The sequence below is a fragment of the Gloeothece verrucosa PCC 7822 genome, assembly GCF_000147335.1.
GTDB lineage: Bacteria > Cyanobacteriota > Cyanobacteriia > Cyanobacteriales > Microcystaceae > Gloeothece > Gloeothece verrucosa.
Genome location: NC_014501.1, coordinates 1,685,172 through 2,146,544, shown reverse-complemented (window position 1 = coordinate 2,146,544; position 461,373 = coordinate 1,685,172). Strand labels below are relative to the sequence as shown.

Below are 461,373 nucleotides of genomic sequence, written 5' to 3'. Positions count from 1 at the left end.
AACTTGACGGCTTGGGTGGGAACCAACGCGCTCGATTTAGATGATATCTTCAATGTGGGGAACCCTTACCTAGAAGCCAGTGGAACGGGCGCTCTTTCGCGCTTTGTTCGTCGTAACCCGCTAGTGTTCCGAGGTCCTGAAGGAAACGGGGCAGGTTTGAGATACAAGTTCAATGATTTTATTACAGTGACCGCCCTTTATTTAGCTGATCAAGATGATGCGAAAAATCCTTTACCGGGTCGAGGGGTATTCAACGGCAACTTTAGTACAGGAGTTCAGGCGGTAGTCTCTCCTACCCGAACTCTGGATATTAACTTGACCTATCTGCATTCTTATTTCAGCGAAAATCGTGTTAATCTGACCGGCAGCACCGGTAGCCGCATCGGACAAGACCCCTCCACCGTTTACCTACCCCTAGGAACCATTCCCTCGGCTTGGAACCGGGATAGTGTGGGGGCGCAGGTGGACTGGCAGGCTTATCCCTGGTTGCATTTGACGGCTTGGGGCGGCTATGCTTATGCAGAAGCGAAAAACCCAGACTATGACAGTAGTGCTGACTTGTGGACTTGGAATGCGGCTGTATCTTTTGTAGACTTACTCAAAGAGGGGGCCGTATTATCCCTAACTGGCGGAATGCCACCTCGGGCCACTGGGGTTGAAAATGGGCCTGATGACGAGGATACCTCTTTTTTAGTCGAGGTTCAGTATAAGTATCCCCTCAATAACAATATCTTGATTACTCCGGGTTTTTACGTGATCTTCGATCCTAACCATTACGAGAGAAACAATGATATTTGGGTAGGTGTGGTGCGTACTACCTTTAGATTTTAATTAGATAGCTAAAAGATTATAATTGAGGGAACAGTCTGACTGTTTCCTTACTTCATAGAGGATAGTTTTTTATGACCTTTTGGCAACAGCAGCACTCCATTCGCTCAAATATTGAAACTCGACAACAAGCGAGTCTTGTTATACTTCTTTCACCGGCTATTTTATTTTTATTAATATTTTTTATTCTTCCTCTGGTCATTGTATTAATTTACAGTTTCCTAGAACGAGGAACCTACGGAGGAGTGACTTGGACATTTACTTTAGCCAACTATCAACGACTCGCTAAAGGAATTTATTGGGGGATTTTATACCGTTCTTGCTGGTTAGCTTTTTTGACCACTGTTGCTTGTTTACTAATTGGTTATCCTCTAGCCTTTTTTATGGCAACTCGTCCTCAACCTTGGCGTAATCTTATGTTGCTGTTAGTGATTATTCCTTTTTGGACAAATTTTCTAGTACGGACTTATGCCTGGATGGTGTTGTTAAGAACTGAAGGAGTCATTAATGTAGCCTTGCAGAGTTTACATTTAATTGATAAGCCGCTTAATCTTTTATTTACGCCTTTTGCCGTTGCAGTGGGTTTAATTTATGGCTATCTTCCCTTCATGATTTTGCCATTATATGCTACTATTGAGCGATTTAATTTTACTTTAGTAGAAGCCGCATTTGATTTAGGCGCGAATGATTGGCGAACTTTTTGGCGAGTTGTATTTCCCTTAACTCGGCGGGGCATTCTGGCCGGTTCAGCCCTCGTTTTTGTGCCTTCGGTAGGAGCATTTATTATTCCTGATCTCTTGGGAGGAGCAAAAACCATGATGATTGGCAATTTAATTCAAAATCAATTTCTTAAGGCAAGAGATTGGCCATTTGGTTCTAGTTTATCTATTTTAATGATGGCAGTTGTTTTAATTCCAATCTTTATATATTTGATAATAATAGAAGAGAAAAATGAAGCTTGAAGTCAATAAGTTTGATTTAGTTATTCGAGGCTTAGGGAAATTCGCTCTATGGTTAAATGGGCTTTTAGTGTTTATTTTTCTCTATCTTCCCATCGCGATTTTAATCATTTATTCTTTCAATGCCTCTCGTTTTAATGCCGTTTGGCGAGGTTTTACCTTAGATTGGTATCGTAGTTTATTAAATGGGATTAGCGATGGCAGGGCCCAAATTACTGATGTGATGATCTGGGATGCTTTAAATAATAGTTTTATCGTGGCTACCCTGTCTACCCTAGCGGCTACCGTAGCAGGAACAATGCTTGCTTTGGCTTTAGAAAAATTTCAATTCACCGGTCGTAAAGCAGTAGAAAGTTTACTATTCTTGCCGATTATTATTCCTGATATAGCGATGGGAATTTCCTTGTTAGTCTTTTTTAGTTTAGGTTTTCAATTGCTAGAAAGTCTAACGGGAATTCGTTTAGTTTTAGGATTACCTACCGTTATTATTGGTCATATTGCTTTTAATATCTCTTTTGTTACCGTTACCGTCAGAGGACGTATAGCCGAGTTAGAACCCTCTTTAGAAGAAGCGGCTTGGGATTTAGGGGCCAATGAATGGCAAACCCTTTGGCGCGTTATTTTACCGCTAATTGCCCCGGGAATTTTAAGCGCGGCTTTGTTGGCATTTACCTTATCTTTAGATGATTTTGTGATTACTTTTTTTACTACAGGGGTAGGTGTGACGACATTACCTCTGTATGTATATGGCATGATTAAGTTTTCGGTAACGCCGGCCATTAATGCGATTTCTACTTTAATTGTTTTGGTGTCTTTTCTATTAGTTGTTTCTTCTTTGGCAGTGCAAAAACGGTTAAATTAAAGTGGTGCAAAGGATTATTTGAGCCTTGAGAAGAAAATAGCCGCTCCCACAATCAAGCCCAACAAAAACAGAGGAACCCACAAATCAAACCATTCAATCACCATTCAATCCTCAGATGTTCCATAATAATAAAATACATTGGTAATGATTTACCTAGAAAATCATGTCTGACCCCGGCATTGTAACTTGGTTACAAGAAAGAACTGCTCTGAGTCTTTGTCCTCAAGAAGTCTTAGAAGCACTTGCTCCTCATCTAGAAACCCGCATCATTCCTATTTATCAAAATGTGGCCATTGAAGATAGCGCACCCGATGGGCTTTATATTCTACGTTCCGGCTTGCTAGAAAGTAACAGTAAGCGGCTAAGTCCTGTAGGGTTACTGCCAGGTTCAGTGATTAACCTACAAGCTTTAATTTTAAAACAACCCGTACAAGCCACCATTACAACCCTTAGCGATTGCGAGTTTTGGTGGATTAATGCCGCAGAATTTAGCAAAATTATCGCCCAATATCCTGAAATAACGCAAATTTACTCGCAAAAACTAGCCGCCACCGTTGAAGAACTTTCTTCTCAACTGAACTTTGAACAACAACGTCAGACCATTTTACGTCCTTATCTAGTCAGCAAAGCTAAACGAGGGGTCATTGGGAAAACTCGCTATGCTGTCAGGTTGAGGGCAGAAATTAAAAAAGCCGCCGCCAGCCGCGAACCGGTTCTAATTTTTGGCGAACCGGGCTTAGAAAAAGATAATCTTGCCGCTTTAATTCATTTTGGTTCCCCTTTTCGTCGTCAACCGATCATAAAAATTGATTGTTCAAAACTTCAAATCAGTGGGGCAGATTTATTTGGCCGCGCCGGGGGAAAAATGGGGTTAATTGAAGCCCTTGGAGAAGGCACTCTTGTCTTAAATAATCTTCAAGAACTTCCCAAAGAACTATTCAATGGGATTAGCGAATTATTGCAGGAACAAACCTACACCCCCATCAGCCGCAAAGAAGATGCAACCCCTACTAAAAAGCTCTCACAAGCTCGAATTATTTTCATCTCAGAGCGAACTGTCCCAGAAATTGACCCTTTAGTGCCACTAAAGATTAAAGTCCCTCCCCTAAGAGTCCGCAAAGCTGACTTAGATGAGTGGTTAAATTATTATCTAGCCCTAATCTGTCGAGGCAAAGGGATAAATAAACCCCAAGTGACCCCAGAAGCCATTAGACGTTTACAAGCTTACGATTTTCCCAATAATTTAAGAGAATTAGAAAGTTTAGCCCAACGAGCCATTGTTCAACTCCAAGGAACAACGGTGATTACAGAAGAAATTATATGGCCTTCAGCCAGTAAGAAAAAGCTATTTCGGCTCAATTTACTGAATGTTTATCCGGCTTTGCGTCGTTTTTTACGCAGTCCTTGGTATCCGGACCGCATTAATTATGGATTTACCGCAGCCGCTTTTGCCTTAGTGGTGGGGATTTTATTTCTCGGACCACAGACTCGACAAGAAAACTTTGCTCTCAATTTATTTTGGGCCTGGTGGTGGCCTTTGGTGTTAATTGGCTTTCCTTTTGTCGGGCGGCTGTGGTGTGCCTTTTGTCCGTTTATGATTTATGGAGAAATTACCCAAAAACTTTCTCTGTGGTTATTTAAAGGAACACTGAAAAAATGGCCCAGACAAGCGGCTGAACATTGGGGAGGTTGGTTTTTATTTGGCTTATTTACCCTGATTTTGCTGTGGGAAGAACTGTGGAACCTGCAAAATACGGCTTATCTGTCGGCTTGTCTGCTATTACTGATAACCGCCGGAGCCATGATTTTTTCGGCTATTTTTGAGCGCCGTTTTTGGTGTCGTTATCTTTGTCCCATTGGGGGAATGAATGGGATGTTTGCTAAACTTTCTATGACCGAATTACGGGCGCAACAAGGGACTTGTTCAGCCGAATGTACTACTTATCAATGTTATAAAGGTGGTCCCGCTAAGGGAGAAGGACAAGAAACTGGGGGTTGTCCTTTATATTCTCATCCGGCTCAATTAGAGGATAATCGAGATTGTGTTTTATGTATGACTTGTTTGAAAGCTTGTCCTCATCGATCAGTTGAGTTTAATTTACGTCCACCGGGGATTGAATTATGGACGACTCATGTTCAAAGGCCGGATGAAGTAGCTTTAATGTTATTGCTGTTTGGTGCTGTTTTTTTACATCATTTAGCAGAAATTCAAGCCCTGTTTCAAGTGCAATGGAATTTATCCGAGTTTTGGTTACATTTAGGCTTGTCTGTGGCGGCTTTAAGCCTGCCGGCTTTAGTGGTGCTGATGGCTTATGGGTTACGAAGCTTAAGCTTTCAAATCACTCAGATGCTCAAACCTCGTCCCTTTTTTGAGTTAGCTTATGGCTATTTACCCTTAGTATTAGCGGCGAATTTAGCTCATTATTGGCGATTAGGATTAGGAGAAGCGGGAAGAATTTTACCGGTGACTTTGGCGACTTTTGGTTTAAAGGGTTCCCATCTGCCTATCTTAGTCGCTCATCCGGCGGTGATTGCTTTTTTACAAGGTAGCACCTTAATTTTAGGGATTATGTTCTCGATATTTTTAACCCAAAAGATCGCCCGTCAACCTTTTTTCACTTTATTAACTCAACATTTGTCTATTGTATTTTTAGGAATGTGTCTCGGGAAAATTGTGGTAGGCTATTGATTTCTCCCTCGAAGGAATTCCGAGGGATTCTAATGGGATCAAAAATTTAATTTGAAAAACTCGAACCATTAGACATCGGCCAATCTTGACGTGGAGGAAAAGATTGCTCGGAGTGTAAGATTGTAGAACCGGCTTCGATGGGACGATTAAGACGAAGGGCAACCCCAAAACCAACACCAGCCGAGGTAGCAACAGCACTCGTTAAGACTAGAAATTCTAACAGAAACCAAATTCGACGAACACGACGACGAACAGTCCGAGGGGCAAAGTTTTGATGTTGGTTGGACAAAGAGGTCATAGGTGTTTTACTGTACAGATGAGATTGAAAGTTTATGATTTAAGGGACTTTTTTATGAGTTTATTGCCTAAAAATAGGATTTTAGTGCCGATTGATTTTTCAGAAGCTTCATTTCAAGCTCTGGATGAAACCTTAGCTTTTGTAGATGATCCTGCTCAAATCTATGTTGTTCATGTCCTTGTGCCTATTTCTCCCGTAGAACCCGGAGTAATTTGGGCAGTGATTAACGATCAAACTCGGAAACAGAATGTTGAAAAAGTATTTGATCAAAAATATCAAGAATTTATTGACCAGGGAATTCATTTTGATGTGCTGATTGGCGATGCCGGCACGGAAATCGTTAACTATGCTGAAAAACATAACATTGAGTTGATTGTCATTCCGTCTCATGGGCGAACAGGATTAAGTCGTTTGTTATTGGGATCTGTCGCTGAGAGGGTTGCTAGATGTTCCCATTGTCCTGTTTTAATTTTGCGAAGGCACGGAGAAATGTTAGGTTAATTGGAAAAAGGCAAGAGGCAGGAGCCAGATTTTTAATTTACTAATTAGGTAGGCATCAATAAACGAACAATCGTTAAAAATGTTGTTTATTGCCTGTTGCCCCATTGCCTGTTGCCTATTGCCCGTTGCCTGTTGCCTGTTGCTGCTTGCGGGAAATCCACTCTATTAAAATGGGATTAACCAACTCTGGCGCTTCATCTTGGGGGCAATGTCCTAGTTCTTTAAGGGGAATAAACTGTTCTACAGTAGGGAATTTAGCGTATTCTCGCCCTAATGCGATAGGTTCCCAAGGGTCTTCTTCTCCCCACAGAAAAATAGCACTACAGGGTAAAATTGGTAGTAAGTCTTCGGGTAATGGTCCCCCAGAATAACCTGTAAAAGCGAGAAAAACATCGGCAGCACCCGCATCAAGGGCCGGTTTCATCAGCATCTCGATCAATTCCTCTGTGACTGCTTCTTTGCGCCGGTAAGCTTGCAGGAGTATTTTTTGTACCGTCTGGGGTTTAGCAATCTGTGCAAAAAAGAAATGTCCAATCTTTTGATTAGTTAACAGTTTTTGAGCGATCCCTGCTCCTAAACTCCGATACCAGGGAATTGTAGAACGTTTGCGCTCATGGAGGAGCCGCAGAGAACAATTAATGGCGGCAATGCCTAAAACGAGTTCCGGATAATCGACGGCGGCTTGCATAATCACCACACAACCAATGGAATTGCCCACTAAAAAAGCGGGACTTCCCACAACTTCCCGACAAAAATCGGCTACTTGCTGCCCCCAAGTTTCAAAGGTGTAATCTATTTCTAATTTAGGTTTAGGTTTAGCTGATCCACCAAAACCAATTAAATCCAGCGCATAACAACGACAGGTTTGTCCTAATACCGGTAAATTTTTGCGCCAATGTCCCCAAGAAGCACCAAACCCATGAACCAGAACTACCGCCGGACCAGTATCACCGGCGCTTTGGTAACTAATGCGAAAACCCTTCCACATCCAAGTTTTAGCCGCAGTATTAGATAAGAGAGCTTCAGAAGACATCATCATTACTGAGTTAATTAAATTTATTTACATTGTGTAATATTTCTTAATTCAGAGCAAGCTAGAGAATTTCCTAACCCAGAAAAGAAAAATTTTCCATTCCTACCACATCAGTCTTCAACTTAAAAACACTGCCGCTTTTAGGATATTTCATCAAATCGTCATCACTCATATCTTTTCGGGCCGTTGTAATATAAAGCTCATTAAACTTTTCGCCGCCAAAGGTGCAGGAATTGACATACTCGCCGACCTGAAGGTACGGCGATTCTTCCATACTTACGCGTCAGGAATTCCTGTTTCAACGAGACAGCTTAAATGTTCAACATCTCTGTTAAACACCCAGAGGCCGGACTCTTGGCAGGCGTTTGGGTCGGTTTGCGGATGCCCTCCGCTACCGTTGAGGTATGCCCCCAATTGCTTCAACCCTTTAGATAAGATGTTCCGTGCTGCATTATGATCCCTGTCTAAAACTGTTTCGCAACTAGGACATTGATGGGTTCTAGTGCTTAAAGTTTTTTCAACTTTTGTGCCACAAACTGAGCAATCAATCGTCGTGAAATGCGGTGGCACAGCAATACAAGTTATCCTGTGAATCTTGGCGAAATAGTTAACCCAAATTGTGAACTGATACCAAGAAGCATCGCTGATACTCTTTGCTAATTTATGGTTTTTAACCATATTCGACACAAGCAGCGCCTCATAGACCACCAGATCATGAGATTGGACTAACGCCAAAGCATCTTTAATCGCTTTGTCTTTACGTTGTCTAGAGACTTTTAAGTGTAGTTTAGCTACCTTTTTTCTTTGTTTATGGTAGTTATTAGATTGTTTCTTTTTGCCTTTACAGAAACGTTTAGATAATCGTCTAGTAGCTTTCTTTAACCGTTTCTCAGACTTTCTAAGATATCGGGGGTTTTCTACTGTATTGCCATAGGAATCTGTATAAAACTCTTTTAAGCCCAAATCAATTCCAACGACTGAACCAGTAAACTCGTGTTTTTCTTCTCTGTCATAATCAATCAAAAATTGACAGTAGTAGCCATCTGCTTGTTTTACTACTCTAACTCGCTTAATTTGCTGTTCCGAGTAATAAACCAAAGTTTTATTACTACACCATAGGTCAAACTTACCAGCTTTAAATCCATCAGTAAAAGTGATTTTTCTTCTATCATCAGAAAGTTTATAGCCAGTTACTTTGTATTCAACTGAGCGCGTGTGCTTTTTGAATTTAGGAAAACCTTTCTTTTTAATAGATGGGTTACGACAGTTGGCATAAAACCTTGATATAGAAGCCCAAGCTCTATCAGCACTTGATTGACGCGCTTGAGAGTTTAACTTGTTTGCCCAAGGCGTTGTCTTGTCTGAAGCTAAAACAGAACAATGTTTTTGAAGGTCATTTCTAGTAGTACCTTTATTATCTATCCAATACCTAACACATTTATTTCTAATGAATTGTGCTGTCAATATAGCTTCATCAAGCCTAGAGTATTGTTCAGGTGTTCCGTTTTTTAGTTTAGCTTCGACAACTAGCATTCATTTATCCTCGACCTTGGACTATTCCAGTTTAACACAATTTACCTGTTTTTGCTAGAATTAAAATAAAAGCCGCCGTAAACGGGTGGGGCTTTAAACCCAAAATTTTCGGTAATCCTACTACTACCCCTCCACTCTTTCTGGGAACAACACAACTGACAAATTCTTCTAGTTGAATCATCCGGGATTGATGCTGTTGAGGCTGATAAACATGAAGCCGTTTACTGTCAATATCAACCCAATAGAGGCGTTTTTCCGAGTTATCCCCACTGGGACATTCTCCTAAGGTCGCTTCTGTATCAATGAGTAATTCCAGTTCAATAGCCATAAAATTTTTGAGTCTCTCAATTGTTTGAATATTTTCTAGTAGAATCAGAAATGATCATCGTATAATTATTTAATCATAGTCCCATTTCGGCATGACAAAAACCTTATTGCAACCCATAGATCAACTGTCCCTCGGCTTAATAGCGGCTTTGAGTGTCGTAATTGGCGGCTTAATTTGGGGAGAAAAGGCTTGTGGTAATTATTGTTTTATTCATACTGGGCCAAGAGTTAAACAATTCAGTTGGAACCATAAACAAGTTGGCTCAGAAGATACATCTTTTATTATCAGTTTTGATCGTCCGATGGATCAAAGCAGTGTAGAAAAAAATTTAGTCATTGAGCCTCCTTTACCGGGTAAAATAAGCTGGGCAGGACGACGGTTAGCCTATACGCTTAAAACACCTGTGCCTTATGGAGAAACCTATAAAATCCATTTGCAAGGAGCTAAAGAGCATTTTAAGAACGAGAAAACTGACCAGATGCTCGAACCTTTCTCAAGTGAATTTACCAGCCGCGATCGGGCTTTTGCTTATATAGGAACTCAGCCGAATGAACAAGGACAATTAATTCTCTACAATCTAACTCAAAATAAAAAAATTGTTCTTACGCCTCCAAATTTAGTGGTGATGAATTTTAAATTTTTTCCTCAAGGCGACAAAATTTTATTTTCTGCGGCTGACAAAAGTCGAGGGAGTTTTGGCATTAGAGAATTACAACTCTACACCGTAGAAACGGCAGTTCAAGGCCAAGATAAGTCAAACTTATTGCCCAAAATGGAGCTAGTTTTGGACAATAAAGACTATCAAAATAATCAGTTTGATCTAGCTTCTGATGGAAAAACAGTGGTGATTCAACGAGTAAATCGGGAAAATCCTGCCGATTTTGACCTATGGAAGTTGACACTGGGGTCTAAACCGGAACGCTTAAATGTCTCAGGAGGAGACTTTCTCATTACACCCGATGGGCAAACTGTGGCGGTCGCTCAAGGTCAAGGAATTGCGCTGATCCCTTTACAAACCCATAGCCAAACTCCGGAATTTTTACCAAAATTTGGTCAGGTTCTCAATTTTTCTCGGGATGGTAAGGCGGCGGCTATGGTCAATTTTAATACCGATAATGCTAAACTACGCTATATTCGCTCTTTGTATTATGTGAATAATCAGGGAATCCAAAAAGAATTGCTCAAGGTAGAAGGTTCGATCATCGATTGTCAGTTTAGTCCCAACGGAACGGCGCTTTATTGTTTGCTCACTCAGTTACTCAATAAAGACGAATATGTCGAACAACCTTATTTTGTAAAAATCGATCTTGAAAGCGGTCAAGTGCTTCCTCTAGTGAGTTTACCGGACTATAGAGACATTCAGATTAGTTTAGCACCTGATGGGCTAGGTATCCTCTTTGATCAGTTGATCACTCGTAGCACTCCTACTCCTAATGATCTTTTAACCAGTGATTCAGGAGAGGCGATTGTTGGGAGTCGTCTGTGGTTATTAATTCCTCCCAATGGAAAACCGGTTAAGGGAAGTAAACCTGAGTTAGAAGTTTTACCTTTAGTCGGGTTTCATCCTCAATGGTCTCCTTAAATAGCAATAGAGAGAAACTAATTAATAGAGTGGATTATATTCTCTTAACCCACTCTGATGTTCTTAGGTTCTCGTTGTTTAAAGTAGCTCAAGGAGAGCTTATGAGTAGATAGGATTTTGACTACACTTCTACTGTAATCGAGTACAGTTCACCTGAAAATCGTAGAAGTACCGATTTTTTCAGGAAATAACTAGGAAAATATGTAATAATACTAATACTAGGAAATTTGGGAAATTACAATTCTTCAAAAATTATTGAAAAAAACCGATAATGATTGTTACTTCTATTGTACGAGCCGCTCGAGTAGAATCTGCTCAACCTCCTTACAACACCCTTCATCTAAAAATTTTTTATCCTTCTCAAAATGTAGAGAGAAAAATAGGCTCTTTTGACGATGATGTGCCTGTTGATACTCAATTGGCCCCTTTTCCAGTTGTCATTTTTCTCAATGGCTTTAAATGCGGCATGGAAATGTATCAATGGTTAGCCGTGAAATTGGTAGAATTAGGTCTAGTGGTAGTAACTTTTTCTTGGATAGAAGAATATTTTCCTCACAAAATTGGACAAACACCAGGTATAAATTTAAAAGCCTGGCAACCTGATACTTATGGGAAGGTACCGAGTAGTTCCCTCTTACCGACTATACTAACTGAATTGGAAAACTTGAATAAACAAGGCTTTTTAGCTGGGCTGTTGAATTTAGAAAAGATTATTTTAGGGGGACATTCAGCCGGCGGCAGACTAGCGATCGAAAATGCGAACCCTGGCTTTTTTCCGCAAATTGTGGCGGCTTTTTCTTATGGAACTCAAACAATTGGGCCAGTAGTTTTAGGATTTGAGCCTAACACAATTTTACCCTTACCTGATCAGCTTCCTCTGCTGTTGATGGGTGGCAGTAAGGATATCTCTTTAAGTTATTTAGCGGCTACAAGCGGTGTTATGGGTGATCCGATCACCCCTGTGCGGCGAACTTTTGAAGAAGGGTTAACTGGCGGGAGAAATGATAGTTATTTTTTAATTTTTGAAGGTGCTAATCATTTTTGTATTTGCGATCCTTTAGACGGGAGTTTAAAAAAGTCTTTTTTTGATCTCAATACGACTCCTCAAGATGAAGAATTTCGCTTATTAATGGTAGAATTGATTAGTCTTTTTATCAAGGCTAATGTATATTCTTTACCCGAAGCTTTTCAAGCTCTTGACCATTGGTTAGCCACTCCCAATCCTTTAATAACTTGTTTTGAGCGTAAATAATCATAATAGTAAGTAGCCGGACACTCATTAAAGTTAACTGTGAGGTTAGGGTGTCGGGTGTCGGGTGTGGGGGAATTGTGGGCGTTTTACAATTCGCGGGTACAGAGAGCTTTATAGAGTGTCCAGGTACTTAGTAACCCAGATTAGAGGTTAATTTAAGCGAATCATGGCTCCTTGAATACTAATAGTTCCGTTGGCACTAATATTAATATTGCCTTGTGCTTGTATGGTCAGATTTCCGATAGATTGAACGGTGATAGAAGCTCCCCCATCATTCATAGTAATTTGATGACCGCTCGTGGTTTTGATATCTATTTTTTGACCAGCATCATCCATTTTAATTTGATGACCATTGGTGGTTTTAATTTCGATGTGGCGATCACTGTCATTAATACGAATTTGATGTTTTTTGGCCGTTTCTATATAGACACCGGATTTGGACGCGCCTTTATCTTCTTCGACAAATTGTAATTTATGACCGATACGGGTTTTAAATGTTCTTAAGCGGACTTTTGCACCTACGACAGAATCCTCTACTGGTTCGGGGGGTTTATCTTTTCCATTCCAAACCCCACCAAATACATAAGGACGGTGAATATCTCCATGTTCAAATCCGATCAAAACCTCATCATTCACTTCAGGTAAACAGTCAAAACCTCTTTGTATTCCTGCCCCAATGGCTACTACTCTAGCCCAATAACTGGTATGGTCTTCTGTTAGTGTGGGCATTTTGACTTTAACTCGTCCTAACCCATCGGGGTCTTTATTATCGGTTACTATGCCAACTAATAATGTTTGTCCGGGTTTGAGATAGGTAGATGGAGACAGTGTAGTTAAGAGATTTCCGCCTCTTAAACCTCGCACGGTAAAGTCAGTGCTATAAACCCGTTTATGATAAATATGACGAGTTTCTGTAATATAATATTTGCCGTCATAAGGCCCCATTTCTTGAAGTTTAACGACTTTCCCTACTCGGATTTGAGGATTTCCCTCTCCTCTAGCATCTGCAATGACATATTCTCCCCCTAATTCATTACATAAAGCTTGAGCAATTTTATCCGCTTCTTTTGAGTTAAAAATTGGTTTGTCTACGACAATCATTTTTGGGGTGGTTTTAAATTTACTGCTGACACTTTTTCCTTTACCATTGGTATTTTCGGTGATCACTTGATCGGTTTCGGCAGTAGAAACAATGGCTTTTTTTTCTTTATAGTCCCATCCCCTCACTTCTACTTTATTAACTTGTTCAGCACTACTCACTCTGACCCGAAAACTATTGATATGTTTTAACCATTTTAATTCTAAGTTTCCTTTTTCTTTCGGCTTATGAAAATTTAATTTATTGTCTTGTATATATAATTCATAACCTAAACGGAAAGCTCTGTCCCTGAGAAATTCCATATTAGTTTGATTTTGTTGAAAAAGATAGTCATGAGGAGCGCCGCTATTTTCTATTTCACCGGGTTTAATACTAACTTCTGAGGCGATTTTCTTGACGATATCACTATCAGTCATATTTTGATAAGAGCGATTATATCGTCCTCGATGCAGTCGATGAGAAGCATCATAAGCACGAACAACAATTGGTGCTTGAGATTCATCGGTAAAATGACAGTCTATACCAGTAATGTCTCCTTCAAACATAGGAGATGGTTGTTGATCTTTTTCTTTAAATTGTTCTGTGGTGCTTGCTTTGAATTTGATTTTAATAGATTTGCCTATTTGGAGTAACTTATTATGTTTCCAGGGTTTTTCTTTATCATCTCTACCAGGATAATAGTCATTATTGATAACCAGAGTACATAAACTTGGCATATGTAAGCTTTCTTCCACAGAAAGATGAAGAATATCTTCAATAAATTTACCATCCATTTTTTGGTTATCTATTTCTATTTCTACTTCCGGAACTTTATATTGTTCACCACCCATTAAGCACCTCCTGTAATAATTGACTATTAACTATTGACTATTGACTATTGACTAATAACTTTATACCCAATTAGTTACTTGATTGTTATTCCATCTACTATTTCGCTCTCTATCAGCTTGTGTTGCTTGTGCTGAGGGATTAGAATCGCCAAAACTCGGATCAATTTCTTTAAGAGTTATAGAAGCTTTTGCTCTTACTGGACTTCCATCCGGTAAAAATAAAGTAAGTTGATAATTAACCGATTCTACATAACATCTTAAATAGTTGACATTTCCCCAGCGAAACATATAAATCGGTGGGCGATCTTTACCCTGAACAAATTTGACAGTTTTTGTCAATTTTTCTAAATTTTTCCCTAAGTCTCGCTCTTGGTTTTCATAAACATCAAAAATGATGTTATTAATGGTGATTGTCGTGGCATTAGGATGAGCAAAACTAACTTTTGGAATTCCTTCTTGATCAGTTCTAGCACCTCTATTTTGAGTGACATCTGCTTTTCTATTAATACTAATTTCGTTGGGATTAAACATGAATTGAAAGGTATAATCATCCCCATCTAAAGAATATAATTCTGCTTTTTTAACTCGTTCTTCTTTATTGCTTTCTCGGTTTCTATTTGAACTAAAATTGCCGTTTACCATTTTATTTGCTCCTAAAATTTTTTAAGAAATATTCAAGCTTATGGATATTTACCAAGGAAGTCGGCCTGAATAATACTTCCCTAGTCTCTCTCGTTCTACTTCTAAGCGCTGCCGCAGAAGATGGTAAATTTCTCGCGCTAAAAGCTCTAAATTATCTTTTTCATCTTCACCGGTTTTACTACTTTCTTGTTTTTCTTCAATAGGGGTTACTAATTCTGTTTTTTCAGCACTGGGTGTATTAGGTTCAATAGTTCTCTCAATCAAAGGATTTTCAGGATTTGCTTGTATTGATGAATCTGCATCGGATTGACTTGAGAAATTTGGGGTTTCTGATGGTCTATAATTAATAGAAGCTGGTTCATAACTGAAATTTTGATGTGCCTCGATAGGCGACACGGTAATTGATCCTAAATCTGGACTTGTTTGACCTAGTAATTCTTCTATATTTGACCAACTTTCAGGAATATCTTGAGCCTTTCTAGAGATAAATTGAGAGGGATTTTCTGATACAACTTGTGTAGTTTCTTCAGGTTCAGATGTTGGCGAATAAATATTTTTAGGATTTTCTTGAACAGGGAAAATTTTCTTGGTTTCAGTTTCATCTGTCTCATTGCTTGAAGCCGAAAAACTAGAGACTTGTTCCCTAGAACTCGAAACAATCGGCGCAAGTGTAACAGGAGAATTTATGGCTTCATCTACTATTGAATCTAAGGAATTTTCGGAAGAAGGTAATTTATTTATTATTGGTTTATTTTCAATATTTTTGCTTTCTTCTACAAGTATTTGAGGAGTATTTATAGTCATTTTTTGAGAGTCAATTTTACTCAATTTTTGCTTTGCAGAAATGTCTATTTGAACATCATTTTGTGGCAGTTCTGCAATATTATTGATATCTTCTCTACTACTCTCAGACTGTTCAACTTTAGAAGGAGTTGCTAGTTGCTGTAGTGTTGGAGTGGTTTGAACTGTAGTATCTAGAGGAATTTCTGCTGCGGTTGGTGATAAAGATGGTTCTTCACTTATCCCTATTTCTCTGACTTCTGTTGCCGCCTCCATTGCCTCTGTTTCTGGCAAATCTTCTAAAGAAGTAGGAAAATTAGTTGATAAAGCGGCAGCATTTTCTCTCGCCGGTTCTAAACGAGTTTGAAGGAGAATTTCTTGAGGGGTTTCTACTGCGGTTGGTGATAAAGATGGTTCTTCACTTATCCCTATTTCTCTGACTTCTGTTGCCGCCTCCATTGCCTCTGTTTCTGGCAAATCTTCTAAAGAAGTAGGAAAATTAGTTGATAAAGCGGCAGCATTTTCTCTCGCCGGTTCTAAACGAGTTTGAAGGAGAATTTCTTGAGGGGTTTCTACTGCGGTTGGTGATAAAGATGGTTCTTCACTTATCCCTATTTCTCTGACTTCTGTTGCCGCCTCCATTGCCTCTGTTTCTGCTAACTCTTGTGGAGAAGTAGGAAAATTAGTTGATAAAGCGGCAGCATTTTCTCTCGCCGGTTCTAAACGAGTTTGAAGGAGAGTATGTTCAGTAGTTTCTGCTGCGGTTGGTGATAAAGGAGTTTCTTCACTTATCTCTATTTCTCTGACTTCTGTTGCCGCCTCCATTGCCTCTGTTTCTGCTAACTCTTGTGGAGAAGTAGGAAAATTAGTTGATAAAGTGGCAGCATTTTCTCTCGCCGGTTCTAAACGAGTTTGAAGGAGAGTATGTTCAGTAGTTTCTGCTGCGGTTGGTGATAAAGGAGTTTCTTCACTTATCTCTATTTCTCTGACTTCTGTTGCCGCCTCCATTGCCTCTGTTTCTGCTAACTCTTGTGGAGAAGTAGGAAAATTAGTTGATAAAGCGGCAGCACTTTCTCTCGCCGGTTCTAAACGAGTTTGAAGGAGAGTATGTTCAGTAGTTTCTGCTGCGGTTGGTGATAAAGGAGTTTCTTCACTTATCTCTATTTCTCTGACTTCTGTTGCCGCCTCCATTGCCTCTGTTTCTGGCAAATCTTCTAAAGAAGTAGGCAAATTAGTTGATAAAGCGGCAGCCTTTTCTCTCGCCGGTTCTAAACGAGTTTGAAGGAGAGTATGTTCAGTAGTTTCTGCTGCGGTTGGTGATAAAGGAGTTTCTTCACTTATCTCTATTTCTCTGACTTCTGTTGCCGCCTCCATTGCCTCTGTTTCTGGCAAATCTTCTAAAGAAGTAGGCAAATTAGTTGATAAAGCGGCAGCCTTTTCTCTCGCCGGTTCTAAACGAGTTTGAAGGAGAGTATGTTCAGTAGTTTCTGCTGCGGTTGGTGATAAAGGAGTTTCTTCACTTATCTCTATTTCTCTGACTTCTGTTGCCGCCTCCATTGCCTCTGTTTCTGGCAAATCTTCTAAAGAAGTAGGAAAATTAGTTGATAAAGCGGCAGCCTTTTCTCTCGCCGGTTCTAAACGAGTTTGAAGGAGAGTATGTTCAGTAGTTTCTGCTGCGGTTGGTGATAAAGGAGTTTCTTCACTTATCTCTATTTCTCTGACTTCTGTTGCCGCCTCCATTGCCTCTGTTTCTGGCAAATCTTCTAAAGAAGTAGGAAAATTAGTTGATAAAGCGGCAGCCTTTTCTCCCGCCGGTTCTAAACGAGTTTGAAGGAGAGTTTCTTGAGGGGTTTCTGCTGCGGTTGGTGATAAAGGAGGTGCTTCACTTATCCCCATTTCTCTGACTTCTGTTGCCGCCTCCATTGCCTCTGTTTCTGCTAACTCTTGTGGAGAAGTAAAAACATTAACTGATGAAGCGGCAGCCTTTTCTCCCGCCGGTTCTAAACGAGTTTGAAGGGGAATTTCTTGAGAGGTTTCTGCTGCGGTTGGTGATAAAGGAGGTGCTTCACTTATCCCCATTTCTCTGACTTCTGTTGCCGCCTCCATTGCCTCTGTTTCTGGCAAATCTTCTAAAGAAGTAGGCAAATTAGTTGATAAAGCGGCAGCCTTTTCTCCCGCCGGTTCTAAACGAGTTTGAAGGAGAGTTTCTTGAGGGGTTTCTGCTGCGGTTGGTGATAAAGATGGTTCCTCATTTATCCCTCTTTCTAATTTTGTTTGAATTGAAGGAGTATTTTGTGTAAACGACTCAGTGGAAATAAGAGAAACATCCGACGGTTGTAAAGGGGTTGGGATAGCGTCAGATATTTGAGAATCTAAGTCTGTTTCTGAGGTAAAAACTCTATCTTCTGTGATAGGATTTTCAGAAGCTTTTTGCTCTTTTTGGCTTTGATTATCTTCAAAATTAAAATCAGAGGTTTGTGCTAAATAAGGGAGATCTGATTTTAGCTGCACTGTTAGAGGTTCTACTTCACCTAATTCTGTTTTCTCGAGATTAGACTGATTGAGTTGTTCTTGTAAAGGAAGAGACTGAGATTGAATTGTATCGCTAACAAAACTTTCTTGTAGTTGAATTTCAGATGAGTCCACTTGAGAGAAACTTGCTTGTTCTTCCTCAGCTAATTCTGTGGCGTTATATTGATCTTGGATAGACGAAGAATTCGGCAGAAAATTTCCCCAAGCTTCTCCCAAAAAATCTTCTTTTTCTTCTTGCCGCTTCGCTTGTAAGCTTGTTCCTTCATTAGCAAGAGAAACTACTCGATTAGATTCATAAAAAGGAGAATTTTTATAAGGATTATCCCATCGTTGATAATCCGGTAACCCATCTGGAAAAAAAACAAGCGGCTCTACTGTACCAAGAGAATTTGCTCCTAAAGGACTGAGAAATTTAGGATATAAAGCCACTATTCCGAGAGGCGGCTCAGTTAGCTTCTGTTCTATGGGTTCTTGGTTGCTATTGGTTTTGTTAGTCATTAGTCATTAGTCATTAGTCATTAGTCATTAGTCATTAGTCATTAGTCATTAGTTATTAGTCATTATTTTTTTATGATTACCTGCTTACTAAAAAGTTAATGACTGCCAAAATAACCTTGTGGCCCTCGTTCTTGCCCTTCCAATTTTATTTTAGGACTATTAGATTTTTCACTTTGAATATTCAGTCCTTCATAAGCTAACGTTAATTCTTCAATGGCCACTGTATTTGAATTAGCTTGTAAGGAAGGAGCTTTCCAGCCAATAGGAATAGCACCAATTAAGGTCCAACTTTGGATCGTTTCTCCAGCTTGATTAAAAACTAAAATTCTCACATTTTGTCGTTGTTTGGGTTCTCCTTTAAGAACTTGATTAATCCATTGCCAAAAAAGCATATCATCAGTAATGCCGTGTTTAAGAGTAACATCATTAAACTTAGCTTGCTTAATAAAAATTCGTTGCTGTTCGTTGACTCCTCCTTCTAAATAAACGTCTTTATCAATTTGCACTCCCACTCCCGAACATTCGCTAAAACAGGCTTTTATCTCACTTTTAATTTCTACATAAAAACGATTAGCGCTTAGATAATTTAAGACGCGCTCATCTACCCACGATGGACTTTTCATTTCAGTGCTATTTCCAGCCATTATAATAACTCTCCGTACTGTCTAATGCGTTCCTTTTGTAAACGCATATCTTCTAGCATCAGTTCGTAAATTCGATCACATAAATCTCTCTGCAATAAGGGATCGTAGAGTGCTTTAGCCGCTAATGACTTAATAAGCGCGATATACTCCTTATTGCTTGTCTGAAATACAGCAGGCGCAACATAACCCGCCGGAGTCGTCATGCTCTCAATCTGATTAAAAAAGGCTTGAGATGAACCAGAACTTGGGGAGTGGAACATAAATTTAGCAAAATTTTTTTGTTTTTTAAGCAAAGGAGAGTTGAATATCACCCTATCTTTAATCCTAACGATTATGTTGGCTTAACTCCCATTAGCCAAAGGTCGAATTTTTAAGAGCGAATTTGAACAGTAAACTTAATGTATTGTTCTTTTCCCAATTCTAATATGGCTCCATCATAAAGAGGATAAGGATGCCAAGGTTTTAAAAACTCGCCATTAATCTTCGTCCCATTTGTACTTTGATTGTCTACAATCATGTAATGATTGCTCTGCTCATCCCAAAAAATATGAGCATGAGGACGTGAAACTCTCTCAGCATAAGGAATATCCGTCAGATCAATCTCCGGATGCGGTTTTTTTGTCCCTCCTCTACGTCCAATATAAATTTTTTGTCCAGCCATCGCAAAGAATTCTTTTCCTGATGTATGTGTTAATTTTAAAGTCGGATAAGGAGTATGAACTCCCTCATATACTGTTGCAGGAGAGTCTTGAGGAAAAGAAAAAGCTAACGGAGGCGACGGAGGTGCGGCTATGGGGGTGGGGGGTTGCGCTTGCACTGGCGGTGCTGTGGGAGCTTGAGGCGCGGCTATGGGGGTGGGGGGTTGTGCTTGCACTGGCGGTGCTGTGGGAGCTTGAGGCGCGGCTATGGGGAGGGGAAGCGGTGGTGCAGGAATTGGCGGCTCTGCTATAGGGGTGGGAAGCGGTTGCACTTGAATTGACGGAGTGGAAAGGGGAGGAGGAGATGTCTGTTTAGTGGGTAAAGGTTCGCCGCAGAAGGGACAAAAATCTCCTTCAGGAACGGGTTTTTGAAAATAATCACATTGGGGATTTTGACATTTTACAATAGCCATTTTTTGCTAATATAGAATTGAATTATTTTAAAGATTGTAACGGAACAAGATTAGTTTCTTGCAATAATGTTTGTCCTTCTTCAGTGGTCAACACTTGAGCAAATTTCCGACCGATTTGATAGGCGGGTTCATCTCGATTATCTCTAGGATAAAGTACCACTAGAGGAAAAGCCAGGGGATACTGATTGGTTTGAAAGAGTTCTTCGGCTAATTGATAACTTCCTTTTTTACATAAATTTGTGCTTGGGTCTATACTATGATTATTCGGTTGAATCCAAACTTGTTGGGCATCGTCTCCTAAAAAGAAAATTCGTTTTAAAAAAGCAATGATTGGGGATTCTGTTGCCACTTGCAAAGCTAACGGATAGCCGCCACACTGCCCAAAAATTTGACTAGAAAATCCAAAACTTATGCCACCGATTTTTTCATTTTCAAACTCATACTGTAGGGTTCGTAAAGTTTGAAGAGTTTCTTTTTTTTGGATTTTATTCTGTTTTAATAAATCTCTAAAAGTGGCGATGACAGCAGGGTCTTGAAGAACTTTTTCTTCAAAAAGTTGAATAGCTGAGGGTTGTGTGGGAACATACAGTTTTACAGGCAGATCTGGACCTCCTATATCTTTCCAATTTTCAATTTTACCACTATAAAGATCCCGTATTTGCTCAAAGGTTATTTTGCCACCCAAGGCTTTAGGTAAGCCTCGCTCTCTTTGATCATAGCTAAAGGGAACCACTATTAACAAACCATCATAAGCGATGGCTTCTTGTTCGACACTACTCGAAGAAGCGGCGGCAATTTGACTGATTATAGCAAAGTTAGCCATTCCCTGAGCTACTTGCTGGCTGGCCTGTGAGCCATCGTTTGCTGAAATTGCTTGTAATATTACTCCCGGTTTGCGTTGTTGTAATTCGTCTATTAAACTTTTCTGGGTACTGAGCAAATTAGGTTCTAAGAATACATAACTGGCTGATCCGTCTTTTTCTAAAGTATAAGTAAAATTTCCTGGGGGAACCTCAATTTCTGCTATGCTAGGAATTAAAACCTTTCGATTTACAACCGGGTAAGATTTATGAGATAATCTCCCAACTATTCCTACAGTTATCACCCCTAAAATAACGATGGCTGGCGCAACTATCCAAGGCATCCAAGAACGCCGCTTAACCGCCTCAAGATCTTCGTCAGGTGTTAATTTCTGTTGCTCATCTGTCTGAGGTTTAGGTAACTTTAATAAAACTTCTCTGGCATTGGTGGCCGTAGCAAAAGAAGAGTTTAATCCTAACAGTTGCAAAATAAATTGTTTTAACGCTGGCTCTACCTTTGGCGGGGAAGAAGTTCCCGAACCTAGCCAATGTTGATCATTGCGAGGATCTAAACCGGTTGGCCCCATCAACATTTTAAACCCTATTTCTCCTACCGCCATTAAATCATCATTGACGGTTTTGGGATTAATTTGAGTATCCGGGCGATAAAATAAATATTCCCATAAAAGCAAATCAGTCAAATAAACAAAAAAATCTTGTTGATTAGATTCAGAGATCAATACACTATTTAAATTCAAATTGCCATGAACTAATCCCGTTTGAATTTGACCCGATGAAAATTGAAATCTTTGACCATGCAGAAACTCTAAGCTTTGCAAAATTTGATCTAATAAAAGTTTAACTTGATCGTTCGTCATTGCCCCATGACTCGATAGATAACTGCTAAGAGTGGGCAAAGTATCGAGATTACTTTTAGTAATTAAATAACAGCGTCTTTCCTGTTCATCGGCAACGGCTTCCCAAGGAATAATCAGGCGAAAATCTTTATCTCTTCCATCGGCTGCCGTAAGATTAGCCACACGCACAAAAGTGGCTTGACGTTGTTGAAAATCTTCTAAATTTTTAAAAGATCGATTGGGTAAAAGAAACTCTTTAATAACAATTGGTTGATTCTCGTTTTTTTGAATTCCTCGATAAATTCGTCCTATTCCTCGTTTACCCACTAAAGTACCGGTTTGATAAATGCCTCGTCTTCCCCGAATTTCTCGATTTTCGGCTAACGGTACCGGAAAACCACAGCCTAAACAAAATTTGGCTTGTGGTGTCTGTTGTAGGGTTTGCTGGGGATAATAACAACCTAAAGCATCATTGGTTTTACATTGGTATGCCGGATAAAAAGGATCGTTACGTTGCTCTTGAATCGGTATAGGAGCAGAGATATTAGGGATAGGAGTCTCTGTAGATGAGTGAGTAGCAGATGGTTCATTCTGGTAAGACCAAGGAAATTGTGCTTGAAAGGGTCTAACTTCTGAGGAATTGCCTTTAGCTGAGTCGCTTCCAGGAATATCTATGTGTTCTGCCGCCTCCACAGCTTTACGTCGCATTTCCTCAATAATGGCGTGCTGTCCTGATTGACTGGCCGGATTAAAACGACCAAAACTGACGATATATCTGATTCCATTTCTAACGCGATGGTAGAGGTCGGCAATTTTCATTGAAGTTTTCCTTGCTGCTCTTTACATTGTATTTTAATTAATATTTCTTTAGAATAAATGTAAATAAATATTGCTGTAAATTTTTTCTAAGTACAATATTTTCGCAAAACTCAGTGTGATAAATATAAAATAGAAAAAAAATATTTTTAAATCTAAAATGGAAAAGAGTCAAGGCTCAAAACAAAAGCATTGGCAAAAGCTGTTTGTTGCTAGTGCTTTAATGGTGGAAGGAGTAATGATTATCGATGGAAATAAGGGTTTAGCCACACCGATTTCTGAACAAGAGATGATTTTTTCATTAGAGAATCAGGAGCTAGACGGGAGGGAAATAAACCTTAATACCACGAAAGGATTAGAGCTTAAATTAGGTATTTTAGAAAACTCTGAGCAGAATTTCCCGCAAATAGTGGCTGAAAAATCTTCTTCAACCCTAATTCAGATTAATAAAGTCGAGGTAGTGGGGAGTACCGTATTTGGTGCAGCCGAATTAGATCCGATTATTAAACCGCTCGAAGGAACAGAAGCCACAGAACAACAGTTAAGAGAAGCGGCAAGTGCGATTACTCAACTGTATTTAAATGCTGGCTATCTTAACTCTCGAGCCATAGTTCAGGTAGCTGATGGAGTAGCAATTTTTCAAGTTTTAGAAGGTACGATTGGCAATATTGTTATTGAGGGAACAAGTCGATTACAAAATTATGTGCGCTCTCGGGTAGAATTGGGAGTCGGAAAGCCGCTTAATGTGAGAAAACTCGAAAATCAACTGCGTTTATTAAGAAATGATCCCCTTTTTAAAAATGTAGAAGCCACCTTAAAACCGCCTAGCACTGAACAAACGAGCGAAAACGAAAAAGCCCGAAGTACGCTTGTGGTTCGGGTAACGGAAGCTAATTCTTTTGGGGGAAATGTAGGAGCGGATAATTATTCTCCTCCCAGTATCGGTGCAACCCGATTTAATCTCAATCTTTTTTATCGAAATGTAACAGGTATCGGCGATCAAATTTCCACTTCTTACCGTCCTCGTTTTGAGACTTGGGAGGGAACTTATCGCTTAGATTTAAATTATCGCGCTCCTCTTAATCCGATGGAGGGAGCCATTTATTTTACTACTTTAATTGAGCGTAACCGAGTCATTAATAGTATTGACGATGCCATCAAAAATATTGGCGATTTAGGTATTGAGGGAAGGTCAGAAAGATACACTTTAGAGTATCGACAACCCCTAATCCGTACTCCTCGACAAGAATTCGCACTCTCGACCGGTTTTAGCTATTACAATGGTCGAACATTTTTATTTAATGATGTCCCCACACAATTTGGATTTGGCCCTAATAATCAAGGGGTAACCATTACCAGTGTTTTTACTTTTGGACAGGACTATGTGAGTCGTCAGCGTTCAGGGGCCTGGGGGTTGCGTTCTCAATTTCGCTTTGGAACGGGGATACTTGATGCAACAGAAAATCCTGAACCGATACCAGATGGTCAATTTTTTAGTTGGTTAGGCCAGGTGCAACGCTTACAACTCATTAACCCGAATAATTTCTTAATTATACAACTGGATTTACAACTCACTCCAGACCCTTTATTACCCTCAGAACAGTTTGTTATTGGGGGTGCAGAATCGGTGCGCGGTTACCGTCAAAATGTGATGGCGGGTGATAATGGAGCGCGTTTTTCTATTGAAGATCGCATTACTTTAGTCCGCAATCGAGCCGATAATCCCGTGTTTATTTTAGCTCCTTTTTTTGATGTGGGCGCTATCTGGAATGCCGAAGGAAATCCTAATACCATTCTGGCTAATCAAACGGTTATTGCAGGGTTAGGATTAGGGCTTATTTGGCAACCGATAGATAAGTTAAACATCCGATTAGATTACGCGCCGCCTCTAATGGACCTTAATATTCGAGGGGATGATGTGCAAGATGATGGGTTTTATTTCAGCGTTAATTATGGTTTTTAGCGGCTGGAAAAATGGTATTTACTGCGGCTCATTACAGTGCGTAAGTCTTAAACATGAGTGGGAAGCTTCCATTGGGATGCTCCCCAATTGTAATGATCAACAGGAGGCGAAATTCGCTTACCAAGGACTACCAATTAAAGTAAAAGAAGCCCAATAATAAGGATGAGATAAATCCGACTGTTCGCCGTTATTATTATTAGGTAAAGTAATATTTCCCTCTGGGGTAATTAATTGATTTCCCTCTTGTCTAACCTCTTGAGAAAGCATCGCTCGTTGAGCATCTCGTAAAGCAACCGCTTTGATCGGTGCTGTCTTTAATTGACGATAAAATTGATCCATCAAAGCGAGAGTACCCGTATCACCCACATACCACAGAGATGCGATGGCCGTTTTCACCCCTGCTTGAACCGCTAACCCGGCAAAACCCAATTCTATATCGGGATTTCCTACAGCCGTTTTACAAGCAGAAATCACCAGTAAATCAACCGTTGGGGCATCTAAATCCATATTTTGCCATTGAGGAAGCCTTAACTTTTGATTGTAAAGTTGAATATAACTTTCATTGAGATTATCAGGATTAAAATCAGCGTGAGTGGCTAAATGAACGATAGGAAAAGGCTCTTGATTGCGTTGACGTTGCAGGTTATTGAGAGTAAATTGTTGATTGAGAAAATATTCTCCCGAGCGAATTTGTCCGGCAATAAGCGGCAATTCAACACTCACCGCCGGTAAAGGTTGTTGCTCTTGCTCGGCGGGAAATTGCGAAGCACCAAAGGCTAAAACCGGCGCATTTTTAAGATTTCGATAGCGATAATCTACCAGATTCAGAGAAGGCGCTAACCCAACGGTATAGTCTTTTTGAATCACGAAATGTTTATTTTCCGGATCATTTTTATCATAAAGTGCTGCCAGAGGAATTAAACGTAGCCCAGTGGGCAGAAAAAACAATACACTATCAATTTTTCTAGCCGCGAGTTCCTGTTCCAAGGGAGCCAGAAGCCAATTATACAGTTGCTCCGCATCGGTTTTATAATCACTTCCCTGGTTAGAAACTTCTACATAAAATTCCTCGGCTATGGCTTGCACTTGTTTACGGGTTACACCGGGTAATTGTATGCGATAGGGCTTTCCTTCTCGCGTAATCAGCATTAATTCGAGTTCATAATTTTCTTCAGGAATCACCCCCAATACCGAAGTATTTTTATTTTGGGGTAAGCTCAAAGCATTTTGATACTGAGCGGTTAAATTGGCTTCTTTTGTGGCAAAATCTTCATTGGTTACTGAGCCATTAATCAAGCCCGGCGGCACAAAACTTACATAAATTAACGCCGGAATTTCTGAGGTTTCCCGCTCGATATAAGCCAATATTTCCCGAGTTTGTTCTAGAGTATTAATGGTGATAGTCGGTGTTAAAGCTGTAGCTGTTGTAATAGCAGGGGGTTGTTCAGGTTGAAAAACTTGAGGAATTGCCACCAAATTTCTAAAATCAACTGAAATAATCGCCACATTTCCCCGGCTGGTGGTAAAGGGAAAAGATCCAGCCGGTACAAACTGGAATTGCCCACTGTTTAAGGCTCCTGCACTTCCATTCACCGAAGGATCACCCACCACAAAAGGCGTTATTCCTCTGCCCCCATGACGAACCGTAATAGAACCGCCACCGGCTCCTCCTACCGTTGAAATGCTGGCTTCAATACCCGTTTGATCGGTAAAGCTATCTAAAAGTCTGACAAATTCTCCGGCCGCAATATTAACATTTCCTCCTGTTCCATTAGCTCCCCCTTGAGCGTTAATACTGGTAACCGTTACGTTTCCTTGAGGCGCTTCTAGGGTAACATCTCCACCATTAGCACCGGAACTATTAATGCCTCCAAGCGTCAAGAGATCCAAGAGTTGCTGATTGTTAATTCCTGGAATTACAAATCCGTTAGGATTACTCAAGGGAGAAGACATAAAACTTGCCTGATTAAGCATCACTGGACCCGAGGTTATATCTCCAGTAGCACTGCGAATGCTGATGTCTCCTCCCTGTCCACTAAAGCTAGATGAGACGATATAATTCGTAGAAATGTCGCCCTTCGCTTGCAAACTAATTTGCCCGGCATTGCCAAAAATAGATAGAGATAATAGTCCTCCAAAGCGGCGTTGACTAATGGCTTGAGCAATAGAGGCTATATTGGCATCTACGCCTAAATTGGTCAAAAATTCTTGAGTTAGGTTCTGGGCAAAAATCCCTGAAGAGGTATCAATGGCACCATTTAAGCTTTTTAGGGTAATGTTTCCTCCCTGTTTGCCTAGGCTACCTGTCACAATATTACTGGTGGTAATATCATTGGCGGCGGTAATGGTGACATTTCCCCCTTGACCTTGATTAGAGAAGGAAAAAATACCTAGTCCAACGGTCAGCCCTTGAGCTTGCTCTGCCGCCAGTTGGGGAACGCCTAAAAGGGTTAATAGGTTAACACTAGGGGCTTTAAAATTAGCCCCCGCCGCCGTATTCACTGAACCGCCTGTACTTTCTAGGGTGACGTTGCCGCCTTGCTGGGGTCCGATGGTTCCTGTAGCAATGATGCCGGTGGTAATATCTTTAGAGGCTTTTAGAGAAACGTTCCCGCCATTCCCTAAGCGCGATGCCGAAACTAACGCCCCCACAGTTACCTGTTCTCCTTGCACTTGTTCAGTGAGGTTAGTATTAATAGAGCCGCTTTTACTTTCTAGATTGATGTTGCCTCCTGTACCATTTTCATAAGAACCTGAGACAATAAAACCGGTTTTGATATTACCGTTAGCTGTAAGATTAACATTCCCTCCATCTCCTAATTCTGACCCTGATACAATGCTAGGAACTTTTAAATCATTCAGGGATTGAGGAAGATCTACGTTATAACCCACTCCTGTAGTGGTATCAATATTTCCGCCGGCATTGAGCGTCACATTACCGCCTACCCCGTTATCATCAGAATAGGTTATAATATTCCCCGTTGAAATATTGCCAGTTGCTGATAAATTAACGGCTCCTCCATTGGAGGTATCAGACTTAGAAAGTAAGCTTCCATTAACTGTAATAGAACCATTAGTAGCCGTTAAATTAATCGCTCCTCCATTAGCCGCGCTGGCACTGGTATCAAGATTTCCTACGGCTAGATTGGCTCCAGAAATGCTAATATCTCTGGCTGAGGCTTGGATCGTATCGTTAGAATTCATGGAAAAAGAGCCATTTCCGTTATTATCTGCATCCGCCGTCAAGCGAATTGAACCGCCGGGGCCTGGCTGAAATGTTAATTGATTATCGGCTAAATCGTTGATAGTAATGTTATTGGTTGCTTCTAAAACAACATTCGCTGTGGCGGGTAACTGTTCTAATTTGGTTTCAGAAATCGTAAAGGTTGCGCCTGTATTATTGTTAGCCGTAATTTCCGGTAATTGACTATCATTTGCTCCTCCATTTCCATCGACGATGGTGATATTTTCCGGGTCGAGTAATAAGGTTCCTAAATTCCCATTCGTCGCCGTTAAATCCACATTACCCTGAAAGCTGAGATTTTGCTGACCGGAAACTTCAGCGAAACCCCCATCACCGGCAAGTTGACCGCCACGCGCATTAATAGTACCGTTAAACTGGGTTGTCTGATCTGCCCAGACGATCACCTTACCGCCGTTTCCCGTTGCACCGGCATTAGCGTTTATCACTGATTGGCTGTCTACATAAGTATTTTGGGCGTTGGGAATTGTGCCTTGTCCTTGATAGTCGCCCCCGATGAGAACGGTTCCTCCTCCATTGCTTCCATCGGCTTTTATACTTGCATTGAGTAAACTCACCTGTTGGCCGGTAACGCTGATTTCTCCCCCTAATGCGGCGGCATTTCCATTAGATGTATTGAGGGTTCCGGAAACGGTTGCATTGCCGGGGGTGGTGGGAATGGGGGTATTAGTGGCGGCTAGTTGCACTTGTGATGAGGGGGTAACCACTAAGCCGGTATCTACAGAGCTTCCTGTTAATAGAGCCGGAACAGATCCCACCGTAAATGGTAAGGGGTTGCCTAACTCATCAGTGGGTACATTGACTTCTAAACTTAAAATCTGTCCTTCTTGGGAGATTTTCAGGCGGCTAGTGCCCGGAACGGCGGCAACGGTTATTTTTCCGCCAGGAGCCTCCATCGTTCCCGTATTAATCACCACTCCAGCCATTAAAGCTAGTTGTTGAGAGGGATTAACCTTCAAATTGCCGGCATTGATAATAGCGGCGGGATTAGAGTTACCAAAGACAAAACTGTTGGGATTTCCGTTAAGGGCTTGATAATTATTGGTTCCGAAGGCATTAAACCACCCACCATTAAATCCTATTCGGGTAGCTGTACTGGCGGTAAAATCTGCTGGTACATTCAAACTGGCTCCCGAACCAAAGATAATCCCGGCAGGATTAATTAAATATAGGTTGGAGTTGCCGCCAGTGACTTGAATCAGTCCGTTAATAATAGAAGGATTGCCGCCCGTTACCCGACTCAAAATGTTGACAATACTGGGTGAAGAGAGAAAATTAGCAATTTGACTCGCATTTAAGCCAAATTGAGAAAAACTTTGAAATAAATTTTTTCCATCTCCAGAAAGCGTCCCACCACCAATATCGAAGCGGTTACCATTGGGGGTGACTACTGTACCAGTTCCATCATGAGCGGGAGTAATTTCTTGAGCTTGAATCAGTTGAGGGCTTAATCCTAATCCCATTAAAGCAGCGATTAAGGCAATGTTTTTGTTCATATTTTTCTTTTTCAACTCCTCATCAACTTAAACTTAATCTGTGCGGCAAAAACTTATTATTAATCAGCTAATCTTAAGGATTCGCCAAACGAGATGTTTTTTTTGACAAATCCTCGTTGACTCAATCCGTTTGTTTTTTGATTTCCCAAGACCTATTAGTCTTAGGATGATGCTGTCAATGATAAATTATAATCCATTAGAACATTGAGAAATTTTAAGTTTATCAATTAAAACGTTAAGTTTTAAAAAATTGCAGGCTTAACGGGGATGAATAAGAACTGAGACCATTGAAATCTTGCCTCTTGCCTCTTGCCGCTTTAACCGCGATATAATCAATCATGCAGAAATTTTTGTTTAACTAAAATCCCAAAATTGAGTAATAAAATGGCTGTAAAAAACAGAAGAATTTTTTTAAAACAAACAAGTCTTTTGGGAATGGGGTTAATCACTGCTCCACTGTCTCTAACTAAGGGGAAATGTTCTCTGACTCCGCCGCAGACACAAGGGCCTTTTTATCCTCTACAGTTTCCTTTAGACCAAAATAACAATCTAACCGTAATTGATGGTCATAAAAAAGCTGCTTTCGGTGAAACCATCGTGATTAGAGGGTGTGTCTTAACTGAAGACTGTCAGCCGCTCCGAGCTAGAGTCGAGATTTGGCAAGCCTGTGCCTCTGGACGTTATAATCATGACTACGATCCTAATCCGGCTCCCATTGACCCTAACTTTCAATATTGGGGTTATGCCACCACAGATGATCAGGGAAAATATTCTTTTATCACCATTAAACCTGGTGGTTATCCGGTTACTGATGATTGGGTTAGGCCTCCTCATATTCATTTTAAAATAACGGCTCCTAAGCTGCCTCCTTTAATTACTCAGCTTTATTTTTCAGAAGAAGAAAAACTGAACCAAAAAGATAGAATTTTGCAACGAGTTCCTCCCCATCAGCGAAATTTAGTCATGATGGATTTAAAGGCTGATGATTCATTGAAGGTACGTAATGGTCAATTTAATATTATTTTAAATCAAACACCCGAGTTAGTCTAAAAAAATATTAATGATGCTTCTTAAGCTTTCAGATTTCATTGAGGATAATGAACAAGAGTCAGACTCCACTGTGACTTATTGGTATCAAGGGCGTTGTCAAAAGAGCGGCTTAACCCATAAATTACCACGTACAAAATTATCAGAAGCCGTTGCTTATGGATTAATGCGACAATTAGCCGCCGCTCAGGAAAATTACGCTGAAGGTAAAATGTACGGAGTTTTGCTCGTACAAACTGCACAAGGGGAAAAACGGGTACTGAAAGCTTTTTCTGGACTTCTTCAGGGAAAATCAGAAGTGGATGGTTGGGTGGGTTCTATTTCTGGGCGAAATTCTTTAGTTTTAGAAGAAGCTTATACTTTAAGTACATTAGAGGAAATTAAACAACAATTACTATCACTACAAAATATTCCTGAACGTTCGCTCTATGAACAATTGTCTCAAGAATTTTCCTCTAAATTACAACAATTAGCCGCCACTCATCAACAAAGTAAACAACAGCGACAGCAACAAAGAGAATTGCTCTATTCAACCTTAAGCGGAGAAACTCTCAGCCAGGCTTTAGAACAATTGAATCAGCAAAGTCGCCTAGAAGGCATTGAACGACGGCGGCTAAAAAATCAACGGGATGAAAGCTTACAGCCGCTTGTGATGCTCATTCAACAAGCTGATGAAAATATTCGCCAACTCAAACAACGGCGAAAACTGCTATCGCGTCAATTACAACAGTTGATGAGTGCCCATTACTCGCTGACGAATTTTTTAGGTCAGTCTCTATCATTACAGCACTTGGGAGGTTTGCCCACTGGAACCGGGGAATGCTGCGCTCCTAAACTTCTTCATTATGCGGCTACTCATCAGCTAATTCCTCTAGCGATGGCTGAGTTTTGGTGGGGAACCTCCCCGACTCACCAAGATAAAGTTCAGGGACGATTTTATCCGGCTTGTGCGGCTCGTTGTCAACCGTTAATGGGGTTTTTGCTCTCTGGGTTAACTTCTTCCTCTTCTTCTGGCGTGATCCCCCCAACCCCCCTTGATCTGGCGGGCTTAACGACTGTTAATGCCAAAGAAATTTTACCAATTATTTATGAGGATGAATACTTGATTGCCATTAATAAGCCAGAAGGGTTATTATCGGTTCCGGGTCGTGGTAGTCATCAGTATGATAGTGTTATTAGCCGCATAACTCATTTATTAGCTGATGGTGATCAGTGTATGGTTGTACATCGTTTAGACCAAGATACTTCTGGTATTTTGTTATTAGCTCGCCATCGACAAATTTATAATCATCTTGCCCAACAGTTTAGACAACGAAAAATACATAAGGTTTATCACGCTTTAGTTAAAGGGGGTGTTTCTGCACAGAAAGGAACGATCAATTTACCTTTATGGGGCGATCCTAATACTCGTCCTCGGCAAAAAGTTGATTTCTGCTATGGGAAAGAAAGTATTACTCATTTTCAGGTGATAGCAGTGGCAGAAAATTTTACTCGTCTAGAATTTATTCCTGTCACAGGACGTACTCATCAAATTCGCGTTCATTGTGCTGATCAAAATGGACTGGGAACCCCGATCATCGGTGATCGCCTTTATGGACATGAGAGTGCTACTACTCGTTTACATCTTCATGCCTATTCTCTGAGTTTTGTTCATCCCACTACTGAAGAAAAGGTTTATTTAACAGTAGAAACTCCTTTTTAAGCGGCTATTTTATACTAAGTTTATAAATTTAACGACTAATAATTTAAGAGGTTGAGATGCGTTACCTTACCCGCTTCACACCCTAAGTATCTGGACATCAATAAAAGACTGTTTATATATATTGACTGATAGAGACAAATTATCTTTTAAGTAAGATACAGAGTTCTCTAAAGCGGATTCATGCGTATTTACTCCGAAAATTACCTTTTTCTCGATTTGACTCTAGACAAAAAATCTTTTATCCTTCGATAGTAGTGAAAAATATACCCTTAACTGGGAAAAATTTCACTGTTTCTATCATCCCTGAAGCAATCGCGGTATTTTTGCGTGGACTAGAAATTCGAGTAAATCCCTAACTCCTCGAACCGTACGTTCCGTAAAATTACTGATTTTTTCAGGAAAATTTATAAATTATTTTCGAGAATCTTGGCCATATATAGAAGCGTTAGAGGTATTGTAAATTTTCAAGACAAAGATAGTCAAATAAGGGAAAATGTAGTAACTTATATAGTATGAAAAGAGTCTCTAAAATCTCATTAGTACAGGTGAAAAACCTTCTGAAGTGTGAGATTCGTAACCAGTCGAGTTCTATAGGGTCAGAAAGCAATCACGGCGAGATGGAGACAATTAACAACTCCAAACATAAGCATTCCCAAATGCTTTATAGCTATGGGATAGAGAGGTGCGTAGTTCACCCCAGGAGAATGATTTCTCAAAGAAAAAGCGAAGGGATCATCTGAAATAATGTTGATTTCTATTGAAATATTTGACTAGACTTTTACCAACTATAACTTTATGAACTACGAGATCGCTATTATCGGAGGCGGACCGGCCGGTGCTAGCCTCGCCACTTATTTGGCTCGCGCGGGAAAAAGTGTCGCTATTTTTGAAAAATCGGATTTTCCCCGTTTTCATATTGGTGAATCTTTATTACCGGCAACTATGCCCATTCTCCAAGACCTCGGGGTTTACGAACGGATGCGCTCGACTTTTCTCAACAAGCCCGGTGGATGTTGGTATTACGATGATACTCCCGTGATGAGCGATTTCGCTAAATGTCGAGAAACCGCCTCTTTTAAAGATTTCCGCCACGCTTTCATGGTCGAACGCGGCGAGTTTGATCGGATCTTGTTAGATAACGCTCGCGATCACGGAGTCCGAGTTTTCCAACACCATCTCGTCAGGGAGGCGATCTGGGAAGGCGAACGAATGACGGGGTTACAGGTCAAAGATCTACAAACGATGGAGGGTAAGTCTATCCGCACCGAGATGGTGTTTGACTGTAGTGGCTATCGATCGGTCATCGCCAGCCAACGCAACCTTCGCAAGCCAAATCGTTTGAAAAAAATGGCGATTTTCGCCCATTATCGTGCGGAAGCTCTAGAGGAGCGGTTGAAACAAGGTTGGTTCGTTGGACAGATGTTCTATGATGGCTGGCTCTGGCTGATCCCGATCGACAAAGACCGTATATCCATCGGTGTGGTGACGACCCTAGATAATTACAAAAAAGCCAGTATCTCCCCGGAACAGTTTCTAGATCATTACATTCGGACGCTATCGCTAACGCGAAAGGGTTTGGGTAAAAATATCGAGAGAGTTTCCGATATTTACCTATACGGCAATCTAGGATACTCCTCAGAAAGAATTTTCGGCGATAGATGGGCTTTAGTGGGCGACGCGGCCGTGTTTATCGATCCGTGTTATTCATCGGGTGTGCATCTAGCCATGGACTCGGCCCGAGAGATCGCCAGAGTGTATCTAGAACATGGATACGACGCGCGATCGCTACAGAATGCCCTGAGCAAATACGAGAAAAGACTACGCCAACACGAGGAATTAGTGCTGATGCTAGTGGACTCGTTCTATATGGCCTCCCGCAATAAATTTCTCCGTTTCCTCGTCAAGAATCTCTCTAAAATTTCCTCGCTCAATCAAAAATTCGTTCATTTTACGGGTGGCGATCTCGCGGACGATCCCGGCTATATCAAGATGACCTACTACACCCATCTAGCGATCTCGGCATTGGCAAATGTTTTTCAACGGCAACCGAGTGCCGCTCCAGAGAAGGGTAAGAGCGCGGTATTGATTAAATAAATTTAACGATTAATAATTTAAGAGGTTGAGGTGCGTTACGCTACGGTAACACACCCTACTATGTGTAAAGTCATACAGATAACTTGACTTTTATCTACCTACTTAAGAAGTTTTTTTCGGCCTAATTTCTGGGCAATTCTATCCAAGAAAATCTTAACTTCGGGTAACTTTAACTGCATAGCCAAGATAATAAACAGTCCTAAAGATACCGTTACCGCTAACCCTAACTCTAATACTTGCAACAATAAATTCCCATCTCCGATGATCGTTTTCCACAGCCAACTTACGCCCCAACTTCCTACACCAGAAACCACACTGATAGCCGCTAACTGTAATAAAGCTAACCCCCATTCTTTTAAGGGTAACCCTCTTAAACGACGGTTTAAAATCCATAAAAAAATGAGCATCGAAAACATATTAACCCCAATCGTTGCAAACACTAACCCAGGGGTAGAAAAAGGTTTATAAAAGAAAAAATCTAACAGCCCATTGAGAAAAATATTTAAAATACTGACTCGAAACGGCGTTTCTCCATCTCCCAAAGCATAAAAAACCCGCACCAAGACATCCCGGCCTAAATAGAAGAACATTCCGACTCCATAAGCCATCAATACTGGTGCTACCTCTCCAGACGCAGCCGCTTTAAATGCGCCCCGTTCATAGATCACCTGAACCATTGGAAAAGCCAAAGCAATAAACATAGCTGTCAGAGGTAACATACTCAAGGCGGTTAATAATAACCCTTGGCGAATTCTCTGCTTTAACTCTGGCCAATTTTCCGGATCAGCTAGATGGGAAAACACCGGCATCAAAGGCACTAAAATCATATTAGAAATAATCCCTAACGGGGTTAAAACAATAAAATTCGCATAGCGCATTGCTGCCGCCGCATTTTCTATATATGAAGCAAAAAATAAATCGGTATATACATTAATATGTAACATCCCAGAGGATAGGGTAGCCGGGGCCATTACTTTCATGACATCCATTACCCCTGGAATACGCCAGTCAAACCGTAGGCGCAAAGTGCCCATTCCTGCTTGCCACTGGGCCCATAACTGAGCTAACCATTGTAAAATAGCGCCTAATAATGTGCCTCCGGCTAAAACCATTGAGCCTAGATGGATGTATTGAGGTGCATTAATTTGATCTCCCAACACCCAGAATAAAATACCTAAGCCGACAATGACCGCTAAACTAGAAAATAGTGGACTTATGCCGGGTAACCAATATTGATCGGCGGCGTTGAGGGTTCCAAACCCGATACCAATTAATCCGGCTAATAAGGCTAATGGGGCCATAATTTGCAATTGTTGAATGGCCATCGCCCTTACGTCTGCGGTTAAACCGGGTGCTAACAGATCAATACAAACATCTGCCCAGACAATTAAAATAATGGTCACCAGCAGTAAAAACCCACTCACTAGGGTGGTAACTGTTTCTACTAATGGGGCGGCTTCTTCTTTGTCTCGTTTGGCTAAAACGCTTATTAACGCGCTGTGAAAGGGACCATTTATTCCCCCTAACAAGATGAGGAGAAAACCCGGAACGACATAAGCAAAGGCGTAAGCATTAACGACTGGGCCAATACCAAAGGCGGCCGCGATCGCCTGTTCACGCACTAATCCAAAAATTTTACTGATCAGTGTCGCTACTGCAACAATTCCAGCGATACCGGCAAGGGAACGAGAGGTTTTTTTATCGTTAGCCACACCATACCCCATAAAAACTGCTGTGGTTGATCATACCCTGTTAGGACATAATAATACCAATTTGCTCAATGTACAGGACCAAATCCCCTGCCGCTATCCCCGCCTGACAATTTTCTATTTAATTTTCTAAAGTGTAAACTTCTGAAATTAAGCCGCTTAATTGACCGGTTGAATCATATTGAATTTTAATTTGTCTATATAAATTTTCTCCGGTTTGTTGCCCGACCGTGATTTCAAAGGCTTGATCGATAGGAACAACTTTAGGCAGATTTATCAGAACTTTTTCCGGCAGAAAAAAGTTAGTATTGATGGCGACTGATGAATTTATGTCGATTTCTTGATGGGAAAATGTTTCTGTAAAGTATTCTAAATTTGGCTGAACTTTTGTTCGTTCTAGATGCCATTTACCCTCTAAATTAGTAATAGTATTTTCTGCCACTGTGTCCGGAAAATTTTGAGTATTTTCTTTAATAATTACGAATCTATCTAAATTTCCATTTTTATAAATCGTCAGCAGACCATAGCGCCAGTTATCGTGTTTTAAAAAAACTTCCGAACCCAAATTTGACTCATCATCAATATTTTTAGAAACCCAAATGCTGGTTTGATTACCAAAACCAATGGCTCTCATCTTTTGACCTTCTGGATGACAAACTCCATCGCTCAGGTTACAGCTTTGCTTTTCAATTGTCCAGCTTTTTTCATTGACTGTGCCATCTGGTAAATAATAGGTATTTTGATGAGCAATAATACTTCGGTCAGCATTGCTCGTAAATTTTCGCGTAAATTTATAGGTACGCATGACTTCTAGTTCTGGCGAATATACCGTCGTCAGGGCGTGCCATGTTGTGCCTTCTTCTGTACAATAACCAAAAAGATTGAGCCAGTTTTCTTCTTGAAAGTTCATTGAGGTATTCTCCTTGTTACAATTTTGCCTAATTTAGCCTAACCTAGGCCGTCCCAAAGTGGTAATATAAATCACGGCTTCATCAGGCGGAATTCCTAACACTTCATTCACTTGATCATCAAAAAATCCCCCGATGCCGCTTACTCCCAAATTTAGATAAATGGCGGCTAAATTTAAACGCTGTCCTAAATGTCCAGCATCCATGTGTAAGTAGCGATAAACGCGATCACCATATTTAGCGACAGCCTTATTTAAATCTGCGGTATGAAAAATCATCACACTGGCATCTCGCCCTAATTCTTGTCCTAAACACAAGAAATGTAATTCTTGACGAAAGTTTTTAAAGCGGATCTGTCTTAGTTCCTGAGCTTTTGGAGCATAATAATAACAGCCTTCTTCTAATCCTTTTACGCCAGATACTCCTACAAAAGTTTGTAGTAATTTTAAATCAAAATAATCGGGATTTCCATCTAATCCTTGCCCGATATAATCTTGAGGTTGATAGGTAAAATTTAGTAAGGCTTTGAGTTCATCTAGGGTTAAGTCGGCACCACTATAAGCGCGGGTTGACCTTCGTTTTAAAATGGTGGTTTCTATGCCGGTTAACCCTTCTCCCCAGTCAATGGGGGGGCACGAAGTAGAAACTTTTAAACAGAAAGGAAAGTTATATTTATCTTCTCCTGGGCTATTTTCCTCGACTTCGGCTAAAGAAGAGGGGGTTTCAGCTTGATTGATTTGGGTGGCTTTATGAAAGTATTTTAGTAATTCTCCATCGGCAATATTAGGATATTGGGTATTAATAGTAGAAGGTAAAGCGGTTTTTGCGGGTTCAATTTTTGGCTGATTTTCTGTTAAATCTATGAGAGGAATCACCGTGATCACGCCTTCTTGTTCAGGATCAAGATATAGGAGTTCATCAATGACTGAATCGGTAAATCCTCCTATCAGGTAAGGGCGATAATAATTAATAGCACTGGCTAATTCTATATTTCCGAGTAAATGTCCTGTATCTAAAAAAATACGCCGGTAAGCTCGGTCTTCATAACGCCAAGCGGAACGCTCAAATATGGCTGTAGTGACTAGCGCTAATTGGGTATGCTCAAGGGCGGGATGTCTAAAACAAGCTTTTGCTAATTCCTCCCACACCTCACTTTCCCAAAAATGAATTAGAGAATGGTTGAGGGCTTGATAATTATATAAACCTGCCGGTAGTAGAGAAGTTCCTCCAGAAATCAGATATATTTCTGCTGGATATAGCCCACCGGCTGAAGGCGCGGCTCTTAAATAGATGGGGGGGCCTCCCATCGTCGATAGTTTGGCAGTTAACCCGTAACTACAGGCCAGCAAGCGGCTTAGTCGTCGCCACTCTTGAACTTTTGCATCTGAAGAGGTGCTTAAGGGACTTGATAGGTATGGTTTGAGGTCAAAAATATTGCCGATTTTGTATTCTTTGAAGGGAAACGGTTGTTTTGACCAGTCGAGGACTTTATTTTTTGAGGCAATGGTATTAGGGTCGTACTTGGTTCGCTGATGATAATAGTGGGCGATGGATGCTTGCAAGTCTGGCATGGAATTACTTTAATGGTTTTGCTGTGCCTTGTATAGCAAGAGTCAGGAGTTACCGACTTAGAAGTCACAAGGATTTTCTCCTGTTGCAAAAGGGCTGTCCTAACTCGTTTTGGGGGTTGCTATATAATCATAGCTTTAATGAGTAATTAAGAGCCAATAGTATAATAATTTTTACAACCAAGTCTCAAATATTTTTTAAAAAAGTTTGAGGAAAAAATCTGCACTTAAGAAAGATTAGCCGCCCAGAAACAAAAATAAAATACCCTAGCATCTTTTTTAATGAAGATGAATTTTTTTTATGGCTTGCACTCACTCCAAATAAATCCGCGATGGAAGAGCAACAAAGCAGATGGTGTCAAGAATTGTTAAAGATGTCTTGAAATGAAAAAATTTTCCTCTATGGTCTATTCTCCTGACGAGCTAGAGGTATAAGGGCTTATTTTCCTTATTTGTATCAATATAGGGTCTTGATGCACTTGAGTGAATGGAGAAGCCTAGGAAGCTTTAGTTGATCGCTAAACGAGGAGAGATTGAGGAAGGTTTTTTCTTAGATGATACCACCTCAACCGAACTAGGGACAAACAGAAAAGTCTGTTCACCAATCCAGACGGTTCGACCATCAATTGCATAAGTTCCGCCAGCCATCCAGTCTACTACTCGCTGGGCTTTTTCTGGCTTGAGTCGAGTTAGCTTTAAAATTACGGGTTTGCGTTGCCGCAAAATCGAGAGTGCTTGCTCTGTGTCTTTTTCTGAGTGAAGTTCTAAAACAACAATCTCAGAATCTTTAAAATTCGGAACAATTGGGTTGATAGGGGAGTGATGAACCATATTTTAAGTTTATTTAAGCGGCTTTGTTAAATCTTGTACTTGACATTATAGTCAAAGCGGTACGAGCTAACAACGATAAACCAGTTAGCTAACCCGTTCAAATCTAAAGAAATAATTAAATTTTTATAGTTGATGAATAAAATTAGTTGGATTTCTTAAGTATCTGTTGAGAATAAGCCGCCAGCTTTATGAGTTGCTCTTCAAACCAATTGACTAATTAAGGTGCAAGGAGGAAATTTTTATTTCAATTTAACCGCTTATGGACTGACGTTGATAACTGCCATAACGATGAGCATAATAGTTCAAAATTTTCTCAATTTGCTCTGTACAACCACTATTTAAAGAAGCTGGATAATTGATTAATAATCCGCCTATTTGGCTTTGATAATAATCGAATTGTTCAGAGGTTTGAGGCATTAACTCAGTGGTAAGGCCTTCTATTTGCTCTAAATGAGCGGCTAATTCTCGATAGACAGCTAAGGGTAATGAGGAATAAACAATTTTTTCTTGTCGCTGTTCTACAGGGATGGGGGACACAGTTTTAATAACCTCCTTATACAATTATTCTCATGGATCATTAATGATGAATTGAACTTAGGTTTAAGAGTGGAAGCGGCTCGCTTTCAGCTAAGATTTTTGGGGATTGGCTGGGGTGTCTGGTGCTGGGGTGTCTGGTGCTGGGGTGTCTGGTGCTTGAGCTTCTACAGGAGCCTCACCCACTTTTTTAGTGACTTGAATCCCGTATTGTTCTAAAATCACGACGGGATTATCAGAATAAGCATAAATGGCTTTCACTAGCACCTGTCCATTAGCTAAAAATGATCCAGAGGTCACTGTACGCTCGACATTTTCGCCGGGGACTTTGACAATGGCAATAGGCCTTGAGGGTAAGCCCACCACTCCCGAAACATAGATAGACTCGGCTTCTTTGGGTTCAGGTGGTGCCGGCGGAATGACAGGCTGTTTTTGAGCAACCGGAGATTGAGATTTACTGGAGGCCGGAACCTGTTTACCACTTTTCGTCCTACCTGTAGAGGAACTAGAGGATTTAGACTTGTTCGAGTTGGGGGGATTGTTGGCGGTGTTAGTGTTTTTAGTAGGCCCCAGAGAATTAGTGTTATTTGATCTTGGTTCTACGGGGACTATAGGGGGTTTTAGCGGGCCTTTAGTGGGATCAATCTTAATTGTTGGTCTCACTGGAACCACCGCAAAGGGATCTGTCCGTCCGTTTTTGATGGGGACTTGATTAGGGGGTCTTGAAGGAATTAATCCTGCTATGTCTATATCACCGTTAGAGCCATTGACTTGTGCTTTGTCTTTGTCAAAGGGTTGAGGCGGTGTGGCAGCCGGAGAGGGACTAGCATTGGGAACCGGCGAGGGTTGAGTGGTTGCTGTCTCGTCTGTTTTTTTGCCAAACAGACCACAGCCTCCAAGCAGCCCTGCCAGAAAAACCATTAAAACAACTTTTTTCATAACTTAATAATGGAGGTATTCAAACTTAAGACGGATTACACTTGAGTTTAAAAGGATTAAAGCTACTATTATCTTAACTCCTTCTCTTTAGTTCGGCTTTAATCGCCTCAATTACGGTTTCTAAAACTTTAACTCGTGCATAATATTTATCATTCCCTGGAATAATCGTCCAAGGTGCAGCCGGTGTGCTAGTACGAGCAATCATTTGATTGACAGCCACATAATATAAATTCCATTGCTCTCGATTGCGCCAATCTTCTTCGGTTAGTTTATATTGCTTAAAGGGATTATTTTTTCGTTCTTCAAAGCGTAGCAGTTGCTCATCTTGGCTGATATGAAGCCAAAACTTTACGAGAACATAGCCTGAATCTGTCAGTTGGGCTTCAAATTCATTGATTTCTTGATAAGACCTTCTCCACTCGATTTCTGTAGCAAAGCCTTCTATTCTTTCGACTAAAACTCGTCCATACCAACTGCGGTCAAAAATCCCGATGGTTCTTGCTCCTGGAAGGTGTCGCCAGAAACGCCACAGATAATGATGTTGTAATTCTTCAGTGGTGGGAGCGGCAAAACTATTTACTTTATAACTGCGAGGATCTAAGGTGTCTGTCAAGCGTTTAATGGCTCCTCCTTTGCCGGCAGCATCCCATCCTTCAAAAATCACTAATACAGGGATATTGGTTTTAAAGACACTCAGTTGTAGTTTACGTAATTCTACTTGTGCCTGTCGTAACCGTTGTTTGTAATTTTCTTTGTCTAAACATAAGTTTAGATCTACCTTGGCCAGAAAATCCGGTTCTGTAGAGAGTAGTTCTTGTTGAGGTGCTAGGGTGCTATGACTCTTGGGGCTATTTTTGAGTTGATCTAGGGCTTGAACAATGGTGGCGACTAACTGCGATAACACTTTAATTCGAGCATAGCGCTGACAGTTTCCTTCGACTAATGTCCAGGGGGCTGATCCCGTACTGGTATAGGTGATCATTTCTTCAGCCAGGGCAGCATATTGATCATAATTTTTGGCTTGCTGCCAATCTTCCGGACGCACTCGCCAAGATTCTAACTCATCGGTTTCGTATTTTTTTAAGCGGCTCTTTAATTCTTTGCGGCTCAGATGAATCCAAAATTTCGCGATCGCTGCCCCATCATCTACTAACTGACGCTCAAAGGCATTAATATCTCTCATTACAGAGGGGGCTAGAGCATCTGGTAAGCGTTTAAATAAGCGATCTTCTAAGATATGAGTGTACCAACTGTGATAGAAAAATCCTATACTGCCTTTGGCGGGTAATTTATGCCAAAAACGCCAGAGGAAAGGAAAACGTTCTTCTTGAGGCGAAGGATTTAATATCGGGTGAACCGCAAAACCTCTAGGGTCCATGTAGTTAACGATTTTTTTGACTAAAGAGCCTTTGCCGGCTGCTGCCCATCCTTCTAAAACTACAATCACTGGCAGTTTTTGTTCCCAACAAGTCTGTTGTAAAGAACACAACTGACGCATTAAGTCTTCTATCTGAGATTTGTAGGTTTCTTTATCAAGGGTTAACTCTAAATCAAGGGTATTTAGCATTTTGTCCTGGTTAGTGGTTAGTGGCACAGGAGGCAGAATTTGTTAAGGGTTCCTGTTTCTCTATTCCCTGTTACCTGCTTTGCGCTATAAAAGTAAATTAGTGATTTCAGAGAAATAATTTTTAATGAGTACAGGTGTTTCGGCCTGCCGGGATAATGCTCATCAGACAAGCCAAAGAATATTTTAACTATTTGTTTATCTCTGCTCTACCACGAGTCAACTTTATTTTATCATACAAATTAGTTGATAATTCGACAAAAACTAATAATAAAAAAACTCATGGCGACCGATTTACAGCAATTAGAAATCATTGTCAAAAAAATTGGAGAGGCAGTTCTAGCGACTACTGAAACAGTAGAACGTCTCGCCGAGAAATTAGATGCTTTAGCGGCTCAAGTTCAAAATCAAAGTCAACAACAAAGTTACCAGATATTTGCTTTAACAGAAGCCCTGCAAACTTTGGTAGACAGTCAAGCTCAATCCAAAGAACAGCTTGATCAATTAACAGAAGTCCTACGGATTTTTGTTAAACTATTGAACAGTGAAAACCCTCAATAAAAAACTCCTAGTCAAGATGCTTATAAAACGCGGTATTTGTCAAAAAATCGGTCAAACCAAAAAAATAATAGCCTTAGTAATCCTGTTGAATTATTTAATAAGCGGCTGTGCGGAAAGTAAGTCATTTCAATGCCAAAAAATTTTTAAAATGGCTGATGAAATAACCAAAGAAACAAAAACCCTAACAAAAAGTGGACAGGAAATTGATATGAAAACTTGGTTGGCGGCGGCGGATGAAATAGAACAAGCCGCACAAAATATAGAAAAAATGGAAATTAGTGATCCAACGTTACAAGAGTATAAAGTCGGGTTTGCTCAAATTTATCGAGATTATGCAGAAGCGACTCGGGAAATCGTTAAAGTTTGGGAAACTAAAGATAGAATTGCGGCTAAAGCGGCACAAGAAAAAGTCAGACGAGCCAGCAAAAGAGAACGAGAATTAGGAGAAAAAATTAATACCTACTGCAAGGGTGAGTAAAAGTTATCAATTTCAGCCTAAAATAGATCATCAAAAACTTAAATACAGGAGAGGTTATGAGTGACCAGTTTGATTATGATTTAGTGATTATAGGTGCAGGAGTAGGAGGACATGGAGCCGCTCTACATGCGGTAAAATGTGGGCTGAAAACGGCTATCATTGAAGCAAAAGATATGGGGGGAACTTGTGTTAACCGAGGTTGTATCCCCTCAAAAGCCCTATTAGCCGCATCCGGACGAGTCAGAGAGTTAAGAGATACTGATCATCTCAAGAGTTTGGGAATTAACATTAATGGAATTGATTATGATCAACAAGCTATCGCCAATCATGCCAATAATTTAGTCGATAAAATTCGAGGAGATCTCACCAACAGTCTCAAACGTCTTAAGGTAGAGACAATTCGCGGTTGGGGAAAATTGGTAGATGTGCAAAAAGTAAGTGTTATTACGGATAACGGCGAAAAAATTCTCACCGCCCGAGATATATTATTCTGTCCGGGATCTAATCCTTTTGTTCCCCCAGGAATCACGGTAGATCATCAAACGGTTTTCACCAGTGACGAAGCGGTCAAATTAGCCAATTTACCCCAGTGGATCGCGATAATTGGAAGCGGCTATATAGGATTAGAATTCTCTGATATTTACACCGCCCTAGGCTGTGAAGTGACCATGATCGAAGCCCTAGATACCCTAATGCCAGGATTCGATCCAGAAATTTCTAAGTTAGCTGAAAGAATTTTAATTAAATCCCGTGATATTGAAACTTATGTCGGAACTTTGGCGAAAACAGTCAAGCCGGGTTCTCCTGTGGTGATTGAACTGGCAGATGCGAAAACCAAAGAAATTATCGATACCATTGAGGTAGACGCTTGTTTAGTGGCCACAGGGCGGGTTCCTGCCACGAAAAACTTAGGCTTAGAAACCATTGGGGTAGAACTCGATCGGCGTGGGTTTATCCCGGTGAATGACAAAATGGCGGTTCTTCGAGACGGTGAACCGGTTCCCCATCTCTGGGCCGTGGGAGATGCAACGGGTAAAATGATGTTAGCTCATGCCGCTTCAGGACAAGGGGTTGTGGCAGTAGAAAATATCTGTGGACGCGAGAAAACTATTGACTATCGCAGTATCCCGGCAGCCGCTTTTACCCATCCAGAAATTAGCTATGTCGGCTTTACTGAACCAGCAGCGCGAGAATTAGGCGAACAGGAAGGTTTTGAAGTGGCTACGGCTAAAACCTATTTTAAAGGCAATTCTAAAGCCTTAGCCGAAGGAGAAACCGAAGGGATGGCTAAAGTTGTCTATCGTAAAGACAATGGCGAAGTGTTGGGTGTTCATATTATTGGAATTCATGCTTCTGACTTAATTCAAGAGGCGGCTAATGCTATCGCGACTCGTTCCTCTGTGCAAAATCTCGCCTTTAATGTTCATACCCATCCGACTCTCAGTGAAGTCCTAGATGAGGCTTATAAACGCGCAGAAGTTGCACTACCTTAAGCTGAGTTCGATGATTCTTTAAAAAAGGTTATCTGAATGGGGAAAAGGTTAAACGAAGGTCTACTTTGCGCCTTTCCCCGATTCTCTGTTACTTTGTTATCTTAACTAATTAGGTTTTTTAATCTTTCAGCCCTTAATTTATGTTGAGCCAATTCTTGGCTATGGGGAGATTCTTGGGGGTTTTCTGATAATGGGTTATTATTCAAGCGGGTTGGAAAAGTTCGTGAAACCCATTTGGATTGTTGATAGCTTTGATTAACGTCACTGGAGATTAAATTTTTCAAAGAAATCTCAGCAAAGGATTTTTGTTCTTCAGGTTTTGAAGATTCGCTGTCGGTGATCATGCCTTCTAATTCGGTTTCTTGGTTAATTGTCCAGTTAGATAAGGTGGCTTTGATTAATTTGACTTCTCTAAAGTTCGTCTTGAAGGCGATAATATCTTGTACCACTGCTTGAGTTAGGTTAGCTTTTTCTAAATTGGCTTCGCTCAATTGAGTTTTAATCAGAATTGCTTTTTGTAAATCTGCTCGGAGCAACTTAGCCCTTTCTAGGCGGGTTTCTCTTAAGCAAGCTTCCAATAAATAGGCTTTGTATAAATTGGCTTCCCTGAGATCGGCTCCACTTAGATCAGCCAAACTTAAATAAGCTTTGCTCAAATTCGCATCAGTCAATATGGCTTGGGATAGATTAGCTTGAATGAGGTCCGCTTCAGACAAATTAGTCTGTTTTAATTGCGCTTGTTGTAAGTTGGCTTTTCTCAACTGAGCTTTATGCAGATTAGCTCCACTTAAATCAGCTTTACTTAAGTTAGCTCCACTTAAATTAGCTTCACTTAAATTAACTTGTCTTAGATTTGCGCCACTTAAATCAGGGATAACAAAGTGATTTTGTTGTCGCCATTGATTCCATAACAGGACATTTTCTTTTAAAAGTTTTATCTGTGTACTATCACTCATTAGAACATTCCAGGATATAAGATGATCAATTGCTGTATCTCAGTATAAAAAATAACTTTTATCAATCAATTCGTATAAATACGGAAAAAACAAAAGGGCATCCCAGTAGGATGCCTGATAATTTCTACACCTATGCAACGAACAAAATTGTTAGTTTATTTGTTGAAAAATTCTTTGATAGAATCAATTACCCCTTCTCCAGTATCTTGAGTTTGGTTGCCAGCTTTTTCTAAAGCCTTTTCACTTTCTTTGATACTGTCTTGGGTATTTTTTTTCAGTTCGGCTGTGGCTTCATCGGCTTTTCGGTTAGCTGTCTTAGCCGCTTCGTCAAATTTACTTTCAGCTTTTCCTAGGTCTTTCTGCGTGCGGCCTTCTATTTCCTTGGTTTTTCCTTCGATTTGATTACGAATACCAGAAGGATCAAAGTCAGCAATCAGAGGAATATTATTTCCACCTGTTGCAGCATTAGCGAGATTAATTCCATTTCCTGACCAGCCAACAATTAAAGCTAATAAACAACTAAATACTAATAGGAATTTTTGAGTATATTTTTTTAGCTGATTGTATAAAGTATCTGTTTTCATTGCTTAAATCCTTATGGCTTTGGTTAGCTATATCATTTATATCTTGATTGACAATAGTTAAGATTAGATCGACCCTTAGAGGTAAACTTTTGTCAAAAAGATTACTTAATAAATATTTCTTCAGGAAGAGGCAAGCAAATAGATACTCAATAACTCATGTTAATCTATTGTTAATAGCTTGACTTGAATATCTTCTATAAGTAACCATTTTCTGTTAAAAAATCTAGAGAAATTTGTGTATTTTTATCCTTTTTAGCTGAAGGATAAGAGAGCAATTGCTCTACATATTTTCCCAAAATATCACATTCTAAATTAACTAAATCTCCTGGGTTAAGATAAGAGAGATTAGTCTCTGTATAAGTATGAGGGATCACAGAAACTTTAAACCAATTTCTTTGAGCATCACAATCGGCGATGGTCAAACTAATTCCATTTACGGAAATACTGCCTTTTTGGACTAAATAACGAGCAATATAGCTTTGCCATTGTTCCAATAAAAATGAGGGAGAACAAAAAGTTAATTCCCAAGCTTTTTCTCTAGAGATTGCTTCAGCTAAACAACCTAAACCATCCACATGACCACTAACAAAATGCCCACCAAGTTTATTTCCTACTCGCAGAGAGGGTTCTAGATTAACATACTCTGCCGCTTGAGAACGTCTTCCTAATGTGGTTCGTTGTAAAGTTTCAGGAGAAGCTGTGGCGATAAACCCATTAAAAAGTATTTCTTCTACGGTGAGACAAACGCCATCGACGGCTACACTATCGCCGATCTCTAAATCGGATAAAATAGAATGACTGGCACTCTTGCATACTGAGAGGGTAAAACGATCTTGAGAGAGGGTCTCAATAGTACCTAAACCTTGTATTAATCCTGTAAACACAGCTTTTCCAAAGATAAAATGGAGATTAGCTACAAAAATGATAGCGTCCTAGACGAACAAGATGTTTTTTTTTCATAAAGTTGAATGTTATTTTACCCTATCCTAGGGCATACTGTGAATGTATCCCATTACTCGCCGAATTCTCATCCTCCATGAGGATGAAGGATGGCCTGGAAAGGTAACTAAATCAAGAGCGAGATAATCATCTATTCAATCTTGAGCAATTCTGTGTTATTTATTTGTGTATTATAGAGGATCATGCCATGATCGAAATGAAAGTTGCTGGAATTGCCTTGGATGCCATCACCCGCAGTCCCATAGTTTTGCTGAAAGATGGCTCAGATCGTCGTGCCTTACCTATATATATTGGGCAAGATCAAGCTAAGGCAATTATTGGAGCTTTAGAACAACAAAAACCCCCTCGTCCATTAACTCACGATTTGATTGTTAATATTATAGAAGCCTGGCAAATGGAACTAGAACGTATTATCATTCACGCTTTACAAGATAATACGTTTTATGCGATTTTGTGTCTAAAAATCGGCGACAAAACCAAAGAAATTGATTGTCGTCCCAGTGATGCTATCGCTATTGCTCTGCGTACAGGAAGTCCCATCTGGGTTATGGAAGAAGTGATTGCTGATGCTTCTATTCCGGTAGATAGGGATGCTGATGAAGAAGAAAGACGAGCCTTTAAAGAGTTTCTTTCTAATTTACGTCCTGAAGACCTTATTCAACGGGGAGGAGCAAATCCTGATGAATCCTAAAATCCCTTAGTCTCTTGTTTCAAATCTAAACTTAAAAGACGAAAATTGCTTATGCGCTATCGACGGTTCGGGAAAACCCATTTAAAATTATCGGTATTTTCCTTAGGAACCATGCGGTGCCTAGCGTCCGCATCAATGTTTGAAAAAACTCTGCTAGGGGCTATAGAACAAGGAATAAATCATCTAGAAACCGCTCATAACTATGGTCAAAGCGAGCAATATTTAGGCAATATCCTGAAAAAAAATCTCCCCATTCCTCGAGAACAACTATATATTACAACTAAGCTCCCACCGACTCTAGATAAAGAGCAAATGCGCTGCCTTCTCGAGCAATCTCTCCACAAGTTACAGTTAGACTATATCGATTGTGTCGCGATTCATGGAATTAATACCTGGGAACATTTAGCTCCTTTTGCTGCTCAAACCGGAGGTTTTTTAGCCTTAAAAAAAGCTCAAGAAGAGGGAAAAATTTGTCATATTGGTTTTTCTACTCATGGAGACTTAGAATTAATTTTGGCCGCGATTAATACGGATTTGTTTGAGTTTGTTAATCTACATTATTATTATTTCTTTCAACGTCATCAAGAGGCGATCGCCTTAGCGGCCCAAAAGGATATGGGGATTTTTATTATCTCTCCAGCCGATAAGGGAGGTGGTCTTTATAATCCGCCTCCTACTCTATCTCAGTTGTGTCAACCTTTTTCACCTCTAGAACTCAATTATCGATTTTTGTTGAGCGATCCTCGAATTACTACCCTCAGCGTTGGTCCGTCTAACCCAGAAGAATTAATCGAACCTCTTAAAGTGGCTGATCAAGATTATCCCTTGACGGAAGCGGAAATGGCTGTCATGGAACGTTTAGAGGCTCATCTCCATCAAACTTTAAATACTGATCTTTGTCGTCAATGTTACCAATGTCTTCCCTGTCCAGAAGAAATTAATATCCCTGAAGTTTTGCGTCTGCGGAATTTGGCTGTTGCTTACGAAATGACAGATTTTGGCCAATATCGTTATCGAATGTTTAAAAATGCAGGTCATTGGTTTCCTGGTCAGAAAGCGGACAGTTGTACTCATTGCGGCCAATGTCTCCCTCGCTGTCCAGAACAGTTAAATATTCCCGAGTTACTATTTGATACTCATCAACGGCTGAATGGACCATTACGTCGTCGCTTATGGGAATGAGAGAGAATCGAGAGGATGATGCTCAAATTCTCTCTCGAAATTGTTAAAACATTCCCGATGGCGGGGGCGAGGGATGATTAGCCACTATCCCTAAAACCGGCAGTCGTAATTTTTCAATTTCGCTCATGGCTTGTTTAAAGATGGATGAGGAAGTTTTACCGATTCCGGCCACCATCAAAATTCCATCTGTCTGCGCTCCTAGAAAACCAATATCCGTTGATTCATAGAAGTGAGGAGCGTCGTAAATAATCAAATCATATCTGACTTTAAATTCTCTCATTAAACTACGCATCCTCGGAAACCACAGGAGTTTAGTGGAGGGAGATTCAGCACAACCGGCTGATAACAGATAGAGATTTTCCACTTCTTTTGATGACTCAATCACATCGTAAGAAGCTAATTCATCATCGACTAAAAGATCGCTCAGTCCTTTATAGTTAGGTAGATTCAACCACAAATGCAGTTGAGGATTAGCTAAATTGCTATCCACTAATAACACTTTTTTGCCAGTTGCTGCGGCGGCTTTAGCCAAGTATAAAGCAACAGTTGATTGACCATCCTGAGCTTGTACAGAAGAGACAACTAAGGAATGAAGCGCAGGACTATTATAAATAAAAGATAGTTCACTATATAGAAAATCGAAAGCGTTTAAAAACAGTAATCCTCTCTCGTGGATCGAGAAAATAGGAGGAGTTTCTAAAGCTGGATCAAATTCGGATGAGTTTGTTGGTGATGCTTGGGTTCCGTACAAGGAAGTTTCTAATTTGCTATCCCAAGGAATATTGCCAACCACCGGAAATGAAACAACATCTTTAAGATCTTCGGCATTATAAAAAATATTTTTTCGTTTTTCCCATAACAGGGCTATTCCTACTCCTAAAATTAACCCTCCCATGATGCCAGCGAGTAATTTCTTTTTGCGGTCAGGAGGTTCAGAGATGGGCTTTCCATCTTTATCTAAAGGAATTTGAGGAGGTGAGATCAGTTGCCAAGGAAGCTCTTGGGCTGATTCAACTTTTAAGGATTCTCGTTGCGTCAAGAGTCGATTTAAAATATCAGTGGTGAGAGCGATTTGTCTGTCTAACTCTTGATATTGACGAATGATTCCTGGATATAATTTGCTTTGTTTCTCTGATTGCGTTTTATACTGTTGAAGGGAATTATACTGCACCTGCAACTGTTGAATTTGATTATTGGCTGCTACAAGTTGGTTAATCAGTTGCAAACGAGTGGGGTCTTGATAATTTAAAACCTTTGAGTTTCCCGGTAAAGCAATTGAATTTTTGGCGATGATTTCCTCAGTTTTTTCATTTAAGAGTTTTAAAAGATTTTTCTTTTGTTGTTCTAATACTTGAACAGTGGGATTTTCTGAGGTAAATCGACTGGATTCAATGGCAATTTGACTATCAATTTGCTGAAGTTGATTGAGCAAAGCCACGCGAGTAGGGTCTTGACTGAGAGAGGATGCTGCTAAGGCTTCATCTGGAGAGAAATTTAATTGTCGTCGTAAATTTTCGTAAAGTGACTGCTGAGTTTTGAGTTGGTCTTCCACTTGTAGCAATTGCTGTGTTAGACTACCCACTTGAGTCAGAACGTCTTGTCCTTTTGTGGTTGGGTCAATTAAGTCATATTGTCGGCGGAGCATTTCTTGCTGTGATTGCAGTTTTTTAAGCCTTTGTTGTATCTCAGGTAGCTGCTGGTCAATAAATTTTACACCGGCTTTTAGACTCGTTTCTCGATCTTCGGCACTATACTTTAAAAATGTGTCAGAAGCAGATTGTAAAACCGTTTTGACTTCTTCTGGATCTTCGCCTTTATAAGTAACCGCAAAAATTTTCGTGGCAGTGGATGATGTGTTTCCTAGTCTTTCCACTTTAAGATTTTCTCGTAGATCTAGCCAAATCGCCGGAATACTTTTTGCCGGTTTTTGTTCATGAATCCCCTTAGCTAATTTAAACGTCATTCCTGGACTTTGCAAAAAAGCTAGGTTGGTGGGATAGTCCAAAGCAAATAACTGCTCATTAGGTACGCCGTTGCTGCTGCGTACGATAGTAGTGGGGTCAGTCATTTTACTAAATGGACTAATTGGCTCAACTAGGAGATAAAAATTGCCTTGGTAGGTGGCCGGGTCTTGAAAACTCCAAACCAAAGCCCCACTGGTTCCTAGGGTGGTTAACCCCACGATCAGCCAAGCTTTTCGGATCAAAGTTCGAATTAAGGGTTTAAGGTTCAACCCTCTTGCACTTGAACTGCTAATTTCCTCTTGGTCTTCAGAGGGAAATTCCTGAAATTGGTCACTCACTGAAAACTTATTAAACTTAGTTACCATATCAAGTTACTTTTTCCTTAAGTATATAAGGTTAAGTACAGCAGTTGCCATGAATAGCCGATTAATTTTCAGATGGCTCCATAGGTCTTGTGACTCGGTGGATGGGAGATTGATAGCGCTTGAGTTTTTGTTGTAAGATCAACCAGAAGAAATAGACATCATCTACTAAATAGCGCTTCCAGAGACGTTTAGGTTCGCTCAAAAGCCTGTATAGCCATTCTATTCCCACTTCACTCATCCATTTGGGAGAGCGAGGCTTATGCCCAGCTTCGAAGTCTATAGTAGCCCCGATGGCTAGAAAAATCTTAATATTATGAAGTTGATGTTTGTATTTCATAATCCATTTTTCTTGTTTAGGGGCACCCACTCCAATCGCTAAGACTGTTGCTTTCGATTGGTTAATTCGCTCGATGATTTGCTGGCATTCTTCTTCTTTTTGCTCAAAACCAAATGAAGGTGAGTAAGCATCTACAATAATCTCTTTTTTCAATTTCTGATTAATGTTTTCTCTGGCTTTTTGGGCTACTCCCTCTTCGGCTCCTAGCAGAAAGATTTTTATATTCGGATTGTTTTTATTATATTGATAAAAGGCGGGGAAGAAATCCGAACCCGAAATTTTTTCTTTAATAGGAGTTCCTAAAAATCGTGAAGCATATTGAACTATTTTACTATCACAAACTCGATAAGTTGATGCTTGATAGGCTTCTAAGAGTTCAGGGTCTTTTTGTAATTTAATTATATGATCCACATTGGGAGTTACTACTATGCCCCCATATTGGGTTAGTCTTTCTAATAATTCTTTTTGGGTTAGGTTATGAATAGATGTATTGAGAAAATTGACGACTTTCATACAACTTATCAGAATGAGGATAGTTGATCGGCTTACATAAGCTTCCCTAAGATCTATTATCCAAAACCCTTGTATAATCTCCTGTATAACATGGGTTTGTGTTACAGCTTTTCTGTATAAGTTGTTGTATAAGTTGTTGTATAACTTGTAAAGTGGTTCTGTCAATTGGGAAATTTAGCTCTCCTGGACTGCCCTTTGAGAAAACGTTGAGTCGCCTTTAAGTTCGACAATTGAGGGCGGCGAACCGTAATGGGTTTAAAGGATAGCCCTGACAATCCTCCACAAATTAAGGGGAAAACCGGCAATGGCATGGCATTCAAGAGGCAATCTACCACAAATAAAGGTAATCCCACTGCTAAAGCGGCAGCCGGCGCAATTTTCGGATTAAACCAAGTTCTACATGGATAACCCCAGATGCAAAATCTAAGGACAGGTAACAACATCATCGTTGTGAAACTGGCTATTCCTACGATCCCTTGAGTTCCAAAGATGATAATCCATAAACTATCTGTAACTGAGGTATCTTCGAGTTCACCCTGCCAATTTTCGGTGTAGACTCGATTACGCCCCCAACCGCCCCAACCAAAAATCATTCTTTGCCTAGCTTTGGCGATTAGAAGTTCTTCGTTTTTAAATCTAAACTCTAAAGATGAAGCTCTATCTTGGTTGAAATTTGCTGCCCAAGAAACCAGTTCATCACCATTAAATTGTCCCGATATGTTAATGAATAAATAATAACATATACCAGCCATTAACAATAATAAAGGTAGATTCGTACGCAGCCATTTAGCCGCAAATAAAATTATTAAGGCATAGAGGAAATAAATATAAGCTCCACTGGACCTAAGCAGGATAAAAGTCAACAGCATAATTCCCACTAACCAATTTATAGGTATTCTCCAAATTTTTTGTATGGCTTTAGCTTTCCATAACCAAAAAATCACTAAGGTAACCAGCATCATCCATAGAGCTACCATTAATCCATGTCGCATGAAAACCACAGGACGGTAACCCCCAAGACGGACTGATTGGCCAAACTGGTGGGGATGATAACCATAGACGATCCGATGAAGCTGAGGACTAAATCGAAATTCAAACCAACATAGAGGGACATAAAGAAGTCCTCCTTTAATAATATTCATCGCTAACTCTTTGAGTCCAGCTAAATTATTAAGATAGAGACGACCCAGTAAATAAGGCAATCCCCACTCGGTGGTTTGAGTTAATGTCGCGTTGAATCCATCATAAGCCCCTAAGTCATTACTTAAAGACGAAAACATCGGACAGATACACCACACTAACATGGGTAGATCGATCCATTGAAATTGAAATCTAGCCAAAGTTTTAATATCATAAATGATTACCCCTAAAATAATTCCATAACAAGTGGCTACCATTCCTTGGTAATCTGGAATCAGGGGCAGCTTAAAACCGGCTGATTGGGGCAAAAAAAGTAATCCACCAATGAAACTCATGATTACAGCAGTTCGAGGTGAAAAGCGGGTAAATAGATAAAAGGTGATGGGTAGCCACAGAATCATCACCAATTGGGCTTGAGGGGTCATAAATTCTGATTACAACTTAATTTTTAGTTTTTGTTAAACGCTTTAAAATGAGGAAGAACAACAGTCATTTTCCGGCACAATTCTTCGAAATGACCAGAAGATCAAGATAAAATTTTGCCGGTTAGGTAAGCTAATCCTGAAATAGAACTCATCTATAAACTTTCGGTTTTTGAGGATTTTTTTTAACCTTCCTTATCTGACTCCACCAACCGATTGTTCACTCATCATTTTCCCATAGGAATTTTGTAGCATTAATCATAATTAGACTTTTGGATTTGCCAAATTTTTTTGAGTTAAGCTTTTAATGGTTAATTATACACCATGCCGAGTTTTTTGTAAACAATAGGCTTTTTTTTGCGATTTAGATGCATATTTGGGGCTAATTACGCCATATTTGTTTCTCAAACGGAGTCTTAGTCTTTCGGAGTCTGAAGTAGATTCACTTACTTCATAAAAGGCAAGATTACAGAAGTCGGAAAAAGATAACAAGAGTTTTTTGCACACCTCGAGTTTTAGAGGCTTTATTTTAGCTTTTGATGGCCTATTTTCTCATCTTTTCAATTAAACTTAAAATCCTGTTGAGAGCAGGGATAGGTGACTAACTTAACTAATTTTTTCAAGAAAAGCTAGACTTAAATATTATCGAGTTTTTTACCATATCCGTAATAAAATCACTAGGAAAGTTAATTAGACAACAACTAACTGCTTATCAATTTTATTGACGTTAACGTTTTCTAGCTTAACGTCAATCTAAAATCTAAATTTTTATATTTTCAGTAAAATCACTGGATTTTTTGCTAATAAAAATCCTAAAATATGACAATATTTATGTGGTTTTACAGAAAAAAGTTTTGATTTGATAAAACTCTAAAAAGCTTCAGGATTTACCCTGAAAAAAAAGTTTAATTATGCTTAAAAAAAATTTTTTTTTAAGGGTAAACTCCCATGACTAATTCTATTAAAATGCCGAAGAATATAAACAGAGCTATTAATCATATAAGCGCAGTAAATTAACCTTTCATTTAAGGAGAATAAGGATGAGTATTACAAATTCTACACCACTGGTCAATGAAAATGGTATACCGGTAGCCAAGGGCGATTATATTACAGGGATTGTCGATCAAGCTCTGACCATTTCTCCTCAAACTTTACTCAAAAATGATAGCGATCCTAATGGTGATCCATTAACCATAACTACAGTCGGTAATGCTTACAAGGGGACTGTGCAGTTAGATAGTCAGGGAAACGTGATTTTTACCCCAACAAAACATGCTTTAGGTAACGCTTCTTTTAAATATACTATCAGTGATGGAAAAGGCGGAACGAGCCAAGCTACTGTTACCGTTAATATTCAACCCAATTATTTTAATTTTTTCAAAGCTACAATGTCTTCCTATAGCTCTGGACAAGACGTACAATCTACCATAACTACGTCTGATGGTGGTAAAACCATAAATATAAAAGGGAATACTTGGAAAGCCCTTCAGATGAGCTATAAAATCACTCCTAATACTGTAATGGAATTTGATTTTAAGAGTGCTGCCATTGGTGAAACTCATGGCATTGGTTTTGATAGCGATCTCAGCATGAGTACGAATCAAATCTTTCAAGTTGGTGGCTCTCAAGTAACAGGTAATCAAACTTACAACAATTACACAGGCTCTGCATTGCAACACTATAAAATTCCGGTGGGGCAATTTTACACCGGAACGATGAATTACCTAACGTTAATTAATGACCAGGATGTGAGCAATCCCACAGCCCAAAGTCAGTTTTCTAACTTGAATATGTATGAAGGCCTTCCGGGTAATGATAAGCCAGTAGCTGTTGATGATACAGGGATTACGGTAATTAACGCGCCCATTACTTTTAAAATCGCTAATCTCGTAGCCAATGATACCGATATTGATGGAGATTCCCTTTCTATATCATCAGTCAAGTCTATTTCAGGAGGTACAGCCGCGCTAGATGGTAAAGGCAATGTGATTTTTACACCGACTAAGAACTTTAGTGGACAGGCAAGTTTTGATTATACGGTTAGTGATGGAGCAGGAGGCACTGATACTGGCACAGTCAACTTAACCGTTAAATCAGCCAATATTGGGATTAATTTAACGGGAATCTATTATTATTCTACACAACAACCTTTTATAGATTTATTTAAAAGCGGCTCGAAGTGGATTACTCAAGCAAGTGGTACCTGGGATACACAAGAACAAAGTTCATTAGCCGTTGATAAAAATGGTTGGGTTACCTCTCTAAAAGGAACAGGAAGCACTCAAAAATTTACTTCAGTGTCCACTCTATTAGCCAGCTCCATAGATGGTCATTATAAAGGGGGTAGATACGTTGTTCTCTATGATGGACAAGGCACACTTGAGTATAATTATGATGCCAAAAAAGTTACTTCTCTCTCAACGCCCGGTAGAGATGTCATTGATATAACGCCAAGTAATAATGGCATCTTGTTAAGACTGACTCAAACTGACCCCAATAATACCGGTAATTATCTGAGAAATATTCGGGTCATTCCCGAGGCCTCTGAATCTACTTACTCGACAAATATATTTAACCCAGAATTTCTCAAAAAAATCGATTCTTTTAGCACGCTTCGCTTTATGGATTGGATGAAAACCAACGATTCTAGCCAAAAAGAATGGAGCAATCGTCCTACTCTAGATACGGCATCTTGGGGCACAAAGGGCGCTCCTGTAGAAGCGATGGTCGCACTGGCTAATGTCACCAATTCTAATGCTTGGTTTAATATGCCCCATCAAGCAACCGACGAATACGTCACCCAATTTGCCACCTATGTCAAAAATAACCTCAAACCTGGACTGAAGGCTTATGTTGAGTATTCCAATGAAGTTTGGAATGCCTCTTTTGGCCAAAATAAATACGTTGACGGACTTTCTAGCACCCTAAATACTCCTCAGAGCTATGGCAAACGAACCGTCGAAATTACCAATATTTGGGATAATGTGTTTGGAACTGATAAAGACCGAGTCATTGGAGTGATGGGGGCGCAGGCGGCTAATCCCTGGACAGCCACACAAGCCTTACAATACGTTGATAAATCCATTGATGTGATTGCCATTAACCCTTATGTGGGAAATTATCTCGGAACTTCTGATAATCAAGCTGAAGTAGACGGATGGACAAAAGATGCAGACGGTGGATTAAATAAATTGTTTGATGAGCTTATGCACGGAGGCGTTTTAAGCAAATCCAATCCGCAGGGGCGTTTCCCCGGCGTTTGGCCCAATCTTTCTCAATGGCAAGATATTAGTAAGAAATATAATCTGCCACTGGTGGCTTACGAAGGAGGACAGCATTTAGTCGGCGTTAATTCAGTAGCTGATGATACATCTATCACCAATCTCTTTATGAAAGCCAATAAAGACCCTCGTATGGGCGACGTCTATAAGGAACTCATGAATCAATGGTATCAACAACTCGGAGGGGATCTATTTATGCAGTTTGCTGATATTGGCAGACAAACCAAGTGGGGCAGTTGGGGAGCGTTAGAAAATATTGATCAAACCAGTTCCCCCAAATACGATAGTTTAATGAATTATATTAGCCAACATACCGCTACCGTTGCTAGTTAGCCTTGGTTTATTAAACCTAGCTTAAATCTTCCCTAACGCATTTTTCCTCGAGCTTGAAGGTCTTTACACAAGCTTGGGGAAAAACTTTATACTAGAGAAGATCTTTTCTTTGAAAAAGCTAAAAGGTTACTTTGATGTTTTCTTTAAAATGGTTTCGCAAAAATTTACCTTTAATATTATCAACAGCTATAATTATATGCTTTCTCTATAATCTATTAGCTCAAAATATCCCAAAAACTGAAAGTTTTCCCGTAGCCAGCCAACCTAAAGTGGTAGAAATAGGAACTAATTTAACTGGTGTTACTGATTGGTCAACTCAACTGCCTTTTATCGATGGATTTAAATCTTCTAGAAGGTGGATACCTCAAAGTAAGAAAAAATGGAATGCGGGCGAATTTGAGCAACTGGATTTAGATAAAAATGGGTGGGTTAAATCTTTACCAGGTGCCAACGCTTCACAAGAATACACCTTTGTGGGAACTCTTCTTTATCATAAACAAAATGGCCATTATCCCGGTGGAAAATATGTAGTCTTATATGAAGGAGAAGGCAAAATTGAATACAGTTATGATGGTAAAAAAGATATTGCTGCCTCTAAACCCGGCAGAGATGTCCTGAATGTCACGCCCTCAAATGCAGGAATTTGGTTAAAAATTACTGAGACAGACCCTAAGCACAAAGGCAATTATATTAGAAATATTCATGTCCTTCCCCAAGCTTACGAAAAGACTTACAAAACCGAGATTTTTAATCCACTATTTTTAGAAAAAATCCAACCCTTCACAACACTTCGTTTTATGGATTGGATGAAAACCAATAATTCTAGCCAAAAAGAATGGAGTGATCGCCCTACTCCGGATGACTCTACTTGGTCACCAAAGGGTGTCCCAGTGGAAATTATGGTAGCACTAGCAAACCGTTTAAATGTCAATCCTTGGTTCAATATGCCCCATCAAGCTACCGACGACTATGTAAAAAACTTTGCCACCTATGTCAGAGATCATCTCAAACCCGGGTTAAAAGTTTATGTAGAATACTCCAATGAAGTTTGGAATGCTCAGTTTAAACAATTTCATTGGGTTGAAGAACAATCTCCGCTCAATATTTATCAAACTTATGGGAAACGCGCTACTCAAATGATGAACATTTGGGACCAAGTTTTTGGTGCTAAAAAACAGCAAGTGATTGGAGTGATGGGTGGGCAAACTGCTAACCCTTGGGTCATTGGACAAGCTCTCAAGCAAGCAAATGACTCTATAGATGTTATCGCCATAGCGCCTTATGTGGGGGGTTATATCGGTAATTCTAAATATGAGCAACAGGTAGAAAGTTGGACTCGTGATCCAGACGGGGGATTAAATAAACTTTTTCAAGAGATCTTCAAGGGCGGTGTTTTGACTAATGGCCCGTCCGGGGGAGGTTTACCTAAAGCTTGGCCCTCTGTTGCTAAACTACGTGAAATTTCTCAAAAACATCACTTACCTCTGGTGGCTTATGAAGCAGGTCAGCATTTAGTCGGCGTTGGAAAAGTTACCAACAATCAGGCCATCACTAAGCTTTTTATTGAAGCTAACCGAGACCCTCGTATGAGAGAAGTTTATGAGCAATTAATCACTCAATGGAATCAGGTGCTAGGAGGCACTTTGTTTATGAACTTTAGTGATATTGGCCAACCGAGTAAGTGGGGCAGTTGGGGAGCTTTAGAATATCTAGAACAAAAAACTTCTCCCAAGTATCAAGCACTCTTAAATAAAATACATTCATCTAAGTCTTGATATTTCGGCAAAGTGGTGTCAATAGATTGTCCTTGATGTAAGACGATCCGATCAGCTTGAGGACGGGATAGCAATTCACTAAAATAACGGGCTTGAAATATAATTAAGTCCGCTTTTAACCCTACACCAATTCTGCCTCTCTGGGGAAGTCCCATCAAATCTGCCGCCGTTTTAGTCACACTACCACACCAATCACTATAAGGTGTATCTAAATGGGCAATTCTGACGGCCTGGGTCAAAACTTCTTTGATATCATGATCACCAAACCCATAAAAAGGATCTCGACAATTATCTGAGGCAAAAGCGACAGCAATTCCTTGCTGCTTTAATTCATGAACTTTTGTCACACCTCGCCAATAAGGCGTTTGAGAGGAACGACGATCTTGTAAATAAAGATTACACATCGGTAAGCTGACTATGCCAATATTGGCAGATTTAACTAAATCTAGGGTTTTGGCGACTACTTCTTCGGGTTGTACCGCTAAACTACAGCAATGACCACAGATGATTGAGCCGCTAAATTGATACTCTAGAGCCGTTTGTGCTATCTTTTGTAAACAAATTGAATCTGGATCACCATTTTCATCAGCATGAAAATCTAGATTGAGTCCTCTTTCTTGAGCCAACAAAAAAACTTGAGCTAATTGAGCATCTAAAGCGGGATTCATATAAGCTACCCCTCCCAGAATGCCCCCTATCTCAGCGATTCGATCAGCGAGGGCTATTCCGTAGGGCGTTTGATAATAATCTAAACTTACCAAAGAAACAGCCTGTAAAGTTAGGCGATCTGCCCATTCTTGTTGTAGGGTTTTAAAAACTTCTAGACTGATCTCCCCTTGTTTTCCCAAACTATCAATATGAGTTCGGATTGCCATAGTTCCATGAGCATAACTACATTTAATCCCAAATTCCATGCGTTGATAAACATCTTCCGCTTGCCAATATTGTTGGGAATCTTCTTGAACCCTTATCAGAGCCTCCTCGAATGTGCCCTCGAGATTCGGCGAGCGCTCCCAAATATGACCTTTATCTAGATGGGTATGTATATCCACAAAGCCAGGGAAGACAATTCTTTTTTCTAAGTCAATCCTAGGAAAATTAAGTGCAACTCTTTGAGAAGCCAAAATAATTTGCTGAATTTTGCCGCCTACGATCTCAAGATCGACTAAACATAATCCTTCTCGGGTTTGAGGGATAAAATTGTTATTTTCTAACAAAACAACGGGAACATGAGCATTTATTAACCAATAAGAGTCAACTTCAGGAATCATACCACCTTATCTAAAAGAGTCATTAGCAATTTTTCGTCTTTATCTTTTACCTAGCAGGGAACAAAAAAAGAGTTTAATGGTTTCTTCCCTCACTGGATCATCTATAATGCTCGATGCGCCGAGTGCTTGGGCAACATCCACACTAACAAGAGGAAGAGTTTATCAGGTAGCTACTCCGATTTTTTTAAAATAATCAATTTTTAAAAAGCGGGCATAAATTTCTTTAATCGCCTCAGCTTTCATGGCGGTTTGAATACAACTTTCACGAGAAGCCATTGTCTCTAACCAACGGTTAAGATGAGGAAAATTATTTTGGCTAATTTCAAAATTTTTAAAAGCGGGTAAAGTCACGGCTAATCTTTGGAAAAACGGAATAAAAGCAATGTCTGTTAAGGTGAATTCTCCTAAAAAATAAGAATCGCCAGACTCGCCAATGACTGTATCCAAAAAGCGTAATTCCGCCTCTAACTCAGATTTTAATTGTTCTTCTTTTTCGAGATTTTCTGCTGATTTATGAGCCAGATAGCTAAAGGAAGTTTTCACTAAATGAGAATCACACCGAGCCATTAAAATTCGAGCTAATGCCCTTTTTCCTGCCGAGGAAGGCATTAATTTATTTCCCGAAATTTCCGAGAGATATTCATTAACAATTAAGGATTCATAGACTCGGGTTTCTCCCTGTTCAATGACGGGGACTTTGCCATTAGGATTTAACGATAAAAACCAATCGGTTTTGTTATCCGAACCTAATTCAATTTCTCTAGGCTGAAAGTTGACATTTAACTCAAGTAATGCTATCCAAGTCCGTTGAGCATAAGGACAGTTACGGTTGAAATAAAAAACGAGTTCTGGTAAAGATTCAGAAAACATAGTTATAAAGTCAAAGCAGAAATTAGTATTCATTATATTTTAAGCAGCCGCTCAAAATAAAAAGCTAAACAAATAATTCTCCCTTGAATGCCCACAAGAACATCAAAACACATTGTAAAATAAAGATCAGTTCAATTGACGCTAGATAGCCTTCTAACCGTTGAAGACTAGCCAAGAAAATCGCAGGACTTGAGCAATCGATGTTAAGAAAAGTCTTAAAACCATCTCGCCGTCTAATCACTTTTATGGCTTTTGTCAGTTTACTCCTGCTTAACTGGAGTAGTTATCTGGTTATTCCTAAAGCTTACGCCAAAAGCGAAACCGCTCAATCGATACAACCTTATTTAAATAAAGTCATAGAGCGAGTGACGGAATTTACCCTCGATAATGGGATAAAATTCATTATTTTGGAAAATCACGATGCGCCGGTGGTGTCTTTCGTTACCTACGCGGATGTGGGAGGAGCTAATGAACCCGATGGTAAAACCGGAGTCGCCCACTTTTTAGAGCATTTAGCTTTTAAAGGAACACAAAATATAGGAACAACTAACTATGTACAAGAAAACAAACTATTAGAGCAATTAGATCAACTATCAGCCCAAATTAAAACAGCAAAAGCCGGCAATAAAAGCGAACAAGCGGCTAAACTCCAACAAGAATTTGACCAAGTGCAAGCTCAAGCGCAAAAATTTGTTAAACAAAATGAATATGGACGCATCGTCGAAAAACAAGGGGGAGTAGGCTTAAATGCTCAAACCACACCCGATGCAACCGTATATTTTTACAGTTTTCCCTCCAATAAAGTAGAACTGTGGATGTCTCTAGAGTCAGAAAGATTTCTAGAACCTGTATTTCGAGAATTTTATAAAGAAAAACAAGTCATCTTAGAAGAAAGACGCTTAAGAACAGATAATAGCCCTGTGGGTCGTTTGGTAGAAGCGTTTTTAGATAAAGCTTTTAGCGTACATCCCTACAAACGCCCTGTCATTGGATACGATCAAGATATCCGCAACCTCAGCCGCGAAGATGTACAGCAGTTTTTTAACACCTACTATGTCCCCAATAATTTAACCATCGCCATTGTGGGAGATGTAGACCCTAAACAAATTCAAAAATTGGCTCAAGTCTATTTTGGGCGTTATCCGGCTAAACCTCAACCGCCTAAAGTAACCCGCGTTGAACCCCAACAAAATCAAACCCGCAGCGTTTCAGTGGAATTTGCTTCTCAACCTTGGTATATGGAAGGTTATCATCGTCCAGCCATCAATCATCAAGATAACGCCATTTATGAAGTCATTGCATCCCTGATGAGTGATGGTTTAACCTCTCGCCTCTATAAATCTCTAGTGGAAGAGAAAAAAGTGGCTCTAGCGGCTCAAGGATTTAATGGGTTTCCCGATGACAAATATCCTAATATAATGCTATTTTATGCCATGACAGCCCCTAATGCTACGGTGGATGACGTGGCAAAAGCCTTAGCAGTAGAAATTGAGCGGCTCAAAACTGAACCTGTCTCAGAAAAAGAATTAGAGAGAGTGAAAACTCAACTAAGGGCTGAACTATTGCGATCACTTGATTCTAATGCTGGCATGGCCAAATTATTAGTAGAATATCAAGTTAAAACCGGCAATTGGCGCAATTTATTTCAACAACTTGATGCCATTTCTGCGGTAACACCAAAAGATATTCAACGGGTAGCCCAACAAACTTTTACGCCCGAAAATCGTACCATTGGACAGATAGTCAGTAAACAATAATAGGCAATAGAGAAAAAACAACTAATGACTAATGACTAATGACCAATGACTAATAACTAATAACAAATGACCAGTGACCATGAAAAAACGTTTTAAAAGCTTAAGTTGGCTAGGATTAATGGCGATCGCTTTTTTGCTAGTTTTGACCTTCCGTTCTCCGGCCATCGCCCAAACCCCGCGCCCTTACAATCAAATACAATTTCCTCCTTTGCCAGAAATTAAGCTACCCGATTATGAGCGTTATCAATTAGATAATGGCATGGTGGTGTATTTAATGGAGGATCATCAATTACCGCTTGTGGGGGGAACCGCGATTATCCGCACGGGTTCACGCTTAGAACCTGCTGAAAAAGTCGGGTTAGCAGGAATAACAGGTTTGCTAATGCGAACCGGCGGCACTCAACAACATCCCCCAAGCGAGTTAAATGAATTGCTTGAACAACGGGCAGCCATTATTGAAACCTCCATCGGAACAACTTCCGGAACAGCTAGTTTTAATGTGCTTAAAGAAGATTTGCAACCGGTTTTCGAGTTATTTGCTCAAGTCGTTCAGCAACCGGCTTTTGATCCTCAACAATTTGAATTAGCTAAAACTCAACAACAAGGAGAAATTGCCCGCAGAAACGATGATCCTGGGGATATTGCCTCTCGGGAATTCCGAAAATTAATTTATGGGGAAAATAGCCCCTATGCGCGAACGGTAGAATATACCACTTTAAATAATATTTCCCGAGAAGATATCAAGAGTTTTTATCAAACTTATGTTCGTCCCGATCAGATGATTTTGGGCATAGTGGGAGATTTTAACTCCCAAGAAATGAAAACCTTAATCAAGGAAAAATTTGGCAGTTGGCAAGCGCCCAAAACGCCTTTTAAATCTGTTGTTCCTCCTGCATCTCAGAACAAAAATAATGGAATTTTTGTGGTGCAACAGCCTCAGTTAAGCCAAAGTAATATTTTATTAGGGCATCTGGGCGGCGAATTAAACGATCCGGATTATCCGGCTTTGAGTGTGTTAAATGAAGTCTTAAGCGGCTTTGGAGGGCGCTTGTTTAATGAAGTCCGTTCGCGGCAAGGATTAGCTTATAGTGTTTATGGCATTTGGCAAGCCAATTATGATTTTCCAGGAATGTTTGTGGCGGGAGGACAAACCCGTTCTGAAATGACTGTACCGTTTGTTAAAGCTCTCCTGACAGAAATTGAAAAAGTACGTACCACTCCGATTACAGAAGAAGAACTGGCTGATGCCAAAGAATCTATTCTTAATTCTTTTGTGTTTAAATTTGAGAATCCTAGTCAAACCTTATCTCGCTTAATGACTTACGAGTATTATGGTTATCCCAAGGATTTTATTTTTCAATATCAAAAAGCCGTCAAAAATACTACAGAGGAGGATATTTTAAAAGTGGCTCAAAAATATCTTCAGCCTCAAGAGACGGTGACTTTAGTGGTCGGTAATAATGAACAGATCAACCCACCATTAAAGAGTCTAGGGGCACAAATTCAAACAGTAGATGTTGCTATTAAGCAACCTAAGAGTTAATCTAGCTTACAGCTAACCCCTCTCCTCCTAGCAGGAGAGGAAAACTCAAAATTATTTTGATTAGCTAAAGTGTAAACAACAATAATTGCTGATACTTAAAAAAGATAACTGAAAGCTTAAGCATTACCCGGATTAAGGCGAATCATAGCCCAAGTGACATAAGTTCCAATGGGACTCCACAACAAATAAGGTAATAATAAAACAAACGCCCAAACCACTATTCTAATCACGATTAATGCTAAGATAAATCCTAACACAAATCCTAGTCCTCCAATAATTGTGCCAACGGTTAAACTTTTCAGTTTACACATAACAGGAGTATAGGCAATAATAACTAATTCAAGCAATAAATAAAACCCCATCAAAAACCAAGTATTGCGGCTGCCGGCATCAGCTTCCCAAATGATATAAGCGGACCAAGCCCCACAAATAAAAATAAAAGTCCAAATGGCAGGAATGGCTTTTTCAAAAGTAAGCCAAGGGGGCCGACGGAGATGATTAAACCAGCGAATATCATTAGAAGATAAACGATTAAAGACAACAGCAACAGCAACAGTAACAATAGCGATTACTAACCAAGAGGGAAGCATAAGCAGTCATTAATTATTGATAATACTTGACCCAGAAACTCTTTAACTTTTTTGATTAGAAGATTTAAAAATTCCTACAGCAAAACTTCTTTTGTGCAGATGTTTACTGTTACGTCCGCTAACTCTTTTACGCCACATTTTAAAACTCGAAGCTTTCATTTCTTGCCTCATTAAAGCAATAACATCTTGTTCTTTTAGTCCATATTGAATCTCTATAGCTTCAAAAGGAGTACGATCCTCCCAAGCCATTTCTATGATTCTATCTTTAGTTTGATCATCTAAATCAGGTAGTTTCATCTATCTTTTTAATTAAATAAATTTCCTTCTTTAGTTATAGAAGAATTTATAGATTTGCGGCAATTCTCTTGCCGGTTGCCGAATTTTGAGCAGCCGCCAAAAACGGGTTGCCTTCCTTCATCGATAAACGGGTAAAGTAAAATGAAAACAACTCCCTTGATTAACGGTACTATCTACCCAAATTTGACCATAGTGAGCGCGAATAATCTTACGACATAAAGACAAACCTAAACCATAACCCTCCTTCCCTTCATCCCGTTTAAGACGGAAATGTCCCTCAAAAATCCGCTCTTGTTTTTCTTGAGGAATTCCGGGACCCGTATCACAGACACTCACTTGAACTTTTTGGGTAGTCCGGTGCAGAATCGACACGGTAATTGTGCCTTGCTCTGGAGTATATTTGATAGCATTATCTAACAGATTGACGATCACCTGACGGATTAACTCTTCATCTCCATAAACATTGGGTAAATCTTGGGGAATATCTTTTTCTATTTTGAGATGTTTTTCCTGAAATTGATCGGCCATTTGTTCCAAAACTTCCAGACACAATGATTGCAAATATAAATGACTATATTGCAATTGCAATTCAGCACTCATGCTCTTGGATGCTTGCAAAATATCCGTAATTAATCGATTCATGATGCGAAACTGTTTACGGGCCTGTTGATAGAGTTGCTCTTTAAGTTGGGCTGACCTAACCCGATCCGGCTGATTATTTGCTAATTCTAGAGTTTCTATAGCAATAGAAGCCGCCGTGAGGGGACTTCGTAAATCATGGGCCAACATCGCCAAAACTTGATCTTTAAACTTGATCTGTTCTACGAGTTCTTCTTTTTCTTTTTTGAGACGAAATACTTCATCAGATAAACGAATTAACTCACCCGAATAACCTACATTATTGAGGGGAGATTGCCAATGATTTTGCTTATCTCCGCCTCCATTAGCTGTTTGCTCCTCATTCGCTTCTTTAATAGCGCATTGCCAGCGTGGCCACCATTTGTTGAGTTGCTCAACAATATTGCTTCCGGCGAGAGTTTGTCTGGGTTCTGGGGCAATTTTCACTAAGGCTGGTGTCGCCACCAAGCGGAAATATTCAACGAGGTGTGGTTGTTGGTGGATTTCAATCACTTGAAGCTCATAAGAATACTCACAGTTTAATAGCGCCAGATGAGCTTGTATTTGCTCGATATTCTCTTGAGAACTGGGCCTATCATCCACAAACAGCAAAAGCTGGAGACACACGGGTTCACCAGTGTTTGGGTTAGAAGCCGTTTTTTGATCATGGGGTTGTACCACAGGAGTTTAGTCTCACTCAATAAGCGTCACAACAAGGATGGGGTTAGGGTATAGTCTAGAAGGGATGGTGCAGAGGAATCAAGGGATTATGAAAAATTGATCCCTCTTAGTCGGGTCAGATAATTTTTTTGATCGCACTTTTATTGTAAAAGCTTAAGATAGTATAAAATCGTCTAAACTTAAAATTTTACAATAGAGAATTGCATAACAGTTATGGCACTTGGCTACGTCGCCCTTGTTCTCCATGCCCACTTACCCTTTGTCCGACACCCAGAAAGCGATTATGTGTTGGAAGAAGAGTGGCTATATGAAGCTATTACCGAAACTTATGTTCCTCTGTTGCAGGTTTTTGAGGGATTAAAGCGAGACGGAATAGATTTTAAAATGACTATGAGCATGACACCCCCTTTAGTGTCGATGCTGCGAGATCCCTTACTACAAGAACGCTATGATGAACATTTAGCTAAACTGGAGGAACTCACCGAGAAAGAAATTGAACATAATGAGCATAACGGCCATATTCGCTATTTAGCCGAATATTATGCCACAGAATTTCAAAAAATTCGCCAAACTTGGGAAAGCTACGACCGAGATTTAGTAACAGCTTTCAAACAATTTTTGGATAGTAATAATCTAGAGATTATTACCTGTGGGGCAACTCACGGCTATATGCCCTTGATGAAAATGTATCCTCAAGCGGTTTGGGCCCAAATTAAAGTGGCTTGTGAACATTATGAGGAAAATTTTGGTCGTCCTCCCAAAGGGATTTGGTTGCCAGAATGCGCTTATTATGAAGGCGTAGAACGGATGTTAGCCGATGCCGGACTCCGTTATTTCCTGACGGACGGTCACGGGCTGCTCTATGGTCGTCCTCGCCCTCGTTTTGGTTCTTATGCTCCTATTTTTACCGAAACCGGTGTAGCGGTCTTTGGACGAGACCATGAGTCCTCTCAACAAGTGTGGTCATCGATGGTGGGATATCCAGGTGATCCGGTTTATCGAGAGTTTTACAAAGATTTGGGATGGGAGGCAGAATACGAATATATTAAGCCCTATATCATGCCTAATGGGCAACGTAAAAATATTGGGATTAAATATCACAAAATAACCGCGCGAGATGGGGGATTATCAGAAAAAGCTCTCTATGACCCCTACTGGGCTAGGGAAAAGGCGGCAGAACACGCGGGCAACTTTATGTATAACCGCGAAGAACAAGTAGAACATTTAGCCGCCATGATGCAGCGCCCGCCGATAGTGGTGTCTCCCTATGATGCTGAATTGTTCGGCCATTGGTGGTATGAGGGTCCTTGGTTTATTGATTACTTGTTCCGCAAGTCTTGGTATGACCAAAATCGCTTTGAAATGACCCATTTGGCCGATTATTTACGCCGTCATCCCACTCAGCAAGTTTGCCGCCCTTCTCAGTCGAGTTGGGGCTATAAAGGTTTCCATGAATATTGGTTAAATGAAACTAATACTTGGATTTATCCCCATTTGCATAAGGCGGCTGAACGTATGATTGAATTGAGTCGTCGTGAACCGGCTGATGAGTTAGAATGGCGGGCCCTCAATCAAGCCGCGCGAGAGTTGTTGTTAGCGCAGTCCTCTGACTGGGCGTTTATTATGCGGACTGGTACAATGGTTCCCTATGCAGTACGTCGCACTCGCAGCCATTTGTTGCGCCTTAATAAACTCTATGAGGACATTAAGAGCGAAAAAATTGACTCGGGTTGGTTAGAAAAAGTGGAAAAAATTGATAATATTTTTCCCAATATTAATTATCGAGTCTATCGCCCATTATAGGGTTTGAGCTATCCATGAGTGGGGTGGGCGTTGCCCACCTTTTCACTGTTTGGGTTAGAAAGGTTTCGCGCCATAGCGTAAAGGACGCAAAGGGGATGCTCAGTGAAGGTAAGGCGGTTTTTGAGGTTGGGCAGGCTTTTTATCGCCCTGAAACTCGAGTTGCTAGAGATTTAGGGGTTTTGGCGGCGGCAGTGTATAAAGGGGATAGGGGTTCTCTTCGGGTGCTTGATGCGATGAGCGGCTGTGGTGTTCGCGCCCTTCGTTATGGGTTAGAAGCTGATGCTGATTGGATTTGGGCTAATGATGCTAATGTTGAGCTTCAACCGGTTTTAGAGGCTAATTTACAAGGTTTAATCCAGTCAGGACGGGCCAAAATTAGTCATCAAGAAGCGAATAAATTGCTTTTTGATTGTTATTATCGAGAGGATTTTTATGATTTAGTCGATGTCGATGGTTTTGGTTCTCCTGCCCCTTTTTTAGGCTCTGCGCTTTGGGCGACAAAAATGGGCGGTCTGCTTTATTTTACTAGCACTGATGGACGCACGGCAACTGGTCATTTACCGGATATTAGCTTAAGGGTATATGCGGCTTATGCCCGTTGTCATCCCTCTGCTCACGAACAAGCTTTGCGCTTAATGATAGGTAATGTACAATATCATGCGGCGACTAGGGGTTTTGGGGTTGAACCGATTTTTTCTCTGTTTACTCGCGGGACTTATCGGGTTATGTTACGGTTATTATCTTCTCCCTGTCTGACGCAAAAAAACTATGGGTTTTTAGGTTATTGTCATGCCTGTGGGGAATATAAAACGGTATCTTGGCGCTCTTTAGGAAGGGTATCTTGTGCTTGTCAAAATTCTCAAAAATCCCCGGTTCTTAGTGGGCCTATTTGGTTGGGAAAATTCCACGAACCCCTATTTTTAGAAAAAATGCTCTCTTTAGCCAAGCAATGGGGATGGTTTGAACGCGCAGAATTATTATCGGTGATGCAAGCAGAAGCTTTTTTACCCCCTTATTTTTATCTTTTGGGTGAAATCGGAAAACGCGGTAAGATTAATGTTCCTCCACGAAACAATTTAATTAAGGCTTTAGTTGCTCAAGGCTATCAGGCTACTCCTACTCATCTCAACCCCCAAGCAATTAAAACAAATGCCAGTTTAGCCGCTTGTATCGAACTGGCGCAATGGCTTTTATGAGTCACTAGGTTGATCTAGCATTTCCACAGCTATTTCCCCAGTAACCAAGGAGTATATTTTTGCATTATTTGAGATACTTTTATTAATAAAATTATAGCAATAATTGAGTAAATAAGGGCGACAAAATCTGTTTTTAAAGCCGTTTCTGAAATTTTTAACCCATAAACTAAAGCAGCAGTTAAAAAAGGAAAAACTAGAAGATGAAGGGAAAAAATTACCAAGGTATTTTGACCCATCGCTGTTAATAAAGAATACGGCTTTATCAGTCTGGCAATATATAACCAAAATATAATTCCTGAAAAGGCTGCCATAAAGAAATACAGATAATTGCCCAAAACACCTCCAATAAATACAACTTTAGAGTTTAGCGTAGAAAATGTTAAGTAACAAATTAATGAAATGATCATCACAGGCCAGCGATGAGATTTCATAAATACATCACTAAAAATATAAGGCTTTAAGAGGTGGCCAACACCATAAAAGACAACGGCAACCAAAGCAAGGTCAGCATTCCAGGGAAGTCGATAGGGTGTTGAACTAATCGAATAGAGTAGTCCATAACCTACTACCGATAAAACAAACAGCACAGCAATCAATATTTTTCTGGATGGTAACCGGATCAGTAGAAAAAAGTAAATTTCTGTCATCATTAAACAGGTAAAAAACCACATGGCTATATTAGGAATTAGCCAATCTCCTATAGCAACACCGTATAAAATCCCTATGAGGGGTTTAAGTGGTGAGATATCTTCCCCTTTCCCAAAATGCCGAAATAGAAAAAACCAGACTATATAGCTCACAAGACTAAAGAAAATATAGGGAATTAAGAGGCGACGGAGACGTAAATTAAAAAAATCTTTGAAGGATAGCTCTTTAATTGAATCTTTCGCCACTAATCCTGAAATGAAGAAAAAAAGCGGCATAAAGAAAGAAAATATATATAATGAAATAAATGAACTAAATCGTCCTGTGTGAACAAGAACAACGAAAAAAATTCCTATAGCTCTCAAATTATCAAGCCAAAGCACTCGATTTTGACGCTCAATACGGTTTTTTATGAGATTTTTCATTATGCTCTATTATCAGGATAGCGGATAGCTTAGCGCTTATTATACTACATTAATAAATTTGCTCAAATCCTGATTATCAGCTTTAGACTAACTACAGCGACAAAAAAGTTTTTCAGTCTTTTGTATTTTGCTATAGAATTAAATTAATTAATGTATGCTCCAAATTGAGCCGATGATGTAGATGATTCAGCAATGGGCAAAGTAAACCAAAACTGAGAACCTATTCCTGGGGTACTATTAACGCCTATTTTTCCCCCATGAGCTTCAATAATTTGCCGACACTGATAAGAGCCTAATCCTATTCCTGTGCGGCGAGTATTATAAAGACTTCGGACATATAATCTAAAAAGAGACTGACATTGTTGCTGATCCATACCTACCCCATCATCAGATACTTTACAGCAAATCATTCCTTGATCTAGGGTAGCTTCAAGACTGATGGTAATCCCCGGCGGGTTATGTTTAAGAGCATTGGTTAACAGATTATCTAATACAGATCTAATTTGCTGCGGATCTGCCTGGATATTGGGTAAATTTGCAGGAATTAAATTCGTGAATCTTATTTGATTTTGTCGAAATAAAGGTTGCCAGTCATTAATAAGATTTTCGGCTAAATCTCGCAGGGATAAGGGTTGACAATGAAGCACAAGAGAACGATGTTCAGAAAAATGATCTTCCGAAAGCGCATTAATTAAAGTTAACTGACGGTCCCCACTGCTGACAATTCTCTCTAAAATAGAACGAGAGATAGAAATATTATCTCCGGCACGATTTTGTAAATTTTTTAATAGCATCATTAACCCCATTATTGAGGTTCTTAAATCATGAGAAACTGCTTGTAAAAAAACATTTTTCATCTGATATAATTGTTCAATTTCTTGAACTTTTTCTTGAAGTTCTTGGGTACGTTCTTTAACTTGTGTTTCCAAATTCGTATTAAATTGTTGTACCTGATAATAAAGTTGGGCTTGTTGGATGGCAATACTAACTTGTGTGGCGAGTTGTTCTAATAATTTTATTTCACTTTTTTGCCAGTAACGAATCCGAGAACATTGATGAACAACCAAAACGCCTAACTGTTGATGATTGGCCATCAAAGGCACAATTAAAGCGGCTTTAATCTGACTATGGTTAAAATATTGCTGTAAAATTAGAGGCGGAGCAACCTGATTGACATTATCAACAATTAAAAATTCTTGTTCAGCCAATAAAGATTTAACAGCTTGACAAAATTCATCCGGAAAAGTTAATCCTAATAAAGATTGATAACCTCCTACAACCGATTCAGCGACAATTTTAATAGGTTCATCAGGCGGAATATAACCGATATAAACTCGATCCGCATTTAAAAAGTTACGGATTTCTGTGACAGTCGTCTGAAAAATATGGTTTAAATCCAAAGATTGACGAATACGTAAGGCAATATCACTGATTAAATATTCTCGCTCTAAAGTGGCTCTCAATTGTTTTTCAGCCCGTTCACGTTCAGAAACAGCCGCCGATAAAAATAGGGAAGTGGTGGTCACAATAGCAATAAACATTTGCAGCAATAAAACCGCTTGAGAGAGCGTTGGGGTTTGAATTACAAAGGCTCCCACGCCTTCTAAAGCTCCAATAAGCGCTAAAATAGCCACCACAAGATTAGCGGTTACAGCCCCCCAAGTTTGGAACCGTAAAGCCGCCCAAACCATCAAAGGAAAAGGAAGATATTCTAAATATTGAACACTGGCTAAACTTTCTTCGAAAGGAGTTTTTGCCACCTCTTTGTAGCCAAAAACGACCCAACCCACTCCTAAAAGTAATCCTACACAAATGGCGGCTTCGGTTAAACGTTGACGAGGTTGTCTTTTGAGCAGTCCCCAACCATCAATAGTCAGCCGCAATAAAAAGGGAGTAAACACTAAAACTCCTGTACAGTCTCCTAAACAGAGTAACCACCACTGTTGAGCAAATAATTTCCAGCTTAGGTGTCCTGTCCACAGGCGGACTGTACTATCTATGGTTGCATTAACAATAGGAGATATAATAGCAGCCAACACAACCAAAAGAATAATATCTCGGATTCGTCCTAAAGTAAGAGAAAATTTGCACTGACGTAACCATCTAGCCGCTAAAATAGCAGACAGGGTACTGCCTATAGCAGAGGCTAACCCAATTATCCAAGATGCTCCTAAAATACAACTTAATAACAAATCCCCTAAAAAAATGCCGATCCAGACTTGTTCTCCCCAAATTAAAAGAGCGCTAAGAGCTAATCCCGCCGCAAACCAAATAGGAGACGCTGTAAACCCTGTAGCATCAATCTTTTGAGTTAGCCAACCCATACTCAAATAGGCGATCGCCACAGTAACAATTTTAATCGGGTTTTCACGCATTCGGATTAAGTCTGAAGCCATAAGGCCGAGCCGTAACAACTTGCTATACTAATCCAGAATCCCAAACTGAAGATAGATGAACTTCCCCCGACTGGGTGATCTATTCAAAATAGTCATTAGTGATTAACATTAAAGTTACACATTGCCAAAGCTCTATACTCACTAACAAAAGACAAATACTTATAACTAATGACTATTGACTATTGACTAATGACTATTGACTAATAACCAAGATAAAATAATAATAAAATTTGCCTTTTAAATAACTCATGCGGATTTTAATTGTCGAAGATGACCCTTTAATGCAATTAGGTTTAGAACAAGCCCTCAGCGATCACGATGATCTCGAAATTGTCGGACAGGCCGAAGATGGATATAGTGGAGTACAAAAAGCTCTTGAACTCAATCCAGATCTGATTGTTATGGATATTGGCTTACCTCGCTTAGATGGAATTGCCGCCACTAAGCAAATTAAGGAGGAATTGCCTCATGTTCATGTGGTGATGTTGACTTCTCATACCCAACAGACAGAAGTGGTAGCGGCTTTATCGAGTGGCGCAGATGCTTATTGTGTTAAAGGAGCTAGTTTAGATCGCTTGATGGCGGCTATTGATGCGGCTAAGGATGGAGCAACTTATCTTGATCCCCAAATTGCTCGTTTGGTGTTAGGTAATCTTAAAGCACCAGCCCCCCAACAAAATCTCAAGATTTCTAACCTTTCTGAGCGAGAGTTAGAAGTTTTAAAGTTAATTGTAGAAGGGAAAAGTAATAATGAAATTGCTGAAGAACTCTATCTAAGTACCAATACCATTAAAACTCATGTGCGGGGAATTATGAATAAATTGGCGGTGGATGATCGCGTTCAAGCCGCAGTGGTTGCCCTGCGTTCGGGCTTAGTCTAAGATTTTAGTATTCTATTTTATCCTCTTTATCTGCCCATTCTTGAAAGGCTTTTAAAGCCTCATCTTGTCTGAGTTGAATCATGGGCATTTTTCGTTTATTGATCGGTAATTTAATTTCTTGATCAATAAAATTATCGTCAAAGCCTATTTGCGCGGCATCAACTTTAGTATTGGCGTAATAAACTTTATCGACGCTTGCCCAATAAATCGCCGCTAAACACATGGGACAAGGTTCACAACTGGTATAAAGTTCACATCCTTTTAGCTCAAATGTTTGTAAAAGTTGACAGGCTTGACGAATAGCTACCACTTCAGCATGAGCAGTGGGATCGTTGGTTGAGGTAACTTGATTGTAGCCTTTGGCGATAATTTTATGTTCTTTGACAATGACTGCTCCGAATGGCCCGCCTTTTCCTAGCCGCATTCCTTCAAAGGATAGGGCAATAGCTTCTGCCATAAATTGATGATGAATATCTGACATAATTGTTCTGAAATGATTAATTTAAAACAATTTTTATCTCTAGAAAAAGTCGCAAAATTTTCTTTTAATGTCAGGGTACCACACCCCCGATTGATGAAAGTGTGGAAAATTTAGTCATAGATATTAAGCTGTAACTGCTGTTTCTATCTGACTGGGTTGACGCAATTTATTTACCCATTGATCAAGGTGATCTAAATTTAGACGATAACTCAAAGGATGAGCAATTAATCTAGCCGTACTTTCAAACAAGACATCAATTTCTACTAAGCCATTTTCTCGTAACGTACGCCCTGTAGAAACTAGGTCAACGATCGCATCAGACATACCTGTAATAGGTCCTAATTCTACTGAACCATAAAGAGGAATAATTTCTACGGGGAGGTCTAAGCGGCGAAAGTATTCTTTAGCACAATGGACAAATTTAGAGGCCACTCGACCATTAGGCGGAAGTTCTAGCGAACGACGATAAGGACTATTGACGGGAACCGCCACTGACATTCGACAAGAACCAAATTTGAGATCGGCTAAATTAGCCACCTTGGGAGTCTTTTCTAATAAAACATCATAGCCCACAATTCCCAACTGAGCTTGACCGTATTCTACATAGACGGGGACATCTTGCGCCCTGACTAATAAAGCTTTAGCGGTATGGGTGGGGTCGCTAATTTGCAGTTGTCGATTGCTGGAGTCAAGAAAGGCGCTAAAATCTAGGCCAACCTGTTTAAATAGGGCGATGCTGTCGGATAAAAGGGCACCTTTCGGTAATGCGATCGTAATCATGATACACTTCTGCCAATGCTTAAGCCGGGTTTATTGTAACAATGAACGATCAACCCTGAACCATGACAACTTATAATTTCTTCAAGGCTAAAATCAGGATAGAATCAAACGATAGCTTAAATGATCGATGCGAATTCTGTTAGTTGATGATCAAGTAGAGTTAACTCAGCCGCTCAGTCTGGTCTTATCTCGGGAAGGATATCAGGTAGATGTGGCCGATAATGGAAGGACAGGACTTCAATTAGCCCTAGACAATGGTTATGATTTACTCATTCTAGATTGGATGCTGCCTTACCAGTCGGGGCTAGACATTTGTCAGAAGTTGCGAACAGAAGGAAAGACGACCCCGGTTTTGTTTCTGACAGCTAAGGATACTCTAGATGACCGGGTTATGGGGTTAGATGTGGGCGCAGATGATTATTTAGTCAAACCCTTTCAATTAAAGGAGTTATTAGCCCGAGTGCGGGCGTTATTGCGGCGTTCTCCCAGTTTTGATCTCACAGTCACTCAAACCCGATTTAAAGTTGCGGACCTTGAACTTGATAGCGATAATCAAGTAGCCTATCGTCAAGGGCGGGCCATTAGCTTATCGGAAAAAGAAGTGATGCTACTGTCCTATTTTATGCTTCACCCGAGTCAAGTTTTAACCCATGAGCAAATTTACCAACACTTATGGACAGAAAAAGAGCAACCCAATAGTAATGTATTAGCGGCACTGGTGCGGCTACTCAGGCGCAAAATTGAAGCGGAGGGAGAACTTCCCCTCATTCATACCGTCTATGGTAAAGGCTATCGCTTTGGAGAATAAGTCAGTAGGGCGTAGAGACATGACTAACGACTAATGACTAATGACATAATTGATAAAATTTAAGATCTGATTAAGATTAAATAAATATTTACTTAAGACTGGACAAACGTAATATTCTGTAATATGATGACATAAATAACTAAAAATCTTTTGTTGTCTAAATAACACAAAGGGGGTGACTTTCGAGTTGAAAGAAGTAAACCGTCCAAACCCCGCAGTGGTTGACTTGACCGAAAATATCCTAGTCAATATCGATATTGCTCAAGAAAACCACGCCGCCCTCCGTTCCGGGTTTGCAGGATATCCAGCTAACCCGCGTTGGAACATCAACAAGTTCCATGCTTGGAAAAAGGGACGACAGTTGCGAGAATCTTTAGCACAGGGTCAAATGGTTGTGCGTGCAACTGACTCAATGCTAATTCCGATTAGTCTCGCTGAAAAACAATCAGAGAAACCGAAATCAAATTCTTTATGGAGTCAAATACCCAGTTGGATGAAACACATCCGAAGGTCTTATCAAACAATATAGACTGATAAGGAGCGGCAAATTTTTCTATTCTCAATAGGATTACCGCTCCTTAAAATTGAAGAAATGTTTTTATTCTGAAGCATTATTTTTATCTCTTTCACCATCTCGCCTCATCAAATAGTCCATAATTCGATCTAGTCTTTCTACTGCCGCTTTAGTCGTATTAATCTGCTCTTGTAAATTTTCAAAAATCTTCGTCATTTGCATCTGAGAATCAGCTAACTGTTTAATAGAATTAGCTAAGTTGACTTGATTTTCTGTCATCAAGGATTGTGCTTCGATAATTTTTTCCTGTTGTAACCCCATCCGTTCCAGAAGAGATAACATTTTTTGTTGAGAGAGGGCAAGATTTTCTTGATGTTCAACTACTCGAATGACTTTATTAGATAAATCATCCACCGTCTTGGCAGATTGTAAAGCCGCTTCGGTAATATGATCTACTCTTTTAGCTAATTTATCGAGTTGTTGATCTGTCCAGCGTTCAATAGACATGTTACATAAAAATAAGAGAAATTGGTAATTAGCCAGCAATAGTCAGAGCTTATTACCTAATTACCATTTCATCTTACATCACAGTTAAGCAATAGTCACAGCCCGTTGTTGTAATTGAGGGGTGAAAGGTTCGCCGGGTTTTAATTCTAAAACTTGGGTAGATAAATTATTTTCAGTTAACAGGGGACGAAATGCCTCAAGGGTTCCTTCAGGTTGCAAAATAGAGGTTAATAACCCTTCAAAAGAGGTATCGTTACCGGCGGCTGTTTGTAAGATATATTGAGGTTGCAACCATTGACACAGTTCTAACGCTTTTTTTTGTCCCTTGAGAAAGGGTATTACACCAAAGAAGGTTATTCCTACTACTGGGGTAAGAACAACATCAATAGGCGCATCTTGTTTGAGGGATGGGGAATGATAACCATGAGGTTCATAATATAAGCTGTAACCGGTTTCTAGTTCTTTGAGGATGTAGCCATTTTCTATTAATTGAGGTCCGATAGGAGAACCGGGAACGGCTTTAATTTCTAAGCTATTAGCAAGGGTATAGCTTTGATGATGATCTAGGGTTGTTACCTGAGTATAGCCTAACGCTTTGACCACTTTAGCGGCATTAGGAGAGGCGACGACGGGAATATTACGGTCTATGAGTTTGAGGGTTTCTGGGTGTGCGTGGTCTTCTAATCCTTGGGAAAGCAGAATTAAGTCGATATTTTCCGGAATTGGATAGGTGGTCTTTTTGACTCCTTTAATTAACCAACCAAGATTCCCAAAGACTAAGGGGCCGACTAACCAAGGGTCTAGGAGTATGCGTTTTCCGGCCATTTCAATCAGCCAAGAGTTGCTATCGTACCAAGTTAACTGCATATATCTTTTTTTGTAACATCTTCTTCTATCTTAGGGATTGTTACAGAAGTTAACAATGCGTCTGACCACTCCCCTAACTCCTATCCACCGCCCCCCTACCCCCTCCACCTCCCCCAACCCCTCCACCTCCCCCAACCCCCTCCTACAGGAGGGGGAAAGTGGAAAATTTTTTTATACTGGGGGAGAGAGTGGAAGAGCTTTTTTTCTGGAGAGGAGAAAAACCGAATAATTTTTTTAGTTGTAGTTGTAGGTTGAGTTGAGTAATAACGAAACCCAACAGTGATAAAATTTTTACCGATTTTGGTACTTAAAGTCCGTAGCCTTAAAACCCTCAATAGTGTTAACTAGAATCTTATGAAAACACCTGATGACAATGATATCAGGAAACAATTTGGTAATCGCCTTCGTTACCTTAGACAAACTCGTGGTTTGTCACAGGAAGCTTTAGCGGATTTATGCAATTTAGACCGTAGTTACATTGGAGGAGTAGAGCGTGGAGAAAGAAATATTAGTCTTCTTAACATCAAAAAGATTGCAGATGCTTTAGGTATTTCCCCGAAAGAATTTTTTGATGAGCAAGATTCCCGATAACATACGTCTCAAAGAATTGGCGATAATAGCCAAACTAAATAAACCATTTTTTGACGATTTCATTAGTTTTTTAAAAACTCATAACTACAATAGCTTATATGATTTTGTTGTTGAGTCGGATTCATCTAAAGCAATAGAAGTTTTAAAAAATTACTTTAATCGAGCCGTTTCAGAAGAACAAGAAATTAAGTTATATGATGGAATAGCTCGTCCATATCCTAAAGATAAAGCAAAATGGCTATTTTTAGGCTGGATTTTTAGAGATGCACCAAGCCAACGTTTAGAGCCTTTGCTAAAACTCGTTCCTGGTAATTCATTAAATGAACGTAAAGCTAAATTAATGGATCAAGTTCGTCAGTATGTGTCTGAAATTTTTCCTCAACAAGAACAATGGAATTGGTTGCCTATTTTTGAGGTTATGATTGATCGCCTAGAAGGAAGTCGCCGAGCAATAAAAGGTAATTTATTTGAGGAGATAGTACGAAGAAATTTAAACGATATCTTTAAAAAACATCAAATTAATCTTGAAGTAGGTAAAACTCAAATCAAGCTTAGTGGAGAAACTTATGATGTTATCGTTAAAGGTCAACAAGGTACTATATTAATCCCTGTTAAAACTCGTGAAACAATGGGTGGCGGCCATGCTCTCTTGTTTACAAGAGATATTCATAAAGCAATTACACAAGCCAATCAAGCAGGCTATAGATGTATTCCAGTAATTATTGCTGAGTCTTGGACTGGTGATTTACAATCATTGGATTGTAGGGAATCAATTTATATCAATAAAAATCCCAATTTAATTAACGAAGTCGAACCTTTACTCGCTGAAGAAATAGAAAAACTGTTACCCGTTTTCCAAACTCTTATTTAAATCATCTAAAAAAAATCCGCTTAGAAGCAATTTCACAATAATTTTCATTGAGTTCAATCCCTATAAACTTACGCCCTTTTTTATGCGCTACTAGACCAACAGTTCCAGAGCCAAAAAACGGATCTAAAACTATACCATTTTCAGGACAACCTGCTAAAATACACGGTTCTATTAGTTTTTCAGGAAACACGGCAAAATGAGCATCTCTAAATTTGGATAAAGGGACTTCCCAAACTGTTCTTTTATTTCTCCCTTTGGGATGAAATGCCTGATCCCATCTCCCTCTATGTAAATTAGAATTACCGCTATTCTTGCCTTGTTCTGGAGTTCCTCCATTTTTGCCTAAATGATTACGTCCTCCTCGCATTTTACTTTTTTCAGAAAAAGTTATATGTGGCTCACGAATAGCATCTGCATCATAATAATACTGTGAGTTTTTAGCAAAGAGAAAAATGTACTCATGATCCGTAGTTGGACGATTACGAACAGATGAAGGCATTGCATTGGGCTTATACCATATAATATCAGACCTTAAAATCCATCCTCTTTCTCTAAGAGCGAGTGCTAGTCTCCAAGGAAGACCTGCTAAATTTCCATCTATATACTTATCACCTACATTTATCCACAATGTGCCATCTTCTCTTAAAACTCTTTTTACCTCCTCAAAAATTTCAACTAAACGATTAATGTATTCATCTGTATTTTTTTCAATGCCTATCTGATTCTCTACATCGTAGTCTCGTTGACCATAATAAGGAGGACTTGTAACAACCGTTTGTATTAACCCATCTGGCAGCCTTTTCAACATATCTAAAGCTTCTCCATGAATAATAAAGTTAGCCTCTTCAAAATGAATCTCAGCAAGATTGTCTGCCTTAACTATAAATTGTTTGTCTAGATTGGCAAATAAGGGTAAATTTGTGGTGATGTAGTCGAACACAGTTTTATATTACTCAACTTCTTGATCTTATAGCCATCATAGCTGATTTTTAAGCCGGCATACTTCCAAGCAGAACTATAACTACTTATTTGCTTGAGTAAAACACACTTGACCAACAATTAAATAGTTATCAGCAGGATGGTTTTAAGGCTGCTTACTTCCTTCAAGTCGAAGCTGAGAAGCAATAAAAGGCTTTCGCGGCGCTAAAAAGAAACCCACCAAACTCGCAAACAAAATCGGCGCTAAAGAACTAAACCCCGTTAACTTAGAAAGTAACAAAGTGGTACTAATGGGAGTTCTCGTCACCGCCGCATTAATCGCCGCCATACTACAAGTAATCACCAACGCCTCATTAAATTCGGGATGAGTAATCATCAACGCTTTACCGAAACAAGCCCCCACAAAAAACAGAGGAATAATAATACCCCCTCGCCATCCTCCCGTGACGGTAATAGCGATAGCAAACATTTTAGCCACCGCCAACCCTAACAGCATAATCGGAAGAAAATTTCCCTCAATAACGTCCTCTAATTGATGTTCCCCAAAATAACGAGTCAGAGGAAACAAAGCCGCTAAAATTCCCAATCCCAAACCCGCTAACGTTGTTTGTACATAAATAGGACTCTTGAGAGACTGAAAAAAATGTTCGCACCAACGGAAAATAACAATAAATAGCCAACCCATCAAGGCCCCTATCACACCAACCCCCATAGCCATGACAAAATCATCGATATTGCCAGCCGCATATTGAGGAAAATGCCAAGTTGGGCCAATTCCCAGACGAGTAATCGCCACAAAAATCATATAACTTGAACAACTCGCCACGATCGCAGGTAAAATCGCCTCTGTATACTCCACCACATTTTGATGATGTAAAATTTCCATTGCAAACATCGCTCCTCCCAGGGGTGCGCCGAACAACACCGTAAACCCCGAGGCCATACCCGCAAGTGAAAAAGTCCTCAGTACGTCACCCTGACAACGAAACCGATCCGCTAACCAGGTTCCTATAGAACCAGTGACTTGTACCATTGGCGCTTCAGGTCCTGCACTTCCTCCGGCAGCAATACTAAACAGAGAAGTTAAGATCATCGAGGGATTCTCCCGCATGGATAATCTTCCCCCATGCAGATGAATATTATCAATAACTAAGCCAATTTCACCGGGATTTCCTAACCAATGAATCCCTAAACCCACTATTAAACCGGCTAGCGGCATGATTAATAATAAAGACCAGCCATTAAACTGTTCAAACCCTTGGATCATCCACGCCAATACAATCCAATAAATAGACGCAAATAGACCACAAATGATCCCAAGAGCCGCCCATAACAAGACAAAACGAGTAAGCGTGAACGGGTTTTTATTCATCATTAGTTATTAGTCATTAGTCATTAGTTGACTAGATTTTTTTATTGTAACAAATTATACAGTATTTTTTTCTTATTTATCATTAACAAGATAAGCATTATCTATATCAAAGTTTTTGTAAAATAATAGAACCAAGATATAGAAATATATCAAAAATATATCCCTAGGCTATTGACAAAAAAACATCTTTCCTTTAAACGCCCCTTGACTATCCCCTTTGAGACTCTTCCTTTCGTCAGGGCTGGGCCGCTCGGCTAAAGGCTTAGGGCTACGGGCACAGTTCAGGGCAAGGTTTATCTACTTATTCTAATCTTAAGAACCGGTATCAACATTTAAGCAAGTCGTATTAGAATAAACCCAAAACTCTGTTACTTTTCCAGGAGCCGAAGCCGGAAAATATTGCTGACCTAAAACAATCAAAGGATCTTTTGTCAGTCCAGAAGCCCCTTCATTATACTCTTCTGCTCCAAGCTGACCCAAAACTTTAACCCCAAAAATAACTTGAGGATTTTCACCGCCAAACAAACAAATATATTCTGTTTCCACAGGCTTTAAATATCGCGGCTGAGGAACTTCTCGATACACCAGCGTAAAGCCACCACTTAACCCCAACCATTTAAAATCGCCCGTTTTACCGGTCAAAACAGCTATCACAGAGGGAGACAAATTATTTTGCTCAAGTTGACGTTCCAAAGCTTTGACATCTGCTCTTTCTACTTTCAGGACTCTTGCAGAGGCTTCCCGAGAAATCGGGTACTCATCCTTAACAAAAGGCCCCTGAGTATCACCCGAAAAAATCGGCGCTCCCCCATTAGGAACATGAACCCAATAGTAAGTCTGTTCCCCTCCCAAAGCAGCCAGTACAGGTGTGCTATTCATACACCATCCCAAAACCAAACAAATCAAAAACCCGATGATCAGTCTTCTGCATGAATTATAATATAATACAATTGGTAACTTGCTCATATCTGCCTAGAAGGGCGAGGGTTATCTAACACCAGACTAACAAAATCGATCTTTAGGGTAAAAGAAAATTTTGAGGGTTTACTTTTAATGGCATCTCAGTTTCAGTATACTTTAATCCGCAACTCGACTGATGAGCAAACAGTTGTAACACTGGTGGCTCAGTGTTTTGGTGCTTCTCTTGAGGAATCACAAGACTACGTTAACAACCTTGGGAAAGAGAGTTTTCGTATTCTGTGCCAAGATCAAGAAGTTCTTGGCAGTTTAGGAATTTATCAGATGGGGCAATGGTATGAAGGGACTCGCGTACCTATGGCCGGAATTGCGGCAGTGGGAATTGCTCCCCAACATCGAGGTAGAGGAGTAGCATACGAACTGGTGCGGCAGATGGTGCTTGAACTCTATCAATTAAAAACCCCGATTTCTGTACTTTATCCGGCGACTCAAGTTTTATATCGAAAAGTCGGCTATGAACAGGGAGGAAGTTACTGTAATTGGGAATTACCCACAGCCGGGTTAAAATTGAATGATTTTGAGCTTCCGATATCGAGCGTTAGCCCCGCCAGCGACGAAATATTTAAAGATATTTATAGCCGGAAAGCCCAAGCTAACAACGGGAATTTGGATAGACATCAAGCTCTATGGCAAAATATTCTTAAGGCTCCCGAAAAAGAGCCAATTTATGCCTATCTGTTAGGGGACAAAAATCAACCCGAAGGTTACGCTATCTTTACCCAACATCGACATTCAGACCAATTTATCCTCTCCCTCAAAGATTGGGCAGTATTGACGGATAGAGCGGCTAAACGGTTTTGGTCATTTATTGCCGCCCATCGCTCTCAAATTACTCATGTACGCTGGCGAGGCGGCTTGCTTGAGCCATCTCTGCTATTGTTACCTGAACAAACTGCCAAGATCACTGATCGGATGCAATGGATGCTTCGCATCGTTGATTTACCCAATGCTCTCACCAAGCGAGGCTATCCACCAGCCCTAGAAGCTGAGTTACATTTGGAAGTAACCGATGATTTATTAGCGGCTAATAATGGTAGATTTTGTCTAAAAATCGCTCAAGGGCAAGCAGAAGTCAGCCCAGGGGGAAAGGGTGAGTTTCAAATAGACATTAGGGGTTTAGCTTCCCTTTACACGGGTTTCATGAGTGCTTATCAATTGCAACTGACTGGATATTTGAAGGCTACGCCAGCATCATTGGCCACAGCTAATCTAATTTTTAGTAGTTTTAATGTTTCGATGCCTGATTTCTTTTAAATAACTATGTCCAGGTACTTAATTAAGATCATTTCTATCTGAAATAACGGGGCTAATGAGTAGTGTTTTAGCTCGGTAAGCTACGCCACGATAAGAAAGATTCCTCTGAGGTAGTCCAGCTACGCTAATAGCACGACAATGGTTATAAGTTTGACCTCGATAAGTTAGCCCTAGTTTTGTATTAACTTTATAGACGTTGGTGTGGCTTGCAGGGTAGACTACGCCACGATAGGTTAATTGCATTGGAGAATCCTCTGAGTTTTTTTGAGCTTACTAAGGGATTCACTTTTGATTTTTAAAATTCCGCAAAAAAACAAAAAAAACCCTGCACACAGGGCAGGTGCAGAGAACGAACTTAAGAGGCAAGCTGATTATTGTTGATAGACCCATCAACGAGCTAAACTTTTTCCATAGTTGACTAAACCTGCACCAATGTAACGAGCATAACCATCTAGACGGTCTTGTTGAGCAACGCGGCTAGGATTATTAAACATATCTGCTACCCCCATGCTCATTAACATTACTGTTGTAGCAGCAATAATATAGTTGCGGATCAGTTGATTGTTGGTGTTGGGGGTAGTGTTTAACATTTCCGTTGCCTCTGTTGACTCTCGACATCTACAAGAATATCTGTAGGGCAAAAGGGATGTCAGTCCCAAATTTATTGGAATTATGGGCTTTTGAGTAGCTCACCTTTTTCCCTAAAAGTGGAAATAAGTGGAATCAAATTATTCATGTTGCAAAAATCCTGTTTGGATAAGGCTTTGTGCCGCTTCCCTAAAAAATTCGCCTAAATTTCTGAGAGGGTTTCTGAGAAGATCGCCCCAAGTTTTGGTCAGTAGAGAGGTTGTAGGCAACTTCTCTACTGGAATTGGATCTTTAGGATCAAAAGGTGTAAACCTTTCCCCAAAACTAAATTCCTATATTAGGAGTCTAGTTTTTGACATCTTCTTTCTTGACTAGATGAGCATCGAGGAACCACAAGCGCTTGTCAATCTCGCGGGAAACTTCGGTATATAGATCAGATGTATCTGCATCACCTAAATCCGCAGTGGTAGCAATGGCTTCACGTAAATGAGCGGCATAAGCCCCATAACGGTCGGCTAAAGCGGCAACATGGTCAGCCCCATCTACAATATCAAAGGGATATTCTGGCAGAATAGAATTAGCCGCCGCTATGCGAGCCGTTCCTAAAGCCGTTCCGCCTAATGCGGTAGCTCGTTCGGCTACTAGGTCAATAAAGCCTTCTAATTCTCCGGCTAATTCGTCAAATAGCTCATGCAATTGATAAAAATCTAACCCTTTAACATTCCAATGGGCATACTTGACTTGGGTTTTAAGGTCTAAAGAGGCAGCCAGTGTTTGATTGAGTAGATCAACAACTTGAGTGCGAATGTCAGCCGCTAAATCAATACGTGTTGGATAAAAACGGCCTGTTTTGCTTTTAGGTCCAATAGTAGCTGTCATAAGGGTTACTCCAAAATATCAAGTTAATAAAAGCTATTGTTTTGTTATTGTCGCTGAATCGTTTTCCCTTTTCTTCCTCCTTTAGGGTTAACCAAACAGAGCAATATTTATTGGAGATGAGAGAACAAAAAACTCGATCAAAGCAGGTGGTGGGCCGATACCTACCCTAGAGCTTGATTAATGGGTTTTGAGATATTCTTCTAACGCTTCTGAGCCGCCGATCAGGTTACCCCCGATGAAAACTTGAGGAACGGTTTTTGCGCCGCTAACAGCCGTTAAGGTACGAGTGGTAACCGTTTTACTTAAGGGGATCTCTTCGTATTCTAGTCCCCGTTCTTGGAGCATTTTCTTGGCGCGAGCGCAGTAAGGACAACCAACTTTTGTAAATAGGGTAATGGAGGGGTTTTTCTTGGCGTTGGGGTTGATGTAGTTGAGCATGGTGTCAGCATCCGATACCTTAAAGGGATCGCCGGGTTCTTCTGGCTCAATAAACATCTTTTCGATCACTTTATCTTTGACTAGCATCGAATAACGCCAGGAACGTTTGCCAAAACCGAGGTCTGATTTATCTACTAGCATTCCCATTCCTTCGGTAAATTCGGCGTTACCATCGGGAATCAGCGTAATATTGTTAGCATTTAAGTCTTTTGCCCATTCATTCATCACAAAGGTGTCATTCACAGAAATGCAGATAATATCATCTACGCCATTTTCTTTGAAGACTGCGGCTAAATCATTGTATCCAGGTAAGTGAGTCGATGAACAGGTGGGAGTAAAAGCCCCCGGAAGGGAAAACACCACTACAGTTTTGCCGGCAAATAGGTCATCAGTAGTTTTGTCTACCCATTGTTCGTTAACACGCAGACGGAATTTTGCATCGGGAACTTTTTGACCTTCGCGGTTTTGTAGCATTCTGTTAACTCCTTTGTTTTTAACTCGTAGTCATTCCGAGTTTGTATAAATAAAGTGTACTCATAATGACTATGAGTTGTCAAGGGGAAAAAGGGAAAATAAAATCTAGGTTAAAGGGCGCACGATATAAAGACCATCTATCCTGAGAAGGGAGTGTGGGAAGAGGAAAGAGATGGGGAAGGGTAGGAAGAGATTTTATTTTATAATTGAAGTTACAAATTTTTATCTGAAAATAATTTTAATAAAGCAGTTAAGAGACTGTTGATCAATTAAATCTTAAGCCGCCTTGCAAGCCATAAGATGGTCATCTCTGTTGATGATCAAGTGAGAGACTTATTTTCACAAGCCGCCATTTGTGTGAAAGAATTGAAAATTATTATCTCGATCAATCCCACTCTGGAAGAGGAAAACGCCATCGCCTGGCTAGAAGAAAGCCCGTTAACAGAAATTAACCAGAATTTGGGAACTTTTTAGCAGAGGTATATATAATGACTGTAGCAACTTAACTAAACTTAACCAACTAAAACAGAGTCGATGACAGAACGGGTACAAAAAATTTTATCCCAATGGGGGATTGCCTCCCGCCGACAAGCTGAGAAATTAATATTGGCTGGTCGGGTGCGTCTCAATGGCAATATAGCCTCTCTTGGAGACAAAGCCGATCCCCATCAAGATTTATTAGAAGTGGATGGTACAATTATACAGCCCGTTAATCGTCCTCGACCTATTTATATTTTGCTGAACAAACCTCTAGGAGTTGTTTCAACTTGTCACGATCCTCAAAATCGTCCTACTGTGCTTGAGTTGCTACCGGCAACCTTAAATCAAGGAACAGGCATTCATCCGGTTGGCAGATTAGACATTAACTCCACAGGTGCATTAGTGTTAACCAATGATGGAGAACTGACCCTAAGCTTGACACATCCTCGTTACCATCTGCCAAAAACCTATCAAGTCTGGATAGATGGTAATCCAGGTGAACAGATCTTACAACAATGGCGCGAAGGTGTTATGCTAATGGGCAAAAAGACTCAACCCGCCCAAGTCAAAGTGGTAAAGCGTCATCATCAGCAAACTCAATTGCAAGTAGTTATAACGGAGGGCAAAAACCGTCAAATCCGTCGAATAGTACAGCTATTGGGCTTTAATGTCCTCAAACTCCATCGCACTGCTATAGGTTTGATTCAATTGAATCCTGCCAATGAACCAAGTTTAGCTAGTGGTGATTACCGCTTTTTAAAAACATTTGAAATAGATTATCTCAGAAATCACGTTAATTTAGCAATCGGGACAGAAGCGGCGCTTTATGTTTAGGAAAAAGCCTAAAATTAACCCTCGTGATGAACAACTAGCCAAACTGCAAGAAATTGGCTCTAAACTTCATCAAATTCGCACTGAACAAGACATTTCTTTAGAAACAGTGACGAAACAAACTCGTATCCCTAAGCGCTTGTTAAAAGCCATAGAAGCCGGCGACCTTGAGGGTTTGCCAGAACCGATTTATGTACGAGGGTTAATTAAGCGATTCGCTGATTTTTTAGGTTTAGAAGGAACTCCCATCGCTAGAAGTTTTCCGGTTTATTTGACGAGTATACCGAGTCGAGGGTCTTTTTATTTACGTTTACCTGGCTTACAGCTACGCCCTATACATCTCTATTTTTTGTATATTTTATTAGTTATATTTTCGGTTAGAGGAATTTCTCATATTCTTAAGCAATCTGCCTTAGAAGTGAGTCGCCAAGAAAATCCATCTCACCCTCAACAACAGCAACCGAGTCCTCATCAGGTCCCCCCGTCTGCTACAGCGAATAACCCCTCAGATAGGCCAGTAGTCGTTAATCTTAAATTGAAGGAAGAGTGTTGGCTAAAAGTGGTGGTGGATGGCAAAACCGAATTTGAGGGTATGCTTCCACAAGGAACTCATCGAACCTGGATAGCTAACAAACAATTAACAGTTCGTGCAGGTAATGCCGGAGGCGTATTAATTACCTTTAATGAGGATCAGCCGCGACAGTTGGGAAAACCTGGACAAATGCAAGAAATTACCTTTAATGCTAAACCTAGTTTGTAATCTAACTGCTGGCTCTCTTAGAGCGGTTTCCTTCCTCAAATTTTACTGTATAGACAAAGAAAAAGTGCGTAGATATTATTGGCTATCGTTCTTTAAGATTTTGTGAAAGATCGATAGTCTTTTTTTATTAAGGTATTAATAACAATAAAATAAAATTTTTCATCGATGACTTAACTACCATTGATCGTTTTTCCATCTATAGCTAACCATCACCTCTGGGAGGAGAATGCTCGACAAGATTGTTCCCAATCTATTTATAAGCTGCTAAACTAACATCAATCACCAATATTGTCCAACTCTTAAGTACACTGAAAAACAATGAAAAAAGCTATTTTAGTCGGCTATATTAAAGATAAAATCGCTGTGGCTCAAAGAGAGCCGTTTACTGAAAATAAAAAAATTTTAATAAAGCAACTCAATTTAAGTGTCCAACAGTTTACCGCAGCAACCTTTACTGAAATTGGTCAAATTTGTGAAGCTAATAGTTCAGATATTGTTTTTTTGCTTCCATCTTGGCAGGAAAGTCTCACTGAAGAAAAATTAACTAAAGCTGAGAAAATAGTTGCTAAATTAAGACAAGATAGTCCAGAAAGAAAATTAATTTTTATTGATCCCTTCGCTCAGGCTAGTACCAATTATTTTTCATTACTGCCCTATGTAGACTATTTTTTGAAGCGTCAGTGTTATCAAAATTTAGAGAATTACAAAAATGATTATATAGGTGGTTCAATGTTAACGGATTTTATGGCTAAAGAATGGAAATATGATTTTGGTGAATGGTTTGTAGGTTCAAAAGTTTCTGAGAGCGATATAGACAAAATAATTCCCGGCTGGAATCTGGGTACGGCTAAAAAATTTCAGAAAGATCTATTTCACAAACCTTTATTTGGGTTTAATAAGCCAAGTAAAAAAATTGATATTTTTGCTCGTCTTTCTTTGGGAAATAAACAGAATGATTGGTATAGTCAATCCCGTATCAAAGCACTAAAAGCTCTTGAACCGTTAAAGTTTCAGTATAAGGTCGTCGCTAATGAAACATCGGGTAATAAGCTTGTATCTCCTCGTCAGTATCTCCAAGAAATCAAGAGTAGTCGCCTTGTTTTTAGTCCATTTGGATGGGGAGAAACTTGTTGGCGAGATTTTGAGGCTGTATGCTATGGGTGTTTATTGATTAAACCTTCAATGGCTCATCTTAATACTAAACCTAATATTTTTATTGATTATGAAACCTATGTGCCAGTCTCGTGGGATTTTTCGGATTTAGAAGAGAAATGCAGCTATTATTTAAGCCATCCTGATGAAACCGAGAAAATTATTGAGAATGCTCGACAAGTTTATATGGCTTATTTTAAAAACCAAGAGTTTGTACAGACGATTCAATCTATAATCTGAATTTTTTAATTTAAATAAATAACTAAGAATTAAGAAAGGTTGGCTTTTCTTAATTCTTAATTGAGTCTAATCAGCTTAAACTGTCTCTAGAATTAATTTAGAACGTTTGATTTTTTCGGGGATAGCAATAGGATAATCACCCGTAAAACAAGCCGAACAAAAACTCTGAGGATCTTCGCCGGTTGCTTTTAACATCCCTTCCCAACTCAAATAATTTAAAGTATCAACACCAATTTGCTTGGCGATCTCTTCAGTAGATTTAGTAGCGGCAATTAACTGTTCTTGAGAATCCGTATCAATACCATAGAAACAAGGATGAGTCACAGGCGGCGAAGAAATTTTCATGTGAACTTCCTTTGCGCCTGCATCTCGCAGTGCTTTAACAATTTTGCGGCTTGTGGTTCCTCTGACAATGGAATCATCTACAATAATAATCCGTTTGCCTTGAAGGACATCTTTAAGGGGATTTAACTTCATTTTTATCCCCGACTCTCTCATATGTTGAGTAGGTTGAATAAAGGTCCGTCCCACATAGCGGTTTTTAATTAAGCCCTCTCCATATGCAATTCCTGAGACTTGAGAATAACCGATCGCCGCAGGCACGCCAGAATCCGGTACACCCATCACCAAATCCGCCTCTACATAGGATTCTCTTGCCAGTTGATGACCTAATCTAACCCGATAAGTGTATAAAGTCTCATCGTGCATAATACTGTCAGGGCGGGCAAAATAAATCATCTCAAAAATACATAATTTTCTGGCTGGTTTTTCTGCCCAATGAACAGAGGATAAACCTTCTTCAGTGATCCAGACCATTTCTCCGGGTTCCACATCCCGTAAATATTCAGCCCCAATAATATCTAAACCACAGGTTTCTGAAGCTAACACATAACGCATTGGGTTTTCATTTAAAGTACCAATGACTAAAGGACGAACGCCATTAGGGTCTCGGACTCCCATCATACCTTGAGGAGTTCCAATCACTAAACTGTAAGCCCCAGAACACTTTTTAAAAGCACCGATAGCGGCATCTAGCCAATCTTTCCCCTCATCAACTTGTTGAGCGATCGCCACAGCAATCATTTCCGAGTCAGTGGTGGTGATAAAATCACATCCATGTCTCTCTAATTCTTGTCGCAGGTCGATCGTATTGACTAAATTACCATTATGTGCTAATGCAAGATGACCGAGACGGGTATTAATAACAGCAGGTTGAGCATTAACTTTATGGCTAGAGCCAGTAGTGGAATAGCGAGTATGCCCGACAGCTAAATATCCAGGTAACTCATTTAAACTCGTCTCTTTAAACACTTGAGAGACTAAACCCATGTCTTTGTGACAATAGATAGTGTCTTTGTCAAAAGTGGCGATGCCGGCAGATTCTTGACCTCGGTGTTGTAAAGCATACAATCCAAAATAGGCTAGTTTAGCCACTTCTTCTTCAGGGGCATAAAGTCCAAAAACCCCACAGGCTTCTTCGGGTTTATCGGGTAATTCTAGATTACGCTTATGTTGTTGTGTAGGTTGCTCCTCAGAGTATGGAGATGGCTTGGCAATCATTCTATGCTTTGGCTCCTGATCCCGACAGTCAATTAGGTTAATCGTCCACTTCTAGACTAATCTATTTAGGCAAAGTTAACATAGGTTAACTTTTTTTTAACAAAAAATCATTATTAGTCATCAGTCAATAGTGAGCAGTCCATCGTCATCAGTGAGTGACCATCGGTTAACAGTGTTAAAAGTTAATTATGAAAGGCTATCAGGGTCTTCTCCTAATTCTCTCAACCTGGCTACTAAACGCTCTGCTCGCTGTTGTGCGGCTTCTTCAGCCCATAGCCGTAAGTTTTCTGGTTGGTCATAAAATCTTAACCAAAAACAAGTTTTTTTATCGATGGTGTCTTCCCATGTCCCCACCCAACAGAAAAGTGCTTGACTCCATAACCTGATATCTTGCACCAACTGATTTTAGGTTTAGACAGGGTGTAGGGGTTCCCACCAATCTTCGAAATCACCCGGATTTGGGAAAATCTGAGCTTGTGGGATTTCTGTAATGAAATAGGATTTAATCAAACTTACGTATTAATTCTAATTGTAGGGCAAGGATTTTCTATTTTACACTAAGGATAACATGATTTTAACTCCCTGCGAACTCTCTATGATCTTTTAATAACATGAATGCGGATGAATATATTTTACAACTGCCTAATCTTGATTTAAAAAATAAAGAATTATTGCCTGCTTATTCAGGTATTTATTATGTTGTTGATGAAACCGGTTTAGTTTGGTATGTTGGTCAAGCCAAAAATATTAATAAACGTTGGGCAGGAAAAACTCATCATCGGTTACATCAATTAGCGGCGCAAAAAAAGAAATCATTTCGTATCTATTATGAATTGGTGGCTACAGGCTTTTTGGATGAAGCAGAAAAACAACGGATTGAAAAATATAACCCGCACTTAAATGGAAGTAAGGTAAAGACTAAAAAAGTTCGTCCAGCCGAGACATTATTACGGGAAACTTTAGCGGCTATCTCAGATTTTGCTTTTATTCTGGGTATAGAACCCCCTCGTCAAAATGATCCTTTGTATGTGCAAAAATGTATTGATTTTAGGCAAGACTGGAGGGTACGTAAAAAAATTTTACCTTTAAGTGTCATTCATATAGGTATTAACCTAGCAGATATGGATGAAGTAACAGAGGACTGGCAAGCAAAAGAAGCTTTTCTGCGTAATATTTTTCAACCTCGTAAATCCTATGCCAATAAATGGGAGAGTTCATCAGGTTTCAGATTTTATTTGACTGGTCGAAGATTAGTTGTTAATGGCTATGCTATAGAGGTTTGTACTGTCAATAAAAATGTAACTGAATTGATCACAACTTATCACTCACAAACTTTAACAGGCATAGCATTTAAAGCGATAGACAATGATTCGTTAGAAATTTTGAAGCAAAACTGCTGTAAAACCGAGGGGGATTTATATATACCCGCAAACTTTAGCGGCGAATTTGTTAAACTTAACCATCAATCTTTACAACGAATCCTCCCTTATGAAACTGATCCTATTAAAGTAGTATTTAATGAATCTATAGATGTAAAAGGAGGAAAATTTTTATTACAACAAATAGCTCAAGATTTTAAGACAGGTAAACGAGGAATAGGAAGCCGTAGTAATAAAACCGATATCTCTAGTTTATTAACGGCAAGAGGGATTGATATAACGCGCTATAGCAAGCTGATGTACACTGGCAATCTACAAACAGAAAGAATTTATATATATGTCAAATGCTTTGCAGGAGATTTACGCGAACCTTTAGGTAAAAAAGACATTAATTTGTCGACAGAGCAAGGAGATAAAAAAACGTCAGTCCCTATTAGCAATATGATCCAAGGAAGTAAAGGATTAAGGGGTCAAAATTTTAATCATGATAATTTACCCTACAAATATATTTACATAAGAGCAACAGTAGATCGTCTAGCGTGGCTATTATTTGAACCCTATCTATCAGACTTTGCTAAAGTGGAACTCAGTGAAAACGAGGGATATATAAACAAAGTTTATATTTCTGCTAAAAAATTTATCGTGCCTGCAAAAATAAACATTGAAATAGATAACAACAGCAGTATTTCTATCCCATTTGGGCCTAAAGACGGGATGAAATATGAAGAAGCCATACAACTCATTCGGGAACGACTTCAAAATAGCGGCATAGCCAACTTAAAAACAACATTTACTCGTGAATCAATCAAAACTTAAGTCAGCAATCTTAATGCTAGATAGTGGGCAAAGTCAGCCAAACCTTAAAAACTTAATACAAAAACATTAGCGACCTTACCCACCCTACAGATAACCTCTTTGTGCTTTTTTTGCTCCTCTGCGTCTGGAGCGCGAAACAAAAACTAACTCACTAAACGCCGCTCAATAGCAGTCGCCCAAAAATCAGTCATTTCATCAACACTCAAATCAATTAAATCATTAATCTTTAACCGATCTCCCTCATCTCCAACAACGCCAATTTCTTGCCACTGATCACCTAAAATATCCCGTAAATAATCCTCCCAAACTCTTTTAAAATCCGGCTTAACCGAAACCACAATGCGACTAGCCGACTCTCCAAATAACCACTCATCGAGCCTCAAATTATCCGCAAAAGAAACTTGTATTTGTGCCCCTCGTTTACCGCTAATAGAACACTCAGCTAAAGTTACCGCTAACCCCCCTTCAGCGCAATCATGGGCACTATTAACCCAACCTTGACGAATCCCATAACGACAAGATTGTTGAACCCGTTTTTCTAACTCAAAATCCACTTGTGGCGGCTTCCCTGCAACAACACCATGAACAGCCGCCAAATATTCAGAAGCCCCAAGAGTCGGTAAACAATCCCCCAATAAATAAATAATATCCCCATTAGCTTGCCAGCCTTGGCCACAAACACGAGTAATATCTGGGATTAATCCCACCATACCGATAACTGGGGTAGGATAAATGGGTTGAGGGTTCCCTTGAGAATCTAGAGTTTCATTGTATAGAGACACATTTCCCCCTGTCACCGGTGTATTCATTTCCTGACAAGCTTCAGCGATACCCCGACAAGCTTCTGCCAATTGCCAATAACCGATCGCATTTTCAGGACTGCCAAAATTGAGATTATCGGTAACCGCCAAAGGTTCAGCCCCGACACAGCTTAAATTCCGTGCGGCTTCAGCCACAGCCAATGCGGCTCCTTGGTAGGGACCTAAATAGACATAGCGGCTATTACAATCAGTCGTAGCGGCTACACCGATCTTAGAATCTACGGGTTTAGCGTCGATAGGGCGAATGCGAATGACAGCCGCATCTCCTCCCCCAGGTAAAATCAAAGTATTATTCTGTACCTGATGGTCATATTGGCGATATACCCAACGCTTAGAGGCAATACTGGGGGTATCTAACAGGTGTAACAAAATCTCATTCCAAGTGCTAAATTTACCCTTAATTTCTATGCCAGTAGGGTTAGGGTTGGGGAGAGTATCTACTGACCATTGCCAAGCTTTTTGGGCATATTCAGGCGCTTGTGAGAGCAGTTCTCGATGATAGATGGGGGTATCATCGGCCAAGGCGGTAGCGGGAATTTCGGCGGCTATTTCTCCTTGAAATAAAATTCTCACGATCGGATCGGCGATCACCTCTCCGGCCACCACCGCGTGCAGTCCCCAACGCTCAAAAATTTCGATTAATTCTTTTTCTCGTCCCTTTTGTGCCACAAATAGCATTCTTTCCTGGGATTCTGAGAGGAGGTATTCATAGGGAACCATGCCGCTTTCTCGCACAGGGATTTGATCGAGGTCTAGTACGATTCCCACCCCACCTTTAGCGGCCATTTCCGAAGTGGAACAGGTAATACCGGCAGCGCCCATATCCTGAGCGGCTACCACTGCACCGGTTTTAAAAGCTTCCAAACAAGCTTCTATTAAAGATTTTTCTAAGAAAGGATCGCCCACTTGTACGGCCGGGCGATCATCCATAGATTGATCGGTTAATTCTGCACTGGCAAAACTTGCGCCGCCCATCCCATCGCGTCCTGTGGTAGAACCGACATATAAAACCGGATTTCCGATGCCTGAAGCCCCAGATTTAACAATTTCAGGGGTTTCCATCAATCCCAGGGCCATCGCATTGACTAGGGGGTTGCCGCTATAAGCATTATCAAAATACACTTCACCCCCTACAGTGGGGACTCCGACACAATTTCCGTAGTGGGCTATACCTTCTACTACGCCGGCAAATAATCTTCTTGTGCGAACATTATCCAGACTTCCGAAGCGAAGAGAATTTAAACTGGCGATCGGACGCGCTCCCATCGTAAAAATATCTCTGAGGATACCTCCTACACCTGTAGCGGCTCCTTGAAAAGGTTCTATGGCTGAAGGATGGTTATGGGATTCAATTTTAAAGGCTAATCTTAATCCGTTTCCTAAATCTACCACACCGGCATTTTCCCCTGGCCCAACGAGAATGCGTTCACCTTGGGTAGGAAACTGTTTTAGCAGTGGTCGAGAATTTTTATAACAGCAATGTTCTGACCACATGACTCCAAACATCCCTAGTTCAGCTTTGTTGGGATGGCGGCCTAGGCGTTTAACTATTTCTGTGTATTCTTCGGGTTTGAGTCCTTCGGCGGCAATTTCTTGAGAGGAAAAAGGGCTAGACATAAGTTTCCAGGGTGGCGGGACAGAGATCATCTTAGCAACTTTTTTTAACACAGGTAAGAGAATTCATTGATTTTTTTCGCCCTTGATAATTTATTGAGGAATTCGGGCAACCTATTAATAAGATTGAGCGGCTGCTGTCAAGTGGTCGTGGTTTCATACTTATCAATCAGCCATTCGGTATTTTTACTGAAATTTTGAAAAAGGCCGTTCTTTTGGGAATAGAGGATATGCGAATTCTAATTTATTCTTATAACTACTACCCTGAACCTATTGGTATCGCTCCTTTAATGACGGAATTAGCAGAAGGTTTAGTGAAACGAGGTCATGAAGTTAGAGTGATCACAGCCATGCCTTGGTATCCTGAAAGTGAAATTTATCCGGATTATCGAGGAAAATTATATGCTACAGAAAAACGTAATGGGGTCATCATTCAAAGATGTTTTGTTTGGATCGGTCGGCGACGGAGCTTGATTAATCGTATTTTATTTGAACTGAGCTTTGTGCTGTTGAGCTTTTTTCAAGCTTTAATGGGACGGCGGCCTGACGTGATTTTTTTAACGATACCCGGGTTACCGGTTTGTGTGCCGGCAGCAATTTTAGGATGGATCTATCAAGTTCCTGTCGTTTTAAATCTGCAAGATATTCTGCCCGATGCCGCTATTCATGTCGGCTTACTTAGCAATAAAAAAATGATTAGTATTTTTAAGAAATTAGAACGTTTTGCTTATTCTAGTGCCGATCTAATTTGTGTTATTGCTGATGGATTTACCCAAAATTTACTAAGCAAAGGAGTTGCTCCTGAAAAAATTGTAGAAATCTCTAATTGGGTTGATATTAATTTTGTTAAACCTTTAGAAAAAAGACAAAATTATTTTCGGCTTGAGAATAATTTACAAGACAAATTTGTCGTTCTATATTCGGGAAACATTGCTCTCACTCAACCCCTAGAAACTTTAATTGATGCGGCTTATTGGCTTCAAGATATTAAGGATATTGTGATTGTTATTGTCGGAAAAGAAGAGGCTTTAGAATGGCTAGACGCTCATCGACAAAGTCGAAAAGTCAATAATGTTGTGCTGCGCCCTTTTCAGCCTCGCCATAAATTGCCAGAAATGTTAGCCGCCGCCGATGTTAGTATTGTCATCCAAAAACATAACGTTATTTCTTTTAATATGCCTTCTAAAATTCAAGTTTTACTCGCTAGTGGTCGTGCTATTATCGCTTCAGTTCCCTCCAATGGAACAGCCGCCAAAGCCATTAAAGATAGTGGAGGAGGAATCGTGGTTCCTCCGGAAGATTCAAAAGCTTTAGCTGAAGCCATACGAGAATTATATGAGCATCGAGACAAGTTAGAAACTTTTGGAGAAAAAGGAAGAATATATGCCGAGAAAAATTATGATTTTCAAATATCTTTATCTCGCTATGAACAAGTCTTTGGTGAAATGATCAGTTAAACCTTTAAGCAGTTTTTTCTTCTTTAACTAAGGTTAGACTGACCCACTCTCCTTTTTCATTATACCGTCGAATTAGCCTTTGTCGGCGAGTGGGAGCAATTAACCATCCTACTTCTAAAACAAAACTGTGTCCGAGTTTAATTTCTAGAGGACAGTTAGAAGAAGCTCCATCAGGTAAAAGCAAAATTTGTACAGGCAGGTTACTCTGATCAAATAATAATCTTGAACCGTCAATGATAGCACTAGAACTCATGGTCCGTCTTTGATCGCCCTTTCCCCAAGTAAGCTGTTGTAAAATACGATTATCTGTTGTACGCTCAATTAATAGCTCAGTAGGAAAAGGTTCAGAGGAATACCAATCAGGGGAAATAGTAATTGCCTCTCCCACCCATTTTCCTAATAATTGTTCGAGGGTTAAATCCGGTTTTTCAGGTGGATAAGTTCCCGCTAATTTTTCGCGAATTAAAGTTAATTGATTGAATTTTCCCTGAGTATTAAAAAGCTGTACTAAACGTAAGCGGCGATCCTGATCAATTAAACTTAATTCAGCCCCAAAATCCGAAAAAGGTGACCACTGCATTGAACCTTGAGAAAAAGCCCCCGTTTCACAAAAAAGAAGACTTCGACTTAAAGAGGTAAATTCGAGTTTTAATTCATGGGGCGGCTGATTGGGGGGAAAGCGTTGCAGGACTAAACGAACTGTACTATTATTGTTAAATCCTTCTAAAGTTAGAATGCTCTTGACATCTTCTCTCACTTCACCCAGGGGAGATAAAGAAGTAAATGAACCTTGCCATTGACCAAGATTTTTGAGAAAATAATCCCATTGAGAAGTCATAACTAAAACCCAGTAGAAGTTAGCGCAATTATTAGGTAGATTATATTTTAAGAAACCTACCGACTCAAGGCTCTGTGCGGCTGAAGGGTTGGGAAAAGCGCAACAAATGAAGCCTCAGCAACCCGGCCTAGGCTCGCAGCCAAGATCGCGAGTCGTTCATGTTAAAATAATAAAAGTTATCTTAAAAGTTCCTTGGGCTAGGACGATCAATGATTAAAGAGCAAAAATTGGGGCGGTTGCGTCGGGTAAAGCATAATCTCAGAGTGATCAGGCTCCCAAATCTCTAAAAAAACGCTACATCGAGATCACCATTAGGAATTGATGACAAAGGTAAACAGAAAAGCTTGTTCGCTAACCTTTTTCCTCTTGCCGTTAAGCGCTATCTGTAGCCAATAGTCATAAAATTGATCAGACAAACAACGATTCAGACAATAGATTTAGATGACAGTCTAGAGTTAACTAAACCTTCTAAAATAGAAAAGTTGAGTTAGGAGAGGTAATGGGAAAAATTCGACTAATGCACGCCAAGCTGCATCGGGTACGAGTAACAGAGGCAAATGTGGATTATATTGGCAGTATTACCATTGATCAGCAACTATTAGATCAAGTAGGGATATTTCCTCTGGAAGAAGTAGATATTGTGAACCTCAACAATGGGAAACGCTTTTCTACCTATGTGTTTCCTGGAGAACCTGGAGCCGGAGAAGTTTGTCCCAATGGAGGAGCCGCTTTACTGTGTCAACCGGGAGATCTTTTGATTATTTATGCTTATGAAGAACGCGATCGCGCTGAAGTTTTGCGTTCAGGACATCACGCTCATGTGATCGTAGCGGATGAAAAAAATCATATTAAGCAATTGTTTCATCAAACCCTGATCCCAACAGAAGACGGGAAACGAGTCACTTTTGATAATAGCGAAATTGTCTTGAATGGTCACTCGTTAATCTGAGTTGAGCCATTTTAGGATGTAGCTCCCCTCTCGCGGCAAAAGTCATTTAAATTATCTTTATAAGAGTTTTATTAGGAAATATGGTTAAAGAAAACACGCTATGGGAAAAGCTGCTCAAACCCTTGTCGGGTTTCCTCGTTAATGAGCAAGAGTTACAACACCTGAGAAACGCCATCCACTGGGAACAAGAAATAGAGTGCTTATCAAAACCTGAGATCGTTTATCCCCCATACTACAACAATCAAAACCTTCAGGGCATTGCAGAGGGATATTTGACGGTAGAAGCGGCCATTACCTACGATGCGGTTGTGCGTTACCTTCTTCTCCCTAATGAAACCTGGTTACGTACTGAGGCGATCGATATTATAGGAGGACAACCCCGTAATATTTTAGATTTGGGGTGTGGTACCGGTTCCACAACCTTGATATTAAAGCAGAGGTTTCCTGATGCTCAAGTAATGGGAATAGATTTATCTCCTTATATGTTGGCTATGGCAAAATATAAAGCGGCTACTGCCGGCTTAAACATCCTCTGGCAACAAGGAAACGCTCAAAAAACCGGTTTTCCCTCGGCTTCGTTGGATGTGGTAACGGCTTCGTTATTGTTTCATGAAATTCCCCCTACCATCGCCCAATGGATTTTAAAAGAATGTTTTCGTCTATTAGTACCTGGAGGACAAGTGATCATTTTCGATGGGAATCAAAATATTCTCAAGACACCCGGGTTGATGGAAATTTTTGAAAAACCTTTCATAGAAGCTTATGCGATGGAGAGTGTAGATACTTGGATGGAGGATGCCGGCTTTGAAGGGATACAAACTAAAGATGTGTGGATGACTCACCAAGTTACCCGAGGAATAAAACCCTTAACCGTTACTGATAAAAACCAAGAAACTGTGGAACAAAGGGAAATTTTTGACGCTATTCCTGCATTTTAAGAGGGAACAGGAAAAAGACTAAGGACTAATCACTAATCACTAATCAATGCTAAAAGTAATCCTCTTTGACTTTAACGGTGTCATCATTAACGATGAAGCGATTCATCTAGACTTAATCGAGGAAATTTTGCTAGGGGAAAATTTGCGTCCTTCTCTGGCAGAATTTCAACAGATATGTTTAGGAAGAAGTGATCGTGCCTGTTTACGAGATATTCTTGCCCGTCGAGGACGAGTGATATCTGATGAGTATTTGAATAAATTAATTGAATCAAAAGCGCAAAAGTATCGACAACGGTTAGAAAAATTCAGCGAGTTACCTATTTATCCAGAAATAAAAGGTTTTCTCCCGAAACTACAAGACAAAGGCTTAAAAATTGGTTTAGTAACTGGGGCATTACGTTCTGAGGTGAATTTAGTCTTAGAACGGGCAGAAATTGCCCATTATTTTAGTGTGATTGTAGCTGGTGATGAGATTAAGGCCAGTAAACCTCAACCTGATGGCTATTTGTTAGCAGTTGAACGGTTTAATCGTTTAGATTTTAACTTACAATTACAGCCTTCAGAATGTTTAGTCATTGAGGATACACCAGCCGGAATTCAAGCCGCCAAAAAAGCCGGTATGCAGGTAGTAGGAATTGCCAATACCTACCCTTTTCATTTTATGCAACGAATGGCCAATTGGGCCATCGACTATTTAGCGGATTTGGAATTAGAACGAGTAGAGGAAATCTTGGCCTAAAAAATCCCATTAATCATGGTATGTTCAAATTTTTATATCTTAATGTTCAAATTTTTATATCTTAAAAGGTGCAGGTATAGGAATAAAACTCGGCTAGATTTGTGTTAAAATCTCAAGAACAGTAAAATAGCCGAATATAGCGAAACTTTACTCAATTTTAATCTAACTTCATATGACTAATGAATAATGAGTCCTCAAGTATTCCTCTGGCTCGTCAAATACGCCTTTTAGCCAAATCACCTCCCGAAAAATCTCTAGCCATCTTGTTTGAAACTTTACATTCAGAAGATCAAGCCATATCAGCTTGGTCAGCTTGGAGTTTAGCTCAAATTGGAACAGAAACAGTTATAGATAAGTTGTTTAATTTATTGTCTCATTCAGAAGCATCTCCGAGAATCTGGGCCATCTGGAGTTTAGGACAAATTCATCAAGCTTATGCCATTGAAAAATTGATGTTAGCTTTAGAACATCAAGATTCTGAAATTCGTTCGCGTGCTGCGGTTTCACTGGGAAAACAAAAAGTCTCAGCCGCACTTCCCTTTCTAGAAAAATTACTGGTCGAAGATAGTGATTATTCTGTCAGAGGACAAGCGGCTATCGCGCTAGGATTTTTAGGAGGAGATAAAGCTATTGAATTATTACAGAGGATATTAGACGATCCTGAAATTTATGTTCATACTCAAGCGACTTATAGTTTAGGAGCAATTAAAGACCCAAAAGCCACTGAAGCATTAATTAAAGCCTTAACCCATCATTATCCAGATGTTCGCCGGCTCGCGGTTTCTATGTTAGGAGAACGAGAATTAGAGGATGTGGTAGAGCCTATAATTCATACTCTTAATGATTCTCAGTATTTTGTTAGGCTGAAAGCGGTTGAAGCGTTAGGACGAATGGCGACAAAAGCAGCCATAAAAGGGCTTAAAATAGCGGCTCATGACTCAGATGAATATGTTCGAGAAGAAGCCAATAAACAATTAGAGCAGCTTAAAAGAAAGCTTAACTTTAGCTATTTACAGAGTTTTTCAAGCCACTCTAAACCTCTTTTAACAGAGATCCCTCTATTAGGGATTTTTTCGGACCTAGAAGTTAAAAATTATGTCTACTCTTCTGCCTTTGGGAAATCTAGAAAATATTTGATTTCTATTAATAACCCCGGTTTGGCTCCTCCTATTACTTATCAGCTAATTCCTGAGCAACTCAGGCTAGAGTTCCACGACCTAGAAACCCCTAAGCATGATTTGAGCTACCGTTTACCTTCTGAAGAAGATATTTTAAAGGTGATTGATTTTGCCTCTAAAATTATTCCGATTCAGGGAGATTTATTGGTTCATTGTTGTCGAGGAATTACTCGTTCTTCGGCTGTGGCTTTGACAGTTATCACTTATTTATTAGGAGAGGATAGAGAAACGGAGGCTTTAGATGTGGTTTTAGCGGCTTGTCCCCAAGCTTTGCCTAATTTATGGATCGTGGAATTAGCCGATAATATTTTAAATAGAAAAGGTAAATTAATAGATGTTGTTGAAAATTATCGAAATCGTAATCAGTCTTTCTAATTATTTTTCACAATTACATTTATTTGTATTGTTAATTAAGGCTTTACAACCTTTATTATTTTGATACTCAAGAATTGCTTGAGTCGATTTTTTTTTACATCTTTGAGCTTCTCTTTCTTTTTGAATTAGAGAATAACAAAGTCTTCTTGCTGTTTCTCTATCTATGAGGATATTGTAGTGTAAATGCTGAACAAATAAACAATAGCCTTCTTTAGTTTGCTCTTTTAAAATATTTAGTAGTTTTAATTCTTCATCGGTAATCCAAACAAAATCTATATCTTGATTTCTCGGATTTCTCCCTGAACTTATAGCGGCTATAACACCATAAAAAGCTTCATCTGAATCAATATACCAAAGACTACATAAATCTTCTTTAAAGACTTTATCAGCTACTTGGTTAACTCGTTCTTCTAAATTACTACTTTGTGGATTCCAATGACTTTTTTTATCGATTTTTCTGACATAGACAGGTGATTTTATTCCAAAATCCGCTAGAGTGGGGAGCATTTTAATTAATTAATTTTAATCTAAATCACTAATTGCTTCTTCAGCATAACGACGGATATATTCATCAGGTTCTTGATCAGATGTAAATGGTTTTAAATGCTTAATTATTGCTTCAGAATTAATTTCTCCTTCCAGAATTCTGAAAGCATCAATAATTGCGGCTTTTACTGTTCGATTTGAGTGCTGGACAAATAAATTAATCAAACGCTCTTTTTTCTTAGTAGAAATTTTTTGCGAACAAGCAATTGCTGTAATTAAAATTTCTAAGTCATCTTCATATTTTTTAATTGCCAATGGATTACTAATTAATTCTCTACGAATTTTATCAACAGTTTGGCTTAAAACTTTTGTCGAACATTCTGCCAATAGTGCAGTTGCCCCATCATAAGCTTCTTTTATTCCTCTAGCTGTACCCAACTGTAAAACAGCAAATACTTCATCTACAGATTTAATATTTCGAGCATAATTTTTACTTAACTTTACTCTTTCATAAGGACTATAGGCAAAGTATTCTTTAATTAACAATACAGATTGACTGTCTAAGTATCCGGCAGATGCTAATGATAAATCTCTTTGTTCAGGCTTGATTTTTTCAGCATTATTCGGTCTTTTAAATTCCTGTAATGACCTAGCACTTGATGATTTAGATGAAGATACTGATGGAAATTTAGCATAACCAGATTTCAGATCAGCCGGTTTGTATTGGCCTACTAAATAATAACCAGATGTCCATCTATCCTTGGGTTCTTTTATTTCTTTAGTTTTCAAATTATCCGGTAAAATAACACTTGAATTACTCATAATACATTCCCCATTTTTCTTGAACTGTATCTTGAGTTAAATTTAAAAAACATTCTAAAATGTATTCATGGGCTGATTTAAACCAAGTTTCTAGATCGAATTCTATTATTCCTTCACTACTGGCTTGTAAGATAAATAAAACTATATCAACTTCATTTTCATCATTTTCATCATCTTCACTTTTTATTTTGGTAAGTTGCTGAATCAAAACTTCTAATACACCTAAATCATTAGGCATTTTAAAAGAGAGCTTGCTTTGAAAGACTTCAGGAAATTTAAAATTTTTATTTAATTTTTTACTGAGAAAACTAAAAACATCAGAATAGTTATTTGAATCAAGCCATCCTGAATTTTGATCAATGAGATTTACATAATGAATTCTATAATTTAAATCTTGTACTAATTGATAGTCAAGCTTATTTGGGTTCAAGTTCGTCCACCATTCACGAAATAATTGCCATTCTTGCTCAAATTCTTCAAAAAGCGTTTCAAAATTAGAATATTGAATTTGATTAGTTTTTTTCCAGTTATAAGCAAAACCATTGTTTTGTAAATGAATAGCTTTACTTGTATTTTCAGACATAAAAATCACTCTTCGGAGCGGAGGTAAAGATGATTCTTCATTTTCATCAAAAATAGGATATTCATCAAAAGTTTCGGGAAATCGATCTTTAATCGTTTCCCAATATAAACCAAAGTGAACTGATGAAAAATCAACCAGTTCTTGAAATTCAACAGCGAAAGCAACTTGTTGTAAAGGCGGCTTAGTAAACTTAACCTTGCTCATTTTTATTAGCTAATCTTTAAATCCAACAAAACTTAAAATCCCTTCAATCCATCGGCCTACATCTTTAAGAGATATTTTCAGCAGAGAGAAAACCCCTATAGTAATTAACGTAAATCCGATTAAAAAATTCTCCTTATACAAATACAAGCCCACAATCACAATAAAATAAGGAGAAAGGATGCCGCTAAGTTTATCAATGACGGTTACCACTTCAGGAACTGGTTCTTGGGGGCGACTAATAACCGATTCTGGAAATAAGTCTAAATCATTTTGCGGTTGAATGTCTAAATCTAAGCGGGTTTCCGGAGATAACATTCCTTCCGATAATTCAGAACTTTCCGAGAAATTTTCTTCTTTTGGTTTTCTTCCAAACATTTTCACCTCTACTATAAAACTAATCACCAATGACTAATGACTAATCTCTATGGTAACCAAAAATCGGGCAAGAAATTCTGCACCCAATTTCGTACATTTGTATTGATTGAACGCATCAGTTGAATATGGGGTTCATCGGGTTCTACAGGAATAATATTAGCCTTATTGCCGATACCAAACTGTTCAATCACTAAATTAGCCGCTTCTAACCCAGTAACATAAGCTTTCTCTTGGGACCACGAACCATGAGAGGTAATGATCCAATCTCCACTCATATACAGGTTAGGGATGCTAGTTTTCCCTTTCAGGAGATATTGATAACTGCCGGGTGCAAAATGAGTGACTCCCTGGCGAACTCGAATCACACTATAGTCTATAACTTTCGCATAGCCAAACTCATTGACACAAGTGGTTAGGTCTTTGTGGACTTTAGCAATAATTTGTTCATCTGTCATGGCTAATAACTGGTTAGCATGATAAAAGTCCGCTTCTATAACGCTTGCGGGTTCATCTTTATACTCATCATGCAGGGTATTAAGGTCAAAAAAGGTCCATCCTGTGGTCGGATCAAACCCAAAACAGGCGTTAGAGGGTAAGGGAACATCCACTTTACGATCAAACCATAAACGAGTGGCTAAAACATCGATTCCCCCCAAATTCGTTAAATCCCGAAATTCGGCATAATTCTGCAAGACTTTACTGCTGGAGACAATTTTTTTCATCCCACTCACACTCACCGCAAAAATCACCCCATCTGCCTCAAAAACTTCCTCACCACAGACAACACCTGATGCTTTACCGGTTTCATCCAAGAGGAGATCATCGACTCGTTTATTCGTGAGTACCTTTCCCCCAACCTTTTCAATTTGTTCTATCCAAGGTTGAAAAATCATCTCGCCTACCGTTCCCCGACACCAAACCACATCAAAATCCGGTTGATGTGCCAAGATGAAATAGTAAAGCATTCCGAGGGTGGCGGCGGCGCTACATTGTTCTCCGGGTGCAAATAACCCCACTAATAACATTGGTTCAAAAGCATCTTTATACAGTCTTGCCGATACACCAAACTGTTTAAATAACTCTCTAGCGGTCACTTTGTCATAACGCCGCCACGCTTGAGGAGAATTATCAAAATCAATTAGTGAATAGAGAAGGGGTAAAGCGGAGAGTCGATCGATAAAGGGTAAGCGTCTAAAGCGGGGATAGAGAAACGTTCCTAATGGGGTAGGGAGTCGGGGTTCATTTTGAAAGATGGGTGAGTCTACTTCTAAACCCGCCGGCGAATATTGAGAGGAACGGGTAAAGGGCGTAAACGGATCAAGATTTAATTGTTTAACTAGACTGAATATGTTTTGATAGGGATACCAAAAGCCATGTATACCCCCTTCTACGGACCTGCCGCCTGGGGTTTTCCAACCGGCCACCAACCCCCCAGGATAAGGGGCCGCTTCTAGGAGGGTGACTCGATACCCTTGTTTAGCGAGGTGGTAGGTAGCGGCTAAACCGGCCCATCCGGCACCGACAATAACGATTTTTTTAGCTTCTGACATCCTTATTCTTTAATAGGTTATTTCAATAAACGAACCAGGGCTGACAATTTGAATCCCATGATAGGATTTAAGGGTGAGTAGATGTTCAGTATCCCAAATTATACCAATTCTCCATGAAGCTACATCTAAAATATACAAAGCTGAATTACTTAAATTTAAAAGTTGATTATTTATGGAGATATTATGCTATGATGCTGATGCGTTTATAAATCAACAAGCTTATTTAATTTAAAATAGGTTGCCAAAACCATTCAATAACTTGTTCTGAACACTAGACAAGTCCAGCCAAAATCGCAAAATCCGACAATTATTCAACAACATTAACCCGCCTAGCCAAACATAATTAAACTGAACTGAATTTGGGTTGTTCCTCTTGCCAGAGATGTCTCAATTGAGTAATTCTTTCTTTGACTTAATGGGATAGTCTCTTATTGATATAACCATTAGTCATTTGAAAATCTTTTTCTCGTTTCCCTTTCCCTTTCCCCATCCTGCCTAGATAATATCTGCGGCAAGATCTGAGATTTGGGAAGAATACCTCTATTGGACTGTCACTTATTAATCAGGAAATTCTATGAATCGTACAGAACTTTTAAGCCGATACACCGCAGGACAAAGAGACTTTAGTAATTTGCAATTGATAGCACTCAATCTCAGAAATATTAACCTCAGTGGGGTAAACTTTAGTGGTGCTGACCTTAGAGCCGCAAACCTAAGCCAGTGCAATTTAACCGGTGCTAATCTTACTGGGGCAACGCTGACAGGTGCAAATTTGACCGAAGCTAACTTAACGGCGGCTATACTTAATGATGTCGACCTTAATAATGTTAATCTCAGGGCAGCCTGTTTAAATCGAGCCATTCTGCCTTCTCAAAAAAGTTTAAATTTGAATTCTAATTGATTTTCTACCGTCTCGGAGTGGAGTAGCGGGTGAGGAGATTTTTTCAGTGCCAAAAAGGGCATCAAAGCGGCTTTTAAAATCCTTACCCATCCTCAAATTTAAGGCTCTTGATTTAATTTAGATTTAAAGATTGCTTCGACTTCTTCATAAGGCATATCATAAGGATAGGGATAAACCTCAGCATTAGGATTACGACGATTAATAAATAACTCCTGGATAGCTTCATCATCTGTTGGATGTGCCAAAATATATTTTTTTAATTCTTTTCGAGTCATGTTTTTAAAATCAGGTTTACTCATCTTCATTAAATTCCCATCTTCCAGTTTGATAAATAGTAATTTCTAAACTTTCCTCTCTTCCTGCAATAATATAAATATTTTTATTGAGAGGATCAAACCTAAATAACCAAATAGGTTGTAGTAAATTAGAAAGCAGTTGACAGATAAAAATTACTGTATTTTTTTGCTTCTCAGTTGGCAATGATTCACTCCTCAATTAATAAAATTAATTTTGACCGGTTTTAACGGTTAGCTTAAGCTTTTGAGTCAACGTCTCTTCATCGCTTATTACAGACTGAACCGGTAACTGTTTTAACACTTCTTCTAACGAGACATATTTAGGGCGCATCCGAATTAAATAATAGCCGTTGTTTTCGATAGGTTTCGTTAAATAGTTTTCTTCTGTAATTTGGCTCCAAGTTAACGGTAAACTCGAACGATCATAAATTGTCAAGTAAATGTCATAATTCTTAACTAAGTCGGAATCAAGAGAAATTTGTAGCGCCTGTCCTCGGGTTAAATAATTATAGACAAATTCAGTATCCGTTGCCCCAACCGGTAAATATTCCTGTTTTATCAAGGATTCTGGTAGCCGCTTTCTCAGCCGCAACAGGGTAAAAATATAATAATGAAGACTTAAATAAAACCAATTTTTTTTCTGAATTAAATCTAAATAAAACTTATTAATATCTGAAGGAATCGATTGAGATTCTACAAATATCTGATCATCCACTTTAACCGTTGGAACAATCACTTTTTCACCCCAATTATAATATCTCAATCCGATACTATATTTACCGGGTTTTAAGGCTAAAGATGCCCATTGTTCTTGAGGGTTAATGCGATTTGATTCAAGACTCGCGATAGTTTCATACCCTGGAAAACTATAAATAACGGCGATCCAGGATCGAGTAGTTTGATTAGCTGAATTTAAATCAATAGCAATAGATTGATTAACATTAAAGGGCCCAAGGGTTCCGATGATGGCGTGGGTATTCCAGCGAGGACCTTTTGTCATTAAAACCGGTAAGCTGAGGGCGGTTTTGATCACGACTTCTTCAGATAGGACTCGCCATTGTGAGGCTTTACTTTTATTAAAAGTTAAATAGATTGTGTAAAGATTGCCGATGAGGAATTTCATGGCTTTGTAAAATAAGAAGGATAACAAAGCCAAGGGGATTTCAAAAATTGTTGATGTTTTTTGGGTCATAATTTTTTAAAAACTTTGTCCTGTCTTCCCCAAAATTTGCTTGATGATGTTAGCCAATTGTTCATAAGCGTCTAAATGTAAGTTGTGACCGCCTTTGAGAATAATTCGCTTAGCGGCTGACATGGCTTTTTGTTGTGCTTGGAGGTCTTCGGGACGGTTAAAGTCACTGTTATCTCCATAAATTAAGGTAATAGGGGCTTGAATTTGTTCGAGTAAACTAATATAGCGAGATCGATTAATCCCATTAAACTCGATACCGGCCCGAGTTCGCAATAATGAGTCCCAACGCCAACGAATACCGCCTTCACAGGGTTCGGTGATGCGTTTGGCTAATGAGATCGCTAACGCTTCAGACATAGCGGGTGTGGCTGTTTGTAAGCGTTTAGCCGCCGTTTCTACATCGGGAAAAACGGGATGTTCTGGCGGCGAGGCCAGATAATTTAAATGAGTGGCTAACTGTTCGACTGCATCGGTTTGGCTTACTTCTGTGGGTAAAACTGTCTCCACTAAGACCAAATTCTTCACTTTCTCGGGACGGATAGAGGTAAACATCGCCGCAATAATAGAACCGAGGGAATGTCCTACTAGAGTAAAGGGTTGATCGGTTAAAGAATTGGCGATCGCATCTAGATCAGCCAAGAAATCAATTAAATTATATGACCCACCCTTTCCGACATGATCGGATTTTCCCTGGCCGCGTAAGTCAGGGGCCACCACTCGGTATCCTAGTCCGGCCAAACGGGTGGCCATTTGACCCCAAGCCGCCCCCTGTTCTAAAATTCCGTGAACACATAAGATTAATTCCCCTTGTTTTGGCCCCCAACTACATAAACAAAGGTTCAGGCCACGAATATTTATATACTCTTCTTCGAGGTGGACCTCTTCGGTGATCCCCCCTTCCCCCCTTAATAATGGGGGTATATTTTGATGGGGAAGTGGGTAATTGAGAGAGATGGCTAATTGACGGGTATTGTCTCCTAGGGGGTGAGGGAGTTGTATGTCTTTCCAAGCATCGGCTAATTTCGGGTCTATTTGCTTGCGTTTAGAGAAGTTCGGATCGCCCACAGACATAGATTGATTGTATACGCCGTCTGTCATGCGTTGGCCTTGATAGGGGTCTAAAAGGGCGCTATCAAACGGTATATCTAAAAACTCACATAACGCCTGCATTGCTTGAGAAGGTTGAGTGACTAAGTCTTCATAGCGCAGTTGATAATAGCGATCTGAACTAATGGTCTTAGAAAACTCGATAATATTGCGGTTACTTTCCCACCAGATAGACTCAGCTAACTGATAGGGGTTATCTCCCTCTGAACCCACCAATTTATCCATTCTCATGCGGCAAAAAGAATCTATGACCGGATAGGGATGTCGGACCAGATGAATATATTTTGCCCCTTCAAATATGGCCTCGGCGCGATCTAAAATTTCCCGTTGCATTCCATAAGTGGGAGATTTATCTACCAGTAGCCGCTTGCCGGCTGATTGCTGTAACATTTCATACACATCAGGAATAGAGATATCTTCCGCTATTAACCGTTCAATGAGTTGTTGTGATGTCGCCGAGTCGAGTCCTTGTAAGTCCATGAAGGCCCGTTGTAGTCCTTCTCCGAGATAGGATAAGGCTAATTCTTGGTTCCGTTGTCCCATGCTATTGAAGGGTAGCAAGTGTAACTCGGGGGGAGAGGCCAAGTCCGGATGTCCGGCTAACATCACTCTTAATAGGGTTGATCCTGCGCGAGGACTAGATAAAATGAAGAGTATCCCGGGTAGTTTTTTGGTGATAGTTAGTGGTTGGTTGGCTATTGTCAGTCGACTTACCACTAACTCTTGCTTACTGGTTACTGGTATTTGACCCTTTCCGTGTGTCCGTTCAAATTCAGCCGCTAAATAGTTAGCCAAGGCTTCAATTTTAGGATGTTGATAAATTTCTCGGGGATATAGCATTAATTGCAAGTCCCGTTTAAGCTGGTTAATGGCTTCCATGATCATTAATGAGTCCATCCCAATATCTAAAAGACTATCTTCGCCGGATATTTGACTGGGGGAAAGTTGCATGATCTGGGCCATCGCTGACTGAAGATAAGCGGTTAATGCTTCTGTTCGTTGTTCGGGGGAGAGGGCTAAAAGGTTTGCTAAGATTTGTGATTGAGAGTGATCGGGTTTGACTTGTTCTGGTGAGAGTTGAGTGATTACTCTTTGGAAATAAGGTGATTGTCTTAATTGAGGGAATTGTTGGGCTAAGGTTTCCCAGTCTACTGATACGACTCCGATCTGAGCAATTTTATCGGCTAATAGGTGAGATAAAATATCTAGGGCTGGTTCTATGTCGATCAGATCCAGTCCTTTTACCGCTAAACGAGTGGCTTTTGCCATTCCTCCTGATAAGGCACCCCAGTTAACCGTTAATGCGGGTAGTCCTTGAGACTGTCGGTAATAGGCCATTCCATCTAAAAACCCGTTTGCTGCGGCATAGTTTCCCTGTCCGGGTGAACCGAATAAGGAGGCGGCAGAGGAAAACATGACAAAGAAATCTAAGGGATGATTTAAACTGGCTTTATGTAGGTTCCAGGTTCCTTCGACTTTGGGGGCTAATACTTTCTTAAATTTTTCCCAAGATAATCCTTGTAATATCCCATCATCTAACAGTCCGGCGGCATGAATAATTCCTTTTAACGGTGTTTTAATTTGATTAAATACCCTGTCTATATCCTCTTGTCGAGTCACATCTGCTTGGGCGATGATAATTTCAATGCCTTGTTTTTCCAGATGTTTGATCGTTTCTTGGGCGTTAGCTGTGGGGTGACTTCTCCCCATCAAGATTAAATGTTTAGCCCCCGCTTTGGCTAACCACTGGGCTACTTTTAACCCGACAGCGCCTAACCCCCCTGTAATTAAATAACTGCCATTTTCATCAATAGAGAATTTTTTCGGCTTTATTTCGGCTTTATCTATTCTAGCCACATAGCGTTGTCCGTCTCGAAAAGCTAAATATTGTTCTCCATCGGGATTAATAATGGCCGATAATAATAATTTTGCTTCATCTGTATGGGGTTGAGTCCCTATATCTATTAGGCCCCCCCAATAGTCTGAATATTCTAGGGCGATCACTTTACCTAACCCCCATAACATCCCCTGTAAGGGTATATGAGGGGCGGCTAGGTCTTCTGTTGTTACCGGTTGAATACCTCGGGTTGCTATCCACAACCGAGATGACAGGTTTTGTTCATACAACGTCTGTAACAGATATAAAATGCTTTGCGGGTTTGACTTGCTTATCTCGTCCTCTTCAAGACTCCAAAGATAGATGATCCCTTCTAGAGATTCTCCGCTAGTCTTAAAGGGAGTTAAAAGACGCTGAAAGTCGTTTTTTTCGGTGGGGTTAAGGGTCTTATGATTGCCATTTTTATCGCCTTTGTCTGACTGAACTAATAGCGAGGTTTTCCCCAATTTTTCTAACTGTTCGGCTACAGTTTTTGCTAATCCTTGTTGGTCACCAAAGATTAACCAAGTTGAGGTTTTTTGATTTGATAATTGATGAGGGTTTATGGGTTTAGCTTCCCAGACCACTTGATACAACCAATCTTGATTCGGGGGCGAAACTTGTTCTGTCGTAAGGCGTTTTGTCCCTGTGTGAATTTCTAATTCTGGCTTTAACCAATACCGTTGACGTTCGAAGGGATAAGTCGGCAGTCCTCCCATTCGTTGACGCTGATAGTCTGCCTCAAATCCTGCCCAATCTATGTTAATTCCTTGTACATATAATTGCGCTAAACTTGTTAACATTTGTTGCCAATCTGATTGTCCTGGGCGTAAACTCGGCAACCAAAGATAAGCGTTTTGATGATTAACAGAACTATCTGATTCAATGATTGACCGCCCCATGCCTAAAAGGGTTGGTTTCGCCCCAATTTCTAAAAAGATTTGATATCCTTTACTTTCCATCAATTTTATGCTAGGAGAAAAATGAACCGGATTGATAACATGATTGACCCAATATTCGGGGGTAGCAATTGCTTCTGCGGCTAAATTTCCACTAACATTAGAAACTAGGGGAATTTGAGGTAATGAATATTCCACTTCTCGCGCTATGGATGCAAATTCTTCTAGCATGGGTTGCATCAAGGGCGAATGAAAAGCATGAGAAACTTGTAAGGGTTTTGTTTTGATGCCTTGATGGGTTAATCGGTCTGTTACTTCGATGATGGCTTGATTTTCTCCGGAAATAACTAAATTCCGTTCTCCATTAATCGCGGCAATAACCACTTTTTCATCATGAGAATTAATGGCTTTTTTGACGGTTTCTTCATCACTCAAAACGGCCACCATTTGACCATTTTGAGGCAAAGATTGCATTAATTTTCCTCGGTGAGCAATTAATTTCAGTCCATCTTCTAAACTAAACACTCCGGCTAGGGTAGCGGCGACATATTCTCCCACACTATGACCCATAACTACACTCGGTTCTATGCCCCAAGATAGCCACAGTTGTGCTAAGGCATATTCTAAGGCAAATAAAGCTGGTTGAGTATAAGCGGTTTGGTCTAGATAATGGGCTAAATTTGAATTTTCTTGAGGATATAAAACCTCTAGTAAGGGATATTCTAAATAGGGTTCTAGGAGATCAGCACAAGTATTGAGGGCGGCTCGGAAAGTGGGCTGAGTTTGATATAATTGATAGCCCATGCCGATATATTGCGACCCTTGTCCAGTAAATAAAAAGGCTATTTTGGGATTCAGTTTTTGGGCTATTTGTGGGGTAATGAATTCACCCCGACTCAATTTTTCGGCTAATTGTTCTCGAGATTGGGCAATAATAGCTAAACGGTTTTTAAATTGTGTTCGTCCGTTATTGGCCGTAAAACAAATATCTTCTAATGAGGCAGAGGGAAAAGCGGTTAAATAGTGTTGATAAGACTTCACTAAAGAAGATAAATCTTTTTCTCGTTTAGCCGCTAACGTCAGAATATGTAAGGGACGTTCTAGTTCTTCTACCTGTCCTCTCTTAGTCGGGGAGAGGTTTTGATATTCCCCGACAATAATATGGGCATTTGTGCCGCCAAACCCAAAAGAACTAACACCAGCTAAACGCGGTCTATTTTCAGGCTTCCAAGGGGTTAATTGAGTGGGAATAGAAATGGGGCTATCGTCTAAATTAATGTGAGAATTGAGGCGATATAAATGAAGATGGGGAGGAATTTCTTGATGTTGTAAACAGAGGAGAACTTTAATTAATCCGGCGATACCGGCGGCGGCTTCTAAATGTCCTATATTGGTTTTAACAGAACCTAACCAGAGGGGGTGTTTTTCGCTTCTGCCTTCCATTAAAACGGATTTTAGGGAATTCACTTCGATGGGGTCCCCTAAAGCGGTGCCGGTGCCATGAGTTTCCACATAACTAATATCAGCCGCACTCATGCCCGCATTCATTAAGGCTTGACGGATGACCCCTTGTTGTGCTATACCATTGGGTGCCGTTAAGCCGTTACTGCGTCCATCTTGGTTGATGGCGGAACCGTGAATAACCCCTAAGATGGGATCACCGTCTCGGATGGCATCTTCTAGAGATTTTAAGACAATTACGCCGCAACCTTCCCCGCGCACATAGCCATCTGCACTCTCATCAAAGGTTTTACAACGTCCATCAGGGGCCATCATCCCGGCTTGGGTAAAGGTTTCGCTTAACTCAGGGGATAACAAGATATTTACCCCACCGGCGAGGGCCATTTGACATTCGCCGCTTTGGAGACTTTTTATCGCTAAATGAATAGCCACTAAAGACGACGAACAAGCGGTATCGACCGTTAACGAAGGGCCGCGAAAATCATACAGATAAGAGAGACGGTTAGCGGCGATACTAGCGGCGTTCCCGGTACCGGCATAGGCACTAGGTTCTAAGGCATTTTTGAGGCGTATTTGGGAATAATCATGACTACTGATGCCGATAAATACTCCTGTATTGCTCCCGGCTAATTGATTGGCGGCTAAAGCGGCTTTTTCCAGGGCTTCCCAACTTACTTCTAATAATAACCGTTGTTGAGGGTCCATTTCTTGGGCTTCTCGGGGAGAAATGCCAAAAAATTGAGCATCAAAAAGATCCACGCCTTTAAGGTAGCCGCCCCAATCATCTCTATCCCAACGTGCGTTAACTTGGGTAATTTGGTCTTTTCCCTGCCGCAAAAGTTGCCAAAACTCATCAGGACTATTGGCCCCCGGCAAGCGGCAACTCATACCGATAATAGCCACTGATGAAGAGGTTTTGAGAGGTTTTGAGGTGGCCAGGGTAGTCTCTACAGTCCCAGAGGCTAAATATTTAGCTAGGCTTTCAACCGTTGGGTGATCATAAGCTAGGGTGGGGGATAATTTCACCTTTAACCAGTCTTCTAACTCGGCGGTAATACGCACAGCTTGAACTGAGTCTAACCCATAACTAGCAAAAGGTTCTGTGATTTCAATTTCCGTCGGGGATAGGCCTAAACGTTGGGCAATATTGGTCACTAACCAGTTTTCAATAATTTCTTGTTGAGGGTTAGATTTAATTATGTGCCCTCGTTTTTTACGAGAGTTAACCTCTAACAACTGTTTTGAGGTTTTAGGTAACGTTTGTGCGGCTGACCATTGACCCACACTATTTAAACTCCCTTCGAGAAACTCAGCTTTGCAAGCATGACGTTGAATTTTGCCGCTAGAGGTTTTCGGGATGCTGCCGGTTTTTAATAAAACAATGGCATAGGGTTGTAATTCATGGGTTTGGGTGACCGCTTTACGAATGGCGCTGGTGACTTCTTCGACATTTAACTTACGAATATAACTGCGTTTGACTTCGTAAGTAATGACTAAACGTTCTTCTTCGCCTACTTCTACCGAAAAAGCCGCCCCACAACTTTCTCGTAAAGCTGGATGACTTTTTTCGGCGGTCATTTCGATATCTTGAGGATAATGATTTCTGCCGCGAATAATAATTAAATCTTTTAAACGGCCCGTAACAAATAATTCCCCATCTTCTAAAAATCCTAAATCTCCGGTGCGTAAAAAGGGACCTTCTTGAGTATCGGCTGTATAGGCATTAAAAATAGCTTCTGTGAGTTGGGGACGCTTCCAATAACCTTTAGCGACACTCTCACTATTAACCCAAATTTCTCCTATTTGATAATTATCGCACTGTTTTAAGGTGTCAGGATTAACAATAATTACTTTTTGCCCGCCGCTAATTTTTCCGCAACTGACCAAAGTAAGATTATTAGGTTCTAGAGGTGAGGAGGGAATGACTTGATTTTTTTCAATTCCTTTAGCATCAAAATCTTTTAAAAGCGGATAAACGCCCCGGGTTCCGCCGCTAACAATTAAAGTGGTTTCTGCCATCCCATAACAGGGATAAAAAGCCTCTTTTCGGAAGCCGCAGGGGGCAAAGGCTTCAGCAAACTGGGCTAAGGTTTGGGCGCGAACCGGTTCAGCGCCGCTAAAAGCTAATTCCCAACAACTTAAATCTAAATTTTCCCGTTGTTCTGGTGTAATTTGTGTGGCGCACAATTCATAAGCAAAATTCGGGGCCCCACTGGTGGTGATGCGATAGCGGGAAATGACTTCTAACCAGCGCAAGGGACGTTGTAAAAAGGTAACCGGCGGCATCAACACCACATAAACATCAGCATAAATGGGTTGAAGAATGCCCCCAATAAGTCCCATATCATGATAAGGCGGCAACCAGGACGCGCCCCGGCTAGAGGGGGTATCTCGGAAATATCCATTAATTAGGGCGGCATTGTGCATCAAATTCCCATGACTAACCATAACCCCTTTAGGGTTGCCGGTTGACCCACTGGTGTATTGTAAAAAGGCGAGTTGGTCAGGTTTTAAGTTCGGTCTTCGCCACTGGTTCGATAAAGATAGTTCGAGGTTATCGGTTGTAACACATTGAATGGCTTCTGTAGAGATTTGCGACTGAGTTAATTTTCCTTCAATGGTACTGACAATGCCTTGTGTCGTGAGGGCAAATTTTGCCTCGGCATCTGAGACTATAGCTTGTAGGCGTTCTATAGAACGGTTAGCGCGGGGGGGATAAGCGGGAACTGGGATCACTCCTCCATATAAACAACCAAAGAAGGCAGAAATAAATTCCAACCCCGGTTGATAGAGTAATAATGCCCGTTCTCCAGCCGCTTGTAGTGACTGAAGCTGCACTGCGATCGCCCTAGCCTGTTGGTCTAACTGCTGATAGGTTAGACTAAGGGTTTCGCTTTCCCCATCCCCGAGAAAGGTAAATATTGTTTTGTCAGACTGCGCTTCGGCTTGATGGTTTAATAAGTCAACAAAGTTGGAGAAGTTCCGCTTCATTTATCGTTGCTTGTTTTTGGTAAGATTTAGGTTAGTTGTTAGGGTGTGAGTGATAGTTAGGTCAGGTGAGTTGGGGGTTAAACTGGTAAAACTACATGATTCCTCATCCTTTTTATCTTATAGTTTGGCGATCCCGTGCGTATAGTGTCCTCTGTGACAGGATAACCGATCGCAGCCGAAAAATATAGTCTCCCGAGAACCCTTAATCATAATTCTCTCTAAAGAAACAGATCGGGATAGAAAATTAGGATTTCAATAAGCCTTGCTAATGATATTCTAGTACATGGGTATGATTTTTGTGGGAATTTCTGAGCCTTGTTAGATGAAGCTAAAGTGTCTGCCTTTTTATGAAACGATAGGGGGGTGCGGCTTATCTTGGTGATAGTTTGGCCATTTTGTCGGAGGTCCCAGACGAAACTATTGATTTAATTTGTACTTCACCGCCTTTTGCCTTATTAAGAAAGAAAGAATATGGCAATGTGAATGCCGATCAATATGTCCAATGGTTTGAAACTTTTGCTCAACAATTTTATCGAATTCTAAAACCTAATGGTTCTCTTGTTATTGATATTGGTGGAAGTTGGGTTAAAGGATATCCTGTTCGATCTCTTTATCATTTTGAGCTAGTGATGCACCTGTGTAAACCTCGTATTGAAGGAGGCTTAGGATTTTATTTAGCCCAAGAATTATATTGGTATAATCCAGCTAAATTACCCACACCGGCAGAGTGGGTTACAGTTAGGCGAGAACGAGTTAAGGATGCTGTCAATACTATCTGGTGGTTATCTAAAGATCCTCATCCCAAAGCTTGTAACAAAAATGTTTTGCGGCCTTATAGCAAGGCGATGGAAAATTTTTTAAAAAATGGCTATGATGCCAAATTACGCCCTTCCGGACATGATATTTCCAGGAAATTTCAAAAAAATCGAGGCGGTGCTATTCCTCCTAATATTATTGATGCACAAGAAAGTGCTGTCGCTACTGCGATAGGTAGTCCGGTTTTGGCTACATTTGATTGGCTTTTGTCTAATGATTTAGCTCAACCGGTTAATGTCATTTCTGCTTCTAATACTGCATCTAATGATTACTATCAAAGAAGATGCAAAGAAGAAGGATTAAAACCTCATCCCGCCAGATTTCCTCAAGCGCTACCTGAATTTATCATTAATTTATGTACTGAACCAGGAGATTTAGTTTTAGATCCCTTTTGTGGCTCTAATGTGACGGGGAGAGTAGCCGAAGATTTAAAAAGACATTGGTTGGCTATTGATATTAATGAAGAATATTTGAAAGCGTCGCAATACCGATTTGAACAAGCGGCTAATTCTCTAGTTATGCCTTTAGAAGCGGATCAAGATATTTCCGTTAAATAGTAACAACAGGAGAATTTACTAGAAGTGCTTTTCAATATGCTTATCGTATGATGGAAGTATCCCGTTACTACATGATTTTGCTACAAAAGCAAGATTTAGAACTCATTAAACAAGATAAAACTAATATTATTACAATTTTAGATAAAAAAGCTAGACGAGTATTTGCTAAAAAAGAGTTAGGGATAACGGATGAACAAATTGATCAAATCCTAATCGAAGAAGAAACACTCGAATTAGAATAAAATTTAGCGAGAAAAGTTTAGGAAACATCTAATTTAAGGTTTTAGATTGATTCAGCAAGCCCTAATTACCAATTTGGCAAGACAGCTAAAACCGGCAAACTTGCGACACATGGGCGATCGCACTAATGGGGAATCCAGCTAAAACCCCTGCCCAAAAGTGTAAACTGGTGGAAGAATGGCCGTATTTTAATCGGCCCTTAAGCCAATATAACGGCTAGAGAAAACAGCTAAGTTACAATAAAGAATTGCACCATAAAAACTTATAGATAAGCGCGACAGGGGTAATCTGTGACTGTTAGAGTACGTATCGCACCATCACCAACCGGCAACTTACATATTGGAACCGCCAGAACGGCTGTTTTTAACTGGCTATTTGCCCGCCATCACAACGGTACATTTATATTACGTATAGAAGATACTGATTTAGAACGGTCCCGCCCAGAATATACCGACAATATCAAAATCGGACTCCATTGGCTAGGACTTAAGTGGGATGAAGGCCCCTTTTTTCAAACCGAAAGGCTAGATCACTATCGTCAAGCGATCCAAACTCTACTCGATAAGGGGTTAGCTTACCGTTGCTATTGCACTCCCGAAGAATTAGAACAAATGCGGGAAGTTCAAAAAGCTAAGGGTTTACCCCCTCGTTATGATAACCGTCATCGTAACCTAACTCAAGACCAACAAGCCGCCTTTGAAGCAGAAGGAAGAAAACCTGTCATTCGTTTCAAAATCGATGATGATCGAGAAATTGTTTGGAATGACCACATTCGGGGTAAAGTCGTCTGGAAAGGAACCGACCTCGGGGGTGATATGGTCGTGGCCCGTACCCCTGACACTGACTCGGAAGCGTTTGGACAACCCCTCTATAATTTAGCGGTGGTGGTGGATGATATTGATATGAACATCACTCATGTCATCCGAGGAGAAGATCACATCGCCAATACCGCTAAACAAATTCTCTTGTATGAAGCATTAGGCGCAACAGTGCCAGAATTTGCTCACACTCCCCTGATTCTCAACCACGAAGGGCGCAAACTGAGTAAACGCGATGGGGTAACTTCTATTGATGATTTTAGAAAAATGGGGTTTCTTCCCCAAGCGATGGCTAATTATATGTCTTTGTTGGGATGGACTCCCCCCGACTCTACCCAAGAAATTTTTACCCTTGATGAAGCCGCTAAATTATTTAGTTTAGATCGAGTCAATAAAGCCGGTGCTAAGTTTGATTGGGATAAATTAGATTGGATTAATAGCCAATATCTTCATAAAATGCCCTCAGAGGAATTATTAGAGTACCTAATTCCTTACTGGAATGAGGCAGGATATCAAATTGATCTTGATCTTGATCGCCCTTGGTTAGAACAACTGACCGCTTTAATTGCACCGAGTTTGACTCGTCTGAGTGATGCGCCTGCCGAAAGTCGTTTGATTTTTGGAGAGTCAGTTAATTATAGTGAAGAAGCGATCACTCAATTAAAACTTGATGGCGTAAAAGAGATTATCACAGAAGTTCTTGAGGCAGTCTCCAGTCAACCTAAGTTGAGTGAAGAAGAAGCTAAAAGCATCACCAACCAAGTCACAAAAACCCAAAAAGTCAAAAAAGGGTTAGTGATGAAATCTTTACGGGCGGCTTTAATGGGAGAATTACAAGGTCCGGATTTGATTCAATCTTGGGTATTATTGAATCAAAAAGGATGGGATAAGCTTCGTTTACAAGAAGCGTTAAATATGATATGATCTCATAAATATAGAGATGAAAACTTTTAGCTTCCATCTCTTTACTGGTTAATATTATTGCTCAAAAAGAGTTAGCTCTAGAATAAGCCGAGCCAGTGGAAAAATCCTTGTCCGGTTGTTAATTCGATAATTAATGCGCCTAAAAAGCCAAGCATGGCTAAACGGCCATTCCATAATTCGGCGCTGGGGTTAGAACCAAATTCAAACTTAGTGCCGAATTCTCCGTATTTACGTTGAGATTGTTCGGTGTAGTAATCTTGAGATTGTCTGCTTTCCATGATCAATTCTTAAGGTGATTGTGTAATGTGAGCGATGTACTTTTTAACATAACGAAACATTTGTTTACCTATCTTCATCCATTAGAGAGAAAAAACCATCGAGTAATAGCTATACTCCATTGGCCATGAGTTACTTCCTGCGAGAGATTTTGTTTAGGAGTGAAGAACTTTATAGTGTATATGGGTACTCCTTGTTTTTTGCTCACATGAGTGAGTATTCATCTATGCTCACTTGTGTGAGATTATGACCTATAAATCCAATTAAAAGCACAAAAACAACCAAATGGAGGCTCTTATTCAATGTTCTTAATCACTGGTGCAACGGGGTCTTTAGGACGTAGAATTGTTAGACAGTTAAGAGAACAAGGTCAACCAGTACGGGCGTTTGTTCGTCTTTTATCGCGTTATAGTGAACTTGAAGACCGAGGAGCAGAAATTTTTATTGGAGACTTACGACAAGATAAAGATATTGCTAAAGCTTGTCAGGGAGTTGAATATATTATCGTTGCTCATGGTTCAGACAATGAGGCTCAAGCCTTAGATTATCGAGCTAATATAGAATTAATTGAAGCGGCAAAGGCCAATGGCGTAAAACATTTTGTTTATATTTCTGTCTTAGGTGTTGATAGAGGTTATGAAGATGCACCCGTATTTAAAGCCAAGCGAGAAGTAGAAAAATATTTAATAGCTAGTGGGTTAAATTATACAATTTTGCGCCCGTCCGGTTTTGCCAATAATTTACTTCCCCTTGCAGAAAGATTTCGAGATACAGGCATTTATTTACTAATTGGTGATCCCAAAAATAGGTCTTCTATTGTCAGTACAGACGATTTAGCCAAAATCGCCATTGCTTCTGTTCGAGTTGAGGGAGCAAAAAACCAAATTTTTGCGGTGGGAGGTCCGGAAATTCTAACCCGAGAAACCATTCCTCGCCTTTTCGGAAAAATCTTTAATCAAGAACCTATAATTATTAATACTCCTTTATTAGTTCTGGATGGACTAAGAGCAGGTATCGGTTTAATTAATCCTCAATTCCAACGCTCATTGGGCACTTTTAGAACCTTATTAGCGAATGAGTTTTTCTGCACATCTAGTGAAATTGCCACTCTAGAGTCTGTTTATAATATTAAGTTAGAAACTTTAGAAAGCTTCATCCGCCGCTATTTAGGAGGAACCCAAGAAATTTTCTGAAATAAAAAAAACTTGAAGAATTAATTAATATTAATTGAAATAATTATTTTTACCAAATCTGGCCTGGCCGCGCTCCTCTAGAAGGAGGATTACGAGGGGGTTCAGAGGAAGAATTGCCCCCCCGAGAATTATTATTATCAGCAAAATGAGGGAGTAATAATTGCTCCCAACTTTGGGATACTTTTTTATATTCATTACCACACTTAGTGGCTCTTCCTTGTAACTCTTTGGCGAAAACACCATATTGATTAGAGTCTTTTCCATACATTAAACAGATTAAATTATAATATCTCACATCACTGGGAGCATGTTCATCCCATGCAGGTGCTTGCGGACTATTCCCAAACCAAAGAGCCGCATTATAAACAGTTTTAATAACCACGTCAGGTTTTTCTGTATCTAGGAGCAGTATAGCCGAAAATTGATCCACTGCATCTTCTTCATTGCCGACAGTAGGAAGGGGTAAAATATCAATTAAGGCATGACCTAATTCATGAAAAAAAACAAAAACACTAGCAAATAAAGCATCAGTTAATGCTTCTTCTGTAGAGACTTTTTTAACTCTGATAAAATCTTTTGCCATTTGAAAAATTAGTTCATGACACATAGTTATAGATTTATTTTCAGGGCTATAAAAAGCATTAACAACCCCACAATCTGCAAACACAACAGGAACATCATAGCGCATGACCAAACCGGAATTATTGAAAACCGAAATCAAAGCTTCAAATAAACCCACTTTTTGTAAAAATTCTTGTAATGCTTGATGCTCTCTAATCCGAGAAGGTTGATAAACTAAGACAAATTTTCCCACGCGACTTTTTAGCTGTTTATTACCCATAGATTGAACGGGTTTAGACTGTTTTTGTCCGGTTGATGTTTGTGCTAAAGCATGACTGACCAGTCCATCAAAAATCAAGCCACTCATCACAGTTAAGCTAGAAGCAATAAGGCTTAAAGAGAATTTTTTTAGATTAGGTTTAAACATTGTAATAATCTCCTAGTTAATATAAATTACCAAATCCTACCCGGTTTCGGTACAGGTTTAGGGGGGTTAGTATTTTGATTAGCTTTATCGTTTTCTTGTCCTAACCACACAGTAGCATATCCTTCATTAATCGCTATTCCTATGGCATTCCATCGATAATTACGCCAATCTTCTTGATTGATCAGAACATCATTGTTAAGACTACTTTTTTGCCAACAGTTTAAAGCCTCTTGAGGAGAAATATTTCTTTTACCTCCACAAAGCAGTTCATAAGCTTTACCCGGATAAGCTGTTTTTAAACGCTGAGGAGCCGCCCACATACAAGAAAATGTGTTAGGATTATTAGCATCATAAGAGCAATTACTCCAGCCAAAATGCCAATCTTTGCCACTGCGGTCATAAAGCTCTAAATTATCTTGTAAATCTTGAAGATGACGGTTAGCTACTCGGCTTAATGAGGGGGATAAAGGAATCGATGAAAGTCCTTGTTGAGTTCGATATTGATTGATCAGTTGATATAATTCTGTTTCTTGACTATTTAAGTTATCACCGGCACAAATTAACTCAGAAAGAATTTTTTCTCCTTGACAATTTTGGGGATTTAAATTGAGGGGAGAAGTTTGACTAATTAAATTTTTTTTTCTAGCTGATTCTTTCAGTGGAGAGGAGATGCTCAAGGAACCTCTTGCAGAAATCAAATTTCCCTTAATTCTGTTCCCTGTTCCCTGTTCCCTGTTCCCTTTCTTGACCAGTTCTTGTGAATTGTGCAAGAATTCTAAGGAAGATAATGAAATTTTTGGTCTTTGGGTATTGATAATATTATTTTGAGCTAACAATGGAGATAATTGGCTAATTTTATGAGATTCAAACGGATAAATTACCATAGCCAAACCCATTGTCATTGAGATGATAACTCTTTTTTGCATACTCAAAACTAATTGATACATTAAGGATTAGGAGAAGGAGGAGGAGAACCCAAAGCTGAAAACCCAAAAGATAAGCCTTTTTGTTGAGCCAATTCGGTTAGAGGAGTAATGGGAATTCCCCAATTCAGTTGAAGGTCTTTTTTCTGACGATTAGCTAAAGTCGAGTTTTGACAGCTAATACCAATTAATGTTCCTTGCTGACTAAAGATCGGGGTTCCTTCCATTCCTGGATAGATGGGGTTAGTGTGGGTAAAACCCGATTTCGGGGGTTGTTCGGCTAGACTAGAGATTATTCCTTCCGTGAAGATAAATTGCGGATTTCTACGATTATCGGAAGCTGGCATAAAACCAGCAATATATACCCTTTCTCCTAATTTAATTGAGTTAGAATCTCCCATATTAGCGGTTTCATAGGAGCGGTTAATCTGCACAGGAATTAAGCTGATAGGAAATTGATTTAAATGAATAATTTGGGCACTTAGAGACTCATAGGGTTGACCATCAGGAGCAATAATTTTAGCTTTATTGAGTACAGACTTATCTTTAGGAGTACAAGTCATGATCCAATAAGTATTTTTATCTTCTGTAATTAAAATGCCGCTTTGCTCAAGGCCTGATCCTGTAATTTTAACGGTAGTTTGTTGGGCTTGTTGAGCAATTTGTTGAGGTTCTAAAGCCTTGGCGGCTGAAGGAAAAAAGAAGAGCAAAAAAATTAGGGCTAAAGGCCATTGATGGATGAGGTTGATTGGAAGTATCTCATTTTTGTGATTGAAATGCTGCCGGTTGATTATCTCTCTAAAACTCAACATGATTTAACTCTTAAGTCATGATTATATACAACTAAATTATTTCCTAGCAAATTCAGGAGCTATATTTAAAAATGTTTGGATAGGAATTGCCCAACTATATTGACTCATAAGCTGTTTTTTTTCAGGAGAGGCAACAGAGCCATCTTCAAATACATAGGGATTTCCCCATAATGGGTATCTATGTACGCCATTAATACCAATTATCTCGCCTTGACGATTAAGTAATGGCCCTCCACTCATGCCTTTTTGCACTTTATTGGTACTACCAATTTGATAGCCGCCACCAAAGGCAAGGTCACTAAACATTTTAATTTTGCCTGTACTTAAGACAAATTCGGAACTAGAAGAATCGATTTCAGCCGGAAACCCAGCCGCATAGACTTCTGCTTCATAATTGATTTTAGCTAAAGATGAAATTGTGGCTACTTTATAATTGTTCTGGCTCCTAAATTGCAGTAACCCCAAGTCATTTTTCTTAAAATCCACTGATTTTATGACTTGAGCATTATGAATTTGGTTATCCTCAGTTTTAATTCGGTAAGATTGATTAGTCAGTCCAAAAACCAATACATGATTATTAGTAACAACGGTATAAATCTCTCCTTGTTTTTGGATAAGAATCCCTGACCCAGATGTTTGACCTGATAAGACTTTTACGGTAATTGATTGGGCGATTTGATAAAGTTGGTCATAGCTAAAATTAGGCGGATTTAAACCAAAAGAACTCGGAGAATTAGGCGTTTGTTGTTGCCTTGGGGTATAGGGAGATTGGACAACCTTGTCAGTTCCTTTTCCTTGCAAGAATAGGCCGGTTGATAGGCCGATGATTAAACTAGCTAAACCAACAAAAAATATCTGTAAATTTTTAGTCATTATTAGGAAACAGGGAACAGCCAAACAGGGAACAGGGAATAAGGGACAGAGGACAGAGGACAAAGTACAAAAAACAGAGAACTTTGAATTTTTAAAAATTTTGATGTTTTTACCAAGTTCGTCTTGGGGGGTTATTGGAATTAGAAGGATTAGGTTTTAGAATCCCGGGAGAGGTGGTTTGAGTAGGTTGTGAAGTTTGGGGTACTGTAGCAGAATTGGTTTGTAAAAAGCGATTCATATCTAGGCTAACAGTCCCGTTTGAGTTGCGAGTTAGCGCATTGCTTTTACTGCTGCTAGTGGTTCCACCAGTTAATTGATAGGAAGGTCCCCCAGCACCTGAACGATTAGAATCGATTTCTTGTAGAACCTGATTCGGGTCTTGATTCGGTTTGAGTGTGATTAAAACGTTACTGCCATCAGCATTGCAGCTAGGGCCAGCACAAATGACCGGCTGATTATTCACGACTCCGCTAGTGAGGTAATCCATCATTCCGTTAGCATAAAAATTATTCATTCGTCCCGCGACTTCTTGACAACGTTGCATGGGGGTGTAGGGAGGACGAAAGTAATTAGATGTCCATTTGAAAACCGGCACTGTATCGTCTGGGGTTTGAGCATAGGTTGTGGGTACTTTATCGGTATCTACTGCACAGGCAAAACTGATTTGTTGCGCTTGACTCGGTTGAGCAAAAATGGTGCTGGCGCAGAGGGTGACTGTGGTTAATAGGGTTGTTAATGTATAAGTTTTGGTGAGCATAAGGGAGTTCTCCTGAAAATTGATGTTATGATTTTAACCAGTTTTGTTGACAATCACCAGAGTAGGTGATGTCAATTTTTGAGTTGTCATATAGATAGAAATTGCTAGGCGCAAATTCTTAGCGTTTAAAATAAGATTGTTCGATCTGGGTTTTGGCTAGACCCATAAAGCTAAAGGGATTTTCATGGCTCAAGAGCGAATATCCGTCCCCTTGACTCTTAATGGCTGGTATTTGTCGTTTGAGTGCGGCTAAAGATTTTAAAGTCCATAAAAATGAATCTAGTTCTGTTTACCTATTACTAGATTCAATTTGAATCCTTTCGATTCCAGAAATATTGACCAACTTTTTTGTCTGACAAGAATTTTTGAATTTTAAAAAAAACTTGATTTTTTCTTAAATATTTAGTAAGCCGTGTTGCTAATTTTTTTTATCTTAAGCTTTTTTGTGTTCAGGGTTCCGGGTTGATACTTAGGCATTCACCCATCTCTAGAACCCCTGAACCATTGACCAATCCATAATGAACCCATATAATCACTCTCGAAGCTAAAAGTTACAAGAATGACCAGGTTCATCGAGCCAGTCGTAAATCAGGTCTAACTGAGATAAGCTAATTAGACCATAACGCCATAACAGCATCGGGAAAGAACCGTAAGATAGTTGAGGATCGTTGAGAGCTAAATTGATCGAGGCAGAAGGGATTTTTAATTCCTCTTGCAGAAAAGAGAGTAAACGGGGTTTTTGGTTGAGATCATTCATAAGTGTGGGAGTGAAACTTCAATACATTTACTGTCAGAAGTAGGGAGTTCCCTGAACTATATACGACAGACAGATGAAGTATTCCCGAATTTTCTTATTTTTTTGTCAATCTTTAACAAATCTTTAAAAAATGTCCCCCAAAGAGCTAAAACATTACCAGAGACGATGTTTTCTCGGATAGTAAAGGCGGAAGAATGGGGTTGGAAAAATGAGGATATTGGGCATCTACCTGATTAGCTTTTTTGATAATCTGGTTAAAGAAGATCTTGGTAAGCTTTAAACGTCTAAAAATTTCCTGTGGATCAGATAAATGGGTTTGGGGTAGCTGCTGTCCCATTTCTTTAAGAACCAGTCCTACAGGGATATTAATCTCGTCTTGAAGTTTGAGGAAACGAACCAAGATAGGCACAGAAGCACTCATTAAAGACCCTACTCCGCCTCGGGGTTGTCCCCAGCCAATATAATATAATCCCTTATAGTCAGCCAAAAACGATCCACCGTAACACTGGACAATGGCACCTTGAACACGCTGTAGTTCTTTGGGTAAAAACGGATAAGCCAAATGATAACCCGTGGCACAAACGATTAAATCAAATTGCTCACAACTGCCATCAGTAAAGGTTACCTCGGTTCCATCAAGCCGCTTGATTGCCGGTTTAACACGGATGCGACCATGTTTTATATAGTAAGGAACTTCATTATTCAAAGTGGGATGTTTGCGGAAAATTTGATGTTGAGGAACACTCATGCCATAATCCGAATGTTTCCCAAAACTGAGGCGAATGATTCCATAAGCGATTAAACGCTGAAGCCATTCTGGCATCCACCATTGCATTAAATCCGTAATAGGCACTCCGGCAAAGGTTTTCGGTAAAAACCAGACACTTTCGCGCATACTGATCACACTTTTTTTGCCGACTCTTGCGGCTTCTGCGGCTAAATCACAAGCTGAGTTGCCGCCGCCCACCACTAAAACCCGTTTATCTTCTAGTTGTGAGCGATGTTTATAATCTTTAGAGTGAATCATTTCTCCTGTAAATTTTCCCTCGAAGCTGGGAAAGCGTTTACACCAATGATGACCATTACACATCAATACTCCTTTATAGAGGCGTTGTTCTCCATCAGCGAAGGTGACTTCCCAAAGATTATTGTCCACTGGGCGTACATAAGTCACGGTGCGGTTGAGTTCAATTGAGGAAGGTAAATCAAAATGAGCGGCAAAACTTGTCAGATAATCCCGCATTTGTTGGGCGCTGGGGAAATCTGGATAATGGGCGGGCATGGGAAAATAGGTAAATTGAGTGACTTTTTTCGATGAGATGATATGAGCAGAGTCATAAACCCCATGATACCAATTTCCCCCGATGTGATCACTCGCATCAATGTGATCGTAAGCCATACCGGCTGTTTTGAGGGCTTGGGCCATTCCTAACCCCACAAAACCGGCTCCGATAATTAAATATTTGTCTGTTGTGTTCATCGTTTTTTGAGTTTTTTATCCAATCTTTCCCTTAACCAGTCTAGTAAATCTGGAAAATATCGTTTGAGAAATTGAATCCATTTAGCGGTGATGTCGGGAAATACATGAAGTTGATTATTGATAACGCCTTTTAGAGTTTGGCGCATGACTTGGGCTGGATCGGTTGCCATCGAAAGCGGATAATCTTGGTATATTGAGCCTAAAGTCCCATAGCGCTGTGATTGAAGGATGGGAGTGCGGCTAAAAAAGGGATAAACAGCCGTTACTTGCACGTTATAAGTTTTTACTTCACTATAGAGTCCTTCGCTAAATCCTCGCAAACCGTATTTACTGGCTGCATAATGGGCCATTCCTTCTAGGGCTGCCCAGCCGGCTAAGGAGGAAATGTTGACAATGTGACCTTTTCGGCGAGTAATCATGTCGGCGACAAATAGGGTACTTAAGCGCATGGGTGCTAATAGGTTTACTTGCATTAGTTGTTCCCATTTATCGGGCGGCACTTCATCCATGCGCCCAAAAAGTCCTATTCCTGCATTGTTGATTAAAATATCTACTGAGATGTTCAGTGCTTTGACTTGATCGTAAAGGGTTTGACATCCCTGAAGATCACTAAGATCACAAGCTATACAAGCGATGATTTCACCTGTTGTTACTTGTTGTTGTATGGTTTGCGCCTGTTTAAGCAAAGCGGCTTCAGATAAATCACTTAATATTAAGCGGCTGCCGTATTCTAATAACTGCCGGGTTAATTCTTGTCCAAATCCTCCGCTTGCACCAGTAATGAGGATAACGGCTTTTTCGAGTTGAGTCATTTTTAAGAATTTTAATTTGTTTAATTTAATTTATCAATTAATCTTATTTTTTTTTCAGCCATAGTATAATTTATCTGAATCTTATTTAGCACCAGTTATAAATACTTACCCTTCTGAGTCAGGGAAAAAATCCCTGCTAGATCTCCTGATTAATCGCTCAATTTTCTTTATGACTACCAAACCTCTACTGTCCCCTATTTTTTTGCTGCTGCTTGGTGGCGCGAGTTTTGTGATTATTGTGGCGGGAATGCAAGCGGCTGCTTCTATTTTAAATTCCTTTTTTTTAGCCTCGCTAATTGCTATCGCCATCACGCCTCTGTTACATTGGCTCATCCGTAAACGCCTACCCGGTTGGTTAGCCTTGCTCATGACGATTTTAATTGTTATTTGCGCGGGCTTGTTCTTAGTCGCTTTTTTAGGCATTTCTATTTCTGAGTTAATTCATATTTTACCGACTTATGAAGCGAAAATACAAGCGTTAAAAGATGCTAGTAAAGCGACTTTAGCGGCTCGAGGAATTGATACTAGCCAATTATTATCGCTGGAGATATTTTCTCCCGCCAGAATTATTGGCACTGTTGCTGGATTTTTAAGGACTATTACAGAAGCATTAAGTACCTCGCTGCTGTTAGTTTTTTTAATAGCTTTTATGTTAATTGAAGCCTCGGGTTTTTCCGAAAAAATACAACGAAATATAACGTCTAGTGGTGTTTTATTAGCTCGGTTTAATGCTTTTAATCGAGATATTAGAAACTATGTATTTATTACGGCTTGGACAGGGGCATTGACGGGGGTGGTGGATTTTTTTATTTTGTTGTTTTTGGGAATTGATTTAGCGGCTTTGTGGGGGGTGCTGTTTTTCTTGCTCAATTTTATTCCGGCTGTGGGATTTATTCTGGCTGTGCTTCCGCCGATGCTTTTGGCTTTATTAGAGTTTGGGATAGAGAAAGCTTTGTTAGTATTTTTTTTCTGTTGGCTTATTGATAATATTGTAGACAAAGGCATTAAGCCGCGCTATATGCAGCAAGGGTTAGATTTATCCCCTTTAATTATTATTCTTTCGGTAATTTTCTGGAGTTGGGTATTAGGAGGAATGGGGGCAATTTTAGCGGTTCCTCTGACGTTAATGGTTAAAAAAGTGATTTTAGAAAGCTCAGAAGATACTCGTTTTTTAGTGGTTTTAATGGGGTCAGGGAATGCGGCAGAAGTGAAAACGACTCAAACCATTTCGGAGTCGGAATCTGATCACCTTCCTTAAAATTATTGAGAAAAAAGTTTTAACTGTTCAAAATGTTCGGCTTGTTGCTGCATTCTTTCACTAATTCGTTGACAGACTACATCACATAGTTCAAAAATCATCGGATCGTTAACCGAGTAGTAGGCGCTAACTCCTTGAGGTTGGCGGCTGAGAATACCGGCTTGAGTTAACACTTTCAGGTGTTTTGATAAGTTGGCTTGTCCTAGTCCTGTGGCTTCACCGAGTTCGGTAACGTTCATTTCTTTTTCTTTTAAACAACTAAGAATTTGCAGACGACTTACTTCTGATAGAACTTTAAAATATTCAGCAACGGGAGTCAGTATGTCAGGGTTGATCTTTGAGGCAAGCTTATTAGGCATAAATTCAGGATCAGGGGTTTAACCGGCTTTGATAACTATATAATACCGTAGCGATTATCACATCTTCCTACAGGCTAGGCGATGTTTCTCCCGTATTTGTGGTGATAAGGCTAATCTTATCTAAAAGAGGGCACAAGCTTTGTGCCCCTACCTGCTGAAAACAATTGCCATACTGTAGGGACGCAAAGTTTACGCCCAAAAGCTAAAATTTAACCGTATTTCAACGATTTGACTGTTCTAAAGTCAAGAAGCACCAAAAATATATTCTTTAAAGCTGTTTAACTGAGTGAGAATTTCCTGACGCTTAGTAAAACCGAGGAGATAGCGAAAAATAAACCAAAGACTGTAAGCCAAACCGATCAGTTTTAGCAGAGGCGCTAACAAGGGTAAACTGTTGATAGCCGCGATAACAGCTAAGAAAACTTTTAAGGTTACCAGAGTTCCTAAAATCCATCCCAGCAGGATGAGAGGGCGTTGATAAGCTTGCCAAAACTGGTTCCAATACTCAGGAATTTGTTCAATTAAAGCAGACATTTGCCAACCCACTTGCATAAATTTTTTGATCGAAGATGAGAGTACCAACTCATTAGACGCTTTTTCGTCAACCTTCTGTAAAGAGGCTTCGGTTTTAGGGGTCTGATTTTCTAGAGAGATTTGAGAGGACATATAAAAATCTTGAGTTTGCTCAAAAGTCAACGGGGGAGTAGGTGATAAGAATCTAGACTACCATTGAAGCTATGATCAAAACAAGACTCTAATGATGGATGCTTCCATCAGGTAAAATAGCCCCTGTGAGAATTGCCCCTGTCAATTTCACCATAATGCGCTTACCATAACCGATTTTAGCCCCCCGTAAATCCGCTTCACTGAGATCTGAGCCGCTCAAGTCTGCCCCAATTAGATGCGCTTGTTGTAAATTCGCACCTCTAAGATTGGCCTGTAGCAAATTTGCCCGAAAAAGGTTAGCGCGGTAGAGAATTGCTCGTTCTAAATTGACCTTATGTAAAAAACTATCTGTTAAATCTGCATGACTTAAATCGGCCTGCATCAAATTACGTCCGGAAAAATCTTTTTCCCTGAGATTTGCCCCTCGAAAATCCGCGCGGGTATAATCTCGGTAATAAGGGCGTTTAGCTTGCTCATAACGCCGCTCGCTGGTGTGATGCTCCTCATAAATCGGAGAAGAGGGGTAAGAAGGCTGAGGTTGGGAACTGTTAGCGCCTCGAGACCCTTGGGCAGACAGTTGACTCGCTTGCAGATGATTCAAGCGTAACTGTTCGCGTGCTAGATTGAGTTCTTGAAGTTTAGCAGTGGCCTTTTCTAAAAGTCGTGGATTATCTTTGGGGATGCGATCAGGATGCCAAATGAAAGCTAAGTCTTTATAAGCTTGATTGATCTCTTCGAGGGAGGCTCCAAGCTCTAAACCTAGCATTTTATAATATCGATCTAGTTCGTTCATCGCAAACCCTCTACTATCAAAAGTCAAAAGTTACCGAATTAGCAGTTTTATATTGTTTACGGTTTACTGTTGAGTCTGTCATAACATCCCCTTGAAAAAAAGCTCCTCGATCACCCTGTTCTTCTAGAATAATTGCGTCCTCCGGAATTGGTGAAAAAATCTTAGAAAAAATACCAAAAGCTGTAACATTTGTGAAATTATACCTAATATCGCCAAGGAAAATTTGAATTCATTGTTACAGAGTGATCCAGATCACAGTCATCGGTGATTTCGTCGACTATGGTATTAGCATCAAGATTTGTAAAAGTTTATGGCTACAAGGAATAACAAGAAATCCGGGTGCGGTTGTCTTTCGATCCTAGCAGTAATTGGATTAACTGCGGGGGGAATTTATTATTGGCGAGGGGAATTATTCGGAAAAAATTTAACGCCGATTGATGCGGCTGAAGCTGTGCCTCAAGGGGCACTCTTGACAAGCTATATTTCTACAGATGCTAAAGATTGGTCGCAATTATCTAAATTTGGCACATTAGAAGCTCAACAAGTTTTAGGCAAGAAACTAAATCAATTCAAAAATAATCTATCCTCTCAAGAAATTAACTATGAACAAGATGTTTATCCCTGGTTAGGTGGGGTCATGTTGGCTTTTATGCCTTCTAAAAGCTCTACTGAACCACAAGTATTAATCGTTGCTGGTATTAAAAATAAATTCAAGGCCTTTGATTTTGAAAAGAAACTGAAAAATCAACCCAACTACAAAACCACACAAACAAAACATCAAGGAATTACCATTACTACCCTAACCACGCCCAATAGCCCTCCTTTGAGTTTTGCGATTATGGGTAGCTATGTTCTCTTAGGGGATAAGCCTGAAACGGTAGAGCAGTCTATTGATACTCTCAATGGTTCACTCTCTTACAGTGACAAACCAGGAGCTAAACAAATCTTAACTCAAACTTTAACCTTGAACCATCCTGTGGCTCAAGTTTATATTGCTGACTATGGTGCTGTGATTGAGCAAGGATTAAAAAATGCCTTACCTGATGCTCCTCTGGCTCCCAATACCTTAGAATCATTAAAACAGGTAGATTCGATCGTCGTTGGCTTAGGACTCGAAGACCAAGGAATTCACTTACAGACAGTGGCTAAACTTAATCCCTCTGGGTTTATACCCTCTCTGACTGTGGCTCCCGGTAAGGTGCTGGAACAATTTCCCGCTAAGACTTTTGCCGTTATTAGTGGTAAAGCCCTCCGCGATGGCTGGTCTAATTTGGTTAAGCAAGCTCAAAATGATCAATATTTACAAGCTTGGGTGGATCAAGTTCGAGAAGGTTTTCGTTCATGGAATCTAGACGCGGATCAAGAAGTATTTGGTTGGATGGATGGGGAATTTGCTTTAGGAATGGTGTTTAGCCATCAAAGCACTGTACCAATGATGGGCATTGGCGGGATGATCATTTTAGAAACGAGCGATCAGTCTACGGCTCAAAGTACCTTCAACAAAATCGATCAAATGGTCAAAATGTATGATATTTCCGTTGAACCCAATAGCGTTAACGGAATTGATGTCATAGATTGGAAAATGCCGCCACAAAATTTCAGTTTAAGTCGCGGATGGCTCAATGATCATTCTTTAGCCATGACTTTATTTATGCCATTTTCAACGGCTACTGATGTTAAAGCTAAAGATTCTGTGGCACTGAGTCCCAATTTTCGAGCTATTACCAACTCTTTACCTAAAAATAATTTTGGCTATTTTTATCTAGACCTCAATCAGATGGTGACTGAGTTTACCAAAGTGGCTCAAATGCAAGGTATGACCCCAAATCCTGATACTATGACAGTCCTCAATTCTCTGGAAGGTTTGGCTCTCACTGCTACGATGCCGGATAAAACCACCAGTGAATTTGATCTGTTATTAACTTTTAAGTCTAGGCAATAAGCCTAAGCTTTTAAATTCTCCCAGGCTATTGTTGAACAAAGACAGGCAAAGTAAAAGATCAGATCGCTTATTTCATGCTTACTTTGCCGCCAAAATCAGGCAATTAAAAGTTAATCTTACTGTACAGATTGAAACCAAGAACGCCTTTTTAATAAAAAGTTTTGTTACAAACCTTCAGTAAAAAAAAGTTTAAACCCAAAATATGATATAGAAATATTCCCCTGACAAAAAAGGAGCCGCTAGACTTTGAGGGCTTTGCTGGAAATAATCCAGTGTTCATCTCTAGCATAAGTTTTAGGGATGGGTTGAGTGATGTAATATTTTCTTTATCTTTATTCGTCATCTTCTGTAGAATCATGCTGGGGATTATTGATTTCCTCTTTAAAACCCCGTAAAGTTTTACCTAATGCACTACCGAATTCGGGAATTTTTTTGGTTCCGAAGATCACCAACACAGCGATAATAATAATACCTACTTCTGGCCAACCTAAATTAAACATACATTAACTCCTAATAACCTATTCTAATCTTACAGAGAAACTACGAATGTTAGACACTGCTAAACCTTCAATCCGTCAACAGCAACATCCCTTGATTGGCTCCTTAGCTGATGTAATTTTGTCATACTGGGAAAAATATTTAGACTTATCTCCCTATCAACTCCCCGAAGGACTAGGTTATGTGGAAGGACGACTAGAAGGGGAAAGACTGGTGATTGAAAACCATTGTTATCAAACGCCTCAGTTTCGCAAAATGCACTTAGAACTGGCTAAACTGGGTAATAATCTCGATATTTTGCACTGTGTTATGTTCCCCCATCCTGACTATCCTTTACCGATGTTTGGTTGTGATATAGTAGCCAGTAAGGCGGGAACCAGTGCAGCGATCGCGGATTTATCGCCCACCAATCCTGAAAAGACTTTACCAACCACTTATCAAAAGGTTTTATCGAGTCTACCTCATCTGGAATTTTCTCAACCTCGGGAGCTTCCCCCCTGGGGTGATATTTTCTCGGATTTTTGTTTATTTATTCGCCCTAGTAACAAAGATGAAGAAAATCTCTTTCTCTCACGAGTTGAGCAGTTTCTTGAACTTCATTGTCGTCAATCTCTAGTGGTTCGACCTCTCGAGAGTGCTGAAAAAGCCTTATATTTAGCTGGACAATATAATTATTGTAGCCAACAACAAAAAAATGATAAGACTCGTCGGGTACTTGAAAAAGCTTTTGGGACTGAATGGGCCAATAAATATATTAATTTAGTTCTGTTTGATTTGCCCTCGGCTTAAAGGTTAATTCTTAGTCATTAGTCAGTAGGTAGCTCTTTGTCGGCTACCATTATTCATTAGTTATTTGACTAGAACTCCGCAAAAAACCGGGCAGTTCGATATTTCTTGACGGTTTTTTTTGAACGCTAGTTACAGAAGAGATCACAGGGGAAGGCCAATTAGATAAGTTAGCTGAAATCCCTTTGGTCATTGGTTCACTAGAAACCGTTTTTTCAGGCTCAAAAGCGGTAAAAAATTCATCTAAAAAAGCCTCTATTTCATCTTCATCTGGTAGGGGTTCCTCACAGTAATCTGAGTTGAGACTTGAATTGAAGTTTGAGGGAATTAGATCAATTTTAGAGGGGATATTTGGCTCATCTACAAAGGATTGACTTGTTTGATCTAAGCTCAAGTTGATCGGGTCTAAAAATTTACCTTCTATGTCTCTATCATAAGGGTTGATTTCTAATGTCGATTCTGCTAGATACTGAGAAGAAAGTTGTTGCCTATGACTCGACCAAGGCTGAATAGATGTTACTTTAGAGGTGAGAGAATAAGCCGTAGAAGAATGATTAAGTTGAGCTTGAGGAACTTCTAAACATTGATCTAAGGCGGCTTTATATTGTAAAGTATAGCGCTGCTGACGATGTAAGCGAGAACTTAATTCGGCTATTTCCTGTTCTAAAAAAATTAGTTTTTGTGTTTTTTCATTATTATCTTCTTTTAATAAAGCACATTCTCGTTCCAGGAGAGCGGCTTGTTGTTGAGTGCTTTCGAATTGTTGGGTCAAATTCAACAGAGAAAATTTTTGATTTTTAGTCAAATGTTGAGCTTGCTCTAATTCCCGAGTCAGATGAGTAATTTGTGCTTGAGTTTGAGTGAGTTCTTGAGTTTGTTTTGTTAAAAGAGACTCTGCACTACGGGAGCGCAAGGTTTGATTATGTAATTGATGCTGAGATTCCCCTAAAGCTTGCTCTAAATTAACGACGGTTTTCAGCAATTCGCGATTTTGTTGTCGCAATTTACGAACCACAGTTAACCACGACCGCTCTTGAGAAAATTCAGTTTTTGAAGAATTGAGGATTGTGGCTTGTATAGAGGAATCCTGTTCTTCTGATAAGTTGAGGAAAGATGATGGCTCTATTGATTCTATCACCTCTGCTGTAATCGAACCTGTTGAGATCTCTTCTAACTCTACAGAGTCAGACCACTCTTGAGGAACATAAATCACTTTTGGTAATAAATTGGATTGATCGGGTGGCATCTGGAATCGGTTGCTTTCACTCATAACAATCGTTATTCAGCTAAATCCTCTTTATGTAGATTGAATCTTTTTGTTGAGTGTTTCCTAACTCTTCAAGCTTTTCTGTATATTTTGACCGAATATAAAAAAAACTTATATGTAAGATAAAAATATTTTTTATTAAAACTCTTTACAAAGCTTAAGGGTTTGTCTAAGATGTTAGGCATATCATCCATTCCGTACCTTGATAATTTCATAGAAATCATAGCCATATGACAACTACATTACAGCAACGCGAAAGCGTTTCCGTATGGGAACAGTTCTGTCAGTGGATCACCAGCACCAACAACCGTTTATACATCGGTTGGTTCGGTGTGATCATGATCCCCACCCTTCTGACAGCTACCACTTGCTTCATCATCGCCTTCATCGCTGCTCCCCCTGTGGACATTGATGGAATTCGTGAACCCGTCGCTGGTTCTTTACTTTATGGAAACAACATCATCTCTGGTGCAGTTGTTCCTTCTTCCAACGCTATAGGTTTACACTTCTATCCCATCTGGGAAGCCGCTTCTTTAGATGAGTGGCTGTACAATGGTGGCCCTTACCAGTTAGTAGTATTCCACTTCTTACTCGGAGTGTTCTGCTACATGGGTCGTCAGTGGGAATTAAGCTATCGCTTAGGGATGCGTCCCTGGATCTGTGTAGCTTACTCTGCACCCGTATCCGCAGCTACCGCAGTATTCTTAATCTACCCCATCGGACAAGGTTCCTTCTCTGATGGTATGCCTTTAGGAATCTCTGGTACTTTCAACTTCATGTTCGTATTCCAAGCAGAACACAACATCTTAATGCACCCCTTCCATATGTTGGGAGTAGCTGGTGTATTCGGCGGTTCTCTGTTCTCTGCAATGCACGGAAGCTTAGTAACCTCTTCTTTAGTTCGTGAAACAACTGAAGTAGAGTCTCAAAACTATGGTTACAAGTTCGGACAAGAAGAAGAAACCTACAACATCGTAGCCGCTCACGGATACTTCGGACGTTTAATCTTCCAATATGCGTCCTTCAACAACAGCCGTAGCTTACACTTCTTCCTCGGTGCATGGCCTGTAATCGGTATTTGGTTCACCGCAATGGGAATCTCTACCATGGCCTTCAACCTCAACGGATTCAACTTCAACCAGTCTATTCTCGACTCACAAGGTCGTGTAATTAGCACCTGGGCTGATGTATTAAACCGCGCTAACTTAGGTTTCGAAGTAATGCACGAGCGCAACGCTCACAACTTCCCCTTAGACTTAGCGTCTGCTGAACCCGTCGTTGCTCCTAGCATCAATGGCTAAGGTTTCTAACAACTAAATAGTTACTGAAAAGCACTCTCTGAAATAGGGGGTGCTTTTCGGTTTTTGACTTTATTTTAAATAATCATTATTTTCATAATAAATTAGTTTTTATTTTTAAGATCCAATCAAAAATTCACCAATAACCGGAAAATGATCAGAAGGAATTAACCCTTCCCATTTTTGCTGATCTACCTTAGCTTGTTGTAATCGAGAGCGGCTATCATAATAAATAGTATCAATAGCATCTGTTGGTTGTTCCGTAAAATTGTTAAAACTGAGTTGTTTTTCTAAGGGAATTTCAGCAAGAGCATCATATAACTTGATCCCATTAGATAAAGGTCTTTCAAAGGTTGTTCTAGGCAAACTCCCAGGAGTAGCATTAAAATCAGCCGTCACAAATAGATAGCTATCGGTTAAATCTAACTGACTTAAGCGCTCTGTAATTAATTTTGCCCCTAATTCTCTAGCGGTTGCACTTCTATAGTCGAGATGAGTATTATAAAAAACGATCTTTTTCGCTTCATCGATCCCTTCAAACACTGCCCAAGTTACCATCCTAGGGTGAGGGTTGCCCCAACTTGCTGTAATACTTCCTGGAATTTCTGGCGTTTCACTCAGGAAAAAATCCCCCGTCTCTAAACATTTAAGCCGCCTCCGATGGTAGAAGATAGCACAATGTTCATTAGTTCCTGTCCCTGTGCGATCTCCCCCGACACTTTGATACTCTGGTAGCATCCGATGTAAGTCTAACAATTGATGAGCTTTTCCCTCCTGAGTTCCCATTAGGTCTGGAGAATAATAATTTAGAAGAGAGGCAATAGCGGCTCGTCGTACTCTCCAATTGTTTTGAGCGGGATCGGGTTTATCGTAACGAAGGTTAAATGTAATAATTTTCAATAACATTCTCGAGTTCCCCTAATTGAAAAAAATATACTTATGTACAGTGTAAGTTTAATTCGTGCTGATTCCTACGACCTTTCTCAATTACGCGCATCGGTAGAAAAGTTACTAGAACCATTAGGAGGAATACAAGCGTATGTCAAAAATGGTGATCGCGTTCTCCTCAAACCAAACCTTCTAACCGGTTCTTATCCTCAGAATGAATGTACCACTCGGAAAGAATTAGTGTATTGTGTAGCTCAATTAGTCATTGAAGCCGGCGGACAACCCTTTTTAGGAGATAGTCCAGCCTTTGGGAGTGCTAAAGGCGTTGCTGCCGCTAATGGATATTTACCTCTGATAGAAGCCTTAAATTTACCCATTGTTGAATTTCACGGCAAACCCTATCCCACCGAAAGCGAAAATTTTAATCATTTGCGTTTATCCAAAGAGGCTATGGAGGCCGATGTCATCATCAATTTACCTAAAGTTAAATCTCATGTACAGTTAACCTTAACTTTGGGCGTGAAAAATCTCTTTGGCTGTGTGCCCGGAAAAATGAAAGCTTGGTGGCATTTTGAAGCCGGTAAAGACTCAAGCCGCTTTGCCGAGATGCTTGTAGAAACAGCAAAAGCCATTAATCCTGATTTAACCATTATTGATGGTATTATCGGGCATCAAGGCAATGGGCCCAGTAAAGGGGAGCCTCGTCCGTTAGGAATATTAGGCGCATCATCGGATGTATTTGCTTTAGATCGAGTAATGGTCGAGGTTTTGGGGGTAGCTCCAAGCCAAGTTCCCACCCTAGCGGCTCAACGGCGTTTAGGATATAGTGCAGATTTAGAGAGCATCAACTTTCCTCTAGAACATCCCTGTGAGTTACAAATTTCTGATTGGAAGTTGCCGTCAGTCGTTGTTCCCATCGATTTTAGAATTCCGAGAGTTATCAGTTCTACTTTTAAACACCTCTATATAAGGTTAATTCAAGAACCTCTCAGTGTTTATAGCTCTAAATAAACCATGATCCTAAAAATCGGTTACAAAGACTACATACAAATACTCACGGGTGATTGTAATCTCGATTACAAGACATAAAGTCAATATCACCCTCCGATTGCTTATCCAAGCCGCCCGTTGTCTAGGGGCGGTTTCTCTTTTTACCGCTAACCGTCAACAGTTATAAGTTATGGGTTATCAATTCTGCCGGCTTTTGGGTGCTTACTTGTTGGCGATACGAAAGCCTGCTCCCGCGACCACTGCCTTCTGTCTCCTGTTTGTGTTAACAACTAATAACCCTTATTGCACTTTCTATAGAAGTAATGGGTAAAATACTAATAGAGAGGTTAGAATAAAGCCATCTCTAACTATAAATTACTCCATTCAAATTTCACTAATTACCTTTTATGGAATCCACTGGTCCAGTCGAGAGAGCATCCGAGCCTCCTAGTTATAGATGGGCAAACATTCTGGGAACTTTGATTGCTGTCTTGACTTTAACTATTCCAGCCCTAGCTATAGGGTACTATTCCTCTCATACCGGTCTAGAACCGTTATCACGCAACCCTTACACTTTAGATAAATCAGGTAACTGACGTATGGGAGAGTAAAGAACGATTCAAGAGGGATTTCAAGGACAAAAAGAAAATTTTTTCTTCAGTCTTATAAGTTTTTCAACAAAGAAGATAATCTGAACTAGGCAGAGGATAAACTGCCTGGGGAAACTAGCCATAATTATCATTATGGGGGCACGGATTGATGTTATAAATAACAACAGAGAATTAATAACTGACAACTATGTACTATTTGCCGGAACCTCCTTACTTTTTATTGATTTTTGGCTTATTTATGGGGATTACTTCGGGTTTAGCCTTTGAAGCCACCTTGAAATTAAAAGTTCAGCAATGGATGAAACAATCTAAAAAACAATTGAGCGAACAAAAACTAGGATTTGATCTATTATTTCCCTTTTGGGGAATAAGTATAGGAATTTGTATTTTTCTCTCAGCCGGATTAGAAATTTTTCTGGGAGATCGCTGGTTGTCTTATTCCATCGCGCTGCCCATGACAATTTTTATTGGCGGGTTAGTCTGGATGCAACTCGGTAAGGTGTTACAGCAATTGCTAGAAGGAGGATCACAGGCTATCGATTTAGATGCTTTTTAAGCTGTAAGTCTATTGTTGGGTGCGTTCATAGCTGAAAAAACGCACCTATTTTACGGGCTAGATTCGGCAAAATCCTAGTTGAAAATTTTTTTAGCTTTTTACTAATTATAGGTTTAACAAAAGACAAAACTGAAAAGAGTTCTCAATATAACTTCACTTGACAAACGGCTTATTTAATGTCTTTGACGCTCAGATTATTAAGTAAATTAACTAATTTTCATATAATGACAACTGACTAAGGACAGATGTAAGATGAAATTAAGTCTTTAATAAAGTAAGACGCGCTTACCTATTTAGCAAAATATTATTGATAGGAGCAAGAGTTTTAAAATGTCATTAATTGTATGTCCTGAGTGTGGTCACGAAAATACAGAAGATGCTCGGTACTGTGATATGTGTGGCATTGAACTGCCTCTGCCATTGGCTGCCGAAAGTTCTCCCCAGACAGAACAAGGAGAGTCAGATGATGCAGAAGAATTAATTTCCAACACATCAGAGGCAATCTCTTCTGAGCCGGAAACGCCTGAAATTCCTGTAGTCGCTACACAAGAGATTAATTCATCTTACGAAGCTGAAGCCGCCAAAAGTGTTGCAGAGGCAGAAGAAGAACCCTCACTAGCACCTCCTGTAGCCTCAGCTACAGTTCTAGATTGGGATGAACCAGAATTATCCTCGATGCCTTCTACAGCTTTAGAAGTAGTTGAAGCTATATTAGTTCATGAGGAAACGCAGACTCAGTTCCCCATCCCGACCGAAGAAAAACTGGTGTATTTGGGTAAACTTAATGAAGAAATGCCCGTACAAATTGATCTTAGCCAACTTCCCAATGCTGATATTATCTCCCGTGTTCATGCAGTAATTCATATCGAAGAGAAAAATTTTTATTTAGAAGATGCGGGAAGCCTCAATGGTACTGCTTTAAACGGAGAAACGATTAACCCAGGGGCACGTTTCCGCAAACAGTTAAATACAGGCGATACAATCACCTTTGGTCGTAATCGAAAAGTCGATTTAACCTTTCAAATTCAAGAGTAACTGTCTAGGTGAGTTACAGTCAATATGAGCAATTATCTTGCTATTGCTACCGTGACTGCAACTCTACAAAAAATCTTGCAATCCACTATTCAAGATGATGTAGAGGGGGCGAGGGTCACGACAATTCGGCCAGATGGACTAGGAAGAAGCACTCCAGAAACTGGAGTCAATATTTATTTATACCGCGTCAGTCCTGTAAATTGGCGTAATGCTGACTTACCGAGCCGACGCTCTACGGGAGAATTAGTGAAACGACCCCAAATAGCCCTCGATCTTAATTATATTTTAACATTTTATGGCAATGAAAGTGAGCTAGAACCTCAACGTCTTTTAGGGAGTGTGGTCAGAACTTTACACTCGGGTGCTATTCTCACCTCTGACCTGATTAGCGATGCGCTTGAAGATTCTTCTTTGCGATATTTACGCGGCTCAGATTTGGCGCAACAACTTGAACAAATAAAGTTTATGCCGCTACCTCTGTCGACGGAAGATTTATCTAAAATTTGGTCTGTCTTTTTTCAAACCCCTTACGCCCTTTCGATGGCTTATCAGGCCAGCACGGTGTTAATTGAAAGTGATGAGATTCCTAAACGCGCTTTACCAGTACGTCAGCCAAGAATCATGCTTGTTCCCTATAAACCCGTCATTACAGAAATTGTCACGCTAGACGAATTGAGTGGGGTTTGGGGAAAAAGTCCCTATCGTCCGATTTTAGCCGATAGTAATCTAAAAATTCGCGGTTCTGGGTTAAAAGGAGACCTGACCCATGTACAAATTGCTCAGGTAGAAGTGTTACCCCAAGAGGTTAGCCATCAGGAGGTTGTTCTTAATTTAGGTTCATTTCCCGAGGGTGCCCTCAGGCCTGGGGTTCAAAGTTTACAAATTATTCAACGGGATGCCACAGAGCAACAGCATATTGTAGAATCTAATATTTTTCCTTTTGTGTTATCTCCCACGATTCGAGAGCTTCGCATTGCTCAGGTTCAACCCTCTAGAGAAGAAGATTTACGCGAAGTTGAACTGATGATTTCGGTTAGTCCCTCTGTGGGAAAAAGGCAACAGGTGAACCTATTGCTCAATCAATTGAGTCCGGACAATCCGGCTGAATATTCTTTTAAAGCGGCTACTCGAGCCATAGATAGTGATCTGATCACCGTTCGTCTTACTAATATCAAACCGGCAGAATATTTAGTCCGCATTCAGGTAGACGGGGTAGAAAGTCTGTTAACGGTAGATACTGATACACACAGTCCCACTTTTGAGCAGTATATTGGACCATTAATTGCGATCGCTTAAAGAGTTTTTGAGTAAAATATTAAAACCCACTGAAATTAATTCAGTGGTTACTCTTATCTAAAATTCACTAATTCGCGCTTGACAAGAGTCAAATGGGCTATTGAGCGAATGCTCCCCTGATGGGGGTTTATAATAGATATTTAATGATCTCAAAATAACCCACGACTATATGCAGAACTTCCAAGCGCAAATCGCTATTGCCAATGGCAAAGTAAAGGCAGATAAAAAGAACGAAGGAAATGACCCAAAATAAAATTGATTTTTTCATGGTTTTACAAGCCCCTTTCGTATTTTAGGCTTTATATTTCTATCCTAGAAAAAATTTTTACTAATTTAATTTGAAAAAAATTTAAAATCGTTTAATGAATTCGTTTATCTGAAAACACAAGCCAAGAATATTTTAACTGAAACAAATATAGCTAGGGTTTTAAATTCATTTAAAATTCATTTAAATCAAATTAAACCCTTTCAAGCATTAAGCCATTAAAAAAGTGTGCTAGACTGTTTTTAGTTTAGGAGGAAATAAGAATGAAAGCTTATTTAAAACTTTATCAACCCAATGAAAAAGAGTATGGTCTATACAACCTTTCAGAACTATTTAACCCTTTAACAGGAAAAAACTCCATAACGATAGGCAGAGCAGATGAAGATGGTCAATTTGATATTAATACTGACATCAAACTGCCAGCCGAGGATAAATTAGTGTCTCGGAAACATTTTTCAATTGAGTTGAAAGCAGACTGCTATTTTTCGGTCAAAAATCAAAATAGTACCCATCCAGCACTTCTCAAAAAAGCTAATAAGCCATCTGTTGACGTTGACAATTACGTGATTGATGAAAATGAATATCGACTTGAAGATGGAGATAGGATTCTTGTTCAGAGTAATTTTTCGGTAGAGGCAAATCCATTTTGGACATTTTGTTTTTATGATCCTGATCAAACAGATTCTTGTGAAAATTATCCTTTTGAAGTTAAATATAACTACAATTTGACTTCAAAGCTTTTGTTTGTAAATAGCAGAAATCTACCAACCGAACGTATTGATTATACGGGAAATGAATTAAGACTTCTTGACTGTATGGCCAATAAGGTTTATGAAAACCAAGATAAACATTGTTTTAGCTCTCATGAAGAGCTAATTTCAGGAGTCTGGCCAGACTATATTGACTCTCCTCCTCCCCGTCAACGCTTGCGACCTCATGTTAGCAAAATTAATCAAGAAATTGCTAATAAATTTGGCAAAAATGCGCCGAAATTAATCGAAAATATTCACGGTCATGGATACCGCTTAAATAATTGTCTTGTTACTACTTCAAAGTTATACAACTAAAAAGTTGTTTTAAGAGTAGGCTCTCACATCTGTTAAACAGGCAGATGTGGTTTTTTTTAAGCGTTGTTAGGGTATTGAGCTTATAAATTCTCAGTTTAATCGTTTCTTTCTTCTCTTTAAACAGTTTTTGCGCTATATAATTTTATATAGACTTTATTGCTGGTGTTCATAGAACTAATATACTATTCCTTTCTCACTAGCGATAAAGCCGCTTCTTTTTCTCTGAGAGTCGATGGGTAAGTTATGACAGAAAATACAAAATATGGCACGATACTAACTTTGATAATAACAGGGAGCTATGAATATTATAGGAACCTCTGCTTCCGTTATCTGTATTAATCCCGACTGTGCGGTTAATAATAATAATGATTGGCCCGTCCACAACCTAGAAGCCAAAAATGTAAAATCCGAAGGTTTTTCTTGCCCATGCAACGTTACGTCAGCATGGAATCTAGGATGGAAAAGCAAGAACGGCAATATTTATTTTTTGAGAGGCCATATAGGAAAGGGAGGAGGCGGAAGTATATATAAGGCTTACAAGTACAACTTAACAGATAAAAGATTTGAGGAGGGGTATGCCATAAAAATTTTACGAGATAATAGTAATAATCTTGAAGAGTCTCGAAAGCAATTAGACCGTGAAATTGAGGGTCTTCAACAAGCTTATAATGCAGGAGCCAGAGTCCCTAAATATATTGACCATTATTATCCTGATGCTCAAAATACTAATGAGCAACATAGTTATTTTTTTTTAGTTCAGGAATTTATTGAAGGAGATAATCTTGAGAAGATATTACAGCAGGAGCAACAGAAGATTACCATCGGGAATCCAACTCTTCTGTTTGAAGAACGAAGGGTTTTCAATTATTTAATAGAAATGCTGAAAGATCTTCACTTACTTTACCGCAATCAAGTTCTTCATAGAGATATAAAACCTCTTAACATTATTTGTAGAAAGGTTAAGACGAACTCTCAGGATGAGCATGAACAAAATCTACAGCTATACTTAGTAGATTTCGGCTCTTCCAAGCTTGTCCCTATCAAAAATCCATATTTTACTATAAATTATTCGTCAACAATTCTTTACGCACCTCCAGAAACTTTAAGTAGTAAATTACAATTATCAAAGGAGGACAGATACTGCTATGAATTGTTAATGAATTTTTTTTATGACAATAAGCAATTAGAGACTTTTATGTGGACAAGGGATCTTTATTCATTAGCTGTAACTATGTTTAGCCTTCTTATTAAAAGTCCCTCAAAACTTCATTCTTGTTATCGTTGGAATCCATCAGATAATGAGTGGAATAAATGGATGTTGGAAATAGAGAAAAAAGCTCCTAATATCTATCCAATTCTAGAAAAAATGTCACGTTTTTTTCCAAATAAACGATATAAGACTGCCATTGAAGCCCTTTTGGATGCTAGTACAGAGGCATGGTATGCCTATGGGGATAATATTTGGCTGTTAAGTAATGATTTTTTGAGAGCTATTAAATCTGATCCCGAGTTGCCTCAAAAATTAACTAATAAACAAAATAAATTTATACAACAAAGTCAAAAAGAACATAAAAAACAAAGAAGGGAAGAAATTTCAAGAGATTACGAAAACACAAATTAATAAATAATTTTTATGCTTCACTTTATTCATAGGAGTTTTTATGCAGAATAATAATGACCTTGAACAAGAATTTATTGATCTGGTGGATGATTGGTTAGAGGAATGGGAAAACTTAGCCCAACCTAGGAAGGATGGGAAATTATTTTACAAGCAAATTTTCGATTGGACTAACAAACAAGATATTGCTCTGGCAAAAATATTGGTAAATATTATTCGTGATAATTCTGAAATTTTTCCTAGTTTATCTGAGGAAAATTTGCCAAATATTAAAGAAATAATTAAAGAAAAATTAACGCAAAATCCTGAAATAAAAAATCAATTTAAAGAAAGGTTAGAAGAATTAAAACAAAAAATTATAAATAACAACAATTATTCCCCTCGGGAGTTGTTGGATTTACTTGAAAAAATTTGGAATTCTACCGAACCAATACGAGAAGAAGATGAAAACCATTCCTTAGTAGAAGAATTATTGAATATAGGATTAATAAAAAAAGATTCAAAAGGAAAGCTAATACCCTTTAGCTGGATTTATCAAGATTTATTTGACTTAAAAGAAATTCCCACCGTAAGGGGAACAGATTCCTCTCCGCCGAATCCACTTGACGGAACCAGCTTGCCACCCCCGCCACCACATCAAAAAGGATTGTCTCGACCTCTATCTTTAACTATTTTCATAGGAATAATTTTTCTTATGTTTTATGGCTGTGTTAAGTCTATTTTTTTTCCAGACCGATCAATACAGCCAACAGTTTCACTGTGCAAAGACTTTAAAAATCGAGTGTTTAACACAGGTCTAATCGAAGATCGAAATGAACTTCGAGACGAAAGAGACAAAATTATTCAACAGATAGCAGATTCCTTAAATCTGCATTCTAAAAAGTCCCTTCAAGAGCTTTGTGATGATAAAGACTTAGAAATAAAGTTTGCTGAAGTATTATATACACAGGCGAGCCGACTGGCCGAGGAAAAAATCTACGTAGGAAATTCGTCACTTCCAAGTGGTAAATATGGAGCCGTCAGATCTCTATGCCTCATCTCACAAACAGCACTTGATCTAGATCCAGAATTGAAAAAAAAAGTAATAAACCTAATGTCGGGCTGGCGCACCATAGAAACAGTAAAAAAACAAGTAGAAGCAGAAATAGAGCTAATACAACAAGAAAAAGGAAGAGTCAACCTTTCTCGCTGTCCTGCCGATCAACCTTAACATTCATCGGTCTTTTAGTTAGTGTTTTCTTCCTCTCGTCGCGTTCAGAATCTTTAAAAAGCTTATAAGTCCCCGCATACTCATCTACAATTGATAACCTTATTCCATGCCTAGCACGAAGAGGAATTAATCTGTTAGACCCTTGTTGTCGGAGGATCTGTCGTCGGGTATTAAAAGATTCAAACTGAAAAATACCATAACCTATAGCAACCCAAGCCAACCAACTAGCTAAGGCAGTAAATCCACAGATCACAACCCATCCTAGCAACTGAATCGAGATCATCTGTAATCGCTGTGGTAAGTTAGTTCCATCTATACCGCCATATGGCAAAGAATTTGGGTTAGCAAAAAAACCCACTGCCAAAGTCCCCCAAAAACCGCACCCTAGATGAACAGGTATCGCACCGACTGGATCGTCAATTTTCAGTTTCGGCAAAATAAATGCTTCACCAACAACAACAAATATGGCACTGCCGCAGCCTATCACCAAAGCTTGTTCAATCCGGACATAGGCCGATGATGCGGTGATCGCCACTAATCCCCCTAATATACCATTAATAAAAGTTCCCAGAGATGGATCTTGGTCTGCTAAACCTTGAACGATGAATATGGCTGTAATTCCACCTGCCGCCGATGCTATCATTGTGGTTACGACGATATGAGGAACATAAGATAAGTAAGTCGTCGAACCTCCGTTAAAACCAATCCAACCAAGCCATAAAATAAAGCCGCCTAGGGTTACGAATCCGGGACTATGAGCTATATTCAACTTATTTGTATGATCCTCTGGCGCAGAGTATTCAACGGACGTGCTATTGCCTTGCCTTATTTCTTTTTGGGGATCGTAATCAAATTGAGTCCATCTTGGGCCGAGTAACCAAGCTCCCATCAAGGCGGCTGTCCCTCCCACAGAATGAACAACGGTTGAGCCAGCAAAATCCCTAAAATTAAGCTGATACAACCAGCCAAAAGGTCCCCAAGCCCATTGTCCAACGATAGGATAGATAAACAGAATAAGGACAAAGCTAAAAATAAAAAAAGCATTAAACTTAACTCGTTCAGCCACCGCTCCCGAGACTATGGTAGCCGCCGTATCAGCAAAAACCAACTGAAAGAAAAATAAGGCGGCAAAAGAACGATTAGGCCACATCTGTTTCAAGCAAGAAAAGCCATTCTCAGGAAATCCAAGAGGATTGCTACCTTTGTTGCTATTTTGCACCCCGGTAACAGAAGGGTCAACAAGAGTAGGAAAAGATAACTCAAAACCTAAAGCCCATCTGCCTGTATGGGTTTGGATATTAGTGTTTGGTAGCGGACAGGTATAAGATTGATTGTTTAAGAGATTTACACCATCGCCAAACATCACATTAAATCCTAACAGCCAAAAAGCAAGCGTCCCAATACAAAAAACCACCACATTTTTAGCTAAGATATTAATTAAGCTTTTTCTGGTGCAAGACCCTGCCTCTAGTAATGCAAAGCCAGCATTCATAAAAAAAACTAATGCTCCAGCAATGACCAGCCATAGTGAGTTGATAAAAATGTTCAGGCTTTCCTGGTTATCGATTAGGCTGTCTACTTTATTGTTTAACTGGTATAGCGGGTCATTTAAAGGGCTATTTTGCGCTACCCCTTTCACTCCCACTGAAACTAACACAGCCACTAAAAACAGGAAAAAAAGCCAATATCTTGATTTCCAATAGCTATTCATCTTTATTATTTCTTCTAAAGGATGCTTCTTAATCTTAATACAGTATTTCGGCTAAGGTAGGCATTTTTAGGGACTTTTGACTTGGGAACCTCCTTTTTAAGATAATCATTAACATTCTTGGGAGCATAAAATTTTTTTTGTCGTCATGGTTGATAGTCGGTTTATACCCAGTGCTGGTCTAATCTGAAATTCAATCTTCAAACGTTACATCATCTGTCGATTGATCAACGAATTGACATTTTTTTTGTTGAGTAACTCCGTGTAATTTGGCTAATTGTGGTGTGAGTATTGTGTAGATGGTTTTAAAGCTGACGCGACCTAAACAAAAATCCCCTCTTACTCTACTTCGGCAAATAATTTATCTATTGCCGGTTGTCTCTGTGGGGGGTTGGTGGAGTTATAACGAAATTCAAAGCTATCTGGTTAAACCAGAGGCAATCGTTGTTTTAGGAGGACATGAAGAGCGAGAACGCTATGCCGCTCATTTAGCCTCAAAAAACCCCACATTACCCATCTGGGTTTCTTCTGGAAGTCCTTCTAATTATGTTAAACGGATCTTTGCTAAAGCAGGAGTAAATAGCACTCGCCTTCATCTCGATTATAAAGCCAAAGATACGGTAACAAATTTTACCACTTTGGTCGATCAATTAAAAGCACAAGGCATTGATAGTGTTTATTTAATCACTTCAGAAAACCATATGCGCCGCGCTTGGATTGTGGGTGAGATTGTTTTTGGCAGTCGAGGAATTGTCATTAAACCCCTTGCCGTTCCTTCCCACGCCCGACCAGAATCTTTTAAAAAATGTTTACGCGATGGAGCCAGAGCCTTGTTATGGTTAATGACTGGTTCTACAGGAGAAAATTTTTTAAAGTATTTTTTAATTTTAGTTATTCATTAAGGGCACACTTCCCAACTCGAAAAAGCTCTGTTTTTGGACACTCTCTCTGTTGCCGCTTTTATGCGCTATACTATTATACGTAGTCGTTATGAGTTTGTATAATTACTATGACAACCCCGCATATAGAAAATTTAGTCATTATTGGTTCTGGTCCGGCTGGATACACAGCAGCGATTTACGCAGCGAGAGCAAACTTAAAGCCTGTCATGTTTGAGGGGTTTCAAAAAGGGGGTATTCCAGGGGGACAACTGATGACGACAACAGAAGTGGAAAACTTCCCCGGTTTCCCAGAAGGAATTACAGGACCTCAATTAATGGAACGCATGAAAGCCCAAGCGGAACGTTGGGGAACAGAATGTCATACCGAAGATGTAACCGAAGTCGATCTATCTCAACGTCCTTTTACGATTCGTTCTACAGAAAGAGAAATTAAAGCTAATAGTATTATTATAGCGACAGGCGCTACAGCCAAGCGCTTAGGGTTGCCTAGTGAGGAGAAATATTGGAATTATGGGATTTCGGCTTGTGCCATTTGTGATGGGGCTAGTCCTTTATTTAGAGGACAAGAATTAGTGGTTATTGGTGCTGGAGACTCTGCCGCAGAGGAAGCAGTATTTTTAACTAAATATGGCAGCCATATTCATTTATTAGTACGTCGGGACGAAATGCGGGCATCAAAAGCCATGCAGGACCGGGTCTTAAATAACCCTAAAATTACGGTTCACTGGAACACTGAAGCCGAAGATGTGTTTGGCAGTGACCACCTCGAAGGAGTAAAACTGATCAACAATTTGACAGGGGAAAAAACAGAAATTAAAGTCGGCGGATTATTTTATGCCATTGGTCATAACCCCAATACTGAGTTATTTAAAGGAAAATTAGAACTCGATCAAGTGGGTTATATTGTCGTCAAACCCGGCACAGTACAAACTTCTGTAGAAGGGGTTTATGCTGCCGGAGATGTACAGGACCATGAATACCGTCAGGCGATCACCGCAGCCGGAACCGGTTGTATGGCGGCCTTAGCGGCAGAGCGCTGGTTATCTGAGCATAATTTAATTCAAGAATACCGTCAAACCCCGAAATCAGAAGAATATACCCCCACAGAAAAAGCTGCTACTGTTGTGGCTGATACCGAAGAGACTTTTGATATTAATAAAACTCGCTATGTGGGAGGCTATGCTTTACGGAAATTATTCCATGATAGTGATCGCTTAATCATGGTTAAATATGTTTCTCCTACTTGTGGGCCTTGTAAGACTCTTAAACCAATTTTAGATAAAGTGGTGGATGAATATGAGGGAAAAATCCACTTTGTCGAAATTGATATCGATGCTGACCCAGAGATTGCTAAAACTGGCGGCGTAGTGGGTACGCCTACCGTTCAATTCTTTAAAGATAAACAATTTTTAAAAGAAATGCGCGGCGTTAAACAAAAGAGTGACTTTCGTAGTGTGATCGAGAGTTATTTACCAGCAGGAGTTAAATAGTTTTCCAAATTATAGGGGCAGTGCTTACTCGGCTGCTCCTCCAAGTTTATTGATTTTTGAGCAATTCTGGATGTGATGATGATATTATAAGCATTTTTGAAAAGCTTAAATCTTAACATCACCGTAAACAAATAATTTATTTCTAGTATTAATTTTTTAAAATTGCCTAATAATTCTTTAGATAGATGCCGATAAATTCTCAATTTTAATCTAAAAATTTTCTAATTTTAAGGCTATTTTCACCAGATTGTCATATTTTCTTCACAGCCTTGACATAATAAAAATATTATAAATTTATACAGGAAATTTTGTTAATTGCTATCAGCCTCGAAGGAGTTAAATTATGGCTATTCAAAAACAAGCCAGACTGTTATTAACTAAAGCGCGTCTTCGTGCTGAACGTAGACAATTATCGATGTTAAATCGGCTAATAGAAAATTTAAACGACTCGCTAGATTTTGATGATAAATCCCTAATTTTTACCGAAAATAGTCCGGGCAATTTTAAGTAAACCCTGTGAAACCATGATTATAGGGGCAGTGCCAAAGCTGCCTCTAAAGTGTCCCCCTTATAGGATTTGTTTATCCATTTATTTTTTTCGCTAATTTTTCAGCGCTGCGAAGAATTTGACCGGCTAAAATAGCCGCACCAAAACCATTATCAATATTCACCACTCCGATTCCTGTAGCACAAGAATTAAGCATTGTCAATAGCGGAGCCACTCCACCAAAACTCACCCCATAACCGATGCTAGTGGGTACGGCAATCACCGGACAATCCGCCATTCCTGCCACCACACTCGGTAATGCTCCCTCCATTCCGGCCACCACAATTAATACATCTGCATGGGAAATCAAGTGACGATGACTTAATAAGCGGTGAATGCCGGCGACTCCTACATCCCAAAGACGTTTTACCTCAAACCCACACAGTTCTCCCGTTATGGCGGCTTCCTCGGCGACGGGAATATCGGCTGTTCCTGCCGTTAGGATAGAAATAATGCCTGTGGCGTTGATCTTCAGTGTTCCCGTTTTGAGGGCACAAATTCGGGCAACCGGGTAGTAAATTAAACCCGGAACAAGTTCTTCTAAATCTTCAGCAACTTCAGATTCAATACGAGTCGCCATGACGACAGGATAATGTTGGCGCATCGCCTTCATAATTTGGGCAATTTGTTCAGGGGTTTTGCCCGGACCCCAGATCACCTCCGGAAAACCTGTCCTTAATTGGCGATGATGGTCTATTTTAGCAAATTCTTCCAGAGGTTCAAAACTGAGGTGTTTGAGTTGTTCTAAAGCTGTTGCGGGACTAACTTCTCCCTTAGCAATGGCTTCAAGAAGGTTTTGCAAAGTTTCAGGTTGAGTCATGGGTTATTAATCATTAGTTATTAGTCATTAGTCATTAGTTATTAGTCATTAGTCATTAGTCATTAGTCATTAGTTATTAGTCATTAGTCATTACTTATTAGTTATTAGTCTAAATTGAGCGATTATCTATTACCTATTATTTAGAGAGATATGGGTAAATTTAGCTAATTTTAGGCTGTTGTTAACCCCTTGTTTCTTGTTGATTGCAGAAAGTTAGGGATTAACTATTGAACTAAGGACTAATGACTAATGACTGATGACTACTCCCTAATTAATGATTTTACCCTGTTCATCGGCCAATAGATTTTGTAAGCCTGACCAAAGATATCCTCTTTAGGCAAAAATCCCCAAGCATGAGAATCAAAACTGTTGTTGCGGTTATCTCCTAAGACAAAATATTGTCCAGAAGGAATAATAGCAGGCCCCCATTGATAATTAGGCGGCTGGGCAATATAGTTTTCTTTTAAGGGTTGATCATTAATAGAAACTATGCCATGATCAATCAGAACTTTGTCTCCAGGTTTACCAATTAATCGTTTAATATAAAATTCAGCTTTGGGATCGACGGCTTTAATTTCATCAGAAGGTCTAAAAACAACAACATCGCCGCGTTGAGGCTGATAGGTTTTCGATTTAGAAACAAAAACGCGATCACCTACCTGTAAAGTTGGCTGCATTGACTCGCTAGGAATGATAAATAATTCTATCTTTTGATTAATCCATATAGGAATATAACTACTGATCAGTCCCCAAGCAAAAATTAAGCCTACTATTATAGCGAGTAAAGATCTTTGAGAAAGATGAAAGCGTTGATTAGGGTAAGGAAAACTGATGTAGGCGTGATAGGTGGCGATAGCGGCTAGAGTGGGAGGAATAGACAACAGACTCGGAAACAACCCTTCTAACTTCCAACAAATGAGGAAAGCCGATAAAAAAACCATTCCCCATAATACGTTTTGATTATATAATTGCCCCAAGCCAGGTAAAATCCGAGAAGCAAAAACAGCAAACCAAGGGTTTTTATTCTTGCGAGGAATTCTTTCGCCAGTGGTGTCTTCTTGCTGATAGTAAACACAGAGAAGCGCATCAAGAATACTAGCACCATAAATGACTACACTCAAGAAAAGACAGATCAAGCCTGTCATAATTTTGCCTTGAGGACTAAAAATCGACTCTAAGGCATAAAATATTACAAATATTTGCAAGACTATTAACAAAAATCCTCGGCTCAGTTTTCCCGCGTATAGCTGCCCCATACCGGGAAAAAACATGGAAAGGTTAACTGCTAACCAGGGATCTTTACTAAAGTTTTTCACAGGAGAAAAATACGCCTGTTTATATAGTTGTTTTAATGATAGCTTGTTGGTGAGTGTCATCGCTACAGAGAAATTACTGATTAAATTCGAGCAAGTTAAATTAGCACCAGTCGGTTAGGGCTGGGTATGAGCCATAATCTAATTACAAATTATCACTAAAATACCGTTGATATAATTCACAACTCGATTTTACATGATCGCCTTCTAAGGTTACTAGCCCCATACTCTCTAATTTATAGGCTAAAGTGGGTTCTAATTGTACCCCTTCATCAGAATTTACCACTGTTTTCATGGCGGCGGCTAACTCGGGTTGTTTTTGTAAATTATCCCAATGACGACGCAAATGAGAGCCATAAATTCCTCCTTGGGTAGGAGCTTCTTGCAATAACTTTTCTTGGGTAATACTGGTACTAGCAAGAGCTTCAAAAGCTAACTTAAGCAGATAAGGATGTCCTCCAACCATAAGATTTAAATTTTCCAAAAACTCTTGCATCTGGGGATCATGATTGCCATCCAATCCATAAGAGTGTGCTAAAGTTTCTACCTGTTCTGTATTAAATCCTGGTAATTTAACCTGTTTACCTACATTAAATGGAGATTGATTAGCATCTAATTGTATGTAAATTTCAGTAGAATTAGCAATAACTAGACGTAAATTCTGCCAAATTTCTAAATTGTTAGCTTCTTCATGCCAATAGCGCAACATAGGTAAAAAGTCTTTAGCAATTTCAGGATATTCAAATACCCGATCTAAATTATCTAGCCCTAATACTAAAGGACTATCTAACTGTTCTAAAAGATATCCTTGAAAATAGGTTTTACAACTGACCAAACTGCCAAAAAGCTCTTCATCCCAATAATCATCTAACATGGGTTTAAGTCCTAATTCTCGGCTAATGTTGGCACAAAACCACCTCAAAAACTTATCTAAAGTGGTCAGCATTGCCCCTTCGGCTTCTCGTAGATTTAAATACACACTCCGACAACCACAAGCATCAGCATGAGACAGAATCAGTTTAACCAGAGAAGTTTTTCCCATTTTTTCAGGCGCTTTAATGCGAATCAAAGCACCCGGCTTTAAAATTTCTTGAGAACAGTCGGATTCAATGGGAGGACGAGGAATATACACCGCACCATCGGAAGGGGGAGGTACTCGCACTTCAAAAGTTGTCAGCGCGTTATTTTGGGGGATAGCCCCAGCCGATTTCCACTCAGGATATTTAAGTTCTTTAAGCCATTCTCGTAGAATTTGAAATTTACCCGGGCCTTTACTGCCGGGTCGAATTTCAAGACAACCATTCGGTTTATCGCTGGCAAAGTAGCTATAAACTTCCGTCATTTGTTTTTTGTACGTTTCATGACTGGCGGCTTCAGCTAATTCCCAGACTTCTTTATCCGGCTTACGCCAGTTTTCATAAGCAAAGCGCACTAAAAAAATTTCTTTGAGTTTTCCATGAAGGTCGTAGTCATGGGCAATTTGTTTGAGGAATTCATCCCAACCTTTTGGTTTCATCTGTTTTTGCCTAGGAGACTTCAATAGGTGAGTGCGTCAGTTCTATTCTACTTATTTCCATTATTTTCTACTTTGACTCAATCAGTCGGGGGACTGACATGAACAAGCTAAAGAGATTACCCTAAAAATAGCCCGTTATGGGTAAGTAGAACCGTGTGCAAAGGAGATCGATTATGAAAAGAACCATGACAATCACAATGACTTTAGCTTTTGTGTTAATCTCCAGTGTAAGCTCATGGGCTACCGCTACCAATGTTGACCATAATCAGGTTCAAAAACTAACTATAGTCAATGGTGGTGATGGCTGTAAAGGAGATGAAAAAGACCCCTGTGAGCCACCAAAAGCGAATCGATAGATTGTTTTAACCAACCAAGCTGGCAAGAGGCTGTCCTCATTTTAAATTTTCACTTTGATTAGATAAAAAAGCGATAATTTTTCCCATGCTTTTTCTATCCATCCAACGAGTAACCTCCTCTGGGACATTAATAGGATTTTCCCTGAGTCGAGTTAAATACTTCAAAAACCTGACGACAAAAATATTTGAGTTTTTCTTCTACCTCAGTCACTGGCTGATATCTCCCAACCAATTGCCAATTTTCGATAGTTGAGAGCCGCCAAGCTTCTCCCTGATGGTTAAATCCTACTGTTTCTATGCCAATTAAACGTTTCGTCTGCTCCACCGGATCAAGATGAAAGCGAATTTGAACCAGAATGCTACGACTTTGAACTCGTCTGCTCCAGCCGGGTAAGTGAAAACCAATATCAATTGATTGAGGATCTACTAAGTCTTGGGTATCAGGATCATTACGCCAAGGCTTGAGATCGGCTTTAGCATCAGGAAATTGAGATTTAAAGAGGTTAACGATCGCAGCGATTTTTGTGGCTACATCTAGACCTTTTGCTTGTTCTGATGCGTTCATGTCTATTTTCCTCCCGTTTATTTCTCTCTTGAGACTGTTTCACTATTTCTTGTAGCTAATTTTAAACGGAAGTTTTAAATATGGGTAATCTTACTGGAAAAAGAATCTAAGCTACCCAGTGCCGATATTAGCTGTTGTTAGCCCTCTTCTATCACTTCATAATCTCCTGGGAAAGTTTCGTTTTGATCATAATCAAAATCATCATCGCTTTGAGGAAAATCTGTTTCAGTGTAAGGCTTGGTTTTATCGTTGAATGAGTTTGTTAGCTCGGTTTGTGTATAGCGTTGGGTTACGTCGGTTGGGAATGAGGTGTTTCCTACCCCCGTCTGAGTAAAAGTTTTTGAGGATGAAGTATACGATGAAGTTGACTTACTATTGTCAATGGTGTCAGTAAAGGTATAGTTGGTTACTGGTGGTTGAGTCTGTGTTTTAAAGTCTGTTTCGCTGATCAGGTCAAAATCTTCTGAAATATTATCAAAAGATGACATTGTCCCTCTGGCTGTTCCGGCTCCTTGGTGGATGATGGTGCCCATTTCCAGAACGCTTTGGCGAAATTCTTCTAAAATTCTACTGAGTTGGTCTATACTAATGGAGTTATCCCGCAAAGCTATAGCGAGCGTTTCCTGCTTCTTCTGACTTTTCTGCTTGAGAGGTTCAGGCACTAAGCGGCTATGCTCTTTAATAATATTTTCGTAGTCGTGGATTAAGCTGTCAGCCTGATTTCTGATTTCAACAAATTGTTTTCGTTTTTCATCATATTGCCGATATTTTTCGGCTTCTTCTCTCATTTTTTCAATTTCACTCGGTTTTAAGCCTCCTGTATGGCTAATTAAAATACTTTGTTCTCGGCCTGTTCCTTGATCGCAAGCACCGACCTTGAGAATACCATTGACATCAATTTCAAAAGTCACTTCAATTTGAGGCACACCCCGAGGCGCGGCCGGAATGCCCGCCAATAAGAATTTGCCTAGAGTTTTATTATCTTTAGCCATAGCCCGTTCCCCTTGTAGAATATGAATTTCTACTGAGGTTTGTCCGTCTGTGGCGGTGGAGAAAACTTCTGATTTACTGGTGGGGATAGTGGTATTGCGTTCTATGATGCGGGTAAACACCTCTCCTAATGTTTCAATTCCCAAGGACAAAGGGGTGACATCGAGTAGCAAAACATCTTCTACTTCACCCCCTAAGACTCCTCCTTGAATAGCGGCTCCTAAAGCGACAGCTTCATCAGGGTTAATGGAGCGATCAAGTTGACTACTGGAAAATACTTGTTGAATGGTTTTTTGAACCGCAGGAATGCGAGTAGAGCCTCCTACTAAAATTACTCGATTAATTTCACTGGGACTGAGGCCACAATCTTTGAGTGCTTGGCGTACGGGTTCTAGGGTAGATTCTACAAGACCACGACTTAATTCTTCAAATTTGGCTCTAGACAATTCGGTTTCTAAATGTTTAGGTCCGGTTTCATCGGCTGTAATGAAGGGTAAGTTAATCGAGGTGGATAGCATACTCGAGAGTTCTATCTTGGCCTTTTCTGCCGCTTCTCGCAGCCGTTGAACGGCCATTTTATCGGTTCCCAAATTAATTCCTTCAGTGGTTTTAAAATTATCTATCATCCAACGGACGATCAGATTATCAAAATCATCGCCTCCTAAGTGATTATTTCCGGCAGTGGCTTTAACTTCAAATACGCCATTTCCCAACTGGAGAATAGAAACGTCAAAGGTTCCTCCTCCTAAGTCAAAGACTAAAATATTTTGCTCTTCATTTTGTTTATCAAGTCCGTAGGCCAAAGCCGCCGCCGTCGGTTCATTAATAATTCGTAACACTTCTAACCCGGCGATGGTGCCTGCATCTTTTGTGGCTTGTCGTTGAGCGTCCGTAAAATAGGCGGGAGTTGTAATTACGGCTTCGCTAACCGGTTCTCCCAAATAGGCTTCGGCATCGGCTTTAAGCTTTTGCAAAATCATTGCCGAAATTTCTTGAGAGGTGTAATCTTTATCTCGAATGCGAACATTGACCGTATCATCTCGGCCTTTAGCACAGTTGTAAGAGACTCGAGAGCGCTCAATTTCAGTCTCATCCCAACGACGTCCAATAAATCGCTTAATACTGTAAACTGTATTTTCTGCGTTGGTAACCGCCTGACGTTTAGCTAACTGACCTACTAGGCGCTGCGAACCTTTAGTAAATCCAACAATACTCGGGGTTGTGCGTCCCCCTTCTGAATTAGGGACAATAATCGGCTGACCCCCTTCGAGAACAGCGACGCAACTATTGGTCGTCCCTAGGTCTATCCCAATGACTTTTCCCATAGCGCTTCGGCAACACTTGTGTTATGTGAGACTGAAACTGTGATAAGCAGTTAGGAGCAATCTAGGCTTTTTGGTCTTGGGTAAAGACTATTCGTTGGTTGACTCAACTTTATCGGGTCTTTAAATACTCGATTATTACTTAAGAACAAACACGAATTTTCCCGACTGATCCTACCTTTGACTAAACTTCTTAGGTGTAATTAACCCTTATTCGCATCACACCTAAGATTTAATTCCTCTTTCCCTACTGAATTTAGCCAATGCCAGCCTACTGATGGTTCAATTCCACAAGATAGACTAATTTAAAACAATTAGCTGCTTTTTTAACTTGTTTACAGCAGGGGTTTAACTGTTATAGGTGGGTTTAGGTTAGGAGAACAACGAGGAATCTACTATCTAGTCTATAGCAGATTTTGACAGAAGGTCATCCCTAATGTCTCGCAAAAACATAATCCTCTAAATAACAATTCTTAAGTATTAGACTATTGAGCATCTGAGATTGCCTCTGGTGTGGGTTCACTTTGATCGCTTTCAGGCTCAGGGGGGGCGGCTACTTTGACCATAGCATGCCGCAAAATTTGATCATCAAGTAAATATCCTCTAACCAGTTGCTCGATTACAGTTCCTTCAGGATATTCATTGGTCGGCTCTCTGTAGATTGCCTCATGATACATTGGGTCGAAAGGTTCTCCTTCTGGGCGCATGGCTGAGACTCCCAAACGTTTGAGTCCTTTGACTAAATTATTATAAACTCCTTGATAACTTTTGTGAATTTCCATTTCCCCATCATTGGTGGGTTTAATTTGGACTCTGGCTCGCTCAAAGTTATCCACCACTTCTAATAATTCATTTAAGGTTTTTCGCTTAACCTGTTTTTCCAGGTCTTCTTTTTCTCTTTGGGTTCGTTTGCGGAAATTATCAAACTCAGCCGCTAAACCTACATATCGTCTTTTTGTGGTTTCTAATTGTTGGTTTTGCTCTTCTAGTTGTTCAGAAAAACTTTCATTAGCTTGAAGAAGCATTTGATGATGCTCTACTAAAGAGCCGATTATTTGCTGTAACTGACTTAAGAGTTCACTGCCACGTTGATTTCCTTGTAAAAGCGTGGCTAGGGCAGCTACAATTTCTCCAATCTGTAATGAAGTCTCGTTCAGTTGAGAATCACCAGGGATTTGCTCGGCTGTCGTTGCGGTTTCTTTTGTCGTTGACGAGACTGAATCATTAAACGGCTGATTCGAGTAGCTGTTTCGGTGATTGGCATTTTCTTCTATTAGAGATTCAGGTTTTTGTGAATTTTGTACCTGATTATCTAAGTGTTCTTCTAGCTGTTTGTTATCTTCACTCATAGGACTCTAAATCTATGGACAAGAGATGTTGCTCTTTAACTCTTGGATTTTAAGTTAAGTTATAGCTTTTGATTTTGAGCTAATCCTCTGTTACCCACTGTAACATTTTCTGGGAAAACCGATAAAGCACCTCAGAAAGCTCGCCACAACTCCCAAGCAGGAAAATTTTTGGGCTTCTATATTAATTTTTTTTTCCAAAAGGGGAACACTTGGTAGTAGTGGAGACAACATCATGGTTTTATGACTTATTCTACATCCTCCAAGAAAAGCCGAGCGCTAATCAAAAGTGGGGTTTCTCAGTTGACCCCCATCGGGAACAAGCTGGTTCAAGCTGGCTATGTTGGCCCAGACCAAATGCAGCAAGCGTTGATTGAAACCCGTAAGTCAGGCCGCACCCTCGTTGAGGTTCTACAAGCGCTTACAGGACGACAGATGCCTCCTGACTTGCAGCGTTCTTACAAAAAACATCAACTGTTTGAGCTTAAGGTGGTCTACGGCGTTGACTGTATTGATCCAGAAATTAGCCAGTTCGATGAAGCCGAAATGGCAAGACTGGTAGATACTTTAATCCCCATTGATGTTTGTCGGCGCTATAAGATAATTCCTTTAAAAAAAATTGAAACTGAACCTGTTGGCATCTTAGTGGCTATGGTCGATCCAGATAATTTGGATGCCATTGATGATGTTAATCGCATTTTACGTCCTCGCAATTTAACTTTACACCGTCAGGTCATTACCCAACAAGATTATGAGCAATTGCTGGAAAAATTCCATGATGCTCAGTCTGTACTTGAAGAAGAGAAACAACGTTTAGCTAAAGAGAAAGAGCTTGAAAAATTAGGAAATTTAACTGATATTGTTGACAGTATTGATCTGGGTGCTGTTCAAGATGTTGGCGAAGATGCCACCGATGATCTAGGAGCCGATGATGCGGGTAAAGCTCCTGTGATTAATTTAGTCAATAAAATTCTTGCTAAAGCTCTCCAAGAAGGCACTTCCGACATTCACGTTGAACCTCAAGAAGAACATTTACGGGTTCGTTTTCGTAAGGACGGGGTACTTCATCAAGCGTTTGACCCCCTGCCGCGACAAATTACGCCCGCCGTGATTGCTCGTTTTAAAATCATGGCCGATTTAGATATTGCTGAAAGACGACTGCCTCAAGATGGTAAGATTCGCCGTATGTTCCAAGGTCGTAAAGTGGATTTTCGGGTTAATACTTTACCGAGTCGCTATGGGGAGAAAGTCTGTTTACGGATTTTAGATAACTCAGCCACGCAGTTAGGGTTAGATAAGCTCATTACTGACCAAAGAACTTTACAAATTGTCAGAGAGCTTGCTAGTCGTCCTTTTGGTTTACTTTTGGTAACGGGGCCCACTGGTTCGGGTAAGTCGACCAGTTTGTATTCGGTTTTAGCTGAACGCAATCACCCTGGGGTTAATATCAGCACCGCAGAAGACCCGATTGAGTATTCTTTACCCGGCATCACCCAAGTTCAGGTTATTCGCGAAAAAGGGATGGATTTTTCTTCGATTCTGCGGGCTTTTATGCGTCAAGACCCTGATGTGATCCTTGTGGGAGAAACTCGCGACAAAGAAACGGCTAAAACGGCAATTGAAGCGGCTTTAACCGGTCACCTGGTTTTAACGACGCTTCATACCAATGATGCGGCTGGCGCGATCGCCCGTCTTGATGAAATGGGAATCGAACCTTTTATGGTTTCTGGGGCGTTACTTGGGGTTTTGGCTCAACGCTTAATGCGGCGAGTCTGCTCAGAGTGCCGTGTAGCCTACAACCCGAGCAAAGCGGAATTGGCTCGCTTTGGTTTATCGGCCTCTAATGAAGACGAAGTGACCTTCTACAAAGCCAATACTTTAACATCTGATGAACTGGCTGAAGCTAAACAGCAAGGCTCTGTTTGTGCTAAATGTGGCGGGAAAGGTTACAAGGGACGAGTTGGGGTTTATGAAGTCATGCAGAACAGTGAGCGGCTACAAAAATTAATTAATGAAGGAGCCACCACTGATCGGATTAAAGACGCGGCTGTAGAAGAGGGAATGACCACTCTATTAGCTTATAGCTTGAATCTGGTACGAGAAGGTTACACCACTTTAGAAGAAGTCGAACGGGTAACTTTTACCGATTCGGGTTTAGAAGCTGAACTGAAGGCTAAACGGAAAAGCGGACTCACTTGCCGCACTTGTAAGGCTGAATTAGTTCCTGAATGGCTCGATTGTCCTTATTGTATGACTGCTCGTTTTAGTGATTAATGAGGCAGGAAGCAGGAGGTAGAAGGCAAAAGCCAACATGACTAATAACTAATGACTAATGACCAATAACTAACGACTAATAGGAGATCAAGCAATGCCAATAGAGGTGATGATTGAAGATTTAATGGAACAACTCGTGGAAATGGGGGGTTCTGATATGCACATTCAAGCGGGTGCGCCTATTTACTTTCGGATCAGTGGAAAACTCAGCCCAATTGACGAAGAAGTTCTCTCTCCTCAAGACAGTCAAAAATTAATTTTTAGTATGCTGAATAATACACAGCGTAAAGAGTTAGAGCAGAACTGGGAACTGGATTGTTCTTATGGGGTTAAGGGTTTAGCCCGTTTTCGGGTGAATGTTTATAAAGAGCGGGGATGTTATGCCGCTTGTTTAAGGGCTTTGTCTTCTAAAATTCCTAATTTTGAACAGTTAGCTTTACCGGATATTGTTCGGGAAATGTCAGAAAGACCAAGAGGATTGGTGTTAGTGACTGGACAAACCGGCTCAGGTAAAACAACGACTTTAGCCGCTATTTTAGATTTAATTAATCGAACTCGTTCTGAACATATTTTAACGGTAGAAGACCCGATAGAATATGTTTTTCCTAATATTAAAAGTTTATTTCATCAACGTCAAAAAGGAGAAGATACTAAGTGTTTTGCCAATGCGCTCAGGGCCGCCTTACGGGAAGATCCGGATATTATTCTGGTAGGTGAAATGCGGGATTTAGAAACAATTTCTTTGGCGATTTCAGCCGCCGAAACAGGGCACTTAGTTTTTGGAACCTTACATACCAGTTCAGCCGCCGGTACGATTGACCGGATTATTGATGTATTTCCCGCTAACCAACAAGCTCAAATCCGAGCCATGTTATCTAATTCTTTATTAGCTGTATTTAGTCAATGTTTAGTCAAAAAGAAAAATCCTAAACCCGGCGAATTTGGACGAGCAATGGCTCAAGAAATCATGGTAATTACTCCAGCAATTGCTAACTTGATTAGAGAGGGAAAAGCCCCTCAAATTTACTCATCTATTCAAACTGGGCTGAAATTAGGAATGCAAACGATGGAGCAAGCGTTAGCGAATTTTATTATTAACGGAGTAATTTCTTTTGAAGAAGGAATGTCTAAGAGTGGTAAACCTGATGAATTACAACGCCTGGTGAGTGGGGCGCAAGTTGGGAGTGGTATGAACAATAAATCTAAAGGTCGGCCTTAAATTGAGTCCGCACATTAGTGAATCGGCGTGGGGGTTGCCTCCACGTTAATCGTTCCGAGCGAGAGACTGCTCACGGATCACTTTTCGGGTTTAACAATAATTTTCCTTTACTGTATTAGGATATTTTTTTAAGCTATGCCTACTTTTATTGCTCAAGTTAAAAATAGTTCTGGGAAAATTTTGCAAGAAAAAATCGAAGCGAATTCTCCCCAACAAGCTCGAACAATTTTAAGAAATCGATATCCTGCTGTGGGCAAAATCAAAAAAGCCGGCATGGAATTAGATTTATCTTTCATAGAGGGTTTTCTTAATAATATAACGATTAAAGACAAAGCCGTTTTTTCTCGTCAATTTTCTGTAATGATTAATGCAGGAGTAGCCATTGTTAGATGCTTAGGTGTATTGTCTGACCAATGTGGCAATAAGAAATTAAAAAAAGCGTTGGCGGGGATTAGCAGTGAGGTGCAACAGGGTAGTCCTTTATCGGAAGCGATGGCTAAATATCCTGACTGTTTTGATCAGCTATATGTCAGTATGGTAGAAGCAGGGGAAACCGGGGGGGTTCTCGATGAAGTTCTGGCTCGACTAGCCAAGCTACTCGAAGATATGGCACGACTAAAAAATCAAATTAAATCAGCGATGGCTTATCCGGTTGCTGTGGGAATTTTAGCCGTTATTGTCTTTTTTGCGATGACGGTTTTTCTAATTCCGGTTTTTGCGAAAATTTTCTTAGATTTGAAGGTTGAACTGCCTGCACTCACCAAGTTTATGCTGTTCTTGAGTGGTGTAATGAGAAGTTGGAAAATTTTTATTCCTATCGGAACTGTTATGGGTGTGGTTTTCTTGCTGAAACAATATTACAAAACACCAGCCGGCCGACTGCAAATAGATGGTTTTATGTTAAAAATGCCTTTGTTTGGAGACTTAAATGAGAAATCAGCCGTAGCCCGTTTTTGTCGAGTTTTTGGCACTTTAACTCGTTCGGGTGTACCGATTCTCAGTTCTTTAGAAATCGTCTGTAATACAGTGGGAAATCAAGTGATTGCCAATGCCATTGCCGGTGCTGTCTCAGAAATTCAACAGGGTGGAATGATGAGTATTGCTTTACAAAAAGCCAATGTTTTTCCCGCATTAGCCATTCAGATGATTAGTATTGGAGAAGAAACAGGGGAATTAGATGCGATGATGATGAAGGTAGCCGACTTTTATGAAGATGAAGTAGAACAAGCTGTTAAAGCTTTAACAAGTGTCATAGAACCTTTAATGATGGTTTTTATCGCAGGGATGGTAGGGACAATTTTGTTATCTATGTATCTTCCCATGTTTGCTGTATTTGATGCTCTGGGTTAATTGGGCAGCCAAAAAAGATCAAGTAACTTTTCCGCCGATTAAAATACTGGCGGATTTTTAACAGTTCTTCGCTGTGAAATCCCCGAACGAGGAACGAAGTTCGTGGGCTTGTCCTGAGCGATAGTGAAGGGATGAGAGCGAGCAAAGTTGACAACGTAGCCTAAAACCAGTATGATTTTACTGGTTTATTGAACCCACCAGACCGCATGGACTTACAGACAGCCTAACATCAAAGCTTGGGATAACCAACGGCGCAGCAACATCGGCAGATCTGGGAACCCGAAGACCGCTATCCCTTGCGTGGATAAGTCGAAACGGAACACAAAGAAATAGCAACTACGGTGGGACACATCGAAAGTCACGCTTGTGGGAGTGGCTCGCTAAGAGGTTTGCCCTAAAAAGGTGTAATCGAGTCAGTTATGACCGTGTAAGACCAAAACCGAAGCCCTGAGCTTGCGAAGGGTCATAGGTTAGTCGAGGCAGTGGTCAGCCCGAGAATCCCCGCACGTGCGCGGACACGAAGTGCTGCGTAGCATAGCGAGGCGAAGCCTAGTTTACGGAGTGCGCGGGAGTTGTCAAATACAAAGTAGAGGCGTTTTGGGTAACGTCTTTACTTTGAGGGGGTTAATCAAGAAGATTTGGGATCAGATGGGGGATTGATGCCGCATTGATTCAATTGGGTTCATGACCATTGTCATTAGTCGGCCGAGGTTGAATCACTCCATAGCCGCCGTGATTTCGAATATAAATGACATTAATTTCATTGGTGTTTCGGTTGCGGAACATATAAAAGTCGTGATCGACTAACTGAAGTTGTTCTAGAGCTTCTTCAATGCTCATTAGAGGCATAGCAAAATATTTCATCCGCACCACTTCTGGCGGAAGTTCTGGCTGACGATCGCCAATTAAATTTCCCTCAACGGGTTGGTCTTGAACCACATCTCCTGTTTTGACGGGAGAATAGGCTTTTTGTTCTAATCTTCTTTCTTTATATTTCCGTAGCTGACGAGCAATTTTATCTGATACTAAATCAATGCTGGCATATAAATTTTCACTTCCTTCCTGCGCTCGAATCACAGCCCCATTAGCATAGACTGTCACTTCGGCTTTATGTTTATTCTGTACTCGTCCATTTTTAGCGACAGATAGATGAACGTCGACTTTAGTGGTAATGGCCTGAAAATGCTTAACGGCTTTTTCTAATTTTTCTTGTACATAATCATGAATTGCTTCAGTAACAGTGATATTATTCCCCTGAATTAAAAGCTTCATACTGACTGCTCCATCTAATCTGACTGAATGTAAATAAAAAATTTCGTGCCGGCAATTACTGCTTAGGCTTCCATCGCAATAGGAATGTTGTTGGTGTGGTGATCTGATTCAGAAAAGTTTACGGACTTTTCCGACGAGCGAACATCGCTTTTTCCTTATTACTAATGTCAAAAATAATCGTAGATTGCTTGTAGGAACTCTTCTTCATTAAGATAGTTGAATGATCTTACAAGATAAGTTACTAGGGTGATAAGCTGGGTTGCTGTTTTGATTTGGGTTTTGACTCTTCCTCTGACATTAGCTTACAATAAAACCGTTGGTCTATTTATTAAATTTCTCAGTGATGACACCTCTTTATCGGTTGGGTTCATCAGAAAATGACCAATGAAGGCTGTTCAAGAGCGATGTCATATCAGGAGATTTTTTTGAGTTGTGTGTGACCTCCGTTCATGATTCCCTACTTTTAGATTAACATCTTAGTATTGTTTAAAACATAACCTTCCCTTGTCTTTTTATTTTCCTTTGCATCCCTTGACATAACTTAATATTTTTATGAGAAAGTGCTTATTGAAGAATTTAGGTTTGGTTTCTTATCCTGTAGCCTGGACTATTCAGCAAGCACTGGTGCAAGAAAGACTCCAAAATCCCAATTTAGAGGATATTCTTTTATTACTGGAGCATCCTCCGGTCTATACCTTGGGAACTGGTGCTAATCTCAAATTTCTCAAATTTAACCCTGATGACTCCCCAATAGAAGTTCATCGCATTGAACGAGGGGGTGAAGTGACTTATCATTGTCCGGGGCAGTTAGTGGGTTATCCGATTTTGAATTTACGCTTCTACAAACAGGATTTACACTGGTATTTACGGCAACTTGAAGAGGTTATTATTGAGCTTCTTAAAATGTATGGGCTGAATGGAGAACGTCTTGAGGGGTTGACAGGGGTTTGGTTAAAAGGGTACAAAGTGGCGGCCATCGGTATTAAGGTGAGTCGTTGGATCACGATGCACGGCTTTGCTCTCAATGTTTGCCCGGATTTAAGCGGCTTTGAGTGCATTGTTCCCTGTGGCATCGAGGATCGACCGGTAGGAAGTTTAGCCGATTTTATTGAGAAAATTAGCCTAGAGCAAGTTCGTCAAGACCTCAAAAAAGCTTTTTCCCAGGTTTTTGAAGTGGAGTTAAGGGAAGAATTTTAGCGGTGTTTGTCCTCCTTTAAGGGTTAGTTTCTTCTAAGAAACAATCTAACTCTTCAAAGGTGGTTCCATAGGTGATGGTGGGAGTATCATAGCCTTTGAGGTGGACTGTATTTTCATGAAAGTGTTGCTGTGCGTCTTCTATATCACCTAAATAGCTATAGGTTTTCTCTCCGATGGCTACATCTGCCCCAATTTCTTTGGTGGCTGATTCTAAGCGAAAGGCAGCATTAACGGTATCTCCAATGGCTGTATAATCCGGGTGATCTCCACTGCCCGTATTGCCCACCATCGCATAGCCGGTATTAATCCCTGCGCCAATACGTAGTTCAAAGGGGACAGGATATTCACGACTTAATTTTTGAGTCATTTTATTCAACTTACTGACGGCTTGGAAAATCTTGAGAATATCACTGCGGTTAACTTCTTTAGAACCGTGAAACCAGATGGCCATTATGGCATCCCCAATGTATTTATCAACCCAACTGCCGGCTTCACGAATAATCTCGCCCGCTTCTCTAAACCAACTGCCAATTAGAGTGGAAAGAATGGTTTCATCTAGCTGTCGTGTTAAGACGGTAAAGTTTCTCATATCCACGACGACCACCGAGGTTAATTGCCGTTCATGTAGGGTAGCGGTGAGGGTAACAAAATCTAAATTGCCGAATTTACCTCCTACAGAAGCTTCTTCAGACGGACAATAATACTGTACTTCGGTTTTTCCAAATGTAATCTGATCACCATTATGTAAGGTGACAGGAATACCTACTCTGCGTCCATTGACAAAGGTTCCATTGCGGCTTCCCAAATCGATTAAGTAAAACTCTCCGGTTTCTGTGGTTTGTAAGATCGCGTGATTCCGAGAAATCCATTGATCTCTAAGGACTAAATCATTTTCGTGTCCTCGACCAACCGTCCAGCAACTTTTTAGGGTATTAGGGTTATCGCTGCTGAGATAGAAATAACGTTTACCCTTTTCGGAGGAAAACAGTAAGTGGGGAGTAGATTCGTGTTTCTCCACAGTCGCATAAGCAATTATTAAGGAACATTTTCATTGTGACACTCCGCTACCTAGATGATGACGGATTCTTGAGCTAACAATTCTCCTCATAGAGTTGCCCCTATTTTGGGTTTTAAATTGTTATGTCCCATCCCAACGCTAGTCTTAGTTATTTAACTACTGTCAGAGGTTTGGATGGCTTTTCAAGCGTTTCTCCTCATTAGGAGAGGTTCAGGTGTGTCTCACCTTACCGGCCTTACGGCCATGAGCTTTTTGTTAATCTACCCCATTGGCTGCGTTGCCTAGGACTGCGAGCTTCTTAATAGAGGAAATAGTTAGCCACTTGGGTTTTCTATTTTGCCTATACAAAGCCTGACAATCGTAGTATTTTTTTGACGCGCTGCCAGATGGATGGATCTAGTACAGGAGAGGTGTTTTAACCTATACCCAGAAAATATTGTAGCATCTTGATGGGGGTTAATTATAGATGAGTCAGGCCGGATGAGGACTGACAAGAGTCGAACAAGATCTCTGTCAACTTACTAATTTCTTTGGAAACGGCGCAACTATTGTTCACCACAGGAGAAATTGGCTAACTTTCCCGCTCAGATTTTAATGGCTGGCTGTGAGAAAATTTTTCTTAAAACCTTGTTTTTAATCCACAGTGTCAAGTTTTAACTAATTTGTTCTCTTGCAGTAACGCTCAAGTTTTTTCATCTCCGAGACGGAAATTCTTACGTGCAAATCTTTTTCGGTCATCTGATCTACCAGTATGGTACAATGATTCTATCAGCTAACCACTGACCAGATTGAGAGTAAAAGGTAGGCATTGATTCGGAACCTCCAAACTCTGGGAACGGTACAGCACCTTGACAACTCAAGTTATAGGGTTCCAGACAGAAATTAGAGTCATCGGTTGACTCTCGGTGTCTGGGTAAAAACTTGACCGTAAGTAGGTCACGCTTTCCGCAAAAATCTTTGCAGAAACTACCCAGGGACTCTGGGGAAGGAAAAAGTCTATGCAGTCGGGCTATCGGGGAACCAACGGTGGGAGGTGTCATACGTTTGTAGAATGCGAGTTCTAGATAAGTGGCGAAAGCCCAGCAATGGGAGTAACTAGAAATGCCTGATCCTTCGCAAGCTCAGGACGAGGTTAGGAAGCCCGCTCCGTACCGCAGGTCGGAGTCGGGAGAATGTCACAGCAGAGAAGTCGCTAACCAAAATAAACTATCCACTAAAATTGTACTCAAAACAGCCCCACTAAATCCCCACCAATGGGATTGTTGTTTTTGCAGTGACCATAATCCTATCGCCAGCAGTAGATTCGCTAAGACGATCGCCCAACTGATCCCCCAAGGCGTTTGCACAATAGCGATCGCGCTTTGTAAAATCGGAGTGGCTAAAGCGGGATCAACCAGCATGATTTGCCGCCAATGTTCGATTAAACCGGTTAAATAAAAATAGAGATCGGTTACCCCTGTTCCCAACAAAGACCCTAAATAAAATAAGTTTCCTACTTTAAGGTTTCCTTTTCTTAATCCCCACAAAGCAAACGGTAGACCAATGGCCTCAATAGGAAGATGAATAGTCGGTTCGCTTCGATACCATCCCCAATAGATGGAACCGGCCAACCAACTCCAGCTAAATCCTAAAATTAAATCTCCCCATAGATGAGTTTTAGGACGTTTGAGAAGCATCATCCCCAGGCACACCCACAAGACGGTTATCAGTAAGCTTAAGGCTGGCCAAAGCCGCACTAACGGCGCTTGAACAAAAACCGGTACAGAGACTAAAAATCCGGCGGCTAAGAATGTTAATCCCAAAGAGCGCTGTTCACTGTTCCAGCGTGACAAGGCCTTGCTTTTTATTTGCTGGAGATAACTCAGGGTCGCTGTCGAGGTAGTTGAAAACAAGGTGTGGTTTAGCAAAATTTTTCCTTAATTCTTCTTTACTTATCTTTACATTTCTAATACATACTATAGCATAACTCTATGATATGCCCCCTGGGGGGATACATGATAAACAAATTCTTAAAAAAATAACAAAATCATATACAGCTATAAATAACACTCATCAGATAGACTGAGATGAAGTGTTTAGAAGTGGTTTTTTACATGAGTAAACTAAAACACCGAAGGTTAGCCTTTTTGAGTGCCATTGTTCTAGGTGTAAGTTTAACCTTAGCCAATAGTCGCGTAATTCTAGCCCAATCCTCTCCTCAGACCCATCCTGAAACATTAATGTCACAAATTAACGTTTTTCAGGCGATTATCTTGGGAATAGTACAGGGATTAACCGAATTTTTGCCCATCAGTAGCACGGCTCATTTAAAAGCCATTCCTGTGCTTTTAGGATGGGGTGATCCTGGGGTCGCTTTTACCGCTATCATCCAACTCGGCAGTATAGCAGCCGTATTATGGTATTTTTGGGCCGATTTACGGCAAATTACCACAGGAATGTTTTTTGCTATCCAAAAATCTGATTATAAATGTTTAGAATTTCGTCTAGGGATCGGAATTCTTATAGGAACTCTGCCTATTGTCTTTTTTGGATTTTTATTAAAAATTTTAGTACCAGATTTAGATCATTCATCTCTACGGAGTATGGGCACGATCGCGGTGGCTTCCATCGTTATGTCTTTATTATTAGCTTTAGCGGAACGAGTCGGACAACGTAAACGCAAATTTGAACGATTGCGCTGGCAAGACGGGTTATTAATGGGACTCGCTCAATCATTAGCCCTTATTCCTGGGGTATCTCGTTCGGGTTCAACTCTAACGGCGGGTTTATTTATGAATTTAGAACGGGCGACGGCGGCTCGTTTTTCTTTTTTGTTGGGCATTCCCGCCATTACCTTAGCCGGGTTAGTAGAGTTGAAAGATGTTTTCGATGAAAAGGTGGGACAAAGTGAAATTGTGCCTTTAGTCGTGGGAGTTATTTCAGCCGCCATTTTTTCCTATCTGGCGATCGCTTGGCTGATCCGTTATTTGCAAAAGCAGAGTACCTGGGTGTTTGTTTGGTATCGGTTAGCCTTTGGTATAGCCATTTTAGCCGCCATCGCTTTAGGGCGTTTATAGAGTCAAAAAAATTTTTCGCAAAAAACTTGTTATCTAGAGAACTTTAGGGTTATACTAGAAAAGGCGACGCGGGATAGAGCAGTCTGGTAGCTCGTCGGGCTCATAACCCGAAGGTCGGTGGTTCAAATCCGCCTCCCGCTACTTAATTAAATAAACATGAGGCCTTGCTAGAAGTTATCTTAGTGAGGCTTTATTGTATTGATAGTAAGTTTTCTAGATTAACGTGACCGCCAAAGAGAAACAAGAAAAGACAGAACAAACAACAATTAATAGCCCTATGGGGGGGGCTAAAATCGATACAGCCCTAAAATCCAAATATTTTGAACATGAGCAAATAACCCTTTATCAAGGGGATAGCACGCTAGAAAATTTGTTTGATGAAGAATTTATTGATTTAATCGTCACTTCTCCGCCTTATAACGTAGGGATAAATTATAACTCTAACAATGATGAACTTTCTTATCAAGATTATTTGGATTTTAGTCATCAATGGATGTCTAATTGCTATCGCTGGAGTAAAACTCAAGCTAGATTTGTCTTAAATATTCCCTTAGATAAAAACAAAGGAGGCAATCGAAGTGTGGGGGCAGATTTAACAACAATTGCTCAACAAGTAGGATGGAAATATCAATCAACCATCGTTTGGAATGAAGGAAATATTTCCCGAAGAACGGCTTGGGGTTCATGGTTATCGGCCTCGGCTCCTTTTGTTATTGCCCCCGTTGAATTAATTGTCGTTTTTTATAAAGAGCAATGGAAGAAAACCAATGGCACTAAACAATCAGATTTAAAAAAAGAAGAATTTATGGAGTGGACTAATGGACTCTGGACATTTAACGGAGAAAGTAAAAAAAGAATCGGTCATCCGGCTCCTTTTCCTCGGGAATTACCTCATAGATGTATTAAATTATTTAGTTATGTAGATGATTTAGTCTTTGATCCCTTTTGTGGGAGTGCTACAACCTTGTTAGAAGCTTATAGAAATAAGAGGAGAGGAATAGGAGTAGAACTAGACTTAGACTATTGTGAAATTGCTAAACGACGATTGATTGAATCCATTGGGAGTTTATTTCTGCAATGAATAATTTTTATAAGTTTAATTTTGGGAAAAACGTTGAATTCTTTTCCCTTTCCTGGTTCTTGATCTCAACTAATAATTTAGATGCGTAACAGCTTATAGCTGACAACGGCTAAGTAAATTCTTTCAACAAAGCACTAGCCGCTCAAGGCCCGACAGCTTAGTATACATATAGACAAAGCATTGCCAACAGGCAATAAAATCTAGGCGAGGGTAGCTCCGAGGAAGAAAAAGATGGCTGTTAAATTAAACAAGCCGATTTTAGTCGCGGGAATTGGCTTATCATTTTTACTGTGGTTGTGGGATAACGTATCTGATGAAATCATGGAAGTGGGAGAATGGGGGCTATTAGGTGCGATCGCCCTCGGCGGAGGATTTTGGTTTTTGCATCAGAAGTCTCCTAAAATCAGCTTGTCCTATTTGTCGCCTCTAAAACGAGAAACCGTAGAGGAGGCAATTGGCCAGGCCCTTAAAATTAAGGTAGATTTGGAAACAGAAGCCCCCCTTGAAGATATTTCTGTGCTGAAACAACAAATTGCTCAGTTATCCGAAGGATTTAAGCGGCAAACCTTACAAATTGCCGTTACTGGTGGGCGAAAAGTGGGAAAAAGCAGTCTGATAGAAGTTTTAGCCAGCGAAAAAATTGCTGCCAATCTCAGTTTTGTTGAGACAGAACCTTTAGGTAGCGAAACAGTAACAACAGAAATAGCGGCTAAACAAGTCGCTTCAAGTTCAGATTTAGTGCTGTTCTTAGTAAATGGAGATTTGACAGATTCCCAATGGCGAATTTTAGGAGAGTATAAACAAAATTATCAGCGTTTTCTCCTCATTTTTAACAAACAGGACCAATATTTACCTGAAGAAAAAGCCCTGATTGTACAGCAATTAAAAAGCCGAGTGCAGCCGCTAATGGGAGAAGAAGATGTAATGGCCATTTCTGCGGCTCCCAATGATGTTAAAGTTCGCCAATATCAAAAAGATGGCTCGGTACAAGAATGGATGGAAAAACAGACAGCTAACTTAGAAATATTAGAAAGCCGCTTAAGTCAAATTATTGCCCAAGAAAGAGAGCAATTGATATGGGGAACGATTTGGCGAGAAGCCATGCAATTGAAACAACAAGGCAAACAAAAATTAAATGGGGTAAGACGCACAAGGGCGATGCCGGTGGTGGAACAATATCAATGGATAGTGGCAGCAAGTGCTTTTGCTAACCCGGTAGCGGCATTAGATTTACTGGCAACGGCTGCTATTAATGCTCAAATGATCGTGGATCTGAGCAAAATTTATCAGCAACAATTTTCTCTTTCTCAAGCTCAAGCCACCTCGGGAACTGTGGGAAAATTGATGGTAAAGTTAGGCTTAGTAGAGTTATCCACTCAAACGCTTGGGAGTTTATTAAAAAGTCATCTGGTTACTTTTGTAGCCGGGGGAGTTATACAAGGGGTAAGCGCGGCTTATTTAACTCGCATAGCGGGTTTAAGCTTGATTGAATATTTTCAAGAACAAGAGGTAAGTATTACATCAGGAAAAGTATTCAATTTAGAGAAATTCACCGAGAAATTAAAACAAGTTTTTGACCAAAATCAAAGAACAGCTTTTTTACAAGAGTTTGTTAAAGTTGCGCTAGGGCGTTTACCGGTGGTTTCTTCCTGAACGGTCGGCATCAATAAATATCCATGTATGTTAAATCTAGTAGAGATGTAACATACCACGTCTCTACTGGGGGTTTTTGCTAAAAGCCCTTGAGTCAAAATTTGATGACTTTTAAAGTTTTTGTAAATTTTGCTACAAAATTCTGATAGCATAGGAAAAGGGATAAGTCTTTCGCAAATGGGATTAAGGCCTCAAAATCTGAGCGAAAGGAACTGTTTTGGAAATTTGCGCTAGGGAAATTTTTTAAAGTTTTGTTGCAAAAATAGCAGACAAACTTCTAAAATAAAACTGAGTACAAATTCTTAAACAAAAAAACTTAAAAATCTTATGATTAAAATAAGTTTTTTTAATCCAAGCTCAAAAAATATAAAAATAAAATACGACTAATTTTTGAGAAAAACCCAGATTATTAAGCTAAAAAACTGATAATTTTGAGTTTTTCAAGCTATTCCTTAATAAAAAAAATTTCCCATAGTTTCTCAATAGTTCTGTGATTTTCAAAATTTCCCTTTTACCAGACGCTTACGTTGTAGCTTATCCCCATAGCTACCTTCAACTCAAAGAAAAAATAACCGTTTCCTGGCCAAAGACGCAAAAAATTATCGGACAGCTAGTGATAGCCCTATTAGCCGGCTGGGTATGTTCTTGGCTAAAAATTCCGGTCGGTTGGTTATTAGGTCCAATGTTGGCAGGAATTGCTTATGCAATTAAGCAAGGTAGCCGTCAACCCTTACCGCCTTATTTTAAATTGATAGCGCAAATTATCATAGGCATGGTTACAGCTAGCCGCTTTTCGCTAGAAACAGTAATGATAGCGAAAACTTATTTTATTCCTTTGCTGTTGTGTGTTTGTGCCACAGGAGGCTTGAGTATGTTTAACGGCTACTTATTAAGTCGTTGGGCGGGAATTGATCAGGCCACAGGTTTTTTAGGGTTTATTCCGGGTGCTGCTTCTAGCATTGTTGCTATGAGTGAAGAAATGGGCGCAGATGCGATCGCTGTGGCTTTGATTCAATACATTCGTGTTTTATTGGTGGTTTTGCTATTGCCCGCTACAGCAACTTTTTTATTTCCTGTTCAATTAGAGGCTCAAACCGCAGCAAATGTTGCAGCTACAACCGATCTTTCAACCTTACCTCTATATCTCAATTTATTAATCGTGGCTATCTGTGGCGGCTTAGGAATCTGGCTAGGAAAACGGTTAAAATTTCCCTCGGCAGGATTTTTAGGGCCTTTTTTTGTGGGGTTAATCGTGTTTTGGTTACTTCCTTATTCTATAGAAATTCCTCGCTCTGTTTTTAATGGAGGACTGTTATTATTAGGAATTTCTATCGGGGTTCAATTTGACTGGGAAGTGGCCCGAAAACTCTTAAAAGCTGTGTACATCGAGATCGCTTTAGTATGCGTTTTAAGTTTAATTTGTCTGGGAATAGGATACGAGTTTCATGTCTTAACAGGAGTGGAAACTTCAACCGCTATTTTAGGATTTACGCCTGGGGGTATTGAGGCCATGATTGCTACCGTAATGCAGCTAGGGGGAGATACAGGATTAGTGTTAGCGATGCAATTAACGCGGATGCTAGGGATTATTTTAATTGCTCCCTGGTTGGTTGGGTTTTTAGCCAAGCGAGTTAAAAGTTCTCATGCTCCCGAAGCGGTTCCGGACTCGAGTCCATCTCAAGCAAAAGTCTGATTGAGGGATTCAAACTAGGTTTTAAGATTGTTTTCTTTTCGATTCCAAAACCCATACTAGAGTCAATAATAGTAAATAGGAGCTTGAGTAAAAGCATTCCTTTGATAGGAGGCACTATGTATCAAAGAATCTTAGTTGCTCTCGACAATTCCCCGGCCTCAGAGCAGGTTTTTACCGTAGGATTGACTCTAGCTAAATCTTGGGGATCACAGTGCGGAACGAGTTCCGCACCCCAGTTAATGTTACTGCACGTATTATCAGAAAATGCTTCCGATAGTCCTGTCAGGTTTGTCCCTTATGCAACTGGCTATGACATTGTCATCACACAAGAATATCAAAAAGAATGGCAAAAATTCCAGCGAGAATGCGAAGAGAAGCTGAAAAACTACCAAGAAAAAGCTGAACAAGAAGGCGTTAAAACTGATTATACTCAGGTTTATGGCAGTCCGGGGTCTGCTATTTGTCATTTTGCTAGTGAATGGAAAACCGACCTAATTGTTATCGGACGTAGAGGACAGTCTAAGCTGAGTGAAATCTTACTAGGAAGTGTTAGTAGTTATGTAATTCATCGTAGTCACTGTTGTATACATCTTGTGCAATCAGGGAGTTAATAATACTGTTTTTCCTATCTTCCTGCTAGGGGTTCTAATTGAGCATAATTTTGATTAGTTTGATCCCCAAAGCTAGATTGCAAAATTTCATCGATATGATCGAGAGTAAGCTGTTGCTGATCAGCCAAAGCTTTAATTTTTTGGGCAATGATTTGAAGTTGAATTTGATCGACACAGAGTCCGAGTTCATTAGCGCGATGAGCAATAGCGTGTTTTCCTGTCAGTTTGTGATTGATCAAAAATGAACGTTTTAAACCAAAATCACCCGGATCAATGGCTTCATAAGTTTTAGGATTATTGAGGATAGCTTGAGTATGAACACCGGCTTTGTGAGTAAAAGCCGCTTCGCCAATGATATAGTGGTCCATCGGGATAGAAATACCCACGCGAGCCGCTACTAGCTGATGTAATGGTAACAATTGATGTAGGCGGTATTTACGGGCTAACTGTTCGGGATCAAGGGTATAAAGGCGCGAAATCAGCCCGGCTAAAGGAGTGATCCCATTGCGCTCACCAATCCCTAAGACGGTAGTATCAATATGAGTCGCACCGGCTTCTAGAGCGGCGTAGCTATTAGCGATGGCGCAACCAGTATCATTATGACCATGAAACTCAATATCTGTATCGGTACACTGACGTAAAGTCTGCACCAGATTAAAAACTTGATTGGGGGTAGCAACTCCTACGGTATCAGCGATCCCAAAACGAGTAATAATTCCTAAACGATCAATAGCCAAATACACCCGCAGTAAATCTGAAAAGGAACTGCGAAAAGAATCTTCAGTAGAAAAACGTAACTCAATTAGGGGGCTTTGTTGGTGTATAAAAGTAATTACTTCGGTTGCCATTGCCACAATTTGATCAATATTTTTCCCATGACCAAATTCCCGCAAAAGGCTAGAAGTTCCAAAAAACAAATTGATGCCATTCACGCCTGTATCTAAAGCTTTTTTGGCATCTTCTAGATGACAGCGTATGTGAGTTAATAGTTTAGATTGTAAGCCTAATTGAGCTAAATGTTGGCAATCTCTAAAGGATTGAGGAGAAGCACAGGGGGATGTTACTTCAATGTATTCAACACCAAAAGCATCGAGTTCTCTGGCAATTTCAACTTTATCATCTGAGGAAAAATTCGCTTTACAAAATTGTTCGCCCTCTCGCAAGGTACTGTCAATAATTGCAAACTGAATCGGTGACATTAGTTCTAGTCCTGATGGTAACGGTTTCAACTTTAAAGGGAAATTTTGCATATTAAAGGACTTCTAGAAGAGAAACCATGCGATCACTGCTCCGAGGCTTCTGTTCTTGTCTCTTATAATGCCTGATTATAGCTCTTGTCCATGACTCATTTTTGCTTTGAGAACATTTAAAGAGTTACATTTATAGATTGCCCTAAATTCCTACTAAAATTATAGCCTATCTCCAATCACATTACTAGAAATCGTATTATAAGGGAACAGGTAGCAGGCAATCGAGAAAAATAAGAATTCCTTAAAATATTTTTAATATATACATATTATGGATGTTTAGATAATTAAAATTAGCTTAAATTTATGAGGGTTAAATGTTTATGGACTATGACCAAATTAAAAATGAATTGAAACATTCTTCTAGTCTTCAACTGTTAAGAAGTCAAAATGCTCCTTTAATTGTAAGTTTTCTTCACAAACAGTTTAAGGAAAATCAGCGAACTGCCATTAAAAACTCAGAATTAACCAGCAAATTAGAAGATTATTTAGAGTTCATTCGAGAAAGTGAGGCAGAAGGGGCTTATCCGCAATCGCCTCAACAATACCTTAATCAGTGGTGTGATGACCAATATTTAAGAAAAACTTATGAACCAGGGAGTGATGATCCTGTCTTTAAGCTAACTCCTGCAATTGAAAAAGTGCTTAAGTGGTTGGGAGAACTAATACAACCGCCTGAATTTGTGGTAACTGAATCTCGATTTTACCATATCTTCGACTTGCTCAAAGAAATTCGGGATTACAGTACCACAGATGTAGAAACCCGGTTAGCGCAACTCGAAGAGGAACGCGATCGCATACAGCAAGAAATTGACAAGATTCGACAAACTGGCGTAGTGACTCGTTACGATAGCACTAAAATTAAAGAAAAATTTATTCTAGCTAATAATGTTGCTAGTGAATTGTTGGGAGATTTTGCCGAAGTAACAGAAAGGTTTCGGGCACTAACTCGCACTATACAAGAAGAGCAACTTCAAGAAAATTCCTATAAAGGTTCTGTAGTGGGCCGTGTTTTAAATGCTGATCAAGAAATAAAAGAATCGGATCAGGGGCGCAGTTTCTACGGGTTTTGGAACTTTTTAATGTCTGGGGATCAACAGCGAGAACTAAAGTCTTTAATTCAAGAAGTTTATAACTTAGACGAGTTACGTTCTTTAATGCAAAAATACGGGTTACTACGTCGGATTGAACGTCATTTGATGGATGCAGGAGAACAGATTATTCAATCCAACCATCGACTAGCCGAAAAACTGCGTCAAATGCTCGATGAGAGCAATTTAAGCGAAAATAGGCGCGTTGCTGAATTAATTAGAGAAATAGAAGGTCTTGCCATAAGAGTAGCGAAGCAGCCCCCACTTGATGAGGATTTTTTCGTATTAGAAGGAGAACCGAACGTCAATTTAGTAATGGAACGTCGTTTGCATGACCTCGAAGAGTGTAAACCCCCGACTTTTTCATTAAATTTTGACAATTTGCCGCCAGTGAATCTGGATGAAGAACTAACCGAGCTTTATCATCAATTGTATGTAGATGAGACGGAATTAGAGCGGCGTATTGCACAAGCTTTAGAGCATCGCCCACAAGTCACTTTAGCCGAGTTAGTGGAAATATATCCTGTAGAGCAAGGATTATCAGAGATTGTGGCCTATTTAGCCATTGCCAGTAAATCTGAGCAACATTTACTCAATGATAATATAAAAGAATCTATTCGAGTTGCCAGCTTAGAACCTGAAAAACAGTTGCGGCTTACGCTCCCACAAGTAATTTTTAGACGCTTATTTTAACGATGTTACCTCAATCAACACTACCCTACGCTCCTGCTATCCTTAAACTTTTACAAGGAGCAATGTATAGTGACGATGTTCACTGGAACCAATTACAAACTTATCTAACAGCGATTCAAAAATATTTTGCTCAAATTGGCTTAGAAGTTCGTAATCACGAAACAGATGGATTTGCTTATTTAGAACAACCCGATCCCGATCCGCAGGATAAATCTGAACCTCTTCCTCGTTTGACGAGACGTAATCCCTTAACCTTTCGAGTAACCCTTTTGTGTGTATTGCTGCGGGAAGAATGGCGAAAGTTTGACACTAATAGTACCACAGGACAATTGGTACTCAATATCGAAAAAATTCGAGAGATGTTAAAACTTTATCTGCCAGATGGGAATAATGAAGATAGATTGCGGCTTGAAGTTGAGCGCTTAGTAGGAAAAGTCCGAGAGTTAGGATTTTTGAGGCGGCTTTCTCAGGAAGACGAAAGCTATCAAGTCTTACCCATTCTTAAAGCCAAAATCGATGCTGATCAACTCGCTCTCTTAAAACAAAAGCTAGAAGCTTATGCAACTTCCTCTCCTGATTGAACAAAATGGTTATTCCAACAATGACGATTTAGCTGGTTTTCGCTTACAACGGTTTGAAGTTTATAACTGGGGAACTTTTGATCAACGTCCCTGGGTAGTGAATTTAGGCGGCAAAACAGGACTACTAACAGGGGCAAATGGTTCTGGAAAGTCGACTCTAGTAGATGGACTACTGACTCTACTCGTACCTAACAAAAAGCGTAACTATAACCAAGCTTCTAGCATGACGGGAAAAAAAGAGCGAGATGAAAAAAGCTACGTGCAAGGCGCTTATGGTCAGATTCGTAACGAAGAATTTTATGGTTCTAAATCTAAATTACTCCGAAAGGAAGGAAAACTTACCGTTGTACTGGCTTATTTTTTAAATGAACTCACTCAACAAAAAGTCACCCTTGCTCAAGTGCTATGGATGGAACAGAGCGCGCTAAAAAAGTTTTTTGTTATTGCTAATGATAATTTAAGTATTACTTCCCATTTTAGCAAATTTAAGCATACTTCCGAGTTAAAAAAAGCTTTAAAAGCATCCGGAGCAGAAATTTTTGAGGAATTTATTAAATACAGTCAACGCTTTCGGAAACTTTTGGGTTTACAGTCAGAAAAAGCATTAGATTTATTTAATCAAACAGTCAGTATTAAAGAAATCGGGGGATTGAATGATTTTATCCGCAATCATATGTTACAAAAAACTGATATTCAAACTAAAATTAATAACTTAATCGAATTTTATCAAGATTTAACCGTTTCTTACCAGGCGATTTGCCAAGAAAAAAAACAATTAGAAATTCTCGAACCCCTCAAAGAAGAGGAGAAAAAACTTCACAAATCCACAGAAGAAATTGAATTTTTACAACGTCTTAAAAAGCTCACTCCAGCCTATATTGCAAGACTAAAATTAGCTCTACTTACTGAAGAACTAGAAAAAATCGAGCGACAACTAAATCAATCTCAAGATCATCAGAAAGAATGTGATGACCGTCTTAAAGATTTGCGGCAAAACGAACAACGTTTAGTAATTGCTATTGAAAATGACAGCGTTGGACAACGTTTAAATGAACTCAAGGAAAAAAGCGAGCAACGTCAGAAAGAAGTTAACCGAAGAAAACACCAAGCAGAAAAGTACGATCGCTATGCAAAATCGTTAAAGTTGCCTACATACCTAGATAGAGATGGATTTTACAGGGCAAAAAAACAAGCAGAAGATCTCGCTCAAACAATTCAATTAGCTTTGGAGGAGATTGGAAATAAATTAGACGGCCATAAAATCCAACAAAATGATTTAAACCGCAAAATAGAGCCGCTTGAAAACGAAATAAAATCTTTACGCCAACGAAAAAATCAAATTCCCTCAGAAAATTTACAAATCCGTGAGCGCCTTATTGCCCATCTAAATTTAGATGAAACCGACTTACCTTTTGTCGGAGAACTCTTGCAAGTACGTTTAGAAGCTCAGGAATGGGAGGGAGCTATTGAACGACTATTAAGAGGTTTTGGGTTGTGTATCCTCGTTCCAGAGCAACACTATCGCGCTGTTAATGCCTATGTACAAGCCAATCATTTAAAGGGACGTTTAGTCTATTATCGGGTTAAACCCTCAACCCCTAACCCAACAGCACGGGCTTTTTCTCTTCAACAAATTCCTCATAAGTTAGACATTAAGAATGACAATAATATATTTTTTAACTGGTTACGGGAACAATTAGTACAGCACTTTAGCTATGTTTGCTGTGATAGTGAAGAACAGCTTCAGCACGAAACTCGCGCCATTACTCGTAATGGGTTAATTAAGCATGGGGAAGAACAACATGAAAAAAATGATCGCTCTCGAATTGATGATCGTCGTCACTATATCTTAGGTTGGAATAATGCGAATAAAATTAAAGTGCTTGAAGCAGAACTAAAGGAAATTAACGAAGAGTTAGGTCAAGTTCAAAAACATATCCAAGACTTAAAAGATCAGGGCAGTCAATACAAAAACCAACAATCTTTGTTGCAAGCTTTTAAGACTTTTACAGATTTTATAGAGATTGATTGGCGCTCAGTACATCTTGAATTACAAGACCTGGAGCGGCAGCTAAAAGAATTAGAAGCTAGTTCCGCTCACTTGAACCAATTAAAAGAACAACTTAAAGAGGTTAAGCAGCAAATTCAAGATGCAACTGAACAACGGGATCAATTGATGCAAGAAATAGGAAGACTAAAAACTAAGCAGCAAAATTTTCAATTCTCTCAGTCCCTGTGTGAACTTAAACTTAGTCAGTTTTTACCACAAGAAATAGATGAATTAATTCCCTGGTTTACTAAACAACTGAAAAAAAAGGAACTGAGCATAAACACAATTGCTGAAATTGAAAAGGAAATTATCGAGTTAGTATCAAGTACAATCGACAGAGAGAAGGAAAAGCAAAATGGCTGTAAAAACTTAATTTATAGGGTGACTGACAAATTTCTTAAGGAATTCCCAGAATTTACTCTAAATTTAGGGACTTCGGTCGATTTTTTACCGGCATATTTGGCTCTGCAAGATAAAATTGAGCGTGATGATTTACCTCGTCATGAGGAAAATTTTAAAAAACTCATGAATGAAAAAGTTATACAAGAGATTTCTTGGTTTAAAACTTCTTTAGAAAAACAGGAGGAAGAGATTCAAGATAATATCGATCAACTGAATCAGTGCTTACGAGAAATTAATTATACAGATTCGACTTATATTGAATTGTGTTATGAAATGACCCGTGATACAGAAATTCTAGAATTTAGAAACGACTTAAAAATCTGTCTAGGTAAAATAGTAGAATACGGTGCTGAGGATAATGAAAAAAGATTTAAAAATATTCAAGAACGTCTCATTAAACGATTTAAAGAGGAGGAAAGATGGAAAAATAAAGTTATAGATGTACGCAACTGGTTAAACTTTTCCGTCAGTGAGCGTTATCGATCAGATCATTCAGAAAAAGAACATCATACCGACTCTTCAGGAAAGTCTGGAGGACAAAAAGCCAAGTTTGCTTATACAATTTTAGCATCCTCAATTGCCTATCAGTTTGGTCTTAATCAAGAAGATTCAAGAAGTAAATCATTTCGATTTGTAGTCATTGATGAAGCGTTTAGTAAGTTAGATGATAATTATGCTCGTTATGCAATGGAATTATTTAAAAACTTAAATTTACAACTGTTAGTTATTACTCCTAAAGATAAAATTAATGTAATTGAACCCTATATTATTAATTTACATTTTGTTTGTAATAATTCTGATTATAGTTATTCTCAGATTCACTCAATCTCTATTGAAGAATATCAAAAAAAACGCAATCAAGTATTAAACAAAGCTAATGATCAATCCTTCGGAAATTAAAAAAAAGGCTGAACGTCTTTATCCTGACTTACTCAAGGCAGTAGTTAAAGCTGAATGTTTTTTTCCTAAAGACTTTCCTATAGGAACATTGCCCAAAGATTTTATCGCTTTACGAAATGAAGTTATCGTACTGATTGAACAATCAAAACAAACTTTAGGTTATGGGTATAATCTTGAGTTAAAAACTCGTAATACACACAAATACGGTCATCAATCATTACCAGAACGGATTACGATTGAGACAGAAATTGATTATTTAAAGTTCATTAATAAAGAAAAAGAATTGACTCAATTTAAGAGAGATATAGAGTTAATTAGACTGAAAGTTCCTGAGCTAGAAAACTGGATTTATGATAATCCTCTAAAAGTTATTCAGCATACCGAAAAATGGGAAGATTTACTTAAAGTTTGCCAATACTTTCAAAAAAATCCTAGACCCAATCTTTATATCCGAGAATTACCAATCCAAGTTCATACTAAATTTATTGAAGAAAATCAAACAATTATTCGCTCTCTTCTAGAAAATATATTACCTCCTGACGCTCTCCAATCAGTGGAATCGCCAAAAGAACATTCATTTGAAAAAAGATTTTATTTAAAATATCGGGAGCCGCTAATACGATTAAGGATTTTAGATAACAGTATCAAAAAAATCTATAAATTTCCCATTTCTGATTTTCAAACGCCAATATCTGAATTTAGGGAACTCAATTTCCAACCACATCGCTTTATTATTACTGAAAATTTGATGAATTTTTTGACGCTTCCTCCCTTAATAAATACTTGTGCTATATGGGGCGGTGGCTATGCTGTACAAGCTTTAAAATCTGTAAGTTGGTTAGCTGACTGTCCCCTTTTTTATTGGGGTGATTTAGATACTCATGGGTTTGAAATACTTTCTCAATTTAGAGGTTATTTTCCTCATACAGTTTCGGTGATGATGGACGAACAAACCTTTAAAAGTTTTGAAGAATTTACCGTAAGCGGTGTTACATCAAAAATAGAAAATATTCCCCATCTTACAGCCGAAGAATATCACCTATATGTATATTTAAAACAACACCAAAAACGATTAGAACAAGAACGCATCAGCCAGAATTTTGTTAATGAGTATTTACAAAACCTATTCAAATAAAAAAAGTAGAGACGTTGTAGATAACGCCTCTACAGCTATGGGTTGACTTGCTTACAACTTTTTCAAATCTAATAAGGGTTTTTCGGAATGTACTACCCCATTACTTTTCGGTTTCTCGGCACTCAATTGTCCAGCAATTTGCGCCACATCTACTCCTGTCGCCTGTCGTAATTGTTCCATTAATGAGGCTATTTTCGCCACCGGAGTTCCATTATTTCCATCAATCACTGTAACATTATCAATCGCTACTTCTGGTACACTAGCCGCCATCAATTTCAACAATAATTCTAACTTTTGGAACAAGAAAATCTCTTTCGCACTACTTCCAGCCCCTTTCCAAGACTCGGCTAATTTTTTCGTTCCTTCTGCTTGTGCTTTTCCATCTTCAACAATTTTAGCCGCTTCACCCTGAGCATTAGCGATCATTCGTTGACATTCCGCTTCTGCCGGCGCAATAACATCCGCTTGTAACTGTTGTTCAACCTGCTTAATTCTTTCTGTCTGTACCTTAACCTCTGCCTCTACCCTAGCCAATTCTGCCATAACAATAGATTCTACCTCAGCAATCATAGCCACTCGCTTAGTTTGAGCATCCCGCACCCGTTTTTCAGCATCAGCTTTAGCAATTTCTAAGTCTCGTTGAATGCGTCTGAGAGCGGTAATTCTTTTATTAGCTGAATCTTTAATAATTGACTCAGCTTTGGCTTTAGCTTCACCAATGCGGGCATCTCGAAAAAGTTCCGCGCTGGATTTACGCCCAATGGAATCAAGATAACGCACTTCATCAGAAATTTTTTGAATTTGAAGACTGTCTAATACCAGTCCTAATTGTTGTAAATCATCTTCGGCTTCTTCTAATAAAATTTTCGCAAAAGTGATCTGATCGGCGTTGGCTTCTTCAGGAGTAAGGCTGGCTAATACTCCTCTTAAATTCCCTTCTAACGTTTCTTTCGCCAGTTGTTCAATTTCCTTGCGTTTTTTGCCTAATAATCGTTCGATAGCATTGTGAATTAAGGGTTCTTCTCCGGCAATTTTGATATTAGCAACACCCTCTACAATCAGGGGAACTCCTCCTTTTGAATAGGCATTAACTACCTTGAGATCAATGATCATATTAGTTAAGTCCATGCGGAAGACTTCTTCTACCAAGGGAACTTTGATACTACTGCCCCCTTTCACTAACCGATAACCAATGGTTTGATCGTTGGCGGTTTTTTGTCGACTGCCGGCAAAGATTAACACTTCACTCGGCTGACAAATATAGTAATAATTCCGAATTACCATCATCGAAGCGCCGGTGCCTAAACCCAACAATCCTAGTAAGATAATAATTAATTCCATCTCTATTTCTCCTTAGTTCTCGTTTTCGCTTTTTTGGGTTAATGTCCCTACTACATCAATGCCAAGGGTTTGATCCACACTTGCTAAAAATTGCCCCACAATTTCGGGATACACTTTCATTAAAGTAGAAACCGATTTTCCGTCGCCGTTATCTACCACATTCACCTGTTTAAGCTTCAGCCGCTTGGGAATTTTCACGGCTTCTTCTAGCACACTTTCTAATTGTTGAATCAGGAATATTTCGCCCGCATCTCGTCCGGTTTGCTGCCAGACTTCGGCTAACATTTCATTGACTAAGGCGGCGGCTTTGGCATTCTCTTCAAGAATAGAGGCTTTTCCTCTAGCTTTTAAGGTTTTTGCTTCTCGTTGAGCTTCGGCTGGTAATACTTCATCCGCTTGTAGCCGCAACCGTTCTAATTCTGCTCTGACTTCTTGTAATTTTTGCTCAACTTTTGCGCGTCTTTCTTTAGCGGCGGCAATGGTGATTTCTTCTTCGGATTTCGCTTGTTGTTCTAATTTTGCTTTAATTTTTCTCAATTCATTTTCTTTTTCTAAAATGATTATTTGATCCTGAGTTTTTGCCACTTCTGCTTGTTCTTCACATTCGGCTTCTATTTGTTCGGCTTCACTAAGGGCATCCGATTCACCAATTTCGGCATCTCGGATAATGAGAGCAATTCTTTCGCGGCTTAAAGAGTTCAGATAGTCCACATCATCGGCGACGTTTTGAATTTTTAAAACATCAATTTCCAACCCCAATTTCATTAGGTCTCGGGTCACATCTGAGGTGATTTTTTCGGCAAATCTTAGTCGATCTTCGTTCACTTGTTCGGGCGTTAAAGTCGCCACTACTCCTCGTAAATTCCCCTCTAAGGTTTCTTTGGCTACCCGAATAATTTCCGAGCGATCATGGTCTAAAAATCGTTCAATTGCGTTGCCCACTACATCGGGATTACTAGAAATTTTAACATTGGCGATGGCATGAATATTTAAAGGTATTCCCCCTTTAGAATAGGCATTTTTCACTTCTACTCTAATTGGAGTTGTGGTGACATCCATTCGTTTTACCGTTTCTACAATGGGAATTCTCAATGCCCTGCCGCCGGTTATTACCCGATAGCCCACTTCTTGATTATCTTTGGTTTTTCGTTTTCTTCCACATAAAATCACTACTTCATTCGGTTTACAAATACACAAAAATGATTTCATAAACCAAACTGATAAAATTCCCCCAAATATTAATAAAGCGATGGGGAAAGCCGTCAATATTGCCCCTGAACCCTGCCCATTATTTTGAGAAGCGGGTGACGAGTAATCATTGGGTAAACTTTGAGCAATAATTGTTTGAGAAGTTTGTAAAGATTGTTGGTTCATTATTTTACTCCTGATCCTGTATTTTCCTTAAATAATTTTCGGGAACTACCGAAACTCTGTTTTCTTTAATTTCTATAATTAAAACCGACTCACCTAACTGAAATTCATAAGGTAAACTGGTAACAGCCACAAAATCGATTAAAGATCCCTTAATGCCTACTCTTACTTTTCCTTTACTATTTTGATCAAAAGGTATTTCTACTCTGCCAATTGAGCCGACAATTTGATTCACACTGACTAAGCTGTTAATAACCCTATTGCCTCGCTTCCATTTAACTAATAGGACAAATAAAGCTCCTAATATAACCCCAATAGCTATGACTGTAATAGCTATCATTACCAACTGATCTTTATCCATTTTTACCCCTTTAACTTAGCTCGGGTAAAGTCTATAAATTTTGGTTATAAGTTAACTCGCATTCTACGTTAAATTTTTGAGATGCTCATGAATTTGCAGAATTTTTTAAGATTTATCCCATTAAAACTTTTTTTAAGAACATAACAAATTGATGTAAGTAAATTTGGCCTAGAGATTTTACGGTTATTAAATACCTTACTTATATGTTAAATAAATTCTTGAGTGTTGAGTCCTAAAATAAGTTCATATTTTTCAGAATTTTCTTCATAAAAATCATATTGATAAAAATAATAAATTTATATGTTAAAATTTAATTTAAACTCATATTGTCCAAATATAAAGGTTTTAAAAAATATAGGAAATTTATTAGGGCTATGGCCTATGGCCTGTTCCCTGTTCCCTGTTCCCTGTTCCCTATTCCCTGTTCCCTGTTCCCTGTTCCCTGTTCCCTGTTCCCTGTTCCCTGTTCCCTGTTCCCTATTAAAACACAACTATGAATCCAGAAGAAATAATCACCCTGATCAATAATTGGATGTTGAGCGCAGAGTTAAAGCCATTAGACAGCCGAGAAGAAGCAATAATAAAAGGAACATTACAAGGATTAAGTTATGAAGAAATGAAAAGCGGGGAACCCGCGTTACGGGGATTGAATGTCAGTTATATTGCTCGATACGTTGCTCATAATTTATGGTCAAAATTAACCAAAGTTTTTCAACAACAACTCATAATTCAAAATGAGGAAAGGGTTCGTAAGGCTAATCTGTGGGAATATTTAGCCAAAGCCAGTCAAACCCGTGAGCAAATCCTAGCACCCATTCCTGTGATCAATCGATTACTAGATAAAGTTCTATTGCGGCGCTATCGAATTATTGAGGACTTAGTTAGTAACGAATTTGCGACAACTTATATCGCTGAAGATATTGGCTTTTCTCAGGCGGTTCCTTGTATTGTTAAACAATGGACAACTCAATCTGAAGCGATGACGCAACGTTTTCAGAGGGAAGCGTGGGCTTTAAGAGAACTAGGGCAACATGATCAAATTCCCCAACTTTTAGCTGACTTTGAAGAAGACGGTTATTATTATATAGTGCATCAATTTATTGAAGGTCAATATTTAAGCCAAAAACTAATGTTAAATCCTCCTCCTTGGCCAGAATCTAAGGTTGTTGATCTTCTAAAAAGCATTTTATCGATCCTGGCTTTTGTGCATGACAAAAAAGTTATTCACCGAGAAATTAACCCGGATAACTTAATTGAACGCAATTCTGACGGTAAAATAGTTCTCTTGGGTTTTGGTTCGGTTAAACAAGTTGCCACAGGACAAACCATTACCATTCAAAATAGTAATCGGGGATATATTGCTCCTGAACAAGCTGTTGGTTGTCCTCAACCTAGAAGTGATGTTTATGCTGTTGGTAAGCTTGGCATTCAAGCGTTAACCGGCATTGAACCAACTAAATTTAAAGTTGATTCTGATACCTTAAATATTGTCTGGCGCGAACAAACACAAGTTAATCCCCAGTTAGGGGATATTTTAGACAAAATGGTCTGTTATGATTTTCGGCAACGTTATGCTTCAGCAGTGGATGCAATGCTGGCTTTAGAGTCATTAAATTTGTCTGATTCCCCACTCGATTAAATATAATTGTAGGATGGGCAAGATGCCCACTCAAACTCGACTAACCACCGCCACCACCGCCACCACCGCCGCCACCACCGCCACCACCGCCGCCACCACCGCCACCACCGTCACCGCCGTAGCCACCACCGTCACCGCCGTAGCCACTACTACCACCAGTTATGAAACTCAAAATAATAAAAATAAAGAAAATCCAGCCAAAAATAGCGTTAATAAATGAACCCCAAGAAAAATTTTGCCAATTAGGAACAGAAACCTTGAGAAGATTATGAGGGAAAGTAATTTGAACTTCTAATTCTTCTCCAGGTTGTATACTTTGTTGAGCAATAAATTGAATGGTTTGAGAGTTTACTTTAACCGAACTAGAAGGAACACCAAAACTTTTAAAATCTTGAATATTTCCTGATAAAATGTTAGGTAATCTAACAGTTATTTTTGCTTTTTCAATGGGAGATTTTCGGTCAGCAAAGATAGCCTTCCAGTAAACTTGATCCCCACTATCATGAATGTGTAAGCCACCAATCACTCGATAATTTAAAACAAATGTATGGGCTTCAGGAGGATTAAGGGAATGTTCCCATCGAATCCAAAATTGATTATTTTCAATTCCTGTGGTTATAGGTAAAAGCTTTCCATTTTCAGAAACTGAGACATCAGTTATCTGATCCACTTTATCTAGAGGAATATATCGATATCTCTGATTGTTGTAGGCTTGAGTAAAAACATAATTTTGAGTTTCACTGATAAGCATATCCCCATTTTCTTGTAGATCAATATCTACATTAATGAATTCCCAATAAAAAGGATATTGATTTTCAGCCTGTGCTACTTCTATCGGTTCTTTTCCCTGAACTACAGGAGATGAATAAGCAAAGCTTGCCATCCAATTAGAAGTTAAAATTAGTAAAAAAGTTAAAATTGATAAAAAGATAGTCTTGAGACTATTGAAGTTAATAATTGCCAATAATTTTTTCCGATTGATTGTGTTACTTTTCATTTTACCCCCTTTTTTTTTTAGGGTAAGCTATTAATAAAATAAATTCAATTCATAAATTCAAAAAAAAATTATTATTTTTCATTAATATATTGATAAAGAAAAGTCATAAAGTTCATAAAGTTCATAAACTTCATAAACTTCATAAACTTCATAAACTTGATACAGCCCAGGAAATTTGCTAATAATTAGTAAAATTACGGATCAGACCGGAATTTTGTGCCAAAATAAAGCTCATATATTTCAGTGAGTCCCTTGTTGTGACGTAATATGGTTCAGTTACCGACGAAAATGCCTTTAAATCCAGGAGACATTATCCGCAATCGTTACCAAGTCCTTCGCTTTTTGGGAAAAGGGGGATTTGGCATAACTTATTTAGTAGAAGATTTAGATTGTCTTAATCAAGAAAGAGTCCTTAAGCAACTCACAGATCCAGATGCTACCCTAGAAGCTAGAGAACTGTTTCAGCGAGAAGCCAAACTTCTTGAACAACTGGGAACTGAACACAGCCAAATTCCCCAAATCTTTGCTTACTTTGAAGAAAACGGAATATATTATCTGGTTCAAGAATATATTCAAGGTCATTGTCTTAACGAAGAATTAACCAATCCTTGCTATGAGCAAACGGTTATTAATTTTCTAGAAGATCTCCTCTCCATTCTTCAATATATTCATCAACAGGGAGTGATTCATCGGGATATTAAACCCTCCAATTTAATCCGACGCAGTAGTGATAATAAAATTGTTTTAATTGATTTTGGCGCGGCTACAGTTAGAAGAAACAGCAATCAAATCACTCGAACTCTAGCACTAGGAACTCCCGGCTATGCACCAGCAGAGCAGTTTATGGGATATCCTCAATTATGTAGTGATATTTATGCAGTGGGAGTTATCGCCATACAAGTTTTGATTAAAAGCAACCCCACTCAGGAGCAATGGGAGCTAGATGCGGCTCATCGTCATTTTATTTGGCGCAATAAGGCTCAAGTAAGGGAAGATTTAGCAGATATTATCGATAAAATGACCGCTTATCATTGTCAAGAGCGCTACCGTTCAGTTCAAGACGTTTTAGAGGCTTTACGTGTATTATCTAGACAGGATAAGCCTGTTGTAATTCCTCCTCCTCCCCCTTTACCTCCAGATCCTCCTAACTATTGGAAACTCAAAGTCGCCTTAAGTGTAGGGTTAGGAGTTATAGTGTTAGGGGGTTGGCTGGTATGGTCAACTCAGAAATCAAGTTTTTGTCCGGTTCAAGAATCCGATTTTATCAGTTGCGCTGGAGTTATCATTAATGATGATAGTCCCTCTTCCGCTAAGGAAAACGGCGTTGAAGCTTACGAAAAAGGAAACTATATACAGGCATTAGATTTTTTTGAAAACGCTAGAAAAGAACAGCCCCGAGACCCAGAAACGCTTATTTATTTAAATAATGTCCAATTAATTCTCAATAAAACTCCGGTTTATAGCATTGCTGTTTCTTTACCTTTAAAAGATAGAAATAATGGCTCAGATGCCGGACTAGAAATTCTTAGAGGGGTAGCCCAAGCCCAAAAATATATTAATGAGAATAATATTATTAAAGGTTATGGGTTACAGGTGGTAATTACTGATGATGATAATAAACCCGCAAGAGCTATTACTATTGCCAATACTTTAGGTAAAGTACCTAATATTTTAGGAGTTATAGGAAGCTACGCCAGCGACGTAACTAAAGCATCGGTTTCAGTTTATGACCAGCATCAATTAGTGTTAATTTCCCCCACTAGCACATCAGAAGATTTAACCGATAGTAGCCGCTTCTTTTTCCGTACCGTATCACCCGATCAAAATAAAGCTGAGAAAGTTGCTAAATTTTTAATTCAAAAAGACATTCAAAAAATTGCTGTTTTTTATAATCCAGATAGTAGTTTTAGTCGGTCTTATAAAAATAATTTTGAGAAGAGTTTTGCCGGCAGAAGTATTCAAGTTTTTGATAATTTAAAAAATGAAAATTTTGATGCTTATCAAGCTATAAAGGAAGTGCGTACACAAGGAAGTCAAGCTTTATTTTTAATTCCTGATGGACGAGTTAATGATTTTTCGTTTAACAATGCTTTAGACTTAATGAGAGCTAATGATAATAAACTGCCCATCATTGGGTCTGATACTTTGTTTAACCCGGCTACTAGAAATCAACGAAAATTTGCCCAAGGGATAGTGATTGCTATTCCTTGGCATCCTTTAACCAGTAGCGATCCAGATTTTACTAAAGAAGCCGAAAAAGAATGGAAAGGAACAGTCAGTTGGCGAACAGCAATGGCCTATGATGCCACTATAACTCTAGCTCAAGCTTTAAATAAAATACCTTCTCCTAATTGGATGGAATCTTTAATGATGATATTTAACCCTAAACAAAAGCGGCTTCAATTACAACAAACTTTAATTGATCCTAATTTTAAAGCTAAGGGAGTGACCGCCCCAGAAATTAGCTTTATTAAAGGTGATCGCCAAGAGAATACAGTCCAATTAGTGACTCTGATTTCTAATCCCTGTTCTAGCGGCGAATATGATTTTGTTCCCGTTGAAAAGGTTAATAAAATAGACCTCTTGCATAATTGTCCGCAGATAAACGCAGATGAACGCAGATGAAATACTTGTCAGTAACTTTATGTGTAGAGATGTATTTCGATAGCAATGAGTTTGAGTTGTTCAAAGTAATATTCTACATTTTTCTACTTAAACAGCAAATTTTAGCCTTTCCTTGGCCAAAAATTCCCTTAATTATGGGACTGACATCCCCCGTCAGATTTAATATTCTAACAATAGAAACAGAGATAAGAAGCTACATCAGTAACGACTAGCTCCTTAACAATACAGATAAATCCTCCATAAACCGATTGAGAGTAACCGCAATAAGTTCCCGACTTGCTAAAACTCTCTCACCCGGATGGATGAAGTCATCAAGGTGGCGACAACGTATACTAATTTAGCTGACTGACTCACAAAGTTTCTCTTGTTGACCTCTGAGTGAACGGATTGAGTCTCCTCTTGCTTAAAATTAAAGCCCTGCTAGGATGCAGGGTTTTTTAACAGTTCCGAGTGGGAAATCCCCGAACGAAACGTAGTGGAGTTCGAGGGACGGACGATGCGCTCCGCGCCACTACGTGAGCAGATCATCTGCCGTGCGACCGCAGATGCGCGTCCTCATGAAAGCGAGTCAGTGGTTGACAGCGTAGCCAAGTACCTATATACTAAAATTGGCCGCAAGGTAAGAACCTGAATTGAGCCAAATTTGGGATGTACCCATCCAAGATGAGAGTGAAAGGTAGTCATTAGGCGGAACCTCCAGAGCTTGGGAAATACGACAAAAATCGAATAAATCGACACGGCAGTTACTCTCGACGGTAACCGTCAAGACCGCACTGCCTCAAGTATCCAGGGACTCTGGAAAACGAAAACGCCTGAGCGAGTCGTTCTGTCGGGAAACCAACGGTGGGAGATGTCATCATCGCTTGTACCAACGAGTTTTAGATAAGTGGCGAAACCCCGTAAGGGAATAACCAGGAATGCCCTATCGTGAGTTAGGGAAGCCCCGCAGGGAGTTTACGGAGTGCGTGGGAGGATGTCACTGAAAAAGGCTACTTTTAGCCGCTTGCACCAACTTGCGGCGTGATTCCATCAACTCGCCCAATTCAAGCGCAAAGCGAGGGGATCGCAATAAGAGCAATTGTAGAGTTTCTGTATCCAAAATGAGAACTTCTAGGTCCTCAAGGGCCTCCACAGAAACATCGCTTTGATGATCAGATAACAAGGATGCTTGTACCCCAAAAAAATCGCCCTCAGATAGTTCTAAAACCGGCTGTGTGTTACCGGTACGATCACGGACCCATAACTGTACACGACCCTGGAGAATAATATACAGTCCTAGCAAACGCTGCTCCTGAGCAATGACAATTTCTCCTTTACCATATTTTTGAGTGGTGATGTTGTCATTTAACTGATCCAGAAGCAGGGGATCGATCATACTTAAACTCGGAATAGAGCGTAAAATTTCTGTGATTCGAAGAACTCGATCTTCTGGGATAGGTGCAACACCTTGATATTCATATTGGTTTTGAATTGGGTAGGGAATCGTCAGATGATGACGTTTAGCCGCATACCAAATACGGGTGATAAACTCATCTAAAATTTTACGAGATTGTCCGTAGTCATCAATAAATAGACCAACTTTATAATTGATATAGAAGTCTTTATAGCCTGTGGTTTGGACAAAAGGTTCTGGATCACTTAATACCCCTTGAGTTTCCCGTGCCGTAGTTTTAAGAATTTGTTTAACTCGATTGGGAGGGTCATCATAAGAAAAGCCTACCTCAAAAGTTTCCACATGAAGACCCGTTGGTCGACTGAGGTTTCTAAAATTACTCTTAGCGAGTTCGGAATTGGGGATAACCAGCAGATCTCGGTTCCAAGTTTGCAAATGTACTGAGCGCCAAGTAACTTCTATCACTTTGCCCACTTTATCCCCAATCTCTACCCAGTCGCCGCTTCTGATGGGGCGCTCAAAAAGCAAAGCAATTCCCGAAAAAATATTGCCTAAGCTGTCTTGCAAGGCTAAACCAATCACCAATGATCCCACGCCCAAGGCGGTCAATAAAGCCCCTAAATCTGTTTTCCAGACACTTGATAACACTAGCGCTGTTCCTACCAAGATCAAGAAAAATCGACTGAGATCAAGAAATAATTTGGGGACTTGAGATTGCCAGCTTTCCGGCCTGGCTTGCTCAAACAGTAAGATATTAATTAAAGTGAGTACCGCATAAATAATAAAAATCCAAAGAACAGTCTCGATTAAGCGAACTAATATAGCCTCTTCAGCAAGCTGTAAGACCTTAACCAAAAGCAAAAAAATAGCCAGGGTTGGCACTACCAAATTTCGCAGGATACGGACAGGCGTGACGAGGGGTTTTTGTTGCCTTTCTAGCTGTACTACGAATTCATTAAGCAACAGCATTAGCATAGGAAACCCTAAAATTAATACCCATGTCCATACAAACCAATTTTGCTTGATGATAAAGTCGGTCATAGAAAATTAATTGACAGTTGGGAATAGGGAAATGAAAAAGGGGGTTTAATCAATTATGCCGACGCTTGCTCCGTTTAAAGAAGAGTTAACATTAATCGATGATTTAATTCCCCCTATTTTCATCGACCAAATTGGGATGACTCCGGCTTTAGGAATTTCTACTTCTCCAATCTGTTCAAATGGGTAAAGATCTTTTACACTCTCATAAACCTTGTGGGTCACTTGAATGACATTTTGCCGAGGTGAGGAATGAATCGCGTAGGCAATTCTCATGGTTTCTCCGGTTAAGGCGTAAATAAATCGAGTTTTTCCTACAATTCCCCCCACTACCGGACCGCAATGAATACCAATATCTAAACTCAATTTTGTTCCCTGTTGCTGATTAAAACGGGTGATTAATTTGAGTAAGTCTAAGGCAAAATCTACCGTCCTTTTAACATGATCGACGCGAGCAACTGACAACCCACAAACCGCCACGTATAAATTGCCGATGGTTCTCATTTTCTCAACGCCATAAGCTTCTGCCGCTTCATCAAAAGCACTGACAATTTCATTGAGTAACCTAATAGTTTGTTCAGGGGGCAATTCAGCAGATAGTTCATTAAAACCCTCTATTTCTGCATATAAAACAGTAACATTGGGAAAAGTATCGGCAATCGCTTGTTCTCCTTTTTTATAGCGTTTGGCGATCAGGTCTGGCAAAATATTGAGCAAGAGGTTTTCGTTTTCTTGCTTCATTTGCTGAATCAGTAGCTCTCTTTGATGTAAGTTCTCGCTCATATAATTAAAAGCTACTGCTAATTCGCCAAATTCATCTTTTGATTGAATGTTTAGCTTAACATCGGTTTCTCCTGATCCGATGCGACAAGCTCCTGCCCTAAGCTGCTTAATGGGACGCACAAACAGCCGCGCCAACCAGTTAGAAAGCGGCGTGAAAAAGACTACGAGAATAGCAGAAGTCACTAATAATTGACGGGTAAACTCATTAATGGGAGCAAAGGCTTCATCCGCACTCATTTGGGCAATTAATCCCCAGTTAAAATCTCCTACCTGAATGGGTTGATAGGCGGCTAGTACGGGAATGCCTCGGTAGTCTTGATAGATGGCTGTTCCTTTCTTACCGGTGATGGCCTGTTCTAAAGCGCTCGATTCTATCTTTTGAACTAAAATGGGTGTGTTTAAGCGGCGTATCCGTTCAATGGTGTTATTATCAAGACCGTTTTTTTCGAGAGCTTGGTAATATTGGTTGGGATTTTCGACAAACTGGCGGGGAAGGGAACGTAACAAGTTATCTGGACCGACTAAATAGGTTTCGCCGGTTTGGCCGAGTCCGGTTTGTTCCCACTGTCCAGATGAGGTCATAATTCCATTGATTTTCTCGATGGGGAGTTGAAACACCAAAGCACCGATAAATTCTGTCCCATCAAAAATTGTGGTGGCGATAAAAGCCGAGGGTTTATTATAGGAGGGACGGTAGGGTTCAAAGTCTTTGATGATGATTAAACTGTGGTCTCTCGATTTTTCAATCGATAAGATGGCTTTGGCTAGGTTGGTATTTTCGTAAGGACCTAACCCTATATTAGTTGCAAAGTCTACTTGTTTTTCTGCGGAGTAGACAATGTTGCCGCTATCAACGTCGATTAAATAAATATCGTTATATTTAAATCTTTTTTGTAAATTTCTAAATAAAGGGTGGTATTTTTGATGAACTTTACTATATTCGCTGCCATCTCCAGGATTTTCTAAATCATTTTGTCTCTGTTTAGAGCGATTTTTCGCTAGGTAGTGGTATTGGAGATATTGGGCGACACTCGTTTGAGGTAAGTAGGTTTCTGCAATGGGTGTTCCATCTACTACATTGTGCCCGAGTTCGGGAATAAAAACATTTTGGTAGTATTTCTCTAACTGTTGTTGCTGGTTGGGGTTTAAGGTTTGAGTTTCTAATTTTTGGTAGGCTGCCTTGAAGGTTTTCATTGCTTCAATGGCTGATGGGGATTCGCTGACGGTGAGAATCTGATTTTTGCTAAATTGAAAGTAGGATTCAATTTCTTTGGCTCTGACGCTTCGTAGGATAACGAGTTGGTTAAAGATGGTTTTGGTAAATGCCGTTTTGCCACTACTGTAATCCATGTAGCCTGTAATGAAAATTAAGGCGATGCTGATTAGCAGTAGCATGAGTAATAGTTTGGATTGAATACTCAGCTTGTTAAGAAATCGCATTTAAAGACTCAAGAGACAACTTGAGACTAAGTTTAATCGTATATTCTATATCATTAGAGGGATTTCTTGACTCGCTCTTAAGTGGTAGGTCTGGGGAAAACTATCCACTGCACTAGCGGCTAGGCTCTCAGGTCATGTCAAGTAGCTGTGGCAAAATTGCGCGATGTTCTAGATAGCCGGCAACCGAAAAACCCTAAAACAATTTTTAATTTAAAATTAAAAGGCTAAAATGCAACGAAATACACAATAAACTAAATATAAACTGATAACTTAATAACTGTTAAATGTTCAGTATTAACTATTTACAGCTATGCCTCCTTTAACTTGTTTTAATTATATCAACGGTCAATGGGTACCCGCGAAAGTGCGCGAAACTTCACAAAGCCGCAACCCTGCCAATTCTAGCGAGGTAGTAGCGACTTTCCCTTTATCCACTTCGGCCGATGTTAATGCCGCAGTAGAAGCCGCACGCAAAGCTTACTTGAGTTGGCGAAAAATCCCTGCACCCCAAAGAGCGGAATATCTTCAACGAGTCGCTCAAATTTTAACCAAGAGAAAAGAAGAACTCGCTACCGTGATGACTCGGGAAATGGGAAAAACCATCGCTGAAGCTCGGGGGGATGTTCAAGAGGGGATAGACTGCGCTTTTTACTATGCTGGGGAAGGAAGGCGTTTATTTGGACAAACCACTCCATCAGAACTCAGCAATAAGTTTGCTATGACGCTGCGGATGCCGGTGGGTGTCTGTGCTTTAATTACCCCTTGGAATTTTCCGGTGGCTATCCCCTGTTGGAAGTCTCTACCGGCCTTAGTCTGTGGCAATACTATTATTCTTAAACCGGCTAAAGATACCCCGGCTTGTGCCACCCTATTAGTCGAAGTTTTCCAGCAAGCCGGCTTTCCGCCAGGAGTCGTTAATTTAGTTCATGGCGTAGGGCCAGAAATCGGACAAGATTTAGTCGAACATCCAGGAATCGATTTAGTTTCTTTTACAGGTTCTTCTGTTATTGGTTCTCAAGTGGGGGAAATTTGCGGACGTATCCATAAGCGTGTCTGTTTGGAATTAGGGGGAAAAAATGCTCAAATTGTGATGGAAGATGCCGATTTAGAATTAGCTTTAGAAGGCGCATTATGGGGAGCTTTTGGCACTACAGGACAACGATGTACGGCCACTAGCCGCTTGATTTTACATCGGGATATCAAAAAGGAATTTACCGAAAAGTTACTCGAGAAAACGGCTCAACTCCGTTTAGGCCCAGGAATTGATCCAAAAACCGATGTCGGGCCTCTCATTAGTTCAACTCAACGGGAAAAGGTGAAAAAATATATTGATCTGGCTCGGGAAGAAGGCGCTAAAATTTTACTCGGCGGCGATATCCCTAAAGATTCTGCCTTAAAATCGGGGTTTTTCTTTGAACCGACAATTTTAGATCACGTCACGCCTCAAATGCGGGTGGCGCAAGAGGAAATTTTTGGGCCTGTGGTGGGCTTAATTGAGGTGAGTTCCTTTGAAGAAGCCATTTCAGTCCTCAATGATACTCCCTACGGCTTATCTTCTTCGATTTATACCCAAGATATTAACCGCGCTTTTCAAGCCATGCAAGACCTTGAAGCCGGTATTACATACATTAATGGCCCCACCATTGGTGCAGAAGTACATCTTGCTTTTGGTGGGGTTAAACAAAGTGGTAATGGACATAGAGAAGCCGGAACTACCGCGTTAGATGTTTTTTCTGAATGGAAAACAGTCTATGTCGATTTTTCAGGACGTTTACAACGAGCGCAAATTGATAATCGTTCTGTCACTGAAAATTAAATAACTGTTAACTTTTACTGAACAATGGTAGGGATGAACTGATTGGGGAATAAGCTTCCTTGTTGTCCTAAAAATCTTTCATTGACGATTTCTCGAAAAGCTTCCAAATTGGCTTCCCATTCATCAATGCCTTGATTTAATTTCTCTATACGCTCCCCTTCGGTGTTGCTGGTCAGATCATAGTTAAAGCTACCAGAAAATAATAAAGCTGGAAGAGATTGTTGATCGGGTAACTGTAACCTGGCTTCATTAATTGTCAAGTTAAATTGACATTTGTCTAACTGATAGAGTAAATTTAGTCCAGCTTGTACAGGTTCTTTACCAAATTCTTGCCAAGCGCCGGGAGCGAGTAAGGTTTCGGTAATAAATTTTCTGCCTGCATCCAGTGAACCCGAAAGCGGAACCACACTTTTTGGACTAATACTTAATCCCTGATATTCAGCAAGAGGAAGCTTTTCAACATATTTGTGAACCAGTTCTGGCAATTTTATCTCTGTTGATTGTTTGGTTCCGAGCATTTCTAAAAAAGTAATGGTTCGCGGTTGAGTAACGATGCTTACCCCATTTTGAAAGCTGACTTGAGCATAATTAGGATTTAACACCGGCTGTTTGTTTAATTCCCAATCACTAGGAATTATTCCACTAGCTTTTAGGAAATCTTCGCTCAACATTGTTGGGTTCAGTTTTTGGGCAGAAATAGAAATGGACAATTCCTGAATTTCTCGCAGTTGTAGGGAAGAGTTTGACTCAGAATTAGGACCTACTGTTACCATAATGATTTGTGATGAATGTTATCAGTACCTTTATTTCTAGTTTAGAAGCAATAGGTGTATTAATTGTGACAACTTTAAAAATCTTTTCTGTTTGCTTAAGCTTTAAATAAATTCTTCAATTTCGGATCAATTTGTTGATCTTGTTCACTCAGATATTAAAATTAGAGACGTTGCCGGCAACGTCCCTACAATGATGATTTCTGGTTATTTGTTACAAAGGGGATTTGAGCTTACGATGCCATCGAAGCAGTGGAACGTCTCCGCCGATAAGTTCTCCCAGAAGTTGTGGCTTCAGGTTGTTCAGCTTGTTCAGGTTGTTCAGCTTGTTCAGGTTGTTCAGCTTGTTGAGCTTGTTCAGGTTGCAAGGGCGACTCTGATGTATCTGCCCATTGCAGGACAAAAACTACTAAGGGTTGGCTTTTGAGTTCCCGTTTAATTAGTCGTTGTAAATAACTCTCTATTTCTTGTCTTAACCCAGTCCAGTTGGGTATGCCGCTTTGGGTTTTAAACTCTCCCCAACGTTCACTGAGAATTTGCTCAATAGAACGATTAATTAATTGGTGTAGTAAGGCACTATCGACAACGGTTACCACTCCCCTTAAATTTAGCTGAGGTTGAGTGACCAGTTTTCCTTGCTGGTTGACGGTAGCCGCTACAGTAACTACTCCGTCGTTGGCTAACTGTTGGCGTTCTTCCATCACCTGTTCATGAACGATGCCGGCTTGGTCTACCAGTTCCAGTCCTGCCGGAACTTGAGCGACAACTTGTATCCGTTCAGTGCTTAACTCAATCACATCGCCGTTTTTAATAATAACGGTGTTTTCTTTGGTAAATCCCATCTTTTGCGCGGTTTGAGCGTGTTGCACTAACATCCGATGTTCTCCGTGTACAGGCACAAAGAATTTCGGTTTGGTGAGAGCTAACATCATTTTTTGGTCTTCCTGACATCCATGACCGGAAACATGAATCCCTTTATCCCGTCCATAGATAACGTTTGCTCCTTGCATCATCAGTTTATCGATACAGTTAACGACGGCTATGGTATTGCCGGGTATCGGGTTAGCAGAGAAGATAATGGTATCTCCTGGACGAGTTTTCACCAGGGGATGTTCTCCGTTGGCAATGCGAGTCATAGCCGCTAAGGGTTCTCCTTGTGAGCCGGTGGTGAGAATGAGAACCCGCTCATCCGCTAATCCTTTGGTGGCTTTAATGGGAACAAATAGCTCATCAGGACATTTAATATAGCCTAAGTTACGACAATGAGCGATGACATTAAGCATGGACCTTCCGACTACCGCCACTTTTCGGTTGTGTTTTTGGGATAACTGTAGGGCGATATTGATACGGTGAACCGATGAAGCAAAGGTGGTGAGCATGATTCGCCCCTGGGCCTGAGCAAATATCCGGTCTAAATTAGGATAAACGCTGGCTTCTGAGGGAGTATGTCCGGGGACTTCTGAGTTGGTGGAGTCACTCAGTAAGCATAATACGCCTTTCTCCCCATATTCGGCTAATCGATGAAAGTCAAAATGTTGACCATCTATAGGGGTATGGTCAATTTTAAAGTCTCCTGTGTGTATGAGGATGCCGATAGGAGTGTGAATGGCCAGCGTAAAACTATCGGCCATTGAGTGGGTATTACGGATAAATTCTACTAAAAAGTGTTTTCCAACTCGCACTATTTCCCGAGAACGAACCGTTTTTAAGCTGGTGCGGCCTGTCACGGCGGCTTCTTCTAATTTATCCTCTATTAAGGCAATGGCGAGAGGCGGACCATAAATAACGGGAATTTCAAATTGTTTTAAATGGTAAGGTATTCCCCCAATATGATCTTCATGACCATGAGTAGCAATCATCCCTTTTATTTTCTGATGATTTTCTCGTAGATAGGTCATTTCGGGTAAGACGATATTAACCCCGTGCATATCATCGGTGGGAAAAGCGATTCCTGCATCCACCATTAATATTTCATCTTCATACTCATAGATACAAGTATTTTTTCCGATTTCATGAAGTCCGCCTAGGGGAATAATTTTTAATTTAGATTGGGTTTCGTTGTTACTCATTTGCCTCCTTTACAATTGGCTATTTTGGGTTTGAGTTTTTAGAGTTTTTCCTAAAAATTTAATAGTTATTTGGCTACGGGTTTTTTTCAACAATTTTTGTCTCTTAATCAGATTTTTTTATGCAGATAAAAATATATTTTTCCTGCTTTTCTAATGCCTAATTGCTCCACAGGAATTTTTTCTTAATAAATTGTTACTATTATTGTAACGTATTTAATCTATACGTTGTCAAATAGAGTTCATTAATCTTTTTTTGTCCACTTTTTAGATTAATGATAGGTCTCGTAACACAGTTTCTAAGCTTTTTTGTAACTCGGAAGACAATTCACAAAGTGGAGGGCGCACTCCTCCTACTTTCCAACCTTGCATTTTTAAGGCGGCTTTAACCGGGATGGGATTTGTCGTACAAAATAAAGCTTTAAATAGTGGAGAAAGTTTTAAATGAATTTCTGTAGCTAAGGAATTTTTGCCAACTTCAAACGCTTGAATCATTTCCTGCATCTGTTGACCCACTAAATGACTCGCTACGCTAACTACCCCGATGGCTCCCACTGTCATTAACGGTAGAGTAATAAAATCTTCTCCTGAATAAATTGCAAAAGATGAAGGCGTTAAACTGCGAATTCTACAGGCTTGTTCTATATTCCCACTGGCTTCTTTTATAGCAACAATATTCTCAATTTCTGCTAATTTGGCCACGGTTTCTGGGAGAAGATTTTGCCCTGTACGTCCTGGCACATTGTAAAGCATTATCGGTAGCTCTGGACAAGCTTCGGCGATTGAGCGAAAATGCTGATATAATCCCTCTTGAGGGGGTTTATTGTAATAGGGAACCACCTGCAATGAGCCATCTATTCCTATTTTAGCAGCTTCTTTAGTGGCCTGAATAGATTTTTCTGTGGAGTTGGTGCCGGTGCCAGCGATAATTTTGGCTTTATCCCCAACGGCTTTTTTCACGACTTGAAAGAGTTGGCATTTTTCTTCCAAGCTAAGGGTGGGCGATTCTCCTGTTGTTCCACACACCACTAACCCATCACTGCCTTGATTGACTAAATGGACAGCTAATTCGCCGGCCGCCTCATAATTGACTTGCCCTTGCTCATCCAAGGGGGTCACCATAGCAGTGATTACCCTTCCAAAATTCTGATCACTCATCTGTATTTTTTCTCTTGTTCTGACAGTTATTGTCCCACAGAAACGGCTACGGTTTTTGAGGGATGAAGTAGATTTTCTTGGAGCAATAATTCTGCAATCTGAATGGCATTAAGAGCGGCTCCTTTGCGAATTTGATCTCCACATAACCATAATTCTAGACCATTAGGATGAGAGAGATCTTGACGAATTCTTCCCACTAATACATCATCTTGGCCGCTTGCTTCTATGGGCATGGGGAAATAATTTTTCTGCCAATCTTCTACTACTTTTACGCCGGCTGCACTTGCTAAAATTTCTTGGGCTTTTTTGACCGGGAAAGGTTGCTCAAATTCTAGGTTAACGGCTTCTGAATGGGCCCGCAATACGGGAACTCGCACACAAGTGGCACTAATGCGGATCTCTGAATCCCCAAAAATTTTACGGGTTTCATTGATCATTTTCATTTCTTCCTCACAGTATCCCAGTTCATTGAGGGCTGAATTGTGAGGGAATAGATTAAAGGCCAGAGGATAGGGTAAAATTTCGGCAGTGGGAGTTTGCTGATTTAAAATCGCTTGGGCTTGGATTTTGACTTCTTCCATTGCTCTAGCACCGGCACCACTAGCTGATTGATAGGTCGCTACCACCATCCGTTTTACGGGTTGAACTTTGTGTAACGGATATACGGCTACCGCCATAATAATGGTAGTACAGTTGGGGTTAGCAATAATTCCCTGATGCTCGGCGGCGGCTTGGGGGTTGATTTCGGGCACAATGAGCGGCACTTTAGGGTCCATGCGAAAAGCGCTGGAGTTATCTACCATCACTGCACCCGAGGAGACGATGGTTTTGGCCCAAGCTTTGGAAATTGAGCCGCCTGCCGAGGCTAAAACGAGATCAATTCCTTTAAATGATCCTTCGTTGACTTCTTCGATGGTTAAGGCCTGGCCTTTAAATAAGAGGGTTTTACCAGCCGAACGACCCGAAGCAAGTAGTTTTAGATTAGCTACTGGGAAGTGGTGGCTTTCGAGTAATTCGATGAGTTCTGTGCCGACTGCTCCGCTTGCGCCGAGGATAGCAACATTAATTTCTTTTGTCAATTGAGTTTCCTCCTTAGATTGGTTAAACCTTGAACTGGGTTTTTGATGGGGTTTTGATATATGGTTTTATCTATTTAAACTTAAGTTACTATAACGGGCTAGTTTAGTTTAGAAAGACTTTACTGTTCAAGGTTTAAGATGGCTTTACTTTATCATAACCCGAACAGATAATAATATTTTCAGCTTGGTTATCATATCATAGAGCGAGCATTGTTGCTCTTGTTTGACCGACTTGAGCGGCTCAAGTTCCCCCGATAGGTTTTTGGCTAGTGAGTCATGAGGGCGGCTAATTCGCTGCTTGGGCGACAAATGAGATTTTCTGGGGCATCTGATCGCCATCCTATGCGGGTTGGTCTAATCCAAAGGGGGTTTTATGACCGGTGCCAGAGTAGGGGACTGACGACAGTTAAAAAATATTTCCCTAAACTTACTCATTTCTGGGCATAACGCGCTAGTTCATAAGCTGTTACGCCTCATTATTAAGTCGGTAAATCTGTCACAGTAGCACTAACTATTTCAATAATAACGACCTAAACCGAATTTTATTCCTGAATTTTCCTGAATTTTATTTATTGTTCAAGTCCTAAATTTAACTGAACTATTAATGGCAAAAGCCTGAGAGACTTAAAAAGTCTTCAATTTTAGGTAAAGTTAAGTCATGAACATTTTTAAATCCATCAAAAAAGCTGTCATTTTTGGGCTGTTATTTTTAGGGTTAACTTTCGCCGTTCAAAACCCCAGTTACGCGACAGAGCTTAAAGGAGATTGGACCCTTGTATCTATCGGTAATGAGCCGGTTTTAAACAGTGCTAAAATCACAGCAAGCTTTGATGATGAACCTGATAATGTAATTTACGGTAGTGCTGGTTGCAATCGCTACATTGCGTCTTTCTGTGCAACGGAAAATCGCATTTTAATTGGGCCTGTAGCTACTACCCAAATGTTATGTCATCCTCAAGCTATAATGAAGCAAGAAGGTGCATATATACAAGCATTAGAAGCCGCAAAATACTATGAAGTAAGTGAGCAACATTTAAAACTTAGTGACGGGAACAATCAAACTTTAGAATATGTTAAAGACCCCTAAAATTATCAGAGTTTATTAGCGAGAGTAATAGCATTTGGGTTGGATAACTCATGAGTTATTCAACCATTTTTTAGTCAGAATATTTGGAGTCAGAAAAAGGAAGACAAGGAGCTAGAAATATTCCTACTCAGATTCATTGTGGAAAACGACGATCACAGCACGGTTTGCTTCCTCCCCAGTCATAGCTCAACCTGACTGATATTTTTATGCCTTGATGGAAAAGGGGATTTTCATTCGCCCAGCTTGATCCACATTGGTAATTCGAGGGTAAAATATAAAGATCGGGATACCCTGCTTAAAACGGGAAAACCCATTTCTAAGCTTAAGTAAATCCAAAGCATACATTTATAGTCGTTTTGAGAAAGAGAAATCGATGAAAGTTACCCAGGAAAAGCTTCCTGACAGTCAAATCGGGTTAGAAATTGAAATTCCCCCAGAAACATCTAAACAAACCTACGAAACGGTGGTCAACAACCTTGCACGCACGACACAGATTCCTGGGTTTCGCAAGGGAAAAATCCCCCGTCAGGTCCTAGTTCAACGGTTAGGGTCCCTACGGATCAAGGCTACTGCCTTAGAAGAAATCATTCAATCGAGTTTGCAAGAAGCTATTAAACAAGAATCGATTGAAGTGATCGGGAATTATCAATTAGGCTCGAGTTTTGAAGAATTACTGCAAAAATTTAACCCCGGAGAAACCTTCACTTTCTCAGCCTCGGTGGATGTTCCCCCTACAGTGCAACTCGGAGATTATCAAAATCTTCAGATCAAAGCCGAAGAAAGCGTCTATGATCCTCAAAAAATAGATGAGTGGCTAGAACAGCAACGAGAAAAATTTGTCACCTTAGTTCCCATTGAAGATCGTCCCGCTCAAATTGGGGATGTGGCAATTATCGATTACTACGCACTAGCCAACGACGGACCTCAAGCCGGAGAAGCTATCCCCGGCGTACAGGGGACAGATTTTCGCGTAGAACTCGGTGAAGGACGCTTTATTAGTGGATTCGTCGAAGGCATTGTCGGCATGAAACCTGATGAAACCAAAGAAATTAATGCCACTTTCCCAGAGGATTATCCTCAAGAAGAATTAGCCGGCAAAGAAGCTATTTTTACGGTTACCCTCAAGGAACTTAAAACTAAAGAACTCCCCGAACTTGATGACGAGTTGGCTGAACAAATCAGTGAAAACAGCGAACAAAAATTTGAAACGCTGGCCGAGTGGCGTGAATACCTAGAAAAACAGTTCTCAGAACAAGCCCAAAATGAGACTAAAAATAGCATCCACTCTCGCATCATTGAAGAATTAGTGAACATTAGTACCGTAGATTTGCCCGAAACTTTAATTCAGGAAGAAATAACCGAATTACTGCGACAAACTGCTGTACAAATGCAACAAATGGGAGTAGATGTCAAAACCCTCTTTACTTCAGAAAATATTGGCCGTATGCGAGATAATGCTCGTCCTGAAGCGGTGGAGCGATTGAAACAAACTCTCGTGCTGACTGAGGTGGCTAAAGTCGAATCCATTGAAGTCGATAACCAAGCCATTGAGGAAAGATATAATAAGCTCAAACAGCAATTACAAGGGCAAGACATCGATCTAGACCGTTTACGAGAAGTTATCATCCAAGAATTACAGACTCAAAAAACTCTCGAATGGCTGCAAGAAAAAGCAACCGTTGAATTAGTGCCTAAATCAACACCTCAAGAAGAGGAAACAGAAATAGACCAAGGAGAAGATACTATCATTGAAACCTTCGCCGAGCCGATTGAGTCTTCTCGAGAAACTTCTGAGGAATCTTAGAAAATAATTAGCCAAAATTCTCGCAAAAGTTCCAAAGAACCGAAAATTTTGTGGTAGATTTGAGGTGGAGGAAGTAGCCTCAATCCAAATGCCATTAAGGCTATTCAAAAAAGCCTGAAGGCGGAGCTTTTGAAAAAACCCTAAACTAGAGCCAACGGGCCCTTTGTTAGTAAATAAGCTTAGGATTGACTAAAATTGTAATTTACCAAGCCTCCACCTGAAAAACCAACGATTAACACCATCTCTCAACTGGCTTACTCTAGCCGAAAACGCGGGAAAAACGCTAAGTTAGTAGTAACTGGCAAAATTTTTTTAAACAGCATCCAAATCCTATGGTTCAATCAAAATCGCCTGATCACCCCATCATTAGCTATTGCTCCCCCAAGATCTACTCCAGCACTCAGAATATCGTGCCGGTAGTTATAGAACAATCGGGGATGGGAGAAAGAGCATTTGATATTTACTCGCGCTTATTGCGGGAAAGAATCGTATTTTTAGGCACAGCAATTGATGATAATGTCGCTGACTCCATTGTGGCTCAACTGCTGTATCTCGATGCTGAAGATCCAGAAAAAGACATTCAACTCTATATCAATTCCCCAGGCGGCTCGGTGTACGCTGGACTAGCCATTTACGATACCATGCAACAAATTCGTCCTGATGTAGTCACCATCTGCTTTGGACTAGCAGCCAGCATGGGAGCCTTCTTGCTATCCGGTGGCACAAAAGGAAAACGCATGGCTTTACCCAGTGCTAGAATAATGATCCATCAACCCATCGGCGGAGCGCAAGGGCAAGCGGTGGAAATCGATATTCAAGCTAAAGAAATCCTCTATATCAAACAAAGATTAAATTCTCTATTAGCCGAACACACCGGTCAACCCTACGAAAGAATCGCAGAAGACACCGAGCGAGATTTTTATATGTCCGTTCATGATGCCAAAGACTACGGATTAATCGATCAGGTCATTTCTCGCTCAGAACTTCCTGATCCCACAATTCCAGTAACCTCACTGTAATAAGAAATAACTATGTCTAAATACGACTCCCACCTAAAGTGTTCGTTTTGTGGCAAATCCCAGGAACAGGTTCGTAAACTTATCGCTGGTCCGGGAGTCTACATTTGCGATGAGTGTGTAGAACTGTGTAACGAAATTTTGGATGAGGAACTGATGGAACCCCCAAGCCCGGTTTCCTCATCCGTTTCGCCAAGGGAAGAACGCCCGAAACGTCGCAATAGCCGAGAACGTCTCACTCTCGGCCAAATTCCCAAACCCAGAGAGATCAAAAAATATCTCGATGAATATGTGATTGGACAAAATGAGGCGAAAAAAGTCCTCTCGGTGGCAGTGTATAACCACTACAAACGTCTCTCAGATATCCAATCCAAACGCAGTGGAACAGGCTCAATTGATGATCCGATCGAATTACAAAAATCTAATATACTCCTGATGGGTCCCACTGGCTCAGGAAAAACCCTTTTAGCTCAAACCTTAGCCAAAATTCTCGACGTGCCTTTTGCGGTGGCTGATGCCACAACTCTCACCGAAGCCGGTTATGTGGGAGAAGATGTGGAAAATATTCTGCTACGACTGTTACAAGTGGCAGACCTTGATGTAGAAGAAGCTCAACGGGGAATTATCTATATTGATGAAATCGATAAAATAGCCCGTAAAAGCGAAAATCCCTCTATTACTCGTGATGTATCGGGAGAAGGCGTACAGCAGGCACTCCTGAAAATGTTAGAAGGAACCATCGCCAATGTTCCTCCCCAAGGAGGACGCAAGCACCCTTATCAAGATTGTATCCAAATCGATACCAGTAATATTCTCTTCATCTGTGGCGGCGCATTTGTCGGCTTGGATAAAATTGTTGAACAGCGACTCGGCAAAAAATCTATGGGATTTATACAGCCAGGAGACGGAAATGCAAAAGATAAACGTACAGCCGATTTGCTTAAAGTAATAGAACCTGACGACCTAGTAAAATTTGGCATGATTCCCGAATTTGTCGGGAGAATTCCGGTTATGGCCTCGTTAGACCCCCTCGATGAAGAAGCCCTCATCGCTATTCTCACTCAGCCGCGAAATGCTCTAGTTAAACAATATCAAAAACTCCTGAAGATGGATAATGTTCAATTAGAGTTTAAATCAGATGCCGTCAGAGCGATCGCTCAAGAAGCCTATCGGCGCAAAACCGGGGCCAGAGCATTACGGGGAATCGTGGAAGAATTAATGTTAGAAGTGATGTATGAGCTACCCTCCCGAAAAGATGTCAAGCGCTGTTTGATTACCCGGGAAATGGTAGAAAAACGCTCAACGGCTGATTTATTAGTTCATCCTTCCTCAATTGTTACACCCGAGTCAGCTTAAAAAATTCGCTCATTCAAAATTGAGATTTGATAGCGAAAGCTAAAAGCTAAATAAGATAGTACAATTAACAGTAAATTTATCTTTTTCAATTTTGAATTTAAAAAGCGCTCAATGACACAGGAGACAGAACAACGGATCACCGTTAGAGGTGTTGACCATTATTATGAGTGGATTAGTGAGGGCCTGTCCCCTGCACCGCATTCGGAGGCTTGTGCCGCTTCTCACTCAGAAAATTCTCTACCTAAACCCGTCATGGTGTTTATTCATGGTTGGGGAGGATCAGCCAGATATTGGCGTAAGACGGCTAAAGAATTGTCTCAAAATTTTGACTGCTTACTCTACGATTTACGTGGTTTTGGACGAAGTAAACTCCCTCAAACGCCTGTAGAAGTTACTTACGAATTAGAAGAATACGCGCTTGATTTAGCGGCTTTATTAGATGCTTTAAATATAAAACGAGTTTATCTCCACAGTCACTCTATGGGCGCATCGGTAGCCGCTTTTTTTATAGATTTATTTCCTGAACGAGTAGAAAAAGCCATCTTAGCTTGTAATGGGATTTTTGAATACGATGAAAAAGCGTTTTCAGCTTTTCATAAATTTGGAAAATATGTGGTTCAGTTTCGTTATCCTTGGTTTTTAAAAATTCCTTTAGCTGATCGCTTATTTATGGCGCGATTTCTTCATCGTCCCATTGAAAAAGATGCTCAGAGGGATTTTTTAGAGGATTTTATTTTAGCAGATTATGAAGCGGCTTTAGGGACAATTTATACCTCAGTTAGTCAGAAAGCAGTGGAAGTTATGCCGCAAAAGTTTGCACAGTTTAAAGTTCCCACCCTGCTAATTTCTGGCGAAAAAGATATTATTATTCCCGCAGCAATGGGTCGTCAAGCGGCGGCTTTGAATGAAAATATATCCTATGTTGAAATTCCTAAAACTGCTCATTTTCCCATGTTGGAAGATGCCCCAACTTATTTACAAGAAGTTCAAAAATTTTTGCAAGATAACTCGCTTTAATCTCATTTTTTAAAATGGCAAAATTGCAAACACTCTAGCTGGAAACCCTGAACCCCCCTTTGGTTTAGGAAAAGTAACCACCGCTAATGCGCCATTTTCTGGGACTTGATCTAAATTAGTTAACAACTCAATTTGGTAATGGTTCTGGGACAAGATGTAATTCTCCAAAGAATAATCATCTTTACTGGTAGCTACTCCGGGGTCAGTATCCGTTGGTTCATGTCCAGAAGCGGTAATCTTGCGGTCTTCATACAGATATTTTAAAACCGGTAAACTCCACCCAGGATAGTGAGCAACACCTTGAGCATCTTTATTTTGCATCGCCTCCCTACTCGGCCAACGTTTTGACCAATCTGTTCGCATCGCCACAAACGCGCCTTGAGGAATTTTCCCATGTTGCCGCTCCCAATCTTGAATATCTGCCATTGTTAAAGTATAGTCAGGGTTTTGGGCCACTTTTTGATGCACATCAATCACCACTAAAGGCAAAATCATCTCTTTAACTTCAATTTGATCTACCGTGCGTAAACCCTTGACAAAATGAGCCGGCGGATCAACATGAGTTCCCCATTGTCCCGCATGACAATAGAGTTGAGCAAAAAATCCCGAACCCAAAGCGCCCTCTAACGGTTCATACCAATAAAGCGTTTTACGGGTTTCATCGGGAAACCCTGGCCAGTGGGGAATACCAGGTTCAAAAGCATGAGTCAGGTCTACCGTTTGCTTATTTTTGAGAACTTGATAAACTTGAGTTAAGCTTGTATCTTTAGCTTTAACCAGAGAAGTTCCCCAAACCAGTAACAAGGTTACTAGCAGGCAAATCAGCAAGTTTTGGGTCAATTTTTTGGCTAACATCTATTTATCGCTCCTCACAAAACAAAAAATAATTGTTTTTCACAATATATTGTATTGTGGCCCAAGTCGGTAAGCATTGGCGAACTAAAGTTTTAACCGTTTGAGCCGCCTGACTCACCGATAGCATAATTTATTGATCTCCCTCCGTTTAAAAATTAAACATGATGAATCAAGTTTTTTTAGGTTTAGTTTTGTTATCTTTATTAATTTGGCTTTATTTATTGTGTTTTCGAGGAAAATTTTGGTTAGCTGATCAACGTCTTGAGCTTAACAATAATCAATTGAGTTTTTATCCTTCGGTTTGTGCTGTTGTGCCTGCCAGAAACGAGGCTGATCTATTACCCACTACCTTAAACTCTCTTCTAAATCAAAACTATCCTGGAGAATTTTCTATTATTTTAATTGATGACCAAAGTAGCGATGGAACCGGTCAAGTGGCTCTTGATGTCGCCCAAAAATGTCACCAATCTGCTCGTTTAACCGTTATTTCAGGACAGCCGCTTTCCTCGGGTTGGACGGGTAAACTGTGGGCAATGGAACAAGGGATTCGCTACGCCAAGCAGCACTCTTCTCCCGATTATTTTCTCTTTACCGATGCTGATATTTGTCATCATCCTGTTAATCTTCAAGAATTAGTTATTAAAGCTGAACAAGAAAATTTAGCTTTGGTTTCCTTAATGGTATTACTCAGATGTAAATCTTTTTGGGAAAAAGTCTTAATTCCGGCCTTTGTCTTTTTCTTTCAAAAATTATATCCTTTTCCTTGGGTTAATGACCCTCAGCAGAAAATGGCTGCCGCCGCCGGCGGTTGTATTTTAATTCGTCGCCAAATTTTAGAAGACATCGGAGGACTCCAAATTTTACGTAAAGCCTTAATTGATGATTGCTCTCTCGCTGCGGCTGTTAAATCTTATCTTCAAACTGAACCCACATTAACCGAAAAATCTATCTGGTTAGGATTGACAGATGCCACAGAAAGTTTCCGTCCCTATCCTTCTCTTAAAAGTCTTTGGGATTTGGTTGCTCGTACAGCCTTTACTCAACTCAATTATTCCCCTTGGCTATTAATCGGGACAGTGATAGGAATGACCATCATTTATTTAATTCCTCCCCTCAGTGTGATGATAGGTGTAGTGTTAGGAAATAAGTTAATGATAGGGATAGGCACTATGGCTTGGTTATTGATGCTGATCGCCTATTTTCCCACTCTTAAATTATACGAGTCTTCTTTTTTATGGGGAATCAGTTTACCGGGCATCGCTTTTTTGTACACTCTCATGACCATTGATTCTGCTTGGCGGCACTGGCGAGGACAAGGAGGAGGTTGGAAAGGAAGAGTTTATTAAGTACCTAGACATAAGTACAGCCCCCTAACCGGCTCTGTGAACAGGCAACAGGGGCATACGGAGGTTTTTACCTTACACATAGAGTGTTTTATTGATGTTCAGGTACTTCGCTTCTTGTGGAATTAGCTAAAGAATTTTCTTAGCTTTTTTTCTAGGCAATAAAACAGCAGTACCTAGAAGACTTAATAAGCCTAAAGTGGTGTTAGGTTCTGGAATAGCAGTGGCTTTAATATTGTAGCTAAAACTTTGTCCTGTCTGTCCGAAAGCCGTTCCTTGATCAGTTAAGATTCGCAAGGCAATTTGGCTGAAATCGCCTTTAAAGAGGGGATTGAACTGCAACTGCAAATTGAGGCTCTGTCCAGCCCCGAGTACGGTTCCTTTGGTGAAATTGACTAATGAAAAAGCCTCAGCGCCAGGACCTTCAAACTTAGCATCAAGCAAGGTCAATCCTGTTAATTGTAAATCCTGGGTTGGGTCTTGGGTGGCATTGGAGATGGCCAGAGACAAAAGACGAGTTTTTCCCACTAGGACTTTACCGAAGTCAAGGGTGGAGTTAGGGGCCGATGAACTTTGAAACTCAGCCCCGACTCCGTACCCGGTCAAGTTTACGGTTTTAACTTGAGCTTGGTTGGTGCCGTCGTCGCTACCATTCGTAAAGTTTAGGCTCACCACCTGAGTATCTACACCATGATCTGTGGGCTTGTAAGAAAGATTGACGGCTTTGACAACGTTATCAGCAAGACTCACATCTCCTATTGAACCGGATGTGGCTGAAAAATCGCTACTGCTACCGGTTAGAGCAATGGTTCCTTTGAGATTGCTCATCTCTCCTAAACCGGATAAGTTTCCATCGCCCACATTTTGGATATTAAAGTTTAGATTAGCCTGTGTTCCTATCCGCACATAGCCAGCATTATTGTTGATGGAAGTGAGGGCATTTTGAGCCGCTACTCCAAAACCGGTAAACAACGGGTTCGCTATGGCGTTTTTAGTATTACTGGTAAGAGCAATTGTGGCTTGCTCAGAAGTGCCTTTACTACGCTTGGTGGGAGTAAAGGTAAAGGTACGAGTAGCCGACTGGCCAGCCTGTAGATTGGTAAAAGACTGGGTGCCAGAAGTGGGAGTGATCAAGGGATTGCTCGATGCACCAATGGAACCTGATAGTAGACTCCCTGCATCGCCTGAGTTCGTGACGGTTAAATCCACATTCTTGGTTTGACCGACTAAGACATTGCCGAATTGCTGGTTTTCATTGGTGGAGGCTTGAGCATCAGCATAGTTGATCACCAGTTGTTTAGTACCGGCCCCACTGCCGTTAAAGATGACTTGCCGTGCCGTTGTTCCATTTAACGTGAGTGCGCCTCCTACGGCGAACATAGGAGTCCCAGATTGGGCTTGTGCTAGGATATTGGCATTAGCATTAGTCCCTAAGTCAATCGTCACATCTTTGCCATTGTTCACACTACCGACATTAGTTGAACCATAAACTGATGCCGCATTTGAGACTCCTAAATCATTAAAAATAGCTACTCTCTGAGTCGTGGTTGCTGTTGTACTTTGCAATAGTGGAACATTATTGGTATCGACATTGGTGACATTAAATTTCAAAGTTCCACTCGGACCAACATAACCACTGCTTGGATTATTCAGTATCAATTGAGAGTTGAGAATCGTGCGGTATGAGGCATTCAAATCCTTACCAGTGAGGTCAAAAATAAAAAAGCTACGATTGGTTTCTGTAGTGCCAGTCGTATTGTTTTTTCCAGTTAGGTAAGTGGTAGTATTCCTCGTGCCAGTATTGGAATAGTTTCCAAAAGTAGTAGCACTAAGAGTTAATGAGCCGGCTTGAGCGTAATTACTGATACCTACGATGCTGCCAATAGTAACTATAGAAATGGTTGAAAAACGAGTTAATCTGTTCATAGGAGTTATGGACTTTTTATATTTACAAGATAACTGATAGCCAACGAAAATTATATATAGTGCGTTCATTGTAACTTAATTTTTTACGAAAAACTAATTAGGATTAATTATATGGCTCTTCAAAAGACCATTTAAATGACTCTTGTTTGTAAGCAATCCTTAACAATAGCTTCAAGCAATACTTAATGAATCTTTAATTCTCTCGTCAATCTTTCAGAAAAAATACTGGAGTAAATCCAACTAGATCCATCTACTTTAATAATTATCTCATAGATAAAAATTGATTAAAAGAACTAGGAGAGTTGACTCTCGCGATGATTAGCAAAACCCATACAGCATCGGTCTTTGAGCGGTAAAACCCTTAGCCAATCTCGATTTAGCAGGGGTCTAATTTTCACCAATTATTAGCAAACGCTATATGAAAAACTATATAGTAATATATAAGTACAGACAAAAATGAAAGTTAAGTGTAAAATAGGCAAAAAACTTCGAGTTTCAGGCGATTTTTTCGGCGAAATTTCGAGAAACAACATTAGAGATTAAAAAGATAGTGGCAAGACGATTAAACCTAATTTTTACAATTAATAATAATATTAAAAACTCCCAGCTTTATTTAGGTTTATAATTCAGTAAATTTTGTATATAATTAGGAATTATATTTGCTAAATTTCCTAGAATTTACTCATTTACAACCTAGAAAATTTATAGTAAAAGGTCTGTTTTTTTTTAATAAAATAGCTATCATTTTGCCAGAATAAGGTCAAAAATAATAGCTAATTTAATTATACTTTATTAATTTAATTGAAAGCAACGAAAATATGATTATTTATTCCAATTTGCCCAATCTTGAGGAACTAAAAATCGTTCATACAATTCGGCTTCTGGGGTATTGGGTTCAGGAGTATAACAATATTCCCAACGAACCAAAGGCGGTAGAGACATCAAAATCGACTCAGTACGACCATTTGTTTGTAAGCCAAAAATCGTTCCTCGGTCATAGACCAAATTAAATTCTACATAGCGGCCCCGACGATACAATTGAAACTGTCTTTCTCTATCTCCATATTCCGTGTTTTTGCGTCTTTGGGCGATGGGAACATAAGCTGGTAAAAAGGCCCGACCACAATCGTTGACAAAAGCAAATAACTGCTCCCATGTACGAGGAGATTGGGGAGGAAGTTGCTGACTATAGATAGCCGCACCTTGATCGGCATGAGGCCCACGATAAAGGGGATCTAACCCATCTTGATAATCAAAAAATAAACCACCGATTCCTCGGGTTTCTCCTCGATGCTTGAGATAAAAATATTCATCACACCAGCGCTTAAAGACCGGATAATACTCTGGATGATGCTGATCACAAGCCGCTTTAAAAGTACGGTGAAAATGGGCGGCATCTTCAGCATAAGGGTAATAGGGAGTTAAATCAGCCCCACCTCCAAACCACCAGACCGGCCCCGCTTCAAAATAGCGATAATTGAGGTGAACAGTGGGAATATAAGGATTGCGGGGATGTAAAACCAGTGAGGTGCCGGTGGCATAAAATTCATGACCCTCAGCTTCTGGGCGCTGCTTTAAAATAGAAGGAGGTAATTGTTTACCCCAAACCTCTGAAAAATTTACACCCCCTTGCTCCAAAACTCCCCCGTCACGCAAGACCCGGGAACGACCTCCACCCCCTTCTTCTCTGTTCCAACTATCTTCTCGAAACTTGCCGGTCCCATCAAGTTCTTCTAGACCTTGACAGATTTCATCCTGTAAACTTTTCATGAATTGGCTGACTCGCTCTTTAGCATCTGCCGGAGGAAATAAATTTTCTTTTGAGGGGGTTACATCTGTTGTCACAACGGTCATAATTTTCGTTCTAGATACGCGAAACAGTTAGATTACAGTCGTCTGCCCTGATCATCAGACGAAGTTAAAAAGTCATCACTTTATCAATCTACGGCTTAATGGAGCAGATAAGTTAAAAATAAAAATGTATCTTAATAAAAAGACACGGAATATTTTACAATATTAAATTTGCCCAAGCATTGAGTGCGGGAGGCGGAAGGTGATTCTCAATTTTTCTTTTAAACTGATTGCGGCTAAAGGGAAACTGACCTGTAAATTTTCCCTCTATAAAACTTATCGGGTTGTCAGTACAGCCCCCATAGATATACTCTGGCAAAAATTGATTAATTTAGCGGATGTATCCTGGCATCCGCTCTTTTCAAAAACTAATGTTCCTTTAGGATTAATTGCTAAACCTGGCTTAATTTATCAGGCTGTAACTCGCTTAACTCCCATCCCTATCCGTCTGTTTGTGGAAAATGTCCGCCCGGGCGAGTTATTGAGTTTGCGGGTTTTGGCTATTCCAGGCATGGAACAAAAGATCACTTATCAGGTAGAATCAACTTTGTGCGGAACTTATATTTCCTACTCGGTGACTCTGCGCGGATGGTTATCTCCTCTGATCTGGTGGTGGATTAAACCCTATTCGATGCAAGTGGCCAGAGAATTAGCCGATGCAGCCGAACGAGTCGTTTAGAGCGATAGTCTAAAATACCACAGAGAACCATTAATCGTCTAAAATTTCCTAACTAACTGTTTTTAAAAGCGAGCTTGGTAAAAATGTTCTGGTTTGAAAGCGTGCCTATTAACGATAACTAAGGTGTATTAACAATCTAATAGACCACTGAGGGAAAAATTGACACCCAATCAATGATAAAGCTCAAACCTTCATTAACAAAAAACCTAAAAACTCTCTCAAGAGAAAGATGTATTTTCTAAAAATTTGAGTGGACGAAAATCCGAAAAATAGCCCCTTATAAAAATCAGCAAGCAGTGTTAACCCCTTGCCCGGCAACAAAAACAGAACGCTTAGCCATCATTGAGATGGTTAGCTAATAAATATTTGCTTTTCCTAACCAGGATTGGATCACCGATCTGATATGATGGTCTAGAAAAGGTTAATTTTTATGGAAGAAAACATTAAAAATATCCCTACAGCTAATCCCCGTAATGACTGGGTAAAGGAGAAAAATTATGCTAAATACAGAAACGATCTTAGAAGTCCTACGTCCAGTTCAAGACCCTGAACTGCAAAAAAGTTTGGTGGACCTCAATATGATCCGTAATGTCAAGATAGAAGGAGAAACCGTCAGCTTTACCCTAGTATTAACCACGCCGGCCTGTCCGCTACGAGAATTTATCGTTGAAGACTGTCAAAAAGCCGTCAAACAATTACCCGGAGTCGAAAAAGTTCAAGTAGAAGTAACCGCCGAAACCCCTCAGCAAAAATCCTTACCCGATAAACAATCCGTTGGCGGCATTAAAAATATTCTCGCTATCTCCAGTGGTAAAGGAGGAGTAGGAAAAAGCACCATCTCGGTGAATGTAGCCGTAGCTTTAGCCAAAGCCGGCGCAAAAGTGGGTCTATTAGATGCCGATATCTACGGACCCAATACCCCAACCATGCTAGGGTTAACCGAGGCTCAAATACAAGTCAAGCAAGGCGCAAACGGCGATATCTTAGAACCAGCCTTTAATCACGGCGTAAAAATGGTTTCTATGGGGTTTTTAATCAATCCGGATCAACCCGTAATCTGGCGCGGCCCCATGCTCAATGGCATTATTCGTCAATTTTTGTATCAGGTTAACTGGGGAAATCTAGATTATCTCGTGGTGGATATGCCCCCCGGAACCGGTGATGCTCAATTAACCCTAGCCCAAGCAGTACCCATGGCCGGGGCCGTTATCGTCACCACACCTCAAACCGTGTCTTTACAAGATGCCCGTCGCGGCTTAAAAATGTTTCAACAACTCGGGGTTAATGTATTGGGAATCGTAGAAAATATGAGCTACTTTATCCCTCCAGACCTTCCGGAGCGTAGTTATGATTTATTTGGTTCCGGCGGGGGCGAAAAAACCGCCCGTGAATTACAGGTACCCCTACTCGGTTGTGTCCCTCTAGAAATCTCTCTGCGAGAAGGTGGAGATAACGGAATTCCTATTGTTGTGGGTGATCCGACTTCAGCATCCGCAAAAGCTTTAACAGCTATCGCTCAACAAATTGCCGCTAAAGTATCTATCAGTGCCTTAGTCTAAAATTGGTAAGATCATCAGAAAAACCGGAGAGCCACCTTGATGTTACAAAGAACTTTCTTGCCTAGATTCAATTGGAAAATGTGGTTTTCTACCCTGCCCCAAGTAGACTGGTTTTTATTTGTGCTGGTGGTGGGTTTGAGTACATTTGGCGGCTTGATGATCCGCAGTACAGAAATGCACGAAACCTCTATTGATTGGTGGCAACATTGGATTTTTGCAGGCATTGGCACCTTTATCGCTTTATTGTTAGCCCGGTGGCGTTATGAATTCTTAATGCAGTGGCATTGGATCATTTATTTAATTACTAACTTGTCCCTCGTGAGCGTAATTATTATCGGGGTAACCGCTAATGGGGCCGAAAGTTGGATTAATATCGCCGGGTTTAATGTTCAACCTTCTGAATTTGCCAAGGTGGGTTTAATTATCTCTCTAGCGGCTATTCTCCATCAAAAGCCGGCCACCACTTTACCGGCTGTTTTTCGAGCTTTGGCTGTTACCGCCCTTCCTTGGGTACTGATCATGTTACAACCTGACTTAGGGACAGGATTAGTCTTTGCGGCTATTACCCTAGGAATGCTTTACTGGGCTAATATTAATCCCGGTTGGCTGGTTTTAATGATCTCTCCCCTTGCTTCGATGTTCTTATATAATCTTTTGTTTCCCGGCTGGATTGTTTTTGCTTTAAGCATGGGAATTATTGCCTGGTTTACCCTCCCCTTCCGATTTCTTTCAGCCATCGGTGCCATTTTAGGCAATTTTGCCGCCGGTAAAGTGAGCGGCATTATGTGGGGTTTGCTCAAAGAATATCAAAAAGCCCGTTTTACAAGCTTTCTCGATCCCGAAAAAGATGCTCTGGGATCGGGATATCAATTGCTTCAATCCCGTATTGCGATTGGTTCAGGAGAACTATGGGGACGAGGATTATTTAATGGTACTCAAACCCAGTTAAATTTTATTCCTGAACAGCATACAGACTTTATTTATTCATCGGTGGGCGAAGAATTAGGCTTTGTTGGTGCAATTGCTGTTTTGTTAGTGTTTTGGCTCATCTGTTGGCGGCTGTTGGTAATTGCCTTAAAAGCCAAGGAAAATTTTGGCTCTCTGTTGGCCGTTGGAGTCCTGACAATGATAGCCTTTCAAGCGGTTCTTAATATTAGTATGACTGTTGGACTCGCTCCCATTACAGGGATTCCTTTACCTTGGATGAGTTATGGACGTTCAGCTTTATTAACTAATTTTATTGCCTTGGGATTAGTAGAATCTGTGGCTAATTATCGACCTCGAAAAAGAATTTATTAAACTCAAGTTATCGTTAATCTTAAGCGTAAATTCCCGAGCCTACTTTTGCCTACTTGCACTGAGCTTGTCGAAGTGTTGCCTGTTGCCTGTTCCCTGATTAGGGTTGCTCAGTCCTTGAAAAATTCAAATTATTCATTACTTATTAGTCATAATTTTTTATTATTATCTCAGGCTTGAAAATAAAATTAATAAGTTATAGAGTGTAATCAGTTAATCCCCACTTAAGCTTAACATGATTAAGACGGTATAATAACCTAATGCTATCTTCTGTAACGTTATATGAACAAAGTATAAAAATCTTGTAACATAGTAAACCTAATCGGGAAAAATTTGTATTGAAACCTGAAAAAGTCTCATGAGAAATATTCATGAGGCATAAAGCCATTCATCAAAAAACTAGCACAATTTGAGCAAAAACTAATTCGAATAAAGGCAAAAGGAGAGGAATGATGTTAGAAAAAATCATTGAAATGGAAGCGGAATCTTTAGAAAAAGCGCGAAAAAAAATCAACTCTCAAATATTAGAAGAAGGGTTTTATATCGTTTCAGAAAATATTATCGATCTTCACCCACAAGTGAAAATAACTGTAACTGTTAAACAAAAAGGAGAGATTTATTATCAATCCCTAAATCGGCCTATATTTGAATGGGTAAATAATGATTTTGGGGGAGAAAATCCCAACTGGATTAATGAAATTAAAAAAGAGAGCCAATCCGCTTTAACCTGGTTTAAAGCACAAAACTTTCTTGATTTAGCTCATTTAAGTGCAGAGATCGGTGCTGAATATTTTACAATGTGGTCGCGTCAAGCGGCTAGAGACGGCAATATCATAGAAGCTTGGGCAGGTTGGCATCAAGTTCTTCGCTTTGCCTCCATCATCCAAGATGAATACAAGATAGCAGAAGCCTGTTTTGAATTAGGGAAAATCTACAAAGAGCGTGGCGAAATGTATGGCGGAGGAAAATATTGGGAAATCGCTCAACTCTTCTTTGTACAACTGGCATACTTGCTCAAAAAACTGGGACAAAAACAAGAATATGGTGAAGCCCTCTGGCATTTAGGAGAAATCTGCTTACTCTTAGATAATGAACCATTATGTAAGCAATTTTGGTTAGAAGCTATGGTAATTTTCCAAACAGTATTACCGGATGAGGCACTCAAAATAGAAAAAGCGCTGCAAACACAATTTTGAGGCATTGGTCATTAAAGATGCAAAAGAGGGCTTTTACTAGCTGAAAAAGGGTTTTAAGGAATAAAATTTTTGATATGATTAGATCTAGCAACGGTCATAATCAATGATTTGAGCTAATTGAACAAAGTTAAATTTATACTGGTATTCCTGTTAGGGTTAATGATTAGTTTGTCTGCCACCAGTCAGCAAGCACAAACTATACTCATTGCCAACCCAAATCCGGTTCATCAGTGGAGAACCAGTTCCGGATTTCAATCGTTTTCTCTCTCCTCTGTCGAGATTAACCCTCAAAGTTTATTACAACAAGGCATAAAAGCCTACCAAAACCGAGAATATCAAAAAGCCATCATGCTTTGGCAGCAGACGGTTGCTGCCTTTGCCGCCAAAGGAGATTATCTCAGTCAAGGTTTAACACTGAGCAATCTTTCTTTAGCCTATCAACATCTTGGAGAATGGCAAGCCGCGCAAGAAGCTATTAATCAAAGTTTAAAACTTCTCAACACACAAGCAGATCACTCCCAAAATCAAGCCGCCGTTCTCGGCAAAATTTGGAATACCCAAGGCCGTCTCTATTGGCAACAGGGAAAGCTAACTGATGCTCTCAACGCTTGGGAAAAAGCCACCTATCAATATAGTCTAGCCAATCATCGACAAGGTATTCTGGGAACTAAACTCAATCAGGTAAAAGTTTTACAGGCATTAGGCTTAAATGTCCGATCTAGAGAAACTTTAATTGAAATCAAAGAAAATTTAAAGTCTATTGAAGATATTATTTTAAAAGCGGATGGATTTGTACAGCTTGGATATAGTTTAAGGGAAATAGGAGACTTCAATCAATCTCAAAAAGTGCTAGAAGAAGGGTTAACTTTATCCCCTAATCCAGATTTACAAAGTACGTTTTTGCTCGAGTTAGGAAATACCCAAAGATCTTTAGCCCAAAAAAATCTAGCGATCGGCAAATTAAAAGCAGCCGAAGGCTATATTAATGCCGCCTTGGATTATTATCAAAGAGCCGCTCAAATTTCCACTGGAAATAAACAGTTGCTCTCGTTAGCTAATCAATTTTCTCTATTAATTGATAATCGGCAATGGGAGAGTGCTATAAAACTGATTGCTCCTCTAGAAGCAAAATTGAGTGAACTTGCTCCCTCTCGAGAGGCAATTTATAGCCGCCTGAATTTTGCTCATAGTTTAAGTTGTTTAAAACAGAGTATTGAGTATCAGGATTTTTCCTGTACTAATTCTGATTATCGAGAGCAACTCGCATCAGAAAAACTCATGTCTAAAAACAACTTCAATCTTCCTTCTTGGCAAACCATTGCTCAGATTATCGCCTCGGCCATTGACCAAGCTCAAAAGTTAGAAGATTCATCCACAACATCGGCGGCTATCGGACAAATGGGAGAACTTTATGAAATTAACCAACAATGGAAAGAGGCTCAAAAACTCACTGAAAAAGCGTTATTGCTGTTAGAAGAAATTCAGGCCCCTGAGTTACGCTATCGTTGGGAATGGCAACTAGGGCGTTTACTGAAAAAACAAGGAGATCTCACAGGCGCAATTGCCGCTTATTATGCTGCGGTTGACTCTTTGCAAGCTGTTCGGGGTGATTTACTTAATGTGAATTCAGAAATACAATTTGCTTTTCGTGATCAGATTGAACCCGTGTATCGTCAGTTAGTGGATTTGTTATTAACAACCAATGATCATTTTCAACCTTCTCAAGAAAATTTAAAAAAGGCTATTCAAATTATTGATGACCTCCAGATAGCAGAATTAGAAAATTTTCTAGGTTGTCAACTTAAATCGGAAATTTACCTTCAACCAAATTTAGCTGAAATTGAGCCAACAGCCGCTTTTATTTATCCTATTCTTCTTCCCGACCGTGTGGAAGTAATTGTTCAGTTACCGGGACAACCCTTAACCCATCATCAAGTCCCGGTTTCGCAAACCATCGTCAAAAAAGCCATTTCTCGTTTGCGTATTGCCATTGTAAGACGCAATGCTGGGGAAGTAACTGCTAATGCGACAGCGATTTATCAATGGCTAATTGAACCAATGGAAAAACAACTACAAACTGTTGCAGATTTAAAAACATTAGTCTTTGTTTTAGATGGAGAATTAAAAAATGTTCCTCTTGGGGTACTTTATGATGCTAAAACCGAGCAATATTTAATTGAGAAAAAATATGCTCTTGCTTTACTGCCTAGCTCTAATTTATTTAAGCCAGATTTGAATAATCCTAAAAAATTTCAAGTTTTAGCGGCTGGTATAAGTGAAGAAGTTCAGGCAGAAAACCGTTATTTTAATCCTTTAAACGTTACGGATGAACTAGAGGAAATAAAAACGATTTTTCCCACTAAAATTCTTTTAAATCGTCAATTTACTAGCGAAAATCTTCAAGACAATCTTAAGCAAAATCATTATTCTATTGTTCATCTGGCCACTCATGCAAATTTTAGCTCAGATCCTCAAGAAACTTTTATACTGGTTCATAGTAGTCAAGAAACTATCGGTGAATTGTTAAGACCTAATGACATTAATAATTTACTTAGTCATTCCGAGCAAACATCTTCTAATAGAATTAATTTATTAGTCCTGAGTGCTTGTCAAACGGCTTTAGGTGACAATCGAGCCACTTTAGGATTAGCGGGATTAGCGGTAAGATCTGGGGCTGAAGCGACGTTAGCAACTCTGTGGCAAATCAGTGATGAGTCTACAGTTCAACTAATGGAGATATTTTATAATCAACTCAAGGTGCTAGGATCTAGTAAAGCTCAAGCCTTACATCTTGCCCAACAAGCACTGTTAAAACAACCCAAGTACCAAAATCCTTACTATTGGGCGGGTTATGTTTTAGTGGGCAATTGGCGTTAATACAACGGAGTCGTTAAAGTTGAATTAGCCAAAGGTTCTTCAATTAACCAGGTATAACCCAAAGATTGTAGGAGCATGACCCAATTCTCATGAATTGTTTGATTATTGGGGTCAGTAAAATAATCTTTAGCAAGGTCATTGATCTTATCATACCAAAGAGAATTTGCCTGAGTCGAACCCTCAGCTAAACGAGTGATCCAACCATTAACCACCAAAGCGGGTTCATCATCTGGATCATTTTGACAATCTAGCATTAAATACCAACGATAAGTTTTCAGGGGTTGAAGGGCATATTGAGCGTTAGCCGGCACAGTGATGGCAATAAATCCCGGCTTTTGGCTTAATTTTACGCCTGTTCGATAAATAGTTTGTCGTTCTGCTCCATCGAGTAAGACAAACTCTAACTGTCTAATTTCGCCACTAGAATAATAAGGAATATAAAACCATAAGGTGGGATATTCCTTGGTCGTATAATCTTTGTGATTATTAGCGATTAAGGCTGTTACCGGCTTATCCGTTTTCGGACAAGTTACTGGTGAACGAGTAGTTGCTGGTGTGGGATTGCCTGTCGGTGTTCCTGTATTTGGAGGTTTAGGCAATTGGCTTTCTGCTGCTGTTGCTGCAATGGCGGTTGGTACTATTTCTAGAATCCCTATTAAAACTAGAGACTTAACAAGTCCAAGTAGTTGAGTCATAATCAACAACAAGGAATATTGAATAAATTATTTACTATTGTAGCTTAAATGTGAGTAATTTTAAAACCCAGTAAAAGTTAAGATTCTAGACCAAAACTTCATCAACAATTTTAAAGGTTATCATTGTCTCTTTGCCGCAGAAAAATTTGCATTCCGATTAAGCTAATTCCTGTCACAATTAAAGCCAATAGAGAAGGAATGAAAGGAAACCAAGCGGCTTGAATTAACCCAAACCAACAACAACCATATAAAAGCACAATAGAAAAACCCAGAGCGATACTTTGAGCAAGAGGTTTTTGATGCCAGCGAATCCATAAACCTGCTGTCAATGACCATAACATAATCCATAAAGCATCACCCCACCAAGGAAACCACCAGATCAGAGATCGATGTTTATCCTCAACAGCACTGAGCAACTGACTAACTAAATGAGCATGAACATATAAACCGCGAATTCTGCCATAGGGAGTATCATGCGGATCAGGAACACTTGCCGCCACAACCCCAATTAAAACCACTCGATTTTTCACTAAATTTGGTTTAAGTTTAGCCGTTTTATTTAAAACCTCTCTAAAAGATAATTGGGGGGCAATCTTTTGAGGATCAGGGGTTTTTCGGTAACGAAGGAGAATTTGATTGCCACGAGCGTCTATTTTTTGATAGCCGCCACTATGGGGTTGTAAGCGTAAAATGAGCAAATCTCCAAATTTCCAGTTATCTCCCACCACTGTCACGGGAATGTTCTTGTTTTTTAAATAACGGTAAGTTAATTGCCATCCAAAAGAATAAGGGGTGTTACAAATTGAAGAGGAATTCTCGGGGTTAGAACTACGAGATAATAAATAGCGCCGCACCGTGTAATCTTGGTTATTGTACTGACTATCTTCGGAATAGACATCTATAAAACCAATTTGTTCTAGGGGAATTAGAGGAGGATGTTTAATTCTTTGATTAGGATTATTACCGCCAAAAGCGCAGCCAGCCACTAAATTTTTACTCGTTTTAAAAACTCGGCTTAAATCTTGATATCCTGGAGGCACAGGTTGATCTCGAACAATATCTAACCCGATGGTATAAGGCTGATATTGATTCAATTGAGCCAGCAATTTAGCTAAAATATTATCGGGAATTGGATGACCATAAAGTCTTAAGTCTTTTTCATCTGCACCCACAATCAACAGACGCTCGTCGGGAGTTTCTGGAGGAAGAAGATTCATCATCTGATCTAGACTTTTGAGTTCCCAACTTTGAAATATTCCTAGCCATCGCATTCCCAGCACGAGGAGCGCAATGAAAATACTTGAAAACGCCACAGTAATTAGGGAAAGGCTAGTGGGTTTTCCTTCTAAAATTTGCAGTTGTTGAGCCACCCAATTTTGATTAAATACCAATTGATAAATTGGGTTTTTAATGACTAATTCTCCCTGTTGTTTGGTGACTAATCCAGTTAGCCGCAGTTCCATCTGATGGAGATTATCTTTAGCCGTAATTTTGCCTCTTTTAAGGATTTGTTGATAGAGCTTTAACAGGGTTACCTGCGAGCCAGCCGTGCGAAGCAAACGATCGCGTATCGTTCGTAGATGTTCAGGTTCATCCTGAGATTCCCAATGCTCAATGATCTGCTGATTGACTAATTCTTTAACCTGTATTTTTTCCTTCCCCGCCAAAATAAACGAGGCGGATTTAATCGCTAACCAACAAATTTTTTGAGTTAAAAAAGGCTGTCCTCCACTCCAATATAAAATTTCTTTTAACACAGCTTTTGGCTGATCAGCTTTGCCAATAAATCCTAGAGCTAGAGGGCTTATTTCCTCAATTTTAAACCCTTTTAAATCAATAGCTCTCCCAATATTGAAGGGAGTCGAATTAGGGTCGGTAATTAAATCTGAGGGGGTAGCCACTCCCAATAAGACAAAAGATAAACGTTTATATTGAGAATTCTTAGCTCGTTTGTCATAACAGTGGCGAATCAGAGCAAAAAACTCATCTGTGGGAAATTGTAAACTTAGAACACTATCAATTTCATCAATAAAAATCACCAAAGGTTGGGTAATTTGCTCCAGTAATACAGTTTCAATAAATTCGCTCAACCTCTGTATGGGTGAAAGGTCCTCTCGTTCCCGGCACCAAACACGTCGATTAAAATTGAGGTTGAAGCCGCTCGCTAACTCTTGAAGAATTCCACCATACCATTGATTAGGAGTAATTTGTTGAGAACCGATGCCAGATAACTCAATTTCAGCACAAGCAAAACCATTGGCTTCTAGTTTACGCATGGTTTGAATTCTTAAACTCGATTTTCCCATTTGTCTAGCGTTGAGAATATAACAATATTCTCCGGCTAACAAAGCATTATAAAGCTCCAAATCGGCCTGACGCACGACATAAGTAGGAGAATCAGGCGGTAAACTTCCTCCTGGTTGATATGGGTAGAACGAGTGAGAATTGAAATTCATTACATATCTTTGAGGTGGCTAGAAAAGTATAAACGGTACAAATTGTAACGAGGTTTGACGTAATTGTCGCATAGCTCTACTAATCCCATACTATGAAGCTGATAAGCTTGTACGGGTTCAATATTAATAGCTGAGGTAGAGCTAACAATTTTTTTGAAAACTGTTGCTAATTCTGGATTAGTTTGAAGATTAAACCAAAATTCTCTCAGGTGAGAACCATAAATTCCGGCATCTGTCGGTGCTTCCTGTAAAACTTGCTCTAGCGTAAAATTCGGATAGCTTTTGAGATAAGCAAACATTTTGATTAATAAATAAGGATGTCCTCCAATCATCCCCATTAGTTTTTGTATTTGATCAAGAGTGAATTCTAGATTATATTGTTGAGCCAGTTGTTGCACTTGTTCTTCAGTAAAATCTGATAATTCTATCGGTATCCCTACATTAAAGGGAGATTGATTAATATTCAGACGAATGTAAACATTAGTAGAATGAACTAGGACTAACCTGAGTTTTTGCCAACTCGCTCGAGTTCTGCCTTTTTCGTACCAAGAGCGCAATAGTCCAAAAAAGTCCTCGTAAATTTCAGGATGAGGAAACAGTAAGTCTACATCATCTAAACATAAAACTAAAGGACTATCGGCTTGAGGTAATAGATATTCTTCAATATAGGTAGTACAGCTAACTTTGGCTCCTATTCCTTCTTCATCCCAATAATCTTCTAGACAATTGGGGACTTTGAGTTCTCTAGAAAGGTTGAGACAAAACCAACGTAAAAATTTATTGAGTTGTGTTAAATGGGTTTTTCGATCAGCTAGTTCCAAGCTCAAACGAATAGTCCGATACTCAAGTCTCCCTAAAAATCCTAAAATCCTACTAATGAGAAGAGTTTTTCCCATCAAACTAGGGGCTTTAATGCGAAGCAAGGCCCCGGGTTGTTGAAGAGTTTCATAACAGATCGATTCGATGGGAGGACGCTCTACATAACTAATTGTATCGTGAGTGGAAACAGGAATGGCTGGTTGAATATAGTTCGGAGGTACCAGGGTTGGCAAATCTTCTTCATCGTCAAAATCTGGGTAAAAATAATCATGGTGTTCTAATTTGAGACGAAAGGCTTTAAAGCAGGTTTGGAGGGTTTGCTTATCGACCTTCGATTCACAAGCAAAGACTTTAATTAAAGTATCAGGAGTTAATCCTGTACGCTCGCTCATCTGCTCTAGAGTATAGCGATGTCCGTTGTTATCTTTAAATTCTGCTTCCACTTTAGCCTCCTCAAGCTTATTGAGTCCGGCTTCAGTTAAGATTACTCCTCGCTTACGTCTTTTTTTTTTAAGACTGAAACACTCATCATGTCTTGATCAAATGCCGTAGATGCTCTCAGTATAATCTATGTCTATTATGCTCTCCCTCGCTAAAGGATGCAACTTATCGTAACTTAACAAGCGGCTTTGCTAAGATCATTGAATCAACTCTTGCCCACTGCCATAAAATTAAGATCAGGATTAATGAGTAATTTTACTGAACAACAACCCTCTGCTGAAGCCGCTCAACTCAAATATGGCGAGCGAGAAATTGCTCAAGGAGAGTTATTTACTTTTCCCAATCCTCGTGTTGGTCGCCACTATCACATTCAGATTACTTTACCGGAGTATACCTGTAAATGTCCGTTTTCTGGCTATCCCGACTTTGCTACCATTTATTTGACTTATGTCCCTAATGAAAAAGTGGTGGAGTTAAAGGCAATTAAGTTATACATTAATAACTACCGTGATCGCTATATTTCTCATGAAGAGGCGATCAATCAGATTTTAGATGACTTTGTGGCTGCCTGCGATCCTTTAGAAGTCCAGATTAAGGGAGATTTTAACCCGCGCGGCAACGTCCACACCGTTATTGAAGTGAATTATAAAAAACCTCAGTAAATAGATGGCGTTAGGTTTCTAGGTGATAGAACTGAGCTATTACCTAGAAACCTGCTTTAGTATGGCAAATTTTCCTCGGGGAAAGTTAGCCTAAAGTCGTCGATTAATTCGTCAAGTTCTTCGATGGCTTGATTAACATCAATTCTTAGTGTACCTAAATCCGCTCTATCTAAAAGCCCAATCAAAAACTCTCGCTTGCTTTGGACTTGCCGAATTTGCTCAATAATCGTCACTTTATCCATTGTCAGATTTTCCTATTAGCACTAATTATAAAGTAACACGGGAGCGCGAAAACCCAGAGCCGAGCAAGAGTAGTCATTAAGTAACTATTGCCCACCGTAGGTTATAGTGTTGTTTATTCATAAGCTAGTTGTATCACTTGTTCTAGGTGGGGATAAATGTTACGTCAATTTTCCTTAGCTTCGTTGGGGTTAACTCTCGGTGGTATTTTAACTGTTGTTGGATTTATTGCTTATGCCACAGGCAATGCTACCCTGAATTTAGCAGGATTATTTTATGGTGTACCGATATTACTGGGCGGTTTAGCCCTAAAATCGGCTGAACTTAAACCGGTTCCTTATAGTCAGCCGCCTTCATCAGAAATTCTTGCCCTACGGGAGCAACAAGCTACTACTACCCAAAATCAAATTCGTAAAGATGTTACCCGCTATCGCTATGGACAACAAGCTCATTTAGATGAGTCTTTACAACGTTTGGGGTTAAGTCCTATTGATGAAGAAAGACCGGTATTAGTTAGTCTGCAAGAAACCTCGATCAATGGAGCTTATGCTCTTATTTTAGAATTTGAGTCTCCTTTTATTTCTCTCGAGCAGTGGCAAGAAAAACAAGAGAAGATAGAAAAGTTTTTTGGCCCGGGTATTCGCGCTCAAATTACCCAACCTGATGAAAAGCGTATTGATCTGGCTTTAATTACCGTTGTTGAAGCTCAAAACAGTTCCGTTTAATTGTCTGGTGGGCAACATGAACTAGATCTAATTTATCTAATGTCCTCATTTTTGCCCATCTGCCTAGGCCGTGCGGGACTTCACCAATTAATTATAGAGGCCAACCGGAGTAATCGCTCCGGTTTTTGGCTTGTAATCGGTAAGTATTGACTGAACTGAGGTTTATTAAAGAATTTTGTTCTGGTGCGAGATGTGAGCTTACTAATAAGGGCACAATCCTTAAACCCTCCTATTTTTTGAATGATTCAAATTGAATAAAATCTATAAATTGACCAACAGGGTCTAATTACCCTCTCTTATTTCAATTATTTCTATTGAATAAAATCTATAAATTGACCAACAGGGTCTAATTCCCCCCTCTTGTTTCAATTATTTCTATTGAATAGAATCTATATATTGACCAACAAGGTCTAATTCACTCGTTTTGTTTCAATTATTTCTATTGATTAAAATCTATATATTGACAAAATTCATTCTCTAACCTGATAATCATTAGTGTTAATCTATACTTATCGATTCAATCAAATTTTTCTTTGGTTGTGATCAATAAAAAGTTAAGATTTTTCTTAAGATGATGCTAAACTGAATAATCAAGTTAAGCCATTAACCAAATCAATTAAAAAACCTAGCAAGGAGTTCTCTAAAAAAAGCTTTAGAGATGCTGTAAATCAGTGCAAATAAAGCCTTAAGAGATTTTTACTTATAACAAATAAGAGTCATCTACCTGTATTCAATCTATCAGGAAGGAGGTTTTCATGTCTAATTTCTCTCAATATTCACGTCGGAAATTCTTATTAACGGCTTCTGCATCAGCAGCAGCAGCAGTATTTCTCAAAGGTTGTGTCGGAAATCCTCCTGACACCACTGGAGGAACAAGCGAAAAAGTCGAAGCGGCTAATCTCAGTGCTGATCAGCAGCCAGAAACCACCAAAATTAAATTAGGGTATATCCCCATTGTGGAATCTGCCCCTCTAATTGTTGCTAAAGAAAAAGGATTTTTTGCCAAATATGGGATGACCGACGTAGAAATCTCTAAACAAGCTAACTGGGCTTCGGCTAGAGACAACGTAGTCATCGGTGCTGAAGGTGGAGGGATTGACGGGGGTCAATGGCAGATGCCCATGCCTCACCTAATTACTGAAGGAATTATTACCAATGGTAGAAAAGTTCCCATGTATGTTTTAGCGCAGTTGGTGACTCATGGGAATGGGATAGCGATCTCTAAAGCACATTTAGGTAAAGACATTGGTGTAGATGTATCTAAAGCCGCCGACTATATCAAGAGTTTGCCCAAAACCCAAGGCAGAAAATTCAAAGCCGCTTATACCTTCCCCAATGCTAACCAAGATTTTTGGATTAGATATTGGTTAGCAGCCGGTGGTGTCGATCCCGATAAAGATATTGACTTATTAGCCGTTCCCCCGGCTGAAACCGTACAAGGGATGCGGAATGGAACGATGGATGCTTTCAGTACCGGTGACCCCTGGCCTTATCGAATCATTACCGAAGACATCGGTTACATGGCGGCTTTAACTCCTCAAATTTGGAAATATCACCCTGAAGAATATTTAGCCATTCGCGCTGACTGGGTAGACAAAAATCCCAAAGCTACCAAAGCCGTACTTAAAGCCATTATGGAAGCCCAACAATGGATCGATCAAGACCAAAATCGCGCCACCGTAGTCAAAATGGTTGCCGGACGTAGCTACTTTAATATCCCTGAAAAAATTCTCGAATCTCCCTACAAAGGATTCTACAAGATGGGGAACGGAAAACCCGATATTAAGAGTAAAGACGAAGGCCCCTTGTACTGGAAAGATGGCAAAGGTAACGTCTCCTATCCCTACAAGAGTCACGATCTCTGGTTTTTAACCGAAAGCATTCGTTGGGGTTTCCATAAAGACGCTATTCCCGATATTGATACAGCCAAAAAGATTGTAGACAAAGTTAATCGGGAGGACTTATGGATAGAAGCGGCTAAAGACGCTGGATTCTCCGATATTCCGACAAGTACCTCCAGAGGAGTTGAAACCTTCTTTGATGGTATTACATACGACCCAGAAAATCCAGAGGCTTATTTAAAGAGCCTAAAAATTAAAAAAGTTTAGTTATTAATCATTAGAGATTAATAGTCAATCAACAATCATTTCATTCACAAGCTTTTTAAAGAGGGAAAAAAAATGACAGCAACAGCAAGAATTCGCAAAAATGGTAATAGTAACAATGCTTTTTCCGACTTTTGGAAAAAGAACAAAGATAATATCATACCTCCTCTATTAGGAGTTGCGGGATTTTTATTAATATGGCAATTCATATCAACTATCGGATTAATTAAACTCCCCCCACCGAGCAGCCTTTGGACAGATGAAAGAACAAGAATACTCTTACTGTATCCCTTTTATGATCGGGGTGGATTAGATAAAGGATTATTCTGGCAAACCTTAGCGAGTTTAGGAAGAGTTGCACAAGGATATTCACTCGCAGCGATTATCGGAATTAGTGTAGGAATATTAGTCGGAACTCAACCCCTCATCAACAAAGCTTTAGACCCCATTTTCCAATTTTTACGAATGGTTGCGCCTTTAGCGTGGGTTCCCATCGCCTTAGTTGCCCTACAACAAAACCAACCGGCGGCAATCTTTGTTATCTTTATCACCTCAGTTTGGCCGATTTTAATTAACACCACAGAAGGCGTAAAACAAATACCCCAAGACTACATCAACGTTCAACAAGTCTTACAGTTATCCAATCAAAAATTCTTCTTCAAAATTTTATTACCCTCTGCACTTCCTTACATCTTCACCGGCTTAAGAATTGCGATCGGGTTGGCGTGGTTGGCAATTATCGCAGCAGAAATCGTCATGTCAGGTATTGTCGGAATTGGCTTCTTTATCTGGGACGCATACCAACAAAATTACATCAGTGAAATCATACTAGCCGTCATTTACATCGGAGCAGTAGGCTTAATCCTCGACCGTGCAATTGCTTACCTACAAAAAGTAATCGCTCCCGGCCAATAAAAACCACCTCACCAGAGTGCCCCTCTCCCACTCCGAGAGGGGAAAAAAAGAAAAACATATATCTCCATCTCTGTTCCTTTGCGACTTTGCGCCAAATAAAAATCAAGAGGATATAAAACATGGGTGTTTTTGTAGCAGTTGACAACATAGAAAAAATCTTCCCGCTAACCGGCGGCGGTGAATACGTAGCCCTAAAAGGCATCGATTTAGAAATCAAACAAGGTGAATTTATCTCTTTAATTGGTCACTCTGGTTGCGGTAAATCAACCCTATTAAACATGATTGCCGGACTCGATTTACCCACCGAAGGAATCGTCACCCTAGAGGGTCAACAAGTTAAAAAACCCGGACCCGACAAAATGGTGATTTTCCAAAACTACTCGCTCCTACCCTGGTTAACCGTGCGACAAAATATCGCTCTAGCAGTAGATGAAGTCATGAGTGGCTTACCCGCCGGCGAGAGAAAAGGAATTATTGAAGAACACATTGATTTAGTCGGATTACGCCACGCTGTTGATAAATATCCTGGTCAGCTATCAGGGGGGATGAAACAACGGGTCGCCATTGGTCGGGCCCTAGCCATTCGTCCTAAATTGCTCCTGTTAGATGAACCTTTTGGCGCATTAGATGCTTTAACCCGAGGCAATCTACAAGAACAATTAATGAGGATATGTGATGAATATCATATTACCTCGGTGATGGTAACTCACGATGTCGATGAAGCGGTTTTACTATCCGATAAAATCGTCATGCTGACCAACGGTCCAGGCTCAAAAATTGGCGGTATTTTAGAAGTGGATATACCCCGTCCTCGTCAGCGTATGGAAGTGGTCAATCATCCCAGTTACTACAGCTTAAGAAGTGAGATTATTTACTTCCTCAATCAACAGAAAAAGATTAAGAAATTAAGAGCCAAGAAAACCGCCGTTGTCGCTCGTCATGGACTGGAAAAAGTTAATCTAGAAATTGGTTTTGTCCCCCTGACCGCTTGCGCCCCCTTAGCCGTTGCTAAGGAGATGGGTTTCTTTGCTAAACATGGATTAGATGAAGTAAATTTAGTTCGTGAAACCAGTTGGCGAGGAATTGTCGATGGCCTTAAAGGCGGGTTTTTAGATGCCGCTCAAATGCCGGCCGGAATGCCCACTTGGTTGACAGCCGGAGGTCATCAAGACGAACCTTTACCTCTGGTCAGTGCTTTAACCATGACTCGCAATGGTAACGGAATTACTCTAGCCAAGAAATTTTATGAACAGGGCGTTCACACCGTCAGCCAACTCAAGCGGATGCTGCTAGAGTCCAAGGATAACCGTCATATTTTCGGTATGGTTCATCCTTCCTCAATGCACAATATTCTCTTACGTTACTGGTTAGCTTCTGGGGGAATTGATCCGGACCATGATGTGCATTTAGAAACCATTCCTCCGGCACAAATGGTGGTAGACCTTAAAGCAGGTACCATTGACGGTTATTGTGTGGGTGAACCTTGGAACCTTCGCGCGGCGATGGAAGGGGTAGGCTTTACGGTAGCTACAGATTTAGAGATATGGCAAGGACATCCCGGCAAAGTGTTAGGGGTTCGGGAAGACTGGGCTAATACTTATCCTAATACCCATATTGCTCTGGTTAAAGCACTATTAGAAGCCTGCCGCTACTGTAGCCAAGAAGCCCATCAGCAAGAAATTCGGGAAATATTAGCGACTCGCCAGTATTTAGCCACCAATGTCGACTACATTCAACTGGGTGATCCGAATCAATATAGCTGTAATTTGGAAAAACCCGTAGAATACGCTCATCATATGTTCTATGGGGAAGGAATGAACCGTCCGTCACGCACGGAACACCTTTGGATGATGACTCAGATGGCACGCTGGGGTCATATTCCTTTCCCGCGCAACTGGGTAGAAATTCTCGAACGGGTTTGTCGCGTCAGTGTGTTTAGTACCGCCGCGCGAGAATTAGGTTTAGGAGATATCAAATACCGTCGAGAACCGATCAAATTATTTGATAAGATCACCTTTGATGCAGAAGATCCGGTAGGTTATCTCAATAGTTTATCGATTAAACGAGATTTTACGATGGCAGAGGTACATTTAGATGCAGGGCGGACAACTATCCCTGTGTCTAGTGCCGCCTAACACAAGCATCAGTTTTTCCCCTGGTATCCCCCCACCCCCCCGAAGGGGGGAGAAGGAGAAAAGGTAGCCTAAAGTTTTCCCTCGGCAGAAAGGGGAAAGAACATTCATTACTCACTCGTTAATAACGGGTAAGTCTAGAGGCTATCAATCTGGTACTAGATTTCCTGCCGGGTTTGTTCTTTTCCCTTTTTTTTCCCATTCACCATTAGTTATACAATATTTAAGGATCAAGTCAATCATGCAAACAGTTAAACCTCAATCTTTACAATTCAAGGCTCAACAATCTTTTAACAAAGCTTTTGTCACGGTTGAAAATGTTTCTAAGGTTTATCCCACTCCCAAAGGTCCTTATACGGTTTTAGAAAATGTCAACTTAACGGTAGCTGAAGGCGAATTTATCTGTGTGATCGGTCACTCAGGTTGTGGTAAGTCTACTTTGTTAAATATGATCTCTGGGTTTGCCACCCCTACCACTGGTTCAGTAAGAGTTAATGGAAAACCGATCACTAAACCGGGCCCTGATCGCATGGTGGTTTTCCAAAACTACGCCCTTTTACCTTGGTTAAGTGTTTTTGAAAATGTTTATTTGGCAGTTGATGCGGTTTCTCCTAACAAGCGCGAAGCTGAAAAACGCGCCATTGTCAGAGAACATTTGGCGTTAGTAGGGTTGACTGAAGCGGCTGAGAAAAAACCCACTCAAATTTCTGGGGGGATGAAACAACGGGTTTCTATTGCCCGGGCGTTAGCGATTCGTCCTGAAGTGCTGATTTTAGATGAACCTTTTGGGGCGCTAGATGCTATTACCAAAGAAGAATTACAAGAAGAATTATTGAAAATTTGGAACGATCATCGCTGTACCGTGTTGATGATTACCCATGATATTGATGAAGCCCTCTTTTTAGCGGATCGTTTGGTAATGATGACTAACGGACCTCATGCAACCATCGGGGAAATTATGACAATTCCTTTCTCCCGCCCCAGAGACAGAGACCGCATTATGGAAGACCCTCAATATTACGATCTCCGCAATTATGCCCTAGATTTCCTCTATAACCGTTTTGCCCACGATGATGTAGCTTAATTTGAATTTTCATCTTAAATTTAGACCCTGCCCTCTGGTGGGGTTTATATTTTTTGGGATAAACTTGATAGTTCTCGATAAATTCAGTAAAATTACGGGATTAATATAGGGTTTAGAATAAATCAAGGTTAAAAACTCAGTGTTTCTACAGTCGGAGATTTTAACGCTTTAGCGTATGATATGACAGAGAATATTGCAAAAAAAATATTTGCTTTCTCACTCAATCATCAACGCTCAATAAAAATTAAAAATCTCATGAATTATTCGGAAATTATTGCTGTCACTACAGATTTCATGAAATATGAAGCTGTAAAAAGAAAAAAAGAAGCTCAAAAATTTTATGAAAAAACTGTGTTCATTAATCTAGCGACTTGTTTTTTAGGATATGTCGTTATGATTAAAATCGCAGCGATTCTTCCCGATAACTTCGCTTATTTTTCGATTTTTGATGTCATAATGTTCATTTTGTCAACCAGTTTTTTATCTATTTCTTTGTATTATCTGGGCACTTTATTACATGATTATATTCATGCTGAGCAATATTATTCAAAACGAGCTAATTTTGCGATGAAATATCTATTACCAATAGTTTTTCCTCTCAATGCTTCAGCCTATAGGTGGGGACATTTCAGTCATCATTCAAATACCAATAGATATGAAGAAAAGCTAGATACTTTACCTCCGTTTATCAATCAAAAAACTTTAGGGGCTTTTTGGTTAAACGTGATTATTCATTCATTTATGCTTTCTTTAATTCTCATTGTGCGTCTGATGATTAAACCATTTTTTATGGTTTCAGAAAAAACACAGCTTATTTATTTTAATTATATAAGTCCCATTGGTTTAGTTTCGCCCCAAGCATACTCCCTAAGAAAAAATTATAAAGAGTTTTCTAAAATTCTTATTGGCGACTCCATTACTTTAGGTTGTTTTCTGATCTTTTGGGAAATGTCTAAATTATCGATGATGTTTATATTTATGTATCTTTTTACTCTGGTAATTACCGCTTCTTGTATTGCGTTTCGGACTCTGGTCGACCATGCCCTTATTAATGTTAAAGGCCAAGAAGGTGCAATGAAAGCCAATTTTTATTTTACTTCTAATTTTTCAGAAAAATATTTTTGGTATGCGGGATTTGCCACTTACCATCTACTTCATCACATAAATTCTAGTATTCCTAATTATTTTTGTAAAGAAGTGAATGACATTCTGTGTCAGCAATTTCCCGAATATCACAAGCTACATGAAAAACGTAATAATCTAAGGCTTATCATCAGAGATTTCTTTTCAAAAAATATACAAGAGGCTGATCTCCTCAATATTTAAGCTCAATATTGAGAAAAAAAAGCCGAGTTTTTTTAGACGATTAATGGCCCTTAGTTTCCTTTTTTTCAACCTCTTGTTTTTGAGCCGTAAATTTTACCACTTCCTGATTGTTATCAAGATTTAATTGACCTGTTAAAGTCTTATTTTGTAACGACGCTTGAAGGGTTACGGCTTCGGCTTTACACTCAGGAAACTGGGAAAGAGATCCCGATAAATCTATCTGTTGGTTGTTCCATTTACCGTTAAGAAAAGGGGTTTCTTCTGCTAAAGTTTCTGGGGATTTTTCCGAAGATTGAGGGAGAATTTGCCCGCGCAAATAAATGCCGGATTGCTGAATCATTAAGTTCAAACCTTGGGATTTAAAACAAGCTGGTAAACTTTCCGTTTCTAAAGGATAAAGACCATCCAGAGAAGGAGGTGCTTTTAAATTCGTTTCCCCATAGGCGCTGACGACTTTAAATAAAATAACCACTGTCGTGATAGCAACGCCGTAAAAAGTGAGAGATTTAGCACTAAAGTGACTCATGATTAATAGGGATTTTAAATGTTAAAACCGATGTTTTTTTAGACATTCTGAGCCAGAGTTAAAACAGAACCCAGGTGAGAACGAACCTTGAGATGACAACGAGTAATCAGTAAAGACGAGTGACATTCAACCGCTAATTGATCAGTATAACGGCCTAAAGTGTGTCGTTCTATGCCCCATTCTCTGGTAGTGCCGGCAATGGTTAAATCAGCATCAGCAGAAGCTTTAATCGCTGCTTGAATCGTTTCCCCAGTTTGAATCAGTTGGATTTTAATACGTGAGCGCACGTTGCCGGGTAACTGTTCTATAATTTGGCCTAATTCATAGCTAATTTCTCCTTCTGTTTGAGAAGTGTCTATCACTGGCAAAATAGTTAAATAACTCGACTCATTATTAACGGTTAATCTTAAGGCTAGTTCTAAAGCCAAATCATCATGAACATTAGCCACATAAGGCACTAAAATTCGATTAAATTGCTGTTGTCCTCGGTCCACAAAAACCCCCACATCGACCGGTGCTTGAGTCAAGATTTGACCGACTCTTCCTCCTAAACGGTTGCTGCTAAAAGTAGGACGATGCCATCCCATAATAATTAAATCAGCACGATCAAGTAAAGCAATTTGAGCGGTTTCTCGAGCAACATCTGCCGTCACTCTGACAATGGGTTGAATGTAGTGGCTACCAATTGATAAATTTAATTGTTCGATCAGTTCTTGAATTCCTTGGCGGCGTTCTTGGATCAGACGTTCAGCTTCAACCGGGCTACTTTCAAAAGCGTATTCTTCATCGAGTTGAACTAAACTCAGGGGATGCACCACAGCCGGAGAATTGGTTCCGGCTAAAGCTATCGCTAATTGTAATAATCCTCGTTGGGTACTGGGATTAGCCATCGGCACGAGAATGCGATAATTCGGCTGAAGTTCTTCCTCACTGGGTTCAACCACATCTAATTTAATCAGTCGTTTGGGGTATGTCCACTCTAATAGCGGCGAAGTCATAAAGGTGGTTACCAAGGCCATAATGACTAACATGGTAAACATAAGCGGCGAGATCACCCCTAAACTTAAACCGATATTGAGTACAATCAGTTCTGTTAAGCCGCGAGTATTCATCAACCATCCCAGCGCGGATGCTTCTCGATGTTCAACGCCAGAAAATCTTGCGGCAATATAGGTTCCTACATACTTTCCGATAATTGCAACTGCTAAAACCGCTAGACATAATAGCCATAATTCAGGACGGTTTAATAACCCCACTTGAGTCCTTAAGCCGCTATAGGCAAAAAATACCGGCAACAAGAAAATGAGAATAAAGTCCTCGGTTTTTTCGGCTAGTTCTCGAGTTAATCCCGCATTTTTCGGCATAACTGCCCCAAGTAAGAAGGCCCCAAAAATTAAATGAATGCCGATTATTTCTGTAATTAAAGCCGAAGCAACCACAGCCATATAAATCACGGCTAACATCACCTGAGTTAAGCGGCCAGTACGAGTGTAGTATTTAGCGAATTTTTGCAGCCATTTTCGTCCCACTGTCATCATCAAGGTGATATAAATGGCAGAATAGATGATAGTGGGTAAAGCTCCTATCATACTACCACTGCGGGTTACAGCGATCGCTACAGCTAACAAGCACCAAGCCGTCACATCATCCACCGCCGCACAAGTTAAGGCTAAAGTTCCTAGGCGGGTTTTTTGTAGGTTATTCTCGGTAATAATTCTAGCCAGTACAGGAAAGGCTGTAATCGACATTGCCGCCCCTAAGAACATGGCAAAAGCCGTAAAAGAAACGCCAGAATTAGAGACTAGGGGATAGAGAATTAACGAGAGAAAACTGCCTAGGACAAAAGGCACTAAAATACTGACGTGAGAGATTAAAATCGCAATATCTAAGTTTCCTTTCAGATATTTCGGATTCAGTTCTAAGCCAATTAAGAACATAAAAAAGATCAGTCCCACCTCAGAGAGGACTTCTAAGTAGGGAATTGCCTCAGCCGGGAAGAAAGCACCAGCCAAATGAGGAGCGATTAACCCAAATAGAGAAGGACCTAACATAATCCCCGCGACAATTTCCCCAATTACTTGAGGTTGTTTGAGCCAACGAAAGGCTAAACCCATCAGTCGGGAGAGTCCGATAACAACTAAGACTTGTGCAAGGACAAGAATGGCGATCTTCATACCAATGATGATTGAGCAAGGATGAATTGATTCAATTTAGCATTTATTTTTGGGGGTTTTCCCTGTTCCTAATTATCTCTTAGGCATTTCTTCTCTTGTTGACCTTGAAAAGATGAAAAAACCCTGCGCTGGGCAGGGCGGGTTGGCAAGATGCCAATTATAGCAAATAATCATTGTATTTAAACTGTCCCCTACACCCTACCCCCTACACCCTTGTCTTTGGTCAACTACGAACCGCTTGGATTCTTGATATCCTAGATCATATAAAAGCTCATTAAATGATCGGATGGAATATTATTATGCCAGAACGTCCTAATCTGCCTGATCTTAGCTCTTTGGTTCAAAAGGCGGTTTTTTTGGGGATTGGAATCGCTGATTATGCGGCAGAAAAAGCTAGAGTTAACTTAAGAGACTTACGGGAGCAAGCCCGCAAATTGGCTGAGGAAATGGTGGCCAGGGGCGAGATGAATATGGAGGAAGCCCGTAAATACGTTGATGAGATTGTTCAACAGGCCACTCAACAGCAGGCCCATCAACCCACTGAAAACGAACGCAAAGAACCTCGTCGTATTGAAATTGTCTCTGATGATGATGAAGAATCCACCAGCCCACAAGGGGAAAATGTTGATGAGTTACGAAAACAAGTTGAATCTTTAACTGAAGAACTCAAGCGATTGAAAAGGGAATGACTTTTCGCCGCTTAGTTTTATAATGGAGTAAATTAATATCGCCTTTAAAAGACGATCTGTACTCCCTATTAGCTACTACATATATAGCAAAGAATCGATGGAAGACTGGCAAAAAGAGTTCTGGCTTATTTTAGAAACGGCGACCAAGGAAGTCGAGCATTTTTTTACTGATGTTGGCCAGGTAATAGAGGAGTTTTTTGAACAGGTACAGGATGAAATCTCGGCTGATTTTGAGGAGTTGGTTGAGGAGTTATTTGCCCCTCTTGTTGATAGTTATCTCGAACAAGAAAATATTATTGCTGAAAATTTCTATGATGAAGAAGCTGATTTATTAATTAATCCTAAATTAGAACCTAGTGCTGAACATCATCCTGCTTGTATCGGATGCCATCATTATCATGGGCGATTGTACGCTGGCAATTTATTAGTTTGTGGGATGCACCCCTATGGATGGGATGATGAGCATTGTCCCGATTGGCAAGCATTGCAGCAGTAGTTCTCGCTTTAAAATATAAAGGGTGGAGATTTTTACATTCTCCACCAGAAATACGAGATTTTGACAATTTTTAAATGACTCATTAACAATCCTACAATCGTCAAGATAAATTTATGAATCAGCTTCTCTAGTTTGATAGGGTTCACCCTCAAAAGGTTGGACTCCTATTTCAGGATATTGATCATCATTAGGTCCAAAAATTCTAGCAAATCCTTCGGCTAAATATTGAACTAAATCTTGTACACTTTTAGCAATATTCATAATCCTCTCTCCTACTTAAATCGGTTATTTTTTCCCTATAGAGAAGAACCTTGCTTAATTTCTTCTCTACTTTGATTATCTAATATCCCTCAATAATTTACTCACTCTCGCAATATTTATTGAAGAATTGTTGTATTACTTTGTTTTTTTGGTAACCTTTTTATACTTTTGCAAAGTTGTCTATATTTTTGTATCTTTCATGGAAAATTTTCTCAATTTTTTGCGGTTTCTCTGAGCAAAATTCCCTTTTTTTATTAAGAAGTAAATTATACCTATGATGCACAGCCCCGTCAATTTAGTACATTTTTATTATTTCGGCGTTTAGGCAATAGCACTCACCTCAATTTTCGCTGATGAAATGCTTTTGAAGATTTAACAGTTTAGTCAAATCTTCTTTTACAAATATTATCATAGAGGCGAAATTATTCTCTGAATATCCCCAAGTTTTCCACAATCTTTTCTAAATTTTCCACAGTTATTCGGTTGTTTTCCACAAGCAAGACGGATAAGTTAAGGCTTCACAGATAAACAGTGGATTTTATTTTTTGGGAAAAGCGTCCTTTAGGATGAGAAGATTTAGTTAAGTTGAGTAACAAAAAACTCGCTCTATCCCTGATTGTTTCGTTAAACTAAAATTTTCTTGAAGAGTGTTTTTACATTTCGTTACCTTGACAACCTTTAAGCTCTGAAGGAGAATAGTTAATCTAGCAGATATGGTTAATCAGTTAGCGTTTTGCGGCAGCCTTTGAAAACGTTAAGCTGAAAAATTTGTGCGTCTAGGAAACTAGAAGGAAAAACCCTATGGAAACTTATCAAATTAGTTTAGTTACTGAAATCCCGGCTCCTTTACATCAGTCTTTGCAAAATTATTTAAATTCTCATCCTGATTCTGATCAAGATAAAGTTTTTACTGAAGCTTTATCCCTATTTTTTAAAGAGCAAAACAAACTTCAAGAAAAATCGAAAATAATTATGATTTAAAGATTTTTTCTCCTGTTTAACTGACTTTAACTCGGGGAGAAATATAACTCCTTTTTGACTCATCAGCAATCACCTTAACGGTACAGGGAGCAAACATAAAGCTCCTTTCTCCGAGCCAAATGATTTGACCATCTATGGCTTGAGTACAGCCTGATATCCAATCGATTACTCGTTGAGTTTTAGCAAGATTTAACTGTTCAAGGTTTACAATAACCGTTTGCCTTTCTCGAAGAATGTCAATCACTTCTGTTACTTCTTCTAGATGGCTGAGGTAAAAAACGCTTAGCTCAGATTGTGTTGCCCGCATAGTTATTGTTTTGAGTTTACAGAGGAGTGAGGTAGATAATGTTTATGTACTATATTGGGGGGACAAATGTCAAGATATTAACTTCTTACACCTCTGTTGCTAAATTTTGGTAGTTATTTATACAGAAATATAGTAAACTCTCCGAGTAAATTAATAGGTTTGTCATCAAACAATCACAAGCTTTTTCCTCGTAACTTCTGATACAAAGTGAGAGCAATGCTTAAAATAATCTAGAAATATAAGTCCCTTCTCTGGCTTTGGCAATTTCAAGCCGAAGAAAGACATTATTAATCACTCATTATGAAAGTTGAAAATTCTGCTCCTCACAAAGTTGTAATTGTTGGTGGTGGATTTGGTGGTCTTTATGCAGCCCAAAAACTTGCTAAAGCACCTGTTCAAGTCACCCTCATTGATAAACGAAACTTTCATGTGTTTCAGCCGCTACTTTACCAAGTGGCAACTGGCGGCTTATCCCCTGCTGATATTTCTTCACCTTTACGATCACTTCTAAAAGATAATAAAAATACTGAAGTCTTAATGGGGGAAGTCACCAAAATAGATCCCGAGCGGCAAACCGTCAAACTGCGCTACAGAGAAATCAGCTATGATTCCTTAATTCTAGCCACAGGTGTGACTCATCAATATTTTGGTAAAGATTGGTCTGAGAAAGCCCCTGGACTGAAAACCATAGAAGATGCCATCGAAATGCGGCGACGAGTTTTTATTGCCTTTGAAACGGCTGAAAAAGAACTCAACCCCGAAAAACGCAAAGAATGGTTAACCTTTGTCTTGGTTGGCGGAGGGTCTGCCGGAGTCGAGTTAGCCGGAGCCTTGGGAGAACTGGCTCACGGTACTTTAAAAGAAGACTTCCGTCATATCAAAACGTCTGATGCAAGAATCATTCTCGTACACAGTTCAGAACATATACTGCCCACTTACCCACCCGAGTTATCTAAGAAAGCGAAAGCCTCTTTAGAACGCTTGGGAGTAACGGTAAAAACCGGCACCAGAGTCATAGACATTACCGACAATGGTATCACCCTCAAAACCGGCGATAACTTAGAACAAATTCAGGCGCGAACCGTTCTCTGGGCCGCAGGCATGAAAGCTTCTGCGATGGCGAATCTTGTTGCCGAAGCGACCGAAGCAGAACTCGATAAGTCCGGACGAGTCAAAGTCACCCCCAATTTTCATGTGCCCAAGTATGACAATATTTTTGTCATTGGTGATTTGGCTTACTACGATCACATCAAGGGTAAACCTTTACCCGGTGTTGCTCCCGTAGCCATGCAACAAGGACAGTATGTAGCTCGTCTCATCCAAAGCCGCCTGAAAGGAAAAACCCTAGAACCTTTCCGATATATTGACTGGGGTAACTTGTCAGTAATTGGCAAACACGCCGCCGTTGTGGATGTTAAAGGCATCAAATTGTCGGGTTTCTTAGCTTGGTTATTCTGGTTGTTTATTCACGTCTTTTACTTGCTGGAATTTGACAACAAGTTAATTGTCATGGTGCAGTGGGCTTGGAGTTATTTTACCAATAATAAAGGCGCTCGTCTGATCACTACCCCAGGAGAACAGCCGATGATTCAGTATGAAGACAGCAACACCGCCTACAATGGCCTCGCCAATGGAAAACAAGACCCTGTAGCGCAAACTGTCACTGTCCAATAATTTCTGCTTAACCCAAAAGGTTTGATAATTTCTCCCATGTAGAGACGTTGCATCCAGCGTCTCTATAAGTCTTTCATGGTTGTGAAAAAAAATCAAAATCTAATTTATTTTAAATATGATTAAAGTGTTTCCTAATTAATTGAAATACACCTCAATTATTCCCTGTTGCCTGACAAATAACTCTTTTTAAGGAAGAGGGTTGCTTTTGTGATAAAAGTTATCCCCAATCACTTCCACCATATCTCCAGGACGCAGTAAAGGGTAGATACATAACATCCGACGATTCCAAACATAAAAGGCAGTCACAAAATCAGGACAACGGATTTGATAGGTCGTCTTTTCCAGTAAACTACATTCACATTCTGTCGGCAGAAGTAGAGACAGTAGGTATAAAGTTGGATGTTGAGTAACTTGTTGCATAGCTAAAAAGTTGGAGATTATAAAATAAATATTTTATCCTCAAAAGTGAACCCATGAGCGTCTAATTGGCTTAAAAGTAAAATTTTTATTAAAATAATTTTTCGAGCGGCTTAATAAGTAAAAAAACTCAATCTCTAACCCTTCTCCCTTAAGAGGGAATTAGCTTGAGACTTAAAAAGGTTAAATTCTTTCTTTAGCCAGATGATTTTGAATAGAAAATTCTGTAAGATTTCATCAAAAAGAGAAACCCTTGCAAGATCTATAAACTGATCAAAAAATGAAACTCAGAGTAATTATAAAACTGCTAAAAGAAACTTTTCAAGAATGGCAAGATGATAATGCTTCTCGTTTAGCGGCTTCCTTAGCTTACTACACAATTATTTCTTTAGCTCCATTATTAATTCTCGTGATTGCTATTGCTGGGGCAGTGTTTGGGGAAGAAGCCGCCCGAGGTGAAATTGTTTATCAAATTAAGGGTTTAGTAGGACTAGAAGGAGCAAAAGTCATAGAAACAGCTATCGAAAATTCTAGTAAACCTGAGCTTAGGAATATGGCTTCTTTAATCAGTATAGGAGTGCTGATTTTTGGGGCTTCTGGGGTATTTGCAGAACTTCAAGATGCTCTCAATTTTATTTGGGAAATAAAAGCTAAACCCGGACAAGGATTAGTCAGCTTTATTAGAAAACGTATCTTATCTTTTTCGGCTATCTTGGGCATCGGTTTTTTACTTTTAGTCTCCTTAGTCATCAGTGCTATTTTAGCAGCTTTAAATACTTATTTTAACTATCTCTTTCCGGGACTAAACTTTGTTTGGCAATTGGTTAATTTTGTGGTTTCCTTTGCGGTAATTACCTTATTATTTGCTTTCATGTTTAAATATTTACCCGATGCGAAAATCGGCTGGCGCGATGTGGGAATGGGCGCTATTCTAACCTCTTTGCTGTTTTCCATCGGTAAACAGGCCCTAGGACTTTACTTAGGAGGAGGCAGTTTTGGCTCAACCTATGGGGCGGCTGGTTCATTAGTAGTCATTTTAGTTTGGGTTTATTATTCTGCTCAGATTTTGTTTTTTGGGGCTGAATTTACTCAGGTATATGCTCGAAAATATGGTTCAAAAATTATTCCTGATAAACACGCAATTGCTATGAATAAAAAATAATTTCACCCCTAAACTAAAAGTTAATCAGAAAAGCTAACCCAATGATCTCGCTCTGATTAACTGATGATTTTTTCAAATCCATAAACCCCATCAGCAAAATTTTACAATCGAGCTTTCTCAATTAGAGCCATTGCTTCAGCCAATAGAGCTTGTTGACTAGGTGTTTTTACGGTTTGAGATAATGTCGACAAAATTTGCAACGCTTCGGAAAGAGCGTTAAACTTATTTTGGCTTTCTAGGATCGCTCTATCAATAATTTCATGTATTTCTTTAATAGAGTTTTCGGGATAATTTTTACTGCCATTCAACTGATTAATCATACACACTCGTCTATTTCTGGGTTTAAGATGTTTACTGGTCTTGAAAACCTTTAGATGAGGGAGTTGAATGAATGTGCTTTTTACAACTCTAATAGGATCATCTTAACCTAAAATTTAAGAAAAAAAATTAATTGCCCTTGAAATTACACAATTATGCTCAATGATGAGCCACACCCCGCAAACTGTGTTTAGAACAGACAGTTAAAAGAATGTCTACTTCTGTCTTTTCAATTTTGGTAAAAAATACTATAATTAATCCAGAAGACCAAAGGGCACCAAGCCAAGAAGAATTGTCATGATACAGACACCCGATCAACCCCTAGACCTAAAAGCCTCTGATTATGCCTTGCTGACGGATCTATATCAATTAAGCATGATAGCCTGTTATTGTGGGGAAGGATTAGAAAACCAGCCTGCCAGCTTTGAATTATTTGTACGTCGTTTACCTAGCGACTTTGGCTATCTAATCGCCGTAGGACTCGAACAGGCATTAGAATATTTAGAAACATGGCATTTTAGCGATCAGCAACTAGAAGCATTAGAAAAAACCGGCATCTTTGCTCAAGTGCCCCAAAAGTTTTGGTCTCTACTGCAAGGCGGCAAATTTGGCGGCGATGTTTGGGCTGTACCAGAAGGAACAGCGATATTTGCTAATGAACCCATTTTGAGGGTAGAAGCTCCCCTGTGGCAAGCCCAATTAGTAGAAACCTATTTACTCAATACCCTTAACTATCAAACCTTAGTAGCTACCAAAGCCGCACGAATGCGGGATATAGCCGGGCCTGAAGCGATTTTATTAGAATTTGGGGCAAGACGAGCATTTAGTCCCCAAGGCTCCTTATGGGCGGCTAGAGCCGCTTTAGCTGGAGGCTTAGATGCTACCTCAAATGTGTTAGCCGCACTCAATTTAGGACAAAAACCCAGTGGCACCATGGCCCATTCTTTAATCATGGCATTTGAAGCCACCCAAGGTAGTGAAGATGATGCCTTTAGAGCCTTTCATCGCTATTTTCCTGCCGCCTCTTTACTGATAGATACCTATGATACCGTAGCCGCCGCTACTCGAATCGCTCAACAGGTTCAAAAAGGGGAACTAGAAATTACAGGGGTGCGCTTAGATTCTGGAGATTTGGTAGAATTGTCGCAAAAAGTCCGCTCACTTTTACCAGACGTGAAAATTTTTGCCAGTGGGGACCTTGATGAATGGGAAATTCAAAGATTAAAACAACAAGGAGCATCAATTGATGGTTATGGACTAGGAACAAAATTAGTAAGCGGAGCCGCCGTTAATGGAGTCTATAAACTCGTAGAAATTAATGGAATTCCCACCATGAAACAGTCAAGTCATAAAGCCACTTATCCAGGGCGAAAACAAATTTTTCGCGCTCAAGATGACCATCAAATTTATTATGATCGTTTAGGATTAGCCCATGAGACTCCTAACCCAAATGAACAGCCGCTATTACAATTGATGATGCAGCAAGGAAAGCGAATTAACAAACGTGAAACCTTAGCCACTATTCAAAAGCGTACTCGACGTTCAGTAGAGAGTTTAGCGCCCCAAATTCGTCAACTGGATCACCCGTTATCTTTAACCCTAGAGGTATCTGAAGCCTTAGAAAATCTGCGCTCAACCGTCAAGGAGCGGCTGCAATCTGAACTCATCAATGGCTAAAATTGACCACACCAATTACTCACAAGCTATGACCAAAATTGCTCTGTTTGGAACCAGTGCCGATCCCCCAACCGCCGGACATCAAGCTATCCTAAAATGGTTAAGTGATCATTACGATCAGGTAGCGGTCTGGGCTTCTGATAATCCCTTTAAAGACCATCAAACCTCCTTAGAACATCGATTAGAAATGCTACGCTTACTCATTAGCGAAATTGATCCCCCTCGAGACAATATCAAAGTCTATGAACAGTTAAGTCATCGCCGCAGTTTGCATAGCCTAGAAAAAGCCAAAGAAATTTGGGGAGAAGCGGCAGACTATAGTTTAGTCATTGGTTCAGATCTGGTCGGACAAATTCGTCGTTGGTATCGAATTGAAGAATTATTTCAACAAGTCAAAATTTTAATTGTTCCTCGCCCGGGATACCTCATAGATGACCGAGATTTAGAAGCTTTACACCAGTTAGGAGGAGACTATCAAATCGCTGATTTAAAAGTCCCTGGCGTGTCTTCTACAGCTTATCGTGAAGAGAAAGACAAAACAGTAGTTACTCAACCCATTAAGGATTATATTCATCAAGAGAAATTGTACGCATGACAGAGAGCAACACAAATAGAGTCAATACCAAAGTGTTAGCCGATTTTAAAGTAGGAGTGGATAATGTCATTTTTTCCGTCGATACTAAACAAAATCGTTTATTAGTTTTGTTAAGTAAACGAAAAGAAGAACCCTTTCAAGGTTACTGGGGTTTACCAGGAACTCTCGTTCGTCAAGGAGAATCTTTAGAACAAGCGGCTTATCGAATTTTAGCTGAAAAAATACGGGTTAAAAATTTGTATTTGGAACAGCTTTATACTTTTGCAGGCCCTAATCGAGACCCGCGAGAATCTCCTCATAGTTTTGGCGTGCGTTATTTATCAGTGAGTTATTTTGCTTTAGTGAGATTTGAAGAAGCAGAATTAATTCCTGAACCGTCAAATAATATTACTTGGTATATGATAGAAAAAGTTCCTCAATTGGCTTTTGATCATCATCAAATTTTGCAGTATGGTTATCAGAGATTACGCAATAAATTAGAATATAGTCCCATCGCTTTTGAAGTGTTACCCGAGTTATTTACTTTAAGCGATCTCTATCAGTTTTATGAAACCATTCTCGGGAATAATTTTTCCGATTATTCTAATTTTCGTAATCGCTTGTTGAAGTTAGGATTTTTATTAGATATGGGAATTAAAGTAACTAGAGGGGCAGGAAGACCGGCCAGTTTATATCGTTTTGATCCAGTGGCTTTTGCTCCTTTAAAGGATAAGCCGATGGTGTTTATTTAATCAAAGATAGGGGCACTCTTGCTTGTGCCCTAGGAATAGTACCAATTAATAAATAAAAACCACTATGAAAATTGCTATTGCACAACTTAATCCCACTGTAGGCGACCTATGGAGTAATGCTAACAATATTCTAGAAGCCGCCCACCAAGCCGCTAGTCAAGGAGTTCGCCTGTTATTAACCCCTGAACTTTCTTTGTGTGGTTATCCTCCGAAAGATTTATTATTAAATCCGAGTTTTGTTCATTCTTTGTCAGTAGAGTTAGAAAATTTAGCCGAAAAAATCCCGCCTCAATTAGCGGTTTTAGTGGGAACAGTTGAAGCAAATACCGATGCTGATAGTCGAGGCGAAAAACCTTTATATAATAGTATTGCTCTTTTAGATGAAGGAAAAGTTAAACAAATTTTTCATAAACGTCTCTTACCCACTTATGATGTTTTTGATGAAGACCGTTATTTTGAACCGGGAAGACAAAGTAATGCTTTTACAATTTTTCCCACTCCTGAATCGGAAAATTTTGTGAAAGTTGGTGTGACAATTTGTGAGGATTTATGGAATGATAAAGATTTTTGGGGGAAACAAACTTATGAAGTGAACCCTATTGAAGATTTAGTGCAATTAGAAGTGGATTTTGTGGTCAATTTATCCGCATCTCCCTATAGTGTCAAAAAACAAAAACTACGAGAGTCGATGTTGACTTATAGTGCGGCTAAATATCATGTGCCTATTCTTTATGTTAATCAAGTGGGCGGTAATGATGATTTAATTTTTGATGGCAATAGTTTTGCCGTTAACCGTCAAGGCGAAGTTTTTTGCCGCGCAAAAGCGTTGGAAACAGACGTAAAAATTTTAGAATTTTGCCCAGAAAAACAAGATTTATTAGCGGCATTTATCCAGCCTTTTATTGAAATCGAAGAAGCCGAAATATTTGCGGCTTTGGTTTTAGGGTTAAAAGATTATGCGCGTAAATGCGGCTTTACTAAAGTAGTTTTAGGATTAAGTGGGGGGATAGATTCATCTTTAGTAGCGGCAATAGCCGCCGAAGCGATGGGAAAAGATAATGTCTTAGGGGTTTTAATGCCTTCTCCTTATAGTTCAGATCATTCTATTACTGATGCAGAAGCTTTAGCCAAAAATTTAGGCATTAAAAGTTATCAATTGCCCATCGAACCAGCCATGAAAGTTTATGATCAGATGCTAGAACCTTTATTTACTGGAACCCCATTTGGTATCGCTGAGGAAAATATTCAATCTCGCATCCGGGGCAATTTATTGATGGCCATTGCTAATAAGTTTGGTTATCTTCTTCTTTCCACAGGAAATAAATCAGAAATGGCAGTGGGATATTGTACCCTATATGGTGATATGAATGGGGGATTAGCCGTTATTTCTGATGTTCCCAAAACCCGAGTTTATGACATCTGTCAATGGTTAAATCGTGAACAAGAAATTATTCCGCACAATGTCTTAATTAAACCGCCAAGCGCTGAATTAAAACCCGATCAAAAAGATCAAGATTCCTTGCCGCCTTATGAAATATTAGATGATATCTTGTATCGGATGATTAATAAACATCAATCTATCCCTCAAATTGTCGATGCTGGTTATGATGCTGAAGTGGTTAAAAAGGTGATGAAATTAGTCATGAGAGCAGAATTTAAACGCAAACAAGCACCACCTGGATTAAAAATAACGGATCGCGCTTTTGGCACCGGTTGGCGAATGCCGATCGCTAGTCGTTGGTTAAGTTAAGATTTAAATGGGGAATTAGCCTGAAAATTATGCCCGATCACCATCAAACAAGCAATATTATTGCCCAACGCTATCAAATCATTCGCGTCTTGGGTAAAGGGGGAATGGGGACAACTTATGAAGCGCAACACCTCGAAACCCGAGAAACGATCGCCCTTAAAGCCATTTCCCTACGGGGCTTAATTGATGCCAAACAGCTAGAATTATTAGAACGAGAAGTAGAAGTTTTAAAAAAACTGCATCATCCTGCAATTCCCCAGTATTTAGATTATTTTGAAATTGACAGCGACACCGATAGAGTTTTTTATATTGTGCAACAGTTAGCCCCCGGTAAAACCCTCGCCCAATGGGTAAAACAGGGATGGCGGGTAACCGAAGCACAAGTCAAAGAAATAGCGGTTCAAATTCTCGATATTTTGGCTTATCTACATGATTTAAACCCCCCTGTTATTCATCGGGATATTAAACCCCATAACCTCATTCGTTCAGCAGAAGGAAAACTCTTTTTAGTGGATTTTGGGGCAGTACAGCAGCGTTACTACAATACTGTTATCAGGGGAAATACCACTGTAGGAACCTTTGGCTATATGCCTATAGAACAGGCACAAGGAAAAGCGGTTCCGGCTTCAGATTTGTACAGTTTAGGGGCAACTTTACTCTATTTACTGACTCATCATTCCCCGAGTGAGTTGTCAGAAGATGGGTTAACCCTAGACTTTCGTTCTCGTATTCAGCTATCGGAAGAGTTCGCCGACTGGTTAGAGAAAATTTTGGAACCCGATGTAGAAAGCCGCTTTCAGTCAGCTACTCAAGCGTTAAGTGCCCTAAAAAATCCTAACTTAGTGCGAGAGGGAGAGTTAGCAAAAAGACGCTCGTTACTGCGGAACGAGTTCCGCACCCCAGTCTGGTTAGGCTTAGGGGTTGGTGCTGTGATGGGGCTAATATGGTTTTATACCCATAACCATGAATAATACATCGAATCATTCTCTTATTGCCAATTGATACCAAATCCTAGATAAATTGGGCGAAGGAGGAAGCGGCATCACCTACAAAGCGAAAGACTTACAAACATCTGAACAAGCCGCTTTAGATGTTTTACAAGGTAAAGTAAACTTAAAACAGAATTTTTTTATTTTGGGACAGGAGTCGGCGAGGGAGACTCGCTTGCTTTTGGAGAGGAAGGAGAGATTACCCCACTAGGAGAAACCGAGGGAGAAGAGTCAAGAGAATTAGCCTCCTGACAATTTTTTGATAATTGAACCCCATCAGAAATAGGATGAATAACTTTATAAGTTTGGCGATTCACACTAGATTGTAAAATCCAATTGTCCTTGGTATCCGTTTGAGGAGAACAGTTTTTTAATAACACAGTCTCATTTTTTGTATCTAAAACTTGAAAAACATTATCTTTTGAAATTTGTATTTTATTTTCTGCTGAAGGAGGTGAAGCGTTTTCAGGGCTAATAATAAATTCTGTAGGAGTAGTAATTTGAATAAAATCTCCTTTAGCCAAAGACTTTTGAGACTCAGGAGATGTGGCCGGAGAACTGCTAGGAGATTCGCCATTGGGTTGATCCGGAAAAAACCACTTTTGTCCAAAAATTCCGCCAATGATCACCAAAATCGCCGCACCTAATAAACCCCATAATACTGATAAAGGAAACCCTGAGCCAGACCTAGCCGCTCTAGGGGCAGGAGTAGATTTAGGCGATGCCGGTGGGATGATCGTTGCAGAACTCGGACCTGAAGTCAATTCCGTTGGGATGTCATCGCCCTCTTGTGCTGCCTTAATTTCTTGGGTATCCTCTATTAAAGTTGGGCCTGATAAGGAAGAGACAGAAGATTCTAATTCTGAAAATGATAAAGGGGTTTGATCCTCTTGTTCATTAGACTCTACCTGACAGTAAATTAGAGCAATCGTGACATTATCATGACCATTTTTTTCATTAGCAATTTTAATTAACTGTCGTCCTACTTCAGTCACATCTTTATTGTCATTCAAAATAGGCACAATCTCACTTTCCCAAAACTGTTCTATGCGATCATAATCACTGAGTCCATCAGAACAGAGTAAAAATACACTACTCTCATCCAGTACAAACCGTTGTATCGTGGGATGAAGACTGCTTGAGCCGCTCATGCCTAGTGCTTGAACTAATGCTCCTGCATTGGGATATTGCACTGCATCTCGATAGGCCAAGTATCCGAGTCTCACCTCTCGGGAAGCGAGATCATCATCTGTGGTGACTTGTTGACAGCTTAAGGGTGTAATCCAATAAACCCGAGAATCTCCCACATGAGCAATATACATTTCATGAGCATAAGCTAATCCCGCCACTAATGTTGTGCCCATGCGTTGTCTTTCATGGCGATTTTCTTGATCATTACGCCCAGAAATTTCATCATTGGCAATGCTGATCGCTTTTTCGATCGCTTGACTCGAGTGATGAGGATTCCAAGAGGTTGACTCTCCATAAAAACGAGTCATTTCTCGAGATAAAATCTCAACAGCTAATGAAGACGCGATTTCACCCCCTTCCTGTCCCCCAATCCCATCACAAACGATGGCTAAAGGAATGTTGGGCGGCTCAATGGTAATCGCTTGATCGCTAATGGGATAACAACTATCTTCATTATGTTCTCGAGACGGACCCTGATCGGAATATGTAAAAATCTGGTAAGTTCGTTTTTGAGATTGTCCGAGTTGCCACAAAGCTTGATCTATAATCGATACCAGTTGCTCTGAGCGTGTAATTAATCCGTTTTCCAACTGTTGACACAGTTGCTCTAAAAAACTCTGAATTCGAGGAGAAGCGTCTGTCACCCATTGACTCCACAATTTTCCCAACTGTTTAAAATTGACTGTTACATTAGTATCGAGATGCAATTCCAGTAATTGAAAAGTTCTATCATTCACTCTCAGTAAAGCTGGATTCAGTAAACTTGAAGCTACCCCTTTACTTTTTAAAGGTTGCCAAAGTTTAGCCATTTGTCCAAGCCAATTTAACTGTCTGAGTGCCGATGCTTGCGGCCAAAGTTGAGTCAGTTCGGGTAGTAAATTCGGGTATTTTAACTCTCCCTCCTCATTAGTAGGAATTGTGCCATATTCTAACAGCCAGACCGTCATATCTATGCGCTCATCTGGTGTAGGAATATAACCATAAATTTGAGGGATATGAAGTCTATGAGAAAATAACTTGAGATAGGGAGTGATATGATTGGGAAATTCTTCTGGCGCTTGAGGAGATAGAGCCGGTTTGGTATCTAGAACAATTTGCTGTTGTTTAAACAGATAGCGTTCCTCGAGTACACTGCCCGGATGATAATAAGTTTTAATCCAATCACCGAGTACCCATAAATAACGCCTGACTAGCGGAGTCCCGCATTTTTGGCAAAACTTATTTGTTGCAGGATTAGGTGCCAGGCAAGTAAGATTTTGACATTGAAGGGTGGCCTCGGAATTGTCCATGAAAACTATTTGCTCCCTCGGGTGATTGACAAAGAATTTCGCTTGGCTAGAGCCGGGATTTTTTTTCTGAGTGAGTGGGAGTTCTCCAATTTTTGAGACTCTATTTCCCGACTTTGAGGTTCCTCAAGCGGAAGGTCTACCCCTTAAAATGTGTTGGTTGAGGACCTCGCCACAAGGGTTTAAGATCGTTACTCATTCAACACATCTATATCTAGTTTATCGTGACATTCTCCCAGACTGACCCCTACCCTAAGAGCGTCTGGGTAACAAATCTCACTTTTATTTCGGGTTTTTGCCACCTCTTTTTCTCGCTCGTGGGCTTATAGATGATTAATGCTCTGACGATAGCTATGGACTGTATTTTGCAACAACATTGCTACGGTCATCGGCCCAATTCCACCCGGAACCGGTGTGATATACTCAGCTACTTGAGCCACTCCTGCATAGTCCACATCTCCCACTAAACGGCCATTTCCTTGAGCATCTACGACTCGGTTCATTCCCACATCAATCACTACCGCCCCGGGTTTGACCATTTCAGCCGTGATTAAGTCAGGTTTTCCCACTGCGGCGACTAAAATATCTGCACCCCGGGTAATAGCGGCTAAATTTTGGCTGCGGGAATGGGCGATCGTCACTGTAGCATTTTCTTCTAGGAGCATTAAAGCCATCGGTTTTCCCACTAAAATACTACGACCCACTACCACCGCCTGTTTGCCCTTCACTTGAAGATTATATTCAGACAGTAAAGCCATGACTCCGGCCGGCGTACAACTTCTTAGTCCCGCTTCTCCCCGCACTAGCCGCCCCATATTCATCGGATGAAGTCCGTCTGCATCTTTTTCGGGTTTAATTTGGTGCAGCAAGGCAATAGCATCTAAATGCTCAGGAAGGGGTAACTGAATTAAAATACCATCCACCCTTGAATCTTGATTGAGTTCGGCAATCACCTCTTCTAATTCATCGGCTCCGGTTTGTGTGGGAAAATGGCGACCAAACGAAGCGATACCTACTTTAGCACAGGACTTTTCTTTATTGCGAACATAGACCACACTGCCTGGATTATCCCCCACCATCAAAACCGCTAACCCCGGAGGGCGACCAATTTTCGGTTGTAGGGTTTGGATCTCCTCTTTTAAGTTTCGTTGAATCTTTTGGGCTAATGCTTTGCCATCTAAAATTTTTGCCGTTTGAGAAAGCATTGATAAAAATTACAATGATAGATTCGAATAGGTTTACTTGGATCTTAAGACGAAATTTATCGTCTGTTGCTATCAGTTAACATATCTATGTAATAGGTTGCTCTAAATTGGCAATGTTGGTTAAAATTTATTTAAAAACTTCTCTATGGCAACGTCTTAGTCTTCCATTTGTGGTAGGCGGGCTGATTGGCTGTAGTTCTTTGGCTAACTTGGGTAATGCCCTTCCTTTTAAAGATTATTCCATTACTCCCATTGGGGAAGCTCCCAAGCAAACTCAAGGTTCTACCCTTTACCTTCAAGGGAAAGTCAGTCAAGAAGCCCCTTTTCTCGCTGGTGGAGCTTACCGACTACAAGATCACACCGGCAGCGTTTGGGTTCGCACTAATCAGAATCTTCCTAAACCTGGTCAAGCTTTGGTGATCAAAGGACAGGTGGATTATCAAAGTATTCCTGTGGGTAACAAAGAATTAGGAGAGTTTTATATTTTAGAGTTAGAACAGGTGGACGCTCAATATACCTCTCAACCCGAGCCGGCTACACCCGCGCCACAACCGGTTGAACCGCCCCATTCCCCAAGTGCGGCTCCCCCTAAACCAGTAACCAAACCCGTTGAACATCTTTTGCTAGACCATAAACAGAACCAAAAATGAAAGAAAATTTCTCTGGACCTGTTCGTCGAGTCGCCCTCGCTATCTTATATCAACAGGGGAAATTTTTGATGCAATTACGCGATGATTTGCCCCACATCCTTTATCCTGGAAAATGGGGCTTTTTTGGCGGTCATCTCGAAGCCGGGGAAAATCCTACTGACGGATTGAAGCGAGAATTACTTGAAGAAATTGGTTATGAAGTTGTAGCACCTCAGCTATTTCGCTGCTACACTGGAGATCAAATTATTCGCTATATCTATTCTGCTCCCTTGACTGTCAGTGTTAACCAATTAGTCCAAGCTGAAGGACAAGACCTAGCTTTGGTAACTGCCGACGCTGTTCGTTCTGGATGCTACTACTCACACAAAATTAATCAAGTTCGCTCTCTTGGGGAAATTCATCAACGCATTTTGCTAGACTTTATGGAAGCAGAAGCCAAGCTTAACCCCTAGGAACTTCCCTAGCTGAGTTAAAGTCTTGTTCTATAGCGGAAAATTAGAATCTAAATAAAATCATATCTTTTTATCATTTCCCTGAGTTTGAGTTGATAACGTATCAAATAAAAATCGTCGCCGGTTGTCAATCATGAAGCAAAAAATGAGTGCAATTTGCCAAAAGTTCCTGCTAGGAGGAGCTATCGCTACTATAGCCTTCAATCCCCTCTTATCTCCTGCACTGAGTGCTGACAATGCTCCTCAAAAATCTACAACTTTAGAGGATAATCCTAAAGCTCTGATTGATGAGGTTTGGCAAATTGTTAATAATGAATTTGTAGATCGAAATTTTAATAATGTTGATTGGCTGCAAAAACGCCAAGAACTCTTAAGTGGAACTTATACTAACAAAAAACAAGCTTATATCGCTATCCGAAAAGCCCTCAAAGATGTAGGAGATCCCTACACTCGTTTTCTAGAACCTGAAGAATTTGAAGCCTTAACTAGCCAAACATCAGGGGAAACGTCAGGGGTAGGGGTTCGCTTGGCCATTGATAAACGCACCAATGATATCGTGGTGGTAGAAACCCTCAAATCGTCTCCGGCTAAGGAAGCGGGTCTTCAAAGCGGCGATCGCATCGTCAGAATTAACGGCAAGCCTACCGCCCTGATGAGTTTAGACCAAGCCATCGACGAAATGCAAGGAGCCGAAGGAACATCCGTTAATCTTCAACTCTCCCGTCAAGGAAAAGGGGTTTTTGCTGTTACCTTAACTCGCGCTCACATAGAAATTCCTTCAGTCAGCTACACCCTAAAACAAGAAGACCAACTGAAAATCGGTTACATCAAACTCGATGAGTTTAGTTCCCATGCCGCCGAGCAAATGAAGCAAGCGATCGAAGAACTTAAAACTAAAAATGTATCCGGATATGTTCTAGATTTGCGCGGCAATCCCGGAGGACTCCTCTATGCGAGTGTAGATATCGCTAGAATGTGGATGAATGAAGGAAAAATCGTCAGCACTATTGATCGCCGAGGTGGTAATCGTCAGTTTAGTGCTAATGGAACTTCTTTAACGAATTTACCCCTGGTGATCTTAGTCAATCAAGGTTCAGCAAGTGCTAGTGAAATTTTAACCGGAGCGCTCAAAGAAAATGGGCGGGCGACGGTAGTGGGAACCAATACTTATGGAAAAGCCACAGTACAATCCGTTCACAGTCTATCCGATGGCTCGGGATTAGCGGTTACCATTGCCCGCTATTATCCTCCCAGTGGCACCAACATTAGCAAAAAAGGCATTAAACCCGATGTGGAGATAGGCTTGACCATGGACCAACAGGTTCGTCTTCAAAATGATCCCTCTTTAATGGCAACCAGTGCCGATCCTCAATATAGCAGAGCGATTACTGTGATTAAAACTCATAGTTTTGCTCAACCCGCCACCCCCGTGAAGCCTATTGGCATTCGTCCGCAATAAGATTGCTAAGCGTTAACTGTTAACAGTGGAGAATTGGATGCACTCAAATCTCGATTTTCCCACTGTTAACGCTTAACTGAGTCACTCCGCGCACTAGAAGATGCGCGGGTTCTGACTAGGAGTCAGAATTAACTTTTCGTCCTATTTTGTTTGCACAAAATGACTATCTGGTTAATTTTTCCTAGCTCTGCAAACAACCGCTCTAAGAGGTATTGTAAAGTTTAACTAAAAATATAGTCAAACATAGTCATTCATGGTAGGATCTTACCATGAAGCTCTCAGACTATGCAAAACAAGCCGGAGTCAGTTATCAAACCGCATGGAGATGGTGGCAAAAAGGTCATTTAACAGGTTATCAGCTTCCTTCTGGAACAATTATTATTACTGAAAAGGAGGAAAAAAAATCTAATCCAATAGCTTGTATTTATGCTAGAGTATCTAGTGCCGAAAATAAAGATAATCTTGACCGACAAGCGGAACGCTTAAAAGATTATGCTATTGCTAGAGGCTATCAAATCTATAAAGTCGTCAAAGAAGTGGGTAGCGGTTTAAATGATAACCGTCCAAAACTGGCAAAAATTTTAACAGATACCCATTACACGATTTTAATAGTGGAACACAAAGATCGGCTGGCAAGATTTGGAACAAACTACCTAGAAATACTTTTAAAAGAAACCGGAAAAAATCTTGAGATTGTTAATCTGAGTAAGGATAAGCAAGATGAATTAATGGAAGATTTAATCGCCATTATTACTTCTTTTTGCTCTCGTCTTTATGGACTAAAACGCTCAAAACGAAAAACCGAAAAGATTATAGCCGAGTTAAAAGATGAGTCATGAAACTAGCCGAGAGACATATCATAAAAAGAGGACATAAATTTTGGAGCGAGATTGACGGGTTATCCTGGCATTCCAAAAATCTCTACAACTCGGCTAATTATCTTATTCGTCAAAATTTCATCTACGGTCAGGGTTATTTGTCTTACAATAAAATGGCTTCATTGATGAAAGAAACCCAACAGTATAAGGCTCTACCGGCTAAAGTTTCTCAACAAGTGTTACAAGGTTTAGATAACAATTGGAAATCTTTTTTTGAAGGGTTAAGTGAGTTGAAAATCAATCCGAATAAATTTAAGGGTCGTCCCAAACTACCCGGTTACAAAGATCCCTTCAAAGGGAGGAATTTACTGGTTTATACCAATCAAGCTATCAGTCGAGTAGCTTTAAAACAAGGACGAATTAAGCTATCAGGGACTTCGCTATCGTTTCCTACCTCAGTACCAGACCGGGTAGCGCAGGTGAGAATAGTCCCGAAATGTGATTGTTATGTAATCGAGGTGATTTATGAAGAATTAGAACAATTTTCTGGCTCCAATGATTTTATTGCCAGTGTAGATTTAGGAATAAATGTGTTAATGGCTGTAACTTCAAATCAACCGGGATTCGTCCCTTTGTTGATTAATGGCAGACCGTTAAAAAGTCTCAATCAATTCTACAATAAACGCTCATCAAAAGTTAAATCTCTTCTTAAAGGAAATCGAAAAAGCTCATCGAGAATTAGCCGTCTCACTCGATGCCGAAATCAAAAAATCGATAATTATTTACATCGAGCAAGTCGTTATTTAGTTAATCTTTTAGTTGAGCAGCAGATTTCCACTTTGGTGATTGGAAAAAATGACTCCTGGAAACAGGAGTGTGAATTAGGCAAAGTTAATAATCAATCTTTTGTATCTATTCCTCACACAAGATTAATTGACCAGATTACTTACAAGTGTAATTTGGTAGGAATTCAGGTGGTTATACAAGAGGAATCTTATACTAGCCAATCCAATTTTTTCCAATTAGACCCGATTCCCGTTTATGGGGAAATAACTGAAAAGCCTGTTTTTACAGGAAAAAGAATTAGTAGAGGTTTATATCGTACAGATACCGGGTTTCTCTGTCAAAGTGACGTAATGTCTAGTTATAACATTTTAAGAAAAGCATTCCCAAATGCCTTTAGCTATGGGATAGAGAGGTGCGTAGTTCACCCAAGGAGAATTAATCTCTCGAAGTAAAAGTGAAGGGAGCATCTGAAATGATGTTCATGTCTATTGTAATATTTGACTATACTTTTACGAACTATTAGGACATCTGCTTTCAGACTCGCTTACTTGCTTGCGGTTTGATCGTTATCGTTTGGCTAGTTCGCTCGGAACGACTCCGTCCCTAGCAGTTTCCTGCCTCACCAAACAACGCCTAATATGACCCTTTCGGGATTTTTTAGAATATGCTCTAGCACTTTCAGCCATGAGCTAATTCAGAAACTTAATTCTGATATACTCTAGTTATACACATTAATAGAGTATATGTCAAGAACAAAAAGACTACAAATGTTATTGTCAGATTTGGAATATAAAACCTTAAATGACTATGCGCTCTTGCGTCAGATGTCTATGTCGGAAATTCTTAGGGATTATATTAAGTCTTTATCCACCTACAAAAATATTGACGGTACTGAGCGATAGCGAAGGAATAAATCCGTCGCGTCCGATTTCCGCCCCGATTTGAAAATCTTGCCCTGAGCGATAGAGAAGGGACGGGGCTACCATCGTCCCGTATTACGCTCGGTGTTCAACTATTTCCTTAACTTACCCCTGACTTCCCACCAGATTCTTCTCAGACGTAAATCCAGAGAAAAACCTCGCTTAGTCTGAATGATCACTGTGCCAGCAATCTGATCGTGAAAGGCCTGGTTAAACTCTTCATCCCCTACGGCCACCCCACAATCTACTAATAAAGGGGAAACTAGCAGCAGCATCGAAAGGACATTTTTAAAATTAATATTTAACCCGATCATAGCGATCGCAGCCCCTAAGCCAACAATTCCCTCTCGTTTGGCTAACTCGACAATTCCTGGAATACGTTTAAATCGACCATCAATCACTTTCATATCTAAGGCCCAACGTCCCAAGCTTTGCCCCTTATTTTTTTCCACTACCACTACCCGCAACAGAAACCAACTGATCATAAATACTAATAACTGTATGAACCAAGCACCACTAGCGATTGAACTGATTAACCAAACGCTGACGAAATCGATTAAAAAAGCATAAGCTCGTCGATCTAGAGGAACTTTAGGAAAACGTCGAGAAGAAGGTTCGTCAAAATACATAATTGTTGTTGAATTAATTTAGGGCAATATTATTGATTATTGTCAGCCTAACATTATTAGCTAGAGGTTAATAACTCCTCCATCACCACTCTAAATAGGTGGACACTCATTAAAGTTAACTGGGTAGCACGGCAACACCCGAAGGGCAACAGCAAAGGATTTCAGTAGTTTTATATTTCTTAACATAGATGGCTTTATTTATGTCAATATACTTAGCTTTTCTCAAAAAAATTTTTTCAGGTAATGCTAAAACAAACAAAGTTTTTGGGAATACTATCACTGTACCCTCTTAATAAAATCCATAATACAGTGGTGATATTCAAACGGTTACTCATACCCGCATTAGCGATGGGCGCTCTAAGCTTTAATCTCAGCCCAGTTAAGGCAGCCAATTTCTACCTTGATTCTTTCAACTATACCAATAGTCCTACCGTTCAACAAAAGGTGAGTGTGGGTCAAAATATCACACTGCCTAAGAGCGTTACTCAATCGGGTCTTTCAGAGGTTTTGGGGAGTGTACGTACCCTTCAATTCAATAATCCTTTGCAAAACCCCCTCAAACTTCCTACTGCCGCTAGTCTCTCTGTTGATCCTGTAGCAGATTCTTTAACCCTTACCAACTCCACTAATGTCGTTAGTAAAGCGATGTTGCTGTACAATGCCGGGGATGCGACTAATGGACTGACAGGTGCGGGAGTCGGAGATTGGTCCTTGGGCAGTCAGTATCATATTGACTATTTCCGGATGAAACTCCTGAGTCTCAATACTAGACTAGATATTAAATTCACCATTACTGATATTAATAATAAAATTGCTTCTTTAACTCGGGTTGCTAAAAAGAATAGCAACGGAACAATAGATATTTTTGATTCAGCCGCATCGACAACAGCTATAGGAACAGGAGGGTTAGCCCAATTTAGCCTAACTGATTTTGCCAATTACAATAATATTAGTTTTAAATCTATTAAGTCTGTTCAAGTGGAATTGACTGGACAAGCCGATGTAGATGCCGGTATAGATTATATTAAAGGAATAGAAATTCCTGAACCCTCTATAGGCATAGGAACTGTGATCTTTTTCGGAATAGGACTAGCCTCTATTAAACGAAAGAAAAATGACTCTCTCGATGATCAAGATTGAAGCCATTTAACTTTCGAATATATCCTTAGGATTAGACTATTTAAACCTCTGTAACTTTGCTCATTTAATCATTCTCTAATTTTCTGAAAAATTTTGTTTCTTACCTGGGTAGATTTGAGTTTAATGGTGTATGTTTAACCGAGTTCTAGCCGCAATTTGAATCACTTCTAATAATTGTTCAATTTTATTTTCATGATAGGGAAGTAGACAGGGAAATACAGATAATTTTTCTATTTTATTGGCTGAGGAAGTTATTTCAGTATCTAAAGTGACTAAAGGTAAAGCCGCTAAATTTTCACATTGACTTAAACCCAGTAAATAATTCCAAGGATCTTCAAGACTTCTGCCATCTAAAACAACCACATTGATATCCCAAACACTAGCAATCATCTCCGCTTGCTCTAAACTATCCGCTTCCAAAAGACGGCAATTTAACTGAGATAATTGTTTTCCCAAACAGGAATCAAACTGAGAATCTATCACTGATCCCATCCAATCACTTTGTTCTAAGTCCGGATGAAGCCGCAAAATCGTCAAGTGATCCAGTTGAGGCAATACAATCGGATCAGCTTTATGGAGAATGGCTTGTAAATTCGATTCTTCTACAGGTAAACTCAAAAAGCCGTCAGCCCCGACTTTTTCGCTATGGGGCTGATCACAATGGAATGATGTAACAATGACTTTAATCTGTTTTGTGGCGGGATCGGATTTAAGTAACTTTAGGACATCCCAACCGGACAAAACGGGTAATAAAGGATTAAGAAAAATCGTTGCTGGCTGCAATTGCCGGGCTTTTTCTAACGCTTCTGTGCCGGTACGAGCGATCACCACTCGATATCCTAAACGAGTGAGTAAATCGGTCATTTGTTCAATGCTGGTAGAAATCGACTCTACCACTAATACCAAAGGATATATTTGAGTAATCGTCGTTTTTCGGCTGTCCTCTAGGGTTTGTTGAGTCAAACTGATGGGCAATAATAAAGTAAATTGACTGCCGCGACCTTTTCTAGAAATAAATGAGATCTCGCCACCATGAGCTTTAGCTAACCGTTGGGTTAACACTAATCCTAAACCGGTTCCTTCTAACTGTTCACTCAAAGGATTTTCTTGAGATTGCCATTGTTGAAACAGTAAATTTTGAGAATCTTCAGGAATCCCTAGGCCGGTATCCCATACTGTAAAGGCCAACCAGTTTTCCCAACGATTGACCTTTAATCCGATTTCCCCATCTGAGTTACTTAATTTAATGGCGTTATCGAGCAAGTGGAACAACATCTGTTGCATCCGCAGTTCATCCGCGACGATTTGTTCGATGCCTGGGTCAATTTCTAAAGTAAAAGGGATAGGAAAGTCAATTTTTCCCTTATTTCTTTCTTCAAAGGTCTGATAAGCTTGTTGGCAGATGGTTTTCACGTCGAGGGGAATCGGTTTGAGTTTTAGCTGTCCGGTTTCTAGTCGAGTTAAATCGAGCAGATCATTAACTAACATCATTAACTGTCGCCCACTATGATAAATCAACTCGCTGTAGCGGACTTGACGTTCATTGAGACTGCCTAATTTTTGTTCTTTTAAAAGACTCGATAGACCTATCACACTCGTGAGGGGAGATTTCAGTTCATGGCTAATACAAGTAAAAAATTCGTCTTTGAGGCGATTGAGTTGAATTAACTCAGAATTTTTCAAAGCTAGATCTTGACAAACTCGCTGGTGTTGTGTTATGTCTAACGCCATGACTAACCAACTGGGTTCAACAGAAGAAGGAAGGCTTTTAAATGACAAAGGAACTTTAATAAATTGCCAAGGCAGATGGCTGCAAGATTTAGATAGAGTGGGACTGAGCAATTCCGGTGCCCGATTTCGGGGTTGCCTTGCGGATAAATCCGACTTTTCTAATGCGACTCGATGATTAGATTGTTCCTGTTGCCCTTGACGAGACAGCAGTTGCACGCTAGTCAAAACACGGCCTTTAACCGATTCTGATTCCGGTATATCAGCCAAATTTACCGTTTTTTCGGGATAAGTTGCCTTCTTTGTACTGAGGGGAACTAAAGAAAAATAGGGACAAAAACTAGGATTGACCTGATCGTAGGGAAGGTAATCCCCTAGTTGTTGATGCCAGCTAGAATTTTGATAGGCTACTTGTCCTTTTTGCGAAGACACCAGCACCGGAATGGGCAATTGTTCGAGAAATTCAAATAGGAGTTGTTCAAGTTTAGACTCGTTATTCTTTTGTGATTGATGAATAGAACTCTCGCCCCCAGAAAAAAGAAACTTCAGTAATTTCCAGCCATTGAGGAGTCCTAAAAACTTTTCTTGCTGATCTACTAAAGCATAAGATTGAAGATGATGGGGCGCAGTTGGACTTTCAGGTAAAGATAAGCCAAATTCTCCCACACTCATCTGAGCGGGTAAGGTGATCAAAGGATTGAGTAAGTTTTTACACTCATTCAAGCACTGCTGTAACTGTCGCTCTTTACCAGATAACTGATACGATAACCATTGGGGTAAATATTGAAGCAGATGAGAGCCGCTTATGGTCCCCATCAGCTTGCCCTGTTCATTGACCACAGCTATCACCTCATCTGGTTTAGACTGGAAGATAGCTAAGATCATGTCTAAATCAGTGGTTGGTTCAAAAATAGGAACAGGTTGAATAAAATGATCAAGAGTTACAGTAGAACTAAACATGAATCACTCATCTACCAGGGACTAGAGGACTCCGAACTCAGTGCTGTTAACATACTTAGCAGTGATTGTGATCTCTTCACTTTAAACAGTTTTTTCTCAACTGTCTGTCGTGATTGAACATTTTAGCCACTTGCGTTAATCTGATAAGCCTTCTGAAGGAGTGAGCCTCAATCTTTATTATGACCTGATTCAAGGGGAGACATACACTATTACCTTACAATTAATTACAATTTATAAGAAAGAAGCAATAAATGTTAACGTTTTAACAACTACTAGCTTGGAGTCCTATCGCTCAATGGTGTCAACTTCATTTAATCATCCCCACTGTATCCCCCGCCTCTGTATTATCTATTGTTCGTCGTTATAGAGAAAAAGCCCTTGCATTTTAGACTGACTATCTATTTATTTGTACCCGAAACCTCTATTGCTCAGTCTTTGACACGCTTACTGAGTACAGAGCGTTATACTCTCATTTTTGTCAACTCAATGGATGAGTTACTCGAGGCAATCGAGGAAAATAAAGACAAAATTGATTGTCTGGTGGTGTTAAAACTGCCCACCCTTCTTCCTCTATTTAACCAACTCTATGAGGAAGGGGTTTTACTGCCTGTGGTCTTGCTGGAAAGTCCTTCAACTTCATTATCTGAATTGTATAATGCTACGCCGCCGGCGATCGCCGAAAGCCGCTTGCCAGAAGAATCCCCCTCGTCGCCAAAAGATGCTCCCACTTTTCTGTATCATTCGGCTGAAATCCGTTTTAAGATAAATGAACTAGAAGATATCGCTTCGGTTATCGATCAGGCCATTACTCGGTTTCTTCATTTAGGCCCGAATTGTTCTATTTCCGAACAATCTCTGAGTCGAAGTAAACCGAATCTTATCGAAGAGAAGCAAAATTTTTTGCTGCTTCAACAGCGTCGTCTTGCCGAAAAACTCAAAGAACGATTAGGTTATTTAGGAGTATACTATAAGAGAAATTCAGAGCATTTTTATCGAAATCTATCTTCCAGTGACAAAAAAGAACTTCTCGCACTATTAAGCTCAGATTATCGAGAGGTAATTATCAATTATTTTTCCCAAGATTTTCCGGTTAATCAGGCGATCGATCAATTTGTAAATCGTTGCTTTTTTGCCGATATTTCAGTTTCCCAAATTTTAGAAATTCACATGGAGTTAATGGATGAATTTTCTCAGCAACTAAAACTCGAAGGAAGAAGCGAAGAAATTTTACTGGATTATCGCTTGGCTCTCATTGATATTCTCGCCCATTTAGGAGAAATGTACCGTCGTTCGATTCCTAGAGAAGATATACCTTATGAATTATTATTTAGAATTGATTAATAAAAATTGCCAATAAAAACAGATTTTAGTACCCCTATGAATACTTTTAGAAAGACTTATGTTCTGAAACTCTATGTGGCTGGTAACACCCCTAACTCGGTTAGGGCTTTAAAAACTTTGAAAACTATTTTGGAACAAGAATTTCAAGGGGTTTATGCCTTAAAAGTGATCGATGTGCTAAAAAATCCTCAACTGGCTGAGGAAGATAAAATTTTAGCAACCCCAACACTAGCCAAAGTTTTACCGCCTCCGGTTCGGAAAATTATTGGGGATCTATCTGATCGAGAAAAAGTCTTAATAGGATTAGATCTTCTCTATGATGAAATCCAAGATAGAGAAGCCGAATTAGACTTTTAAATAGAACCATTTTTTAAAACTCCCTCAACAAAATAATTAATTTAGGATTGGTTGATTAAACAAAGATGAATGAACCCATTCCCAGCAGACAACAAAAATACAAGGTCACCTCCAAAGGAGTCCGAAAAATTCGGACCATGATCGAAGGATTTGATGAAATTAGTCATGGAGGTTTACCGGTAGGACGAACCACTCTAGTGAGCGGCACTTCGGGAACGGGAAAAACCTTATTAGCTATTCAATTTCTTTATCATGGAATTAAATATTTTGATTACCCAGGATTATTTGTCACCTTTGAAGAATCTCCTAATGATATTATCCAAAATGCTCATAGTTTTGGTTGGGATTTAAACCAATTAATTGACGAAGGAAAACTGTTTATTTTAGATGCTTCCCCCGATCCCGAAGGGCAAGAAGTGGTAGGCAGTTTCGACCTTTCTGCCCTCATTGAACGCATTCAATATGCCGTCAAAAAATATAAAGCAAAATTAGTTTCAGTGGACTCGGTAACAGCCGTTTTTCAACAATATGAAGCCGTGTCAGTAGTCCGTCGGGAAATTTTTCGCCTCGTGGCGCGACTCAAACAATTAAAAGTCACCTCCATTATGACCACCGAGCGAGTGGAAGAATACGGACCGATCGCCCGTTTTGGTGTAGAAGAATTTGTCTCGGATAATGTGGTTGTCCTTCGCAACGTTTTAGAAGGAGAACGTCGTCGCCGAACTGCCGAAATTCTCAAATTGCGGGGAACGACCCACATGAAAGGAGAGTATCCTTTTACTATTACCAATGATGGAATCAATATCTTTCCTCTCGGCGCGATGCGGCTTACTCAACGCTCTTCTAATGTCCGCATTTCTTCAGGTGTTAAAACTCTTGACGAAATGTGTGGCGGCGGTTTCTTTAAAGATTCTATTATCCTGGCCACTGGAGCGACTGGAACCGGCAAAACATTATTGGTCAGTAAATTTTTAGAAGAAGGGTGTCGCCGAGGAGAAAGAGCGATCCTCTTTGCTTATGAAGAATCTCGCGCCCAATTATCTCGAAATGCCGGCTCATGGGGTATTGATTTTGAGGAGATGGAAAAAAAAGGATTGCTAAAACTCCTGTGTTCTTATCCAGAATCAGCCGGTTTAGAAGACCATTTACAAATTATTAAGTCAGAAATTGCCATTTTTAAACCCTCTCGCATCGCCATTGATTCTCTGTCGGCACTGGCTAGAGGCGTAACCAATAATGCTTTTAGACAGTTTGTCATCGGTGTGACGGGTTACGCTAAACAAGAAGAAATTACTGGCTTTTTTACCAATACCACCGATCAGTTTATGGGCGCTCATTCAATTACTGAGTCTCATATTTCTACCATTACTGATACTATTATCATGCTGCAATATGTAGAAATTAAAGGCGAAATGTCTCGGGCTATTAATGTCTTTAAAATGCGGGGATCTTGGCATGATAAGGGAATTCGAGAATACAGTATTAGTCAAGATGGGGCAGAAATTAAAGACTCTTTTCGCAATTATGAGCGCATTATTAGCGGCTCCCCAACGCGCATTACGGTGGATGAAAAGACCGAATTGTCTCGTATTGTTCGAGGGGTTAAGGATAAGACTCTCGACGAATAAACTTGGCTCCCTCTTAACCTCTCTTGAGGGAGCATTAGTCTTGCCTGTTCGAGAGCGAAGCTTTAAACCACCAGCCAAAAAGAATTTTCATCCTCTGGGAATTGATTTAAGTTAGAAATGGATAAAGCGGCTCTAATTTGGTTCGTCAAATCTAGTGCCGACGCTATTACTTGTGATTTATCAATATTTTCCCTTCTCCAATCATAGTCATACCAACCCTCTAAGACATTAACCACCAAAAACGGGTCAGCCTCTTCTGGACTTGTAGACGAGGAGCTAAAATGTAATTCAACTTCGGGAAAAAAGTTATTTTCTAGCTCTACCATAAATTGTGAGCTAAGACGAATTTGTACTGAAAAGTGCGGAACTCGTTCGGTCCCCCAGCCTGCATCAGCGTTTTCTTGTTTTAAGAAACCTTTTCGGTTGCGTTCATCTTCGTTTAAAACCCATTGAAAAAGAGGTTCGAGTTGCTTGACGACAGTAGAAATAGCAGAAATTTGCGGCATGGCTCACTTCCTACTTTTTTTAAGAAATGACTAGGGATTATATTTTAATTGTCTCCCAACTTCTCTTTGATAGGTGAGATTTTCCTCACGTTGAGCAATGATTACTTATAGTACAAGTGTGTGTTTTTGATCACATCACTGCTTAACTCTCAAGCAAAAGGCTCTAAGAATAGAGCTATCGGAGCGGAGACTAAATTAGGTCATAACTACGAGGCGATCGCTATGTTTGTTATACTACGATAAGAAATACAAACGTGTTATTTCAGGGATGTTATGGATCTAAGACAAGAAATGCTCGAGCATTATAAGCGATGGAATATAGAATTAGATGAACTTGAAAAGCTGAAAAAAATGATCGGTTTCGTTCCGAGTTTCCAACCTACCATTAAAGCCTTTCCAACCAACTAACAATTTTTTCACTCTCCAAAGGTTTAGAAAAGAAATAGCCCTGGCCGAATTCACATCCTAACTGTTGAAGTTGTCTTAAATGTTGTTCAGTTTCCACTCCTTCAGCCACCACATCCATTTGTAAATGATGAGCTAAAGTAATAATCGCTTCTACAATCTCAAAATTTTCTCCTACCTGACTCATTCGACTCACAAAAGAACGGTCAATTTTTAACGTATCAACCGGCAGATAATGAAGATAACTTAAAGAAGAATACCCCGTTCCGAAATCATCAATACTCACTTGAATTTTTTTGGCTTTCATCTGAAGCAACAACTCACTCACTTGCTCTTTATTATTCATTAACATACTCTCGGTTATTTCTAACTTCAAATTTTTTCCCTCTAATCCGGTTTCTGTTAAAATATTATCAATACGGTTAATTAAATTCGGCTGCTGTAACTGTTTGCCTGAAAGATTAACACTGACTCTTAAATTTTCCGCCCCGATAAATTGTTCTTGCCAAGCTTTCATCTGGCGGCAAGACTCCCTTAATACCCATTCACCTAAAGGAATAATTAAGCCGGTTTCTTCAGCAACCGGGATAAAATTAGCTGGCGAAATAACGCCTTTTTCCGGATGAATCCAACGCACTAAAGCTTCAAAACCGAGCAAATTTCGATTCATTAAAGAGACGATGGGTTGATAGTAAACAATAAATTCTTCTCGCTCTAAAGCTAAACGTAAATTCGTTTCTAATTCTAATAATTGAGTGGCTTGGGTGTGCATGATCGGATCAAACATTGTATATCTAGCTCTGCCGGCTTCTTTAGACCGATACATGGCAATATCTGCATTGCGAACCAATTCCGAGGGGGTTTGTTCTGGGGAAGAACAAAAAGTAATGCCAATACTGGCTGAGGTAAAATATTCTTGTTCCTGTAAAGTAAAAGATGACTCAAATTCTTCAGTAATTCGTTGAGCCATTTTGGTGGCATCTGTCCAAATCGTCAAATCTTCTAAAAGAATCACAAATTCATCCCCGCCAAAACGTGCTACTGTATCGGTTGGACGCACGCAACGTTGTAATTTATCGGCGATGGTTTTTAATAACTGATCCCCAACTAAATGCCCTAAACTATCATTAACGACTTTAAAACGATCCAAGTCAATAAATAAAATCGCAAATAAATAATTGGGCTGTTGTTGTTTTCGTTTAATAGCTTGTTCAACGCGATCTAATAGCAAAGTTCGATTCGGTAAACCGGTTAACCCATCATGTAAAACCGAATGACGTAACTGTTCTTCTGCTTGTTTACGTTCGGTAATATCAATAGCCATAGATATAATTAACCGTCTGCCATCGGCTAGTTTTCCTAGGGGAGCAGAACTAAAATCCCAAATGCGCGTTTCTCCGCTTTTAATGGTAATGGCAAATTCTCCTTCTTCTACTTTGCCGTCAATTTCATAAAGTTGATCGATGACTGAGCGAACAATGTCTTTTCTTTCTCCGTACGCTTTTTCTGTCCAGTCTGCAATGGTAGAGAGTTCATCGAGATGATAGCCGCTTAACTCGGTCCAGGCATGATTAACTTGAACGATTTCTCCGTCCTCAGCATGAATTAAAATCGGTAAGGGAGCATCGACAATGGCTCTATGAAAACGTTCTTTACTTTCTTGTAAGGCTTTTTCGGCTTTGAGACGTTCTGTAATATCATGAGCTAATACTAGCCGCGCTTTTCGTCCGGCATACTCTAGTCCATGAGAAGTTATTTCTACATCAATGATCTCTCCGTTGGCTTTACGATGTCGCCACTGTCCTGAACGGTTGAAATGTGGATTAATCTGAAGGATATACTGTTCTAAAAGGGGAACGTCTTCAGGGGGACGAATATCTCGAATCGTCATGGCCAGAAATTCTTCCCGAGTATAACCATAATGTTCAATTGTCGCTTGATTGACTTCCAAAAAAGCGAACGTTTCTAAATCGTAAACCCAAAGGGGGTTAGGGTTAGCATCAAAGAACAGACGATATTTTTCTTCAGACTCCCGCAATATTTCCTCTATCCGTTTACGTTCTGTAATATCTTGGCCAATGGCGATACTGGTTCCATCTGAAAGTTTAACATTTGCCCATGAAGTATCGATAATTCTGCCATCTCGCACAAGAATTTTAAAATCTCTCCATTTTCCTTGAGCAGACTTTATATAGTTGAGTACAGATTGGCGATACTCAGACTCTGGCTCAAATTCTGCTAATAAATCCCCTTTTTGTCTATTTTCTAAAGACCACCCCCAGATTTTTTCCCATTCTCGGTTCACCCAGAGAAGGTTATAGTGTTGATCAAAATAAGCCAACATGACAGGAATCTGCTCAACGATCGTTTTTAGCAATTCCTGTTGTTGTCTAAGATTCTCTTGTGTTTGCTTAGTCTCGGTAATATCTCGATGAGTGCCCAGTATTTTTAAAGGCTTTCGCTGCTGATCATAAGCGATACACTTTCCTCGCCCCCCTATCCATAACCATTCCCCCTCTAAGGTCTGTATTTTGTACTCTAAGGCTAAATATTCTGTTTTCCCGTTTAAATAATTCTCAAGGGCGGCTTCGTGGTCAGAGAGCGTTTCGGGATCAATTTTACTACGCCACCACTCTATATTGATGGCTTCCTCTCTAGGATCATAGCCAAGCCGCCTGATCCAATTGGGATCACAGTACAACTCTCCAGTACCTAGATTCCACTCCCAAATAGTGTCTCCGCTTCCCTCTAAGGCCAGTTGTAATCGTTCCTCGCTCTTTGAGAGCTTTTCTACTAATTGCTCATATTTTGCCTGACTTTTGATTAAGGCTGTTTCGATTTCTTGACGTTCTCTAATTTCGGCGGCTAATTCGGCGGTGCGTTGTTCTACCCGTTGTTCTAATTCTTCATTTAATTGTCTTAAGGCGGCTTCTACTTGTTTAAGTTGAGTAATATCTCTGCCTACTGCTTGAAACTCGATTATATTTCGCTTTTCGTCCATAATTACTCGGTTTGTCCACTGATTCCAGCGAATTTCACCAGATGAGAGCCTCACGCGATGCTCATGAGTGATCATGGGATTTTCGGGCGTTAAGCTGGCTATGTTTTGCGCCACTTGCGGCTGATCTTCAGAATAAATAAGGTCCCAAAAGGTGTTGTCTAGAACTGCTGCCGGGGTTTTCTGAAAATATCGACAGTAAGCTTGATTGACAAAGGTCAAGGTTCCGCCCGGACGATATCGACAGATGAATTCGCTTTGATCTTCTACTATTCCCCGATATCTTGACTCACTGGCTCTTAAAGCGGCTTCTATTTGCTGGAGACGATAAAAAGGACGCAGGGAAATGTATCTCCATAGACTCATTAATAAAATTGTCGTGATCAGCAAGCCGCTCATCAACCAAAATAGACGACCAACTGTCCAAAAGTTCTCCGGTTCGCCGTACCATTTCCTATAAATTTGCTCATACTTTGGACTACCCACAAAGCTGTTTACGGCTTTATCTAAACGAGTCAGTAAAAGGAGATTATCTTTTCTCAGTGCAATGGCTCGTTTAATTTCTGCTAAAGGTTCCCCAAGTATTTTAATTCGGTTACTGACATCTGCTTGGGCGACAATTTCTTTTAATACTGATTCACTATAAATGAGGGCATCTACATGACCGGCTAATAGTTCAAATACTCCATATTCAATGCCATCAAACACTTCTAATTGGATATTTTGACGGTTTTTGGCGATTTCATAACCGACAGTTCCCTTGACCACCCCCACTCGATGACCGGCTAAATGGGCGACGGTCTTGATCTGATGGTTAGAAGCCCGCACAAAAACTGAGACTGAATCCGTCTCAACTGGAGCCGTAAAGCTCATTTGGGTTTGTCTGGCAGGTGTTATCCCTAGATTGGGAATTAAATCGGCATTCCCATTGATTAATGTCTCTTGTACCTCGGACCAAGTGTTTTTGATTTCATATCTCACTTTTAACTGGGCAAGCTTGGCTACTTCCTTCATTACGTCAATGGCAAAACCGGAGGGTTTCCCAGTTCGATCTACAAGGTATAAAGGCGGAAAGTATTTGGGAATAACAGCCGTTACTTCTAGCAATGACACCTGATCCGTGTCTTGTGCCACCCCTTTTAAACAAAATAGTTGGCTTGCTAGTAATAAAGAGAAAAATCCTAAATAGACAATCTTAATGATTGTTTTCATGTAACATTTCACTTCAGTAAAAGTTAAAGTGACTTATTCTCAACAATAGACCTTATAACTCTTCCTAAAATTTTAGCCCTATTTCGTCCTTAAGTTAGAGCCTCAACTCTTCCCTAAAACTGATCTGAAGAAAATTTCTATATCATGTTTTATTGATTTTGTCAAAAAAAACTTTTTTTTCTCAATAAATCTTTACTCAAAATTGTGACTCGGAACAAAGACTTGATTTGACTTGGTTTTTTGGGCGGCACGAAAAATGTAGGATTTGAAGCACTTGTCTCGCCTCTTTTTTTAAAAATAGTTATAAGTATGCCAATTATGAAATTCTAACAAATCTCTGAAAAGCTTGTAATGTCGTTAATAAATAAAAATTATTCTCAATAAAATTTTAAGTTTTATTAAGCTTAAAGAAATGTGAATTTTAAATTTTAAAATCATTTTTCTTGATTGATAAATTCTTCTTTGAGCAAGTTCTCAAGCGGGCAGAAGTAGAAACCCGACAAAAAAAGTCGGGTATGTTTGACTTCAATTTTGCCGGTGTGATAGTATCGCTTTATCAGTTGACGGACAAGAAAAAACCATCATGACCCAGGCAACCCAAACTCAATCAAACACTTCTAGCTTTATCCCCACCTTTAAATCGCTCGTTTCAAAAGAAGGGGGTATCGAATACCCACTCGAAGCCCTTCACGTCTGCGAAGAAACGTTCTCACCCTTAGAAGTGGCTTATGACTATGATTTAATTCGTCGTCAGGTAAGCCGAGAAACGATTGAAGCGGGTCCGAATTCGATTTGGCGTTATCGCGCCTTCTTACCCGTTGCCACTGACAACTACATTGACTTAGGAACTGGGATGACTCCCCTCGTGAAATCCCATCGTTTAGCCCGTCGCCTGGGTCTAAAAAACCTCTACATCAAAAACGATGCTGTCAATATGCCGACCCTGAGTTTTAAAGACCGGGTGGTGTCGGTTGCCCTCAGTAGAGCCAGAGAATTAGGCTTTACCACCGTTTCTTGTGCTAGTACCGGCAACTTAGCCAATTCTACAGCCGCTATAGCCGCCAGTGCAGGCTTAGACTGTTGTGTGTTCATCCCCGCCGATTTAGAAGCCGGCAAAATCTTGGGAACCTTAATTTATAATCCAACCTTAATGGCGGTTAAAGGCAACTACGACCAAGTTAACCGCCTCTGTTGTGAAGTGGGAAATAGCTATGGCTGGGGATTTGTCAATATTAACTTGCGTCCCTACTATTCCGAAGGCTCCAAAACCCTAGGCTTTGAAGTAGCAGAACAACTCGGATGGAAACTGCCGGACCATATCGTTGCGCCTTTAGCCTCGGGTTCTCTATATACCAAAATTTACAAAGGCTTCCAAGAATTCGTCAAAGTCGGATTAGTGGATGAAAAACCCGTGCGTTTCAGTGGGGCACAAGCAGAAGGCTGTTCTCCGATCGCCAAAGCCTTCAGCGAAAACCGCGATTTTGTCTCCCCGGTTAAACCCAATACCATTGCGAAATCTATTGCGATTGGAAATCCGGCTGATGGCGTTTATGCCCTAGAAATCGCCCGCAAAACCGGCGGACATATTGAGTCGGTCAACGACAGCGAAATTATCGAAGGCATTAAACTTTTAGCAGAAACCGAAGGCATCTTTACCGAAACCGCCGGCGGAACCACCATTGCTGTCCTCAAGAAATTAGTAGAAGCTAAAAAAATTGATCCTGAAGAAACAACGGTAGTTTATATTACCGGTAATGGACTCAAAACCCAAGAAGCGGTTCAAGGTTACATCGGTGAACCCTTAGTCATTGATGCTAACTTAGATAGCTTTGAGAGAGCATTAGAACGTTCTCGCACCCTAGAACGCCTGGAATGGCAACAAGTTCTAGTTTAGTGATTAGTCCCTAGCCATTAGTCATCAGCATAAAGAACTAAACAAAGATCAAGTGCTAATGACTAATGACCCATGACTAATGACCCATGACTAATGACCCATGACTAATGATTAATCAATTATGGCCGTTACAGTTTTAATTCCAACACCCCTACAAAAATTCACCAACAATCAAGCCACTCTAGAATGTACAGAAACAGCCAATATCGCTGACTTAATTGAAAACTTAGAACAGACCTTTCCGGGCATTAAAGCTCGCTTGTGTGAAGATAATGGACAGCCGCGCCGCTTCCTCAACTTCTACGTCAATACAGAAGATATCCGTTTCCTCGAGGGAACCAATACCCCCCTTAAAGATGGGGATGAAGTCAGTATCGTTCCTGCCGTAGCAGGCGGCTAAATGTGGGTTTGAGTTGCCTTAAATGAGTAAATGAAAGGTGCGTTATGGCAAATTGACGCACCATTATTAAGTTAATATTTCCCTGCCTCCTACTCCCGATTCCCTGTTAAACTAATATTAATGTACTCTACAAAGCTGTAAAAATTAGGAGGCTAACAGACTATTTTTACTCCACCCTTAGCCCGTCTGATCGAACAATTGCAACGTTTACCCGGCGTGGGTCCAAAAACCGCCCAACGCTTAGCCCTACATATCCTCAAACGTCCAGAAGAAGAAGTTAACACCTTAGCCAAAGCGATCATAGAAGCCAAAAAACAAGTAGGATTATGTCAAGTTTGCTTTCATCTCTCGGCCGAGTCAGTTTGTGAAATTTGCCGCAACCCGAATCGAAATAATAATATCATTTGTGTCGTTGCAGACTCTCGAGATGTGATCGCCCTAGAAAAGACTCGAGAATATGGGGGAAAATATCACGTTTTAGGGGGTGTTATTTCGCCGATGGATGGCATCGGACCCGAACAATTAAATATTAGTGCCTTAGTGAGGCGAGTCAGCCAGCAGAAGGTACAAGAAGTCATTTTAGCCATCAGTCCTAGTGTAGAAGGAGAGACCACCACCCTCTATGTTGGTCAACTGTTAAAACCCTTTACGCTAGTAACCCGCATTGCCTTCGGTTTACCGATGGGGGGAGACCTGGAATATGCAGATGAGGTAACTCTAGCCAGGGCATTAGAAGGACGACGAGAATTAGACTAACTGCAAATTTTGACTCATTTTTCCTCAGTTCCGTTAGAATGAACTGTCCCGAGTTGCTGACGGACATCATCAATGGCATGATTGAGTTGAGCAATTTTATTTTCTAAACTGCGTCTGGCTTTTTCCATTTCCTCTTCTGTCTCAAATCTCAACCCGTCACCGGCTTCGAGTAAAGAGTGATTATCCTCTTGTTGAGTTTTGTTTCGCCTTTGAGCGATGGCTGAACCAATTAAGCCGCCCATAATTCCCCCAACGATGGCACCTGCTAAAAAGCCACCAGCAAACCCTTGACGCTGACTCATATCCCTTTCCTCTCACTTGATAACATCAAAAACAGTTTCTTACTAGCTTAACGGTTAATAGAACTTACAAGCTATAAGTTTTTTGTCAACCCTAGCAGCAGAGACTTTAAGTCCCAAAAGCCCGATCCCCCGCATCTCCTAATCCTGGAACAATATAGCCTTTACTATTAAGTCCTTCATCAATAATAGCGGTATAAATGGTTAAAGAAGGGTAGTGTTGTCCTAATTTTTGCAAAGCCGGCGGGGCAGCAACCACAGAAATAACACGCATCGAAGCCGGATCGGCACCCCGTTTAGTGACTTCTTCCATAGCTGTCATAATTGATCCCCCAGTAGCTAACATGGGTTCTAAAATAATCACTCGGGTGTCGGGGGCAAATAGGGGGGGTAATTTATTTAAATAACAACTCGCTTCCAGGGTTTCCTCGTTGCGGGCTAACCCCAAATGGTAAGTAGAAGCTAGAGGGAGTAAAGTCTGTGCCCCATCTAATAAAGCAAGTCCTGCCCGTAAAATGGGAATAACGGCAATGGGAACCTCGGGGTTAATGAGAGTCGCGGCGCATTCACTCAGAGGTGTTTGTATAGATGTGTCGATAGTCGGTAACCAATAACGGACAGCTTCATAAGTTAACCAGCGTCCTAGTTCAGTGATAGCAGTTTTAAAGAGAACTGATGGGGTATTGGTATCTCGGGCGATCGCTAACCAATGTTTGATCAATGGGTGATCTGGCACATAAACGCGCAATTGCATACTCATGAGAGTTTAAAAGATTGATAGAGTAAAGGATTAAATGAACTTAACCTGAACTATCATATCTTTTAATGGCACAGGTAATCATTACTTAATGAGGAAAGAACGCTAAATTCCCTAAAAGTTGATAGGATTGACTCTTAATGAGGATAGAACAGCCTAACCAAATTAAGACAAACGGGAATATTTTACGGCCATAACGCGCTAAGATTGGGGCTAACAAAGGATTTTTAGTAAGATGAAAAGAGAGAAAACACCACAGTCCCACAGTTAAATAACAAACTGACAAAATTATTCCCAAACTGGGAAGATTGCTACTAGCAAACAAGGGAACATAAATGCCAATATTGTTTCCTCCATTAGCAATAGTTACGGCAGAAACCCGATAAGTTTGACGATCTTTTAGGATTTCCCACAGGGATTTTTTATGACTCCTAGATGGGGCAGAAGATTTGAGGGGAACAGAGACAGCTTGTACCATCTCTTCTTCATCTTCCTGACTGATAAGATTACTAATCCCAATAATAATCGGCAGAAAACCTAATAATCCAATCCAAGCTTCCGGAATAAATAACCCGCCAAAAAATCCCGGTAAACTAGCCATAACTAAGGCGGTAAATCCCACAAATTCGCCTAGAATAATATGCTTAGGATGAAAACTTCGGTTGACTTTTCCGAAGAAGGCCGTTAAGTATACATTATCGTCAAATGTTGTGGCAAAAGCTGCGGACAGGCCAATAATTAAGGTACTAAGTAGCCAACTCATAAGCGTTTAAGTTTTTTGAATAGATATTATTTAGAGCGTCAGTGATGAAGTTTTCCTCAATTGTCTAGTTTTTGAGTCTTTAGAGGTCTTTCTCTAATCTATCTGGTTCTATTCATAGAAACAAATATTCTTTTTTTTTAAAACGATAAATAAAAATGATGAATAAATTTGAAGAGGAGTATTCGTTGCTGCTGACTTTTTGGCGACCAAGCCGGGAATATCTCTAATTTGAGCAATATAACTTCTTAGAACTTTAAAAACATACACAATAGAGTTCGCAAAAATCCTGCTACAGTAACAAATAAGCCTTTAACCTTCACCAGCCAATGACCGTTAAACGCCTTCTGCCCTTTGTCCTGAGCCTGATTTTAATCTTTATAACGACAATACCGATGATGAGTGCCACCAAAACTGAGATACTCTGGGATAGTTGGGGAATTCCCCATGTTTGGGCCAATAATTCCGAAAATCTGTTTAAAGCCTTTGGATGGGCACAAACCCACAGTCACGGTAACTTAATTTTACGACTCTATGGACAGGCAAGAGGCAGAGCCGCCGAATATTGGGGAAAAGACTATCTCACCTCGGATCAATATGTGAGGTTAATGGGTATCCCTACGAGGGCACAACAATGGTATGAACAACAAAGTCCCCAAATGCGAAGTTATTTAGACGCATTTGCGGCCGGAATTAATGAATATGTTCAAAAGTATCCCTCGCGCATAGAAGAACCCTTAAAAGCTGTTTTACCCATTAGTGCGGTTGATATATTAGCCCATTTCCAACGGGTAATCTATTTTCATTTTCTCACTAACCCCCAACAAGTAGCCAGTTTACAAAGCACAGAACTACAAGGCGGTTCCAATGGCTGGGCGATCGCTCCCTCAAAATCAAAAAGCGGCCAAGCCATGTTATTAGCTAACCCCCATCTGCCTTGGGGAGATTTTTATCTCTGGTATGAGGCGCAATTAAATAGCCCTGAAGTCAATAGCTATGGTGCCACCTTGGTAGGAACCCCCGTATTAGGGATCGCCTTTAACGATCATCTCGGTTGGACACTCACGGTTAACCCCACTGATGGGGCAGATATTTATCAACTGACCTTAAAAGACGAAGGTTATCTGTTTGAGGGAAAAGTACGTCCCTTTACCCGTGAAACCCAAGCGATTAAAATTCGACAGTCTAACGGCACTTATATTGAAACATCCATCACTATTAAAACCTCTATTCAAGGGGTTGTGATTGCCGAAAAAGAGGATCAAGCTTACGCCTTGCGGGTGGTGGGGTTAGATCAACCCGGAACCATGCAACAATTATGGCAAATGGGTCAAGCGACTAACCTCAAACAATTTGAAACCGCCCTCAAACCTGTACAACTACCCCTATTTAATATTCTCTACGCTGACCGTCAGGGGAATATCTTCTATTTATTTAATGCTACAGTCCCTATTCGTTCAACCGGCGACTGGAACTACTGGAAAAAAATTGTCCCCGGCGACACCGCTAACACCCTTTGGACTGAATATCACCCCTACCAAGACTTACCCCGTCTAGTCAACCCTCCTACAGGATGGTTACAAAATACCAATGATCCCCCTTGGAGTAGTACCTATCCTCCCGTCTTATCTCCAGAAAATTATCCCCCTTATCTGACTCTTCCCTCTTTAGAGAAAACGGGTAATATTTTTCGCACTCAACGGTCGATTAAACTGTTACAAGAAGCGGAAAAACTCTCTTTTGAAGAAATGATCGCCAAAAAATTTTCCTCTCGCTTAGAGATGGCTGATCGCATTTTAGAATATTTGATTCCGGCTGCCCGCTTCCTGGCTAACCCCATCGGGATAGAAGCCGCAGAAGTTTTAGATAAATGGGACCGTCAAACCAATGCTGATAGTCGAGGTGCTGCCTTATTTGCCCTCTGGGCCTTGACGATCGAACCCTCTGGCTTATTTTCAAAACCCTGGAATCAACAAAATTATCTAACGACACCCACCGGCATAGCTGACTTTAACACGGCTTTAGCTGTCTTAGAAGGAGTAGCCGCACAAATTAAACTGTTATATGGAAGATTAGATGTTTCTTGGGGTGAGGTGGTTAGACTGCGCTATGGGGATAAAGATTTACCCGCCAGTGGGGGACCGGGAATTTTAGGCTGTTTTCGGGTGTTAAATCTACAAAAAGCCCAAGATGAACGTTTTCAAGTGGCCTTTGGAGATACCTATATAGCCGCCATCAAGTTTTCTGATCCCCCAGAAGCCAAAGCCTTAATGGTGTATGGAAATTCCACTCAACCGGGATCGGTTCATGTGGGGGATCAATTAGAATTATATGCCCAAGGACAATTGCGTCCGGTTTGGCGAACTCGCCCTCAAATTGAAGCCCACTTAGAATTAAAAGAAGAGATTGACTAACTTATTGGTAAGTAGACAAAATTCAACATCATTGGTTCGATGAAACCCCCTAAACAACGGTTACAGAAAAACGCTAAAACCCTTAAGGTTTTTGCCTATCCAAATTTACTTAAACGTTTTAAACCGGTTAAAAATGACAAAAATTTTTCTCTAGTAGACACTATTTGGCACGACCTTTATCATTGGCTTTTAAGCCTTTCTTGGCCTCAGTTTTTGTTGAGCATTACTCTCGTTTATTTAACTATCAATTTCCTATTTGCCCTAGTTTATCTAACGGGAGGAGATGGAATTGCCAACGCCCATCCCGGTTCACTAACTGACGCTTTTTTCTTTAGTATACAAACTCTGTCTACTGTGGGTTATGGTTCTATGTATCCTCAAACCCTTTATACTCAAATTTTAGTGACAGTAGAGATTTTATTTGGGTTAGTTTTACTGGCGATTTTAACCGGGTTAATGTTTGCTCGTTTTTCTAAACCCACCGCTAGGGTAATGTTTAGTAAAGTCGCTGTTATTTGTCCTTATAATGGCATTGATACTTTCATGTTTAGAGTGGCTAATCAACGAGATAACCAGATTATAGAAGCTCAAGTTAAAGTTAATTTTCTGGCTAATGAAGTTAGTCATGAGGGTCATCAATTACGGCGATTTTATGACGTTAATTTAATTCGCTCTCAGACTCCTGTTTTTGGTTTAAGCTGGTTAGTTATGCACCCGATTGATGAGAATAGTCCCTTTTGGGGTAAAGATTTAGAATTTTTAAACAATATAGAAGCTGAAATTTGGGTATCGTTTACGGGAATTGATGACACTTTCTCTCAAACGGTTCATGCTCGTCATTCTTATGCCATTTCAGACCTCGTTTGGAATAGGCGTTTTGTCGATATTTTTGCTCGCAAACCTAATGGACAACGTTATATAGATTTAAGCCGCTTTCATGATGTTATTCCTTTATAAATATCTAGACATAAATAAACTCGATTTTGTGGATAAATGTAACATTCATAGCTTTTTCAAGTATGGCTCACTACAAAGTTTTAATAAAAAGCTGATAAAAAATGACAATTATTTAAAATTTAATAAGTTTGTTAAAAAGCTTTTTTATCAGATCGCTTTTAACGAGATAATCAAAAGTGAATATCATACTTATCCCACTAAATTCTCTTAAAAGCCTTATTCAGCTTTTATTTTGATGTAATCTGGAGATATAAATTAATGAAACTTAATTGGAAAAGCGGCTTATCTAAAGTAGTGATGGCTTCTTCCTCTATCACCGTCATTTCGCTAATAGCAGTCCCCGCACAGGCCGCGAATTTATTGCAAAATGGCAGTTTTGAAAATACAAACGGTACTTTTGTCAATAACGGCCTGGGAGCAATGTCCCTTCCTACAGGCTCTACCACAATACCAGGATGGACTACTATCAATCAAGAATTAGGATGGCTAAATAATAATAATATTTACGGGCCAGTAATCACTCCTTTTGGAGATTATTTTCTTGACTTAACGGGTTATCATGATTCCTTTCCCTATGGAGGTGTAACCCAAACAATTTCTACTACGGTGGGTAGTACCTACAAGCTATCCCTCAACTTGGGAGTCAATAACCCCTTTTACCCAGGCCCTATCTCAGTTAGGGCAACGGCTGGTTCTACTAGCCAAACCTTCACATTTAATTCGTCGGAAACTGGAAACCAATGGGGACAATTCAACCTTGATTTTACAGCATCATCTACATCCACCCCAATTAGTATCGTGGGAATTTCTTCTGCAAGCGGAGTTTATCTTGGGGGATTTTATCTTGGGCTAGATAATGTATCTGTAGAAGAACAAAATGTAGCCATTCCCGAACCTCTAACGATTCTCGGTACAGTTACAGCTTTAAGCTTTGGTACTTTCTTTAGGGGTAAGTTATCCAAAAAACAAAATAAAGGCAGCAACAAAGCATAATTAATTTGCTTTCAATCTTTCTAAAAAATATTTAAATAACTCTAGTAATAACATTTATTAGAGTTAATTGTATTATTTATTGACTAATTTCTGTCAACTGTTCTTTCCCTTTCAAAAACTGATTAGCTACTGCTACAGTAATTAGATGAGACAATAATCCTATTGGCCCAGCAAACAGACATAAAATCAAAGAATGAATTGTCCAGATTCCGGTTCGTTGTCCTTCCCAATAAATCCATCTTCCCAAGAATAAATCAAGCGTTAAAAAATGTATCCATCCTGCCGCCGCTACTCTCTCATCGGCAAATAAACTAGCAATATCACTTAAATGGGGATTAATGAAAGACCCAGCCGAGTCGACAGGAATGGCATTAACAGAGTTAATAAAACAGTAAATATAAGCCCCTGCTAAAACGACAAAAGGAAGATAAGATTCCATCACTTTTTTGGTAACTCCCCAATGGGGTAGTAAAATCATTAGTCCCCAAAAAGGCAAAACAAATAAGTTCGCCAGATCAAACAATTGTGTAATGCTTATAGTCATAGGAAGAAATTTTAGAGGAGTTTGCCTCTAACTAGGGTAGCATTTTTACTTAGCCGCCACGCAGTCGGCTAATAAATGACTAATGATAGATGACTGATGAGCGAAGTTGATTTATGTTAAGCACTAGCAACATAGTTGTTAAGTTCTTTGTCGATCTCAGTCAAAAGACTGCCACAATAGCCATGATCGTCTTGAGGGGTTTTTCAACTGTTTTGACCAAGGCTATCTCTCATTGTCTACTTGAGTTAGGCACTTGTTACTCACTCTCGAGCGATGAGATGTTGCCACAGCAGTCCGATCTATTCTCATTGTGAGTGTTTTTCCCCTCTCCTACAGCCTAGCCGAGGTAAGTCCTTAAATCTCCTCAGCCTAGTCCACTTGAACAGATCCCATGACACAAGCTTGCCTTATGAGTAAGGGTTACCTGATAACTATCACCAGACTGTAACTCTCAATACTGGGCATTTGTAGAAAATCAAGCTAGGCTGTGCAGTATAAGCTATCGCCCCTCATTTAAGCTGAGTAGGCTATTGGCAAATCAAGTACAATATTTTTCCTCGAAAGAATCTTAAAAAACTATTAAGGTTTTATAATGAGGAGTGTCACCCGGAGGATTAATGTGTTTATACGACTAGCACAACAACATCGGCAATTCGTGAAAGATTTAGTCATGAATCTGCAAGCCCTAGCGATCACCTTAGAAAATCGAGGTTATCTAGCTTCTTGCTACACCTGTGGTCATGAAATGAACAGTGCCTCGTTTATGGTGAGTTTGGGCGAAAATCATTTAATTCGTTTTCTCGTCTCCGACTATGGAATCACCTGGACAGAAATGCGAGATGACCGAGAATTGATGAAATTAGAGGGAGCAGAAGCCATCAGCCAATTAGAAGATTTAGCGGATTTAGTCAAGTATCAAGTTCCGCCTTCTGAGTTTAAATTACAAAGTGTTCGTCTAAAAGGGCAGCAAATGCAAGCGGTCTAATCCTTATTATTGCTTTCGTGGAGTCTAGATTTCCTCTATTAAAAGCCAGAGTACCAAATAGATAAAAAGGGTTTATCGGCACTTTTAAGAGCGCAAAGTAAGCCCCCTATACGACTATTAGTCCATTTTCAACCGATGAATCTCTGTAAGGATTGGTTGTTATGATAGTTGTAAAGTTTCCCCAGACTTCGCGCTTTGTGCGTCTCGGGCCATTTTTCGCTCAAGCCGTAACTGTTGCCATTAGCTTTTGGCATATTTCATGGGGCCAGCACCCCACAAGAAATAGGTCAGATAGTTAGAAAATGTGATTAACTCTTTTGATCTAACTTCTGACCGGGTAAAGCAATCATCAGGTTTAACCCAAAGGACCAGTTGAGATAGTCCCTTAAGTGAGCAGATTTTTATTCATCTTCAGCAAAAATATAGCGACGTAATTCGCTCGGGTCGGGTTCTTTGCTTTGTTCAGCAAAAGTCACCGCCTCTTCAATGATCCCCTGCACTTTTTTCTCAATTTGAGTTAAGTCTTCTTGACTGGCTAAGTCATGTTCTAACAAATAAGAACCTAAGCGGCTAATGGGATCGCGGGCTGACCAAAATTGTTTTTCATCACTTGAGCGTAACTCATCGGGATCGGCAAGAGAATGACCCCGAAAACGATAGGTTAATGCCTCAATGAGGGTAGGGCCTTCACCGGCTCTTGCACGGGCAATGGCCTCTTTAGCCACAGTGCGAACAGCTAAAACATCCATCCCATCCACCTCGATCCCAGGCATATTAAAAACGCTTGCTTTCTTATAGACTTCAGGCTGAGAGGTCGCCCGGTTATGAGCCATACCAATAGCCCATTTATTGTTTTCTACCACATAAATAATGGGCAACTTCCACAAAGCCGCCATATTCAGACACTCAAAAAACTGACCATTATTAGAAGCCCCATCCCCAAAGAAACAGGTCGTTACCTGATCAGCCGTTTCATCTCCGAGAGCATCACGACGATATTTAGTTTGAAAAGCGGCTCCTGTAGCGACGGGAATGCCTTCAGAGACAAAAGCAAACCCCCCCAATAAACGATGTTTTTCCGAAAACAAGTGCATCGAACCGCCCCGTCCCTTGCTACAGCCGGTTTCTTTACCAAATAACTCTGCCATCACTTCACGAGCCGGAATCCCACAACTAAGAGCATGAACATGGTCCCGATAGGTACTACAAACATAATCTTCATCGGGACGCAACGCTTTAATGATCCCAGTAGAAACAGCCTCTTGACCATTGTATAAATGAACAAAACCAAACATTTTGCCCCGATAATACATCTCGGCACATTTGTCCTCGAACATCCGTCCTAAGACCATATCCTCATAAAGCATCAAACCTTCAGAAGCAGTAATACTAACGCCAGCCGAGTTAAAAGTAGGTAAAGTCCGTTCAGAAACCATAGGATCACTCCTAATCTTTTATTTAAAGGGGTTAACTTTACAGTTTATGATTAAAGGGGCCTTATTAGCTATCTTCTAAAGAAGCCTTTTAATAAGCCATTCTTTAGGATAGAATCATGGCTAATCATATCTGTGGATGAATTCTACAGATGAATCAAAAGAAACAGCAAAAAAGTCCCTGTTTTACTATACTAATAGTTTATTAAAATACTCTCAATGAGAGGAAGTCAACCGTGCGAATTCCGCTCGACTATTATAGAATCTTGGGAATCCCAATTCAGGTAACTTCGGAGCAGTTACACCAAGCTTATCAAGACCGGAGCTTGCAACTGCCTCGTCGTGAATACAGTGAATATGCCATCACGACTCGAAAACAACTTCTGGATGAAGCCTATGAAATTTTGTCAAATCCTGAGAAGCGACAAGAGTATGATGCGAGATTTTTAGAGAAAACTTATCCGATAGAAAACACGGGGTCTGATCTCCCTTCCCCAGAGACGGGTCAAACCCAAGAGAGTTTCCTCGATCATCATACTGCCTGGATAGATATTCGTCCTCAACAACTGGTGGGCAGTCTCTTGCTCCTGCAAGAACTCGGAGAATACGAACTGGTAATTCGCTTAGGGAAAAGTTATCTTAATGAGGGCACCCCAGCCGCGAAGATAACCAACAGCGAAAAAAAAGAGCCGGATACAGAGCGGTTTTTAACCATTCAAAATTATCCCTCAGTTCGAGAAGATGTGATCTTAACAATGGCTCTGGCTTATTTAGAATTAAGTCGAGAACAATGGCAACAACAGGAGTATGAAAAAGCGGCTCTTTCGGGGAACCAAGGCATTGAGTTACTCCAATTAGAAAAACGTTTTGTTAATCTTCAACAAGAAATTGAAACCGATTTATATAAATTACGTCCCTATCGAATTCTCGAGTTATTAGCGCTACCGGTTCATCAAACTCAAAAAAGAACAAAGGGATTACAGCTACTCCGAGAAATGCTGCAACAACGAAATGGGATTGATGGCAAGGGAGATGATCACTCAGGACTCAATTTAGATGACTTTTTAAGATTTATTCAACAGTTAAGAATTTATTTAACGGTTACTGAACAGCAAGAACTGTTTGAAGAGGAAGCCAATCGTCCCTCGGCTGTAGCCAGTTATTTAAAAGTTTATACCCAAATCGCTAAAGGCTTTTCTCATCGAGAGCCGGTTCACATTTTAGAGGCACTGGTTACCCTCAAGCAATTAGGAAAACGTCAAGATGTCTATTTAGAACAAGCTCTCTGTTACTTGCTGCTAGGCCAAACCGAAGAAGCTATCTTAGCTTTAGAACAAAGTCAGGAACAAGAAACTTTAGAATATATCAAAGAACAATCACAGCAGGAACCTGATCTATTAAGGGGTTTATGTTTATATGCAGAACGATGGCTACAAACTGAAGTTTTTTCTCATTTTCGCGATCTAATCAATCAACAAGCCTCTTTAAATAAATACTTTGCCAATAAAGAAGTCCAAAATTATTTAGAACAGTTATCCCTCGAATCCCAATTAGAACAGCCATTTTTAGAACAGGAAAATAATTTAACCCCAGAAAAACCTATTGCCCCCTCGCCACTTAAGTCAGGGTCTGGGTGGAAATCCTCTAATTCCCAAATGCCCAGAAAACCAATTGTCTCTCGCCCTCAAAGCAGAGCCGAACGCTATGAGGTAGCCGAGAATCAAACAGCCGCAACCGCGTCATTTTTGCAACCTCTGTGGGGAACAAGTTCCTCATCGGCTACCACTTCGCGGACTAAGACAAATCAAATTCAGGGTTATGGAGAAACCTCGAGAGAATACACTCAGGGAAATGTGGTGTTAAGTGCTTCTTATGAAGAGACTGCCTCAAACCGTCGTAATTATCGTCGTCGCTCTAACTCGAACCCTTTAACGGCAATTGAGCCACTGGTTGAGCCACCGGTTGAGCCACCGGTTGAGCCGCCAGTAGAATCAGAACCCGTACCGGTGCCGAGATTAACCTCGAGAAAGCGGCTGAAATCTAGGGCGAAAAAGCTCAATAGACAACGGTTATTGTTAGCTACAGCCGTCTTATTGGGCACTTTAACCGGGGGATGGGGTTTGAAAGCCTTATATAATAATCTTTTCGATCCTGAAGGATTAGAAGGAAATTATTTAGCTATTCAACTGCAACATTCTCCTTTAGATATTCCGGCGGCGGACGCTCATGTGGTGATTGCTGGGCCCTTAACTGAAGGAAATGCCCTCTCCGTGCTACAAGAGTGGTTATATAGCAAGTCGAAAGCGTTTGGGAAACAACACCAAGTGGGTCGATTAAAAGATGTTTTAGCCGATCCGATGTTATCCCTATGGGAAAATCGCGCCAAAGCTCTCAAAGGAAGCCAGAGTCACTATGAATATGAACATCAGTTAGAACTACGTTCTTTAAAGATTAATCCTCAAGACCCTGACCGAGCCTTTATCGATGCTCAAGTGAGCGAAAAAGCCAAATTTTATCAAAATGGGCAACTCTCTCCCAAGCGTTCTTACAATGATAATTTGCTAGTGCGCTATGAGCTAGTGCGTCAACGAAATCAATGGAAAATTCAAGATAGTCAAGTAGTTAAGTAGCGGTTTTCGCCGAATAGCTCCTCCTCTGGCCCAAAATTCAGCACCAAAAACCCTTAAGCTAAAGCAATAACCGCATTTTGTCCCCCAAAGCCAAAACCGAAACACAATACAGAACAGATTGTTTGTTGCTGTGGCTGTGTGATTAAATTCAAATCAAAAGCCGACTCTTGTAAACCGACACAAGGCGGTAACTGTTGATGCCGCAAAGCCATTAACGAAAAAGCTATCCCCATTGCTCCTGAAGCCCCCAAAGTATGGCCTGTCGCTCCTTTGGTAGAACTTACAGCAACCCGATGAGAAAATAGATGTTTAATCAGTTGGGCTTCTCGATGATCATTGAGTTGGGTGCTAGTTCCATGAGCATGAATATAGTCAATATCACTATTCAAAAGACAGCTACGCTCTAAACATTGTTTAACAGCCATCGCCGCACTGTGAAAATTCCTATCGGGGGCACTGACATGATAAGCATCACAAGTCAAACCAAATCCTAACACTCGCCCATAGATCAACGCACCCCTTTGTGCGGCATTCGCTTCAGACTCTAATACAAATACGGCTCCCCCTTCAGCTAAAACTAGCCCTTCTCGCTTGTGATCAAAGGGATAACATCCGGTCGTGGCTAATGCCCCCATTTGCTCAAAACTGGCTAAATTTAAGGGAGTGATGGGCGCTTCTACAGCCCCGGCAATCACCCGTTGACATCGACCTTGTTGAATCAGTTCTACCCCTTGAGCAATTGCCCAAATTCCTGTGGCACAAGCAGCCATCGGTGCCAAAACCGGACCGGTAGAACCCAGGAGACGAGCAGTAGCGATAGCACAATGATGGGGAAGATGATCTAACCAAGACTCGAGACGGATAGAGGAATAGTCAGGTGGAGAAGTTTGTCTTGGGTGATGCCTGGCGATGCTGGTGAGCCATTGCTCCCAAACGGCTTGATATCCTCGACTTGATCCCATCACGACACCGCATTCGGCTAAGGGAGTGGTGAGATTAGCATCTTTTAAGGCAGTATGAACCAGTTGTTCAGTGAGAGAGGAGAGGCTGATGGGTGTTTGGTCGATTAATCCTAGAGGGCGGGGAGCGAATGCAGGAAAAGGTTGATGAAGTTTGATTCCCGATTTTCCTGCCAGTAGACTTTGCCAACTTTCGGTTAAATCCCCCAAACAGGAAAGTAAGCCGATGCCGGTAACAACGACGTTCACTTCTTGAGATTTTCTAATCCTGATGTGACTTTAGCCGATTCAATGCGATCGCCCTGTTTAATCTTGTCTACCACATCCATTCCCTGAGTAACATAGCCAAATACCGCATAGTCTCCATCGAGGAAATCTAAATCTGACAGGGCAAAATAAAACTGAGAGGAAGCTGAATCCGGCGCTTGAGCGCGAGCCATCGCCACAGCCCCCCGTTTATGATTTAACACCACTTGAGGAGCCGAAAAGCCGGCCTGTTGTCCTAACCCTTTACTGTAGGTAGGCTCTGCTTGCCCCTTGAGTTTAATTTCTAAGGGCACATAGCGAGGTTTTTTCGAGGCGGGATCAACAAATCCCCCCATTCCCGTGCCTTGAGGGTCTCCTCCTTGAGCGACAAACGGTTGAGGTTCTTTGACCACTCGGTGAAAAGTCAGTCCATTGTAAAAACCCCGTTCAACGAGATCAACAAAATTGCCGGCTGTGATGGGAGCATCTACTCCATCAACTTCTATGATCACAGGCGAACCATTGATTTTCATCTCTACGGTTGCCTTTCCGTCAAGGCGGGGCTTGTAATTACTCATAGTTAAACTAGCCGCATTGGCTGTAGTAGGGGTTGAGTTATCGCTATTAGCGTCACTAGAAATTGCTTGAGGATTTGAACAGCCAGTTAAAATTACACTGCAACTGACCACCAAACAAAACAGTAAAGTTAAGCAACGTTGAATCAATTTTCCCATAGTTATTGGCTCTTCGCTTACAATCCTTCTAAGGGAACACCCAAGAAACGAGCTAACTCGGCTCCTTGATTTTCCAGTTCTGATAAAGCCAGAGGTTGTCCAACGCGAGTTAAAGGAATGTCTCGACGTTGTTTAACCCGTAGGTAGAGACAGCGTTGAGGGTTAAGTCCTTCTCGAATTTCTGCCCGTACTGACTGCACCTCATCTAGCTTACACTCAAATTCAATGCGGCGGTTTTTGCCCGGAAATCCCGAGCGAAAAATTCTCACCAGTCCGGTTTCTTTATTAAATTCGTTGTAGCCGCCTCCAATATTCCAGAGGATGGTGAGCCACAAATACAGGGCTAGTAATGAACCGGCCACTCCATAAAATAGTAGAGCGGCTCCTTGGGGGATAAATTGCAGTTCAGAGGGATCGCTAACCAGTACCAAATTAACCTTTAAGTAACTTGATAAGCCGGCTAACAAAAAGCCGATTCCACCGATGGAGATTACTGTTGCCCACCAGTAGTTGCTGAATCGACGCGCTCCTAATACCTCTTGCAGTAGGATTTGGTTATCTTTAGTCATTAGTTTGGTGTCATTAGTCATGAGTCAGTTGTCAAAATTTCTCAGTCCTAACCTATAACTTATCATTATTCAGTCGCCACCCCTGTTCGGGTGTTCTCTCCCTCGCTGTGCTAAGGATCTCTGTTCGACTGTTCACTCCTCCTTCTGATAAAATTGTTTCAAGATTTCTGAGACGAGTGTGTCATTTTGTAAATTTTTTGCTAATAATAATTAAAAGCAGGCCATTAACTCAGAGTCATTATTTGCCTTCTAGGTAAGACTGAGCCTCAACCTGTGCTATTTTAAGAAAAGTTAAAATCACGGTGGACAAAATCAGCCGTGATGGCAAAGAAACAAAACCCCAAATTGAAAGACTGCACCAGAAAAACTGGTAAAGTGGTCTAAGGTTGTCATCATAACCCTTGATGAGATACCTAACCTGAACAAAAACAAAGATCACATTGAGAAATCTTGCAATTCTCTCAGTTAAGCAAGAGGAAATAACAATATGACTATTGCAGTCGGACGTGCCCCAGCCGAAAGAGGCGTGTTTGATGTCGTTGATGACTGGTTAAAGCGCGATCGCTTTGTATTTATTGGTTGGTCTGGTTTATTACTGTTCCCCTGTGCCTACATGGCCCTGGGTGGATGGTTAACTGGTACTACCTTTGTGACCTCCTGGTACACTCACGGACTAGCCAGTTCCTACTTAGAAGGATGTAACTTCTTGACCGTAGCGGTTTCGACTCCGGCTGACAGCATGGGTCACTCCATTCTGTTCCTCTGGGGTCCAGAAGCTCAAGGTGACTTGACTCGCTGGTTTCAAATTGGTGGGTTATGGCCGTTTGTCGCCCTTCACGGTGCTTTCTCGCTGATAGGCTTCATGCTGCGTCAGTTTGAAATTGCTCGTCTGGTCGGCATTCGTCCTTACAACGCCATAGCTTTTTCTGCTCCGATTGCGGTATTCGTATCAGTGTTCCTGATGTACCCCTTGGGACAGTCTAGCTGGTTCTTTGCTCCTAGTTTCGGAGTTGCTGGTATTTTCCGTTTCATCTTGTTTGTACAAGGGTTCCACAACTTCACCCTCAACCCCTTCCACATGATGGGCGTTGCTGGTGTACTCGGTGGTGCGCTGCTTTGTGCGATTCACGGTGCAACCGTAGAAAATACCCTCTTCCAAGATGGGGACGAAGCTAACACCTTCAGAGCATTTGAACCAACCCAAGCCGAAGAAACCTATTCAATGGTTACAGCTAACCGTTTCTGGTCTCAAATCTTTGGGATTGCTTTTTCTAACAAGCGTTGGTTACACTTCTTCATGCTGTTTGTGCCAGTAACCGGCTTGTGGATGGCCAGCATTGGGATCATTGGTATTGCCTTGAACCTGCGGGCTTATGACTTTGTTTCACAAGAATTACGGGCGGCTGAAGACCCCGAGTTTGAAACATTCTATACTAAAAACATTCTGCTGAACGAAGGGTTAAGAGCTTGGATGGCTCCCCAAGATCAGCCTCACGAACAATTTGTATTCCCTGAGGAGGTTCTGCCCCGTGGTAACGCTCTCTAATGCTTCAGTTGGGAGCAGTCGTGACTTCAACTCTACCGGTTTTGCTTGGTGGGCAGGTAATGCTCGTCTGATCAACCTCTCTGGTAAGTTACTTGGCGCTCACGTTGCTCATGCTGGTTTGATTGTTTTCTGGGCTGGTGCTATGACCCTGTTTGAAGTAGCACACTTTATCCCTGAAAAGCCTATGTATGAGCAGGGTTTGATTCTCCTGCCTCACTTAGCAACATTAGGTTGGGGTGTTGGACCTGCCGGTGAAGTGATTGATACTTTCCCGTATTTTGTAGTAGGTGTTCTGCACTTAATTTCTTCTGCGGTTCTCGGTTTCGGCGGCATCTATCATGCCCTGCGCGGACCTGAAACTTTAGAAGAATACTCCAGTTTCTTTGGTTATGACTGGAAAGACAAAAACCAAATGACCAACATCATCGGTTATCACCTCATTCTCTTAGGCTGTGGTGCGCTGTTGTTGGTATTTAAAGCCATGTTCTTCGGCGGTGTTTATGATACCTGGGCGCCCGGTGGTGGTGATGTCCGGGTGATCTCTAACCCCACCCTGAACCCCGCGATCATCTTCGGTTATCTGACAAAAGCTCCCTTCGGTGGAGAAGGCTGGATCATCAGCGTCAATAACATGGAAGATATCATCGGCGGACACATTTGGGTTGGTCTGATTTGTATTTTCGGTGGAATTTGGCACATCCTCACCAAGCCTTTTGGTTGGGCACGTCGTGCTTTCATCTGGTCTGGTGAAGCTTATCTGTCTTACAGTCTCGGTGCGCTGTCCTTAATGGGCTTCATCGCTTCTGTATATGTTTGGTTTAATAACACTGCTTATCCCAGTGAGTTTTATGGTCCTACTGGGATGGAAGCTTCTCAATCTCAAGCGTTTACCTTCTTGGTTCGTGACCAACGCTTAGGAGCTAATATTGGTTCTGCTCAAGGTCCCACTGGGTTAGGTAAATACTTGATGCGTTCTCCTACTGGGGAAATCATCTTCGGTGGTGAAACCATGCGCTTCTGGGATTTCCGTGGCCCTTGGTTAGAACCCCTTCGTGGTCCTAATGGTCTTGACCTCGATAAATTAAGAAATGACGTTCAGCCTTGGCAAGTTCGCCGCGCTGCTGAGTACATGACCCATGCGCCTTTAGGTTCTTTGAACTCTGTGGGTGGAGTTATCACTGACGTTAACTCTTTCAACTATGTGTCTCCCCGTGCTTGGTTGGCAACCTCTCACTTTACTCTCGGTTTCTTCTTCCTCGTTGGTCACCTGTGGCACGCGGGACGCGCTCGCGCTGCTGCGGCTGGTTTCGAGAAAGGGATCGATCGTGAGACTGAACCCGTTCTAGCTATGCCTGATCTTGACTAAGATTTGGGTTTAAGAAAATAATTTTAGAGGCTCCTGCTGTGATGGTGGGAGCCTTTATAGTTGATAGTTAACAGTTTTCTTTTTCTTTTTCTTCGTTTATCCAGCAGCCGGAACTTGAAGAGTCAAAACAGATAATTTGAGGATCTTTATTATGTTTTTTGAAAAATTTCTTAAGTTTTGTTTTTTCTGATTCACACTTTTTCTTAATTTCATCAGTATCGTTTAATTCTCCCTTATGTACTGAGACAGCAATAGATTTAACATCAGTTTTAGCTATAGCTTCTAAAATATGGCTGTCTTGAATCATGTTATTTTCTTCTCTCATTGACCATCCATAAATAACTAAATTTTTAATCTTAATTGTTTCATTGTTCTTTTTAATTTTTAACCTTGAAAGAACTTCATCATATACAGTTTTAAGATAATTGCTACTTTGAATAGCCTTCTTTTTATCACGAGAAGTTCCTTCAGAGACAAAAAGCGGATAATATTCACCTGTTTCTTTCTCTTCCCATTTTTCACGGATAATTTCAAGTAAATTAGTTGTTTCTGTTCTTGCTATTTTGATTTCTTGACCATATATATCAGTAGCTAAAAATAAATTGCCATGAGGATAAAATACTAAAGCATTCGTAGTACAAATTCAAAATCTTTAGTTTCAAGATAATTAAAAATTTGTTGTTCCTCATCTGTAATATGACCTTGTTCAACAGCCTTTTCATATAAATTATCATAGGAGAAGCCGTCATGTATAGCCCTACTAGAGCCATTACCTAAAATGATAGCTGAATCTTTATCTGTAAATTTGTTGCTAATTTTATTCCAGTCCTGTAATTGACTCATTTGTCATTAAACCCATATAACTGTACATAGTTATAGTTCCCGTTTAGCTCGGTAAATTAACATATATATAAAAAAAATCATCATGCTAGATAGCACCATTGAATATTAACTATTAAAAACCCACACCCTGAAGGGTGGGGCTATACGGACGAAGCCTGCCTTCGCAGGCTAAAATATATAATTGCTATAGCAAGGAAGGTTCCAAAATGATTCAGGACATTATTGTATTTAGTCCGCGAAGGCGGACTTTGTTCGTGTAGCTGCACCCTTCAGGGTGTCAGTTTTGTAAAGCAGACTTATGTCAGCGTAACTTATAAAGCCGTCATAACCTTAAGAAATTCGTCAGACAAATCTACATTATCTTGACTTTTATTCTTAAACAAAACACCAGCTAAAAAATAGATATTTTGAGAATAAAAAGCCTGACGATTTTTACGAAGTTCGGTAATAGTATTTTTAACCTTTGGTTCACTACTATAGTAACCAAACTGTAAAGGCGAAATCATGAAATCAACAATTTGATAACCCTGAGAAATAGCATACTCTACCGTTTCAACCGGATTAGAATAAGCCGAAATTAACAACATAACATTCTCACAACCGAGAGACAAAAGCGTTTTAGTAATGGTTGCTCCATCTTCGCCGCCATAAAGAGAAGGCATATAAAGATCATCATCAGGAGCGGGTAAATAAGGAGGATTAGCAATTAAATAACTCGCCGCAGAAATATTGCTAAAAAAACATTTATTATGAATAATATATTTATTTTTCAGTCGATATTGTTCAATTCTATTTTGAGCGAGTTCACAAGCCGCCGCATTTAATTCATAACCGTGAATAGTCCCATAAAACTTATTTTTGGTTAAACAATTAATCACCGGACTGCCATCCCCAGACCCAAATTCAATGATCGAATCAAACGGCGTACAATTATTTAACACCATTTTTTCCAAACATTGAGAATAAAACTGTGATTCTTCAGGACAAAAGAAAACTTCATTAGGGGAATAAGCTTCTACTTCTGGGTTATTTCTTAATAGTGCTTCTTTCATTAGTTTTTATTTGAAGTGTTGATTAACAGGACACAATAAACCGTCAACAATGAGCCAAGAGTCATTGTGATTAATAGAGTTTAAAAAATTGTGATTAATTCAATTGTTTGATAGCTTGAACAACCGCAGAACCAGCGCGATCACCCATCAATTTTTCTTGGTCGTAACCGAGTAGCAACTCCCAAGCATTCTCGGGATATTTTTCCACTAGAGGTAAAGCCACTTCCTGCAACATCCATTGACCATGACGTTCATCTTCTCGGATGTGCAATTCCCAATAACCCATCGCCGTGTCGGACAGTTGTAGCCGCTCGGCAGCCATCATATAATCTTGATAAATAGAAGGGCCAGCAATTTCAAAATAAGTCAGTCCACCGTTGTAGCGTAAGAAATGCCGCTTGCATTCAGTTAGCAAGAAATTGTGATTAATACAAGCCAAAACTTCCCAAGGAACAGAATGTAAATAGGCTTCTGGCTGAGTATTTAAGCCCAATTCTGCCATCATTTGGGCAAAAAAAGTAGAATGTTTCCGCTTTAGACGACCATTACCGTATTCTTCTAACAATACCCGAATTAAAGTTGCCTGCACTTCATTAGAAGCACCGCCAAGAATTCTAGATAGACGACTTGCTTCCACTAACCCATCAAGGGAAGCAATAATTAACAAATGTCGATAACCTTCTAGAGAAATTTCTTCATGTAAATAGCGTTTATTCTCGCTTATAGGCGGGTTTAAATCTGCCTCACCCCGTTCTATCAATGCTTGCTTTACATCAGTTTGTTGCAATTGAACCACATCTAAATGTGACAATTCCCAGCCTTGCCATACTTCCTCAATACGGTTACGCACCCACTGTAAATAAAACGAACGCTCATTTTTATAGTGCTGTAAATCATCGTACCAAAATAGGTTAAGGCGATTAATTCGGTAGAGAATTCGTTGTAAAAATAGATGTGCTGCGGCTGTATTATCTGCCTCAAGAGGGTTGTTATAAGCAGTGGTTAAAGCATTAGTAATCGCGGCTTCAAGTTCGCTGACCAGTTCGGGTTTTTCATATACCAGTTGGTCTAAATTTTCGGTTTCTAAAAGTTTGATAAATTGTTGTTCTGCTTCAATATAGTTAAAAAATTGAGAGGCAGCGGATGGATCTATGAATACTTTCTTATTCAAAAAATTATTACTCAACACTAATGCCATATTACTCGGACTGAAATAGGGAATGAAAACAACATATAAGAGGGTTTTGTCTATTAATTTAACAATACTTAATTCATCTTAACTACTTCTTCCATCTATAGGCAGAATCATTTTAAGAAACTTTTCCCTAAACATTCTTTCTAATACTTCCGAAGTATTCCATTATCATTAAAGCTAATTTTCAATATGATACGACTTAATATTGACGGTAGTTTTAACTGCCGGGTCGCGTTTCATCCCATTACTAAAGTGAGTGGGTTTTCACGCTCCCGTCATTATTTATACATCAAATAGTATTGCTATAGGTTTGAGCAAATTATTGTTACTGCGAGTCTAGAAAGGATTGGTCAGAGGGGAGGATAATTCTGGCCGGTATACCAACGGCAGTGGCTTTTGGTGGGATGTAAGAATTGTTTAAGACAACAGCATTAGCACCCACTTTAGCATAATCACCAATAGTGGCGTTCGACAAAATTTTAGCTCCAGCGCCTATTAGTACGCCATGACCAATTTTCACGCTTTTGACAATAGTCACTTGCTGGAATATTGCACAGTTTACACCAATCACAGCTTCTGGATGAATAACAATCCCTTGAGGGTGAAGAAGCAGTAGCCCACCTCCTAACTGACAATTAAGAGGAATATCTGCTCCACTAACAACACTCCAAAAACGATGGGTTAAGACATAATATTTTGAGATTAAATTGCCCAATACACCGCCCTTAGTTTTCCACTTTTGATATTGGCGAATTGACTTAAGCAGTTGACGGCCTGGAGACCACCATTTGTAAATTTTTTCACGACTCCAATCTGGGTCAATAGTAGTATTTTCATTTTTAGTAAACGATAGCATAAGTTGATAAGTAGTTTTGTTTACAATGGGCTATAACTGATTATTTTCATCATACTCTATCTAAAGCGCGATGATTTTTTCTCCGATGTTACTAGAGGTTGGAGTTGGGTAATCAATTTTTTGCTTTAAAATATTAAGAAACGCACTTAAATTTATGAGCCAGCTAAGTTTAGAACAAATTGCTACTCAACTAGAAAGTCCTAACTCGCGTGATCGCCTATTAGCCCTAGCTTCTTTGCGGGAAGTGCCGGCAGAGGATGCTGTACCCCTCATTAAAAAAGTTTTAGACGATGAGATGCTGCCGGTGCGTTCAATGGCAGTTTTTGCCTTGGGCGTGAAACAGACAGAGGAATGTTACCCGATTTTAGTCAAACTGCTAGAAACCGATCCAGATTATGGAATTCGCGCGGATGCAGCCGGAGCATTAGGTTATTTAGCGGATGCTAGAGCTTTTGAGCCGCTAGTACGGGCATTTTATGAAGATACAGAATGGTTAGTACGCTTTAGTGCGGCTGTGTCTTTGGGAAATTTACAGGATATTCGTGCTAAAGAAGTCCTGTTGGAAGCTTTAAACACTCAAGAAGCGGTAATTCAACAAGCGGCGATCGCGGCTTTAGGAGAAATTAGAGCGACTGATGCTGTCGATAAAATCCTTAATTTTGTCGACTCCCCAGACTGGTTAATTAGACAACGGTTAGCTGAAGCATTGGGGAATCTGAAAACTCAAAAAAGTATTTCAGCACTCAAATTTCTTTCAAAAGATGCTCATCCTCAAGTGAGTCAAGCCGCGACTCTATCTCTTCAACGTCTTGAAGCTTCGGCTTAACCAAGTTAGATCATGGCGTACAATTGAAGAAAGGAAACAAATAATTCGGGCAGAGTCAGACTAACGGCAAAGGATTGTTGGAAAATTCATGGAGATTAAAGAGTTTTTAGATTTATGGGTTGATAAATGGTTTGCTTTACGCACGAGCTATCAATTAGAAAAAAAGAAAATTGAAAATAGCAAGTCGGAAATTACCATAGAAAGTTTATCTGTAGATCACCCAGAAGTGCTTAAACTGTGTGAACACTACCAAATTGACCCCAGTTCAACCCTAGGCGGCTTAAAAACCAGTTGGGATAATTCTGTAGACTGGGGTAAACCTAAGCAAAGTGGCTCTACAGTGGTTGTTTGGATTCCTGATAGAGATCATCCTCTCACAGGTAAGCTGTTACAGAAAGGCAAATCTCAATCTTTCTTAGGTCGTTATAGTTTAGGTAATGATCAAGCCTTGACCTTAATTGTAGAAGAGGCCGATACCTATTTTGAGGAACGAGTCTGGTTTGCTACTCCTAATTTACGGTTACGCAATAGTCTGATTAAAGGTGCCAATGGTTTTAGCCAAACGGCTTTTTATTCAGAAATTCGTCGTGTTGCTCCTAAAAATTAGGCTAAAAAACGATGGGTGAACAGTTACAGATCAATCACTCATCGTTATTTTATCGATTTTCTCAGCAATTTAAGCCGTTTTCTGGTGGATTATCTTTATTGGTGAGAATCTTCAACCAAATTTATTCGATTTTCATTTTCTACTGCTTGAGATTTACAACTGCCAAAAATCCATTCCTCCGCATGACAATTAGGATTTATGTCAATTCTTAAGCTACTTTTAACCATATATAAAAGCAGAGAAATAATAAATATATTACCTAACCATACTAAAGGTTGTAATGTTTTATCTTTCATGGCTTATGTATTATTTATACAAAACTTCTTATTACCAAGAAATTATTAATACCGTTTTGAATCTTTTTTTAAGCTAGAAAAAATAGACGCTTCAATATAAGCGGATAATTTAATAAATAAATGACTATTTAATAAACATCTGATTAATTCAAATGTCAAGTTAGCTAAATTATTAAGTTAATTTAGGTGAGTTATCTATAGTCAGTCTATTGTTATTTTCACTGTAGTTTAGCTTTAAACACAACCGTATAATTTCGTAACTTAGTTTTTCATAGTAAAAATTTAATTAAGTGATTATAAGACTTTACTCGAGTTTGGTCTTAAGCACAAGCGTATAATTTCTGAAATTCAATTTTTTTTATTAAAGATTTGATAAAGTGGTTCTGAACTCTTACTCGAGTTTGGTCTTAAACACAAGCGTATAATTTCTGAAAATCAATTTTTTTTATTAAAGATTTGATGAAGATAATCTGAAACTAAACGCGAGTTTTTTAAGTACAATTACTCAATCGATAAATTTCTATTTTCCGAGACAAAAGCGGCTAAAAATGCGATCTAATACCGATTCTGTCACTTCTTCTCCTGTAATTTCGCCTAAAGCTTGGATAGCGCTGCGTAAATCAATTGTCCAAAAGTCTAGGGGCAATTGATTGTTGATCGTCTCTTGTACTTGCTGCAAGGAAAGTGAAGCCTGGGTGAGTGCTGCCGCTTGTCGTTGATTAATAGCAATTTCCAAATTAGTCACTGTTAGATGACCACTTTGAACACTGTTGAGAATAATTTTCTCTAATTGATCAATTCCCTCATTTTTAGCCGCTACCGTCTCAACAACAGAAGTAATATCTGAGGGATAATTAACAGATTTAGCTTCTTGAAGATCAGTTTTATTAATGACTAAAATGAGAGGACGATGTTTAACTTGTTGATAAATTTGTTCATCTTCAGGAGTCCATCCCGTTTGAGCATCAATAGTGAGTAAAATTAAATCAGCCGCTTCAGCCGCATGACGCGATCGCTCAACCCCAATTTTTTCTACCCGGTCATCTGTTTCGCGTATACCTGCTGTATCTAAAACTTGAATAGGAATTCCTCCGACTACCAATTGAGATTCAACTACATCGCGAGTAGTTCCAGGCAAATCGGTAACAATAGCGCGATCACTGCGACTCCAAGCATTTAATAAACTTGATTTTCCCACATTAGGACGACCAACAATCGCCACTTTTAAGCCGCTACGGAGTAATTCTCCTCGATCAGCAGTAGCTAAAATCTGGTTAACTTCAATTAATACAGCCGCTAGATGTTGTTTAATTTCATCTTCATTTAAAGGCGGTAAATCTTCCTCAAAATCGATCCTCGCTTCTACCTCAGCCAAAATATCTAAACAATTCGAACGCAGTTGACGGATAGGATGAGCGAGTTTTCCTTGTAACCCAGCTAGGGCAATTTGAGAAGCTTGTACAGACTGAGAATTAACTAATTCTGCAACACTTTCCGCTTGAGTTAAATCAAGTCGTCCATTGAGAAAAGCCCGCAGGGTAAATTCGCCTGGTTGAGCCAATCTTGCCCCATTTTCTAAACATAATTGTAGAACTTGTTGAACGGGAATAATGCCCCCATGACAGTGAAATTCGATCACATCTTCTTTAGTATAGGAACGGGGAGCAAGCATCAATAATAATAACGCTTCGTCTATCAGTTGTCCGCTTTGAGGATGGCGGATATAGCCGTAAAGAATGCGGTGAGTTTCCCAAGCTTGTTTGCCGGGAGCATAAAATACAGTACGGGCAATGGCTAAGGCAAGAGTCCCCGATAAGCGTACAATCCCAATACTGCCCTGTTGGGGGACAATAGCAGTAGCGATAGCGGCAATGGTTTCTCCGGGAATGATAGACATTTATGATTAAATTTAGACAGATCTTTTTACACTGTTACTGTTGTTGTGCCTGCCACAATTCATGAGGGGTGGGTGGCGAAATAATTCGCCACTGGGGTACTGTCTCACGTCGATTCCTGGTCGGTTTTTAAGTAAGGATACGGCGTGGGGTATAGGAGAAGATTCAGCGAATGATAATGACCATTAACTATTGATAATTAACAATACTAGCAAAATCTGCCGGATCTAAACTAGCTCCCCCGACTAAAGCCCCATCTATTTCCGATTGTTTCATAATTTCATCAATATTATTGGGTTTAACGGAGCCGCCATACTGAATCGGAACATTTTTATTGGTCAACTGCTCTCGAATTAAACCAATCACTCGGTTAGCTTCAGTGGATTCACAAGTGTCACCGGTTCCAATGGCCCAGATAGGTTCATAAGCAATCACGAGATTATTTTGATCTACATCTACCAAATCTCGTTTTAATTGATTAATGATAATCTTTTCGGTTTCACCGGCATCTCGTTGTGATTTAGATTCCCCGACGCACAGAATAGGAATCAAGCCATGTTTTTGAGCGGCAAGGAGTCGTAAATTGACAGTTTCATCGGTTTCTCCGAAATACTGGCGGCGTTCGCTGTGACCAATAATCACGTAATTAACCCCGATTTCGGTAAGCATAGGTCCTGCAATTTCACCTGTATAAGCACCGGCATCTTCCCAGTGGATATTTTGTGCCCCTAACCTAATGCGGCTCCCATGTAAATTTTTAGACATGGCTCCTAAAGTTGTAAACGGGGCACAGAGGACAATTTCTCTAGATTCGTTTGTATTGTCTACTTTGGATTTAAATGTTTGCACAAACTCTAAAGCTTCTGCTTGAGTCTTGTACATTTTCCAGTTACCGGCAATAATAATTTTTCGCACAATCTAACCCTAAATGTCAACTTCAATACATAATGCAGACCTCTAGTTTAAGGCTTTGGGTAAACATTCTCAAGGCTAGTACAAAGTAGCATGAACAAGAGTTAACCGTTAAGCGTGATAGCTGAGGAATGATTCATGACTATTGTACAGGGGAAGGGTTTTGCGCCTCTAGCGGCTCCTGATTATCTTCTAAAAAGGTTTTCACCGTTTTATCAGGACTTAAAACGAGACGGATTTGGGGGTTTTTTACGCTCTCAGGAGGAGGAGAGACAAAGGGTTCATTCAATAAGGGCATATAGGTACGATCTAGATAAATATTCGCCGTTCTACCTAGCGGAATAATACGCCCGATAGAGCCATCTGAATTTAAAACTAAACGATATTCCAAGGTATGTTTTAAATTTGCTGGAGGTTGCCATCGCTGTTGAAAATATTCTCTAACCTCTGTCACTTGAGGAATAGTATCCAATAAAGCGGCGTTGTTTTGATTGTGAGGCAAATTAGCCGCCAACTGAGACTGAGATTGTTGAGAAGGTAGGGTCGCGGTTTGTGAGGGTAGATTGGGTAATTTCGGCAGCGTGGGAACGGCCGTGCTATAGGGCATCGAGTAAGCCGTATTAGCACTTTGAGTGGGAGTATTAGATAGGGTGGGGATGGAGTTAGGTCTTGGGGGAGTGGGTAAAGTCGATAGACTGGGGGACCGAACGAGTTCCGCACTGGGATCGCGCACTTGTGCCCCACTAGCGGCACTAGAAGAAGAAGGAGTGGCAGGAAGATTAGGGGTTAAAACGATGGTGTTTCTCTGGGGGGCAGAGGGGACTACCGGTGTCGGAGGCAGAACATTTTTTGGAGGGGTGACTAAAGCAATAGAGGGGTTACGAGACGGTGGGGTAGCTTGTCCGACTCCGGGGGGTGGGGGTAATTTTTTTTGTTGTGCTAAAGATGGGGCTAAGATGGGGGAGGGAACAGAGGTATTAGAAGGGGGTAAAGGAACAGGAGGTAAAATATCTTTAATGGTAGATTGACCCGATGAGGGGGAAGGCTCATCAAGAGCCGTTTCTTGGGATAGGGAACGATACCATTTGATTCCTACCGTTGGAATACCCACTGCTACGAGGGCTACTAGCGCGGTTATGGCCCAAATAACAATTTTTTTAGTCGGTTTGACCTTTTCTAAATTGGGAGAACTTTCTGCCTCTAGACTATATTCTTCTAAAGCATTGGCTAAATCGAATAATTGAGAGATACTCAAGAGAACTTCGCTTTTGTTCTGATTCGTGATCAGTAGGCTACAGTCGAGTTCATGAGTGAGTAAGCCTTTGGGGGTTAATGAAGGCAGTATCGTTAAGGATAAAGCCGAATGATTGCTACCCTCCACGCTTTTTGAGTCAATTACTTTTAACTCTGTTGGAAGACTCTTTTCGGGTGTGCCGTTGACTAGGGCTTCTTGAGGCTCAACATTTAAGGTTGAATTTCCTACATAATAGGGAATGACCGCTTTTGCTGAAATTAAGGATAAATTGCTTGGGGAGGAGGTCAGCAAATTTTGTACATAACTGCTGACTCGATCACACAGAAGTTGAAGTTCACCGCGATCTCCTTCTAAAATGACTTGTTGCTCATCAAGGATTTTAGGGTCATCGAACAGGAGTTTAAACTTAAAATCAATAATGGGATTATGAGTTTTCCACAAAGATAGCCAAGAACGTCTACCCCAAATTTCTAGGGTACAAGTCGGGGGTGTGTAGCGTCGGATCAGGGAATTAGAGAATAACATCTTTTTAATTTTTCACAACTGAAAGGGAAAACCGGCAGCAGAAAAGGACAAGACTAATGAGTCATGACTCCCATAAAACGTTGATTTAACAGGGCTAACCAAAGGCGACGATAGCCGTTAAAACCGCTATAAAACAGTAAATCAACCAGAAGTTTATAAGCGAGTGAGAACAGTTGTTGGGGCGAGACATTCTCGCTGTTTTCCATGCGTTCTTGATACAACTTACTAAAAATATCCAGATAATCGCTTAACAAAGCGCTATGATGAGGGTCTTTATTGTCAGCTACGGTTTGTTCTAGCAGAGAAACGGCACGGCGAATCAATTCTTGATGTTGTTTAGCCAGATGAGAAATAATCAAGACTAATGCCCTGGCTTCTTCGACGTTGAGGTTTTTCCGTTCACCTGAATTTTTACGTAAGGGGTTAGCGGCGCGAAGTTGCCACAGAGCTATGTGATCGCTGAAGATGGACTCTAAACTTAATTCCTGTGCTGTGTTTAGAATGGTATCCGAGTCGATTTTGGCCAAAGCTTCTAGGGCCAGTAAAATCAGATCTAAGTAAGCTCTAATATTATCTAACTGTTGCGGTTCAGGGAATTGAACCAAGGGCCAGTCTTTTGGGTCAACGGTGGATAAAGGTGTTTGAACGTAGGAGCGCATATATTAACAATTGATTTTTCTTAAGTGTGGTTTTATATTATGACGAAATTATTTTAAACTAGACTCCCTAGAGGGCGATGATTTATTTTTTTATTCAATGCTAACTCGGAGAGAGTCTAATGAGTGTAGAGTCTATGGCTGATGTAGCCATTAAACAAAATTTAGAACAGTTTTTAGTGGTACTGTCTGTTTCTTTGAGTGTAGCAACTATCTCAAGAATTTTTACCCCCTTTCGCTCCTTTCCTTATACTTTACTATTGGTCATGGTGGGATTAGGGTTAGCTTTTGTTGACATTCACTTGGTTAACCTTTCTCCAGAACTGATTTTAGAGATCTTTCTGCCGCCTCTGTTATTTGAAGCCGCTTGGAATGTTCCTTGGCGAGATTTAAAAGCAAATTGGCTTTCAGTGGCTTTATTTGCAGTATTAGGGGTTATTATTTCAATTTTTGGCGTGGCTTCTGCCGTCAGCCAATTTACGACTCTTCCTTTAACCATTGCTTTGTTATTGGGAGCTAGTTTGGCGGCTACTGATCCGGTGTCTGTGGTTGCTCTTTTTCGGGAATTGGGGGCCAGTAAGAAGTTAACCGTTTTAATGGAGGGTGAAAGTTTATTTAATGATGGGGTGGCGGTTGTTGCTTTTGTGTTACTGGTGGGCATACCATTGGGCGTTGAGGAGTTTTCTTTAACTCATACTCTTGTTCAGTTTTTTACTTTTACAGGTCTGGGTATAGGCATTGGTTGTTTGATCGGGTTTGGCATTTCCTATCTGACTCAACGCTTTGATCTTCCGTTAGTAGAACAATCTTTAACCCTAGTTTCTGCTTACGGGACTTATTTAATTATCGAAGAATTGGGCGGTTCAGGGGTCATTGGCGTTGTCACTGTGGGAATAATTTTGGGCAATTTCGGTTCCCGTATTGGCATGAACCCTCGTACCCGTCTTTTGGTGTGCGAGTTTTGGGAGTTTTTAGCGTTTTTTGTCAATTCTATTGTTTTTTTGTTAATTGGTGATCAGATTAAATTTTCGTCTTTGAGTGATAATTTGCCTCTTATTTTTATCTCTATTGTTGCTGTGGTTTTGACTCGTCTGATTGCTATTTTTGGCTTAGGAAGTCTTAATAATTTATTGACAAAAAACAAAATTAATGCTAAAGAAAAAACTATTTTATGGTGGGGAGGATTAAGGGGATCGGTGTCTATTGCCCTAGCTTTAAGTGTTCCCACAGTTTTAGAGGCAAGACAAGATATTATCGATGCTGTTTTTGGCGTGGTTTTGTTTACTTTATTAGTTCAGGGATTAACCACTAAATTATTTTTAGAAAAGTTAGATTTAATTGGCGATCAACCCTTACGTCAAGAATATTCCGAATTATTGGCGCGGCGAACCGCGTTATTAAGGATATTAGAATATTTGGATAAATTGGATCAAACCCCTGAAGTTGATGAACAGTTTTATCGCTATGAACAAACGTTAGTCAAAGGAGAATTGCAAGTAATTGAAGCGAAAATTAGCGAATATAATCAGCAATATCCTCAGTTGCGTTCTTTAATTATGGAACAAATCCGAGAAACGTTAATAGATATTGAGGCAGAAACTTATGCCGAATTTATTAGCACTGGACGATTAAATCAAAAACTCTCACCTGTATTGCAGGAAATATTGACGAGAGCAGAAGAAAAATAAATGGTTAGGGTGCGTCTCTAACTAATCCTTGTTAAGGATTGCCAGCTAAACCAAATAACTTAGCCAAACCCCCTAAAATAGCAACGATTAACCGCATAAAAATACGACGACTGATAAATTCTTGAGTTTCTATGGGCTTGGCTAACCCGTCAACTTTTTGCTCGAGTCGCGCTTGTCCTAGTTCTAATTTGTTGAGCCGCTCGTCAACTTGATCGAATCTAGCGGTATACTCTACGCGATAGGATAAAATGAGTAACGATATCGTTTAAAAACCAAACAGTAAAAAGCTTATGACACCTTCTTTAGCCAACTTCCTCTGGAGCTTAGTCTGGGGTGCTGTGATTGTTGTTATCCCGGCAACAGTCGCGCTGATCTTCATCTCACAAAACGATAAAATCAAGCGCATACAGTAAGTTACCCTTTTTTCCTCACTCCGGCTTAGGGGTGGGGAAGTCTACTGAAATGGGAACTCAAGCAGCGATCAAACTGAATAATTAGGGTCTGATAAAAGACGGGTTAAATTAGAGATAGAGTATTACGATAGTGCCGAAGTTCACGAACTGAGAACGGAGAAGTAAATGGTAAACTTTGGGCTGAACTCAGCCAGCATTTTAGGAATATTTTTAGCAGTCGCCGGCGCAGGACTCTATTTCCTTCGCTCTGTCCGTCCTGAGTTATCTAGAGACCACGATATCTTTTTTGCTGCTGTGGGTTTGTTGTGTGGTTTAATTCTGCTGTTCCAAGGATGGCGGCTTGATCCTATTTTACAGTTTGGTCAGTTTCTTCTGACAGGTTCAACCATCTTTTTTGCGGTAGAAACCATTCGTTTACGGGGCGTAGCTACTGAACAAGCGAGACGGAGTGGTCCGATTGTGGAAGATCGACCCGTTAGTGATGCCTATACTTATAGTTATCAGCAAGAGGCAGAATTAGAAGCGTTAGAACCCTACGATGAGGAACGCTATGCCAATAGACAACGCTTAAAAGGAACAGACTATCGGGGATCTAGTCGTGGCGGCTATGAGGAAGAACCTCGCACCTCAAGAACTCGTCGTCCTGGGGGTTCAAATACTGATCCTTATAATAGTCCGAAAACTTCTCGCGTGCGTCGGCCTCGTTCGAGTTCTTCCCCCACTTACGATCCCTATGATGATTGGAGTGAAGGTTCAGAAACTCGGGAAAAAAGACCTCCCTCAAGTCGTCCTTCTCGTCGTCCTTCAGGTGTTGAACCCCCCCAAACCGCCAATAAACCCCCGAGGAGACGGCCCTCTCGTCCTCCCACTGATGATATTTATTCCATGAAAGATGCAGATGCAGCATCAGCAGAATATGTGGATTATCAACCCCTAGACGAAAAGTCTGAAGATAATTCTCAATGGGATACAGAATCTCAATCTGAACGCAATCCTCGTCGGGATTATAACGATACAGAATCTCAATCTGAACGCCCTCGAAACCGAGATTATAACGATACAGAATCTCAATCTGAACGCAATCCTCGTCGGGATTATAACGATACAGAATCTCAATCTGAACGCCCTCGGAACCGAGATTATAATGAGGATAATCCTAGCCGCTTTGATTATTAAAAGTCGTCTAATGTGAAAAGAGCGATAACTGCTTGTGGGCAGCAGTGGTGGATGACAATAACGGGATTGAGTTTAATGGCCTTATTGAGTGCTTGTGACTTCACTAATGGGCCTCAATTGTTATCGGGACTCAATAGCCGTTACAACGATGAACAACCGACCTTAAGTGGAGATGGCCGGTTACTGGCTTTTGTATCTAATCGCAATGGCAAAAGTCAAATCGTGTTGTATGATTTACAAGCCCGACAATTTCGACAATTGAGAGGCTTTGAACCCTCGGGTGGGGCGATCGCCGAGAGTCCGAGTTTAAGTCGTACAGGTCGCTACTTGGTTTATATTTCCAGTATTCAAGGTCGTCCGGATATTATTCTTTATGACCAAGCGACAGGACGTTCAGAATTGCTAACCCAAAACTATCGCAGTTGGCTAAGAAACCCCAATATTAGCCCGGATGGTCGTTATATCGTCTTTGAAACGGCGCGGCGAGGTCAATGGGATGTGGAAGTGTTAGATCGCGGTCCTTTAGTTGAGTTAGATATTCCGGATGGCACTCGTGTTCCGAATCCTCAACAATAGACTTATCATTTCTATAGGGGAACTTCTACTGAACAGTTAGAAAAATTCTAGTGAAACCTTTTGCGTTTATTGTTTTAATTAGTGTTACCAGTTTATTGAGTGGCTGTACTGGCTATCCTCGCTTATTAAATTTTCCTTTTGATCCAGGCGGACGTAGTTTAAATAGTTTTGCTTCTGAGTTAACCCCTCAAATTTCCTCTCGCTTTATTGTTTTTGTCTCGGACCGCAATGGTTCTCAGGATGTCTATCTTTATGATGCACAAATTCGTCAATTAGTCAACTTACCGGGACTGAATTCTTTAGATGAAGTCACGTCTCATCCTTCGATTTCTGAAGATGGCCGTTATATTGTTTTTCAGGCTTCCCGTCAAGGAAGGACAGGCATTTTTATTTATGATCGCCAGACAGAACAAAAGCGTAATCTCACCGCTAGTTTACCCGCCGAAGTAAGAAACCCAACCATTAGCGCTGATGGGACAAAAATTGCTTTTGAAGTGGCTAAAGATGGTCAGTGGGATATTTTAGTTTATGATCGTTCAGGACAACAAATAGCACCTTAATTTTTAGAGAAATTTTCACTAGCTACAATGAATAAATATAAAGTTTTATGATTTTTTAGGGGGAATTATGCTACTGACTGAACGTCGGTGTGATCGGGTTATTCTTTACAGTATTAGTTGGCAACAATTTGAAAATATCCTAGCCAATTTAGGAGAAACTCGTTCAGCTAGAATCGCTTATGATCATGGAACACTCGAGATTATGACCCCCTTACCTGAACATGAGTATTACAAAGAAAGAATTAGCGATACAATTAAAGATGTTGCTGAACTTTTAGAGTTAAACTGTGAATGTCTAGGTTCAACGACTTGGAAGCGAGAATTCGAAAAGGTGGGAGTAGAAGCTGATAATTGTTTCTATTTCCAGAATGAACCTTTGATCCGAGGTAAGTTACAATTTGATTTGAATCAAGACCCTGCTCCGGATTTAGCCTTAGAGATAGATATTACTAGCAAGTCCTTAGATCGGTTTCCTATTTATGCCCGTTTAGGTGTGCCTGAAATTTGGTGTTATGATTCGGGAGAATTAAAAATTTATCAGTTGCAAGGCGAGGAATATCTCGAAGTAGAAAATAGTTTAGTATTTCCTAATTTACGAGTTCAAGAAATCCCCTCACTTATTGATACTTATCGATGTGAAGGAAGGCTGATTTTTGTTAGACAAGTTAGAGAGTGGGTTAGGCGGCAGATAGACTAAAAAAATATTTGTAGCTGTTTTTTAATAATACAACTACAAACTTAAAAAAATCATTAATTCAAAATTTATCTAATTTTTCCCGATCACTTCCCGCTTTAAATAAGGTTGTAAAACTTCGGGAACTTTTACCGTTCCATCAGCTTGTTGATAGTTTTCTAAAATAGCCGACATGGTTCTACCGATAGCTAACCCAGAACCATTAAGTGTATGAACATATTGAGTGCCTTTTTTACCCTTTTCTTTAAAACGAATATTCGCCCGCCGCGCCTGAAAATCTCTAAAATTAGAACAACTAGAAATTTCTCGATAAGTATTAGAAGACGGCAACCAAACCTCTAAATCATAACATTTAGCCGCACCAAATCCTAAATCACCGGTACACAATTCAATCACGCGATAGGGTAACTTTAAGGCTTGTAAAATTGCCTCAGCATCGCTCACTAAAGCCTGATGTTCGGCTTCTGAAGTATCCGGAGGAACGATTTTAACTAATTCGACTTTATTGAATTGATGCAAACGAATTAACCCCTTAGTATCCCTTCCATAACTGCCGGCTTCTCGACGAAAACAAGGGGTATAAGCACAATGTTTAATAGGAAGTTGATCTAAATCGATAATTTCATCCCGATATAAATTAGTCACCGGCACTTCGGCAGTAGGTGCTAACCATAACTCATCTTCACTGCATTTAAAACTTTCTTCAGAAAATTTAGGGAGTTGTCCTGTGCCTTGTAAAGAAGTGCTATTAATGAGAATAGGCGGCATAACTTCCAGATAACCCGCCTCTATTTGCCGGTCCAGCATAAAATTAATTAAAGCCCTTTCTAATGCCGCACCTAGACCCACTAAATTAACAAAGCGGCTTTGAGCAACTTTTACCGCTCGTTCAAAATCTAAGATTCCTAACTTTTCGCCGATTTCCCAATGAGGAAGCACTTGAAGTGTCGGCAGATATTCATCGCCCCAACGCCGCACTTCTACATTCTCAGTTTCATCTTTGCCGATGGGGGTAGACTCAGCCGGTAAATTAGGTAGTTGTAATAATAAATTTTCTATCTGTGCTTTAATTTCTCTTTCTTGAGGTTCTAAAGAGGATAATTTATTTTTAACCTCATTTCCTTCTTCTTTAAGGGCTTTAATTTCTTCCCCTTTAGGATCGCTACCCGCTTTAATTTTTTGAGGAATGAGTTTACTAATTTCATTACTGCGGGTTTGCAACTGAATGCGGCTTGACTCTAATTCTCGTTGTTGCTGATCAAGTTCTAAAATCGGAGTCAAATCATAGCCTTTAGCCGCATTACGGCGGTTGAGTCGTTCTTGTACTTGTTCTGGGTTTTCTCGAATTTGCTTAATGTCTAACACAGACTATTTCATTCCTTAGATCATTTTTTCTCTATGCTAGGATATCTAATTTTAGGCAACAGAGGACAGCTTGCCCACCCTAGGTTAAACTGTGATGAGGTTTAACACAAACAAGGCTTTCTTCTGGGTTAAGATCAATTTGAGCTAAACCAAATTGTGAAATCGTCAAAGCATTGGTTTTTAAATGATCACTCATGTGAACCACTCGGTATTGACTCGAAGAATGAGCTAACGCCATTGGTAACAGTAATTGATCTCCCAAAAACTCCTCTACTGGGGCATCCTGTTGATGAAAGGCGACTAATTCCTCAACAGCCCTCTGAGCCACCATTTCGGCAGGTAGCCCCCGTCTTCCTAACGCACCAAAACCCGCGCGTATATTTTCATACTCTGCCGTCAGAAAAACCCCTGCACCCGGAGCAACCCCTTTTGCTCGTATAGGTTCTACATAGCCTTTAAGATGAGCTTGTTGCAATAAGTTTTCGCAGCGCATCGCCATGCGTTGAGGGATATGAGAGGGCAATTCTGTGACCACTGCTAACCCTTTTATTTGTTGTAATGCGCCTTTTTCCAGAAATTTTTGCCCTTGTAAGCGGGTGTTCCCTTTAATGTGCAAATGAACCTCACCGCCGCCTTTAGGATACCAACCCCAAGCTTGTAATTCTAATTCGGCTTGTAATCCTAATTTTCTCAGTAAGGGTATATAAACTTGCTCAATATAAGAAATGGGAGGACTCCAAGCCACATGGGTTCCTCCCTTGAGGATAACCACAGAGTCTCCTGATGCCATTGCTAAAGGTAAAAGGACTGTTTGTAAGATTAAAGTAACCGCACCGGCTGAACCTCCTTCTCTGGCTTCGGTCACATCAAAGGTATAATTGCCCGGACAGGGAGGAGAACCCGGCATAAATTCTAAGGTCATTGATCCAAGTTTATCGCCTCTGACTTCGGCTTTACACACAGCCGCCGCCGCACGCACACAGGTTAAATGTTGGGCGGCAAGTCCGGGTTTTTTTCGTCCTGCGCGAATTTGGTATAAACGTATGGCCTGCCCAGTAATAGCGGCTAAACTTAGGCTACTCCGCAGAATTTGGCCTCCCCCCTCCCCCCAAGATCCATCAATATCAAGCATAATGTTGGTTCTAAAAAGCTTAAGAGTATTCGTACAGCGAATAGACAACTATTCCTGTTTTTGGGTCATTGTCTATACTAACGTAACCAGTCTTAGCCATTTCCATTAAAACGCTTTCGACTTGTTTAAAACCTACTCCGGTGGCGAGAACGCCTTGGGTTACTGATATTTTACCTCCTTGTGCATGAGCGGCTTTCACCAGTCTCACCATTAAGTTTTCTTTGTTGGGTTCAACGAGTTCAACATTAGCTGACCCATATTTTTCATTTCTACCCAACTGAGGACGATCTTTAGTAGGAAGCGCATTTTCTTCTACCATTGAGGGAATGAGAAATAAGTCAAAAAATTGACCAAATCCAAATAATCCCCAGGTCATTAACCAGATTAATCCTGTTGTTATTTTGCCGTTATAAATTCGATGTAGTCCGCCAAATCCAAATAAAAAACCTAACCAAAGGATGTAGCTACTTTGACGTTTATCCATTATTGATTTTCCTTTACCTCTTCTATGAGAACCGATGGAAGCGTTTAACCCTCTATGGTTATTTTAACAATTTGCTTCTTCGTTTAACGCCTGCACCCTGAAGGGTTCCGCTATAGGAGCAAAGCCTGCCAAAGCCGGCTAATATTATTCATGTTTAAGTGTTCAGTTTGGCACGTAAATCATTAACAGAACCCCGTTTTGCACGTCCTTGATGCCATGCTTTTATTGTCTCAGTTGCATTAGCTGCAATTTCTGCGCGGCGCTCCTCAACTCTTCTTTTTTGAATCAGAGAAACAAGTAAATCTTGTTCTTCAGGAGAAAGGGCTTCAACATACTCAACTACTTTTTGAAATGGGATTGAGTTAGTAGTAGTCATTGATGAGGCTCATGTATGTACTCTTTTATTTTAGTCTGGAGGCGATCTCTACTGAATTTATCTTATTTGTGAGCAACTTCCCTGAGTGCTTGATTAATCACTTCGCTACTGACACCATGCCGCTTGAGACTTTCAATTAATGCTCTTACGCTATCCCCTTCTAAACGTTCTAAATCTGTTCGAAGTCCCTGGCCGATGTAAGCTCTAATTAAGGGTTGATAACCAGAAAAGCCATGTAGGGGAGCAAGCCGCTTTAAATCTTCAATGACATCTTCAGGCATCCGAATAGTAACAGTGGTCATCGGGCGGTTTTTGTCTGAGCGTTTTTTTAAGTCTTCAATTTTCATAGTATTCTCGTTCCTTGCGCGTTGCTTTACGAGCCGAAATAATAAAAATTATGTTACCATCTTGTTCAATATGAACCGCCTACTAAACTACTTACTAAAAATTTAGGAAGACTGTCTTTTAGCACGAACTTGTTCTAGAAGAATATAAATCTCATCAAGACATTCATGGCCTAGTTTTGTTAATCGGTTTACGTCTTTTTTAGTGTAATCTTCAAGCCAAGTGTAAAAAAAATCTGACCCTAAATAGATAGGTTTTTGTTGCTTATTTCTACGTTTTTTAGCTCTTTCTAATGAGAGTTTAATATATTTAATAGCAAATATTGGATTTGTGCGGATTTTTTGCCATTTTTTCTGTCTATTCCCTAGTTTTCGTTTCTTAACTACCAAGGCTCGTTCTACAGCCAGAGCTAATTTGCTTATCAACTCATCATCTTCTTCTGTTGCCATTAAAATATTTTGTTCGCGGATTACAGTTATAAGTCGTTTGCAGAATCCACTGTAGTGATATAATTTAATTAGATTTAGTAGCTCTTTTGATGTCATAGATGATGGACGGTTTTTGAGCCAATTTTGCCATTTAATCCAATCTTTAAGTAATCGAAACAAGGCTATAATGCCGATAACTGAAATTCCCAGAAGATAACATAAAAATATGATTATATAAACATAAAACATTACTTCATACAATAAAGATTCTCCTTGTATACCCCTATATGTAGAAATTATTAATATTATATAACAAACTAAAATTATCCATATCGAAAAATTACTCAAGAGATACATACATATTTTTATAAGTCTTTTAAAATTGGAAATACAATACAATAGGGGAAATATAAACAAAAACAACCACCAAACAGGATGAGTAAATTCTCCTATATTGGCAGCTATTATTGCGAATACAGACCATAGCAATGGCAAAAATAATAAGCGACAATATAGTGATAAAAATCGTGAAAAAACAACTAAAGAAGACGGACCTGAAGTAGGAGTAGGTGTAGATGCTCTACCTAGTGATATTTGATTCCAAAAACTTCTCAAGCTAAAAGATAAATTATTTATAATGGAAGTAATATTTTGTAATGTAAAACGAGAAAACAGTAAAATAGAACCCAAAAAAATAGCAACGAAGATTTGATACAATAAGTTAAATTGAGCAAGTGTAAATAACAGAAACAAAACAAAAAATCCACCCAGGTGCAAGATATTATCAATAGGCCCAATCCATCGCAAAAGTCGCATGACACTAAGAAACTTCGCCGACTGGTCAAGTCGAGACAGATGAGCCTCAGTAGCAAAACGCTCCCGATGCAAACGACCACTAGCAAATAAACCCAAAAGTGATTGACGAATACTAGCAGCAATATCATCAGGAATTTTATTTAGCCTAGCAGTCTGCCGATAGGCAACTTCTTTTAACCACTGACTTTGACTAGCAAATGCGTTGCGGAGTAACCAAAGTAAAACCGGTTGAGGTGTAATTCCTGCAACCTCCAGACTCCATTTCTGATCTGCAAGAGTTCCTGTAATACTAGCTGATAAAACTAAACGTCCTACCTGCATTTGAATATCGTCAGGCAGATCTTTAATGCGACTGATAAATCCATCTTGTAAGAGACTCAACAGATGAAGTACACCCGTAGGCCAAGAAAAAGATCTAAGAGAGGAACGATTTTTGTTCACTGTATGTTCATCAACGTATCCAATCGGATCGTCAATAAGTCCTGAGAGACTACTGAGCATTTCTTCGAGAAGCTGTCGTGCCTCTGCCAAAATAGGAGAAAAAACTTGAGAAGGTTGGGTTTGAAAAATGACAACGGCTGTTTCTCGCCATCGACCATTGGTCAGTAACTCTCTAGGACTGATGCGATCAAGTTCGCGCAGGACGACGCAAGTAGCAAAATATTCTTGGAATCGGCGATGAGCAAAGGTAAAAGATTGTGACTCACCTGGTATGCTTTCTGTTTCTGAACGCGCTAATTTAAGGTATTCTAAAGCAGTGAGAAATTGATCAAAGTTTCCTGGCACTCTTAAGTTCAGACGAGTCATCGCACTTCGGATTGCCTCACGAGTAGGACTAAGCCCTAAACCTCGGTCTATTGACATACAAAAAGCAACCCTTTCCGCGATAGTTCGTATCTCAGAAGGTTGAAGGTTGAAACGTCTTTCTAAACGCTCTTGGTCGCGGGTTAGTCGCTTATCTAAATATCTTTCAAATACACTATGAGCATTTTCTGGAAATGGGTTTCCGCTTCGCATATCTTCACACAAAATCCCTAAGAACATTGGATTCTTAGTCATCTCCTGGATTTCTTGAGATGCGATCTGGACTTGTTTAATTAGTTCCTTTTCTATCATTGGGGGAAGTTCAGCCTTGCGGATAAGTTCTGAGCGGCGACTTTCTAAAGGTAAAATACGAAAGCGAGGCCAGACTAAATGCTTGGGACCGCGAAATTGACGAGAAGCGATAATTCCACGACATTGATTAAAACCACTCAAAAAATTGTCAATCGCTTCAGCATAATTTCTGATTTTTTCATCGGCTTGCACCGAGCTTAATACTTCAGGTAATTCATCAAAAGAATCGAAGAGAAATAGCCATGTTTTTTCTTCAATCCCTTTTTGAAATTCTTCGTCTAAAAATTGCTCAATATCCCGGTCATTAACCCGATTTAATTCTCGTTTTACGAAAGATTCTATAAGTTGTCTATCAATCGTTTCTTCAGGTCTTCTTTCTATTTTTTTAAGGTTAATATATAGAGGAATGATACTATTTTTACTCCGATTTTTACTAGCACGATAAGCCATTTTCTCTGTAACGTGCCGCAGCGCAACACTTTATTCCTGAACCGGGTTCGCCTTCAACTAGGATTAGTCTCTCACTACTCAACTCAAGAGCTTTTGATAGAGACTTTTCTCTGCGAAGTCCTCTTTGTGTCGGCTGAAAAAATGGCAATATGCTAAATCCTTTTCGCCTTCCTTCCGCTTCAACCTCAGCTTCTAATTCAGTAAAGCGATAATCTTTCCACTCTTCACGGTTGTTTAGTTTTTGAATCTCATTTTCTATATGTTTAGCAAACCGTTGGCGTTTGACAGTTCGTCGTCTTTCTTCCTGGTTATAAAATAAAGGTAAAAAATTTTCCGTCCATTTTTTTTTGATCTCACTCAATACATAAAGCAGTCCCCAGATTGCTAACAAAATAATTATAATTAGGGAAATAATCTTAAAAGTAAAAGAGAGCCAAGCAGGCTCTTGTCCTAATATATTGGTAATAAGCTTTTCAAACTCCTTTAGTAAATTTAATATGTCTTGTATTTTCATGTTATTTTAACAATAAAAAAAATATTCTAAATTTTCTTAACTTGTGTGTATTTTACTATACTCTACTCTTGAAAAAAAACTGTCTTAATTTCAAATTTTTTAACAAAATGCAACGGGACATTAATAAAACTTTAAAACTTTTTAGAAATATAACTTTAATTATTTTATTAATAGAAAGAATTGTCCGCAGATAAACCTTGTCCCTTCGACAAGATCAGGGCAAGCTCTGAGCGACAGCGAAGGGACAGATGAATACAGATATTTTTTCTGCGGACTCTCTCAAGGGCGAATTTATTTAATTAAATATTTCATCTCCAGTTGGTTCTTGATAATTGACATTATTTCTTTGATGACGATAATCGGCAACAATGGGATAAACCAAACTCCGAAGCCGATTTAAAGCGCCAACCGGACGATGAACCGTTAATCCATTCCAAATCGAAATTTGAATATTTTCCCCAAACTTTAATTGTTCTTGAGAATCCATTATTTGATGATTAACGGTTAAGCGACCCACCGTAAAAAACTGTGATTGTTCTTCTGGCCAAAGCACCGTAACATCATCAATAGACATTTGGGTATTAGCTTGAAATTGTATGCCAAAATCCCAACAATATTGAGCATCAGGTTTTTTCAATTTTTGGATTAAATCATCACGATAATAATTATCAGGTTGATCTTTACTAAAACCCAGTGCTTTGGCCCGATCAATAAAGGGTAATTTAGGAATACCTGCACGAGACTGAAAAGGAATCGCTTCATGAGGCGCTTGAGGAGAAACCGGCGTAAAAGCAAATTTAACCACCGCCGGATATTCCACAGGAACATGACCCGGCTTAGACTCATCAAAATCTGATTTTAAACCTAAACTAAAAGCTGATCCACTCCAATACTTTTCGGTTAATAAACTTTTTGGTGTGGGACCGGTCATTTTTTGCAAGGCGAGGAATTGCTGAGGATGAGTCAATAACCAAATCAGCGCGGCTTTGGGTGAATCTACTACGGATTTAAAAAATTCATAATAATATTGGATATTTTTGATGAAAAAGATTTCTGTATTTTGAGTAATAATATCTTGAGTTCTCAACTCGTGACTCGTTTTAAGTCTTTCTCCTTCAACGCCAATAATTTTTACACTCATTGAGCGGGTATCCGCTACATAATCATTTTCTACGGTGGTTCTTCCATTAGCAAATCGAATCCAAACCGGGTATTGTTTCGCTTGTGCTAAGAGTCCTTGTTTGAGAGATAGGCTTTTAATTTTATCTGCTGATAGTTCAATTGTTTGCACCAGTTGCCGCTTAATGGCTTCTTCATCAAAATCAAAAATTTCTAGGCTTCCTTTAATAGCGCCATGAGTTTTGGCATGAGTATCTCGTTTAGCTGAGGGTTTATCGCCATAAAGTTTTTGGATCTGCTTTTTAACTTGTTCAATCACAAGATTATTTAATTCTTGTTCGTTTTTTTCGGGATATTCTGTGAATAGGTTCATGATTTTTAAATTTTAAATAGGTGTAACAAAGATGATTTATTGAACTAAACAAAATGTCTTAATACTCATTTAAGAGCCGCTTTCTAGGTTAGGGAAAAAACTTTATCAATATCAATCCTGTAATTACTATTGTAATTTTAACTGTTTAAATTCAGTCAATTAAAAGAGTAATTATGCTTAATTAGGTCTTGCAACATTTGTAAAACTTGCTCGGCGGCAAATTCTACAGTCGAACTTAATTCTAAACCAAAATCGAGATTTTCGGCTTCAATTAAATAAACAGTGACATCTTGAGGAAAATCCTCTTGAAAGATTTTTTTTCCTGAGTATAAGGCATGATCCCAGCGAAAGTCATGTAAGCTGTAACTTGGCTCTGGTAGTGCTTCTAGTTCAGAACCCGGGACTTTAAAAATCGTACCCGGTTGAGAGCCAGTTGAGCAAGCATCAACAATAATTAATTGTTTACTTCCTCGCGCCTGAAACATGACCTCCATTCCGGCGGTGCCACAGTCGAAAGCGCGTACATTTTGATAAGGGTTTTCTTGGAGAAATTGCCCAAGGCGTTGAACGACTATTACTCCTACAGCGTCATCATTGCGAGTAACGTTCCCGCAACCAATTATTGTTAGCATAATAATTTTGTTTTATTGATGAATTTTTTTGAAAATAAGATCCCCCTAAATCCCCCTTATTAAGGGGGACTTAAATTTCCTGCCCCTTATTAAGACGGACTTCCCCCCGGGAGGGGGGTATAGAGGGATCTACGCTTTCTTGAGGAATGGGGCCCGATGGGGTAAAGGATAAAATAGCCTTTGTCCCTTCCCCTTTAACCTTTTTCCGATTTGAGAAGGTTTTAAATAAATTGGTGCAAGATCTGAGTTAAGAAGGGGGGTAGGGGGCGATCTTTAATTAGTACGAAAACGGGCTAATTCTTCGCCGGTTTTGGCGTTGTGAGCGTGTACAGTACAGACTAAACAGGAATCAAAAGACCGCGCCACGTGACCCACTTCTACCGGATCGGTGGGATCTTGTACTGGTGTACCAATTAAAGCTTGTTCAATTGGTCCTTGTACTCCTTCGCCATCCCGAGGTCCCACATTCCAAGTCGTCGGCGCAATAATTTGATAGTTTTTAATCTTGCCGCTTTCTACTTCTATCCAGTGACACAAAGACCCACGACTGGCTTCTGTGGCTCCCCAACCTCTGCCATTTTTTTCTTTGGGTTTGATGTACCAGGGTTCTTTAAGCTGAAATTCTCGCAGGCAATGTTCAACTTGACGATACAGTTTAACAGATTCGTGCATCCGGGCTAATTCCCGTAGATGGATACTCGCGCCGCCCATCTTTTTAAACATATCGAGAATAAAACCGTCATAATGCTGCCAACTTTCGCCATGACGACCACCGGCCACCAGTTGACGTGCTAAAGACCCCACTTCCATCCGTCCTAAATCTTTATGACTTACCGCACTCGCCCAAGAATAGGCTTGATCGAAGTCTTTAACGTTGTTTTGGGAGGGAACGGTAAACCGATCAAACGGATGAACATCTGCTGTCCCTTCTTCATACCAGGAGTGAGTGGTATTTTCTCGGGTATAACTATGGTCCATCAGAGTGTGAGTGTCTGTAAAACTATCATAGTTGCCGCTTTTCATAATTAGGGCAGCATTTCGCCCTTCAATGGTGGGCTTTTGATATTTATCTTCATGGGGTAAATATCCCCAACTGCTATATCTTCCGCAACCGACCCCATATTTATCCAAACCAATATCAAGACCCATCCGCCAATAAAACCCTAGGTCAGAATTGGCATGAGCCGGACTTTCATCCAGCCAGGACATAAAATCATCGTAGGTTTGAATTTCTTCATAACGTTCTAGAGAACAACCGAGCCAAACCGGTTCAAGCCAATTAGTACGGAAATACTCTAAAATTGACCAAGCTCTCGTAATATCGGTTAGGGTGGGAGCGCACATGACCCCACCCGGAACCATAAAGCTAGAATGGGGCCACTGTCCCCCAAAGAGCGCATATATTTCAATCGGTTTGCCGGAAACAGTTATGCCAACTTCATAAGATTTACCCGTAAAGGCGGCAAAACGTCGCGTCGCTTCTTCATAGAAGGGACTATTTTTATACTTTTTGTTGATTAGGTCGATGGCAAATAACGCATAAAAATGACGCGGATGACTTTGTATCGTTTCTACTAACTGACCTAGGTTTCTGGCTAAAATTGCATTGCGCGGCACTTCTGTCCCCCAAGCGGTATCCAGGGCCCAAGAGGCACAAGTTAGGTGAGATGCGCCGCAAATCCCGCAAACTCTGGGGGTAACAATTAATCCGGCTTGAGCATCTTTTCCCCGCAAAATGACTTCAAAACCCCGAAATAACTCGGCATGAGTCCAGGCGTTGACCACATAGCCATCTTCTATATCCACTCGGACATCTAAATCACCCTCTACACGCCCCACTGGGGAAATATCTAATGTTGTAACTGCCATTTTCTCCTCTCAAATTTGAATATCTGATGACTAAACGGTAAAAATATCTTCTTCTGCCCACTCGGGGGTAGAATCTTTAGCAACAATAGTTAATAGCGCGTAGTCTCTCTTATTTATCCCTGCTGGCAGTTCTTTGGGCACTCCCATCACTGTCTGAGTTTTAAATACGGTTCCCGGTTTGAGGTCATGAAAGGGAAATTCCGGTTCTGTACAGCCTAAACAAGGCATTCCCGCACGGGTTTTAGAGGAGACGCGATTCCAAAGAATACGGTTACACGAAGAGTGGGTCATCGGCCCTCGACAACCTAAATCATAGAATAGACAGCCTTTTCGCTGTCCAAAATCTGATGTTGTTGCTTTGTAGGCAAAGTGAACGTTACGGGTACAACCGGTTTGAGTAAAGCTCTTAAAGAAGGTTTCAGGACGATGAAATTCATCTAGGGTAATATCTCCTAGCCGCCCTGTGGCAACGGCTACCAAAATCTGACTTATCCAGTCAGGGTGAGCCGGACAACCCGGAATATTAATCACCGGCAAACCGGCTTTAGAACGGAAATCTTCCCCGAGAAAGCCGCCTTTTTTCCGTTTCAAGAATTGGAGTCCTTGCGATTCACTGGGATTAGGAGCCATGGCCGGAATGCCGCCATAGGTGGCACAATCCCCCACTGCCACGACAAAACTGGCTACTTTGGATAATTCTAGTAGCCAATCTTTCATGGGACGACCGGCAAAGCGATTCCATTCTCCGGTTCCTTTTGGTGCATTAACTACCGTTCCCTCAAAGACCAAAATATCAACGGGAATTTTGCCTGCTATACAGTCGCGCAATAATTGTTGAAGATTGTCCCCGAGTTCAAGACCTAGGGAAGGATGCCAAAGAACATTAATTCCAAAATCGGTAATTAAGTCACAGACACTGGGTTCTTCAGCATTCAAAAATGAAATGGTGTTGCCCGAACAAGCCCCACCTTGCAGCCATAGTACGTTAACCATACTTTTTGTTCCTTTTCTCTAGAGATTTCAAAGGTTAATTGACGGCTGATACTGAGTGAAATTTATTATTTGTTACAATCTCAGATAATAAATTTCACGTTATAAAACCTTATTCCTCCTAAAAGTAGCATTAGCTACAAAAAAGTAAAATCTTATTCTTTTTTAAGAAAACTTCATTAAGAAATGGCTCAAATACCTGGGATAAATCTTAAAAAATAAGGAAAAGTTGTACAGAGTTTTAAACAACATGATAGAGTGTAAAAATAAAAATTGCTCGCCCAATCCACCAAAATAATTGCTACAAAATTTTGTGTAAATTTGCACAAATCAAACAAAATAATGACTATTTTTAAGGATTAAATGCTAGAAAATAGGATTGGGATTAGGCAACAAATCTGAAAAGAACCTAAACAAACATTCAAAAAAACATTGAAATTGTGACACCTAGCATCACCGATTCAGCAGTCAAGGCCGCCATCGCTGCCATAGAATCCGACTCGGCAACAGTGCCAGAAAAGATTGAAATGCTCATAGAAATTGCAGCAGGACTGCAAAACAAGCCCAAAAGCATTAAGCCGCTTGAAGATGCTGTTAGCCTTTACCGTCGGGCCTTAGAGTTATGTCCACCAGAAGAGCCGCTTTTAAGAGCCAGAGTGCTGGCAGGAATGGGAACAGCCCTCAGAACCATACCTGCCACTGGATGTGAGCAACTCTTAGAAGCCAAAGAAGCTTATATGACAGCCATGCCCCTGTTACAGGAATATGCCTCACCTGAAGAAAATGCTGAGTTTGAGATGAATTTAGGGTTAGTGCTGCAAGCCTTAACCCCTTTTGGAGAAGCCACCCTCATCGAAGCCGTACAGTTATATCAACGGGCGCTGAGAGTATTTTCAGGACAAACCTATCCTCAAGAATATGCCATTTTACAAAATAATCTCGCCATTGCCTATTTATCGTTACCCTTAGCGGCAGAACGAGAAGAAATGCGGCAAGGGTTAGCGGTACAAGCGTTTGAGGATGCTCTCAAATGGGTGACACTCATTGATCATCCGAGCGAATACGCCATGCTACAAAATAACTTAGCTAACGCTTTGCAGTATTTACCGAGCGCTCATCCCGTTGAAAATAACCTAAAAGCTCTAAATGCTTATGATGAAGCCTTAAAAGTTAGAACCGCGCAAGATACTCCCATCGAATACGCTAATACCATTGCCAATAAAGCCAACGTTTTATTTAACTTACCCGATGATCTAGAACAACCTGAAAAAGGAAACTTGAACAATTTGAAAAAGGCAAAAGCATACTACGAAGAAGCGCGAAAGATTTTTATAGAACATCAGGAGTGGGAAAGAGCCAAAGTAGCGGCACAAGCGTTGCAAGACATAGAGCAAGAGCTTTTAATAACCAATAGTCAATAGTCATTAGTCCCTAGTCCATAGTGGGGAATTCAATAAGTGTTTAAGGGCATAAAACCCATAACTAATGACCCATGACCCATGACTAATAACTAACAACTAACAAGGAGAAAACCAACATGACAGATATCTTAAATACTATCAGTAGTAATCCGATAATCAATGACTTTATCAATGACTTTATCAATAGTTTGATGATAGGAGAAATTGATTTATTAACCGGACTATTTTGGTTGGGAATTGCCCTTACTCTATCCATTATCGGCGGAGCCATTGGTGGAATGTTGTTAGCCGGCAAAGATTTAGGCTATTACTTTTCAGCCATGATGGGAGGTTTATTTGGGCCTGTGGGGGTAATACCTGCCACAATTATTGGACTAACAATTTTAAAATTTATTTAGGAGCAAATCATCATGATTGAAGTCGGTTGGTATTCATCAAAATTACTGGTAAAAGGAAAACTCCTGCGTAACCCAGGTTATTTTTATCGTAATTCAGCCCTAGGAGCCGCCTTGGGAATACTGCTATTAATTGGGCTAAAAATAATCGGTTTAAGCGTTGGGTTAGCCATTGTAATTTCTAGCCTAGTCACAGGAATGCTGATGCCATTTCTGCTCAAAGACGTGAAAATGCAATAATGCACAGGCAGCAACAGGAGCAGCTATGACTCAAGGAAATCTACATCCAGTCACTGACGCTCCTACCACATTAGAGACGTTGGTGGGGGAGATTGGGCGCTTTGAAAACATAGTGGCTCAATGGGATAAAAATCAGCAAGTTGTAGTGACTGAACTGAAAAAATCCATTGAAGCTCTACACAAAGAAGCACTGACCCGTTTAATCCGTCATTTAAAACAGGAAAAAGCGGGAGCCGCCCTCAAGAGTGCCGTACAAGATGAAATCGTCTATGGACTATTGCGCTATCACGAACTCATTAAGCCGCCACAACCTCCCTTAGAAAAGCGGCTTAATCAAGCCTTAGAAGAAGTGCGCCCAGGCTTAAAAAGCCATAACGGAGATGTAGAACTGGTGGCCATTGAACTACCAGACACGGTAAAAGTCCGATTAGTAGGAACTTGTAGCAACTGCCCGGCCTCTACTTTAACCATGAAGCAGGGAGTAGAACAAACCATAAAAAACTACTGTCCGGAAATTACCCATGTCATCTCCGTCAACACCTCAGTGGTTCCAGAAAAAGGCTTGGGGGTTATTAGCCCATTTTCAGAAGACCTAGAGGCGGGATGGATAGCCTTAACCACCCTAGATGAGATTCCTGATGGCGGCATACTGGGGCTAGAAATAGACAAACAAAAATTAATCCTCTACCGAAAAGGTGAGCAAATCTGGGGCTATCGCAATAGCTGTAACCATTTAGGGATGCCGCTAGATACAGGAACCGTAGAACAAGGAATTCTCACCTGTCCCTTCCACGAGTTCCAATATCGCTTAGAAACCGGCGAATGCCTAAGTGTTCCTCAACTGTTTCTCGAACCTTACCCAATCAAACGCAGTGGCGATCGCATATTAACCAGAATCATCTAAAAAATCTTTGCGCCCTTTGCGCCTTTGCGCGGAATGAAAACCTCCTTTAATCTCAATCTTACAGACCCTAGTGCGGAACTCGTTCCGCACCCCAATCCAATCAACACAGATGAACCGTTCCTAGAAATCCTCTCATCTGTTGGGGCCCAAATCATTTTAGGAGAAGTCCCCTCAGACATTCTCGCCATCCCCCTAGAACCGAGTGCTAAAACCCTATTTGGCCCTCGGGGGGCCTGTCTAGTCTCCGAAAGCGGACCCTTATGGGTAGCTGACACCGGTCATCATCGCTTGTTAGGATGGCGCAACCGTCCTCAAACAGATGCTCAAGCGGCTGATTGGATCATTGGACAGCCAGACTTTCATCAAGAAGGACAAAACGCCAAAGGACTGCCAACAGCAAGCAGTGTCAGTGTACCCACAGGGATTTGTGTTTGTGGAAAAGGATTAGCCGTTGCCGACGCTTGGAACCATCGGGTATTGATTTGGAAAGATATCCCTTGTGATAGCAACGTTCCGGCAGATATCGTCTTAGGGCAACAGGATTTTAGCGAAAATCAACCGAATCGAGGCTATGGAGAAGCCGCCAGAGAGCGCCTACACTGGCCTTATGGTGTTTTATATCACCAAGGTAAGCTATGGGTTGCTGATACCGGAAATCGACGGGTATTAGTTTGGAATGAAATACCCTCAAGCAACGGTCAAGCGGCTGATTTAGTCTTAGGGCAGCCAGATTTTGACTCACGCGACGAAAACGGGGGAAGTACACCCAATGCTTCTAGTATGCGCTGGCCTCATGCTTTAGCCTTTTGGGGGGACAATCTTGTGGTGGCTGATGCCGGTAATAATCGCATTAGTATTTGGGAAGGAACCCCGAGTCAAAATAATACACCCTGTTCGGTAATATTGGGTCAAGCCAATTTTGAAATGGTAGAACTCAATCGCAGTAATTACTTTCCCTCTAGCAATACCCTGAGTATGCCCTACGGAATAGCCGTTGTTTACAATTGGTTAATCGTCGCTGATACGGCTAACTCCCGGTTGTTAGGATGGAGAGAGAAGGCTGCTGTAGGGACTTCTGCTCAAGGTTTAAGCGGACAGCCTAACTTCCGTAGCAAAAGTGAAAACCGTTCTTACACTAAAGCCACTCGTCATAGTCTCTGTTGGCCTTATGGGATTCAAATATGTGGCAATACAGCAGTCATTGCTGATTCAGGAAATAATCGAGTTTTACTCTGGCCCCTTAATAATAACCTGATTAATGTTTAACTCATCTGTGTTTATCTGTGTAGAGGCTGCGGATAAATATCAAAAATCAATTTAGAAAATCATGCACGAATTAGGAATTACTCAAAATATTGTAGCGATCGTCTCTGAACACGCTAGAGGAGTACCCGTCAAACGAGTAACCTTAGAAATTGGTCAACTTTCAGCCATTATGCCGGAAGCAATTCGCTTCTGCTTTGATGTTTGTTGTCAAGACACAGTTTTAGAAGGGGCAACCTTAGAAATTGTCGAAATTCCGGGTTTAGGAAAATGTCGTCAATGCGGCTTTCATACAGGAATTTCTCAACCCTTTGGAATTTGTGATCGCTGTGGCAGTGCAGAACTAGAAATCGTTCAAGGGCAAGAATTAAAAATTAAAGAAATGGAGATAGAAGAAATATGTGTGTAACTTGTGGATGTTCAGATGATAGTGAAGTAACTATTACCAACCCTCAAAGCGGCAAAAAAACCCTAGAAGAACATCATCATCATAGTCATGATCATCATTCCCACACCCACACTTTAGAAGATGGTCAGGTTATTACTCATTCTCATCATTCCCATACTCACACTTTAGAAGATGGTCGTGTCATTACTCATACTCATCCTTATGAAACTCAACATCAGCATCCTCATTCGCCGTCTGAAGTGACTCAAATTCATGCTCAAATGCACGGCACAACCATTACTTTAGAGCAAAATATCCTGCAAAAAAATGATTTGATGGCGGCTCAAAATCGGGGATGGTTTAAGGGGCGTGATATTTTAGCACTTAATTTAGTGAGTTCTCCGGGGGCGGGCAAAACAACGCTATTAACCCGTACTCTTGAAGACCTAAAGTCAGAGATTCCGATCAGTGTTATTGAAGGTGACCAAGAAACGCTTAATGATGCCGAAAAAATTGGGAAAACGGGCTGTAAAGTGGTACAAATTAACACGGGTAAAGGCTGTCATTTAGAAGCTGAGATGATAGAAAGGGGTTACATGGAATTAGATCCGCCGCCTCATTCGGTGGTTATGATTGAAAATGTTGGTAATTTAGTCTGTCCGGCTTTATTTGATTTAGGGGAACAGGCAAAGGTTGCTATTCTTTCGGTGACGGAGGGAGAAGATAAACCAATTAAATATCCTCATATGTTTCGAGCGAGTGAGGTGATGATTTTAACGAAGATTGATCTTTTGCCTTATGTGCAGTTTGATGTTGAGCGATGTTTAGATTATGCGCGGCAAGTTAATCCTAAGATTCAAATTTTCCAAGTTTCGGCTGTAACAGGCGTTGGATTGAGTGATTGGTATGACTGGTTAAAAGCCCAATTTTTTCCTAAGTCATAAATGAAATTAAATAGTAGGGTGCGTTAGGCGGCTAGAAGTTTTGAAAATAAACTAGATATAATAATCCACCATAACGCACCATTTGATCTGAATAATATCTTTAATTGATTGAAAACACCTGTAATAGCTAAAAATTTATAAACTTATTCAATTCACCTTAAAAAAATTGTTCCCAATCATATTGAAGCTCTCCCCGTGAGATTTTATCCCAGATCAATTGCTGGCACAATTCTATTTCTTGTGGGGTAATTTGTCCGTCAGCACGCATAACAAGTTTAATGGTGTCCATTTCATAGTGAGTGAGAAATCCATCAGCCGTTGCTCGCTCAATGATGGCTTTCAGTTTTTCTAAATCTTTTAGTTCTTCCAAGGTTGGGGGTTGAGGAGTAGGATGCTCGATTTTCATGGGTTGATAATTTTTGCTAAGGGTTCTATAGGCTATTATACTACTGCTGCCAATGACGGCTTAATTAATACTTTTTATTGAGCAGTTAGTAGCAAGTTTTTTTAATATAAATTTACAATTATCTTTTAAATTATTAACTTTATTTATAACGATCTCAAGTGAAAAACTGGGCAACTGATAACAGCCACCCAGCTATAAAAATAATTTACTCTATCAAAGTTAATACTTAGACAGCAACAGCCTTCTTACCAGTAGAAGACAGTTCACCTTTAGCGTACTTAGCCGCAAATTCATCTAAAGAAACTTGCTTGATCTTGCTTGCATTACCAGCAGTCCAGAATTGCTGATAACGTTCCAAACACACTTGCTTCATATACTTGATAGAAGGCTTCATGAAGTGGCGGGGGTCGAAGTTAGAAGGATCTTTAAATGCCGCTTCACGAATAGCCGCCGTGATCGCTAAACGGTTATCAGTATCGATATTTACCTTACGAACACCACTCTTGATCCCTTTTTGAATTTCTTCAATGGGTACACCGTAGGTTTCAGGGATCTGACCGCCAAACTTGTTGATCATGTCCAGCCATTCTTGGGGAACAGAGGAAGAACCGTGCATTACCAGGTGAGTATTGGGTAAGCGGTTGTGAATTTCTTCGATCCGGCTGATAGCTAGAATTTCACCAGTAGGTTTGCGGCTGAACTTATAAGCCCCGTGACTGGTTCCGATCGCCACTGCTAAAGCGTCTACTTGAGTCGCTTCAACGAATTCAACAGCTTGATCGGGATCGGTTAACAGTTGTTCTTTAGAGAGAGTCCCTTCAAATCCGTGTCCATCTTCTTTGTCACCACTCATGGTTTCGAGGGAACCCAAACAACCGAGTTCACCTTCTACACTAGCACCCACAGAGTGAGCAACTTTCACCACTTCAGCAGTAACACTAACGTTGTACTCGAAGCTTGCAGGAGTTTTAGCATCTGCTTCCAAAGAACCATCCATCATGACGCTGGTAAAACCGTTGCGAATTGCGCTGTAGCAGGTCGCAGGGCTGTTACCGTGATCTTGGTGCATTGCGATGGGAATATGAGGATAGGTTTCTGCTGCTGCTAGGATTAAGTGACGGAGGAAATTTTCGCCTGCATAGCTGCGGGCACCGCGAGAAGCTTGTAAGATTACGGGGCTGTCGGTTTCATGGGCTGCCTGCATGATAGACAGGATTTGCTCCAAGTTGTTAACGTTAAATGCAGGAATTCCGTAATCGTTTTCTGCCGCGTGATCTAACAGAAGCCGCATGGGTACGAGCGCCATAGATGTCCTCCTAGTCTGTTTCTTGTTTTTTGCGAGTGAGTTTTCAAAAATTTTAACACTCTTTATCTGTTCATCTTAAGATAGTTTTCAGATTTTGATGAAGTTGTTTTTCCCGTCTCTTTTATACATAATTTTTAACTTTTGTCAAGCCCCATTTCCACAAGAACTTTGATGGAGTCGATGACCGTCTAAATGAGCTTGTGAGATCAAATTTTTCCCTTGCCCACCTGATCAACATGAGATAGTTTTTTACCATATACTATAGCTATTAGTCTTCGAGCTTTAGTATGCTAAAAATAAAAACTTAATTTTCCAAGCCCTAGTAAGCCAGTTTTTCTCCCTAAAATTAGGTTTTTTGGCTAAACCATTGAACAGTTGAGTTTTCAAGAAATTTAGCTGATCTCGTAGATGGCTTCATTTAATCCAGTCATAATATGGTATATTATCTAAATTTGAGTTAAGTCTCTAGTTCTAAATTACTCGTTTTTTAACTATGGAAACCAGAGAAACGAAAATTTTAATTCATATTGGCTATCATAAAACCGGTAGTTCATTTTTGCAAAAGCTAATTTTTAATAGTGCTGAATATGGCTTTTACTCTCCCTGGTCTCCTGAAGATTATATAGAAGAACTAATTATTGTCAATCCTTTTTCATTTGAAAGTAGTCAAGCCAGAGCTTTTTTTGCTCCCGGTATTTGTGAGTCTTGGCAAAAAGGCTTAATTCCTGTTATTACTCATGAGATGCTTTCGGGAAATCCTTGGAAAAAGGGATATAGCGGTAGCGGTAAAGAAACGGCAGATCGATTGATTGCTACATTTCCAGAAGGACGAGTGTTGATAGTTATTCGGGAACAATCAAAAATGCTCTTATCGCTTTACAAGCATCAAGTACGCAATAATTTGACGGCATCGATACAAGATTACCTCGAAGCTCCTCGTCCAAGATCAGGATTTGAACCCTTATTTACGCTGGGATATCTAGAATATCACTGGCTAATTCTGTATTATCAAAAGTTATTTGGAAAAGAAAATGTCTTAGTTCTTCCGCACGAAATGTTGAAAAATAAAGAAGAAGTTTTTTTCAAAAAACTTTCCTGTTTTACCGGTACAAATATTGATCCAACCTTACAAAAGCAAGTGATAAATGAAGGATATTCAGGGTTAATATTAGCACTAAAGCGTTGGACTAATTTTGTTTCTCATAGAGATTCAATCTATCCTAATTCCCGAATGCAAGAATTAAACAATCGAATATTTTACTACTTAAATAAAATAGTTCCGAAGAGTTTGAATGACCAATTTGAAAATGAACTGAAGAAATATATTAATCACAGAATTGACAAATACTATCAACAGAGTAATCAAATTACTAGCCAGATTATTGGGATTGATCTAGAATCCTATGGCTATCAAATTTAGGATAGTGTTAATAATCATGTTTGGCTAATACAATTCAAACATCATTGATGTTATTGACGACTATAAATTTATGAATTTTAGTGATAAATTTATAGCAATTTTATCTTATAGGATAGGATTTTTGACAGTGGCAATCTAAGTCATAAACGATAACCAAACTTGCCTAAATCAATCCCGATTAATTCGTTTGTTCGCTGATTACTTTCAGCAAATTTGTCGTCAATATAATCAGCAATAAATTGTTTTAACCGTAATTCTTCTTTGTGTTGAATAGAGGAGGGAAGCAATTGATCGATAGTATCTAAAACTTTCCAATTAAGCCTCCAAATTAAAGGGTGAGGTTTCCCACTGAAATCTGGAGGAGGAAGAAAATTATTTAAGTTCCTCATTATAGCTAATGTAAATCCTTTGTAGTTAACATTATTAGCTTTTTGAAATTCAATAATTTGATCTTTTATATCTACGAAATTCAGTATTTTTTTAATAAAATTTGCGGGATTATTTTTTAACTCCTCAAAAGGCAAGACAAAGACTCTATCTCGTCCAAACAGTTTATGATAATAAGAAATTAATAAATCATATTCTAAATAATCTAATCTACAAATAGGAGTAAACCCAGGAGGTGGATTGTCTGCTCCAATAAATTCCTCGATTGATTGCTCTCCTCCATTTCTAATGTACTGTCCATAAGATGAAAGTACCATTGATTTTTGTTCTCGAATGATAATGAGTACTAAAGCGGACGGAAATACAGCATTAAGCCTGTCAGCAACTTCTTTGCCCCAATATTTTCCGGCAATTTGGTCGCCTGATAGCATCTCTTGAGATAAAACTGCCGTAAGCTGTTGTTCTGTTGCTGCTTGGAGACCTGGTTCAAAAATTTTGTAGGTTGATTCTGGACAAAAACGGAAACTATTTGTTGTAATGAATTGGTTTACTGCTAGACCTGATGGAGATCCCCAAGGAGATATGAAGCCGACTTTGGGATCATTAAATATAGTTTTTTGTAACCATGTAGAAGCGGTTTTTGGATAGCCAATATGAATTAATAGTTTAAAGTTTTCCATTTTTTACGACTTTTAATATTTATTTCAAATTTTACCATTTTTGGCTATTCTCTATATTTACCGGATGACAACCGATGTTCAAATAACCATTGTTGGTTTTCTGGCGAATCAAATAACCAACGATTGATCAACTCAGCCCATTTTACAGGGAGTTGGAGATTTTTCCAAGTCTCATAGGAAGCTAAAGAAAGGTTTTCGTATAGTTCCGGCGCTGACAGTAATTTTTCAATACAAATAGCCAAACGTCGTGAATCACCAGCCGGAAAGATTAACGCATTGGTTTGATGGCTTAAGTTTTTACAAAACATAGGATGATCTGAAGCCACAATAGGAGTTCTTGAGCATAAAGCCTCATAAATAGTCATGGGAAATCCTTCGGGATATTCATGTCTACTGGGAACTAAGACAACATCAGCTTCGTTCATTAAGGGGATTATCGTTTTGTGGGGTAATAGTCCCAAAAATTTGACCTCTTTTTCTACCTCTAGACGCTTAGCTTGAATAAGAAAGCTTTCTATAGGGCCTTTACCTGCTACCTTCAATCTGATAGATAATCCTTTAGATTTTAGGATCGATATAGCTTCTATGGCATCACCAATTCCCTTAGCTTCGTTAATAGCACCAACATATAAAATATCCCAAGTTTTTTGCTCACTCGGGAGAGTTTTTGGGGCAAAAGAATTAGGTGTAGTTGTAGATGGCCAATCCCAGGGAATAATTTTGTTAGGATTAACTCCTATGTCCCTAAGAGATAAAGATGCAGAAATACCATGATTTCCTATCCAATCAATTTGTTTATTATTGAGCAGATTGGCTAGTTGAAAATTTCGAATTTTGTTTCGGAGACCTTTAGGGCTAAAAGAATCTGCCAATGTTAAGATTGTTTTTACTCGCCGTTTAATTGCCCAATCAACGGTTGCTCGATCCGGCATTCTGACAATTAAATGAGTGGGTTGATACTCTTCGATTTTCTTCAATAATTCTTTTGTTGAGAATTGATCGCTAAACCCCATACCAATTGCACGAACTCCATTATCGAGCATTTCGTTATAGGGTTTTTCTGTTAAGCAACATAAAGTTGTAACTTCATCAACTTTTTTGGCGATCTCAGCCACTGCATCCACAGAATATTTTTGAGCATAATAAGTTTCATCTCCCCCAGCCGCCAAGAGTTTGACAGTCTCGCCATAATCGCCAGCATATTGCAATATAAGTATCCGCATAATTAAGTTGATCTGAATCAAATAGGTTAATATAAGTTTTTTTGCTTCATTTTAAATCGTTGTTAGTGTAAGGTTTTTTACCAACAACCATAAAGTAGCTAAAATGATAATTTTTTTGATTCTACAATAAGCCTGTCATTTCGTAAATACAATAATTGAACTTGAATGAGCCACAAAAAATTTGCAAAAAGCCGGATTTTCGTCAGAAAATTTGCTCAATAATCCTAAAATTTACCTCTTCATCACAGCATAACACCTAGAATTTTTATCGATTAAATTACAGTAATCCGATAGATTTTTATAAAATACTCAAGTCAGTTTTATCCGACTAATCCAGCGCGAAGGGCTCGGACAGCCGCTTGAGTGCGATCATCAGCACACAATTTATTTAAAATATTGCGGACATGAGTTTTTACAGTTCCAACGGTAATAAACAGTTTGTCTGCAATAGCCGCATTACTATAGCCATCGACAATTAATTGAAGAACTTCTAATTCCCGTTCAGTTAAAGAATAAGTTTCCCCTCTTACATTAGATTCGGGTTCCAGTAGTTCGAGGTCTTTGGGAATTTTAATTTTTGGAGATTGGACTTGAGAAATGACAATTCTAGCAATAGCGGGATCAAGCCAAGAATTTCCTTCCTGAGTAGCTTTGATGGCTTCTAATAATAATTCTATGCTGATATTTTTCATGCAATAAGAATCGGCTCCGGCTGCAAAAGCGGCTAAGACTTCTGCTTCGCTATCATGTAGGGTCAGAATCAGTATTTTGGTTAAGCCTTCTTTTTGTTTATCGACGGAAGTTTTAAATAATTTTGTCAGTTCAATTCCATCTACTCCAGGTAATCCGATATCTACGATAGCTACATCAGGGACGGTTTCTTGTAGTAATTGGAGTCCTTGTTTTCCATTACTCGCTTCACCTACCCACTCGATTTCGCTATAGTTTTTTAGGGCTGTCCGTAATCCCACTCGAGTTAGATCGTGATCTTCTATCAGGGCAACGCGAATTTTACTCATTCCTATTTTTAATCAGTTGTTTGAGGGAGAACGTGCTTATGCTTCTTGCCGTTGGGCTAATCTCAGTTTTGCTGAACGAGAGCGGGGATTTTTGGCTTGTTCATCGGACTGAGGGATAATCGGTTTTTTAGTTAGTACTTTGAGTAGGGGACTTGAGCGGAATTGATGTTTAACGATGCGATCTTCTAGACTATGAAAGCTAATTACTCCAATTATACCATCCCTTTTTAGCCAATATGGAGATTTAATTAAAAAACTTAAAAGCGATTCTAATTCTTGATTAACCGCTATTCGCAAAGCTTGAAAAACTCGGGTGGCCGGATGAATTCTTCCGTAACGATATTTTGGCGGGACGCTCCGAGCAATGACGTTAGCTAATTCTGTTGTGGAATAAAAAGGACGTTGTTTGACGATTTGTTTGGCTATTTGTCTAGATAGTCTTTCTTCTCCATAATTATAGAAAATCTTTGTTAATTCTGTTTCATCCCAGGTGTTAATCACTGTTGCGGCTGTTAAACTCTGACCACAGTCCATACGCATATCTAGTGGTGCTTCTAAGCGAAAACTAAAACCTCTTTCAGGATGATCTAATTGAGGAGAACTCACCCCTAAATCAGCTATAATCCCATCAAATGTCTCTTCTTTGGCTTCATAATTGGCAAAGTTGCCTTGCCAAAATGTTAGACGATCTATGTTATATTCTGCTAGATTGGCTGCTGCTGCTGCGATCGCAGTGCTGTCTCGATCAATGGCCGTTACACGAACATTAGCATAACTCTCTAAGAGCTTACGAGTATGACCACCCGCACCTACTGTCGCGTCTAAATAATGTCCTCCCGGACAAATGTTTAGTCCGCTAATTAACTCTCTAGTCAAAACGGGAACGTGGTTAAAAGTGGAGAAATCTGCTGTTGACATTTGAGTCACTTTAGTCATTATGATTCTTGCACAGATTAACAGTTGAGTTTACCGTTAATTTTTAAGGATTTAAGGAACTTACGAACCTTGGAATAATTCAAACTAATTAGTAAATCTTAACAAAGATTTCTCTATTCTTATTTATTGGGTCCCTTTGAGCGCGAATGCTAATCAATCACTGTTCCCTATTTAACTTGAACAGAAATTTTATTCGCTCCTTAATTGCTAGTTTACTAGCAGCGATGAGTTTTTCTTGTGAGGGACTTCCAAATTTTCATAACCAACCCTCTCCTCTTACCCCTAGTTCTTCAGCTTATACTCAAGATTTTAATGAGGAACAAATTAATCAATATGCCCGGGCTGTTCTTAAAATAGAAACAAGACGAATTCAAGCTTATAAAGAATTTCAAAGTCTGACGGGAAACTCCCCACCGCAAATTACTTGTAATCAACCTGAGACTTTAAAATCTCTTCCTGAACCCCCTAAAAAAATTGCTATTGATTATTGTTTAAAAGCTAAAGAAATTGCCGAAGAAAGTGGTTTAAATAATGAGCAATTCAATACCATTACTGTCCGATTAAAAACTGATCAAGATTTAAAACGACGGATTCAAAATGCCATGATTCGTATTCAACGGGAACAACAACAGTAATTTAATGCGGCTCTCAAAATGAGACGGTAATAGCTTAATCTTTCTATTATACCCAGTAAAAATTAAATTAACAAGGATTGAGCCAGAATTTTCTTAAGACAGCAAGGCGATCAGAGAACATTGAGTCGGGCGAGACCATCGAAGATGTTTTAATTTCAGTATTGCGCCCTGAATTTTAAGTTTTTTTAAGAAAACTGAGGTACAAATCTTAACAAGATGTAACAAACAAAGTTACAACCGCATTGTATAAAAGTATCTTAAGAGGTAAAGACAGCCGACGAAAGTCAGTGCCGATATCTCTTTAAACGGCTTAGGCAGTTAATGAGACAAAAGTAAAGTTTTCTCACAATTCTGAAAAAAAGTTGTGGAGAAATTTGAAAAAGGTCATAAGATAATTATCTGTCTAGCACCATCAAGGTTACTTGAGAAGCTGTACTGTCCCTGAAATAGGGATTTATCTGTAAGACAAAACCAAAGCCCAACTAAAGTCAAGTAGGAGATAGATTCAATGTTTGACGCATTCACGAGGGTTGTTTCCCAAGCTGACGCTCGCGGTGAATATCTTTCTAGCTCTCAGCTAGATGCACTCCAAGCTATGGTTGCTGAAAGCAACAAGCGTATGGACTCAGTAAACCGCATCACCGGCAACGCTTCTACCATCGTAGCTAACGCCGCTCGTGCTTTATTTGCTGAACAGCCTCAGTTAATCAATCCAGGCGGAAATGCTTACACCAGCCGTCGTATGGCAGCTTGCTTACGCGACATGGAAATCATCTTACGCTATATCACCTACGCGACCTTCAGTGGAGATGCAAGCGTTCTTGAAGATCGTTGCCTCAATGGATTGCGTGAAACCTACGTAGCTTTAGGTGTTCCCGGAGCTTCTGTAGCTGCTGGTGTACAAAAAATGAAAGAAGCGGCTCTAGCGATCGTTAACGATCGTAACGGCATCACTCCTGGTGATTGCAGCGCATTAGCATCTGAAATTGCTGGCTACTTCGACAGAGCAGCAGCAGCAGTTGCCTAGTAGCTCCAGATTAACAGACCAACTATTACGCCTGTTAAATCGATTTTTTGAAGACTTTGTAGGAAAAATAAATCAATTGGGAGATACCTAAACTATGAAAACCCCCTTGACTGAAGCCGTATCAGCCGCTGATTCCCAAGGACGTTTCCTGAGCAGCACCGAAATCCAAGTTGCTTTTGGTCGTTTCCGTCAAGCTAATGCCAGCTTAACTGCTGCTAAAGCTCTGACTGAAAAAGCCAGCCAATTAACCCAAGGAGCAGCTCAAGCGGTTTACAACAAGTTCCCTTACACCACCCAAATGCAAGGGCCTAACTATGCTGCCGATCAGCGTGGTAAAGACAAGTGCGCTCGTGACATCGGTTACTACCTCCGTATGGTGACCTACTGTCTAGTAGCTGGTGGAACAGGACCTATGGATGAGTACCTCATTGCTGGGATTGATGAAATCAACCGTACTTTTGATTTATCTCCTAGCTGGTACATTGAAGCTCTCAAGTACATCAAAGCGAATCATGGTTTAAGCGGCGACCCTGCTGTTGAAGCCAATTCCTACATCGATTACGCAATCAATGCCCTGAGCTAATTAACGCGAACAGGCAATAAAGACCTGGAAAGGCAGGGGGTTGTTGGCAAAAGGGTTAGCAATCGTCTGCTTCTCCAGGTCTAGCTATATCTATACACAATAGATAAGGAGGCAAAGATGACCAGTTTAACGGCAGCCCAACGTTTAGGTTTTGAACCGTTTGTAGAATCAGCCCCGGTCGAGTTACGTCCTAATAGGACAGAAGAAGATGTAGAAGTGGTCATCCGTGCAGCCTACCGTCAGGTGCTGGGGAATGAGCATTTAATGTCTAGAGATAGATTAACCAGTGCTGAATCCTTATTACGCAACGGCGATATTACGGTGAAAGATTTCGTCAGAGCGATCGCCCAATCAGAACTTTATCGAAGCAAATTTTTTCAAACTCTACCGCAAAATCGGTTTATCGAGTTGAATTATAAGCATCTGTTGGGACGCGCGCCTTACGATCAGACGGAAATAGCTTACCATACCGATATTTATAGCGAAAAAGGCTATGAAGCGGAAATCGACTCCTATATTGATTCCCCTGAGTATCAAGAAAGCTTTGGGGATAATGTGGTGCCCTACTATCGCGGATTTTCCACTGGACGCAATCAAAAGACAGTAGGTTTTAGTCGTATCTTCCAACTCTATCGAGGCTACGCCAGTAGTGATCGCACACAGAGCAATCAAAAAGCTAAACTGACGCGAGAATTAGCCCAAAATACAGCGACTCCTGTGTATATAGGCTCGACAGCCGAAGCTTTAACCGGACTTTCTGGTGGAGAACGCGGCAAATTTTATCGCATTCGAGTCATACAAGGAGCTAAAGCCGGACGTCAAACCCGAGTCCGTCTGAGTAATACAGAATACCTTGTCCCTTATGAGCAATTATCTAACAAACTGCAAGAGATAAATCGTCAAGGGGGACAAGTGACGAGCATTATCCCTGCGTAGAATTTGGGTATAAACATAAGGAGAATTATTAGATGGCAATTACTGTAGCAGCTTCTCGTCTAGGAACATCAGCATTTAGCGGTGCATCCCCGATTGAATTACGACCCAACTGGACAACAGAAGACGCTCAAAATATCATTCGCGCTGTGTATCGTCAGGTACTCGGCAATGATTACATTATGAAGAGTGAGCGCCTCGCAAGTGCAGAGTCCCTTCTGGCTAACGGGGTCATCACAGTACGAGAGTTTGTTCGGGCGGTAGCTAAATCAGAACTCTATAAGTCCAAGTTTTTCTATAACAATTTCCAAACCCGAGTCATTGAACTCAATTATAAACACCTTTTGGGACGCGCTCCCTATGATGAGTCTGAGGTGATTTATCATCTAGACTTGTACGAAAATAAAGGGTTTGAAGCAGATATCGATTCTTATATCGATTCTGTGGAATATCAAGAAAACTTTGGCGATAATATAGTTCCTTACTACCGAGGATTTAATACTCAAACCGGACAAAAAACCGTTGGGTTTACTCGGATGTTCCGTCTCTATCGGGGCTATGCTAACAGCGATCGCTCTCAAATTGAGAAAAATTCTCCTCGTTTAGCGGCTGAATTGGCTCAAAATGCCGCCTCTGCTGTAGTAGGTCCTTCTGGCGGCAGCGAAGGCTGGGCTTATCGTCCTTCTAAGGCAGGAATTACTCCTAGCAAGGCTTTAGGCGGCACGGTACCTTTTGGCACTGAACGCAAAGCCTATCGGGTGGAAATTGCCGGCATTATCAATCCCCGTTATCCTCGGGTACGCCGCAGCAATAAAGCCATTATCGTGCCTTACGAAGAGTTAAACAATACTTTGCAACAGATTAACCGTCTCGGCGGCAAAGTAGCCAGCATTACTCCAGCAAGTCTGTAGTGAAATGTAACAATGGGGCACATTTTTGGTGCCCCACTCATAACAGTAAGTTATTCAGTTTTTAATTATCACCTAAAAATTAGGAGTTATCAAAAAAGATGTTTGGTCAATCAGCACTGGTTAGTTTTGGTGATGCCCCCTCAAGCAGCCGTGTATTCGTGTATGAAGTCCAAGGATTACGGCAAAGTTTAGAAAATGATAAAAATAACTACGAGATCCGTAGCAGTAGCAGCGTATTTATCAAAGTGCCTTACAAGCGCATGAATGAAGAAATGCGACGCATTACCCGCATGGGCGGAACCATTGTGAGCATTAAACCCCTAAATTCAGAAAATAATTAAACGCTCGCTATAATGTCTAGTTTTGAAGAAAATTTTCAGTCTCTTCAGGCGGGAGCGGGAGAAACTTCCGCCGATGAGAGTTCCTTAACGGTTGAAAAGGCCATCGCTAATCTCCAACAACGAGAAGATAAGGGAGATCGCTATTATGCGGCTTGGTGGTTGGGACGATTTCGCGTTAACAAACCTGAAGCAATTGATGCTTTATTGGAAGCTTTAGAAGATGAAACAGACCGGGCACCCGATGGCGGCTATCCTCTACGACGCAATGCAGCCAAGGCTTTAGGAAAATTGGGAGATGTTCGGGTTGTGCCGGCGTTGATTGAGTGTTTAAACTCTGCCGATTATTATGTCAGAGAGTCAGCCGCTCAATCGTTGGAAATGTTGGGAGACCCGAGGGCGATTCCGCCTTTAATTAATTTGTTGGATGGGGGAGTAGAAGCCGCCATACAAGTGGCCAGTAAGCCGCATTTAGTTCAACCTTATGAGGCAGTTTTAGAAGCCTTGGGAACTTTAAAGGCAACAGAAGCTATTGAGCTTATAGAGCCGTTTTTAGCTCATTTTCGCGAAAAAGTTCAGTATGCGGCGGCGAGGGCCATGTATCAATTAACCGCCAAAGGGGTCTATGGAGAACGGTTGGTAGCGGCTTTGGAAGGGAATGATTTACAGTTGCGGCGTTCGGCTTTAATGGATTTAGGGGCCATCGGGTATTTGGGTGCGGCAGAAGCGATCGCCAATACTTTAGCGGAAAATAGTTTAAAGATCATTTCTCTGAGGGGTTTGTTGGCCCATCATTTAGAAAATAATCCTTTAGAGTCAGGGTTATCTGATGAGAGTTTACGAATTATGCAATTAATGGATCAGTTGTTATAAAAAATAACCTTTTACTTATAAAAATAATTCGAAAAATTTGTTCATTGCTTGAGGAACAAAAAGATAATCAAAGGTAGACTCTACAGGCTTTGAATAAAGGTCAATTTCATCGAGAATAACAATTTTATTATTTTTATAAATTCTGCCAATCAAATAGTTTTCATTTTTCAAGATTTTTTCTAAGCGATTAACTCTATTTTTTTTATGATGTGCCATCTCATCTTTATCTTTAATAGCTAGAATCTCACAGATAATAAATGGTTTGTATTGAACGATTGAGTTTTTTAAACCTTCTATAACCTCTAATTCAGCACCTTCAACATCAATTTTGATAATTGATATCGAATTAATTTTGAGTTCTTTCAGCAAAAAATCTCCTTCACAAAGCAAAGTATATTGTTCCGCATTATAAAATGATTTTTCTCTATATCCATCTATTACACTTGCATGAGGATCATCATCTCCATATTTTGTAAAAAGCTTTAATATGGCTAAACTATTGTATAATCCTACAGGAATTATGTGGCTGTTTTCAAAAGAATTTATTTTAATAATTTTTTTAACATAAAAACAACAAGATGGGCTAGGATCAAATCCAAAATAATCTCGAGATAAATCAATAGACTTGACTTTAAAAAGAGTCTGTCCTATATTTACTCCTACATCAATAAAAGCTCCTGTTTTTTTTAAAAAAATTTCAGCAATTATTTTGTCTAAATGGGTTTCACGCCCTTTTTTTAATTCCCTAAGATTTTGAAATCCTATTAAATTAATAATGGGAAATTTGAATCGTTTTCCATTTATTTTAAATGAAAAAACTAAATTTAAAAATTTTAATAGTTTGAGCTTGATCAGAACTTCAGCTAATAAATGATTTTTCATAAATTTTAATAGGTAAAAATTTTTAGAAAGATTAATGTTTTTGACGATAATTAAAAGTTATTAAAATTGCTATTTACGTTACGGCTAAATCTGGATGTGCCATGAACTTTAAAACTATGAGCTACAGAAAAATATCTTATTTAACCCGTAATGTTGCCTTTCGCTTATTCTTATTTTATATAACTTGACATTTTTTTGGTGATTAATTATGAAATTAGCTTTAATAAATAAGCATACCACAAGGAAAAGAGAGTTGTCAAACACTTAACCTTTAAAACAGCAATTATCATTTGGGAAAAAATAAGAATTTTAGTTCTCTATTGAAACTAGTAAAGGAATTAGATAAATAATACTTGCTCTCTAAGAGAAGGGTTATTTGTTAACCTAAATTTAAACATTTTCTCTCATGACTTTTCACTACAATGTCAAGTAATTAAAATCTCACTATGCGGCGGCGAGGGCCATGTATCAATTAACCGCCAAAGGGGTCTATGGAGAACGGTTGGTAGCGGCTTTGGAAGGGAATGATTTACAGTTGCGGCGTTCGGCTTTAATGGATTTAGGGGCCATCGGGTATTTGAGTGCGGCAGAGGCAATTGCTAATACTTTGGCTGAAAATAGTTTAAAGATCATTTCTCTGAGGGGCTTGTTGGCCCATCATTTAGAAAATAATCCTTTAGAGTCAGGGTTATCTGAAGATAGTTTGCGGGTGATGAGATTAATGGATCAGTTATTGTAGAGTTGTTAAAAATGCTGTTGAGTGCTAACAGTTGATTTAACTATTATGTTACACACCGCAAGATCGATGAACTACCCAAAATTAACCTTTTTAGCTTTGCCCTATGCTCGATTAGAATTACCAGGATGGGGAAAACTTCTGAAGAAAATATCAGTTATAAGCTATAAAGACGATGAATACTGGCAAAATGCTCATATTAAAACAATTCCGGGCAAGTTACATGGGTATCTGATGAATTTGGATCTTTCTAATTGGTCTGAGCGCCATACTTATTTTATAGGTCGTTTTTAGGATTTATCAAACGACTTCAAATGTTCTGTGGCTGCATCCTCAAAACCCTTTGTATTCACGGTTAAAACCTTGGATAGTTTGACCTTTTTTGAATTCGCTCAGTCGAAATTATTAATAAAAAGATTAATGCGCGAATTGATTAATTCTGAGTACAGGCTCCCAAGCGTTGGAAATGTTGGGGGATAAAACGGCTGTTGCGGGTTTAATCAAGTTGTTGGATGGGGCAAGAAGCCGCCATACAAGTGGCCAGTAAGCCGCATTTAGTTCAACCTTATGAGTTTTTAACATTGTGGCTATTATGATATAAACCCCGCCCCTTCGGCACCGCGAGGAGTAAGCCTTAGAGGGCAGAGTCTAAATGTCACCGTTCTTTGTCTTGCAACAGGAGCGATATCATGTTAAAAAATCAACCATTTCTAAAAATTCTCATTTTTACATTTGTTGGGCTTAATATAACGACTTGGGGAATGATTTTAGGCCAACAGAAGACTTTAGCCGCTTTTTTAACTAATTTTAGTGGTGCTAGTTCTTTAGGAGTGCCAAGTTCAGATGATGATGCTACTGTAGTTTTCACGGTTTGGGAAAACCTGGATGGTAATTGGCTGGATGATTTGAATTTTTTAGGCCCGACTTTTTTAGATGGGCAAAGTAATGGCACAGAAAGATTTGTTTACTTGTATCAAATTTATAATACTAATCCGGCTGGTGGACCTAATCTTGCCCTTGATCAATTTAGTGTAGCCATAACCGGAAAAAATGGCGAGCCTTATAGAGGAAACAGTCTTTATACTTCTGGAGGCTTTATGTCAGCCCTCCAACCGGTATTAGCTTTACCGGCTTTTCCTCAATTTCCTTTGCAAAATCCTAATCTGATTGCTATTGATCAAGCGGCTAATGATCAAACGCCTTCACAGAGGACGGCGGTAGATTTTGCACCTCCTTTTTTACCCCCTCCAGAGGTTCCTCCTTCATTTCCTACACTTAATTTAAACGCCGTCGCGGCTAATCCTTTTCTAAGTGCATTCAATAATGAATTGACCACAGCAGCCACATTTTCTTTTCCTGATCCGATTCCGGCTGGCGTTTACTCCCCCATTGTCTTTTTGACATCAAATCAGCAACCGAATTTTACCTGGGCCCAAACCAGAACGTTAGGACAACTAGGAAGCCCTGGCGATGTCAGTGGAATTAATTCTACCCCGATTCCAGAACCTCTAACTGTTGGGGGAGTGGCAATAGCAGTAAGTTTTGGAGAATGGTTCAAGCGCCAACTCTCCAAAAAGAAAAGCAATTAATTTTCAATTTGACCTTTTTCATTGAGATAAAATTTTCTCGCTTTCAACTTATCCTGATTTGTTAGCGGAAAAATTGCGCTAACTTGTTTTTTGTCCAAAATCCAAAATTAACAGAGAGGTTATCTTTTAACCTAAATTTAAACCTTTTTTAGCAAAAATTTTCACTACAATGTCAAGTAATTAAAATCTCACTCACTGCTATGGATTTATTTTCAGATACCGTTACCCTATCAAGGATGCAGTTTGCCCTAACAGCTATATTTCATATGCTTTGGCCAGTATTATCAACCGGATTGGCAATTTATTTAGTAATTGTTGAGGGAATATGGTTAAAAACTCGCAATTCTGACTATTATTATCACGCTCGTTTTTGGTCAAAACTGTATATTCTCAATTTTGGCGTAGGAGTCGCCACCGGCATACCGATGGAATTTCAGTTTGGCACAAATTGGGCCCCCTTTTCTGAAGCTGTAGGTAACTTTTTTGGTAGTATTATCGGTTTTGAAGCTTCCTGGGCTTTTATGTTAGAAGCCGCCTTTTTAGGCATTATGATCTTTGGCTGGAATCGCGTCAATCCTATCATTCACTACATTGCTACTATTCTTGTTGCTTTGGGTGCGAATTTATCAACTTTTTGGATTTTAACGGCTAATTCTTGGATGCAAACCCCGGCGGGTGGAGAATTAGTGAACGGAATATTTATTGTTAGAGATTACTTTGAGGCGATTTTTAATCCCTTCATGGCAGTCAGTATCAGCCATATGTTTTTAGCTACATTAGAAACCTCGCTATTTGTGATTGGAGGAATTAGTGCCTGGTATATTTTCAACAAACGTCATGCCGCTTTCTATGCTAAAGCCTTAAAAATTGCCATCATCATAGCAATTATCGTCGCCCCTTTACAAATTTATGTGGGACATCTCAGTGGAGAACAAGTTTATCACCAACAGCCCACTAAATTAGCCGCTATGGAAGCGCAATGGGAAACCACGCCTGCCGGACAATCTGCTGATTGGAGTTTACTGGCTTTACCGAATGAAAAAGCCCAAAAAAATGATTGGGAAATTACGGTCCCTGATGCTTTGGGATACATATTAGAATTAAAAAAAGAACTCTCAGAACCCGTGATAGGATTAAAAGACTTTTCCCCAGAAAATAGACCTTCTTTAATTCCTTTAATTTATTATTCTTTTCGCGTCATGATTGCCATTGGTTTTTTCTTTGGGGGATTGATGTTTATCAGTGTAATTCAATGGCTGAGAGGGAAGTTAAAAGAAGACAATATTAGTGAGCAAAATTGGTTAATGGCGGGCTGGATTTTCGCTGCACCTTTGGGCTATATTGCGGTTGAGTCGGGGTGGATTGTTCGCTGTGTTGGGCGGCAACCTTGGATTGTTTATAACCAAATTCGGACTGCTGATGCTGCCTCGAATTTGCCGCCAGGGGATGTGTTAGCTTCTTTAATTGGTTTTGCTGGTGCTTATATTTTGCTATTTTTTGCGGCTTTGTATTATGGGAGTCGGATTATTCGTCAAGGGCCTCGCTTTGATTTACCTATACCTGGACAAGAAAAACCGGGGGTTGATACTTCTCCGGGACAGTTTGTTCCGGATGAACGTCCTGTTGAAGCACAGCAGTAAATAATTCAAAATGCCAAATTACTGCCTTTTCACCTCAAAAAAACCTAACCCCCTAGCCCCCTTCCCTAATAGGCAAGGAGGAAAAAAATACTCCCGTCTCCAGCAAAAAAAGAATCTTCCACTTTTCCCCCAAATATAAAAAGATCTTCCACTCTCTCCCCTGCTGTAGGAGGGGTAGGGGGAGGTGGAGAGGGGCTGGGGGAGAGGTCAATTTTTATCTTAAACCTAATAATTTACTAAAAAATTATGGAAACTTTAAAGTATTTTCTCCCTCAAGTTTGGTTTGGTATTTTAGCCCTGTTTTTGTTTTTGTATGTGATGTTAGATGGTTTTGATTTGGGCGTGGGGATTCTTTCGTTAACTTCGTCCGATGATGAACGACGGGGACTGTTAATGACCAGTTTAAGTAATGTTTGGGATGCTAATGAAACTTGGTTGGTCTTGATGGGTGGGGGGTTATTTGGGGCTTTTCCTTTAGCTTACGGGACAATTCTTAATGCTTTATATATCCCCATCACCTTTATGTTATTTGGCTTTATTTTTCGGGCTGTCGCTTTTGAATTTCGAGAGCAAGCTAAACGTAAATTTTTCTGGAATATTGCTTTTGGGTCCGGAAGTTTTGCCGCCGCTTTGGGTCAAGGGTTTGCGCTTGGTGCGGTGTTAAAAGGAATTCAGGTTGATGATGCAGGTCATTTTATTGGTACTACTTGGGACTGGTTAAATTTTCAATCGGTTTTAGTGGCATTAACCCTTATTCAAGGTTATGTTTTAATCGGTTCTACTTATTTAATTTGGAAAACTGAGGGAGAGTTACAACAGAATCATTTTAAAACGGCTAAACTGGCGGCTTGGACAACTTTAATTGGGGCTATTTTTATTACAATAACTACGCCGATTTTTTCGGAGTCCACTCGATTGCGATTGTTTGATAAACCTCTAATTTATATTTTTGCTCTGATTCCTATTTTAGGTATTATTTTAATTTTTTTACTGATAAAAAGTCTTAATAAGGCTGAAGAAAGATGGCCTTTTGTTTGGACTATTTTGCTGTTTTTACTTTCTTTTATTGGCTTAGGTTTAGTGGTTTTTCCTTACATTATTCCCACTAAAATTACGATTTATCAAGCCGCAGCCGATCCAAGTGCATTAGTATTTATGTTAATTTTTACTGGTACACTGATTCCTGTGATGTTGTTTTACAACCTCTATCAATATTTTGTCTTTCGCGGTAAGGTATCAGGGGGGGCTTATGGGGAGTAGATAAGAAAAGCTTATAATTTGTCGTTGCAGTAGGCGCGGCGATGATTTTAAGGCTAAATAGATAAGTTTAGGACTTAGGCATCCTACAAGTAGAGTTAGTGCGTAAGTCCAACTATTTTACAACTCAAGTAAGATTTAGGAATCACACAGTCCGGCTAAAACTGGCACAAAATTAAACCAAACCAATGTTTGGGATCACTCCAACTTTGAAGCGGCTTTAACCCTTTGTTTTTTAAATCCTGCTGCATCTGTTGTAGGTCAAATTTCCGAGAAATTTCGGTTAGGATCGTCTCTCCTTTAGTAAAGGAAACGGTTAAATCTAATGCGTCTAAACAGACTTGATGGGAATGCTGACAAACCAGGTGCATCTCAATTTGTGCTTGAGACTGATTATAAAATGCCCGATGCTCAAACAAATTTAAATCAAAATTTCCGCCAAAACGCCAGTTTAAGTGACGCAGTATATTTAAGTTAAATTCGGCTGTCACTCTCTGACGATCATTATAAGCCGCTTCTAAAATATCTACAGGTTTTTGTAAATCAATTCCCAGTAAAAAATAATCTCCTTCTTCCAACGCCGAAGTAATTTGAGAGAAAAATAGGTCACACTCTTGTTGATTCATATTCCCTAGGGTACTACCTAAAAAACAGATCATTCTTTTGCCTAAAGGCGACGGCGTTAACTGTTGTAAAGCTAATTCATAAGTGCTGACTAAGCCATGAATTTGTAAACCTGGATAATCGGTTAACAACTGTTTAGCACTATCTTTTAAAATACTAGCACTAACATCTATAGGAAGATATCGTAAAGGATAGCCCAAAGCTTGATAAGCATCTAATAATAAGCGAGTTTTCGTAGAACTTCCGCTTCCGAGTTCGACAATTTCCGATATTCCTGTACATTTAGCGATGGACATCCCATGCTGTTGTAAAATAGCTGCCTCTGTGCGAGTTGGATAATACTCTGGTAACTCACAAATTTTCTCAAATAATTCAGAACCTTGAGCATCATAAAAATAACGAGGAGGTAATGATTTATGCGGCTGCATTAGTCCTTGTATTACATCTCTACCATCATCAATAATTTGAGAAATACTAGGTTCAAGAAGATAATCTATGTGTAGTCTGGCGTTGGTTTCTGACTGCTGTTTGGTTGCTATAGAAGTTACTGAATTAGGAGTATTTTGTAAAATCGACATAAAGTCATTCCGTTTGCTGTATGGATTAGATATTTTAGCTTCTTTACAGCAGATTACCCCATAATGGGTGCAAATAAAACACTATTTTTGTAGTTTTTTGTTAAAAACAATATTACTTTAAAATACTATTTTCCTATCTAATTTATGTAATTAAGCTTGCCAATCGCTTACAAGTCAGCAAAAAATTAATGACCAATGACTAATGACTAATAACTAATGACTAAAATGATCTAAAAATTGTAATTGTTGGTAGATCATTTCTATTCTTGGTGCTTTGATACTCCCTTGTTGCGCCACTTTTAAAGGATTGCCAAAGATCGCCTCTATTTCTAAAGGGCGTTTAGCTTCATAATCCAGTTTCATACTCGGGGAATAGGGTTTCATTTTTTCCGTATCAATCAGCATTTTTTCGACAAATTCTGATGATATATAACGTTGATTGACTGAGGCAATACTGACGACTTCTCTCATCAAATTTTCAGCTAAATTACGAGTATAAAAATTAGACATTATTTCATCAGTCGTTGTTCTGAGAACAACTGAAAGACCATTAAAAGGAATATTCCAAACTAATTTTTTCCAGCGAGATAATAATAAATCGGAAGATAATTGAATAGATATTTCTGCTTTTTCTAAATCTTCAGCAATAGCTTTCATTCGTTCTGTTATGCCGCAAGCCCTATAATTTTTGGCATAATCTCCGAGAGTAATTTGCCCGTAATCTAAATGATGTATATGCCCGTTATCAATTTTATTAGAGCAAATAAAACACAAGCCGCCCATCACTCGATGATCACCGACAATATCAGCAACATAAGGCTCAAGATTTAGCCCATTTTGTAGGACTAAGACTACCCCATCATCTTTAACTAAATTGGGTAATAGCTTAGGCAATAAAAAATTATCAGTGGTTTTTAAGGTAACAAGAACGACATCACAAGCAGGTATTTTGTTAACATCATTGTAAGCATTAACTTGAGGTAAAGTAAAGTTGCCATCAGCCGACTCGATCACTAATCCATGCTGTTTAACATATTCATAATCTCGGTGCAGTAAAAAATGAACTTCAATACCTGATCGTTGTAATTTTGCCCCATAAAATCCCCCGATGGCACCAGTTCCAATTACCGCGTACTTGCGAACATTTTTCATAAGCTACAGTAACTTTTAAAGCTAAATTCTCAAAACGGTATAACAAACTATCAAAATGTTTCGTAATCTTAATTTTACTGCACTAGGGAATAAAAATAGCAAGAATCGAGGCCAATCTCAGAGCTACCTCTATTGTATTGATAATTTAAGGTATGATAGCTAAAATTTGGGACTCATCAACAGTGACTAAGCAATTGCGTCCTTGCAGTTTAGCTTGATAGAGGGCTTGATCAGCTTTTTTAATTAACTGTTTGGGTGTTTCTTGAGCATCAGGAATCAGACAAACCACCCCTAAACTCGCACTAACCCACTGACTCACGCTAGATTTTTGATGAGGGATGTGTAAATTTTCTATGTTAAAACGAATTTTTTCAGCTACCTTTTTTGCGCCCGCTAAATGGGTATTAGGTAGTATAACTGCAAATTCTTCTCCTCCATAACGAGCCGCAAAATCAGCAGGACGTTGTAAAGTATTCTGAATGGTTTGAGCCACTTGTTGTAAACAATGATCTCCGGCTTGATGACCGTAAGTATCATTATACAATTTAAAATAATCTATATCTATAAAAATTAAAGCTAACCACTGTTCTTCTCGGGCTAGTCGTTGCCATTCAAACTGAATACATTCATCAAAACGCCGGCGGTTATGAATTTGAGTCAAGCCATCAATAGAGACTAAACGTTGTAGTTTTTCGTTAGCCGCTTCTAACTGTTGTTGTAGCCGGACTTGATGCAGTAAACGCCTGACTCGTTGACGCAAAACCGGCCAGTGTATCGGTTTAGTCACATAATCTGTAGCACCGACGGCAAAGGCTTGATCCACTGATTGCTGATCGTCTAAACTGGTAATCATTAAAATTGGCGTATATTCTGCACCCGGTAATTGCATTAACTGTTGACAACATTCAAAGCCGTCCATTTCCGGCATAACAGCATCAAGCAGCACTAGATCGGGATGATATTGATGATAAGCTTTTAAGCCTTCCTTACCATTATTGGTTATAATGAGTCGATAATTTTCCCGTTGTAAATAAAGGCGCAACTGCATTTGGGTAAAGGGATCATCATCAACAATTAAAACCGAAACCGGTTCAGTCTGTATAGAACAATAATTATTCATAATTAGAGGAAGTTGAGATTAAAAATTGTTTGAGGTCTTGTGTAACTTTTATATACTCTTGTTCTAAAATTTTGACCATTTCTGGTGCTTTATTTAGGTTACCCGTTTTCCCGATCATTTCTAACGTTTTACACAGTTCAGAAAAATGGCTGGCTCCAAGAGAGGCACTACTAGATTTAAGAGAGTGAGCCGCACGAAATAGAGATGGTGCATCAGTATGCGCTATAGCACTGGTAATAGTCTTAACTAATTTTTCGCTTTCTATAAAATAACATTGGATCATCTCCTTCATCAATTCTAAATCGCCTGCACACAAGCTGTCTTGCAAATATTGCAGAGATTTCACCATTTCCTTGCTAGTCGTATCTACAGTGATGGGTTGAGAATTTTGTAACGCTTCAGCTAAAGCAAAAATATTGATGGGTTTACTGAGATAATCATCCATACCCGCAGCAAGACAGTGTTCTTGATCGCCTTGCATGGCATTGGCCGTCATCGCAATAATTCGAGGTCTGCTACCCTGATGATAAGTTTGAGTGATCCATCGGGTAGTTTCTAATCCATCCATTTCCGGCATTTGTATATCCATCAGCACCACATCATAAGACTGAAGTTTTAACGCTTGAATCACTTCTAAACCATTGGCAACCAGATCCGCCCGATAACTCATGCGTTGTAAAATTTGTTGGATGACTTTTTGATTGACTGCGTTATCTTCCCCTATCAGAATCCGCAGAGGATGTTGTTGCCCTAAATCTTTATATTTAGATAAGATCGACCCATTTTCCGGAACCGATGGGCGATCAAGCGTTATTTTAGTTTGTGTCTGTAGGGCCTGCACTAAGGCATTGTAGAGTTGGGTTTGGTGAATCGGTTTGCTTAGAGTGCTGCTAAAATCGACTTTTAACCGCTCTATGGGCAGCAATTGACCGGCAGAAGAAAGTAGAATTAAGGGTAAATTTTTTCCGCTTGGGTATTGACGCAAGATTTGGGCTAACATTACTCCGTCGAGGGATGGCATTTGCATATCCAAGATCGCTAGATCAAATGTTTCTCCTTGAGCGATGATTTCGATGGCTTTTTGTCCTGAGTCTACGGCGGTGGGAATCATTCCCCAAGACTGAGTTTGTAAAATTAAAATTTTGCGGTTTGTCTGGTTATCATCGACGATCAGCACTCGTTTGTTGGCTAGATGGGTAATGATATATTTTTCCCAGGCCAGGGTTGATGAATGAAAGGCTTCAGCCGTGATAGTAAACTTGAACGTGGAACCTTTACCCTGTTGACTGTCTACCGAGATCTCTCCTCCCATCAACTGAGTAAGTCGTTTACTAATCACTAATCCTAATCCTGTACCTCCATATTGACGGGTAGTGGAACTATCCACTTGACTAAAAGCTTTAAATAATTTATCTTTTCGTTCAGGCGCAATGCCAATTCCCGTATCGGTGACAGCAAATTCGATGGTATAGGTGGGGGCTGTTGAAGATTTTTCTTGAGGATAACTGCTAACATTGACCACCACTTCACCTTTTTCGGTAAATTTTATGCCATTGCCGATTAAGTTAACCAGAATCTGACGCAGACGAGTCACATCACCTAAAATCGTTTCAGGAGTGTTAGGGTCAAAAATGTAGGCTAATTCTAATCCTTTTTCAGCCGCTTTAGGGGCGAGTAAATCGAGTGAACTTTCGATAGACTCCCGTAGATTGAAAGGTTGTTCTTCTAACTCGAGTTTGCCGGATTCAATTTTTGAAAAATCGAGAATATCATTAATAATCATCAGTAGAGCATCTCCACTGTTACGAATTGTCTCGACACAATCTCGTTGTAATTCGCTTAAGGGGGTATCTAACAAAATGCCAGTCATCCCGATCACGCCATTCATAGGAGTACGGATCTCATGACTCATCATCGCAACAAATTCGCTTTTAGCCTTATTGGCGGCTTCGGCTTCTCGTTTGGCTCCTTCTAACGCGATATTTTTCAGCGCCAGTTCTGAGCGTTGTTTTCTCTCTTGTTCTAACAGTTGAGCTTGAGCTAGGGCAATGCCCACTTGAGCGGCGATCGCTTCTAATAATTCTCTTTCTTCAAAAGTCCAATGACGAAAGTGATCGCATTGGTATAATCCAATAATTCCGTTGGGTTTTCCTTGGTATGAGGTGCGAATGGCTAATATAGATTTGCTCCCCATTTGCTCACAGATGCCGGCGACACTTTTTAATTGGGGTTCAGCAAAGACGTTATCAGAAGCGATCGCTCGCTCGGTGGTTAAAAGGGTTTCTGCGTGAAGATTGCCGCTAACCGGTATATCTAGCCCCATCATCGAGTCATACTCGGGTTGAAAATATTCTGCTACGATGGGAATCCGAGGGGTAGGAGTGGGAATATAACTGTGAATCAGGCAACGATTGACACCAAAGGCTCGCCCCACTTGATCGGCTGTGGTTTGAAATATTTGTTGTGGCTCTAAACTTTCGCGAATTTTTTGGCTAATCTGCTTTAAGAGTAAGGTTTGTTTTAATTCTTTTTGTAGGGCTTGTTCGATGTATTTTCGATTAGTAATATCAAAGCGAATCGCTAAATATTGAAAGGGTTTGCCTTGAACATCTAAAAAAGGCACAATCGTGGTGTCTACCCAATAATAGGAGCCATTTTTGGTTTTATTTTTAATTTCTCCTTGCCAGATTTTTCCTTGGCTAATGGTTGACCATAAATGTTTAAAAAAGTCTGGGGGATGGTGATCAGATTTGACAATTCGGTGGGTATTACCGATTAGTTCTTCTCGGCTATATTGCGATAATTGACAAAATTTATCATTGACATATTTAATGACTCCTTTAGCATTAGTGATGGCCACAATAGCCGCTTCATCAAGGGCGGATTTTTGAAAGGTTAATTCTCTTAAGGTATTTTCTAGGTCTTTTTGGGTTTGTAAGCGTTCTGTTCGATCGCTGCCAATTCCTAAAAAACCGCTAATTTGTCCCTGATCATCATATAAGGCTGTGATGGATAATAACACGGAAAAAGATGAGCCATCTTTACGGATATAAGTCCATATATTTTCATCTTTTTGTCCCTGTCTCGCTTTAGCAACAAGCACTTCAAATCCCGGCTCAATTTTCATGCCTAATTCTTGAGACAGTTCTTTGGCTCGTGTTTGTATTTCTTGGGGATCATGAATAATTTCAGGGGTAAATTTCCCGACGACTTCCTCAGCTTTATAGCCTAACATTTGTTCCGCCGCACGATTAAAAGCTTGTATAATTCCCTCTGGATTAGCGGAAATAATACTATAATTGGCCCCATCAACAATTGCTTGCTGTAGTCGTGAGGCTTCTCGTAAACTTGCCTCTACTTGTTGCCGATGTAGAATTTCTTGTTCGAGTTGACGACTGCGGTGTCGCCCCGTTTCAGTTGAATGAAGGGCTACGGCTAACATTGAACCGATCAGCAAACCAGCTACTAATACGACTTTGGGTAAAGGGGAATTGAGCTTGGCTATAATTTCAGCACTAGGAATAACTTGAATGCGCCATTTTAATGAATAAAAGTTATTTAAATCAATTTCGGCTAACCATTTTTTTTTCTCGCTAAAATTGGTGGGCTTCTGGCTATAAATTAGTTCTTGATTTTCAAAAATTAGAATTTTATAACCTTGAGAAATTTGATGATTTAAGACGGTATTTAAAAAACTCTCTATTTCAAAAATACCGACAATAAATCCGTCAGATTTTTGAGAATTCCATAAGGGAACATACAATAAAAATTGTTGACCGCCTTCAATTAAATCCACAGAACGAGTCATAATGCTCTGATGATTTTTCTGGGCTATTTCTAAGGCTTTCCGTCGTTTTGTTTGAGAAGCAAGATTAAAATTAATGGCGGCTTCATTACCTTTAACTGGGATTACCCAACGCACATGATTGCTTGCATCTACCCATTCAATCGCTTTATATCCTGAATAGTCTTTTAGCAAATTATTAACATCTAGTTCCCATTCTCTTTTCGGTGTTCCTCCCCGAACTTCCCAACGGCTTGCTAATCGTTCTAATTCTAAAACTCGGCTTTTGACTTCAGCCATGATTTGTAATTTTATTAGAGTGGCTTCAGAGCTAGTTTGCTGTTTCAGTTGAATTTTTTCTTGATTAATTAAGGAAAAATAAATTAAAATAGTGATCAGGGAAATGAATGTTAAGGTCAATAAAAAAACTAAATTTTTTTTCTGATAAATTTTTGATAAATCAGCTTGAAGGTTTTTAAATATATTCATATAAGCTGCTCACGGGTCTAAATTACAGGTTTTTATGTAGGCAAAAAAGAAAAGAGGAAAAGGTTTTTTCTTAACTTGATGACCTAAAATTTAAAGGCGTTTTAGCTGATCGTCAGCACCGAACAGGTAAGGGTTTGATGTTACAAGTAGGGGCGGAGTTACCCCACCCCCAGTGCTTTCAGGCGTAAAATATACAGCTTAATTGTTGGTGTTTGACTAAGCAATTTTACTCAGCCAAACCGGATTGATAGTTACCTCAAATACACTCCATCTTCACCTATTTTACCCGGACCATTGAGAACGTAAATACCGGCAGAATTAGCCCGCACAAAGAAAGAAATTGAGCCATTTCCCACTTCAAGCGTATTACCTGTCACAGCATCTCGATAAGTTCCATTACGAATATTCCCAACCGTAATATTTTGATCGCCGCCAATGGCTAAACCGACAACCACATAACTTTCACCATTATTATAATCTCTGACAAAACTCATCCCACTGCCCCACTCATTGACCTCTCTCATGGGGGCTTTTTGTAAAGCCGGTATTTGACGACGAATGAGGTTTAAGCGTTGGATATGTTTGTAAAGAGGATGACTTTGAGTGGTGCGAATATTTTCATCGGTGAGATGGTCCCCAAAATAAGCGCGTCCGGTTTGATCCAAAGTATCATCATTGCCGATAATATCTTGGGGTGCGCCTTTCATAAATTCTATTTCTTCGCCGTAATACAGACAGGGAATGCCTCGCACGGTCCAAAGCATATTATAAGCCGCCGCCGCCATCCATTGATCCCCGCGAAAACGGAAGCGAAAATCATTATCTGGACCTACATCATGATTTTGTAAGAAGGTTACCAGTTGAGTTGCATCTCCATAAACCCAATCTCTGCCCAGATTAGTGCCTATCCCACTATAAGTCCCTCGACTGACATTATCTCGAAAGGTGGAAAATAGGGAAAAGTCTAGTACCGAAAATCCTGAGTCACCGCCAGAATTGGGATTTTTGGGGTCATCCCCTAGCCGCGTGTACCACCAAGGACGAATAAAAGACGGTCCATTATCATCGCCAAATAAATCACCCCAACCGGTACCTTTAACTAAGTTTTCGCCGAAGACGAATAAACCCGGTTTATAGGCTTTCCAAGCGTTAATATATTCCAATAGGTTGTTGCGTTCAATATGTTTTACCGTATCAATTCGTAGTGCATCTACACCCATGTCTAAATAGCGGCTGATGGAATTGATAATATAATCTTTCACATTGGGTCGTCTGGTGGCCAGATCAATACAATCTCCGGCCATGTGCTTGGTTTGAAGTGAGGCACTTTCCCAGTCCCCGCCGGCCATAAAGCCTTCTTGATGATACCATTCGGGGTCAAGGGTATTTGCATCTATGCCAAAGAAACGATTGGGATTATAACCCGGACTGGGCACTGTGGCACCGGTTTTTGGGTCGATCAGGGGTTCTAGTCCTTGGGGATCTGAATTGACTCTTTCTCGATACCATTCGGGGGCTAGAGGATTATCATTATCTTCTCGTCCGGGATAGGCATAGTTGCCTAAATTTCCTTGGTAGGGCCCGTAATTAATGCGCCCTTGTTCTGATCCTTGGGGAACGTAATACTTAATGGGTAAATGGTCGATCCAAACTTTTCCTCGAATGCCGTATTGAGAGGAATGGTTGATGACGACATCTTGAATAATTTTAATCCCTCGGGCATGGGCTTCATTGATTAAATCTTGATAAGTGGCATCCGGAGATTCTAAACGGGAATCGATGCGGGTCCAGTCGTAGCCATGATAGCCATGATAATCTAGTCCACTGCGGTTTTCTATGGGTGGGGTAATCCAAATGGCGCTAAACCCTAAGTCTTTGATGTAATCTAGTCTTTGGATCAGTCCGCGAAAATCTCCTCGCCAATGAGGGTCAATGGCTTTGCCGGTGGTAGGATCAAATTTAATCCGATCCCGACAGAAAAAGTTATTACTGGGATCTCCATCATAAAAGCGAGTGGTAATTAAAAAGTATATGGTTTCTTCTCGGAAATCTCGGGTTTCCAGTACAGGACCGATATTATAAGAATATGTCTCCCTTGTCTCATTTCCGGCTTCATCCACGACATAAAAGCGAAGGGTAGTTGCTTGAGAGATCGAGATAGAAGGCCCTTCTAACCCATTTAAAGCCTCTCCTTGTAAATAAATTGCCGATTCTCGAGTGGGTTCTGAGCCATCGGTGGTATAGTAAGCCGTAACCGGGGCCTGCCGATTATCCCGAAGGGTAAAAGAGACGGAAATGGGGTCAATATAGGTGTTAGCCGGTTGACTCGGGGTAATGCTTGGACGTTCTAAGTCTGCGTTGGGATCGATGGTATAAATAAAGCTAGAAATTGCCCCAGATTCTCCTTCTGCATTGATGCCAAAGGCTTGTAGGGTGGTGGTACTATTAATTTCTATTGAATTTGTATAACGCAGAGAGTTAACCGTCGGGATGCTGCCATCGGTTGTATAGTAAATGATGTCCTCAGAGTTGCTGCTTTCTAGGGTCACGGTTTGCGGTGTAAGATAAATTTGTCCACTCGGTCTAGTGGTAATAACCGGAACTAGAGGACGTTCGGGGTTTTGATTATACCAACGGTTATCCAGAAAAAACCAGCCTTCGCTGTCTCGTCTGAGGTTGCCGCTTTGTTTTCCCTCTCCATCGTTAAAGATAATATTAGCGGCTTCTATTCCCTCAAACCGATAGACAAACCAGTCGTTATCTTCCTCCGTCATGGGAACTCCTGGCCAGTTTGTAGCGTTGCTGTTTGGTGATGTGTCCCAGTAGTAAATATTAATTATTTCTTCCCATCCATTTGGCCGCTTGAAGTGTACAATTAAATCTACCATACTTATGTTTCCTTACTTTGAAGCTATGTAGCCCTTTTATTGTTGAGCTTGGCTTTTATTATTGTGAATGACTACAGCGGTTTAGGGTTTTAAGAAAAAGTTAAAATAACTATATTCAAAAACATAAAACTGTCGAGGTTGCGAGTTTGGGAAAAACCAAGCTCTACTCAACAGTTTACCTGCTTAAAAAAAAAATTAGCTTCGTTGACTATTTCTAAGCATTTCGCAGCGTGTAAGCTTCTCCAGTCCTTTCTGAAGCGACTTATCTAGGCTGGCGAGCCGGAAAACCAAACAGGTAGAGCGACGTTGACAATCTTGACACAGCATATAGAGTCTATGGAATTTTCAAAAATTACTATTTTCTATTAAAACATTTACAGAAACTAACCTTCTGTCACCAAGGCCACAGTCTAAAAAAAAAATACAGTAATATGATCCCCACCCTTTAGCTGGCAATTCTGAAGACGATTTTTGAGCTTTGACTCCAAAGACAATGAGTTGCCCGAGTTTTAGCTACCTAGTCTTTTTAGGCTTATGTTGGGTTTTGGCTGCTGTGTTGTTCCTCAAGGGAACAGTCAGATAGTTCCATTGCTTAGATTAAGTCAATTAGATTAACCCTAATGAAACTTTTATATTTATTTAATCTTCTTTGAATTCGAATTACAGTCAAATTTAATACATAACGATCAGGAGTGAACCGAAATTATGTTATTGTTTCCCCTCTCTATTCTCAATCGAAGCAAACCCTACTGGCCTGTCTTAGTGCTGACTTTAAGCTTATCAGCTATTGAATTACCTGTTAAAGCCCAGTCTCAAGAGTTGATGTCGGTGCCTGAAATTGCTCAGGCTACTGATGCGGCTAGAAACGAAGCATTGAAAAAGAAAGCCGCCAACGCAGTAAACCTATTAGCAAGCGGAAAATACGAGGAACTTAGAAAAATCATGGCTCCTCCCCTAGCCCAAAGCTTAACTGCTCAAAAAATCAAAGATATATGGGATAAAAGCGAGCAAGCTACCGGAAAAATCACCAAACAACTGAACGCTGAGGTGGTCAACACTGTCAACGCTGATCTAGTGGTAGTTAACACGCAGTTTGCCAAAACAACTGACAATATTGTGGTAACCTTTAACAAAAATCAGCAAATAGTCGGGATAGACTTCCCCAAAATAGATAGCATTGAGCAAATTTCTCAAATCTTTGTGGAATCTATGGCCGCTAACAACTATACCAAAGCCAGAGGCTATTTACATCCCTTCCTCAAAACCGAACTCTTTCCCCAACAAGTGCAAAAGAGATGGGAAGACCTCATCAGAAGAAATGGCGCGTTTAAAAAGATTGTCAAGACGGAAATTCGCCCCGGTTCAAACGTGGATCGGACAGATTTGGTGATCGTGACTGCCGAATTTGATAAAGGAAGCGAACCCCTATTTATAATTTTTGATGAAGAAAGACGAATAGTGGGAGTAGATGCACCTAGGATTAATTAAGGAAAAGGATTACCTACAACAGTAGCGTTTAAAATTCGGAGACTGCTATTCATGTTAAACAAACCAGAAGTTCCTATCGAAGCCATTGAAGCCCGAGAAATTCTTGACTCTCGTGGCCGGCCAACCATTGAAGCAGAAGTCCGTCTGGAAACTGGGGCAGTAGGATTAGCCCAAGTACCTAGTGGTGCGTCTACTGGAACCTTTGAAGCTCATGAATTGCGCGATGGCGACAATCATCGTTATGGTGGCAAGGGTGTTTTAATTGCCGTTCGCAACGTCGAGGAAAAAATTGCGCCTGCACTCCTAGATATGGATGCTTTTGATCAAACATCCGTTGACCTGAAAATGATTGAGCGGGATGGAACCCCGAACAAGAAAGAATTAGGAGCTAATGCTATTCTGGCAGTTTCTCTAGCAACTGCTAAAGCCGCCGCAGCCGAATTAGATATTCCTTTGTATCGGTATTTAGGGGGGCCTTTATCCAACGTTCTGCCGGTGCCGATGATGAACGTCCTCAACGGTGGGGCCCATGCTGATAATAACGTGGACTTTCAAGAGTTTATGATCATGCCTGTAGGGGCTGACTCTTTCCGAGAAGCTTTACGTTGGGGAGCCGAAGTATTTGCTAGTCTCAGTTCAGTTTTGAAGCAGAGAAAGCTCCTCTCTGGGGTTGGGGATGAGGGGGGTTATGCTCCTAACTTAAGCTCTAACCAAGAAGCCTTAGATTTATTGATAGAAGCGATCGAAAAGTCCGGCTATAAACCCGGTGAACAAATTGCTTTAGCAATGGATGTGGCTTCTAGCGAGTTTTATAAAGAGGGTCAGTACATTTATGATGGATCTGCCCACTCTCCTCAAGAATTCATTGACTATCTCGATAAGTTGGTTAGTGCCTATCCGATCATCTCTATTGAAGATGGACTGGCTGAGGAAGACTGGGACAATTGGAAAATTCTTACCGATCAGTTGGGTTCTCGGGTGCAATTAGTGGGAGATGATTTATTAGTGACTAACCCTACCCGTCTACAAAAAGCCATCGATCTCGGGGTAGCTAATTCAATTCTCATTAAACTCAATCAAATAGGGACTTTAACTGAGACTTTAGAAACCATTGATTTAGCGACTCGTAATAAGTATCGTTCGGTGATTAGTCACCGTTCTGGCGAAACCGAAGATACGACGATTGCTGACTTGGCGGTGGCTACCCGAGCCGGACAAATTAAAACGGGTTCTCTGTGTCGTAGTGAACGGGTGGCTAAATATAACCGACTACTCCGCATCGAAGATGAGTTAGGGGACCGCGCTGTCTATGCGGCTAAAATTGGACTCGGACCGAAAGTGTAGATAAAAGATAGATAATTCGGTTTGATTGTTTCACTGGGGTGCGGAACGCTTTCCGCACCCCCTCTTTTACCTTGAGGGGGCTATTTTTACTAAGCCAAAACATATTTTTCTTGTGGCTAGAGCCGCTCAAGTTTGGATTCCAAGTTAATCATCAGGTAGGAATCGCTTTTTTTTAGGAATAATTTCGCCAAAAATTATATTTTTATACGGAATCTTCTAGCGATCATATGTAGTGATCTAAATAGGTACCTACCCATAAATTTTTTATTTAAGTATTATGAAACTCTCTCACTCCTTAACTGTTATTTTATCCTCTGTAGCTCTATTGACAGGATTAACCCTAATTCACTCTCCTGAGAGTAGAGCAAATGAAGCCCCAACTGAAAAATTAATCGCTCAATCTACTTTAGACCCTCATGCGGCTGATGTGGCAGATGCCATGTTTTGGTATTTTCATCCTGAACTAGAAGGTAAAAGAATCCAACCCGATCAAACCGATTATATTCGGGAATGGATGGCTCTTTACAAGGTTGCTGACCGTTTTAACTTACCTTGTTGGCAGTGTGGCGGGCCTTTTATAGAGGATTTACCGGTTAATTGGGCTGATCAAATTGCTGATGCCGTTTTTTATGCGCGGCATCCTGAACTTCATGAACGGAAAATTCGCCCACAAGAGAGAGAATTAGCCAACGAATGGGCACAAATTCGGTGTTCTATCAATACCTCTTATACAACGCTTAAATGTGAGCAGTTTGGGTTTTAAGGATTAAACTAAAACCTCGCTTTGATAGCGAATTCCCGCTTGTTTTAAGCGTCTGAGGGCTTCTCCTAAGCGATCCAACTCAGCAATTAAACTGACTCTGACAAACCCTTCTCCGGCTTCTCCAAAGGCATTCCCCGGCGTGACGACAACCCCGGTGGTTTGCAACACATTGAGGGCGAAGTCGGTGGAAGTCATCCCCACAGTGACCGGAACCCACAAATACATCGTCGCTTTAGTGGGGGGGATTTTCCAGCCTAATTCGGCTAAGCCCGAAATGAGAAAATCTCGTCGTTGCTGATAGCGTTGCTGGACGCGAGTAATATATTCTTGGGGTAATCCTAGGGCAGTTTCGGCGGCTTTTTGGACGACCGAAAAAATCCCATAATCAAGATTGGTTTTCAGGGTGCGTAAACCTTGAATAATATCTGAATTACCGACCACAAAGCCCACTCGCCAGCCGGCCATATTATAGGTTTTCGACATGGTATGAAATTCTACGCCGATTTCTTTTGCCCCGGGAATTTCTAATAAACTGGTAGGTTCATAGCCATCAAAAGCAATTTCGGCATAAGCTAGGTCATGCACTAGCATAATTTCATAATGACGAGCAAAGTCCACAATTTCTTCAAAAAACTCTCTTGGGGCTGTGGCGGCGGTGGGATTATTCGGATAATTGAAGTAGAAAATTTTGGCTTTTTGGGCTACTTGTTCGGGGATAGAAGATAAATCAATTAACCAGTCTTGTTCGGCGCTTAGGGGGATAGGATAAAGGTTCGCTCCGGCGATCATGGGCCCGCGAAAATGGGCGGGATAGGAGGGAGAAGGCACTAAGATTAAATCTCCCGGATTAACGTATGCTAAAGCTAAATGAGCGAGTCCTTCTTTAGACCCCAACAAGGGTAAGGCTTCACTATCCGGATCGAGGTCAACTCCATAATGACGTTGATACCAACAAGTAATAGCTTTGCGAAAACTTGCTGTTCCTTCAAAGGGGGGATAACCATGATTAGGAGGATAAGCTAGGGCTGTGACGGCAGCATCAATTACGGGTTGAGGGGCAGATCCATCTGGGTTTCCCATTCCTAAATCAATTAAATCTAAACCTTGTTCCCTCGCACGAGCTTTGAGTTCATCCAAGCGGGCAAAAACGTAGGGAGGTAAGGCTCTTAGGCGGTCAGCACGGCTTTTAATCCAATCTACAGTCATTTTAGCGGGCGATTAAAATTCACGTAATCAATTATTTTCTCATGGAAGTGGCGGCTCTTTACTACTGTTTTAGCCTGAGTTGTTAGCTAAGAGCCATTTTTGATAGAAAAATTTCAGGGTTGATAGTCCCCGTCAGTATTGGGTAAGGTGCGTTACGCTGCGCTAACACACCCTACTGGACTACTTGTGTGAAGCGATGGCCTCTGTTGGCAAGCCATATTTAAGGATATGTAAGCCTTCAGGAGTACCGACATCAAAAATTAAGCATTCTTTTTCTCCGCGTTGTTTTCTGTCTCGGAGAATTTGGCTGATCCACTGACGAGAAAAGGGAACACCAAAATAACAAATTCCTGGCTCACGGTTGAGAACATCTAAGGCTAAAGCTTGGTTAGGGGTTGCCATCCAAGCATGAGTCATGATCATCACAGAGGTCTTAGGGTCTTTAAAAAGAGTATAACCCTCGACATAGACGAGATCGGGGTTTTTGGCCTGTTTGAGCAAATCTCTTTGAGCGAACATAAAAACGCCATGTTCTAGGAGTACCTCTTCAAAGCAATGATATTTCCATCCCTCTTTGAGTAGGTTAGGGGTATTTTTATATTCGTTGACGATTTTTTTGAGGTGGGGTTTGATGATGTGACGATGGGCTAGAAACAAGATGTAGCGTTTAATGGTCTGCCAAATGTCCTTTAACCAACCTTTAAAGTTTTTCAGTAACCAGAGGAAATCTTTGCTATCCCCAATGACATCATAGACACAAACGGCGGTAAATACACCGAGTATGATGGTGATGACCGTCACGATGAACTGAGGCAGTGACCAGTGGAGTAAAATTGTCAGTCCATAGACCGCTTGATAAGTGAAGGGAAGGATCAGCAGTAAAACACTACTGTAAAGCAGAGGAATAATGACGGGGTTAAAGGCTTTGCGATTCATGAGCGAGTGAGGGTGTTGAGGAAGGCTACAAAAAGTAAACAGTTCTTTATATTTATTAATTATCCTACACAACTGGTAACTTATCTATAGCAAATATCCTGATTTAGCGATAAAGCTAAAGTAAAATGTCAGTAAACCTCAGCCTTATACTGCCTATGTCTCTTAGAATTAAAGATTTAGAAAGGTTGCAAAGGGAAAACCCTGACTATCGGATGGAGTTGGTGGGAGGAGAAATTATTGTTATGAGTCCATCGGGATTAGAATCTGAAGAAGTCGCTACTGAAATTGCTCGAGTTTTGGCGAACTGGGTCAGACCTCGAAAGTTAGGACGAGTTTTAGGTTCTAGTGCGGGATATATCTTACCGAATAAAGATGAGGATGTACGCGCCCCTGATGTGTCTTTTATTCGCGCAGAAAAACTTAAGCGAACAACGCCAGATTATGCAAGAATCATTCCGGATTTAATTTTTGAGGTGAAATCTCAATCAGATTCGTTAAATAAATTACGAGAGAAAATACAGACTTTTTTAGCGTTGGGGACACAGGTAGGCCTGTTGGTTGACCCGAGAACTCAAACAATGGAAGTTTGCCGCTTAGGACAAGAAACAATTGTCTTAGGTGATGGAGATATTTTGACGGTAATGGATGTGTTGCCGGGTTTTGAGTTAGCGGTTTCTGAAGTTTGGGCCCCGGAGTTTGAGTAATAAAATTTTAGGAAATTTATGATAAATTAAGTAAGTTTGAGCTTGAATAATAATGTAGGGTGGTCAGATTAAAAAAGTTATCTTCCTTACTGGAGTGCGTGACTAAATTTTATTTTTAAGGCTACTGCCCTTGTCGAGTAAGCATTTTAGGCTTTGAAATACTAGCGGTATAAATTCCCAAAATCTTACCTGATAAAGGTTAGAGAAATTAAGCAGCTAAATTAGTCGCGCACTCCAGTTCCTTACCACAATTTTTAAGGATCTGCCCACCCTACAGAATACTTCAACCTATAGGGAAATTACTAAAATCTCTCTGTATCGAATTAAATAAAATGATCAAATCCCCATACTTTTTTAGCTAATTTAAGCAGGATTTCTTGCCTTTTGTTAATAGATATGGAAGTCCAATCATTAAAAACCTGGAGTTCAAGATCTGAAATAATACGATTTAATTGTGTATTGACTCCTACATTAGGTTTTTCGACTATAGACCGAGTTATTAATAATTGAGATTCTCGATATCCAGTTTTTTTATCTTCATAAACTTTGTCAGCGATAGAACTATTAATTGTTTTTTCTAAAAGAGTTAAATTTCCAATTTTCTTTACATAAGAATTATAGTCATCTGATTGATCAAAATTTTTTCTAACTTCAGTTGTTGGTGACTTGGGTAATATATGTTCAATATGTATCGATTTATCTAAATACCAACTCAAATCTTTACAATTATCATAAGCTTTTTCTTCAACGTATTGGGCTATTTTGGCCAAAATATAACGTAAACGAAACTTAGCAATATTAGAATCAGTTAGTTTAATAAATGCTAATTCAAAGTCATCAGATAATGATTGTAGTTGAAGATGAAATGTTTTTTGTATAAACTCCTCAAGTTCATTTTTTGTTTTAACATTTCTTAATTCTTTACTCCATTGTGAGAAAATACGAATTATATTTACGTCTTTGCGAGTAGTATTACGGGTTATTGTATACACAAATAATAAATTTTCAATGTGATAACAAAGATGAGTAAATAAATCTTTTTCTAAAAATCTGCCAGCAAGAAGCAAAATAAAATGCTGTTTTATTTTACCTTGAAGTTTTTGTATATTCTTTAAGTAGATGTTATCAGAACCATCAATATTTTTACCTTGAATAAAATTACAATAATGTACACTGGCACTGATTAAATTTTCAACAAACTGTAATGGTTCCTTCTTAATGTAATATTTCTCTCCGTTTTCAGTTATCCAATCATAAATTTCTTCTTCTGGAAAAGAATTATGCAAATCAACCTCGTAGTGAGACATAATATAGTATCTCAAAAATCGCATAGGAGATTCTTGGTTTTGTTGATAAATGTTATTAATTAATTGATCCCATTTTTGAGTTAGTTTTTGCCAATTTAATTTTGATTCATAATTATTTGATGTATTGATAAACAAGTAATTTTTCAGAAGATCTATAGGTGTTAAGCCAACTCCGCGCTCATTAATAGTTTCAAAAACTCTAAGAGCATTTTTTAAATTAGGTGTTTCAATTCTAATGAGTTTTACTCTATTAGTAAAGAGAGAAGAAAATTGTTTTAATTCTTTAGTATTTTCATCAAACTTATTTTCTAAAAAATCTTGAATTGCTTCCCATGCTTCAAAAAGATTATTGGCTGAACTCGAAGCTTTTTTGAGAAAATTATCTAATTTTTGACCGTTAGCTATCGCTTCTAAAACTTTGGCTCCAGAACTATCATATTGTAGTGATAGACGATGTTGATGAATATCTTCACCAGTTCTCAAATCTTGAGCAACTCCAGTAATTAAATATTCTAATGACTGAGATTTTTCTCCTAATTTTAATAAAAAATCTCTAATAGCACAAAAAATTAAATAAATAGTTGTTAGTCTTTGTTGACCATCAATTAATTGAAATTTTCTATTAGAAGAGTTTTGCTCACGGAATACAACTATAGAGCCTAAAAAATATTCGGCATTTTCTGTAGGCTGTTCATGATCATATAATTCATAAAAAATATCATCAATTAATTTTATAACATTAGATCTTTGCCATACATACTCTCGCTGAAAATCGGGCACAGAATAAAATTCTCTAAACACATCAGCGATACTTAAGTTACTAGATTCAATTTTGGGTACAGTTGACATATTTGACTTTAAAATAAATACCTATGAGTCTTGATTGTATTATAACACTTGACTTATATTCCATAGAAGATCAACAAAATTCGAAGCATCATTAAAACTTTAATTTTAAGATTTGAGAGGCCATACCCGCCATCAAAATAGCTTTCACTATATCAAAAAGTATATGTAGGCTGGGCAGAGGAGACAACTTATATCCTTGAGGAAAAAATAGAAAATTCTGCTCACCCTACGAGCATTTAATTTTTAACTGATGGTGGGTAGAATAGAAAAACTATCTTTTTTACCACCATTTTAAGCACCTGCCCACCAGACAAAATAAAAAGGTGGGCAAATGCCCACCCACTGAAAACTCAGTTAACGAGTATTAAACCCTATTGCTGACCGGCTTCAACTTCAGCGACCATTAGGATAGTCTTGAGAACAGAATCAGGATTCAAACTCATCGAGTCTATACCGAGTTCAACGAGGAACTTAGCAAACTCAGGATAATCACTCGGCGCTTGTCCGCAAATCCCGATTTTCCGTCCGTTGGCCTTTGCTGTTTCGATCGCCAATTTAACCATCCGCTTGACACCTTCATTGCGTTCGTCGAACAGGTGAGCAACTAACGCAGAGTCACGGTCTAACCCCAAGGTTAACTGAGTTAGGTCATTTGACCCAATAGAAAAACCATCAAACACTTGAGAGAACTCATCAGCCAGGATAACATTACTCGGCAGTTCGCACATGACATACACTTGCAAACCATTAACACCGCGTTCTAAGCCATGTTTAGCCATTTCTTCCAATACCCGCCGTCCTTCATCCGGAGTGCGGCAGAAAGGAATCATTGGTATAACATTGGTTAAACCCATTTCATCGCGTACCATCTTGAGGGCCTTACATTCTAAGGCATAAGCTTCACGGTAATTCGGGTCATAGTAACGAGATGCACCACGCCAACCAATCATCGGGTTTTCTTCTTTGGGTTCAAATTTACTACCGCCCAAGAGGTTAGCATATTCGTTAGATTTGAAATCAGACATCCGCACGATGACCGGTTTGGGATAGAACGCCGCCGCGATCATAGCAACACCGTGAGCCAATTTATCTACGAAGAATTGAGGTTTATCTTCATAGAGTTTGGTCAGTTGGGCTATTTGTGCTTTAACGCTTTCATCTTCCAACTCGTCAAATTTAATTAAAGCTAAGGGGTGCGCTTTGATGTGGTTGGCGATGATAAATTCTAAACGGGCTAACCCAACGCCTTCAGCCGGAATATTCGATAAGGAAAATGCTTGCTCTGGGTTGCCGATATTCATCAAGATATTAGTACGGGTAGTTGGCAAGTCATCTAACTTGGTTTCCCGTATTTCGTAAGGCAGCAAGCCAGAAAAGACGTGCCCTTCATCCCCTTCAGAACAGCAGACGGTTACCTCTTGACCCGTTTTGATGGCTTCGGTGGCATCCCCACAACCGACAATGGCCGGAATACCCATTTCTCGGGCAATGATAGCGGCATGACAAGTGCGTCCTCCTTGGTTAGTGACGATGGCACTCGCTTGCTTCATGATCGGTTCCCAGTCTGGATCAGTCCGGTTGGTAACCAGAACTTCCCCGGGTTTAAAATCATTGATCTTAGAAACGTTAAGAATAACGTGAGCTTTACCTTGACCGATGGCTGCTCCCACACTCCGCCCTGTTGTTAATATCTTGCTGTGTTCTTTGAGTTCATAAGATTTAAGAACGTTGTCGGCTTTTTGAGATTGTACGGTTTCGGGTCGGGCTTGTACAATAAATAAGTCTCCGGTTAAACCGTCTTTTGCCCATTCAATGTCCATCGGGGTGTAAGTCCCACGTACATTTGAATAGTGTTCTTCTATTTGAATGGCCCATTTACCGAGGGTTAGTATTTCATCATCGGTAATGCAATATTTTTGCCGCTCGGGTTCGGGTACTTCAACGTTTTTGGTGAGTTTAGAACCGCCGATGTCATAGACCATTTTGATCGCTTTACTGCCGAGCCGCTTTTCTAGGATCGGTCTCTTGCCATCTTTAAGAGTGGGTTTAAAGACGAAATATTCATCAGGGTTGACTGCACCTTGTACCACGTTTTCTCCTAACCCGTATGCCGCCGTAATTAATGCCGCATTTTTAAAACCGGTTTCGGTGTCGATGGAGAACATGACACCAGACGAGGCCAAGTCAGAACGCACCATTTTTTGAACCCCTACGGAGAGTGCTACCGCGAAGTGATCAAAACCATTGTGTTGCCGATAGGAGATGGCGCGATCAGTAAATAGGGAAGCGAAACATTTATGACAAGAGTCTAAAACCGCTTTTACCCCTTGAACGTTGAGATAGGTTTCTTGTTGTCCTGCAAAACTGGCTTCGGGTAAATCTTCGGCTGTGGCACTGGAACGAACAGCTACGTCAACGTTTTGGCTTTGAATTTCACATTCTTGTCTGTCTTCTGCTTCCAATTGATCACAAACACTGGCATCATAGCCATAGCGTTCACATAAACGCCGATAAGCAAGGGTAATGGCGTTGTTGAGGTCTTCTGGGAATGGGGTATTGAGAATTAATGATCTTGCTCGTTTTCCTCTTTCTTGTAAGTTCCTGACATTATTTACATCTAGGTCCTTAAATAATTCTCGTAATTTCGCTTCGAGTCCGGCTGATTCTATAAAATGACGATAAGCATAAGCTGTGGTCGCAAAACCTGTTGGTACATTAATTCCTTTGGGCATTAGTTGTTGAATCATTTCTCCTAAAGAAGAGTTTTTCCCACCAACTAAGCCGACATCTTTAGTTCCTACTTCTTCAAACCATAAAATTAATGCTTGTTCTCTAGAGGTGTTAGCTGAGTCTTGTCTAACTGTTGTAACCATAAGTATTTACCCCTAAGTTTCTAGTATTTAGTTTAGCGAGATTGATTGTAACAAGTAAGTCTTTTTATGAATTATTTACAAGTAGCAACTTTTCTTCAAATATCCTTCTTTTTTCGGTAAAAACTTCAATTAAATCTTTAAGAAACTCTTAAATACGTCCCTGAGATGATACAATATCTAATGGGTTTTTAAAACATTTTCTGTTGTCACTCTCTAAACTATTCGCTATTTTAAGTTTAATTAAATTTCCTTGACAAACTCCATCAAACAGTTTTTTTTTCTAGACAACAATTCTAAAGAAAAAGTTTAAAAAATGTTGGTTGTTAACTAATGTTAAACCAAAACCCCTTTAAGGGCTAAGGTGAATTAAGGATTTTAAGCATTAATTGAAAGGTTTGACCACTTAGTTGTTAAGACTGGCCTGCGATTTTAAGCGGCGAAAACGATCTGAGTAGCTTTTCATGATCTGAAGCGAAAACATCGGTGTTTGATGAACAGCATAGAGAAAACGCTGACGGTCTAAAAATCCTAATTGGGTGTCTGTCACGGCGATCGCTGTAGAAGTCCTCTGAAAATCTGAGTGAATTAAGGCTCCTGTGCCAAATACATCGCCACTATAAAGGGTTTCTATCACTTTTCCATTTACCCACATTTGCACCTCTCCTTCAATAATCCCATACATCACATCCCCTAGGTCTCCTTCTCTAAAGATGATCTGGCCTGCATAAAAGGTCATAGGGGAAGGGGCTTTTTGAAAGAGTTCTATTGTTCTAACCGGTTCTAACATTTTTCGATCAGCCATTAATACTCTATTAAAGTTATATTTCATTTAAGTATATATTAATTTTAGGTTAAAATCAATTCGCTACTCTTTTAAATAACGGTGATGGTTGAGTTTAATTTGTCGGGTTGCCTTTTGGGTTTAACTTTACTATTAAGAATCTGTGATTTGTTACTCGTGAGACTTCCTAGGGGTACTCGAGTGCGAGTTCATTATCCTAAGTACGCAGCCGGTTTCATGGGCATTATTCAAGGCCGCGAAAAAGGAGCGAGTCGCTGGTTAGTTAAGTTACAAAACGATTCTTTCCAAGACAACCCTGAACCTATGATTTTATCTTTAGACTTATCGGACTTTCAAATCGTTGAATTACCAGATTTTAAACCAAATTAGTGTTTGAGCGGGTTAATCTAGAGCTTAGGCTAAATTAATTGTTTTTTTTGAGTTTAGGATTTTTTAGCCATTAGACTTATTTTTATAAATTTTATGAAGCTTATTTGAAGTTTTTAACGGCTTCCAAAAAAACTTGATTTGTTGATCAGCTTCTTCAGGGGTTATTTGCCCCTTGTTTTCTAGATGAGAAATATAGATAATTTTCTGATAAAATTCTTGAATATTGACCTTAAACTCTAGATTAGAAGGCATGGGTTTTTGAGGAGATGAGTTTTTATTATTCCTTTTCATGGTCTTGTTAGGGTTTTTGTCTAGAAAAGTTCGATTTTAAGGGTAACAACCTATCAAATTAGCTTGATTTCTGGGGTGGGATTGAAAACTTTATCTCACCTCAACACCAGGCGAGTTTTTATGATATGTCAAAAAAACTTTACTTTTGCTAGTTAAGCTAACATTGTCAGGAAATGATAATATTTCAAGTCCCATTTTTCCTATAGCTAATCTATGAGTAAACTACAATTCCCACTGTTCGGATGTTCCCTACACACAAGGAAAATTGTAATGATCAAGGCGATTAACCATATTTAAATTTTGGGCAAATTACACTAATCTAATCTTCTGCAACATCAGTCAACTGTTGTTCCTTGAGTACAGTAGGTGGTTTAAAGGCGAGTAATCGCCCTTGTTTAAGCCGCTTGACACCACTGAGAGTAATTAAAGTTAACAAAGAACCAATTAAACCGGTTTCCCATAAACCGCAGCCAATGGCAGCACCTAATCCGGCTGCAATCCAAATGGAAGCGGCAGTAGTTAAACCACGCACTTTAGGACGTTCTATAGCAGGAGAAGATTGTTGTAAAATCAGTCCTGCGCCAATAAAGCCTACTCCTGTAGTGACTCCCTGTATAGTACGACTTAAGGCATTAGTGGCGGCATAGGGGCTATCTCCTTCTGCTTGCAGTGGCATCATCACGAATAAAGCCGCTCCTAGACTAACTAACATAAAGGTTCTCATGCCGGCTGGTCGTCCTCCTTTCTGCCGATTAACTCCGATGACACAACCTACCAGCAAAGCTAGTGTTAGCCGAAAAGTAATCTGTAGCCAGTCATTGTGGTTGATAAACATTACACTCATCGCTCAAACTCCTTGTCTAGCGGCAACCGCCAAATTTTTTACCGATATGTCTATCAGTTTATCGTAAATTAATGTTTAATTAACAAACGTTTAAGATTAAGTATTTTACATTTCAAAACACCTAGAGTGCTTTATTGGTGTCCAGGTACTTAGCGGTTCTCAAGTTGAGGAGTTATAGTTTCTGTTAGTAAATTATCCAAAATTGATGACTGCAAGGAGTAAGAAAATATCAAGCAAAAACCGAAAAGATTGAAGTTTTTCAAGTCCTCGCTTAAACCAGGTTTCTAGGAGTTTTTACTTATGAGCAATGAGTGAGGAGTGAGCCAACTATCCCAATTTTAGAAAAACCGTCAAAATATAGTTGACGATGCAGGACTTAAGGGTTTATGATTAACAAAGTGAGTGAAAAAAAAGTGTTTTGAGTTAGGTTAAAACAAGCTTGAAAACGTTGAAAAGCCGCTCAAAAAAAACACAAAAAGGCTCACTCATGGGTAAAAAATTCCCAAGAGCCGCGAAAATTTCCTGAGAAAAAATTTTTAATTTATCCCCAAAGGCAGGGCAACAAAAGGCTAGAAACCCCAGAAATGTGTCCGGCTTATCAGAACTTTTTCAGTAAATTAAGTTATCCTGGGAAGAGTTCATGACTAGAAGGAATAAAGATGGCAAGCTCAACTGCATTTTCAAGTGGTCAAACTGGAGAAGATCGTGAAGTTTGGATCTCTTTAAAAGAAGCGATCGCTGCTAGTTCAGGTTTTAGACGTTGGCAAGCTGAAAAAATGGTCAGTGATGTACTTCTTGAGCCAAAAGACCTTGACGAGCAAGTTTATGCGTATTTAAAAGAAACCCTCAATACTTTAGCTTATTAAAATTTGGGTAAACGTTTAGCAATATTATCAATACTGCGATAAGCATCTACCAAACGATCCCCTTCTACATTAACTTCGGAAGTGGGATAATTTTCCAATACTTCAATTAAGCGAACATTGTTATCGGGTAAAGCCGAACTAACCAAGGCGCTACGTAAAGCTTGACGGCTAGATCTTTTACTCGGTGTATGGATCACCTCGCTAACTTGATCGAGTAAAAATTCTCCAGGGAAACTATTGAGAATTTGTGATAGTACCACACCATCCACCTTAACCGGATCAGTTAAAGCTTGTCGCAGTTGCTCAGGATTTTTTTTAGCCAACACCAAATAAGCTTTTAAAGACGAGGAGAGTTCACCGGTTTTAACAAAATTGCTCAATTCAGGCACAGAAATAGACTCTCGTAAAACACTATATTTCAAAATGATCGTTTCAGCAGCCTCAGCAACAGGTGCGATAAACCATAAAAGGCCAACCATCAAGCCGCTTAAAGGGAGGCGAAGCTTAAAGCCAACAGGAGGAGAGAAGAACAATTTAAACATGGCAAAAATCGAGAATAGATTGAGCAGTGATGTGAGGCTGTTCCAAATGAGGGACATGGCCACAATTTTTTAGCCAAATTAAGCGGCTATTGCCAAGGGCGGCTTGAAAACGAGCAGCATCTTTTATTCCCAAGATTTGATCATTTTCACCCCATAAAATCAAAGTTGGCTGCTTAATCTTTGGGAGTTGTTCACTAAAACAACCATAACCGCCACTTTTTGTAAAAGAAATTAAGGCTTGACTCCAGCCAGTACATTTCAAGTGTAGCGCAGCACAGAGTTGAGCATCTTGATTAGCCAAACTTTTATCATAATAAGCCGCGCGACTAATATTTTGTCGTACTTGAGGATTACTCAAAAAAGCCGTAGCCAAAGAATCAAAAGGAGGAAACATCAACTTACCAATGACCGGGCTCTTCGTCATACCAGCACTATCAATCAGAACCAATTGCTCGACTACTTCAGGATAAGTGAGAGTAAAATCAATCGCCGTTGCTCCTCCCATAGAAGCCCCCACTAAAATTACAGGTTGTCCAATGAGAGTCTTCCAGAAATAATACAGATGAGTTTTAATCGCCGATGGAGAAATCGAAAGTCCTGCCACACGTTCTGTAAAGCCAAAGCCTAACAAATCCAGGGCCCAAGTTTCTTGTTGAGCCGCTAATGGGGGTAACAGCCGACGAAATTCTAAAACCGAGCTATCAAAACCATGAAGCAGTAAAATTGGTGTGCCGCCACTGCCGCCGTTAACATAAGTTGTCGCAATCGGTAGAGGGCACAAAGGCGTTACAATCGGCTGACATTGAATTTGTTGAGCTAGAGTAATGGAAGTAGATTCTATCAGGTTTTCAGTTTCTCGAGGCAGGAAAGACATAAATTAATGAGTAATTGTTATTTTGATATCAAAACCGAACTCAGACAATAGTTATTATAGAAGAAGAACGCAAACCCTCAAAGGTCGATTATTTATCAAGTGCTTAAAATGATCCGTTTATCTTAATCACATTTCTGAGCCAACTCATCACCAAAGGCGTATTTCTTTGCGTCCTTTGTTGCTTAGCGCGAAATTAAAAAAACTTTAAAACAAAACCTTATAACTTAAATTTTCAGTTATTACCCATCCATCATGCCCAAAAACCAAGTATTTTCCCCTCCCAAAATTTCTCAAGTTACACAAGGACTAATTTGCCTAATTTTTGCTTTAATTTCTGTCTCTTCAGCGTCAATTTTAATCCGATTGAGTCAACAGGAAATAAGTTTTACAGCGACCATATTTTATCGCTTATTTTTGACAGCTTTAGTATTAGGAATCTGGAAAACAATCAAAGCTCAAAAACCGCTTTTGAGTCAACTCTCTAATTTATCTCGAGAAAATTTAAAAGTAATAGGCCTATTAACCGCCGCCGCCATTTGTGTCACCACTGACTTAACCATTTGCTCTTGGTGCTTGACTCAGACGAGCGTAGCGAATGTGACAATTCTGGGTAATATGTCACCTTTATTTACGACTTTTGGCTTGTGGTTATTGTGGCGAAAACCCTGTGATCGCCGAATGTTAATAGGTATTATTATTGCCATTGGGGGAGCCGCCGCGATCGTCTTAGATGACTTTAGTTTGGCTAGTCATAAATTGAGCGGGGATTTAGCCTCTCTTGGTTCAGCAATCGCTTTTGCGGTTTATCTGATCATTATCGAACGACTGCAAAACCAATTTAACACTTCCTCGATTGTCTTATACACCTGTGGTTTAGGCAGTATTTTTCTGTTACCAATAGCTTTATTGAACCAAGAAACAATAATTCCTGATTCTTGGCATGGATGGTTATCCGTAATCGCCTTAGCCCTAATTTGTCAAATCATCGGGCAAAGTTTACTGGTTTCCAGCCTAAATTCTTTATCTTCCGAGCTTGTCGCTGTTTCTCTTTTATTAGAACCCATTCTCGCCGGCTTAGGAGCTTGGATTTTCTTTGCAGAAAGCTTGAGCCTATCGAACTGGGCCGGCTGTGTCATTGTCTTATTAGGACTGTATTTAGCTATTTCTAGCCCATCTGCCCTTAAAAAAGAGCTTTCATTTGAGGTGGACTAGCATTACTCAGGATCAGACCCCGAATTTGTTTCCGACTGCTCTTTAGGAGGTATATTTTTAAGTTTGGTGGGCTTTAAAACAACGCCTTTAGGTTTCTCAGAAGCGGGGGGTTTCTCGCTAGGGAAAGATCTTTGAGCAGTGTAGGGTTTATCTGAGGCAGAAGAGATAACCTTTTTTTGAAATCTTCGGTTATCGCCACTACTACTATCCCGATTATCCCGATAATCCCGATTATCCCGATAATCCCGATTATCTCGATTATCTCGATTATCTGTTTCTGTTGACACAGGTTTGACGGGTCTTTTGTATCTAGGGATAGTTTGCGTCGGGGATTCAAGGTCTTCCACCCAGCCAAAACATTCTCGACTCGGGATAAACTTAAAGCGAGCTTGGATAAACCACCTTGGCGGTAATTGATCCTTGGGAATTTTAGGATTGAAGCGAAAAGGTCGAATATCTTCTTCAGTGCGTCGCATTAATACCGGTAAGTGAGTCGCTTTAAACTTCTCAGTGGGATCAACGGCATTGGCGTTACGATACACCGAAATAACAGGTGTTTTAATTTGAGGTAAAAACTGCCAAATTCCCTTAAAAATAAAAATACCGGGTTCTGTCTCCTGATCCGGGAAGGGGGTTGATAACCACGCTACCACTTGAAAGGAGATGATCATATCTGCACGAGGAATAATCAGAATTTTTGGGTAAACCTTTAAATATAGAGGCACATCAGGAGCATTTTCAAACTGTTTCAACCAAGCTCTGTATCGATGGCGAAGGATAAACAGTTTGTATTCTTGTCGGCCTAGTGAAATGCAAAACTGTCCTTCTTCCGTTTTGGTAACCTTTCCATAGAGAGTCCCAATCGCTTGAAAGAAAGTCGGTTGCTCGTAGTCGTCTGGTAAATCTTCTTCTAGAGCTTGTTCTAGATCGGGTTCTAGTTCTTGTGCATCATCTTGTTCATCTAAATCATCTACTTCTGACAAAGAAATCTCTGTCTGCTCTACAAAATTGTGCTGTTTTGGTTCAGGCGGATTTTCTGGATTGGTCGGACTTTGACTCTGTTTACGGACGCTAGGCATTTTAACACAGGGGAAGAAGTTCAACTTAATTCTAGTTTACAGCTATACTTATGCAAGTAAAGACGGGTAAAAAAAACCCGTCAGATCATTTTAAACGTTTCAGGGTTGTTTATGCTCTGCCTAAAAGTGTTTGGTCTTTTTTTTATTCGGATTTAGATCAAGCTTACCAGCAATTCATCACAACACAAGCCCTTTGAGAAAATTGACCCCAATCATTTATGTATACCCGTATACCTGTCAAGTTACCCCAAGATTCTTATGATATTGTGATCTGCTCCGCAGCACCTCACGCACGAGCTAGTTTATCCCAACTCGCTGATCAGATCTCTCCTCTTAATTTAGGCAAAAAAGTTTTGCTAGTCTCTAATCCCCAAATTTATGAGTATTATGGGGAGAGCGTCGTTAACTGTTTAATGGCGGCAGGATTTGTGGTGACTACTCATCTTATTCCTGAAGGAGAAATTCATAAAACTTTAGATTCTATTACTCAAATTTATGATGCGGCACTAGAAAATTATTTAGAGCGTTCCTCCACAATGATCGCTTTAGGAGGAGGAGTCATTGGCGATATGACCGGGTTTGCTGCCGCCACCTGGTTAAGAGGAATTCCTTTTATACAAATTCCTACCTCTCTTTTAGCGATGGTAGATGCTGCTATAGGTGGCAAAACCGGCGTTAATCATCCTAAAGGAAAAAACCTCATCGGTGCTTTTCATCAACCCCGTTTAGTTTTGATCGATCCTACCGTTTTAAAAACTCTCCCAGTGCGAGAATTTCGCGCCGGAATGGCAGAAGTGATTAAGTATGGTGTGATCTGGGACCAAGCGTTATTTAATCACTTAGAAGCCGCAGAAAGATTAGATAATTTTTCTGAGATTAATCAGGAGTTATTACAAACTATTGTTACGCGCTCTTGCCAAGCTAAAGCTGATGTGGTAAGCAAAGATGAAAAAGAGTCCGGATTACGAGCTATTTTAAATTATGGTCATACTATTGGGCACGCCATCGAAAGTTTAACCGGATATAGCCAAATCCTACACGGGGAAGGCGTAGCGATGGGAATGGTGGCTGCCGGCAGAATCGCCGTTAAACTCAATATGTGGAGTGAACAAGCCGCTTTGCGTCAAGATGCTTTAATTAAAAAGGCAGGACTGCCTACAGAAATTCCGGCGGGTGTGGATGCTGAAGCAATTATTCAAACCCTACAAACTGATAAAAAAGTCAAGGCGGGTAAAGTTCGCTTTATTTTTCCTCAAGAAATTGGCACAGTTACCATTACTGATCAGGTTACATCGGACCTGATTCGGGAAGTTTTGGCCGAGGTGACTTGTCAAGCTTAAGCGGCTAAGATGAAAAACTGCACCTTATTTTTTGTCCATTATGCGATGATTTGATGGGCAATTTTTATCTGTTTGAAATTATGAGAACCAACAAATTAGTCAAACCTTTTTTGAAGTGGGCCGGAGGAAAAAGACAATTAATTGCTGAAATTAGCAAATATATAGCAAAATTTAGAGAAAATACCACCTATTATGAACCTTTTGTAGGAGGAGGCGCTCTTTTATTTCATCTACAGCCCAAGAAAGCGGTTATTAATGATAGTAATTCGGAATTAATTAACTGCTATGAAGTGATTAGAGATTCTGTAGAGGAATTAATTGAAGATTTAAGGCAACATAAAAATGAACCAGACTATTATTATGCTATCCGAGCATGGGATAGATCCCCTGATTATAAAGAAAAACCTCCCATCCAACGGGCATCAAGAATTATTTTTCTCAATAAAACTTGTTATAATGGACTATTTAGAGTTAATTCTCAAGGACAGTTTAATGTTCCTTTTGGAAGATATAAAAAACCTAATATTTTAGATGATGGGGTACTGAGAGCTATTCATAAGTATTTGAATGAAAATCAAGTAGAGATTCTTAATCAAGATTTTCAAGAAGCAGTTACAACCGCTCAAAAAGGAGATTTTATCTATTTTGATCCCCCTTATGATCCTGTTTCGGATACGGCTTCTTTTACTGGATATGATGTCAATGGTTTTGATAAAAATGAGCAAGAGCGGCTTAAGTCAACAGTTGATGACTTAACTCGACGAGGATGTAAAGTCTTGTTAAGCAATGCGGATACGCCTTTTATTAGAAATTTATACAAAGATTATAATAGAGTTACTGTAGCGGCTTCTAGAGCTATTAATTCTAATGGGCTAAAACGGGGGAAAATTTCTGAAGTTTTAGTCATGAATTACAGTGCCGCTCAAAACGAGGACAAATTAGAAAAACTCCACACTGAACCTATATTTAGAGTCAGTGTGGCAAAATCTTAAAAAGATTTATTTCTTGATATCTTTAGCCATTTTACGGAACATATCCATGCTGTCATCAGCACTGCGGCGAGCGGAATTGGCCGCACTTGTCTGAGAAGACTCGGAGGTCGTATCAATAGCTATCGTTTCACCTTTAGCTAGTGCTTTTTTGAGGGAAGAAATTTCTGCAATGACTTCTGTCCCAGCGCCTTTAAGCGTTTTGGGAAAGCTTCTTTTTATCTTGTACGCTTTCCGCATAAATTCGATATTGCCAAGAGATTTGGCATCGTCCGGCTCTAGAAAGAAAGCTCCGCTTTTTCCGTTGCCATTGGACTGTGTTGGTTGCTCGGGTTCGTCAACATACTTTGTCTTACCACCAATGCCAAAAAATCCTGCCATTGACTTTTTTTATCTCCTGATGTTTGAGTTATGTTTATGTATGTAAAAGTTTATCAAGTTTTATGAAAAAAAATGAAAATTTGTCGCTTAATGTTAAGGTTTCTTGACAAACTCGCACAACTTAAAACATAACTTGAGAGGAGCGAAGCTGATGAAGGTCTAATTCAGATAAACGTTGATAAGGCTGCTCAATTAGCCCGCGACCTCGTAAAAAACCTGTATTAGCCCCTGGACAGAGATAATTAAGAGTCTGCTCCGTAAAGCGTTCTCGAATAGCCGCGACACTTCGCAATTGTCGTAACCAGTGAAAAGTCTTAGCGGTTCGTAGAGGAACAGGATATCCTTGTTGATTAGGTAATAAATGTCGTCCCGAGAAGAGAACGCCGCCATGCTGACTCCAGTATAAACAAGAAGACCCCGGAGAATGGCCTGAACTCCAAAAACCATAAGCCGAAGAACCGAGCGTAATTTCGCGCTCAAATGGGGTAACGGGAACTTCTGGGAGCAAATAAGCTTCTTGTTCTTGGATGACAACTTCACAATTGAGAACAGATTGCATTGAAGCGAGATGTTGACTAATAGCACCGCGATGGGTGACAAACAGCCATCTAACCCCATACTGAGTTAAAAATTGTTGATTAATTTCTTCCCAAGCCGGACAATCGATCAGGATGTTACCAGCCTTTTCTACAATAAAATAAGAAGTCCCCCCCAATATATCTCTATTGGGAGGAAAAGCATACAATCCCTCCAAAATTAATCTTGGGGGTTTAGAGCGTTTAGTTTCTACCAAAGGTTCAATCATGATCAAGAGGAGTATTCCAGGTGTGGTGTTGGTTAGAATGATATGAGATGGATTATTAATGATTTTAAGGGCCGAACCTTATTTTTACTGATTATTCTCTGAAACGATAGCTCCTCTAATAACAAAGTATCTTTGAAAACGTTAGTTATCTACAACGCATTAGGCTGTTTAATATGGAAATTTGGTTGCTTCTAATTATAATCGGTTTTATTACTTACTATCTCTTGCAGCGTCATGTTGCCAAAATTACCCAAACTCCTATTTGGCTGATTTGGCTAGTCATGATGATTTTTCCGATTATTTGGGGGATTTGGTGGCAAGTCTATGGAGAAGATAAACCCATTCCTCCTTTGCTGTTATTTGGCCCATTTATCCTTTGTCCTTTATTGTATAGCTGGTTAATCCAGATCGGACGACCTAAAACAGGAGCCAACGAAACAAACACAGAAATCACCCCAAATAATGAACCCACGCCGCCGCCAGCTAACACCCCGACAGTTCGTCCAATAACAGTTGATGAAGAAAAAGAACTTAGAGATTGTTTTCCCTGGGGAGTTTATTATTTACAACAAATAGACTATCGTCCTCAAGCGATTCTCTGTCGCGGCAAATTAAGAGCGGTACCTGAAGTCGCCTATAAAACCATTAAGGAAAATGTAGAAAAAGTTTTTGATGATCGCTTTATTGTTCTGTTTCAAGAAAGTTTACAAGGGCAACCCTTTTTTGCTTTAGTGGCTAATCCTTGGTCAAAAACGAACCAGCCGCTAGACAGTCAACCCCTCAACCGTCCTCTTTTTGCCCTATCATTGCTTTTAATTACTCTGTTTACGACGACAGTCATCGGGACAGAAATTAGTGGGGTCACTCCTCAACAATTAGAGGCTAATCATAGCTTAATTTTGCAAGGGCTGCCTTATAGTTTAGGGCTGATTACTATTTTAGGAATTCATGAATTTAGCCATTATCTAGCGGCTGTTTATTACAAAATCAAGGCCACTCTACCCTATTTTATTCCTATTCCTTTTTTCTTAGGCACTTTTGGCGCATTTATTCAAATGAAATCGCCGGTTCCCCATCGTAGAGCGTTGTTTGATGTAGCTATTGCAGGTCCTTTAGGAGGGTTTCTGGTCACTTTGCCGCTACTGCTGTGGGGACTCACCCTATCTCAAACCGCTCAGATTAACCCAGAAAATACCAGTTTATTGAATTTTAAAGCCCTTGATCCCAGATTTTCCTTGCTCTTTGCTGTGCTGAGTAAAATCGCTTTAGGAAATCAATTGAGCGAAGGGGTAGCCATTGCGCTCCATCCTTTAGCGGTAGCTGGATATATCGGTTTAATCGTTACTGCTCTGAATTTAATGCCTGTTGGACAACTAGATGGGGGTCATATTGTTCATGCTATGTTTGGTCAGAAAACCGGCATTATTATTGGTCAATTAACACGCCTTTTGGTGTTTGTTTTGGCCATGATTAAAAGTGAGTTTTTGCTCTGGGCAATTATTTTATTATTCATGCCATTAGTGGATAATCCCGCCCTAAATGATGTGACAGAATTAGATAATAAACGAGATTTTTTAGGGTTGTTTTCTTTGGCTTTATTAATTAGCATTCTCTTGCCAGTACCCGCAGCAATTGCTCAATGGTTAAGTCTTTAAACTTAGACAATAATTTGTATAAAAAAATACAGATAATCTCCAGAAAGATTGACCCTAAGAGGGAGAAATTAAACAATAAAACTCGTTAAGATCAAGCTAGAGTGACAGTATCTTAACAATCTCAAGTAGCGCTATGACAGCCACTTTATCTAGTCCCCTCTCCCTCGCCTCTTGGTTAGGTGACGAAGCAGAAAGTTTACTGACTTATGAGGCAAAAGTTCCTAAAAGCTTACTGCATTTACCCGGAGCGGATTTTATCGAGAGAGTTTTCGCCCACAGTGATCGCAATCCTCAAGTGCTGCGTAGTCTCCAACAATTGTACTCTACAGGAAGATTAGCCAATACCGGATATTTATCGATTTTACCAGTGGATCAAGGAATCGAACATTCGGCGGCGGCTTCTTTTGCCCCTAACCCCATCTATTTTGACCCAGAAAATATTGTTAAGCTTGCCTTAGAAGGAGGATGTAATGCTGTTGCCACCACTTTAGGGGTTTTGGGCCTAGTATCTCGTAAATATGCCCATCGAATCCCTTTTATTGTTAAGCTTAATCACAATGAACTGCTCACTTTTCCTAATGGTTCAGACCAGATTATGTTTGCTAGTGTAGAGCAAGCCTGGAATTTAGGGGCTGTGGCAGTAGGTGCAACTATTTATTTTGGCTCAAGCGAGTCGGATCGTCAAATTCAAGAAGTAAGTCAAGCGTTTGCTCATGCTCATGAATTGGGAATGGTGACGATTTTATGGTGTTATTTACGCAATAATGCTTTTAAACAAGATAAAGATTATCATTTGGCGGCTGATTTAACCGGACAAGCTAATCATATCGGAGTCACCATAGAGGCAGATATCATTAAACAAAAACTGCCAGAAAATAACCGAGGTTATGAAGCGGTTGCTAATGCTACCGGTGAAAAATATGGAAAAACTGATGAAAGAGTTTATACTCAGTTAAGCTCAGATCACCCGATTGATTTGACTCGTTATCAAGTGCTTAATTGTTATTGTGGCCGGGCCGGTTTGATTAATTCTGGTGGCGCTTCGGGAAAAAATGATTTTGCTGAAGCAGTGCGTACTGCGGTGATTAATAAACGGGCTGGCGGCTGCGGACTGATTTCCGGACGCAAAGCTTTTCAACGTCCGTTAGAAGAAGGAATTAAATTATTTCATGCTATTCAAGATGTTTATCTTTCTTCTGAAGTGACTATTGCTTAAGCGCCCAGAATATGAAAAATATAGCACAATATTTTCTCTAACCTCAATTTTTGTGCTAGAATTCGTTAATAAACACACTGTTGAAATACAGAAGCACAAGCGCCCAGTAACCTCAAAAAGCGAAAATCATTAGGGGCTACAATTAAGCGCAACATCAAACAAGATTAGCTTTAAGCTAAGTCTCACAAACAGAAAAAACAAAAGTAAAGCCAAGCTCTAATAGAGTGAGGTATTAAAGGTAATTAGATACGCCTTTGTCGTGTTTTCGGCGACATAAAGAATTCCTATCCGTCGAGGCGGTGGGGTTATTCAATATATACTTATAATCTGAGTTGATCTCCTATGATTGTTAGTTAGATAGGGGAACAGTTATGAATAAGATTAACACGAACATTGATTATGGATTACTCGATAAGCTTTTAGCCGCACAGCAATGGGAGCAAGGCGAACTTGAAACCGCTTCTTTGATGCTAAAACTGATCGATAAAACTTACTGGTGGGAAATCAATAGCTACGATTTCCAAAAAGTTTCCCCCCAAGCCCTGTGTAAAATTAATACTCTTTGGCTACAGTATTCTGACGGTCGCTTTGGCTTTTCGGTTCAGAAAAATATCTGGGAATACCTAGCCAGTCAGTTTAATTATGAAAGTGAAAAGCAATTTGGCGAATTGCTTGGGTGGCGCAAGGGGGGATACTGGTTGAGCGGCACAGATTTAATCTTTGATTTGTCTGCGCCGATGGGACATTTACCTGGGTGGGGATTGCTGATTTTTTGGTTAGGATTGCCTGTGGCTAATGCTTTTTTAGAAAGACTCTGTAACTGTGAGTTTTCTCGCTCTAAATTTCAACGAACCTCATCATCCAGCTTTCTGTCCTGTTCTTGAACATTTTCAGAATGGGTTAAATAATTCCCATTCCCTTTCATAAGTTTGAATCATAATCTTACAAGATTACTTGATTGCCGCTTGCTCTTGGCTTTTTTCATCTAAGTCTAAACGGTTAAATTCATCAATGCTTAAAATCTCATAAAAATCCTGTGGATAACTTTTTTCAATACATCTTATCCATTGGGTTACTGCTCGTTTTTTTTTCAGCGTCTGGGAGTGGAAAAATTTTATCCCCAGCTACCTATTCCTTGAAGAACTTTTAAATCTTCTTCATCTAACTGTTCAGGAACGCCACTACGAATTAACTCAGAAAAATCCTCATTAGGAACCATAAAACAGATAGCATATAATCGTCCTGAACCCACATTTCTAATTTCATGAATACCTGTCGGACGAACTAACAAACTATCCCCAGGATGTAAAGGAATATTTTTTCCATCACAGATAGCCATTCCTTCTCCTTTGAGAATAAAAAACATTTCTACAGCGAAATTATGGCGATGAGTGGGAGTGCTTCCCCCAGGATCAAAAATTTCTACACAAACCGTTAAAGAATCATCCGCCGAAGTAGAATCAAAGACGATCGCTAGACGATTGGTATCGTGGGGACTAATTCGAAAGACTTGATAGTCTTGAGGAGATTTGATCACAGGGATCATACAATGATCACTGGTGAGAGTAGATCCATTCATAATGAGTTTTGGCTCAGAAGTTAGTCACTAGACAATTTTATTGATAACATAAACATAGTCTATTGATCATTAAGTGTTAAAGTCTATAAAGATTTTAAAAGTTTCTCTAAGCAGACTCGACAATTTTCCAGCATTAATAACTCATCAAAAAGTGCAAAAAGTCTATTGATGATTTCGCCAGATGGCATCCGCAACCCGACAGACTTCAGACATAGGTTTAACGTCGTGAACTCTTAAAAGATCGGCTCCCGATGCGATGGCCGCACAACAAGCCGCCGCCGTTCCCCAAACACGCTGCTGAGGGTCTTTTTGCTGCAAAATATGACCGATAAAACGCTTACGAGAAGGCCCTACTAAAATGGGCACATCTAAACTCCGAAATTGGTTAATTTGTCTGAGGATTTCTAAATTTTGCTGATCAGTTTTGGCAAACCCAAGACCCGGATCAATCATTAAATGGGAACGCTTTATGCCTATAGCCATAGCTTTTAAAATTTGATTAGCGAAAAACTCGCTTATTTCTCGAATTAAATCCTGATAATCTGTTAATTGCTGCATGGTTTTGGGAGTTCCCCGAATGTGCATTAAAATAATGGGCACATCTAATGTTGCCGCTACCAAGAACATTTGCTCATCAAAGGTTCCTCCAGAGATATCATTAATGAGGTCTGCTCCGGCTTCAATCGCTGCTCGCGCTACGGCGGCTCTTGTGGTATCAATAGAAATGGGCACAGAAATTAATGGCCGTAAAGCTTTAATCACAGGAATAACTCGCTTAAGTTCTTCATCCAAAGAAATTTCTTCTGCACCGGGGCGGGTGGACTGTCCACCGAGATCAATAATATCTGCTCCCTCGGCTACCATTTTAGCGGCTTGTTCTAAGGCAGCATCGAGAGTGTTAAATTGTCCTCCATCACTAAAACTGTCAGGAGTAACGTTTAAAATTCCCATGAGGTAAGTTCGCTTTCCCCACTCGAAGAGTTGATCGCGGATGGTTATGTGGTTCATGGCTTAATTGTTAAGTTTGGTTACAGTTTAGCAATCGGTAGCAATTTATACAGTTTTACGGGTTATTATATTAGAAGAAACGAGTTAAAAGTGTTTCTTGGATAAGCAAAATCACAATTTTAGAGGAAAAAGTATGAAAACTCAAGAACAAGCACGGGCTTTAATGACACGGCAACAGCATACTCTAAAAAACCGCCAACAATCCATGTTAGAACGGGCATCGGCAGAAATTGGTCTGGACGACTCAAAGTTAAATAAATGATTATAAATGACTATATATTAAAGAAGCCCTGGCTAGAATCAGGGCTTTTGACTTGTTGGGAATTCTGAGCGTTCATCAAATCTGTAGAAAATTGATGTCTCTACTGGGCATTTGATGTTATGGGGGGTAAGGAACAGGAACTTCAGGAAGGAATCTTGCAACTATGATCCGAGGCAGTTTTAGACTCAGACTGAGAACGGGGACAGGTTTCTAAATCTTCAGTAACAGGTTTTTGGGGGTCTAAACCGATCCAAGCATCAATTTGAGCCGGATCAAAGCCGGATTGATAAACTTCTCCCACCTGGATTAGAGGACGACGAATTAATAAAGGGTCTGCTATCATCAAACTTAAAGCGCTAGACTCATCTAATTGATTGGGAATGACTTCTCCTGATTTAATTCGAGGTGCTGTGTAATTAAACCATTCCGCCAGTGGCCTTTGACCAAAAAACGGACGCAGACTTTCTTTTGTCCAAGGGGTTGTTAATAGACTGTGAGCTTCTACTTCATGACCGGCGGCAGTAAGGATCGCTTTTTGCTTGGTGTTATTGATACAGCCGGGTTTTTCGTAAAAGATGACTTTAACCATTGTTTTTTTGCTCTGTAGCGAAACTATATTCCACGTCGTTCCCAACTTAGCTCCGATTCGCTCTCGTTTTGGGATGGCTATTTTTATTCTCTAGGCAATCTTAGAGACAATTCTGTATCCGTTGTTCCATTTTTTTAGGTTCTTTAACATATTTTGAAAAAAAGTGCTAGAAGTAGCGAAATTTAATAAGAAATTTTAATATTATTTGCTTCTATGATAAAAAATGTTCTGTCTAAGCTGACTCGCGTTATTATTGTGTACTAATAAAAGGTAGTAAAACTTAAAATTGCTTAATTTAGTCGCTATCGAGTAATATTGCTATGCCTTAATGAAGTTAAGGCTTATTTAAAGGTAAAAATGATCACCATGAATGCCACTATTTACCGTAATACCAACGCAGACAGCCGCCCAGTGTCTAACCAATTAATCGTTAAGCTAAAACCGGAAGTACAATCTACACAAGCTTTGGACTTGCAAAAAAGTCTAGGTGCTTCGGTGATAGAAACGACTAAACAATGGGGATATCAACTGTGGTCAGTTACAGGGATGAGCATCCAAGCGGCACTAGCTGAACTTAAAAAGAATCCTAACGTAGAATATGCAGAATTGAATTACCTCCTTGAGACGAGTTCTATCCCGAATGATGTCAATTTTAACAAACTCTGGGCTATCAACAATACAGGTCAAACCGGTGGAACTCCAGATGCAGATATTGATGGACTAGAGGCTTATAATCTGGCTAATGGGGAAGGGGTAGTAGTAGGAGTCATTGATACTGGTGTAGATTATACTCACCCCGACCTAGTTAACAATATGTGGACCAATCCCGGCGAGGTGCCAAACAACGGGATCGATGACGATGGCAACGGTTATATTGATGATTACTACGGCTATGATTTCGTCAATGAAGATAGTGACCCATTGGACGAGAATTATCACGGAACTCATGTAGCAGGAATTATCGCGGCAGAGGGAAATAATCTTCAGGGTGTCATTGGTGTGGCCCCGAAAACTAAAATTATGGCTCTAAAGTTCCTCAATGGACAAGAGACGGGGAATATCTTCGATGCGATTCAGGCTATAGAATATGCCACCATGATGAAGCTTAATTATGGGGTCAACGTTCAAATTCTCAATAATAGTTGGTCAGGGGGCCAATATTCTCAGGCTTTACATGATGCCATCGCCGCAGCCAATGCAGCCGGACAGTTATTTACCGCTTCTGCTGGCAATGGTCACAACAACAACGATCTGTTGCCGGTGTATCCTGCTAGTTACGACCTAGAGAACATTATCTCGGTAGCCGCTACCGATGATCAGGATCAACTGGCGGATTTTTCTAATTATGGGGCAACTACGGTAGATTTAGCCGCGCCCGGAGTTCAGATTTACAGCACCTGGCCAGGAAATAACTACGCTTCTTCGAGCGGCACTTCGATGTCCACTGCTTATGTCTCGGGGGTTGCCAGTTTGATTTACTCGCTTAATCCTAATTTGACCCCCGCACAAGTCAAAAGCTATATTCTCTCGGGTGTTGAGCCGGTTTCGTCTTTACAAGGCATCACGGTTTCTGGAGGACGGTTAAACGCCTATAAGGCTTTGCTCTCCCCCTTAGCCGCCAAAATCACCGGCAGCCTATGGAACGACCTGGATCAAAATGGTGTTCGAGATGCAGGAGAACCGGGTCTAGCGGGATGGAAAATCTATCTAGATCAGAATAATAATGGTACCTTTGACCCAGGAGAACGCTCAACCGTTACTAATAAACAGGGAGATTATGCTTTTCTCTTACTCTCTCCAGGAAATTATACCGTTAGAGAAGTTAAACAACTTGGATGGACACAGACTAATCAGACGGACTTATATTATACTGTACAAGTTGCAGAAAGTCAAACAGTTAGCGGGATTAACTGGGGAAATTTCTTGGCCCAACCGGCGACAATTAGCGGCACAAAGTGGAATGACCTCAATCAAAATGCTGTCCTAGATTCAGGAGAACCCGGTTTAGCCGGATGGACGATATATTTAGATGAGAATGGCAATAGCCAACTCGATACAGGGGAACTGTCCACTGTTACAGATGAACAGGGTAAATATAGCTTTACTAATCTTGCCCCGGGTAATTATCAGGTCAATGTTGTGAACCAGAACGGATGGCAACAGACTCAACCGGTTTCGGGTAGCTATTCAGTGGCATTGTCTCCTGATGAAGTGGTCAATAATATTAACTTTGGTCATTATGAATTAAAAAAAGGAGAAATCCGAGGGATTAAATGGAATGACCTAGATGGTGATGGGATTCGCGATCAAGGAGAGCCCGGCTTGCCGGGAATGACAATTTACCTTGACCAAAACCAAAATGGCCGCCTCGATAACGGGGAAATTTCCGCCCTCACTGATAAAGACGGCAATTATGCCTTCACTAACCTAACACCGGGTATTACTTATACCGTCGCTGAGGTCTTACAAGCTAATTGGGCACAAACTACGCCGAGATTCTTATTCAATGCCGATTTTAGTGATGCACAGGGCAATGCTAGTCTAGACGGATTTACGATTGATAACAATTACAACGGGCTATGGCATTTGTCTACGGGGCGGGGAAATCAAGCGGGTCACTCGGCTGATGATAGCCTATACTTTGGGACAAAAGAAGGGATTGATGGGGGTGGAAACTACGATGTAGGATCGACTTCAGGTCGAATTACTTCTTCTGAGATTAGCCTAATCGGTCTTGAGGATGCCCAGTTATCTTTTAATTATTTCTTGCAAACAGAAGGAGGGGGTTTTTATGACCAGGCTAAAGTTCTCCTCTCTCAAAATGGCGGTGACTTTTTTCAAATTGCTTCTAACCAACAGTCCTTGCAAGACCCTACCCCTGGATGGACCAACTTAACCCTTGATTTAACGGCTTATACGGGTAGTAAAATTAAAATTCGCTTCGATTTTGACAGTATTGATTATTATGCCAATAATTTTGAAGGTTGGTATATTGACGATATAACCGTTACCAATGCGGCGGGTCAAGGAATTTACACAGTCAAGCTTGATCCCGGACAAATAGTCAACAACATCAACTTTGGAAATTACCAACCTGTCAAGAATGGTACCTGGCGTAACGACGAACTGATCGGCACAAAACTCAAAGACATTATCAATGGTCTAGCAGGTAATGACAACCTTTATGGTAAAGAAGACAACGATGTTCTTAATGGGGGTGGCGGGAACGATAATCTCTATGGGAATGAAGGGAATGACGAACTCAATGGCAACGAGGGCAAAGATTATCTCGAGGGGAATCAAGGAAATGATAGTCTTAATGGGGGTTCTGAGAGCGACAACCTATTAGGGAATGAAGGTAACGATACCCTCAAAGGAGGAACTCACAACGACACTTTATGGGGTAATCAAGGGAATGATATTCTCAATGGAGATGAGGGAAATGATCTACTCTATGGGAATGAAGGGCAAGATACCCTGAAGGGAGGTAGCAACAATGATACCCTCTATGGGAATGAAGATAATGATCTTCTCTCTGGAGACGAGAGCAACGATCAGCTTTATGGTGATCAAGGGAATGATATTCTCAATGGAGATGCCGGCAATGATGCCCTCTATGGGAGTACAGGTAATGACACCCTTAGCGGCGGTGTGGGCAGAGATACTCTCTATGGCAATGAAAACAATGATCTGCTAAATGGAGATGACGATCACGACCTTCTTTATGGTAATCAAGACAATGATACCCTTAACGGGGGTAACGGAAATGATACTCTCTATGGGAATGAGGGTAGCGATATTCTTAATGGAGGCAACAACAATGATAGTCTCTATGGGAATGAAGGAAATGATACTCTTAATGGTGCCGAGGGGAACGATACTTTGCGCGGCGGTGAAGGGAATGACCTCCTTACAGGGGGGTTGGATAAAGATGTGTTTGTTTTAGCGGCTAATTTTGGCAGCGATACCATCACTGACTTTATGGATGGTCAAGATAAACTGGGTTTATCGGCAGGTTTGAGTTTTGCTCAATTAACTCTTACTTCCAATCAGAGTAATACTTTAATTTATTTAACTAGCTCTAACGAACTTTTAGCAACGCTTTCAGGCATAAATCTCAGTCTGATTAATTCTAGGGATTTTATGGTTATTTAGTTGAACTTGAGTCATTAGGTGCGAACAAATATTTGCTCTAGGCAAATTGAGCATCAGAAACTTCAAGTCAATTTTGTCAAGGGCTTTTTACTCTAAACTAGACCAAACCTCCAACTTAGCCTCAACGCGGCGAATTACCTCATCTGTAAAGTCACTGGTGGTCATTTGTCCGCCCAGATCTGGGGTAGCTTTACCCTCATAAATAGTTTCAAAAACGCTTTCATAGATAGCTCGAGAAGCCTTTTCCGCTAACCCAGTCCCCACATAACTCAACAAAGCCGCACAGGCTAAGATCATCGCCATTGGGTTAGCAATATTTTTCCCAAACAGCGCGGGGGCAGTTCCATGAGGGGCTTCAGCCATCACGGTTTTCACCTGATCACTACCAGCATCAAACCCTAACACTAAACTCTCAGAACCAGCAATACTGCCATACATTTGTAATACCATATCCGATAGAAGGTCCCCATCTCGGTTCAAAGCGGGAATAACCAAAGATTCGCCACTGCTTTGCAACAACAGAGCAAAGGTAGCATCAATTAACAGGGGTTGATAAAAAACATCCGTATGGCGTTTAGCGGCTTTATCGAGTTCTTCTTTAAACATCCCCTCATAAACTGCACTGACGGTAAATTTTGGCCCACCAAACACCTTAGCTTTTGTGCGTCTAGCATATTGAAAGGTAAACTCGGCTACAGCGCGGCAAGTTGAGCGAGAAATTTTCGAGGTGCGATAGGCGATCTCATCGCCATTTTCTTTAATTTCGCGCCATTCTTTAGACCCATAGGCATCATCTACTGCCATACGAACAATAGCGATCGGGGAATGTACCCCTCCGATGGGGCGTATTTTAGGAATACGTCGTCCGGTTCTGAGAATCACTTTAGCGTCTATTGCTTCTCGTAAGATAGCATTAGGACTTCCCACATCTTGGGAAATTTCTGGGGTAATGGTGGCGGCTTTGAGGGCGAGTCCAGTGTTTCTAGCTTTTTCGGCGGCTTCTTTTACCACTTGATTTTGAGTGGCGCGACGGTTTTCTAAACTGATGTCATAGTCGAGAAATTGTAGGGGTTGACGAATGACTGATGGTTGCAATACCCGCAAAGCTTGTAATAACAGTTCTTCGCCGGTTTGATCACCGTGCATAACAACAATTGTGGGGGTAGTTTGAGACATAATTTTTCACAAAAGGCAGATGAGATGATTTTTGCCCAAGTTTCCCCCTGCCCTCTGGCGGTAAAAGAAGACAGGAAGAAATTAGAATTTAGGCGATCGGTTGAGGATCGGTTTTGACATCGGCTAAGGTTAGATGTCTGCGTTCGTCGCCATTGGTATTAATGGGAGACTCTCCATAATAAGCCTTTAGTAATAGTTCTCTCAAATCCTGAATTAGAGGATAACGAGGATTGGAACCTGTACATTGATCATCAAAGGCTTGATCGGCTATTTCATCCACTTTAACCAAAAATTCGGCTTCTCCCACCGGAATAACGTCTTTGAGGGCTGTGGGAATATCTAACCGACGTTTGAGGTCTTCGATCACTTCTATTAAGCGATCTACTTTTTCTTCACGAGTTACGCCGCCTAATCCCAAATAATCCGCAATACGGGCATAACGCCAGATAGCATTAGGATATTTATATTGAGAGAAGGTAGCTTGTTTAAAGGGCGCATCGGTTGCATTGTAACGGATGACATAGGAGATCAACATGGCATTAGCTAACCCGTGAGGCACATGAAACACTGCCCCTAATTGATGGGCCATGGAGTGACAAATGCCTAAAAAGCTGTTCGCAAAAGCCATACCGGCCATCGTAGCCGCATAATGAATTTTTTCGCGGGCTTTCGAGTCTTTGCCGCCGTTTTGGTAAGCACTCGGGAGATATTTAAAGATGAGTCGAATCGCTTCTAGGGCGAGTCCGGTGGTATATTCTGAGGCTAATACCGAGACAAAGGCTTCTGTGGCATGGGTTAGCGCGTCCAGTCCGCCGTAAGCGGTAAGGGACTTAGGCATATTTAAGACTAACTCGGGATCGACAACGGCCATTGAGGGGGTTAAGGCGTAGTCTGCCAGAGGATATTTAATATTCTTGCGTCGATCAGTCACCACTGCAAAGGGGGTAACTTCTGATCCGGTGCCGGAAGTGGTGGGAACGGCGACTAAGAGGGCTTTTTGTCCAAGAGGCGGCAATTCATACACCCGTTTACGGATGTCCATAAAGCGCATCGCTAACCCATCAAATTCTATTTCTGGATGTTCGTACAACAGCCACATAATTTTAGCCGCATCCATCGGAGAACCTCCACCAATGGCGATGATCACATCGGGGTTAAAATCCCGCATCAGGGCTAAACCACGATTGACGGTTTCTAAAGAGGGATCGGGTTCCACATCATAAAAAATATTGTATCTTAAGCCGATTTCGTCGAGGACTTCTTCTAGGGAACGGGTCATGCCTAAATCATAAATCGGTTTGTCAGTGACAATAAAGGCCCGTTGTTTTCCGGCTAATTCTCGAATAGCAATCGGTAAGGCCCCATATTTAAAATAAATCTTCGGAGGGACTCGGAACCAGAGCATATTTTCCCGTCGTTCGGCTACGGTTTTAACATTCAGTAAATGACGGGGTTCGACATTTTCACTAATGGAGTTACCGCCCCAAGTTCCGCATCCGAGGGTAAGAGAGGGATCTAAACGGAAATTATAGATATCTCCGATGGCCCCTTGTGAGGAGGGAGTATTAATTAAAACCCGGGCGGTTTCAATTTTTTCTTCAAAACGTCGGATATGGTCTTTATTGGAGGGTGCAGTATATAAAACGGCGGTATGGCCTTTACCGGCAAATTCGACTAACTGTTCGGCAACCTTGACTCCATCGATAAAATCACTGGCCCGATACATCCCTAAAACGGGAGATAATTTTTCATAAGCAAAGGGTTCACTATAACCAATCTCTTCTATTTCGGCAATGAGAACGCGACTCTCTTCGGGTATGTTTAAACCGGCTAATTCGGCTAATTTTTGCACAGATTGGCCCACTATACTAGCATTAAGGTGACCATCAACGATTAAAACTTTTCCTAATTGCTCTTTTTCTTGGGGGTTGAGGAAATAAGCACCCCGTTCAATAAACTCTTGTTTGACCTGTTCATAAATGGAATCTACCACCACTACCGACTGTTCCGATGCACATATCATGCCATTATCAAAGGTTTTACTGAGGATAATCGAGGAAACAGCCATTTTAATATGAGCGGTATCATCAATTAAAGCCGGGGTATTGCCTGCGCCTACCCCTAAAGAGGGACGACCCGATGAATAAGCCGCTTTCACCATGCCGGGGCCGCCTGTGGCTAAAATGAGGCTAATTTGGGGATGTTGCATTAAGGCCTGAGAGAGTTCTACCGAAGGTTCATCTATCCAACCGATCAAACCTTCTGGGGCACCTGCTTCTACGGCTGCCTCAAGGATAATTCTCGCGGCTTCGATGGTGCAGTTTTTGGCGCGGGGATGAGGGGAAAAGATAATGCCGTTGCGGGTTTTTAGGGTGATGAGGGCTTTAAATATAGCTGTGGAGGTGGGGTTAGTGGTGGGAACGATGCCGGCTACAAGTCCTACGGGTTCGGCAATTTTTTGAAAGCCGAAGGATTTATCTTCTTCGATTACGCCGCAGGTTTTATCCTGTTTATATTTGTTATAGATGATTTCTGAGGCAAAATGATTTTTAATCACTTTATCTTCGATCACACCCATGCCAGTTTCGGCTACCGCCATTTTAGCTAAGGGGATACGGGCTGCATTAGCCGCTAGTGCCGCTTTTTTGAAAATTTCGTCTACCTGTTCTTGGCTATAGGTGGCGTAAATTTCCTGGGCGGCTTTTGTTCTTTGGATCAATACTTCGAGTTCTGGGATGTTTGTTACTTTCATAAGGGTTGTTTAAGAACGTTGATCACTGAGGATGAGAACTGTTGAGTGAGGTTACAAAAAATATGGGGAGCTAATTCGGGTCAATTTTTGCCGTTAAAACTATTACTGCTTTCTTGAAGTTTTGTCAATTTAACTATTTAGATAGGTTTTCTTCTCTCTTCTATTATAAGACATAGTTAAAAACACTTATTACTTTTGAGTTATGTGGGGGTTGATAGATTTATAACCCTTGCTGGCTAAGACTTAGACTGATTTTAGCGAACTCAATGATTGAACAGAGATACCTATCTTAAAGCTTGTCTGTGGGGGCTTTGTTTCTTGGGTTACAGTTTTGAGATTGTACAGAGTTTTTTAATATTTTTGGGTTTTAGGTCAGAGTGAGAATCTAACTTTTTCTAATCATAGCTGAAAATTATCGGGGTATTTTTCAAATCCCCGCCATGCAAGACGGGGAATGCTTCAAAAATCAATCGCCCCTAACCAACAGAGGTAGCTAAGACTTGTCGTTTAGAAGTTTATCGCCATAAGTCGCTGACCCCATGTAGCCAATTCCCAGGCCGGTTAGCCAGCAATTCCCAAGAGTCTTGGAGGTGGTCACAGGTTCTTAAACTAACAGGTCGCACAAAAGGAATATCATCTAAATCTTGATCATCGGAAGATGAAGCGGCAGAAGTAACGGGTTGTCTTGAAGGTTGTTCTTTTTGAGGGGGAGGAGAGACGGGTTCAAAATCCTCGTCAGCCATTTCTACTTCCGGCTGTTTGGATTTAAAAGAATTCATCGGGACAACATTATCTCGACGAGAAGCGGCTGTCGCTGTTGATGAACTTGCTGCCCCAGATGAAGTTACAGATGCACTAGGAATCACTTGACCTTCTACTCGATAAATATGAGATACAATGAATTCTGCCTTGGTTTCTTTAAATCCTTCCCGCCGCTCAAACCGGTTTATAGAAATACGACCTTCTATAATTACCCAATTTCCCTCTATATAATTTTCGACCATTTCTGTCGCTAAATTTCCCCAACCTACTACTTTTAATGTTGCTGGGGGTTCTTCAGGGCGCAAGGCGGCAAACTCCACTAACATTTCTGTAAAAGGTTTTTGTCCGTCTTGAGTATATCTCAACTGGGGATTACTAATGATTTTAGCCATTAATACACAACTGTTCATTTAATTAATTACTCCTAATGCTTTATTTAACCTACTCTCTATCATAGAACATTTGTACAACTTTCGATTTTAGCCTCGAAAATGAGTCTAGCTAACCTATGCTAAATTTCTCACCAGGAAAAATAACTTTATTGCTTGTATTGGCTTACGGAACAAAGGGCGCAAGCAACAGCGCCCCTACAGGTTTTTTCTGTTCCTCCTTTAACCTGTTCCCCGATTAAAAATTAGGATCTTCCTTCTGCAAGAGGACTAATCTCTAAACATTGGCTAGTTCGCCTTGTTCTTGCTCAATAAAATCTTGAACTTGATGGCGATAATCTTTAAGAGCTTGTTCAACCCAGTCTCGATCATCGCTATTGGCGTAAATGTGGACTAAAGGTTCTCCGGCATCGGGCAAAATCAACACCCAATTATCATTATGAGGGTTAATAATTTTCACGCCATCAATCAACTCTAAATGCTCTGTCGGATGAATTTCGACCAGATGACGCATCAAAGCCCCTTTAACCTTCCAAGGGCAGCGTAAGGTATAAGACTTATGATAAACTCGAGGTAACTCGGCACGAATTTGGGCCAGAGAGCGCTCTTGAATGGTTATCATTTCTAACAATTTAGCCACACTAAACATACCATCAAACCCAGGATGAAGTTGAGGGAAAATAAAACCGGTTTCGCCACTTCCCCCTAAAGCCACATTAGGATTTTTTTGAGAGGCTTCCATTAAAGCAGTGGGATTAGCTTTTGTGCGAATGACTTTACCATCATGACGACGGGCAATTTGTTCTACAGCGCTAGAAGCATTAACCGGTACTACTACCGTACTTCTCGGATAGGAAACAAAAATGGTATTTACCATTAAAGCGGTCAGTTGTTCTCCCCGAATAGTTAAACCCCCTTCATCCACGAGAATCAACTGTTCTCCATTGGCCGATACTTGAACCCCCAAACTTGCTTGAAGAACCTCTACCACTTGTCCGAGTTGATGTAAGAGAGTCTCTCGTTCTGGGTTAGAAACAGCCGTTTGCCGTAAACTGGCATTGAGAACTACTGCATCACAACCAAACTTAGTTAACAGTTCCGGTAATATAGCCCCAGATACCCCATAAACATAGTCAATGATGATTTTTGAGCTACTATTGCGGATAGCTTCTACATTCAATTGGGTTTCAAAGGTTTGTCGATAACTGTCAATTACCCCTGCTGGATAGGCTAAATTGCCGATTTCCTGGATTCCAACTCTTCGTAAGTCTTCTTTAAAATAAGCTCCTTCGATTTTCTTTTCTTTGGCTTTAGAGATATTGATCCCCTGTTCGTCAAAAAATTCGATCAGAATACTATCAGGGCGGTCCGGATGCACTCTAACATGAATACCCCCTGCTACTCCTAATTTAGGGGCCATGGTGCGAGAAATGGGAATGGCGGTAGACTGTAAGTTTTGAACATGAACCCCAACCGACATTAACCCCCCAATAATTGAGCGGCTAACCATGCGGGAAACACTACGCTGATCTCGAGAGACAATCACTCTAGCGCCTTGTTTGACGGTAGAGCCATAAGCTGCCCCGAGTTTAACGGCAAATTCAGGGGTAATATCAATATTAGCTAATCCTGACACGCCGCGCTGACCAAACAGATTTCGGTGGGCTGTACTGCCCCAGATTAGATTAATATTCAACACGGCTCCGGATTCAATGCGTTTACTGGGCCAAACTCTTACTCCTGTATTGATTTGGGCTTCTTCTCCTACTGTAGATAAAGGCCCCACCACCGCTCCTTCTAAAATTTGTGCCCGGCGATCAATGCGCGTTCCGCGAGCAATGACACAAGCCGCCAAATAGGCTTCATCGCCGATCATTGCCCCATTCCAAATAATAGGGCGTTTTAAGTCTGCTCCGGCTCCGATGGTGACATTATCACCAATAACGGTTCCTCCTTCTATAATGGCTCCGGGACCGATGCGGCAATTGTTGCCAATAATAACAGGTGTTTCTATTTTGGCCGAGGGGTCAATATAAGTATTGCTTCCTACCCATACCCCCGGCGATTTTTCCTGATAATCAAAATCTAATTTAACTTTGCGGTATAGGGAATCATATTGGGCTTCTCGGTAAGCCTCTAGATGACCTACATCACACCAGTATCCCTCAGCGACATATCCATACATCGGTTCCTCTTTTTCCAGCAACAGAGGAAATAAATCTTTAGAAAAATCGCATTCTTCGTTATCGGGAAGATAGTCTAAAACCTCGGGTTCTAGAATATAAGTACCTGTGTTAACGGTATCCGAAAAAATTTCGCCACTAGAGGGTTTTTCTAAAAATCGATTAATGCGGTAATCTTTGTCAGTAATCACTACGCCAAATTCGACCGGATTGGGCACTCGGGTTAAAATTAAAGTGGCTTTAGACCGTTTTTGTTTATGAAAGGTGATCGCCGCTTGTAAATCAAAATCTGTTATACTATCGCCGCTTATAACGATAAAGGTATCATCAAGTAACTCAGCAATATTTTTCACACAGCCGGCAGTTCCGAGCGGCTGATCTTCTTCTACCGAATAAGTGATTTCTACTCCAAAGTCATCTCCATCTTGAAAGTAGTCTCGCATCACATCAGGCAGATAGTGAAGGGTGGCGATCACTTCGGTAATGTGATGCCGCTTGAGTAAATTAATGATATGTTCGGCTATGGGTCGGTTTAAGATGGGTACCATCGGTTTAGGTAGATCGCAGGTTAACGGGCGTAACCGTGTCCCCGAACCCCCGGCCATCAGCACTGCACGCATAAGTCCTCCTTCGCTATATCTTAGCTTTGTCCCAACAGAGTCATTCAATCAAAGGATTTTTGCTTGACCTCAGCATTACGCTTTTGATTGTGAGATCAAACCTATCGTTTTTTAGTCGGTCTGTGATCAGTTCAACACAAGGCTTTTTAAGTACCTGAGTTGATATTACAGCAGATTGAGGAAAGCTGATCGTATGTTCTATTACGGTAACTTTACAGCCGATGCTTTAGAAGCTCAAGCATTAGAGAAATATTTATAAGAGTTTACAGAGCTTTACAAAAAGCTAAACATAACTTGGCTCCCTCTGTTACCTAAACTCTCCACAGCAGGGCTTTTAGGTTATTTGTTAATTGAGAAAAAAATCGGCCTGGGGTATAAGAGCGGCGATAGCTAAAATAAAGACAGTAGGTTTATTTGGGGAGATACTTATGGTCAAACTCATTGGTATCCTTGTTCTAGTAGTTTATCTTGGGGGTATCTGGAAATTTTCAAAGGGGTATAGCAACACCAACTTTAACCGTAGCTTACCAACTCGATTAATGTTATCCCTCCTGTGGCCTGTTTTATTAGTGATGAATCCGGCCTTTCGACAAAACTTTACTAAAGCTCTTAAAGGGAGAGATTAAATGCTCAAAACAGTTAATAGTGTACAGTTATCAGTTATTAGTCCACTGATTTCGCATCTCTAAATGGGCCGGATCTGGTTAATTGGGGGTACACAAGAGAGTAGGCAAATTGCATCAGCACTGGCTTACTCCAAGTTACCCTGTACGGTAACGGTGACTACTGCTACCGCCGTCAATCTTTATCCTCAAATTTCCGGCTTGAAGGTCTATATTGGTCAATTGACTCCAGAAAATTTGAGTAATTTTTTAAGTCAAGAAAAAATCATGGCTATTGTAGATGCCTCTCATCCCTATGCAGTACAGGTATCTCAAATGGCCATCGCTACAGCTACCGACAGAAATATCCCCTATCTACGCTATGAACGTCCTGCCTTAATTTCTTCGCTTTTTGAGGGAAAAGTTCTAGAGTTGGAGAGTTTTGACCGTCTTTTGTCGGGGGAATATCTTTTAAAACAACGGGTATTGTTAACAGTTGGATATAAGGTTTTACCTCTGTTTAAATTTTGGCAAACTCGCTCAACTCTGTTTGCTCGGATTCTTCCTGTTGTAAACTCAATAGAAGCGGCTATTGCTGCCGGATTTACAAGTGATCGCTTAATCGCTTTGCGTCCTCCTATCCAGGCTGAATTAGAAGCGGCACTTTGGCGACATTGGGGCATTACTCTGGTGGTTACTAAAGCATCAGGAAAGGCAGGAGGAGAAGATATTAAGCGATTAGTGGCTGCCCAATTAAATATCCCTTTAATTGTGATTACAAGGCCACAGCTTGTTTATCCTAAGCTTACTAGCGATTTATCTGAAGTTATTACTTTTTGTCGTCAACTCTTGCAAGGAAATTAACATGGCAGATCCCATTACTTCTACTATTAGCGATCGCATTTGTAAACACATGAATGAGGATCATGGAGATGCAATAGTTCTCTATGCTAAAGCTTTTGGGAATATTCCTAATGCTCAAGCGGCTCAAATGTTATCGATTGATCCGCAAGGGATGAATTTATCAGTGCAAATTGAGGAGGAAACCGTTCCTGTTCGCATTGAATTTGCTCATGAATTAAAAGATTCAGAAGATGCTCATCATACTTTAATTGATATGGTAAAACAGGCAAGAACTTTGAGTCATTAGTCATTAGTCATTAGTCATTAGTCATTAGTCATTAGTCATTAGTTATTAGTTATATTGATATTTATTGGTTTTTAAATAGTAAATCTACTAATTCACAAAAACCTTCACTTTCGCTCTTATTTGTGACAAATTTTGGATAATAATTTAACTTATCTTTGTAATGTAAAACATTGTTCACTCCCACAGAAAGCGGGAAAATTTGGGGGTTAAATAAAGATTCATCATTGGGACTATCCCCGATGGTCAAAACTTGCTCACTTTTCAACTGAGGAAAATATTTCTGTATCACTTGCAGCAGACTATCGGCTTTATTTTGCTGTAAAGGTTTAATATGACACTGAACAGTGCTATAAGTAAAATCCCAGCCGCATTGATGAGATAACTTGATCAGTTTTTGAAGGTCTGATAAAGTTAGCCCAGTTACATCAAAAGTCCAGTCAGTTATTCTAAAACGATTATCAGCTGATTCTTGCAGATTAGGAAAATGTGTCTTGAAAATTTCAAAAGTTCGTTTGAGGGAATTACGATGTTCTATGAAATCAACAATAGGGGTTAAAATTTCGGGAGTCTCTCGTTTTTGAGAATAATACAACCCGCCATTTTCGGCGATGGCTCCGGTAACTGGTAAATAGCTATTAATTGCTTCCACCCAGCCGGCAGAGCGTCCAGTTATAATTAAAACAGGTATTTCGGCTGCTGCTAAAGCGGATAATTTTTTTATGACAGTAGCTGTTAATTTTCCCTGGTGTGTGAGGGTACCATCAAAATCACTGGCTAGGAGGGCAACTGTTGTAAAGTCATCTTTGACAACTGCCTCAGAAATCGGTAATAAAGCCATAGCAGGGCAGAACGCTCAAACTATATAATCAAGTTACAAGAGATTATACCCTGTTATATAAGTTTTTTAGAAAACATGGTTAGATCTTTTTTTTTCATTAGATTGTATGGGTTGAGGCTCCTGAGCAGTAAGATTTGCATTGTGAGCCACTGTGGCATTTTGAACGACCACCCATAAGCCTGTTTGAGGGTCTCGATAAGTAACAAAGGGATTTGGTTGTAAATTGGGATCAGAATACTTAGCCATTGTTCCAAGTGTTTTTTTTGCTTGTTTTTATTGTAATTGAACCATAATCTGGGAAAGTGATCTTCATATCTGTTAGTTAGTGATTTACATCACTCATTCATGTGATCGATAGCTGGTAAGAAAGAATATGTAAAGCAAGTTACCTAATTTAACTAAAAATCTATGTTAAAACTCAACATCCAACAACAGTTTATTCCCATCAGTTTAACGACGCTATTAAGTTGTACAGCTATCACCTGGATAGCGACTATAGGGATCTATCCATCAATAACATTGGCTAAACCCATAGAATTTAATTTGCCTATTTATCGCCAACCCCAAGAATCTTACAATCAGTTTATGCAACGGTCTAAAAATTTAGCCTACAGCACTATCAATAGCCGCTTTAAACAAGATCCCTCTTTAGATGAAATTAAAGTGGTGATCGTAGGAGAAAATGCCGGTGCCATCGCCCCGGTATTGGTGGTTAAGGTTAGCCGCCAAGCTTGGATCAACTCACCATCTGTAGAACCTTGGGCGACTTATTTCACAGATAGCAGATTATTGCTCGGTTTTGATCAGCCTGGAGTCTCACCCGCACAGCCTAATGCGGCTGTTCAACCCCCTCAAAATGACCAAAATCCGGCTTCACAAACTCCTCAAGCAGGACAACCTCCCGCCGCCGCTAATAACCCCTCTTCACAAACTCCTGAACCTCAGCAAATCCCAATCGATGAAGATCCTCCCCAAGAAAGACAGAGAAATCCTTTACCTGTGCCTACTCAGCGCCTGAGAAATGCGGGCAATCAATTGCCTTTTGTTGATCCAGTTGATGTTCAGCAGATGCGTCCGGATTTAGTCCGTTGATCACGGCTTTGCGATTTCAAAAAAGTCCCAAAAATCTGTTTGACGACGGACGCTAAGTATTTTAGTAAAATTTAGGATTAATCAAAATAATCCTTTAGTTTGATGCGCTGGCAGTAGTTTATCTCCAATACTTAACTATAGATTAACCATACTAATTTAAAAAGGAGCTAAATTTACTGATGAATGAAAACGTTAGATCTCCAAGAGCCGCACGTCTCACTGATGTTTTGTGGGGACTGGGTATTTTCTTATCGATTAACTTTCTAGTTGCAGCTATGTATTTCAAATTTCTCAATCCTTAAAATCCTCGTTGTCTGATAAATAGCTGAGTCTTTTATCTTGAAAATACAGATCAACCGAGCAAAAGTGCTGGCCAGATTTCAATTCCAGAAATCCTCCAGCACTTTTTTAGTTAGCCGCTATAGCTAATGACGGAAAGCGAATTTCTGTCTCGGTATATTCAGGAACCCATCCTTCGGTAGTAATAAAATAACGTACTGCTTTAATGCGTTTTTTCTCTGTTAAATGAAACCAGTGTTCTGTCCCCGCAGGAACATTGACATATTCTTCGGGTTCAACGGTTAATTCAACTTGAGAGCCATCAGGACGTACAAATCCAAATACTCCTTCACCGTCAATAATATAACGGACTTCATCATCGGCATGAGTGTGACAGCGTTCAAATTTGCTCATTAAAACATCTAAGTTGGGAATATTAGGATGAAGCACGATTAAGTCCCGAGATTGATAACCATAACTTTGTTGAAGTTGCTCAAAGTAGTGGTCTAATGCTTGTAAAACTTGCTCTTTTTCTTCTTCTGATAAGGCGGCTAATTCGAGTAAGTGTTGGGTATTGGTAGCATCGCCTACGCTCCAATAGTTTAATTGAATGTTTAGGGCGGCTAATTCCGATGCAATTTTTTCTAAATCTGTGTAGGTTGTTCCATCTTCTAAACGTAAAATTGCCATGTGGTTCTCCTTTTAGGCCATCCATAACTATTATGACTGTTTGGCTGCGTAATTAGCCATAAAAAAAAATTATTTACCTAAAAATCAACAGGTCTTTTTATCTTTGCTGGTTAACCCATCGATATTGGTAAGCATCTTCTCTCGCTCCCCAAACTTGATGACCTTGTGCATCATAACCTTTATCCCAGGTATCCATTCCTCGAGAATGAAGGATAATTGTATTGGTAATTTTTACGGCTCCTCTAACGTTAGCCGGACATCCTTCGGGTGGGGTTTCTCCAATAAAACCATCAGGGGAAGGTTTTAAAAAGACTCTACAAACAAATTCTCCTAAGTCACTTTGTTGTAAGACTCTCTCAGATTCAGGTTTGTTACATAACCCGATTAAAGTTTCTGGTTGTGCAGGTTTATAGGATTTAGATTCGACAGTTTCTTGGCCGACACTGGGTTGAATTTCAAGAAAGCGCTGACGGTAAGGTTTATTTAATTCTTGGGTTAGTGCTTGTTCTTGATAGAGATAGACTGGGGAACCGAACGAGTTCTGCACTGAATCATTAGCTCCCCTAAAGGTGACTTGACAAGTGGTCATACGGACACTAGATTTTTTGGGATTTTCAGCCGCTTGAGCAGAGGTATCCATAATTCCCACGAGATGGGTTACTACTGAGTTTACCTCGTTGTTTACGGGTAAAGCTTGGGCCGAACCAGTGGTTAATAGGTAGCTGATGAGTAGTGCTGTGGTGATGTGATGATGTCTCATGTTCGTCTGTGAGTGGTGATCTTTTACCAACATCTTTGCTAATAAGGAAGGATTAGCACGTCAGTATTGGTGGGTTAATTTATAGTTTATAACTCCTGCCCAAAATTGCCTAAAAAATCTTAGATTAATTTTCTCTTTTAGGCAGCTTGATCACCGAAGAGTCGCTTGATACTTTGGTAATGCTTAAGTTTTAAGAAACTTCTGAAACTTGATTATCACCGTTATTTGTTGCATGGGAAGCGGCGCGAATTTTTGTTGCATAACTTTCCAGTAAACTAGCCAGATAATCTGGGTCTTCTTCTACCAATTGATCTAAGATTTTTTTAGCTCTCGTTCGCGCCTGAGCTTGGGTTTGGTTTTTAACTTGCTGGACTTGCTCTTGCAGGGTTTTTAATCGTCTTAAAGCCTTGTTATTTTCAAGAGTATCGGAGTCCAATTCTTGAGCTAGAGCTAAGACTGCCTCATTAAGAAGTCCAAGTTGGGTTCCATAGGAAGCGACATCACGGAATACTTTTCTTTCAATGGTAGCATCTCCAGATTCAGGAGTAATTTCATCACTAAACCAATCTGTCTCAATATCTTGATTGACAGCACCACTGAAAGGAAAATTAAAAGAAGGGGACCACCACCATAACCAAGGATACATAATCTATTTCTCCTGTAGAGAGTTTTGTTAAGACTTTTAAGACTTAATTGTTGATAATTTTTATTGGGATTATAGCAATTATATCATTTTCTTAAATGTTCGCTACTCAGAGAGATCCTGCAAACCCCTTGCCAATTCGGCGGCTGTTTTATTCTGTACAAATCTTTTTTCGATTAATTATTAAGAACCTTCATCAAGACTGAAGAGAGCCAAAAAAGCGGTTTTTGAGCTTATGGGCGTTTAGAGCCAGAAATTTAGGGCTAATAATGGCTGCTTGTGTTATTTTTGCTTGAGCTTCTGGGTACTTTAAAACTGTAACCTTTTATAGAGAGTATTATGGTTGCTCAACCTATATCCTTCGATGACAACGAAATTAGGCTCAATTGGCAAGAAATTTTAGAGTCTATTCCATATAATGCTAATGAACCCCTTGTCTGTAAGCTTTTCGTAGAGCCTCTTTTAGCAGAACTCGGGTTTAGTCAACAAGAGTGGTTTCCAGAATTTTCTACAGGTAAGGGTTCTTGTAAAGTAGATTATGCGGCTAGGAAAAATAACCATAAGGCAATTTTTATCAAAGCTAAAACTAATCCCTATCTTCTCATCGAAGCTAAAGGCAGACAAACCAATGGCGGCGCAAAGATTAATTTAGCCACAGGTACACCCCAATACAAAGATGCTCAAATACAAATCAAAGATTATTTACTCTCACCTAACTGTAAAACTGCCCAATGGGGAATTATTACTAATTCTGAACATATCCAACTGTTTCGCCGACACGGAAAAGTTGTCTTTCCAGCTACAGAAAACTATCTAATCAAGAAAGATAATATAGAGCAAATTATTACTCAAATAAAACGTTTTATTAATCAAACTCCGAGAGCCTTGTCTATCTGTGTATATAATGACAAGGGAGGAGTGGGTAAAAGCACAACAGTGGCTAATTTAGCCTCGGTTTTAGGAATTCTCAATAAGAAGGTTTTGGTCATTGATTTTGATCCACAACAAGGAGATTTAACCGCTTCTTTAGGAAAAGGAGAGGCAAGCGTTAAATTTTCTGATGCGTTAATGAATACAAAAATCAATATTGATGATGTTATTCAACCTTTTTTTATTCAACTAAAACAGAAACAAGTTCATGTTTTTGATTTGATTTGTCCTGATGATAAATTAGAAGAAATCATGACAAATGAAATAAAAATGGCTCAAATACAAGGCGGAAATACTCGGCTAAGAAGGCTGATTCATCCCTTGTTAAATTGTTATGATTATATTATTTTTGATAGTCCGACTAACTGGTCATTTTTGAGTAAAAGTTGTGTCTATGCTTCAGATGTAGTGTTAATTCCTACTAATTCTAATAATTTTGCTTCTTTGAAAAATGCTAAAAAAGTGATTAAACAATATCTCCCAGAAATTCAAGATGAAAGACGAAAAAATCATGAATATGGAATCCCTATAGCTTTACCTATCTTTTTTAACCAGCACAGTTCTACCGAAGCTCAAATGAAAACAACTCATGAAGAAATCAAAAAATTGCTAACTATAGAAACTCCTAGAGGTTCGCTGAGAGATGAGGAATTATTTTCTTTATTTTATCCTAAATCTATTAATGGTTTAGCTGATCAATCAGTTTTTAATATTCCTCAATATGCCATTGTAGCGAGTGCTGCGTTTTCCCGTCGTCCAGCCGCGCTTAGTCATCAAACGGCTTATCAATATTATTTAGCTTTAGCCAAGGAGTATTTTATCAATGAGTGACTTTGATAATATCGGTAAATTAATGTATCTTCCTGTAGAAGATATCGAACCCGCAAATGATGAATGTTATGCTTCAGAATTTATCATTCAGGGAGCCGTAGAAGCCGTATTAAAAGAAGAGGGAAGAAACTGGCTACCTTTAATTGTCAAAGAAATAGCCGAGTATCAATATCAAGTAGTGAGTAACCCTCTGATTTATGTAGTGGCTAAAAAACTCGTATTAGAGAGAGTATGGTGTATTGTAATAGAAGCGAAACAAGAGAGCATCGAACAAGTCAAAATCCTCAATGGCGAAATGCCGCCCAAAGTTAACTTAAATACTGCTTCTGGAGAAACTATTCAGGCCGCTTTAAAATATTTACAAGAACAACCAAATAGTGAACTAAAAGCCTTAAAAATCCTCATAGCCAGTGAAAAAATAGCCAGTAGTCCTACTCGGGCTAAGTGGAAAACCTTTAATGAAATTCCTAAATTAAAATGTGGCATTACTCAAGGCAAAAAATTAGACAGTCTCAAACAAGTATTTTTTCTCGAACCCGTTCCTAGTGAGCCAGAAATTCCCCCACCTCACCCACCAGAAATCATTAGTATTAAACGCGCCTCTAGAGAGGAAATATTTGAGCGGCTGAACTATTTATCGACTTATAAAATCGATGGATTTGAAAAGATTAATGCCGACAAAATAGCCGATATTATTTTTACAGAATCTAAAAGTAAATGGAAAAGCTTAAACCCAATTACTAGCTTAAACTGCGGCATTGGAAAAGCGAAAATTCCTACTTTAAAAAAGGTCTTTAAACTGTAAAATAATCCTGCTTTAAATTCCCACAGGCCTAAGCCTCTAGCTATACGAACTAAGCCTGATATTTCGCACCGCGAGGGACTGACCAACAGCGAAGGCACACCTACATAGGCTATGTGCGGATTAGGGCGTTGAGACATTAAAATAGCACTTAGAGCCAGGGACGAGACTTTATCTTTTATTTTTGTGACGTATTTAGTTTAAATTTGGGGAACTCTATAACTAGAGTTTTTCGTACTTCGATTATGTTCAAAAATATTAATCTTAAACTTCTTCTCGTCACAACTTTAACCTTAAGTCTTATTAAGCTAGATATTCCCTTATCAAGAACCACTTCACAAACCTCTTGGGTTAATATTGGTTCACAAGTTGAAGCCCGCCGTAGTGGGGGACGCAGTAGTGGCGGCTCATTTTCTAGGAGTTCTAGCCATAGTAGTTCTTCAAGTTCTTCTTCAAGTAGCGGCTCGACATCTCATGATCATTCTCGTCGAACTCATGGTTCTCACACTGAAATTGAGATTGAAATGGGTGATGATGATCATTATGCCCCCGCCGGCACTAGCAATAATGCTGGAGCAATGCTGTTTGTGAATATTATTTTATTGAGCTTGATGGCTCTAATTCTTTTTGCGGTGATTTATAGTATTTTCAAGAGTTTAGCGGCTACTCCAAAAGGCACACGCAAAGCGGATAATCAGATTGTCACTCTTACTAAATTACAGGTAGCTTTATTAGCGAAAGCCACAGGCGTTCAATCAGAGTTATCTGAATTAATTGTTAGAGTAGATCCCAATAGTAAGCAGGGTTTATGGGAACTTTTACAAGAGTCGGTGCTGGTGCTTTTAAGGCATTCCGAAGACTGGAGTCATGGTTTAGCTACTTCGAAGTCGATGAAAATTGATCAAGCTGAAGCAGATTTTAACCAGTTATCTTTAAAGGAACGCAGTAAACTGTGTGCGGAGACGCTGACTAATATTAATGGCAAAATCGAACATCAAGACATTAAGCTTGCGGCTGATGAAAGTGCGGCTTATATTATCGTTACTCTTTTGTTAGGAACAGCCGATACTCGCCCTCTATTTAAGCAGATTCATTCCATAGAGGAGTTAAAACAAGCGCTCGAAAGATTGGCTAATGTCCCCCCTGACTATTTGATGAAGTTGGAGTTAATCTGGAGTCCTCAAGAGGAATCTGATAGCCTCACCTATGAGGAGTTTATCAGCCACTATACAGATATGATGCAATTAGTTTAATGAGTTATTAGTCAATAGTCAGTAGTCAGTAGTCAATAGTTGTCTTTGCCCTTTGCCCTTTCCCCTTTGCCCCTTCCCCTTTGCCCTTTGCCCTTTGCGGCTTTCTCCTACTCGGTGTTCAGTGAAGACGCAAAATAGACAATTGACAATTGACCACTGCTCAGGGAACAGTAATCAGTAAGCAGTAAACAGGAATCAGCAATTATCTAACTAATGACTGAAAACTGTTCACTGTTAACTGTTAATTGTTAACTTAAAAACTATGTCATCCTCCATCGTTAGCTTAAAATCCGTCGAACAACAGCAAGAGTTAATCATTACTCCTCCGAGTTCAGGTTTATCCTTAAAGGGCAAAATAACCGTTCCCGGAGATAAATCTATCTCCCATCGTGCCTTAATGTTGGGCGCATTAGCCGCAGGAGAAACCGTCATCAAGGGACTCTTGTTAGGAGAAGACCCCCGCAGTACCGCCAGTTGCTTTCGCGCCTTGGGGGCAGAAATTTCCGAGCTAAATACTGAAAAAATTGTCGTCTCTGGGATAGGATTAGGCAATCTAACTGAACCGGCTGATGTTTTGGATGCGGGCAACTCCGGCACCACTTTAAGATTGATGTTAGGGCTATTAGCGTCTCATCCTGGGCGCTTTTTTACGGTAACTGGAGATAGTTCTTTACGCTCACGCCCTATGTCTCGTGTGGTTAAACCTTTACAAGAAATGGGGGCACAAATTTGGGGCAGAAAGAATAATTCTCTGGCTCCCTTAGCGGTGTCTGGACAACAACTCAAGCCAATTCATTATCATTCTCCGATTGCTTCTGCTCAGGTTAAATCCTGTATTTTGTTGGCTGGTTTAAGTATCGACGGTAAAACAACGGTGACTGAACCGGCTTTATCAAGGGACCACAGCGAAAGGATGTTAAAAGCGTTTGGGGCTGATCTAGAAATCGACCCTCAAACCCATAGTGTTAGTGTGATTGGTCCGACTCGCTTAAGCGGACAAACGGTTATTGTGCCTGGCGATATTAGTTCTGCGGCTTTCTGGTTAGTAGCGGGGTCTATTGTGCCGGGTTCTGAGTTAATTATTGAAAATGTGGGGATTAATCCTACTCGTACCGGAATTTTAGACGTTTTAGAGATGATGGGGGCAGATTTGACTCTTTTAAACCAGCGAGAAGTCACTGGCGAACCGGTGGCCGATATTCAGGTTCAATACAGCCAGTTACAAGCTTGTACCATTAGCGGCGATTTAATTCCGCGTTTAATTGATGAAATTCCCATCCTGGCTGTGGCTGCGGTATTCGCCCAAGGCACGACGGTTATCCGCGATGCCCAAGAATTACGGGTCAAAGAAAGCGATCGCCTTGCGGTTATGGCTTCTGAATTGAACCGTATGGGGGCTAAGATTACTGAATTACCGGACGGTTTAGAAATCACTGGCGGTGGCTCTTTAGTTGGGGCACAAGTCGATAGTTATACCGATCATCGTATTGCCATGAGTTTAGCCATTGCTGCCCTCAATGCTAGTTATTCCACAACCATTCACCGCGCTCAAGCCGCTTCGATTTCCTATCCAGAATTCTTTAGCACACTTCAACAGGTTTGTCAATAGTTAATCGTCATTAGTCATGGGTTACTAGGTAGTTCTTGCTTGCGGCCATTAGCCACTCGTAATTTTCCCTTTTTTTTGCGGCAAAGGATAGCGACGCTTGTGAGTGCTTCGCTTCCACCCCAATTCCCTTCCTCACTCCCTGTTGCCTAATGACTAATGACTCTTGACCATTGACTAAATGTAATACATCAAACTCTGTTGAATGTAAGATTCGCGCTGCTTGCATAAATCTAAGAGGGTATATTGCCCCAAGATTGATTGAGCGGCTTGGTTAGCTTGTTGCCAACTTTCTTGAATCAGTTTCATCTCTACAGTTGATACATCCATATTTTCTTTAATTTGTCGATTACCTTCGATAATTGAGACAATTTCTAACAAAGTAATATCCTGTGGCTCACGAGCTAAGACATAGCCGCCTTTAGAACCACGTTGGCTTTTAAGCAACCCGCCACGCCTTAAAGAAGCAAAAATTTGTTCTAGGTAGCGTTCAGGAATGGGTTGCTTGGCGGTAATTTCATTGACCGTCAGAGGTTTTTTGAGATCCGGTTGAGAAGCCATTTCTAACAACGCTAGTAAGGCATATTCAACTTTTGACGGCAAACTCAAGAGAATGTAATTTTGACTATCCAACTTTGTATCTAAAAATACAACAATTTCTAGAGCAACTTACTTTGTTTTACGACGACTTGAGCCTTTATGTCAAAAACTTATTTCTAAATTACACTATTTTTATCAACTTAATGTATATTAAAAGCAGAGAGTTGTTCTCCAATCAGCCCCTGAAATTGAAAAAATACTCTACTCAGAGAAAATCGATTGGCACAGGCAGGGGGAACTATCCCTAAACCTTGCCTCACTATAAGGAGTGAGACTAACTATGTTGTCAACGGACTGCAAAACTTACAGGGAAAAGCCAAATAATCCGGCAATTGACCATTGGCTCAATCTAGTCTTTTGTGATCCTGGATTCCAAGCTATACTGCTGCATCGAATTAGTCATCAACTTTATAAAAAGGGTTTGCCTGTAATTCCTCGTTTGATTTCTCAACTGAATCGTTTTTTGACAGGGATTGAAATTCATCCAGGCGCAAAAATTGGTCAAGGAGTGTTTATTGCTCATGGGATGGGCATTGTGATTGGAGAAACGGCTTGTGTAGGAGACTATACCGTGATTCGAGAAGGAGTCACTTTAGGAGGGACATCTTCTACCACTGGAAAACGTCATCCTACTTTAGGAGAGTATGTGACTGTGGAAGCAGGAGCTAAGATTTTGGGTAATATCCACATCGGAGATCATGTCTGTGTTGGTGCCGGTGCTGTGGTTTTACAAGATGTACCGAGTAATAGTACCGTCATCGGCATACCTGGGCGTGTGATTGAAAGAAAGGATTTGTCAGAAGAAAATTTAGCCTCGGATTATCATCGGGATTTACCGGCAGAAGTGATTAAAACTTTATTTGAACGGGTTAAAGCTTTAGAGGAACAAGTTGAACACTTACAGCTTGAGACTAATTTACCTGATCATTACTTTCTATTAACTCATCAAGCTAAGGCACAGAATAATAAGGTTATTGAAGAATTTCTCGATGGCTCTGGAATTTAATTTTTATTTGGGATAAATTATGACTCTTTCTGCTTCTTTATCGGTAACACCTCAATTCAAATCTAAAAACAATTGGTCTTTTAAGCGGCGTTCTTTTATCCCTCTTAAACCCGATGTTCTTTGGAAAATAGAGAGTGGAGTGGTGCGGACTTCTTCATGGCATGAAGACGGTAATCTCGTGATTTTAGGATTATGGGGGCCGGGGGATATTGTCGGACAAGCTTTAACCCGAGTTCAACCTTATCAAATGGAGTGTTTAACATCTGTTAAAGCTATTTCGGTTCCCACCACTGACAGTTATCAATTTACTGAAATGTTCTTATCTCACATTCAGCAGTTAGAAGAATTAGCATTTATCCGTAGTCATAAAAGAATTGAGCCTATGCTCATGAGTTTATTAACTTGGCTTGCTCAAAAGTTTGGTCGAGTAGCCGCCACAGGGCAATTAATTGATTTACGTTTAACTCATCAGGAACTTTCTGAAATATTAGGCTCAACTCGTGTTACTATTACACGAGCTATTAATCAATTGGAGCAACAAGGAGTAATCGAGCGTTATCCTTTACACAGAATTGTTCTACGTGAAGAAGAGGTTTGGCATTATGAAATCTAGGGTCATTTAGCAAAGGAATTGACTGATAAATATGAAACGTCCCCCCAAGAGGGGGGGTAGGCAGTTTCGACTAGATGCAATCTTAGAGAAAATTGATATAAAAACTCTGTTGGTTTAGGAGTTGTTTTGCTTTTTTTAATGAATATTTGAGCCAAAATTGTAACTTGTTTGATTAATATTCTCCTAATTGTCCTATGTCTTCAACTAAAGTAATCGGTAGAGCGTCGTCAGTGACTTTATCCACTAATTCAAAGTTATTAGCATCTACTTTTGCCCAAGCCAATTGAACGTCCTTAAGACGAAAATTAGAATAGGGATATTTTTCTTTTTTGATAACAGCCGCTAAAAACTCTCTGCGATCACAATGTCCGAGAGTATACCACCCTGCTGTATCTAAAAATAGATCAATAAAAGGTTTAACTGTTATTTGACTCTTGACTGGGCTAGTACGATTTTGATGACGATTCTTTTGGATTTGGAGAAGTTTAGAAATAAACATGATCTTTGCTGGACTAATTTACTAAAATTATATCAGATAAGTGTAATTTAGGAAAGAAAATAATTAATGTAGTTTCGGTTACTAAAAAGGCAAAAGGTTAAGTGGCAAGAGTTGGCTGGGATTTGACTTTTGGGGCACATCTAATGAACATGACTGATGTTTTATGGTTAATGCCAATCATAGGCATTGGGTTTTTGGCATAAATCTTCCAGTGTGTATTGCTGTAGCGTATTTTGAGCGGCTGTCCTCACTTCGTGCCAAATTTGATGAATCAGTCTTCTATCTGGGCTATAAGTTTCAAAACCCATGACTGGATTAGCCTGAGTTTCTATGGCTCTAACAACATCGAGTAATGTGATCTGCTTTGGCTGGAAGTTTAAAGCATAAATTTCCTCAGCTTCTTTAGGCTTATCTATCAAGCCTCCCCGTTGTAAATTGGCGCAAATCCATTCTAGATAAGGTTTGGAAATCAAGTATTTAGTTGCCATTTCGTCAATTGATGCCGATGGGTGAGTGACTAACTCGAGTAACACCAACAGGGCATATTTAACGTTAAGGGGGAGATCTAGAGAAAATAAGGGTTTTTGAGCGGAAATTTGGCTTTGCATATCTGAGTACAGGTTTTAATGATTAGCTTGTGATCATCAGAAGGGTTAATTCTGAGTTTGAGTGAAATCGTAATTGCATTCTAATATAAATGAAATACATTTCAAAAATAATTATAATAGAATAATAACAAAAGCTACTCAAACCTTAAACAAGGAGGCTTAACAGTGACTCAGGTCAGCCGAGGAAAAATTTCATCAAAGGCAAACCAGTTTAGCGAGTCGGTTATTCGAGAAATGACTCGGCTTGCGCTCAAATATGGCGCGATTAACCTCGCTCAAGGGTTTCCTGACTTTCCTTGTCCGTCTGAGTTAAAACAAGCCGCTAGTGAGGCGATATTAAACGATGTGAATCAGTATGCGATTACTTGGGGCGATCGTCTTTTGCGTCATGCCATCGCCGAAAAAGTCTTATGGTATTTAGGCTTAGAGATTGATCCAGAGCAAGAAATTACGGTAACCTGCGGCTCCACCGAAGCGATGATCGCCACCCTGTTAGCCACTGTTGATCCTGGGGAAGAAGTGATTGTTTTTGAGCCATACTACGAAAACTATGGCCCTGATGCTATTCTGGCTAATGCCACGCCTCGTTATGTTTCTCTTCATCCTCCTAATTGGACCTTTGATGAAGCTGAACTGCGACAGGCGTTTAATGACCGTACCAAAGCCATTATCATTAATACTCCCCATAATCCCACAGGCAAAGTTTTTAGTGAGCAAGAACTCACTTTAATTGCTGAACTGTGTCAGAAGTGGGATGTATTGGCCTTTACCGATGAGATTTATGAGCATATTCTCTATGACGGTACTAAGCACGTGGCGATGGCCACTTTACCCGGCATGAAACAGAGAACTGTAACCATTAATGGTTTGTCTAAAACTTATAGTGTGACGGGGTGGCGAGTGGGTTATGTTTTAGCCGATGCTCAATTGACACGAGCCATTCGAAAAGTCCATGATTTTCTCACGGTAGGCGCTCCTGCTCCTTTACAAAGAGCCGGTGTCGCGGCTATGCAGTTTCCTCCTAGTTATTACGCTGAACTGGCTCAACTGTATCAACAAAAACGCGATAATTTACTCAGCCTGTTGGATCAAGTGGGGATTTCTTATTTTGTTCCCAAAGGAGCTTACTACATTTTTGCGGATATCTCGGATTTTGGCTATCCCAGTGATATAGCCTTTAGCGAATATCTCATTCAAGACATCGGGGTAGCGGTTGTCCCTGGATCAAGTTTTTTTGCCCTTTCAGAAAGGGGACATAAGTTTATTCGTTTCTGTTTTAGTAAAAAGCCAGAAACTTTGGCTCAAGCGGGTGAGCGTTTACTGAAGTTACTTAGGGCAAGTTGAGGGAATTGTCCCCAGATAAACACAGATGAGGATATTTGGGGTTTTATAAGAACTTTTTGGGCAGCTAAATCTAAATTTTAGGGTTTTTTACCCTTCCTCTAATTTCTAACCTCTATCTAAAGGATGAGGAATGATGTGTTAATATAAGTTACACAAAACTTAAGTTTTTGTAAAAAAGATTACAGATTACTCAATCTAATAGAGTACGATATCCCTATCGTTTTTAAGAAATATGCAATTGACCAGAAATCTTCATATTAATGACGATTGGGGAAGAAATTGGTTTATTGATGAGATTTAGGAATCAGCGCCATGAGTATTATTATTAAAGAAGTTTCTAAAAACTTTGGGAATTTCCAAGCATTAAGTCAGGTCAGTTTAGAAGTAAAACCCGGAGGTTTAGTCGCCTTGCTGGGCCCTTCGGGTTCAGGAAAATCTACCTTACTCCGGGCCATTGCTGGTTTAGAAACACCCGATAGTGGACAAATTATTATTAATGGGCAGGATACCACCTATTTAGATGTGAGAAAACGCCATATCGGCTTTTGTTTTCAACATTATGCCCTGTTTAAAGAAATGACCATCCGGGAAAATATTGGCTTTGGGCTAAAAATTCGGAAGTATACCCAAGCACAAATTCAGCAACGGGTGGATGAATTACTAGATTTAATTCAGTTGCAGGGGTTAGGTGAGCGCTATCCTTCTCAGTTATCCGGAGGTCAAAAACAGAGGGTGGCTTTAGCTAGGGCTTTAGCTGTTCATCCTGAAGTATTGCTGTTAGATGAACCTTTTGGGGCGTTAGATGCCAAAATTCGTAAAGAACTTCGCATCTGGTTACGGAATTTACATGACGAGGTCAAAATTACTACCGTGTTTGTTACCCATGACCAAGAAGAAGCGATGGATGTAGCTGATGAAATTGTGGTGATGAATCATGGTCGGGTGGAACAAATCGGCAAACCTGCCGAAATTTATGATAATCCTGCGAGTGCTTTTGTGATGAGTTTTATCGGACAAGTGAATATTTTTCCAGGTCATGCTAATTTCTTAACTGATGAGAATTTACATAGTTCTCAAAAGATTTTTGTGCGCCCTTATGATATTGAATTGTTGACTAACCCAACGGAAAAAGCCATCCAGGCGAACATCGAGAAAATTATTCATTTAGGAAAAGATATTCAAGCTGAGTTAATCACTTCAGAGGGGTTACCTTTTTCTGTCAATCTGAGTCGTTCTCAGTTTGAGCAACTTAATTTAAATTCTGGTCAACAGGTATTTGTTCAACTGAAAAATGCTAAAGTGTTTACTGATTAACCTGTTTACACTCAGTATACAATAGCCGTAGCCGCTTGGCGGGCCACCTCTGTAGGCGAGGGCTAATTTTTCATAAATCATCGAGGCTTGTTTGACTTATCTGTCTAAGGATCGATGATTAATTATTATTTTTAAATTATTTTTTTTCAAGAATATTATAATAAAAAATAAGCTAAATTATCATGATAATAACATGAAAACAGATGTAATTGTTAAACCCATTGAGCATAAAAATACAAGAAAAACCCCTAAAGATATTTCCTTAGCCAGCCGCCTGATGCTTTTGTTTGTCATTTTAGCTTTAGTGGCGAGTTTTTTTGTCGTTATTAACGCTGGTGAAAGAGGGGTATTAATGCGGTTCGGCAAAGTTCAAAATAAAATTTTAGGAGAAGGAATTCATTTAATAATTCCGATTATTAATACAGTAGAAAGACTGAGTATAAGGATTCAAAAACATGATATTTATACAGAAATTGCCTCTAAAGATTTACAACAACTTTTAAGTGATATTTCTTTAAATTGGCACATTGTCCCTGAACGAGCTAATATTATTTATCAACGAATTGGCAATCTTGATCAGGTAATAGAGCGGATTATTGAGCCAGCCGCAGAAGAAATTATTAAAGGCATTATGGCAAAATATACTGTACAAGAAATTATTACAAGACGCGAAGACTTAAAAAAAGAAATTACTGATTTATTAATCACTAGATTAAATAATTATGACTTGCATATTGATGAAATTTCCTTAACGAATTTTTATTTTTCTACCAATTTTCAAGCAGCAGTAGAAGCCAAACAAATTGCCGAACAGGAAGCCAAAAAAGCCGGTTTTTTAGCTCAAAAAGCCGCCCAAGAAGCACAAGCAAAAATTAACTTAGCGAAAGGTGAAGCCGAGGCACAACGATTACTCAAGGAAACTTTATCTGTAGAATTGCTGCAAAAACAAGCTATAGAAAAATGGAACGGAAATTTACCTTTAGTGATCACTGAGAAAGGAGCGAATTTATTGAATTTAGAGCAATTTACTAAGATGCCTTAATCTTCTTTGTGAGCGGTTAATCATGAAATAATTCTAAAACCTCTTCAAAGGCTTCTAAAACTCGAGTTTGAAAACGTTGAGGATGTTTGAGTTTATAAACCGGACGCACAATATCTAAGCAGGTATTAGTTTCAGGTTCAAAAACTTCAATCACTCGTAGAGTTTCCAATAGAAGCTCTTTTTTAACCATTAATTCCGGAACAGCCGCCGCTCCTTCGCCGCTTTCAATGACTTCTTTAATCATTTCACTACTATTTAACACTAAAAGAACTTTTAACTGAGCAAGAGAAATTCCCCATTGTTGTAGAGCTTGTTCAAACATTTGTTGTGTTCCTGATCCCGCTTCTCTCATCACCCATTGTGTTTTTAATAAATCCTCAACAGGAATTTTATTGTCATGAAACCAAGGGTGAGATTGACCAACAACAATCAGTAAACGATCGCTACCTACCACCTCCTGACATAAAGCACTTTCTAAAGCGGCTTTAACTTCACCGGCAACGATACCAATATCAAATAATCCCATCGAGGTACCGGCACAAATTTCATCAGCATTCGCTAAACTACAATTAATTTTAATGTGAGGATATTGACGCTGAAATAAACTAATTTTATCCGGCAACCAATAATTGCCAACCGTAAAACTAGAACCGATCCTTAATTCTCCACGTTGTAAATTATTTAACTCTCGCAACTCACGTTCTGTCTGTGCTACTTGAGCCATAATTTTTTGAGCTTCTTGTTTAAGTAGCTTGCCAGCATCAGTTATTTCTATACGTCTGCCAATCCGATGAAACAATTTGACACCGAATTCGCTTTCGAGACTCTGAATGGCAGCGCTGACAGCCGGTTGAGTGACATAGAGTGTTTCAGCCGCGCGGGTGAAATGGAGATGTTCAGCTACAGCGAGAAAGATCTTTAACTGCTCTAGGGTCATCGACGTTGAATAAATATAAACATTCTATTATCCCAAATCCTAGTCAAAAACTGTAGATTAAAATCGACTCATCAATTTTATTTATTAATTTAACAACTAAGAGTATTTGCTTCTATGATGACAATTGCATACACTAAAGATAGATAAATCAGAGACTAACGCCCACAAAAAACTATAAGCAAACCCTATCAAATTTATCTCTAGATAATCTTTGCCTGAAAATCTAGACCCTAGAAATTTATCCTAACTATGACCAGCAAAGCCAACGCTCATCGGAGTATTCATGGTTTAAAGCCAGATTGTCTTTCTTTTGGAGAAGTTCTTGCTCAATCCTTCGCGGTGATCGCCCCTACTACGATTCCCGCTTCAAATCTGGGTTTAATTGTCGCCCTCTCGGGAAATGGCACTTGGCTAAGTTTTCTAATCGGATTAGTGGGATTAGCCTTGGTGAGTATCAATATTAATCAATTTGCTAGTCGTTCTGCCTCTCCAGGCTCTTTATATTCCTATATCGTCAAGGGATTAGGCCCCACAGCCGGGGTTATCTGTGGTTGGAGTTTGGTACTAGCTTATTTATTTACCGGTATGTCTGTTCTGTGCGGTTTTGCGAACTTTAGCGGCGCATTAATCGGCCACATCGGTATTCATCCTTCCAGCATTACCCTACTAGCTATCGGCGCAGGAATTTCCTGGTACGCCGCCTATAAAGATATCCAGCTTTCAGCCATGGCCATGCTTTGGTTAGAAGGACTCTCCCTGGTTTTAATAGCGGTTTTGGCTTTGCTGATTTGGAGTCATTTGGGGTTTGCTTGGGATATGCCGCAACTGACCTTACAAGGGGTTTCACCCGGCAATATCGCCACAGGACTTGTATTAGTGATGTTTGGCTTTTCTGGCTTTGAAAGTGCCACTTCTTTAGGAGATGAAGCGAAACGTCCTCTAAAAACTATTCCTAGGGCGGTTATGGGAAGTGTGATTTTAGCCGGTTTGTTCTTTCTCTGTACTACCTATATTGAGGTGATGGCTTTTAGAGAGGCGGGAGTTTCCATTACCACCGCAGAAGAACCCCTCGGATTTCTCTCCCGTCAAATAGGGCTGGGTTGGCTTGGTGAATTAATCGCTGTTGGCGCTCTGTTTAGCTTTTTTGCTTGTGTATTGGGGAGTATTAACCCGGCTGCCAGAATATTTTTTACAATGGCGCGTCATGGGTTATTTCACGCTTCTATCGGTTCTGCTCATTCATCCCACAGAACCCCCCACATCGCTGTTAGCCTTTGCTCTTTGGTGACTTTCTTAATTCCTACTCTCTTGGCTTTCTTCAATGTTAAACTCTACCAAAGTATGGGATATTTAGGAGCCATTGCAAGCTACGGTTTTCTGACCGTTTATGTGTTGGTTGCAGTAGCGGCTCCCCTTTATCTCCGCAAAATCGGGCAGTTGCGTCAGCGAGATATCGTATGCTCGGTGTTATCTATTGGGTTTATGAGCATCCCCGTCTTGGGGAGTATAGGGATTCCTGGAAATCGTTGGTTTCCGGTGCCAGAAGCTCCTTATAATCTTTTTCCCTATCTGTTTTTAATTTATATTCTGCTGACTTGCGGGTGGTTTATCATTCAACGAATTCGTTTTCCGGAAATGGTTCGCTCGATGGAGAACCAAATAGAAGAGATACATGATCGGTTTTTATCTTCTGAGGAAATCGTTCCTTCATCTTTTGTTAAACCTATAACACCCACTAGAACCAGCCGCTATAAATAAAACAGCATTAAACCCATCATCATTTAGTCAAAGAAAAAACGAACAACGATGACAGAAACATTAACGGCAATTCCTGTAGGCATGACAGCCTTCTGCGCCACTAACCTCGATGACATTCTCGTCTTGCTGCTCTTTTTTGCTCAAGTCAATGGGGCCTTTCGGCGTAGACATATTGTGGCCGGCCAATATCTGGGCTTTAGTGCCTTAGTTTTAGCCAGTCTGCCTGGGTTTTTTGGCAGTATGTTTTTGCCGAGGCCTTGGATCGGTTTATTAGGAATTGTTCCTATTGCTATCGGCTTAAGTCGTTGGTTTAACCCTGATGATGATGATTCTGAAGAAACTTTAAGCGAAACCCCATCGCTTGAAAACTCATTTTTCAGCAGTATTTTATCTCCCCAAACTTACGGAGTAGCGGCTATTACCATCGCTAATGGAGGGGACAATATCGGAATTTATGTTCCTTTATTTGCCAATAGTTCTTGGGAAAGATTGCTAGTCATGTTAGGCGTGTTCTTTCTTTTGGTTGGGGTATGGTGTTATATTGCCTATCAATTAACCCGTCTTAGGGTGATTGCCGATAATCTAACTCGCTATGGTAATATACTGATCCCATTCGTACTGATTGGCTTGGGCATTCTAATTTTAATTGACTCTCATACTTTAGAACATCGCGGTTTAACCGTGTTAGCCCTGATTATTGGTGGATGGTGTCTAATCACCCTTAACCGCAAAACGGAGTCTTATTCTTGTCCAGTGATAGCCGCAGAAGAGGAACAAACTTGATAGAGGTTGTGTAGATCACGTCATGAATTGGTTTATAGAAGCTATTATCGCTGGTGTTTCAGCCTTTACGGCCACCAATATCGATGACATTGTGATCTTGATTTTCTTCTTCTCTCAACTCAATGCTTCTTTTCGTATCCGCCATATTCTCTTAGGTCAATACTTGGGGTTTACGGGTTTACTGATAGCAAGTCTAGTAGGCTTTTTTGGAGGTTTAGTGATTGCGAAAACTTGGATCGGTTTATTAGGTTTCCTGCCTATTTTTCTGGGAATTAGACAGTTAATCCAGCAAGATAACTCTGAAGAAATCCCTCAAGCCGTATCCAGTGAAGCCACCAAACCATCGCCTCTGTCTAGCTTACTTGCCCCTCAAACCTACAGTGTAGCGGCTATCACCTTCGCCAACGGGGGAGACAATATCGCAATTTATGTGCCGCTATTCGCCAATAGTAGCTTGCCTGAATTAATGGTCATTGTCAGTGTATTTATAATTTTGATTGGCGTTTGGTGTGCGGTGGCTTATCGCTTAACTCGCTATCCATTAATCGCTCGATTCCTGACTCGTTTCGGTAAGCGTTTGGTTCCGTTTGTTTTAATTGGTTTAGGAATTTTTATTCTCATTGATAGTCATAGTTATCAGCTATTACCCCTGTTTAAAAGCGACACCACAAGATAATTTTTAATTTTGTTTTATATGGATTATCTCAATCAAGGAGGGAAAATCATGACTTACTTTCAAATTCTTTTAGTTGCCTTAGTGCTATTTTTTAACTTGCTCTTTGCTCAACCATCTTGGGCAGATCGGCCGCCTTTAGACACTAATGCTGACTATATCGAGTTGACTCAATCTCTCGAAAACCTCACCGAAGCCACTAATACCGGCAAATATCCTGAAGGTTTAACACAAGCAGATGTTGAGCAAAAAATTACGCAATTAACCTATCAAAAATACATTTTAGAAACCGCCAAAGAACCTGTAGGAATCTGTGACAATCAGAGCGGAAAAACTTTAGCCGTTTACGGGAAAAAGCCCAAGAAGTCTGAATCAACTTATGATGAGATCATCTACCTTCTCCCAGATGGAGAAATCACTGATGATGAAGACTTCGATTGTGATGGGGTTTATATTCCTACAGATGTTCAAGTCGCTAACGTAGGGTTAGAAGGGACTGCTGTGGCGATAAAAATTATTGATGGCAGTCAGTTGGTGATTAGCAGCAATCCGGAAACTGGGGTATTAGAATTAAATTTACCTCCAACCCAAGTTTATTTAGCCGACGAAGTGAACTGGGAAATTCCTGATTTAACTCAAGCTGATTTAGAAACGACATTTCCTGACGCTCCTACTGATTAGTCTTTCTTGACGCTCTTGGGTGGGTGCTGTCTTCGAGCGAGTTAACTCTCACAGTGCCCACCCCTCTGCCGCCTTCAAGTTCAAAGTTTTATAAAAAAACCCTGTCCTGCCTAGGACTTTCTTTTAAAATCATAAAAAATTTGTTTTTGTTACTTGATTAGTTAGTTTTGGGTATCTTTATAATGCAATTCCTCTTCAAATCCCCAAAAAACGTGCCAAACCCTAACTCTGAGGCGGATAACCTCGTATCAATTCATCCTAAAAAAAGAAATCCTTCTCGAGTTCGAGATCATTTAGCTAATGAACGGACTTATTTAGCTTGGATGCGAACGGCTATTGCTTTGATGGGATTTGGCGTAGTTATTGCTCGTCTTCGTGTTTTTCAAATTCCTGTGAACCCCATTCCTGGGAATGGCTGGAAATTGGGGCTAACCTTTGCTTTATTGGGATTAAGTACCGTTATTCTCACCACTAAACATTATTTTAATGTTCGCCATGAGATTGACGAAGATACTTATGAACCCCCTGATCGATGGGTACTGATTTTTAGTCTTGCCATTATCCTTTTAGGCTCTGGTGTCATTTATTATTTCTTTACTGTCCCTTTAAATCCTTTAAGTGGCGTAGTTTTTGAATAAAATTTTCTCAAAAATATTAATTTTGATTGGGTAAATTCAATATGATAGAGCAGTCAGTGAATTTTATTGAACAAGGATTATCTTTCAATACTGTGGGGATTTTATTCTCTCTAGTGGCGATGGAAACAGTTTTATCGGCTGATAATGCAGTGGCTTTAGCGGCTTTAGTTCAACATCTTCCTGAACCGGAACATCAACGCCGTGCCTTAAATTGGGGGTTAGTTGGGGCTTTTGGCTTGCGAATTTTATTGATTTTATTGGCTACTTGGGTCATTCAATTCTGGGAATTTGAATTTCTAGGCGCTCTTTATTTGATCTGGCTAACGGCTAAATATTTCCGGGAACGTTTATCTGAAAATCAAGAAGATTCCTTATCAGAACCGTTTCATCCTCAATCTAATACCAATTTAATTTGGCAAATTATTCCCATTATTGCCCTGACCGATTTAGCCTTTTCTTTAGATAGTGTGACTACCGCGATCGCTATTTCTAATGAAACTTGGCTGATTCTTTTTGGCGGCATTATCGGCGTAATTACCCTAAGATTTTCAGCCGGCTTGTTTATCAAATTATTAGACAAATATGTTTATCTTCAAGACGCGGCATACATGATTATTTTGGGAATAGGGCTGAAATTAATGATTAAGGCTTTGTTCCCCATTTATGCTTTGCCAGACTGGATAGTCTTAACTTTTGTGAGTTTATTATTGATGTGGGGCTTTTCTAAGCGAGTTGAACCCGAAACAAGCCAGAGCAATTAAAAATAAGCCTTGTAACCGTTGCTTAAAGTTGGCTGGGTGTGTCAGGAGCAATGATGACTCCTGGTCGCTCGGAATCTCGCTTATGATTAATTAAATCATCAAAACCGTTAATATCTACGCCGATAGCTTGACAAGCTTGTCGGAGTTCTTCTTCAAAAGCAGCAAGATCATCTCCATAACCTGAGCGAGAGGCGGCTATTTCTAGCCCTTGGTTTCCGTTGGCTCTAGCACAGTCAATTAATTCACTACCCTTTAACGGAGTTGGGGAGGTCATAAGCGTTTATTTTCTCCTACTTAGCTTCATTTTTTTATAATACACAAGACTAAGCCTGATTCATTCTGCCTCTTGGTAGAATCAGCTATAAATAGGGATAGGCAATAGCTTTTTGGAGAGAGTAAGACTATGGTTCAAATACAGTCATCTTCTCAGTCAGAAGTAATCTACCCCGACAGCGATGGTCAACCGATGGCAGATAATACGAAACAGTTTCGCTGGATTGTGACCATTAAGGAAAATTTAGAATGGTTATTTGCTGATGATGCCAATGTATTTGTTGCCGGGGATTTGCTGTGGTATCCGGTTGAAGGGAATAATAAGATTTGTCAAGCACCTGACGCAATGGTCGTAGTTGGAAGACCCAAGGGCGATCGAGGTTCTTATAAGCAGTGGGAAGAAGCGAATATACCGCCACAAGTGGTTTTTGAAATTCTCTCGCCCGGAAATCGGCGGGCAGAAATGAACCGAAAACTCCTGTTTTATGACCGTTTTGGCGTGGAAGAATACTATTTATATGACCCTGACGAAAATCATTTGAGTGGTTGGTTGCGAACTGAGGGTTTTCTGGATGTCATTGATCCGATCGATCAGTGGATCAGTCCTCGATTAAAAATTCGCTTCAACCTTGTTAGTCCCGAATTGCAAATTTTTTATCCTGATGGGAGTCGGTTTTTAACCTATAGCGAAATTGCTCAACGCGCACAACAAGCAGAAACACGCGCCACACAAGCCGAAGCACGCGCACAACAAGCAGAAACACGCGCACAACAAGCAGAAACACGCGCGGCAAAATTAGCTCAACAATTGCGGGCAATGGGAATCGAGCCAGATCACGAGTGAAACGGAGAATATTATCTCGCTTTTAAGAAAGAAGTTTTTCTTTTTGGCTTGACCCCAAAAAAGTCTGCTAACCTTCCTGCGTACTCAAGATAATCCACCCTCAGTAATATTCTTCTAATGGCACTATACGAAGGAATGCGCTCTACAGCCATTTCTTAGTTTCCATTCAATTAATTTCTCCTATTAAAGGAGAGTTTACCATTGTAAAAAAAAGATGATCAAATCACAAAAATTTTACTACAAATACTTCAATCAATTGAGATGAAAGCTTTTTAAAACCTTTGATTGATAGGAAAACTTGGAGAGTGACAGAATAGGGATACTTTCCACTACAAGATCAGTGATCGCACTAAAAGAATATCAATCAAACTGAAAAACCTTATGCTATAATGCCCTCTAAAAGCTCAATAATTTTTGGAGTTTAACTTATGAGTCAACAGGGACGTGGTAGTAGAGATAACTTTAACGTTGGTGGTGACTACACGGAAGGTGGCAAAGCGGGAAGAGATATCAACCACAAGAAGAGTTTTAAGTTATCTATTCCTTTAGGAATTGTAGCTCTTGCTGGTGCTGTGACTATTGGCGGAGCAACAACAATTGCCATAAAAAATATACTCTATCCACCAAATAAAAATGTCTCTCCATCTGAATCTCCAACTGTACCTTCAAACACACCAAAAGTTGAGAATTCACCATTTTCATCATCACCAACACCTTCAAATTCACCTACTGATTCTACGGAGCAAAATAAAGAGGCTACTAAAGATAAACTACTGACAACTAAACAATGTTCAGGTTGTGATTTAAGTGGTGTTAATTTAGAAAAAGCCGATTTGAAAGGTGCTGATTTAAGTGGTGCTAATCTCAGCAAAGCTATATTGAATCAAGCTAGTTTGGCAGATGCGAAATTGGCTGGTGCTAATCTAGAAAAGGCAGGACTAGGAGGGGCAGAATTGATTAATGCTGACTTAAGCAATGCTAATTTACGAGGTGCTGATTTACACGCTGCTAATCTAGCTTATGCAAATTTGAGTGGTTCAGATTTACGTGAAGCGTCGTTATATGCTGGAAATTTAAGTAATGCTAACTTACAAAAAGTTGATGCGAGAAGTGCCAGTTTAGCTGCCAACTTGGAGAATGCTAACTTCAATGGTGCAGATCTAAGTAATGCAAGCTTAGGGACGGATCTGAAAGGAGCAAACTTCAGTAACACAGATCTAAGGGTTAGAGGCATTACAGTTGATCAGTTACAAAAGATAGAGGGGATTAATTTGTGTGGTGCAAAACTTCTTGGTAATGTAACCTCTAAACAAGGTTGTTAGTACGATGCGCTTATCTTGTAATGCTTAAATCAAAAATGCGCTCGCCATGTTTCCATTCAACTAATTTCTCCTATTAAAGGAGAGTTTAAAATAAGATGAGTACAAGCGGCTTAAGCGGTAGTATCACAAAGGTGTTGAAATAGGTTAAATTTTTCGCTGAAATTCATACTTATTAATATACAATCCGATTACCAAATCGTGCATTGGGGATATCTTAGAAAAACAATTCGTTTTTCTTTGTAATCTTTTGATTCTTGTTCTCAATGTCAAATGTTTTCTTTCAATTTTCTGCATTTTATATTTACTTACTATCCTTTGGTCTTTTAATAGATGACGTTCATAAGTTGACAAATTCCTTGATCAACACCTTTGTGACACTACCATCTGGATTTAGCTTTAATTAAGCGGGTAGTATATATTAATGTGGCAATGATGGATCAGTATCTTTCTGGTATCATGCAGGTTATTTATAGCAGTATGACACCGGCTGAGGCTATTACTCTCATAGAAAATCAGCCCCAGTGATTGATAGTAGGAAAAAGTAACAGTCAAATTAAGCCGCTTTTTTCTTCTTTTTCTTAGCCGCTTGTTCAGCTTTTTTAGCCGCTTTTTTCTCGGCTTCAATGCGTTGACGTTCTTTTTCTTTTTCCTCTTCTATTTTATCGAGATAATAATGATAATCTCCTTGATAAGCAATTAACTCTCCTTCTCGAATTTCTACAATTTTATTAGCCACTTGAGAGATAAAATAACGGTCGTGGGAAACAATAATGACCGTGCCATCATAATGACGGATTGCTTCCTCTAACATTTCTTTAGCTGGAATATCAAGATGATTAGTCGGCTCATCTAATATTAATAAATTAGCCGGTCTTAACAGCATTTTGGCTAGAGCTAAACGGGCTTTTTCTCCACCGCTTAAAGCTGCCACTTTTTTGAAAACAGTATCTTTAGTAAATAAAAATCTCCCTAATAAGGTGCGGACTTCTTCATTTTTCCAATCGGGAACTTCATCATGAATTGTCTCCATGACGGTTTTTTCTAGGTCTAAAGCCTCGGCTTGATTTTGCTCAAAATAGCCGGGTATAACGTTATGTTTTCCTAGAGCAATGTTTCCATCATCGTTTTTTTCCATCCCCATAATTAACCGCAACAGGGTTGATTTCCCCGCACCGTTGGGGCCTAAAAAGGCAATGCGATCTCCTCTTTCTATGGTTAAATTGGCTCCTAAAAAGAGAATATTATCATTATAACTATGGACTAAATCTTCTATTTTTACCACTTCTAAACCGCTACGAGGGGCAGGGGGAAAGCGGAACTGAAGGGTTTTTAAGTCGGAAATCGGAGCTTCTATTCTTTCAATTTTATCGAGTTGTTTTTCGCGGCTTTTCGCTTGGGTGCTGCGGGTGGCACTGGCTCTGAAGCGTTCTATAAATACCTGTTGTTTTTCTATTTCTTTTTGTTGATGTTCATAAGCACTTAATTGTGCTACTTTGGCTTCTTCTTTTTGTTGAAGGTAGGCTGAATAGTTTCCTAAATAGGTAGTAGAAACGCCTCTTTCTGTTTCGACAATTTTAGTACACAGACGGTCGAGAAATTCTCGGTCATGAGAAATGATCACCATCGGAGTTTTTAGCCCCTTGAGATAATTTTCTAACCATTCAATGGTGGCTAAGTCTAAATGGTTTGTCGGTTCGTCAAGGAGTAAAATGTCAGGGTCTTGTAGTAGAATTTTCCCCAAACTCATCCGCATTTGCCAGCCGCCACTAAAGGAACTCACCTTGCGATCGCCGTCTTCTAAACTAAACCCCATTTCTGGGAGAATTTTCTCGATCTGCGCTTCTAAGGCATAACCATCTAACCCTTCAAATTGACGTTGCAGTCGGTCTAATTTTTTGATGAGGAGGTCTAATTTTTCTGGATCAGCCGCTTCCATTTCCTGCTGAACCTGTGCTAAATGATGTTGAACTTGATTCGCTTCTGTAAAAACTGTCCAAAATTCTTCTCTAACGGTGCGGGTGGGATCGACATCAAACTCTTGGGTTAGATAAGCGATCCGTAAACTAGCTGGCCGAATGATTTCCCCTGACGTGGGTTCTACTTCACCCATAATAATTTTGAGTTGGGTGGACTTTCCTGCACCATTGACCCCAACTAACCCTACTCGTTCTTCAGGTTTGACTTCCCAATTGATATCTTTAAGGACTTCTCCTGTGGGGTATATTTTACTGATATGTTCTAGTCGCAGCATTAAGAGTGTTCCAGAATCAGGCCAACTTTACACATCGTAACATATTCGTCCTATCTCAGAGTAACTAACTGTATAGGTTTCTCAGTTCTGTCGTCTTTATATAATCTTCAAAATTATTTGTGAAGTTTTTTTAAAAAAGCAATTGTTTTAATCAGGCTTAATAAGTCATGAAATCAATACATTTAAAACCAAGATTAAGCGCATGAGCAAGAATATATAGTATAAATCCTTATCTTCATAAACTCTTCATATAAAATTTATATTTTATTGTTAAAATGAAAATAACTCAAATATCTGGCTAAATTCGAGCTATACTCTATTTTTTTGGCAGCTATAGTTTATAAAGAGTAAAATTTTATCAGGAGTATAGCTCTGCCCAAAAATATCTTTCTTTTGAAAAGATCTTTAAAAATACTTAGAGTTTAGCTTTTTTAGCAAGATCATTTGAGTTAAAGTCCTGTTACGTTGAGTAAATGTCTTTAGATTGATTAGGTAGGTTGGTTCTTATCCAGCCTATCTATTTTAATTCAAAAATAAACAGTTTACAACCTTCTTAAAATAAATTTATAGACTCATACAACCGTTTTAAGATAGCAAGAATTTTTTTCGAATAGGATAAATCTGCTGACCATCGTCCTGATAACTCAGACACAGAGGGGGCAACTCCTCGCGCTACCAGATAAAAACGAGGATCGACGACTTCTTGAACTAAGGGTTCTAAACTAGCATAGGCTTTTAGATGTTGTATGTGGCATCTTACCCCAAGACGAACATCGCTAAAAACCGCAATTTCTTTGCTTTCTACTCTGCCTAAGTGAGCAAAATTGTAGTTTCTAGCTTCCTGTTCTCGTCCAAAACGCAAAAAATCAGTTTCTAGACACATTTGACAAAAAGCAATGTCAGAGTTAACACCTTCAATTGCTCCCTCTTCTCGGTAAAATTTAGCGATCTGGGGAAATTCTTTTAACGCCTTTTCATTATTGACTTTTAAAAACATCATCATTTGCACCTCTGATGTTCTTCCCTGACCCATAATTTGTTTTATTTGGTGATTATCAAAAGGTAAAATAGTGCGTAAAATTAGAGTTTGACTCAAATTTTCCCACTCAATACTAATGTTAAACGCCTCGAGGTCAACGGCTTTAAGATAGACTATCCCTCCAGCTTCAATTAAATTTGATGAGTCAGTCAAATCTAATCCTAAACGATCAACTAAATCGATGGGTATGCAAGGATTGCCATAGACAACAATTCCTCTTTCTGGGTAAATTCGACTATTCAATCTAATTTCAAGACTAGAATAATTCAGGGACAAATTAAGCGGCTTAATTTCTTGATTCGGTTCTATTCCAGTTACTTCACGACTCCAGGCCATTAAACCATCTACAAGTCCTTGAACCAGTTTAGGATGCTCATTAAATATAATATTTTTATCGTCAGGGTTACTCAAATAGCCAAGGGTAATCTGTAATGAAGGGATAATCACTTGGCGGCAAAAAGGCAATTGTCCCATGAGGGTCATCGTATCCGGTTGACTTCCTAAACTACTCAAATGAGGAAGACGATGTAATAAAAGTAATAAGAGAACTTCCGCGTGTTTTTTTCGTTCTAAATTATTAGCAATATAAGTAATATAAATGCCACGACGACTAGAATTATTAGAATGATTCACACTGATAGCTAAAGCAATATCTCCGCTATCAGCACGATCATTGATCCATTGAATTGCACAGGATAAATTGAGGTCTTCAGGAACCACAAAACTTCTACATCCTTGTGACCGCAATTCAAAAACTAAGTGATTCCGCAATAGGATCATTTGTTCTATAACAGCAGTTTTTCCCTGCTGTAAGTTTTTAAGGTTATCTAAATAATTAATCCAAACAAAAATATTACCCATTTGGCTAATGAGAATTTTTCCATAAATGTTAGTTTACTGGTCTTTGATTTTAAGGTAATGGTTTCTGCACTTGTGATCGGATATGATCAATTCAGGGCCCTAGACTTGACGATGTGATAAATTTTAGCTTCGATGGAGATGATGGACCTTTTTTTCTCTAACCTTTAGCCCTGTTTTTTGGGAGATCCCACTCATAAACTATGCGTTGTCTCCATTGCCATCACGAAGCCATTAACCCTGCGGCTGAACTGTGTCCCAGTTGTGGCGTTTACTTACCCTCCTTACTACGAGAAGTTCTGCCTGGGGAAACTCAACTGAGGGCTAATACCTATAAAATTGAATATGCTCTAGGTCGAGGCAGTTTTGGCATTACTTACCGCGCCTATCATAACATTTTGAACTGTACTGTCGCGATTAAAGAATTTTTTCCCCAGGAATATGCGACTCGTAACACCAATAATGGTGAATTAAGTATCCCCGTCACTCAAGAAGCAACTTTTCAAAAAGGATTAAAACGCTTTCTCAAAGAGGGGCAGATATTGGTTAAACTGCATCATCCCAATGTGGTCAAAATATTGGATTTATTTGAGGAAAATAATACTGCTTATATTGTCATGGAATTAATCGAGGGATCTACCCTAGGACTAGAGTTAGATTCTCAACCTGATAAGAAATTATTACCTCAGCGCGTCGAAATCTTAATGGAACAATTGGTATCTGCCATAACCGCCATTCATGAAGCAGGCATTTATCATCTAGATATTAAACCCGATAATATTTTAATTACCCGAAAAAATGAATTAATTTTAGTCGATTTTGGTTCGGCTAAACAAGTGGGAAGTGGAAGTATTAATCGTACCCGCTTTTTTACCGAATCTTACGCCGCACCAGAAGTCATTATAGGGGGAAAAATCGGTAGGGAAAGTGATGTTTTTGAACTGGGAATGCTTCTGTATGAAATGTTAACAGGCGAGTTACCCACACCGGCCTTAAGCCGCTTATTTGAGGGAACCGTCTTTATGCCTGTGGGCTTAGAAGAACCTTGGAAAAATTTAGTTAATACGGCTTTACAGCTTAAACGGGAGGAGCGTCCTAGCAGTGCTAAACAATGGTGGGAAAGTAGAAATAAAGTGGGCAAAGTGCCGGTTCCACTGAATTTGAATAGAAAACCCGGCACGCCGGTAGGGATGACTTTACGAGGACATTTTGTTTTGCCGCTTCTCAAGGAACAGGGAATGCAACGACAATTTGGGCGCGGCGTGATTAAAAAAGTCTTCTCCATTAAAGATAATTTAGCGGTAGTTATTGCCGCCGGAAGCACCGCCTTATTTGATTTACAGAGTGGGGCAACTTTATGGGAAATAGAATGTCCGACTGCTCAGGGAACGCTCAGTCCAGACGTGACGCGGCTGGCTTTAGTTTTTCAACAGGAAATTTATATTTGGGATTTAGAAACCGCCACCGTTGTACAACGTTTAAAAGGACATTTGAAAGAGATCAATGACCTAGTTTTTAGTGCTGATGGGCAGTTATTAGTTTCCGCGAGCAATGATGAAACTTTGATCGTTTGGGATGTGAATTCTGGAAAAATTATCGCTCATCTCTATGGTCATCGCGGAGCGGTAATTTGTGTTAGTTTTAGTGCTGATGGGAGTTTAATTGCCTCTGGAAGTAGAGATGAAAGTGTTAGGGTATGGGACTCCTATTCATACCAAGAACTTACCGTATTACAAGAGGCTAATTTAGGGGTTGAAAGCGTGGCTTTTAGCCTGGATAGTTTGTGGATTGCTGCGGGGAGTCGAGACCATAAAATCCGTTTATGGGAAATAGAATCAAGGCAAATTGTCGCTCAATTCGAAGCTCATCAAGATTGGATCACGTCCATTACCTTTAGTCCAGATGGGCAATTTCTCGCTGGTGCTGGGGGAATTGAAGATAAAACGATTCGCGTTTGGAACCTGGCCTCTAAAAAAAATATTTGGGAATTAAAAGGACATTGGAATACTGTCAATACGATCGCTATTTCTAGTGATAGTCGCTATTTGATCTCAGGTAGTTATGATTATACGCTACGGGTTTGGGACCTCCGGGAGGGATGGGAAATTAAACAACTGAAAAAACATACCAATTGGGTCTATTGTGTCGCTTGTAGTCCTGATGGAAGACTGATCGCTTGTGGGGGAAGTGATCATCTAATTCATGTCTGGGATAGTGTTCAAAACCGGGAAGTAATCTGTTTGAATGGTCATACTGATCCGGTTTCTAGTATTGCTTTTAGTGCAGATGGCAAATTTTTAATTTCAGGCAGTTGGGATCAAACAGTGCGAATGTGGGACGTTGTGACGGGAAAACCCTTGCGCTTTTGGCAAGGACATCAAAATTTAATTAAAAGTGTGGCGGTGAGTTCCAATAAACGCTTTATTGCTTCTGGAAGTTGGGATAAAACAGTAAGAATTTGCGATCTGTCTACTCCTTGGTTACCTCTGACAACGAGTAAAGGCGTTCGGGTTCTCTATGGTCATAGCGGCGAAGTCGAATGTGTTGCGTTTAGTCACGATAGTACATTGGTAGCCTCTGGAAGTTGGGATCAAACAGTGCGAGTTTGGGAAGTCTCTTCTACTCAAGAAGTACAAAAATTAGAAGGACATTCTAGTCCGGTGTTATGTGTGGCCTTTAGTCCCGATGGTCAATATTTGGTGTCTGGGGGTCGAGACCAGATTTTGCTACTGTGGGATGTGATGAAGGGTGAATGGACGAAAAAGTTAAAAGGCCATACTCATTATGTCAACAGTGTCGCTTTTAGTCCCGATGGTAAGTTAATTGTTTCGGGCAGTCATGACCAGACGGTGCGTTTATGGGATGCCGCTTCTGGGTCACTCATACAAGTGTTGTACGGTCACACCAATTATGTGAAAAGTGTTGCTTTTAGCGGCGATGGGACTTTTGTTGCTTCTGCGGATAATGATGGGGTAGTTCGTTTATGGCGAGTTTGACTAAGTAGTCGGACATAAATAAAGCACTCTATATAAACAATTGTAAAATGGCTACAATTACCCGACACCCGACACCCTAACCTCGCAGTTAACTTTATTTATGTCCAGGTACTTACTACGCAATAGGCAATAAAAAGTAGGGGAAGGGGGAAAGGAAAAATAGGGAACAGTTTGATAGTTAATTTTCCTCAATTTTCTTGTCTGAGTGCCTTTTGCTCAGATCTGACAGCCCTACAAAAAAACTGTCTCACGGAAATGAAAGAAATCAATATAGATACTGTAAGAGTAAAATTTTGATCCTCTTTCCTTTTTCCTTTCCCCTCGTTCAGAACAAATAATTTACTTTCTTGGTGCAAGATCTGTGTTTTGCGTTTTGCCTTGCGCGTAGCCTTATATTAATCCAAATAATTTAACCAAGGACTCACATCAACGGCTAATTTTTCCCCTAATTTGAGAAGAGGACACAGTTGTGAAACTGTCCAACGACAACCGATAGGATCACCTCCATTCACTCCATTTTGAGAGTCAATACAATAGGGCAAAATTTGCTGATACAAATAGTTGTAATAGAGTTCCTGTGCCTTATCCAAACATAACCCTAGATCTAACTGTCCTCCCACTTCAATAATCTTAACGATCAATTGGATATCTTCTTCTAACTTGTCTGGATCGCCATTGTTTAATAAATGCCAGAGACGCTCTAAAACCAACCTTTCTAAGGTTTTTTTCCCTTCTGGAAGGGTTAACTTACAGCGTAGAGGCTGCGCTTCGGTTGTGATCGCTTCTAATTCCATTAAATGAGTGATCATTGCTTGCGGATCATGGCCAGAAGACTCTAACTTGGCTATTTGCTTGACACAGCGATCAGATAAGGCTATTTCTGCCGCCACTTGCAACTCTTGAGGCACCGGCAACTCGTCCCGATGAAAGGCGGCTAAGATGCCATAATTGTCTCGATATACCTGAGTATATAACTGATCCAAGCGTTCCTTAGTGCGAGCAGTGACTTGTTGCATAATACGGTGGCGTTCTTCGGCAAACAGATGTTGTAAACTAAAGGACTGATGACCAAACAGGCGGCTCATTTCTAAAACTGTTTGCACCACACTGGCTTGATTGAGAGTCTCAAATAGGGTATCTTTCAGCTTAGTATAGGCGCTGCGACCTTCAAAGTTTTGAATACAGCAATGGAAGTCCCAACCCCCTAAATGCAGTACCGCAAAGGTTAAATGACGACTTTCCCAGGTAATTTGAGAAAACAGATGCACTTGTCCGACAGCGAGAGTTAACGCGCCTAATTGTTGTTTCTGATAGTCTAATTGTTGGGTATCGTAGCAGTATATACGGTGTTGTTGAGGGTAAGGGGTAAACAGGGAACTGATGGCATAATGAGCCGCCACTTGCTCAAAGGCAATCTGAGCGGGTATAACTAATTTACGGTAAACTTCTGACCCATCTCGATAGAGTAAGATGTTACTCGGCGCTAAAACCAGACGTTCGATAAACTCTTTTTCTAACTGTACGCCACTGACTTCGGCGGCTAATTCCATCGCCCGCGCCGCATAACGGAGTATTTGAGTGCCTTCAGGGCGGGAAATTTCTTCAAAAAACCAGCCGCAACTGGTAAACATCAGTAAGCTATGACGCTGCATTTCTAGGAGACGTAAAGCGTCTATTTGTTCGAGTTCTGACAGTTGTCGGCATTGATGACGAGTTAGAAAGGCTGTTACTTTATCGGGTGAACGGTCTAAAATGACATGGATATATTCATCTCTGACTAACCAGGGATCATTAAAATAATTGCGGGCCGTTTCTTCATAAATAGCGGCTAAGTGATCCCGTAACCAGTTTAGGGTGCTACGTAGGGGTCTGCGCCATTTTTGATGCCATTCGCCGCCACCACCGCATCCACAGTCATCTTGCCATCTGTCTACCCCATGAAAACAACTCCAGGCGGTAACCGGTTTGAGTTCTACTTCCCAAGTGGGGGGGCAAATACTGAGATAATGAGCAAAGTTCGTCACCGTCCAACCTCGTTGAGGAAAAGCGACTGCACAGGCGTAGGCGATACATTTTTCGGTTCCCATTTTATGATGTCCGAAGGTTTCCCCATCGGTGGCCACGCTGATCAACTGCGAACGACGGTGATCGCCTTTTACGGCCTGTCCTAAGCGTCCGACAAAAAAGTCTGAACTGGCCAAAAGGTCATTAAACCCCATATCTCTAGAAATGGGTCCGTCATAGAAAAAGATATCAATGTAGCGCCCATCTTCGATAAAGCAACGATAGGGACGAGTGGGATCAATTTGTCCGCCGCCAACTTCGTGCCATTCGGGTTCGGGATCATTTTTAGTGGCAAAAGGACGACAGCGTTCTGCTTGGGAAGGGGCTAAAATGGTGAACTTGATCCCCTCATTAATTAAAGCTTCTAGGGTGGGATAGTCTACTGCGGTTTCGGCTAACCACATTCCTTCGGGATATCTGCCAAAACGGTGATAAAAGTCGTATTTTCCCCAACGTATCTGTGTATATTTGTCGCGTTCGTTGGCTAGGGGTAAAATAATATGATTATAGACTTGAGCGATAGCATTTCCATGACCGTTGAGACGTTGGGCACTTTTTTGATCGGCTTCTAGGATGCGTTGATAAACGTCACTATCATAGTTTTGCAACCAAGACATTAAGGTAGGGCCGATATTGAAACTGAGATATTCGTAATTATTAACGATCCCCACCACTTCGCCCTTGTCATTCATTATCCTTGCATAAGCGTTGGGACGATAACATTCATGATGAATTCTTTGATTCCAGTCATGAAAGGGGTGGGCACTGGGTTGTCTTTCTATCGTATCTAAATAGGGATTTTCCCGAGGGGGTTGATAAAAATGTCCATGAACGGTTACGTAGACCCCTGTAGCTGTTTTCAGGGGATCTAATGTTTCTTGATGTTGATGAAAAGCTTCTGCTATCTGGGTTTGTGCAGTAAAAGTCATATTTGTTACCTAGGTCAAGTCTAGTATTAAAGATTGCAAGATTCTATGCGGCGGATAATTACGATTAACTTAGAGCCAGTTTAATTAAATTTATATTCATCCCTAACTATACCTTCTTTTCTTTTTGACAGGGTATAGTTTTCTGACGATTTTAAGTATTTTTTAATGTTTTTGTTAATTCTAAAATAAAAATATAAAGAGTTAAAAGTAGAGACGTTACCTGCAAACTCTCTCTTAAAATTGGAGGTGGCAAAAATACGCTCAACTCAGCGAATTAAATAGCTAGACCATTGAGGTTCTTCTTCTGAGGGGGTTACATCTCGTCTAAGTAAACGCCATGTCTTTGCTTCTGCTTGTCGTTGCAGGTAAATCTCAAAACGGTTATTTTTTTGAGTCACTTGTTGATGAGGAAGGGTTAATTTCAGGTTATAAGTTCCTTGAAGATGATAGGCGGGTAACTCGGCCACATAGATAGGTTCGAGGGTTTTAACTTTGATCTGACTAATATCAATTTGCGGGTGAGCGGCATTGAGTTGTTGACTCAGACGTTGCTCTGCTTGATTGAGTTGCAGTAAGATAGCTTTTTGAATGATCTCTCCTTCAGGAGCAAATTCTGTAGGAGGAGTAGGGCTGCTACAGGCATTTAAGACTAAAATGAGGACAGCCGCTAGCAATATTTTTAAAGATCTTCTTACTAAAACTCCGACAGGTATCATATTTTGTCGTTTTGCCTTTTGAGTGATTAGTGGGTTTTTTGTTTGATAAAGTGAAAGGAGAATAGTCAGCCAATCAAAACACAAGCACATCGATCAATGGGGATAGTGTTTGGACACAAGAGGGGTAGAAATGCCAGAGGAACCAAAACAACCGTCATCAATTAATCCAAATCAGATTTCTCAAGGGGAAATGGCCCAACTGCTGCAAAAGACGATAGGGCAGTTAGAGATCATCGTCAATAAACTTAGCACAGAATCGCTCGAGAATTTACCTCCTCGTGAGGTGGTAGAAACCTTAACTTCTAATACTGAGGTATTAGCGGAGTTATTCAACGCACCCGCAAGCGCGACTGTATCGGCGCAACCGCAAGGGGTGAATGTTACTCGTATTGTTGCTCCTGAAGAGGTTCCCCAAGAAATCTTGTTTAATAGGCAACAGATAGATATAGATGTTGACGAACCCACTGAACCGGTAAGAGTCCAGCCACCTATTACAAGTTCCAAGACAAAAAAATCAAAAGGTTGGTGGGGTGGCATCATCAACAGTATACGCTCTTTATTACCTGCCGCTTTAGGGAATCAGCTTGGGGATTGGGCTATCACCGGAATTTTATCTATAGTAGTGGTAGGAGTCGTCTTAGTCTCTGTGGTTTTGGTTAATAAAGCTACCCCCTCAGACATCGCTCAAACTTCCCCAATACCCAAGACTCCGGCACCGATCGTGACTTCTTCACCGAGTGAAACTTCAGAACCTATTGTCACTGCTTCACCGAGTGAAACCCCAGAAGTGATCTCAACGCCACCGGAAATACAAGCACCGGGTAATCCTGTACCGGTAGAATTTGCCCCGCCTCCGGAACCGGAATTAACGCCTGAGCAAAGTTTAATTGCCTCTATACAGGAACAAGTTACCGAGCTAACCCGTCAATATCCTGAAGCATTAATTGCCACCATCGAGGCGAATTTTCTGGGCAGTCAATTAATTGTGACGATGGGCAATGAATGGTATTCTCTGAGTCCATCGCGTCAAAATAGTTTAGCCAATGCTATTTTTGAACGCAGTCGAGGCTTAGATTTTCGCAAGTTAGAACTGATTGATCAACAAGGAATAACCATTGCCCGGAGTCCCGTTGTGGGGGAAGAAATGGTGATTTTACAACGGCAGAAAAATATACCCGAACAAGTTAGTTAAAAATTTCTAGATGCAGAACATAATGGCCTAGACGAACTTGATAAGACCATAATTCATACTCTACTCGTAAATATTCGGGTAGAGAGCCGCCTTTTAACTGAAGAGAGCGAGTAAAATTTCTTAAACGAAAGCTATCGGTTTCTTTTGGGTCATCTCCATTTAACCAATAACGACTCACCCCATAAATTCCCTGTTCCCAGTAATGACGATAGGCAAATTTCCCTTTTCCCTGCATGGTCATGATTACCCGATAGGGAGAAATTTCTAACCACAATAATTGATTTTCTCCGGGATGGATAGGAGATGGTTCAAATTCAGCGATCGAGCGGGGAATTTCTGACTCGTTGAGCAGAACATGAAACCAGTTAGAATCTTTTTGGTAGAGGGTGGCGCTTGTTTCAACACTTGAAAGGATAGGCAGGTCCACAGACATCAAAGACAAATTTACAGGGCGACGATGATGGGTTAACATAGAGGAATTTTTGCGTGGGGATATTTCTACTCTAGCCTTAGATGGTGTCAAGCACAATGTACCTTCTCTAAGTTTTAAGGGATAGCGGCTTTTTTTGCTGATCACTTTACAGATAGCACTTTTGGCTCAACTTTGAAGAGGACAAAAAAAATTTTCAAAAAAGGCTTGCCAAATTATTTGTCTTATGACTATAATAAATAACTGTGGCTAACGATCCTCAGTAGCTCAGTGGTAGAGCGGTCGGCTGTTAACCGATTGGTCGTAGGTTCGAATCCTACCTGGGGAGTTGTAAATTCTAGGTTTTTCAATTATTCTAGCTTACTGAAGTTAGAAATCAAGCATGACATGGGTAGCTTATCCTCTGCTTAATTGTACAAATCTTGTCTAAATACCAATGAATTGGCAGAGTTACTCTAGAGAAAGTTTAGGAGCGCTATATAAGCAGACTTACACAGCCTTTGCTCAATCTTATTCTTAACTATGGTAAATGACTGATCAGTTTAATCAGAAAAATGCCTAGGGTTAAAGTCATAGCAGTTTGCACTGTATAGCTGATGGTCCATTTTACAAGCTTGGTCTGTGTCATAAAAATCATGGGTTTCGTGGTTCTGTATTTATCTTCAACCTCAGACTCAAATATTCCGCATCTGTTCTCAGATAATGGCCGATTATCAAGCCGCTCTTTAATCAGATTAATTTGAGGTTGACGAGTTGGCTCTCAAAAGCCGCTCCCCCCTTTTTAGTATTTATGTACTTATTTGACTCGGGGGGAATTCAATTGGATGGCCGACTGTTGACTTATTTGCTCAAAGTGACGATACAGTTGCTTCTTGCGGCATCTTTTTCAGTGATCCCGCAAGAATTCTTCAGATGGGTTTACAGGTCACTTAAAAAAGCACAATCATCCTCAACCAATTGAACCAATGGCGGTATCGACAAAGCCGATCTGATTTGATTGGTCAAATTGAGGGCAAAAGCGACTATTTGGGGGTAGTATAATTTTTCACTCATCCAATGGTACCAACCACTTAACACATCAACGGCCAAAAAATTGTCATAATTGTCTTCAATCCAGTGCAAATGGTTAATAGTCAGTTCAATTTCTGGAAAAATGACTTTTTCTAACTCAACGACAAATTCTGCACTAATACAAATTTGCACCGAGAAATCTTGATTTGAGTATTCTGGCTTCAGATAGCCGTTTTTAATCAAAAGCTCATCTTCATCAAACTGCCAGCACTCAAAAAGATGCTCGAGTTGTTGAACAACGTTAGAGACGCAAATAATTGTAGTCATGGATAATTTTCAGGTTTTATGAATCAGAATTGCTAAAAAATACTGTGCTTACTGTACATTCTTAAATTTTTGAGAGAGTTAAGTTTTTGGATATGAGATATATTTTGATCTTCTACTATTATCCGTTGAATGAGGCATGATCGGCCTCACCTCTACCTGTGTTTTCGATCACATCCCATTTAAAATCTTGAAAAACTGGTTAAAGCTGATATTTTTACCGTTAAATTCTTGAATTATTCTTATTCAAGACTCAAGATGCTGAAAGATTCATTTTTGAGCCATAAAGTTAAATATTGACATTTTGATTCAGCACTAAACGAGCAAAACTAAAAGCACTGGTAAAAGCCGGGGAAACCGCATTGAGGATATGGGTTGAGTTTTTCCCCTGTTCAATGATAAAATCCATTACCAATTCTTGCTTTTTTTGATCAAATAATTGTGCCCGAATTCCTACGTGATGACTTGGCTGTAAATGTTCAGGTTTTAGGGAGCGAACTAATTTTTGAGCCGCTTTGGCAAAATAGGGTTTCAATAGATGTGGAGTTTCTTGATGAATTAAGCGCCGAAATCCCTGTTTATTATGGATATACTGTTGGCTAATTTGCCAGATCATCTTAGTAGTCTCAGTTAAGCTTAGTTTTTCCCAAGCTGAATAATTTTCTCTTCCTAAAGCCGGAATAGCAGTAGGCCCGAGGGAGATTTCACCGTTCAATTTTTTAGTAAAATGAATCCCTAAAAAGGGCACTTGTAAATTAGGAACCGGATAAATATTTCTGTTGATCTCTAATCCTGATGAAGCGGCTAAAGTGTAATATAACCCCTTAAAGGGCATTATAGTATATCTTTTGCCTATATTACAAGCTCTAGCCACCTGATCGGCATAAAGTCCAGCACTATTAAATAAATGCCCAAAATAAAGAGTTTCTGTGGGAGTTTTTAGACATTTCTCTTCGAGATCAAGTTGAGTAAATTTTTGATTGAAAAGAATTTTGACTCCCTGTTGTTCTAATTGAGCGGCTAAGTCATTTAAAATAGCTTTGGGGTCAATTACTGATGTATCCGGACAATAGATGGCTCTACCGGTAATAGTATATGCTAGAGGTTCTAGCGTTTTTAACTGTTGTTGATCGATAATTTCTGCTCGTACTCCATTGCTTTGAGCGCGATCATAAAGTAAGTCTAACTGGGAATCATCGGCTGGTGTAATGGGTAAAATCACTTTTCCTATTTGGGCTATGGGTAAATGTCGTTGATGGCAGTATTGTGCCATTTCTTTAGCCCCTTGGGCACAGACTTTAGCTTTGATAGAATTTGCAGGATAATAAATTCCTGAATGTAATACTCCGCTATTTCTTCCACTAGCATGACGACCTAAACTTGATTCTTTTTCAAGAACAATAATTTTACTGTGAGGGTAACAGTGTTTAAGTTCTCTAGCTAGAGCTAAACCGACAATCCCCGCTCCAATAATCACAAAATCGCAAGAATAAGACATAATTAATAGTTATTACTAATGCCGCATCGATCGATATTGACCAGTAAACAGTAATCAGTCTACTAACTCCCCTCATTACTGTCTACTGATTGAACTGTTCTATTAGCCATCAATCTCATCAATCACTCTTAGATAACCTTGTTGTATCAATTCGGCTACTGAGTTTTCAGGATCATCGGCATTGAGCGTCATAGAACTCTCACAAAAGCCAACAGATGCTAATTCAGCATTGCTCCTATCCTCAACAGCACTTGAGAGACGCGGCATTATTTCTTGAAGTTGTTTGATTAACTCAACTGAGCTATTAGTTGTCAGTTTAAACCCTTCTTGAGTAACATAAGTCGTCATATAGACCTCCTTTTCAAGAGTTTACCTAGCTAAATGAGGAAATCTTACTTACCAAAAACAAGTTTTAGGGTTTCCTAACTTTATTATCTTGCTCTTTTCTGCTGAAGATACTTATTTTTAACAAATTTTCAGGCATCAGTTCTCAGGTTCTTTATCCATACATACAAACAATAATTTGTCAATAGTTGGCAATAATACTTCATGTCAGTTAAGATCTTTAACGAAATGCCTTTGGAGTAATCCTGATGAAAAAGCAACAAAAGCCAACAGTTTACTTGACCGGAAAACAGCCAAAAATGAACCTTATGGCTTTGTTCTTCTTTATGATAGGAGCTTTGCCCCTTTATGCTCAATTTAGCACTGGAGGACAAGCGAGTTACTTTTTAGGTCTTCGCTCGTTTAACAAGTTAGTCAAAATTACTCTAATAGGGGTAATGGTAGCGGCTTTGACAGAATTATTCACTTTTGCTCTATAGCAGTTTTTATGACAATAAACGAACCCGCATCTTCTGTAACCATTAAACTGGCTCAGTTTCTAAAATGGCAGGGACTTGTCCAAACCGGAGGCGAAGCAAAAATACGCATCCAAGGAGGAGAAGTTTTAGTGAATGGAACTCTTGAAACTCGGCGGGGACGTAAGCTGGTGAGTGGTGATCGCGTCACTATTGATGGCAAAACTTATCAGGTCAATTTGTAAGTACCAGCGACAAAATTAAGATTAGTCAGGCGACAGGCAATAAGCAAGAGAAAAGCCTTGTAGGTATTTTATAAGTCTTTACAGAGCAGATTGAATTTATGTCGCACTTTTTCACTAAAACAATCATGGACTTAATGCCAAGCTCGTCGTTTAATTATGCCCAAAGATTTTTTTAATGTTCCATAAGAAAGATGTATTAAAACATTAGACGAGTTAGCTTATAGCAAATAGAGGCTTCTTAGGCTAAACATCTAATTTTAGCTGTTCATTAAATTGGCGAATTTGACAACTTAGTCGACAGGAGAACAATTATGTCTAAAATTAACCTAGTGCAGCTAAATAAGGCTTTGTCTAAAGTTGACTATCCTATTTCTAGACGAGACTTGATTAAATATGCAGAGGATAAAGGTATTGATGAGAAAGTCCTCCGTTTATTTACTCAGTTACCCTCCCAACGTTATCAAACCTCTGATGAAGCTCTAAGCGCAATTTTTTCTTCACAGAGAAAAAGACGAATCAAAATTAATCGAGAGCAAGTAGAGAAAATTTTACAGGATGTTGTCTATCCTATTTCCAAACCTAAATTAGTTCTCTATGCTGAAAACAAAGGTGTAGATGAAAAAATTTTAAAGCTTTTCATCGAGTTGCCGCCTCGAGTTTATGATACATCTGCTCAAATTCTTGAAGCTATTGAAGAACACTGAATCTTTACATTTTCTTTAGATTTTCTTCCTTGTAGTTTCAGCCACAAGAGAGACGTTAAATCCTCCATTATCCTAAACAATTGTAAATAAGGAGATAAGTTGTCTTAAAGTTGTTAGTTTATGAAACACAGGCAAGAAAAAAATCTTCCTCTAACCTTATGGTCTGAACAAGCCAGCCTGAAAATTAAACAAAGGCTATCGGAAGTTACAGCCAATATTGAGAGAGTTCTTTTAAACCCTGCCTACTGGACGCAACCCGATCAGTCTTCAGGGGATAACAAGAATGATCATCAACCTTGACAGAGATGAAGATTTAACCGGAAAAAACTTGGAGTGCTTTTTCTGTTAACTCTTGTATCATTTCTAAGCTAAGACAATTTTTCTCACTCGTCATCTTTAACCAGAGAAGATACTCTATATTACCTGCTGGCCCAGTAATTGGGGACCAGCTTATTCCGCCATAACTCCATCCTAACCCTTGAGCCGCTTGCCAAACGCCAAAAATTGCCTGGGCTTGATCTTGGGCATTACGGACAACTCCTTTTTTGCCTACGCGCTCACGCCCTACTTCAAATTGAGGTTTAACCAATAAAATTACCTCCCGAGGCGGCACTAATAGCTCCCAAAGCGGCTGTAACACTTTAGTTAAAGAAATAAAAGAGAGGTCCATCACGCCCAAATCAGCCGGCGGTTGGTCAAGATACAAATCTGAGTAAGTTAAATAACGAAAATTGGTTCTTTCTTTGAGAATAACTCTTTCATCAGAGCGTAAACTCCAAGCCACTTGTCCATAACCCACATCTACTCCATAAACCCGCTTAGCTCCGGCTTGTAATAAACAATCGGTGAACCCCCCGGTAGAAATGCCACCATCAAGGCATATACGCCCCTCTACAGGGATTTGGAAGACTTCTAGGGCTTTTTTGAGCTTTTCACCGCCTCGAGACACATAAGGCGGTTTAGCTTGCAGTACAATTTCGGCGCTTGGATCAACTTCTGTACCGGGTTTATCGATAATCTGTTGATTGACTTTTACTTCTCCTGCGCGGATCAATCTCTGTGCTTGTTGGCGAGAATCACAGAGGTTAAGCTCAACTAATCGGTTATCTAATCTTTGTTTGGACAAGGAAGTGCAGGCATTATAAACTATATTTGATTGTACAAAAAAGTATCAAAGATGGTTTCTGATGGTTTGCTGGAATGGTTGACGGTATTCGGTTATATCGCTTTTGCGGGTTTTATCGCCTGGCGCGTTTGTATCGGTAAATAAAGAGTTGTTGCCAATAAACTAGCCGCATATAGCCTAAAAACTCAAATCTGAAAAAATGAGCCGGAAAAGGGTAAGACTAATTCTTTAAGCTTGACCCTTTCCTCGATTTTATTCGTTATACTGTTTGCTGTTTTGGACAGATTCAATCAGCGATCGCACCTCTTGAGTTCCTTGCGAAGCTTCAAAGGTGAAGGGGAATTTTCTTCTAGCGAGTACCCGTAACCCTACGGGAACAAGACTGAGCATTCCCCTTAAATCTCGAAAATAATTACCTACTACCAATAAGGCAAATTTTCGCTCATCAACCCAACCCCCTTGTTTTACTAAATCAATTAAGACTTTGCGGTGACGGATGGGGCGGCTATCTTTAGCTTCATGTCGTCTGAGAATTTCTTGTTTAATTTTGCCGATTTGATCCATTGGTGCCACTTCCATCGGACAAACCGTGTTACACATATAACAGCGAGTACATCCCCAAACCCCTTCTTTAGCTGTATTGTATTTTTCTAAGCGGCTTTCGGTTTCGCTATCTCTGTTGTCGATCACCATCCGATGAGCTTTAGCTAAAGCATGGGGACCCACAAATTCCGGATTAACATCTCTGGCGTTACATTCCGAATAACAAGCGCCGCATAGAATACAATTGCCCATCTGATCTAAGCGTTCTCTTTCTTCAGGCGTTTGTAAAAATTCTCGTTCAGGAATTGAGCGGGCATTTGTACTTACATAAGGATCGACCGCTTCCAGACTATTCCAAAAGCTATTCATATCCACAATTAAATCTTTAATGACTGGCATATTGCCCATAGGAGCAATAGTAATCTCAGGTATGCCCCCGTTAGTAGTGGATGCAAACAGTTCTAATTCTTGGCCGACGTTTTGTTTACAAGCTAAGGCCGAACGTCCATTGATTCTCATCCCACAACTGCCGCAAATAGTATTACGACAGTTTTTGCGAAACGCTAATGTCCCGTCTTGCTCCCACTTAATCCGATTAAGACAGTCTAAAATTGTATTTCCGGGTTCTACATCTAGAGTATAAGATTGAACACGGACTGTAGAGTCGGGTTTTTGTCGAAGAACTTTAAAAATAACTTGCATTTTGATACCGGCTGCATCTAATTCAAAGCTAATGGGCTGGGGTCGGGAACGGGTTCCCGACTGGGGTGCGGAACGAGTTCCGCACTAGGTACTTGAGGATGACAGGTGAGGAGATTTTACAGCTTAATTGATCTAGCCACTATGATGGATTTTTGCCTGTCCCCCCTAAAAACACCCCCATCCTCAATGATAAGAGATTTACTGATTTACTTCGTACTTGAACCTCTATAAACCCGGCGATGTTAAGAAAAATTAACAATTTACCTTCTCATTCCTGTTCTCTATAGGGTGCTAACCCGAGTTAATTTTAATTATGTTTGACTACTTACTTTCTTCTGTAGATGATCACCTAAGCAGGTACAGCAAAAACACGACTCATCACTCGAGTTTCAAAATACGAGCAACCCCATGAGTCTACTAATTCTCTATTATGCGGATTCGCCTTTTGACTTAAGTCTATAGTGCCTTTTTTACCTCAATAGACATTTGTTACCTTTTATGCAAGTAGATTTACTCAACTTAACCAAGAGGTAAGCATCTTAAGGGTTAGTGCTTAAAGTTTATTTTTTTTGTTTTGTAGTCGTTTAAGCAGATAGAGGTCAGCTTGTTGATCCTCAAAAACTTCCCCGTCAAAATTTTTGCCCTTGAAACTTCATTGCTATAAGCCCTCCCTAACCATTATATTGCCCCCCACCTAATTAGAGAAAAAATTTTTGTCCAAGTTCTAGAAATTTTTGTTGTCTTTTTGATAAGATATATTGTTAAGATAAAAGTGAAATAACAGTTAGTAGAAAATCAAGGAAGAAATTAGTCTTATGCCAGAACCTAATCCTTTAACTGGAAAAGCACTACTTCAAAAAGTGAAAGAGCTATCCCACTTACCTCGTAGGGAAACCGCGAAACAGTGTGGCTATTACACAGAAACCAAAGACGGTCAGACACGAGTCAATTTAACAGACTTTTATGATGCCGTCTTAGGTGCTAAAGGCGTTCCCCTTGATCCAGGAGGGGTAAAAGATGGTCGTGGACGCGAACCGACTTTTCGAGTCAGTGTTCACAAAAATGGCCAAATTGTCATTGGTTCAACCTACACTGAGCAAATGGGATTAAAGCCAGGTGATGAGTTTGAAATTAAATTAGGCTACAAACATATTCACTTGAAACAACTCGAAGGAGAAGGCTCAGGAGTCGACGAAGATCAACCTCTGTCGGCCTAGATAAACCTTAAGAGACAAGATAAGTCGGTTATTTCTTGAAAAATGTTCCGTAGATAACCGACTACATAAGCTTGGTGTGTTAAATCCAAGCTGAAAAAATTCCCATATCTGTAAAAAAAAAGGGGACAGGTTGAGAATTGGACAACTGATATTGAGATTAGACTCTGTAGATTGTCCCGTGATGGCCTGCCCTAAATCTTTAATTAAAAAAACAGTAATTTGCCCATAGACTTAATTACTGTGTATTGTTGTACCCGCTAAAAATTGTCAGGCTCAAGATGTGGTTCAGCTTTGTTTCCCCGTCAAATTTTTGGTCGGACTTAGTAATCAGTAAAAATTCTTGGCTAAAAATTTTAATTTTTTTAGTCGCTTGGGTAATAATTTGGTTTCCCATTGCTATTCCTTTAGCTTGGCGGTTGAAATGGAATCCATTGAAAAATTTAACCCTAAGCGTAGAGCAAAAATTGCCCTTGATTATTTCTTTATATTTACTGGCTCCTTTAGGGGTTTGGGAAATGGCCAAATTAGAAGGAGAAACTTTGGCTGATTATGGGATGGTTTTTAATCCGCCGCTTTTTTGGCATTTAGGAACGGGAATAAGCTTGGGGATAGGAATTTTAGGGCTTATTTTTGGGGCTGAGGGATTATTAGGATGGATCAATTGGCATGGTGAAAAGTTTCCCAAATTTGGCACAGTGATTTTTCCCTTGCTAGGATTGGCCCTTGTAGTGGGAGGAATAGAAGAATTGGTGTTTCGGGGTTTATTTCTCAATAAATTAGAACAAGATTACTCAAGGGAGATAGCCGCTATCCTTTCAAGTGCTATATTTGCCCTGTTACATTTAGTCTGGGAACGGAAAAACACTTTAGCACAGTTACCGGGGTTATGGTTGATGGGGATAGTATTAGTAGCGGCGAGATGGGTAGCGGGAGGGAATTTAGGGTTAGCATGGGGACTTCATACCGGTTGGGTGTGGGCAATGGCCTCTTTAGATACAGCCGGATTAATATCTTATAGCGGCAAGGGTTCACCTTGGTTAACGGGTTTAGGAGGACAACCTCTGGCCGGACTAGCCGGAATTCTCTGTATGGTAATCACAGGGATAATTTTATTAGTCATGAGTCATTAGTCATGGGTCATAAGTCATTAGTCATCGGTCTTTAATTTTTAGCCAGATGTGAAAGCATTTTACCCTCTTTGGGGTACTTACTTGTCGAGTAAAGTTCTCAGTGCGGAACTCGCATTCTCCCCCAGCCTTTTAGCGGCACTTTATTCTCCCATGTCCCACTAATAACTCATGACTCATGACTCATGACTAATAACTAATGACTAATGACGGTAAGATAAAAAATGGAATTTGGATAAATTCGCTACCGAACCTTAAATAAAAGCTTATGCAAACTCTGGACACTCCGAAAACACCAACTTCAAGCGCATCGGATTTTGATACCACCATCCACAGACGAAAAACTCGTCCGGTAAAAGTGGGAGATGTCACCATCGGCGGCGGTTATCCGGTGGTAGTACAGTCAATGATTAATGAAGATACTTTAGATATAGAAGGTTCTGTGGCGGCTATTCGGCGCTTACATGAAATTGGCTGTGAGATTGTGCGGGTAACCGTTCCTAGTATGGCCCATGCAGTCGCCTTAGCCAAAATCAAAGAACAACTAGCCAAAACTTATAAACCTGTTCCTTTGGTGGCCGATGTTCATCACAATGGCATGAAAATCGCCTTAGAAGTCGCTAAACACGTGGATAAAGTCCGCATTAATCCGGGGTTATACGTGTTTGAAAAACCAAAGGACGATCGCAGTGAATATACTCAAGCCGAATTTAATGAGATTGGGGAAAAAATCCGCGAAACTTTAAAACCCCTAGTTCTCACCCTGAAAGAACAGGATAAAGCCATGCGGATCGGGGTCAATCATGGTTCTTTAGCAGAAAGAATGTTATTTACTTATGGGGATACCCCAGAAGGGATGGTAGAATCGGCTCTAGAATTTATCCGGATTTGTGAATCTCTGGAGTTTTATAACATTGTTATCTCCCTGAAAGCGTCTAGAGTGCCGGTGATGTTAGCGGCTTATCGTCTAATGGTTAAGCGCATGGATGAGTTAGGCATGGATTATCCGCTACATTTAGGCGTTACAGAAGCCGGAGATGGGGAATATGGACGGATTAAATCCACTGCGGGGATCGGTACGCTTTTAGCTGAGGGAATAGGGGATACTATACGGGTATCTTTAACTGAAGCGCCAGAAAAGGAAATTCCGGTCTGCTATAGTATTCTTCAAGCTTTGGGACTACGCAAGACGATGGTAGAGTATGTTGCTTGTCCTTCTTGCGGTCGTACCTTGTTTAATTTAGAAGAAGTCCTTGATCGAGTTCGGAAAGCCACTAAGCATTTAACCGGCTTGGATATTGCTGTGATGGGATGTATTGTTAATGGTCCGGGTGAAATGGCCGATGCTGACTACGGTTATGTAGGTAAGCAAGCGGGTTATATTTCTCTGTATCGAGGAAGAGAGGAAATTAAAAAGGTACCGGAAGATAAAGGCGTTGAAGAGTTGATTAATTTAATTAAAGCTGATGGGCGCTGGGTCGATCCATAAAAAAAGACCTAACCCCCTAATCTCGTTCGCGACAAAAAAAGGGTGAATAAATTAGCTGTTTTACTCCCCCCTTATTCAGGGCCCCCAGGGCTGTTTCGTTCTTTTGAAATGCTCTCAGGCTGAAGCCACTAGCTCACGAACCAAGCCCGCCTGCGACGAATTATGAGCCTTTTAGCCTGCTTTGGCAGGCTTCGTTCGTATAGCCCAACCCTTCAGGGTTAGGGAATTTGAGAGAATGAAATAGCCCTGGGCCCTTATTCAGGGGGGTCCGTGTCAGTTTATTGGTTTATAACTCTTCACTCTTTTTAAAAATTAAAGCCGCCATCGGAGGAACATTCACCTCAAGCGCATAAGGCCAAGGTTGAGAATTCCATTGATGGGTTGGAAGCTTCAAAGAATTTTCTAACCCATTACCGCCATACATTTGTGAATCCGTATTCAGCAATTGAACATAAGTTCCTGATTCCCGTACCCCTAACCAATAATTTTGGTAAGCATTCGGCTTAAAATTGCAAATTGTCACCATCATTTCACCGGAATACTTATCTTTACGGATATAAGAAATTAAGCCGCGTGCCACATCATTACAGTCAATCCATTCAAACCCGTCATTTGTAAAATCATCACTATAAAGTGCTGGCTCATTTTGATACAAATAATTCAAATACTGCACCAACTGTTTAAGCTGCTGATGAGAATCCTTTTCTAACAGCCACCAATCTAAATCAGCATTAACATTCCACTCACGGGTCTGACCAAACTCCATCCCCATAAACAGCGTTTTCTTACCGGGATGAGTAAACATATAGGCAAACAGTAGCCGCAAATTGGCTAACTTTTGCCGGTCATCTCCAGGGATTTTTTGGAATAAATGCCCCTTCCCATGCACCACCTCATCATGAGAAAGTGCCAGCATAAACTTCTCAGTAAAGGCATACCAAATACTAAAGGTAATGGTATTGTGAACATTAGAGCGATCTGAAGGTTGGGTGTGGAAAAAGCGCAAGGTATCATTCATCCATCCCATATTCCACTTAAAATTAAACCCTAATCCGCCTTCATTAGTCGGGTGCGATACTTTTGGCCAAGTGGTAGACTCTTCAGCAATAGACAGAACACCCGGATAATATTCAAATATCGTATTATTCAACTGCCGCAAAAACTCAGCCGCTTCTAAATTTTCCCGTCCGCCATATTGATTAGGAAGCCATTGACCGGGTTCCCGGGCATAGTCCCAATAAAGCATCGAGGCAACCGCATCTACTCGAATTCCGTCAATATGATACTTATCAAACCAAAAAAGGGCATTAGAAATTAAAAAATTGCGGACTTCATTGCGTGCATAATTAAAGACTAAAGTCCCCCACTCTTTATGTTCTCCTTGTCGAGGGTCAGCATATTCATAGAGAGGAGTTCCATCAAAAAAGGCTAATCCATGTTCATCCTTGGGAAAATGCCCCGGAACCCAATCTAAAATAACACCAATATTATTTTTATGACATTCATCCACAAAATACATAAAATCTTGAGGAGTCCCATAACGAGAAGTTGGGGCAAAATACCCAACCACTTGATATCCCCAAGACCCATCAAAAGGATGTTCAGTTATCGGTAACAATTCAATATGGGTATAACCCATTTCTTTAACATAAGGAATAAGCTTATCGGCTAGTTCTCGATAGGTTAAAAACCGTGCCCCCGGTTTATTCGGAACCGCCACAGGAACCCCATTTTCAATCTGCGTATCCCAACCCGTATGCAACCAAGACCCTAGATGCACCTCATATACCGAAACCGCTTGAGTATGGGGATTACTTTGAGAACGCCGCGTCAACCAATCTTGGTCATGCCAAGTATAGGATAAATCCGTCACAATGGATGCCGTAGCCGGGCGGAGTTCTTGTTGATAACCATAGGGGTCAGTTTTAAAGGTCGTCTTTTGCTGGTTATTTTTAATAACGAACTTGTATTTTTCTCCCACCTCCAGCGAAGGAATAAATAGCTCCCAAATACCCATCGGGTTACGTTCCATCGGATGTTGGTCAGCATTCCAAGCATTAAAATCACCCACCACCGAAACGGATTGAGCATTAGGCGACCACACGGCAAAGTAAACCCCTGTTACCCCGTCAAATTCAACGAGATGCGCTCCGAGTTTTTCATAAATCTGATAATGTTTTCCTTCTCCAAACAGGTGAAAGTCAATATCACTGAGTAAGCTGTTTTGGACAAGATTGGTTTGTTGCATAGGGAGTGTTAAGGTAGATTGTTAAGATTTATTAACTTTGATTGTTTATACCTTAACCGAATATGGCCACTATGCACCAGAAAAATGTAAGGAAGCCATGATTATGAGGCTAGGGGATGTCTGTCCTCAGTCGGTAAGTGAAAAACTATTTTTTTTACAAAGAATTGATGAAAAATTCAGCAAAATTACTTACACATAAAATTAATTTTTTACTAAAAATTAGGTGATAAATCTCACTCTTTTATAGTGATTAATATCACATACACTAGATAAGTATTAGTCTATATTTTTATTACTAAATTTTAAGTTTAATTAAATAAATTAAGGAGGTTGAATGTTTGAGGTTCTCGCAGATTTGCAAGCTGATTCCATAGATTCTATTTCGGGTCTCAACACGAATGAGCCTGTACACCCTTCTTTAACATCTTTAAATCCTTTTTTGGGTAATTCAAAAACTCCTGCTTTAGGCTTAGTTGATAATTTTAGTGATTTAAATATTAATTCACTAACAGACATTAGTCTTATTTACCCAGTAGAAGAAGCTGGTTGTTTAGTCGAAGATCAACTGACAAGATTCGCCACACAGCCTGAGTTTTATGATCAATTTGGTTTAGCTTTTGGGGAAAATTACAATCAAGAAATTGCTGAGTCAATTCGCCAAAGTCTAGCCCAAGGAGATTTTAGTCAATTACCTAAAGTGGAAATTATCAGTTCTGATATTTTAGGCAATGCTAATGGAGCTTATGCTAATTCAGTTCAAACGATTTTCTTATCGGATCAGTTTGTTAAGACTCACAATATTGAGGAAATAGCCGGGGTATTAACAGAAGAAATTGGACATTATATAGATTCACAAATTAATCGTTTTGATGCGGCAGGTGATGAGGGGGATATATTCTCTCATTTAGTACAAGGGAAGCTTTTACCTGATGAGAAGTTAGCTTTATTAAAGCTTGAGGATGATTCGGGAGTTATTACAGTAGGTGGGCAAAATATTTTAATAGAAAAATCTCAAAGTTCTGATTTAAACGGAGATAGACGTGACGATTTAGTATTACGTGCTCCTGATGGAAATATTGATGGTTGGTTGCTCAATTCACAAGGAAAAGCTACCTCACCTCACCGGATTGGTTTTGCCGATAATAGCTGGAGTGTTGTGGGCATTGGTGATCTTAATGGTGACGGACGTGACGATTTAGTATTACGTGCTCCTGATGGAAATATTGATGGTTGGTTGCTCAACTCACAAGGAAAAGCTACCTCACCTCACCGGATTGGTTTTGCCGATAATAGCTGGAGTGTTGTGGGCATTGGTGATCTTAATGGTGACGGACGTGACGATTTAGTATTACGTGCTCCTGATGGAAATATTGATGGTTGGTTGCTCAACTCACAAGGAAAAGCTACCTCACCTCACCGGATTGGTTTTGCCGATAATAGCTGGAGTGTTGTGGGCATTGGTGATCTTAATGGTGACGGACGTGACGATTTAGTATTACGTGCTCCTGATGGAAATATTGATGGTTGGTTGCTCAACTCGCAAGGAAAAGCTACCTCACCTCACCGGATTGGTTTTGCCGATAATAGCTGGAGTGTTGTGGGCATTGGTGATCTTAATGGTGACGGACGTGACGATTTAGTATTACGTGCTCCTGATGGAAATATTGATGGTTGGTTGCTCAACTCGCAAGGAAAAGCTACCTCACCTCACCGGATTGGTTTTGCCGATAATAGCTGGAGTGTTGTAGGAGAATCGGGTTACTATCGTGAACTTTCATCATTAACCGATAATGATTGGAATTATCAAAGTCGTGATAATTTATTCTTTGATGGCAATCTTCAAAATGGTGAAAGTCTTGCATCCGTAAAGCAGATTTACTCTGATCTCTCGAATGGTATTTTTGGCTCTTATAAAGTTATGACTGCTGGATACAAGGATACCACTAATTACGATGGTATCCACTATGGTATTGATATGGGTTCAACGGCCGGTAATACGGTAAAAACTGTAATTGGTGGTACAGCTACTCTAATTCAAAATATTTCTGGCAACTACTTCATAGGTATTAAAGGTGATGATGGTAATCTTTGGATTTATGGTCATCTGAAAAATTATACTAACGGAATAGTTGGTAAGCGTGTTGAAGCTGGAAGCATAATTGGTACAGTTTTTGATGGAGCTTCTTACCAAGGCTATTGGATGTACCCCCATACTCATCTAGAAGTACATAAGGGGCATAATTACAATCAAGCTAATTCGATAAGTCCCTTACAAGCTTATTGGAAATGGCGTAACCGCTAATTAATTTGTAGGGCAAAAATTGCTTACCTTGCCTAGTTTCAAAATAATTTTGGCTATAGCACGATTGTAAAATAATTGTTAACTGTTAACTGTTAACTATTTTCCCCTCACCTCTTGAAAAAGCAATTTAAACTCTGCCTGACGTTTTTTATGATCCACAATAGGCTCAGGATAACCACATTGATAACGTTCCAAACTGGGAATTTTACCGCTTATTAAAAACTCTGTATCCACCGAACGCAATTCTGGCAACCACTGACGAATATATTCTCCTTCTGGATCAAACTTTTGCGCCTGACTCGCAGGATTAAAAATTCGCAATGGTTTAGGGTCCATCCCACTAGAAGCGCTCCATTGCCAACCCCCATTATTAGCAGATAAGTCCCCATCATATAACTTTTGCATAAAATATTTTTCTCCCCACTGCCAATTAATAATTAAATCCTTGGTTAAAAAACTCGCCACAATCATGCGGCAACGGTTGTGCATCCAAGCGGTTTCATTTAATTGCCGCATAGCAGCATCTACTATCGGATAACCCGTTTTTCCCTCACACCAAGCTTGAAAATAATCCTCATTATTTTGCCAAGGAAATGAGCGAAAATCTTTTCGATAAGACCCCTCTGCTAACTCAGGAAAAAAGTACATACAATGTTGATAAAATTCCCGCCAAGCTAATTCCTGTTGCCAAGTTTCAATACTCTTTCTTGCTTCATCACTTCGGCTATTTTCATACACTTCCAGAGTAGCTTTCCAAACAGTACGAATCCCGATCGCACCAAATTTTAAAGCCGCACTCAGTCGAGATGTTCCATCTACAGCCGGAAAATTTCTTTGTTCTTGATACTCATTAATCGCACTCGAACAAAATTCCTCTAATCTTTTTTTTGCTGCCGTTTCACCGGGGTCTAATAATAGAGGATTTTCCCAGGCATAACCGAGTTTTTTTGCCGTTGGTAAATCAATAACTCCTGCATTTATAGTTAAGGTTAGTTCCTCTTCGGTTAACCCTTTAAGACCTTCTAACTTTTGCAAAGGAGATTGTTTTTTTAGCTTACTCCAGTTTCTCCAAAAAGGCGTAAAAACTTTATAATAATCCTTCGACTGAGTTACAAGTTGTCCGGGAGCATGAAGTAATTGATCCCAAAAGTTTTCTCTAGCAATTCCCTTTTCTTGTAAAACATTAATAACCTGTTCATCTCTATTTTTTGCATAGGGTTCTACATCTAAATTCCAAAAAACTGCACTAGCTTTAAGGGTTGCGGCTAATCGAGGAATAGCTTGACTCGGTTCACCTCGGAGGATTAATAACTGGCTGCCGGCTTGTTGATACTGTTGCTGTAATTCCTGTAAGCAACCGATTAAATAAGTGACTCTTGCTGGTGCTACATCATCTTTATTTAAAATATTCGGGTCTAAGCAAAAAATTCCCACTATTTTAGGACTTTTTTGTCGAGCCGCACTCAGTCCTATATTGTCGCTAATGCGTAAATCTCGACGATGCCAAAACAGAATTAAATCAGACATTTAATCACCAACTAAATTAAGTCTATTATACCTCAAGGAAATAAGCGAGATATTGGCACTTCTATTTCAGGAAAACTAACAAGAGAAACCACAATATCTCCTGATAAAATCCTTTCTTGTTGGTATTTATTGTCTTGAGGTTGACAGAACTGATAAACCTGTTGCTGATTAATATCTAATATCCAATATTCAGGAATATTAGCCCCTGCATAGGTTAAAGCTTTCTTGCGATCAACTCTGACGGTTGTATCAGCTACCTCTACCAACAAACGTTAATGTCATAATTTAATTATTCAGATAATAATAAACGAGCCATAAAAAAGCTAGTAATGGTTTTCGCATCAATGGGTTCTCCTGCCATGATGGCGGCCTCAAACTCTTTAAAAGACATTAACACTACTTCAATATCTTCATCATCATCTTGTTGGGGGGGTTGTTCTAACTTTTCTAAATCTTGCGCCAAGAAAGCATAAATAAACTCATCAGAATAACCCGGTGCTAGAGGAAATTTGCCTAGAGTTTGCCACCTGTTAGCGCGATATCCGGTTTCTTCTTCCAACTCTCGTTTAATGGTTTCGGCGGGGTCTTCGTTTGGTTCTATTGTACCAGCCGGAAACTCTAACAATCTTCCTTTGAGGGCAAAACGATACTGACGCACTAATACTAATTTACCTTCTGGAGTGATCGGAACCGCTAATGCGCCACCGGGGTGACGGATGACTTCCCAATATCCTTCAACGCCCATCGGTAAGCGAAGTTTACTGACTTCAAAATTAAACTTGCGACCACGATAAAAAAGGCGATTTTCAATCAATTCTGGGGGTTCTTGTCCAAGTGACATAAATACTTATTAATGATGAATCAGTTCAATCCCTGAACGATCGACGGCGGCAAGTAAATCTGTGATTGCTTTACCGCTTAGAGGATCGATCCAATCAGGAGCAATCTCTGCTAATGGTATCAAAACAAAGGCTCTTTCCTTCATTCTGGGATGAGGGATTTGTAAGCTCGGAGTATTGATAATCAGATCGTCATACCACAATAGATCTAAATCTAGAGTTCTTGGCCCCCATTTTTCCCGACGCACCCGACCAAACTGTTGTTCAATGTCTAAAAGCCTATTGATTAAATCGTCAGGAGTCAATTCTAGATTAATAATGACGCATCCGTTTAAATAATCAGGTTGTGGAGGGCCTACCGCAGCCGTTTTATACCAACTTGAACGAGATACTATTTGAATTTTGGGAATTTGTGTCAGTTTTAGGAGAGCGTTTTCTAGTATGGAGAGGGACTCACCCAAATTACTTCCCAGAGCGATCGCAGCTTGAGTCATTGTTTTGTTATGGTTTCCGGTATAATCACGATGGTCTTGGCCACCTGCGATCTACTATAATCAAAAAATTATCGCCCCCTCAAGGGGCGAGCAACAAATCTGGAGACGGATTCGAGTTGCAGCGGCTCACTGAACCCGAATTAATTATTAGCATAGCAAATTATGCAAAGATTTTGTAAAGATCCAACGAAAAATTTTTGGCGCTACTTAATAATTAAAGAGTTAAATTCTGCACTGATGAGACTTTAGTGCAATTTAAAGACTTTATAAAGTTGAGCTAAAGCCTCAACTGATGAAAACTGGAGTACAGACTAGAATGAGCTACTCCCGTCACTGGCCAGGGAGCAACTAAAGATTAAAACACAATTAAGCGGCAGTTAATTCCAAAACAGGTAATTCAAAAGTGCTAGAATTGATTTCGCTGGCTGATTGCTCAAGGGGTTGAGAAGATACAACACTGAGTTTTCCTGTTTCATCAAGATTTAATACAATCGGACCACTGTTCACAGAGCTTTGAGAAAGGGATAAGTCTTCTGAGTTAATCGATTGGGGTCCGGACTGTGGAGAGTTAGACACAAGCAAATTACCACTAGAGGCATTAAGGTTACCAATAAGTGGTGAATCGATGCCATAAATTGATGATAAAATATCAACCACATACTGAGCTAGAGCTTGATGCCCCTTAGTGGTTGGATGGGCACTATCCCAGAATAAATAATTGTCCGAGTCACTATTAATAACCAGGTTTTGGGGATTGTAGGCAAATTGACGATCATAGATATTAGTATTCGTGGCGGCATCAGTTACATTACAAAAGCCGAAATCGGCTGGATTATCTGAGATATTACTAAATAATGAATAAACGTCCACAGACAGAAAATGCCGGTCCGGAAAAGCCAAACTGAAATTATAAATTTGATCATTGAGTGCCTGATTATGCGCTAAAGTTAGGTTTTCTAAAGCGGCTGCCCCATTAGCGCCAAAGCTGTGACCTAAAGGAGTTTGGCTCAAATCAGGTAAATTAAATACCAGAATATTCTGAGCATCGAATTGATTAACTAGAGTTGAGAGAGTGTTTGATATATTTCCCACTGTCTGTTGTACCTGCCCGGCAGGAGTCAGTAGCGTAGGATCAGTAGGATTTAGGCTGACCTTTTCGAGATAAGCTAAATAGTCGTTGGCCCCAACCCATAAAGAATACAAGGCATTAGCATTAGGATTAATTACTTGAGCCGCGAATAAACCGGTGAGTTGATCTACTTGTTGTTGTAAACCGGGTAGGGGCGGATATCCGTCTCGTGAACCTATATTGTCACATCCGGAAGTAGCACCCCCCTCAGCAAAGTTAATGCTAGGCAAATTGTTAGCCAGAGTAGGATTAAAAGAGGTAATCGGAGTAACCTCTAAACCTAGCTCATTGGCCACATAATCTAGCCAATTACTTCCGTTACAAAACCGCCCTGGCGCAAAAAAAGGAGTATTTGGTAGTAATCCTTGAGTTATATTAATTATGTTTCCATTATCGCTAAGACTATCACCAAGACTAATAATTTGATTAATGTTTACATCAAGCATAATGTGGCTTTTTCCTGTTAGTTGTCAACTGTTGAAGGGAATTGAGAGCTTGCCAAAATTTTTTTAGCAAAAAAATCAACTTTAATTAGTCAAGCTTTAGCTTTTCAAAACTCTGGCTCTTTATCAGTAATTAGGCACTTATTAAAGATAACTGCTTGGCAAGGGAACTAGAAATCGTTTCAGGGATAAAACCTTTGTTAACGAGTAAAAACTATGGATGTCCAGTTATTTAACAAGTCATTTAAACTTGGCAGCACAATTTATAGGTTAGGTACTTAGGTTTTTATTGTTCCATCTGGAGATTCAATGCCCTGTGACATATATCACCATTTAGTAGTGATTTAAATCACTGGATACGGAACGAGTTAACTTTTAATTCTATTAGAATTCATTAATTAATATAGCTGAACAAAAACTCATTGTCAATAGCTTTGCTTGATCGTTTAGCAAACCTTATTTTCATCAATTTCTATATAGTATTAATAGCATTGAATTCTTTATTCTCAGTGATCTGATGGCTAGTCATAAAAATGTTGCTCAAGTTTCTTTACATAAATTTCATAATAACGATCATCTAGCTTTATATAAATTTAATAATAACGATAACCAAATAAAGTAAAATGAAAACTATAGCGTAAACTATAGTGCAAAGCCACTTTTAAAATAAAAATATTGAATAGACGATTAGACAAGCGGTCAGAGTTCCTAATTTTAGGTTAGGGCAAGACAGAAGGCAGAAAGCAAAAGCTAAAAGACAATATAAAATTTAAATGCGTCTCAACTTACAGTGCCATTAAACAATAAGTCAGTAGCTAGACAACAAGAAATTAGGGGCGGGGTTACCCCATCCCTACTAGCTCTTTATAAATGTTTTACCAATAGTGGCTAAATTGGTCTATAGTAATCGTTGGTAGTAATAACACCAATTGCGGATTCATCTTGATTAATACATTCTGGCTTTTGGACGTAGTTACAAACCCTAGCATATAGTCTAGCTCTCGTTCCTGGCTGCCCCACTGAAAAAATCACTTTATCACCGTTTTCTATTTTTACACCACACACTGGACAAACTTGAATGTTGGGATTGGACATAGGTAGTTTTTTGAATGATAACGATTTGGTACAAGATAGTCGGTTTAGACTAGAAAAAAAGTCACAATTGTTACAAGTTATTAAGCATTTACTAAGATTTTCCTCATGGTTCGCGTTCCCACCCTTAAATATCATAAAGGAACTTTAATATTACATCCTCCTCCAAAAGGAAAAGAATGGTTAGATTTTGCCACTTGGGATGATCGAGTAGAAAAGTTTCGCATTCCTGGGATTTACTATCGTCCGTTAGTAGAAACTTTACAAGCCGCCAAGATAGAATTTATTGACGATGCGAAAGAATTTATATCTTTAGACTTATCTCCCAGTGTAGAGATGGAACCCTATCCGCATCAACAGGAAGCATTATTAGCTTGGAAAAAAGCCGGCCGAAAAGGGGTAGTGGTTCTTCCCACAGCATCCGGAAAAACCTATTTAGCCCAACTGGCTATGCAAGCCACACCGCGTACTACTCTAATTATCGTTCCTACTCTAGATTTACTGCATCAATGGTACGCTCAAATGGAAGCGGCTTTTCCAGACCTAGAAGTGGGATTATTAGGAGGAGGCTCTAAAGACCGTAGTCCGATTTTAATCGCTACTTATAATAGTGCCGCTATTCATTCAGAAACATTGGGCAATCGTTATGCTTTGATCATTTTTGATGAATGTCATCATTTACCCACAGACTTTTTTCGTCGCATTGCCGAAGATGCCATAGCGCCTTATCGTTTAGGACTAACAGCAACCCCAGAAAGAACCGACGGTACTCATCGAGAATTAGATACCCTCATCGGCCCGGTGATTTATCGGAAAACCCCTCAAGATTTATCCGGACAAGCCTTAGCCGATCATAAAGTTGTACAAATTAAAGTAAAATTATCTCCCAAAGAACGAGAGACTTATGAAAAAGCTATTAAAACTCGCAATAATTTTCTTAAAGAGTCCAATATTTCTCTCTCAAGTTTAGAAGGTTGGCAATTATTTGTACAAGCAAGTGCCCGTTCAGTAGCCGGAAGACGAGCCATGTTAGCGCACCGAGAAGCTAAAGAAATTGCCTCGGGAACTGATGGCAAATTACGAGTTTTAGCGGAGTTAATTGCTCAACATTATCCGGAATCTCTATTAATTTTTACCAATGATAATGCTACCGTTTACCGTATTTCTCAGGAATTTCTCATTCCTGCCATTACCCATCAAACTCCGGTTAAAGAACGGCATGAAATTTTAAACCTGTTTCGAGAAGGCCAATATAAAACCTTAGTAACCTCTCATGTTCTTAATGAAGGAGTAGATGTTCCTGACGCTAGAGTAGCCATTATTTTATCGGGAACCGGTTCAGCAAGAGAATATGTACAACGACTAGGACGAGTATTACGCAAAGGAAAACAACCTGATAAATTAGCGATTTTGTATGAAGTGGTGGCCGAGGATACCAGTGAAGAACGAACATCACAACGGAGACGAGGGGGAGAAGACAAACCCGAACCGAAAGAGGAACCCAAACATCAACAATTAGAATTAATTTCCTTTTCTGAGGTCAACAAACCTAAGAAAATTCCTCGTGCGGCTGAGTCTTCAGTCCCTTGGAAAACCGACGATGATTCTATCACTTAGAAGCACAATTTAATGTAGACGGGACTTGAGAAATCGAGCCACTCCCATAATCCCTAAACCGATTAGCATTACTTGAGTTCTCGGCTCAGGAACAGCTTGAGGAACTTCTATAGAGAAATCAAGTCTAGCTTGACCTTTAACCGGTTCATTAGGAGGGCCTAATCGATCTTGCTGAATAAATTCAATTCTTCCAGTAGCATTTTTAAAGATCCCTTCACCCCCAACAATCGTAATGATACCACCGCCGCTAACTGTGCCTTGAACATAATCAAAAATAGCTTGATCATTGGCAAAACCAAACAGTTTATTCTTAGTATCACCCCCAAAATAAACATCTGAATATTCTGGCGTAGGCAAATTAAGATTTAAGTCAGCCGGATTCGACCTAAAAATAGATACTTGGCGCTTAGCATTTCCCGTTTCTGGGTCTATCTGTGGCGGTAAAGGCAAGCCATAAGTTTTGCTAGTAAAATTAGTCAATCCATATAGCGGCTCTAAAGCAACACTACTACCTGTAACACTTACATCTAAAATTTGCGGTGAACTTAGCACTGGCGGTAAATTTTCTGGTAAAGCTTCCCGAAATTGAGTAGGTAAATTGTCTACTAAAGATGAAATTTCTACAGAAGCCGGCTGTAAATCCTCATCCAGCAAAGGAAATTTGAATTCTGTATTATAAAGAATGCTAAATTTTACAA

399 protein-coding genes, 2 tRNA genes and 1 pseudogene (2 of these 402 running past the window's edge) are annotated in these 461,373 nt (G+C 40.0%); 198 read left to right on the top strand and 204 right to left on the bottom strand.

The window, feature by feature from the left end:
• The 4 genes from CYAN7822_RS09480 to CYAN7822_RS09465 form a co-directional block, all read left to right on the top strand.
• Positions 1 to 831: the 3' end of an iron uptake porin gene (locus CYAN7822_RS09480; RefSeq protein ID WP_013322031.1), read on the top strand. Its footprint begins 942 nt before the window's first position; 831 of the gene's 1,773 nt are visible here — the last part of the coding sequence; its start codon lies off the left edge, out of view; its stop codon occupies positions 829 to 831.
• Positions 832 to 902: 71 nt separating this feature from the next.
• A complete protein-coding gene (locus CYAN7822_RS09475) occupies positions 903 to 1,790 on the top strand; it encodes an ABC transporter permease (RefSeq protein WP_013322030.1) in 888 nt (295 codons plus the stop codon).
• On the top strand, positions 1,780 to 2,649 hold the full coding sequence (locus CYAN7822_RS09470; protein ID WP_013322029.1) for an ABC transporter permease: 870 nt from the start codon (positions 1,780 to 1,782) through the stop codon (positions 2,647 to 2,649). Before CYAN7822_RS09475 ends, CYAN7822_RS09470 begins: the two co-directional genes overlap by 11 nt.
• 163 nt (positions 2,650 to 2,812) lie before the next feature.
• Positions 2,813 to 5,338 (top strand): sigma 54-interacting transcriptional regulator, encoded by a 2,526-nt coding sequence (locus CYAN7822_RS09465; RefSeq protein ID WP_013322028.1) that lies wholly within the window; start codon positions 2,813 to 2,815, stop codon positions 5,336 to 5,338.
• Between the two features lie 46 nt (positions 5,339 to 5,384).
• Here the strand turns inward: CYAN7822_RS09465 and CYAN7822_RS09460 are convergent, their stop codons facing one another.
• On the bottom strand, positions 5,385 to 5,636 hold the full coding sequence (locus CYAN7822_RS09460; RefSeq protein WP_013322027.1) for a hypothetical protein: 252 nt from the start codon (positions 5,634 to 5,636) through the stop codon (positions 5,385 to 5,387).
• A 54-nt stretch (positions 5,637 to 5,690) separates the two neighbouring features.
• Between CYAN7822_RS09460 and CYAN7822_RS09455 the strand changes: the two genes are divergently transcribed.
• Positions 5,691 to 6,137 carry a universal stress protein gene (locus CYAN7822_RS09455; RefSeq protein WP_013322026.1) on the top strand — a complete coding sequence of 149 codons (447 nt, stop codon included), beginning with the start codon at positions 5,691 to 5,693 and terminating at the stop codon, positions 6,135 to 6,137.
• A 115-nt stretch (positions 6,138 to 6,252) separates the two neighbouring features.
• Here CYAN7822_RS09455 and CYAN7822_RS09450 read toward each other — a convergent pair whose 3' ends face one another.
• The 4 genes from CYAN7822_RS09450 to CYAN7822_RS09435 all read right to left on the bottom strand — a co-directional run bounded on the left by CYAN7822_RS09450 (position 6,253) and on the right by CYAN7822_RS09435 (position 9,031).
• On the bottom strand, positions 6,253 to 7,176 hold the full coding sequence (locus CYAN7822_RS09450; protein WP_013322025.1) for an alpha/beta fold hydrolase: 924 nt from the start codon (positions 7,174 to 7,176) through the stop codon (positions 6,253 to 6,255).
• A 67-nt stretch (positions 7,177 to 7,243) separates the two neighbouring features.
• Positions 7,244 to 7,444, bottom strand: a complete 201-nt coding sequence (locus tag CYAN7822_RS09445; protein WP_041933188.1) for a hypothetical protein — start codon at positions 7,442 to 7,444, stop codon at positions 7,244 to 7,246.
• 2 nt (positions 7,445 to 7,446) lie between these two features.
• Positions 7,447 to 8,703: an RNA-guided endonuclease InsQ/TnpB family protein gene (locus CYAN7822_RS09440; RefSeq protein WP_013322024.1), complete on the bottom strand. Its 1,257-nt coding sequence runs from the start codon at positions 8,701 to 8,703 to the stop codon at positions 7,447 to 7,449.
• Positions 8,704 to 8,734: 31 nt separating this feature from the next.
• Positions 8,735 to 9,031 carry an SMP-30/gluconolactonase/LRE family protein gene (locus CYAN7822_RS09435; protein ID WP_041933187.1) on the bottom strand — a complete coding sequence of 99 codons (297 nt, stop codon included), beginning with the start codon at positions 9,029 to 9,031 and terminating at the stop codon, positions 8,735 to 8,737.
• A gap of 91 nt (positions 9,032 to 9,122) precedes the next feature.
• Between CYAN7822_RS09435 and CYAN7822_RS09430 the strand changes: the two genes are divergently transcribed.
• Both CYAN7822_RS09430 and CYAN7822_RS09425 read left to right on the top strand, forming a co-directional pair.
• Positions 9,123 to 10,613: an Ig-like domain-containing domain gene (locus CYAN7822_RS09430; RefSeq protein WP_013322023.1), complete on the top strand. Its 1,491-nt coding sequence runs from the start codon at positions 9,123 to 9,125 to the stop codon at positions 10,611 to 10,613.
• Between the two features lie 271 nt (positions 10,614 to 10,884).
• On the top strand, positions 10,885 to 11,865 hold the full coding sequence (locus CYAN7822_RS09425; RefSeq protein ID WP_013322022.1) for an alpha/beta hydrolase: 981 nt from the start codon (positions 10,885 to 10,887) through the stop codon (positions 11,863 to 11,865).
• A 150-nt stretch (positions 11,866 to 12,015) separates the two neighbouring features.
• On the opposite strand, the gene CYAN7822_RS09420 is transcribed toward CYAN7822_RS09425, so the two are convergent.
• The 7 genes from CYAN7822_RS09420 to CYAN7822_RS09390 all read right to left on the bottom strand — a co-directional run bounded on the left by CYAN7822_RS09420 (position 12,016) and on the right by CYAN7822_RS09390 (position 22,477).
• Positions 12,016 to 13,794 (bottom strand): VgrG-related protein, encoded by a 1,779-nt coding sequence (locus CYAN7822_RS09420; RefSeq protein WP_013322021.1) that lies wholly within the window; start codon positions 13,792 to 13,794, stop codon positions 12,016 to 12,018.
• Between the two features lie 60 nt (positions 13,795 to 13,854).
• Positions 13,855 to 14,436, bottom strand: coding sequence for a CIS tube protein (locus tag CYAN7822_RS09415; RefSeq protein WP_013322020.1), 582 nt, complete (start codon positions 14,434 to 14,436; stop codon positions 13,855 to 13,857).
• A 48-nt stretch (positions 14,437 to 14,484) separates the two neighbouring features.
• The gene (locus tag CYAN7822_RS09410) at positions 14,485 to 18,246 is read right to left on the bottom strand and encodes a hypothetical protein (protein ID WP_013322019.1); all 3,762 of its coding nucleotides are present in this window, start codon (positions 18,244 to 18,246) and stop codon (positions 14,485 to 14,487) included.
• Between the two features lie 95 nt (positions 18,247 to 18,341).
• Positions 18,342 to 18,890 (bottom strand): phage tail protein, encoded by a 549-nt coding sequence (locus CYAN7822_RS09405; RefSeq protein WP_013322018.1) that lies wholly within the window; start codon positions 18,888 to 18,890, stop codon positions 18,342 to 18,344.
• Positions 18,890 to 19,150 (bottom strand): hypothetical protein, encoded by a 261-nt coding sequence (locus CYAN7822_RS09400; protein WP_013322017.1) that lies wholly within the window; start codon positions 19,148 to 19,150, stop codon positions 18,890 to 18,892. The genes CYAN7822_RS09405 and CYAN7822_RS09400 overlap by 1 nt, the downstream gene beginning before the upstream one ends.
• A 110-nt stretch (positions 19,151 to 19,260) precedes the next feature.
• Positions 19,261 to 20,001: an FHA domain-containing protein gene (locus tag CYAN7822_RS34505; RefSeq protein WP_013322016.1), complete on the bottom strand. Its 741-nt coding sequence runs from the start codon at positions 19,999 to 20,001 to the stop codon at positions 19,261 to 19,263.
• 22 nt (positions 20,002 to 20,023) lie between these two features.
• On the bottom strand, positions 20,024 to 22,477 hold the full coding sequence (locus tag CYAN7822_RS09390; RefSeq protein WP_013322015.1) for a substrate-binding domain-containing protein: 2,454 nt from the start codon (positions 22,475 to 22,477) through the stop codon (positions 20,024 to 20,026).
• Positions 22,478 to 22,634: 157 nt separating this feature from the next.
• Here CYAN7822_RS09390 and CYAN7822_RS09385 point away from each other — a divergent pair, with 157 nt between their 5' ends.
• The gene (locus CYAN7822_RS09385) at positions 22,635 to 24,437 is read left to right on the top strand and encodes a ShlB/FhaC/HecB family hemolysin secretion/activation protein (protein WP_013322014.1); all 1,803 of its coding nucleotides are present in this window, start codon (positions 22,635 to 22,637) and stop codon (positions 24,435 to 24,437) included.
• 117 nt (positions 24,438 to 24,554) lie between these two features.
• Here CYAN7822_RS09385 and CYAN7822_RS09380 read toward each other — a convergent pair whose 3' ends face one another.
• Positions 24,555 to 29,195, bottom strand: coding sequence for a CHAT domain-containing protein (locus CYAN7822_RS09380; protein WP_013322012.1), 4,641 nt, complete (start codon positions 29,193 to 29,195; stop codon positions 24,555 to 24,557).
• Between the two features lie 384 nt (positions 29,196 to 29,579).
• On the opposite strand from CYAN7822_RS09380, the gene CYAN7822_RS09375 reads away from it, so the two are divergent.
• The 3 genes from CYAN7822_RS09375 to CYAN7822_RS09365 all read left to right on the top strand — a co-directional run bounded on the left by CYAN7822_RS09375 (position 29,580) and on the right by CYAN7822_RS09365 (position 34,038).
• A complete protein-coding gene (locus CYAN7822_RS09375) occupies positions 29,580 to 30,245 on the top strand; it encodes a dioxygenase family protein (RefSeq protein ID WP_013322011.1) in 666 nt (221 codons plus the stop codon).
• Between the two features lie 10 nt (positions 30,246 to 30,255).
• The gene (locus CYAN7822_RS09370) at positions 30,256 to 31,944 is read left to right on the top strand and encodes an RluA family pseudouridine synthase (RefSeq protein WP_013322010.1); all 1,689 of its coding nucleotides are present in this window, start codon (positions 30,256 to 30,258) and stop codon (positions 31,942 to 31,944) included.
• 795 nt (positions 31,945 to 32,739) lie between these two features.
• On the top strand, positions 32,740 to 34,038 hold the full coding sequence (locus CYAN7822_RS09365; protein ID WP_013322009.1) for an NAD(P)/FAD-dependent oxidoreductase: 1,299 nt from the start codon (positions 32,740 to 32,742) through the stop codon (positions 34,036 to 34,038).
• Between the two features lie 98 nt (positions 34,039 to 34,136).
• On the opposite strand, the gene murJ is transcribed toward CYAN7822_RS09365, so the two are convergent.
• From murJ to pap, 7 genes are all read right to left on the bottom strand, one after another.
• On the bottom strand, positions 34,137 to 35,762 hold the full coding sequence (murJ, locus tag CYAN7822_RS09360; RefSeq protein ID WP_013322008.1) for a murein biosynthesis integral membrane protein MurJ: 1,626 nt from the start codon (positions 35,760 to 35,762) through the stop codon (positions 34,137 to 34,139).
• 106 nt (positions 35,763 to 35,868) lie between these two features.
• Entirely contained in the window at positions 35,869 to 36,657 is a 789-nt protein-coding gene (locus tag CYAN7822_RS09355) for a DUF3598 family protein (protein ID WP_013322007.1), read from the bottom strand.
• Between the two features lie 33 nt (positions 36,658 to 36,690).
• Positions 36,691 to 38,226 (bottom strand): SagB/ThcOx family dehydrogenase, encoded by a 1,536-nt coding sequence (locus CYAN7822_RS09350; protein WP_013322006.1) that lies wholly within the window; start codon positions 38,224 to 38,226, stop codon positions 36,691 to 36,693.
• 504 nt (positions 38,227 to 38,730) lie between these two features.
• Positions 38,731 to 39,054: a cell division protein SepF gene (locus tag CYAN7822_RS09345; protein WP_013322005.1), complete on the bottom strand. Its 324-nt coding sequence runs from the start codon at positions 39,052 to 39,054 to the stop codon at positions 38,731 to 38,733.
• Between the two features lie 249 nt (positions 39,055 to 39,303).
• Positions 39,304 to 39,591, bottom strand: a complete 288-nt coding sequence (locus CYAN7822_RS09340) for a hypothetical protein (RefSeq protein ID WP_013322004.1) — start codon at positions 39,589 to 39,591, stop codon at positions 39,304 to 39,306.
• Positions 39,592 to 39,681: 90 nt separating this feature from the next.
• The gene (locus CYAN7822_RS09335; protein ID WP_013322003.1) at positions 39,682 to 40,527 is read right to left on the bottom strand and encodes a hypothetical protein; all 846 of its coding nucleotides are present in this window, start codon (positions 40,525 to 40,527) and stop codon (positions 39,682 to 39,684) included.
• A gap of 73 nt (positions 40,528 to 40,600) precedes the next feature.
• Positions 40,601 to 42,094 (bottom strand): polyphosphate:AMP phosphotransferase, encoded by a 1,494-nt coding sequence (pap, locus tag CYAN7822_RS09330; protein WP_013322002.1) that lies wholly within the window; start codon positions 42,092 to 42,094, stop codon positions 40,601 to 40,603.
• Positions 42,095 to 42,373: 279 nt separating this feature from the next.
• Between pap and CYAN7822_RS09325 the strand changes: the two genes are divergently transcribed.
• From CYAN7822_RS09325 to lpdA, 3 genes are read left to right on the top strand one after another with little or no spacing between them, the layout of a single operon-like run.
• Complete coding sequence (locus CYAN7822_RS09325) at positions 42,374 to 42,652, top strand: hypothetical protein (RefSeq protein ID WP_013322001.1); 279 nt, start codon at positions 42,374 to 42,376, stop codon at positions 42,650 to 42,652.
• Positions 42,653 to 42,668: 16 nt separating this feature from the next.
• Entirely contained in the window at positions 42,669 to 43,130 is a 462-nt protein-coding gene (locus CYAN7822_RS09320) for a hypothetical protein (RefSeq protein ID WP_013322000.1), read from the top strand.
• Positions 43,131 to 43,186: 56 nt separating this feature from the next.
• Positions 43,187 to 44,623, top strand: coding sequence for a dihydrolipoyl dehydrogenase (gene lpdA / locus CYAN7822_RS09315; protein ID WP_013321999.1), 1,437 nt, complete (start codon positions 43,187 to 43,189; stop codon positions 44,621 to 44,623).
• Between the two features lie 101 nt (positions 44,624 to 44,724).
• Here lpdA and CYAN7822_RS09310 read toward each other — a convergent pair whose 3' ends face one another.
• The 3 genes from CYAN7822_RS09310 to ribE form a co-directional block, all read right to left on the bottom strand.
• Positions 44,725 to 45,579 (bottom strand): pentapeptide repeat-containing protein, encoded by an 855-nt coding sequence (locus CYAN7822_RS09310; protein ID WP_013321998.1) that lies wholly within the window; start codon positions 45,577 to 45,579, stop codon positions 44,725 to 44,727.
• 155 nt (positions 45,580 to 45,734) lie between these two features.
• The gene (locus CYAN7822_RS09305; RefSeq protein ID WP_013321997.1) at positions 45,735 to 46,163 is read right to left on the bottom strand and encodes a hypothetical protein; all 429 of its coding nucleotides are present in this window, start codon (positions 46,161 to 46,163) and stop codon (positions 45,735 to 45,737) included.
• A 194-nt stretch (positions 46,164 to 46,357) separates the two neighbouring features.
• Positions 46,358 to 47,047 carry a riboflavin synthase gene (ribE, locus tag CYAN7822_RS09300; RefSeq protein WP_013321996.1) on the bottom strand — a complete coding sequence of 230 codons (690 nt, stop codon included), beginning with the start codon at positions 47,045 to 47,047 and terminating at the stop codon, positions 46,358 to 46,360.
• Between the two features lie 263 nt (positions 47,048 to 47,310).
• Here ribE and CYAN7822_RS09295 point away from each other — a divergent pair, with 263 nt between their 5' ends.
• Positions 47,311 to 47,814, top strand: a complete 504-nt coding sequence (locus tag CYAN7822_RS09295) for a bifunctional nuclease family protein (RefSeq protein ID WP_013321995.1) — start codon at positions 47,311 to 47,313, stop codon at positions 47,812 to 47,814.
• Positions 47,815 to 47,865: 51 nt separating this feature from the next.
• A complete protein-coding gene (locus CYAN7822_RS09290) occupies positions 47,866 to 48,996 on the top strand; it encodes an aldo/keto reductase (protein ID WP_013321994.1) in 1,131 nt (376 codons plus the stop codon).
• Between the two features lie 43 nt (positions 48,997 to 49,039).
• Here the strand turns inward: CYAN7822_RS09290 and CYAN7822_RS09285 are convergent, their stop codons facing one another.
• From CYAN7822_RS09285 to CYAN7822_RS09275, 3 genes are all read right to left on the bottom strand, one after another.
• Entirely contained in the window at positions 49,040 to 51,325 is a 2,286-nt protein-coding gene (locus CYAN7822_RS09285; protein WP_013321993.1) for a GumC family protein, read from the bottom strand.
• Positions 51,326 to 51,386: 61 nt separating this feature from the next.
• Positions 51,387 to 52,175, bottom strand: a complete 789-nt coding sequence (locus tag CYAN7822_RS09280) for a WecB/TagA/CpsF family glycosyltransferase (protein WP_013321992.1) — start codon at positions 52,173 to 52,175, stop codon at positions 51,387 to 51,389.
• A 161-nt stretch (positions 52,176 to 52,336) separates the two neighbouring features.
• Positions 52,337 to 53,740 carry a hypothetical protein gene (locus tag CYAN7822_RS09275; RefSeq protein ID WP_013321991.1) on the bottom strand — a complete coding sequence of 468 codons (1,404 nt, stop codon included), beginning with the start codon at positions 53,738 to 53,740 and terminating at the stop codon, positions 52,337 to 52,339.
• 1,037 nt (positions 53,741 to 54,777) lie between these two features.
• On the opposite strand from CYAN7822_RS09275, the gene CYAN7822_RS34500 reads away from it, so the two are divergent.
• Together CYAN7822_RS34500 and CYAN7822_RS09265 are read left to right on the top strand one after the other, a co-directional pair.
• Positions 54,778 to 57,351, top strand: a complete 2,574-nt coding sequence (locus tag CYAN7822_RS34500) for a cadherin-like domain-containing protein (protein ID WP_013321990.1) — start codon at positions 54,778 to 54,780, stop codon at positions 57,349 to 57,351.
• Between the two features lie 134 nt (positions 57,352 to 57,485).
• Positions 57,486 to 59,126, top strand: a complete 1,641-nt coding sequence (locus tag CYAN7822_RS09265; RefSeq protein ID WP_013321989.1) for a hypothetical protein — start codon at positions 57,486 to 57,488, stop codon at positions 59,124 to 59,126.
• Here the strand turns inward: CYAN7822_RS09265 and CYAN7822_RS09260 are convergent.
• Both CYAN7822_RS09260 and CYAN7822_RS09255 read right to left on the bottom strand, forming a co-directional pair.
• Positions 59,087 to 60,397: a cytosine deaminase gene (locus CYAN7822_RS09260; protein WP_013321988.1), complete on the bottom strand. Its 1,311-nt coding sequence runs from the start codon at positions 60,395 to 60,397 to the stop codon at positions 59,087 to 59,089. The genes CYAN7822_RS09265 and CYAN7822_RS09260 overlap by 40 nt on opposite strands.
• 162 nt (positions 60,398 to 60,559) lie before the next feature.
• Positions 60,560 to 61,267 (bottom strand): glutathione S-transferase family protein, encoded by a 708-nt coding sequence (locus CYAN7822_RS09255; RefSeq protein WP_013321987.1) that lies wholly within the window; start codon positions 61,265 to 61,267, stop codon positions 60,560 to 60,562.
• A 245-nt stretch (positions 61,268 to 61,512) separates the two neighbouring features.
• On the opposite strand from CYAN7822_RS09255, the gene CYAN7822_RS09250 reads away from it, so the two are divergent.
• Positions 61,513 to 63,024: a M16 family metallopeptidase gene (locus CYAN7822_RS09250; RefSeq protein WP_425365337.1), complete on the top strand. Its 1,512-nt coding sequence runs from the start codon at positions 61,513 to 61,515 to the stop codon at positions 63,022 to 63,024.
• A 79-nt stretch (positions 63,025 to 63,103) separates the two neighbouring features.
• Positions 63,104 to 64,567, top strand: coding sequence for a M16 family metallopeptidase (locus CYAN7822_RS09245; RefSeq protein WP_013321985.1), 1,464 nt, complete (start codon positions 63,104 to 63,106; stop codon positions 64,565 to 64,567).
• A 116-nt stretch (positions 64,568 to 64,683) separates the two neighbouring features.
• Here CYAN7822_RS09245 and CYAN7822_RS09240 read toward each other — a convergent pair whose 3' ends face one another.
• From CYAN7822_RS09240 to CYAN7822_RS09230, 3 genes are all read right to left on the bottom strand, one after another.
• A complete protein-coding gene (locus CYAN7822_RS09240) occupies positions 64,684 to 65,157 on the bottom strand; it encodes a TspO/MBR family protein (protein ID WP_013321984.1) in 474 nt (157 codons plus the stop codon).
• Positions 65,158 to 65,199: 42 nt separating this feature from the next.
• A complete protein-coding gene (locus tag CYAN7822_RS09235; RefSeq protein WP_013321983.1) occupies positions 65,200 to 65,454 on the bottom strand; it encodes a TIGR03643 family protein in 255 nt (84 codons plus the stop codon).
• 117 nt (positions 65,455 to 65,571) lie between these two features.
• Entirely contained in the window at positions 65,572 to 66,753 is a 1,182-nt protein-coding gene (locus tag CYAN7822_RS09230) for a histidine kinase (RefSeq protein ID WP_013321982.1), read from the bottom strand.
• Positions 66,754 to 66,966: 213 nt separating this feature from the next.
• Between CYAN7822_RS09230 and CYAN7822_RS09225 the strand changes: the two genes are divergently transcribed.
• A complete protein-coding gene (locus CYAN7822_RS09225; protein ID WP_013321981.1) occupies positions 66,967 to 68,556 on the top strand; it encodes a glycoside hydrolase family 57 protein in 1,590 nt (529 codons plus the stop codon).
• A 95-nt stretch (positions 68,557 to 68,651) separates the two neighbouring features.
• Complete coding sequence (locus CYAN7822_RS09220; protein WP_013321980.1) at positions 68,652 to 69,752, top strand: class I SAM-dependent methyltransferase; 1,101 nt, start codon at positions 68,652 to 68,654, stop codon at positions 69,750 to 69,752.
• A gap of 29 nt (positions 69,753 to 69,781) precedes the next feature.
• Here CYAN7822_RS09220 and CYAN7822_RS09215 read toward each other — a convergent pair whose 3' ends face one another.
• Together CYAN7822_RS09215 and CYAN7822_RS09210 are read right to left on the bottom strand one after the other, a co-directional pair.
• Positions 69,782 to 70,780 carry an acyltransferase family protein gene (locus CYAN7822_RS09215; RefSeq protein ID WP_157871799.1) on the bottom strand — a complete coding sequence of 333 codons (999 nt, stop codon included), beginning with the start codon at positions 70,778 to 70,780 and terminating at the stop codon, positions 69,782 to 69,784.
• A 185-nt stretch (positions 70,781 to 70,965) separates the two neighbouring features.
• Positions 70,966 to 73,218 carry a sensor histidine kinase gene (locus CYAN7822_RS09210; RefSeq protein WP_013321978.1) on the bottom strand — a complete coding sequence of 751 codons (2,253 nt, stop codon included), beginning with the start codon at positions 73,216 to 73,218 and terminating at the stop codon, positions 70,966 to 70,968.
• Positions 73,219 to 73,466: 248 nt separating this feature from the next.
• Between CYAN7822_RS09210 and CYAN7822_RS09205 the strand changes: the two genes are divergently transcribed.
• Positions 73,467 to 74,099 carry a response regulator gene (locus tag CYAN7822_RS09205; protein ID WP_013321977.1) on the top strand — a complete coding sequence of 211 codons (633 nt, stop codon included), beginning with the start codon at positions 73,467 to 73,469 and terminating at the stop codon, positions 74,097 to 74,099.
• Positions 74,100 to 74,103: 4 nt separating this feature from the next.
• On the opposite strand, the gene CYAN7822_RS09200 is transcribed toward CYAN7822_RS09205, so the two are convergent.
• The gene (locus CYAN7822_RS09200; protein WP_013321976.1) at positions 74,104 to 74,580 is read right to left on the bottom strand and encodes a nucleoside deaminase; all 477 of its coding nucleotides are present in this window, start codon (positions 74,578 to 74,580) and stop codon (positions 74,104 to 74,106) included.
• A gap of 123 nt (positions 74,581 to 74,703) precedes the next feature.
• Positions 74,704 to 75,360 (bottom strand): ATP phosphoribosyltransferase, encoded by a 657-nt coding sequence (gene hisG / locus CYAN7822_RS09195; protein ID WP_013321975.1) that lies wholly within the window; start codon positions 75,358 to 75,360, stop codon positions 74,704 to 74,706.
• Positions 75,361 to 75,487: 127 nt separating this feature from the next.
• Between hisG and rppA the strand changes: the two genes are divergently transcribed.
• Both rppA and CYAN7822_RS09185 read left to right on the top strand, forming a co-directional pair.
• A complete protein-coding gene (gene rppA / locus CYAN7822_RS09190) occupies positions 75,488 to 76,168 on the top strand; it encodes a two-component system response regulator RppA (RefSeq protein WP_013321974.1) in 681 nt (226 codons plus the stop codon).
• A gap of 187 nt (positions 76,169 to 76,355) precedes the next feature.
• Positions 76,356 to 76,697 carry a hypothetical protein gene (locus tag CYAN7822_RS09185; protein ID WP_041933608.1) on the top strand — a complete coding sequence of 114 codons (342 nt, stop codon included), beginning with the start codon at positions 76,356 to 76,358 and terminating at the stop codon, positions 76,695 to 76,697.
• A 69-nt stretch (positions 76,698 to 76,766) separates the two neighbouring features.
• Here CYAN7822_RS09185 and CYAN7822_RS09180 read toward each other — a convergent pair whose 3' ends face one another.
• On the bottom strand, positions 76,767 to 77,189 hold the full coding sequence (locus CYAN7822_RS09180; RefSeq protein WP_013321972.1) for a hypothetical protein: 423 nt from the start codon (positions 77,187 to 77,189) through the stop codon (positions 76,767 to 76,769).
• A gap of 84 nt (positions 77,190 to 77,273) precedes the next feature.
• Positions 77,274 to 78,056, bottom strand: a complete 783-nt coding sequence (locus CYAN7822_RS09175) for an MBL fold metallo-hydrolase (RefSeq protein ID WP_013321971.1) — start codon at positions 78,054 to 78,056, stop codon at positions 77,274 to 77,276.
• Positions 78,057 to 78,410: 354 nt separating this feature from the next.
• Between CYAN7822_RS09175 and CYAN7822_RS09170 the strand changes: the two genes are divergently transcribed.
• Together CYAN7822_RS09170 and CYAN7822_RS09165 are read left to right on the top strand one after the other, a co-directional pair.
• Positions 78,411 to 78,647 carry a helix-turn-helix domain-containing protein gene (locus CYAN7822_RS09170; RefSeq protein WP_013321970.1) on the top strand — a complete coding sequence of 79 codons (237 nt, stop codon included), beginning with the start codon at positions 78,411 to 78,413 and terminating at the stop codon, positions 78,645 to 78,647.
• Positions 78,628 to 79,518: a hypothetical protein gene (locus tag CYAN7822_RS09165; protein ID WP_013321969.1), complete on the top strand. Its 891-nt coding sequence runs from the start codon at positions 78,628 to 78,630 to the stop codon at positions 79,516 to 79,518. The genes CYAN7822_RS09170 and CYAN7822_RS09165 overlap by 20 nt, the downstream gene beginning before the upstream one ends.
• 1 nt (position 79,519) lies before the next feature.
• Here CYAN7822_RS09165 and CYAN7822_RS09160 read toward each other — a convergent pair whose 3' ends face one another.
• The 3 genes from CYAN7822_RS09160 to CYAN7822_RS09150 all read right to left on the bottom strand — a co-directional run bounded on the left by CYAN7822_RS09160 (position 79,520) and on the right by CYAN7822_RS09150 (position 82,708).
• The gene (locus CYAN7822_RS09160; protein WP_013321968.1) at positions 79,520 to 80,458 is read right to left on the bottom strand and encodes a DNA-methyltransferase; all 939 of its coding nucleotides are present in this window, start codon (positions 80,456 to 80,458) and stop codon (positions 79,520 to 79,522) included.
• Between the two features lie 144 nt (positions 80,459 to 80,602).
• Positions 80,603 to 81,832: a chloride channel protein gene (locus CYAN7822_RS09155; RefSeq protein ID WP_013321967.1), complete on the bottom strand. Its 1,230-nt coding sequence runs from the start codon at positions 81,830 to 81,832 to the stop codon at positions 80,603 to 80,605.
• Positions 81,833 to 82,141: 309 nt separating this feature from the next.
• Positions 82,142 to 82,708 carry a hypothetical protein gene (locus CYAN7822_RS09150; RefSeq protein ID WP_216701571.1) on the bottom strand — a complete coding sequence of 189 codons (567 nt, stop codon included), beginning with the start codon at positions 82,706 to 82,708 and terminating at the stop codon, positions 82,142 to 82,144.
• 174 nt (positions 82,709 to 82,882) lie between these two features.
• Between CYAN7822_RS09150 and CYAN7822_RS09145 the strand changes: the two genes are divergently transcribed.
• Positions 82,883 to 84,061, top strand: coding sequence for a GNAT family N-acetyltransferase (locus tag CYAN7822_RS09145; protein ID WP_013321965.1), 1,179 nt, complete (start codon positions 82,883 to 82,885; stop codon positions 84,059 to 84,061).
• A gap of 18 nt (positions 84,062 to 84,079) precedes the next feature.
• Here CYAN7822_RS09145 and CYAN7822_RS35605 read toward each other — a convergent pair whose 3' ends face one another.
• From CYAN7822_RS35605 to CYAN7822_RS09130, 4 genes are all read right to left on the bottom strand, one after another.
• Positions 84,080 to 84,304 carry a DUF4278 domain-containing protein gene (locus CYAN7822_RS35605; RefSeq protein ID WP_013321964.1) on the bottom strand — a complete coding sequence of 75 codons (225 nt, stop codon included), beginning with the start codon at positions 84,302 to 84,304 and terminating at the stop codon, positions 84,080 to 84,082.
• Positions 84,305 to 84,450: 146 nt separating this feature from the next.
• Positions 84,451 to 84,651 carry a hypothetical protein gene (locus CYAN7822_RS09140; RefSeq protein ID WP_013321963.1) on the bottom strand — a complete coding sequence of 67 codons (201 nt, stop codon included), beginning with the start codon at positions 84,649 to 84,651 and terminating at the stop codon, positions 84,451 to 84,453.
• A 343-nt stretch (positions 84,652 to 84,994) separates the two neighbouring features.
• Positions 84,995 to 85,528: a DNA starvation/stationary phase protection protein Dps gene (gene dps, locus CYAN7822_RS09135; protein WP_013321962.1), complete on the bottom strand. Its 534-nt coding sequence runs from the start codon at positions 85,526 to 85,528 to the stop codon at positions 84,995 to 84,997.
• Positions 85,529 to 85,705: 177 nt separating this feature from the next.
• Positions 85,706 to 86,440 (bottom strand): glutathione peroxidase, encoded by a 735-nt coding sequence (locus CYAN7822_RS09130; protein ID WP_013321961.1) that lies wholly within the window; start codon positions 86,438 to 86,440, stop codon positions 85,706 to 85,708.
• 300 nt (positions 86,441 to 86,740) lie between these two features.
• Between CYAN7822_RS09130 and CYAN7822_RS37565 the strand changes: the two genes are divergently transcribed.
• The 4 genes from CYAN7822_RS37565 to CYAN7822_RS09110 all read left to right on the top strand — a co-directional run bounded on the left by CYAN7822_RS37565 (position 86,741) and on the right by CYAN7822_RS09110 (position 89,903).
• Positions 86,741 to 86,914 carry a hypothetical protein gene (locus CYAN7822_RS37565; RefSeq protein ID WP_013321960.1) on the top strand — a complete coding sequence of 58 codons (174 nt, stop codon included), beginning with the start codon at positions 86,741 to 86,743 and terminating at the stop codon, positions 86,912 to 86,914.
• Between the two features lie 60 nt (positions 86,915 to 86,974).
• On the top strand, positions 86,975 to 87,754 hold the full coding sequence (locus tag CYAN7822_RS09120; RefSeq protein WP_013321959.1) for a pseudouridine synthase: 780 nt from the start codon (positions 86,975 to 86,977) through the stop codon (positions 87,752 to 87,754).
• A complete protein-coding gene (locus CYAN7822_RS09115; RefSeq protein ID WP_013321958.1) occupies positions 87,747 to 88,511 on the top strand; it encodes a helix-turn-helix domain-containing protein in 765 nt (254 codons plus the stop codon). Before CYAN7822_RS09120 ends, CYAN7822_RS09115 begins: the two co-directional genes overlap by 8 nt.
• A 318-nt stretch (positions 88,512 to 88,829) precedes the next feature.
• Complete coding sequence (locus CYAN7822_RS09110) at positions 88,830 to 89,903, top strand: glycosyltransferase (protein WP_013321957.1); 1,074 nt, start codon at positions 88,830 to 88,832, stop codon at positions 89,901 to 89,903.
• Between the two features lie 75 nt (positions 89,904 to 89,978).
• Here the strand turns inward: CYAN7822_RS09110 and purF are convergent, their stop codons facing one another.
• Both purF and CYAN7822_RS09100 read right to left on the bottom strand, forming a co-directional pair.
• Positions 89,979 to 91,463 (bottom strand): amidophosphoribosyltransferase, encoded by a 1,485-nt coding sequence (purF, locus tag CYAN7822_RS09105; protein ID WP_013321956.1) that lies wholly within the window; start codon positions 91,461 to 91,463, stop codon positions 89,979 to 89,981.
• Between the two features lie 186 nt (positions 91,464 to 91,649).
• A complete protein-coding gene (locus CYAN7822_RS09100; RefSeq protein ID WP_041933185.1) occupies positions 91,650 to 91,859 on the bottom strand; it encodes a hypothetical protein in 210 nt (69 codons plus the stop codon).
• 215 nt (positions 91,860 to 92,074) lie between these two features.
• Between CYAN7822_RS09100 and CYAN7822_RS09095 the strand changes: the two genes are divergently transcribed.
• Positions 92,075 to 93,658, top strand: coding sequence for a GIY-YIG nuclease family protein (locus CYAN7822_RS09095; RefSeq protein ID WP_013321955.1), 1,584 nt, complete (start codon positions 92,075 to 92,077; stop codon positions 93,656 to 93,658).
• 143 nt (positions 93,659 to 93,801) lie between these two features.
• Here CYAN7822_RS09095 and purL read toward each other — a convergent pair whose 3' ends face one another.
• The gene (gene purL / locus CYAN7822_RS09090) at positions 93,802 to 96,096 is read right to left on the bottom strand and encodes a phosphoribosylformylglycinamidine synthase subunit PurL (protein ID WP_013321954.1); all 2,295 of its coding nucleotides are present in this window, start codon (positions 96,094 to 96,096) and stop codon (positions 93,802 to 93,804) included.
• A gap of 227 nt (positions 96,097 to 96,323) precedes the next feature.
• Here purL and CYAN7822_RS09085 point away from each other — a divergent pair, with 227 nt between their 5' ends.
• The gene (locus CYAN7822_RS09085; protein ID WP_013321953.1) at positions 96,324 to 97,550 is read left to right on the top strand and encodes a glycosyltransferase family 4 protein; all 1,227 of its coding nucleotides are present in this window, start codon (positions 96,324 to 96,326) and stop codon (positions 97,548 to 97,550) included.
• A gap of 4 nt (positions 97,551 to 97,554) precedes the next feature.
• Here the strand turns inward: CYAN7822_RS09085 and CYAN7822_RS09080 are convergent, their stop codons facing one another.
• A complete protein-coding gene (locus CYAN7822_RS09080; protein WP_013321952.1) occupies positions 97,555 to 98,388 on the bottom strand; it encodes a DUF3598 family protein in 834 nt (277 codons plus the stop codon).
• Between the two features lie 499 nt (positions 98,389 to 98,887).
• Here CYAN7822_RS09080 and panD point away from each other — a divergent pair, with 499 nt between their 5' ends.
• From panD to CYAN7822_RS09060, 4 genes are all read left to right on the top strand, one after another.
• Complete coding sequence (panD, locus tag CYAN7822_RS09075; protein ID WP_013321951.1) at positions 98,888 to 99,337, top strand: aspartate 1-decarboxylase; 450 nt, start codon at positions 98,888 to 98,890, stop codon at positions 99,335 to 99,337.
• Positions 99,338 to 99,417: 80 nt separating this feature from the next.
• Entirely contained in the window at positions 99,418 to 100,275 is an 858-nt protein-coding gene (locus tag CYAN7822_RS09070; RefSeq protein WP_013321950.1) for a class I SAM-dependent methyltransferase, read from the top strand.
• Between the two features lie 46 nt (positions 100,276 to 100,321).
• The gene (locus CYAN7822_RS09065) at positions 100,322 to 101,014 is read left to right on the top strand and encodes an HAD family hydrolase (protein ID WP_013321949.1); all 693 of its coding nucleotides are present in this window, start codon (positions 100,322 to 100,324) and stop codon (positions 101,012 to 101,014) included.
• A 179-nt stretch (positions 101,015 to 101,193) separates the two neighbouring features.
• Entirely contained in the window at positions 101,194 to 102,567 is a 1,374-nt protein-coding gene (locus CYAN7822_RS09060; RefSeq protein ID WP_013321948.1) for a HEAT repeat domain-containing protein, read from the top strand.
• On the opposite strand, the gene CYAN7822_RS09055 is transcribed toward CYAN7822_RS09060, so the two are convergent.
• Genes CYAN7822_RS09055 through CYAN7822_RS09035 form a run of 5 tightly spaced genes read right to left on the bottom strand, consistent with a single transcriptional unit; the run spans position 102,568 to position 106,587 of the window.
• Positions 102,568 to 103,074: a hypothetical protein gene (locus tag CYAN7822_RS09055; RefSeq protein ID WP_013321947.1), complete on the bottom strand. Its 507-nt coding sequence runs from the start codon at positions 103,072 to 103,074 to the stop codon at positions 102,568 to 102,570.
• 15 nt (positions 103,075 to 103,089) lie between these two features.
• Positions 103,090 to 103,875 (bottom strand): hypothetical protein, encoded by a 786-nt coding sequence (locus CYAN7822_RS09050; RefSeq protein ID WP_013321946.1) that lies wholly within the window; start codon positions 103,873 to 103,875, stop codon positions 103,090 to 103,092.
• Positions 103,868 to 104,662 (bottom strand): TIGR04255 family protein, encoded by a 795-nt coding sequence (locus CYAN7822_RS09045; RefSeq protein WP_013321945.1) that lies wholly within the window; start codon positions 104,660 to 104,662, stop codon positions 103,868 to 103,870. The genes CYAN7822_RS09050 and CYAN7822_RS09045 overlap by 8 nt, the downstream gene beginning before the upstream one ends.
• A 9-nt stretch (positions 104,663 to 104,671) precedes the next feature.
• Positions 104,672 to 105,037 (bottom strand): hypothetical protein, encoded by a 366-nt coding sequence (locus CYAN7822_RS09040; RefSeq protein ID WP_013321944.1) that lies wholly within the window; start codon positions 105,035 to 105,037, stop codon positions 104,672 to 104,674.
• A 47-nt stretch (positions 105,038 to 105,084) separates the two neighbouring features.
• Positions 105,085 to 106,587 carry a hydroxysqualene dehydroxylase gene (locus CYAN7822_RS09035; RefSeq protein ID WP_013321943.1) on the bottom strand — a complete coding sequence of 501 codons (1,503 nt, stop codon included), beginning with the start codon at positions 106,585 to 106,587 and terminating at the stop codon, positions 105,085 to 105,087.
• A gap of 574 nt (positions 106,588 to 107,161) precedes the next feature.
• Here CYAN7822_RS09035 and CYAN7822_RS09030 point away from each other — a divergent pair.
• Positions 107,162 to 107,488, top strand: coding sequence for a pentapeptide repeat-containing protein (locus CYAN7822_RS09030; RefSeq protein ID WP_013321942.1), 327 nt, complete (start codon positions 107,162 to 107,164; stop codon positions 107,486 to 107,488).
• A 98-nt stretch (positions 107,489 to 107,586) separates the two neighbouring features.
• Here CYAN7822_RS09030 and CYAN7822_RS09025 read toward each other — a convergent pair whose 3' ends face one another.
• From CYAN7822_RS09025 to CYAN7822_RS09010, 4 genes are read right to left on the bottom strand one after another with little or no spacing between them, the layout of a single operon-like run.
• The gene (locus CYAN7822_RS09025; RefSeq protein WP_041933184.1) at positions 107,587 to 107,787 is read right to left on the bottom strand and encodes a DUF6887 family protein; all 201 of its coding nucleotides are present in this window, start codon (positions 107,785 to 107,787) and stop codon (positions 107,587 to 107,589) included.
• Entirely contained in the window at positions 107,780 to 107,968 is a 189-nt protein-coding gene (locus CYAN7822_RS09020; RefSeq protein WP_013321940.1) for a DUF6888 family protein, read from the bottom strand. Before CYAN7822_RS09020 ends, CYAN7822_RS09025 begins: the two co-directional genes overlap by 8 nt.
• A 24-nt stretch (positions 107,969 to 107,992) precedes the next feature.
• Positions 107,993 to 108,976 (bottom strand): DUF6208 family protein, encoded by a 984-nt coding sequence (locus CYAN7822_RS09015; protein WP_013321939.1) that lies wholly within the window; start codon positions 108,974 to 108,976, stop codon positions 107,993 to 107,995.
• Between the two features lie 6 nt (positions 108,977 to 108,982).
• The gene (locus CYAN7822_RS09010) at positions 108,983 to 117,310 is read right to left on the bottom strand and encodes a hybrid fatty acyl-AMP ligase/type I polyketide synthase (protein ID WP_013321938.1); all 8,328 of its coding nucleotides are present in this window, start codon (positions 117,308 to 117,310) and stop codon (positions 108,983 to 108,985) included.
• A 395-nt stretch (positions 117,311 to 117,705) separates the two neighbouring features.
• Between CYAN7822_RS09010 and CYAN7822_RS09005 the strand changes: the two genes are divergently transcribed.
• The 3 genes from CYAN7822_RS09005 (at position 117,706) to gltX (ending at position 120,665) form a co-directional block, all read left to right on the top strand.
• A complete protein-coding gene (locus CYAN7822_RS09005) occupies positions 117,706 to 118,683 on the top strand; it encodes a DNA-methyltransferase (protein WP_245602718.1) in 978 nt (325 codons plus the stop codon).
• A gap of 47 nt (positions 118,684 to 118,730) precedes the next feature.
• Positions 118,731 to 118,925, top strand: a complete 195-nt coding sequence (locus CYAN7822_RS37560) for a hypothetical protein (protein ID WP_245602716.1) — start codon at positions 118,731 to 118,733, stop codon at positions 118,923 to 118,925.
• Between the two features lie 288 nt (positions 118,926 to 119,213).
• Positions 119,214 to 120,665, top strand: coding sequence for a glutamate--tRNA ligase (gene gltX / locus CYAN7822_RS08995; protein WP_013321936.1), 1,452 nt, complete (start codon positions 119,214 to 119,216; stop codon positions 120,663 to 120,665).
• Positions 120,666 to 120,742: 77 nt separating this feature from the next.
• Here the strand turns inward: gltX and CYAN7822_RS08990 are convergent, their stop codons facing one another.
• Entirely contained in the window at positions 120,743 to 120,943 is a 201-nt protein-coding gene (locus CYAN7822_RS08990; RefSeq protein ID WP_013321935.1) for a chlorophyll a/b-binding protein, read from the bottom strand.
• A 300-nt stretch (positions 120,944 to 121,243) separates the two neighbouring features.
• Between CYAN7822_RS08990 and CYAN7822_RS08985 the strand changes: the two genes are divergently transcribed.
• Positions 121,244 to 122,134 carry an SDR family oxidoreductase gene (locus tag CYAN7822_RS08985; RefSeq protein ID WP_013321934.1) on the top strand — a complete coding sequence of 297 codons (891 nt, stop codon included), beginning with the start codon at positions 121,244 to 121,246 and terminating at the stop codon, positions 122,132 to 122,134.
• 49 nt (positions 122,135 to 122,183) lie between these two features.
• Here CYAN7822_RS08985 and CYAN7822_RS08980 read toward each other — a convergent pair whose 3' ends face one another.
• From CYAN7822_RS08980 to CYAN7822_RS08945, 8 genes are all read right to left on the bottom strand, one after another.
• Positions 122,184 to 123,122 (bottom strand): DUF4344 domain-containing metallopeptidase, encoded by a 939-nt coding sequence (locus CYAN7822_RS08980; protein ID WP_013321933.1) that lies wholly within the window; start codon positions 123,120 to 123,122, stop codon positions 122,184 to 122,186.
• A 26-nt stretch (positions 123,123 to 123,148) separates the two neighbouring features.
• Complete coding sequence (locus tag CYAN7822_RS08975) at positions 123,149 to 124,048, bottom strand: CAP domain-containing protein (RefSeq protein WP_157871798.1); 900 nt, start codon at positions 124,046 to 124,048, stop codon at positions 123,149 to 123,151.
• Between the two features lie 20 nt (positions 124,049 to 124,068).
• Positions 124,069 to 124,857, bottom strand: a complete 789-nt coding sequence (locus CYAN7822_RS08970) for a S1 family peptidase (RefSeq protein WP_013321931.1) — start codon at positions 124,855 to 124,857, stop codon at positions 124,069 to 124,071.
• Positions 124,858 to 124,893: 36 nt separating this feature from the next.
• Positions 124,894 to 125,730 (bottom strand): S1 family peptidase, encoded by an 837-nt coding sequence (locus CYAN7822_RS08965; protein ID WP_013321930.1) that lies wholly within the window; start codon positions 125,728 to 125,730, stop codon positions 124,894 to 124,896.
• A gap of 109 nt (positions 125,731 to 125,839) precedes the next feature.
• Positions 125,840 to 126,487 (bottom strand): COP23 domain-containing protein, encoded by a 648-nt coding sequence (locus tag CYAN7822_RS08960; RefSeq protein ID WP_013321929.1) that lies wholly within the window; start codon positions 126,485 to 126,487, stop codon positions 125,840 to 125,842.
• A 544-nt stretch (positions 126,488 to 127,031) separates the two neighbouring features.
• On the bottom strand, positions 127,032 to 127,244 hold the full coding sequence (locus CYAN7822_RS08955; protein ID WP_013321928.1) for a DUF2949 domain-containing protein: 213 nt from the start codon (positions 127,242 to 127,244) through the stop codon (positions 127,032 to 127,034).
• A 145-nt stretch (positions 127,245 to 127,389) separates the two neighbouring features.
• Positions 127,390 to 128,724 carry a flavin-containing monooxygenase gene (locus CYAN7822_RS08950; RefSeq protein WP_013321927.1) on the bottom strand — a complete coding sequence of 445 codons (1,335 nt, stop codon included), beginning with the start codon at positions 128,722 to 128,724 and terminating at the stop codon, positions 127,390 to 127,392.
• On the bottom strand, positions 128,721 to 129,536 hold the full coding sequence (locus tag CYAN7822_RS08945) for an SDR family NAD(P)-dependent oxidoreductase (protein WP_013321926.1): 816 nt from the start codon (positions 129,534 to 129,536) through the stop codon (positions 128,721 to 128,723). The genes CYAN7822_RS08950 and CYAN7822_RS08945 overlap by 4 nt, the downstream gene beginning before the upstream one ends.
• A 169-nt stretch (positions 129,537 to 129,705) precedes the next feature.
• Here CYAN7822_RS08945 and CYAN7822_RS08940 point away from each other — a divergent pair, with 169 nt between their 5' ends.
• Positions 129,706 to 130,794 (top strand): AI-2E family transporter, encoded by a 1,089-nt coding sequence (locus CYAN7822_RS08940; RefSeq protein WP_013321925.1) that lies wholly within the window; start codon positions 129,706 to 129,708, stop codon positions 130,792 to 130,794.
• A 2-nt stretch (positions 130,795 to 130,796) separates the two neighbouring features.
• Here CYAN7822_RS08940 and CYAN7822_RS08935 read toward each other — a convergent pair whose 3' ends face one another.
• The 3 genes from CYAN7822_RS08935 to CYAN7822_RS08925 all read right to left on the bottom strand — a co-directional run bounded on the left by CYAN7822_RS08935 (position 130,797) and on the right by CYAN7822_RS08925 (position 132,612).
• The gene (locus CYAN7822_RS08935) at positions 130,797 to 131,153 is read right to left on the bottom strand and encodes an ArsR/SmtB family transcription factor (RefSeq protein ID WP_013321924.1); all 357 of its coding nucleotides are present in this window, start codon (positions 131,151 to 131,153) and stop codon (positions 130,797 to 130,799) included.
• 243 nt (positions 131,154 to 131,396) lie between these two features.
• Positions 131,397 to 131,819: a CAAD domain-containing protein gene (locus tag CYAN7822_RS08930; RefSeq protein WP_013321923.1), complete on the bottom strand. Its 423-nt coding sequence runs from the start codon at positions 131,817 to 131,819 to the stop codon at positions 131,397 to 131,399.
• Between the two features lie 88 nt (positions 131,820 to 131,907).
• Positions 131,908 to 132,612 carry a pentapeptide repeat-containing protein gene (locus CYAN7822_RS08925; RefSeq protein ID WP_013321922.1) on the bottom strand — a complete coding sequence of 235 codons (705 nt, stop codon included), beginning with the start codon at positions 132,610 to 132,612 and terminating at the stop codon, positions 131,908 to 131,910.
• A 310-nt stretch (positions 132,613 to 132,922) separates the two neighbouring features.
• Between CYAN7822_RS08925 and CYAN7822_RS08920 the strand changes: the two genes are divergently transcribed.
• A complete protein-coding gene (locus tag CYAN7822_RS08920; protein WP_013321921.1) occupies positions 132,923 to 134,554 on the top strand; it encodes a DUF3352 domain-containing protein in 1,632 nt (543 codons plus the stop codon).
• Between the two features lie 332 nt (positions 134,555 to 134,886).
• Here the strand turns inward: CYAN7822_RS08920 and CYAN7822_RS08910 are convergent, their stop codons facing one another.
• The gene (locus CYAN7822_RS08910) at positions 134,887 to 135,054 is read right to left on the bottom strand and encodes a Sec-independent protein translocase subunit TatA/TatB (protein WP_013321920.1); all 168 of its coding nucleotides are present in this window, start codon (positions 135,052 to 135,054) and stop codon (positions 134,887 to 134,889) included.
• A 46-nt stretch (positions 135,055 to 135,100) separates the two neighbouring features.
• Here CYAN7822_RS08910 and CYAN7822_RS08905 point away from each other — a divergent pair, with 46 nt between their 5' ends.
• On the top strand, positions 135,101 to 135,841 hold the full coding sequence (locus tag CYAN7822_RS08905) for a phycocyanobilin:ferredoxin oxidoreductase (protein ID WP_013321919.1): 741 nt from the start codon (positions 135,101 to 135,103) through the stop codon (positions 135,839 to 135,841).
• Between the two features lie 49 nt (positions 135,842 to 135,890).
• Here CYAN7822_RS08905 and CYAN7822_RS34495 read toward each other — a convergent pair whose 3' ends face one another.
• Positions 135,891 to 137,108, bottom strand: a complete 1,218-nt coding sequence (locus tag CYAN7822_RS34495) for a hypothetical protein (RefSeq protein WP_013321918.1) — start codon at positions 137,106 to 137,108, stop codon at positions 135,891 to 135,893.
• 227 nt (positions 137,109 to 137,335) lie between these two features.
• Here CYAN7822_RS34495 and psbA point away from each other — a divergent pair, with 227 nt between their 5' ends.
• Positions 137,336 to 138,406 carry a photosystem II q(b) protein gene (psbA, locus tag CYAN7822_RS08895; RefSeq protein WP_013321097.1) on the top strand — a complete coding sequence of 357 codons (1,071 nt, stop codon included), beginning with the start codon at positions 137,336 to 137,338 and terminating at the stop codon, positions 138,404 to 138,406.
• Positions 138,407 to 138,520: 114 nt separating this feature from the next.
• Here psbA and CYAN7822_RS08890 read toward each other — a convergent pair whose 3' ends face one another.
• The gene (locus CYAN7822_RS08890; RefSeq protein WP_013321917.1) at positions 138,521 to 139,309 is read right to left on the bottom strand and encodes an endonuclease/exonuclease/phosphatase family protein; all 789 of its coding nucleotides are present in this window, start codon (positions 139,307 to 139,309) and stop codon (positions 138,521 to 138,523) included.
• 33 nt (positions 139,310 to 139,342) lie between these two features.
• Between CYAN7822_RS08890 and CYAN7822_RS08885 the strand changes: the two genes are divergently transcribed.
• The 8 genes from CYAN7822_RS08885 to CYAN7822_RS08855 all read left to right on the top strand — a co-directional run bounded on the left by CYAN7822_RS08885 (position 139,343) and on the right by CYAN7822_RS08855 (position 147,939).
• The gene (locus CYAN7822_RS08885) at positions 139,343 to 140,302 is read left to right on the top strand and encodes an Npun_F2552 family protein (protein ID WP_013321916.1); all 960 of its coding nucleotides are present in this window, start codon (positions 139,343 to 139,345) and stop codon (positions 140,300 to 140,302) included.
• Positions 140,303 to 140,688: 386 nt separating this feature from the next.
• Positions 140,689 to 140,877, top strand: coding sequence for a TLTLP motif-containing protein (locus CYAN7822_RS40690; RefSeq protein ID WP_013321915.1), 189 nt, complete (start codon positions 140,689 to 140,691; stop codon positions 140,875 to 140,877).
• Positions 140,878 to 141,079: 202 nt separating this feature from the next.
• Complete coding sequence (locus CYAN7822_RS08880; RefSeq protein ID WP_013321914.1) at positions 141,080 to 141,448, top strand: hypothetical protein; 369 nt, start codon at positions 141,080 to 141,082, stop codon at positions 141,446 to 141,448.
• 330 nt (positions 141,449 to 141,778) lie between these two features.
• Entirely contained in the window at positions 141,779 to 142,483 is a 705-nt protein-coding gene (locus CYAN7822_RS08875; protein WP_013321913.1) for a double zinc ribbon and FHA domain-containing protein, read from the top strand.
• Positions 142,484 to 142,507: 24 nt separating this feature from the next.
• Positions 142,508 to 143,779 (top strand): Pvc16 family protein, encoded by a 1,272-nt coding sequence (locus CYAN7822_RS08870; RefSeq protein ID WP_013321912.1) that lies wholly within the window; start codon positions 142,508 to 142,510, stop codon positions 143,777 to 143,779.
• A 528-nt stretch (positions 143,780 to 144,307) separates the two neighbouring features.
• Positions 144,308 to 145,111, top strand: coding sequence for an FHA domain-containing protein (locus CYAN7822_RS08865; protein WP_013321911.1), 804 nt, complete (start codon positions 144,308 to 144,310; stop codon positions 145,109 to 145,111).
• A 298-nt stretch (positions 145,112 to 145,409) separates the two neighbouring features.
• Positions 145,410 to 146,732 carry a protein kinase domain-containing protein gene (locus CYAN7822_RS08860; RefSeq protein ID WP_013321910.1) on the top strand — a complete coding sequence of 441 codons (1,323 nt, stop codon included), beginning with the start codon at positions 145,410 to 145,412 and terminating at the stop codon, positions 146,730 to 146,732.
• 40 nt (positions 146,733 to 146,772) lie between these two features.
• On the top strand, positions 146,773 to 147,939 hold the full coding sequence (locus CYAN7822_RS08855) for a hypothetical protein (RefSeq protein WP_013321909.1): 1,167 nt from the start codon (positions 146,773 to 146,775) through the stop codon (positions 147,937 to 147,939).
• Here the strand turns inward: CYAN7822_RS08855 and CYAN7822_RS08850 are convergent.
• Positions 147,905 to 149,650, bottom strand: coding sequence for an ammonium transporter (locus tag CYAN7822_RS08850; protein ID WP_013321908.1), 1,746 nt, complete (start codon positions 149,648 to 149,650; stop codon positions 147,905 to 147,907). The two genes, CYAN7822_RS08855 and CYAN7822_RS08850, sit on opposite strands and share 35 nt — an antisense overlap.
• Before the next feature lie 296 nt (positions 149,651 to 149,946).
• Between CYAN7822_RS08850 and CYAN7822_RS08845 the strand changes: the two genes are divergently transcribed.
• From CYAN7822_RS08845 to CYAN7822_RS37550, 3 genes are all read left to right on the top strand, one after another.
• Positions 149,947 to 150,549, top strand: a complete 603-nt coding sequence (locus tag CYAN7822_RS08845; RefSeq protein ID WP_013321907.1) for a YdcF family protein — start codon at positions 149,947 to 149,949, stop codon at positions 150,547 to 150,549.
• A gap of 107 nt (positions 150,550 to 150,656) precedes the next feature.
• On the top strand, positions 150,657 to 152,039 hold the full coding sequence (gene trxB, locus CYAN7822_RS08840) for a thioredoxin-disulfide reductase (protein WP_013321906.1): 1,383 nt from the start codon (positions 150,657 to 150,659) through the stop codon (positions 152,037 to 152,039).
• Positions 152,040 to 152,382: 343 nt separating this feature from the next.
• A complete protein-coding gene (locus CYAN7822_RS37550; protein ID WP_013321905.1) occupies positions 152,383 to 152,550 on the top strand; it encodes a hypothetical protein in 168 nt (55 codons plus the stop codon).
• A 70-nt stretch (positions 152,551 to 152,620) separates the two neighbouring features.
• Here the strand turns inward: CYAN7822_RS37550 and larB are convergent, their stop codons facing one another.
• From larB to CYAN7822_RS08825, 3 genes are all read right to left on the bottom strand, one after another.
• Positions 152,621 to 153,406, bottom strand: a complete 786-nt coding sequence (larB, locus tag CYAN7822_RS08835; RefSeq protein WP_013321904.1) for a nickel pincer cofactor biosynthesis protein LarB — start codon at positions 153,404 to 153,406, stop codon at positions 152,621 to 152,623.
• A gap of 260 nt (positions 153,407 to 153,666) precedes the next feature.
• Entirely contained in the window at positions 153,667 to 154,782 is a 1,116-nt protein-coding gene (gene lepB / locus CYAN7822_RS08830; RefSeq protein WP_013321903.1) for a signal peptidase I, read from the bottom strand.
• An 82-nt stretch (positions 154,783 to 154,864) separates the two neighbouring features.
• On the bottom strand, positions 154,865 to 156,235 hold the full coding sequence (locus CYAN7822_RS08825) for an AAA-like domain-containing protein (RefSeq protein ID WP_013321902.1): 1,371 nt from the start codon (positions 156,233 to 156,235) through the stop codon (positions 154,865 to 154,867).
• A 185-nt stretch (positions 156,236 to 156,420) separates the two neighbouring features.
• Here CYAN7822_RS08825 and CYAN7822_RS08820 point away from each other — a divergent pair, with 185 nt between their 5' ends.
• On the top strand, positions 156,421 to 156,591 hold the full coding sequence (locus CYAN7822_RS08820) for a hypothetical protein (RefSeq protein WP_245602713.1): 171 nt from the start codon (positions 156,421 to 156,423) through the stop codon (positions 156,589 to 156,591).
• Between the two features lie 127 nt (positions 156,592 to 156,718).
• Here the strand turns inward: CYAN7822_RS08820 and CYAN7822_RS08815 are convergent, their stop codons facing one another.
• The 3 genes from CYAN7822_RS08815 to grpE all read right to left on the bottom strand — a co-directional run bounded on the left by CYAN7822_RS08815 (position 156,719) and on the right by grpE (position 160,817).
• Entirely contained in the window at positions 156,719 to 157,156 is a 438-nt protein-coding gene (locus CYAN7822_RS08815; protein WP_013321900.1) for a hypothetical protein, read from the bottom strand.
• Positions 157,157 to 157,293: 137 nt separating this feature from the next.
• Positions 157,294 to 159,471, bottom strand: coding sequence for a molecular chaperone DnaK (gene dnaK / locus CYAN7822_RS08810; RefSeq protein ID WP_013321899.1), 2,178 nt, complete (start codon positions 159,469 to 159,471; stop codon positions 157,294 to 157,296).
• 482 nt (positions 159,472 to 159,953) lie between these two features.
• A complete protein-coding gene (gene grpE, locus CYAN7822_RS08805) occupies positions 159,954 to 160,817 on the bottom strand; it encodes a nucleotide exchange factor GrpE (protein WP_013321898.1) in 864 nt (287 codons plus the stop codon).
• A 240-nt stretch (positions 160,818 to 161,057) separates the two neighbouring features.
• On the opposite strand from grpE, the gene CYAN7822_RS08800 reads away from it, so the two are divergent.
• The 3 genes from CYAN7822_RS08800 (at position 161,058) to CYAN7822_RS08790 (ending at position 165,657) form a co-directional block, all read left to right on the top strand.
• Positions 161,058 to 163,088, top strand: coding sequence for a GspE/PulE family protein (locus tag CYAN7822_RS08800; protein WP_013321897.1), 2,031 nt, complete (start codon positions 161,058 to 161,060; stop codon positions 163,086 to 163,088).
• A gap of 100 nt (positions 163,089 to 163,188) precedes the next feature.
• Complete coding sequence (locus CYAN7822_RS08795; RefSeq protein ID WP_173362903.1) at positions 163,189 to 164,307, top strand: type IV pilus twitching motility protein PilT; 1,119 nt, start codon at positions 163,189 to 163,191, stop codon at positions 164,305 to 164,307.
• A 135-nt stretch (positions 164,308 to 164,442) separates the two neighbouring features.
• Positions 164,443 to 165,657, top strand: a complete 1,215-nt coding sequence (locus CYAN7822_RS08790) for a type II secretion system F family protein (protein ID WP_013321895.1) — start codon at positions 164,443 to 164,445, stop codon at positions 165,655 to 165,657.
• 672 nt (positions 165,658 to 166,329) lie between these two features.
• Here CYAN7822_RS08790 and hpf read toward each other — a convergent pair.
• Positions 166,330 to 166,929: a ribosome hibernation-promoting factor, HPF/YfiA family gene (hpf, locus tag CYAN7822_RS08785; protein ID WP_013321894.1), complete on the bottom strand. Its 600-nt coding sequence runs from the start codon at positions 166,927 to 166,929 to the stop codon at positions 166,330 to 166,332.
• A 552-nt stretch (positions 166,930 to 167,481) separates the two neighbouring features.
• Here hpf and lipB point away from each other — a divergent pair.
• Positions 167,482 to 168,126, top strand: coding sequence for a lipoyl(octanoyl) transferase LipB (gene lipB / locus CYAN7822_RS08780; protein WP_013321893.1), 645 nt, complete (start codon positions 167,482 to 167,484; stop codon positions 168,124 to 168,126).
• A gap of 16 nt (positions 168,127 to 168,142) precedes the next feature.
• Here lipB and CYAN7822_RS08775 read toward each other — a convergent pair whose 3' ends face one another.
• Positions 168,143 to 169,144 carry an adenylate/guanylate cyclase domain-containing protein gene (locus CYAN7822_RS08775; protein WP_013321892.1) on the bottom strand — a complete coding sequence of 334 codons (1,002 nt, stop codon included), beginning with the start codon at positions 169,142 to 169,144 and terminating at the stop codon, positions 168,143 to 168,145.
• Between the two features lie 1,175 nt (positions 169,145 to 170,319).
• Positions 170,320 to 170,991: a DUF3120 domain-containing protein gene (locus tag CYAN7822_RS08770; protein WP_425365336.1), complete on the bottom strand. Its 672-nt coding sequence runs from the start codon at positions 170,989 to 170,991 to the stop codon at positions 170,320 to 170,322.
• A gap of 246 nt (positions 170,992 to 171,237) precedes the next feature.
• On the opposite strand from CYAN7822_RS08770, the gene CYAN7822_RS08765 reads away from it, so the two are divergent.
• The 6 genes from CYAN7822_RS08765 to CYAN7822_RS08740 all read left to right on the top strand — a co-directional run bounded on the left by CYAN7822_RS08765 (position 171,238) and on the right by CYAN7822_RS08740 (position 177,238).
• Positions 171,238 to 172,200, top strand: coding sequence for an undecaprenyl-diphosphate phosphatase (locus CYAN7822_RS08765; RefSeq protein WP_041933182.1), 963 nt, complete (start codon positions 171,238 to 171,240; stop codon positions 172,198 to 172,200).
• A 67-nt stretch (positions 172,201 to 172,267) separates the two neighbouring features.
• Positions 172,268 to 172,341: transfer RNA gene (locus CYAN7822_RS08760), tRNA-Met, on the top strand.
• A gap of 82 nt (positions 172,342 to 172,423) precedes the next feature.
• A complete protein-coding gene (locus tag CYAN7822_RS08755) occupies positions 172,424 to 173,281 on the top strand; it encodes a DNA-methyltransferase (RefSeq protein ID WP_013321889.1) in 858 nt (285 codons plus the stop codon).
• 231 nt (positions 173,282 to 173,512) lie between these two features.
• Positions 173,513 to 174,934, top strand: coding sequence for a slr1306 family protein (locus tag CYAN7822_RS08750; protein ID WP_013321888.1), 1,422 nt, complete (start codon positions 173,513 to 173,515; stop codon positions 174,932 to 174,934).
• Positions 174,935 to 175,424: 490 nt separating this feature from the next.
• A complete protein-coding gene (locus CYAN7822_RS08745; protein ID WP_013321887.1) occupies positions 175,425 to 176,627 on the top strand; it encodes an AbrB family transcriptional regulator in 1,203 nt (400 codons plus the stop codon).
• A gap of 116 nt (positions 176,628 to 176,743) precedes the next feature.
• Positions 176,744 to 177,238 (top strand): universal stress protein, encoded by a 495-nt coding sequence (locus CYAN7822_RS08740; protein ID WP_013321886.1) that lies wholly within the window; start codon positions 176,744 to 176,746, stop codon positions 177,236 to 177,238.
• Between the two features lie 14 nt (positions 177,239 to 177,252).
• Here CYAN7822_RS08740 and lysS read toward each other — a convergent pair whose 3' ends face one another.
• Complete coding sequence (lysS, locus tag CYAN7822_RS08735; RefSeq protein ID WP_013321885.1) at positions 177,253 to 178,437, bottom strand: homocitrate synthase; 1,185 nt, start codon at positions 178,435 to 178,437, stop codon at positions 177,253 to 177,255.
• A 371-nt stretch (positions 178,438 to 178,808) separates the two neighbouring features.
• Here lysS and CYAN7822_RS08730 point away from each other — a divergent pair, with 371 nt between their 5' ends.
• Genes CYAN7822_RS08730 through CYAN7822_RS08715 form a run of 4 tightly spaced genes read left to right on the top strand, consistent with a single transcriptional unit; the run spans position 178,809 to position 185,337 of the window.
• Entirely contained in the window at positions 178,809 to 180,269 is a 1,461-nt protein-coding gene (locus CYAN7822_RS08730; protein ID WP_157871796.1) for a DUF3375 domain-containing protein, read from the top strand.
• Between the two features lie 2 nt (positions 180,270 to 180,271).
• The gene (locus CYAN7822_RS08725; RefSeq protein WP_013321883.1) at positions 180,272 to 180,850 is read left to right on the top strand and encodes a DUF4194 domain-containing protein; all 579 of its coding nucleotides are present in this window, start codon (positions 180,272 to 180,274) and stop codon (positions 180,848 to 180,850) included.
• Complete coding sequence (locus CYAN7822_RS08720; RefSeq protein WP_013321882.1) at positions 180,828 to 184,202, top strand: ATP-binding protein; 3,375 nt, start codon at positions 180,828 to 180,830, stop codon at positions 184,200 to 184,202. Before CYAN7822_RS08725 ends, CYAN7822_RS08720 begins: the two co-directional genes overlap by 23 nt.
• Positions 184,180 to 185,337, top strand: a complete 1,158-nt coding sequence (locus CYAN7822_RS08715; protein WP_013321881.1) for a DUF3322 domain-containing protein — start codon at positions 184,180 to 184,182, stop codon at positions 185,335 to 185,337. The genes CYAN7822_RS08720 and CYAN7822_RS08715 overlap by 23 nt, the downstream gene beginning before the upstream one ends.
• Positions 185,338 to 185,388: 51 nt before the next feature.
• On the opposite strand, the gene CYAN7822_RS08710 is transcribed toward CYAN7822_RS08715, so the two are convergent.
• From CYAN7822_RS08710 to CYAN7822_RS08700, 3 genes are read right to left on the bottom strand one after another with little or no spacing between them, the layout of a single operon-like run.
• Complete coding sequence (locus CYAN7822_RS08710) at positions 185,389 to 186,678, bottom strand: flotillin family protein (RefSeq protein WP_013321880.1); 1,290 nt, start codon at positions 186,676 to 186,678, stop codon at positions 185,389 to 185,391.
• 12 nt (positions 186,679 to 186,690) lie between these two features.
• Entirely contained in the window at positions 186,691 to 188,052 is a 1,362-nt protein-coding gene (locus CYAN7822_RS08705; RefSeq protein WP_013321879.1) for a flotillin family protein, read from the bottom strand.
• Positions 188,053 to 188,056: 4 nt separating this feature from the next.
• Positions 188,057 to 188,410 (bottom strand): NfeD family protein, encoded by a 354-nt coding sequence (locus CYAN7822_RS08700; protein WP_013321878.1) that lies wholly within the window; start codon positions 188,408 to 188,410, stop codon positions 188,057 to 188,059.
• Positions 188,411 to 188,903: 493 nt separating this feature from the next.
• On the opposite strand from CYAN7822_RS08700, the gene CYAN7822_RS08690 reads away from it, so the two are divergent.
• Entirely contained in the window at positions 188,904 to 190,049 is a 1,146-nt protein-coding gene (locus CYAN7822_RS08690; RefSeq protein ID WP_013321877.1) for a serine/threonine protein kinase, read from the top strand.
• Between the two features lie 40 nt (positions 190,050 to 190,089).
• Here CYAN7822_RS08690 and CYAN7822_RS40170 read toward each other — a convergent pair whose 3' ends face one another.
• Positions 190,090 to 191,046, bottom strand: coding sequence for a DUF2207 domain-containing protein (locus CYAN7822_RS40170; RefSeq protein ID WP_013321876.1), 957 nt, complete (start codon positions 191,044 to 191,046; stop codon positions 190,090 to 190,092).
• 267 nt (positions 191,047 to 191,313) lie between these two features.
• On the opposite strand from CYAN7822_RS40170, the gene CYAN7822_RS08680 reads away from it, so the two are divergent.
• Entirely contained in the window at positions 191,314 to 193,671 is a 2,358-nt protein-coding gene (locus CYAN7822_RS08680; protein ID WP_013321875.1) for a bifunctional serine/threonine-protein kinase/ABC transporter substrate-binding protein, read from the top strand.
• Between the two features lie 976 nt (positions 193,672 to 194,647).
• Here the strand turns inward: CYAN7822_RS08680 and CYAN7822_RS08670 are convergent.
• Positions 194,648 to 196,105 carry a mechanosensitive ion channel family protein gene (locus CYAN7822_RS08670; protein WP_013321874.1) on the bottom strand — a complete coding sequence of 486 codons (1,458 nt, stop codon included), beginning with the start codon at positions 196,103 to 196,105 and terminating at the stop codon, positions 194,648 to 194,650.
• Positions 196,106 to 196,150: 45 nt separating this feature from the next.
• Complete coding sequence (locus CYAN7822_RS08665) at positions 196,151 to 198,280, bottom strand: adenylate/guanylate cyclase domain-containing protein (protein ID WP_162052169.1); 2,130 nt, start codon at positions 198,278 to 198,280, stop codon at positions 196,151 to 196,153.
• Positions 198,281 to 198,635: 355 nt separating this feature from the next.
• Between CYAN7822_RS08665 and CYAN7822_RS08660 the strand changes: the two genes are divergently transcribed.
• A complete protein-coding gene (locus tag CYAN7822_RS08660) occupies positions 198,636 to 200,141 on the top strand; it encodes an aldehyde dehydrogenase family protein (RefSeq protein WP_013321872.1) in 1,506 nt (501 codons plus the stop codon).
• 14 nt (positions 200,142 to 200,155) lie between these two features.
• Here the strand turns inward: CYAN7822_RS08660 and CYAN7822_RS08655 are convergent, their stop codons facing one another.
• From CYAN7822_RS08655 to CYAN7822_RS08640, 4 genes are all read right to left on the bottom strand, one after another.
• Positions 200,156 to 200,914, bottom strand: coding sequence for a hypothetical protein (locus tag CYAN7822_RS08655; protein WP_013321871.1), 759 nt, complete (start codon positions 200,912 to 200,914; stop codon positions 200,156 to 200,158).
• Positions 200,915 to 201,144: 230 nt separating this feature from the next.
• Positions 201,145 to 202,980, bottom strand: a complete 1,836-nt coding sequence (locus CYAN7822_RS08650; RefSeq protein WP_013321870.1) for a ribonuclease J — start codon at positions 202,978 to 202,980, stop codon at positions 201,145 to 201,147.
• A 264-nt stretch (positions 202,981 to 203,244) separates the two neighbouring features.
• Entirely contained in the window at positions 203,245 to 204,135 is an 891-nt protein-coding gene (gene dapA, locus CYAN7822_RS08645) for a 4-hydroxy-tetrahydrodipicolinate synthase (protein WP_013321869.1), read from the bottom strand.
• 26 nt (positions 204,136 to 204,161) lie between these two features.
• A complete protein-coding gene (locus tag CYAN7822_RS08640) occupies positions 204,162 to 205,214 on the bottom strand; it encodes an aspartate-semialdehyde dehydrogenase (RefSeq protein ID WP_013321868.1) in 1,053 nt (350 codons plus the stop codon).
• Between the two features lie 658 nt (positions 205,215 to 205,872).
• On the opposite strand from CYAN7822_RS08640, the gene CYAN7822_RS08635 reads away from it, so the two are divergent.
• The 5 genes from CYAN7822_RS08635 (at position 205,873) to CYAN7822_RS08615 (ending at position 211,494) form a co-directional block, all read left to right on the top strand.
• Positions 205,873 to 206,301, top strand: coding sequence for an META domain-containing protein (locus tag CYAN7822_RS08635; RefSeq protein WP_013321867.1), 429 nt, complete (start codon positions 205,873 to 205,875; stop codon positions 206,299 to 206,301).
• Between the two features lie 373 nt (positions 206,302 to 206,674).
• Positions 206,675 to 208,105, top strand: a complete 1,431-nt coding sequence (gene tig / locus CYAN7822_RS08630; RefSeq protein WP_013321866.1) for a trigger factor — start codon at positions 206,675 to 206,677, stop codon at positions 208,103 to 208,105.
• A gap of 332 nt (positions 208,106 to 208,437) precedes the next feature.
• Positions 208,438 to 209,124, top strand: coding sequence for an ATP-dependent Clp endopeptidase proteolytic subunit ClpP (clpP, locus tag CYAN7822_RS08625; protein WP_013321865.1), 687 nt, complete (start codon positions 208,438 to 208,440; stop codon positions 209,122 to 209,124).
• Between the two features lie 12 nt (positions 209,125 to 209,136).
• Positions 209,137 to 210,477, top strand: coding sequence for an ATP-dependent protease ATP-binding subunit ClpX (gene clpX / locus CYAN7822_RS08620; RefSeq protein WP_013321864.1), 1,341 nt, complete (start codon positions 209,137 to 209,139; stop codon positions 210,475 to 210,477).
• 111 nt (positions 210,478 to 210,588) lie between these two features.
• Positions 210,589 to 211,494 carry an alpha/beta fold hydrolase gene (locus CYAN7822_RS08615; protein WP_013321863.1) on the top strand — a complete coding sequence of 302 codons (906 nt, stop codon included), beginning with the start codon at positions 210,589 to 210,591 and terminating at the stop codon, positions 211,492 to 211,494.
• Positions 211,495 to 211,503: 9 nt separating this feature from the next.
• On the opposite strand, the gene CYAN7822_RS08610 is transcribed toward CYAN7822_RS08615, so the two are convergent.
• Positions 211,504 to 212,349, bottom strand: a complete 846-nt coding sequence (locus CYAN7822_RS08610) for a cyclase family protein (RefSeq protein WP_013321862.1) — start codon at positions 212,347 to 212,349, stop codon at positions 211,504 to 211,506.
• Between the two features lie 4 nt (positions 212,350 to 212,353).
• A complete protein-coding gene (locus CYAN7822_RS40165; protein WP_280989831.1) occupies positions 212,354 to 212,476 on the bottom strand; it encodes a hypothetical protein in 123 nt (40 codons plus the stop codon).
• Between the two features lie 37 nt (positions 212,477 to 212,513).
• On the opposite strand from CYAN7822_RS40165, the gene CYAN7822_RS08605 reads away from it, so the two are divergent.
• The gene (locus CYAN7822_RS08605; RefSeq protein WP_013321861.1) at positions 212,514 to 213,695 is read left to right on the top strand and encodes a glycosyltransferase; all 1,182 of its coding nucleotides are present in this window, start codon (positions 212,514 to 212,516) and stop codon (positions 213,693 to 213,695) included.
• A gap of 126 nt (positions 213,696 to 213,821) precedes the next feature.
• Here CYAN7822_RS08605 and CYAN7822_RS08600 read toward each other — a convergent pair whose 3' ends face one another.
• Both CYAN7822_RS08600 and hemF read right to left on the bottom strand, forming a co-directional pair.
• The gene (locus CYAN7822_RS08600; RefSeq protein WP_013321860.1) at positions 213,822 to 215,618 is read right to left on the bottom strand and encodes a choice-of-anchor D domain-containing protein; all 1,797 of its coding nucleotides are present in this window, start codon (positions 215,616 to 215,618) and stop codon (positions 213,822 to 213,824) included.
• 822 nt (positions 215,619 to 216,440) lie between these two features.
• A complete protein-coding gene (gene hemF / locus CYAN7822_RS08595; protein WP_013321859.1) occupies positions 216,441 to 217,472 on the bottom strand; it encodes an oxygen-dependent coproporphyrinogen oxidase in 1,032 nt (343 codons plus the stop codon).
• 199 nt (positions 217,473 to 217,671) lie between these two features.
• Between hemF and CYAN7822_RS08590 the strand changes: the two genes are divergently transcribed.
• The 5 genes from CYAN7822_RS08590 (at position 217,672) to CYAN7822_RS08570 (ending at position 225,076) form a co-directional block, all read left to right on the top strand.
• A complete protein-coding gene (locus CYAN7822_RS08590) occupies positions 217,672 to 218,148 on the top strand; it encodes a hotdog family protein (protein ID WP_013321858.1) in 477 nt (158 codons plus the stop codon).
• 497 nt (positions 218,149 to 218,645) lie between these two features.
• On the top strand, positions 218,646 to 219,707 hold the full coding sequence (locus CYAN7822_RS08585; protein WP_013321857.1) for an Mrp/NBP35 family ATP-binding protein: 1,062 nt from the start codon (positions 218,646 to 218,648) through the stop codon (positions 219,705 to 219,707).
• A 39-nt stretch (positions 219,708 to 219,746) separates the two neighbouring features.
• A complete protein-coding gene (rodA, locus tag CYAN7822_RS08580; RefSeq protein ID WP_013321856.1) occupies positions 219,747 to 221,006 on the top strand; it encodes a rod shape-determining protein RodA in 1,260 nt (419 codons plus the stop codon).
• A gap of 446 nt (positions 221,007 to 221,452) precedes the next feature.
• The gene (locus CYAN7822_RS08575; RefSeq protein WP_157871794.1) at positions 221,453 to 222,199 is read left to right on the top strand and encodes a hypothetical protein; all 747 of its coding nucleotides are present in this window, start codon (positions 221,453 to 221,455) and stop codon (positions 222,197 to 222,199) included.
• Between the two features lie 159 nt (positions 222,200 to 222,358).
• Positions 222,359 to 225,076, top strand: coding sequence for a CHAT domain-containing protein (locus CYAN7822_RS08570; protein WP_013321854.1), 2,718 nt, complete (start codon positions 222,359 to 222,361; stop codon positions 225,074 to 225,076).
• Here CYAN7822_RS08570 and CYAN7822_RS08565 read toward each other — a convergent pair.
• From CYAN7822_RS08565 to CYAN7822_RS08555, 3 genes are all read right to left on the bottom strand, one after another.
• Positions 225,073 to 225,771: a DUF928 domain-containing protein gene (locus tag CYAN7822_RS08565; RefSeq protein WP_013321853.1), complete on the bottom strand. Its 699-nt coding sequence runs from the start codon at positions 225,769 to 225,771 to the stop codon at positions 225,073 to 225,075. The two genes, CYAN7822_RS08570 and CYAN7822_RS08565, sit on opposite strands and share 4 nt — an antisense overlap.
• 110 nt (positions 225,772 to 225,881) lie before the next feature.
• A complete protein-coding gene (locus CYAN7822_RS08560) occupies positions 225,882 to 228,227 on the bottom strand; it encodes a CHASE2 domain-containing protein (protein WP_013321852.1) in 2,346 nt (781 codons plus the stop codon).
• The gene (locus CYAN7822_RS08555) at positions 228,227 to 229,489 is read right to left on the bottom strand and encodes an AAA-like domain-containing protein (RefSeq protein ID WP_013321851.1); all 1,263 of its coding nucleotides are present in this window, start codon (positions 229,487 to 229,489) and stop codon (positions 228,227 to 228,229) included. The genes CYAN7822_RS08560 and CYAN7822_RS08555 overlap by 1 nt, the downstream gene beginning before the upstream one ends.
• A gap of 243 nt (positions 229,490 to 229,732) precedes the next feature.
• On the opposite strand from CYAN7822_RS08555, the gene queF reads away from it, so the two are divergent.
• Entirely contained in the window at positions 229,733 to 230,149 is a 417-nt protein-coding gene (gene queF, locus CYAN7822_RS08550) for a preQ(1) synthase (RefSeq protein WP_013321850.1), read from the top strand.
• A gap of 56 nt (positions 230,150 to 230,205) precedes the next feature.
• Here the strand turns inward: queF and CYAN7822_RS08545 are convergent, their stop codons facing one another.
• Entirely contained in the window at positions 230,206 to 230,391 is a 186-nt protein-coding gene (locus tag CYAN7822_RS08545) for a hypothetical protein (RefSeq protein WP_013321849.1), read from the bottom strand.
• A gap of 156 nt (positions 230,392 to 230,547) precedes the next feature.
• Here CYAN7822_RS08545 and CYAN7822_RS08540 point away from each other — a divergent pair, with 156 nt between their 5' ends.
• The 6 genes from CYAN7822_RS08540 (at position 230,548) to CYAN7822_RS08515 (ending at position 238,676) form a co-directional block, all read left to right on the top strand.
• Positions 230,548 to 231,114, top strand: coding sequence for a DUF2854 domain-containing protein (locus CYAN7822_RS08540; RefSeq protein WP_013321848.1), 567 nt, complete (start codon positions 230,548 to 230,550; stop codon positions 231,112 to 231,114).
• Positions 231,115 to 231,869: 755 nt separating this feature from the next.
• Positions 231,870 to 233,222, top strand: a complete 1,353-nt coding sequence (locus CYAN7822_RS08535; protein WP_013321847.1) for a CmpA/NrtA family ABC transporter substrate-binding protein — start codon at positions 231,870 to 231,872, stop codon at positions 233,220 to 233,222.
• Between the two features lie 72 nt (positions 233,223 to 233,294).
• The gene (gene ntrB, locus CYAN7822_RS08530; RefSeq protein WP_013321846.1) at positions 233,295 to 234,134 is read left to right on the top strand and encodes a nitrate ABC transporter permease; all 840 of its coding nucleotides are present in this window, start codon (positions 233,295 to 233,297) and stop codon (positions 234,132 to 234,134) included.
• Between the two features lie 119 nt (positions 234,135 to 234,253).
• Entirely contained in the window at positions 234,254 to 236,269 is a 2,016-nt protein-coding gene (locus CYAN7822_RS08525; protein ID WP_013321845.1) for an ABC transporter ATP-binding/substrate-binding protein, read from the top strand.
• 238 nt (positions 236,270 to 236,507) lie between these two features.
• Positions 236,508 to 237,350, top strand: a complete 843-nt coding sequence (locus CYAN7822_RS08520; RefSeq protein ID WP_013321844.1) for a nitrate ABC transporter ATP-binding protein — start codon at positions 236,508 to 236,510, stop codon at positions 237,348 to 237,350.
• A gap of 180 nt (positions 237,351 to 237,530) precedes the next feature.
• Positions 237,531 to 238,676 (top strand): fatty acid desaturase, encoded by a 1,146-nt coding sequence (locus tag CYAN7822_RS08515; RefSeq protein ID WP_013321843.1) that lies wholly within the window; start codon positions 237,531 to 237,533, stop codon positions 238,674 to 238,676.
• 40 nt (positions 238,677 to 238,716) lie between these two features.
• Here CYAN7822_RS08515 and CYAN7822_RS08510 read toward each other — a convergent pair whose 3' ends face one another.
• Both CYAN7822_RS08510 and CYAN7822_RS08505 read right to left on the bottom strand, forming a co-directional pair.
• Positions 238,717 to 239,202, bottom strand: coding sequence for a hypothetical protein (locus CYAN7822_RS08510; protein ID WP_013321842.1), 486 nt, complete (start codon positions 239,200 to 239,202; stop codon positions 238,717 to 238,719).
• A 38-nt stretch (positions 239,203 to 239,240) separates the two neighbouring features.
• A complete protein-coding gene (locus CYAN7822_RS08505) occupies positions 239,241 to 241,376 on the bottom strand; it encodes a cation:proton antiporter (RefSeq protein ID WP_013321841.1) in 2,136 nt (711 codons plus the stop codon).
• Positions 241,377 to 241,693: 317 nt separating this feature from the next.
• Between CYAN7822_RS08505 and CYAN7822_RS08500 the strand changes: the two genes are divergently transcribed.
• Together CYAN7822_RS08500 and CYAN7822_RS08495 are read left to right on the top strand one after the other, a co-directional pair.
• The gene (locus tag CYAN7822_RS08500; protein WP_041933598.1) at positions 241,694 to 242,065 is read left to right on the top strand and encodes a hypothetical protein; all 372 of its coding nucleotides are present in this window, start codon (positions 241,694 to 241,696) and stop codon (positions 242,063 to 242,065) included.
• 97 nt (positions 242,066 to 242,162) lie between these two features.
• Complete coding sequence (locus CYAN7822_RS08495) at positions 242,163 to 242,561, top strand: hypothetical protein (protein WP_013321839.1); 399 nt, start codon at positions 242,163 to 242,165, stop codon at positions 242,559 to 242,561.
• 111 nt (positions 242,562 to 242,672) lie between these two features.
• Here the strand turns inward: CYAN7822_RS08495 and CYAN7822_RS08490 are convergent, their stop codons facing one another.
• On the bottom strand, positions 242,673 to 242,822 hold the full coding sequence (locus CYAN7822_RS08490) for a hypothetical protein (RefSeq protein ID WP_013321838.1): 150 nt from the start codon (positions 242,820 to 242,822) through the stop codon (positions 242,673 to 242,675).
• 801 nt (positions 242,823 to 243,623) lie between these two features.
• Here CYAN7822_RS08490 and CYAN7822_RS08485 point away from each other — a divergent pair.
• Positions 243,624 to 243,803, top strand: coding sequence for a DUF2811 domain-containing protein (locus CYAN7822_RS08485; protein ID WP_013321837.1), 180 nt, complete (start codon positions 243,624 to 243,626; stop codon positions 243,801 to 243,803).
• A gap of 16 nt (positions 243,804 to 243,819) precedes the next feature.
• On the opposite strand, the gene CYAN7822_RS08480 is transcribed toward CYAN7822_RS08485, so the two are convergent.
• Positions 243,820 to 244,110, bottom strand: a complete 291-nt coding sequence (locus tag CYAN7822_RS08480; RefSeq protein ID WP_013321836.1) for a cell division protein SepF — start codon at positions 244,108 to 244,110, stop codon at positions 243,820 to 243,822.
• A 300-nt stretch (positions 244,111 to 244,410) separates the two neighbouring features.
• Here CYAN7822_RS08480 and CYAN7822_RS08475 point away from each other — a divergent pair, with 300 nt between their 5' ends.
• Positions 244,411 to 245,784, top strand: a complete 1,374-nt coding sequence (locus CYAN7822_RS08475) for an NAD(P)/FAD-dependent oxidoreductase (RefSeq protein ID WP_013321835.1) — start codon at positions 244,411 to 244,413, stop codon at positions 245,782 to 245,784.
• Positions 245,785 to 245,970: 186 nt separating this feature from the next.
• Here CYAN7822_RS08475 and CYAN7822_RS08470 read toward each other — a convergent pair whose 3' ends face one another.
• Positions 245,971 to 246,204 carry a hypothetical protein gene (locus tag CYAN7822_RS08470; protein WP_013321834.1) on the bottom strand — a complete coding sequence of 78 codons (234 nt, stop codon included), beginning with the start codon at positions 246,202 to 246,204 and terminating at the stop codon, positions 245,971 to 245,973.
• Positions 246,205 to 246,481: 277 nt separating this feature from the next.
• Between CYAN7822_RS08470 and CYAN7822_RS08465 the strand changes: the two genes are divergently transcribed.
• On the top strand, positions 246,482 to 247,363 hold the full coding sequence (locus tag CYAN7822_RS08465) for a YihY/virulence factor BrkB family protein (RefSeq protein WP_013321833.1): 882 nt from the start codon (positions 246,482 to 246,484) through the stop codon (positions 247,361 to 247,363).
• A gap of 101 nt (positions 247,364 to 247,464) precedes the next feature.
• Here CYAN7822_RS08465 and CYAN7822_RS08460 read toward each other — a convergent pair whose 3' ends face one another.
• Positions 247,465 to 247,683 carry a hypothetical protein gene (locus CYAN7822_RS08460; RefSeq protein ID WP_013321832.1) on the bottom strand — a complete coding sequence of 73 codons (219 nt, stop codon included), beginning with the start codon at positions 247,681 to 247,683 and terminating at the stop codon, positions 247,465 to 247,467.
• 295 nt (positions 247,684 to 247,978) lie between these two features.
• Here CYAN7822_RS08460 and CYAN7822_RS08455 point away from each other — a divergent pair, with 295 nt between their 5' ends.
• The 5 genes from CYAN7822_RS08455 (at position 247,979) to CYAN7822_RS08435 (ending at position 253,405) form a co-directional block, all read left to right on the top strand.
• Entirely contained in the window at positions 247,979 to 249,358 is a 1,380-nt protein-coding gene (locus tag CYAN7822_RS08455) for a nicotinate phosphoribosyltransferase (RefSeq protein ID WP_013321831.1), read from the top strand.
• A 28-nt stretch (positions 249,359 to 249,386) separates the two neighbouring features.
• Positions 249,387 to 249,953 (top strand): nicotinate-nucleotide adenylyltransferase, encoded by a 567-nt coding sequence (locus CYAN7822_RS08450; RefSeq protein ID WP_041933597.1) that lies wholly within the window; start codon positions 249,387 to 249,389, stop codon positions 249,951 to 249,953.
• Positions 249,950 to 250,684: an NUDIX hydrolase gene (locus CYAN7822_RS08445; protein ID WP_013321829.1), complete on the top strand. Its 735-nt coding sequence runs from the start codon at positions 249,950 to 249,952 to the stop codon at positions 250,682 to 250,684. Before CYAN7822_RS08450 ends, CYAN7822_RS08445 begins: the two co-directional genes overlap by 4 nt.
• Positions 250,685 to 250,748: 64 nt before the next feature.
• Positions 250,749 to 252,434 carry an NAD+ synthase gene (locus CYAN7822_RS08440; RefSeq protein WP_013321828.1) on the top strand — a complete coding sequence of 562 codons (1,686 nt, stop codon included), beginning with the start codon at positions 250,749 to 250,751 and terminating at the stop codon, positions 252,432 to 252,434.
• A gap of 29 nt (positions 252,435 to 252,463) precedes the next feature.
• Positions 252,464 to 253,405: a serine/threonine protein kinase gene (locus CYAN7822_RS08435; RefSeq protein ID WP_013321827.1), complete on the top strand. Its 942-nt coding sequence runs from the start codon at positions 252,464 to 252,466 to the stop codon at positions 253,403 to 253,405.
• A 158-nt stretch (positions 253,406 to 253,563) separates the two neighbouring features.
• Here CYAN7822_RS08435 and CYAN7822_RS08430 read toward each other — a convergent pair whose 3' ends face one another.
• Positions 253,564 to 255,903: a protein phosphatase 2C domain-containing protein gene (locus CYAN7822_RS08430; protein ID WP_013321826.1), complete on the bottom strand. Its 2,340-nt coding sequence runs from the start codon at positions 255,901 to 255,903 to the stop codon at positions 253,564 to 253,566.
• 320 nt (positions 255,904 to 256,223) lie between these two features.
• Complete coding sequence (gene folD, locus CYAN7822_RS08425) at positions 256,224 to 257,105, bottom strand: bifunctional methylenetetrahydrofolate dehydrogenase/methenyltetrahydrofolate cyclohydrolase FolD (RefSeq protein ID WP_013321825.1); 882 nt, start codon at positions 257,103 to 257,105, stop codon at positions 256,224 to 256,226.
• Positions 257,106 to 257,218: 113 nt separating this feature from the next.
• On the opposite strand from folD, the gene CYAN7822_RS08420 reads away from it, so the two are divergent.
• From CYAN7822_RS08420 to CYAN7822_RS08400, 5 genes are all read left to right on the top strand, one after another.
• On the top strand, positions 257,219 to 257,755 hold the full coding sequence (locus CYAN7822_RS08420) for a hypothetical protein (protein ID WP_013321824.1): 537 nt from the start codon (positions 257,219 to 257,221) through the stop codon (positions 257,753 to 257,755).
• The gene (locus tag CYAN7822_RS08415; protein ID WP_013321823.1) at positions 257,752 to 258,207 is read left to right on the top strand and encodes an NUDIX hydrolase; all 456 of its coding nucleotides are present in this window, start codon (positions 257,752 to 257,754) and stop codon (positions 258,205 to 258,207) included. The genes CYAN7822_RS08420 and CYAN7822_RS08415 overlap by 4 nt, the downstream gene beginning before the upstream one ends.
• Positions 258,208 to 258,340: 133 nt before the next feature.
• Positions 258,341 to 259,666: a carboxyl-terminal processing protease CtpB gene (ctpB, locus tag CYAN7822_RS08410; RefSeq protein ID WP_013321822.1), complete on the top strand. Its 1,326-nt coding sequence runs from the start codon at positions 258,341 to 258,343 to the stop codon at positions 259,664 to 259,666.
• A 269-nt stretch (positions 259,667 to 259,935) separates the two neighbouring features.
• Positions 259,936 to 260,505, top strand: coding sequence for an IS607 family transposase (locus tag CYAN7822_RS08405; protein ID WP_013321821.1), 570 nt, complete (start codon positions 259,936 to 259,938; stop codon positions 260,503 to 260,505).
• Positions 260,502 to 261,722 carry an RNA-guided endonuclease InsQ/TnpB family protein gene (locus CYAN7822_RS08400; protein ID WP_013321820.1) on the top strand — a complete coding sequence of 407 codons (1,221 nt, stop codon included), beginning with the start codon at positions 260,502 to 260,504 and terminating at the stop codon, positions 261,720 to 261,722. The genes CYAN7822_RS08405 and CYAN7822_RS08400 overlap by 4 nt, the downstream gene beginning before the upstream one ends.
• Before the next feature lie 411 nt (positions 261,723 to 262,133).
• Here CYAN7822_RS08400 and CYAN7822_RS40160 read toward each other — a convergent pair whose 3' ends face one another.
• Complete coding sequence (locus CYAN7822_RS40160; protein WP_280989827.1) at positions 262,134 to 262,256, bottom strand: hypothetical protein; 123 nt, start codon at positions 262,254 to 262,256, stop codon at positions 262,134 to 262,136.
• A 26-nt stretch (positions 262,257 to 262,282) separates the two neighbouring features.
• The gene (locus tag CYAN7822_RS08395) at positions 262,283 to 262,819 is read right to left on the bottom strand and encodes an RDD family protein (RefSeq protein WP_013321818.1); all 537 of its coding nucleotides are present in this window, start codon (positions 262,817 to 262,819) and stop codon (positions 262,283 to 262,285) included.
• Positions 262,820 to 263,062: 243 nt separating this feature from the next.
• Between CYAN7822_RS08395 and CYAN7822_RS08390 the strand changes: the two genes are divergently transcribed.
• Entirely contained in the window at positions 263,063 to 263,959 is an 897-nt protein-coding gene (locus CYAN7822_RS08390; protein ID WP_013321817.1) for a hypothetical protein, read from the top strand.
• Positions 263,960 to 264,079: 120 nt separating this feature from the next.
• On the opposite strand, the gene CYAN7822_RS08385 is transcribed toward CYAN7822_RS08390, so the two are convergent.
• Positions 264,080 to 266,647, bottom strand: coding sequence for an ATP-binding protein (locus CYAN7822_RS08385; protein WP_013321816.1), 2,568 nt, complete (start codon positions 266,645 to 266,647; stop codon positions 264,080 to 264,082).
• Between the two features lie 378 nt (positions 266,648 to 267,025).
• On the opposite strand from CYAN7822_RS08385, the gene CYAN7822_RS08380 reads away from it, so the two are divergent.
• The 3 genes from CYAN7822_RS08380 (at position 267,026) to kaiC (ending at position 269,973) form a co-directional block, all read left to right on the top strand.
• The gene (locus CYAN7822_RS08380) at positions 267,026 to 267,988 is read left to right on the top strand and encodes a circadian clock protein KaiA (protein WP_013321815.1); all 963 of its coding nucleotides are present in this window, start codon (positions 267,026 to 267,028) and stop codon (positions 267,986 to 267,988) included.
• Positions 267,989 to 268,024: 36 nt separating this feature from the next.
• On the top strand, positions 268,025 to 268,345 hold the full coding sequence (kaiB, locus tag CYAN7822_RS08375) for a circadian clock protein KaiB (protein ID WP_013321814.1): 321 nt from the start codon (positions 268,025 to 268,027) through the stop codon (positions 268,343 to 268,345).
• Between the two features lie 65 nt (positions 268,346 to 268,410).
• The gene (gene kaiC / locus CYAN7822_RS08370) at positions 268,411 to 269,973 is read left to right on the top strand and encodes a circadian clock protein KaiC (protein ID WP_013321813.1); all 1,563 of its coding nucleotides are present in this window, start codon (positions 268,411 to 268,413) and stop codon (positions 269,971 to 269,973) included.
• A gap of 62 nt (positions 269,974 to 270,035) precedes the next feature.
• Here the strand turns inward: kaiC and CYAN7822_RS08365 are convergent, their stop codons facing one another.
• The gene (locus CYAN7822_RS08365) at positions 270,036 to 270,479 is read right to left on the bottom strand and encodes a hypothetical protein (RefSeq protein ID WP_013321812.1); all 444 of its coding nucleotides are present in this window, start codon (positions 270,477 to 270,479) and stop codon (positions 270,036 to 270,038) included.
• 273 nt (positions 270,480 to 270,752) lie between these two features.
• Here CYAN7822_RS08365 and CYAN7822_RS40155 point away from each other — a divergent pair, with 273 nt between their 5' ends.
• The gene (locus CYAN7822_RS40155; RefSeq protein WP_280989824.1) at positions 270,753 to 270,887 is read left to right on the top strand and encodes a hypothetical protein; all 135 of its coding nucleotides are present in this window, start codon (positions 270,753 to 270,755) and stop codon (positions 270,885 to 270,887) included.
• On the opposite strand, the gene CYAN7822_RS34490 is transcribed toward CYAN7822_RS40155, so the two are convergent.
• The gene (locus tag CYAN7822_RS34490; protein ID WP_013321811.1) at positions 270,865 to 275,094 is read right to left on the bottom strand and encodes an EAL domain-containing protein; all 4,230 of its coding nucleotides are present in this window, start codon (positions 275,092 to 275,094) and stop codon (positions 270,865 to 270,867) included. The two genes, CYAN7822_RS40155 and CYAN7822_RS34490, sit on opposite strands and share 23 nt — an antisense overlap.
• A gap of 583 nt (positions 275,095 to 275,677) precedes the next feature.
• On the opposite strand from CYAN7822_RS34490, the gene thrC reads away from it, so the two are divergent.
• The 3 genes from thrC to recR all read left to right on the top strand — a co-directional run bounded on the left by thrC (position 275,678) and on the right by recR (position 278,144).
• Positions 275,678 to 276,988, top strand: a complete 1,311-nt coding sequence (gene thrC / locus CYAN7822_RS08355; RefSeq protein ID WP_013321810.1) for a threonine synthase — start codon at positions 275,678 to 275,680, stop codon at positions 276,986 to 276,988.
• Positions 276,989 to 277,109: 121 nt separating this feature from the next.
• Positions 277,110 to 277,388 (top strand): MoaD/ThiS family protein, encoded by a 279-nt coding sequence (locus CYAN7822_RS08350; protein ID WP_013321809.1) that lies wholly within the window; start codon positions 277,110 to 277,112, stop codon positions 277,386 to 277,388.
• A gap of 162 nt (positions 277,389 to 277,550) precedes the next feature.
• Positions 277,551 to 278,144 (top strand): recombination mediator RecR, encoded by a 594-nt coding sequence (gene recR / locus CYAN7822_RS08345; protein ID WP_071881419.1) that lies wholly within the window; start codon positions 277,551 to 277,553, stop codon positions 278,142 to 278,144.
• A gap of 14 nt (positions 278,145 to 278,158) precedes the next feature.
• Here recR and CYAN7822_RS08340 read toward each other — a convergent pair whose 3' ends face one another.
• The 3 genes from CYAN7822_RS08340 to CYAN7822_RS08330 all read right to left on the bottom strand — a co-directional run bounded on the left by CYAN7822_RS08340 (position 278,159) and on the right by CYAN7822_RS08330 (position 279,963).
• The gene (locus CYAN7822_RS08340) at positions 278,159 to 278,446 is read right to left on the bottom strand and encodes a ssl2009 family thylakoid membrane protein (RefSeq protein ID WP_013321807.1); all 288 of its coding nucleotides are present in this window, start codon (positions 278,444 to 278,446) and stop codon (positions 278,159 to 278,161) included.
• Positions 278,447 to 278,552: 106 nt separating this feature from the next.
• Positions 278,553 to 279,203 carry a uracil phosphoribosyltransferase gene (upp, locus tag CYAN7822_RS08335; protein WP_013321806.1) on the bottom strand — a complete coding sequence of 217 codons (651 nt, stop codon included), beginning with the start codon at positions 279,201 to 279,203 and terminating at the stop codon, positions 278,553 to 278,555.
• Between the two features lie 85 nt (positions 279,204 to 279,288).
• Complete coding sequence (locus CYAN7822_RS08330; RefSeq protein ID WP_013321805.1) at positions 279,289 to 279,963, bottom strand: cadmium resistance transporter; 675 nt, start codon at positions 279,961 to 279,963, stop codon at positions 279,289 to 279,291.
• 326 nt (positions 279,964 to 280,289) lie between these two features.
• On the opposite strand from CYAN7822_RS08330, the gene CYAN7822_RS08325 reads away from it, so the two are divergent.
• From CYAN7822_RS08325 to CYAN7822_RS35270, 3 genes are all read left to right on the top strand, one after another.
• Positions 280,290 to 282,374, top strand: a complete 2,085-nt coding sequence (locus CYAN7822_RS08325) for an acylase (RefSeq protein WP_013321804.1) — start codon at positions 280,290 to 280,292, stop codon at positions 282,372 to 282,374.
• A gap of 39 nt (positions 282,375 to 282,413) precedes the next feature.
• Positions 282,414 to 283,331, top strand: coding sequence for an ion channel (locus tag CYAN7822_RS08320; protein ID WP_013321803.1), 918 nt, complete (start codon positions 282,414 to 282,416; stop codon positions 283,329 to 283,331).
• 258 nt (positions 283,332 to 283,589) lie between these two features.
• Complete coding sequence (locus tag CYAN7822_RS35270; RefSeq protein WP_013321801.1) at positions 283,590 to 284,324, top strand: PEP-CTERM sorting domain-containing protein; 735 nt, start codon at positions 283,590 to 283,592, stop codon at positions 284,322 to 284,324.
• Positions 284,325 to 284,400: 76 nt separating this feature from the next.
• On the opposite strand, the gene CYAN7822_RS08305 is transcribed toward CYAN7822_RS35270, so the two are convergent.
• Positions 284,401 to 284,868, bottom strand: a complete 468-nt coding sequence (locus tag CYAN7822_RS08305; protein WP_013321800.1) for an ABA4-like family protein — start codon at positions 284,866 to 284,868, stop codon at positions 284,401 to 284,403.
• A gap of 619 nt (positions 284,869 to 285,487) precedes the next feature.
• Here CYAN7822_RS08305 and CYAN7822_RS08300 point away from each other — a divergent pair.
• Positions 285,488 to 285,853 (top strand): DUF1815 family protein, encoded by a 366-nt coding sequence (locus CYAN7822_RS08300; protein WP_041933175.1) that lies wholly within the window; start codon positions 285,488 to 285,490, stop codon positions 285,851 to 285,853.
• 401 nt (positions 285,854 to 286,254) lie between these two features.
• On the opposite strand, the gene pdhA is transcribed toward CYAN7822_RS08300, so the two are convergent.
• Complete coding sequence (gene pdhA, locus CYAN7822_RS08295) at positions 286,255 to 287,289, bottom strand: pyruvate dehydrogenase (acetyl-transferring) E1 component subunit alpha (RefSeq protein WP_013321798.1); 1,035 nt, start codon at positions 287,287 to 287,289, stop codon at positions 286,255 to 286,257.
• 233 nt (positions 287,290 to 287,522) lie between these two features.
• On the opposite strand from pdhA, the gene CYAN7822_RS08290 reads away from it, so the two are divergent.
• Positions 287,523 to 289,916 (top strand): IMS domain-containing protein, encoded by a 2,394-nt coding sequence (locus CYAN7822_RS08290; protein WP_013321797.1) that lies wholly within the window; start codon positions 287,523 to 287,525, stop codon positions 289,914 to 289,916.
• A 53-nt stretch (positions 289,917 to 289,969) separates the two neighbouring features.
• Here the strand turns inward: CYAN7822_RS08290 and CYAN7822_RS08285 are convergent, their stop codons facing one another.
• The 3 genes from CYAN7822_RS08285 to CYAN7822_RS08275 are packed head-to-tail and all read right to left on the bottom strand — an operon-like array spanning position 289,970 to position 292,424.
• The gene (locus tag CYAN7822_RS08285) at positions 289,970 to 291,124 is read right to left on the bottom strand and encodes a beta-ketoacyl-ACP synthase (RefSeq protein ID WP_013321796.1); all 1,155 of its coding nucleotides are present in this window, start codon (positions 291,122 to 291,124) and stop codon (positions 289,970 to 289,972) included.
• A complete protein-coding gene (locus CYAN7822_RS08280) occupies positions 291,121 to 291,855 on the bottom strand; it encodes a peptidylprolyl isomerase (RefSeq protein WP_013321795.1) in 735 nt (244 codons plus the stop codon). Before CYAN7822_RS08280 ends, CYAN7822_RS08285 begins: the two co-directional genes overlap by 4 nt.
• A 17-nt stretch (positions 291,856 to 291,872) precedes the next feature.
• Positions 291,873 to 292,424 carry a photosystem I assembly protein Ycf4 gene (locus CYAN7822_RS08275; RefSeq protein ID WP_041933593.1) on the bottom strand — a complete coding sequence of 184 codons (552 nt, stop codon included), beginning with the start codon at positions 292,422 to 292,424 and terminating at the stop codon, positions 291,873 to 291,875.
• A gap of 487 nt (positions 292,425 to 292,911) precedes the next feature.
• On the opposite strand from CYAN7822_RS08275, the gene psbD reads away from it, so the two are divergent.
• Together psbD and psbC are read left to right on the top strand one after the other, a co-directional pair.
• The gene (psbD, locus tag CYAN7822_RS08270; RefSeq protein WP_013321793.1) at positions 292,912 to 293,970 is read left to right on the top strand and encodes a photosystem II D2 protein (photosystem q(a) protein); all 1,059 of its coding nucleotides are present in this window, start codon (positions 292,912 to 292,914) and stop codon (positions 293,968 to 293,970) included.
• A complete protein-coding gene (gene psbC, locus CYAN7822_RS08265; RefSeq protein WP_013321792.1) occupies positions 293,954 to 295,336 on the top strand; it encodes a photosystem II reaction center protein CP43 in 1,383 nt (460 codons plus the stop codon). The genes psbD and psbC overlap by 17 nt, the downstream gene beginning before the upstream one ends.
• Before the next feature lie 67 nt (positions 295,337 to 295,403).
• On the opposite strand, the gene CYAN7822_RS36750 is transcribed toward psbC, so the two are convergent.
• The 5 genes from CYAN7822_RS36750 to CYAN7822_RS08240 form a co-directional block, all read right to left on the bottom strand.
• Positions 295,404 to 295,919: a DUF4917 family protein gene (locus tag CYAN7822_RS36750; RefSeq protein WP_245602751.1), complete on the bottom strand. Its 516-nt coding sequence runs from the start codon at positions 295,917 to 295,919 to the stop codon at positions 295,404 to 295,406.
• Between the two features lie 38 nt (positions 295,920 to 295,957).
• Positions 295,958 to 296,179, bottom strand: coding sequence for a DUF4917 family protein (locus CYAN7822_RS08255; protein WP_041933173.1), 222 nt, complete (start codon positions 296,177 to 296,179; stop codon positions 295,958 to 295,960).
• Positions 296,180 to 296,490: 311 nt separating this feature from the next.
• Positions 296,491 to 297,231, bottom strand: coding sequence for a class I SAM-dependent methyltransferase (locus tag CYAN7822_RS08250; RefSeq protein ID WP_013321791.1), 741 nt, complete (start codon positions 297,229 to 297,231; stop codon positions 296,491 to 296,493).
• Positions 297,232 to 297,325: 94 nt separating this feature from the next.
• Positions 297,326 to 298,429: an iron-containing redox enzyme family protein gene (locus tag CYAN7822_RS08245; protein ID WP_013321790.1), complete on the bottom strand. Its 1,104-nt coding sequence runs from the start codon at positions 298,427 to 298,429 to the stop codon at positions 297,326 to 297,328.
• Positions 298,430 to 298,751: 322 nt separating this feature from the next.
• The gene (locus tag CYAN7822_RS08240; protein WP_013321789.1) at positions 298,752 to 299,282 is read right to left on the bottom strand and encodes a serine O-acetyltransferase; all 531 of its coding nucleotides are present in this window, start codon (positions 299,280 to 299,282) and stop codon (positions 298,752 to 298,754) included.
• 154 nt (positions 299,283 to 299,436) lie between these two features.
• On the opposite strand from CYAN7822_RS08240, the gene CYAN7822_RS08235 reads away from it, so the two are divergent.
• Together CYAN7822_RS08235 and CYAN7822_RS08230 are read left to right on the top strand one after the other, a co-directional pair.
• A complete protein-coding gene (locus tag CYAN7822_RS08235) occupies positions 299,437 to 300,108 on the top strand; it encodes a HEAT repeat domain-containing protein (protein WP_013321788.1) in 672 nt (223 codons plus the stop codon).
• Between the two features lie 88 nt (positions 300,109 to 300,196).
• Positions 300,197 to 300,715 carry a phycobiliprotein lyase gene (locus CYAN7822_RS08230; protein WP_013321787.1) on the top strand — a complete coding sequence of 173 codons (519 nt, stop codon included), beginning with the start codon at positions 300,197 to 300,199 and terminating at the stop codon, positions 300,713 to 300,715.
• Positions 300,716 to 300,810: 95 nt separating this feature from the next.
• Here the strand turns inward: CYAN7822_RS08230 and CYAN7822_RS08225 are convergent, their stop codons facing one another.
• The 5 genes from CYAN7822_RS08225 to CYAN7822_RS08205 all read right to left on the bottom strand — a co-directional run bounded on the left by CYAN7822_RS08225 (position 300,811) and on the right by CYAN7822_RS08205 (position 306,257).
• Positions 300,811 to 301,011 carry a hypothetical protein gene (locus CYAN7822_RS08225; protein WP_013321786.1) on the bottom strand — a complete coding sequence of 67 codons (201 nt, stop codon included), beginning with the start codon at positions 301,009 to 301,011 and terminating at the stop codon, positions 300,811 to 300,813.
• Positions 301,012 to 301,531: 520 nt separating this feature from the next.
• Positions 301,532 to 302,908, bottom strand: a complete 1,377-nt coding sequence (gene mnmE, locus CYAN7822_RS08220) for a tRNA uridine-5-carboxymethylaminomethyl(34) synthesis GTPase MnmE (RefSeq protein ID WP_013321785.1) — start codon at positions 302,906 to 302,908, stop codon at positions 301,532 to 301,534.
• A 187-nt stretch (positions 302,909 to 303,095) separates the two neighbouring features.
• Positions 303,096 to 303,821 (bottom strand): triose-phosphate isomerase, encoded by a 726-nt coding sequence (gene tpiA / locus CYAN7822_RS08215; RefSeq protein ID WP_041933172.1) that lies wholly within the window; start codon positions 303,819 to 303,821, stop codon positions 303,096 to 303,098.
• Between the two features lie 139 nt (positions 303,822 to 303,960).
• Positions 303,961 to 305,598 (bottom strand): DUF4335 domain-containing protein, encoded by a 1,638-nt coding sequence (locus CYAN7822_RS08210; RefSeq protein ID WP_013321783.1) that lies wholly within the window; start codon positions 305,596 to 305,598, stop codon positions 303,961 to 303,963.
• Between the two features lie 53 nt (positions 305,599 to 305,651).
• A complete protein-coding gene (locus CYAN7822_RS08205; RefSeq protein ID WP_013321782.1) occupies positions 305,652 to 306,257 on the bottom strand; it encodes a DUF3038 domain-containing protein in 606 nt (201 codons plus the stop codon).
• 119 nt (positions 306,258 to 306,376) lie between these two features.
• On the opposite strand from CYAN7822_RS08205, the gene CYAN7822_RS08200 reads away from it, so the two are divergent.
• From CYAN7822_RS08200 to CYAN7822_RS08180, 6 genes are all read left to right on the top strand, one after another.
• On the top strand, positions 306,377 to 307,942 hold the full coding sequence (locus CYAN7822_RS08200) for a cation:proton antiporter (protein WP_013321781.1): 1,566 nt from the start codon (positions 306,377 to 306,379) through the stop codon (positions 307,940 to 307,942).
• Positions 307,943 to 308,232: 290 nt separating this feature from the next.
• A complete protein-coding gene (gene psbX, locus CYAN7822_RS35590; RefSeq protein WP_013321780.1) occupies positions 308,233 to 308,355 on the top strand; it encodes a photosystem II reaction center X protein in 123 nt (40 codons plus the stop codon).
• A gap of 165 nt (positions 308,356 to 308,520) precedes the next feature.
• The gene (locus CYAN7822_RS08195) at positions 308,521 to 309,531 is read left to right on the top strand and encodes a Ycf66 family protein (RefSeq protein WP_013321779.1); all 1,011 of its coding nucleotides are present in this window, start codon (positions 308,521 to 308,523) and stop codon (positions 309,529 to 309,531) included.
• 51 nt (positions 309,532 to 309,582) lie between these two features.
• Positions 309,583 to 310,107 (top strand): TolB family protein, encoded by a 525-nt coding sequence (locus tag CYAN7822_RS08190; RefSeq protein WP_013321778.1) that lies wholly within the window; start codon positions 309,583 to 309,585, stop codon positions 310,105 to 310,107.
• 50 nt (positions 310,108 to 310,157) lie between these two features.
• Entirely contained in the window at positions 310,158 to 310,667 is a 510-nt protein-coding gene (locus CYAN7822_RS08185) for a TolB family protein (RefSeq protein WP_013321777.1), read from the top strand.
• A 67-nt stretch (positions 310,668 to 310,734) separates the two neighbouring features.
• The gene (locus tag CYAN7822_RS08180; protein ID WP_013321776.1) at positions 310,735 to 311,364 is read left to right on the top strand and encodes a Uma2 family endonuclease; all 630 of its coding nucleotides are present in this window, start codon (positions 310,735 to 310,737) and stop codon (positions 311,362 to 311,364) included.
• Positions 311,365 to 311,433: 69 nt separating this feature from the next.
• Here CYAN7822_RS08180 and serS read toward each other — a convergent pair whose 3' ends face one another.
• The 11 genes from serS to CYAN7822_RS08130 all read right to left on the bottom strand — a co-directional run bounded on the left by serS (position 311,434) and on the right by CYAN7822_RS08130 (position 323,373).
• Positions 311,434 to 312,726, bottom strand: coding sequence for a serine--tRNA ligase (gene serS, locus CYAN7822_RS08175; protein ID WP_013321775.1), 1,293 nt, complete (start codon positions 312,724 to 312,726; stop codon positions 311,434 to 311,436).
• Positions 312,727 to 312,805: 79 nt separating this feature from the next.
• Positions 312,806 to 313,858, bottom strand: a complete 1,053-nt coding sequence (rtcA, locus tag CYAN7822_RS08170; protein WP_013321774.1) for an RNA 3'-terminal phosphate cyclase — start codon at positions 313,856 to 313,858, stop codon at positions 312,806 to 312,808.
• A gap of 19 nt (positions 313,859 to 313,877) precedes the next feature.
• Positions 313,878 to 314,342 carry an NINE protein gene (locus CYAN7822_RS08165; protein ID WP_013321773.1) on the bottom strand — a complete coding sequence of 155 codons (465 nt, stop codon included), beginning with the start codon at positions 314,340 to 314,342 and terminating at the stop codon, positions 313,878 to 313,880.
• A 154-nt stretch (positions 314,343 to 314,496) separates the two neighbouring features.
• Positions 314,497 to 314,718, bottom strand: a complete 222-nt coding sequence (locus tag CYAN7822_RS08160; RefSeq protein WP_013321772.1) for a hypothetical protein — start codon at positions 314,716 to 314,718, stop codon at positions 314,497 to 314,499.
• A gap of 62 nt (positions 314,719 to 314,780) precedes the next feature.
• Positions 314,781 to 315,065, bottom strand: coding sequence for a hypothetical protein (locus CYAN7822_RS08155; RefSeq protein ID WP_013321771.1), 285 nt, complete (start codon positions 315,063 to 315,065; stop codon positions 314,781 to 314,783).
• Positions 315,066 to 315,167: 102 nt separating this feature from the next.
• Positions 315,168 to 317,873: an NACHT domain-containing protein gene (locus CYAN7822_RS08150; protein WP_013321770.1), complete on the bottom strand. Its 2,706-nt coding sequence runs from the start codon at positions 317,871 to 317,873 to the stop codon at positions 315,168 to 315,170.
• Positions 317,857 to 318,387, bottom strand: coding sequence for a hypothetical protein (locus tag CYAN7822_RS39380; protein ID WP_013321769.1), 531 nt, complete (start codon positions 318,385 to 318,387; stop codon positions 317,857 to 317,859). Before CYAN7822_RS39380 ends, CYAN7822_RS08150 begins: the two co-directional genes overlap by 17 nt.
• Before the next feature lie 295 nt (positions 318,388 to 318,682).
• Positions 318,683 to 319,879 (bottom strand): catalase family protein, encoded by a 1,197-nt coding sequence (locus CYAN7822_RS08145; RefSeq protein ID WP_013321768.1) that lies wholly within the window; start codon positions 319,877 to 319,879, stop codon positions 318,683 to 318,685.
• Between the two features lie 155 nt (positions 319,880 to 320,034).
• On the bottom strand, positions 320,035 to 320,511 hold the full coding sequence (locus tag CYAN7822_RS08140) for a hydrogenase maturation protease (RefSeq protein WP_013321767.1): 477 nt from the start codon (positions 320,509 to 320,511) through the stop codon (positions 320,035 to 320,037).
• Between the two features lie 273 nt (positions 320,512 to 320,784).
• Positions 320,785 to 322,380, bottom strand: a complete 1,596-nt coding sequence (locus CYAN7822_RS08135) for a nickel-dependent hydrogenase large subunit (RefSeq protein WP_013321766.1) — start codon at positions 322,378 to 322,380, stop codon at positions 320,785 to 320,787.
• A gap of 30 nt (positions 322,381 to 322,410) precedes the next feature.
• A complete protein-coding gene (locus CYAN7822_RS08130; protein ID WP_013321765.1) occupies positions 322,411 to 323,373 on the bottom strand; it encodes a hydrogenase small subunit in 963 nt (320 codons plus the stop codon).
• A 437-nt stretch (positions 323,374 to 323,810) separates the two neighbouring features.
• On the opposite strand from CYAN7822_RS08130, the gene CYAN7822_RS08125 reads away from it, so the two are divergent.
• The 7 genes from CYAN7822_RS08125 (at position 323,811) to hypB (ending at position 328,925) form a co-directional block, all read left to right on the top strand.
• Complete coding sequence (locus CYAN7822_RS08125) at positions 323,811 to 324,791, top strand: tetratricopeptide repeat protein (RefSeq protein WP_013321764.1); 981 nt, start codon at positions 323,811 to 323,813, stop codon at positions 324,789 to 324,791.
• Positions 324,792 to 324,907: 116 nt separating this feature from the next.
• A complete protein-coding gene (locus CYAN7822_RS08120) occupies positions 324,908 to 325,189 on the top strand; it encodes an asr0689 family protein (RefSeq protein ID WP_013321763.1) in 282 nt (93 codons plus the stop codon).
• 12 nt (positions 325,190 to 325,201) lie between these two features.
• Positions 325,202 to 325,426: a hypothetical protein gene (locus CYAN7822_RS08115; RefSeq protein WP_013321762.1), complete on the top strand. Its 225-nt coding sequence runs from the start codon at positions 325,202 to 325,204 to the stop codon at positions 325,424 to 325,426.
• A 25-nt stretch (positions 325,427 to 325,451) separates the two neighbouring features.
• A complete protein-coding gene (locus CYAN7822_RS08110; protein ID WP_013321761.1) occupies positions 325,452 to 326,330 on the top strand; it encodes a NifU family protein in 879 nt (292 codons plus the stop codon).
• A 33-nt stretch (positions 326,331 to 326,363) separates the two neighbouring features.
• Positions 326,364 to 327,596 carry an NHL repeat-containing protein gene (locus CYAN7822_RS08105; RefSeq protein WP_013321760.1) on the top strand — a complete coding sequence of 411 codons (1,233 nt, stop codon included), beginning with the start codon at positions 326,364 to 326,366 and terminating at the stop codon, positions 327,594 to 327,596.
• Positions 327,597 to 327,657: 61 nt separating this feature from the next.
• Positions 327,658 to 328,002 carry a hydrogenase maturation nickel metallochaperone HypA gene (gene hypA / locus CYAN7822_RS08100; RefSeq protein ID WP_013321759.1) on the top strand — a complete coding sequence of 115 codons (345 nt, stop codon included), beginning with the start codon at positions 327,658 to 327,660 and terminating at the stop codon, positions 328,000 to 328,002.
• Positions 327,993 to 328,925 (top strand): hydrogenase nickel incorporation protein HypB, encoded by a 933-nt coding sequence (gene hypB / locus CYAN7822_RS08095; protein WP_013321758.1) that lies wholly within the window; start codon positions 327,993 to 327,995, stop codon positions 328,923 to 328,925. Before hypA ends, hypB begins: the two co-directional genes overlap by 10 nt.
• Positions 328,926 to 329,082: 157 nt before the next feature.
• On the opposite strand, the gene CYAN7822_RS08090 is transcribed toward hypB, so the two are convergent.
• Together CYAN7822_RS08090 and fba are read right to left on the bottom strand one after the other, a co-directional pair.
• Positions 329,083 to 329,331, bottom strand: a complete 249-nt coding sequence (locus tag CYAN7822_RS08090; protein ID WP_013321757.1) for a hypothetical protein — start codon at positions 329,329 to 329,331, stop codon at positions 329,083 to 329,085.
• Positions 329,332 to 329,557: 226 nt separating this feature from the next.
• On the bottom strand, positions 329,558 to 330,637 hold the full coding sequence (fba, locus tag CYAN7822_RS08085) for a class II fructose-bisphosphate aldolase (RefSeq protein WP_013321756.1): 1,080 nt from the start codon (positions 330,635 to 330,637) through the stop codon (positions 329,558 to 329,560).
• Positions 330,638 to 331,130: 493 nt separating this feature from the next.
• Here fba and CYAN7822_RS08080 point away from each other — a divergent pair, with 493 nt between their 5' ends.
• Complete coding sequence (locus tag CYAN7822_RS08080) at positions 331,131 to 332,057, top strand: hypothetical protein (RefSeq protein WP_013321755.1); 927 nt, start codon at positions 331,131 to 331,133, stop codon at positions 332,055 to 332,057.
• A 140-nt stretch (positions 332,058 to 332,197) separates the two neighbouring features.
• Here the strand turns inward: CYAN7822_RS08080 and CYAN7822_RS08075 are convergent, their stop codons facing one another.
• The 4 genes from CYAN7822_RS08075 to rsmH form a co-directional block, all read right to left on the bottom strand.
• Positions 332,198 to 333,124, bottom strand: coding sequence for a sulfotransferase (locus CYAN7822_RS08075; protein WP_013321754.1), 927 nt, complete (start codon positions 333,122 to 333,124; stop codon positions 332,198 to 332,200).
• Between the two features lie 44 nt (positions 333,125 to 333,168).
• Positions 333,169 to 334,347 carry a glycosyltransferase family 4 protein gene (locus tag CYAN7822_RS08070; RefSeq protein WP_013321753.1) on the bottom strand — a complete coding sequence of 393 codons (1,179 nt, stop codon included), beginning with the start codon at positions 334,345 to 334,347 and terminating at the stop codon, positions 333,169 to 333,171.
• Between the two features lie 320 nt (positions 334,348 to 334,667).
• Positions 334,668 to 335,366, bottom strand: coding sequence for a response regulator (locus CYAN7822_RS08065; protein WP_013321752.1), 699 nt, complete (start codon positions 335,364 to 335,366; stop codon positions 334,668 to 334,670).
• Between the two features lie 36 nt (positions 335,367 to 335,402).
• A complete protein-coding gene (rsmH, locus tag CYAN7822_RS08060; RefSeq protein ID WP_013321751.1) occupies positions 335,403 to 336,302 on the bottom strand; it encodes a 16S rRNA (cytosine(1402)-N(4))-methyltransferase RsmH in 900 nt (299 codons plus the stop codon).
• A gap of 146 nt (positions 336,303 to 336,448) precedes the next feature.
• Between rsmH and CYAN7822_RS08055 the strand changes: the two genes are divergently transcribed.
• The 7 genes from CYAN7822_RS08055 (at position 336,449) to CYAN7822_RS08025 (ending at position 341,602) form a co-directional block, all read left to right on the top strand.
• Positions 336,449 to 336,937, top strand: coding sequence for a DUF4168 domain-containing protein (locus CYAN7822_RS08055; RefSeq protein WP_013321750.1), 489 nt, complete (start codon positions 336,449 to 336,451; stop codon positions 336,935 to 336,937).
• 508 nt (positions 336,938 to 337,445) lie between these two features.
• Positions 337,446 to 337,964 (top strand): C-phycocyanin subunit beta, encoded by a 519-nt coding sequence (locus CYAN7822_RS08050; protein ID WP_013321749.1) that lies wholly within the window; start codon positions 337,446 to 337,448, stop codon positions 337,962 to 337,964.
• A 94-nt stretch (positions 337,965 to 338,058) separates the two neighbouring features.
• Positions 338,059 to 338,547 (top strand): C-phycocyanin subunit alpha, encoded by a 489-nt coding sequence (gene cpcA / locus CYAN7822_RS08045; protein ID WP_013321748.1) that lies wholly within the window; start codon positions 338,059 to 338,061, stop codon positions 338,545 to 338,547.
• Positions 338,548 to 338,664: 117 nt separating this feature from the next.
• Entirely contained in the window at positions 338,665 to 339,483 is an 819-nt protein-coding gene (locus CYAN7822_RS08040) for a phycobilisome linker polypeptide (RefSeq protein ID WP_013321747.1), read from the top strand.
• A gap of 32 nt (positions 339,484 to 339,515) precedes the next feature.
• A complete protein-coding gene (locus tag CYAN7822_RS08035; RefSeq protein WP_013321746.1) occupies positions 339,516 to 340,391 on the top strand; it encodes a phycobilisome linker polypeptide in 876 nt (291 codons plus the stop codon).
• Between the two features lie 98 nt (positions 340,392 to 340,489).
• Positions 340,490 to 340,732 carry a rod-capping linker protein CpcD gene (locus CYAN7822_RS08030; RefSeq protein ID WP_013321745.1) on the top strand — a complete coding sequence of 81 codons (243 nt, stop codon included), beginning with the start codon at positions 340,490 to 340,492 and terminating at the stop codon, positions 340,730 to 340,732.
• 12 nt (positions 340,733 to 340,744) lie between these two features.
• Positions 340,745 to 341,602, top strand: a complete 858-nt coding sequence (locus CYAN7822_RS08025; protein ID WP_013321744.1) for a C-phycocyanin alpha-cysteine-84 phycocyanobilin lyase subunit CpcE — start codon at positions 340,745 to 340,747, stop codon at positions 341,600 to 341,602.
• A gap of 15 nt (positions 341,603 to 341,617) precedes the next feature.
• Here CYAN7822_RS08025 and CYAN7822_RS08020 read toward each other — a convergent pair whose 3' ends face one another.
• The gene (locus CYAN7822_RS08020; RefSeq protein WP_013321743.1) at positions 341,618 to 342,484 is read right to left on the bottom strand and encodes an FkbM family methyltransferase; all 867 of its coding nucleotides are present in this window, start codon (positions 342,482 to 342,484) and stop codon (positions 341,618 to 341,620) included.
• 436 nt (positions 342,485 to 342,920) lie between these two features.
• Between CYAN7822_RS08020 and CYAN7822_RS08015 the strand changes: the two are divergent.
• Both CYAN7822_RS08015 and CYAN7822_RS08010 read left to right on the top strand, forming a co-directional pair.
• Positions 342,921 to 343,223 (top strand): annotated as a pseudogene (locus tag CYAN7822_RS08015) (HEAT repeat domain-containing protein); the annotation flags it as partial.
• Positions 343,224 to 343,289: 66 nt separating this feature from the next.
• Positions 343,290 to 343,514, top strand: a complete 225-nt coding sequence (locus tag CYAN7822_RS08010) for a hypothetical protein (RefSeq protein WP_041933171.1) — start codon at positions 343,290 to 343,292, stop codon at positions 343,512 to 343,514.
• A 123-nt stretch (positions 343,515 to 343,637) separates the two neighbouring features.
• Here the strand turns inward: CYAN7822_RS08010 and CYAN7822_RS37535 are convergent, their stop codons facing one another.
• Positions 343,638 to 343,802 (bottom strand): hypothetical protein, encoded by a 165-nt coding sequence (locus CYAN7822_RS37535; protein WP_157871792.1) that lies wholly within the window; start codon positions 343,800 to 343,802, stop codon positions 343,638 to 343,640.
• A 107-nt stretch (positions 343,803 to 343,909) separates the two neighbouring features.
• Here CYAN7822_RS37535 and CYAN7822_RS39375 point away from each other — a divergent pair, with 107 nt between their 5' ends.
• The 3 genes from CYAN7822_RS39375 to CYAN7822_RS07995 all read left to right on the top strand — a co-directional run bounded on the left by CYAN7822_RS39375 (position 343,910) and on the right by CYAN7822_RS07995 (position 347,709).
• Positions 343,910 to 344,809 (top strand): PEP-CTERM sorting domain-containing protein, encoded by a 900-nt coding sequence (locus CYAN7822_RS39375; protein ID WP_013321741.1) that lies wholly within the window; start codon positions 343,910 to 343,912, stop codon positions 344,807 to 344,809.
• Positions 344,810 to 345,009: 200 nt separating this feature from the next.
• Positions 345,010 to 346,449, top strand: coding sequence for a cytochrome ubiquinol oxidase subunit I (locus tag CYAN7822_RS08000; protein ID WP_013321740.1), 1,440 nt, complete (start codon positions 345,010 to 345,012; stop codon positions 346,447 to 346,449).
• A 246-nt stretch (positions 346,450 to 346,695) separates the two neighbouring features.
• A complete protein-coding gene (locus CYAN7822_RS07995) occupies positions 346,696 to 347,709 on the top strand; it encodes a cytochrome d ubiquinol oxidase subunit II (RefSeq protein ID WP_013321739.1) in 1,014 nt (337 codons plus the stop codon).
• 155 nt (positions 347,710 to 347,864) lie between these two features.
• Here CYAN7822_RS07995 and egtD read toward each other — a convergent pair whose 3' ends face one another.
• The 5 genes from egtD to CYAN7822_RS07970 all read right to left on the bottom strand — a co-directional run bounded on the left by egtD (position 347,865) and on the right by CYAN7822_RS07970 (position 358,341).
• Positions 347,865 to 348,908, bottom strand: a complete 1,044-nt coding sequence (gene egtD / locus CYAN7822_RS07990; protein ID WP_013321738.1) for an L-histidine N(alpha)-methyltransferase — start codon at positions 348,906 to 348,908, stop codon at positions 347,865 to 347,867.
• A 213-nt stretch (positions 348,909 to 349,121) separates the two neighbouring features.
• Positions 349,122 to 350,060: a putative 2-dehydropantoate 2-reductase gene (locus CYAN7822_RS07985; protein WP_013321737.1), complete on the bottom strand. Its 939-nt coding sequence runs from the start codon at positions 350,058 to 350,060 to the stop codon at positions 349,122 to 349,124.
• Between the two features lie 145 nt (positions 350,061 to 350,205).
• Positions 350,206 to 351,180, bottom strand: a complete 975-nt coding sequence (locus CYAN7822_RS07980) for a GGDEF domain-containing response regulator (protein WP_013321736.1) — start codon at positions 351,178 to 351,180, stop codon at positions 350,206 to 350,208.
• Positions 351,173 to 355,453: a response regulator gene (locus tag CYAN7822_RS07975; protein WP_013321735.1), complete on the bottom strand. Its 4,281-nt coding sequence runs from the start codon at positions 355,451 to 355,453 to the stop codon at positions 351,173 to 351,175. Before CYAN7822_RS07975 ends, CYAN7822_RS07980 begins: the two co-directional genes overlap by 8 nt.
• 251 nt (positions 355,454 to 355,704) lie before the next feature.
• Positions 355,705 to 358,341, bottom strand: coding sequence for a chitobiase/beta-hexosaminidase C-terminal domain-containing protein (locus CYAN7822_RS07970; protein WP_013321734.1), 2,637 nt, complete (start codon positions 358,339 to 358,341; stop codon positions 355,705 to 355,707).
• A 705-nt stretch (positions 358,342 to 359,046) separates the two neighbouring features.
• Between CYAN7822_RS07970 and CYAN7822_RS07965 the strand changes: the two genes are divergently transcribed.
• From CYAN7822_RS07965 to CYAN7822_RS07955, 3 genes are all read left to right on the top strand, one after another.
• Positions 359,047 to 359,829, top strand: a complete 783-nt coding sequence (locus CYAN7822_RS07965) for a DUF3887 domain-containing protein (protein ID WP_013321732.1) — start codon at positions 359,047 to 359,049, stop codon at positions 359,827 to 359,829.
• A gap of 51 nt (positions 359,830 to 359,880) precedes the next feature.
• Positions 359,881 to 361,173 carry a phosphopyruvate hydratase gene (eno, locus tag CYAN7822_RS07960; protein WP_013321731.1) on the top strand — a complete coding sequence of 431 codons (1,293 nt, stop codon included), beginning with the start codon at positions 359,881 to 359,883 and terminating at the stop codon, positions 361,171 to 361,173.
• 277 nt (positions 361,174 to 361,450) lie between these two features.
• Complete coding sequence (locus CYAN7822_RS07955; protein ID WP_013321730.1) at positions 361,451 to 361,936, top strand: hypothetical protein; 486 nt, start codon at positions 361,451 to 361,453, stop codon at positions 361,934 to 361,936.
• Between the two features lie 3 nt (positions 361,937 to 361,939).
• On the opposite strand, the gene CYAN7822_RS07950 is transcribed toward CYAN7822_RS07955, so the two are convergent.
• The gene (locus tag CYAN7822_RS07950) at positions 361,940 to 363,142 is read right to left on the bottom strand and encodes an aspartate aminotransferase (protein WP_013321729.1); all 1,203 of its coding nucleotides are present in this window, start codon (positions 363,140 to 363,142) and stop codon (positions 361,940 to 361,942) included.
• 180 nt (positions 363,143 to 363,322) lie between these two features.
• Positions 363,323 to 364,078, bottom strand: coding sequence for a hypothetical protein (locus tag CYAN7822_RS07945; RefSeq protein WP_013321728.1), 756 nt, complete (start codon positions 364,076 to 364,078; stop codon positions 363,323 to 363,325).
• Positions 364,079 to 364,233: 155 nt separating this feature from the next.
• On the opposite strand from CYAN7822_RS07945, the gene CYAN7822_RS07940 reads away from it, so the two are divergent.
• On the top strand, positions 364,234 to 364,782 hold the full coding sequence (locus tag CYAN7822_RS07940) for a Uma2 family endonuclease (RefSeq protein ID WP_013321727.1): 549 nt from the start codon (positions 364,234 to 364,236) through the stop codon (positions 364,780 to 364,782).
• A 323-nt stretch (positions 364,783 to 365,105) separates the two neighbouring features.
• On the opposite strand, the gene CYAN7822_RS07935 is transcribed toward CYAN7822_RS07940, so the two are convergent.
• The 3 genes from CYAN7822_RS07935 to CYAN7822_RS07925 all read right to left on the bottom strand — a co-directional run bounded on the left by CYAN7822_RS07935 (position 365,106) and on the right by CYAN7822_RS07925 (position 370,598).
• Positions 365,106 to 366,938 carry a DUF262 domain-containing protein gene (locus tag CYAN7822_RS07935; protein ID WP_013321726.1) on the bottom strand — a complete coding sequence of 611 codons (1,833 nt, stop codon included), beginning with the start codon at positions 366,936 to 366,938 and terminating at the stop codon, positions 365,106 to 365,108.
• Positions 366,939 to 367,309: 371 nt separating this feature from the next.
• Positions 367,310 to 369,811, bottom strand: coding sequence for a phosphoenolpyruvate synthase (ppsA, locus tag CYAN7822_RS07930; protein ID WP_013321725.1), 2,502 nt, complete (start codon positions 369,809 to 369,811; stop codon positions 367,310 to 367,312).
• Positions 369,812 to 370,214: 403 nt separating this feature from the next.
• A complete protein-coding gene (locus CYAN7822_RS07925) occupies positions 370,215 to 370,598 on the bottom strand; it encodes a Crp/Fnr family transcriptional regulator (RefSeq protein WP_041933590.1) in 384 nt (127 codons plus the stop codon).
• A gap of 99 nt (positions 370,599 to 370,697) precedes the next feature.
• Between CYAN7822_RS07925 and CYAN7822_RS07920 the strand changes: the two genes are divergently transcribed.
• Positions 370,698 to 370,982 (top strand): hypothetical protein, encoded by a 285-nt coding sequence (locus CYAN7822_RS07920; protein WP_013321723.1) that lies wholly within the window; start codon positions 370,698 to 370,700, stop codon positions 370,980 to 370,982.
• A 63-nt stretch (positions 370,983 to 371,045) separates the two neighbouring features.
• Here CYAN7822_RS07920 and CYAN7822_RS07915 read toward each other — a convergent pair whose 3' ends face one another.
• Both CYAN7822_RS07915 and CYAN7822_RS07910 read right to left on the bottom strand, forming a co-directional pair.
• Positions 371,046 to 371,273 (bottom strand): DUF7219 family protein, encoded by a 228-nt coding sequence (locus tag CYAN7822_RS07915; RefSeq protein WP_013321722.1) that lies wholly within the window; start codon positions 371,271 to 371,273, stop codon positions 371,046 to 371,048.
• Positions 371,274 to 371,592: 319 nt separating this feature from the next.
• Positions 371,593 to 372,108 (bottom strand): MgtC/SapB family protein, encoded by a 516-nt coding sequence (locus tag CYAN7822_RS07910; RefSeq protein ID WP_216701593.1) that lies wholly within the window; start codon positions 372,106 to 372,108, stop codon positions 371,593 to 371,595.
• Positions 372,109 to 372,776: 668 nt separating this feature from the next.
• On the opposite strand from CYAN7822_RS07910, the gene CYAN7822_RS07905 reads away from it, so the two are divergent.
• Positions 372,777 to 372,983, top strand: a complete 207-nt coding sequence (locus CYAN7822_RS07905; RefSeq protein WP_013321720.1) for a hypothetical protein — start codon at positions 372,777 to 372,779, stop codon at positions 372,981 to 372,983.
• Here CYAN7822_RS07905 and CYAN7822_RS07900 read toward each other — a convergent pair.
• Both CYAN7822_RS07900 and CYAN7822_RS07895 read right to left on the bottom strand, forming a co-directional pair.
• Positions 372,980 to 373,525 carry an alpha/beta hydrolase gene (locus CYAN7822_RS07900; protein WP_013321719.1) on the bottom strand — a complete coding sequence of 182 codons (546 nt, stop codon included), beginning with the start codon at positions 373,523 to 373,525 and terminating at the stop codon, positions 372,980 to 372,982. The genes CYAN7822_RS07905 and CYAN7822_RS07900 overlap by 4 nt on opposite strands.
• Complete coding sequence (locus tag CYAN7822_RS07895) at positions 373,518 to 374,399, bottom strand: alpha/beta fold hydrolase (protein ID WP_013321718.1); 882 nt, start codon at positions 374,397 to 374,399, stop codon at positions 373,518 to 373,520. The genes CYAN7822_RS07900 and CYAN7822_RS07895 overlap by 8 nt, the downstream gene beginning before the upstream one ends.
• A 252-nt stretch (positions 374,400 to 374,651) precedes the next feature.
• Here CYAN7822_RS07895 and CYAN7822_RS07890 point away from each other — a divergent pair, with 252 nt between their 5' ends.
• Positions 374,652 to 375,611: a DMT family transporter gene (locus tag CYAN7822_RS07890; protein WP_013321717.1), complete on the top strand. Its 960-nt coding sequence runs from the start codon at positions 374,652 to 374,654 to the stop codon at positions 375,609 to 375,611.
• Positions 375,612 to 375,613: 2 nt separating this feature from the next.
• Here the strand turns inward: CYAN7822_RS07890 and CYAN7822_RS07885 are convergent, their stop codons facing one another.
• Positions 375,614 to 376,690 (bottom strand): hypothetical protein, encoded by a 1,077-nt coding sequence (locus CYAN7822_RS07885; RefSeq protein ID WP_013321716.1) that lies wholly within the window; start codon positions 376,688 to 376,690, stop codon positions 375,614 to 375,616.
• Between the two features lie 218 nt (positions 376,691 to 376,908).
• On the opposite strand from CYAN7822_RS07885, the gene aroB reads away from it, so the two are divergent.
• On the top strand, positions 376,909 to 378,030 hold the full coding sequence (gene aroB / locus CYAN7822_RS07880) for a 3-dehydroquinate synthase (RefSeq protein WP_013321715.1): 1,122 nt from the start codon (positions 376,909 to 376,911) through the stop codon (positions 378,028 to 378,030).
• A gap of 80 nt (positions 378,031 to 378,110) precedes the next feature.
• Positions 378,111 to 379,022: a DNA adenine methylase gene (locus tag CYAN7822_RS07875; RefSeq protein ID WP_049802678.1), complete on the top strand. Its 912-nt coding sequence runs from the start codon at positions 378,111 to 378,113 to the stop codon at positions 379,020 to 379,022.
• Between the two features lie 6 nt (positions 379,023 to 379,028).
• Here CYAN7822_RS07875 and CYAN7822_RS07870 read toward each other — a convergent pair whose 3' ends face one another.
• Positions 379,029 to 379,400 (bottom strand): hypothetical protein, encoded by a 372-nt coding sequence (locus tag CYAN7822_RS07870; RefSeq protein ID WP_013321713.1) that lies wholly within the window; start codon positions 379,398 to 379,400, stop codon positions 379,029 to 379,031.
• A gap of 121 nt (positions 379,401 to 379,521) precedes the next feature.
• Positions 379,522 to 380,205 carry an MBL fold metallo-hydrolase gene (locus CYAN7822_RS07865; RefSeq protein WP_013321712.1) on the bottom strand — a complete coding sequence of 228 codons (684 nt, stop codon included), beginning with the start codon at positions 380,203 to 380,205 and terminating at the stop codon, positions 379,522 to 379,524.
• 173 nt (positions 380,206 to 380,378) lie between these two features.
• Between CYAN7822_RS07865 and CYAN7822_RS07860 the strand changes: the two genes are divergently transcribed.
• The 3 genes from CYAN7822_RS07860 to CYAN7822_RS07850 all read left to right on the top strand — a co-directional run bounded on the left by CYAN7822_RS07860 (position 380,379) and on the right by CYAN7822_RS07850 (position 383,960).
• Positions 380,379 to 381,860 (top strand): site-2 protease family protein, encoded by a 1,482-nt coding sequence (locus CYAN7822_RS07860; protein ID WP_013321711.1) that lies wholly within the window; start codon positions 380,379 to 380,381, stop codon positions 381,858 to 381,860.
• A gap of 133 nt (positions 381,861 to 381,993) precedes the next feature.
• Entirely contained in the window at positions 381,994 to 383,076 is a 1,083-nt protein-coding gene (locus CYAN7822_RS07855) for a class I fructose-bisphosphate aldolase (RefSeq protein ID WP_013321710.1), read from the top strand.
• Positions 383,077 to 383,447: 371 nt separating this feature from the next.
• Positions 383,448 to 383,960 (top strand): GUN4 domain-containing protein, encoded by a 513-nt coding sequence (locus CYAN7822_RS07850; RefSeq protein ID WP_013321709.1) that lies wholly within the window; start codon positions 383,448 to 383,450, stop codon positions 383,958 to 383,960.
• 230 nt (positions 383,961 to 384,190) lie between these two features.
• On the opposite strand, the gene CYAN7822_RS07845 is transcribed toward CYAN7822_RS07850, so the two are convergent.
• Both CYAN7822_RS07845 and folP read right to left on the bottom strand, forming a co-directional pair.
• A complete protein-coding gene (locus tag CYAN7822_RS07845; RefSeq protein ID WP_013321708.1) occupies positions 384,191 to 384,655 on the bottom strand; it encodes a cupin domain-containing protein in 465 nt (154 codons plus the stop codon).
• A 162-nt stretch (positions 384,656 to 384,817) separates the two neighbouring features.
• The gene (folP, locus tag CYAN7822_RS07840; protein WP_013321707.1) at positions 384,818 to 385,663 is read right to left on the bottom strand and encodes a dihydropteroate synthase; all 846 of its coding nucleotides are present in this window, start codon (positions 385,661 to 385,663) and stop codon (positions 384,818 to 384,820) included.
• A 133-nt stretch (positions 385,664 to 385,796) separates the two neighbouring features.
• On the opposite strand from folP, the gene CYAN7822_RS40150 reads away from it, so the two are divergent.
• The gene (locus CYAN7822_RS40150; RefSeq protein ID WP_013321706.1) at positions 385,797 to 385,925 is read left to right on the top strand and encodes a hypothetical protein; all 129 of its coding nucleotides are present in this window, start codon (positions 385,797 to 385,799) and stop codon (positions 385,923 to 385,925) included.
• Positions 385,926 to 386,067: 142 nt separating this feature from the next.
• On the opposite strand, the gene CYAN7822_RS07830 is transcribed toward CYAN7822_RS40150, so the two are convergent.
• Complete coding sequence (locus CYAN7822_RS07830; protein WP_013321705.1) at positions 386,068 to 386,514, bottom strand: ArsC/Spx/MgsR family protein; 447 nt, start codon at positions 386,512 to 386,514, stop codon at positions 386,068 to 386,070.
• Between the two features lie 366 nt (positions 386,515 to 386,880).
• Between CYAN7822_RS07830 and CYAN7822_RS34485 the strand changes: the two genes are divergently transcribed.
• On the top strand, positions 386,881 to 390,669 hold the full coding sequence (locus tag CYAN7822_RS34485; RefSeq protein WP_162052167.1) for a S8 family serine peptidase: 3,789 nt from the start codon (positions 386,881 to 386,883) through the stop codon (positions 390,667 to 390,669).
• A gap of 87 nt (positions 390,670 to 390,756) precedes the next feature.
• On the opposite strand, the gene CYAN7822_RS07820 is transcribed toward CYAN7822_RS34485, so the two are convergent.
• The 4 genes from CYAN7822_RS07820 to CYAN7822_RS07805 form a co-directional block, all read right to left on the bottom strand.
• The gene (locus CYAN7822_RS07820) at positions 390,757 to 391,845 is read right to left on the bottom strand and encodes an isocitrate/isopropylmalate family dehydrogenase (RefSeq protein WP_013321703.1); all 1,089 of its coding nucleotides are present in this window, start codon (positions 391,843 to 391,845) and stop codon (positions 390,757 to 390,759) included.
• 88 nt (positions 391,846 to 391,933) lie between these two features.
• Positions 391,934 to 394,597: a bifunctional acetaldehyde-CoA/alcohol dehydrogenase gene (gene adhE, locus CYAN7822_RS07815; protein WP_013321702.1), complete on the bottom strand. Its 2,664-nt coding sequence runs from the start codon at positions 394,595 to 394,597 to the stop codon at positions 391,934 to 391,936.
• A 515-nt stretch (positions 394,598 to 395,112) separates the two neighbouring features.
• On the bottom strand, positions 395,113 to 395,769 hold the full coding sequence (locus tag CYAN7822_RS07810) for a single-stranded DNA-binding protein (protein WP_013321701.1): 657 nt from the start codon (positions 395,767 to 395,769) through the stop codon (positions 395,113 to 395,115).
• Between the two features lie 256 nt (positions 395,770 to 396,025).
• Positions 396,026 to 398,551 carry a mannose-1-phosphate guanyltransferase gene (locus CYAN7822_RS07805; protein ID WP_013321700.1) on the bottom strand — a complete coding sequence of 842 codons (2,526 nt, stop codon included), beginning with the start codon at positions 398,549 to 398,551 and terminating at the stop codon, positions 396,026 to 396,028.
• A gap of 689 nt (positions 398,552 to 399,240) precedes the next feature.
• On the opposite strand from CYAN7822_RS07805, the gene CYAN7822_RS07795 reads away from it, so the two are divergent.
• Positions 399,241 to 400,017, top strand: coding sequence for a cobalt-precorrin-6A reductase (locus CYAN7822_RS07795; protein WP_013321698.1), 777 nt, complete (start codon positions 399,241 to 399,243; stop codon positions 400,015 to 400,017).
• A gap of 1 nt (position 400,018) precedes the next feature.
• Positions 400,019 to 400,303: a DUF2470 domain-containing protein gene (locus CYAN7822_RS07790; RefSeq protein WP_013321697.1), complete on the top strand. Its 285-nt coding sequence runs from the start codon at positions 400,019 to 400,021 to the stop codon at positions 400,301 to 400,303.
• 61 nt (positions 400,304 to 400,364) lie between these two features.
• Here CYAN7822_RS07790 and CYAN7822_RS07785 read toward each other — a convergent pair whose 3' ends face one another.
• Positions 400,365 to 401,141 (bottom strand): HAD-IIB family hydrolase, encoded by a 777-nt coding sequence (locus tag CYAN7822_RS07785; protein WP_013321696.1) that lies wholly within the window; start codon positions 401,139 to 401,141, stop codon positions 400,365 to 400,367.
• Positions 401,142 to 401,207: 66 nt separating this feature from the next.
• Positions 401,208 to 401,387: a hypothetical protein gene (locus tag CYAN7822_RS07780; protein ID WP_013321695.1), complete on the bottom strand. Its 180-nt coding sequence runs from the start codon at positions 401,385 to 401,387 to the stop codon at positions 401,208 to 401,210.
• Between the two features lie 162 nt (positions 401,388 to 401,549).
• Here CYAN7822_RS07780 and CYAN7822_RS07775 point away from each other — a divergent pair, with 162 nt between their 5' ends.
• A complete protein-coding gene (locus tag CYAN7822_RS07775; RefSeq protein WP_013321694.1) occupies positions 401,550 to 402,233 on the top strand; it encodes a hypothetical protein in 684 nt (227 codons plus the stop codon).
• 408 nt (positions 402,234 to 402,641) lie between these two features.
• On the opposite strand, the gene CYAN7822_RS07770 is transcribed toward CYAN7822_RS07775, so the two are convergent.
• The 3 genes from CYAN7822_RS07770 to CYAN7822_RS34480 all read right to left on the bottom strand — a co-directional run bounded on the left by CYAN7822_RS07770 (position 402,642) and on the right by CYAN7822_RS34480 (position 404,608).
• Positions 402,642 to 403,202, bottom strand: a complete 561-nt coding sequence (locus tag CYAN7822_RS07770) for a 1,2-dihydroxy-3-keto-5-methylthiopentene dioxygenase (protein ID WP_013321692.1) — start codon at positions 403,200 to 403,202, stop codon at positions 402,642 to 402,644.
• 97 nt (positions 403,203 to 403,299) lie between these two features.
• On the bottom strand, positions 403,300 to 403,962 hold the full coding sequence (locus CYAN7822_RS07765; RefSeq protein WP_013321691.1) for a chromophore lyase CpcT/CpeT: 663 nt from the start codon (positions 403,960 to 403,962) through the stop codon (positions 403,300 to 403,302).
• A gap of 190 nt (positions 403,963 to 404,152) precedes the next feature.
• Positions 404,153 to 404,608 carry a BAR domain-containing protein gene (locus tag CYAN7822_RS34480; RefSeq protein ID WP_013321690.1) on the bottom strand — a complete coding sequence of 152 codons (456 nt, stop codon included), beginning with the start codon at positions 404,606 to 404,608 and terminating at the stop codon, positions 404,153 to 404,155.
• 336 nt (positions 404,609 to 404,944) lie between these two features.
• On the opposite strand from CYAN7822_RS34480, the gene CYAN7822_RS07755 reads away from it, so the two are divergent.
• The 4 genes from CYAN7822_RS07755 to aroA all read left to right on the top strand — a co-directional run bounded on the left by CYAN7822_RS07755 (position 404,945) and on the right by aroA (position 410,030).
• Positions 404,945 to 406,366, top strand: coding sequence for an AAA family ATPase (locus CYAN7822_RS07755; protein ID WP_013321689.1), 1,422 nt, complete (start codon positions 404,945 to 404,947; stop codon positions 406,364 to 406,366).
• Complete coding sequence (locus CYAN7822_RS07750) at positions 406,359 to 407,171, top strand: hypothetical protein (protein ID WP_013321688.1); 813 nt, start codon at positions 406,359 to 406,361, stop codon at positions 407,169 to 407,171. Before CYAN7822_RS07755 ends, CYAN7822_RS07750 begins: the two co-directional genes overlap by 8 nt.
• 242 nt (positions 407,172 to 407,413) lie before the next feature.
• Positions 407,414 to 408,421, top strand: coding sequence for a DUF1517 domain-containing protein (locus CYAN7822_RS07745; protein WP_013321687.1), 1,008 nt, complete (start codon positions 407,414 to 407,416; stop codon positions 408,419 to 408,421).
• A 262-nt stretch (positions 408,422 to 408,683) separates the two neighbouring features.
• On the top strand, positions 408,684 to 410,030 hold the full coding sequence (gene aroA, locus CYAN7822_RS07740) for a 3-phosphoshikimate 1-carboxyvinyltransferase (RefSeq protein WP_013321686.1): 1,347 nt from the start codon (positions 408,684 to 408,686) through the stop codon (positions 410,028 to 410,030).
• Between the two features lie 174 nt (positions 410,031 to 410,204).
• On the opposite strand, the gene CYAN7822_RS07735 is transcribed toward aroA, so the two are convergent.
• Positions 410,205 to 410,660 (bottom strand): RrF2 family transcriptional regulator, encoded by a 456-nt coding sequence (locus CYAN7822_RS07735; protein WP_041933170.1) that lies wholly within the window; start codon positions 410,658 to 410,660, stop codon positions 410,205 to 410,207.
• 247 nt (positions 410,661 to 410,907) lie between these two features.
• Between CYAN7822_RS07735 and epsC the strand changes: the two genes are divergently transcribed.
• Positions 410,908 to 411,633: a serine O-acetyltransferase EpsC gene (epsC, locus tag CYAN7822_RS07730; protein ID WP_013321683.1), complete on the top strand. Its 726-nt coding sequence runs from the start codon at positions 410,908 to 410,910 to the stop codon at positions 411,631 to 411,633.
• Between the two features lie 19 nt (positions 411,634 to 411,652).
• The gene (locus CYAN7822_RS07725) at positions 411,653 to 412,246 is read left to right on the top strand and encodes a Crp/Fnr family transcriptional regulator (protein WP_013321682.1); all 594 of its coding nucleotides are present in this window, start codon (positions 411,653 to 411,655) and stop codon (positions 412,244 to 412,246) included.
• 172 nt (positions 412,247 to 412,418) lie between these two features.
• Here the strand turns inward: CYAN7822_RS07725 and CYAN7822_RS07720 are convergent, their stop codons facing one another.
• Together CYAN7822_RS07720 and CYAN7822_RS07715 are read right to left on the bottom strand one after the other, a co-directional pair.
• Positions 412,419 to 412,745 (bottom strand): hypothetical protein, encoded by a 327-nt coding sequence (locus tag CYAN7822_RS07720; protein WP_013321681.1) that lies wholly within the window; start codon positions 412,743 to 412,745, stop codon positions 412,419 to 412,421.
• Between the two features lie 167 nt (positions 412,746 to 412,912).
• Entirely contained in the window at positions 412,913 to 413,353 is a 441-nt protein-coding gene (locus tag CYAN7822_RS07715; RefSeq protein ID WP_013321680.1) for an RrF2 family transcriptional regulator, read from the bottom strand.
• A gap of 165 nt (positions 413,354 to 413,518) precedes the next feature.
• Between CYAN7822_RS07715 and CYAN7822_RS07710 the strand changes: the two genes are divergently transcribed.
• The 3 genes from CYAN7822_RS07710 (at position 413,519) to CYAN7822_RS07700 (ending at position 417,053) form a co-directional block, all read left to right on the top strand.
• Entirely contained in the window at positions 413,519 to 414,697 is a 1,179-nt protein-coding gene (locus CYAN7822_RS07710) for a pyridoxal phosphate-dependent aminotransferase (protein WP_013321679.1), read from the top strand.
• A 312-nt stretch (positions 414,698 to 415,009) separates the two neighbouring features.
• Complete coding sequence (locus CYAN7822_RS07705) at positions 415,010 to 416,011, top strand: sulfate/molybdate ABC transporter ATP-binding protein (protein ID WP_013321678.1); 1,002 nt, start codon at positions 415,010 to 415,012, stop codon at positions 416,009 to 416,011.
• Positions 416,012 to 416,204: 193 nt separating this feature from the next.
• Positions 416,205 to 417,053: a prohibitin family protein gene (locus CYAN7822_RS07700; protein WP_013321677.1), complete on the top strand. Its 849-nt coding sequence runs from the start codon at positions 416,205 to 416,207 to the stop codon at positions 417,051 to 417,053.
• 16 nt (positions 417,054 to 417,069) lie between these two features.
• Here the strand turns inward: CYAN7822_RS07700 and CYAN7822_RS07695 are convergent, their stop codons facing one another.
• Positions 417,070 to 417,990, bottom strand: coding sequence for a LysR substrate-binding domain-containing protein (locus tag CYAN7822_RS07695; RefSeq protein WP_013321676.1), 921 nt, complete (start codon positions 417,988 to 417,990; stop codon positions 417,070 to 417,072).
• Positions 417,991 to 418,239: 249 nt separating this feature from the next.
• On the opposite strand from CYAN7822_RS07695, the gene CYAN7822_RS07690 reads away from it, so the two are divergent.
• The 6 genes from CYAN7822_RS07690 to CYAN7822_RS07665 all read left to right on the top strand — a co-directional run bounded on the left by CYAN7822_RS07690 (position 418,240) and on the right by CYAN7822_RS07665 (position 423,284).
• Positions 418,240 to 419,748 carry an APC family permease gene (locus CYAN7822_RS07690; RefSeq protein WP_013321675.1) on the top strand — a complete coding sequence of 503 codons (1,509 nt, stop codon included), beginning with the start codon at positions 418,240 to 418,242 and terminating at the stop codon, positions 419,746 to 419,748.
• A gap of 48 nt (positions 419,749 to 419,796) precedes the next feature.
• Positions 419,797 to 420,531 (top strand): cadmium resistance transporter, encoded by a 735-nt coding sequence (locus tag CYAN7822_RS07685; RefSeq protein WP_013321674.1) that lies wholly within the window; start codon positions 419,797 to 419,799, stop codon positions 420,529 to 420,531.
• A gap of 22 nt (positions 420,532 to 420,553) precedes the next feature.
• Positions 420,554 to 421,207, top strand: coding sequence for a cadmium resistance transporter (locus tag CYAN7822_RS07680; protein WP_013321673.1), 654 nt, complete (start codon positions 420,554 to 420,556; stop codon positions 421,205 to 421,207).
• A gap of 48 nt (positions 421,208 to 421,255) precedes the next feature.
• Positions 421,256 to 421,885: a hypothetical protein gene (locus tag CYAN7822_RS07675; RefSeq protein ID WP_013321672.1), complete on the top strand. Its 630-nt coding sequence runs from the start codon at positions 421,256 to 421,258 to the stop codon at positions 421,883 to 421,885.
• Between the two features lie 182 nt (positions 421,886 to 422,067).
• The gene (locus CYAN7822_RS07670) at positions 422,068 to 422,523 is read left to right on the top strand and encodes a YidH family protein (protein WP_013321671.1); all 456 of its coding nucleotides are present in this window, start codon (positions 422,068 to 422,070) and stop codon (positions 422,521 to 422,523) included.
• Between the two features lie 41 nt (positions 422,524 to 422,564).
• The gene (locus tag CYAN7822_RS07665) at positions 422,565 to 423,284 is read left to right on the top strand and encodes a TerC family protein (protein ID WP_013321670.1); all 720 of its coding nucleotides are present in this window, start codon (positions 422,565 to 422,567) and stop codon (positions 423,282 to 423,284) included.
• A gap of 22 nt (positions 423,285 to 423,306) precedes the next feature.
• Here CYAN7822_RS07665 and CYAN7822_RS07660 read toward each other — a convergent pair whose 3' ends face one another.
• A complete protein-coding gene (locus CYAN7822_RS07660; RefSeq protein ID WP_013321669.1) occupies positions 423,307 to 423,558 on the bottom strand; it encodes a hypothetical protein in 252 nt (83 codons plus the stop codon).
• Positions 423,559 to 423,687: 129 nt separating this feature from the next.
• Between CYAN7822_RS07660 and CYAN7822_RS07655 the strand changes: the two genes are divergently transcribed.
• Entirely contained in the window at positions 423,688 to 424,401 is a 714-nt protein-coding gene (locus CYAN7822_RS07655; protein ID WP_013321668.1) for a Uma2 family endonuclease, read from the top strand.
• A 428-nt stretch (positions 424,402 to 424,829) separates the two neighbouring features.
• Positions 424,830 to 425,723, top strand: coding sequence for a pentapeptide repeat-containing protein (locus tag CYAN7822_RS34475; RefSeq protein ID WP_013321667.1), 894 nt, complete (start codon positions 424,830 to 424,832; stop codon positions 425,721 to 425,723).
• Positions 425,724 to 425,867: 144 nt separating this feature from the next.
• Here the strand turns inward: CYAN7822_RS34475 and CYAN7822_RS35585 are convergent, their stop codons facing one another.
• The 3 genes from CYAN7822_RS35585 to tftA form a co-directional block, all read right to left on the bottom strand.
• Positions 425,868 to 426,074, bottom strand: coding sequence for an IS1 family transposase (locus CYAN7822_RS35585; protein ID WP_083786834.1), 207 nt, complete (start codon positions 426,072 to 426,074; stop codon positions 425,868 to 425,870).
• 202 nt (positions 426,075 to 426,276) lie between these two features.
• Positions 426,277 to 427,974 carry an ABC-F family ATP-binding cassette domain-containing protein gene (locus tag CYAN7822_RS07645; protein WP_013321666.1) on the bottom strand — a complete coding sequence of 566 codons (1,698 nt, stop codon included), beginning with the start codon at positions 427,972 to 427,974 and terminating at the stop codon, positions 426,277 to 426,279.
• A 553-nt stretch (positions 427,975 to 428,527) separates the two neighbouring features.
• Complete coding sequence (gene tftA, locus CYAN7822_RS07640; protein ID WP_013321665.1) at positions 428,528 to 429,874, bottom strand: hormogonium tapered terminus morphoprotein TftA; 1,347 nt, start codon at positions 429,872 to 429,874, stop codon at positions 428,528 to 428,530.
• 200 nt (positions 429,875 to 430,074) lie between these two features.
• On the opposite strand from tftA, the gene CYAN7822_RS07635 reads away from it, so the two are divergent.
• Entirely contained in the window at positions 430,075 to 432,867 is a 2,793-nt protein-coding gene (locus CYAN7822_RS07635; RefSeq protein WP_013321664.1) for a serine/threonine-protein kinase, read from the top strand.
• A 395-nt stretch (positions 432,868 to 433,262) separates the two neighbouring features.
• On the opposite strand, the gene CYAN7822_RS07630 is transcribed toward CYAN7822_RS07635, so the two are convergent.
• Complete coding sequence (locus CYAN7822_RS07630; RefSeq protein WP_013321663.1) at positions 433,263 to 435,860, bottom strand: DUF3536 domain-containing protein; 2,598 nt, start codon at positions 435,858 to 435,860, stop codon at positions 433,263 to 433,265.
• Between the two features lie 266 nt (positions 435,861 to 436,126).
• Positions 436,127 to 436,576 carry a hypothetical protein gene (locus tag CYAN7822_RS07625; RefSeq protein WP_013321662.1) on the bottom strand — a complete coding sequence of 150 codons (450 nt, stop codon included), beginning with the start codon at positions 436,574 to 436,576 and terminating at the stop codon, positions 436,127 to 436,129.
• Between the two features lie 130 nt (positions 436,577 to 436,706).
• On the opposite strand from CYAN7822_RS07625, the gene CYAN7822_RS07620 reads away from it, so the two are divergent.
• Complete coding sequence (locus tag CYAN7822_RS07620; protein WP_013321661.1) at positions 436,707 to 437,768, top strand: hypothetical protein; 1,062 nt, start codon at positions 436,707 to 436,709, stop codon at positions 437,766 to 437,768.
• Here the strand turns inward: CYAN7822_RS07620 and CYAN7822_RS07615 are convergent.
• Complete coding sequence (locus CYAN7822_RS07615; protein ID WP_013321660.1) at positions 437,761 to 438,240, bottom strand: hypothetical protein; 480 nt, start codon at positions 438,238 to 438,240, stop codon at positions 437,761 to 437,763. The two genes, CYAN7822_RS07620 and CYAN7822_RS07615, sit on opposite strands and share 8 nt — an antisense overlap.
• 214 nt (positions 438,241 to 438,454) lie before the next feature.
• Here CYAN7822_RS07615 and CYAN7822_RS07610 point away from each other — a divergent pair.
• Positions 438,455 to 438,526: transfer RNA gene (locus CYAN7822_RS07610), tRNA-Asn, on the top strand.
• Positions 438,527 to 439,116: 590 nt separating this feature from the next.
• On the opposite strand, the gene CYAN7822_RS07605 is transcribed toward CYAN7822_RS07610, so the two are convergent.
• From CYAN7822_RS07605 to CYAN7822_RS07595, 3 genes are all read right to left on the bottom strand, one after another.
• Entirely contained in the window at positions 439,117 to 439,536 is a 420-nt protein-coding gene (locus CYAN7822_RS07605; RefSeq protein WP_013321659.1) for a hypothetical protein, read from the bottom strand.
• Between the two features lie 286 nt (positions 439,537 to 439,822).
• A complete protein-coding gene (gene lhgO / locus CYAN7822_RS07600; protein ID WP_013321658.1) occupies positions 439,823 to 441,031 on the bottom strand; it encodes an L-2-hydroxyglutarate oxidase in 1,209 nt (402 codons plus the stop codon).
• Positions 441,032 to 441,133: 102 nt separating this feature from the next.
• Positions 441,134 to 441,379, bottom strand: a complete 246-nt coding sequence (locus CYAN7822_RS07595; protein ID WP_013321657.1) for a hypothetical protein — start codon at positions 441,377 to 441,379, stop codon at positions 441,134 to 441,136.
• Positions 441,380 to 441,624: 245 nt separating this feature from the next.
• On the opposite strand from CYAN7822_RS07595, the gene CYAN7822_RS07590 reads away from it, so the two are divergent.
• The 4 genes from CYAN7822_RS07590 (at position 441,625) to CYAN7822_RS07575 (ending at position 443,080) form a co-directional block, all read left to right on the top strand.
• Positions 441,625 to 441,855, top strand: a complete 231-nt coding sequence (locus tag CYAN7822_RS07590; RefSeq protein WP_013321656.1) for a hypothetical protein — start codon at positions 441,625 to 441,627, stop codon at positions 441,853 to 441,855.
• Positions 441,856 to 441,863: 8 nt separating this feature from the next.
• Positions 441,864 to 442,076: an RNA-binding S4 domain-containing protein gene (locus CYAN7822_RS07585; RefSeq protein WP_013321655.1), complete on the top strand. Its 213-nt coding sequence runs from the start codon at positions 441,864 to 441,866 to the stop codon at positions 442,074 to 442,076.
• Between the two features lie 311 nt (positions 442,077 to 442,387).
• The gene (locus tag CYAN7822_RS07580; protein ID WP_013321654.1) at positions 442,388 to 442,780 is read left to right on the top strand and encodes a DUF2795 domain-containing protein; all 393 of its coding nucleotides are present in this window, start codon (positions 442,388 to 442,390) and stop codon (positions 442,778 to 442,780) included.
• Between the two features lie 120 nt (positions 442,781 to 442,900).
• On the top strand, positions 442,901 to 443,080 hold the full coding sequence (locus tag CYAN7822_RS07575; RefSeq protein ID WP_013321653.1) for a hypothetical protein: 180 nt from the start codon (positions 442,901 to 442,903) through the stop codon (positions 443,078 to 443,080).
• A 13-nt stretch (positions 443,081 to 443,093) separates the two neighbouring features.
• Here the strand turns inward: CYAN7822_RS07575 and CYAN7822_RS07570 are convergent, their stop codons facing one another.
• On the bottom strand, positions 443,094 to 443,906 hold the full coding sequence (locus tag CYAN7822_RS07570; protein ID WP_013321652.1) for a TlyA family RNA methyltransferase: 813 nt from the start codon (positions 443,904 to 443,906) through the stop codon (positions 443,094 to 443,096).
• Positions 443,907 to 444,158: 252 nt separating this feature from the next.
• The gene (locus CYAN7822_RS07565) at positions 444,159 to 445,151 is read right to left on the bottom strand and encodes a succinate dehydrogenase/fumarate reductase iron-sulfur subunit (RefSeq protein WP_013321650.1); all 993 of its coding nucleotides are present in this window, start codon (positions 445,149 to 445,151) and stop codon (positions 444,159 to 444,161) included.
• 815 nt (positions 445,152 to 445,966) lie between these two features.
• Here CYAN7822_RS07565 and CYAN7822_RS07560 point away from each other — a divergent pair.
• The 3 genes from CYAN7822_RS07560 (at position 445,967) to ispG (ending at position 448,984) form a co-directional block, all read left to right on the top strand.
• On the top strand, positions 445,967 to 446,368 hold the full coding sequence (locus CYAN7822_RS07560) for an AbrB family transcriptional regulator (RefSeq protein WP_013321649.1): 402 nt from the start codon (positions 445,967 to 445,969) through the stop codon (positions 446,366 to 446,368).
• A 278-nt stretch (positions 446,369 to 446,646) separates the two neighbouring features.
• Complete coding sequence (locus CYAN7822_RS07555; protein WP_013321648.1) at positions 446,647 to 447,498, top strand: CPBP family intramembrane glutamic endopeptidase; 852 nt, start codon at positions 446,647 to 446,649, stop codon at positions 447,496 to 447,498.
• Positions 447,499 to 447,763: 265 nt separating this feature from the next.
• Positions 447,764 to 448,984: a (E)-4-hydroxy-3-methylbut-2-enyl-diphosphate synthase gene (ispG, locus tag CYAN7822_RS07550; RefSeq protein WP_013321647.1), complete on the top strand. Its 1,221-nt coding sequence runs from the start codon at positions 447,764 to 447,766 to the stop codon at positions 448,982 to 448,984.
• A 286-nt stretch (positions 448,985 to 449,270) separates the two neighbouring features.
• Here the strand turns inward: ispG and glgB are convergent, their stop codons facing one another.
• Positions 449,271 to 451,232: a 1,4-alpha-glucan branching protein GlgB gene (glgB, locus tag CYAN7822_RS07545; RefSeq protein ID WP_013321646.1), complete on the bottom strand. Its 1,962-nt coding sequence runs from the start codon at positions 451,230 to 451,232 to the stop codon at positions 449,271 to 449,273.
• A gap of 334 nt (positions 451,233 to 451,566) precedes the next feature.
• On the opposite strand from glgB, the gene CYAN7822_RS07540 reads away from it, so the two are divergent.
• Positions 451,567 to 453,534: an FG-GAP-like repeat-containing protein gene (locus CYAN7822_RS07540; RefSeq protein WP_013321645.1), complete on the top strand. Its 1,968-nt coding sequence runs from the start codon at positions 451,567 to 451,569 to the stop codon at positions 453,532 to 453,534.
• A 96-nt stretch (positions 453,535 to 453,630) separates the two neighbouring features.
• On the opposite strand, the gene CYAN7822_RS07535 is transcribed toward CYAN7822_RS07540, so the two are convergent.
• The 6 genes from CYAN7822_RS07535 to nblD form a co-directional block, all read right to left on the bottom strand.
• A complete protein-coding gene (locus CYAN7822_RS07535; RefSeq protein ID WP_013321644.1) occupies positions 453,631 to 455,061 on the bottom strand; it encodes an FAD-binding domain-containing protein in 1,431 nt (476 codons plus the stop codon).
• A gap of 32 nt (positions 455,062 to 455,093) precedes the next feature.
• Complete coding sequence (locus CYAN7822_RS07530) at positions 455,094 to 455,327, bottom strand: Uma2 family endonuclease (protein WP_049802510.1); 234 nt, start codon at positions 455,325 to 455,327, stop codon at positions 455,094 to 455,096.
• 23 nt (positions 455,328 to 455,350) lie between these two features.
• Complete coding sequence (locus CYAN7822_RS07525) at positions 455,351 to 455,902, bottom strand: NUDIX hydrolase (protein WP_013321643.1); 552 nt, start codon at positions 455,900 to 455,902, stop codon at positions 455,351 to 455,353.
• A 9-nt stretch (positions 455,903 to 455,911) separates the two neighbouring features.
• Complete coding sequence (gene folK / locus CYAN7822_RS07520; RefSeq protein ID WP_013321642.1) at positions 455,912 to 456,394, bottom strand: 2-amino-4-hydroxy-6-hydroxymethyldihydropteridine diphosphokinase; 483 nt, start codon at positions 456,392 to 456,394, stop codon at positions 455,912 to 455,914.
• A gap of 366 nt (positions 456,395 to 456,760) precedes the next feature.
• The gene (locus tag CYAN7822_RS07515) at positions 456,761 to 457,969 is read right to left on the bottom strand and encodes an SGNH/GDSL hydrolase family protein (RefSeq protein WP_013321641.1); all 1,209 of its coding nucleotides are present in this window, start codon (positions 457,967 to 457,969) and stop codon (positions 456,761 to 456,763) included.
• An 885-nt stretch (positions 457,970 to 458,854) separates the two neighbouring features.
• On the bottom strand, positions 458,855 to 459,061 hold the full coding sequence (gene nblD / locus CYAN7822_RS35580) for an NblD family protein (protein WP_013321639.1): 207 nt from the start codon (positions 459,059 to 459,061) through the stop codon (positions 458,855 to 458,857).
• Between the two features lie 105 nt (positions 459,062 to 459,166).
• Between nblD and CYAN7822_RS07510 the strand changes: the two genes are divergently transcribed.
• Entirely contained in the window at positions 459,167 to 460,675 is a 1,509-nt protein-coding gene (locus tag CYAN7822_RS07510; protein ID WP_013321638.1) for a DEAD/DEAH box helicase, read from the top strand.
• A 9-nt stretch (positions 460,676 to 460,684) separates the two neighbouring features.
• Here the strand turns inward: CYAN7822_RS07510 and CYAN7822_RS07505 are convergent, their stop codons facing one another.
• On the bottom strand, positions 460,685 to 461,373 hold the 3' portion of the coding sequence (locus CYAN7822_RS07505; protein ID WP_013321637.1) for a PEP-CTERM sorting domain-containing protein. It continues 88 nt past the right edge of the window; 689 of the gene's 777 nt are visible here — the last part of the coding sequence; the start codon falls outside the window, past its right edge; the stop codon is at positions 460,685 to 460,687.

What these genes read in the sequence shown, in the direction of transcription:
- CYAN7822_RS09475 (WP_013322030.1), top strand. Translation starts at nt 903, where the DNA reads ATGACCTTTTGGCAACAGCAGCACTCCATTCGCTCAAATATTGAAACT.
- CYAN7822_RS09470 (WP_013322029.1), top strand. Translation starts at nt 1,780, where the DNA reads ATGAAGCTTGAAGTCAATAAGTTTGATTTAGTTATTCGAGGCTTAGGG.
- CYAN7822_RS09465 (WP_013322028.1), top strand. Translation starts at nt 2,813, where the DNA reads ATGTCTGACCCCGGCATTGTAACTTGGTTACAAGAAAGAACTGCTCTG.
- CYAN7822_RS09460 (WP_013322027.1), bottom strand. Translation starts at nt 5,636, where the DNA reads ATGACCTCTTTGTCCAACCAACATCAAAACTTTGCCCCTCGGACTGTT.
- CYAN7822_RS09455 (WP_013322026.1), top strand. Translation starts at nt 5,691, where the DNA reads ATGAGTTTATTGCCTAAAAATAGGATTTTAGTGCCGATTGATTTTTCA.
- CYAN7822_RS09450 (WP_013322025.1), bottom strand. Translation starts at nt 7,176, where the DNA reads ATGATGATGTCTTCTGAAGCTCTCTTATCTAATACTGCGGCTAAAACT.
- CYAN7822_RS09445 (WP_041933188.1), bottom strand. Translation starts at nt 7,444, where the DNA reads ATGGAAGAATCGCCGTACCTTCAGGTCGGCGAGTATGTCAATTCCTGC.
- CYAN7822_RS09440 (WP_013322024.1), bottom strand. Translation starts at nt 8,703, where the DNA reads ATGCTAGTTGTCGAAGCTAAACTAAAAAACGGAACACCTGAACAATAC.
- CYAN7822_RS09435 (WP_041933187.1), bottom strand. Translation starts at nt 9,031, where the DNA reads ATGGCTATTGAACTGGAATTACTCATTGATACAGAAGCGACCTTAGGA.
- CYAN7822_RS09430 (WP_013322023.1), top strand. Translation starts at nt 9,123, where the DNA reads ATGACAAAAACCTTATTGCAACCCATAGATCAACTGTCCCTCGGCTTA.
- CYAN7822_RS09425 (WP_013322022.1), top strand. Translation starts at nt 10,885, where the DNA reads ATGATTGTTACTTCTATTGTACGAGCCGCTCGAGTAGAATCTGCTCAA.
- CYAN7822_RS09420 (WP_013322021.1), bottom strand. Translation starts at nt 13,794, where the DNA reads ATGGGTGGTGAACAATATAAAGTTCCGGAAGTAGAAATAGAAATAGAT.
- CYAN7822_RS09415 (WP_013322020.1), bottom strand. Translation starts at nt 14,436, where the DNA reads ATGGTAAACGGCAATTTTAGTTCAAATAGAAACCGAGAAAGCAATAAA.
- CYAN7822_RS09410 (WP_013322019.1), bottom strand. Translation starts at nt 18,246, where the DNA reads ATGACTAACAAAACCAATAGCAACCAAGAACCCATAGAACAGAAGCTA.
- CYAN7822_RS09405 (WP_013322018.1), bottom strand. Translation starts at nt 18,890, where the DNA reads ATGGCTGGAAATAGCACTGAAATGAAAAGTCCATCGTGGGTAGATGAG.
- CYAN7822_RS09400 (WP_013322017.1), bottom strand. Translation starts at nt 19,150, where the DNA reads ATGTTCCACTCCCCAAGTTCTGGTTCATCTCAAGCCTTTTTTAATCAG.
- CYAN7822_RS34505 (WP_013322016.1), bottom strand. Translation starts at nt 20,001, where the DNA reads ATGGCTATTGTAAAATGTCAAAATCCCCAATGTGATTATTTTCAAAAA.
- CYAN7822_RS09390 (WP_013322015.1), bottom strand. Translation starts at nt 22,477, where the DNA reads ATGAAAATTGCCGACCTCTACCATCGCGTTAGAAATGGAATCAGATAT.
- CYAN7822_RS09385 (WP_013322014.1), top strand. Translation starts at nt 22,635, where the DNA reads ATGGAAAAGAGTCAAGGCTCAAAACAAAAGCATTGGCAAAAGCTGTTT.
- CYAN7822_RS09380 (WP_013322012.1), bottom strand. Translation starts at nt 29,195, where the DNA reads ATGAACAAAAACATTGCCTTAATCGCTGCTTTAATGGGATTAGGATTA.
- CYAN7822_RS09375 (WP_013322011.1), top strand. Translation starts at nt 29,580, where the DNA reads ATGGCTGTAAAAAACAGAAGAATTTTTTTAAAACAAACAAGTCTTTTG.
- CYAN7822_RS09370 (WP_013322010.1), top strand. Translation starts at nt 30,256, where the DNA reads ATGATGCTTCTTAAGCTTTCAGATTTCATTGAGGATAATGAACAAGAG.
- CYAN7822_RS09365 (WP_013322009.1), top strand. Translation starts at nt 32,740, where the DNA reads ATGAACTACGAGATCGCTATTATCGGAGGCGGACCGGCCGGTGCTAGC.
- murJ (WP_013322008.1), bottom strand. Translation starts at nt 35,762, where the DNA reads ATGGGGTATGGTGTGGCTAACGATAAAAAAACCTCTCGTTCCCTTGCC.
- CYAN7822_RS09355 (WP_013322007.1), bottom strand. Translation starts at nt 36,657, where the DNA reads ATGAACTTTCAAGAAGAAAACTGGCTCAATCTTTTTGGTTATTGTACA.
- CYAN7822_RS09350 (WP_013322006.1), bottom strand. Translation starts at nt 38,226, where the DNA reads ATGCCAGACTTGCAAGCATCCATCGCCCACTATTATCATCAGCGAACC.
- CYAN7822_RS09345 (WP_013322005.1), bottom strand. Translation starts at nt 39,054, where the DNA reads ATGGTTCATCACTCCCCTATCAACCCAATTGTTCCGAATTTTAAAGAT.
- CYAN7822_RS09335 (WP_013322003.1), bottom strand. Translation starts at nt 40,527, where the DNA reads ATGAAAAAAGTTGTTTTAATGGTTTTTCTGGCAGGGCTGCTTGGAGGC.
- pap (WP_013322002.1), bottom strand. Translation starts at nt 42,094, where the DNA reads ATGCTAAATACCCTTGATTTAGAGTTAACCCTTGATAAAGAAACCTAC.
- CYAN7822_RS09325 (WP_013322001.1), top strand. Translation starts at nt 42,374, where the DNA reads ATGGCGACCGATTTACAGCAATTAGAAATCATTGTCAAAAAAATTGGA.
- CYAN7822_RS09320 (WP_013322000.1), top strand. Translation starts at nt 42,669, where the DNA reads ATGCTTATAAAACGCGGTATTTGTCAAAAAATCGGTCAAACCAAAAAA.
- lpdA (WP_013321999.1), top strand. Translation starts at nt 43,187, where the DNA reads ATGAGTGACCAGTTTGATTATGATTTAGTGATTATAGGTGCAGGAGTA.
- CYAN7822_RS09310 (WP_013321998.1), bottom strand. Translation starts at nt 45,579, where the DNA reads ATGAGTGATAGTACACAGATAAAACTTTTAAAAGAAAATGTCCTGTTA.
- CYAN7822_RS09305 (WP_013321997.1), bottom strand. Translation starts at nt 46,163, where the DNA reads ATGAAAACAGATACTTTATACAATCAGCTAAAAAAATATACTCAAAAA.
- CYAN7822_RS09295 (WP_013321995.1), top strand. Translation starts at nt 47,311, where the DNA reads ATGATCGAAATGAAAGTTGCTGGAATTGCCTTGGATGCCATCACCCGC.
- CYAN7822_RS09290 (WP_013321994.1), top strand. Translation starts at nt 47,866, where the DNA reads ATGCGCTATCGACGGTTCGGGAAAACCCATTTAAAATTATCGGTATTT.
- CYAN7822_RS09285 (WP_013321993.1), bottom strand. Translation starts at nt 51,325, where the DNA reads ATGGTAACTAAGTTTAATAAGTTTTCAGTGAGTGACCAATTTCAGGAA.
- CYAN7822_RS09280 (WP_013321992.1), bottom strand. Translation starts at nt 52,175, where the DNA reads ATGAAAGTCGTCAATTTTCTCAATACATCTATTCATAACCTAACCCAA.
- CYAN7822_RS09275 (WP_013321991.1), bottom strand. Translation starts at nt 53,740, where the DNA reads ATGACCCCTCAAGCCCAATTGGTGATGATTCTGTGGCTACCCATCACC.
- CYAN7822_RS34500 (WP_013321990.1), top strand. Translation starts at nt 54,778, where the DNA reads ATGAGTATTACAAATTCTACACCACTGGTCAATGAAAATGGTATACCG.
- CYAN7822_RS09265 (WP_013321989.1), top strand. Translation starts at nt 57,486, where the DNA reads ATGTTTTCTTTAAAATGGTTTCGCAAAAATTTACCTTTAATATTATCA.
- CYAN7822_RS09260 (WP_013321988.1), bottom strand. Translation starts at nt 60,397, where the DNA reads ATGATTCCTGAAGTTGACTCTTATTGGTTAATAAATGCTCATGTTCCC.
- CYAN7822_RS09255 (WP_013321987.1), bottom strand. Translation starts at nt 61,267, where the DNA reads ATGTTTTCTGAATCTTTACCAGAACTCGTTTTTTATTTCAACCGTAAC.
- CYAN7822_RS09250 (WP_425365337.1), top strand. Translation starts at nt 61,513, where the DNA reads ATGGCTTTTGTCAGTTTACTCCTGCTTAACTGGAGTAGTTATCTGGTT.
- CYAN7822_RS09245 (WP_013321985.1), top strand. Translation starts at nt 63,104, where the DNA reads ATGAAAAAACGTTTTAAAAGCTTAAGTTGGCTAGGATTAATGGCGATC.
- CYAN7822_RS09240 (WP_013321984.1), bottom strand. Translation starts at nt 65,157, where the DNA reads ATGCTTCCCTCTTGGTTAGTAATCGCTATTGTTACTGTTGCTGTTGCT.
- CYAN7822_RS09235 (WP_013321983.1), bottom strand. Translation starts at nt 65,454, where the DNA reads ATGAAACTACCTGATTTAGATGATCAAACTAAAGATAGAATCATAGAA.
- CYAN7822_RS09225 (WP_013321981.1), top strand. Translation starts at nt 66,967, where the DNA reads ATGGCACTTGGCTACGTCGCCCTTGTTCTCCATGCCCACTTACCCTTT.
- CYAN7822_RS09220 (WP_013321980.1), top strand. Translation starts at nt 68,652, where the DNA reads ATGCTCAGTGAAGGTAAGGCGGTTTTTGAGGTTGGGCAGGCTTTTTAT.
- CYAN7822_RS09210 (WP_013321978.1), bottom strand. Translation starts at nt 73,218, where the DNA reads ATGGCTTCAGACTTAATCCGAATGCGTGAAAACCCGATTAAAATTGTT.
- CYAN7822_RS09205 (WP_013321977.1), top strand. Translation starts at nt 73,467, where the DNA reads ATGCGGATTTTAATTGTCGAAGATGACCCTTTAATGCAATTAGGTTTA.
- CYAN7822_RS09200 (WP_013321976.1), bottom strand. Translation starts at nt 74,580, where the DNA reads ATGTCAGATATTCATCATCAATTTATGGCAGAAGCTATTGCCCTATCC.
- hisG (WP_013321975.1), bottom strand. Translation starts at nt 75,360, where the DNA reads ATGATTACGATCGCATTACCGAAAGGTGCCCTTTTATCCGACAGCATC.
- rppA (WP_013321974.1), top strand. Translation starts at nt 75,488, where the DNA reads ATGCGAATTCTGTTAGTTGATGATCAAGTAGAGTTAACTCAGCCGCTC.
- CYAN7822_RS09180 (WP_013321972.1), bottom strand. Translation starts at nt 77,189, where the DNA reads ATGTCTATTGAACGCTGGACAGATCAACAACTCGATAAATTAGCTAAA.
- CYAN7822_RS09175 (WP_013321971.1), bottom strand. Translation starts at nt 78,056, where the DNA reads ATGCAGTTAACTTGGTACGATAGCAACTCTTGGCTGATTGAAATGGCC.
- CYAN7822_RS09170 (WP_013321970.1), top strand. Translation starts at nt 78,411, where the DNA reads ATGAAAACACCTGATGACAATGATATCAGGAAACAATTTGGTAATCGC.
- CYAN7822_RS09165 (WP_013321969.1), top strand. Translation starts at nt 78,628, where the DNA reads ATGAGCAAGATTCCCGATAACATACGTCTCAAAGAATTGGCGATAATA.
- CYAN7822_RS09155 (WP_013321967.1), bottom strand. Translation starts at nt 81,832, where the DNA reads ATGATGAATAAAAACCCGTTCACGCTTACTCGTTTTGTCTTGTTATGG.
- CYAN7822_RS09150 (WP_216701571.1), bottom strand. Translation starts at nt 82,708, where the DNA reads ATGAATAGCACACCTGTACTGGCTGCTTTGGGAGGGGAACAGACTTAC.
- CYAN7822_RS09145 (WP_013321965.1), top strand. Translation starts at nt 82,883, where the DNA reads ATGGCATCTCAGTTTCAGTATACTTTAATCCGCAACTCGACTGATGAG.
- CYAN7822_RS35605 (WP_013321964.1), bottom strand. Translation starts at nt 84,304, where the DNA reads ATGCAATTAACCTATCGTGGCGTAGTCTACCCTGCAAGCCACACCAAC.
- CYAN7822_RS09140 (WP_013321963.1), bottom strand. Translation starts at nt 84,651, where the DNA reads ATGTTAAACACTACCCCCAACACCAACAATCAACTGATCCGCAACTAT.
- dps (WP_013321962.1), bottom strand. Translation starts at nt 85,528, where the DNA reads ATGACAGCTACTATTGGACCTAAAAGCAAAACAGGCCGTTTTTATCCA.
- CYAN7822_RS09130 (WP_013321961.1), bottom strand. Translation starts at nt 86,440, where the DNA reads ATGCTACAAAACCGCGAAGGTCAAAAAGTTCCCGATGCAAAATTCCGT.
- CYAN7822_RS37565 (WP_013321960.1), top strand. Translation starts at nt 86,741, where the DNA reads ATGGTCATCTCTGTTGATGATCAAGTGAGAGACTTATTTTCACAAGCC.
- CYAN7822_RS09120 (WP_013321959.1), top strand. Translation starts at nt 86,975, where the DNA reads ATGACAGAACGGGTACAAAAAATTTTATCCCAATGGGGGATTGCCTCC.
- CYAN7822_RS09115 (WP_013321958.1), top strand. Translation starts at nt 87,747, where the DNA reads ATGTTTAGGAAAAAGCCTAAAATTAACCCTCGTGATGAACAACTAGCC.
- CYAN7822_RS09110 (WP_013321957.1), top strand. Translation starts at nt 88,830, where the DNA reads ATGAAAAAAGCTATTTTAGTCGGCTATATTAAAGATAAAATCGCTGTG.
- purF (WP_013321956.1), bottom strand. Translation starts at nt 91,463, where the DNA reads ATGATTGCCAAGCCATCTCCATACTCTGAGGAGCAACCTACACAACAA.
- CYAN7822_RS09095 (WP_013321955.1), top strand. Translation starts at nt 92,075, where the DNA reads ATGAATGCGGATGAATATATTTTACAACTGCCTAATCTTGATTTAAAA.
- purL (WP_013321954.1), bottom strand. Translation starts at nt 96,096, where the DNA reads ATGTCTAGCCCTTTTTCCTCTCAAGAAATTGCCGCCGAAGGACTCAAA.
- CYAN7822_RS09085 (WP_013321953.1), top strand. Translation starts at nt 96,324, where the DNA reads ATGCGAATTCTAATTTATTCTTATAACTACTACCCTGAACCTATTGGT.
- CYAN7822_RS09080 (WP_013321952.1), bottom strand. Translation starts at nt 98,388, where the DNA reads ATGACTTCTCAATGGGATTATTTTCTCAAAAATCTTGGTCAATGGCAA.
- panD (WP_013321951.1), top strand. Translation starts at nt 98,888, where the DNA reads ATGGGAAAAATTCGACTAATGCACGCCAAGCTGCATCGGGTACGAGTA.
- CYAN7822_RS09070 (WP_013321950.1), top strand. Translation starts at nt 99,418, where the DNA reads ATGGTTAAAGAAAACACGCTATGGGAAAAGCTGCTCAAACCCTTGTCG.
- CYAN7822_RS09065 (WP_013321949.1), top strand. Translation starts at nt 100,322, where the DNA reads ATGCTAAAAGTAATCCTCTTTGACTTTAACGGTGTCATCATTAACGAT.
- CYAN7822_RS09060 (WP_013321948.1), top strand. Translation starts at nt 101,194, where the DNA reads ATGAATAATGAGTCCTCAAGTATTCCTCTGGCTCGTCAAATACGCCTT.
- CYAN7822_RS09055 (WP_013321947.1), bottom strand. Translation starts at nt 103,074, where the DNA reads ATGCTCCCCACTCTAGCGGATTTTGGAATAAAATCACCTGTCTATGTC.
- CYAN7822_RS09050 (WP_013321946.1), bottom strand. Translation starts at nt 103,875, where the DNA reads ATGAGTAATTCAAGTGTTATTTTACCGGATAATTTGAAAACTAAAGAA.
- CYAN7822_RS09045 (WP_013321945.1), bottom strand. Translation starts at nt 104,662, where the DNA reads ATGAGCAAGGTTAAGTTTACTAAGCCGCCTTTACAACAAGTTGCTTTC.
- CYAN7822_RS09040 (WP_013321944.1), bottom strand. Translation starts at nt 105,037, where the DNA reads ATGTTTGGAAGAAAACCAAAAGAAGAAAATTTCTCGGAAAGTTCTGAA.
- CYAN7822_RS09035 (WP_013321943.1), bottom strand. Translation starts at nt 106,587, where the DNA reads ATGTCAGAAGCTAAAAAAATCGTTATTGTCGGTGCCGGATGGGCCGGT.
- CYAN7822_RS09030 (WP_013321942.1), top strand. Translation starts at nt 107,162, where the DNA reads ATGAATCGTACAGAACTTTTAAGCCGATACACCGCAGGACAAAGAGAC.
- CYAN7822_RS09025 (WP_041933184.1), bottom strand. Translation starts at nt 107,787, where the DNA reads ATGAGTAAACCTGATTTTAAAAACATGACTCGAAAAGAATTAAAAAAA.
- CYAN7822_RS09015 (WP_013321939.1), bottom strand. Translation starts at nt 108,976, where the DNA reads ATGACCCAAAAAACATCAACAATTTTTGAAATCCCCTTGGCTTTGTTA.
- CYAN7822_RS09010 (WP_013321938.1), bottom strand. Translation starts at nt 117,310, where the DNA reads ATGAAGCGGAACTTCTCCAACTTTGTTGACTTATTAAACCATCAAGCC.
- CYAN7822_RS37560 (WP_245602716.1), top strand. Translation starts at nt 118,731, where the DNA reads ATGATGGAAGTATCCCGTTACTACATGATTTTGCTACAAAAGCAAGAT.
- CYAN7822_RS08990 (WP_013321935.1), bottom strand. Translation starts at nt 120,943, where the DNA reads ATGGAAAGCAGACAATCTCAAGATTACTACACCGAACAATCTCAACGT.
- CYAN7822_RS08985 (WP_013321934.1), top strand. Translation starts at nt 121,244, where the DNA reads ATGTTCTTAATCACTGGTGCAACGGGGTCTTTAGGACGTAGAATTGTT.
- CYAN7822_RS08980 (WP_013321933.1), bottom strand. Translation starts at nt 123,122, where the DNA reads ATGTTTAAACCTAATCTAAAAAAATTCTCTTTAAGCCTTATTGCTTCT.
- CYAN7822_RS08975 (WP_157871798.1), bottom strand. Translation starts at nt 124,048, where the DNA reads ATGCAAAAAAGAGTTATCATCTCAATGACAATGGGTTTGGCTATGGTA.
- CYAN7822_RS08970 (WP_013321931.1), bottom strand. Translation starts at nt 124,857, where the DNA reads ATGTTGAGTTTTAGAGAGATAATCAACCGGCAGCATTTCAATCACAAA.
- CYAN7822_RS08965 (WP_013321930.1), bottom strand. Translation starts at nt 125,730, where the DNA reads ATGACTAAAAATTTACAGATATTTTTTGTTGGTTTAGCTAGTTTAATC.
- CYAN7822_RS08960 (WP_013321929.1), bottom strand. Translation starts at nt 126,487, where the DNA reads ATGCTCACCAAAACTTATACATTAACAACCCTATTAACCACAGTCACC.
- CYAN7822_RS08955 (WP_013321928.1), bottom strand. Translation starts at nt 127,244, where the DNA reads ATGAATGATCTCAACCAAAAACCCCGTTTACTCTCTTTTCTGCAAGAG.
- CYAN7822_RS08950 (WP_013321927.1), bottom strand. Translation starts at nt 128,724, where the DNA reads ATGAACACAACAGACAAATATTTAATTATCGGAGCCGGTTTTGTGGGG.
- CYAN7822_RS08945 (WP_013321926.1), bottom strand. Translation starts at nt 129,536, where the DNA reads ATGACTCAACTCGAAAAAGCCGTTATCCTCATTACTGGTGCAAGCGGA.
- CYAN7822_RS08940 (WP_013321925.1), top strand. Translation starts at nt 129,706, where the DNA reads ATGACTACCAAACCTCTACTGTCCCCTATTTTTTTGCTGCTGCTTGGT.
- CYAN7822_RS08935 (WP_013321924.1), bottom strand. Translation starts at nt 131,153, where the DNA reads ATGCCTAATAAGCTTGCCTCAAAGATCAACCCTGACATACTGACTCCC.
- CYAN7822_RS08930 (WP_013321923.1), bottom strand. Translation starts at nt 131,819, where the DNA reads ATGTCCTCTCAAATCTCTCTAGAAAATCAGACCCCTAAAACCGAAGCC.
- CYAN7822_RS08925 (WP_013321922.1), bottom strand. Translation starts at nt 132,612, where the DNA reads ATGAACGAACTAGATCGATATTATAAAATGCTAGGTTTAGAGCTTGGA.
- CYAN7822_RS08920 (WP_013321921.1), top strand. Translation starts at nt 132,923, where the DNA reads ATGGCTACAAGGAATAACAAGAAATCCGGGTGCGGTTGTCTTTCGATC.
- CYAN7822_RS08910 (WP_013321920.1), bottom strand. Translation starts at nt 135,054, where the DNA reads ATGTTTAATTTAGGTTGGCCAGAAGTAGGTATTATTATTATCGCTGTG.
- CYAN7822_RS08905 (WP_013321919.1), top strand. Translation starts at nt 135,101, where the DNA reads ATGTTAGACACTGCTAAACCTTCAATCCGTCAACAGCAACATCCCTTG.
- CYAN7822_RS34495 (WP_013321918.1), bottom strand. Translation starts at nt 137,108, where the DNA reads ATGAGTGAAAGCAACCGATTCCAGATGCCACCCGATCAATCCAATTTA.
- psbA (WP_013321097.1), top strand. Translation starts at nt 137,336, where the DNA reads ATGACAACTACATTACAGCAACGCGAAAGCGTTTCCGTATGGGAACAG.
- CYAN7822_RS08890 (WP_013321917.1), bottom strand. Translation starts at nt 139,309, where the DNA reads ATGTTATTGAAAATTATTACATTTAACCTTCGTTACGATAAACCCGAT.
- CYAN7822_RS08885 (WP_013321916.1), top strand. Translation starts at nt 139,343, where the DNA reads ATGTACAGTGTAAGTTTAATTCGTGCTGATTCCTACGACCTTTCTCAA.
- CYAN7822_RS40690 (WP_013321915.1), top strand. Translation starts at nt 140,689, where the DNA reads ATGGAATCCACTGGTCCAGTCGAGAGAGCATCCGAGCCTCCTAGTTAT.
- CYAN7822_RS08880 (WP_013321914.1), top strand. Translation starts at nt 141,080, where the DNA reads ATGTACTATTTGCCGGAACCTCCTTACTTTTTATTGATTTTTGGCTTA.
- CYAN7822_RS08875 (WP_013321913.1), top strand. Translation starts at nt 141,779, where the DNA reads ATGTCATTAATTGTATGTCCTGAGTGTGGTCACGAAAATACAGAAGAT.
- CYAN7822_RS08870 (WP_013321912.1), top strand. Translation starts at nt 142,508, where the DNA reads ATGAGCAATTATCTTGCTATTGCTACCGTGACTGCAACTCTACAAAAA.
- CYAN7822_RS08865 (WP_013321911.1), top strand. Translation starts at nt 144,308, where the DNA reads ATGAAAGCTTATTTAAAACTTTATCAACCCAATGAAAAAGAGTATGGT.
- CYAN7822_RS08860 (WP_013321910.1), top strand. Translation starts at nt 145,410, where the DNA reads ATGAATATTATAGGAACCTCTGCTTCCGTTATCTGTATTAATCCCGAC.
- CYAN7822_RS08855 (WP_013321909.1), top strand. Translation starts at nt 146,773, where the DNA reads ATGCAGAATAATAATGACCTTGAACAAGAATTTATTGATCTGGTGGAT.
- CYAN7822_RS08850 (WP_013321908.1), bottom strand. Translation starts at nt 149,650, where the DNA reads ATGAATAGCTATTGGAAATCAAGATATTGGCTTTTTTTCCTGTTTTTA.
- CYAN7822_RS08845 (WP_013321907.1), top strand. Translation starts at nt 149,947, where the DNA reads ATGGTTTTAAAGCTGACGCGACCTAAACAAAAATCCCCTCTTACTCTA.
- trxB (WP_013321906.1), top strand. Translation starts at nt 150,657, where the DNA reads ATGACAACCCCGCATATAGAAAATTTAGTCATTATTGGTTCTGGTCCG.
- CYAN7822_RS37550 (WP_013321905.1), top strand. Translation starts at nt 152,383, where the DNA reads ATGGCTATTCAAAAACAAGCCAGACTGTTATTAACTAAAGCGCGTCTT.
- larB (WP_013321904.1), bottom strand. Translation starts at nt 153,406, where the DNA reads ATGACTCAACCTGAAACTTTGCAAAACCTTCTTGAAGCCATTGCTAAG.
- lepB (WP_013321903.1), bottom strand. Translation starts at nt 154,782, where the DNA reads ATGACACTCACCAACAAGCTATCATTAAAACAACTATATAAACAGGCG.
- CYAN7822_RS08825 (WP_013321902.1), bottom strand. Translation starts at nt 156,235, where the DNA reads ATGAAACCAAAAGGTTGGGATGAATTCCTCAAACAAATTGCCCATGAC.
- CYAN7822_RS08820 (WP_245602713.1), top strand. Translation starts at nt 156,421, where the DNA reads ATGACAATCACAATGACTTTAGCTTTTGTGTTAATCTCCAGTGTAAGC.
- CYAN7822_RS08815 (WP_013321900.1), bottom strand. Translation starts at nt 157,156, where the DNA reads ATGAACGCATCAGAACAAGCAAAAGGTCTAGATGTAGCCACAAAAATC.
- dnaK (WP_013321899.1), bottom strand. Translation starts at nt 159,471, where the DNA reads ATGGGAAAAGTCATTGGGATAGACCTAGGGACGACCAATAGTTGCGTC.
- grpE (WP_013321898.1), bottom strand. Translation starts at nt 160,817, where the DNA reads ATGAGTGAAGATAACAAACAGCTAGAAGAACACTTAGATAATCAGGTA.
- CYAN7822_RS08800 (WP_013321897.1), top strand. Translation starts at nt 161,058, where the DNA reads ATGACTTATTCTACATCCTCCAAGAAAAGCCGAGCGCTAATCAAAAGT.
- CYAN7822_RS08790 (WP_013321895.1), top strand. Translation starts at nt 164,443, where the DNA reads ATGCCTACTTTTATTGCTCAAGTTAAAAATAGTTCTGGGAAAATTTTG.
- hpf (WP_013321894.1), bottom strand. Translation starts at nt 166,929, where the DNA reads ATGAAGCTTTTAATTCAGGGGAATAATATCACTGTTACTGAAGCAATT.
- lipB (WP_013321893.1), top strand. Translation starts at nt 167,482, where the DNA reads ATGAGAAAGTGCTTATTGAAGAATTTAGGTTTGGTTTCTTATCCTGTA.
- CYAN7822_RS08765 (WP_041933182.1), top strand. Translation starts at nt 171,238, where the DNA reads ATGAGTAAACTAAAACACCGAAGGTTAGCCTTTTTGAGTGCCATTGTT.
- CYAN7822_RS08750 (WP_013321888.1), top strand. Translation starts at nt 173,513, where the DNA reads ATGGCTGTTAAATTAAACAAGCCGATTTTAGTCGCGGGAATTGGCTTA.
- CYAN7822_RS08740 (WP_013321886.1), top strand. Translation starts at nt 176,744, where the DNA reads ATGTATCAAAGAATCTTAGTTGCTCTCGACAATTCCCCGGCCTCAGAG.
- lysS (WP_013321885.1), bottom strand. Translation starts at nt 178,437, where the DNA reads ATGTCACCGATTCAGTTTGCAATTATTGACAGTACCTTGCGAGAGGGC.
- CYAN7822_RS08730 (WP_157871796.1), top strand. Translation starts at nt 178,809, where the DNA reads ATGGACTATGACCAAATTAAAAATGAATTGAAACATTCTTCTAGTCTT.
- CYAN7822_RS08725 (WP_013321883.1), top strand. Translation starts at nt 180,272, where the DNA reads ATGTTACCTCAATCAACACTACCCTACGCTCCTGCTATCCTTAAACTT.
- CYAN7822_RS08720 (WP_013321882.1), top strand. Translation starts at nt 180,828, where the DNA reads ATGCAACTTCCTCTCCTGATTGAACAAAATGGTTATTCCAACAATGAC.
- CYAN7822_RS08715 (WP_013321881.1), top strand. Translation starts at nt 184,180, where the DNA reads ATGATCAATCCTTCGGAAATTAAAAAAAAGGCTGAACGTCTTTATCCT.
- CYAN7822_RS08710 (WP_013321880.1), bottom strand. Translation starts at nt 186,678, where the DNA reads ATGGAATTAATTATTATCTTACTAGGATTGTTGGGTTTAGGCACCGGC.
- CYAN7822_RS08705 (WP_013321879.1), bottom strand. Translation starts at nt 188,052, where the DNA reads ATGAACCAACAATCTTTACAAACTTCTCAAACAATTATTGCTCAAAGT.
- CYAN7822_RS08700 (WP_013321878.1), bottom strand. Translation starts at nt 188,410, where the DNA reads ATGGATAAAGATCAGTTGGTAATGATAGCTATTACAGTCATAGCTATT.
- CYAN7822_RS08690 (WP_013321877.1), top strand. Translation starts at nt 188,904, where the DNA reads ATGAATCCAGAAGAAATAATCACCCTGATCAATAATTGGATGTTGAGC.
- CYAN7822_RS40170 (WP_013321876.1), bottom strand. Translation starts at nt 191,046, where the DNA reads ATGAAAAGTAACACAATCAATCGGAAAAAATTATTGGCAATTATTAAC.
- CYAN7822_RS08680 (WP_013321875.1), top strand. Translation starts at nt 191,314, where the DNA reads ATGGTTCAGTTACCGACGAAAATGCCTTTAAATCCAGGAGACATTATC.
- CYAN7822_RS08670 (WP_013321874.1), bottom strand. Translation starts at nt 196,105, where the DNA reads ATGACCGACTTTATCATCAAGCAAAATTGGTTTGTATGGACATGGGTA.
- CYAN7822_RS08665 (WP_162052169.1), bottom strand. Translation starts at nt 198,280, where the DNA reads ATGCTACTGCTAATCAGCATCGCCTTAATTTTCATTACAGGCTACATG.
- CYAN7822_RS08660 (WP_013321872.1), top strand. Translation starts at nt 198,636, where the DNA reads ATGCCTCCTTTAACTTGTTTTAATTATATCAACGGTCAATGGGTACCC.
- CYAN7822_RS08655 (WP_013321871.1), bottom strand. Translation starts at nt 200,914, where the DNA reads ATGGTAACAGTAGGTCCTAATTCTGAGTCAAACTCTTCCCTACAACTG.
- CYAN7822_RS08650 (WP_013321870.1), bottom strand. Translation starts at nt 202,980, where the DNA reads ATGAGTAACAACGAAACCCAATCTAAATTAAAAATTATTCCCCTAGGC.
- dapA (WP_013321869.1), bottom strand. Translation starts at nt 204,135, where the DNA reads ATGAGTGATCAGAATTTTGGAAGGGTAATCACTGCTATGGTGACCCCC.
- CYAN7822_RS08635 (WP_013321867.1), top strand. Translation starts at nt 205,873, where the DNA reads ATGAACATTTTTAAATCCATCAAAAAAGCTGTCATTTTTGGGCTGTTA.
- tig (WP_013321866.1), top strand. Translation starts at nt 206,675, where the DNA reads ATGAAAGTTACCCAGGAAAAGCTTCCTGACAGTCAAATCGGGTTAGAA.
- clpP (WP_013321865.1), top strand. Translation starts at nt 208,438, where the DNA reads ATGGTTCAATCAAAATCGCCTGATCACCCCATCATTAGCTATTGCTCC.
- clpX (WP_013321864.1), top strand. Translation starts at nt 209,137, where the DNA reads ATGTCTAAATACGACTCCCACCTAAAGTGTTCGTTTTGTGGCAAATCC.
- CYAN7822_RS08615 (WP_013321863.1), top strand. Translation starts at nt 210,589, where the DNA reads ATGACACAGGAGACAGAACAACGGATCACCGTTAGAGGTGTTGACCAT.
- CYAN7822_RS08610 (WP_013321862.1), bottom strand. Translation starts at nt 212,349, where the DNA reads ATGTTAGCCAAAAAATTGACCCAAAACTTGCTGATTTGCCTGCTAGTA.
- CYAN7822_RS40165 (WP_280989831.1), bottom strand. Translation starts at nt 212,476, where the DNA reads ATGCTATCGGTGAGTCAGGCGGCTCAAACGGTTAAAACTTTAGTTCGC.
- CYAN7822_RS08605 (WP_013321861.1), top strand. Translation starts at nt 212,514, where the DNA reads ATGAATCAAGTTTTTTTAGGTTTAGTTTTGTTATCTTTATTAATTTGG.
- CYAN7822_RS08600 (WP_013321860.1), bottom strand. Translation starts at nt 215,618, where the DNA reads ATGAACAGATTAACTCGTTTTTCAACCATTTCTATAGTTACTATTGGC.
- hemF (WP_013321859.1), bottom strand. Translation starts at nt 217,472, where the DNA reads ATGACCGTTGTGACAACAGATGTAACCCCCTCAAAAGAAAATTTATTT.
- CYAN7822_RS08585 (WP_013321857.1), top strand. Translation starts at nt 218,646, where the DNA reads ATGCTAAATACAGAAACGATCTTAGAAGTCCTACGTCCAGTTCAAGAC.
- rodA (WP_013321856.1), top strand. Translation starts at nt 219,747, where the DNA reads ATGTTACAAAGAACTTTCTTGCCTAGATTCAATTGGAAAATGTGGTTT.
- CYAN7822_RS08575 (WP_157871794.1), top strand. Translation starts at nt 221,453, where the DNA reads ATGATGTTAGAAAAAATCATTGAAATGGAAGCGGAATCTTTAGAAAAA.
- CYAN7822_RS08570 (WP_013321854.1), top strand. Translation starts at nt 222,359, where the DNA reads ATGATTAGTTTGTCTGCCACCAGTCAGCAAGCACAAACTATACTCATT.
- CYAN7822_RS08565 (WP_013321853.1), bottom strand. Translation starts at nt 225,771, where the DNA reads ATGACTCAACTACTTGGACTTGTTAAGTCTCTAGTTTTAATAGGGATT.
- CYAN7822_RS08560 (WP_013321852.1), bottom strand. Translation starts at nt 228,227, where the DNA reads ATGAATTTCAATTCTCACTCGTTCTACCCATATCAACCAGGAGGAAGT.
- queF (WP_013321850.1), top strand. Translation starts at nt 229,733, where the DNA reads ATGAGTAATTTTACTGAACAACAACCCTCTGCTGAAGCCGCTCAACTC.
- CYAN7822_RS08545 (WP_013321849.1), bottom strand. Translation starts at nt 230,391, where the DNA reads ATGGATAAAGTGACGATTATTGAGCAAATTCGGCAAGTCCAAAGCAAG.
- CYAN7822_RS08540 (WP_013321848.1), top strand. Translation starts at nt 230,548, where the DNA reads ATGTTACGTCAATTTTCCTTAGCTTCGTTGGGGTTAACTCTCGGTGGT.
- CYAN7822_RS08535 (WP_013321847.1), top strand. Translation starts at nt 231,870, where the DNA reads ATGTCTAATTTCTCTCAATATTCACGTCGGAAATTCTTATTAACGGCT.
- ntrB (WP_013321846.1), top strand. Translation starts at nt 233,295, where the DNA reads ATGACAGCAACAGCAAGAATTCGCAAAAATGGTAATAGTAACAATGCT.
- CYAN7822_RS08525 (WP_013321845.1), top strand. Translation starts at nt 234,254, where the DNA reads ATGGGTGTTTTTGTAGCAGTTGACAACATAGAAAAAATCTTCCCGCTA.
- CYAN7822_RS08520 (WP_013321844.1), top strand. Translation starts at nt 236,508, where the DNA reads ATGCAAACAGTTAAACCTCAATCTTTACAATTCAAGGCTCAACAATCT.
- CYAN7822_RS08515 (WP_013321843.1), top strand. Translation starts at nt 237,531, where the DNA reads ATGACAGAGAATATTGCAAAAAAAATATTTGCTTTCTCACTCAATCAT.
- CYAN7822_RS08510 (WP_013321842.1), bottom strand. Translation starts at nt 239,202, where the DNA reads ATGAGTCACTTTAGTGCTAAATCTCTCACTTTTTACGGCGTTGCTATC.
- CYAN7822_RS08505 (WP_013321841.1), bottom strand. Translation starts at nt 241,376, where the DNA reads ATGAAGATCGCCATTCTTGTCCTTGCACAAGTCTTAGTTGTTATCGGA.
- CYAN7822_RS08495 (WP_013321839.1), top strand. Translation starts at nt 242,163, where the DNA reads ATGGAAGACTGGCAAAAAGAGTTCTGGCTTATTTTAGAAACGGCGACC.
- CYAN7822_RS08490 (WP_013321838.1), bottom strand. Translation starts at nt 242,822, where the DNA reads ATGAATATTGCTAAAAGTGTACAAGATTTAGTTCAATATTTAGCCGAA.
- CYAN7822_RS08485 (WP_013321837.1), top strand. Translation starts at nt 243,624, where the DNA reads ATGGAAACTTATCAAATTAGTTTAGTTACTGAAATCCCGGCTCCTTTA.
- CYAN7822_RS08480 (WP_013321836.1), bottom strand. Translation starts at nt 244,110, where the DNA reads ATGCGGGCAACACAATCTGAGCTAAGCGTTTTTTACCTCAGCCATCTA.
- CYAN7822_RS08475 (WP_013321835.1), top strand. Translation starts at nt 244,411, where the DNA reads ATGAAAGTTGAAAATTCTGCTCCTCACAAAGTTGTAATTGTTGGTGGT.
- CYAN7822_RS08470 (WP_013321834.1), bottom strand. Translation starts at nt 246,204, where the DNA reads ATGCAACAAGTTACTCAACATCCAACTTTATACCTACTGTCTCTACTT.
- CYAN7822_RS08465 (WP_013321833.1), top strand. Translation starts at nt 246,482, where the DNA reads ATGAAACTCAGAGTAATTATAAAACTGCTAAAAGAAACTTTTCAAGAA.
- CYAN7822_RS08460 (WP_013321832.1), bottom strand. Translation starts at nt 247,683, where the DNA reads ATGATTAATCAGTTGAATGGCAGTAAAAATTATCCCGAAAACTCTATT.
- CYAN7822_RS08455 (WP_013321831.1), top strand. Translation starts at nt 247,979, where the DNA reads ATGATACAGACACCCGATCAACCCCTAGACCTAAAAGCCTCTGATTAT.
- CYAN7822_RS08450 (WP_041933597.1), top strand. Translation starts at nt 249,387, where the DNA reads ATGACCAAAATTGCTCTGTTTGGAACCAGTGCCGATCCCCCAACCGCC.
- CYAN7822_RS08445 (WP_013321829.1), top strand. Translation starts at nt 249,950, where the DNA reads ATGACAGAGAGCAACACAAATAGAGTCAATACCAAAGTGTTAGCCGAT.
- CYAN7822_RS08440 (WP_013321828.1), top strand. Translation starts at nt 250,749, where the DNA reads ATGAAAATTGCTATTGCACAACTTAATCCCACTGTAGGCGACCTATGG.
- CYAN7822_RS08435 (WP_013321827.1), top strand. Translation starts at nt 252,464, where the DNA reads ATGCCCGATCACCATCAAACAAGCAATATTATTGCCCAACGCTATCAA.
- CYAN7822_RS08430 (WP_013321826.1), bottom strand. Translation starts at nt 255,903, where the DNA reads ATGGACAATTCCGAGGCCACCCTTCAATGTCAAAATCTTACTTGCCTG.
- folD (WP_013321825.1), bottom strand. Translation starts at nt 257,105, where the DNA reads ATGCTTTCTCAAACGGCAAAAATTTTAGATGGCAAAGCATTAGCCCAA.
- CYAN7822_RS08420 (WP_013321824.1), top strand. Translation starts at nt 257,219, where the DNA reads ATGTTGGTTAAAATTTATTTAAAAACTTCTCTATGGCAACGTCTTAGT.
- CYAN7822_RS08415 (WP_013321823.1), top strand. Translation starts at nt 257,752, where the DNA reads ATGAAAGAAAATTTCTCTGGACCTGTTCGTCGAGTCGCCCTCGCTATC.
- ctpB (WP_013321822.1), top strand. Translation starts at nt 258,341, where the DNA reads ATGAAGCAAAAAATGAGTGCAATTTGCCAAAAGTTCCTGCTAGGAGGA.
- CYAN7822_RS08405 (WP_013321821.1), top strand. Translation starts at nt 259,936, where the DNA reads ATGAAGCTCTCAGACTATGCAAAACAAGCCGGAGTCAGTTATCAAACC.
- CYAN7822_RS08400 (WP_013321820.1), top strand. Translation starts at nt 260,502, where the DNA reads ATGAAACTAGCCGAGAGACATATCATAAAAAGAGGACATAAATTTTGG.
- CYAN7822_RS40160 (WP_280989827.1), bottom strand. Translation starts at nt 262,256, where the DNA reads ATGGTAGCCCCGTCCCTTCTCTATCGCTCAGGGCAAGATTTTCAAATC.
- CYAN7822_RS08395 (WP_013321818.1), bottom strand. Translation starts at nt 262,819, where the DNA reads ATGTATTTTGACGAACCTTCTTCTCGACGTTTTCCTAAAGTTCCTCTA.
- CYAN7822_RS08390 (WP_013321817.1), top strand. Translation starts at nt 263,063, where the DNA reads ATGCTAAAACAAACAAAGTTTTTGGGAATACTATCACTGTACCCTCTT.
- CYAN7822_RS08385 (WP_013321816.1), bottom strand. Translation starts at nt 266,647, where the DNA reads ATGTTTAGTTCTACTGTAACTCTTGATCATTTTATTCAACCTGTTCCT.
- kaiB (WP_013321814.1), top strand. Translation starts at nt 268,025, where the DNA reads ATGAATACTTTTAGAAAGACTTATGTTCTGAAACTCTATGTGGCTGGT.
- kaiC (WP_013321813.1), top strand. Translation starts at nt 268,411, where the DNA reads ATGAATGAACCCATTCCCAGCAGACAACAAAAATACAAGGTCACCTCC.
- CYAN7822_RS08365 (WP_013321812.1), bottom strand. Translation starts at nt 270,479, where the DNA reads ATGCCGCAAATTTCTGCTATTTCTACTGTCGTCAAGCAACTCGAACCT.
- CYAN7822_RS40155 (WP_280989824.1), top strand. Translation starts at nt 270,753, where the DNA reads ATGGATCTAAGACAAGAAATGCTCGAGCATTATAAGCGATGGAATATA.
- CYAN7822_RS34490 (WP_013321811.1), bottom strand. Translation starts at nt 275,094, where the DNA reads ATGAAAACAATCATTAAGATTGTCTATTTAGGATTTTTCTCTTTATTA.
- thrC (WP_013321810.1), top strand. Translation starts at nt 275,678, where the DNA reads ATGACCCAGGCAACCCAAACTCAATCAAACACTTCTAGCTTTATCCCC.
- CYAN7822_RS08350 (WP_013321809.1), top strand. Translation starts at nt 277,110, where the DNA reads ATGGCCGTTACAGTTTTAATTCCAACACCCCTACAAAAATTCACCAAC.
- CYAN7822_RS08340 (WP_013321807.1), bottom strand. Translation starts at nt 278,446, where the DNA reads ATGAGTCAGCGTCAAGGGTTTGCTGGTGGCTTTTTAGCAGGTGCCATC.
- upp (WP_013321806.1), bottom strand. Translation starts at nt 279,203, where the DNA reads ATGAGTATGCAATTGCGCGTTTATGTGCCAGATCACCCATTGATCAAA.
- CYAN7822_RS08330 (WP_013321805.1), bottom strand. Translation starts at nt 279,963, where the DNA reads ATGAGTTGGCTACTTAGTACCTTAATTATTGGCCTGTCCGCAGCTTTT.
- CYAN7822_RS08325 (WP_013321804.1), top strand. Translation starts at nt 280,290, where the DNA reads ATGACCGTTAAACGCCTTCTGCCCTTTGTCCTGAGCCTGATTTTAATC.
- CYAN7822_RS08320 (WP_013321803.1), top strand. Translation starts at nt 282,414, where the DNA reads ATGAAACCCCCTAAACAACGGTTACAGAAAAACGCTAAAACCCTTAAG.
- CYAN7822_RS35270 (WP_013321801.1), top strand. Translation starts at nt 283,590, where the DNA reads ATGAAACTTAATTGGAAAAGCGGCTTATCTAAAGTAGTGATGGCTTCT.
- CYAN7822_RS08305 (WP_013321800.1), bottom strand. Translation starts at nt 284,868, where the DNA reads ATGACTATAAGCATTACACAATTGTTTGATCTGGCGAACTTATTTGTT.
- pdhA (WP_013321798.1), bottom strand. Translation starts at nt 287,289, where the DNA reads ATGGTTTCTGAACGGACTTTACCTACTTTTAACTCGGCTGGCGTTAGT.
- CYAN7822_RS08280 (WP_013321795.1), bottom strand. Translation starts at nt 291,855, where the DNA reads ATGGGAAAATTGATTCAACGTTGCTTAACTTTACTGTTTTGTTTGGTG.
- CYAN7822_RS08275 (WP_041933593.1), bottom strand. Translation starts at nt 292,424, where the DNA reads ATGACTAAAGATAACCAAATCCTACTGCAAGAGGTATTAGGAGCGCGT.
- psbD (WP_013321793.1), top strand. Translation starts at nt 292,912, where the DNA reads ATGACTATTGCAGTCGGACGTGCCCCAGCCGAAAGAGGCGTGTTTGAT.
- CYAN7822_RS08255 (WP_041933173.1), bottom strand. Translation starts at nt 296,179, where the DNA reads ATGAGTCAATTACAGGACTGGAATAAAATTAGCAACAAATTTACAGAT.
- CYAN7822_RS08250 (WP_013321791.1), bottom strand. Translation starts at nt 297,231, where the DNA reads ATGAAAGAAGCACTATTAAGAAATAACCCAGAAGTAGAAGCTTATTCC.
- CYAN7822_RS08245 (WP_013321790.1), bottom strand. Translation starts at nt 298,429, where the DNA reads ATGGCATTAGTGTTGAGTAATAATTTTTTGAATAAGAAAGTATTCATA.
- CYAN7822_RS08240 (WP_013321789.1), bottom strand. Translation starts at nt 299,282, where the DNA reads ATGCTATCGTTTACTAAAAATGAAAATACTACTATTGACCCAGATTGG.
- CYAN7822_RS08235 (WP_013321788.1), top strand. Translation starts at nt 299,437, where the DNA reads ATGAGCCAGCTAAGTTTAGAACAAATTGCTACTCAACTAGAAAGTCCT.
- CYAN7822_RS08230 (WP_013321787.1), top strand. Translation starts at nt 300,197, where the DNA reads ATGGAGATTAAAGAGTTTTTAGATTTATGGGTTGATAAATGGTTTGCT.
- CYAN7822_RS08225 (WP_013321786.1), bottom strand. Translation starts at nt 301,011, where the DNA reads ATGAAAGATAAAACATTACAACCTTTAGTATGGTTAGGTAATATATTT.
- mnmE (WP_013321785.1), bottom strand. Translation starts at nt 302,908, where the DNA reads ATGTCTATCATTCCCGGAGAAACCATTGCCGCTATCGCTACTGCTATT.
- CYAN7822_RS08210 (WP_013321783.1), bottom strand. Translation starts at nt 305,598, where the DNA reads ATGTTATTCTCTAATTCCCTGATCCGACGCTACACACCCCCGACTTGT.
- CYAN7822_RS08205 (WP_013321782.1), bottom strand. Translation starts at nt 306,257, where the DNA reads ATGCGCTCCTACGTTCAAACACCTTTATCCACCGTTGACCCAAAAGAC.
- CYAN7822_RS08200 (WP_013321781.1), top strand. Translation starts at nt 306,377, where the DNA reads ATGAGTGTAGAGTCTATGGCTGATGTAGCCATTAAACAAAATTTAGAA.
- psbX (WP_013321780.1), top strand. Translation starts at nt 308,233, where the DNA reads ATGACACCTTCTTTAGCCAACTTCCTCTGGAGCTTAGTCTGGGGTGCT.
- CYAN7822_RS08195 (WP_013321779.1), top strand. Translation starts at nt 308,521, where the DNA reads ATGGTAAACTTTGGGCTGAACTCAGCCAGCATTTTAGGAATATTTTTA.
- CYAN7822_RS08190 (WP_013321778.1), top strand. Translation starts at nt 309,583, where the DNA reads ATGACAATAACGGGATTGAGTTTAATGGCCTTATTGAGTGCTTGTGAC.
- CYAN7822_RS08180 (WP_013321776.1), top strand. Translation starts at nt 310,735, where the DNA reads ATGCTACTGACTGAACGTCGGTGTGATCGGGTTATTCTTTACAGTATT.
- rtcA (WP_013321774.1), bottom strand. Translation starts at nt 313,858, where the DNA reads ATGCTTGATATTGATGGATCTTGGGGGGAGGGGGGAGGCCAAATTCTG.
- CYAN7822_RS08165 (WP_013321773.1), bottom strand. Translation starts at nt 314,342, where the DNA reads ATGGATAAACGTCAAAGTAGCTACATCCTTTGGTTAGGTTTTTTATTT.
- CYAN7822_RS08160 (WP_013321772.1), bottom strand. Translation starts at nt 314,718, where the DNA reads ATGACTACTACTAACTCAATCCCATTTCAAAAAGTAGTTGAGTATGTT.
- CYAN7822_RS08155 (WP_013321771.1), bottom strand. Translation starts at nt 315,065, where the DNA reads ATGAAAATTGAAGACTTAAAAAAACGCTCAGACAAAAACCGCCCGATG.
- CYAN7822_RS08150 (WP_013321770.1), bottom strand. Translation starts at nt 317,873, where the DNA reads ATGGCTTATCGTGCTAGTAAAAATCGGAGTAAAAATAGTATCATTCCT.
- CYAN7822_RS39380 (WP_013321769.1), bottom strand. Translation starts at nt 318,387, where the DNA reads ATGAAAATACAAGACATATTAAATTTACTAAAGGAGTTTGAAAAGCTT.
- CYAN7822_RS08145 (WP_013321768.1), bottom strand. Translation starts at nt 319,879, where the DNA reads ATGAACCTATTCACAGAATATCCCGAAAAAAACGAACAAGAATTAAAT.
- CYAN7822_RS08140 (WP_013321767.1), bottom strand. Translation starts at nt 320,511, where the DNA reads ATGCTAACAATAATTGGTTGCGGGAACGTTACTCGCAATGATGACGCT.
- CYAN7822_RS08135 (WP_013321766.1), bottom strand. Translation starts at nt 322,380, where the DNA reads ATGGCAGTTACAACATTAGATATTTCCCCAGTGGGGCGTGTAGAGGGT.
- CYAN7822_RS08130 (WP_013321765.1), bottom strand. Translation starts at nt 323,373, where the DNA reads ATGGTTAACGTACTATGGCTGCAAGGTGGGGCTTGTTCGGGCAACACC.
- CYAN7822_RS08120 (WP_013321763.1), top strand. Translation starts at nt 324,908, where the DNA reads ATGACAGATATCTTAAATACTATCAGTAGTAATCCGATAATCAATGAC.
- CYAN7822_RS08115 (WP_013321762.1), top strand. Translation starts at nt 325,202, where the DNA reads ATGATTGAAGTCGGTTGGTATTCATCAAAATTACTGGTAAAAGGAAAA.
- CYAN7822_RS08110 (WP_013321761.1), top strand. Translation starts at nt 325,452, where the DNA reads ATGACTCAAGGAAATCTACATCCAGTCACTGACGCTCCTACCACATTA.
- CYAN7822_RS08105 (WP_013321760.1), top strand. Translation starts at nt 326,364, where the DNA reads ATGAAAACCTCCTTTAATCTCAATCTTACAGACCCTAGTGCGGAACTC.
- hypA (WP_013321759.1), top strand. Translation starts at nt 327,658, where the DNA reads ATGCACGAATTAGGAATTACTCAAAATATTGTAGCGATCGTCTCTGAA.
- hypB (WP_013321758.1), top strand. Translation starts at nt 327,993, where the DNA reads ATGTGTGTAACTTGTGGATGTTCAGATGATAGTGAAGTAACTATTACC.
- CYAN7822_RS08090 (WP_013321757.1), bottom strand. Translation starts at nt 329,331, where the DNA reads ATGAAAATCGAGCATCCTACTCCTCAACCCCCAACCTTGGAAGAACTA.
- fba (WP_013321756.1), bottom strand. Translation starts at nt 330,637, where the DNA reads ATGGCGCTCGTACCCATGCGGCTTCTGTTAGATCACGCGGCAGAAAAC.
- CYAN7822_RS08080 (WP_013321755.1), top strand. Translation starts at nt 331,131, where the DNA reads ATGGAAACCAGAGAAACGAAAATTTTAATTCATATTGGCTATCATAAA.
- CYAN7822_RS08075 (WP_013321754.1), bottom strand. Translation starts at nt 333,124, where the DNA reads ATGGAAAACTTTAAACTATTAATTCATATTGGCTATCCAAAAACCGCT.
- CYAN7822_RS08070 (WP_013321753.1), bottom strand. Translation starts at nt 334,347, where the DNA reads ATGCGGATACTTATATTGCAATATGCTGGCGATTATGGCGAGACTGTC.
- CYAN7822_RS08065 (WP_013321752.1), bottom strand. Translation starts at nt 335,366, where the DNA reads ATGAGTAAAATTCGCGTTGCCCTGATAGAAGATCACGATCTAACTCGA.
- rsmH (WP_013321751.1), bottom strand. Translation starts at nt 336,302, where the DNA reads ATGACTAAAGTGACTCAAATGTCAACAGCAGATTTCTCCACTTTTAAC.
- CYAN7822_RS08055 (WP_013321750.1), top strand. Translation starts at nt 336,449, where the DNA reads ATGCTAATCAATCACTGTTCCCTATTTAACTTGAACAGAAATTTTATT.
- CYAN7822_RS08050 (WP_013321749.1), top strand. Translation starts at nt 337,446, where the DNA reads ATGTTTGACGCATTCACGAGGGTTGTTTCCCAAGCTGACGCTCGCGGT.
- cpcA (WP_013321748.1), top strand. Translation starts at nt 338,059, where the DNA reads ATGAAAACCCCCTTGACTGAAGCCGTATCAGCCGCTGATTCCCAAGGA.
- CYAN7822_RS08040 (WP_013321747.1), top strand. Translation starts at nt 338,665, where the DNA reads ATGACCAGTTTAACGGCAGCCCAACGTTTAGGTTTTGAACCGTTTGTA.
- CYAN7822_RS08035 (WP_013321746.1), top strand. Translation starts at nt 339,516, where the DNA reads ATGGCAATTACTGTAGCAGCTTCTCGTCTAGGAACATCAGCATTTAGC.
- CYAN7822_RS08030 (WP_013321745.1), top strand. Translation starts at nt 340,490, where the DNA reads ATGTTTGGTCAATCAGCACTGGTTAGTTTTGGTGATGCCCCCTCAAGC.
- CYAN7822_RS08025 (WP_013321744.1), top strand. Translation starts at nt 340,745, where the DNA reads ATGTCTAGTTTTGAAGAAAATTTTCAGTCTCTTCAGGCGGGAGCGGGA.
- CYAN7822_RS08020 (WP_013321743.1), bottom strand. Translation starts at nt 342,484, where the DNA reads ATGAAAAATCATTTATTAGCTGAAGTTCTGATCAAGCTCAAACTATTA.
- CYAN7822_RS08010 (WP_041933171.1), top strand. Translation starts at nt 343,290, where the DNA reads ATGAACTACCCAAAATTAACCTTTTTAGCTTTGCCCTATGCTCGATTA.
- CYAN7822_RS37535 (WP_157871792.1), bottom strand. Translation starts at nt 343,802, where the DNA reads ATGTTAAAAACTCATAAGGTTGAACTAAATGCGGCTTACTGGCCACTT.
- CYAN7822_RS39375 (WP_013321741.1), top strand. Translation starts at nt 343,910, where the DNA reads ATGTTAAAAAATCAACCATTTCTAAAAATTCTCATTTTTACATTTGTT.
- CYAN7822_RS08000 (WP_013321740.1), top strand. Translation starts at nt 345,010, where the DNA reads ATGGATTTATTTTCAGATACCGTTACCCTATCAAGGATGCAGTTTGCC.
- CYAN7822_RS07995 (WP_013321739.1), top strand. Translation starts at nt 346,696, where the DNA reads ATGGAAACTTTAAAGTATTTTCTCCCTCAAGTTTGGTTTGGTATTTTA.
- egtD (WP_013321738.1), bottom strand. Translation starts at nt 348,908, where the DNA reads ATGTCGATTTTACAAAATACTCCTAATTCAGTAACTTCTATAGCAACC.
- CYAN7822_RS07985 (WP_013321737.1), bottom strand. Translation starts at nt 350,060, where the DNA reads ATGAAAAATGTTCGCAAGTACGCGGTAATTGGAACTGGTGCCATCGGG.
- CYAN7822_RS07980 (WP_013321736.1), bottom strand. Translation starts at nt 351,180, where the DNA reads ATGAATAATTATTGTTCTATACAGACTGAACCGGTTTCGGTTTTAATT.
- CYAN7822_RS07975 (WP_013321735.1), bottom strand. Translation starts at nt 355,453, where the DNA reads ATGAATATATTTAAAAACCTTCAAGCTGATTTATCAAAAATTTATCAG.
- CYAN7822_RS07970 (WP_013321734.1), bottom strand. Translation starts at nt 358,341, where the DNA reads ATGGTAGATTTAATTGTACACTTCAAGCGGCCAAATGGATGGGAAGAA.
- CYAN7822_RS07965 (WP_013321732.1), top strand. Translation starts at nt 359,047, where the DNA reads ATGTTATTGTTTCCCCTCTCTATTCTCAATCGAAGCAAACCCTACTGG.
- eno (WP_013321731.1), top strand. Translation starts at nt 359,881, where the DNA reads ATGTTAAACAAACCAGAAGTTCCTATCGAAGCCATTGAAGCCCGAGAA.
- CYAN7822_RS07955 (WP_013321730.1), top strand. Translation starts at nt 361,451, where the DNA reads ATGAAACTCTCTCACTCCTTAACTGTTATTTTATCCTCTGTAGCTCTA.
- CYAN7822_RS07950 (WP_013321729.1), bottom strand. Translation starts at nt 363,142, where the DNA reads ATGACTGTAGATTGGATTAAAAGCCGTGCTGACCGCCTAAGAGCCTTA.
- CYAN7822_RS07945 (WP_013321728.1), bottom strand. Translation starts at nt 364,078, where the DNA reads ATGAATCGCAAAGCCTTTAACCCCGTCATTATTCCTCTGCTTTACAGT.
- CYAN7822_RS07940 (WP_013321727.1), top strand. Translation starts at nt 364,234, where the DNA reads ATGTCTCTTAGAATTAAAGATTTAGAAAGGTTGCAAAGGGAAAACCCT.
- CYAN7822_RS07935 (WP_013321726.1), bottom strand. Translation starts at nt 366,938, where the DNA reads ATGTCAACTGTACCCAAAATTGAATCTAGTAACTTAAGTATCGCTGAT.
- ppsA (WP_013321725.1), bottom strand. Translation starts at nt 369,811, where the DNA reads ATGGTTACAACAGTTAGACAAGACTCAGCTAACACCTCTAGAGAACAA.
- CYAN7822_RS07925 (WP_041933590.1), bottom strand. Translation starts at nt 370,598, where the DNA reads ATGTTAGAACCGGTTAGAACAATAGAACTCTTTCAAAAAGCCCCTTCC.
- CYAN7822_RS07920 (WP_013321723.1), top strand. Translation starts at nt 370,698, where the DNA reads ATGGTTGAGTTTAATTTGTCGGGTTGCCTTTTGGGTTTAACTTTACTA.
- CYAN7822_RS07915 (WP_013321722.1), bottom strand. Translation starts at nt 371,273, where the DNA reads ATGAAAAGGAATAATAAAAACTCATCTCCTCAAAAACCCATGCCTTCT.
- CYAN7822_RS07910 (WP_216701593.1), bottom strand. Translation starts at nt 372,108, where the DNA reads ATGTTTATCAACCACAATGACTGGCTACAGATTACTTTTCGGCTAACA.
- CYAN7822_RS07905 (WP_013321720.1), top strand. Translation starts at nt 372,777, where the DNA reads ATGGCAAGCTCAACTGCATTTTCAAGTGGTCAAACTGGAGAAGATCGT.
- CYAN7822_RS07900 (WP_013321719.1), bottom strand. Translation starts at nt 373,525, where the DNA reads ATGTTTAAATTGTTCTTCTCTCCTCCTGTTGGCTTTAAGCTTCGCCTC.
- CYAN7822_RS07895 (WP_013321718.1), bottom strand. Translation starts at nt 374,399, where the DNA reads ATGTCTTTCCTGCCTCGAGAAACTGAAAACCTGATAGAATCTACTTCC.
- CYAN7822_RS07890 (WP_013321717.1), top strand. Translation starts at nt 374,652, where the DNA reads ATGCCCAAAAACCAAGTATTTTCCCCTCCCAAAATTTCTCAAGTTACA.
- CYAN7822_RS07885 (WP_013321716.1), bottom strand. Translation starts at nt 376,690, where the DNA reads ATGCCTAGCGTCCGTAAACAGAGTCAAAGTCCGACCAATCCAGAAAAT.
- aroB (WP_013321715.1), top strand. Translation starts at nt 376,909, where the DNA reads ATGTATACCCGTATACCTGTCAAGTTACCCCAAGATTCTTATGATATT.
- CYAN7822_RS07875 (WP_049802678.1), top strand. Translation starts at nt 378,111, where the DNA reads ATGAGAACCAACAAATTAGTCAAACCTTTTTTGAAGTGGGCCGGAGGA.
- CYAN7822_RS07870 (WP_013321713.1), bottom strand. Translation starts at nt 379,400, where the DNA reads ATGGCAGGATTTTTTGGCATTGGTGGTAAGACAAAGTATGTTGACGAA.
- CYAN7822_RS07865 (WP_013321712.1), bottom strand. Translation starts at nt 380,205, where the DNA reads ATGATTGAACCTTTGGTAGAAACTAAACGCTCTAAACCCCCAAGATTA.
- CYAN7822_RS07860 (WP_013321711.1), top strand. Translation starts at nt 380,379, where the DNA reads ATGGAAATTTGGTTGCTTCTAATTATAATCGGTTTTATTACTTACTAT.
- CYAN7822_RS07855 (WP_013321710.1), top strand. Translation starts at nt 381,994, where the DNA reads ATGACAGCCACTTTATCTAGTCCCCTCTCCCTCGCCTCTTGGTTAGGT.
- CYAN7822_RS07850 (WP_013321709.1), top strand. Translation starts at nt 383,448, where the DNA reads ATGAATAAGATTAACACGAACATTGATTATGGATTACTCGATAAGCTT.
- CYAN7822_RS07845 (WP_013321708.1), bottom strand. Translation starts at nt 384,655, where the DNA reads ATGAATGGATCTACTCTCACCAGTGATCATTGTATGATCCCTGTGATC.
- folP (WP_013321707.1), bottom strand. Translation starts at nt 385,663, where the DNA reads ATGAACCACATAACCATCCGCGATCAACTCTTCGAGTGGGGAAAGCGA.
- CYAN7822_RS40150 (WP_013321706.1), top strand. Translation starts at nt 385,797, where the DNA reads ATGAAAACTCAAGAACAAGCACGGGCTTTAATGACACGGCAACAGCAT.
- CYAN7822_RS07830 (WP_013321705.1), bottom strand. Translation starts at nt 386,514, where the DNA reads ATGGTTAAAGTCATCTTTTACGAAAAACCCGGCTGTATCAATAACACC.
- CYAN7822_RS34485 (WP_162052167.1), top strand. Translation starts at nt 386,881, where the DNA reads ATGAATGCCACTATTTACCGTAATACCAACGCAGACAGCCGCCCAGTG.
- CYAN7822_RS07820 (WP_013321703.1), bottom strand. Translation starts at nt 391,845, where the DNA reads ATGTCTCAAACTACCCCCACAATTGTTGTTATGCACGGTGATCAAACC.
- adhE (WP_013321702.1), bottom strand. Translation starts at nt 394,597, where the DNA reads ATGAAAGTAACAAACATCCCAGAACTCGAAGTATTGATCCAAAGAACA.
- CYAN7822_RS07810 (WP_013321701.1), bottom strand. Translation starts at nt 395,769, where the DNA reads ATGAACAGTTGTGTATTAATGGCTAAAATCATTAGTAATCCCCAGTTG.
- CYAN7822_RS07805 (WP_013321700.1), bottom strand. Translation starts at nt 398,551, where the DNA reads ATGCGTGCAGTGCTGATGGCCGGGGGTTCGGGGACACGGTTACGCCCG.
- CYAN7822_RS07795 (WP_013321698.1), top strand. Translation starts at nt 399,241, where the DNA reads ATGGGCCGGATCTGGTTAATTGGGGGTACACAAGAGAGTAGGCAAATT.
- CYAN7822_RS07790 (WP_013321697.1), top strand. Translation starts at nt 400,019, where the DNA reads ATGGCAGATCCCATTACTTCTACTATTAGCGATCGCATTTGTAAACAC.
- CYAN7822_RS07785 (WP_013321696.1), bottom strand. Translation starts at nt 401,141, where the DNA reads ATGGCTTTATTACCGATTTCTGAGGCAGTTGTCAAAGATGACTTTACA.
- CYAN7822_RS07780 (WP_013321695.1), bottom strand. Translation starts at nt 401,387, where the DNA reads ATGGCTAAGTATTCTGATCCCAATTTACAACCAAATCCCTTTGTTACT.
- CYAN7822_RS07775 (WP_013321694.1), top strand. Translation starts at nt 401,550, where the DNA reads ATGTTAAAACTCAACATCCAACAACAGTTTATTCCCATCAGTTTAACG.
- CYAN7822_RS07770 (WP_013321692.1), bottom strand. Translation starts at nt 403,202, where the DNA reads ATGGCAATTTTACGTTTAGAAGATGGAACAACCTACACAGATTTAGAA.
- CYAN7822_RS07765 (WP_013321691.1), bottom strand. Translation starts at nt 403,962, where the DNA reads ATGAGACATCATCACATCACCACAGCACTACTCATCAGCTACCTATTA.
- CYAN7822_RS34480 (WP_013321690.1), bottom strand. Translation starts at nt 404,608, where the DNA reads ATGTATCCTTGGTTATGGTGGTGGTCCCCTTCTTTTAATTTTCCTTTC.
- CYAN7822_RS07755 (WP_013321689.1), top strand. Translation starts at nt 404,945, where the DNA reads ATGGTTGCTCAACCTATATCCTTCGATGACAACGAAATTAGGCTCAAT.
- CYAN7822_RS07750 (WP_013321688.1), top strand. Translation starts at nt 406,359, where the DNA reads ATGAGTGACTTTGATAATATCGGTAAATTAATGTATCTTCCTGTAGAA.
- CYAN7822_RS07745 (WP_013321687.1), top strand. Translation starts at nt 407,414, where the DNA reads ATGTTCAAAAATATTAATCTTAAACTTCTTCTCGTCACAACTTTAACC.
- aroA (WP_013321686.1), top strand. Translation starts at nt 408,684, where the DNA reads ATGTCATCCTCCATCGTTAGCTTAAAATCCGTCGAACAACAGCAAGAG.
- epsC (WP_013321683.1), top strand. Translation starts at nt 410,908, where the DNA reads ATGTTGTCAACGGACTGCAAAACTTACAGGGAAAAGCCAAATAATCCG.
- CYAN7822_RS07725 (WP_013321682.1), top strand. Translation starts at nt 411,653, where the DNA reads ATGACTCTTTCTGCTTCTTTATCGGTAACACCTCAATTCAAATCTAAA.
- CYAN7822_RS07720 (WP_013321681.1), bottom strand. Translation starts at nt 412,745, where the DNA reads ATGTTTATTTCTAAACTTCTCCAAATCCAAAAGAATCGTCATCAAAAT.
- CYAN7822_RS07715 (WP_013321680.1), bottom strand. Translation starts at nt 413,353, where the DNA reads ATGCAAAGCCAAATTTCCGCTCAAAAACCCTTATTTTCTCTAGATCTC.
- CYAN7822_RS07705 (WP_013321678.1), top strand. Translation starts at nt 415,010, where the DNA reads ATGAGTATTATTATTAAAGAAGTTTCTAAAAACTTTGGGAATTTCCAA.
- CYAN7822_RS07700 (WP_013321677.1), top strand. Translation starts at nt 416,205, where the DNA reads ATGAAAACAGATGTAATTGTTAAACCCATTGAGCATAAAAATACAAGA.
- CYAN7822_RS07695 (WP_013321676.1), bottom strand. Translation starts at nt 417,990, where the DNA reads ATGACCCTAGAGCAGTTAAAGATCTTTCTCGCTGTAGCTGAACATCTC.
- CYAN7822_RS07690 (WP_013321675.1), top strand. Translation starts at nt 418,240, where the DNA reads ATGACCAGCAAAGCCAACGCTCATCGGAGTATTCATGGTTTAAAGCCA.
- CYAN7822_RS07685 (WP_013321674.1), top strand. Translation starts at nt 419,797, where the DNA reads ATGACAGAAACATTAACGGCAATTCCTGTAGGCATGACAGCCTTCTGC.
- CYAN7822_RS07680 (WP_013321673.1), top strand. Translation starts at nt 420,554, where the DNA reads ATGAATTGGTTTATAGAAGCTATTATCGCTGGTGTTTCAGCCTTTACG.
- CYAN7822_RS07675 (WP_013321672.1), top strand. Translation starts at nt 421,256, where the DNA reads ATGACTTACTTTCAAATTCTTTTAGTTGCCTTAGTGCTATTTTTTAAC.
- CYAN7822_RS07670 (WP_013321671.1), top strand. Translation starts at nt 422,068, where the DNA reads ATGCAATTCCTCTTCAAATCCCCAAAAAACGTGCCAAACCCTAACTCT.
- CYAN7822_RS07665 (WP_013321670.1), top strand. Translation starts at nt 422,565, where the DNA reads ATGATAGAGCAGTCAGTGAATTTTATTGAACAAGGATTATCTTTCAAT.
- CYAN7822_RS07660 (WP_013321669.1), bottom strand. Translation starts at nt 423,558, where the DNA reads ATGACCTCCCCAACTCCGTTAAAGGGTAGTGAATTAATTGACTGTGCT.
- CYAN7822_RS07655 (WP_013321668.1), top strand. Translation starts at nt 423,688, where the DNA reads ATGGTTCAAATACAGTCATCTTCTCAGTCAGAAGTAATCTACCCCGAC.
- CYAN7822_RS34475 (WP_013321667.1), top strand. Translation starts at nt 424,830, where the DNA reads ATGAGTCAACAGGGACGTGGTAGTAGAGATAACTTTAACGTTGGTGGT.
- CYAN7822_RS07645 (WP_013321666.1), bottom strand. Translation starts at nt 427,974, where the DNA reads ATGCTGCGACTAGAACATATCAGTAAAATATACCCCACAGGAGAAGTC.
- tftA (WP_013321665.1), bottom strand. Translation starts at nt 429,874, where the DNA reads ATGGGTAATATTTTTGTTTGGATTAATTATTTAGATAACCTTAAAAAC.
- CYAN7822_RS07635 (WP_013321664.1), top strand. Translation starts at nt 430,075, where the DNA reads ATGCGTTGTCTCCATTGCCATCACGAAGCCATTAACCCTGCGGCTGAA.
- CYAN7822_RS07630 (WP_013321663.1), bottom strand. Translation starts at nt 435,860, where the DNA reads ATGACTTTTACTGCACAAACCCAGATAGCAGAAGCTTTTCATCAACAT.
- CYAN7822_RS07625 (WP_013321662.1), bottom strand. Translation starts at nt 436,576, where the DNA reads ATGATACCTGTCGGAGTTTTAGTAAGAAGATCTTTAAAAATATTGCTA.
- CYAN7822_RS07620 (WP_013321661.1), top strand. Translation starts at nt 436,707, where the DNA reads ATGCCAGAGGAACCAAAACAACCGTCATCAATTAATCCAAATCAGATT.
- CYAN7822_RS07615 (WP_013321660.1), bottom strand. Translation starts at nt 438,240, where the DNA reads ATGTTAACCCATCATCGTCGCCCTGTAAATTTGTCTTTGATGTCTGTG.
- CYAN7822_RS07605 (WP_013321659.1), bottom strand. Translation starts at nt 439,536, where the DNA reads ATGACTACAATTATTTGCGTCTCTAACGTTGTTCAACAACTCGAGCAT.
- lhgO (WP_013321658.1), bottom strand. Translation starts at nt 441,031, where the DNA reads ATGTCTTATTCTTGCGATTTTGTGATTATTGGAGCGGGGATTGTCGGT.
- CYAN7822_RS07595 (WP_013321657.1), bottom strand. Translation starts at nt 441,379, where the DNA reads ATGACGACTTATGTTACTCAAGAAGGGTTTAAACTGACAACTAATAGC.
- CYAN7822_RS07590 (WP_013321656.1), top strand. Translation starts at nt 441,625, where the DNA reads ATGAAAAAGCAACAAAAGCCAACAGTTTACTTGACCGGAAAACAGCCA.
- CYAN7822_RS07585 (WP_013321655.1), top strand. Translation starts at nt 441,864, where the DNA reads ATGACAATAAACGAACCCGCATCTTCTGTAACCATTAAACTGGCTCAG.
- CYAN7822_RS07580 (WP_013321654.1), top strand. Translation starts at nt 442,388, where the DNA reads ATGTCTAAAATTAACCTAGTGCAGCTAAATAAGGCTTTGTCTAAAGTT.
- CYAN7822_RS07575 (WP_013321653.1), top strand. Translation starts at nt 442,901, where the DNA reads ATGAAACACAGGCAAGAAAAAAATCTTCCTCTAACCTTATGGTCTGAA.
- CYAN7822_RS07565 (WP_013321650.1), bottom strand. Translation starts at nt 445,151, where the DNA reads ATGCAAGTTATTTTTAAAGTTCTTCGACAAAAACCCGACTCTACAGTC.
- CYAN7822_RS07560 (WP_013321649.1), top strand. Translation starts at nt 445,967, where the DNA reads ATGCCAGAACCTAATCCTTTAACTGGAAAAGCACTACTTCAAAAAGTG.
- CYAN7822_RS07555 (WP_013321648.1), top strand. Translation starts at nt 446,647, where the DNA reads ATGTGGTTCAGCTTTGTTTCCCCGTCAAATTTTTGGTCGGACTTAGTA.
- ispG (WP_013321647.1), top strand. Translation starts at nt 447,764, where the DNA reads ATGCAAACTCTGGACACTCCGAAAACACCAACTTCAAGCGCATCGGAT.
- glgB (WP_013321646.1), bottom strand. Translation starts at nt 451,232, where the DNA reads ATGCAACAAACCAATCTTGTCCAAAACAGCTTACTCAGTGATATTGAC.
- CYAN7822_RS07540 (WP_013321645.1), top strand. Translation starts at nt 451,567, where the DNA reads ATGTTTGAGGTTCTCGCAGATTTGCAAGCTGATTCCATAGATTCTATT.
- CYAN7822_RS07535 (WP_013321644.1), bottom strand. Translation starts at nt 455,061, where the DNA reads ATGTCTGATTTAATTCTGTTTTGGCATCGTCGAGATTTACGCATTAGC.
- CYAN7822_RS07525 (WP_013321643.1), bottom strand. Translation starts at nt 455,902, where the DNA reads ATGTCACTTGGACAAGAACCCCCAGAATTGATTGAAAATCGCCTTTTT.
- folK (WP_013321642.1), bottom strand. Translation starts at nt 456,394, where the DNA reads ATGACTCAAGCTGCGATCGCTCTGGGAAGTAATTTGGGTGAGTCCCTC.
- CYAN7822_RS07515 (WP_013321641.1), bottom strand. Translation starts at nt 457,969, where the DNA reads ATGCTTGATGTAAACATTAATCAAATTATTAGTCTTGGTGATAGTCTT.
- nblD (WP_013321639.1), bottom strand. Translation starts at nt 459,061, where the DNA reads ATGTCCAATCCCAACATTCAAGTTTGTCCAGTGTGTGGTGTAAAAATA.
- CYAN7822_RS07510 (WP_013321638.1), top strand. Translation starts at nt 459,167, where the DNA reads ATGGTTCGCGTTCCCACCCTTAAATATCATAAAGGAACTTTAATATTA.